Origin of the sequence: Oleidesulfovibrio alaskensis DSM 16109 (assembly GCF_000482745.1) — a bacterium.
Taxonomy (GTDB): domain Bacteria; phylum Desulfobacterota; class Desulfovibrionia; order Desulfovibrionales; family Desulfovibrionaceae; genus Oleidesulfovibrio; species Oleidesulfovibrio alaskensis.
On record NZ_AXWQ01000006.1, the window covers coordinates 1 to 343091 of the forward strand.

Consider the following 343091-nt stretch of genomic DNA (forward strand, 5'->3'; position numbering starts at 1 on the left):
TGGTAAAGCTTTTCACTTCCGCGCCGTCGGCATACGCCGTAAGGGCGTGCGGGGCATCCCGCTCGTCCGTGGCATCACTGTGGTTGCGCGAACGGATGGAAAAACCGCGTACTTTTCTGACCAGCGGATGCCGGTATTCAACCCATGCGGTATTACCTGCAGACGCGTAGATGCCCGTACTGCCGTCGGTTGAAGGGCTGCCGTTCACCAGATTGCCCGCGGAATATGCGCTGCTGTACTCGGAAGAGGCCGAAACAACTCCGGCGGGAGACCAGCGTCCGCCATGGGTGCAGATGCACCCCGGCAGCAGCGCAAGCACCGGCGCGTCACAGTCCGCGGCTGTCCAGCCTTCCGGACGCAGCCCGCGCAGCGCCTGTATGATGGATTGCGGGGCGTGCGCCTGCGACACGGCAGGCAGCATGCTGTTGACGGGTATGTCGTTGTCACCGCAGCCCACGCGTCTGCCCAGAATCCAGCGGCCGTCCTCCGTCACCGTCAGCAGCTTTCCGCCACTTCCGGCGGCAGGATCCGGCAGGCTGATACGCCGCGCAGCCTCGTGCGCCTGCGCCTGCGCCGCCACAGCCTCATCGCGGGCCTGTTCCGCAGCATTGCGTCCCGCCGCGCACACCGCAGCGGCTTCGTCTATGGCGGCCAGCAGCGCCTCGGGGTTGGCGGACTCGCCCATGCCCACCTGCACGCAGCGCCCCAGTGTTTCGCGCACCTGCTGATTCAGCAGGGTCAGCTTGTCAAAGGCCCGTTCCAGCAGCTCGGCATCCAGCACCCCCGTATTGCGCAGATCCATGTCCTGTGTCGGCGCTATGTCCAGAAACACCGTGAGCTTCTGCCCCTGCTTCACAGAGCACCGGCAGGAGCCTCCGTCCGCCCCGCGCACGGCTTCCACACTGTATTCGCGCCCGTACTCCAGCCGCCGCTTTCGGCCTGTCTCATCCGCAAGCATGGCCCCCACCTCGTCCGGTGCAAAAAACACGAACGGAACAGGCCAGCAGTCCTGTACCCCGTCGCCTGCATATGTGCAGACAATAGGCCCTGTCGAAACAGTCATACGTCCTCCCTTGAGCTGTTAGCTGTTTCCCAAGGGAGCTGTAATATCACACTGACCCGAGCAGACGTTGCGCCCGCCGGACCGTATACGCCAAGCTGCGCACGCCAGATTGCGCACGGCAAAAGAGCATACCGTGCAGGCAGGCACCTGCATGCGGGCGGGCAGCCGCCGCAATGGTAACGAATCGGCGTGAATATTCAGCAGGACGGAACGTTCAGTGTCCGTGGTTCGGCAGCCGGACACCGGCGCAGAAAAAAATCAGAAGAAATAAGGCAAAAGGCTGCGGGCACGCGCTGCAGACACCGCACGCAGCGGATTGTGCCCGCATCTGCGCGCGGCATGACGCCGCCTGCACCGGAGCAGCAGACAGGCCGTCACGCTCTGACATTTATCATGGAAGAATGAGCCTGAGGAAAACCGGAAACCCGCCGGTATGTGCGCACTCCCACATTGCGTGTGTAATTGGGAGCGGCAAAGGCCGATTCCAGCGCGGGCTGTTCCGCCGCACGGGACGGCGGCGCAGTGCGCAGCGCTTCGTACAGTTCCGCGTCCTGCGCCTGCAGCGATTCGGCAAAGTTGAATCCCCGCAGTCTGTTCAGACGGTCTCCCGCCTCACGCGCCACAGAGGCATGGTCAAGCGTCTCTTCCGTCTCCAGCCGTATGCCCAGCTTGCCCAGCCGCAGTCCCACGGCTTTTCTGCTGTGCACCACATCACTGCCCGCGCGGGAAATCTCGCCGGAGCGGGCAGCCTGTGCATAGGCTGAAAAAGCGGAAGAGGTGATTTTCATAGCAGTTCCCGAACAGTCTGCATTACCGGACACAGCGTGCATACATGCACCGCAGAGCATACGTTGCGCGGCCGCCGTTGACAACATGCAAGCGGCCCGCAGACCGCCTGCAGCACAAAATTATCATCCCGCACCGACGCCAAGGCACTATACCGGCCCCGTGCGCCGCAACTGCCCCCTGTAACCGTGCTGTGACCTGCCGGAGCCTTCCGGAACAAAAACATAAAAACATAACATGTTGAAATATCGGAGACAAACCACAGAATCCCGGACGAATACCGCCCGTAACAAACATGCTGCCCGCATGACACAGCACCGTAACAAAGGACACCTAGGTTACCCACACGCCGGACGGATACAGGTACGGCGCATACAACAACAAACAAGTCATCAACCACATCGGAGGAAAACCCATGCGTATGAAACATCTTGCCATCGTCGCCGCCCTGGTGCTCGGCCTCACTTCTTCCGCTTTTGCCGGACAGAAGATCAAAATCGCCGGTTCCACAACCATTCTGCCCATCATGCAGCGTGTGGTTGAAGCATACATGAAAGCCAACCCCGATGTGGAAATCGCAGTTTCCGGCGGCGGTTCTTCCAACGGCATCAAAGCGCTGCTGGACGGCACCACCGACATCGCCATGGCATCGCGCACCATGAAAGACAAAGAAATCAAAATGGCCGCCGAAAAAGGCATGAACCCCAAGCAGGTTGTCATCGCCCTTGATGCCGTGATTCCCATTGTCAACAAAAGCAACCCCGTCAACGACCTGACCATTGACCAGCTGCAGGCCATCTATGCCGGCAAGGTCACCAACTGGAAAGAAGTCGGCGGCAAAGACGAAGGCATTGTGGTGGTTTCGCGCGACACGTCTTCCGGCACCTACGAGACCTGGAGCCACTTTGTAATGGGTAAGACCCGCGTGTTCCCCGGTGCGCTGCTGCAGGCATCTTCCGGCGCAGTGCTGCAGGCCGTGGCCAAAAACCCCCGCGCCATCAGCTACGACGGCATCGGCTACGTTGACAACTCGGTCAAGCCGCTGACCGTGAACGGTGTGGAAGGCAACGCAACCACCGCCAAGGACAAAAGCTTCCCCGTCGCCCGCACCCTGCAGGTATATGTAGACGGCAGCGTTTCCGGTGCGGCCAAGGGCCTTATCGACTTCATCCTGTCGCCCGAAGGCCAGAACATTGTGGAAGAAGCCGGCTTCATCAAGCTGTAACATTCTTCCTCTACACTCCGTCCCTGAAGAACAACGCGGCCAGGCCCCTGCCGGATACGGCACGGGGCCTGCCGTGCAACCAAGCCCAAGGCGGACAGACAACCGACATGATCACACTCTCTCGCCGTAAAAAAGACACCATCATTGCCGGAGCGTTTCAGACCAGTGCCGGTCTGTGCATCATTGTACTTTTTCTGATTATGATTTTTCTCTTTGTGGAAGGACTGCCCCTGCTCAACGTGGTACCCCCGCTTGATTTTCTTTTCGGTACGGCATGGTACCCCACAGACGACCCCGCCGACTTCGGCATTCTGCCCATGATTGCCGGTTCGCTGGCCGTTACGGGGCTGTCATCCGTCATTGCCATACCGCTGGGGCTCATGACGGCCGTATATCTTTCTGAAATCGCATCGCCCCGCATGCGCAGCGTGGTCAAGCCGCTGGTGGAAATGCTTCAGGCTCTGCCCTCCGTGGTCATCGGCTTTTTCGGCATGGTTGTGGTGGCGCCTTTTCTGCAGCAGACATTCGGGCTGGCCACGGGACTCAACCTGACAAACGCGGCCATCATGCTGGCATTCATGGCTGTTCCCACCATTACCAGCATTTCCGAAGACGCCATTTATTCCGTACCCAACGAACTGCGCGAAGCTTCGCTGGCGCTGGGCGCCACACGCTGGCAGACCATCTCGCGCGTGGTGCTGCCTGCTTCGCTGCCGGGCATAAGCACGGCTGTCATTCTGGGTATGTCGCGCTCCATCGGCGAAACCATGGTGGTGCTGATGGTGGCCGGCGGTGCGGCCATGATTCCGGGCAGTCTGTTTGACCCCGTGCGGCCCATGCCTGCTTCCATCGCGGCAGAAATGGCCGAAGCACCCTTTAAAAGCGATCATTACCACGCCCTTTTCGCCACGGGCATGGTGCTTTTCATCTTTACGCTCATGTTCAACATACTGGCCGCATGGATCGCCGAAAAAAAGAAACAGGTCGGCGTTTCGACCCTGTAGAGCAATGTAATGACCCACGCACCGACTCATCCAAACGCCAACGTCTTCAGGGGGAACACAGTGCAGCACGCCGCAAGCACACTGGTTCAGGACCAGAAATTTCTGCAGCGCCGCAAGCCTTTTCAGACTTTCATGTTCATGCTGTTCAGGGCCTCAGTGGTGCTCAACGCCCTTGCGCTGGCCGTCATATGCGGCTTTGTGCTCTTTTACGGTCTACCCGCTGTCAACTGGGAATTCCTGACAGCCCACCCGCGCGACGCAATGACAGCCGGCGGCATATTTCCCTGCATACTCGGCACCATTGCCCTGAGCTACGGTTCCATGCTCATTGCTTTGCCTTGGGGTGTGTGCACCGCCATATACCTGCATGAATACGCCAGACCAGGCCCCTTTGTGCATGCCATGCGTCTGGCCATCAACAATCTGGCCGGTGTGCCCTCTGTGGTTTTCGGCCTGTTCGGGCTGGCGTTCTTTGTGACGCTCATGCAGATGGGTGTCAGCCTGCTTGCCGGTATGTTCACGCTGGCGGCACTTATCCTGCCGCTTATCATCGGCGCATCCGAAGAAGCCCTGCGCTCTGTTTCACAGACATACCGCGAAGCCTCGCTGGCGCTGGGAGCCACCAAATGGCAGACTCTGGCCAAGGTGGTGCTGCCCGCGGCCACGCCGGGCATTCTGACCGGCGCCATTCTGGGCATAGGCAGAGCCGCCGGAGAAACAGCGGCCATCATGTTCACCGCAGCCATGTTTTTCAGCCCCAAGCTGCCCGGCTCTGTCTTTGACAGCGTAATGGCGCTGCCCTACCACATATATGTACTGGCCACCGCAGGCATAGACATAGAAAAAACCCGTCCGCTGCAGTACGGCACTGCGCTGGTGCTCATAGTGCTGGTGCTGGGCATGAATCTGCTTGCCATCATCATACGTGCCAGATTGCAGCGAAAGCTGCGCTAGACAGCACGCACACCGCTTTATCAGGGCGGCGGCACCCGCCGCCGCCCTTTTTCATCAACAGGAACCGGCCGCAACAGCCGACCCGCAAGGGGGAATGATGGGCAGCAAAAACTTTGTGCTGGATACCAACGTTCTTATTGAAAGTCCGGAAAGCATTCTGAGCCTGCGCAACGGAGAAGAAAACAACATCTTCATCCCCTACCATGTACTGCTGGAACTCAACTCGCTGAAAACAAACCCCAGACTGCGGCACATAGTGGCCCGCGTGGTGGACGTGCTGCTGGAACACCGCGACATAATCAAGTTCATCCGCAATGACTCAAGCGTGTCTCCCTTTACCGAAGAGGTGGTGGACAATTTTATTCTGCGTGAAGTGCACGATGCAGACATTGAAGACCCCATTCTGGTCACCAACGACAGAATACTGCAGCTTCAGGCAGGCATGGGTGGCATACGCTGTGAAGAATACCGAGATTCCCGCCCGTTCCAGTCTGAATCACAGCAGTTCACCGGTTTTACCGCCGAAGGGGAACCGCCGGTGCCCAACGCCTTCCGCTGGGAAGAAGGCCGACCGGTCTTCAACGGGCCGGACGGCGACGAGGTGATAAGCTACATGCAGGACGTATGGCAGGTGCGTCCCCGCAGCGTATACCAGAATCTGGCGCTGATGCTTATGCTGCACGACAGAATAGACCTTGTTTCCGTGCAGTCCGAGGCAGGATACGGCAAAACATATCTGGCGCTGGCATCGGCGCTGCATCTGGTATTGCAGCATCACCGCTACAACAAGATATATGTGGTCAAACCCACCATAGAGCTGGGCGCCAAAATGGGTTTTCTGCCCGGTGACATCCGTGAAAAAATGGAACCGTACATCAGATACATCGGCGACCTGCTGCTCAAGCTGCACGGCGTACGCCCCGCCAACAGGCTGTTTCTCAATGCGGGCGAAGCCCCCCTGCGCTTTGACCCCAAGCGGTTTGAGATACTGCCGCTGGCCTATATCCGCGGTATGAACATAGAAAACGCAGTGGTCATCATAGATGAAACCCAGAATCTTTCGCGGTCTGAAGTACGCGCCCTGCTGACCCGTATGGGCGAAAACGTCAAATGCCTGTGCCTCGGGGACACGAGACAGGTGGACAACCCGTACCTGAACGAATCAAACAACGGGCTCAACTGGATTGTGCGTAAATTCAAGGGATACTCCAACTACGCTCACATGGTGCTGAAAGGAGAGCGCTCGCGCGGGCCCATCACCGACATGGTCATAAAATCCAAGCTGTAACACCTGCCCGTGCTGCGGCGCAGCTGACCTTCCGGCCCCGCATGGCGCGCACACCGTGCGGGGTATAATTTTCTTCTCCGGGCGCACTTTGCCCTGTCCGCGGCTTGCCCCTTTGAATATGTGACTGCTATACTGACCTTTCCGGCGTTTTGTGATATTGCGCCGGAAAAGCAATGCACTGCGCCAAACCTGCACAGGAGACGCCATGAGCAAGCAGTTACACGAAAAGTATCGTCTGGGGGACGCGGATTTTTACCATATCCGTAACCGCAACGAAGCCCGCGTGCTGCGCATGATGGAAAAAGTGCTCACCGAACCGCCGGGCATGACCCCCAGCGCCGCCGACCTGCACGACATCTACGCACTGGCCCTCAATTCTTTGCCTGCACGGTATGCCCAGCAGGGCAGCATCGTGCTGCGCGACCCGGTACGGGATGAAGATGTTCTGGAAGCCGTACGCAAAGCCATTGCCACTGTAGTACACAACCCCAAACAATAGCCGCGCCCGCGCAGTCCGCGCCTGTGCCCTCTGCGTCCGACGCGGCCCAAAACCGGATGCCGCCATGATCAAAACCGATACTCACCTGCACACGCTGCACTCGCACGGCAAGGCGGGCGTGACAGAAATGTTTCATGCCGCCCGTAAAAAGGGCATAGACATCATCGGATTTTCCGAACATTCGCCCCGGCCGGAAACACACAGCTACCCCAGCGATTACCAGCCGAAGCTCATAGAAGGTTTTCCCACCTATGTGGCGGACGTAAAACGGCTGCGCGAAGAATTTAAAAATGAAGCCACGGTGCTTTTCGGTCTTGAAATGGACTGGATGGAAGGCAGCGAGACATTCATAGCAGACACCCTGAAAGCCCATGACTTTGACTATGTCATAGGCGGCATTCATTTTCTGGATACATGGGGCTTTGATTACCGCAAAGAAGACTGGCAGGTGCTGAGCGAGGCGCAGCAGGTGTCGCTGTACAACCGTTTTTTTGCCACCATGCAGGCCATGGCGCAGACGGGCCTTTTCAACATAGTGGCCCACCCCGACATCATCAAAATTTTCAGCATTGACCTGTTCCGCGAATGGGCGGCAGGAGACGAAGCCCGACAGATGTTCCGGCAGGCGCTTACCGCCGTCCACGAGGCCGGCATGGCCATCGAAGTATCTTCTGCCGGTCTGCGCAAACCCTGCGCCGAAATTTATCCCTGCCCGCAGTTTATGGAACTGGCAGCCGAAATGGGCATCCCCGTTGCCTTCGGGTCCGACGCACACAGCGAAGCCTCGGTGGGGTACGCCTTTGACCGGCTGGAACAGTACGCGCGGGACTTCGGCTATAACGACAGCGTCTACTTTGTAAAACGGCGCATGCACTCGCGGCCGTTCTGACCCTGACGCGCGGCTGCCGTCTGCGCTGCATATGTCCGCCATACTCGGGGCAGGGTGCGTTTCCGTGCGCCCCTGCCCTGCTCCATGCGGCACGGGCACATGCCCCTGCGCAGTCGCGGCCAGCCCCGCAGACAAAAGGCAGGGCTGAGCGGTATCCCGGCCCTGCAAAAGCACATCACGGCCTAGCGCCGCGGCAGTCTGCTTCCTCCCTGCTCCGGCAGCCTTTTTTCAACGTTTTCTCCATACACCATGACCCAGAACACACCGCTTTTTTCAATGGAATCCGTCAGTGTCCGGCACAACAGCGTTCCGGCACTGGATGCAGTCAGCTGGACGCTGCACCGCGGTGCGCACTGCGCCGTGCTGGGCGGCAACGGCGCCGGCAAATCGACTCTGTTACGGCTTGCCGCCGGAGCAATACGCCCCGACCAGCACGACGGCGGCACCATATTATGGTTTCCCCGCGGCTCGGCAGAAGATTCGCCCATTGCCGTACGCACACACTGCGGTCTTGTTTCGGCAGAGCAGCAGGAGCACTACCTGCGCCGCTCATGGCGCATAACAGGCGAAGAAATCGTGCTTTCCGGCTATTTCGGCACGGACATGCTGTACCGTCCAGCCGGTACGGCACAGCGCCATGCGGCCGCCCGACTGGCAAAAGCGCTGGACGCGGAGCATCTGATGCCGGTTATGCTCGAAGCCATGTCGCAGGGACAGTTGCGCAAAATCCTTCTGGCGCGCGCCATGGTCCATTCGCCGCAGCTGCTTCTGCTGGATGAAGTATGCGAAGGTCTGGATGCAGCTGCCCGCCGCGAAATGCTGGCAGCCATCGACCGGGCGGCTGCTCTGGGTACCACCGTGCTTATGAGCGGGCACAGAGCCGGGCAGTTTCCGGACTGTATCCGGCAGGCCGTGCTGCTCCGTCAGGGCAGACTGGTATTCACCGGCGGACTGCATCAGGCGCTGCACCTGATGCGCACCACGCACCAGCCCTTGCCGGCCGGTGCATCAGACACCGCGGCCGGACAGTGCAGCTGCTGCACGCCGCCCCCCGCATGTGCGGGGGCAGCGCCGGTGGTGGAAATAGAACACGCCGATGTGTATCTGGGACGCACGCCGGTGCTGCATGACATAACATGGAGCATATTACCGGGGCAGAACTGGGTGGTCCGCGGCCCGAACGGAGCAGGAAAATCAACCCTGCTCCGGCTGCTGTACGGCGATCAGAGACAGGCCTGGGGCGGCATAGTGCGCTGGTTCGGCATGGCCGGACCGGTGCCGCTTGAAGAAGTGCGCCGCAACGTGGCGCTGGTCTCCGACAGAGTGCAGGCGCTTTACGGTCATGACGGCTACCACTCCACCCGGCTTGAGCTGAACGGCGAGGAACTGGTGCACACCGGTTTTTACGATTCCACGGGACTGTGGGGAAAGACACCCGACGCGCAACAGCACGCCGCAGCCCTGCGCTGGATGGACCGGCTGGGCATTGCGGCGCTGGCCGGCACTGACATCCGCCGCATGTCCTACGGCACGTTACGGCGTTTTATGCTGGCCCGCGCTCTCGTACGCGATCCGCAGCTGCTCATCCTTGACGAACCGCTTTCCGGCCTTGATGAATCCGCCCGCCGCATCATGCTTACCACGCTGTCCGCACTTATGCGGTCGGGCAGGCAGCTGGTGCTGGTGACCCACCATCAGGAAGACATCCCGCCGGAAACAACCCATGAACTGCACCTGAATGCCGGACGCATAACATACTGCGGACCGGTTTGCCCCGCAGGAGACACCCTGTGACCACCGTAATCCTGCCGCGCAGGGGGCGCCCTTTTTGCGGCCTTGTTCAGGCGGCCGGAGTACATGATGCCCGGGAAGCTCTTGTCATTGCGCAAAGCGGCATACGCTGCATCGGACTGCCGCTGCGTCTGCCCGTGCATACCGAAGACATCACCGAGCATGACGCCGCCGCGCTGTGCCGCATGCTGCAGACACTGCCCCCGTCCGCCGCAGGACCGGTCTGCCCTGTATGCATAACATATCTGGACACGGCACAGGATATCCGCGACCTGTGCCGCATGCTGGGCACCGCCCACGTCCAGCTGCACGGCGGCATACCCGTGCACCAGCTGGCCGCGCTGCGCGCCATGATGCCCGGACTGTACATCATCAAAAGTCTGGTTGTCAGACAGACAGAGACCGGAAAGGACAATCTGGAAGAGCTGACCGGTATCATCGACGCGACAGCGCAGCTGGTCGACGCCTACATAACCGACACCCATGATCCGGCAAGCGGCGCGGACGGCGCCACCGGCAAAACGCATGACTGGCGGACAAGCCGTGCGCTGGTGCGGCGTTCTCCGCTGCCTGTCATTCTGGCGGGCGGTCTGACACCGCAAAACGTCCGGCAGGCGGTGCTGACAGTGCGTCCCGCCGGTGTCGATGCCCATACCGGACTTGAAAACCCCGCAGGGCGCAAAGATCCCGCGCTGTGCCATGAATTTGCACGTCAGGCTGCCGCCGCGTTCAGACAGATATGCAACGGGGACACCGCGGGCAGCGGACGCTCAAGGCTTGAGAATCCGTCAGCTTTCCGGTAAGGATAGGCAGGCACATAGTGAAATGAATCACAACAGGCGTTAACGAGGGTATCAGAATGGATTTTCTTTTTTTCTTTCTTGGTCTGGGCGCGGTTCTCAGCGCGATTTACTACATTAAAAAAACCAGCTGACCGCAGCCTTCCGGCCTGTGCCGGACGTTTTTCCGCCCCGCCTGTCACCGGACAGGCGGGTTTTATTTTTGGCGGCCGCTGAAGCACGCCTGTACAGCGCACCGTCCTGCCGCTCCGCTTGCAACTGTGCCGCCGGTGCGCTAGTGCGGACAGCACGGCACACATCCATCTCTGCATACCGCCGCAACGCGGCGCACAAGGGGTGACACACTCATGCTTTCACGCTCCCGCATACGGCGCGGCAGGATTTCGCCTGCACGCGTGCGACGCACTGTACAGCTTGCCTTTGGCCTGTTCTGCATTTTCTGCGGCTGGCGTTTCTTTCTTTATTATCAATGGGCCACCGGCGCATCGGCCGTCTATGTACCCAAACCGCCCATGGTCGAAGGGTTTCTGCCCATCAGCGCGCTGCTGGGGGCCGTGCATTTTTTCAATACCGGCATGTGGGACCCCGTGCATCCCGCAGGGCTGACCATCTTTTTCGCGGCACTGGCTATCTGCCTGCTGCTGCGCAAGGGGTTCTGCGGGTACATATGCCCCGCAGGCTGGGCCAGCAATCTGCTGGAACGCACCGGCAAACGCCTGGGGCTGAACCGCAGCCGTCCGGCACCTGCACGCACCGCGGTGCATAAAGCTATCCGGACAGTGCTGCACGCTCCCAAGTATATCCTGATGGCCGGTTTTCTGTGGACAATGAGCACCGGCATGGACGCACGGGCAGTGGAATCCTTTCTGACCGGCCCTTACAACATGGTGGCCGACAGCAAAATGCTGCTCTTTTTTCTGCACCCTTCGGCCACGGCGCTGACAGTGCTGGCGGTACTGGCCCTGCTGAGCCTTTTTGTTTCCAACCCGTGGTGCCGTTTTCTGTGTCCTTATGGCGCGCTGCTGGGCATAGCCGCCCTGTTCAGCCCCTGCGCCGTACGGCGCAATGCTGCAGCATGCACCGGCTGCGGCCGGTGTTCCGCGGCCTGCCCTGCCGGTATAGCCGTGCATGCGCAGCAGCGGGTCAACAGAGCGGAATGCATGGGCTGCACCGAATGCATAAGCAGCTGCCCGCAGAAAGACTGCCTGCAGGTGACCTGCCTGAACAAACCACAGTATGACTGGGCCATCGCCTACGGCACTGTGGCACTGCTGTGGACGGCGTATCTGGCGGCGGTCTGGTGGGGAAAATGGGATGTTTCAATTGACGCCGCTCTGATACAGAAACTGCACAGCACCATGATGTAACACGTTTCAGGCTGTTGCGCCTCTTGCCTTCGCGCCGGACGGGATTATCATTGTCGTCAGGGGGGTATTGTTCCTCCCTTCTGACGTGTTTTCCCGCGATACCTGCGGGATAAACATCTGCAAGCTACACAGAACACACAGTTTACGGATAAAAGGAGACCTTCGATGACCAGTCAACTGAAGACCGTCCTTCTGCTTGCGCTGCTCTCCGGCCTTATCATTGTGATGGGCGGGGTAATGGGCGGCCGGACTGGACTTTTCTTCGCTTTTGCCTTCGCCCTGCTGATGAACGTGGGCAGCTACTGGTATTCCGACAAAATAGTCCTGAAAATGTACAACGCCCGCGAGGTCAGTCCTTCCGAGGCCCCCATGCTGCACGCCATGGTTGACGAGGTGGTCATGCGCGCCGGCATTCCCAAGCCCCGCGTGTGTATCATTCCCGAACAGACACCCAACGCATTTGCCACAGGCCGCAACCCCGAACACGGGGTGGTGGCGGTGACAGAAGGCATCATGCACCTGCTGACCCCCGAAGAGCTAAAAGGGGTTATCGCCCATGAAGTTGGGCACATAGCAAACAGAGACATTCTGGTGCAGAGCGTTGCCGGTGTCATGGCTTCGGTCATTGTCATGCTGGGCAACATACTGCAGTTCACCGCCATTTTCGGCGGCGGAAACAATGACGAGGAAGGCGGCGGAAATCCCATTGCAGCGCTGGCCATGGCGTTTCTGGCTCCCGTTGCCGCATCGCTCATCCAGTTCGCCATTTCACGCTCGCGCGAATTCATGGCGGATGAAGCCGGAGCCCGGTATTCCGGCAATCCCATGTATCTTGCCAGCGCCCTGCAGAAACTGGGGGCCTACAGCGGCAGAATACCCATGCAAAGCGGCAATCAGGCCACAGCGCACATGTTCATTGTCAACCCGTTCAGCGGCGTGCGTATGGCCGAACTGTTCAGCACGCACCCGCCCATGGAAGAGCGCATCCGCCGTCTGCAGCAGATGGCCGGCAGATAGCACCGCGCTTACATGCCCGACTAAAATCAAAGGCCGCCTCTGAAAGAGGCGGCCTTTTTCCGTTTGCAGGAAGCACCATGCCGACTTATCGGTGCTCCGTCTGAAAATCTCCGGCTGTTCCGGCACAGACCGGCCGGCGGGGCGGGCTTACGCCGCGGCCGATTTGTTTTCCTTCATCTCACGGTACCGTACCAGATCATCCACGGTAAGCACCACCATATCATGTTTTCTGCCGAAATCCACAATCTGCGGCAGACGGGCCATGGTACCGTCGGGGTTGGTCACTTCGCACAGCACGCCGCAGGGTTTCAGCCCTGCAAGGCGCATCAGGTCCACGGTGGCCTCGGTGTGCCCTCTGCGCTCCAGCACTCCGCCGGGACGGGCCCGCAACGGAAACACGTGGCCCGGACGGCACAGGTCCGACGGGCAGGCATCATCGGCTATGGCAGCCTGAATGGTGCACACCCTGTCCGCTGCCGAAACTCCGGTGGACACGCCGCAGGAGGCTTCGATGGAAACAGTGAACGCCGTCTGATACTGGCTGGAGTTGTTTTCCACCATCATGGGCAGTCCCAGCGCGCGCACTTTTTCATCTGTCAGACACAGGCACACTATGCCGCTGCATTCCCTGATGAGCATGGCCATCTGGCTGTCTGACAGCGTTTCGGCCGCAAAAATCAGATCACCTTCATTTTCGCGGTCTTCATCATCGGTCACCAGCACGCCGTGGCCCCTGCGCAGGGCATCCAGAGCAGCTTCGACACGTTCTTCAAATGTTCCGGTAAGCAAAGATTCTTTTGCAGACATTATACCACTCCCTTCTGGTGAAAAAAGACGGAACAAGGGCGTGGGAACAGGCAGTGAGCCAGCACCGCAACACGCGGCACAGGCGAAAGGACTGTCACAGGCGGCGCACCGCCCTGCGTACAGGTTGCTGCCTTATCCTCTTTCATCCGGACTATGACCGTCGGCTCCGGAATTGCACCGGATCTGCTGACCCTGCCGCCACGGCAGGCGCTCGCGGGCTGTGCCGGCGCGGAGCTGATCACCGCGGGCCGGCTGACCGCCGGTGGGGAATTGCACCCCGCCCTGAGAATAAGTTCACAAGCTATACAACCCCCCTTATGTGCCTGTCAACACACCTTGGAGCAGTTCCTCATACTGCTGTGCGCACACAGTGCCTATTATTCTTGCGCAGTTTACGGCGCCGTCGTATTTTGCCTCCATGCAGGAAATACACAAAGATCTTCTCACGTTTGTGGAACAGTCCATCCCGTTTCACAAACTTCTCGGAATACGTGTGGAACATGCCGTACCCGGCTTTGCCAGAGTACGGCTGCCGTATCAGGACGCCTTTTGCGGCAACATGGCACGCGGCGCGCTGCACGGCGGCGTGACGGCGGTACTGGTGGATATATGCGGTGCCGTGGCGCTGTGGACGCATTTCGGCCCGCTGGATAAAACAGCCACCATTGACATGCGTGTGGACTATCAGCGACCGGCACCTTTTGACGACCTGCTGGCCGAAGGTGAAGTACGCGTGATGGGCAACCGCATAGCCAGCGTGCATGTACGCGTTACAGCAGCCGCTGCCCCTGATCAGCTTATTGCCGAGGGAAGATGCGTCTACTACGTCAAACGGGTACCGCAGCAGCCGGAGACCGCCGGAACACCGGAATGACGGCATCCGGTGCCGGCAGAGCGGCGCGTGCGGCCTCACCGGTCATGTGCCGTCACTTCTGCGTCGTACCCTGATTTTTCTTACGGCATCAGCCTGCGGAAAAATGCTCCGCAAAGACGCCGCCTGTGCCGGAGAGATAAAAACTGAAAAGGCCGCTCTGTACAGAGCGGCCTTTTAATGATCCGGATACGGGAAAGGAGAGGCTATCGTTTCCCGCAAGCCGGGGTCTACCTGATGAATCTGACTACGCCACGGTCCGCGCCATGACGGGCACAACCGCAGCAGGTGCGGGCAAAAAGCCGCGTCATCTGCCGCGCCTGTATCAAACAGACACAACCGGAACGTTACTGAGGCTTTCTGCGGATGAACGAGGGAATTTCAAATTCATCCTCGTCAAAGGTGAAATCCTCATCGGCGTTAACCGCTGCCTGACGGGGCGCGGGTGCCGCGGGCTGTGCAGCCTGCTGCTTGCGCAGGTAGGCGGGAATACTTCTGTCGCCTTCGGTGAACGTGGCAACACCGCGCGGTACGCTGCTGTCCAGCGTTCTGCGGGGAGCCGTTTCTGCCGCCTGCGGAGCTGTTGCCGCGGCAGCATGGGGCGTTGCGGACACAGTGCCGCCACCGCCGCCGGAACCGCTGCCCGCACGTCCGCGTATCTGTGTAATTTTGCCGCTGGAATGCATTTCATCCAGACTCGACGTATCAATGCCGGTGGCAATGACGGTGATGCGCATTTCATCGCCCATGTTTTCGTCAAACACGGTACCGAAGAAAATACGGGCATCTTCGTGCGCTGCTTCCTGAATGACTCCTGCGGCTTCGCTCACTTCCTGAATGGTCAGATCGTAGCTGCTGGTGATGTTCATCAGCACGCCGCGTGCACCGTCAATGGAAACGTCTTCAAGCAGCGGGCTGGTAATGGCCCGCTGGGCTGCCTCGTGCGCACGGGATTCTCCGGACGAAGTACCCGCGCCCATCATGGCCAGACCCGATTCGCCCATGACCGCCTTGACGTCGGCAAAGTCGAGGTTGATCAGACCGGGCACCATGATGAGGTCTGAAATACCTTTCACGGCGAAGTACAGAATTTCGTCTGCGCGCTTGAGCATCTCAATGAAAGTCGCTTTCTTGGAAGCCAGCGAAAGCAGCCTGTCGTTGGGAATGGTGATAAGGCTGTCCACCTGCTGGCGGAACTGCTCGATACCTTTTTCCGCCGCTTCAAGGCGCTTTCTGCCCTCAAAGAAAAACGGCTTGGTCACAACGCCCACTGTCAGCGCGCCCATTTCCTTGGCCACCTGCGCGATAACGGGCGCCGCACCGGTTCCGGTGCCGCCGCCCATGCCGGCGGTGACAAATACCATGTCAGCTTCACCCAGCGCTTCGCGGATGGCTTCAATGCTTTCAAGGGCTGCCTGTCTGCCCACTTCGGGGTCAGCACCGGCGCCAAGACCTTTGGTAAGCGCCTCGCCAAGCTGAATTTTAAATTCCGCCTGCGAACGGTGCAATGCCTGCACATCGGTGTTGGCGGTGATAAAAGTCACCCCCTTGAGCGTCGATGTGATCATGTTGTTCACGGCGTTACCGCCGCCACCGCCGACGCCGACGACCTTGATCTTGGCCGAGCTGTCGATATCGATATCGTGAAAATCCATATGCCTCTCCTTTAGCCGATACGGTGGAAACCCAAAGTTACGATATATCAGAGAACCACTTCCGCATACGCGACAGCACACGGTTGAACATGTTGCCGTCGCGGATCCGGAATTTCAGTTCCAGCCCTTCCTTTTCCGCGCCGTAGCACAAAAGCCCCACGGCGGTGGCAAATTTCGGGCTGTTGACCACATCCTTCAATCCCCCGACGTTGCGGGGATACCCTATGCGGGTGGGCAGGTTGAAAATCTGTTCCCCCAGTTCCTGGCAGCCTTCTATAAGGGCCGTACCACCGGTCAGAACAACACCTGCGCCTATCATGTTCTTGAACCCGTAACGGACAAGCTCCTGATCGACCAGCGACAGGATTTCTTCCATGCGGGGTTCGCATATTTCGGCAAGCACCTGCCGCGACAGGCGGCGGGGTTCGCGGTCGCCCACGCTGGCAACCTCTATTCCCTCGTCGTCGCGGACCATCTCGGCCATGGCGCAGCCATATTTGATTTTAATTTTTTCAGCAGAAGCCATGGGGGTACGCAGCCCGAAAGCTATATCGTTGGTCAGGTTCTGCCCGCCCAGCGCCAGCACCCCCGTGTGCTTTATGGAATCGTTGGCAAACACCGCTATATCCGTGGTGCCGCCGCCCAGATCAACCAGTGCCACGCCGATCTCGCGTTCTTCTTCGGTCAGCACGGCTTTGGATGACGCCAGTGCCTCAAGCACAATGTCGGAAACATCCAGCCCGCTGCGATGGCAGGAACGCACAATGTTCTGGGCGCTGGCCACAGCGCCGGTGACAATGTGCACCTTCACCTCAAGCCGCACGCCCGCCATGCCCAGAGGATCGGCAATGCCGCGCTGCTCATCCACTATATATTCCTGAGGAAGGATATGAATGACCTCGCGGTCCATGGGAATATTCAGCGCTTTGGCAGCGTCGAGCACGCGCTCGACATCGCGCGGAGCCACCTCTCCGCCTTTCACGGCGATGACTCCGTCGCTGTTGGCGCCTTTTATATGGCTGCCCGCGATGCCCGCGTAGACCGAGCGGATTTCGCAGCCTGCCATAAGCTCGGCTTCTTCCAGCGCTTTTTTGATGGACTGGACGGTTTGTTCGATATTGACAACCACCCCTTTACGCAGCCCTGTGGAAGGACTGGTGCCTATGCCCACAATGTCGATGCCCTCTTCCGTGGGTTCGCCGACAACGCAGCATATTTTGGTGGTGCCGATATCAAGACCGACTATCAGATCCGACTTGGCCATTCCTCCTCCTCCGGCGGAACCTTGTTCTAGCGGGCTGCCGCATGCCGGCGTACCCACACGTTGGGGCCTTCCGCCCGCATGTCGCGCATACCTTCCAGTTCGCCACGTCTGCCCAGATCGGCAAATACAAGGCTAAGGCGCCTCAGGTCCGCATCCATATCGTCCAGCCCGAAAACCAGACGAAGATTTTTATCTTCCATGTACAGTTCCACGCTTCTGCCTGCTGTCAGGTGTATGCGCGAGGCATCGTCCACCTGCAGGGGCAGCGCCGAAGCGCCTACCGCGCGTATGACCTGCGGCATATATCCCACAAGCTCGGCGGCTTCGGAGTCTATCTGCAACAAGGGCAGCGATACAAATTTTTCCGAACCGACAGGAGCTATTATGCGTCCTTCACTGTCGGCATAGCACAAAACACCGCCCTTTTGCACCCAGAACCGAGGTACACGCTCCTCTATTCTTATATGAATTCTATCAGGAAGCAACCTTTTTACAGAAACATTTTTTACCCAGTTATTTTCAAGTAACCTTTGTTCAACTTTTTCGATATTGGCACTCAGCAGGTTTGTACCAGGACCTATTTCAGAGATGCTGATGACAGTATCATCACTGAGCATGTGTATGCCTTGAATTTCAATCTGCTTTGCAGCAAAGTATCCGGTACTCGTCAAAAGTCTGTACGCATATAGACAACTGAAGCTCATTGCAGAAAGCAGTACTGCACTTAGCACTACAGCGCTTGTAACAAAAAACCATCCTGACGGAAGTTCAGGAGATTTGAAAACCTTTTTTTTGCGCCTGTAACTATTATTACTCCTGCGAGGTGCAGACTCGCGTTTATTCGTTGAACGCTTTACTGCCATGGCCAGATTTTCACTTCCAGCTCAAGATAATGCTCTGTGGCTCTCTCAACAGCATGCCGGGCATCATCTATCAGCTCCATTGCATCGTCTGACGTACCCTGTGCTTTGTTGACAAGAAAATTTGCATGCAGTGACGAAAAAGCCATACCGCCCTTTCCGCGCCCTCTGAATCCGCACTGGTCCAGCAGTCTGCCGGCACTTATCCCATCAGCGGGATTTTTAAAAACGCATCCGGCGCTGTGTTCCGTCACGGGCTGTGTCTTCTTTTTCAGCAGCGCATTGCTGCGCATTGCATCACGTACTGCAGTGGCAGTGCTCCTGCGCAGTTGCAACGTCACGGCAGCCACCACAAACCATCCTCCGGCAGCAGGAACCGAAAAATGCCTGTATTCACAGCGGCACTGCGACCGCGGCACGCGGATCATGCCGGTACCGGCAGAAAAAATTTCGACGGAAGACAGCACCGAGCCCATGTCGTTGCCGTACGATCCGGCGTTCATGGCTACGGCTCCGCCCACGGTTCCGGGCACCCCCGCCAGACCTTCCAGTCCCGAAAGCCCCTGTGCCGCCAGTCTGCCCAGCAACACCGGCAACCGGACTCCCGCAGCAACACGCACCAGCACACGGTCTTCTGCCTGCGGGTCTGCCCATGCTTCCGGCTCTGCTTTCAGCGCGGGGTTGATTATCACCAGCGGCAATTCTCCGTCGCGGGCCAGTATGTTACTGCCGCGCCCCAGCACAGCCGGAGTGCCTCCCAGACGTTCCAGCACCCGCGGCAGCCCGTCAAAGGCATGCATGTCGTCCAGACGCACTTCGGCAAGGGCCTGTCCGCCCAGCCGGAGTGTGGTGCGCTCTTTCAGCACCGGACCAGAAAGTATCACGGGCTTCACAGCTGTTATTCCCCGTCCAGATAAAACTGTCCCACCGTCCAGATGCTGCCGGCGCCAAGAGTAAGAAAAAGATCACCCGGCCGGAGCGTTTCCGGCAGTGCGGCACGCATGGCATCAAAATCCTGAAAGTAATCCACATCGGTATTGCTCACCTGCCGGATTCCCTGCGCCAGACTCTGACCGCTGACCCCCGGTATGGGAGCCTCACTCGCAGGATAAATTTCCGTCAGCAGCAACTTGTCCACGTTGTCAAAAGCTTTGCAGAAGTCGCCGAACAGCGCCTTGGTCCGGCTGAACCGGTGCGGCTGAAAAGCCACCACAAGCCTGCGCCCGGGGTAGCACGTGCGCGCCGTGGCAAGAGTCGCCGCAATCTCCGCCGGATGGTGCCCGTAGTCGTCCACGACCAGCACTCCGCCGCGCTCGCCTTTGCGCTCAAACCTGCGCCCCACTCCGCGGAAGTTGGCAAGCCCGCGCAGACATACATCCGCCGCGATGCCTGTTTCCAGCCCCACACCTATGGCTGCCAGCGCGTTAAGCACATTGTGTCTGCCGGGCTGCACAAGATTCACTTCGCCCAGATCTTCGCCATGCAGCAGCACCCTGAACCGGCTGGTCTCGCCGCAGGTTACAGTCTCGGCCCGTAACTGATTGTCGGGACCGAAACCGTAGGTAAGCACAGGCCGTTTGATCTGAGGAAGCAGGCGCCGCACACCGGCGTCATCACCGCACACCACGTTCATGCCGTAAAAAGGCACCTTGTTCATGAAGTTGATGAACGCTGTGTCGATGGCCTGCTGATCATGATAAAAGTCCACATGGTCCAGATCCACATTGGTCACAACATTGACCACCGGCGACAGACACAGGAACGATCCATCGGACTCGTCAGCTTCGGCCAGCAGAAATTCGCCTTCTCCCAGCCGTGCATTGGAGCCGTATGCATTCAGTCTGCCCCCGATGATGACGGTAGGGTCGGTACCGGCTTCGTCAAAAATGGCTGCCGTAAGCGATGTGGTGGTGGTTTTGCCATGGGTGCCGGCTATGGCTATGCCCTTGCGCAGCCGCATCAGTTCGGCCAGCATTTCGGCACGCGGAATAATGGGAATGCCCTTTTCCTGCGCGGCCTGCACTTCCGGATTATCCATGCTCACGGCTGTCGATTTCACCAGCACCTGTGCGTCCGTCACGTTTTCGGCACCGTGGCCGATGAAAATATCTGCCCCCAGACGGCGCAGACGGCGCACGGAAGGACTGTCATTCATGTCGGAGCCGCGCACTTCGAAACCGAGATTGAGAAGCACCTCGGCTATGCCGCACATTCCCGTGCCGCCTATGCCGACCATATGAATTCTGAAAACTTTTCCGATCACGCCGTTATTCTCCTTCCCGCTCAGGCACCAGCGACCTTAAGGGCTTTTTCCTTATCAAATCTTTTGCGCCGCTCACTATGGCGGCTGCAGCCTCGGGTCTTGCCATCCTGCGCATCGCCGCAGACATGCCCTGCAGCCGTCCGTGGTCTTTCAGCAGGTCAATGATCTGTCCTGCCAGCACGGCAGGCGGCATGGACTCAAGATCGCGCTGCGCTATGCTTTGTGCCGCTCCGCGGTCCGCCAGAAAAGCAGCGTTGGCGGTCTGATGGTCGTGCGTTGCAAAAGGAAACGGCACAAACACGGCGGGCACCCCGGCGGCGGCCAGTTCAAATACCGTTGTGGCTCCGGCCCGGCACAGGGCCAGGTCTGTCCAGGCATACGCAGCAGCCATATCTTCCACAAAATCAACCACCGTGGCCTGCACGCCGGCCTTGTCGTATGCCGACCGTACGGTTTCCAGATCGGCAGCGCCTGTCTGGTGCAGTATTTCCACACCGGCGTCCCGCAATTGCGGCAGCATGTTTACGACGGCAAGGTTAAGGGCGTGCGCCCCCTGACTGCCTCCCATCACAAGCAGCCTGCGCGCCGGCACATGCCCTGCGCGGTGCGCTCCGGCCGCGGCAATGGCCGCACGCACGGGATTTCCCGTAAGCACAGTCTTGCGCTGCAGAAAATATTCCTGCGGATCGGGAAACGAGATAAAAACCCTGTCCGCTATCTTTGCCAGCAGCCTGTTGGCCATGCCGGGCACACTGTTCTGTTCGTGCACGGCACAGGGCTTTTCGCGCAGCTTTGCAGCCACCATGGCGGCAAAGGCGGCATATCCGCCAAACCCGATAACCACATCCGGGTTAAAGCGACCCACCAGCCGCATCCCTCTGGCCACCCCGGCTGTCATGGCAGCAAGAGCCAGCGGCGCCTTTAAGCCGCGCCCCATGACTCCGCGTACGGGCAGTCCTTCAAAGCGTATCCCGTGCGCGGGCACGATGCGTGCTTCAGGCCCGTAACTTCCGCCCACAAAAAGAATATCTGCGGCAGGATACTGTCTGCGTATTTCTTCGGCCACGGCCAGTGCGGGAAAGATATGCCCGCCTGTACCACCGGTTGTCAGCAGCACGCGCTTCATTGTGTACTCCCTGCGCTGCGCGAGAAATTAAGCAGCAGGCCGACACAGATAAGCGTGCCCAGCAGACTGCTGCCCCCGTAGCTCAGAAACGGCATGGGTACCCCCTTGGGCGGGGCAACCCCGAGAACAACGGCCATGTTAAGGGTGGCGCCCAGAACCAGAATCATGGTCACGCCGAAGGCTGTCAGCCTGTCGCGCAGGTCCTGCTGACGCACCGCCACGGTGAACGCTCTGTAAAAAAAGACAGCCATCATCACAAAAACCAGCGTCACGCCCAGAAATCCAAGCTCTTCGCCAACCACGGCCATTATGAAATCGTTATGCGCTTCGGGCAGAAAAAACAGCTTCTGATGTCCTGCTCCCAGTCCCACTCCGGCCACTCCGCCCGTACCCAGCGCATACAGCGACTGCACCAGCTGGTAGCCGGTGTCCAGCGCATCGGCAAACGGGTCGAGAAACGCCAGAAGACGCCGCGACCGGTAGGTGGACTGCACGATAAGCAGCCAGGCCCCCCCGCAGGCAAGCAGGGCGGAAGCCGCCAGATACACCCACCGCGTGCCACCCGTAAGGCACATGAAAAACAGAATCATGGCCAGCACCGCAGCACCGCCGAAGTCCGGCTGCAACAACAGCAGAAAACACAGAACGCCGGTAACAAAAAACGGCGGTATGACCCCGCGGCTGAAGGTTTTCACAAGCTCCTGCTTGGCGCTGAGAAAATAGCCGAGATACAGCACCAGAGCGATTTTGGTAAATTCCAGCGGCTGAATGGAAAACGGCCCCGCAGAAATCCAGCGCCGTGCTCCGTTCACCTCTACCCCCAGCGGAGTAAGCGCCAGCACCAGCAGCAGAAAAGCCCCGAAAAGAGCCGGATACTGCATACGGTACAGTACGCCGCGCGGCAGCATGCTCAAAGCGCACATCACGACGAGTCCGGCTCCGGCATAAACAAGCTGCTTCTGAAAAAAGAAGTACTTGCTGCCGTAAAACCGTTCGGCCATGACCGCGCTGGAAGACAGCACCATCATAAGTCCGAAGCCCAGCAGTGCCAGTGCCGCCACAAGCAGCCACCAGTCGGCCGTGCGGATGCCTTCTGCCGTCTGCGCCCTTGCCATCAGTCGTCACGCTCCGCTTTCCACGCGGCCACATTCCGCTTGAAATCTTCGCCGCGTTCCTTGTAGTTGCTGTACAGGTCATAACTGGACGTGGCAGGCGACATAAGCACCACATCGCCCGGCTGTGCCATGGCCGTCATACGTCTGAACGCCGTCTGCAGGTCATGATCCCAGCTCATGGGCACCACATCCGCCCACGCGTGTTCAAAAATTTCTCTGCTGGCGCCGAACAGCCCCACGGCTTTTGCATGACGGCGGACGACGGGAATCAGCGATACAAGATCCCCTCCCTTCCATTTGCCGCCGCACAGCAGCAATACGGGCCTGTCAAAACTTTCCAGCGCCGCCTTCATGGAATCCACCGTGGTGGATTTTGAATCATTGACAAAAAGCACGCCGGCCACCTCGTCCACCTTTTCCAGCCGGTGCTCCAGCGGGGCAAACTCTTCCACCGCCTGCGCCGCCTGCGACTGCGTCACGCCGAAAGCCCGGCAGGCAAGCCAGGCTGCCTCTATGTTGGCCATGTTATGACTGCCCAGCAGCGCCGTGCGCGGAAAACGCCGCACAGCATCGAAAAACTCGCGGCGGGCCGCCAGCGCATAGCGGTCGGCAAGTTCCTCCATGCCGCTTTGCAGCACGGCCAGATCATCCGGCCCCTGCAGGGCAAACAGCCGGAACTTGGCATCAAGGTACTCCTGCATGTCAGCATGGTAATCGAGGTGGTTGGCAGAAATATTTATGAGCACCGCCACTTCGGGCCGCAGTGTGGTGCATGTCTGCAGCTGAAAACTGCTGACTTCCAGCACCAGCACATCGGCGGGAGCCTCACCTGCAGCCACATCCAGCACATATTCCGACAGGGGCGTGCCTATGTTGCCCCCCAGAAAAACACGCTTGCCCGCTGCACGCAGCATGGCCGCGCACAGGCTGACGGTTGTGGTTTTGCCGCTTGTGCCGGTTACAGCCAGCATCGGACTGGTCACGCAGCGCGCAGCCAGATCAATTTCGGCCATAATTTCCGGCGGGCGGGAGGCATCAAGATACGGCAGCAGTGATGCCACCGGCACGCCGGGGCTGGGTACCAGAATATCGGCACCTGCAAACTGTTCTGCGCTGTGGCTGCCGTAGCGGCAGTCAAATCCCAGTCTAGCCGCCAGCGAGGCGAATTCGGCGGAAACACGGCTTTCGTCTTTTTCGACTATGCGGACTGACGCCCCGAGATGGTGCAGCAGACGTGCGGCAGCCGTGCCGGAACGGCCGGTGCCCACCACCACGGCCACAGCGCCGGAACGTACCGGTGCGGCGGCAGGCGTGTCGTGTGTATGCGGTATAACGGTATGCATATCTGTCTTCCCCTTCAGCGCAGCTTGAGCACTGAAAGCGCCATCAGTCCGAACACGATGGACATTATCCAGAAGCGGATAATGATTTTTGACTCGGGAATGCCTTTCAGTTCGAAATGGTGATGCAGCGGAGCCATGCGGAAAATGCGCTTGCCTCCGGTCATGCGGAAATACCCCACCTGAAGAATGACCGAGAGCGATTCGAGAACAAAAAGCCCGCCGGCCACCAGCATGATGAGTTCCTGTTTGCACAGCACAGCCAGAAAACCCAGCGCGCCGCCCAGACTCAGCGAACCCACGTCGCCCATGAACACCTGCGCGGGGTAGGCGTTGAACCACAGAAAACCCAGACCGGCACCGATAAGTGCGCCGCAGAAAACGGTCACCTCACCCATGCCGGGCACATAGGGCACCTGCAGGTATCCGGCTATCTGGCTGTGTCCTGCAATGTAGATGAAAATGGAAAAAACGATTCCCGCCACCACGGTGGGCCCTATGGCCAGCCCGTCCATGCCGTCTGTCAGGTTGACCCCGTTGGACGAACCGACCAGCACAATCATGGCAAACGGAATGTAGAACCAGCCGAGGTCCGGCTGCAGATTTTTGAAAAACGGAAACGAAAGCACGGTGGAGTACGCCGGTTCCTTGACCAGAAAATACATGGCCACAGCCGCTATGACCATCTGCCACAAAAATTTGGAACGGGCGGTAAGCCCCTGATTGGTCTTGCGCCGCAGCTTGGTATAATCATCCAGAAAGCCCACCAGACCGAAGCCGGTAAACACCAGCATGACCAGCCACAGGTACACGTTGGTCAGGTCGCCCCACAACAGCACGCTGATGATAAGGCTGAAGCCGATGAGCAGCCCGCCCATGGTGGGGGTACCCGCTTTCTGCACATGGCAGGAGACTTCTTCCTGAATGTACTGCCCGCATTTGACGCGCTTGAGCCAGCGGATAAACCGCGGGCCGATGAAAATGGTGATGAGCAGCGCCGTCAGCAGCGCCCACACCGAACGGAATGTGATGTACCGGAACACGTTGAGCAGCGGCAGTTCCGCGCTGAGCGGATACAGGAAATGATACAGCATATGCGGTTATCTCCCTTCCTGACCGTTCTGGACTGCACTGCAGAAGGCTTCCGCAAACGTCTCCAGCCTGTTGCTGCGCGATCCTTTAAACAAGACCGTGCCGGAAGCGATGCCCAGCGCACCGAAAGCACGCAGAAACGCTCCTGCATCAGCCACGGGCACAAACGGGCCGTTCCAGCCCTCGGCGTGCAGTCCTTCCTGCACATGCCCGCCGTGGCCGCCTTTCCAGAAAACGGCCGCGGGGCACGCCCTTCCCAGTGCTCTGCCGAGTTCCGTATGAGCCTGCGCGGCGGCTTCGCCCAGTTCCAGCATTTCGCCCATCACAAAGACCACAGGCTCTCCGCAGGCGTTTTCCGCCGTTGATTCCACCATGCGTCCGGCCGAAAGCGGGTTGGCGTTATAGGTGTCGTCAATGACCAGCCACCGGCCGTAACGACGGCAGTTGAACCGCTGCTGCGGCAATTCGGCAGTGCGCAGCCCTTCGGCTATTTCGGCACTGGTCAGGCCCAGTATATGGGCTGCGGCAGCAACGGCGATGACGTTTTCGGCACCGTAGGCTCCGCGGAAGGGAGCTTCGGTCTCAAATTCGCGGCTTTCCAGCCGTACACGGTACAGCCCGCGGCCTTCACCCGCCGGACCGGCATATTCGCAGAAATACGGCACTGCAGGGTCCACAGCCGAAAACAGCCGGAGTTCTCCGCAGTTTTTACGGGCTTCCGCCAGCAGGTCGGGATAATCGGCACTCACCAGTCCCACACCGCCGCGCGCGATATGCTTCAGCAGACGGGCCTTGTAGTGGGCCACGCCTTTGTCGCCCAGACCGCTCAGGTGCCCCTGTCCCACATTAAGCACCACCGCCAGATCAGGGCGCAGCACGCTGCCCAGTTCATCCATGTCCGCGGCCTGACTGATGCCGGCCTCCATCACCCAGAAGCGCTCATCGCCGGTAGCTGCCAGCATGGAAAGAGGCAACCCTATCTGATTGTTTCTGTTCAGATGATTTCTGGCTGTTGCGCCCCGCACGGAAAGCACATGGGCCAGCAGTTCCTTCACCGTGGTTTTGCCCGCGGTGCCGGTGATGCCGGTGACCACGGCAGAAGCCCCCATACGGTGGTGCAGCGCCAGCCTGCCCAGCGCCGCCACGGTGTCCGGCACGATAAGCACCGGACGGTCCTGCCTGTCCTGCATTTCATCCATGGAAAAAGGAGGTCTTTCGGCAACCACGGCGCAGGCACCTTTTTCCAGCACTTCCGCCGCAAAGGTATGCCCGTCAAACCGTTCGCCGGATATGCAGAAGAACAATTCGCCGTCGCGCACGCACCGGCTGTCGGTCTGCACACCGGAAGGCACGGTCATGTCCGCTCCGCCCAGCGTTCCCACGGCGCCCAGAGCGTCGCGTATCTGTTCCAGATTCATGCGCACGCCAAAAGCTCCCGCAGGGTTTCCTGATCACTGAAATGTATCTTTGTGGTGCCGATCACCTGATAATCCTCGTGTCCCTTTCCGGCCACCAGCACGGCATCGCCGGGGCGGGCCATTTCCACCGCCGCGGCAAGAGCCTTGCGTCTGTCGGGCTCTTCCACCACATGGTCGCACTGTGCCAGACCGGGTTTGACATCGGCCATGATGGCCACCGGGTCTTCGGTGCGCGGGTTGTCAGAAGTCAGTACCGCCACGTCTGCATGACGGCACACGGCCTGCCCCATAAGCGGACGCTTGGTACGGTCACGGTCGCCGCCGCAGCCGAACACGGCTATGACCCGTGCAAAACCTGCGGCCCGCAGCGCCCTGAGCACATTTTCCAGTGCATCCGGCGTGTGGGCATAATCGACAAAAACATTGAGACCCTTGTCATTTTCTATGCGCTCCATGCGGCCGGGCACACCGGAAAAGCTTGCCAGCCCCTGCATGGCCTCAACGGGCAGCCCCATGGCCAGCCCCGCAGCCTGCACCCCTGCAAGATTGCTTGCGTTGAACGCGCCCACCAGCGGCGAACGCAGCTCCCATGTCTTCCCTTCAAAATCCATGGACAGATGCAGCCCCTCGGGCCCGCTTGAAAGTATGGTGGCCTGCAGCACCTGACAGTCCGGCACAACAGTACCCTGTACCGAATAGCCCACACCGCGGCCCAGTTGCGGCAGCAGCCTGCGCCCGTACGGGTCATCGGCATTCACCGCGCAGACTTTGTCCTCGTCTGGCAGTTCAAGAAACAGTCTGGATTTTGCGCTGAAATAGGCTTCCATATCGTGGTGATAATCCAGATGGTCCTGCGTTAAATTGGTCAGCAGCGCCGCGGCAAAACGAGCGCCGGAAACCCGCTGTTGGTCAAGTGCATGTGATGAAACTTCCATGAAGGCGGCTTCGACGCCCGCATCGCGCATGTCCGACAGCATGGAATGCAGTTCAACGCAGTCGGGGGTGGTCATGGGCGCGGCTTCGTCGTGCCCCGGCCAGCGGAAATTCACGGTGCCCAGCAGACCGGTGACGTGCCCGGCAGTGCGGAAAAGATGGTCCAGCAGATAAGTGCATGTTGTCTTGCCGTTGGTTCCCGTGATGCCCACAAGCGGAAACCCCGTATCGGCAGTATCATAGCGTGCGGCAGCCAGCAGCCCCAGAGCCGTGCGCGGGTCTTCGGCCACGACCACGGCCGCGCCGCCGGTCTGCACCGGCACGCTGCAGGGTCTGCAGACCACATATGACGCTCCGCGCTCAAGCGCATCGGCAATAAACGCCCCGCCGTCCACGGAAGACCCCGGCAGGGCCACAAAGACATCGCCCTGCCGTACTTTCCGTGAATCAATACGGATGTTCAGCAGTCCGGCGCGCACCGCTGCGGCAAGCGCGTCGAATGAGAGTGTGCTTTTCATGGTCAGGACTGCTCCATAACCCACAGTACGTACTGTGATTCTGTTATATTATCCGGCCACGGCGACCCTGCCGCGGGCTGCTGCCGCACAACGGTGCCCCCGTGCCCTTTAATTTCCGGTATAAGACCCTTACGGGCAAAAACTTCCACGGCGCTGCGCAGGCTGCGCCCCACCACATCCGGTACCACGGTCAGATCATCCGCGGCGGCCACAACGGCCGAAGGCCGCCCGAAGGAACCGGCAACAGGCATGACACGTCCGGAAACCTCGGGAGCGTCTGCCGAAGCCAGACCGCCGGCATCCGCCGGAGATTCGGGCAGCAGTCCGAGGTAGGCCCACGTTCTGCTGACAACAGATTTGAAAACCGGTGCCGCCACCACACTGCCGTAGTGGCTCTTGCGCGGGTTATCCACTGTGACCACCACAATGTGGCGGGGATTGAGCGCCGGAACCAGCCCCACGAACGAGGCCACATATTCGTCGCCGTAACCGCTGCCGCTTCTGCTTGCTTTCTGGGCTGTGCCGGTTTTGCCGCCCACGTCCAGACCGGCTATATCGGCATGCCGCCCTGTTCCGTCGCCTTCCACCACCTCGCGCAGCATGGCCAGCACCGCGGCTGACGTCTGCTCCGAAAAAATTCTCTCTCCACGGGGCTGGTTCTGCCCGCCGTCGTCCACCAGCCGCAGCGGTCTGGTTACGCCGCCGTTGGCCAGAGCCAGATACGCTTTGGCCAGCTGAGCTCCTGTGACGGCAAACCCCTGACCGAACGACGCGGCAGCCAGATCTACTTCGCGCCATTCACCCGGCGACCGGATTATACCGCGCCCCTCGCCGGGCAGCGGCACGTCGGGACGCCTGCCGAACCCCAGTCTGTCAAGGTAGTCGTAGTATCTGGCGGCGCCCATCTCCAACCCTATCTTGGCCATGCCGATGTTGCTGGAGTAACGCAGCACTTTATCCACGGTAAGCCACTGATGCCGCTTGGTATCGCGGATGGTCACATCGTGCAGCTTCCAACGGCCGTTTTCGCAGAAGAAAAGACTGTCCGGCTGCACCAGCCCGTCTTCCATGGCCGCGGCAATCAGAAAAGGCTTTACGGTGGAACCGGGTTCCAGCGCATCCATGGCCAGCCGGTTACGCCACATGGAGGGCGCATAGCCTTTGTAGGCGTTGGGGTTGAACGGCGGGTACTCCGCCCAGGCCAGAATGTCGCCCGTGGGCACGTCCACCACTAGACAACCGCCCCAGGCCCCCTCATAACGGCGCACCGCGGCAGCCAGTGCATCTTCTGCAAAAAACTGTATCTGGGCATCCAGCGTCAGCCGCAGGGTTTTGCCTTTCAGCCCTTCGGCAAAGCCCGCACCGTCCATATACAGACGCCGTCCCGCCGCATCACGCTGCACCACCTGTCTGGTGCTCTGACCGGTCAGATACTCGTCAAAAGCCAGTTCCAGGCCTTCCAGCCCCTTGTCATCGGTACCCACAAACCCCAGCAGCCTGCCGGCAAGCTGACGGTAAGGATACAGGCGGCTGTATTCCGTGGTCAGATAAACGCCCGGCACACCGGCACGGCGGATGCGCGCCGCGGCCTTGTCATCCACTTCGCGGGCCACCCACACAAAAGAACTGCGGCGCGAGACCTTGGTCAGCATTTCCGCATAGGTTCTGCCCAGCGCATTAGCCAGCATGCGGGCGGCTTCTCTGCGGTCGGCCACTTCCACGGGGCGTACAAAAACAGATTTGAAATCGGCACTGCGTGCAAGCACAAGTCCGTTTCTGTCCAGAATATCGCCGCGCTGGCCCGTGACCAGTTCTGTGGCATGATGCTGTCTGCTGGCCATAGCCGCCAGCCGGGGACCGTCAATGAGCTGGACATACCATGCGCGGGCCCACAGCCCCGCCCACAGCAGTGCAAAAACCGCCGCAACGGACACAAGCCGTATACCGCTTCTGTCCTTTGGAGGACTGGCGGGTACGGCTTTCGGCTGGCGCTTCAGCTTTTTGTTCGCGGCAGTTCTGCTTTTCAACACCGCCTGTTTCTCCTGCTCATGCTCCGGCTGTGCCTGCGCACCGCCGGTACGGCCTCCCCCCGTTCAGAAAATTTCAGCTCCGTGCGCGGCACCCCTCTCCCCGGATACCTGCCGCCCGCGCTACTCTTCCAGCCTGCGTATCTGGCCCGGTCTTGCGGGCCCCAGCCCCAGACCTTCCGCCAGTTCGCGCAGCCGGTAGGGCGAAAGCAGGTTGTCCCGCTCCGCCTCCAGCTTGGATGCATGACTCTGCTTGCTGTCCAGTTCCACCTGCAGCTTTTTGAGTCCGTAGGCCATGTCCACCCGCTCCACATTCAGCCACACCAGTGTCAACCCCAGCACCAGTCCGCTGATGAGCGAAAGCACCATGCCCAGTATCCAGCTTCCGTATTTCTGCATAACAACGCCTTAAATCCGCTCCGCGGCACGCAGCTTGGCGCTGGAGGCTCTGCTGTTGGCCTGCAGCTCCGCCTGCCCCGCGGTCACCGGTTTGCGGGTCAGCACATTGACCCGCGGCTTTTTGCCGCACACGCACACGGGAATATGCCTGGGGCACAGACAGCCCTTGGCTTCATCTCTGAATGCGTTTTTGACCAGCCGGTCTTCCAGTGAATGAAAGGTGATCACCACAATACGTCCGCCGGGATTCATCCTGTCGACGACGGCGGCAAGAAAGGTCTCCAGTTCCTCCAGCTCTCCGTTCACGGCCATGCGCAGCGCCTGAAACGTGCGCGTTGCCGGATGGTTGCGGGATTTTGCCCGCCATTTTGCCGGATAGGCGCTTTCCACCACCTCGGCCAGACGGGCCGTGGTTTCTATGGGATTGCGGGCACGCGCGTCCACGATGGCCCGGGCTATCCTGCCCGCCATGGGATCTTCGCCGTACGTGCTTATGATTTCCTTAAGACGCTCCACGCTGCCTGTGTTCACCAGCACACCGGCAGACGGTATATCACCGGAAGGGTCCATGCGCATGTCCAGCGGGCCGTCAGCGTAAAAGCTGAATCCGCGGGAAGGAGTGTCTATCTGCATAGAGGAAACACCGATGTCTATCAGCGCCCCGTCCAGCCCGGTCCAGCCAATTTCGTCCATGATGGCGGCAAACTGACTGTAACAGGCATAGCGGGTGGTCACGCGGTCGCCGAAAGGAGCAAGCCTTCCGGATGCGGCGGCAAGCGCCTCGCGGTCACGGTCCAGCCCCAGCAGCCAGGCATCTCCGCCGCAGCGGTTCATTATCGCTTCGCTGTGTCCGCCAAGACCGAGCGTACCGTCCAGATACCGCCCGCCCCTGACCGGCGAAAGATAATGCAGCACCTCGTCCAGCAGCACAGGAACATGAGCTGTGTACTGATGCCGATTGTTGTCATGCCCGTTGTCTGCCGTCACAAGTCGCCTCGCATTGTACTGTTGCCTCAGATGGGAAAATCCACACCGCTTTCCGCCAGTTCGTCCGTCACGTCCCCGAAGTCCTGACCTATCACCGCTTCGAGTTCTTCTTCGCTCCAGATTTCAAACCGGCTGCCCTGCCCCACGATCACCACTTTTTTCGTGATGCCCGCGTATTCCATATGCGCTCTTGAAAGTTTGACCCGGCCTTGTTTGTCCACGCAGAGTTCTTCCACTCCGCCTATGACCAGCCGCCTGAAGTCACGCATTTTGCGCGAAGGATTTTTTATGCGGGCAAAACCCGCCTCAAACTTTTCCCAGTCTTCGGGGGTATAGGCCACAAGGCAGCCGTCAAACGTGGTAAGGGACACCCTGCCTTCGGGGCTAACCGCGAGTAATGCATCGCGAACCTCCGGAGGGAGCATCAGCCGGCCCTTAGGGTCCAGACTGCGATATGAACGTCCCTTGAAACTCATACTGCGTCCTCTACCACGTTTTACCACACTTTACCACCCCATCTATTATATGTTGGCGTGTGTCAATGAGTGCGCGTGATTTTTACAGAAAAGAGAACGGCAGAATGAATCAAGACGCTTGACAAGCGCTGGCAATTGAAAAAGAATCGGCCTTATGAGAACGAAAATAATCGCAACAGTGGGCCCTGCCTCTTCGGGCCGGGAAACCCTCTCACGGCTGATTCAGGCCGGAGTACGCATATTCCGGCTCAATTTTTCACATGGTGACGCCTCGCAGTTTGTTGATTTGATTGCTCTCATGCGACAGCTGGAGGCGGAATACCAGACACCCATAACCCTGCTGCAGGATCTTTCCGGCCCTAAAATCCGTATAGGTGAACTGCCGGACGGCGCCCTGACGCTGGCAAAGGACGACCGTATCCTGCTGGGCATTCCCGGCAAGGCGGCGGCAGACGGATTACCCTTCGTTCCGTTCACGCACAAGACAATTCTTGACGGCATGGAACCGGGCGACAGGGTGGTACTGAGCGACGGCGGACTGCAGTTCCATGTGGAAAGCAAGGTCGGCCCCGATCTGTTCTGTCTGGTGGCAAACAACAGCGGTATCATAACCTCGCGCAAGGGCCTTGCCCTGCCGGGCAAGCCTATCCACCTGGCCGCCCTGACCGAAAAAGACAAAAAAGATCTGCAGGACGGGCTGCGCATGGGCGTGGATGCCGTGGCGCTTTCGTTTGTGCAGACGCCCGAAGATGTGGCCGAAGCCAAGGCACTCATCAAGGCGGCAGGCCGCAACGTGCCTGTAATTGCCAAACTGGAACGGCGCAACGCCGTGGACAGGCTGGAAGAAATTCTGGAAGTGACAGACATTGTCATGGTGGCCCGCGGCGATCTGGGTGTGGAATGCCCCCTGCCCGAGCTGCCCGCCATGCAGAAGCGCATCATCCGCGCCTGCAACCGCAAGGCAAAACCGGTTATCGTTGCCACGCAGATGCTGCTTTCCATGGTCAACAGCCCCAGCCCCACCCGCGCCGAAACCACTGACGTGGCCAACGCGGTGCTGGACGGTGCCGACTGCGTGATGCTGTCGGAAGAAACGGCCATGGGCAACTTCCCTGTGGAGACGGTTCAGTTCATGCGGCAGATAGTCCGCGCGGCCGAAGAGCTGCATCTGGAGCAGTCTTCTGTGCTGCCCCCGCTTGATGAGCAGAAGACACCTGATTTTCTGGCCTATTCCGCATGTCTGCTGGCCGACAAGACCTGCGCGGGTGCCATAGTGGCACACAGCATGTCCGGCAGCGCGGCACGGGTGCTATCCGCCCGCAGACCCCGTCAGACCATCCATGCGCTTACTCCCGATGACGAAGCGCTGCGCTTCCTCAACTTTTCATGGGGCGTATGGCCCCACAAGGTTGATGAAACACTGCCGGGTCATCTTGAGCGTGCCGAACTCTTTGTGGACAACGCGCCGCAGTTTGAAGACGGGGCCGAAGTAGTGATAACAGCAGGACAGCCCAAGCCCGGTGAAAAACCCCGCGGCACCAACCTGGTAAAAATATACAGAAAATAGAACATGAGCGCGGTAAAATCGACCATACCTGACAATATTTCGGAAGAATATTATCAGATCAGTATCGAGATTCTGAACAGCTTCCCGAAGTACAGGCCGCCGCTCGACCTGTTCCGCTTCCGAGAAGACATCGCACAGCTCCAGCCGCTCTTCCGCAAGGGAGAGCGGCTTTCCAACGAGAATATAGAACAGCTGCGCGAACTGTGCATCGGCGGCGATGTCTTTGTGGCGCGGTCAGACAGGGCCATCTACTCCAAGCACATCATCAAGCAGCTTGATCTGGTACTGGTGGATGACAACCTGAAACCAGCAGAAGTGGCCGAAATCTGCATAATGGCACTGGGCCAGCGGCTGAGCGATTTTCTGGAGCAGCCGGTTAAACCGGTCTTTGATCTCTTTTACCGCGATGTCATGGTATTTACGGAATACATATGGCAGGACAGACACCGCCTGCGGTCTTTCATGCGCCGCGTCAGCCGCACCCACACGCTGGTCAGCCACTCGCTGAACACGCTTTTTGTAGGGCTGTGGCTGCTGCTCGAAACTGACGCCACCCTCAAGCGCCGTCTGCTGGACAGGGCCGCGCTGGCGCTGCTGCTGCACGATCTCGGTATGGCAAAGGTGCCGGCGTTCATCCTTTCCAAAACCACTCCTCTCAAGCTGGAAGAACGCGACAAAATAACGCCGCACCCGCTTATCGGCGCAAAGATAATGCATAAGCTGGGTCTGGCCTTTGACGAAATGCGGCAGGCGCAGATGGAACACCACGAACGGCTGGACGGTTCGGGCTATCCGCAAAAGCTCGGAGCCGACCGCGTCAGCCGCATGGGCCGCATTGCCGCCGTGGCTGATTCCTTTTCCGCCATGATCTGTCAGCGCCCTTACGCCAAAGCCATGGATCCCATGACCGCGGCCGCGCATCTGGCCAAAGACAGACAGAAATACGACCCCAAATACACTGCCAAACTGCAGACCGCCGTGGCCCAGAACCTTTTTGAGCCTCCCGCGCAAACCAGTCCCCCCGCAGCCTGACAGACAAGCGCCGTCCGCGGCGCTTGTTTTTTTACTGCCCGCGTAAAGGGTACGCCCCAAAACACACCCGCCGGTACCGCCGGACCGGAACCGGCACCCGCAGCAAACCGGCTGCCCCAAACAGACTGCCCCAGACAGGCTGCGGCCTCCGGCACCAACGCCCCGCTACAATCCCAGCACACGGTACAGGGCAGTCATATCCATGCTGCTCCTGACCACGGCCGCCAGTCTGTCCAGCGCGCCGTCAATGCTGTATGGGGCCACCACCCGTCCCACCGGTTCCAGTCCGGCGCGGCGGCGCAGCGCATCCAGAAACGCGCGGCGGAAATCGTCTTCGTCAAAAATACCATGCAGGTAGGTTCCCCAAACCGCACCGTCAGTGTCGCCCAGTCCCAGCGGAGCACCGCTGTCATCGCGCAGCACTGTCCGCACAGGCCCGTTTGCGGTGGTGCTTCCGTGATGAATCTCGTACCCGCTCACACGGCATCCCGTATCGCAGTGAAGCCCCGCAGTGCGGGCCAGCGTTTTATGCCGGCCCATCACGGTTTCCACAGGCAGCAGCCCCAGTCCTTCGCGGCTGCGGGCGCCGGACTCCACACCGTGCGGGTCGGTTACTGATGTTCCCAGCATCTGAAAGCCCCCGCAGATGCCTACCACGGGACATCCTGCCCCGGCGAGAGCACGGATACGGGCCCCCATGCCGCTATTTTCCAGCGCTGCCAGATCGGCCAGCGTGTTCTTACTGCCGGGAACAATAAGCAGATGCGGCATTCCGCAGGCGTCCAGCGCCTCCGCAGTACCTGCCACCCGCAAGCGCACGTCGGGTTCCGCGCGCAAAGCGTCCACATCGGTAAAGTTGGAGATGTGCGGCAGGTCGACAAGTACCGCTTCCAGCATTCCGTGCGGCCAAACACTTTCCGGCATGCCGCCACAGGAACCGCGCAGAGCCTCTTTGAAGGAAACGGAATCCTCTTCGGGCAGTCCCAGACCGGAAACATACGGCACCACACCGTAAAACGGGCAGCCGGTGCGTTCCGTCACATATGTCAGAGCGGATTCGAGCAGCGAGGCGTCACCGCGGAACATGTTCAGCACAAAACCGGCCACAAGATCGCGTTCCCAAGGGTCCAGCAGTTCCCATGTGCCCACCAGCGCGGCAAAGACTCCGCCGCGGTCGATGTCACCGGCAATCAGCACCCGGGCCTGTGCATGGCGTGCCATGGCCATGTTCACTATGTCGTGCTGCTTCAGGTTGATTTCGGCGGGGCTGCCGGCCCCTTCCAGCACCATCACGTCATGTTCGTCCGCCAGCGAATCATATGCAGCGCAGGCCCGGGCAAAAGCCTGCGGTTTATAGGCCATATATTCGCGCACCCGCATGTTGCCCACCGGCCTGCCCATGACAATGACCTGAGACCCCGTATCGGAACTGGGTTTGAGCAGCACCGGATTCATGCGCACGTCAGGTTCCAGCCGGCACGCCGCCGCCTGAACGGCCTGAGCGCGCCCGATCTCAAAACCGTCGGGGGTCACAAATGAATTGAGTGCCATGTTCTGCGACTTGAAAGGCGCCACAGACAGACCGTCCTGCAGCAGAATACGGCACAGGGCCGCAGTAAGGATACTTTTACCTGCATTGGAGCAGGTGCCCTGAATCATCAGCGCCGGAGTGCGGCTGCGTGAGACAGAAACGGAAAACGTTTTTTGCGCCAAGGTGCTCATCCGAAGGCAGATACAGCATTTCCACGAGGCTTGCCAGCGTTTCCGGCTGCCGGTGCATGCGGCGGCTGCAGCTTATTATTGACAATGGCGCATTTCCGTGCAGCATAAAAGATAACAGGATACTACCATGCGCATTCTTATTCTGGCCAAAGATACCGAGGAAGCAGCCCCCTACAGGGCCGTACTGCAAACGCTCCGCGTGGAAGCGCACGAGGTGCACGATTCGCAGGCGGCGCTGGAAGCGCTGCGTGAAAAACCGTTCAACGGCGTACTGATCGACATGCCCACACTGCTGCGCATGGCGGGCAAAGGCCGCAACGAACTGCAGAATATTCTGAGCCTGTACCCCTGTCTGCACGCCCGTCCGGACAAGCAGACAGGCATCATCATTCTGGGACAGGAAGGTGACCCGCATGAAAACGTGCGCCGGTTTATAGAAACGCGTTGCAAAAACTTTTCCCCGCGCACCATCCGGCGCGATGCACGCCTCGACGTCCATTTCAACATCCTCATGTCCACGTCTGCCCTGTTTACTCCGCAGACCACGGTAAAAACATGCACCATGAACATTTCTGTTCTGGGCTGCTTTGTTTTTTCCGTGGCGGTATGGCAACCGGATACGCAGGTGTGGATACAGTTTGTCGATCTGGAGGACAAAACACCGGTGGTGGCAAAGGTGTGTCAGGTACAGCGCTGGGGCAAGGGGTGCAAAATCCCCGGCGTGGGGCTTGAATTTCTGTCACTTACCGACAACCAGATTGCCGGCCTGCAGAACAGCTTTGCCCAGCAGGCAGAAGACCCGGCCCCCCACGGTCAGTAGCACCGGCTCCGCAACGCCTTGCCGCCCTGCTTTCCATCACGTATACTGCGGCCGTTTCTTCTGTTTATGATAATATTTCAAGCTGCATATACGAGGCCGCGTCATGAAAAGCCCCCTGCGCACGGTGTCCGTCATCATACTGGTTCTATTTGCCCTGCTGGCGGGTGCCGCCGGTATATTTGTGGCCACATTCGACCCCAATGATTACAAAAGTCTCATCACACGCGAAGTGCAGAAAGCCACGGGCCGCACTCTGGTGCTCACCGGCACGCTGGAACTGTCACTCTTTCCGTGGATAGGCATCAGCACCGGCCCGCTGCTGCTGGGCAATCCCGCCGGCTTCGGCGAAGACGCCTTTCTCAGGGCCGAAGACCTGCAGCTGCATGCCCGGCTGCGCCCTCTGCTGCACAAAGAACTGCACATAGACAGAGTGGTGCTGTCGGGTGTTTCGGTCCACCTCATGCGCAATGTCAAGGGTGCGCCCAACTGGCTGTTTTCACCGGCCGGCAATGCTCTGCCCCCCGCCGGAACAGACACTGCACCATCCGGCGCGTCTCAGGCCGCTGCGGGAGCCGGTCTGGCCGCGTTCAGCGTGCAGTCGGTACAGGTGCGCGATGCCTCGGTACAATACACTGACATGCAGACCGGTCTTGCGGCGGCCGCCACCGGCATATCACTTACCACCACCGCTATCGCCCCCGGCAGGACATCGGACATCAGCCTTGAAGGAAACTGGCTGCTGACCAGCCCTGACATGCAGGGCACGGCCTCGCTGACCACCCGTCTGGAGCTGGGCGAAACGCTGGAAACCGTAACCGCAGCCGACACCAGCCTGCGCATCACGGCTTCGGGGCCGTCGGTCCCTTCCGGCAGGGCCACTCTGGAAGCCGCGGGCGATCTGCGCTTCAACATGCCGGACATGACTGTCACGGCAAACGGTCTGCGCATCAGCACCATGGACTCGACGCTCACAGGCACGATTTCGGCCGACCTGATGCGCAATGCGGTGCAGGCATCGATCCATGCGGAATCGCCCCTGCGCCGCACGCTGGAACAGCTGGGCATGCCGCTGCAACTGCCGGACGATACAGCCCTTGCACTGCAGGCAGATATCAATCTGACCGCAGCAGCCGACAGGCTGACCGTGCACAGGCTGACGGGGCGTCTCGACAAGACCGCCTTTTCCGGCAATGCCACGCTGGTGCCGGGAGTGTCCCCTGATATCCGGTTTGCGCTGGCCGCAGACAAGGTGAATCTGGACATGTACCTGCCGCAGGAACAGAGCATGAAAAACGCCGAGCCGCAGCAGACCGGCAAGTCGGCGTCCGGCAAGCCCGCGTCCGGCAAAGCTGACCGGCGGCAGAGCACCATGCCCGGCACTGCACCCGCTGCACAGTCTGTTGCGCCGCAAGCCGGCGGAACAAACACCACCGGCGCTGACGCCGCATCTCGCGAACGGCTGCGCAGGCTCCGGCTGGACGGCAACGTGAGTATAGGCACACTGCAGGCCCGCGGGCTGGAAGTGACCGGCCTGACTGCCCGTGCCCTCGCCGCTGACGGCGTACTGCGCATCGACCCGCTGGACATGGCAGCTTACGGCGGACGCGTGACCCTGAGCGCCGGTGCCGACACCACCGCCGCCCTGCCGGTTGTGCGCGGCGCACTGCACGTTTCCGGTCTGCAGGTGGAACAACCCGTGACCGTGCTGGCGGGCAGAAAGCTGCTTTCAGGCATACTGCAGACCAGAATGAACGTTCAGGGAAAAAGCCTGCAGTGGGCTGCCCTTGCGCCGTCGCTGTCCGGCAACGGATCGGTGTCACTCACCGAAGGGGTTGTACACGGCGTACAGATAGTTCCCGCGGAAGCCTCGTCCCACCTGCGGCAGGAAAGTCAGGTCAAACGTCTGGACAAGGCCGCCAGACAGCAGCGTTTCGACAGCCTGACCGGCACATTTGACATTGTTTCCGGCAGGGTGACAAACAATGACATGAAACTCACCTCCTACGACCTGAGCGGCACGGGGGCGGGCTGGGCCGATCTGCCGTCGGGCACCGTGAACTATCAGGCCCGACTGCATGTAACAGGGCTGCCCGTTATTCCCGTCAGCATCACAGGGCCGCTTGCAGCGCCGTCATACGGGCTTGATGTGGCCGGATTTACCGGAAACATTTTAAAAGGTGTCGGCAACCTGCTGAAAAAACCGGCCGATACCGGAATTGAAACGCTGGAAGATGTGGGCGGTCTGCTGCGGCAGATGTTCGGCAGACCCGCTTCCAGGTAGCAGACACCGCCGCGCGGTCTTTTACATCGCGGCGGACAAACAAGGAGAACACCCATGTCCGTCACACCGGCCGGCATGCCGGCAGAAGGTTCGCCCGCCCCCGATTTCGCACTGGCAGACAAGGACGGAACCACGCATACCCTGCAGTCTTTCAACGGCAGGTGGCTTGTGCTGTATTTTTACCCGCGGGCAAACACCCCCGGCTGCACGCGCGAAGGCAAAGACTTCACTGATCTGCTGCCGCGGTTTGAGGCGCTGGGCTGCACCGTGGCCGGTGTCAGTCCTGATTCGTTGAAATCGCTGTGTAATTTTGCGCAGAAACAGGAACTTGCCGTTACGCTGCTGTCCGACAAGGAAAAAGATGCGGCCTCTGCATACGGTGTTTACCGCATGAAAAAGAGCTACGGCAAAGAATCGCCGGGCATTGTGCGGTCCACATTTCTCATCGACCCGGCAGGCATACTGCGCCGCGTATGGTCGCCCGTAACCGTGGACGGTCATGCCGCCGCAGTACTGGACGCACTGGAACTCCTTGCGGATTCATAGGTTGCGGTTATCCGCCTTGACAGGTGGCTCCCCCGTTGTTACCGCTTCAGGCAGTCATAAGACAACCTTCCGGGCTGTCTGCATGATGCGGACGGCGCTGCCGGCCTGTCATCCATGGCCCTGCTCCACGGGAGAAACGCATGAATCTGGCACACAGAGAGGCCGAAATTCTGGCCACCATCATAGAGCGCTACATCGCCACGGCCGCCCCAGTGGGGTCTGTTTCCGTGGCCAGACGCTCCGGCCTGCGGCTTTCCGCCGCCAGCATGCGCAATACCATGGCCGAACTGACTGACAAGGGGTATCTTTCGCAGCCGCATGCCTCGGCGGGACGCATTCCCACAGCGCGCGGGTTCCGGCTGTATCTTGACGCACTGCTCAAAACGCGGCCCCTTTCCCGCGACGAGCGTTCAGCCATTCTCAACGAACTGACAACCCACGGACTGGAAATATCCGACATGCTGCGCGAGGCTTCGCGCATGCTTTCGGCACACTCACGTCAGGTGGCCGTTGTGCTGGCCCCCAGCAGAGACGAAGTGCGCTGGCATACCATTGATTTTGTTAAAATCAGTGACACGCTGGTGCTCACCGTACTGGTACTGGAAGGCGGGCTGGTGCGCAATCATGTGCTGAGCGTGGAAACACCGGTAACGCAGGACGAACTGGTACGCTACGGCAACTACCTGAATGAATACTGTAAAGGGCTTACGCTGTCTCAGGCACGGGTGCGTGTGGCGCGCGAACTGCAGGCGGCGGAAGCGCATCTTGAAGCGCTGTATTTCCGCGCTCTCGGGCTGGCCCGGCTGGCTTTCGAGCATATGGATGACGACCGCGAGGTCTTTGTCAACGGTACGCTGAACATGCTTGATCAGGCGGAATTTACAGACCATACCCGCATACGCGACATGCTGGCGCTGCTTGAAGAACGCAACAGCATTCTGGAACTGCTGGACAAAGCCATACTGAGCGATTCGGTGACGGTCAGCTTCGGGCAGGAAGACGAAAACGAAGGCACCGCGCCTCTGGGGTGCAGCGTGGTTTCCGCCCCGTACGGGGGACTGCAGCAGGCCTCTCCCGCAGGGGTTGTCAGCGTGCTGGGTCCGCTGCGCATGAACTACCGGCAGGTACTGCCGGTGGTTGACTGTATCTCAAAGACCCTTACTACATTGTTGCAGGACAGGTTCGGCACCGAACATTCGGACTGAGCCGCAGCTACCCTGCTGTTCTGAAACGTGCCCGCTCCGGCGGGGGCGTTCTGTACGCGCATCATGACGGCTATGCCGATGTTTTGAATATAAAGGAGATTCTTCAAAAATGGCGAACGACGAAACCCGTGACATACCTGCAGAAAACGAAGAACTGGCTGCCGAAGCCGCCCGCGGTGCGGAGCAGGAGGCGGCACAGGGCGCCGTTGACGCGCTGACCGGCGAAGAAGTGGCAGCCCTGTGCAGGGAACGAGTCTGTCCGGCATGTGACGAACACCAGAAGGCCGAAGACATCCGCCTGCGTGCACTGGCCGAGCTGGAAAACGTGAAAAAACGGCTGGAACGCGAACGTGAAGAACATCTGAAATATGCCGCGGAAAAAGTGCTTTCCGACCTGCTGCCCACTCTTGACCACCTTGACCTTGCCCTGCAGTACGGTTCATCCGACCCCGCCTGCAAAAACATGGCAGTGGGTGTGGAAATGACCCGCAAGCTCTTTCTGGACGCGCTGGCAGGTCACGGCCTGCAGCCCGTGGGCGAAAAAGGCCAGCCCTTTGACCCCGCTCTGCACGAGGCCGTAAGCAAGGAAGAGGCTCCCGGCACGGAATCAGGCACCATCATCGCCGTCATGCAGCGTGGATACCGCCTCAAGGAGCGCCTGCTGCGCCCCGCCAAAGTCACTGTCAGCGCCTGATCAGCGCTGTTCCGTCCGGTCACTTCCCGCAAAGACTCATACAGTTTCAACACCGCGGCCTGCGGTGCGCACTGACGCACCGCAGGCCGCGCTTTATTCCGGCTGCCGGTTTTCAGCTTCCGCGGCACTGGGCCGCGCCATATCCGCTGCGCTGCCGCCATACGCCCCCCGTCCCGCACCACAGCTCTTTCCGCCATACACCGCAGCGGACAGGTTCCGGCAGACTTCCGGCCCGCAGCCTGCGTCGGGCTGGCATAATTCGCACAAACAGCGTATGGCTGATAAAAAGCTCTCATCCGGAGGTCGCCATGAACGCAGCTACCGCACCGCTGGACCGCATACACAGCTTTATCGCCGCGTACACCGCACGGCACGTGGAAGACGTGGTCGCGTGCTATGCCCCTTCTCAGGCCATTGCCGCCATCGGCACCGACAGAGAACAGAACTACGTGGGCCCCGATGCCATGCGCCAAGGGCTGGCCACCGACTTTCTGTCATTCGACAGGGCGGAAATAGACATAGTATGGCACCATGCCGGAACAGAAGGCGACACCGGCTGGGTGGTGGCCGCCTGCCGTGCGCTGTTCGCCCTCGGACAGGAAGAGGTGCATGTGGCCCTGCGCCTGTCCGCAGTACTCAAGTGCTATGACGGCAACTGGCTGCTGCTGCAGACGCACTTTTCCTTTCCTTCTTAGCGGGCAGCCGCGGCATACCGTGCAGGCCCTGCAATACCGGCATGTTAGGGCAGGCCCTGTTTGCGAAACAAAAAGCGGCATTTCCTCAACATGCCGTATACACGGCATATATTCCGCCAAAAACACGTCAACATCCCGCTTTTGTGCAAAAAAAAAGCATCCCGCCCCTTGCCCGTCTGAAAAACAGTCTTAATTTTCCCTCGAAACGAAAAATTCACCGCCGCAGAGCCGGCAGATTCAATATCGATCTCTTGAGGAGGATTAGTATAATGGGCAAGATTATTGGTATCGACCTTGGGACCACCAACTCCTGTGTCTACATCATGGAAGGCAAGGACCCCAAGTGCATCACCAACCCCGAAGGCGGACGCACCACACCTTCCGTGGTGGGCTTTACCGACAAGGAACGCCTTGTGGGTGACATTGCAAAACGTCAGGCCGTGACCAACCCCGAACGCACGGTTTTTGCCATCAAGCGTCTGATGGGCCGCAAGGCCGACGCCCCCGAAGTGGCCCGCTGGAAGGAACATTCCCCCTACCAGATCGTGGCAGGTCCCAACGGCGACGCCTATGTTGAAATCGAAGGCCGCAAGTACAGCCCCGCCGAAGTTTCCGCCATGGTGCTGGCAAAGCTGAAAGCCGACGCGGAAGCCTATCTGGGCGAAACCGTGACCGAAGCCGTCATCACCGTGCCCGCTTACTTCAACGACTCGCAGCGCCAGTCCACCAAGGACGCAGGCCGCATAGCCGGTCTTGATGTCAAACGTATCATCAACGAACCCACGGCTGCTTCGCTGGCATATGGTTTTGACAAAAAAGCCAACGAAAAAATCGCCGTATTCGACCTCGGCGGCGGCACTTTCGACATTTCCATTCTGGAAGTGGGCGACAACGTGGTTGAAGTGCGCGCCACCAACGGCGACACCTTTCTCGGCGGCGAAGACTTCGACCAGCGTGTCATCAACTACCTTGTGGAAGAATTCCGCCGCGAAAACGGCATAGATCTTTCCCGCGACCGCATGGCTCTGCAGCGTCTGAAGGAAGCAGCAGAAAAAGCCAAAAAAGACCTTTCCACCTCCATGGAAACGGAAATCAACCTGCCGTTCATCACTGCCGACCAGACCGGTCCCAAGCACCTGATGATCAAGCTTTCGCGCGCAAAGCTGGAAAAGCTGGTGGAAGATCTGGTGGAACGCACCATCGAACCCTGCCGCAAAGCACTGTCCGATGCCGGTCTTTCCGCTTCTGAAGTGGACGAAGTGGTTCTGGTGGGCGGTATGACCCGTATGCCGCTGGTGCAGAAAAAAGTTGCTGACTTCTTCGGCAAGGAACCCAACCGTTCCATGAACCCCGATGAAGTTGTCTCCATGGGTGCAGCCATTCAGGGCGGCATTCTGGCAGGTGACGTCAAGGACGTGCTGCTGCTCGACGTGACCCCGCTTTCGCTGGGTATCGAAACTCTGGGCGGAGTGTTCACGCGCCTTATCGAGCGCAACACCACCATTCCGACCAAGAAGAGCCAGACATTCACCACCGCCGCGGACAACCAGCCTTCGGTGTCCATCCATGTGATGCAGGGTGAACGTCCCATGGCGTCCGACAACATGACTCTGGGCCGCTTTGAACTGACCGGCATTCCCGCCGCACCGCGCGGTATGCCCCAGATTGAAGTCAGCTTCGACATTGACGCCAACGGTATTGTAAACGTTTCCGCCAAAGACCTCGGCACCGGCAAAGAGCAGTCCATCCGTATCACTGCTTCTTCCGGTCTTTCCGAAGACGAAATCCAGAATCTGGTCAAAGAAGCGGAAGCGCATGCCGATGAAGACAAAAAGAAGAAAGAACTCATCGAAGCCCGCAATCAGGCCGACTCGCTTATCTACACCACCGAAAAGTCGCTGAGCGACCTTGGTGACAAGCTGGAAGCCGACCTGAAAAAGGAAATCGAAGACAAAACCGCAGCGCTGAAGACCGCCATGGAAGGCAGCGATGTGGACGCCATTAAAAAGGCTACCGACGAGCTTTCGCAGGCATCGCACAAGCTGGCTGAAAAGCTGTATGCACAGCAGCAGGCCGGTGCTCAGGGTGCCGCAGGCGCAGAAGCCGGAGCCGGTGACGCCGGAGCAAAGGCATCTCAGGACGAAGATGTGGTGGATGCCGACTACACCGAAGTAAAGAACTAGCGCGGGGTGACGCGCTCCGGCCTTGCATTCCGGCCGGAACATGATTAGCTTGGCCTGATCCGCATTTCCGCGGGTCAGGCCTTTTTCATGACCGATATCATCCAGGCCTCTTTTTATTCTGAAAGCCGGACTCCGCTGCCGGCAGAAACCTTACGGACAGCTACTCCGATGCGCCATACCCCATTCTTCCGCCGGTCCGCCTTTGTCGCCGCCATGCTGATGGCGGCCATGATCGCCTTTTCATCCGGCTGTGTTTCAAAAAAGGTTCTTACCCCGCCCGAACAGACAACAGTTCCGGTGGCTGATGATCTGCTTTCCGACGCTGCACAGGCTTACAGCGGCGGCGACTACGCACGCAGCGAGCGCCTGACCAAAAGTCTACTGGACAGCGACACCCTGACACTTAAAGAACGCCTGCGCGTGCTTGAACTCTTTGCGCTGAGCGCAGCTGCCAACAATCATGCCCATCTGGCGCTGGATGCGCTGGAACAGTGGCGTGCCGCGGCACGGCTGCAGGGAGAAGACGCCCGGACCATGCAGCCCTGGCGGCAGGCATGGCGCGCGGCCGTGCACCACATGAAAGACAGCGCACAGGCTCAGGAAACCGCGGCAGCCGTTGCCGGAGACGCTGCCGCTCCGTGGACGCTGCGCATCGACGCCGCCCTGACTCTGGCCCGGCTGCTCATCCGCGATGAAGCCGCACAGGACGCCGCAGTGCAGCTGGAAGGTATCTGGCTGCAAGCGCCCGACAATGCAGTGCGCGCGGAACTGGAAAAGCGTCTTTTCGCCGACCTCGGCCGCGCCGATGCGGCTGCGCTGAAGCAGCTTTCCGACACACTGACGGCAGACAACACCCCGCGCTTCCCCTATGCGGTCATAGCACTGGAGCAGGCCCGCAGACTGGCAGCCGACACGGCCACATGGCCGCAGGCCTGGCAGTCGCTGGCTTATCTGCGCGCACATGCAAAGCTTGCTTCCGAAGGACTGGCAGACAGCATACTGGCGCCGCTGGAACAGCAATACGGCAGGCCGGAACAGGGCATAGCCCTGTGTCTGCCGCTGACAGGTCCTTACAGCGGCATCGGCTGGAAGGTGGCCCGCGGTGCCGGCACCGCACAATGGCAGATGGCACAGGACGGCATGAACCTGAGCCTGCGCATCATCAATACCGACGCCACCGGCTGGGAAAAGGAACTGAAGCAGCTGCCCGCAGGATACACACTGGTCGGCGGCCCGCTGCGGTCCGATATATTCCAGACAGCGCAGCGGCAGGGACTGACCGGCAACCACGTGTTCTTCACATTTCTGGCCTCTCTGGATCAGGGAGTCGAAGGCACACAGGCATGGCGCTTTTTTCCTGCCGCCACAGACCAGACAGACGCGCTGCTGCAGTTCGCCGTAAGCGGACTGGGCATCGACTCCATGGGAGTCATGGTGCCGGAAGAAGCCTTCGGCAGGAGAATGCGTGATCTTTTCTCGCAGCAGGCTGCAACGCAGGGTGTAGGTCTGCATCATGCATCATACAACCCGGCGGATGTCACCTCATGGGGCGAATCTGTCCGCAGATTCCTTGGTGCGGCCGGCGCAAAGGACGCTCTGCCGCCCGACACCCCCTTTCAGGCCGTGTTTCTGCCCGACGGCTGGAAAGCAACCGAAGTGCTGATTCCCTACTTTTTCTTTTATCAGGAAGACCGGCTGGTGCTGCTGGGGTCAAGCCTGTGGGGACGCACTCTGGCGGCCAAAAACAACGTCGATGTGCGCAATCTCGGGCTTGCCGTCTTTCCCGATGCGTGGAACCCCCATCTGGAAAGCCCCGCCGCGCGCCAGCTTGCCGAAGGCATGCAGGAGGCAGGCACAGGTACTCCTGATTTCTGGTCGGGACTCGGGTATGATTTTGTCCGCTTCGGGGCGCGCCTCGGCCTGAAAGATACGGCAGACGCCGCCACGGTCAACGCCCGCATCGCCGAAGCGCAGATGATGGATTTCAGCATGGCCCCCATCCGGTGGGATGCCGGCGGGCACGCTTCGCAGAAACTGTTTCTGTTTCAGCCTTCCGCTGACGGCGCCGTGCCGCTGGACAAAGACGCTTTTGCCAGCAGGCTCAAGCGGGTCCGCGAACGGCACAATCAGCGGCTTGAAATACTGCGCCAGCAAAAAGCCGGCAACTAACGTTATGACAGACACGCACCGGCAAAGACGGGCGGCCCTGCCGCCCGCCCGCACCGGCAGGAGATACGACGCATGAGCATTTCAAAGGAACAGGTGGCGGCCATTGCCGGTCTTGCCCGCCTGCAGCTGGACGAAGACAAGAAAGAACTGTTCGCCGGACAGTTCGCCCAGATTCTGGAATATATGGACACCCTGAACGAAGTGGACACAGACGGGGTAGCCCCGCTGTACAGCCCTGTGCAGCATGCCACGGTATACAGGGAAGACGAGGTGCAGCGGCACTGTTCACGCGAACAGGTGCTGGCCAATGCCCCCGAAGAAGACGGCACCTTCTTCATCGTGCCGCGCATTGTTTAATTCCTTCAGCAGACCGTAATCCAGAATCATACCCAAGGATGACCATTCATGGCCCAGATATACGCACAGACACTTACTGAAACCGCCGCCGCGCTGGCACAGGGCACACTGACAGCCGAAGAGGCCGTCAGAGCATGCATAGACCGCATCGAAGCTACCGAACCGGCAGTGCACGCGCTGCTGGCCACCCGCTGCGAAGAAGCGCTGGCCGAAGCCCGGGCCATGGACGCCGCGGGTTATGACCCCGCCAAACCCCTGTGGGGCGTGCCCGTCACCGTCAAGGATGTACTGAGCACCAGCGGTGTTGCCACCACCTGCGGCTCGCGCATACTGGAAAATTACGTGCCTTTTTTTGATGCCGCCGCCGTGTCGCGCCTTAAAGATGCAGGTGCCGTCATTCTGGCAAAGACCAACATGGATGAATTCGCCATGGGGTCTTCCACCGAAAAGTCGGCATTTAAAACCACCCACAACCCGTGGGACCTGCAAAGAGTACCCGGCGGTTCGTCCGGCGGATCTGCCGCTTCCGTGGCCGCCGGTCAGTGTTTTGCATCGCTGGGTACCGATACCGGAGGCTCCGTGCGCCAGCCTGCCTCCTTCTGCGGATGCGTGGGGCTGAAGCCCACATACGGCCGCGTTTCACGCTACGGGCTGGTGGCCTATGGTTCTTCGCTGGACCAGATAGGTCCTGTCACCCGCAGCGTGGAAGACGCCGCCAGAGTGCTTGCCGTCATTGCCGGACACGATGCCCGCGACACCACATGTTCCGACAGACCGGTGGATGATTATCTGGCCGCTCTCGGCTCCCGCAGCGACCTTGCCGGACTCCGTATAGGCGTACCGGCGGAATACTGGGGTGAAGGACTTTCCGGCGAGGTGGATTCCTGCTGCCGTGAAGCCCTGAAAAAAGCCGAAGACCTGGGTGCCACTCTGGTCGACATATCCCTGCCGAACAGCCGGCACGCCATTGCGGTGTACTACATCGTGGCCATGGCCGAAGCCAGCTCCAATCTGGCCCGCTTCGACGGGGTGCGTTTCGGGCACCGCTCGGACAACGCGGCTTCACTGCCCGAGCTGTACATAAACTCCCGTTCCGAAGGATTCGGCGACGAAGTGCAGCGCCGCATCATGCTGGGCACCTATGTGCTTTCTTCCGGCTACTACGATGCGTACTACCGCAAGGCCGCGCAGGTCCGCAGGCTTATTCTGCAGGATTTTGAAAAAGCCTTTGAGCAGTGCGATGTCATCTGCGGCCCTGCTTCGCCCGTTACAGCATGGAAACACGAAGCCATGTCCGGCGACCCCCTGACCATGTATCTGCTGGATATTTTCACCATATCTCTCAACCTTGCGGGGCTGCCCGGTCTTTCTCTGCCTGTGGGTACGGGAACGGAATCAGGCATGCCTGTGGGGCTGCAGATTCTGGGCAAGGCCTTTGACGAAGCTACATTGCTCTCTGTGGCCCATGTGCTTGAACAACGCATAGGCCGCACCCCCGTGGCACAGATATAACGCTGCATTTGCGGCAGGCGTCCGCACACGGGGCACCCGTTGCGGCCGCAGACAACCGGCAGGTATTCCGCACACGGCACGGCAAGCGTGCCGTGTGCGGCTTTTATCTGCACACTCCGGCACGGAGCACATCATGCATATTGCAGTAGCCGTCAGCGGCGGAACCGACTCGCTTTTCGCCCTGCTTCAGGTGCTGGAGGCCGGTCATCAGGTCACGGCGCTGCACGCGCACTTTCTTTCTCCGCACGATACCCCCGAAACCACCGCGCACAATACCCGGGCCATAGAAAAGGCCTGCCGCGCGCTCGGGGCAGATTTTCATGTTGAAGACCTTTCCGCGGCATTCAGAAAGCACGTCATTGAGCCGTTTATCGATGCTTATAGACAGGGCAGAACTCCCAACCCCTGCGCACGGTGCAACGCCTCCATGAAATTCGGACTGCTGGCCGACACGGCCCGCAAACTGGGGGCACAGGCCATCGCCACAGGTCACTACGCCCGCCTGCAGCCCGATCTGCCGCGCCCCGGCAATACGGTCTCGCTGTGGCGCGGAGACGACCCCGCCAAAGATCAGAGCTATTTTCTGTCGCTTGTACCGCAACACCGTCTGGCCTGTGCCGTATTTCCGCTGGGCGGCTGGCGCAAGCAGGATGTCAGAGCGCATCTGAAGCAGCGCGGCATAGTTCCACCGCTGCCGTCGGAAAGTCAGGAAATATGCTTCATCCCCGGCGATGATTACCGCGCATACCTGACGGCCCATGCAGCCGGACTGCCCGGAGCAGGGCCCATGGTTCTCCGTGACGGCCATGTGGTGGGACACCATAACGGTCTGTGGCAGTATACCGAAGGGCAGCGGCGCGGCCTTGGCATTGCATGGAGCGAGCCGCTGTATGTGCTGGAAAAAGACGTTTCACGCAACGCGCTGGTGGTGGGCACCAGAAAGCAACTCACTGCCCGCGGCTGCCGGTGTGTCGGGGTGAACACACTGGTGCCGCCCGACCAGTGGCCTGATGCCGTCTATGTAAAGACACGCTACAGGCAGACCATGATTGCCGCGCAGGTAACTCCCGATGCAGACGGGGCAGACACCATGCGGGTGATTTTCGCCGCAAGCCATACTCCTCCGGCTGCGGGGCAGGTGGCCGCAGTCTACGATGCCGCAGGCAGGGTTCTGGCGGGCGGCATCATCGCATCGGTCTTTTAGCCTGCATCCGGCACCGCAGGCCCGCCTGTCTGCCGCCTGTCCGGTACCCCGTCCGGCAGCAATGCAGACACAGCGGCCATACCCGACAATCCGGCATACCTGACGTTCTGCCACGCCTGACGTTCTGCCGCACCCCGCCATACATTCTTCCGGCAATGCCGGAACAGCCATGCAGCATTGGCGCCGGACAACGGCCGTGCCGCAGCCTGCAACACCAAACGCCCCCTTCCGTGAGGAAGAGGGCGTTTCAGCAGTCCGCCGCATGGCAGCACTGTCAGATATCACCTTGTGTCACCGCGGGCGGCACCCTGCAGGCGCACTCCGACGGGTCAGATCCCGCTGAAGGAAGTTCCTTTTTCAGCAGAGCTGACAGCATTAACCACCCGCAGCACCTGTTCGGCCTGCAGCGGCTTGGCCAGCACCGCATCGGCGCCCATCAGCTGGGCCGCTCTCAGTGCGTCCACCTTGCCCAGAGCCGAAGCGCCTCCGGATATGGCCACCACACGCAGCTGCGGAAATTCCTCACGCAGACGCGCAATGGTTACCAGTCCGTCCTGTTCCGGCATGAATATATCCGTTATCACCAGATCAAGACTGTTGCCCTGCAGACAGCCCAGTACATCACGGCCGTCAAAAGCGGTCACAACTTCGTGACCTTCTTCCTGCAGCAGAGCCTCAAGCATGCTCACGGTTACGGTATCATCGTCAACCACCAGTATTCTCACGGAGTTCCTCCTGATTCAGCAGTGACTATACCGTGTATACCACGATTTGACCAGAGACCGGCACCATAAACGGGCAAGAAAAAAGCGGGCAATGCCCGCTTTTTTTATTTCTCACTTTCCGGTTTTTCCAGAGAGTACCCCAGCTGCTCGGCCATATACCGCAGCGGCTCGATGTTGTTTGTCTGCCGCATTATTTCCAGCAGCGTGTCCGCCCCCAGCTTGGCCCCGCCGTCATACGGATTGATCTCACGCAGCAGTGTGGAGTAGGGCTTGCCCACCTCCTGTGCCAGTGCTTTTGCAGGCTTGGGGCTCCCCAGAACCACTCCATGGACAATTTTGGTCAGATCGGAAATCATGGCGTCCTCCCTAGAGACATGATTCATGTATGATCTGAATTACAAAAGGCGTACCAAAAACGTGGTTCTCTGTAACAGGCGTGCATTATTTACTTAATCAGAAGTGCTGCTATTATTTTCAGCACAATATGTAAACAAATAGTTTACACATTCTCCTAATAAGAGATTTATCCTTCCAATACTATACATCGGAATCCTGTGTCTCTTCTGCCGGACTGTTGCCGGCCGGCCACGAGCGGCTGATGCCGTTACGCTTGAGCAGAGCATACAGCCGCTGCCGCGAAAGCCCCGACAGCCGGCCCGCCTGTGTGATGCTGCCGCCGGATTCGGTCAGCAGGCGCAGCAGATACTGCCGCTCCATCTCGGCCATCACCCGTTCGCGGTATGCTTTCCATGTGGGTAATGCCGCTTCGCCGCCGGCAGAAACCGCCATGGACACAGCGGCGGGCACAACTGCCGCCCCGCCGGTGCCGTTGCGCTGCATTCTGTGCCGCATGGCCACCGCCCGCACATTGCGGGGCAGATGCTCCGGCTGGACAAGTTCGTCACTGCGGGCTGCCACCACGGCCTGTTCCACCACATGCACCAGTTCGCGCACGTTGCCGGGCCACGGATAGTCTTCCAGAAAAGCAGCCGCCTCGCGGGTCAGTTCCTTGTGCCCCAGCTTGTAGCGCAGACACAGTTTTTCCACATGGTATAGCGCCAGCTCGTAAATATCACGTCCCCTGTCGCGCAGGGGCGGCAGGTGCAGCAGCACCGCCTGCAGCCGGAAAAGCAGATCGGCACGGAATTCGCCCCGCTCCGCCAGAGCAGGAAGATCTTTGTTGGTTGCCGCCACCAGCCGGAAGTCGCTGTACAGTTCTTTTTTACCTCCCACCCTGCGGAAGGTTCTTTCCTGAAGTACGCGCAGAAAAGCCTTCTGCTGCGACAGCGGCAGCTCACCTACTTCGTCAAGAAACAACGTGCCGCCATGCGCCTGTGCAAACACGCCGTCGCGCTCTGCCACGGCACCGGTAAACGCCCCTTTTTCGTGCCCGAACAATTCGCTTTCAATCAGATTTTTCGGGATAGACGCACAGTCCACGGCCACAAAGGGTCCGGCTGTCCGGCGGCTGTTGCGGTGCAGAGCGCGGGCAAACAGCTCCTTGCCTGTTCCTGTTTCTCCGGTCACAAGCACGGGAGTGTCGGACGGGGCAAACTCTGCCATAAGATCAATGCACGCCTGCATGCGCGGGCTGCTGCCCACAATACCCTGTCTGTCCGCAGCGGGTCTGATGAAAGCCGCTTTGCGCTTGCGGTAACGCAGCGCCCGCGTAAGTGTAAGCTGCAGCTCGTCCAGCGGCGAAGGCTTGCTCAGGTAATCCCACGCCCCGCTGCCGATAGCCATTTCGGCACCATGCGGGTCGCCCGCGGCTGTTATAATGATTATTTCCGGCTCTGAGGGACAGGCGCTGAATGCGGGTATAAGCTCCAGCCCGTTACCGTCAGGAAGACGGATATCAAGAAAAATCACATCAAAACCGGCAGATCGGCACAGGGCCTGTCCGTCGGCGGCCGTTCCCGCACTGCGCACTTCATGGCCGCTCAGCTCCAGCGCAGCCGCGACCATTTCGCAAAACAGGTCATCATCATCTATTATCAGCACACGGGCCATGTCCCCTCCTCAAAAAAAAAGACCACGTACCGCCGGCGGGCCAGCCTCAACCCTCGCACGCAGCAGGCAGACGGAACGAAACCCGGCATCCGGCCAGCGGCTGTGCAGAAATCTCCAGTCCGCCGCCGTGCGCACGCAGAACTCCCCACGCCAGTGAAAGCCCCCAGCCCTGTCCTCCGGCGGAAGTCTGCCCCGCTGTATTTTCCCAGCCGGAAAAGAACGGCTCCACGGCCTCGCGGCATGTCTGCATATCCATGCCGCATCCGGTATCGGTCACATCCATAAACACATACGCCCTGCCGTCGTACCCCTGCCCTGCACGGCATTCCACGCGCAGGGTTCCGCCGGTGCCGCGCATGGCCATAAGCGCATTGTCCCATACGGCGGCAAAAGCTTTTTCAAGCCAGCGCGCATCAGCCGTAATGGCGGGCAGCGCCTGCAACGTGCCGGTGCACAGCTGCACCGAGTCCGGCAGAGCGGCCCGTCTCGTGTCTGTCCACTGCTGCAGCAGTGCGCAGGCGCTATGCCGCGTAAGATTCAGCGGGATGCGTCCCGCCACGGCGCGGGCTTTTTCCAGCACGGCACCGGCTCGTCCGCAGCCTTTAAGCACATTGGCCAGACTGCGGTGCAGCAATTCACTGCTGCCGCCGTGTCCTGCCTGTCCGGCTGCCAGTTCCGCAAAGCCCATGACAGAGGCAAGAGCGTTGTTGAAATCGTGCGCCAGCCCGCGGGCTGTCCTGCCCGCACAGTCCATGCACGCCTCTGCGGCATCAGGCAGCAACTGTATGAGATGCCACGCCGCCCTGCCCTCTTTGCAGGCGCACGCAGTGAAAGGCACAATCTCCACATGCAGCAGCCCGTAAAAATCCAGCCACACCTTACCGTTCCAGACCGCTGTCAGGGGCATCTGCGGGGCCGGGGTCAGGTGCGCCAAAACAGCTGCTGCGGGGCGTCCCGTCAGCGCAGCATCGGGCATCACACCGGCACCGTGCATCAGCGAGGCAAAACCGGCAGAAACAACCACAAACACCCCGTCACTATCTGTCACGGCATACAGCGGGCCGGCATTGCAGCGCCGCGGCTGCCGGTGATGCAAAAGCTCTGTCATACCTTTCCCCTGTTTCCGGCAGGAACAGACACCCGCCGGCGGACTCAGCCCACAAGCCTTTTAAGCCCCTCGTGGATGACGGCTGCCTTGGCTTTGCCGATACCCGGAAGAGCAGCCAGCCCCTTTTCCCCTGCGTCCACCATTTCCTGCAGGCTGGAAAAATGTTCCCACAGCAGACGGGCCGTTGCCGGACCGATGCCCTGCATGCGCTGCAGCTCGCCGGAAAGCGCAGCCCCGCTCCGCGCGCGGCGGTGACGCCCGATGGCATAGTCATGCACGGTATCACGCACATGCTGCAAAAAAAGCAGTTCCGGCGATCCGGATTTGAAATTCACCGGATTGGAGCGGCCGGGCAGAAAGATTCTGTCGGCCAGATTTCCTGCACGCCGGTCTGCCCTGCCGGTTTCTTCATTACGGGCTTTGGCTATGGAAGCCACGGCAAACAGACCGCCCGCACCGGCCGATTCCAGTGCGGTCATTACTGCCGCAAGCTGCCCGCGCCCGCCGTCCACCAGCAGCAGGTCGGGCCACGGCGGTCCGGAATGCACCCGCCGCACAGCCCACAACGCCAGCACACCCGTATCGTCCCCTCCGGCCTCATCATCCGCAAACGCATAGGTACGGTACTGGTCCCTGGCCGGAGTGCCGTTTTCAAACACCACAACGCCCACACGGGTGTTGCTTCCGCCGGTATGCGAAACATCCACGGCCTCAATGCGCACCGGCGGTGCGCTCATGCCAAGCTTTGCCGCAATGACACCCGCCACGTCGGGACGCTTTTCGGCACGGGCATCTTCCCGGGCATTTTCGGTGGCCATGGTCACCAGCTGGTTGTCCGTGGCATTCCGCGGCGGCAGCACCCGCACAGGCCCGCCGCGCAGTTCGGTCAGCATCTCCGCCACGGCCCGCAGGGCCGAACCGGAAGCGCTCTCTTCCGCACACAACGGCGGCACCGCCGCCGGCAAGGACTGTTCCGGGGCGGAGTCCCCCCGTACAACGGGAGCATCGGCTGTACCGGCAGGGCCCGCATCGTGTCCCGACGGCATGACGTCACCCGCCGACACCGCGAATACCGGCGCGGCGGGCAGGGGGGCAGCTTCCGGACAATCCGGCAGCAAAGGCGTATCGGGCAGCAGACCGGCATCGGTGCATACCGCGGCAGGCGCCAGCTCCGCCCCTTCACGGTCTTCTGTGCGGATATCCCACGGCACAAGAATGCGGGGAGGAATAAAGCTGCCCGGCCCGTAGTACTGGGTCAGAAAACTCAGCAGAACTTCGGGGCCTTCTTCCAGCGTGAGTCCCGACCAGAAAAAATTACGCTTATCCAGCAATACCGACCGCCGGATAAACAGCACGCTCAAGGCCAGCCCCCCTCCGGCCTCCGCCAGCCCCACGGCATCCATATCGTGCACGCCCGGCAGCACAGCGGCCTGACGCTCCACTGTCCGCTCCACAGCCTGTAACTGATCACGCAACCGGGCGGCCTCTTCAAATTCCAGCGCATCGCTGGCTGCCTGCATGTCGGCACGCAACATGTCGATCAGTTCCGTGGAACGGCCTGCGAGCAGCATCTCCACCTTGCGGACCATCTGCATATATCCGTCGCGGTCCACATCCAGCACGCAGGGGCCGGGGCACTGGTTCATAAAATGATACAGGCAGGGGCGCACCCGGTTACGAAAAGCCTTATCCGAGCATCTGCGCAGCGGAAACACCTTGTGTATTACCTTCCATGTCTGCCGCGCGGCCTGACCGGAGGTGAACGGCCCGAAATAGGCGGAGCCGTCTTTACGGACTTTGCGCGTAAGCACCAGTCTGGGCCAGTGGTGCTTTCTGGTCAGTTGAAAAAGCACATACTGTTTGTCGTCACGCAGCAGGATGTTGTAACGCGGGCGGTGCTTTTTGATCAGGCTTGCTTCAAGCAGCAGAGCCTCTTTTTCCGTGGTGGTAGACAGCGTTTCCACCGTGGCGGCACTGCGCAGCATGGCACGGGTTTTAGGCGTATGCCGCTGTATATCGCGAAAATACGATGCCACGCGACGGCGCAGGTGTTTAGCCTTGCCCACGTAGACAACTTTCCCAGCGGGGTCTTTATATAGATATACTCCCGGTGTGGTGGGAATACATGAGATGTCGATCTGATCCATGCGGTGGTTATCGCCTTAATAACCGCTGAATGCAACGTCATGGGCAAAGAGCGGCGTACCTTCATCACCCGTGCCGCAGGCGGCGCTGCGCATACCAGGGCTCCGGCCCTGCTGGCTGATGGCGTCTGCGCAGTGACAACCGGACCGGACACAAAGGCCGGAAAAGCCGTAGCCGCACACGTTTCGGGCGGCGGCGCCGCGGAATCTAGTACCTGCGGCGCGGCATGCCCTCCTTTTCCATGGCGCACAAAGCGCCTGACGCCCCCGTTTTTCCGTCGCGTTTGACAGAGAAGCGGGCTTCGTCGGTACAAAATTTTATACCCGCAACCCATTATACAAACATTTGTGTATGTATATTTTTCAGCAGGATAGCCATCGCACCCCGCATAACGGCAAAAAAATAATATTTACTCATGTACGAGGGGCGACCATCCCGACATCCCGCATAATTTTACTCAACGCACTGTTTTAAATAATTTAAAATGAAAAACAGCAATCGAGCGGCACCAGTAAGAGTTCTTGCAACCCTGATGCGCGGTAAAAAATTTTATACTTTTCTGCTCTCAGCCTATTGCACGTGCCGGACGACTGCGCTAAACCTGCATGTATCGATTCAATTAAGGTCATCCGCATCAGGAACGACGTTTTTCGCAAAAGAAGGAAGGAAGAAAGAAATGAAACGTATTGCTACTCTGCTTCTCGCAGCAGCTTTCGTGTTCGGCACCGTTGCCGCCGGCTCTGCTGCCGAGTTCAAAACCACCGGTCAGTTCGACTTCGGTTTCCAGTGGACCGACAACACCGGTTTCCAGGACGCTAAAAAGTCCGGCAACTCCGAAGACGACTTCGACGTTCGCCAGCGCGTACGCGTTCAGACTGTGATCACCGCATCTGAAAACGTATCCGGTACCCTGTTCTTCGAAATCGGTGAAACCGTTTGGGGCCAGGCTGGCGGCGCTGCTGGCGGCCCTGCCAACATCGGTCAGGGCGCAGGCGGCGCACTGGGCACCGACGGCGTGAACGTTGAAACCCGTCGTGCTTACATCGACTTCACCGTGCCCAATACCGAACTGAAGGTTCGTATGGGTCTGCAGGGTCTGGCACTGCCTTCCGCTGTTGCCGGCAACCCCGTGATGGACGACGACGTGGCAGCCATCGTGGCTTCCTACGCCTTCAACGACATGTTCAGCCTGACCGGCTTCTGGGCACGTCCTGCTGACACCAACGGCGGCGACGACACCGGCACCGGCACCAACCTCAACGACGAGTTCGACATGGCCGGCCTGGTGCTGGGCGTGAAGGGCGACGGCTACACCTTCAATCCTTACTTCTCCTACGCCTGGATCGGTAAGGACGTTGATGCCACTGCCGACGACCTGACCGCCTGGTGGGCCGGTGCTGCTTTCGAACTGACCATGTTCGACCCCATCGTGTTCTCCGCTGATGCTATCTACGGCGACACCGACGGTGGCGACGTTGAAGCTAACGACGCTACCGGCTGGTTCCTGACCGGTAAGCTGAGCTACAAGATGGATATGTTCACCCCCGGCGTTATCGCTTGGTACGCCACCGGTGAAGACGACGACGCAACCGACGGTTCCGAGCGTCTGCCCGTTATCTCCCCCGCAGGCTTTGCTCCCACCAGCTTCGGCTTTGACGGCGCTGCCGGCATCCTTGACGGTGCTATCCTTTCCGCTACCGGTACCGGCACCTGGGGTGTTGCTCTGGTTGCTGAAGACATCCAGTTCATCGAAAACGTTTCCCACGTTGTTCGCGTTGCCTACATCAAGGGCACCAACGACGAAAAGAGCGGCGTAGCTTTCGGCAACCTGACCGAAGAAGACAGCGCTTGGGAAGTTAACTTCGACACCAACTACCAGATTTACGAAAACCTTTCCGCAGCCATCGAACTCGGCTGGGTGAAGCTGGACCTCGACGAAAGCGTCTGGGGTGCCGCCGACGACACCGACGATGCATGGAAGGCTGGCGTAAACCTGACCTACAGCTTCTAAGCTGTTCTGTTCCTGATGCTTTTGACGCCGGAGGCCGCAAGGCCTCCGGCTTTTTTGCGTTCTGCCGCGTTGTTGGCACAACCGCCGGACGCAGTCTGCCTGCGCCGTGTACCGGCCTGTGCCCGCTTACGCCCCTCCTCCTACGCTCCGGCCTGCCATTTCAAGGCCCCACAGCCACGGTACAATTTTTTTGCTTTTTTTTTATTTTTCCCCTTGCCACGACGTCACAGGGCGAGTACAAATATTTCAACTCATACATACAAGGATGTATGAATATTGTTTTCACACCAAAACAAGGAAGGTTCTCCAATGAAACGCATCACCAGTCTGCTGCTTGCAGCAGCATTCGTGATGGCATCGGTGGTCGGCGCAGCCGCAGCCGATATCAAAACCACCGGTCAGTTCGACTTCGCTTTTCAGTGGACTGACAACACCAACTTTTATGACGCTGACAAGAGCAAAAGCTCCGACGACGACTTCGACGCCCGTCAGCGTGTACGTGTTCAGACGGTAATCACCGCATCTGAAAACGTATCCGGCACCCTGTTCTTCGAAATCGGTGAAACCGTTTGGGGTCAGGAAGGCGACAACAACAACATCGGTCAGGGCGCAGGCGGCGCACTGGGCACCGATGGCGTGAACGTTGAAACCCGTCGTGCCTACATCGACTTCACCGTGCCCAACACTGCTCTTCAGATCCGTATGGGTCTGCAGGGTCTGGCTCTGCCCGCAGCAGTTGCAGGCAACCCCGTGATGGACGATGACGTGGCAGCCATTGTGGCTTCCTACGCCTTCAACGACATGTACAGCCTGACCGGTTTCTGGGCACGTCCTCTCGACGTGGACAGCGGCGACGACACCAACAAGAACAGCATGGATGAATACGACCTTGCCGGTCTTATCTTCAGCGCAAAGGGTGACGGCTTCTCCGTTACTCCTTACTTCGTGTACGGCATGATCGGCAAAGACGCTGGCGTTGAAATCAACGACGTAGCCATCAACGGCGACGACGCCACCGCATGGTGGGGCGGCGCTGCTTTTGAACTGACCATGTTCGACCCCATCGTGTTCTCCGCTGACGCCATCTACGGCGCTGTGGACAGCGACACCGACGCACAGGAAGCAGCCGGCTGGTTCCTGACCGGTAAACTGGCATACAAGATGGACATGTTCACCCCCACCCTGACCGCATGGTACGGCACCGGTGACGACGACGACCGCGGCGACGGCACCGAACGTCTGCCCGTTATCTCCCCCGCAGGCTTTGCTCCCACCAGCTTCGGCTTTGACGGCGCTGCCGGCATCCTGCGCGACGAACTGATCTCCATCACCGGCGCAGGCACCTGGGGTGTTGTGCTGGCAGCCGAAGACATCAAGTTCATCGAAGACGTTACCCACACCATCCGTGTTGCCTACTACGAAGGTACCAACGATGAGAAGGCCGGCATCTACGGCGCTTCCTTCAACGGCAACCTGAGCGAAGAAGACAGCGCATGGGAAGTTAACGTGGACACCAAGTACCAGATCTACGAAAACCTGACCGCCGCCGTTGAACTGGGCTGGATCAAGCTCGACCTCGACGACAGCGTTTGGACCAACGACGACACCGACGACGCTTGGAAGGCCGGCGTAAACCTGACCTACTCCTTCTAAGAGTCACCGCGCATACGCGACGGCGTGTCACTCGCCATTCCGGCCGGAAAGCTTACGGGCTTTCCGGCCTTTTCACGTTTCCGGCTTGCGGCAAAGATACAGACAGCAGCCCCTCACAGGCCATGCCGCCGTCTTGATCAACGGCTGAAGGCTGCAGAAAAAACATAAGGCATATTCTTTACGCCCTGCCGGTATCGCCGGTGTCCGTGCCGCCGGCATACGCCTTCCGCTGTCTCGACTTTTTGTGCCGCCTGCTGTAAGGAACAGGCTCACCGCGCCACATCCGGCGCGGCGAAGAAAACAAGAGGAACCGCCATGCCCTGTCGTACACTTACCTATTCGTCAGAAGCAGACTGGCAAGGCATCCGTGACATGCTCTGCGGTCGGGAAAATCCCGAAAATTCCGTTGAGCCTGTCGTACGTGAAATAATGGATGCCATCCGGTCAGACGGGGACGCGGCCCTTGCGGGGTACACAAGACGGTTCGACTGTCCCGACTTCGATCCTTCCTCCCTGCGTGTCGCGCCCGATGCCATCGAAAAGGCCGCCCGTGAAATCCCCCGGCATGATCTGCAGATCATTACCGAAGCAGCAGACAATATCCGGCGTTTTCACTCTGCACAAAAAGAGGAAGCGTGGTTCATCACCCGCCCTGACGGTACCGTGCTGGGGCAGATGACCCGTCCCGTGGACAGTGCCGGTCTGTATGTTCCCGGCGGACAGGGCGGTAACACGCCCCTCATATCCAGCCTGCTTATGAACGCCGTCCCGGCGCAGGTTGCAGGGGTTCCCCGCATTGCGGTCACCACACCGCCGCGCAAAGACGGCACCCTCAACCCTTATATTCTTGCCGCCGCGCATGTTCTGGGGCTGGACGAAATATACTGTGCCGGCTCGGCATGGGCCGTGGCCGCTCTGGCATACGGCACACAGACCATAGCCCCCGTGGATTTCATTGCCGGTCCGGGCAACATCTTTGTCACCACCGCCAAACGCATGCTTATCGGCACGGTGGGCATAGACATGATAGCCGGTCCCAGCGAAATACTGATCATTGCAGACTCTCAGGCCGATGCCGCACACGTTGCCGCCGATATGCTTTCGCAGGCGGAGCATGACCCGCTGGCTTCCGCCATACTGGTCACCCCCAGTCCTCAGCTGGCTGCCGCAGTGCACACCGAACTGGAAAAACAAGTTACCGGTCTTGACCGGGCAGACATAGCACGCGCCTCGCTCCGCGACTGGAGCGCCATAGTGGTGACCCCCGACCTGAACTCGGCGGTAGAGCTTTCCAACAAGGTAGCTCCCGAGCATCTGGAACTGCTGGTACAGGATACGTGGGGACTTCTGGGCAGCATCCGCAATGCCGGTGCCATCTTCATGGGACCGCATTCGCCGGAACCGGTGGGCGACTACTTCGCAGGTCCCAACCACGTACTGCCCACCATGGGCACTGCCCGCTTTTCTTCGGCGTTGTCGGTGCAGTCTTTCTGTAAAAAATCAAGTATCATTGCCGCGTCACAGACTTTTACGCAGACAAACGCGGCTAAAATAGCGCGGCTGGCCCGGCTGGAAGGGCTGGAAGCCCACGCCCGCTCGGTTGAATCGCGTCTTTCATAACCCCGTGCAAGGAAAAACCATGCAGATTGTTACCAAGACTGACATTGCAGAATACAAACTGCTTTCCCGCGGCAAAGTTCGTGACATTTACGAGGTGGACGCAGAGACGCTGCTCATTGTGACCACCGACCGCATGTCCGCTTTTGATGTTATCATGGGTGAACCTATTCCCTACAAAGGGGTCATTCTGAACAGCATCACCCTGTTCTGGATGGAGCGCTTTGCCGATCTGGTGCCCAACCATCTGATAGCTTCCGACGTAAAAGATTTTCCGCAGGCGCTGCACAAGTACGCGGATATGCTGGAAGGCCGCGCCGTGCTGGTGCGCAAGGCCGCTCCGCTGCCGGTCGAATGTATTGTCCGCGGGCATATTACCGGCTCCGGCTGGAAGGATTATCAGAAAACAGGTATGGTCTGCGGCCACAGCCTGCCCGCCGGTCTGGTAGAGTCGGCCAAGCTGGAAACCCCGCTGTTCACGCCGTCCACCAAGGCGGAACTGGGTGAACACGACGAAAACATATCAGTGCAGCGGGCGCGCGAACTGGTGGGCGACGACGTAGCCGCCCAGATAGAACGCCTGTCCATTGAGATATTCTCAAAAGGCCGCGAATACGCCGAAAGCCGCGGCATCATCATTGCCGACACCAAGTTTGAATTCGGCATTATTGACGGCGCCGTCATTCTGATTGACGAGGTTCTGACTCCTGACTCTTCACGTTTCTGGCCGGTACAGGGGTACCAGCCCGGCAAAAGCCAGCCAAGCTTTGACAAACAGTACCTGCGCGACTGGCTTTCGGCACAGGACTGGGATAAAACCCCGCCCGCACCGGCTCTGCCACAGGATGTCATAACCGAAACCCGCAACAAGTACGCGGAAGCGTACTCCATCCTGACCGGAAAAACTCTGAACCTGTAGCAGACGGCATACAGGCATTCAGGAGAGACTATGCTGCTGAAAGATAAAAAAATTCTTATTCTTGGCGTGGCCAATAACAAAAGCATCGCCTACGGCATTGCACAGGAATTCAAGGCTCAGGGTGCACGGCTGGCCTTCAGCTACCCCGGCGAAGCCATCCAGAAACGTGTGGACCCCATAAGCGAAGAGCTGGGCGGCGAATTCACCTTCCGGCTGGATGTCACCGACGATGCGCAGGTGGCCGCGGCAGTGCGCACAGTGGAAGAACAATGGGGCAGCGTGGACGTGGTGGTTCATTCCATCGCTTTTGCCCAGCGCGAAGACCTGCACGGCAGATTCATCGATACCAGCCGCGAAGGTTTCAAGCTGGCCATGGATATTTCCGCCTATTCTCTGGTCTGTGTGTGCAAGGCGTTTGAACCGCTGATGACAGAAGGCGGTTCCGTGCTTACCATGACATACTACGGCTCGCAGAAAGTCATAACCAACTACAACGTAATGGGCGTGGCCAAGGCCGCTCTAGAAGCCTCCGTCAGATATCTGGCTGCAGATATGGGCGAACGGGGCATAAGAGTGAACGCAGTGAGCGCAGGTCCCATCAAAACGCTGGCAGCCAGCGGCATTTCCGGCTTTAAAACCATCCTCAACCACATTGAGGAACACGCACCGCTGCGCCGCAATGTAACCACGCAGGACGTAGGCCGCACAGCCGTGTTTCTGGCATCGGACCTTTCCGGCGCCGTCACCGGCGAAGTGCTGTTTGTGGACGCGGGCTACAACGTGATGGGCATTTAGACGCCGCACGCCCGTCGGGAGGTCTGTATGTGGGCTTGGCTCATCCCCCTGGCAATCGTCGTGCTGTGGCTGTATTTCGCTCCGCGGATACTGCCCATGGACAAGCTGCCCAAAAGCTGCTGAGTGCCGTCATTCCGGAGCCGTGAGCCCCGCAATGACAAGGCGCCGAAAGACACGGAAAAGTGACATGAAAGGGAGTGCTCCGGTACTCCCTTTTATGTGGCACGCCCGTGCTGCCATGTTCCGACATGTTCCGGCACGGACGACACAAGCCCGTGCCGCCGTGCCGCCGCAGCCTTGCAACCAGTCATTTTACTGCTCATCCGGTCTCCGGGACATTTTTTACTTGCCTTGCCGGGCTGTCTCTGCTAGCTAACCCTCTCTTGCGGAGAGGTGTCCGAGCTGGCCGAAGGAGCACGATTGGAAATCGTGTGTACCTTAACAGGGTACCGAGAGTTCGAATCTCTCCCTCTCCGCCATTTTACGCTGCTGTGGCAGTTGTGTTTTTATAGAATTTCAAGAGAGCCGGGCGGCGGAAGCGCTGCCAATCCGGTCAGGCCCGAGAGGGAGCAGCCGTAACAGTAGTTTTCGGGTGCCCGGCTCCCTAAAGGGCGCAATGCTGTACAAGCCTTGCGCTCTTTTTTTATACCCTGCACCGGCGCAGCACGTGCATTGCACTCTTTTCATATCCGCAGGCATTTCCGCTTGCATTGCCTTCCGTATACTGCTAGATAGCACTCCGCATTCGCGGAGAGGTGTCCGAGCTGGCCGAAGGAGCACGATTGGAAATCGTGTGTACCTTAACAGGGTACCGAGAGTTCGAATCTCTCCCTCTCCGCCATTCTGCAATATTCAAGGGATCTTACGATCCCTTTTTTTTATTGCCTGTGCTACGCCGGCTGTTCCCCTGAACCAAGTGCCCTGCCTGCCCGTACCATTCTTTCCTCCTCGGATTCTGGACTTACCGACCCGCGTGCTTATTGCCATAGAGTATACGCATCACCCCTAGCACCGCAGGAGAATCCCATGCCGCAAAAATACCGCAAAACTCCGGAGGCACTGGCCGCACTGACAGATGAGCAGCGCAGGGTAACGCAGGAAAACGGCACTGAACGTCCGTTCAGCAACGCTTTTCACGACCACACAGCAGCAGGACTGTATGTGGACATCGTTTCCGGCGAACCGCTGTTTTCATCACTGGATAAATTTGATTCCGGCTGCGGGTGGCCCAGCTTCAGCAGGCCTGTGGAACTGAATATAGTGGAGAAAAAAGATACAAGTCATGGTCTTGTCCGCACAGAAGTACGCTCGAAACATGCGGACAGTCATCTGGGACATGTGTTCACAGACGGGCCGGAGCATCTGACAGGCCTGCGGTACTGTATCAATTCAGCCGCACTGCGTTTTATTCCGGCGGACAAGCTGGAAGAGGAAGGGTACGGCGAATATGCACACCTTTTCACCACACGGGAGTAGCCCATGGAAACAGTAACCGAACGTGCCGTACTGGCCGGAGGATGCTTCTGGGGAATGCAGGAACTCATCAGAAAGCTGCCCGGCGTGCTTGCCACGCGCACCGGATACACCGGCGGCACCGTGCCGAACGCGACATACAGAAACCACCACGGCCATGCGGAAGCCGTTGAAATCATCTTTGATCCTGCCGTGCTGTCTTACCGCAGTCTTCTGGAATACTTCTTCCGGATACATGACCCGACGACAGCGGACAGACAAGGCAATGATATCGGCAGTTCATACCGTTCGGCCGTTTTTCATACAACGCAGCAGCAGCGCGAAACAGCACTGGCAACCATCCGCGACATCAACGCCTCGGGCGTATGGCCTGCAGAGGTGGTGACACAGGTCGAACCCGTTTCCGATTTCTGGGAGGCCGAACCGGAGCATCAGGACTATCTGCAGCGTGTTCCGGGCGGATATACATGCCACTACGAACGCCGCGGCTGGGTGCTGCCGCCGCGCTGACCGCAGCTCAGGGCTCCGCAGGCGGCTTTGCGTCGCACAGCGCATACAGGCGTACGGTATTGCTGCGCGGAAATTCCTTATCAAGCAGCCTGCGGAGCAGTTTTTTCAATGCGGACAGAGAAACTTCCGTGAACTCGTGCCGCTCATACCCGTCCTGCACCACGCAAAAAGCATCATCGCCCGTACGCAGCACCTGCACAGACCTGTCACGTTTAAACGTGCGCATGTCCACCCCTTGCCCGCAAGGCAGCTTTTGCAGACGGCGGAGCACTTCCTGCACGGCACCGGCTCTGTGCACCATCATGTCCCGAACCGCCCCGAACCGTGTCCCATGCGGTTCACATCGGCCAGTTCAAACGAATCAAGAGTGTACAGACGTATTTTATTGCTGCGCGGAAATTCGCGCTTGAGCAGCGTCTTGAGCAGGCGCCGGATTTTGTCCGCACTCAGCCCTTCCCACATCTCTTCATGAAAGCCCCGCTCGACCACGGTAAAGCTGTCCGGTCCGGTTCTCACAATGGCCACTGAACGGTTGCGCTTATACGTGCGCATGTCCAGACACTGTCCGGTATCCAGCCTTTCCAGCCGCTCCATCACAGTAGGTATTACAGTCGTTTTGTCATTCATGGCTTCTGCATAATCAAGGTTATGTACCGCCACATGTGCCACAGGGCGGCATACGGTTCAAGCGGACGGCAGCCGCGCAGGCACATTGACTTTACCGGCCGCTGCCCGCATTCTGCGGTAATGCATACTCTCTTTGTACCGGCCCACGGGCCGCGCCGCCTGCCGGACGGCAGCTGGCTCTTCCGGCTGTGGACCACACGCCGCAAGCCCGCGGTACTTGTCATCGAAGCGCCCTGCCCGCAGGAAATTCCCATGAAAGCGTGCGGAGGCGGCTGGCGGGAAGCCAGAACAGCCCCCATGCCCGCCGGTGCGCTCTACCGCATCCGGCTGGGGGACGAGCTGCTGGCAGACCCGGCTTCCGCCCATCAGCCGCAAGGTATTGACGGCCCTTCCATGACGGACGACCCGGCCGCTTTCATCTGGACCGACAGCGGTTTCGGTGCGGTAGCCATGCCTCACGCGGTCATCTACGAAATACATACCGGCACGTTCACCCCCGAAGGTACACTGGATGCCGCCGCCGGACGTCTGCCCCGCATTGCTGAACTGGGCGTGACCGCCGTGGAACTGATGCCCCTGACGGAAACAACCGGACGCTGGAACTGGGGCTATGACGGTGTGTTTCCTTACAGTGTCCATCACCGTGCGGGCGGTCCCGATGCACTGCGCCGCTTTGTGGATACGGCCCACGGACTGGGTCTTTCAGTGTATGGCGACGTGGTGCTCAATCATCTGGGACCGGAGGGAAACAACCTGCCGAAATTCGGCCCCTACCTTTCCCGCCGGCACCACACTCCGTGGGGGGCCTGCCCTTCATTTGACGGATCATCAGCTCAGGCCGTACGCCGTTATTTTCTGGACTGCTGTCTCAGACTCATGGCGCATTTTCATATGGACGGACTGCGGCTGGACGCCACCCCGTATGTGCAGGACGATTCCGCAGAGCATATTCTCGCCGCACTCACGCGGGAAACGCAGGTGCTGGCCGCCGCCTCAGGCAGGCGGCTTCATATCATGGCGGAAAGCACCCGCAACGAAATACACCTGACCACACCACGCAGCGCCGGTGGCTACGGCATGGCCGCACAATGGAGTGACGACTTTCACCACGCAGTACATGCCCGGCTTACCGGCGAATCCTGCGGGTACTATGCGGCGTTCCACACCGCGCAAAACGCTGCAAAACCGGCACAGACCCCGCCTGCAGCAGGGCAGCAATGCAAAGAAGCTCAGAAACGGTGCCCCCCGGCAGCGGCTGTCAGCCCTGTGGACGCGCTGGCAGAAATATTCGCCCGCGGCTGGTTCAGGCAGGGGCAGCTGTGCCCGTGGCGCAAGCAACCTTTCGGAGACCAGCCCCGCGGTCTGCAGCCTTCACAGGTCATTGTCTATCTGCAGAACCACGATGTCACGGGCAACCGTCCCTCGGGCGAGCGTCTGCACGCGCTCACCTGTCCTGCAGCCCGGCGCATGGCCGCTGCAGCCCTGCTGCTTTCACCTTTTGTTCCGCTGATTTTCATGGGAGAAGAATACGATGATCCGGCCCCCTTCCACTTTTTTGTGGATCACAGCCCGGAATTGAACCGGCAGGTGGCACAGGGCAGACGGCGCGAAGCAGCGGCCTTTGGCTGGATGCCGTGCGCCACGGCACCGGAACCGCATTCACCGGCCGCTTTTGAAAACTCGCGGCTGTCATGGCACCTGCAGGACACCCGGTATCATGCCACTGTCCGCGACCTGTACCGGCGGTGCATACGGCTGCGGCAGACCCTGCCCTCGCTGGACAGCCCTTCATTTGAGACTCTGTATGTAAGCAGACCCCATCCGCAGGTCATCTGCACCGGCAGAACCGACCCCGCGAGGATTTACAGCTCGTGGCTGCTGCTCAACTGCGGACCGCAGGCAGCCACGTTCAGCATTGACGCCGCCACGGCCCCGCTGGCCCGCCAGCAGGCGTGGAGTCAGGCACTGTGCACGGCCGACCGCCGCTGGCACAGTCCGCATACACAGGAAGATGAGGCAGACCTGCCCCACCGCTTTGCCGCGGGAACACACATACCGGTCACTCTGCCGCCGTGGTGTGCGCTGCTTCTGGCCTGACAGCCTGCCCGCTTACAGTGAAGCCCCTTCCAGCTGCAGCAGATAGCGTTTCATATCTACGCCCGCACCCGTATACCCCACCATGGCCCCTTTGCTGCCCAGAACCCTGTGGCAGGGAATGACAAGCGGCCAGCGGTTGCGGGCCATTATCTGCCCCACCCCGCGGGCGGCTGCAGGGCGGCCGGCCATGGCGGCCAGTTGCCCGTATGTGACGGTACTGCCGGCGGGCACCTCGTGCCGCAGCGTTTCCAGCACCTTGCGGGCAAACGGGGTAAGTCCGCCCATGGGCAGATCAACCTGTGGCCACTGCGTTCTGCCCTGCTGTACATAACTGTCCAGCGCCTCAAGCATGCGGCTGCCGGTGGCCGAAAGTTCCGCCGCACCGTTATGCATGCCGTCCGGCACGCTGCCGGAAAATGCCACGAGAGTACGGGGCAGCAGGTCGCCGGCTTCCGCGCCGGGCCGGGGCAGTTTTGCCCCCGTAAGCAGACCGCTTCCGTCAAGTCCTGCCGACCAGCGCAGCCCCACACGGGCAATACAGGGCTCCGCACAGGCGGGCCCGTCCGGCGCGCCATCAGGGCCGCTCCATTCAAGCAGCATGGCCAGCGGGCCGCTCACCAGTATCTCGACATCGTACATAGCCTACCCCCGTCGCGTTAACGGTTGCACACAAATCAGGTTCGCTTTGCGGCTTGTACCGTAAGGCACAGCGCCGCCGTCAGCAGCGGCCGTCGCAAAGCTCAGCCTGCCGCATTGCCGCGGCAGTGTTCCTCAACCGAACGGCGCCACCGGTCGTGCATGGCGGCCGGCAGCATGTGCTGCTGCGAAAACCATAACGGCGTACTGTGTGGCGCGTCTGCCCTGCACCCCTGCCACAGGCCGTTCTGCCGCATGACTGCCTCTATGCGGGCTATGACGCCGCGCTTGTCGGCACTCCATGCCGGGGCAAGCAGTTCGCCTTCCGCGGCGTCGCCTGTCAGACGGTGTATGACAACGCCGGCAGGCAGTACCGCCAGTCCGGAAGCGACCGCCTGCGCGTACTCTTCCATTTCCATGGGCCGGTATTCCCCGCTGCGCCACATCGCTGCCACGGCGGTATGTTCGGCCACATACAGGCCATGAAACTTTACGCCGGCCACCGGCAGGGCTGCCACATCGGCAACAGTCCGGGCAAAATCGGCACCGGTTTCGCCGGGCAGACCGGCTATCAGATGCGCACACACCTTGAGGCCCCGCTCATGCGCCATATGTACGGCTTTGACAAAGCAGGCAAAATCGTGGCCTCTGTTTATGCGCCGCAGCGTGGCATCGCTGGAACTCTGCAGCCCCAGTTCAAGCCATACCTCCGCTCCGGCCTTGCCGCAAATGCCCTGCGGCTGTATACCCGAAGCAGCAAGCGCCGCATCGATGCGCCCGATACTACGGGCTATCCGGTCAAGGCGCTGCTCGTCAAGGCAGTCAGGGCGGGTGCCTATGCCCGCTCCTACAACACCGGTGAACCCTTCGATTTGAGAAAGTACGCCCTCAAGCTTTTCCAGCGGGCCATACGTGTTGGAAAATGACTGCAAATAGGCTATGTATAGCCCCGACTTGTGGCGAGGCCCGTAAATGCCTTGCCAATGTGCCCATTGCTCCGGCAGGGTAAGACCCTTGCGGGCCAGTCCCGATCCGGATCCGCCGGGATTGCAGAACACGCATCCGCTGTGTGACAGGGTTCCGTCGCGGTTGGGACAGGTGAACCCCGCATCGAGAGGAATTTTTTGAATACGCGCCCCGTAGCGGTGGCGCCAGTACGAAGAAAGCTGGTAATATCTGTTCATCGGGTTTCCAGTTGACAAGTCGGACAATTTGGAAGCACACGCTGTTGACCAGAAACTGATTACGCATCCATCCCCCCCGAGGCAAGCGAGACCATACATGTCTAAAGCAATCGATTTTATGCTGGGTATGTTTTCCAACGACCTGGCTATAGACCTGGGCACCGCGAACACCTGCGTCTATGTGAAAGGACAAGGCATCGTTCTGCGCGAGCCTTCCGTTGTCGCCGTAAAAAAAGATAACCGCGGCGGCAATGTCGTTCTTGCCGTCGGGCATGACGCCAAACGCATGCTGGGCCGCACCCCCGGCAACATACAGGCCATCCGTCCCATGAAAGACGGCGTCATTGCCGACTTTGAAATTACCGAAGCCATGCTTCGCCATTTCATTTCCAAAGTGCACAACTCGCGCCGTCTGGTGCGTCCGCGCATCATCATCTGCGTGCCCACGGGCATAACACAGGTGGAAAAACGCGCGGTAAAGGAATCGGCCCAGAGTGCCGGCGCGCGCGAAGTCTACCTCATCGAGGAACCCATGGCAGCCGCCATCGGCGCCAATCTGCCCATTCAGGAGCCCACCTCCAACATGGTGGTGGACATCGGCGGCGGCACCACGGAAGTGGCTGTCATCTCGCTTTCCGGCGTGGTGTATTCGCGTTCCGTGCGCGTGGGCGGCGATAAAATGGATGAAGCCATCATGACGCACGTCAAACGCAAGTACAACATGCTCATAGGCGAATCCACATCCGAAGAAATCAAGATCAAAACCGGTTCGGCCTACCCCATGGACCCCGAGCAGCAGCTCGAGGTTAAAGGACGCGATCTTGTGACAGGTATTCCCCAGAATATCACCATAACCTCGGAAGAGGTACGCAAGGCAATATCCGAACAGGTGGACTCCATAGTGCAGGCAGTGCGTGTGGCGCTGGAACAGACCCCGCCGGAACTGGCAGCGGACATAGTGGACCGCGGCATAGTGCTGACCGGCGGCGGCGCCCTGCTCAAGGGGCTTGACCAGCTGCTGCGCGAAGAGACATCGCTGCCCATCACCGTGGTGGACGATCCTCTTTCCACCGTTGTTGTGGGTACCGGCAAAGCGCTGGACAATCTGGACATCCTGAAGGAGGTCGCAATCGATTAACGTTTCGCCCAAACGCATTCTGGCCGTACTTTTTGCTGTGCTTTTCGCGTATCTGGGTTTGTACACATGGAACCTGCGGACCGGTGTTCTTGACAATGCCGCTTCGCACACGGGGCTTGAGTTTGCAGGGGCCGTTCTGAAACCGGGCGAATGGGTTCACCGAAGCGCCGTGGATTTCTGGGAACAGTATCTGTACCTGGTCGATGTACGCCAGCAGAACGAACGCCTGGCAGCTCAGGTGAAAGATCTTTCATTTGAACTGGCAAAGGCACGAGAAGAACAGCAGGAACTTTTACGGCTGCGCGCCCTTAACGGTTTTTCCGCTCCTGCGGAGTGGGAACGGGTGGGAGCCCGCATCATTGCCCAGCGCCTCGGTTCCGAAGCCGCTCTTGACAGCATTATGCTGAACAAGGGCTACCTTCAGGGAGCAGGTTCCAACACTCCCGTGGTGACACACAAGGGAGTTGTGGGCAGAATCATGCGGGCAGGGCCTTTCACGGCCACGGTGCAGCTTATCACCGACCCCGCCAGCCGTATTGCCGTGCTCGGTTCAGCAAGCCGCACACCGGGCATTCTGATGGGCACAGGGGCCCGCTCGGAACTTGTTCTGCGGTTTGTTCCGCTCAATGCGCAGCTGGAAGAAGGCGAAACGCTCATAACTTCCGGACTGGCGGGCGCCTATCCCAAAGGCCTGCCCGTGGCGCGCATAGTGCGTATTGAACATTCCGATATCTCACTCTTTCAGACCGTGCACGCGGTTCCGCTGGCCGGCATAGACCGGCTGGAAGAAGTGCTGCTGCTGCAACGCCCGGCAGGACCGCATGCCGCGTTTCACGCAGTGGAAACGCCCCCGCAGGCCGGAGCGCATACAGCGCACGCCAACGCCACGCGCTAGCGCCTGCACCGGACGATACTTGTGCCGCCCCTCCGCGGGGCGGCACCGTTTTGACCCGCAAACACCGCAAGAGAACTCGGACAATGCGCAATGTTATCTGGTGGCTTGTGTACGCTGCAGCCGCCATATGGGCTCAGAAGCTGGTTCCCGGCATCGATTTTCTGCTGCCGGGGCTCATCATTGCGCTGCAGGAAGAACGCCCCATCCAGACATTCTGGATCATCATCTGTTTTTCACTGATTCAGGAAGGCAGCGGAACCATGTCATTCGGCCCCGCCGTGGGACAGTATCTGGGTGCCGCAGTACTGGTGCAGGCAGGACGCTGGCTTTTCGAGGCCAGAAACATTTCTTTTGTTCTGCTGCTGTCCGCCGGTCTGGGGCTGACACACTTCGGCATGATTTCCGTCATGGCCATGCTGCAGGATATATCCCTCATCCAGAGTCGCCTTATGCACGAAAGCATTATACAGGCTCTTGTCATCCCGCCCTGCTGGCTGCTGGTCATGCAGGCCAGAAAAAGGTTCGCCCCCGATGAAAGTCCAGCTTGATTCGGAAGGCTTCCAGCCCCCGCGTTCAGGGCTCATGCTGCTTCAGGGGCTTGTGGCGCTTATCTTTCTGGTTTTTGCGCTGCGCTTCTGGTATCTGCAGATACACAAAGGTGAAGATTACGCACGTCTGGCCAGTGACAACCGTCTGCGGCAGGAACAGATGTACGCGCCGCGCGGATTGCTGCGCGACAGATACGGCATGCTGCTGGCAGAAAACCGTCCGGCCTACGGTCTGGGACTGGTGCGTGAAGACTGCCACGACATTCCCTCCACACTGGCCCAGATAAGCCAGTGGACCGGCATTGACCTGACGGAGATAACCCAGCGCTACGAACGCGACAAACGCAAGGTTAAATCCTTCGAGCCGCTCATCCTTGTTCCGGATATTTCCTTTGAGCTGCTGGCCGCGGTAGAGGCCAATATAAACCGCTGGCCCGGTCTGGAGATAATTGTCCGGCCGCGGCGCTATTATCCTTCGGGGCCGGAACTGGCACACCTGCTGGGCTATGTGAGCGAAGCAGACGAAAAACAGTTGCAGCAGCGTCCCGAACTGGCGCTGGGCGACACTGTGGGCAAACAGGGACTGGAACTGGTTTTAGAAGACCGGCTGCGCGGCCAGAAGGGTCTGCGTCAGATGGAAGTGGATGTGGTGGGCCGCGACCTGACTCACCACATACTGCGGGCCCCTCAGGCCGGTGAAAACATCAACCTGACCATTGATCTGGCCCTGCAGCACAAGGCGTTTGAAATGCTTGAAGGCCAGTCGGGCTGCATTGTGGTGCTTGATCCCGACACAGGTCAGCTGCATGCGCTGGTCACCGCGCCGGCCTTTGACAACAACGCCTTCGCCCGCGGCCTGACCGGCAAGGAATGGGCAGAACTGCGCGACAACCCGCGCCACCCCATGCAGAACAGAGTCATCCAGTCCGTATATCCGCCCGCCTCCATCTGGAAGCTGCTCATGGCCGGTCTGGTGCTGGAAGACAAAGTGGTCGACCCCAAGGAGACTGTTTTCTGCAACGGACGCTATCCCATGGGCAACCGCGTGTTTCGCTGCTGGAAAAAATGGGGACACGGGCACACCGACCTGCACAAGGCGCTTGTGGAATCGTGCGATGTCTATTTTTACGATGTGGCCGACAAAATCGGCATCGACCGCATTGCGGAATTTGCCAAGGCTTCCGGATTCGGCGAACTGACCGGCATAGACCTGCCCCATGAGCGTTCGGGGCTGGTACCTTCGCGGGAATGGAAACGTAAACGCTTCGGCGAGGTATGGCACCGCGGCGAAACGCTCAATATTTCGATCGGTCAGGGGTTCACTCTGGTCACTCCTCTGCAGATAGCACGCTTTATCGGCGCCCTGCTCAACGGCGGCAAATTGCTCAAACCCCAGATTCTCGTGGACGAAAAGCCGCTGGTGCAGCATGAAATTCCCATCGGGGCTGATGCGCGCAAAGTCATCCTGAAAGCCATGGTCGATACCGTTGACGCTCCGCGGGGCACGGCGCGCAGGCTTCGCAGACCCGACGCCGTCATCGGCGGCAAGACGGGCACGGCGCAGGTGGTGCGCATTGTGGGCGAAGAGCGCCGCAAAAAAGAAGAAATGGAATACTGGGAACGCGACCACGCATGGATGGCCGCATGGGGCCAGAAAGACGATAAACGCTACGTGATTGTGGTCATGGTGGAACACGGCGGTGGTGGCAGCAGCACCGCAGGCCCCATTGTGAAAGGACTTTTCGACTACCTCTTCGGCGTGCCCGGAGAAGCGGGAGCTGACAGCCAATGAGCCCCATAGACAGACGCATTCTGACTCATATGAACTGGGGGCTCATCGCCATGACGCTGCTGCTTTTCGGCGTGGGCGTGGCCAACCTGTATTCGGCATCGGGGTTCCGCGTGGACGACGGCATCGCTGTCTCCTCATTCTACAGCAAACAGCTTCTGTGGGGGGCTGTGGGCATGGGCGGCATGCTGGCCGTCATGCTTTTCGACTACCGCCACCTTAAAAGTCTGGCGTGGCCTGTATTCATTGTCACATTGCTGCTGCTGGTGGCCGTTCCGCTTTTCGGCGTAACGGTTTACGGCGCCAAGCGCTGGCTTTCCTTTGGTTTTTTCAACCTGCAGCCCAGCGAACTGGCAAAAATCAGCACGCTGATCATCGCCGCAAGACTGCTTTCCCGCGGGGGCGAACCGCTGGACTGGGGTGAACTTTTCAAAATACTGGGTATATGCCTTATTCCGGCCGCCCTCATTGTCACCCAGCCGGACCTCGGCACCACCCTCAACGTGCTGCTCAACGTGGGCGGAGTCATACTGTACCGCGGCATTGCGCGGCATGTTTTCAAAACCTGCATCATCGCCCTGCCTCCGCTCATTCCGCTGGGCTGGTTTGTGCTGCACGACTATCAGAAACAGCGCATACTCACATTTCTCGATCCCGGACGCGATCCGCTGGGAGCCGGTTACCACATCATCCAGTCGCAGATAGCCATCGGTTCCGGGCAGATATGGGGCAAGGGTTTTCTGGGCGGCACCCAGTCACAATTGCGCTTTCTGCCCGAAAAGCATACAGACTTTGCTGTGGCGGTTTTCGGCGAAGAGTGGGGATTCATCGGCAACATGATTCTGCTGGGTCTGTTCTGCCTGTTCCTGCTGGCCATATTCAACTCCGCCCGCGATGCAAAAGACCGTTTCGGCAGCTTTCTGTGCGCCGGCGTGTTTTTTTATTTTTTCTGGCAAATTCTTATAAATATGGGCATGGTGGTCGGGCTGATGCCTGTGGTGGGTATCCCCCTGCCTTTCATCAGCTACGGCGGCAGCGCCACTATCGTCAATTTCTGTCTGATAGGTCTGGTGCTGAACGTCTCCATGCGCCGCTTTGTCTTTAAAGCATCATGAGCCGCATCATGAAAAGGGCTGCTGAACATGCCTCTTTTTTCGCGATCCAGTAAGGAGCATGCACGAATGTCGAAAGATGAAATCAACGCCTTTTTGGGCGCGGGAACCGTATACAACGGAAAGCTGGACTTTCAGGGCTCTGTCCGCATCGACGGAGCCTTTACCGGAGAAATCCGCTCGCAGGGCACACTGATTGTCGGCAAGGACGCCGACCTGCAGGGCCAGATTCAGGTGGGCCAGATAATCGTGAGCGGCAAGGTGCAGGGTACTGTCACCGCCGGCAAAAAAGCCGTGCTGCACCGGACGGCCACCGTCATGGGCACCCTTAACACACCGTCACTTGTCATCGAGGAAGGTGCGGTGCTGCAGGGCGACGTTGTGATGAAAGCCACAGACTCCGGTACTCCACCCGAGACTGCAGACCAGTAGACAAAGGGCCGCACAGCGGCCCTTTTGAATATGAATAAACTGATAAAACAAACAGTTAAATTCAGGAAATTTTTCACAAGCACTCACAAATTTCCAAAAAAGGCTTTGACACAATGGGTTATATTGGCTAAACCCATCGTGACTTTGAGCTTAAATTCACAACCTCACCAAGGGAGCAGGCATGATCAATTTAGACTTCACCTTACTGATTCAGTTGGTGAACTTTCTTGTCACGCTCCTGGTGCTGAATGCTCTCCTTATCCGGCCAATTAGGGAGATCATCAAGCAGCGGGCTGACAAGATGTCGGGGCTGGTGGGCGACACCGAGGGTTTCCTTGATGCTGCCAACCAGAAGCTCAGCAACTATGAGACCGCCCTGTCTGAAGCAAGACGCAATGCATCCGCAGTGCGCGACGCCCAGAAAGAGCAGGGTCTCGCCAGGGAGCAGGAGCTTGTCACAGCAGCCTCCGAGGAGGCACAGGCCATCCTGCAAGCTTCCCGTAAGCAGGTTGCCAAGGATGTACAAGAGGCTATGGAAACGCTGAAAGGGCAAGTGGGCGCCCTGGCGGAAAAGGCCACTGCCAAGGTCCTCGGGTAACACTTACGGCGAAAGTGAAGGAGGGTTCGGCTTTGAAAGGGCTGAGAAAACTGTTGTTAGTTCTTGGCGTGATGCTCCTGGCCACGGGCGTTGCGCTGGCAGCCGGCGGTGAAGCCGCTTCCGGGGAACACCATTACGATTGGACCAACCTCGGATTCAGGCTTGCCAACTTTGCGATATTCATCGCAATCATCTACTACGCGGCCGGCAAGAAGCTTATTGCTTTCTTCGGCGGCCGACGCAAAGGAATCGAGCAGGAACTCAACGATCTGGAAACGCGCAAAACCGACGCCAAGAAACAGCTTGGCGACGTTGAAAAGCGTATCGCGGATCTCGAAAATGAGCGCAAAGCCATTATCGCAGAGTATCAGGCTCAGGGTGAGGCGCTGAAGGCGGCCATCATCAGCAAGGCGGAGACCTCCGCCAGACAAATCGTTGAACAAGCCAAAAAGTCCGCAGAAAACGAAGTCAAGTACGCCAAGGACGCCATGCGCGAAGAACTGGCGGACATGATTGTTGATGCGACCGAAAAGCTGCTCAAAGAACGGCTGGACGGTAACGAGCAGGAAAAGCTCATTGACAAGTACTTAACAAAGGTGGTGCTCAATTGACCGGCAACATCGCAGCTCGTAGGTATGCAAGGGCGCTTTTTGCCATAGGGCAGAAGCAGGGGCTTGCCGAACTCGATGCTTTCGGTTCCGAGCTCTCCGCCGTTGCTAAGGCCGTGGAGGAATCTCCCGCGCTTGCCAGACTCTTCCGCAACCCGCTCTTCAGCATTGAAGAGAAGCGTGCGGTTCTGGCCAAGCTTTTACAAGCCGCCGGGGCAGGCCAGACTGTCAGCAACTTCTGCAACCTGCTTGCAGACAAGGGCAGACTGGCAGACCTGCCGGACATCAACGCGTTTTACAGTCTTCTGCTTGATGCCGAAAAAGGCATCATCCGCGGCGAGCTGGTTACCGCCATCAAACTGGCCAAGGCCAAGCGTGATGCGGTGAAAGAACAGCTTGAAAAGCAGGCCGGACAGAAGATTGAGCTGAACTTCAGCGTAGACAAGGATATCCTTGGCGGCGTCGTGCTGAAGGTCGGCGACCGTGTTCTTGATGCCAGCCTGCGCGCACAGCTGGGCATTCTGAAGGATAACATCAAGAGGGGTGAGTAGGGCCATGCAGATTAAGACCGAAGAAATCAGCCAGATCATCGAATCGCAGATTCAGAATTACGAACAGCGAGTCGAGATGAGCGAAACCGGTACCGTGCTTTACGTCGGTGACGGTATTGCACGCGTTTACGGTGTTCGCAACGCCATGGCCATGGAACTGCTGGAATTTCCCGGCGGGCTCATGGGTATGGTGCTGAACCTTGAAGAAGACAACGTCGGTGTGGCCCTGCTGGGTCCGGATACCGACATTAAAGAAGGTGACCCGGTAAAGCGTACCGGCAAAATCTTCTCCGTGCCGGTGGGCGATGCGGTCATGGGCCGTGTTCTCAACCCCCTCGGCCAGCCCATTGACGGCGAAGGACCGGTTGACTCCAAAGAATTCCGTCCTGTTGAACTTAAGGCTCCCGGCATCATCGCCCGTAAGTCCGTGCACGAACCCATGCCCACCGGCATCAAGGCTATCGACGCCATGACGCCCATCGGCCGCGGTCAGCGCGAACTTGTCATCGGCGACCGTCAGACCGGTAAGACCGCCGTCTGCATCGACGCCATTCTGGCGCAGAAAAACACCGACATCCACTGCTTCTACGTGGCCATCGGTCAGAAGCGTTCCACTGTTGCTCTGGTGGCAGACACGCTGAAAAAACACGGCGCGATGGAATACACCACCATCATCTCCGCCACCGCTTCCGAACCGGCTCCGCTTCAGTTCATCGCCGCCTATGCCGGCTGTGCCATGGCTGAATACTACCGCGACAGCGGCAAGCATGCGCTCATCGTTTACGATGACCTTTCCAAGCAGGCTACCGCCTACCGCCAGATGTCGCTGCTGCTGCGCCGTCCTCCCGGACGTGAAGCTTTCCCCGGCGACGTTTTCTACCTGCACTCGCGGCTGCTTGAACGTGCCGCAAAAGTGAACGACAGCCTGGGTGCCGGTTCGCTTACCGCCCTGCCCATCATTGAAACGCAGGCCGGTGACGTTTCCGCCTACATCCCGACCAACGTTATCTCCATTACCGACGGTCAGGTGTACCTCGAACCCAACCTGTTCAACGCCGGTATCCGTCCTGCCATCAACGTCGGTCTGTCAGTTTCCCGAGTGGGCGGCGCTGCACAGATCAAGGCAATGAAGCAGGTTGCAGGTACCATGCGTCTTGACCTTGCCCAGTACCGCGAACTGGCAGCTTTTGCCCAGTTCGGTTCTGACCTTGACAAGGCAACGCAGGCAAAGCTGAACCGTGGCGCACGCCTGGTCGAACTGCTCAAGCAGCCCCAGTACCAGCCCATGCCGTTCAACGAGCAGGTAGCTTCCATGTACGCGGCAACCCGTGGCTTCATGGACGATGTGCCTGTGGCATCCATCCGCAAGTTCGAAGCTGAGTACATTGAGTTCCTGCGGGACGCCAAGGGTGACATACTGAAAGATCTTGACGAGAAAAAGGCCATTGACAACGACATCGAAGGACGCATGAAAGCGGCTCTCGAAGAGTTCAAAAAAGGCTTCACCGCCTAACCGCGGGGGGTAATATGCCTTCTTTGAAAGATGTCCAACTGAAAATCGCCGGTGTGAAGAAGACAAAACAGATCACCAAAGCGATGAACATGGTGGCCTCGGCCAAGCTGCGCGGCGCCCAGACACGCATAGAACGTTTCAGACCTTATGCTGCAAAGTTCTATGAGATGCTCGGTGACCTTGCTTCGCAGGCCGACTCGTCTGCCCACCCGCTGCTGGAAAAGCGTGAAGAGGTGAATACCTGCGGTATCATTCTCGCCACGTCGGACCGCGGCCTGTGCGGCAGCTTCAACGTCAACCTGATCAACGACGCGCTGCGGCTGGCACGTGAAAAAGCCAGCGCCGGTAAAACCGTAAAGTTTTACTGCGTTGGAAAAAAAGCACGCGATGCCGTACGCAAGTCCGAATTCGAGATAGTCAAGGAACTTGTGGGTCAGATGAACGCATTTGACTTCACCATGGCAAACTCGATCGGACTGGACGTCATTCATGCGTACCTGACTGGTGAGCTGGACGAAGTCGTAATGATTTACGGCGAATTCCAGAGCATGGTCAGGCAGGTCCCCCAGCGTCTCCAGCTGCTTCCCATGGCTGCCGCCAAGGAAGAAGAGGTGGCTGCTCCGTCAAAAGAGTACACCTACGAGCCCGCTGTCGAAGGATTGCTTGCCGAGCTTCTGCCCCGCTTCATCAAGGTGCAGATCTACCGCGGCCTTCTGGACACATCGGCCAGTGAACACGCTGCACGGATGACTGCCATGGACAACGCCACGCGGAGCTGCGACGACATGATCAGTTCCCTGACGCTGCTCTACAACAAGACCAGACAGGCGGCGATCACGCGAGACCTTATGGATATCGTCGGCGGCGCTGAAGCCCTGAAAGGATAAAAGGGAGCTTAAGAGGTATGAGTAACATAGGCAAGATCACTCAGGTCATCGGCGCCGTTGTCGACGTCGAGTTTGCCGATGGCAACCTTCCTAACATTCTGAACGCGTTGGTCATTAAAAACCCCAACAACGCTGACTGCCCCGAGCTTATCTGCGAAGTGGCACAGCATCTGGGTGACAACGTTGTTCGCACAATCGCCATGGACGCGACCGAAGGTCTTGTCCGCGGCATGGAAGTGACCGATACTGGCAACCCCATCATGGTGCCCGTGGGCAGCGCCTCTCTGGGCCGCATCATGAACGTTGTGGGCCGTCCTGTGGACGAAATGGGCGACATCGACGCGGCGAAAAGCCTTCCCATTCACCGTCCCGCACCCGAATTCAACGAGCAGAACACCAACGTTGAACTGCTTGAAACCGGCATCAAGGTTGTTGACCTGCTGATTCCCTTCCCCAAGGGCGGCAAAATGGGTCTCTTCGGCGGTGCAGGCGTGGGTAAAACCGTTATTCTGATGGAAATGATCAACAACATTGCAAAACAGCACGGCGGTATTTCCGTGTTTGCAGGTGTTGGTGAGCGTACCCGTGAAGGTAACGACCTGTACCACGAAATGAAGGACGCCGGCGTTCTGGAAAAAGCCGCACTTGTGTACGGCCAGATGAACGAACCTCCGGGAGCACGTGCACGTGTTGCACTGACTGCACTGGCCTGCGCGGAATACTTCCGTGACGAAGAAAATCAGGACGTGCTGCTCTTTGTTGACAATATATTCCGCTTTACGCAGGCAGGTTCGGAAGTGTCCGCACTGCTCGGCCGTATGCCTTCCGCGGTGGGTTACCAGCCCACGCTGGGCACCGACCTTGGCGGCCTGCAGGAACGCATCACCTCCACCACCAAGGGTTCCATCACCTCGGTGCAGGCTGTTTACGTTCCCGCGGACGACCTTACCGACCCCGCGCCTGCAACCACGTTCTCGCACCTTGACGGAACGCTCGTGCTTTCGCGTCAGATTGCAGAACTCGGCATCTACCCTGCGGTTGACCCGCTGGACTCCACTTCGCGTATTCTCGACCCCAACGTTGTTGGTGCCGAACACTACAGCGTGGCACGTGAAGTTCAGATGGTGCTGCAGAAGTACAAAGACCTGCAGGACATCATTGCCATTCTGGGTATGGACGAACTGTCGGACGAGGACAAGCAGACCGTTGCGCGCGCACGCCGCATCCAGCGTTTCCTCTCTCAGCCGTTCCACGTGGCAGAAGTGTTCACCGGCACCCCTGGTGTGTATGTAAAGCTGGAAGAGACCATCAAGGCCTTCCGCGGCATTCTGAACGGTGAATACGACCACCTGGCTGAAAACGACTTCTACATGGTCGGCGGTATCGAAATGGCCGTGGAGCGTTATAACCAGCGTCAGCAAGCCGCGTAAGGAGCTGACCTATGGAAAAGTCTCTCCAGCTTGAAATCGTGACACCGGACAAGGTGGTCCTGAGCGAGCAGGTGGACTATGTCGGCGCCCCTGGATACGAGGGTGAGTTCGGCGTACTGCCCAACCACATCCCGTTCCTTTCGGCTCTGTCCATCGGCAGCCTGTACTACAAGGCCGGCGGCAAAACCAGATACGCCTTTGTTTCCGGCGGCTTCGCTGAAGTTTCCGACAACAAAGTGACCATTCTGGCCGAATCCGCTGAACGTGCCGAAGACATCGACATCGAACGCGCACGCAAGGCTCAGCAGCGCGCTGAAGAGCGCCTGAAAGCCGAACGTGAAAAGATCGACGCCACCCGCGCTGAAGCCGCCCTGAAGCGTGCTCTGGCCCGCCTTCAGGTACGCAATGCAGCCTAGCTGCATGCAGCGGTAGCAACCAGTATGACAACGGGCCGGCTTTACAGCCGGCCCGTTTTTTTACTCCCTCAGCCCGTCCTGAAAACACACTCCTGCACCTGCGTCCTGCCGTGCACCGGCTGCGGAACGCGCAGCCGCAACCCGCGGCGCATACCCCCTGCAAGCGCTGCTTCCGCATACCCGCTGCCTGCACTGCCCTGTCAGTCACCGGTACCCCGCTAAATTGCAACGCCACGATAAACAGTGTTCCCGATTCCTGCCCGTTTCCGGATGCACAAAGAAAGATTCTTCAGGTTGCCTGCTCCATGCAACTTCCCGTCAGGCACAGCTAAAAAACTCTTTTCAGGCACAGTATCCTGTCAGCCTGTAGAGGATCTGCATCTTTTTTCAGAAGCCACCTGATGCGGCAACGCATCGGACCGCCGGCAGCGGAAACAGGATGGCCGCGCCGCAGCGCACACGGCCTGCGCACTGCGCAACCGCTGCAATACACAAGCATGCACAGCCGCGCCGTGCGCGGCACCCGTATGCCGCGCACACGGTTCCTGCGCTCATCCTCCGGCGCGTGCAGTCCGCCAACCGGCATCACATCACCGGTACAGATAACCGGCAGCGGATAAAACCGGCGGACAGGAGGCAACGAACATCAGACGCCTCGCCAAACAGCAGTCCTCCGGCCGGAATGTCTGTTGTTCAAAAAGATATTCCGGTAGCACTTTTTTACGCAGTCACTGCCCGCAAAGCCTGTTTTACCGCCCGCACCGGCACAACGAGGCGTCCCCTTCCCGCTTCCGCAAGTCATACCTTCAAAGAAGCATGTACCGTTCCGGCGTATTTATCTGGACAACGGGGTGTATCTGTCTGTAGTTTTCTTCTGTTTTAGCAGCTGTCCCATAACGGACAGCCAGACGAGATACGCAACCGGAGACATCATGTCCTCGAACCAGTATACCGCAGGCGCTGTTATCCTTGCCGCAGGCAAAGGAACGCGCATGTATTCCGACAAACCCAAGGTGCTGCAGCCGCTGCTGGGCGAGCCCATGCTGCGCTTTGTATACAGGGCGCTTGATCCGCTGTTTTCCAAGGCGGTGTGGACTGTTATCGGCCATGGCGCAGACATGGTACGCAAAGCTTTCTGCCATGAAGACCGCGAATTCGTGCTGCAGGAAAAACAACTCGGCACCGGCCATGCGCTGCAGTGCGCATGGGACAAGGTCACAGCTTCCGGCATTGACTATGTGCTGGTCATCAACGGCGACACGCCGCTGGTGCGCCCCGATTCAATCGTCAGGCTGCTGGACCGCACGGCAGGCTCCGGCGCTGACGTGGGCTTCATCACCCTGACGCTGGAAGACCCCGCAGCCTTCGGCAGGGTTGTACGCCGTCATGGGCACGTAGCAGCGGTCATTGAAGCCAAAGACTACGATACGGCGCAGCACGGGCCGGAACCGCGTGAAATCAACGCAGGCATTTATCTGCTCAAGGTGGCCGCAGTATCACCGCTGTTGCCTCTTCTGACCAATGCCAATGCCAGCGGAGAATACTACATTACCGATATCGTGGAACTTGCCGTCAGGCAGGGACTGCGTGTGGAAGGTGTGGAATGCGGCAACGATCCTGACCTGCTGGGAGTGAACACTCCCGCCGAACTCATGCGTTCTGAAGAGCTGCTGCGCGAAAACATTGTGACCCGTCATCTGCACAACGGAGTCCATGTACATGCTGCCGGTTCGGTACGCATCGGTCCCGATGTGGTCATAGAACCGGGGGCTGTCATTCACGGCCCGTGCGAACTGTACGGAAACACCTTTGTGGGTGCTCAGGCCGCCATTGATTCGCACTGCTGGGTAAAAGACAGCCGTCTGCACCCCGGCAGCACCCTGCGCAATTTCAGCCACGCAGAACAGGCGGAAATAGCCACAGGTGCCGTTGCCGGCCCATATGCCCGTCTGCGTCCCGGGGCCGTGCTGGAACAGGACGCCAGAATGGGCAACTTTGTTGAAATGAAAAAAGCCGTGCTCCGCAAAGGGGCAAAGGCAAGCCATCTGACCTATCTGGGTGATGCGGACATCGGCAGCGAAGCCAATATCGGCGCCGGCACCATCACCTGCAACTATGACGGCGTGAATAAACACCGCACCGTCATAGGCGAAAAAGCATTCATCGGCAGTAACACCGCGCTGGTGGCCCCCGTTTCCATCGGGAAGCAGGCCCTTGTCGGCGCGGGATCAGTGATTACTAAAGACGTAGAGGACGGTGAATTGGCCATCGCCCGCGGACGTCAGAAAAACCTGCGCAAAACGCGTCATTCTTGATTTCATGCATCAAAATGGTTACAATTCCGACATGGAGCTCTTAGACCGGCTGGAAAGCCGAATCGATTCACTACTTACTACCATTGAAGCGTTGAGCGAAGAAAACCGGCGCCTTAAGGAAGAAGTAGATTCGGGCCTTTCTGCTTTGGCTGACGAAAACAGGGAACTCAAGGAGTCGCTCGAGCAGGAGCGTACCACGCGTGAAGCCGTACTGGCGCGCATGGACAACCTGCTTGCCAAACTGAAAACCCATACCGGGGAAGAATAGAGCGCACCGTGCGCAGCTACAACTTATCCGTTCTGGGACTTGAAGTGTCCTTCAAAGCCGAAGCCGATCCGCAACGGGTCGAACAGGCGCGCCAGCTCGTTGAAGAGCGTTACAATAAACTGAAATTCCACGGGAAGCAGCTTAGCAAGGAAAAACTCCTGACTTTTCTGGTTCTGGGACTGGCAGACGATTTGCTGCAATCAAACCATCAGCACCAAGAGTTTGACAAACGGCTTGCGGCGCTGCTGGCAAAGATAGATGAGCATAACCAGCCCCCCGCGGGCGATGATGACGAGAGTTTACCCTGGAGTGTGCGTGATTGACCGGCTGTTGCTGACCTCACAAGCATAAAAAAGGATGCCGGAATGGCGGTTCTGTGTGCATGCCCGCTTGGCGGGAAGCCTGAAGTGCCGCCTCAGACGTCCACCTGGGCAACCAGGTCCTGCAATAGCAGGCACACGGCTCTCCGGGGCCTCATATACCCTTGCGTCACCCCGCCTCCGTCCGGCGTGTTCTCTTGTCTGTAGCAAAGAACCGCCGGCAGTAAAGCAACCTTTCCTGCTTGCCCGCTTCCCTTTATGGAACCGGCCGGTCAGCGTGACCGCCGTCGGGATTCATTCAACCGGGTCAACGCACCCGATGACAATAAAAGGGAGTCGAGGCATGGGCCTTATAGAAATAGTACTCCTCCTCGTCGGCATGGCAGTCGGGGCAGCCACAGGCTTCATACTGCACAAAATAGTCAGCGCCAAACGTCTGCAGGACGCCCGCGAACTGGCCGACCGCATTATCGAGGAGGCACGCAAAGAGGCACAGGCGCACAAAAAGGAAGTGCTCATCCAGGGGCAGGATGAACTCTTTAACCAGAAACGTGAACTCGAACGCGAATTTAAAGAACGCGAACACGAACTGAAAATCCGTGAACGCAGGCTGCAGGAACAGACCGAACGGCTTGAAGAAAAACTGGAAAAGCTGGCCCAGAAAGAACACGATGCTCTTTCTGTGGAAAAAGAACTGAACAGGCGCGAACGCACTCTGGGGCTTAAGGAAGAGGAACTGACCCAGAAAATTGCGGAGCAGGATAAAAAACTTCAGGAAATATCCGGTCTGACATCTGAAGAAGCCAAGGCGCGCATTTTCAGCGAAGTGGAGGCAAGAACCCGCCACGAAGCCGGAAAGATGATCCGCGTCATAGAAACAGAAGCCAAGGAGACCGCTTCGCGCAGTGCCCAGAAAATTCTGGCCACAGCTGTTCAGCGGTATGCCGGCGACTTTGTCAACGAACAGACCGTTACCGCAGTCTCGCTGCCCAGCGAAGACATGAAAGGCCGCATCATAGGCCGCGAAGGACGCAACATCCGTGCGCTGGAAGCAGCCACCGGCGTTGATCTGATCATTGACGACACTCCGGAAACGGTCATCCTTTCCGCCTACAGCCCTCTGCGCAGGCAGATTGCCAAAATGGCGCTGGAAAGGCTGATCAGCGACGGACGTATCCACCCCGCACGCATTGAAGACATTGTACGCAAGTGTGAGCAGGAGCTGGAAGTGCAGCTGCGCGAAGTGGGCGAACAGGCTACCTTTGACGTGGGTGTGCACGGCATACATCCCGAAATCATCAAACTGCTGGGGCAGCTCAAATACCGCACCAGCTTTTCGCAGAATGTGCTTCAGCACTCCATGGAAGTCGCATCACTGTGCGGCATTATGGCTGCAGAACTGGGCATGGACGAAAAACGCGCCAAGCGCGCGGGGCTGCTGCACGACATCGGCAAAGCAGTGGACCACGATGTGGAAGGTCCGCATGCCGTCATCGGAGCCGATCTGGCAAAGAAATACGGCGAATCCAAGGACATTATCCACGCCATAGCAGCCCACCACGAAGATGTGCCGCCCAAAAGCGCTCTGGCTGTGCTGGTGCAGGCCGCAGACAGCCTTTCCGGTGCACGCCCCGGTGCGCGCAAGGAATTGCTGGAAAATTACGTGAAGCGGCTTGAAGACCTTGAAGGTATAGCCAACGGCATGGAAGGGGTTTCCAAAGCCTACGCCATTCAGGCAGGCCGCGAAATCCGCGTTCTTGTCAATTCCGATGAAGTTGACGACGACACAACATACATGCTGTGCAAAGACATCTCGGAAAAAATCGAGAAAAACCTCACCTATCCCGGCCAGATCCGCGTTACCGTCATCCGGGAACGCCGCGCCGTGGGTGTGGCCAAATAGCAGCCGGAACAACCGCTCTGCATACAAAACGCCCGCATCTGCCGATGCGGGCGTTTTTACTTTTCTCCGCCGGTAATTTTGCCGGTGCCTGCCGCAGGGCTGTTCTCAGGCAGTCAGCATCCGGCGCGCCGCCTGATACGGCGGTACAATCTTACAGATCTGGCTATCCGTCTGAACGCATGCGCAAAATAATACCCCGCTCCAGCGCCAGAGCACGCAGTTCGGCAGCGGAATGTACCCCTAGCTTCTGCATCAGGTTGGAACGGTGCTTTTCCACCGTCTTCACGCTGACCACCAGCATTTCGGCGATTTCACGGTTTTTATAGCCTTCGGCCACCAGCTGAAAAATTTCCTGTTCGCGTGGTGTCAGCGTTTCCCAGCTGGACGAGACAGACTGCCCTCTGGCGTCGTTCAGGTATCCTTTGACCACAGCGTCGGAAACGCCCGGACTCAGATAAATCTTGCCGCCCAGCACAGACTCCACAGCCAGAATAAACTCGTCGTTGCTGGCATCTTTCAAGACATACCCGTCTGCTCCGGCGGCAAGCGCCGCATAAACATACTCGCCGGCACCGTGCACGGTCAGCACCAGCACCCGTACCTCGGGGTGGCGCTTTTTTATCAGACGAGTAGCCTGCACACCGTCCATACGAGGCATGGAAATATCCATCAGCACAAGATCGGGCTGGTTTCTGTCACACAGGTCAACCGCCATCTGTCCGTCACTGGCTTCTCCGGTGACTATAAGATGCGGTACAGACTGCAGCAGCGACTTCAGCCCCTCGCGCAGAAGGGTGTGGTCTTCGGCAATGATCAGTGAATATCCTTCCCCCATAATTCCGTAACCCCCTGTTCGAAGGTGGCTCCCTACCCCCCCGGCAACTTAATAACAATCACAACCCATTTATAATAATAAAAAAAATGCCGGCCATGAAAAATATACCAGTTATAACCCCTACCATAAAAATACTATTGTTTCCAACGCAAAAATACAGTCAGTCCTAATTTACGGGCCGCGCTGTCTGTGATGAAGTGCATACCATGGAGTTCTTTCCCCGGTGGTAAAGCCGGAATCAGCCACACAGGTCCGGCACACGCAATCAGTTCAGGAGGAGCTATGAACGATTCGGTAACACGTATCACGCAGGCCATGGTACTTAACGCCAAACAGTCCAAATGGGTGGCAGAGCGCATAGGCAAACCCTATCCCACCATGATGCGCGAGCTGAACCCCTACGACCAGAGCGCAAAGCTGGGCGCCGACACGCTGCTTGAAATCATGCGTGTCACAAAAAACATAAGTGCACTTGAATACATGGCCGAAGAACTCGGTTACAAACTGAGTCCCGGCGCAGAACAACACCCCATGCAGGAAGAACAGGAGCATCTTGCCGATTCTGCGTAACGGCACATCATTTTATATATTCTCTGCAACATTTTTCAAGAGTAACAGAAACGGGCCCGCAGCGGTCCGTTTCTGCTTTTTTGCGCCGCCTCTGCCGTGCGGACTTGTCAAAACAGTGTAAATACCTCAGGGTTCCGTCTCCTGCCTCCCGGCAGAAAGCAGCTTCTGGAAACACCATATGCAAGCCTCGGACAAACGACACACGCTGACTGTGACAGCAGAAAACAACGGCGACCGGCTGGACGCACTGCTCGCCCTGCTTTTTCCTGAAACAGGCATACGGGCAAGGCGCCGCCTGTGGGAACACTGCACCATCACTGTAAACGGGGTTCCCCGTGCTGCGGGGTACCGCACGCAAACCGGCGATGTTATCGACATAGTGTGCCCATGCCGGAACAAAACGCAGCACATTTCTCCGGCAGCGCAGGCAGAGGTGCTCTGCCGCACGGCAGACTACGCGGCAATATTCAAGCCAGAGGGGCTGCATTCGGCGCGTATCGCCGCTTCACCGGCTCCCAGTGTGGAAGACCAGCTGGACAGCCTGTTTGCGGGCGAAACACCGCCGGTCCTCGTCAACAGGCTGGACAGACCCACCTCCGGCATGGTGCTGGCAGCCTTCGGCAGCCATGCGGCAGAAGCCTTCCGCAAATTTGAGCAGGCAGGACAGGTGGAAAAACTCTATCTGGCCGTGGTGCTGGGCCATATGAAAGCTCCTGTGGCCTGCCGCAACGAACTGAATATGCAAAACAGACAGGTAACCACGGTTCTGCCGCACGAAGCGCAGGACCCGCTGCGGCATACCACAGTTCTGCCGCTGCGCGCACTGCCCGCAGAATCCATGGACGGCCAGAAGACAACGCTGGTACTGGCCGCCATCCACCGCGGAGCCCGTCACCAGATACGCGCCCATCTGGCTCATGCCGGACACCCCATCGCCGGAGACTGCGTATACGGCAGCAATCCGGCGGACGGGACACTGTACCTGCATCATTTCAAGATAGATATGCCCGGCTTCAGCTGCACATGCCCGCCGCGCTGGCCCCTGTGGCCGCAATGGGCTGCGGGCACTGCCTGTGCCACCGGCCGCAAAATCTGAAGCACGCTCAGAATACATACAAAAAATCCGGCACCGATGGTGCCGGAGCCGGAAAAAATCTGTCCCGCCGCTGCGGAACCTATGCTGATGCGTCGCGGTCTTCTCTTTCGGCTGCCACACGGGCAAGCCGCCTGACCTGTCTGCATATGCCCATCAGCATATCAAATTCATGTCTGCGCAGCGAAGCTTTCTGCATAAAACGCCGCACGGGCAGCATGAAATAGTCCGGATTATCCTCGCGCAGATAGTCAATGTCCAGCAGAGTATCCTGCAATGCCGCGAACAGGATTTCCTGCTCTTCATGCGTGACAACCCGCGAAAGTGCCCCCGCCGATTTGTGAAAAGGCCTGGCATCAGACAGCTTGAAACATTCATACAGCAGAATGAGCACAGCCTGCGCAAGGTTAAGGGAGCTTGCCTCGCTGGTAGGAATGGTCACAAGGCGCGAACAGACTTCCGTCTCCTCGTTGGTCAGGCCTCTGTCTTCACGTCCGAAAACAATGGCCACCCTGCCGCCTGCGGCCACTTCCTGCTGCACCACGGGTGCGGCTGTTTCAGGCGACAATATCTGACGCCGCCATCCGCCTGTTCTGGCAGTGGTGCCCAGAACCAGCGTATATGGTGCCAGCGCCGCGGCCAGCGTATCTTCGTGCCGCACAGATTCCAGCACCGGCACCCCCTTGGGCGTTGCCAGCGGAACAGATTTTTCGGGGTTCCACCTTTCGGGGGCCACCACCACCAGTTCGTTTACGCCCATATTGGCGCAGGCGCGGGCCACCATACCTATATTTTCAGGAAACCGGGGCTCCACAAGCACCACGGCGACATTTTCAAGCATCATGCGCTATCCTCCGGCAAAAATAAAAAGGCGCGGGCCGCACTGCCGCCCGCGCCGTACTCATATGCGTTTCACAACCGGGACGCAACGTGCCTGCCGGCAAAGCGGCGCATCAGCCCCACAGGCGCGGTATGGTCATGCTCACCATCCACACCCCCAGACCGAATTTGAGCGAAAGCCCCAGAAACCGGCCGATGAATGTCCCCATGGCTGCCCGGCGTGCTTCGTCGCCCGAACGTCCCAGCCCCAGTTCCATGACCAGACATCCCAGATAGGCGCCTCCCAGCGCACCCAGCAGCGCACCCAGCCCCAGAAAGAACGGGGCACCCAGTATCGCACCGGCAATACCGCCGATAAATCCGCCCAGCGTTCCCCTGCCTGTGCCGCCGTAACGTCTGGCGCCCAGCATCTGCACGCCGAATTCCAGAATTTCACCGGCCAGTGCAAGTCCGCCGATAATGATAAAGAACGTCAGATCCATGGCGGCAGCATCGGGATGCAGCCATTTCCACAGCCCGGCAATGCCCAGCACAACCCAGTTGGCAGGCAGGCCGAAAATATGCAGTCCCAGCGCAAGCACCATCACAATGATGGTCAGCACAGCCAAAGCTGTTTCCACTCTTACTCCTTGCCGCGTCTGTCTATCACGCGCACGGCTTTTCCTTCACTTTTGGGCAGCGAACCTGTCTGCACCAGATCCACGCGCGGTGTCACCAGAATCTCGTCACGCAGCTGGCGTACAATGGCTTTTTGCAATCCTGTAAGCACGCGCATGTCTTCTACAAAATACCCGTCGCGGATTTCCACCTTCACCGTCAGCTGGTCGATGAAATCTTCACTGACCAGCTCGATGACGTAGTTTTCGCCCACTTCGGGGAAGCCCATGAGCACCTGTTCTATCTGCATGGGGTAAATGTTCACCCCTTTGATAATCATCATGTCGTCCGCACGGCCCAGAATACGGTCAATACGGCGGTGCAAACGTCCGCAGGCGCATTCGCCCGGCAGAAAACGGGTCAGGTCGCGGGTGCGGTACCGTAAAATGGGCATACCCTGACGACACAGCGTGGTCATGACCAGTTCGCCCACTTCGCCGTCGGCTACGGGTTCCAGAGTGTCCGGGTTGACTATTTCGGGGATGAAAGCGTCTTCCCACACATGCATGCCGGTCTGATGTGTGCACTCAAAGGCCACTCCCGGTCCGTTCATTTCTGACAGACCGTAAGAATTGTAGGCTTTAAGCCCCAGCATCTGCTCGATACGCTGGCGTATTTCCTCGGTATGCGGCTCGGCCCCTATCAGTGCAACACGGCAGGGCAGCTCGGCGCCGCTCAGGCCTTCTTCTTCCAGCGCGGCGCCCAGATACAGCGCATACGAAGGAATGATATGCAATACAGTTGTCTGAAAATCGCGGATGAATTTAATCTGCCGTTTTGTATTGCCCGGCCCCGCGGGAATGGTGTGGCATCCCAGACGCTCCGCACCGTAGTGGATGCCCAGCCCGCCGGTGAACAACCCGTACCCCGATGTATTCTGAAATACATCATCGGGACGCACACCGACCATATACATACTGCGGGCAACCAGATCGGCCCAGGAATTCAGGTCATTCTGCGTATGGTGCACCACGGTGGGGGCCCCTGTGGTGCCGCTGGAAGCATGCAGCCGGACAAGCTGCTCGCGGGGAACAGCCACCAGCCCTGCCGGATACTGTTCACGCAGGTCGTTTTTCGTGGTGGGCGGAACAGACCGCAGATCGTCCAGCGAGCGGATATCTGCGGGGGCTATGCCTGCCTCTTTAAGACGTGCGGCATAAAAAGGCGAACCTGAGGCTTGCTGCACGGTGTTGCGCAGCCGTACAAGCTGCACCCGCTCAATCTCTTCGCGGCTCCATGTTTCGGCTCTGTCGAAAAACTCCATGCGATATTCTCCTGTGCGCCAGCGGGCGCGTGGCTATACGGTAACTGCCGTTACAGGCTGGGAATTGCGCGATTTTACGGCCAGTAACGAAAATGTCAAACATTACCGCAGCCGCATACGTTGCGCGACACAGACATCAGTTGCTCTGCGCGCCCCTACGACAACCCGAGGCCGTGCAGCATGCCGAAGCATCCGGCAAGCATCATATCACCCGCCGGCGCGATGAACTGTCCCTGCCCCTCCAGCATGGCGCGCCGCGGCCCCAGCACAAATGTGGGGCGAAAGCTTTCCGCCTCTTCCGGAATGGTGTTGAACATGCACCCGTGGCCGCCGCAGGCGCGCACCTGTTCGTCGGGCAGCCACGCCCGCCGGAACTCCGTCAGGTCGTGCAGCAGGGCAGCCGTATCCAGCATGCCGGTATGATGCTCATACACGCCGTACACCCGTTCACGGTACACCAGAAAAGCAACCACATGGCTGTTGCCCACGTTGACAACCGTAATACCGTGCCGGTGACTGCGCTGTGCGACCTCCGGCATGGACAAAGCCCCCAGCACGGCGGCGGCGCCGGAATCGCACACAGGTCCGCCGCCTATGGCTTTCTGCAACACCGCAAGACGCGTAAGCTCCGGCGGCACATCATGAAATATCAATGAGGCCGGGTCGCCGTCATGTTCGCGCAAAAAACGCCGCCATAACGTGAACCGCCCTTCCCTGTTGGAGCTATCGGGAAAAAAACCATGGTCCTGAGCGGCAGCCACCACGGTATCGGGCATTTCAAGCCCCGCCATTCCCAGAAAAGCCTGCCAGAACGCCGCGTCATAATCGGACAGATGCACCGGCACATATCCGCCGGGGCATGATCCGGAAATTTCCACACCCAGCATCTGCACCCGCGCGGGGTTGTCATGTATGGCGGCTGCCGCTTCAGGATGCGCGCACACCGCAAGACCGGCCGCAAGGTGCTTTTTGACAGCGCCGAAAAAACCACCGCCCATGTTGCTGCCATGCAGATATACCGCACTGCCGGCCGCGGTAAGCGCCGCAAGCCTGCGCGCGACCATACGCGCAGGTGCGGGCAGCACAAATTTCGGTCTGTTTTCCGGCTCGATGCCCGGAATGTGGTAGAGCACGTCCTGCGTTCCGCTGCCTATATCAAGACACAGCACTGTGGGGCTTCTCATTTGTCTTTCTCCTTGGGGGGGGGTCGCATACAACAGCACGGCACAACCGCCGCAGCGAGGCATCCTAGCCGTTCGGTCCGCGCAGCGCAACGGCTCCTGCGGCCCCGCCCTGCCGGGCACCATGGTGTAAAGCCTGTATGCCCGCGGGCACCTGCCGCCATCGCAGATAAACTTTTTTCTTTTTTTCCGCAAAAAGCACTTGCAAGTAACCGCAGTTCCGGCTACATACTGCCTCCGCGCCGACACATAAAAGGTCGCGCATTTACGGAGCCGAGGTGGTGGAACTGGTAGACACGCTATCTTGAGGGGGTAGTGGATTACGTCCGTGCGGGTTCGAGTCCCGCCCTCGGCACCATGAAAAAAGCTTCATCCTGATACGGATGAAGCTTTTTTGCTTATGCGCGCTGCCTGCGCGTATATGCAGCCGATATTCTTAATCACGCTCCGGCCGTTGCTTGCGGCATGACCATCTGATATTCTGAAAGGCCGAATGGTTATAGCAGCCTGCAACCTTTAACGGTACAAGGCGTCATGGCACGCAGTCAGAGCATTGCTTCACGTATCCGTTTTTTTTCCTTTCTGCTTGTAACGCTGCCTCTTTGCGTGTCTCTGCTCACGTTTGCTGTTGTCAGCCGCATTCTGGTTGTGGGCGGTACGCACCATGACATGGTGGTGGAGCTGCAGCACCACAAACTGACCACCGAAAGATGGCTTAACGAGCAACTGCAAAGCATCACATTTTTTGCCCATACCGGCATCAGCGACCTGCACGATACAGCCGCGCTGCAACAGGCTTTGCGCGTTTTTCTTAATTACCACACATCGTTCAGTCAGGTTTTTTACGCCTCTCCCGATGGCTCTCTGCTGACAGGGCCGGAACTGCCCGTGCCGATCAATGTAGGTGACCGCGGCTACTTCCAAAAAGCCCGTCAGGGCCTGCCCGTGGTTTCTCCGGTGCTGATAAGCCGCTTTTCGCACAACCCGTCGCTTATTTTCTGCGCGCCGCTGCCTTTTGCCGACGGCCGCTTTGCAGGAGCTGTCATCGGCGTGACAGACCTGCGCACCCTTGACGAGGCCCTGCTGCGCCTGCACCGCCGCCAGAACGATCAAAGCTTTCTGGCCACTGCCGACGGATACCTGCTGACCAGCAGACTGCAGGAAAACACCATCATCCTGCCGCGCTATAATCCGGAAGGCATTCCCGTCACGCGAACCGTACTGCCGCCCGAAGATTCGCTGAGCACACCGCATTTTTACCGCAACACTCAGGGCGTGTATGTGCTGGGCGTCAGACTGGCTTTCAAATCCGGCCAATGGCTGCTGGTGCAGGAAAGACCAGTGCGTGCCATGCTGGGCGGATACAGCTGGATAATTGCCATGACCATGGCGGGCGCTCTGGCCACCGCAGCCCTGCTCATCCCGTTTCTGCTCAAAGCGGGCAGACGCATAACCGGCCCCATAGAAGAGATATCAACCATGTCGGAAGAGCTGACCCACGGGCACTACGACAAGGAATGTCCCTATCTGCACACCGCCGATATGCCGCCTGAAATACGCAGACTGTACGACAACTTCTGCTTTATGGCGGAACGCGTTTCACAGCAGATGCGCGATCTGGAGCATCTTTCTTTCTGCGACACGCTGACCGGCCTGCACAACAGGCGGCATCTGGCGCACGAAGGAACCAGAACCATCACAGCCTGCACCGAAGCCGACCTGCCGTGCAGCTGTCTGATGCTCGACATTGATTTTTTTAAACAGGTCAACGATGCGTGGGGGCACGATGCGGGAGACATGGTGCTGCAGTCCGTGGCACGGACCATCTCGAACGCGGTACGCAGCAAAGACATGACCATCCGCATGGGCGGCGAAGAGTTCGCCGTCATTGCCCCTGCCACCGACACGGCATCGGCCTTTTCACTGGCGGAACGTATCCGCAGAAATATTGAATCGACCCCCGTTCAGGCTGCCGACGATGAAATACGCATAACCATCAGCATCGGTGTGGCCGATATGGGCGGGGCACCCATCTTCGGTACCACGCAGCTGGACGACCTGCTGGCAAAAGCCGACAGGGCCTTGTATCAGGCAAAGAAAAAAGGCAGAAACAGAACAGAAATCTGGTCTGAAAAACTCATTGCTGCCGCTCCGGACGGCTGACGCCGCAGCAACCCTTGACAGCGGGCAGCCGATTGGCTAATAAAAATCAATACTATTTAAGGAGAGTCTCATGGAAGATAAAGTTCTGAAAGCAATGCAGGAAGCCGGCAAGCCTGTTCGTCCCGGTGAAGTTGCCGAAAAGCTGGGTGTTGACAGCAAGGAAGTTTCCAAGGCCATAAAAAACCTGAAAGATTCCGGAAAAATCCATTCCCCGAAACGATGCTACTACGCACCCGTGCAATAAGCCGCGCGGGCGGATCACAGGATAAAAGGCGGGCAATGACCCGCCTTTTGTCATATCAGTTCTACCTATAACAATTAGAAGCATGCATCGATTTTTTGCATGCGACACAGTGCGGAGTGTTTTCTATACTCCGCCCATGGACACACTGCACACTCCGCGCGCCAAAGGCAGCCCTTCCACTGCTGCACTCTTTGCGCCTGCGCAGCGCTCTTTCAACATCCGGACGGTCTACTCCGCAGGGTCGGGCAAAGAAAACGAAGACAGGCTGATCGCGGCGGGCAACTGCTTTGCCGTGGTGGACGGGGCTTCCAGTCTGGACGGCTCTCTGTACGACGGTCACACCGGTGCATGGAATGCGGCCTGCTGCGTCAGCGCTGCACTGGAACGCGGCTTTGCTCTGCAGGACGAACCGTCTCTCACCGGCATCATGCAGCGGGCCAATGCATATCTGGCGCGTCAGATGGCATCATACGGTATAGATACTTCAGCACCGCAAGACAGGCTGCGGTTGTGGTCGGCCAGTGCGGCAGCTCTGCGTCTGACAGAAAACAGCGCACAATGGGCGCAAATAGGCGACTGCCGCGTCATGTTCATAGACACCTCAGGCCGCTGGCACATGCCCGCGCGCAACTACGACCATGACAGGCTGACCATGATACGCTGGAAACAGTTAAGCCGTGCGGGCGTCCGTGATATCCGCGCTGCGCTGCACGACCAGATTGTATCGGTACGCCGCAGCATGAACCGCACCTTCGGCGTTCTGAACGGTGAGCCGGAAATGAGCAGGTTTCTGCAGTACGGAGAAATGTCGCTGGACGGCATAGCCCATATTCTGCTGTTCACCGACGGACTTTCGCTGCCCGAAGCCGCACCGGAGTACGGAACATCGTTCGGCGATCTGGCCCGCGCCTACCTGACCAGAGGCCTTGAGGGACTGCACCGGCATATACACGCGCTGCAGAGTCAGGACCCCGACTGCCGCATGTTTCCGCGCTTCAAATGCCATGACGACGTGGCCGCCGTGGCGCTGACCATGCAGCAGGCCGGTACCTAGCCATGGTCCGGAGCACCGGCCGGCATGTCATTTTCATGCTGTGCATACCGGCCTGAGCACCGGAGACAGGGCTTTGATCCTGTGGCGGCAAGCGCTGCCCGCGCATATCCCCACGCAGTCAGGCAACCGCCTGTACCCGTTCTTTTTTAGCCACCCGCCGCAGCTCCGCCTGCACCTGCTGTCATTCTGCATTCCGGCAAGACGCAAACCACACCACGACACACGGCATGCAGGACAACCAACTGCAATTCTACTGTATTTCTGACACGTACACAGCACACCGGACTGCATCACACCGTGCATGGCTGCGGTTATTCTTGACAGCTTAGCGCACCCCGTCCATTGTCATAAAATAGAAAAAGTTTTTTTCTTGTTCATCTCTGACGCCGGAGGGCATAATGCAACACGGTGAATTCTGTCGGACAGTAACCATGGACAGGCGTAAATTCATACAGCTGGCAGCTGCCGGAACAGGTCTGCTTGCCGGTGCGGCTGTTCTGGGGCTTCCCCTTCACGCCCGTGCGGCCGAAGCGTATCCTCTTCCGCCGCTGCCGTATGCAGAAAACGCGCTGGAACCGTACATCTCGGCACGCACCATCAGCTTTCATTACGGCAAACACACCAAAGCCTACTATGACAAAACAAACACGCTTGCAGCCGGTATGTCAGGCATGGCACTGCACGAAGTGTTTCTGAAGGCTGCAGGCAAACCGGACAGTGCTGCGCTGTTCAACAACGCCGCACAGGCATGGAACCACACGTTTTACTGGAACGGCATGAAGCCCTCGGGCGGTGGCGCCCCCGGAAAACTCATGATGGAACACCTGCAGGCATCCTTCGGCGGGTACGAACAATTCCGTGAAGCCTTTTCCGCCGCGGCCAAAGGACAGTTCGGCAGCGGCTGGGCGTGGCTTGTGCGCAACAGCGACGGAGCAATGGAAGTGGTGAAAACCGCCAATGCCGAAAATCCCATGGTGCAGGGCAAAACACCGGTGCTGGTCTGTGATGTCTGGGAGCACGCCTATTATCTGGACTATCAGAACCGGCGTGCGGATTACGTTTCCGCGTTTCTTGACCATCTGGTCGACTGGGACGCGGCGGAAAAGCACCTGACCTGAACCATGCCGCAGCAGCATGACAGCCAGACACAATAACCGGACAGACAAACGGACCGGAGCACTGAGCCAGGACAACTGAACCGGAAACAGAGGCCGGTGCAAACGCAGCGCAGCGCTTCAGTCTCGAATTGACAGAGTGATGCAATGCGGGCGGGCAGTTACAAAACTGTCCGCCTGTATGTACCGGCACCGGCTGCACGGGGCACACCGCCGTACAGGCCGGAAACAGCACTGCCGACAAAGCACTGCGGGCACATCACTGCGGGCACAGCACTGCCGGACGCAGCACAGGCTGAAATCCCTTGCGCCCCCCGAACAGAGCTTCAGCCGTCAGCAGCAATCAGAAACAATGCGACGGTAAACCGCATCAACACGGCCGAAAACAGCTTCCCATGAATACCCGTCAAGCAGGGCATCCACAGCCGGACTGACACCTCCGGCAACAGGGGCGTGCATGGTCTGCAGGCAATTCTTCAGGGCGGCATGCAGGTTATGCTCAAACCGGCGTTCGTCCTCCGCAAAGGGCCTGTCCACATCATGCAGACGGGGCAGGTCCACCAGCGTAACCGCCTCGGACGGCAGACCGGCAAAAACTTCCTCCACACCTTCAAGTCGCGTGGCAACCAGACGGCACCCGCAGGCCAGTGCTTCAAGCAGCACCAGAGGAAGTCCCTCAAAAAACGACGGCAGCACAAATACATGGGCTGCACGCATCAGCTCCGCCAGCCGGTTCTGAGACACATTGCCGTGCAGCACCGCCCGTTCACCCAGCCCGCGTGCCAGCGCAACGCATTCTTCGTAATCGGAACCTGTGCCGCCGCCGCAGATATCCAGCACCATATCGTGCCCGCCGCCAAGCAGCCGGGCACATGCCCGCAGCAGCCACGGAACGCCCTTTGCCCGGGAAAGTTTACCGGCGTACAGCACGCGCAACGGGCCACCGGCAGTATTGCGCTGCCACGGGCGCCCGCAGCCGAAGACCTGCCGGTCATATCCGGCAGCCACAACGCTGATGCGCCGGGAGTCAATGCCGTACAGCATTTCAATATCGCGCTTCTGCGCCTGCGAAAGGGCAAAAACACCATCGACCATGCGGCACGCTGCCAGAACGCGGCGCGCCACACGGGGCACGGAACGGAACTGCCGCAGGTCAGACCCGTGGCACGATGCAACCACGGGAATCTGCGGAAACAATCTGCGTGCCAGCGCCGTCACCACCCACAGATGATTACTGTGAATGATCTGCGGACGAAAGGCCTGCACTGCATTCCGCAGGCACTCCCCGAAACAGGCTTCGTACGCATCAAGCTGGCTGTCGTCCAGTTGTGCCCATCTGCTTGATTCATACGGCATGACGTCGCTCATGCCGGTGACGGCAAAGGGCAGATCGCGGCCGAACCGCACAAAGCTGCTGAAAGAACAAAGGCAGTGTTCTTCCTGTGCCTGCGGGGTGCCGCCGCCCAGCTGCGCGGGCACCGCAAACGCCGCGGGCACTCCCGCCACCAGTGCATTGCTGTGCCCTGCATCGCCTGCACAGCGCAGTATTGCCAAGGTGCTGACCCCGCTGCCCGTCATTTCCGGACGCTGACTGAGTACATGTAGAATACGCATCACACAGCACCTACTGCATCGCCATGCAAAACACAACGATTCCTGACAGTTCCATTTTACATACTCCGGCGTATTGAAAGCCCTGCCAAGAGGGGGTATGCTGATCGTCCTTCTTTGCCGGGCGGTCATGCCGTCCGGCTGCCATTCATCAACCGGACACTCTCATGCTTACAATTTTTTACACCATCATGCCTGTCTTTCTGCTCATCGTGCTGGGCGGCGTCATACAACGGGCAGGATGGCTGCCCCGCGACGGGGCCGCAGCGCTGAACCAGTATGTGTACAGAATAGCGCTGCCCGCGCTGCTGTTCATCGCCATCGCGCAGTCTTCGCCGGAGCGCCTGTTCGAAGGCAGCTTCATTGCGGCGCTGCTGGCCGGACTGGGTATCTGCTACCTGCTGTCATTCGCGCTGTTCCGCATATTTTTCGGGGCGCGCACTCCGCTGGCCGGATTTCAGGCGTTTACCACCACATTTGCCAATGCCGCTTTTCTGGGGCTGCCCATTCTGATGGCTCTCTTTCCGGACAATCCCGACGCGGTACTGGCCATGGGCATTTACACCCTGTTCACCATGCCTTTTGTGCTTACGGGCATAGCCATGCTTGAGCTGGGGGTGGAACGCCCCGAGGGTACCGGCAGAACCCGCATGTGGTTTTCCATAGGTGCCTCGCTGGCGCGCAATCCTATTCTTATCGGCGCTCTGGCCGGACTTGCCGTATCACTGAGCGGCACAACGCTGCCGCACTGGCTTGCTTCTGCTGCCGCAATGCTGGGAGATACCGCCTCGCCTTGTGCTCTGGTGGCTGTGGGCATGGTGCTGGCCATGCAGCTGCAGATGAGCGGCGGCCCGAAAGCCCAGCCGGTATATCAGGCGGTTTCCGGTGTCATCAAACTGGCCGTGCATCCGCTGCTGGTCTGGGTATGCATGCGGTTTTTCAACGTGCAGGGACACTGGGTGCCCATGGGGGTGCTGCTGGCAGCCATGCCCACCGGCACGCTGGCTTTTGTTCTGGCCGAGGCATACGACACTGACTGTGCCAACACGTCGGCATCGGTACTGCTGACCACGGTTTTTTCGTTTCTCAGCATCTCGGCGGCCATGGCGCTGATGAGCTGATGCACCGGCATGTCCGGATGTATTTCCCCTGTCCCGTCATACCGCAAAAGCCCGCGAACAAGTTCGCGGGCTTTTCTTAATTACAATATACAGAGCCACATACTCAGCGGTATCGTGCCACGTTAATGTCCAGACGGGTGAGAATTTTCTGCAGGGCCACACGGGACAGACCGGACATGCGGGCCGCCTCGGAAACATTGCCCCCTGCGGACGTCAGCAGATCACGCAGATACGCCGTGGTAAAATCGTCCACCACCTTTGCCTTGGCATCTTTGTAGGGCACAAAGCCTTCACCGCTGCGAAAACCGCCCGGAGACAGACCGCCGGCGACCACCGGCGGCATTGCCCCGCCGCTGCCCTGCTCCACCATGCGGATAATGTCCATATCGACCAGCCGTCCGGCACAGAACACCGTGAGCCTGCGTACAAAGTTCTGCAGTTCGCGCACGTTGCCGGGCCATGTGCGGCGGGTCATCCACTCCACGACATCCGGCGAAATTTCCTTTTCTTCCAGCCCCATCTCGGTGCATGCCTTGCGCAGCAGATAGTGCACCAGCAGCGGAATGTCTTCCACACGCTCACGCAGCGGGGGCAGCGTTACCGTAAGCACATTAAGCCGGTAATAAAGATCTTCGCGGAATGATTTATCGGCTATGCGCGCCTCAAGGTCCTGATTGGTAGAGGCCACCACACGCACATCCACAGTCTCCGACCGGCTGGCCCCCACCGGGCGTATTTCACCGTCCTGAAGACAGCGCAGCAACTTTGTCTGGATGGGCGCGGAAATATCACCTATTTCATCCAGATGCAGGGTGCCTTTGTCCGCCACGGCAAAAAGTCCCTTGTGATCCCTGTCCGCTCCGGTAAAGGCGCCCTTTACGTGACCGAAAAGCTCGCTTTCCAGAAGATTTTCAGGGATTGCCGGGCAGTTGACAGCCATAAACGGTCTGCCCGCCCGATTGCCCAGCCGGTGCACCAGACGCGCCACCAGCTCTTTGCCCGTGCCGGATTCGCCCCGCACCAGCACGGTATAATCAGACTGGGCCACAGCAGCTATGGTGCGCTTGAGCTGCTGCATGGCACGGCCCTCACCCACCAGTTCGCCCGGCTCGCCTCCGGCCGAGATGATCTGGCGCAGCCTGTTGTTCTCTTCCAGCAGCCTGCTGCGTTCCAGCCCTTTGGCCACCGCGCTGAAAAGCTGGTCCGGCTCGATGGGCTTGGTCAGAAAATCATACGCCCCTGACTGCAAAGCCTCCACGGCCGTTTCTATGGTGCCGTGCGCCGTCAGCACCACCATGCTGAGGCCGGGCTGCACCTCAAGCGCCTGCCGCAAAAGCTGCATACCGCCCATTTCCGGCATGCGCAGGTCGGTCATCATCAGGTGCACACTGCGCTCTGCCAGCACTTCCAGCGCTTCTTTGGCGCTGAAAACAGGCACCACATCAATATCGCGGAACCGGCTGGAAATAAGCCGCGCAAGACCGCTGGCAAAATCCCGCTCGTCATCCACAATCAGCAGGCACAGCCTGCCGCTGTGCACCATGGCTGCAGGTGTTGCAATTTCCGACATGCGTACTCCGCTTTTGTTCTGACCGGTACGCGCCGGCGTTACGCCGCGCCGTCCGTTTCCGGTCCGTCTTCGGCAGGCAGCAGCACAGTAAACAGCGCGCCGCCCAGTTCGGCAGAAGCTCCGGCTTCCACCGTGCCCCCGACATCGGTAATCATGCCGTACACAACCGTTAATCCCAGTCCGGTACCGGCGTTTGTCTCCTTGGTGGAGAAAAACGGGTCAAACACATGGGACATATCGTCAGGCAGAATACCCGGCCCGTTATCCGCCACCTCGATGGCAATCATGCCGCCGCTGCGCGGGGAAATGCGCACAAGCACCTCGCCGTCTGCATCGGGACAGGCATCCAGCGCGTTTATCACCAGATTGCCCAGTACCTGCTCCAGTTCGTTCAAACCTATACGCACCCGCGGCAGATCGGACGGACACTGCAAAGACAGTGTCACCCCTTTTTTCATGGCCTGCACAGAAAACACTTCCGTGACGGAACCGGCAACGGCACAGGCATCGGCCAGTCCCGACCCCGCGGCCTTGGGCCGGGCAAAATTCAGCAGATCACGCAGCACCCGCTGCGCCTGTCTGGTATGCCGCACAATGACATCAAGGTCGGCCCCCTGCTGAGGATCGCTTATGTTCTGCCGCAACAGCTCGGCATAACACAGAATGACACCCAGCGGGTTGTTGATTTCATGTGCCAGCCCCGCAGTCAGTTTGCCCACGGTGGCCATCTTTTCAGACTGGCGCACCTGCACCATCATCCTTTTTTCCATTGTGGTTTCACGCACATACACAACAACACGACCTGTTGTGCCATCCTTTGCGCGCACCGGATACATGGACAGAGAAAACGACCGGCCGCACGGCAGAGTTTCTTCGCGCAGGTCGGGAGTACCACGCTTGATGGCATCCACCATGGGGCAGTGATCCAGTTCCGCCCCGAAAAAGAGCGGCAGCAGGTTGCCGTCGGAACGCCTGCCGCCCGTAAGTTCGGCAGTCAGTTTGCGCGCGGCCTCATTCACAGTAAGCACAGCGCAGTTGGAATCCATGAGCGCCAGAGGGTCTGTTATGCCTTCCACAATGGTCTGCAGCACGTTCATCTGCCGCATCAGGCTGTCTATGGCGGTCATGTTTTCCGCCACGGTGCCCAGCTGTCTGCCCAGTGCCTGCAGCACTGCCCGGTCATGGGTGTTGGCTTCGGCATCCGTATCCCAGAAAAGGCACAGGATACCTTCAGCATTACCAACGCTTGATTCCACCGGAATGTAGGCTTTGTTACCCAGCACCACACAGGCGCCGGATGTAAGCACCCCCACGAGGTCATCCGGCAGTTCGGGCCGGCCCATGTTTTCCGGCCACGAAAAATAATTCTGAGAGGCCATGGTGCACACATAGGCAATGCGCCGCGCTCTGAACCGCCGGCATATCTGAGGCAGCGCCAGCTGCCACAGGTCGGCGCGTGACGTGCTGCTGCGCATATCAGACAGCAGGCTGACAAAAAGAGCCACATCGGCCCTGCGGGCCTCCACCTCGCGCGAAAGCGCCTGCGTGCGCTGGTCAACCATGCCGCGCAGATTCTCTGCGTACAGCTGCAGCTGGCTGCGGGCCTCGTACAGATGCTCGCCCATCTGTTCCATCCCTTCCACCAGCTCTTCTATTTCGTCACCCTGTTCCAGTTTGCGCAGCAGGGCGCTGCCCTCGGCATCGGCCACATTGCGCCGGAACACATTGGTCAGGCGCTTAAGATTGTTGACCACCAGCACCTTGAAAAGCAGGTTTGTCGTGGAAAAAAAGATAACGGCTCCGACCGTGAAAAAAACAAAATACGTCAGGATGGTACGCTGCAGGCGCCCAACGCTGCCGTCAACAGACAGCCCCACAAAGTCGACACCGGCAATGGAATCCTGTTCCTTGCCGAATCCTCTGTTGCCGTACATGCGCACAAGGTCGGCAGGGGCATCCGCCGGTTCGCCGTGGCAGTACATACAGCTTTCAACAAAGCGCACCGGCCGGGCCATCACATAGTAGCGGTCGCCGTTGATATTTTTATATCCGCGCCAGATTCCGCTTTCCGGATGGCCCCTGAAGTAATCGATGAGTTCCAGTTCTCTTTCGTTGGCTTCGTATTCGGGATTGCGTGCATCTATGGCCACACGGCGGTATATGGTGCCGTCCGGCCCGTTATTAAGACGGCTCATGACGCTGCGGGAAACAAAGGACGACGACATGGCCTGAATGACAAATGTGTCGGGCAGCTGTTCGTACATGGTGGGGCGCAGCACCTGCCGCACATAATTCTGAATGGAATCCACATGGGTGAAGATGAGCCGCGCTTTGTCGCGCACCTCTTCTTCCAGCACATTGCGCATGTGAATGTAGAACCCGCCCGCAAAAAGAACGCCCAGAGTGAGGCACGCGACGGCGAGACCGGATAAAAATTTTGCCTGAAGGCTTGTGGGTTTGTGAATATGCATTGCGTGTCCGGAGCTGCCGCCTTTTGTAATTGCCGGAAGACTTTTTTCTGACTGCGCCTCAGCCGCGAAAGAAGCCCCCCGCACAGCCATGCGGTCTGTCGGCGAAGGGGTTGATAGCCATTTCGCCGGTGCTAATCAAGCACCCGGAAAACGGAAGAGCAGCGTCTGCGGACACTGCCGGAGTTATTCTGACTGCTCTCCGGGCAGGGCGGGCTTCTTCACATTCATCATCACTTCTTCCATGTGATTTTCCGCCTCGGTGACCGCTTCAAGATCGGTGAAGTAATAGCGGGTGGGATCTATTCCGTTATCTTCCAAATACATGGTCATTCTGTGCAGAATGGGAACGGCATTGGTAAGCATGGGCAACACCACGTAGACAAAGACCAGCGCCGTACCGACGCTCAGAACAAAATTACGCAGTCTTACAGAAAGGGGTTGCTGTTGCTCAGTCATCTGACATTTCCTTGTAAAGGGGGGAGAGGTCAACCTCTCCCCCCCGCATTTCACGTAAGGATACGCTTTCCGGGCCTTAGATCTGCGCGGTGATTTCGGGGAATACCACGTAGAACATGATGTAGGCCATGGTCAGAGTCAGCATCAGGTTGAAGGACTGACCGCAGACGTACAGGATAAGAGGCTTGCCGCCCTTGAAGTAGTGGGCAAGCTCGCGGAAGTTGGTTGCCAGACCGATGGCGGCGAAGGACAGGGCAAAGAACCAACCGCGCAGCAGACGGCTGCCGCCGCGGGTGACACCCTGATCCAGCATGGAGTAGCCAAGGTCGCTGCCCATGCTGCCATCAAGAATGGAGAACAGGATGGAGGCAGCCATGAAGCCCAGAACGAACTTGGGGAAACGGTGCCAGATTTCGGCAGCGCCCACGGTCTTGCCGGCTTCGCATTCAACGCGGGTGCACCAGTACACAGCCACGCCGAAGGCGGTAACGCCGATAAGCACGTTCTGAATCATCTTGATGGTAGCGGCAACGTACAGAGCTTTTTCACCCAGGAACGCACCTGCAGCTGCCACGGCGCCGGTGGCGTCGATGGTACCGCCCATCCACGCGCCGCCGAGAATTTCAGGTATGCCCACAGCCTTGATGAAGGCAGGCATGACGATCATCATGATGGCAGTGAAGACCAGCGAAAGACCGATGGACAGGGTAAGCTCTTCCTTTTTGGCGCGGCAGGCCGCAGCCGTGGCGATAGCGGCAGAGGTGCCGCACACCGACATGTCGGCGGAGATAACCATGTTCAGGGTCTTGGAAGGAATACGCAGCACCTTCTGACCGAAGATGAAGGTGGAGATAAGTACAACAGGGGTAACAACCCACGCCACGAAGATACCGGGAATACCGATGGCGACGATCTTGTTGAACATCACTTCCGCGCCCAGCAGTACCAGACCGGTCTTGATGAAGTATTCCACTTCGCAGGCGGGCTTGACCCAGCTGGGAGTGCCGAGGGTGTTGGCGATAACCATACCCAGCAGAACGCCCCATGCTTCAGCGCCGAAGCCGTACTGCTTGGAAATGGTGTGCGCGCCCAGCGTGTAGGCCAGAACCGACACCAGAAACACGATGCCGAAGCCCTTGGCAAATGCGCCTACGCTTTTGCCCATAAAATGAATGCCGATACCGAAGAACAGAATAAAGAACACGCACAGACCGATCAGAGTCGGAATGACGTTGTAGGCTTTGTAGGAAACCTTTTTCTTGGCTTTGGCTTCCTGAGCCTTGGCAGCGCGCCAGTCGGCGATTTCAGCCTGTGCGGCTTCATTCAGACCGGCGTTCTGGAACGAAGCGGCTGCGGCTGCTTCCTGTGCTACCTTTGCTTCTGCAAAGGCGGCTGCAGTGGCGGCCTTGGCCTTTTCGTAAGCAGGCTTGCCCTTTTCATTCTTGGCCTTGGCAACTTCTTCAGACATGATGAAGGCGTCAAGGGGGTTGGTCTTCCAGGTATTGGGACGAGCTGTCCAGTGCTTCACAAACTTGCCGAAGCCGGAAGAAGAAGCCTTGAGCTTTTTCTTGCCTTCCTGAGCATCGTACCATTCAAGAGTCTTGAAAGGTGCGCGGGCAGCCTCTTCCTGCTGCACCGCATTGTACTTGGCAATCTTCTGTGCGAACTCTTCTTTGGGTCCGAAGTTGAAGTATGCAAAAATACAAACAAAAATGACAAGAAAACCAAGCCAGATCGCCCAGTAATCTTCCTTGGTCCACAAATCGGACAACCGGCTTTGGCCTGTGTCCACGACAACGTTGCTGTTCTGTTCCGCCATGAGAGCCTTATCCTCCTTAAAACTGATTGATGACTCGCCTCCGAACATCCAACAGGGCTTGCCCCGCCCGTACCCGAAAGGCGTCTCCGCCACAGTATAACAAGAAGCGTGCCAGACCCGTTGCCCTTACGGACCGGCGCACAGGGCGGCTTGCCGGGCAGTCTGCCGCATGCCGGACGCATACCTCTGTTGACAGTTGCAAACCAAAGTTACCATATCGCTTGTGCTTTGTCTCACTATTACTCTTTTTTTCTTATTTCCAAAAAAAGTTCTTGCGCTCCGCAGGCAATCCGTATAAACACCTTTCCTCGACGCACTCGTTACGCGGATGCGCCGTACCGTGCCGAGGTGGTGGAATTGGTAGACACGCTAGGTTCAGGGTCTAGTGGGGGTTCCCCCGTGGGAGTTCGAGTCTCCCCCCCGGCACCACGAATGTAAAAGGAGTCTGTTAGCAGACTCCTTTTTTTTGTTACCCGCTGCATCCGGCCAGCCCGTGCGCATCAATGCACTGCCCGCCCGACAAACGCCTGTCGGGCGCCCCGCATGCGCCCCATATGCCCCATATCCCCTGAAACTTTGACCTTCTCACACAAAATCCGCACTCTTTTTCTTTTCCGGTACAGCTCCGGCAGACGCCGCACAGGCCGCACCGGATATCCGCTGTTCCGGTGAACGTGAATCCGGATACTCTCATGTGCCGGACATGCCCTCCGGCGCATTCGTACATTCTTGCAGCGCTAGTATCCCGTATTTTCCAGCCGAATCTATGCCGCCCGAATCTCTGCATCCTGATGTGTCAGCCCGCGCATCATAGCATCGTCGACTCAAGCCAAACAAAAAACGTAATAAGCTGGACAGTTATAAAACAACTGTCATATCAGGCGACCTGTCCCGATTCCGCAGTTTCGCTGTACACAAAACCGGTATGCCTCCGGCAGTATGCACATCGCCCTTTTTTTCACATATTTTGCCCGAAAAAAAAGTTCCGCTGTTTTCACACCACACAAAGTGACAACTCAGGTTTACACAAGGGGTTCCCGCCGGCTTTTCCGCCGGGTGATATTTCCTCCGCCGCTTGCAGGGCACAGCCTGCCGGTCTGCCTTCCCGACCGTGCATCTGAAGGATAGTTTCTCCACTGCACCGCGATGCACCATGGAAAAATCTCCCGGCATAGTGATATGCCCCCCATCAGGTGAATGGTTTCAGCCTGGGGGGCTTTATCACCATGTCCACCTGATGGGGGGCATATCACTGGCGGGGCAGTTTCTGCATACAAAAAAACGCGGCCGGATAACCGGCCGCGTCTGTCATGGCAAAAGAAACTGCTCCAGCCGCCTTGCATACTGACGGGTGGTCTCCGCCTGAAACTCGGGGGCCACATGATCTTCCGAGTCCCCCAATCTGTCAGCGGAAAGCGGAAAAAGCTCCGGCACCACTGTCAGATGGCGCGTCTTGTTCAGCAGCCGCCACACCTCGCGCACATATCCGGCAGAATGCGCAATGACTTCCTCATGCATGGGGCCGAACACAAAAATACAGCGTACCCCCCGTGCAGCGCAATATGCGGCAAATTCATCAAGAGCCTGTACCACACGCTCACGCGGAGTCCCTGTTATCCAGTTTTTCACACCAAGTGTGCGTCCGCCGTTGTTGAATCTGCTGTCAGCCTGTTCCGTATACAATGTCCCGGCACTCAGCTCCGGCGTCATATCCGTCATACCGTGCCGGAGATGCCCAAGATCGGTGACGAACTGCAGATAGCCCGCCAGCACATCAATCGCCGTCACATTGTCACTCACGGCGATGCTCCGCCATGTCTGCGGACACCATGGGTCAACCGTGGCATACGGCCAGGTACCGGACCGGCGCTGAAAAATGTCGAGCGTCTGGAAAAAAACCACATTACGTATTTCCGGATGGTGCTGCATGGCGCGCAGGGCCATATTGACCGAACCCTGCACCCCGAAGCTGCCTGTAAGCGCCAGAGACAGTGCAGGGCGGCCCGTGACTGCGGAAAAAAGCGGAGCACTGACGGCGTTGCCCAATGAACTGTCACCCACGAGAAGAGTATGCACAGGGTCCGGCAGGGCAATGCGTTCCAGCTGGTACCTGACCAGCGCGTCCTGCTGCACCATCCGGAAACCGGAGGCATAGTTGGCAAACAGAAGCAGCTTGAACAGTGCAAACAGCCCCACAGTCCAGAACAGGGCATAGAAGGTGTGTCGCTTGTAACGGTCAACGCGCATAATCAAAACCTGAAGTAGATGAACTCGGAGACATGGGCGGCATCTGCCATGAAATACAGCGAGCAGAAAAGACAGATGACAATCCATGCTGTCCAGAACATGCCGGGGCTTACCAGCCCGCGCAGCGTGCGGGAGTTGGGAAAGACAAACGCCGCAAGGCACGCCGGCAGCAGAAACTGCAGCTGCCCGTAAGGTCCCACTCCTGTGGCTGCCTCGAACATATCCTTGAACGTTCTGGTCATGCCGAACCCGTGCAGTCCGGCCATGCCCTCGTATACTTTCAGAGCATCGGCAAAACTTTCTGCCCGGAAAAGCACCCACGCCAGATTGACAAACAAAAACGTACAGGCCCATCCCGCCAGCGCCGGCATACGGCGACCGCCTGCAGACCACACTCTGTGCACCGCCATGGCCGCGCCGTGCGCCGCGCCCCACGCCACAAACGTCCATCCGGCGCCGTGCCACAAACCGCCCAGCAGAAAGGTAAACACCAGATTGACCAGTGTCCGCGATTCTGACCGGCGGCTGCCGCCCAGCGGTATATACAGGTAATCACGAAGCCAGCGTGACAGGGTGATGTGCCAGCGACGCCAGAAATCCTGTATGTTCACAGCGCGATACGGGGAAATAAAGTTATCCGGCAGCCGGATATTCAGCATCTGCGAGGCACCCAGAGCCATATCGGTATAACCGGAAAAATCAAAATACAGCTGCATGGTGTAGGCAAGGCTTGTGCCCCAGGCCACTCCCATGCTCAAGGTATCGGCTGAATCAAACCCGTATCCGGCAAACACGGCCAGATTATCTGCCAGCACCACTTTTTTAAACAGTCCCAGAGAAAACAGGAACAACCCTGTATAAATATTCTGCCACTGCACCACGCGCGACCGCAACGAAGCAAACTGCGGCATCATCTCGGCGTGATGCACAATGGGCCCCGCGATAAGCTGAGGAAAAAAACATACAAACAGTGCGTAGTCCACAAAGCCGTGCGTACCCGCCCTGCCTCTGTGGCAGTCGACCAGATAGGCCACCTGCTGAAAGGTGAAAAAACTTATGGCCAGAGGCAGCACAATGTGCTGCAGCGGAACTGCCGCACCGGTAAGCGCATTGTACGAGCCGATCACAAAATCTGTATATTTGTAATACCCCAGCAGCCCGATGTTGGCCGCCACACCGCCAGCCAGCAACATGCGCCGCAATGTTCCCGAAGCGGACACCATAACCGCCGCGAGCAGATAGTTACCGGTAAGCGAACACACGATAAGCAGCAGATAAGCCGGATTCCACCAGCCGTAATACACCAGAGAAGCACCCAGCAGCCACAGTGCGGCTGCCCGAGGCAGGCGGTGTTTGCACAGCAGAAAAAAACCGCAGACTACCAGCGGCAGAAAGACGAACATAAACTGAAAGGTACTGAAAATCATAACTGCTACTTTTGAGACACGAAAAAAGGTAAGACTGCTGCCGCATGGCAGAGGCAGCAGGTCTAGTAACGGTTTAGTGTCACGCCGTAAAGCCGCCGCCTGCCCCAGACATGGCAAAAAAAAGCCGCGGGGGGTGGCAAACGCAATACACATCATTATACTATGTGCAGGTGTGTATGCCTTGGGGACTGTTCTGACCCGCAACCCGAAAGGAGACTCATATGGAAACCAGCGCCAGAAATACATTCAGCGGAACCGTTACCGCCGTCACCTCCAGCGCCGTCCAGAGCGAAGTGGTCATCACCACGGCATCCGGCAACCAGATTGTGACAACCATCACCAACAACAGCCGCGACCGGCTTGGAATAGCCGTGGGTAAAAAAGCCACGGCCCTGGTCAAAGCACCTTTTGTCATGCTGGAAAAAGCTGCTGAGCCTTCCCCCACCAGCGCGCGCAATGCCTTTGCAGGCACGGTCACCGGCACCATTGCTGACGAAGTGGTGACAGAAGTGAACGGAACGCTGCAGGACGGTACTCCCGTGTGCGCAGTAATAACCACCGCCAGCGCCAAAAAGCTGGGAGTGGAAAAAGGAGCTAAATTCATCTTCTTTTTCAAAGCTCCCTCGCCGATCCTTGTGATGGATTAAGCCTGAATAAAACAAAAGCCCCGCACCGGAACCGACGCGGGGCTTTTTTGATAGACCATAACAGTATACTGTATTCTGGCTGAACCATGTGATCTGACAGGAGGGTATGCCCCCGCGCCTGCACGGCACCTTCCCGTCGCTGATGCGGAACACAGCACCTTCCCCCGGACAGAGGCTGAAACAACTTGGCAGTTCTTCGGGCTTTTGGGGCGGTAACTAACATATGGAGATCTCATGCACGCTTCAACACTGGTCCTGATCATACTGTGCGCCGGACTGGCCAGCCAGTGGCTGGCATGGCGGCTTCGCCTGCCTGCGGTTGTCGTTCTGATCACCACGGGCATTATGCTTGGTCCTGCAAGCGGCATCATCGATCCTGGTCTGTCGCAGGCGGAACTGACGGAACTCATCGGTCTGGGGGTCGCCATTATTCTATTTGAAGGCGGCATGGACCTGAAACTGGGCGAGATCCGGCGCGTCGGTCATGGCGTGGGGCGGCTGACAATTTTAGGGCCTCCGCTGGCCTGGATTTTCGGTGCACTGGCTGCCCGCTTTGTTGCCGGACTCAGCTGGCCGGTATCATGGGTGCTGGGCGCCATTCTGGTTGTTACCGGCCCCACTGTAATCCTGCCCTTGCTGCGGCAGGCCCATCTCAACAAAAGGTCTGCGGCACTGCTGAAATGGGAAGGCATTGCCAACGATCCCGTGGGCGTTTTACTGGCAGTACTTACTTTTCAGTATTTTACGCTTACTGATGGCGGATGGACACAGGTGCTTGCGGGACTGGCTTCGGCTGCGGCCATGGCAGGACTGCTTGGCGGGCTGGGAGGCTGGCTCATCGGCTGGCTTTACCGCCGGGGAGTCGTCCCGACACGCCTTAAGGCGCCTCTGCTGATGGTACTGGTGCTGGCCGCATACTGGGCAAGCAATCTCATCCAGCATGAAGCGGGTCTCCTTACTGTGACTGTGATGGGAGTGGTCATCGGCAATATGCAGCTTGTGGAACGTGAGCCACTGCGACATTTCAAAGAAAACCTCACCATTGTACTGCTGTCCGCTCTGTTTATCGTCATTCCTTCACAGCTTCATCTGGAACAGGTGAACCTGCTTAACTGGCCTGTGGCCGCCTTTGTACTGGTCACCCTGCTTGTTGTGCGCCCGCTGTCAATCGTGCTGGCTACCGTTGGTGCCCCCATGCGCGGCGAGGACAAGCTGTTGCTGGCATGGATTGCTCCCCGCGGAATCGTTGCCGCAGCCACTGCAGGAATTTTCGGACCGGCGCTGGTAGCCGCCGGATATCAGGATGCCGAAGCACTTCTGCCCATTGTCTTTCTGATCATTTTTACCACCGTGCTGGCACATGGGTTCACACTGGGGCCACTGGCGCGAAAACTGGGGCTGGCAGCGGAAGAAGAAAACGGCCTGCTCATTGTAGGAGCCTCTCCCTGGTCACGGACTCTGGCTCAGGCTCTGAAAAAGCTTGATGCGGATGTGGTAGTGGCCGACGGCTCCTACCAGCGGCTCAGACCTTTCCGGATGGACGGCATAAAGGTGTATTACGGTGAAATTCTTTCTGAACATGCCGAGCATGAACTCGATGACGAACACCTGAGCTATCTGCTCTGCGCAACCGACAACCATTACTACAACGCGCTGGTCTGCAAGGCACAGGGGCATGAATTCGGTCATCACCGCACCTTTCAGCTGGCCCCCTGTCAGGAAGCCGGACATGAACAAAAACGGCTTCTTTTGCAGCAACGCGGCTACTTTGCCTTTGAACCGCCAACAGATTTTTGCACATTGCACCAGCTGTTAAGCGACGGCTGGACAGTACAGTCCACCCGCCTGAGCGACACTTTCAATATCGGCAGGCTGAAAGACAGACTCGGCGCTCCCGGTGCCGACTGGATATTGATCGGCGGAGTATCCCCGCAGGGAAAACTGCAGATTTATTCCAATGAACAGGCATTCAAGCCTGCCAAGGGCTGGACGCTGCTTTACTTTGCACCCGAGAAAAAAGAGGCAGCACAAGCCAGAAGTGACACAGAACAGTGATGCGCAGGATGATGCTGCAGCCAGATGACAACGTATTCCCCGTATCCGCGAGAGATGTCGCCGGTATTCAGCAACAGTTAAAGACTATCATTACGAAACGTATGATCAGACCCGCAGCGTCTATCACACAGCTTAACATACTGAAATATTGTAATGTCCTGAGTTGTTTAATGCCTTATGAATACGTATGTAAAATTTGGGCAAAAGAGCCCTGAAGATTCAAAATTGTTCCGCCCATCACGTTTTGGGACTATATAGCGAGTTCCTCCTTTGGAATATCAGGATAAGCAAAAATGAAAACATAGGGGAAGGCGAAGACGCGGGATTTTCAAACGGCGTTGGCTCCTTGTAAAAATCTTAGGGCTTAGGCAATTCTGCGGAGAGTAGCCGCATGCTAAGAAAGTTTTTTACATTCTTAGTGATAGATTTTTCATTAAGGGGCCATTTCGTGGTTCCCATATCTTCTGCTTTGCCACGCCAAGCCTGATACACTTTCACAAACGTTTTTCCAGTGTATGAAAGATATAAAAAACCGCTCTCAACATTATTGCCGTTTACCACAAACGGATCAGCAAGGCTTTGGCAATGGAAGGTGGTTACCATTCTGCCATCCTCTGATGTAATCAACATGGAGGTCGGCTTTTCCTTGCATCCTAATGCCATTGCCCTGAAAGATTCAGCTACAAATCGTTTAAAATCATATTCAGGAAGATACCACGCATATACCCCATAAATTGTAGTCCAATGCTCAAATTCTTGACTTTTAGGAATTTGCTCCAGCGTAAAGCTGTTTTGTTCTTGTTGACGGAATACTTTAAAGTCGGAGAGGTCTCCATTTTCTTCCATCCAGTACGCAACTGGATAAGAAAGCGTCCCTTCATACAGATTAATAACCTGACTGATTTGCTTTTTTTCTGCAGCAACTGCAATGCTTGAAAGCGCAACAAACAAAAAACAGCCCACGATAGAAACGTATCGCAACTTACTCCTGTGATTCATTCACGGACTCCTGCTCTTCACTAAAACGTTCTGCGTATGTTAAAAATTTAAATCCTTCAGACATAATTATTTTATTCATGTCCTTCTCTATGCGCTGCATAATAGATTCATCAGCAGTGTCACTCTGCTGCAACACCGTCACAAACGTTTCTTTGTACTTGCCAACGTATAAAACACCCTGCCTTGCAGAAGGCTCTACCGATTGCAGGTGATATAGTTCATAAAGTCCAGAACCCTGTGCACCTTCATGCACTTTGGTTACTAGCCATGATTCAAGTAAGGATTGTAAGAATGCGCCACGTTGATCTGCGAAGTTTTCTTCTGGCGATTGTGTAAACTCAACAGATAATTTTTTTGAAGGATTCTCTACAGATTCGTTTTTAGGTACGAAGTCATAAGCAAAAAACGTTTCACTCCGCCTGTGAAAGACTTCATAATCTGCTTTAGAGGCTTCTGTATGCGTCCAGTATGGTGTGGGGTACTGTAGTTTTACGTCAAACTGGTACGCAGCCCGTTTCCAGCGGATTGCTCTGGGGCTTTTTGTGAAGATCACATCTTCAGGGGCAACGGAGGTATCCAGCACCTGCGGCCGTAACTGTTCAACTTCCGGTTCAAAGTTAAACGTTGTGCCGCGTTTTTCCAGAAAATCTACACAACGCCAGAACCACATAAATTGAGGCTTATCAGGGGTAAGTAGTTTATTTCCCCATATTGGCATCGGGCCATCCTCCAATACGTTAATGAAATTCCTTCCGTTTCTGAACTCAGGCGTATAATCCACCCCCTCATGCAATAAAAATAACACATAGTCATATCGATCGTTTACCTGAAAAATATAAGGATCACCTCTCCAATCTCGAAATTCTATATCCGCGCCGGAATTATATAAAGGCACAAAAGCTGTCACATCATAGCTGCCAGTCCAGTCCAAGGGCCTCTTGTGGGACCACCCAACTTCCAAGTCAGGATTTGCGCCACCTTCTTTAAGAAGTATCTCAAGAAAGTCTGTGCCAATGGTAGAGGCATAAAATGTGGCCAAGTGAATTAACGAATCATCATCTTCCCATATTATATTAGGGTCTGCACCCAAATGTAACAGATGGAGCAGACCTTTTTCGTTGTAATGGAATATCAACCAAGCAGGGACAGTAACGCCATATGCACCAGTGGCATTTACATCTGCCCCCTGCTGCACAAGCCTATCCATTGTTTTTGTATCGCCTCTGGCAGCAGCACGTGCCAAAGCCTGTGCTTGTGGATTGTCTTTAAACATCTCACGGACACTCATGGCATACAACGGGCCGGGATTGCCATCATCCTTTCTAAGCAGCTTTCCGCCGGGAATAAACCGGGTAAGCACGGTGAAGGCATTCGGCCCTCCGGGGCTGTTACTGCTGGGGGCGCATCCCCCCGCTAGAAGAGCAATGCAAAGGAAAAATGGTAAAAAGCGAAATGGCATCTTAAACGGGCCTCCTTTATTCAGGATTGGGAATTTTAAATGCATGATACATAGCTCCTATGCCATGGAAACCGCCACCATCAACAACTACTTGTTTACCTCTGCTCTGGGCAGGAAAGAATAAGCTCTTGCAATACTGTCAGCAGTAAGTTGCCAGACCGCAGTAATTAGTCAGCAAATCAAAAGGAACTTTATTTATAGCTCTATATTCTTAAGCATTACACCCCAGCCTAGGGGGCTGCATACAAAAAAGGCAGCCGCAATACGGCTGCCTTCATCATCAGATAAAAGACACGGCCACGAAGCCGGAACCGCTCTCTCCGGCATGCATTTTCCTGACACCAGGCCGTATATAACGCTCATAACGGCAAGGACATGATGCTCCGGTAGAAAAGCGGTACACAACATTTCAACGCGGCAGGGCTCTGCATGCGTGTTTGTACACAAATAAACACCCCATGCAACAAGCCGGTCACAGCACGGTCTGCGCCGCCGTCATCAGCCTTTATGCAGAGGTTCTCCGCTCCAGCCGTAATCGTGCAGATACACCCATTGATCATTGGGCATTTTTCCGTTTGCATATACGTTGCCGGCTTCCACCTCCATATAGCCCGCGTTTTCGATATGGTCGAGCTGCCGCCCCTGTGCTTCGAGCTTGAGATGGAAAAAGTAACGTCCGCCGTTAAGCATCATGCGGGGCACAGTGCAGTACAGCACTCCGTTTTCCCCCGCGGAAATGTCGATGCGTTCTTCAGTGTACACGTTGCTGAACAGCCCGGCAGGCTTGTTGAGCATGGAATAAAGCCGCAGGTACACCTTTACATCACTGAACGATTCTTCTGCATGCGACTGATACTCCAGCGCAATACGCACCGGTTCGCCGGATACGGCTGAGGCCAGCCTGTTGCCCTGCATATCCTCAATCCACGAATTGACAAAACGCACATGCCCTGCGCCGCATCGGTCCTTACGGTCGTGCAGGGCGGTTGTAACCCCGAATCCCGCACTGGTAAGATAATGATCGATAACTTGCCGCGTATCGCCGTTTTTTATTATCCGGCCTGAATCCATATGCATGACCCGGCCGCACAATGCACTCACGGAGTTAAGCTGGTGGCTTACAAAAAGCACGGTGCGGCCGCCGCTTGCCACCTTGTGCATTTTATCAAGGCATTTTTTCTGAAAAGCGGCATCGCCCACGGCCAGCACTTCGTCGATAATCAGAATTTCAGGCTCCAGATGCGCAGCCACGGAAAAAGCCAAACGCATGACCATGCCAGAGGAATAACGTTTGATAGGCGTATCAATAAAACGGTCAAGCCCCGCAAAATCGACAATTTCATCAAATTTTGCGGCAATTTCTCCTTTGCGCATGCCCAGAATGCTGCCGTTCATAAACACATTTTCACGTCCGGTAAGATCGGGGTGAAACCCTGTGCCCACTTCAAGCAGGCTGGCCACGCGGCCATTGATGATCACCCTGCCGCGCGTCGGCTCTGTAATGCGTGAAAGCACCTTGAGCAGCGTACTTTTGCCCGCGCCGTTACGTCCGATAATCCCCAGCACCTCGCCTTCGGCCACTTCAAACGATACATCGCGCAAGGCCCACAGCACGCCGGGATCATCCTCGTCAACAGGTACACCGAATGTGTTCAGCGACTTAAGATTTCGGTAATTTTTAACAGGAGTCTTCAGCCACGAAACCGCGGCTTCGGCAATGGAGTCATGTATTTCATTTTTCAGCCCAAGCCGGTACATTTTGCTCAGGTTTTCTACCTGTATAATCGGTTCAGCGCTCATCAGTACGCCTCTTCATCGTTGGGTTCAGCCCGAAATGGCAACCTCCGCGGCAGCATCCTTCGGGCAGGAAGTCCGCATACAACAACGGATCGTACGGCATCAGCCGTCCAGACCGTGTTTTTTCAGCAGATCATAAAACGTGGGCCGGCTCACGCCGATGGATTTGGCAGCCTGCACTATATTACCGGAAAAAGTTCTCAGCGCCTGCTCCACCATGTCGCGCTCCACCTCATTACGGGCTTCCTTCAAAGTCTTCCGTCCCGCAGACGGAACAGCCCCCTCCGGAGCAGGCTGCACCGGCTCCGGCTCTATGCCCAGATCTTCGGGACCGATACGCTGTCCGCTGGTCAGAATGACCGCTCTGCGCACCTTGTTTTCCAGTTCACGCACATTGCCGGGCCACGGGTAATGCAGCATGGCTTTCTCCGCCGCGGCAGAAAATCCCTGCACTTTTGTTTTCTGCTGCACGCCGATACTGCTCAGAAAATGACGGGCCAGCAGCAGCACATCTGCCCCGCGTTCACGCAACGGGGGCAGGTTGATGGTAACCACCCCAATACGGAAATACAGATCTTCGCGGAAGGCTCCTTCGCGCATGGCCTGTTCGATGTCCACATTGGTAGCGGCAATGATACGGCAGTTAACCGGAATATCCTTGCGTCCGCCAACCCGCTGCATCACCATTTCCTGCAAAAAACGCAAAAACTTCACCTGCATGCTTGCCGGCAGTTCACCTATCTCGTCCAGAAAAAGCGTGCCCCCGTCGGCATATTCCACCTTGCCCTGCACCCGGCTGGTGGCACCGGTAAATGCCCCTTTCTCATGTCCGAACAGCTCTGATTCAATAAGCGTTTCAGGAATGGCACCGCAGTTTACGGCAACCATGGCACCGCTGCGCCGCGAACTGAGCCTGTGCACCGCGCGCGCCACCAGTTCCTTGCCTGTGCCCGATTCGCCGGTCACCAGCACCGGAGCATCTGCTCCGGCTACTTTTTCGATGGTGGCATACACCCGCCGCATGGCTTCGCAGTCTCCCACCAGACCGTTGAAGTGAGGCACTTCCGGCTCAGGCGGCAGGTCTTCCTGCAGAGGCTGGTCGGCTGCTTTAAGCTCGCTCAGATAAAAAGCCCTGTTGATAATGACCTTAAGCTCGGCAAGGTCCACAGGCTTGCGGCAGAAGTCGAAAGCACCCGCACGAATGGCACGGAGCGCATTTTCCTTGTCGTGATGACCGGTCACCACCACAATCTGGGCATTGGGGTCATGGCGCAACATGGCATCCAGACAACGGAACCCTTCATCCGTACCTTCAGGGTCGGGCGGCAGCCCGAGGTCAAGAGTGACGGCTCCGGGACGATGTTCACGGAACAGCTTCAGTGCCTCCTGCCCGTCTGCCGCCAGCAACAGATCATACGGTTCCCGCGACAGCCCCCAGCGCAGTTGGCGGCGCACATCCTCGTTGTCATCAACAATCAGCAATTTCGGCATGGTAATCCCCTGTGGTCCGGTTTTCTGCCGCACCGTGCTCTGTGGCTGCGGATATGCAGAAAACCATGCGGCATCAGACAGAAGCGCCCTTTGCACCGCCGTTGCCCGCGCTCTGCGGCTTCTCCTGCTGCGAGGCGAATTCAATGACAAATTCTGCCCCTTCTCCCGGCCTGTTCCGCACATGCAGCGCGGCGCCGTGCGCCTCGACAATTTTTTTGCAATGGTAAAGACCAATGCCCATCCCGCGTCTTTTGGTACTGCGGAACGGTTTGAACAGCCCCCGGCGCAGAATATCTCTGTCTATGCCCCCGGCGCTGTCACGCACAGAAACTGAAAATACAGGTTGCTGCACCGTAGTTACAGTGACCGGCCGGTCACCGCCCGCTTCCACCGCGTTCAGAAACAGATTCACAAACACTTTTTCAATCTGCTCTTCATCAACGGCAGCAACAAGCTGCGGCCCCTGCACAACCAGCCGGACGCCGGGCACCTGCAAAGCCGCCTTACGCACCAGTTCGTGCATATCCACAGGCGCAAGACGCAGGCTTCCGGCATCGGGCAGGTGTTTCAGCTGCGTTATCAGCACCTTCATCTTGGTCACGGTGTTTTCCAGACTTTCCAGCATATCGGCCTGAAAATCGGGTTCGCCAATGAAGTCGCGGGCATTTTCCGTTACCAGAGACAACGTATAAACCTGATTTTTCAGGTCGTGCAGCACAAAAGCAGCCACTTTGCCCATGGCTTCCATCTCCCGTGCCGCCGCAAGCTCGTTGCCCAGACGAAAACTTTTCACCGTAAGCCCCACCTCGTGAGCCATGGCATCCATCAGCTCAAAATCTTCGGTGTCATAGGCTTCCGAACGGTCTATGGCCGGCCCGAGAAGCAGCAGCCCTTCAAAGCTGTCTCCTGCCGCAACAGGCACCACAACCTCGGCTCTGGTGGCACGCACAAAATCGAGACACCCTGCTTCCTCCATATGTCCTGCCGCAGCCAGCCGGTCTTTGAGCACCGGTATGGCCACAGGAGCCTGCAGTTCCATAATCAGTGAAAAATCAATGGACTCCGGCATAACTTGCGGCTCGTCCATTTCGTAGTACTCACCAGCCGTCACTCTGCCCTGTGTTTCATGGTCCGCCGCAAACCACGCCCCGCCCACAAAACCGAAGGCCTCGCAATAATGCAGCAGTACCGTGCGGGTAAGTTCGTCCATACCGCGCACTCCGGCCAGACGCCTTGTAAATTCCATCCACTGGCTGCGGTAGTCATACTTGTCCTGATAAAAATTACGCTGCAGCCATATGCGCAGCCGTCTGCGCACCCGTTCGGAAAGCAGCACCAGCACCACCGCCAGTCCCAGCAGAAACAAAAGACCGATAGCCGCGTGCCGCTCGAACTCCGAGCCGAAATGCCGCACTCCTTCACGCGCAATGCCCAGCCCTATAAGGTATACGCCCGCCAGCAGCACCACGGTGGAACGCAAAGCAAACCTGCCGGTAACCGTCACCCTGCCGCTTTCGCGCCGCAGTTCGGCAAAAAACAGCATGGCTATGCCCAGCATGCTGCCTGCCGTCCGCAGCCCGCCGTAGTTCATGTCTATGGAACGGTGCAGCAGGCCCTGACTGTAAAAAAGGACATGGGCCATAAGCACGGTACCGCCGCCCACCAAAGCCAGCTTCACACGCCAGCGGTCACTGTGCCGCGCGTTGCGCAGTGTGGCTTCCAGATTGCCCAACGCCACAAGAAGAAACAAAATGATGAGCAGATATAACGAAAAAGCCAAAGGCTCCAGATAGATAACCTGCTCCAGCGTAAAATCAGGCAAAAACAGAAAACGGGAAACCGGAAACAGCACCACCAGCAAAGCGGGAATAAAAGAAGCGAAAAGCAACAGGCGGTTGAGCAGGCTGAGCCCCTGCCACGAAAAACCGCGTGCATACGCCAGTCCGAACAGCAGCCACGCCGGACATAACAACCCCTGCAGCAGCAGCACCGGTTGCAGCAGACCATGGGCAGGCACACTGAGATACTGCAGGGCACCTTCGGCCGCTGCCACGGCTGCTGTCACACCCACCGCGGGAATGACAGTCAGCGCCCTGCGCATACCGGCAGTGCGCACCGTGTAAACGCAGAAAGCCGCAGCCAGCAGCGCTCCCAGAAATACTGACAATATCAGCGTCATACCATACCGTCCCCGGTGTGCGGCACCTGTCAGCGCGGCAGAAAGGTGTTCAGAACAGGATAAAAATCACTGATGAAACGCGTTGCCACCTCATCAGGCTGCGGAATATGCGGAGGAACGGATATTCTGATAAACGAGGCATCCTTGCGCCCGTGCAGCAGCCCGTTGACAAGCTGCTCCCACTTCAATGCATATTCATCCGTCAGACTGCGCCCCCGCACATCAAACCAGTAATAAAACGACGTGCTCATTTCGCCATAGGCGTATTCCGCACGCACCAGATGCACGCTGCCGGCAGAAGTACGCACCACCATGGGGTTTGAAGACAACTCATACCAACCGGAACCGGGCAGACAGTTACGGGGGGAATGTATTCCGCCTTCCCCTTTAGCGCCGCCGTGATAGCCCACATACAAATCCACCACGACACCGGAACGGTCCTGATAGCGGCGCATCAGGTAGTCTGTGGGACGCAGCAGGTCCAGCACTTCGGTGCTGAATGCAGTCTGGCCCATCAGCCGCCACGGCCCCAGAGAAACAGGAATTTCCTGCAGCGGACGGTGGGGCGGAGCAGACGCTGTCGAATGTGTATGCACAAAAACAGCCGCAAGAGCCAGCAGCGCAAAAACAACGCAGAACCTAGCGCGCATTACGTCCTCCCATGCTCAGCAGCCAGCCTATGACTGCAATGAGCACCATGGCCGTGGCAAAAACAGCCAGCCCGGCAAAATCATGGAAAAAGCCTTCGGCGGCTCCTTTACCCACATGACGGGCCAGAAAACCCGTGACAAAAACCCGGAACACGTTGGTGGCCACCGCCACGGGCACAGCGGCCAGAACAAGAACAACACGCTGCCACGGTCTGCGCAGAAACATGAACCCGTATGCGGTGGACAACGCCAGCAGGCTCATGAGCGACCGCATGCCGCTGCAGGCGTCCACCACCTCCAGCGTGATGTTGGGAAAAATGATCACATTTCCTTCGCGCAGCACCGGCAGGCTGAACAGCTTGAGTCCGGCCACAGCCACTTTGGCCACAAACAGCTTCAGAGGAAAAGCCACCTCGTCATACAAAATATATGGTATCGGAATCATGAAGAAAAGATAGCCGAGCGGTACCAGCAGAACGCGGAGCAAAGGATAGCCGTATACAAAGGCAATCATGCCCGCGGTGACGATGATCATGGAAGAACGCATGGTCATGAATTCCACGGAACTCACACCGAGCAGCAAGGTCACCAGACCTCCGGCCAGAATAACCATCCCGCCTGCAGCAGGTTTCACCGGCACCTGCCGCACGGCATCGCGGCGCAGCCACAGCAGATAGCCGGCAATGAACGGCACAAGAAACCCATGCGAATAGTTGGGGTCGTGCTCCCAGTTCATAACCATTTCCACCGCTATCTGATGGTAGATGACCGCCATAAGCAGCCCGAACACCAGCAGGTACCCGCGGGTACCGCGCAATCCTTCGGCAGCGTTCATATCTGTCCTCTTACGTTATATGTCGTGCTGCGGCAGCCTGTGCCGGTTCCGTATCATGCCGTCAAACAAGGCCTCCGCCCTGCGCGCCGTTTCGCGAACGTCAAACCGCTGCGCCGCCTGCGGCTGAAAACGGACAAACCCGGCGCGTATCTGCCCGTCATCGGCAAGCAGACGGGCCATGCACGCGGCAAGCGCTGCGGCATCTCCCGCAGGAAAGGTCAGGGCCGGTGTGGCGGCCACAGCCTCGCGCAGCCCTATACAATCAGAAGCCACAAGCGGCACCCCGGCGCACAGCGCCTCCGCCGCCACAAGCGGCAGGGCTTCCCAGCGCGAAGGCATGATCACGGCGTCAAGATCATGGTATACTTCTGTCATACCGGGCTGAAACGGCATAAAAACAACATAGTCCTGCAGACCATGTTCCTGTACCTGCTTGCGGTAGACCCGTTCATAGTCGCCCGACCCCACGGCCACCACGCGGAATGCGGCATTACCCGCAGATGTTTTCTGCAGTTCCGCCACCGCATCGATAAGCAGATCCATCCCTTTTTGCGGCATGAATCTGCCCAGAAAACCGAACAGAAAAGTATCTTCATCAACACCGGCGCGACGGCGGAACCCGCCCCTGTTCTGCGGGGTGCTGCTGTACATGTCTGCTGCAATTCCCGTGGGGATGGCGGTAACCCTCGGTGCATCAGGATCAAAGCCCGGCACCTGCTCTGCAAGATGCCCGAGAATGTCGTGCCCCACACCGTACACCACATCAGCCCCCATGATGGTTCTGTTGGCAACGGCACGGCGGATGCGCCCTTTCCATCCCGTCAGGTAGCGTTCTTCAAGCACGCCGTGCACCGTGAGCACATGCGGCACCGCAGGCAGCCAGTTGGCGGCGGTCACCGCGGAAGCGGAAGTGAACCCCTGACTTTGTATCACGTCGTACCTGCGGCTGCGCAACTGGCGCCATACAGCAGCCGTCAGTGCGGCAACATCGCCCCAGCGTTCCCCGCGGCACAGAACAAGCTCGCCTCCGAACTGCTGCACATCTGCGGCCAGTGCATCACGTTCCTGCGTTTCCACCGCCAGCACGGTGACCTGCCACGCATCGGAAAGACAACCGTACACATACCGCATATACGAGCGGATGCCCCCCACCGGCCAGCGCACCACGCAGAGCAGTTGTTTACGACCGTCCATGCCTGCGTACCTCCTGAGCAAATAAAAAATTTCCCAAAACGGTGACTCCTCCGAGCCAGAGCCAAGTGTAGCGGTAAAGGTTATGGTCGCCCCATCCTTTGAACAGCATCAGGAGCAGTGTCTGCATTACAGCCTGCGCCACCAGAGAATAAAACATGAGACTGCCCGGCAGGTCACCGCCGGCAAGCCCTCCGGCACCTGCACCGGCCCGTGCTTTTCTGCGTTGCGCCTGCACAGGGCGCGGTTGCGGTGTGTGCCTGTCTGCGGCCAAAGTCTGCGGAACGGTTCTGTCCGCCGGCGCGGAACCGGCTGTTTCAGGGGTATCAGGCAACGGTTTCATGCGGTACGGGGCTTCTCCGGTCTCCTGTTGTGTCGCTTTCAGGGCATAGCCGTGCCGTGTGCTGACATTGTCTTCCGCCGGAGGCACATGGTTTTTCATGCTGTACCGCGCCCCGTTGCTGCCACCGCCATCGCGCGCGGCAGCCGGGCTGCGCACCGCAGTGCTTCTGTCATGCACATTGCGTCTGGCAGAACGCAGCAAGGCAGGGTGGCTCAGCAGCAGGCGGCATCGCCTGCGCAGCAGGATGTTCTGCCTGAACAGAACCACCACAAGACCGCCGAATGACAGAATACCGGCCAGCCCCAGTTCTCCGGCCACTTCTCCGTACACGTTGTGCGACTTGGGGCCGGATGAGAGCCCCTCCCAGCTATACCCGAAGTTGCCGGGACCTATGCCCAGCAGCGGATACCGGGTGAATACTTCCATGCCCTGCTGGAATCCTTTCAACCGGCCTTCGGCAGATTCTATGGCGCCTTTGCCCGTATGGCCGTAGCCAAAAGTGGAAAGAAAGCGCTGCTGCAGGTCATCGGGCATGAAATCCCATGCAAAGACAAGCAGCAGAAAAACGACAAAAATTCCGACAAGTTTGCGCGATGATGACATGAGCACCAGCAGCGCAAAAAATATGGCGGTCACCATGCCGCTGCGCGACCCCGTAAAGATTATGCCCACCAGCGCCATGCCCCCGTACAGCCAGAGACCGCGGCGTACCCACACGGAAGGAAACCGGCAGCGCACAAGGGCCCAGAACAAAGGCAGCGAGTACGCGATACTTGCCGCAAACGAGTTGGGGTCACCATAGGTCACATCTATCCCCACCATCCGCCGGATACCCATACGGTATACATGGCGGCCGTGGACAAAAAATTCCCACATGGATTTTCCCACATACAGCCCCATGACCGCCACAAAAGCCAGCAGGACAAATCTGAAATCGCGCTCGTTACGGACAGACAGAATAAGCATGACATAAAAAACGATATACTTCAGATAGTCTTCCACCGTCCGCCACGCAGCCTGTCCGTTGTACGCCCCCAGAGCGGAAACGAGCAAAGTCAGCGCCAGCGCCCCCACGGCCAGATGTACCGGACTGGAGGGCAGCCGTTTGCCCGGCACAAAAAACGCCGCAGCCATGAATGTGAGCATGTAGACGCGCTCAAGCCGGAAGTCTCCCAGCACCGGCCAGTATTCATACGGCCGGAATATAAGCAGAAAAAGATAGCCCGCGAGCATGAGCGGAAGCAGCATGTCACGACGCATACGGTCCTCTTCCGGTAACAGCGCAAAGCCCCCGCAACAGCCCTTCCGGCAACGCGGCCAGTGCGTAATAGCGTACGGCATCGGCCCGCATGCCGTAGTTCAGCACACTGCGGAAACAGCGGCGTGCCTGACGCCTGCTGCCCGTGGAAAAATAATGATACCCCAGAGCGAAGTACTGTTCTGACAGGCGCCCCCGCAGCACCTGCTTTGCGGTTTCATCCGCGGTTGATTCCAGTTCGCGCAGAAACACGCGGATATGGTTGGCATGATACCGTTCGGCGTTGGTTGTGCTGTTGTCACCGTGGTATTGTCTGACAACAAGAGGCTCGTCTATGAAACCGAAAGGATACAGCTTTGCTATCCGCAGCCACATGTCCAGATCCTGACAGGTCCGCAACCCCTCGTCATGCATGCCGGCTGCGGAAAAACATTCTTTGCGCACCAGCACCGTGGGCGTGAAGACAAACCCCTCGCGCAGCAGATCGACATATTTCCAGCCGCTGCCGGTGCAGGTATACCCCCGCTCGTGCAGGTATGAATGGTGTATGACGCGGCCATGCTCTACATGCTGCATATCGCAGTACACCAGACCGTATTCGGGATGGGCATCCGCAAACGCAGTCTGCACCGCCAGCTTATGCGGCAGCCACAGGTCGTCTGAATCAAGAAAGGCGATCAGCGGGCCGCGGGCCTGCCGTATGCCCTCGTTTCTGGCGCTTGAGGGACCGCCGTTTTCCTTGCGGAAATAGCGGATACGCCCTTCATAGCGCGCAGCGATGCCGGGCGTGTCATCGGTGGAACCGTCATCCACAAGAATCACTTCGTAATCCTTGTACGTCTGTGCAAATACCGACTCAAGGCACTGCTCCAGCAGATGGCCGTAATTGTACGTCGGAATAACCACACTCACCCGGGGTGTTGTCGTCATATATCACTCCCAGCCGCTTACCGGCTTCATACCCTGCTGTGTGTCCCGCTTTTGCCGGCGGGCAACGCGCCGGCTGCGGCATGTACGGAACATCCTGCCGTGCATTTTATCCGCGCCGCAGCAGCTGCCGCGCCAGACGCTGCAGCGGGGCGGGCAGCAGCACTCTGACACAGCCTTTCCACGGGTGGCTGTCCAGCGGATGAAACACCATCGCCCGCAGATAACAGCCTGCCGCCTGCAGACGCTTACCCGCAGCAAGACAGCGGTCTGCTCTGCCGTTGTAAAAGGATGCACGCGAACGCCTGCGTGCACGCGGGCTTACCCGATGCCCGTGTTCCCTGTTGAACCGTTCATAAATCTGCCAGACCACACGCACACGCTCTTCCACCTGCCGCGAGATCTGCGTGCCGTGCACACGGTACCGCACCAGAGGTTCGTCCACAGCCAGAAATCTGTGATGGCAGGCCACGCGCAGCCAGAAATCATAATCCTGACTGATACGCAGATCCTCGGCTATGTACCCGCTGACGGCAAACACACCGCGGCGCACCATGGCTGACGACATGCAGATAAAGCTGTCCACATACAGTTCGTCCAGCACGTCGCCGCTGTGCAGCACCGGGGTGTATCCGGCAACAGTCCTGCCGTGCCCGTCCATGGTTTCGCGCTGAGAATAGACAACATCATATTGCGGTGCCGCATCCAGCGCCGCTACCTGTATGGACAGTTTGTGCGGCATCCATGCATCATCAGAATCAAGAAACGCCACATAGCGTCCCGTACTTTCCCGTATGCCTCTGTTGCGTGTGTAACCCGGCCCGCGGTTTTCGTGATGCAGATAGCGGATGCGCGCATCGTCGAACCCTGCCAGAATACCGCGCACGTCACCGGGCGAACCGTCATCCACCACCAGCAGTTCAAAATCGGTAAAATCCTGTTCCAGCACGGAGCGGACAGCCTCCGCCAGATACGCCTCGGTCTTGTACACAGGCATGATGACACTTACGGCAGGCCGGTCAGACATGACGCTCCTGTCGGGTATTGATGATTTTTGCGCAGAACCTCCGGTCATGACACAGCCTCCCGCTTTGCACCGCATGCTTCCGCCATTTCTTCAAGATGGTACAGATAAGCCGCTGTAAGCGTGAACCAGCGGGTGGAGGCGCCGTAGCGGCTGTCCAGCGCTCCCCGCAGCAGACGCGGCCACAATACGGCGTTGTTCAGCAGGCGGGACCTGCGACGCAGCCCCAGCATGGCCAGTTCGCGGCACAACCGCAGACTGTGTGCGGCATCATCGCGCTGCACAGTCCCCTTCTTTTCAAAGGGGATATCAGCGAACTCCGGATATGCGGCGGTAATGGTCATGGAATGGAACCCGCGCGGCACCAGCAGCTCGTGCGGCAGAGAACACAGGTAATCGTGCAGGGAAGCGTCAAGAAACGGAGCCACTGCAATCCCCCCGCCGAAAACACCGAAGGTCAGCAGCGCGACTTCGCGGCGCAGTCTGGCCGTGAAAAAAAACCTGCGGGCGGGACGCGGGTCACCGGAACAGCGCCGCAAAGCCTCTTCCAGCTCTGCCAGTGCCATCTCGTGCGGCATGGCCGCATACAGTTCCGGCCGCAGTACAAGACGCATGGCCGTCTCGCTGAACACCGCGGGCGATGCCGTCAGCCCCCGTGCAAACTCCGCATATTCTCCGCGTTCCAGCATTCGGCAGCGCTCTTCTGTCACAAGACCGGATTCGGAAAGATTATCTCCCCCCAGACCGTCAAACACCGTGCAGCCAAGCGTTTTCAGGCGGAGTCCCGCCCCGCGGGCCCAGCTGTGCTCGTCGGCACAGAAGTCCGTTTCCAGATGGCAGCACCATTCGGCGGTAAGCCGCGAAGGAGCAGCTCCGATAATTTCATGCCTGCAGCCGGTGCGGCGGGCCAGTTCTGCTGCTATATCGGCATCATCGTCGGCCCGGGGCGGAAAATGACGCGCAGTCACCGCCAGCTGCGGAAGACGATTCTGCCTGTGCAGTTCCAGCAGGATATGCCGCGAATCTCTGCCGCCGCTCAACGGCAGCCCCACGGGTCCTTCCGTCACGCTCAGACAGCGTGAAACGGCCTGACGGAACAGATCGATGTACCCGTCCATATACCGTTTTTTTGCCGCTCCGGTCACAGGGCCCTCGTGGCATGGCGCCACGCAGACCGGATTGCTGCGAACCTGAGGAGCGCTGTCTGCGGAAAAAAGAGGCTTCCAGACCAGCGAGCCCCCCTCCGGCAGCACCCGTATGTGACGAAAGGCAGTACGTTCGCCCACAAAATACCCGACACGCAGAAAAACGGACAGTCCTTTCATATCAAGGTCTGCCGGTGCTCCGGCGGCAAGCAGGGCAGGCAGCGAGCGGGAGACACCCAGCACACCGTCCGTCCAGAAATAGTAAAGAGGATGTATGCCGTAGCGGTCGGTGAACAGCTGCAGGGTTGCACCGTCCCAGTGCCACCCTGCATAAATTCCCCCGCCATCGGGCTGTCTGTAGCCCTGTTCGTGGTGCGCAGGCCCTGCGGACAGCAAAGCGGGCTGAGCGGAATCAGCGGGCTGCGGCGATGACGGGACGTCAGCAAGCCTGCACAGACTCCGGCGCACAGATGCGGGCAGACCGAGCAGGCCGCGGGCACCGTCACGCGCCAGTATAAACACGGGCTGTCGCAGGCATTGCTGCAGCGCCGCTTGTGTCTGCCGTCTGTCAAGCATGGTATTCCTGCCTTACGCGCCGCAGCCTATGCCACATCAGCGAATATTTTTTCTTTGCTGCGGAAGTACAGCGCACCGGTGACACAAAGAAAAAGCGACAATCCGCCCCCCAGCCCAAGCAGGTCCCACGGCATGGGCACAGTGCCCAGCAGTGCGGAACGGAATCCCTCGATGACTCCTACCATCGGATTGCAGCCGTACAGCAGCCGGTACTCTTCGGGAACAAGCGACACCGGATACACCACCGGTGCGGCATACATGAGCAGCTGCACGACAAAATTGAGCGAGTAATGCACATCGCGGTACTGAATGGCCAAAGCAGTCAGCCATGTGCCTATGCCTGCGGCTGTAAGCATCATCAGCACCACCAGAAACGGCAGATACAGCACGCCCCAGGTGGGCACCACCTTATACCACAGCATAATGCCAAAAAGCATGACCATGGCGATGGAAAAATCGACCAGCTTTGCCACCACGGCCGAAAGAGGCAGCACCAGACGCGGAAAATAAACCTTGCGTATCATATTGGCGTTGCTGACCAGACTTCCCGCGCTTTCTGTCAGCGCATTGGCAAAATATGTCCACGGCACCAGTGCCGTGAAACTGAACACAGCGTAGGGCACCCCGTCGGAGTCGACCTTGGCCAGCCTGCCGAACACAATGGTGAACACCACCATGGAAAAAAGCGGCTGCACAATGGCCCACCCCACCCCGAGCAGCGACTGCGCATAGCGCACCCGGATACTGCGCCATACCAGAAACATCAGAAGATCCCTGTATTCCCAGAGTTCCTGAAGATTTATACTGCGCATTCCTTTACGCTGCTCAAGCACAACCCTGTAGCGTGCATCGGTCTTGTTCATCTGAAAAATACCTGTCTGTTCTTGTTTATTTTGTGTCCGGCAGCCTGTACAGCGGGTCACCGATGCCGCTCATCATCCAGCGTACAGTGGGGGTTGCCATAAACATGGCCTCGGCAAATGTGAACTTTCCGCTCCAGAAGCGGTCAAAAAACACGTCACCGCGGGTGTACCCCTCCACATACGGTTCTGCCACCGCTCCGAAGGTGGCCGTCACACCCTGCTCCAGAAATCCCTGCGCCCAGCACGGCGGCGAGGAGGAAAGGGAAATAAGCGTATCAGACTTCAGAAAAGCGGCCACAGCCCCCGCGGGCCAGTCCGTCCGGCGTACCGGTCGGTAGGCGTGACCTACTCCGTAAAACCACACGGTATCCTGCGGCACATCATTGTCACGCGTATAGGCATGGGGTTTCATCTGCACGGGAACACCATACCGCGACGCCGCCTGCTCCACTTCCGACACCAGTTTATTTTTGGCAAACAGTCCCGGCGCATTGTGCAGCACCAGAGTTTTTTCCGCCTGCAGAGCCTTGTCAGTCAGACCGGCGGCCGTTTCTTCGTCAGGACCATCCAGCCGCACCGCCATATACAGCCCGTGGCTGGGGTCGAAATGTCCTCCGGACCGGAACATGGGATTAGGTGTTCCCATCACACGTCCCCACGTGTAACGGCGGAAGATGTCGGAAATCATGGAATCGACACTTCTGCCCGCACCGCGCAGAGGTATGCCGAAACAGGGCACAATGACGCGTATGCGTGCAGCCAGCCGCACGCCGTCTTCCATTGTATGCAGCAGATACTGCCGCAGGGGCTCTTCTATCTGGCGCAGACGGAAACGGTGCGCGGCAGACGGCAGGTCTATCTCTAAAATTCTGTGCTCCGGCACGCCGCGCTTACGAGCATACTGCCGGGCAACGCGCATGGAAGCACCGTCGCCGCCGCGCACCAGCAGCAGCACTTCATCCGGCTTCGGCGAACGGGCGGCAACGGTGCGTACAGGGCCGGTCTCCACGGCAGTGCTCAGGTTTCCTTCAGAATCGGCAACTCTCAGGCGATAGCGGTATTCAAACCCGTCTGCCAGCGTCGTATCCCGAAAAAAACCGGGACGCTGAACCGGTACGGAAACAGTATCGCCCCCCTGTTCCACACGGCCGTTCACATATCGGGGAAAGCGGGCCAGAACTGTATATCCGGCATCTCCGGCTGCTTTGCGGGCCAGTTCATATCCCACCACATCGCGTTCCAGAGGCTGATCCCAGAAAAGCCCCACTGCGCCATGCCCGCCCACCGCGTACAGATTTTTCACTCCCTGCGGCACGCCTTCGGGATCTGTTCCCGGCCGTGCAAGCAGCATAGCGCGGGGTTTTTCCGCGCCTGCGGCGTCGTAGGTATGCAAAAAATAAACATATTGCTCACCGTTGGTCAGTCCGGTCAGTTCCAGTGTACGATCCATTCCGCAGTCTTTGACCAGCACCACAGGAGCGCCTCTGAAAACCGTTTCGTCGCCGGTGCGCAGGCGGTACACCTTGACACCTTTGATCCCCTCACCCGTCACGGCCTCTTCGTTCCACTCCCAGCGCATGACGGCGCCCCCGTCGGACGATACTATTTCGCCCGCCGAAAAAGCAGGCGGGGGGGCAGCAGACGCAGCAGCCGGCAGCACCATCAACGCCGCCAGAAAAACAAAGCCGACCAGCAACCGGCATCCGCAGGCCATAACGCTTTCACAACGGCTCATAGTCACTCTTCCTTCTGTACGCCGGAGGCATTGACATCTGCCGCGCCGCACATCAGTTCGCGGTACAGTTCCTCATAGGCAGCCACATACGCACGGGCGGAAAACCGCTCACGCACAATACGGGGATGCTCCTCAGCAGCAAGGCCGCGGGCCTGTTCATCCTGCAGCAGTTCCAGCACGGCAGCCCCCAGACGGCGGGCATTGCCCGCGGGAACAATACGGCCTGCGGCCGAACCTTCCAGCGCTTCACGCACACCGCCCACGTCAGTGGCCGCCACGGGCAGCCCTGCGGCCATATACTCCACAAGCGCGTTGGAAAAACTTTCCGAATCAGACGAAAGCACTCCCACGTCAAAGGCCGGCAACAGCCGCTGCACGTCCTCTCTGCGCCCTGCAAACACGGTGCATTCTTCCAGCTTCAGCTTGCGTGCCTGCTTTTCCAGCGCAGGCCGCGCACTGCCTTCGCCCACCAGAACAAAATGTGCCGCAGGCATTTTGCGTCGCACCGCCGCCGCTGCCTTTAAAAACACATCCAGACGCTTCACCGGCCGCAGGTTGGCCACAATGCCCGCCACGGGAACATCCGGTGCAAGCCCCAGCGCTTCGCGGGCTTCTTGCCGGGCGGCTGCCCTCATCCCGCCGTCGCCGGGCAGTGCGCCGGTATCAAACCCGTTGGGAATGACCCTCACCGCCTCTGCCGGCAGATGTTCCGTACGCCGCACCCGGGCGGCTGTGTCGGCGGAATTGGCCACAAAAACATCCGCCCCGCGGTTCAGTACCCGCAGCAGCAGGCGGTCCGGACGCGTGAGCCAGTATCCCTGATTCTTGCGCATGCTGATCACGCGGGGCACTCCGGCCAGCCATGCGGCCACGGTGCCTGCCAGTGTGGCGTCCCTGAAGTGCAGCTGCACCACATCCACACCGTCTGCCGCAAACCACTGCGCAAGCCGCAGGACTCCGCGCCATCCTTCGCGGGTTTTAAAGCTGTCTGTTCCGGCCACCCGTACCTGACACGAATCAAAAGATTCACTGATCCACTGCGAACCGCGCAGCACATAAAGCACCGGCTCGAATTTTTCCCTGTCCAGCCTGTCCAGCAGCATGAGCAGCTGTTTTTCGGTACCGGCTGTGGGCGACCAGATGCCGTCGATGACCATGCCCACACGCACAGGTCCGCCGGAATGCGGCACGCGTTCGGCAATGCCCAGCACACGCCGCGCACGACGGGGTAACACAGCAATAAAACTATTTTTCCACTGCCTCCAGCCCTGCCTGAGACAACGCGCCGCCGCCCGCAGAAACCCGTACCCCAATCCCAGATGTATGGAACCGAACACCACCGGCATATGCCGCAGCAGGGCCGGTTCCTCGCGTTTCTGCGCTTCAACGGCAGAAACGGTAAACACTGCCAGCGCATACAGCAGCACGCACAACAGCCACATGCCCAAAGGCAGAAGCCACCCCGCCAGAGCTGCCAGCAGGCACAGCGGCAGAGAGAAAACACCGGCAGCCAGAGCGGCAGGCAGGGCCGCAGGCAGCGTCAGCGTTGCCGGATGGCGGCGCCAGAGTCTGAAACGCCCCTCGCCGTACCGCACCATCTGCCGCCAGAGTTCAGGCAGGGTTTCACGCGGATAATAGCGGACAGTCAGCAGCGGGCTGGTGGCCGCGGTAAAACCGGCCTGCTCCACACGGTAGTTGAACTCCACATCTTCGCAGGCATCAAAACTTTCATCCACATAGCCCACTTTTTCCAGCACGGCACGGGTATAGGCCGCGCCATTGCTTACGGGGCTGGCTGGACCTTCATACCCGCTGTAGATCAACGAACCGGCACCATGGCCGATGCGCGATGCCCGGGCCAGCGCCACCACCCGCTGAAACGCGGTGAGCTCCGGCGGATCAAGAGGCTGCGGACGGCCGAGACAGTCGGCATCAAATCTGCGCATGCACTGGGCAACATTATGCAGCAGCATGGCATCGGGGATATGACAATGCCCGTCCACCACCAGAAAAATATCTCCCCTGCCTTCGCGGAATCCTGCATTGCGCCCCGCCGATGAGCGCCGTCCGGCATTGGGCACGTACCGCACCTGCGGTGCACGACCGGCGATCTCCTTCACTATATCCGGCGTGGCATCGTCGGACATGCCGTCGGCAACGATAATCTCGAACCTGTCATGCGGATACCGCTGCGCCAGAAGCTGCTCAAGCGTGGCGGCGATAAACTGCTCCTCGTTGCGTACGGGCATGACCACCGTGATAAACGGCCAGACGCCTTCGTCCCGCCGCCACAGAGGAATTTCCGCAGATTCAGCCTCCGCAACCGCCTGTGCGACGACTTCTTCCTGCACCTGACCGGCGGCCTGTTGCTCACCTGCGGCCTGTTGCTCACCTGTGGCCGGAGAAGCCTTTCCGCGCCGCGCCAACAGTCCGCGCACTGCGGCAAAAGACATTACGCGTCCTCCTGCCGCCGCACGGGCTGCTGCTGTTCCTTGCCGGACACGGCACCGCCGCGGCCGTCCGTCCACGCACAATGCTGCGGGGTAACGGCACAGGGCATCGGCGTTATCCGTCTGTAAAGATTCAGATACTGCTCTGTCTGCCCCGCATAGGAAAATGACCGGCTGATGAACGAATAAGCATTTTCGCCCATGGTTCTGCGCAGGGCGGGATCATCCAGCAGAGAGCCGACGGCGGCGGCCAGTGCGGCATCGTCACCCGGTTCCGTCACCAGCCCCGTGTGCCCGTGGCGCACCACCTCGGGCGAACCTCCGGCGCGCGTGCAGACCACGGGCCTGCGGCAGGCAGCTGCCTCCAGCGCCACATTGGGCAGGCCCTCGGTAAAACTGGGCAGAACAAAAATATCGCATTCGTGCATGATGCCGCGCATGTCCTTACGGAATCCGGGAAGAAAAAAACGGTTCTGCAGTCCGGCTTCCTCTATCTGACGCTCCAACCGGCTGCGCAGCGCCCCCTCGCCGAAAACGGCAAAATACACATCAGGATGCCGCTCGAGAACCATGGCCGCCGCACGTATCATTCCGGCGTGATTCTTTTCCGGCGACAGCCTGCCCGCGGTGATGACCACCTCCGCCGTATCCGGTATGCCCAGCAGCGGGCGCAGCACCCCCGCAGAAGGAGGGTACGTCTCCAGATCAATGGCGTTGTGAATGACGCTTACCCTGGCAGCCGGCACGCCGGCTTCGACAACTTTGGCGCGCTGTCCGGCGGAAACCGCCACAACATGTCTGGCAAACCGCAGAAAAAGCCTGTCCAGACGCTCATACAACCGCACTCGCGGGCACTCGCCGGTCCAGCCGCGTGATACGGCCACCTCCGGCACACGCATAAACCACGATGCCAGTCTGCCCACAACATTGGCTTTGTATCCGTGCGTGACAAGCAGATGCACCTGTTCACGGTGCAGCACCCCCGCCAGTTCCCCGATGAGCAGCGGATTAAACGCTCCCTGCCGTCTCAGCGGCGCCACGGGAATACCCCGCTCCTGTGCATGCAGATACAGCTCGTTACGCCTGCCTTCTTCAAAAAAAGGAATGAGCAGCGGACGCACCCCTGAACGCTGCAGATGCTCCAGATGGGTAAGCACCTGCCGTTCCGGCCCCCCGTAAAAATTGCTCGCTATGCAATGTGCCACGGTGACGGGGCCTTTTTCGGGTAAAATGCATGCAGATGACGGTAAAGCGGCGCTCATACGCGTTTTGTCCTTTGCCATACAGTGCGGTTGATGCCCAGAAGGCCTCTGACAGTGGCATAAACAAGCTCGTACACCACCACCGGCAGATACAGCGTCCACAGAACCCGCCGACGGGTAAGTCCCGCACTGACGGTTCCCGCAACAACCATGGCGGCCTGCACCGCCAGCAGGCACATGCTCCATGCCGTAATGAACCCGCTATGCAGCAGCACCCCGGCAGCCAGCGGCAGCAGAACAGTCAGCAGCATCAGCGGTCTGCTGCCCGTCAGCATACTCCAGCCCGCATCAAACAGGGCCGCCTGACGCTCTGCCAGCCCCTGCCGCATGAGAACCAGTGCCTCGCGCCGGGAAATACCGGCATTGCCGGAAGCCCAGCGCAGACGCTGCATGCGCAGCTGTTCCACCGTGACGGGGCTTTCGGCCAGCACCTGCGTCTGCGGCATGTAGCGCACCCCCACGCCCGCACGCAGCAGTTCCAGCGTGTACTCAGTGTCTTCGGTGATGGAAAAAGCCCGCCATGGGTGCGCCCGCAGCACCGCGGCGGAAAAACACATGCCGTTGCCCCGCAGCACGGCAGGCAGGCCCAGACGCATTTTGCCTTCGTAAAACAGAATATTTTCCATCACGTTGCCCACATGCAGCCACCAGGTCAGCGGCGCCGCATCGGGATTCAGAATTCCGTATTCCGCCTGCATGACATGATTACCGGCCTGCAGTCCCGCGGCAAATTCACGCAGCAGGCCTGCGTCCGGCACCGTGTCTGCATCCAGCACCACCACAGCATCCACCCGGGGCAGCGAAACACAGGAGCAGCCTGCGCACCCGTGAGCGCCGCCCAGCAGGGCATCAAACGCAAAACGCAGGGCATAGCCCTTGCCTCTGCGGGCGGCATCGGACCGCACAAGCACCGTGGCACCCGCGCCGGATGCCGCCTGCGCCGTACCGTCCGTGCAGTTATCGGCCACCACCAGCACACGGAATTCATCCGCAGGATACTCCATGGCCAGTGCGGCCTGCACTGTGCGGGCGATGCCGGACTCTTCGTCATGGGCCGGTATGACAACCGCAAAAAAACAGCCGCCGGTCCGATCCCTGTCTGAAGCAGCAGAAAAAGCGGATACAGGCGACTGCCGCACGCATGGCCGCCAGCCAAGCACCGCCAACAGCGCAAGCCATGCTGTGGCGGCCGTGGCAAATGCCAGAATCAGGCATAAAAACGCGTACAGCACAGGCTATGCTCCCGGTGAAAACGGTTTTTCGGCCAGTCGGGAAATACAGAACCGGAACTTACCGCTGCTTTCCGACTGTATGGAGTCTGTAAACTCCACGTCGTACCGCATGCTCCGGCCGAAACGGGTCCACACCAGCTGCGCCAGAGTCTCCAGCGCGCTATCCTGCCAGTCGGCGCCGCGCACCATGCGGAACACCAGATAATCCAGCTCTTCCTGCACAATCTGCAGCTGCTTTACGCCGGAAAGCTTCATGGCGAAATTTTCGGTCAGCGAAATGCCGGAAATAAACTCTCCCTGCGGCGTGCGCACGTAGTCGGCTATTCTGCCCTCCACCGCGGCAAGCCGCGGATAGCTGCGTCCGCAGGCGCAGGTACCGGCCATAAACCGTGAAACATCACCCACGCGGTAGCGGATGAAAGGCATGGCAAGGTTGCTCAGGTCAGTTACCACCACTGCTCCGGGTTCACCCTCAGGTACCGGCCTGCCATCGGCATCCACACATTCCACCACCAGCGTGTCCATATTTACATGCAGCCCCTGATGCTGCTCGCATTCGCAGGCAATGAGACTGACCTCTTCGCAACCGTAGCGGTTGGTCACTTTGCAGCGGAACACATCCTCCACCATGGCGCGTTCAAAATCGTGCAGCACCATGGCCGTGCTGATGATACCCCGCGGATAAATGCCCGACAGCCCGCGGGCCTTCATGAACGAAGCAAAAAGGTACAGAGAATGGGCATGGCCGAAGAGCAACACCGGCCGCACACGCAGCAGCGTACGGTGAAAATCGTTCATGGCCGCTTCATCCATCCGCAGCGTGTCCAGAAAGGTCATGCGCTGCAGCAGCAGATTACGCAGCCAGAGGCGCCAGTTCTGCGAACTTTCAGGATTGCCCCACACAGCGCCCACACGTTCGCCCAGACGCCAGCCCGCCCACATGTCATGGCGCAGGGTGCAGGCTCTTTTCCACTGCTGGCTGGCTTCATCCTTGGCTATCTCCAGCGAAACACCTGTTGAACCGGATGTTTTTGTCCAGACAAGTTTGTCCTCCGGCACATTACCGGCCAGCAGGGTCCTGCCCGCAGAGCGGATGTGTTCTTTTTCCAGCACCGGCAGTGCGTAAAAATCATCCCAGCTGCGCACGCTGTCGGCATCTATGCCCTGTGCAGCCCACAGAGCACGGTAGTAAGGCACATGAGCAGCCGCATGCCGCAAGAGACCGCGCAGGCGTTCCCACTGCAGCGCGCGCATTTCGTCAAGCGGACGGTACTGGTTTGCACTGACGGTTTTCAGGTGACGCAGATACGGTGAATGTTCGTACACCGCCCACATGGGAGCAATAACGTGGCGCGCCACATACGAAAACCAGTCCGGTGCATTGGTGCGGACAGTCTCTGCGGAATCAGACATGCGCGTTTTCTCCTGAAAAGCTGCCCTGCGGTGCAGATACTGTCTGCATTGTGCCGGCGCCCAGCGCGTCTTCAAGCACCTGCGCCATGGGGGCAAAACTGTGGTGGGTCAGCAAATAGCGCAGCTTGCGCTCCATGCGCCCCAGATTAAGATAATGGCGGAAACGCGAACGCAGAGGAACGCGCCCCGGTATTCTGGGCTGGGCGGGGTCTATTTCCCACGGATGAAAGTAGAGTACGGCAGGATGGTTGCGGCTGTTGAGCGCGGCATACGCCCTGCCTATTAGCGGTGCAGGCAGCAGACGCAGATAGCCGCCCCCCGCCACGGGAAAATTGAAAGACCGTCTGCCGGCAGAAAACACCACGGTACTGGGCGGAAACTCCGCCAGCAGCCCTTGGCCGCACTGCATGACATGCGGAAAGCGTTCTGCTCCGGGCATACCGTAGATATCGTGATGAATGGGAAAGATGCTGGAATCGTAGGTGAACCCCAGCTGCTGGAGGATATCAAGCGCCCACAATGTGCTGCGGGTGATGGTCCAGCTGGGGGCGCGGAACCCGACTACGGGCTTTCCGCCCACATCTTCAAGATAGCTTTTCGCCCGCTGCACGTCCTGACGGAACACATCGGGGGACTGGGCGGTTATGCGCCGGTGGGCGTAGCCGTGGCAGCCTATTTCATGGCCGGCATCGGCAATGCGCCGTACAAGCCACGGGTGGCGTTCGGCCACCCAGCCCAGCATAAAAAAAGTACCGCGCACCGACAGCTCTTCAAACAGTTCAAGCACGCGCAGCGTATTGCCCTGCACCCGCGAAGGCATTGATTCCCAGTCTGCCGGACGCACACAGCTGTCAAACGCGCTGACATGGAAATAATCCTCCACATCGACAGTAAGAGCATTGCGCATGCGGTATCCTCCTTTCAGCTTGCGCGGGTGCGCCGAAAGAAGGATTCACGGACGTTAGAACGTGACGCCGACTTCGGCCATAATGCGGTTTGCGGCCCACGGGTTTTCACCCGCTTCGTCCACGCTTTTATATCTGTACGTCAGGCTTGCGGTAACATTCTCCTGCATGGCGTACGACAGCGAAGCATCACAGTACCAGCGGTCAGTCACACCATCGGGGGCGTCTTCGCTTTCGTATGTCAGGCCGCCGCCCAGCGTGGCTCTGGGCGAAAGCTCATATGTACCCCGTAACGAAGGCCGCCAGCTGCGGGTGGTGCCGCTGCCCGAATCCTGACCGTCACCGGCCGAATCTTCAGCCTCTTCCGATTCGCGGTACTGCATGTTCAGCGACAGGGTTGCCCTGTCAAAAATCTTTGTCAGTCCGGCAGAGTATGTACTTGTCAGCAGCAGTTCGCCGGAATCAGGATCATCCTGATAATCCTGCACGAAACCAAGCGTACCCACCACCGAACCGAATGTGTGCACCAGCGAAGCTTCGTAGTACATTTCCACCGCGGAGCCGCCCTTGTCGTATTCGTTGAACGAGGGCCCGAACCGCAAGGAAATCCGCGAGTCTTCGGCATAGTCGTAGGTGCCCCCTACATAAACTCTGTGCCGCGTCAGGTCGTCTGAAGACCCCTCGTCCTCTTCGGCGTTTTCCACCGTAAAGGAATACCCCGCCAGACCGCTCAACCGTTCAGAAATTTCTCTGTTCGCGTCCGCAAAAAGCTCGTGCGAAATTTTGTTGGTGCCGTCGTCTTTCTGGGCATAACGCACGTCCCGCAGCCTGTATCCCGTATTTATCTGCGTGCGCTCGTCGGGATTAAGCACAAAATACGGCGACAGTATGGCCACATTTTTATCCACCGTGCCGGACGAAGACGTCTCGTCACCTTCAATGACTTCACCCCGCCGTGCATCTGAATACACCGAACTATAGGTATCTGTCAGGCTTATATAAAAAAAGTCCTCGACAGCATTGACCAGCACCTGGGCCGCAAGCTTGTGGTTATAATCGTCTTCATAGGTGCCGTCTTTGTAGTACTGGTAGTCGCCTGAATACAGCAGCGATCCTGTTACCCTGCCCCCTTCGTAGGTGGCTCCCAGCGTGGGTTTGACATGTGTGATGAAGTCACCGCGGCCGCCCGCGCGTTCATCCACGTTGTCGTTATATTCGCCCCCCGCGCCGATACCTGCTTTCAGATCGATTTCCGCAGCCTGCGCACACAGCGGCAGGCTGAGCATCACAGCCACAAGGAGCCGGAAGAAATACTTCATGTTTCTTTCCGTTAGGGTTCAGGTTGCCTGACAGGTGCCGCAGAAGAAACCACCGCACACAGTATCCAATTATGCCATCAAACCCTGTACCCCACTGCTCCGGCAAGGTCAATCGACCGATATCTAACAAGGCGGAAAATCAGGCTCAATCGCCGCCGAAAACCCGCCGAAACCATCCTTTGCGCCGTTCCGGCTTCTGCCGGTAAGGCTGTACCTGCGGTGCGGCCCCGCGCTGCATTCTTTCCGCGTGCAGCGACTCCACCCTGCCGGCCAGCACCGTCACGCGCTTTTCCAGTGCGCCCAGCCGTTCAGCCATATCCGCCAGCATGTCCGGCCCGCTTTTTTCATAACCGCGTTCCAGCACATCAAGCCGCTGTCCCAGATCCTGCAGCATCAGCATCATACGGCGGGCCACACTGGAAGCATCGCGCCGTACGGCAGTGCGCCGCTGCTGCTCTGCGGCGGGGGCAGGTGCCGACGTTTCATCCACGGGCCAGAACTGTCTTTCAAAATCCAGTTCCGCCAGCAGGTCCTGCAACTCCGCAGAGTTTATGCTGCGCCGTCCGGCGGCATAGGCATCAAGCAGCACATAATCACACAAAATATTGACCAGTCGGGGTATGCCGCGGGTTGCCTCGTGCATCAGCCCGAAAACTCCCTCACCCCACTCCATGGCGTCGCGGTTGCCCGCCCGTTCCAGCCTGAAGAGCACATACTCGCGCAGCTCTTCCTGACTGAGCGGCGCAATGTGGCAATGCACCTGTATGCGCTGGCGCAACTGTACCAGTGCAGGTGAACGCAGCAGATCGCGCAGTTCCGGCTGTCCCACCAGAATTATCTGCAGCAGTTTGGCGCTGTCCGTTTCCAGATTGGACAGCATGCGCACTTCTTCCAACAGTTCCTGACTCAGGTTCTGGGCCTCGTCTATGACCAGAACAGCCCGCCGTCCCGCCGCATACTGATCTATGAGAAAATCATTCAGATCACGCAGCATGACCATCTTGTCGCGGCCCGCCGTTTCCAGCCCGAAGTCATCATTGATCATGGCCACGAGCTGGGTTGAATCCACCCGCGTGTTAAACACCTTGGACAAAACCATGCGGCCCAGATCACGCTTGAGCATCTCCCGGATGAGCGTGGTCTTGCCCGACCCGACCTCGCCGGTCAGCAGTATGAAGCCTGAACGTTCACTGAGCCCGTATTCAAAATACGCCAGCGCCTTGCGGTGGGCTTTGCTGGGGTACAGAAAGTCAGGATCGGGCAGCAGCTCGAAAGGCTTTGTCCGCAGATGAAAAAACTCGTTGTACACTGTGTCTCCGTTGTTGCGGCACGATGCGGCTATGCGCCGGAACCGTAACCGCCATACCCGTAGCCGTAGCCGTAACGGCCTCTTCTGCCCCCGCCGCTGCGTGCATTGTTGTACACAACCCCCAGCATGGTGGCACCTTCCAGCGCTTCCAGCGACTCCCGCAGGTCTTCCATGGTGGCCACATTTTCACGCACCACCATCACCACGCCGTCAACCACCCGGCTCAGCGAACGCGTTTCAGAAAACGGCAGCACCGGCGGCGTATCGATAATAAGATATCTGTCGGTGTAGCGGTGTTTCATCTGCAGCAGCAGATCCTGCATCATGGTGGAGGCAAAAAGCTCTCCGGGGTTGGGCACAGCCCTGCCCGCGGGCAGGAACGACAACCTGCCAAGACCGGTGGGCACCAGCGCCTCACCCACATCTGTACCGTCAAGCAGACAGTCCGTAAGGCCGGGAGTACGCGCCACACCCAGCAGTTCATGGCAGGTGGGCCCGCGCAAATCCGCGTCGATAAGCAGCACCGTGTGGTCAAATTCCTGTGCAAGACTGATGGCCAGATTGGCGGAGGTAAGGCTTTTGCCTTCGCGCGAAAGGGCGCTTGTGACCATCAGCATGTTCTGAAAACCGCTGCGCTTGGTCAGTTTGACCAGCCGTTCCTTGAGCTTTCTGTATTCTTCGCTCAGACCGGACTGCATGGCAGTGGCGGTGACAAGCTTGGGGCTGAGCCGCACCTGCCGGGCTGCCGCAACGCGCGGCGCCGGCAACGGACCGGCAGGCCCGCCTGAATCTTCAGCGGGAGTATGCGGCACTCCGGACGGAGCACCTCCGCCTCCGGCGGGGCGTGGCGGCGTATCTTCCGCGTTATGTTCTTTATCCTTACGCGCCCTTGCGAGCGCCTGTTCAATTCTGCTCATATAAATACTCTCCGGAAAAACCGGTTATATACCTGCAGGTTGTGTACCGCACCACCGCACCGCAAAAAGGTCTGCAAACGATGCCGGCCATGCGGCCTTAAAACCAGCTTTTTACGGTAAAGACCGCACCAGCGATAAAGTTTTCCATAAAACGCAGCTGCAGAAATTCCGCCGCGGCAACGGCAACCACGCCACCGCACAACAGAACACCGCACGCCGTCACAGCGGCACGACGCCTGAAAATACGCCGCTCCTCCGCTACATCTGAAATACTGGGCACCACCGCCATCACATGAAACCCCAGCCTGCGCAGGTCTTCAACCGAACGCACCCGCGGATTCAGCAGGTCGAACAGAAAAAGCACCCCGAATGCTCCGCCCAGACCGGCAGCCATGCCCGCCAACAGTATGAGCCAGCGCTTGGGGCTGACCGGTACCGAAGGCAGCACGGCCGGATCAATAATGCGGAAACTCACCGCCTTGTCCTGCAGCTCCATTTGCTTTGAAACCTCGGACTGTCCGTAGCGCCCCACAAGCTGTTCATAAATAAGAGATTCCTTGCGCTTGCGGTTTTCAAGATCGGCAAGTTCCGTCGCTACCGAAGGAATTTCGCGCAGCAACCGCTCGTTGTCCGCTATTTTAGAAACAAGCTGTGCTTCCTGCTGTTCCACGGCGGTCAGCTCAACCTTGATACGCTGATACTCGGAAGTTCCGTAGATTATCTTGCGTTCTTCTTCCCCCTTGCGGGCCACTTCACGCCGGAGTCCTTCTATCTCCTGTTTTGTCCTGATGACAGCGGGATGTTTTTCCGTGTAGCTGACAAGCATGGCGGCAAGCTGCGCCTCCAGCGTTTCCAGCCTGTTGCGCAGCGGCGTATTGCGCAGCATGACACCGCGCTGCGCCAGCAGATCTGTCTTGCGGATACGCAATGCCTGCAATTCTTCCTGCGCCATCTGAATTTCACGCCGCAGTGCCGGTTCACTCATATTCAGAATCTGGCCGCGGCTGGCTTTAAAGCTGTCTATCTCCGCCTGCACGGCTTCTATGCGCTTGCGGAAAACCTCTATCTGGTCTGCAAGAAAACGGGTGGCTTCAAAAGATTCCTCGCGCTTGTCGGAGGTGCTCTGTTCTATGTAATGGCGGGTCAGGGTGTTGACAAAATCACGCGCCAGCACAGGATTGCTGCTCTCGTACGAAATAAAAAAAAGACCGCGTTTTTCGTCCAGCCCCACACTAACCTTTCTGCGCACGGAGGTTATGCGTTCCTCCAGCGCAGGTCCGCTCAGGCCAAGGTCCATGTCCAGTTCTTTCATCACCGAAAGCAGTGAAGAGCGGCTGAGCAGCGACACATTGAGAATACGGATTTTAGCGCCCATGGAAGGCGTTATGGCGATACCGCGCACCAGATCATTTATGACGTTCTGCTCAATGGCCACAGTGCTTTTGGCCTGATATATCTTGGGCAGCGAATACGCGAACCCGAGAGCCGCCAGCATAACCACGGCGGCCATCAGCCAGAAGGCCAGAGCATGCTCCCAGAGCAACCGTATATAACGCAGTATGTCGAGGCCGCCACCGGCCTCGACATCATCCAGCATTGTGTTCATGAAGACCCCGCGAATCCGCTAGAAAAAGCTCTTTTTCACTATTACGTAGTCACCCGGCTGCAATTCCAGATTCTGGGTCAGGTCGCCGTCGTTCACCAGATCGCCGCCGCGCACGGCAATGGATTTTTTTTCCACCCCGTCATGCCGTACTATCACTGTATTGTTCCTGTCGGCAAATTTGTTGAAACTGCCTGCCTCAAGCAGCGCTTCAAGCACGCTCAGCCCGTCGTGGTGAGGAATGGCCATGGGGTTGTTCACCGCGCCCATTACAAAAACATTGCGGTCGGCACGGTACGGAATGAAGATTCTGTCCCCCGGCTGCAAAGCCACATCGTTTTCCGTTTCGCCTTTTACAAACAGGCCGGTAAAACCGGAGACTATTCTGCGCCCCTGACGGGAAAGGTAGGCATTGTCAAAGTCTGCCGTATCTCCCGGAGACAGCTGCGCCAGCAGCTCCAGCAGGGTGGTGCTGCGTTCCAGCGGCACCACGGCCGCCTGCACCCCCGCACCGTGCACCGTGACCGAATTGTTGCGCACCTGTGTCACGCTTACGGTTACAATGGGGTTGCGTACCAGTTCGGCAAGCTTGCGCGACAGTTCTGTGGTCAGCTGCTGAGGCGTTTTGCCCTGCGCCATAACCTCACCCAAGTTCGGACTGCGCGGTCTGCGGCTGGCCCGCACCCTGCACGAAGGCTTTGTGCTCACCGTGGAACCGGGAGTGTACTTCATACCCGACCTCATAGCCCGCTGGACAGGAGAACGGCGCTGCGCCGACTTCATATGTTATGACAGGCTGCACGAATGGAGCGGTTTTGGCGGCATACGCATAGAGGATGACGTGCTGGTGACTGCCGGAGGACCGCAGGTGCTGGGCAGACCCATTCCCAAAACCGTACGCGAAATCGAAGAAGCCATGCGCGGATAACCCGCGGCGGATATTATGCATACCATAAGGGACTCCGGTCCCTTTTTTATTTATCCGCCGGTTACTGCAAACCGCTGTCTGATATCCCTTGCGGCACAGAAATCACCGGTTATGCTGTCCGCACCAAACTTGTCTTGACAGTTTTCACAGCCATCCATAATTTTTGCTTTCCGATAATTTTTTATTACACTGAAACTTCAAACGAGGGACGACCGTGTCTGTTGAAAACCGCTCCGCCGCCATCCAGCGATTCATCCCGCTTGTGGACTTTCTGGGAACCTTTTTGGGCAAAGACTGTGAGGTCGTGCTGCACGATACCTCGCGCCCCGACAGTTCTGTGGTGGCCATAGCCAACAGCCACATAAGCGGCCGCAGGGTTGGTTCTCCCATAACCGACCTTGCCCTGCAGCTGATGAAAGCGGGCACATCGGAGCGCGAGAGTTTTGTCATCGGGTACAAGTCACAGGCGCGTGACGGACGGGCGCTGCATTCGGCAACCTATTTCATACGCGAAGACGACGGCACGCTGGCCGGCATGCTGTGTCTGAACATGGACAACACCGGCCTGCTGGAAGCGCGCGACCTTATAGAGCGCTTCATCCAGCGGGGGCGCATGGAAAAACCCCGTCCCGAACCGGAAAACGGCCATTCGCTGGAAACGTTTGCCGAGTCGCTGGAAGACCTGACCGGCAGTAGTATTCTGCAGGTGGTCAACGGCGCCGAAATACCCCCCGAACGCATGACGCCTGACGAAAAAATTGCCATAGTGCGCACTCTTAATGACAAAGGGGTGTTTTTGCTCAAGGGCGCCGTGGCCGTGGTGGCGCGGCATCTGGCCGCCTCTGAAGCCACCGTGTACAGATACCTGCAGCGCGTCACCGGCTGACAGCACAAAAGCTCCCGCAAGCGGGAGCTTTTTTTATTGCTGTGCCGCATTTTCGCGTTGACAATAATTTTTTATCACAATAAAAAAATATCAACAGCAGCAAGGAAAGGTTCCCACCCAGCCAACACCGCGGAACCGCACCATGCTGCCGACAACTTTTTTGCACCCGCTGCAGGGCGATACGTGACGGACGCACTGCACCGGGCGCAAGGAAGAAAAAAGGAGACCCGGCTATGTTCAAAGCTATTGCCACAGACAAAGCACCCGGGGCCATCGGCCCCTACTCTCAGGGCACCGAAACGCAAGACCTTGTCTTCACTTCGGGCCAGCTGCCCATCGACCCTGCCACCAAAGTCATGCCCGAAGACATTTCGGAACAGACCAGACAGGCGCTCGAAAACGTCAAATCCGTGCTTGAAGCCGCAGGCTGCAGCCTGAAGCAGGTATTCAAGACCACGGTCTTTCTGGCCGACATGGCCGACTTTCCCAAAGTGAACGAAGTGTATGCCACTTACTTCAGCGAGCCTTTTCCCGCCCGCAGCTGCGTTCAGGTTGCTGCCCTGCCGCTGGGCGCGGGAGTGGAAATAGAAGTGGTTGCGCGCCGGTAATTCAGGGGGAAGCCGGAGCTGCTGGGTGAACTGGAAAAAATAATGATGCAGGTTGTCAGCCGCGTCGTTATTCCCATTCTGCCTTTCTTCATTGCCACCACCTTTGCCGGCCTTGCCTACGAAGGCAGCCTCACACGGCAGCTGCCGGTATTCCTCAAGGTCATCGTACTGGTGCTGCTGGGCCATTTCATCTGGCTGGCCGTCATGTACACCATTGCGGGCATTGTTTCGCGCCGCAACCCCATCGAGGTGCTGCGCCACTACCCGCCCGCCTATCTGACCGCCGTGGGCACCATGTCCAGCGCCGCCACACTGCCCGTGGCACTGGAATGCGCATCGCGTTCACGGGTGCTTTCCAAAGACACGGTTGAATTTGCCGTGCCGCTGGGCGCCACCATCCACCTGTGCGGTTCAGTACTTACCGAAACCTTCTTCGCCATGACCATCTCGCTGATGCTGTACGGCCACATGCCCGCTTTCGGCACCATGTTCGTGTTCATCATCCTGTTCGGCGTATTCGCCATCGGCGCTCCGGGCGTGCCCGGCGGCACGGTCATGGCTTCGCTGGGCATTGTGGTGGGCGTGCTGGGATTCGACCCCGCGGGCGTTGCCCTGCTGCTTGCCATCTTTGCTCTGCAGGACAGCTTCGGCACGGCATGCAACGTAACCGGCGACGGTGCTATTGCCCTGATGCTCGAAGGCATATTCAACAGAAACGGAGAGCTTTCGGGGCACAAGCTATAGGCACGTTCCGCCGCATCTCCATGACAACGCCATAGAAACGGATATATATATGCTCAAACCGGAATGGTCCCGATATATAGACCTGCTGCACAAGGAAGTTGTGCCGGCACTGGGCTGCACCGAACCTGTCGCGGTGGCGCTTGCAGCCGCACATGCCGCAGCAACTCTGGGCCGGACGCCCGACCGCATAGAAGTGAAGGTCAGCGGTAATCTGCTGAAAAACGGCATGGGTGTGGGTGTGCCCGGAACAGGCACCACCGGCATGAACATAGCTGCCGCCGTAGGTGCACTGGGCGGCGACCCGCAGCGCGGTCTTGAAGTGCTGGCCGGACTGACACCGGAGCAGGCCGAAGCAGGCAGGCAGATGGTGGCAGAAGGCAGAGTGGACGTTTCCGTGGCTCAGGGCGCTCCGCTGCTGTACGCCGAAGTCACGGTCACCGGCGGCGGACATACGGCCCGCAGCGTGCTGGTGCACGAACACTCGAACATCGTACGGCTGGAACGCGACGGCGAGACGGTCTTCTCCGTGCCTGTGCAGGACCTGTCACAGGGCGGCGTGGAAGAAAAATGGCCTCTGACCATGGCGGCCATTCACGAATTCGCCACGCAGGCACCGTATGATGCCATAGCCTTCATACTGGAAGCGGCACGGCTGAACGAAGCCATTGCCGTGGAAGGTCTGGCCAGGGAATACGGCCTGAAAGTAGGCCGCACCATTGATGAAAACATACGCAAGCACCTGATGTCCGACGATGTCAGCACGCTGGCGGTCAAACTGACGGCCGCCGCCTCCGACGCCCGCATGGCCGGTGTGTCATTGCCGGTCATGAGCAACTCGGGCAGCGGCAATCAGGGCATAACCTGCACCATGCCCGTGGTGGCTTTTGCAAAGCGTCTGGAATCAAGCGACGAAAAGCTTGCCCGCGCGCTTATCATGAGTCACCTGACGTCCATTCACATGAAGCACCGCCTTGGCAGGCTTTCCGCACTGTGCGGAGCCACTGTGGCGGCGGCGGCAGCCGGATGCGGCATAGTGCTGCTGATGGGCGGCGGTATGGAACAGGTGGACCGCACCATACGCAACATGGTGGGCAACGTGGCTGGCATGATCTGCGACGGAGCCAAAACCGGATGCGCCATGAAAGTGGCTTCGGCGGTAAGCGCCGGCCTGCAGTCCGCAATGCTTGCCATGGACGGCATAGGCATAGACCGCCGTGAAGGCATTGTGGAAGACGACATAGAGCTGTGCATCGCCAACCTTGCCCGACTGGGCAGTGACGGTATGCAGGAAGCCGACAGGGTGGTGCTGGACATCATGGTTTCCAAAAAGCCCTGAATCTGACGCCACAGACCGGCAACGGGCCGGAACAGCGTTACTTCCGCCATATGAAAGGCGCAGCCCCCATGCTGCGCCTTTCTGCATGGTTGCCCGGAAGCCGCACAAACCGGACGTACCCCGCGCATAAAAAACACCCCGCACGGCAACCCGTGCGGGGTGAACATACACCGATGAGTCTGCGGCGTGGCTACTTGATGGAATCAACAGGGTATCCGGCTTCTATCCATGCACGGATGCCGCCGGGATGACGGTAGACATTGGTGTAGCCCAGCTTGCGTGCCCAGGCTGCGCCGTTATGCGAGCGGGTGCACTTTACAAAGCCGCAGTAAAAAACCAGCACACGGTCTTTATCGGGACCCAGCATGGCTTCAAATTCAGCCTGACTCTTGTCTCCGGTTTCCTTCATGTCCCACTCATTCATATCAGGAATGGGAAAAAGAAACTGAGCCGCGCCGGGAATATGATTTTTCTTGTAGGAAGCTTCATAGGGCATGGTGTCCACGATAAGCATGGAACGACCTTCGTCTATCCACTTTTTCAGCTCTGCGGTGGTCACCACGTCATAGTCGCCGCGCTGCACTTCCTTAACCAGCTTGACCGTCTTTGTTTCCAGATCAAGTTCGTTTTCAGAAGACATAAAAGGCATGTTGCAGGCTGAAAGCGCCAGCACCGCGGTCAACATCACCAGCAGGGATACAATCCTTTTCATTTTCCTTTCCTCCTCAGGCTCAGCAGTTACAGGTGATCCGGCTGTTTTCCGGTTACAGAAAAACTCTTCCGGCTACACGCATGCGCCACCAGTACAGATGACATGCGCCCGCCAGCATAACAACGTCACGCACAAAGGCATCGCGTAACGCGCTGCCGTCCTCCACACCTTCAGGCAGGTCACCGGGTTCAAAGCAGCCGCAGTCGCCTATGGTAAGACCGGCAGCCATGGCATACCCGAGCACCCCCAGAAAAAGCAGCAGCATTGCCGTCACGGCAGTCAGACCGCCGCGCCTGTCAAAAAACAGCAGCACTCCCGCGGCAACCTCTGCCAGCGGCAGCAGAAAAGCCACCCACGGCACAACGGCTTGCGGCAGCATGCGGTACTCCTCGATGACCCGCGCAAAAGCCTGCATATCGGCAAGCTTCATGGCACCAGCCACCAGAAACAACACCGCCAGAGCAAGGCGCACAACCCTGTATGTCCAGACAGAGGATACAAACCGTAACATCATAATACCCATGCCTTTATGGTTCCGCGCACGATAGCCTCAGCCGGCGGCAAAATGAAATTGATAGTAGAAATGAAAAAACAATAACGCATAGACAAACCTGATAATTACATGGCCGCGCTATCAATAAAAAAGCCGCCTTCCTGAGCGGCAGCCGCACCGCGCCCCCTTGGACGTAACAGTAAATGCGCGTATAACGCCCCCCATGGCGAAAGCAAAAAAACTGCGGGAAGGATTCACAACCGGCACGGCAGCTTCCGCAGCGGCAGCCGCCGCTGTAAAGCTGCTGCTCACCGGCGGCAGCTCTCAGGCCGTTTCTGTGGCACTGCCCCCGTTCTGCGGCGATGCCCGCGGAAATATACAGCGGCTTACCGTACCGGTATCGGCATGCAGCCGGACAGCCGCAGCACAGGCCGCAGCGCAGGTGGTCAAAGACGGAGGCGACGACCCTGACGCAACCCACGGCAGTGTCATACAGGCGCATGTGGCGCTGTGCAGTGCGCCTCCTCCCGCAGAAGACACATGGCGGGGCAGACGCATAACAATCAGCGCGCAGACCATGACCGGCATTGCACAGGCGCTGGACAACGGCGACGGCAGCCTGCACCGTGCCTCGCAATGTCTGGATATTCATATTTACGGCGGCACCGGTGTGGGGGTCGTGACTCTGCCCGGTCTGCCGGTGCCCCCCGGCGAACCCGCCATCAACCCCGAACCCCGTAGGCAGATAGCCGCCGCCGTACTGGAACAGTGCGCCCGGCACGGATACTCCGGCGGGGTGGAAGTAACCATATGCGTACCCGACGGCGAAGAACGCGCAGCCAGAACATTCAACCCGAGACTGGGCATCCGCGGGGGAATTTCCATTCTGGGCACGCGCGGCACGGTAAAGCCATACAGCCACGGCGCATGGCGGGCCACCATCGTTCAGGGCATGAAGGTGGCGCGCACCACGGGTGCACAGACCGTCTATCTTTCCACAGGGCGCCGCAGCGAGCGTCTGCTCATGCAGCTGCACCCGCACGAACCGGAAACCGCCTTCGTTCAGGTTGCCGACTTTGCAGAATTTTCGCTGCGACAGGCAGCACAGGAAGTTTTTGAGCATATTGTCTGGGGGTGTTTTTTCGGCAAGCTGGTCAAACTGGGGGAAGGCCACAGCTACACACACGCCCATGCGGCGCAGATAGACTTCCGGACGCTGGCACAGGCATGCCGGCACGCCGGGCTGGAAGAAGAACTGGCGCAGCAGGTGGCCGCGGCCAATACCGCCCGGCATGCGCTGGACATTATGGAGCATTCCGCAGCGCTGCCCCGTGTGCTCAAGGCTCTGGCCGTAAAAGCGCTGAAGGCTGCCCGGAACCACACCGGCACGGCACCGGCGCTCACCGTCCATCTGTTTGATTTTGACGGACGGCATCTGGCGCAGGCACATGACTAGCCCCCGCATGCGCCATGGTGTACCATAGTTCAAACAACCCGATGCCATAACTGCAGGAGGCGACAATGACCATTGATGTGGTTGGTCTCGGCATGGATGCCGACTCGCTGCCGGAATATCATACCGATGTTGTCGAAAGCGCTCAGGTTCTGGTGGGCGGCAAGCGTCAGCTGGCCCTTTTTGACGATCATCCGGCAGAAAAGCTGCTCATCACGGCGCCGCTGGGCGATATGCTGGAAAACATAGCCAGACTGGAAAGTCAGGGTAAATCCGTGGTGGTGCTGGCCGACGGCGACCCGCTGTTTTTCGGCATAGGTGCGCGCCTTGTGGATGAATTCGGACCGGAAGGCGTGCGCATATGGCCCAATATCACATCGCTGCAGGCTGCTGCCGCACGCGCCAAAGTGCCGTGGCAGGGCATCAGGGTGGTATCGCTACACGGACGCGACGACATGCGTCCGCTCATGCAGGCCCTGCTGCAAAGCCCGTGGGTCTGCGTGCTCACAGACGGCCGCAGCATTCCTTCGGCCATTGCCCAGTGGCTGCTGGACAGAGGCGCCGACTGGTTTTTTGTCTGGGTGTTTGAAAACATGGGACAGCCCAACGAGCATTTCGACCGCTACTCTCTGCAGGATGCCGTCAAACGCAGTTTTTCGTCACTGAATACCGTTCTCATAGAACGCAGAGGCGGCCCCGAGCGTGTGCTCGCCCCCGGCATACCCGACGACGAACTGCTGAGCGACGGCGGACTGGTGACCAAATGGCCCATACGCGCCGCGGGCATTGCCGCGCTGCGTCCTTCGCACGGCATGACGGTGTGGGATCTGGGAGCAGGCAGCGGTGCCATGGGCATGGAAGCCTCATGTCTGGTGGGTGAGGGCGTGGTGTGGTGCGTGGAACGCAAGGCGGCCCGCGTTGAGCACATCCGCGCCAACAGACGCCGCTTCGGGGCGCTGCAGGTTGAAGTGGTGCACGGCACTATGCCTGCCTGTCTCGACGATCTGCCCGCCCCTGACAGAATTTTTCTGGGCGGCGGACTCGGCTCCGGCGACGAAGTGCTGCATCAGGCATGCTCACGGCTCAATCCCGGCGGCCGCATTGTGGCCCACTGCGTGCTGCTGGGGTCTTTGAACCGTGCGCGGGAAGCATTCACCGCAATGGGCTGGCCGTACGAAATCACACAGGTGCAGTCTGCATGCGCCGTGCCGCTGGCCGGTGACCTGCGGCTGGACGCCAACAATCCCGTCTTTATCATAGCCGCCCAGCGTCCGGAGTAAGCCGTGCCGTACATCACCTCTGTCTTGTGCCGCGTTCTGACCATACTGTGGTTCGGTGCGGCCGTGGTGCTGGGTCCGGCACTGCAGGCCGCCGCTTCCGGCGCGGTGCCTCCTCCGCCTCCTCCGCCGTCCATCAAGGTGCCGCTGCCCGCAAAAGACAGTATTCCCTTTGTGGTGGCCGTGCATCCCTACCCGCCTTACACCGAGGCACGCGACGGCAGCCCGGAAGGCATGATGGTGGATATCGTGAAAATCGCCGCGCACCGGGCAGGCATGCGTGTCATTCTGCGGCAGGAACCCCTTGACCGCATTCCCGCATTGCTGCGCAGCGGAGAGGTGGATGCAGCATTTCCCCTGTACCGCACGGCACAGCGCGCTGAGTTGGGAACATTCTGCGACACGCCGGTCACCAATCCTGAAACCATAACCATATTCACGCGCCGGCTTTCCCCCTGGCAGTTCACCGGCAGTCTGCGCTCTCTGGCCGATACCCGCGTGGGCATAGTGCGGGGCCACAGTTACGGCCCGGAACTGGACAAAGCGCTGGAACAGGGCGTATTGCGCAACGTCACGATTTTTGCCGACTTCACGCAGTGCTACATGGCGCTGCTGGAAGACAGGCTGGATATCATGCCCATGGACCTGCTGCTGGGCAGAGAGCTGGCACGCCGCTACGGCACGCTGGGCAGCGTGGTGCAGCTGGCAGTGGTGGAACAGGTATTCCCGCGCATCGTCTTCGGGCCGGGAGAAAAACACGCCCGCATGGCACAGCAGTTCTGCAGCGGGCTGGACAGCATCCGGCAGGACGGAACGGCCCGGCGCATACGCGGCGTTTTCATCGGAACCTATTATGGAGAATAGCGTGACCGCAAACCCGGCGGACCCCAGAGTCTGGTTTATCGGCGCCGGTCCCGGCGACCCCGAGCTGATCACCGTCAAGGGGCAGAGAATCATCTCGCAGGCGGATCTGGTGCTGTATGCAGGCTCGCTGGTGCCGCCACAGGTGGTTGCCTGTGCCCGTCCGGACGCCGTGGTGGCCGACAGTGCGCCCATGAACCTGCAGCAGACACATGCCATGATACGCGAAACCGTGCACAGCGGGGGTCTGGTGGCCAGAGTCCACACCGGCGACCCGGCCCTGTACGGCGCCATCCGCGAACAGATGGCCCTGCTGGCGCTGGAAAACATCGCCTGCGGCGTTGTTCCCGGAGTCACATCAGCCTTTGCGGCAGCCGCCGCGGCAGGCGTTTCGCTCACGCTGCCCGAAATCACCCAGTCGGTGATCATCACCCGCGTGCAGGGGCGCACCCCCGTGCCCGAAGCCGAGCAGCTGCGGCATCTTGCACGGCGGGGAACAGCCATGGCCATATATCTTTCCGCCGCCCTGCCCGAAACCATAACCGAAGAACTGCGCGCCGGCGGACTGCCCGAAAGCACCCGCATCATCGCCGCATACAGGGTGGGCTGGCCGGACCAGCGTCTGGTGGAATGCACGCTGGCAACGCTGACGGACACCGTGCAGCAGGAAAAGCTCAACCGGCAGACGGTCTTTCTTGTCCTGCCAGGCAATTCCATGCATAGTGGTATACAGCACCCCGATGCAGCTTCACCGCCGTGTTCCAGACTGTATGATTCAGATTTTTCGCACGGCTGGCGCAAGTAACGGAAGCGCGGCACTGCCGCGCCGGTGCCTTTCTGACTGCGACTGAACCGAAAAACAGCACCTGCTGAAACCACCACGGAACGGAGGGGGACAAGACGCTCCGATTCCGGCCCAGCACCCACGGATAGCCGGAAACGACTCATGCAAGGAGACACACCATGCTGCAGCGCGTTTTCGACAGCATCATTTCCCCTTCCACCAGAGCGTTCTGGCGGGAATCACGCTCCAGCGGCCAGTCTGTTGCCGAGTTTCTGCACGGCTACATTTATATGCGCTGGCCCTATTTTTATATCGCCATGGGCAAGGGAACACACCCGCTGGCGAAAAAAATGGGGGAACCTCTGGCACGCATCGCCAATATGCTGGGGCTGTGGCGTCCGGATTCACCGGCGCAGGGCTCCGGCGGCTTTGCCGATACCTATCACGGAAAAACAATCCCCCCGGCCGCCGCACGCAAACTTATCACCGTCCGGCGCGAAATAACTGTCCCCGATCTGGAAAAAGTCATTCCCTATTCCATGGCGCGTGCCATCATTCTGCAGCATCCCGACCATATAGCCCTGCTGGACTGCCCATGCCGCCTTTCAGAACCGGATCACTGCACCCCTGTTGATGTGTGTCTGATTGTGGGTGAACCGTTCGCTGGTTTCATTCTGGAGCATCATCCGGAAAAATCGCGCCGCATAACCCAGCAGGAAGCGCTGGATGTGGTGCGCAGAGAAAACAGACGGGGCCATGTTTCGCACGCTTTTTTCAAAGAAGCCCTGCTGGGACGCTACTACGCCATATGCAACTGCTGCTCATGCTGCTGCGGAGCCATGAAGGCACACTTTGCGGGGCTGCCCATGCTGGCTTCCTCCGGTTATCTTGCACAGGTGGATGCCGGGGCATGCACAGGCTGCGGCGCCTGCGAAGCCAAGTGTCAGTTCAGTGCCATCAGGGTGCTTGAAACCACGGCGCGGGTGGACACGGCAGAATGCATGGGCTGCGGAATCTGTGAACTGCTGTGTCCCTCGCGGGCTGTCAGCCTGCGCCGGGCGCCGGAAAAAGGTCTGCCGCTGGAACCGGACAACCTGACCGGCACAGCGGCAGCCGTGACGGCGGACACCTGCTCCGCCGGTCGTGCCGACTGACCTGCGGGCCGCTCAGTCACCCGCAAAAAGGGGGGCTTCGGGCAGCGGAAGCCCTGCCACCCGGGCACCCATGGTGACAAGTGTGCGAATGGCGTGCATGCCTTCCGTCCCCAGATTCATGGAATAGTCGTTAACAAACGTCGCAATGTGGCTGTCAATGACGGAGTCGTCCAATTCCTGCGCATGGCGGCGGATAAAAGGCCTCAGCTGCTCCGGATTTTCCCGCGCGAAAGCAAGGCTGCGCCGGATGGCATCTTCCACCTGCAATGCTGTTTCCATACCCAGACTGCGTCTGACGGCAATGCCGCCCAGCGGCAGCGGCAGCCCTGTGGCCTGCTCCCACCATGCGCCGAGGTCAAGCAGCTTGACCAGCCCGTGGGCCTCGTAAGTAAAACGCCCCTCGTGAATGACCACACCGGCATCCACCTCGCCGCGGGCAACTGCGGGCATCACCTGATCAAAAATCATTTCGGGCCGCGGCCCGTGATGCATGCCGTGCAGCGAAAGCAGCAGGTTTGCGGTAGTCATGCGGCCCGGGATGGCAATGGCGGCTTCCGCCAGTGTTTCCAGCGGCACAGACTTTCTGGCCACCAGCACCGGCCCGCAGCCCCTGCCCAGCGCCCCGCCCGCGCGCAGCAGAACATACCGGTCCAGAATCTGCGGCATGACGGCAACCGACAACTTGGTGATATCAAGCAGTTCCTGCGCCGCCCGGGCATTCAGTTCCTCCACATCGGCCAGCCGCACTTCATAGTTGTGCGGCACCGCCACAAGCCCCTGCACCAGCGCACCGAAAATAAACGTATCGTTGGGACAGGGCGATATACCCAGACTGTATTGCTGCATCATTAATTCTCCGGAAAAAAAACAGTACCGCCCGCACCGCAAAAACACATCTGCCCTAAAGATTAGTCACACGGTTGACACCGCGCCGCTGCAGGCCGATACTCACCGGCCTGTGCCCGTGCGGCTTCCGGCCCTTTTCACGCACCGGCGCAAGGACGGAGGAAACCATGTTGAATGCCGACAGATACGCCATGCTGGGCCTTGGCGAGATTTTTGATAAAGTCACGGCGGGTGAGCGCCTGTCTCTTGAAGACGGCGAACTGCTGTACAACTGTCCCGACATCACCGCGGTGGGGGCACTGGCCCACCACGTGCGCACCCGCATGCACGGAGACAGAACCTATTATGTCCTCAACAGGCAAGTCAATTACACAAACATATGTGTGAACGGCTGCCTGTTCTGCGCTTTTCAGCGCGAACGCGGCCAGCAGGGGGCATATGTCATGCAGCCCTCGGATATCGTTGACCGCGTGCTGGACGACAAAGGCACCCCCTTCACGGAAGTGCACATCGTGGGCGGCTGTCACCCCGACCTGCCGCTGGAATGGTTTGAAGACGTCATACGCCGCATCAAGCAGCAGCGTCCCGAAATCGTGGTCAAGGCCTTTACCGCAGTGGAAATTGCCCACTTTGCCACACTGGCGGGCATCGGCACGGCTGAAGTGCTTGCCCGGCTGAAAGCCGCAGGGCTGGAATCGATGCCAGGCGGCGGCGCGGAAATTTTCGCCCCCCGTGTGCGTGAACGCATCTGCGCGCGCAAAGCCACCGCGCAGGAGTGGCTGCGCATTGCCGGCGAAGCCCACGGGCTGGGCATCACCACCAACTGCACCATGCTTTTCGGGCACATCGAATCCGTTGACGACAGGCTGGACCATCTGGACAGGCTGCGCCGTCAGCAGGACGTATCCGGTGGTTTCAACTGCTTCATTCCTCTGCCGTTCCTGACAGAAAACAGTCTGCTTAAACTGCCTGAAGACCGCAGAGGCGAACATGTGGGCCTGGACAGGCTGCGTACCATCGCCGTCAGCAGACTGCTGCTGGACAACATCCCCCACATCAAAGCCTACTGGGTCATGATGGGCATCAAAATGGCCCAGACCGCCCTGTATTTCGGTGCGGACGATCTGGACGGCACCATAGTGGAAGAACGCATCGGTCAGGAAGCCGGCGCATCTTCGGGTCAGGGGCTTACCATCAGCAGCCTGCGGCACATGATCACGGCATCGGGCTTTACCCCCGTGCAGCGCGATACGCATTTCAATCCTGTGGAGGCCACGCTATGAACGCCACTCTGACCCCGTTTGACGAACCGCGCCAAGTGCTGGACATCTGCGCCAAAGTGCTGGACGGCAGCCGCATAAACGAAGCCGAAGCGGCAACCCTGTACGACAGGGCAAACCTGTTCACGCTGGGACAGCTGGCCCATGCCGTGCGCATGGCAAAGCACCCCACAGCCGTTGTCACCTATGTGGCCGACCGCAACATCAATTATTCCAACATCTGCGTGTGTGCCTGCCGGTTCTGCGCTTTTTACGCCCCGCCCGGACACGAAGACGGCTATGTGCTGACCCGCGAAGAACTGGGCCGCAAAATTGAAGAAACGCTGGAACTGGGCGGCACGCAGATTCTGCTGCAGGGCGGGCACCACCCCGACCTGCCCCTTGCGTTTTACGAAGACATGATCCGCTGGATTGCGGAAACATACCCCGCCATCCATATCCATGCTTTTTCACCGCCTGAAATTGTCTTTTTTTCCGAACTGGAAGGCGTAACCATAGCCGAAGTCATCGAAAGACTGCGCGCCGCAGGGCTGCATTCCATTCCCGGCGGCGGCGCGGAAATTCTGGTGGACGAAGTGCGCGCACGCGTGGCTCCCAACAAATGCAGCGCCTCGCGCTGGCTTGCCGTAATGGAAGAAGCGCACTATCAGGGGCTGCGCACCACCGCCACCATGATGTTCGGACACGAAGAAGAACCCCGCCACCGGCTTGAGCATCTCTTCGCTCTGCGCGAAGTACAGGACAGAACCGGCGGCTTCACCGCCTTCATCCCGTGGACATTCCAGCCCGGCAACACCAACATCCAGCGCGACACCGAGCCTTCGCCCGCCTATCTGCGCATGCTGGCCACATCACGCATCGTGCTGGACAACTTTGACAATGTGCAGGCTTCATGGGTCACCATGGGCCCTCAAGTGGCGCAGCTGGCACTGCACTTCGGGGCAAACGACTTCGGCTCGCTGATGATTGAAGAAAACGTGGTGGCCGCCGCAGGTGTAAGCTTCCGCATGTCGCGGCAGGAAATCCACAACGTCATCCGCGCTGCGGGATTTGTGCCCCGCCAGCGCACCATGGATTACACCTACGTGGAAAACAGGCCGGAGGGCGACGCATGAGCCGCCCGGCGGAACAGAAACGCCCCCTGCGCATCGGGCGCATTTCGTATCTGAATGTGCTGCCCATATACCATTCGCTGGAAAAAGACGCAGCCGGAAGCGGGTACGAACTGGTATACGGCCCTCCCGCAGAGCTTAACAGACTGATGGCCGCAGGCGAACTGGACGTGGCATCCACGTCGTCCATAGAATATGCGCGCAACGCACAGCAGTATTATCTGGTACCCGACCTTGCCATCGGCAGCTGCGGCCCCGTCATGAGCGTCATCCTGCTTTCGCGCCAGCCGGTGGAAACACTGGAGGGCCAGACCATACTGACCACATCGCAGTCACATACGTCTGCCGCGCTGCTGCGCCTCATCATGCGCTACCATTACGGGCTCAACGTCACCTACCGGACAGGCTCCGCTTCGGAGCAGATACAGTCACACAATCCGCCCCAGGCCCTGCTGGCCATCGGCGACGAGGCTCTGCGGCTGCGCAACCACCCCATGTACCCGTACAGAGTTGATCTGGGCGAGGCATGGCGCCGCTGGACAGGGCTGCCCTTTATCTTCGGCGTATGGGTTGTCAGCCGCGATTCCGTTGCCGCCGGCCGCTTTGACACCGACCCCTGCGCCCTGCTGCAGGGCGGGCGCGACTGGGGCGCACAGCATATGGACACCATTCTTGATCTGGCCGCACGGCACGACTTTCTGAGCCGCGATGAACTGGTGGAATACTTCCGGGGACTGGTCTACACCATGGGTGAAGAGGCGCAGAAAGGACTGCGCACCTTTTACAGCAAGCTGGTGGAAGCCGGAGAACTGGAACGCGCCCCCGAACTCGTCTTTTACGACCATGCCGTCCACACGCGGCGGACCGCACCCTGACCGCAGACCGGAGGCCGCATGCCCGCAAGGAGCATGCGGCCTTTTTTGCCGGACACCCCATGAACAGTACCGATTCTCCGCCCCGTTCCACCGCGCCGCTCTGTGCCAGACCGCTCTGCGCCGGACCGCTCACGGTGCTGGGCATTGATGTGACCAGCGCACCCGGCAGGCGCAAACCGCTGGCCTGTGCCGCCGGAATACTGCAGGCAGACACCCTGCACATCGACCGGCTGCATGCCGTAACCGCGCTGCACGGCCTGCCCCGCCATACCGGCGCCAATACCCCGTGGCAGGCGGAAATGCTGCTTTGCGCCCCCCCTGCCAGTCTGGAGCATCTGCTCGCCCATAAGGGTCCGTGGATAGCCGGTTTTGATATGCCGTTCGGCCTGCCGGCCGCTTTTCTGCACTGGTGGCAGCAGGCGCAGCGCGACAGCCGCACACCGCTACGGAAGGCCGCGCCGCTTTGCGAACCGGCATCTGAGCTGCCCTGCTGGCAGGATTACGTCAGCAGTCTGGCGCAACTGGACAAGGAAGCTTTCCGGCAGACGATATATGCCTTTATGAACACCAGACCCGCAGGACACAAGCTGCCGCTGCGCCTTACCGACGCGCAGACAGCCGCCCAAAGCCCGCTGAGGCTCAATTATGTGCCGGTGGGCCGCATGTTTCATGCTCTGGTGCCGCTGCTGGCATCATGCGGCATCAACATACCCCTGCTGCGCCCCACAGCGGACAGCCGCACAGCCATTGAAGTATACCCTGCACTGGCGGCACGCGCGGTACTGGGCAACCCGCCCCGCTACAAAGACGGCACCGGAGCGCAACGGCAGCAGCGCACACAGGCGCGGGCCGCACTGCTGGAAGCATTGCCGGAATACTGCCGCACCATCGGGGGGCTTGCACTTTCGGTCCGCCCGCAACTGTATCAGACAATGCTGCAGGACACCGCAGGCGACTTTGCAGACGCGCTGCTGTGCGCCGTGCTGACGGCACTGGCGGTACGGCGGCGTGACGCGGGGATGCCGCCTGTCCCGCACCTGAGGATGTACCACGAGGGCTGCATAGCCCTGCAGGATATGTTCTGCCCGCCGCAGCCGCATGGTTCCGGCACCACAGCACCGGCCTGACAGCACGGCGGACAGCACGGCGGACGGCATCTCCTGCCCCCTGCCTGCTCCCGGTTCCGGCAAAGCCCCGCATAGCTCTTGTGTATACTTTTTTCTGTCAGCGCCATATGCCGCATAACGCATTAAAGCAGCATGTTACATAGCAAACTCCAGACAATGCCCAACAGAACCGGCAAAAAATATAAAAATAAATACAGAAAAAGTTTGACAGCTCCGAAAATTCGACATAAACATTGCACTTCAGTTTATACAGAGTGCTTTTCCGCAAGGGAAAGTGCGCCCCTTCCCCACTAGCATTTGCTTTTTTCCGGGGATGATTTCATTTCGGAGTTTTTAGTTTTGACCAAGAATATCTATGTCGGCAACCTTTCGTGGGAATGCACTGATCAGGACCTTCACGCCCTTTTTGCAGATTTCGGCGACGTAACTTCCGCTCGCGTTATCTCTGACCGTGAAACCGGCCGTTCGCGCGGCTTCGGCTTTGTGGAAATGGACGCCAACGGTGCCGCTCAGGCCATCGACTCCCTCAACGCTTCCAGCTTTCAGGGCCGCAACCTCAAAGTAAACGAGGCTCAGCCCCGTGAGCGCCGTCCCCGCTACTAAGCTTTAGCAGCGAGAGACTGTCTCGAATTCAAAGGCCGCATACGCGGCCTTTTTTTATGTCTGCCATACGGCGGCTGTACAGCAAAGCGCATCCGGCGACAGCTTGGTGTTGCTGCCGGATATCTGCCGGATATCTGCCGGATATCTGGCGGACCTGCCGCAAAACTGCCGGACTTTTGCTGAAAACTAATTTATTTCAGCAGGACAACTTCAGTACTATTTTTTCCCTGCAGCCTGAGCAACCATAAGCAGCGCCTCACGGCTGCAGCTTCATTCGCACAGGACGCGCGGCCGCAGCCGGAGCACAACCGGTCAGCACCCCGCAGCCTTTCGCAACAAAACTGATGACAAGTTATCCGCAGGAACAGCCGTGCGACCGCATCTGCCGCCCCTGTTCCTCCTGCAGAAGCGCGGAGCAGAGGCTGAAAGCGCCTTCACGCCGCAGGCACACACAAAAAACAGCCGCGGCATGCAAGCATCACCCCCGCCGGACTGCCGACGGTTCAAACCGCGGGGGGCGCATCTGCGTCGCACAGCTTTGTCATGGGCGTATGGCGGATTCCGTCGCGCTCCTGTTCCGGCCCGTCGGCTATGAATCCCAGCCTTGCGTACACGGGCACGGCATTGGGTGAAGAGTTAACGGTAAGCCGCCGGACGGTTCCGTTAAGCGCACGGCATTCTTCAAGAGCCGCGTCCAGCAGCCTGCGGGCAATGCCCCTGCGCTGCCACCGCGCGGCAGTAAACAGCATGACCACATGCCCACAGGCCCGCATTTCAATAATACCGGCCAGTTCATCCCCCATATACGCCACAAAAACCATTCCGCCGTCGGCTATGCGCCCCTGCAGCACATCAGGCTGCACAAAGGTATGAAAGTGCGCGGCGCCTGCGGCACAATATTCCGGCGCCACAAACTCATCAAAAACTTCGGCAATCAATGCGCACACAGCCCCGGCTTCGTGTGGCCGCATCATGCGCACGACAGGTGTTTGCGTGGTCTTCTGCATTTCTTCAAGGCTCCTCTGCGGCCTTACGGCGGCACGACCGGGTACTGTACACCCTGCAGGCAGCGTTTTGGCGTTCCGCAGCGACTGCCGCGCAGCACGTTATTTTTCCGGCGCGGTGCTCAGGCTGCCTGCCAGTTTCAATGCACGGCGGCGCTGCGCCGCGTTCTGGCCGGAAAGCCCCATCCATATGGCCACAATGGCCATGACAGCACCGGCGACCCCCAGCGGGCCGGTCGGTCGGTCAAAAAGCAGCACATCCCAGACAAACGAAAGCGTAGGTTGTGTCAGCATAACCAGACCGGCCACTGCTGCCGGCAGACCGGGCAGGCCGGAAGAAAGCAGCAGCCAGCCCACCCCCTGACACAGTACGCCGTATCCCAGAAGATACATGCCGTTCACCGTATCCGGAATGGCGAAGGATGCCCCCTGCAACAGAGTGCTGACTCCGCAGGCAGCCGCGGTGCACAGCGAAACCAGCGCCATGTTCATCATAACCGGCATCCGGCAGGCCATGCGTTGTGAACGCCGCAACAGCAGAATATACCCCGTGTACCATACGGCGGTCAGCAACCCCATTATCACACCCATGACAGTGCCTTCGGGCAGGTTGTCCACGTCCACCCCCACCAGCAGCCACAGACCGCAGACAGCCAGCGGCAGCGCCACCACAAGACGCAGTGAAAGCGCCTCGCGGAAAAAGACCGCTCCGGCAAAAGCCATGAAAAACACCTGAAAATTCCCGAGGATGGTGGCCAGTCCCGGCCCGATGTACAGGATGCTGCGGTGCCAGCATTCAAGGTCGAGCATAAAGAACACCCCTGCCCCCGCTATGGTGGCCAGCACCAGCGGTGACGTGCTCAGCCGTTCGCGGCGCCACAGAGCCACAGCCAGCAACGCCATGCCGCCGAAGAGCACTCTGTAGAACGCCGAAGCCGAGGGGGATGTTTCCAGCACATTCACGAACACGGCAGAAAAGCTGATCATCACAGCACCGGCCATCACACGCAGCAGCGCTTTCATATCAAGCTGATGCGCCGTTTCTCCTGCAGCCTGCGCGGCAGAACCCCGCAGGGCCGGAGCGCAGCCGCCTGTATCCGCTGTTTTGCCGCGTTCCGTGCCGGACGCAGAGCCATGCCTGTTTTCAGGGGATTGTGTACTCATTCACCCGTGATAGCCCGAGCACTCTTTTCTGGCAATGCCAAACGGCCGGCCCATACCCAGCCATGCCTAACCACCCCAAGGGCGGAAAAAAGCAGTACACCGCCGGTCACCGCCCCGAAAACAGAGCGGCTGCACAGCGCAAAAAAGCGTGACAACCGCAAGACACACGGTTGCGCAGACCGGCAAAAAGTGCGAACAGTTGCGCAAATCAAGATGCAACACCATGACAGAACAGTAAGAAAAGAAACACAGGAAGAGACGGCAGGCACATATGACGATGCGCCGGACAGCTGTGCCCGCAAGGATGCCGCAGGTGCAAAGCCTTGCGGCCGTAGTTGTGCAGAAAGCCCCCGGCACGGCAGTGCCGCATACGGGCAAAGCCGTCAAAAAAGCGGGACGCTCATTCTGTACGGGGGCAACCCTCTCCGCCGTCACCGGCAGGGGGTATCACATCGTCGCTGCTGTTGGCCACGCCGAAGGGAATGTGCACAGCGGGCAACACACGCGATGCCAGTTCAAGATGAGACTTCTGGTCATCAAAGAAAATATGCGGACGCAGCACTTCCAGTACCCGGCGTTTTTCAATACCGCCCAGAAAAAAAGCCTCGTTGACCACTATTCCCCAGCTGCGCATGGTGTTTATCACCCGTTCATGCGCGGGGGCATTGCGCGCCGTGGCAATGGCAATACGCAGCCGCGGTCTGTATTCCGGATCACTGCGCTGTTTTTCGCGCTCGCGCTGCTGGACCTGTGACAACTTGCTCAGAAAACCGGCCAGAGGTCCCCGCTTCAGCGGCACGGCTGCAAGCTTTGTCTCGTAGGCATGAAAGGCTTCCAGATCATGGTCGCGCTTAAAAACGCTTTCCGATTCGTCGTCCGCCAGCACGCCGTCAAAGTCAAAGGCAATACGCAGTTCGTGGTCGGCATCATCGTCATTGAAAGCGGACTCAAGCACCTGACCGGCAGGATACCCCGCCGCAATGGCTTCGCGCACATCGGTTTCGTTGGCGGAAAGAAAAAGACTTATCTCCAGCGCGGGAATGTATGCATGCGGCGGCTTGCCCTGCAGAAAAACCGCCCGCGTGATGCCCAGCCCGTGACTGGCGATGGACTCCATCACCCGCATGCCGGTGTCAGGGTCGTTCCGCGACAGCAGCACAACCTCCACCGGCGGGTCCTGAGGATTGAGCGCATTGAGCGAAAGAAGACGCCTGATGAACGGAAACGCCACCCCCGGCCGCAGCGGCTCGTGCTGTTTATCGCGCTGATACTGCCGGTATGCGGTTTCGCCGTGACGACGGAACACCGCGTCGGATTCTTCCAGATCAAACAACGCGCTGGACGCCAGCCCGACCACCAGTCTGTCTTTCAGCTCATAGGCCATGTGTCATTGCCCCTACAGCCCGGCGGCCCGGCTGAGTGCTTCTGCTGCTTCGCGCTGCCTTCCTGTGGCTTCCAGAGCACGGGCCAGATCCAGCCAGCCGGCTTTCAGTTCAGGCCGCAGGGCCACGGCCTGACGTGCCAGCACCGATGCGACTTCCGGATCATCTCCGCCTTCCAGATACAGCCGCGCCAGCAACTGCAGCGAAATGGCGTCCTGCGGATTATGGATAAGAGCCTGATGCAGGTGTTCACGGGCCTCATCGGGGCGGCCCTGACGCATGCATAGCCGCGCAAGGTTGCGCCACGTAAGCGCCTGCGCGCCGTCCAGTCTGGCCGCCCTGTTGTAATACTGCCGCGCCGGACCGAATTTCTTTTCCTGCTCTGCCATCTGCCCCAGACGCAACAGGGCAAAAACGTGCTCTTTATCGTATTTCAGACATTTGCGGTAATATTGTCTGGCTTCGTCATATTCGCCCATGTTCTGACACACATGCCCCAGATTATACAGTGTCATCACATCGCGCCTGTCGCGCTGCAACGCCTCGCCGAAAAGCCTGCGCGCCTCGGAGTGTCTGCCCAGACCGGCCATGCACACCCCGAGAGAATTCCATGCCATGGTATTATTCTCATCGGCCAGCAGCGCCAGCTTGTACTCTTCGATGGCGGCAAAGGTATCGCCCTGACTGAACAGCTTGTCGGCACTGATGTTAAGCGCCCATGTATCGATGACGCCCACACGGGGCTTTTCCATCAGCATGGCGTATTCCAGTGCCTTCTGGCAGTTTTCCAGACTGTCCGGCTTGCGGAAATTAAGGTAGGGATGCCGCGCAATACCCACGGCTGCTTCGATATGCAGCTTGCGCTCCAGATGCTCGCACAGTTCAGTGTAGCAGTCGTACACCTTGTCCACCGGCACATCAGGATGAAAATGGATGAGACTGTTCAGACCGTATCGCCCGCCGAACGAAACGGCATCGCCGCCTGCGGGCTGCAGCTCGGCCAGACGGGCCCTGCATGCCTCGGCAGCCTGAGCCATCAGCTGTTCGGCGTGGGGCGAGCGGTCGCCATGCTGCCGCGATTCGCCTGTAAGGCGCATAAGAGCCAGCGTGTAGCCGGAACACAGGTCTCTGTCGCGTGTCCAGCGGGCCAGAAAATCCCTGTGCCGCAGCAGTCCGGTAAGCGGGTCGGCCGAAGCCGCCGCACCATCGTCAGACACCGCTCCCGCAGCCGACACGTCTTTATCTTCCGGCAGCAGCGTCAGGCGGTCGCCCTGTGCTATGCTCCATGCAGGGTCGCCCAGATGCATCACCTCGGCCAGCGAACTGTTTTCACGCACTTCCATGATCACCAGCTCGCCCTTGTACATAAGGGTGTGTTCCTGCCGCGCTCCGGAGGGCAGAGGAGGCACCGCGGGATCAACCGACGGTGCCGCGGGTTTTTCATCCTGCGCGCCGGACACGCCCGCCCCGCCGGATATGCCCGATGTGTGACGCACATGGCTCCATATGGAAAAACGCTGGCCTTCCCGCGCATCCATGGCTGCCCCCAGACTGATGACCACCCTGTTCATGGGCAGCACTTCCTGCACCCTGCCGCCTTCGGCCAGTATCCGGCCAAACCCCATGACCTGCTGCATGGTGCCTGGCGCATCCTCCACCGCCACCGAAGCGGCCGTGCGCGCCTTGCGCAGCAGCATGCGGGCCTGCTCGGCCTCGGGGCGTTCAAACTGCGCTCCGTTCATATCCTGCGGATAGTTGGCAAACCCCGCCGCCACGCTTACGCCTATCTCCTCGTCACGCAGCTCGTGCAGCAGCGAAACGGCGCGCAGTTTGCGCACAGCTTCCGCCGCCACCTTGCGGCATACCCGCGGCGTGGCCGTGGGCAAAAAAACAGCCATCTCACTGTCACCGGTACGCGCGGCAAAAGCCTGCTCCGGCACCACGGCCTGCAGTTCGTCCGCCAGCAGGGCGCACAGCTGCTCGGCAAACAGATACCCGCAATCGCGCACAACGGCAGGCATGGAACTGAAACGGAGCACAACCAGCCCCATGCACGCACGGTGCCCCAGCGTGGCCACATCGCACCGGCTGTCTGCACCGGGGCGGAAGCACTCGCGGATAAGCCCCACCTCGCGCGCGGCCACATCCAGCATATAAGGCAACGATGCAAGTCCGGTGGACGGGTCTGTGATGCTCATCTTGTACAGCAGCAGATTTTCCAGACACAGTGTGGCAACGGCGGGATACGCCGCCAGCAACGTGCGTGCCGGTCTGCCGCCCACGCCGCGCGCCACAAAAATTCCCAGCAGCTCTCCTTTGAGAATGAGCGGAATCAGCAGCTTGCGGTCCTGCGGCTCCCATACGGCTTCCGGGGCAACCGGAGTACGGGGAAAAAAAAGACTGTATGACTTGAAGGAGATAACCCGCGAAAGGGAATCGCGAAGCAGATTCTCGTACCTGATGAGGTCACGGCGGGTGAGCCTGATGCGTGTTTCTTCATGAAAAGGCGTATGGGGGTTCATGGGCAGCATGTATACATTGCCCGCCGCACTTTGGGAAGAGAGCCGCACCTTGAAAGCCCGGCGGCCTTGGTATACTGTGCTACAACGCATCATACTGCAACCAACGGAGATCGTTTAAATATGCTTACAGAAAACCCCGTTCTGCAGGCCATCCGCCAGCGGCGCAGCATCCGGCGTTATACGGACGAGGCAGTTTCGGACGAAGCCGTGCGGCTGATTCTGGAGGCGGGCATATGGGCGCCCAGCGGACTGAACAACCAGCCCTGCCGTTTTCTTGTCATCCGCGCCGACGACCCCCGCTGCGACATACTTGCCGCGCACACCCGGTACGGACATATTGTGCGCGGGGCAAAAGTGATTATTCTGGTCTTTCTGGACAGGGAAGCCATGTACAACGAGGTCAAGGACCATCAAGCAGCCGGAGCCGCCGTCCAGAACATGCTGCTGGCAGCGCACGCGCTGCAGCTCGGGGCCGTATGGCTGGGTGAGATTATCAATCAGGCAGCCACGCTGCTGCCCGCGCTGGGGCTTGATCCCGCCAGACTGTCTTTTGAAGCGGCCATAGCCGCCGGTCACCCCGCGCAGAACGGATCATCATCGCGCAGACCGCTGGCCGAACTTTTGCTGGAAGAACCTTTTCCCCAACCCGAATAAAACGAGACCGTCATGACCATACGCACATTTCCCATCGGACCGCTGGAAACGAACTGCCACATATTGTCCCATCAGGGGCAGGCTCTTGCAGTGGACCCCGGCGGCGATCCCGCACAGCTGCTGGAATACTGCACAGAAAAATCACTGCAGCTTAAGCATATTCTGCTGACCCACCTGCATTTTGACCACCTGTACGGCGTGGCGGCACTGGCAGAGCGCACCGGCGCACAGGTTTCCGCCAACAACGCGGATGCCTATCTGATGCAGACAGAACTGGGCAAGGGGGGCATGTTCGGGTTCCCCCGTGTGCAGCCGTTTGATTTCACGGCGCTGGAGGCAGGGGAACACACGTTCATAGGGCTTTCCTGCACCGTGCTGGAAACCCCCGGCCATACTCCGGGCAGCTTTTCCTTTTATTTTCCGCAGGCAGAAGCCGTCTTTGTGGGCGATCTGCTGTTCCATCGCTCCGTAGGGCGGACAGACTTTCCGGGCGGAGACTCTGCAACGCTGCTGAATTCGGTAAAAAAAGCCATTTTCAGTCTGCCGGACACCACCGTGGTCTACCCCGGACACGGCATAGAAACCACAGTGGGCGACGAAAAACTGAACAACCCGTTTTTTACCGAGTTCCGGAGATAGATTAAACTGTAATTTCGTTGTAAGAGGACAAAAATATGCCCGAAGAACGCATTGACCTGCGTAACAAATGCTGAGGTGTCTCGCTGGAGATAAGTTGGTATCTCCGCTTTTCCCGCGCAGATTCGCTTGAAATTCTGCTGCGGCCCGACGGACGTCCTCATGCCGAACACGCCCTGACCATTGAACCGCAATGGAAGTGCGCCTTCACCGAAGAAGGCGATATTCTTGTTGCGCGCTTTTCACGCGGAACACGCTGACGCCGGTGGCAGGGTACCGGAGACAACATGTCCCTTTTGTCCGAACCGCTCACCGTGCACAGTATTTCGTGCAGCCCCCGGGCAGGCGGCAACAGCGACAAAGCCGCAGAACTTTTTGCCGATGGCTTTGCCGCAGCCGGCGGCGCAGACATACTGCACCTGCGCCGCTACGATATCCGCCCCTGCACATCATGCTACCGGTGCGAACACGACCCCGACGGCTGGTGCTTTCTTGAAGACATGGATCAGTCGGCGTGTATTTTCCGCCTGCTGCAGGAGGCACCGGCGCTGCATTTTGCCTCGCCGGTATACTTCTACCACGTGCCCGCCCACTTCAAGGCACTTATCGACCGTACCCAGCGCTTCTGGCTGCTGCGCGAACGGGGCGATGCCCGTATGCTGCAACTGCCACGGCGCAAGGCATGGGTAACCATGATTGCCGGACGCAGGCGCGGAGAAAAACTGTTTGAAGGCAGCCTGCTGACGCTGAAATATTTTCTGAAATCATTCAACATCGATATGCAGGAGCCGCTGCTGCTGACGGGGCTGGACGATGCCGAAGCGCTGGAACGCCAGCCGGAAACCCTGCAGCAGATCACCGCATACGGCCGGCAGGCGGCAGAGGCCTTTTTGCGGTCTGATGAGCGATGATGCAGGCCCTGCGCCGGATAAAGCGCATAATCGCACTGCGCGAACGCCGCTGCATGGTCTGCGGCGACTGTTTCCGGCCGCAGCAGACCGCGGTGCTGCTGTGCAACAGCTGCCGCCGGCAACTGGTCCAGCGCACCGGCGGTTTCTGCCCCCGGTGCGGTCTGCCCCATGCGCTGGAGTCCATGCCCCTCACGCTCTGCTCTTCATGCATATCCACCCCGCCCCCTTGGCTTTCGCTGCGTTTTTACGGGCTGTATGACGGGCTGCTGCGCAGGATCATCATCCGGTACAAACACACCCCCGACCTGACCCTGCACCCTCTCATGGGCCACATGCTCTGTCAGGCACTGCGCCTGCGTCCTTTTTCGCCACAGGAAAAGCCGGACGTCATAGTGCCCGTACCGCTGCATCCGGCGCGCCTGCACATGCGCGGCTTCAACCAGAGCTACCTGCCTGCACGTCCGGCAGCGGTCATGCTGACCGTTCCTCTGCAAAAAAACATACTGCGCCGCACACGATACACTTCTGCCCAGACAGGGCTGCCGAAAGAGGAACGGCGGCGCAACCTGCGCGATGCCTTTGAAGCGGACAGTTGTGTACGCGGCAGAAACGTGCTGCTGGTAGACGACGTGATGACCACAGGCGCCACACTGGAACACTGCGCGCAGGCCCTGTACCACGCAGGCGCACAGCAGGTGCATGCCGTGGTGGCCGCAAGAACGCCGCCGCACGCACACCGGCAGACAGCATGACGAAAATCCGCCGTACTGCCCGACCGGTCTGCCCCCCCCCATTCTGCCAGCCGTCCTGCCAGCCGTTCTGCCAGCGATACAGCCAACCGGACAGGCGTCAGTGTAATCTGCTGTTCCGCCATGTTTCCCCCGGCAGGCCGTCCGGCAAGACTGCTGTCGATACATCCGGCGTGACAGCCGGCAGGCATTCATAAAAACAGCTCCGCATGCTGCCCCGCCACCAGAAACACAATGCGCACAACCCCGCAGCCGGTTCATTCCCCCCAACATATAATGCATATGCGGTGCCCGTTGATTGACCTTATTCCCCGCGACGATTAATAATACCTCTGATGACAACTTGCACCGGAGGATCCATGCGCTTTCTCATTGTCGAAGACGACTTTACCAGCCGCAAATTTCTGCAGGGCATACTGTCCCCCCACGGAGAATGCGATGTAGCCGTAAACGGCAGGGAAGCCGTGGAGGCTTTTGAAGCTGCTCTGGAGGCGGGCACGCCATACCACCTTGTCTGCATGGACATAATGATGCCCGAAATGGACGGTCAGGACGCACTGAAAAAAATTCGGGCACTGGAGCGCAGCCACGGAGTGCGCAGCGTGGATGAAGTAAAGGTGGTCATGACCACCGCACTGGACGACCCGCGCAGCGTGGTGGAAGCCTATTACAAAGGCGGCGCCACATCATATGTGCCCAAACCCATAGACAGGCAGCTTTTCATCCATCTGCTGCGCAGTCTGGGCGTGGTTTCATAGCGATTCATTCCGTATCAGCACGGCATAATATACCGCCGGCCTTGACTCAGGCCGTCAAATGGTTACTCCTCAATGAACGCCCCTCAATTCTGTACGGAGTAATCATGACTCGACGCATTATGGCCCTGCTGCTGCCGGTGCTGGCCGCAGGCCTGCTGCTAAGCGCAGTGGACGACGCATGGGCCAAACGGATGGGCGGAGGCAAGTCCTTCGGCAGCCGTCCTTCATTCACCAAAAGCTATTCCAAGCCTGACGCCCCCACCAAATCGCCTGCCATGGGCAGCTCTGCCGCCACGGCCCCCAAACGCGGGTTCGGCGGTCTGGGCGGCATGTTCGGCGGCCTGCTGGCGGGCACCCTGCTGGGTTCGATGCTTTTCGGCGGCGGATTCGGCGGAATCGGTTTCTTCGACATCCTGCTTTTCGGCGGGGTCATTTTCCTCATTCTGCGCATGATGCGACGCCGCGGCGCCCCCAGAGGCGAACCGGCTTATCAGGCGGGCGGCGCATATCAGGGCGGCGCCAGTCACGATGTCCGGCAGCACGACAACACCATGTACCGACAGGCACAGGACGGCTGGTCCGGCCTGCGCAGTGCCGGTTCCGGCAGCCCGTCCTCTGCGGCACCGGCGCCGGAAGTTCCCGCCGGTTTTGACACCGAAGAGTTCCTGCAGGGTGCACGCAGCGTGTACACCCGTCTGCAGAATTCGTGGGATAACCGTGATCTGGATGATATCCGCACGTTCACATCGCCTTCCGTATTTGACGAGATACACCGTCAGGCACAGGACGACCCGCAGCCTTCCCGCACGGAACTGCTGCTGATAAACGCCCGGGTGCTGGAAGTGAAAGAGGAAACCGACGGCATGCTGGCCACAGTGTATTTCGACGTGCTCATGCGCGAAGACGCCTCGGGCGGCAATCCGGAACAGGTACGCGAAGTGTGGCATTTCCACCGCGCCACTCCGGACGCCATGTGGCGGCTGGACGGTATACAGCAGCTCGAACAATAACCATAAGGGCGTTACTCACCGACACGAAGCGGGCACGCGGTAAAACAACCGTGTGCCCGTTTTTACTGTCGTCATGTTCTGCGGGACAACTACAGGACGCGCACGGCAACCATGGTTATATCGTCCTCCTGCGGCGCACCGTCCTTAAACCGCCGCACCACTCCGCCCATGGCTTCCAGCAGTCCCGCGGCGTCTTTGGCGGCATGGGTACGCATGACTCTGCGCACTCTGTCGCGCCCGAACATTTCCCCTTTACGGTTGCGGGCCTCCACCAGCCCGTCGGTATACAGCAGAACCACATCGCCCTGACGCAATCTGCGGCAGCAGGATGTTTCGTACACCGTGCCGGGCATGGTTCCCAGCGGCAGACCAGCAGCCTGCAGCGAAGTAAATGAATCGTCGGCGGCACGATACACCAGAGCCGGTTCGTGACCGGCTGCAGCCCACGAAATACTGTGCGTAACCGGCTCGATGCAAAGCAGAAACATGGTCACAAAACGGCCTGTTCCGTAACTGTCGCGCACCACCTGCCTGTTCACGTCGCGCAGCAGTGCCGCCGGACTGCACGGCGTGGCGGCGCGCATACGCACAAACGCCCGCACGGAAGCCATCAGCAGCGCAGCCCCGACGCCATGCCCCGTCACATCACCCACAATGATGCCCGTGCGGGGCGTATCGTCTTCTTCCGTAAGCCAGTTTTCAAGAAAGTCATAATAATCGCCGCCGGTCTCATCGCTGTAAAGGCACCTTCCCGCCACATCCAGCCGTCCGGAACCGTCCGCTGACGGCTGCGCTGCGGCATGCGGCACACCGGAAGGCAGCAGCGTCTCCTGCACTTCACGCGCCACAGCCAGCCCTTCCATCAGCCGCAGCCTGTCGCGCAACCCGTCTATCATCAGGTTGGTATGCCCCGCGATGAATCCGAACTCGTCTCTGGTGGCAACCGGCACATGTCCGCTCATGTCTCCGTTGCTCACCCGCACCAGCACCTGCGTCTGATTATCAAAAAGCAGACGCAGGTTACGGGAATAGGACAAAGCAAGATTTATCACCAGCACCAGCAGCATGCCCATGATGAATGAAAGATCTATCAGAATGCTGCGCTTTACAAACCGCAGTGAACCTTCGTTGAGTCCTGCCTCTGTAAACCACCACAGATCACGGAACACCGCCAGAATGACAATAAGCGAAAACAGCACCGTCACCACGGTAGCCACAGCAAAAAATTTACGCGTGAGAGAAGAAAACCGCCGGGGAGGCAGCCTTTCCGGCTCGGTTATGCCGGCCAGACGTATGCTCCGGCGCTCGCATTCAAGGGCAAGGTCGATGGAAACAAAAACGCCCAGCGCCACCATGCCCAGAATCAGCTTGCCCCCGCTGGAAAGCAGCGGCACGCCGTTGATCACGGTGTTTGCCAGCGCCATCAGCACTCCCGCGCCTGCAAACAGCACAAAGTCGCACTGCCCCAGACGCTCCGCCCGCCGGGCCACCGGCAGCGAGAGCACATGCGGCAGCACCACCAGCCGGCGCAGCAGCAGTGCCGCGCCGGTAACGGCGGCGATGACCAGTGCCAGCTTCCAGACCGGAAGCGCGCTCATGAACGGTCAGATACGGCCGCCGTACACGGTAAGTACGGCAGCGGAAAAAACATACAGCAGAATTGCGCGCATGCAGCGGCCCTCTTGTTCTGATTTGCGGAGTAGGGTAGCGTAAGATTGAATCCACGGTAGCATGAAACGAGCGCCGCTCACAACATGAAGCATCCGGAGGCGCCATGTCTCGTCTTTTTGCCGCAGTCCTGCTTATTCTGTGCACGGCAGTGCCCGCCCGGGCACAGCTGCCCCTCAGCATTGCCGGATTCACACTGGGCGAACCCGTAAGCGGATACGAAGACAAGGTCATGCCGGAAACGAAACAGGCGGACAGGGATGCCCTTTTTGTGGACGAAGTGAGTCTGCGCGACGACGCCGTACCGTGCATCCGCGGCGGCAGCCTTATTTCCGGCAACTGTCTGGGCGAAAACAGACTTATCGGTATCAAACTGAAATTTGCCGACCGTAGCAAATCGCTTTACGACAGGCTGGAGAAGGCATATAGAAAGAAGTTCGGGGAACCGGCAAACTGGATCGGTGACCCGTTTCATAACGTTCTTGCATGGGAATGGATTTTACGCGAAGGCGACGATGTGCTTTCCGTTGTGCTGGCGTACAGCGTGGTGGCCGACATGAGGCCCGGCGTCTCCATAAAGATGATGCTGCGTTCTGACTGGGACAGGGAAAATGCCTGTTATACCCGAAAAAACGCCCACGGCCGCCGCATGATGGAAAAACATTCCGTCATCGTGGACGACCTTTCCCCGTTCATCCCCCATCAATAGCGAGGATCAAGCATCCAATGGACCCTGCCCCTACGTGCTCGGCGTCTGCAACAACCGGTCAGGCATGGCAACAGCTGCAATGGAACGGCATTGACATGCACATACCGGCACAGTGGACTCCGACAGCCATTGAGCACACATTTCTGTCTTTTTCGGATACGGATCTCCCTGTTTTCGATGTGAAGTGGGCCTGCGACAAGCGTCCTTTCCAGCTGGAAAAAGAAAGGCGCATCATGCACAAGCGTTTCGGCGATGCGGAAGGTTTCCGCACCGGGGCGGAGAGTATTCCGCTGCCGCTTACGCAGGCGCTGCGTCAGGTACAGGACAGGTTCAGCCATGTGCCGTTTGTCCACGCCACCGGCTGCGGAGCGCTGCTGCACAGCGACTCCGGCGGCTATACCGTGCTGGTGCAGTTTCACAACAGAGAAGACAAGCCCCCTTGCGCCGACACCATGACCGGCATTCTCCGCTCGCTTTCTCTCGCCCCGTCCGGCACGCCCGTAACCACCCGTATCTACGACCTTGCCTGCACTGCTCCGGCAGGCTATGAACTCCGCAGCTTTGTTTTTCATCCCGGCCATTTCTGGCTGGAATTCCGCCGTGCCGGAGCTACGCTGGCCATCGACAGATACGCTCCGGCCAATGTGCTGCTGAACGGACTGCCGCTGCGCCACTGGGTGACCAGACACTACGGTCTGCCCATTGAAGAACTGTCATCGGACGTGCCCTGCAAGCCGGCTGCCGCCGGTGACATAGTGCGCTGGACCACAGACCGCTGCAGACCGCTGCTGGGGCGGGTACCCATTGTACGCTCTTTCCGCGGCGTGCGTCAGCACGAGGCCGGTGCGGCCTGGCTGGTGGAACACGAAAACAAGCTGCTTTCGGTACGTATGCGTGATTCCGGCACCGTTTTTTATGACGATCTGACAGCACTATGCAGCACCGTTGAAATTATTTAAAAAAAAAACCAAGATCGCAGCACCCGCGGACAGACACGCCGCGCTTGCGTTTGTGCCCGTCATACCGGAAGGCATACGCCAGTCACATGAGACCGGCGGCTGCGTGCGGCTGCACTATGCCGCTGCGCCCGGCAGGCTGGCAGCACTGGTGCGCGGCGCCGCGCCTGTGCCGCGCACGCTTGAACTGGACGAACTGGGCACGGCCGTCTGGATGCTCATCGACGGCAGGCGTCCGGTTTCGGGCATCGCTCAGGCACTGGCACAACGCTACAAGCTGCACCAGTCAGAAGCCGAACTGTCCGTAAGCGCATTTCTGCGCCAGCTGGGCAGACGGGGGCTGATAGTTCTCAGAGAACCATAACCACGGCAGTCATCATGAATCACACCGAGCATACAGACCACGAGTATTTCACCGAGCCCGCAGCCATAGAAGCGCTGGGGCAGCGGCTGGGCGGCAGCGATATCGTCATAGGCGCGTACCTGACGGGCAGCAACCATCCGCAGCACGGCACACGCGTTCCCGCCGAAAACATCGATTATCTGGCCGGCTGGCTGCACAGCGGCATGCGTCATAAGCTGAATATGGTCGTGCTGCACGACGGACTGTCAGATGCTTTCCAGCAGAAATGTCATGCCGCCGTCGCCATTCACCACCACGAAAAAAAACGCGGCACGCTGACCTTTGTGCAGATACGCCCCGGCAGATTCACCATTGCGGACGAGCGTTTTCTGGCCGCGCTGGCACTGCTGGAACGCATCCGCTTCCGCAATGTGTTCATGGTGGATGTGGCGGATGCGTGGTTTGCGGACAATCCTTTTCTGCTGGTGGAAAAACCGACCCTGCGCCGCTTCTTCGACCGCAGCGGTTTTGCACGGGCACGCGGATTCCGCGGATTCTGCAGGGCACTGGCAGCCCAGTACCGCACATGGCGCGACCGCAAGCGCTTTACCGTGTTCATCGGCGGCGAAGACACAACCATCGGTGATAATCCGTGGATGCAGCGCCATATCCGCAAGGTTTTCGGGCAGGACATGCCGCATCTGGCGCAGAAGCCGGTGCTCAACTGCGGCATTCTGGGCGGGGGCCAGCGCCATCTTGTTTCCGTGCTGCGCACCGTGCGCTCGGAAATGCTGCGCTGCAATGCCACGGACGTTCTGAACGACATGGCCGTGTTCAACCGGGTGCTGCACGATTCACAATACCATCTGCCGTACAGCAACGGGGTGCTTAACAGCCCGTGGAAGGCATGGGCCAAGCAGGGCAAGCACGCGATTTTTCATAAATAACCGTCACTGAAGCGGAATTTTTCCACCATCCGCGGAAAGATTCCGCTTCAGCCCGCCGGTACCACGGCAGACCGGCACCCGCATACACTGCCGCGTTAGCGCAGCTTTCTGCAGAACATACATACCACTCTGCCGGTGCCATGTGTGTTCTGCAACGTCATGCGCGCACAGGCCCTTCCGGCTCAATCCGCGTCTTCATCACCGCCGGACAGCATCATGCGCAGTTCCGGCAGCGAACGGCCTGTCCTGCGCGCCAGCGCTGCCAGAGCCTCATATTCCGCCCTGCTCATATCTCTGCCCTGCACGGCATACTCCTTTGCCGCCACGGCGTGGCCGCCCGCCTGCACCGTTCCCTTTCCGCGGGGCAGCACCACCCGTGTACTGCGGCTGCGACGCAGACCCAGCGTGTGTGTATGGTGTATGACTGCTTCTTCCACGACGGCAAGATGTTCTGCGCTGCACAGCACGGTCAGCGCTCCGCCGGGGCGGTTTTTTTTCATCACACCGGGGGTGAACAGGACATCCAGCGCCCCCGCCTGCAGCAGCGCATCAAAGGCGTGGCCCAGCTCCTCGCCCGTCAGATGATCTATGTGGGTTTCCAGCGTGTAGATGATGTCATCGTGTCTGTGCGACTGCGGCTCGATCAGAAAAAGCCGCAGCGGACCACCTTCCGGACGCGAACCGAACGCCGAGGCGCCGCGCAGCAGTACTCCTTCCGGCCCGTCGGCGAATCTGTCCGCCGCCGAGTCGACGATGAGGGCCCCCGTTGGGGTTATCAGCTCTTCCCTGAACGCTGTGGCAGTTACAGGTTTGCCCTGCATCAGCACCGCTGTGGCAGGCGCAGGCAGGGGCATGATGCCGTGTTCACAGCACACCGTGCCTGAAAACCACGGCAACGGAGAGCAGACAACGGTATCGATGTTCAGTCTCTCAAGTCCCCAGAAGGCGCCCACTATATCCACCAGCGTATCCACGGCCCCCACTTCATGAAAATGCACCTCGCGCGGATCAATGCCGTGCACGGCACCTTCGGCCTCTGCCAGCCGGTGCACGGCGTTCACCGCCCGGTCGCGTACAGCGGGCGTAATGTCCAGCGCCGTTATCACCTGTTCCAGCTGCGCCGCATGGCGCAGCGGCTGCGCTCCGGTCCAGCGCACATCGGCGCGCATTCCGGCCAGTCCCCCGCGCCGCTCGGAACGTATTTCAATGGATACGTCTATGCCGGCGCTGCAGAGCATGCCCTCCAGAGGAGCAAAGTCACACCCCAGCCCCGCAAGACCGGCAATAAACATATCGCCGCCAAGACCGAACCCGCAGTCCATGAACAGTTGCAAACCGCTAACCGCCTTTCAAGCATCGTGCATGATTATAATTTGTAATTGAATTTAGTGACGTTCTGTGTTTATCGTACAATTACCAGTAACCCTTAAGGCGCCTCTTTGCACGGCCACAGGAGGATATTCTCATGCTGATTCGCGACTGGATGTCAAGAGACGTCATCAGCGCCACACCGGAAATGTCCATGATGCGCGCCGCAAAGCTGATGAAGGAACACAGCTTTGACCGGCTGCCCATAGTGGATAAGGATAACAAGCTGGTCGGCATCATTTCTGACAGGGATATAAAGGAAGCTTCCCCCTCCAAGGCCACCACCCTTGATGTTCACGAACTGTACTATCTGCTGTCTGAAATCAAGGTCAATGACATAATGACCCGTGACGTGGTGGCGGCAAAACCCGACGATACCGTGGAAAATGCGGCCCTTGTCATGCTGGAGCGCGACTTCAGCGGTATGCCGGTTGTAGATGACGACGGCAGACTGACCGGCATCATCACCGACAAGGATATCTTCAAGGTTCTGCTTTCCATCACCGGCGCACGGCACGGCGGGGTGCAGTTCGGCTTTCTGCTGCCCAATTCGCCGGGCACACTCAAACCCATTGTGGACACTCTGCGCGAACACAAGGCCCGCATCACGTCCATACTCACCTTTGAAGACCGCGATGACGGCATGCGGCAGGTTTTCATACGCATCCGCCCCATGGACCGGTCCGACGAAAACACCCTTATCGAACAGCTCAAGTCACGTTACCGCGTTACATACTGGTCGCGTGCCAATGTACACACCGTGTCATTCTGACCTGTACCGCGCAATTACGGCGGGTGCCTGTGCACCCGCTTTTTTTTGTTCTCTGCGCAGCGCCGCGCGGCTGCGGTCTGCGTCCGAAAGAGTAGGCGCTTACGCACAACGGCACGGCGACTGAGCGTCTGAACACCCGCAACATACCGTTATAGCTCACAATAAATAAAAAAAGAGCTCCTTGTATTTTCGGCGGCCTTATGGCATTGTAACTTCGCTTTAACGGAATTGTCCCTTTGGGTTACAGCCTGTAAAGGTCTCCTGACGGGAGTGTTCCTCTCTTTACGCTTAGTGAGCGGAGAAAAACGTTCCACAACGCAGCGCTTACCGGCCCTGCTATTGACAATTTCTCCTGTATGGCAGTAAGGAGTGATTCCGCGAAAGGATACCCCTTTTGCGATGCCGTGGAGTCAAGCAGCGGATCGCTGCTTACATATAACTGCGCTCAGGCGTTTGCATTTGCGCAGTTTGGCGTATGTACTAGCCCGATACACCGCTAGATTATGTCCAAGGAGGACAAGCATGGCTGAAGTAAGCTTCCAGGGTAAAACGTTCGAGGTTGACGAAGACGGCTTCCTGCTTCGCTTCGATGAATGGTGCCCCGAATGGGTTGAATACGTGAAGGAATCCGAAGGTATTGCTGAAATCACCGAGGATCACCAGAAGATCATTGACTTCCTGCAGGACTACTACCGCAAGAACGGTATCGCACCCATGGTGCGTATCCTGTCCAAGAACACCGGCTTCAAGCTGAAGCAGGTGTACGAACTGTTCCCCTCCGGCCCCGGTAAGGGAGCATGCAAAATGGCTGGTCTGCCCAAGCCCACCGGCTGCGTGTAGTACACAGCAATTGCTCGCATAGGCGGAAGCGCAAGCTTCCGCCTTTTTTTTATGCCGCTGCTGCGCTCCGCTTCGGGGGCGGCACAGACAAAAGCGCACCGTGCATGCACGGTGCGCTTTTGTTCAGTTGTATATATAACGCGCTATGCGGCTACTGATCTTTGTCGCTGTAGGGTGAAATGCCCAGCGGGTTACCGCCCATGTCAGCAAGCAGACTGTTCTGATACTGACGGATGGCGTACTCGCTCTGCGCTTTCTGCAGGCCTGCAACCACATTCTGCAACACACCCACCATGCAGCTGAGCACGGTGTCAGGCACAATGAAGTCCCCTTCGTCATTTCGTTCCAGCCGTTCCATGCTGGTGGAAATGGACCGGAAATCCTGCGATATCCGTTCTACTATCTGGTCAATGTTTTTCTGTTGCACTGTGTTCTCCGTATAAACCTCGTTACGATAAGCTTCAGCTTCCGTCCGCGTACGAAAACCTGTCCTACCGGCGAAGATGTCTTACCAACCCCTACCATGACGGTCACTTATATTTTTTTCTCCTTGGGTGCCGTGCACTTGGGGTAAAACGAGGCGGAAAAACATTGAACATTCCCATGCCAGAAAACAAAATGTTGAAAAATATACACTTATATTACAAAGCCGATACATCTATACCCATGGTCGCAAGCAGCCATGCATGAAACGCAGCCGCGTCCACCGCAGTGGCCACCCACACCCGATGGTAGGGTTTGTCACCAAAAGGCAGTAGAAAATCCCTACCATCCCGAAATGCCTGAACATCAAAGCAGAACGGCTTCCAGCTGCACAGGTGCGGCATGGCGGCCACCGCAAGCGCCAGCGCATCATGCATGTGTGCGCCGTCCAGACCTCTGACCTGTTCGCTCCAGCGCGCCCAGGGCAGCAGCGTCCGGCGCACAAAACACCGCAGCGGATCGTCCGCGGTGCGCATCTGCGCGATCTGATGCGAAGAAAGACATGTCCGGCTGGTCACATTGACAGGCACAAAGCACAGCGGCAGCCCCGCCCGTACCACTTCCTCGGTGGCCTGCGGGTCATACCATGTATTGAAACGCAGCGCATGCCGCCACACATATTCAGGTATGTCGGGGGTTTTCCACTGCGGTGCCATTTCTTCGGGACAGCGGGGCGCAAACACACCGCCCATATGCACAACCGCGCCGATAAGCGGAGCAATGTCAGGGGCATGTCGCAGGGCAAGAGCCAGATTAGTCAATGCGCCTTCCATTACCAGCACCACCTCGTGCGGGTGGCGGCGCACCGTTTCTATGATAAGCCTGCAGGCAGGAACAGAGGCCTGACGGGCAGAAGGCGCCGTCAGCGACACATCGTCCCACAGCGAGGCTCCGGCTCCTGAAGCTTTGGCGTCCAGAAAGGCATGATGCCGCGCTCTGTCCTCACCCCCCAGCGGTGTATCGGTGCCGGCTGCCACCGGTACCGCGTCTGCACCGGCCAGTTCCAGCATGCGCAGCGTGTTCTGCGCCGAAGCCGATGCCCGGCAGTTTCCGGAACAGGTGGTGCAGGCTGTCAGCTCGAATTCCGGCGACCACAGCGCCAGAGCCAGAGCCACGCCGTCATCGGCATCGCGCACGGGCAACCCCATGGCGTTGTCAATGTCCAGCAGCACCTTTACCGGAGCTTCTGCCCTGCGCAGAGGGGGCGGACACGCAGCACCGCAGGTGTCGTTATGCTGTGCCGTCACTGCCGGTTCTGCCGCAGCACATGTCTGTCCCAGCCTTCTTCAATGGCTTCCAGCCAGAGGGCGGGAATTTCCGGCACGGCGTGTTCAGCCAGTTTTTCAGGCGGAAGCGTTGCCGCGCCCTGCTTCACAGCGGAAAACAATTCTCTGTCAGCCTCGCTCAGGCGGCCCATTTCCAGCACGGGAAAGTCCCCCCAGTTTGCAGGGGAAAGCTTGTGCGCCTGCGCCTGCGGCGACAGCAGAAAATCAGCCAGCACCATGGCCCCCGCCTTGTTGGGAGCATTGAAGGCGATGGCCGTGAAATGCGTGTTGTACAGCGAACCGTCTTGCATGACGAATGTTCTCACAGTGTCAGGGTAGGTGCCTTCCAGAATTTTACTCTGCGCATGGCTTGGATGATAGGCCATGCTGAAATCCACCTCACCGCGGGCAAACAGGGTATCCAGGGCGGCAGGATCTTTGGGCATGCTGACGCCCTGCTGCCACATGAAGGGTTTGATTTCGTTAAGCCACAGCCATAACGCCGGAGCCTGTCTGTCCCACAGGCCTCCGTCAAAATCAGTCATGTACTGCTCATGGCCCCCTGTCACTGCATAAAACACCTGACGCACAAAAGCCGAACCGGTAAAATCGGGCGGCTGCGGATAGGTGAACCGCCCGGGGTGTTCTCTGATCCAGCTGCGCAGTTCGTCAAAAGATGCCGGAGGGCTGGAGACTCTTGCCGTATCATACTCAAAGACAAACTGGGCGCGTCCCAGCGGTGCTTCGTATTCCTGCACCGGATAGCCGAAATCAGTGGCCACGGCAGCGGCATCCACATAACGCATATTGGGCAGCCTGCCGGCAAAAGGACCGTAGAGCACGCCGCTTTCACGGGCATTGCGAAAATTCTCGCCATTGATCCACATCAGGTCAATGGTACCGGTCTGTTTGCCTGCGGCTTTCTCCGTCAGCAGCTTGTTGACAAACACGGGGGCGTCCATGGGCACGCGCTGCACCGTAATGTCATACAATTCTTTCATCCTGTCAGACACATAGCCGTCCACCCACGCATTGACCTGCGCCGAACCGCCCCACATGTAAAAGCGCACGGTGGTGCCCCGCGCACGCTGCACCACCGTGTCAAAACTTTCCGTTTCGGCTGCGGGCTGTGTTTTTTCGGGAGTATCGGAACAGCCGGTCAGCACCGGCACGGCAAACAGGATAAAAAGCAGCACTGCAACAGCGCGGGCGGGCAGATGCACACGGCACGCCGGGCGGCACACCGGACGGCACAGGGTAAAAAGCATGTCAGTTCTCCACGGCAGGTTTTTCTTCGTGCAGACACTCTGCACTGCGCAAGGGCAGGCGCACCACAAATGCGGTTCCGCGGTCGGGCCGGGCCTGCACTGCTATCGCCCCCTTGTGAGTGGCGGTAATGATAAAATACGACACAGACAACCCGAGGCCTGTGCCGCGCCCCGGTTCTCTGGTGGTGAAAAACGGCTCAAAAACGCGGCGGGCCACTTCTCTGCTCATGCCGGGCCCGTTGTCCTCCACCTCAAAAACAGCGTATTCGCCGTCCACCCGTGTGCGCAGCGTGATGGCAGGAGCCTCTGTGGCGGCTTCCGCCATGGCCTGTGCGGCATTACGCAGCAAGTTGAGCGCCACCTGTTCCACTTCGGAAACGATGCAGCGCACGGCAGGAACATCGGGCGAATAGTCTCTGACGATCCGGATTGTTCTGAAGTCATAACGTTTTTTCAGATCATAGTCATTAGCGGCCAGCTCCAGCGCCACATCCAGAATATGCTCAAGGCGTGCCTCGCGCCATTCTCCGGCACAAGGCCGGCTGAATTCGAGCATATTTGACGTTATACGGGCAGCGCGGCGGGCAGAATCCTCTATGCCGCCGATAAACCGCAGGATGCCGCGCTGCTCAAGGTATGCCCTGATGGCTTCGAGCGGACACCCGCACGCCTGTGCCGCGGCACGGTTCGCCTCCCGGTGCGGATCAAGCCGCCTGATGATGTTCTGCGCTCCCTGCATTATGCCGCCCAGCGGGTTGTTGATCTCGTGCGCCATGCCCGCGGCAAGCCCCCCGACGGAGGCCATTTTTTCACTTTGCACCACAAGGTCGTCCAGCCTGCGCCGTTCGGTCATATCCACTATGAACGCCGCATACCGTGTGCCCTCCTCGTGCATTTGCAGACGGGTGGTATGTACAAGCACATGGCGTTCTTCACCCTGCAACGTGACAAGACGCAGCTCCTGCGGCTCTCTGCCGGCCGGCAGCAGGGCATCCTGCACAACAGGACATGACGCCTCATGCAGACTTTCCAGCCCAAGCTCATGCAGATACCTGCCGTTACAGGAAATCGCCGTGCGGCCTGTAAGCGCTACAAAAGCCCCGTTCACCTGCCGTATGGTTCCGGTCTCATCCAGCAGCGCCAGCGCAAGAGGCAGCTTTTCCATCAGCATGGCAAGCTGCTGCTCGCTGCGCAGCAGAGCCGCCTCCATCTTCTTTATGCCGGAACGGTCGAACACGGCGCAAAGCAGGGCATGCTGCCCCTTCCACGGCACCCTGCCCATGTACGCCTCCACATCCTTCAGGTCGCCGCCGGCCAGAATATGCTTCTGTATGTGCAAACCGGTGTACAGTTCTGTGGAAGCGGACATGACGGCGTCAATATCGTCCCGTGGTGCCTGCCACAGGTCATACAGGGTCTGTGTCACAAACACTTCGTGCGGATAGCCGTAAAATTCGCACGCCGCCATGTTGGCATCCAGCACCCTGCCTGTTTCAGGATTGACCACCACCTGCACCAGAGCCGACCTGTCATACAGGTTGCGGAAGAGCATTTCCTGTTCGCGCAGGTGCACCTCTGCAAGCTTACTCTCAGCCACCGGCCCCAGCAGCGGCATAACTTCATCAAGCAGTCCGGCGACATCACTGCCTTTTTCCAGCGATATAAGAGAGAACAGACCGACATGCACATGCCCCACGGAAGCACGGCGCACACGGGAAACACAGGCTCCCCTGATTACAGTTTTCAGCAGCGGCTGCGCGGGCGAGCCCTCCCCGGCCGGATAAAATTCCGCAAACCGCTCATCAACGCTCATGTCCGGCACAACCACGTTCTGTTCTGCCTGCAAAAACACAGGGTGCTGCATAAGCCCCAGCAGATGCGCACGCAGCACGTCCGGTGCGGACATGCCTTTGCCCGGATTTCTGGCAATGGGGTAAAAAGAATCACTCTGATAAATCACAAAGCGGTAACGTTCCTGCTTGTCCGGCAGGTACACGGCTCCCAGTTCAAACCCCGTCCGCTCGCAAAGACGCCGCAGAAAAACTTCGATGGCTGCTGCCGGTTCAGGGGCAGCCTGCACGTCCGTGACAAGCGCCTTGAACAGATTTGCCAGTTCGTCACGCTGCGCACACTGCAGTTCGGACAGAGCCAGATCGTACTGACTGACCGAATGCCTGTAGACCACGATTGTCAGAAAAATGCCCACCACCCACAGACCGGCTGCCAGAATAACGGTACGCACCACAAGCGGCTGCACCAGCTCCATAACAGACTGCATGCGTGTGCTGGCCACCATATAATAAGAAAAAGAAGGCAGCTGCACCGCCTGATACAGCGCATCATCGGTAACCGTACGCCGGACACCGCCGCCGCGCAGCAGTTCCGCCCGCACCTGCGGCGGCACGTCCAGCGTGGAAAGCGACATGCCCCGCAGTGCCGAACGCAGATCGTTCCATGCCACCAGCAGCGACCCGTCGGCGCGCACCAGCCCCACGGTAAATTCCGTGGAAAGCGATCCGTCCAGAAAGCGTTCCGCCAGATGCTGCGTATCTATCAGCCCGCACAGCAGCACCTCTTTACCGGCAGCATTCACTGCGGCCCGATACATGACCAGCTGCGGATATGCACGGTACCCCTGAACCGCCAGCACCTGCACGGCCCCGCGTACTTCCGGCAGTTCGCGCCACATAAGACTGACCAGCGACTGGTCAAAGGTATCCTGCCCGGAATACTGTGCATACAGCAGATCTCCCGTGCGCGAATATGTCAGCGTGTTGCTTATGCGCGGATGAAACATAATGCCCGCAGCCTGCTCCGGCGGCACGCCTTCCGCCTGCATATCCAGCAGAAGCTGCATCTGCTCAAAAGCGTGCTCCGCCTCTCCGGAAAATGCCGCCACCACACGCCCCAGCTCGAGCTGAGCCTGACTTACCGCCTGCGAACGCGCATCACGTATGGCATCATAAGCAAACAGAAACGCCAGCAATGTAAGAATGCCTGCGATGAGTACCGCAGCATTTTTCCCGCGGGTCAGCAGAAATTCAGGGGGCACTTGCGGCTTCCTCCAGTGAATTCAAAAAGGTTGCCGCCTCAGCTGCCAGTGCAGGATCAACATGTGTAGCACGGGCAATCGCGTCCTGTGCCGGAAGCACCCGGTCACGCAGCGCCCGCCGCTCCGGCGCGGAAGGCACGGTTATCCTTACGCCGTTTTCACGCAGGGTCTTTTTGGCCTGCTCCTGCGCCGCAGCGGCTTCTTTGCGCCCTTCCAGCGCCGCCCTGTTCCACAACGCCGCAAGCTCGTGCCGTACGTCCCCGGGCAGATGCGCCCAAAAGCGGGCGTTGACCAGCGGCACATACTGGGCAAAGTACTGTCTGTCTTCAAAGGCATAGCGGATGCCGTGCTCCCACAGCCGCGCGCTGACAACGGTTTCATATGTAGTCAGCACACCGTCCACCGTTCCGGATTCCAGCCACGACGGCAGGTCGGGCCATGCGATGATACGCGGCAGCCCCCCCAGCGCACTGATGCGCATTTCGTTGCCCAGCCCGCCCGCCACGCGGATGTGCAAACCTTTTACAAGCCGGTCGGCATCAAGCGGCGCTTTAAGGGTGAACAGCTGGGCATGTCCCAGATCAAGCCATGTGCCCAGCACCACAGAACGCGTGGCGTTCTCGATGCGCGTGACAACGCTCTGCCCCACATGGCCTTCCAGCAGCGTATGTGTATCCTGCGCAGCGCGTCCGTAAAACATCGGCAGCATGAATAAATTGACGGAAGGTTCGATGCGCGCGATGTTCCAGATGCCGGGGACCGCCATTTCAACCTTGCCCTGCGCCAGTGCGTACACCACGTCCCTGTCGCGGAACAGGCGGGCATTGGCATAGACAACCGCTTTCAGCCTGCCCTGCAGCTGCTCGTTAACCTGCTGCACAAACCTGCGCACAATGGCGGTCTGCATGTGGTCATCGGTATTTTCCAGCGATACGCGCATTACCGGCACAACAGCCGGTGCCTTACCGGCCCCCGCCAGAGAAAACAGCAGCACCGCCGCACATGTGAGCAAAATTCTCCACATCTGTTCCCTCCATAATGAAAATAATTTTCATGGCTGGCTTTGCCAGACTGTTTCCCGTATTTTCACCTGAAATGAAAAAAAGGCGGTTCCATGCAACATTACACCAGACGTTTTCAGGACTTCATTGCGGAAAAACGCATGAAATGGACCCAGCAGCGTGAAGCCGTGGTGCATGCCCTGTGGACCACTGAAGAGCATGTCACCTGCGAAGAGCTTGCCGCCCGTCTGGCAGCGCAGGGGCGCCGCATTGGTCTTGCCACCGTGTACCGCAACCTGCGGCTGCTGGTGGATGCCGGTCTTGCCCGTGAATTCCACAGCGGCGGAGCTTCTGTACGTTACGAACGGTACATCGAAGACGACCACCACGACCACCTGATATGCGAACGCTGCGGCAACACCGTGGAGTTTCTGGACGAAAAGCTTGAATCTCTGCAGGAAGAGCTTGCCAGACGCCATGATTTCCGGCTGACAGGACACAAGATGTATCTGTACGGAATCTGCAACCGCTGCCGGTCTTCCTCATAGCTTTCCGCCTTTCAGTTCAGCGGCAGTCCACAGCCGCCCGCCGTGCGGCCTGCGCTACCTGCAGGCAGGCGTCGCGTGCGGTCATGGACATCCGCATCATCTCCATACGCAGCAGTTCATCCATTCCCGTTGCCTGCAAAGCCTGTCCGCGCCCCTGTGCCGTGCACACTGCAAGCGCCTGTTCCATCCGCCCCAGCATAGCCCGCGTCTGCCGCCGCAGGGCGCTGTACGCAGCGGAAACCGCTGTTCCGTTTTCCGCGGCTCCCCGCATGACAATCAGCTCGTCCTGCAACCCCTGCAAAGCTTCATCCAGCACAGGCAGCCTGTCGCGCACTCCGCTGCAGTCCGGCCCCTGACCGGAAAGCCATGCCTGTTCCAGCGCCGCCGACTGCCACATAAGGATGTTGAGATTGTGCGCCGGTATACTCTGCCCCGCACCCGGTTCAGGTTCCCCGGCCTGTGCGCAGTAGGCGGACGTACACACAAGCATGACAGAATATATCCACATTGTTATTATTTTCATGCGTTCTCCTGCATTCATTATCTATTTACAGTTACATACCATACCTCTGTTCCGGACGGCGGGCAAAAAAAAACCCCCGGCCGGCACCGGGGGTTTGCGTGAGAACTCTGCCGTACGGGTCTTTAAAAAAGACTCAGCAACATCTTTGTGCCCACAGCCAGAAGCAGCACAGCAAAAATACGCTTGAGGCGAGGTACGGGCAGGCTGTGCGCCAGCCGCACCCCTACAGGGGCGGTAAGCATACTTGCGCTGACAATGCCTATCATGGCGGGCAGATAGACGTAGCCGACAGAGTATTGGGGCAGGGTCGGCTGGCCCCACCCGCTAAGAACATAGCCCAGTGAACCCGAAATGGCGAGAGGTAATCCGATGGCAGAGGCCGTGCCTATGGCCGTATGAATGGGGGTGTTGCACCATGTGAGAAAAGGCACCGACAACGTGCCGCCGCCTATGCCCACCAGACTGGACAACACTCCTATGCCGCCCCCGGCGGCCACCATACCCGGCGCCCCGGGCAGCTGCCGCGTGGGTTTGGGCTTGATGTTAAGCAGCATCTGCACGGCCACGTAGTACAAAAAGATACCGAAAAATCCTTTCAGAAAATTGGTCGAAAGCGCGGATGCCACAAATGCCCCTGCAAAAGTGCCCACAAGAATGCCGGGGGTGACCGCCTTTACCGCGGCCCAGTTGACGGCACCGCGCCGGTTGTGCGCGCGGAAGCTGGAAACGGAGGTGAAAATGATGGTAGCCAGAGAAGTACCCAGCGCAAGGTGCAGCATATGCTCATGCGGTACATTCTGCCATGTGAACGAAAACGTGAGCATGGGAACAATCACCAGTCCGCCGCCAATGCCGAGCAGACCTGCCAGCACGCCTGCCACGGAACCAAGCGCAATGTAAAGAGCAAGAGATTCTATCATGATAGTAAGCCCGCCGTCCGTTAAAAAAGCCCGCGACAGCATGCCGCGGGCCGTATTCTGCATCAGATTCCGCGCAGTATATGCCGTCCGGCTTCCTGCACGCTGCGGCAGCCTGTAAGCACCATGGCCTGCACAAGCTGGCCGCGCAGCGCTTCAAGGTATGCAGCCACGCCTTCGGCCTGACCGCCCACCGCGGCAATGCTGAAAGGACGACCGATAAGCACGGCATCGGCGCCCAGAGCAAGCATTTTGATCACATCAAACCCGTCACGCACACCGCCGTCCGCCAGCACGGTAATGCGGCCCTTCACGGCATCGGCGATTTCGGGCAGCACTTCCGCGGCACCCGGCGTATGGTCAAGCACGCGCCCGCCGTGGTTGGAAACCACAATGGCGTCGGCACCCACTTCCACCGCCAGCTGGGCATCCACCACCGTCATGATGCCCTTCAGGATAAACGTCCGGCCTGCCGCGTGCACTTTGTCCACAACGGCTTTCAGCTGCGCCGGTGTTTTGGGCGACACAGGTCTGCCCATCTTGCGCAGCGTAACCAGCCCCGCGGCATCGATATCCATACCCACAGCAGGACAGGCCGAAGCAAGCGCCCGGTCAAGCTTCTGGTCAAGCTCTTCCCCGTCCCACGGCTTGATGAACGGAATACCGTGCCCTTCCACCGCCGCAATGCCGTCCATGCCGGCGTCGATGATGAACGGGGGCACCCCGTCGCCCGTACAGCCTATGACTCCCTGCTGTCTGCAGCCGCCCAGAATGGCGTTCACATACTCTTCTTCGGTGATGCCGCCGCCCATGTTGAAGGAGACTCCTCCGATGGGCGCAGCCATGACAGGCATGGAAAGAGGAATACCAAGCACGGTCACCGAGGTGTCGGGCTGCACGGCATCATGGATAAGGCGCATGTTCAGCTGCACGGCCGCCAGCGATTCCACATTGTTGCGGAAAGAAGAGGCGGTGTTCAGTCCGCCCATGCCGGGCACTTCGCCCGCGCAGGCCTTGCCGTTGCACACGGGACAGACCCGGCAATAGCCTTTCATCAGTTCTTTTGCCTTTTCGCGTACTTCCTTCATGCCGGAGAATCCTCCTTGGCCGTCGTGGCGGCATTTGTGTGATGAGTGTGTGCGGACACCCTGCCTGCGGCACGCCGCGTTGCGCGGCAGCCCTTCTGAAAACGTTTCCGGTAAAATTTCTGCAGAAACGCTTTCCGGTGGTGCCGTATTTGTTTGATCGCCCAAATTGATACCGTAGACGCCGGCTGCGGGCAAGAGAACGACGCCGCGAAAACCTCAGCGGAGCATCAGTCAATCCACTCCAGAGCAATTTTTTCCACGTAGTCGATATGGGAATGCATTTCCTGAAAGGCCGCCTCGGGGTCTCGGCGCGCCAGTGCCGCCAGCACCCGCTCGTGCGTCATCACCGCCCAGTCGCGGCGTTCTTCGGTCTGCAGGGTGAAATCGCGGCTTTCGCTGACAATGTCGTGGATGCGCACCAGCACCTCATACAGCACGCGGTTACCGGTGGCTTTGGCGATAAGCAGGTGAAATTCGGCGTCCAGCGCCGATCCGGAACCGCCCTGAGCAATGACGGCTTTCTGCTCGTTGAGTTTTTCCCGCAGCAGAGCAAGATCGGTGCCCGAAATATACGTGCCGCCAGACTGGCTATCTGCGGTTCAAGCAGCTTGCGGAACTCAAGAACCTCCTGAATGTTGCGCTGCTCCACTGCCATGCCCAGCGGGCCGTACAGCAGTTCCTGCCGGTCATCAAGAACATAGGTGCCGTCGCCGCGGCGGCTGGCCAGCACTCCCTGCTGTTCCAGCGAGCGGATTGCCTCGCGCACGGAATGGCGCGAAACCCCGAGCACCTCTGCCAGATGCCGTTCGGCGGGCAGCTTGTCGCCCCGCCGCAGCTCGCCGCAGGCTATAAGCTCGCGCAGCCTGTTGGCTATCTCGTTACGCACGCACTGTTTTGTGGTTCCTTCCGGAACAAAACGGACCGAATTTCTGGACATGTGTGTCTTCTCCGCCCCGTACCGGCAACCGGTACGCTACTGGCGCCCTTCCAGCACCACGCCCCCGGTGACAAATGAAATCCCCTGCGACGAGGCGGTACCTATCATCACCCCTTCCACCACAGGTGCGGGTACCGGGCTTGTGCAGTTCCAACGCACGATGAAACGGGCTCCGGAACCACCGCTCAGGTCGTTTTCCGCCACCACAAACCGCACGCCCCCCAGCGGCGGCACCGTGACGGGCTTTTCCGTAAAATTGCGCACGGCTTTGCCGTCGGTATCAACATAGGTCACCTGTTCAAGAACAATGGGATGCTCCGCCGAGGTGTTACGCACACTCAGCGTGGTGGCAAGGGCAAAACGGGCTTCCTTGTTGCCGTAGTACACATGCGAGTAAACAGGCACATGCAGCAGCTGACTTTTCCAGCGCGGTGCCTGCCAGTCCTGCGCGGCTGCCGTGCAGACCGAAAAAATAACAAAACATGCAACCAACGCATAACGCACTGTTTTTTTCATCGCAAATTCTCCCTTGCAGCAGCACGGGTGGTGCCGTCAGACAGGTCAGCGTTCTTCCTGAACATGTTCAAGCGCCTGCCGGAACAGCTGGCGCACATGCTCGTCATCCAGCGAGTAGAACACGTTTTTTCCTTCCTTGCGATAACGGACCAGCTTGGTGGCGCGCAGCAGCCGCAACTGGTGCGAAACCGCCGACTGGCTGAGGCACAGTATGGCCGCAAGATCGCAGACGCACAGTTCGCTCACGGCCAGCGCCTCAAGAATACGGGCGCGTGTTCTGTCGCCCAGCACCTTGAACAGTTCGGCAAGAGCCGAAAGTTCTTCCTCGGGGGCCATGGCGGCGCGCACCTTGTTCACGGTGTCAGTATGTTCGCAATGATGTCTGCAGATAGGTGGATCGTCCCGCACGTAACCTCCGGCCGGCAGCAGGGCTGCCTGAAATGGATGTTGAACATAGCCCTGCGCAGCCGCGCGGTCAAATGCACAGCGCGGTCAGCACGGAGAATCCAGCGGCACCACGGCGCGCACAACCGTGCCTATGCCTTTCTCCGTCACAATATCCAGCCGGCCGCATATAAGCTCCAGCCGTTCGCGCATGCTGTCCAGCCCTATGCCGTTGCGGGTGTTGTCCAGCCGGTCAAAACCGCTGCCGTTATCGGTGACGGTCATCACGCATTCTTCCCCCACCTGCTCAAGGCTGATCCGGGCCGAATCAGAACCGCTGTGCCGTATGACGTTGTTCAGCGCCTCCTGCGCCACGCGGAACAACACCGATTTCTGCACATCCGACAGCGCATTTTCCGGCAGAGAAAGATGGCTTGTGATGGTAAGAGAATGGATCTGGCTCATTTCCTGCTGCAGCCAGCGCAGCGCGGCGATGAGTCCCAGGTCGTCCAGCACCGTGGGGCGCAGGTCCATGACTATGCGCCGCGTCTCCACAATGGCATGCTGCACATATTCGATGGTTTTCGATATGCGTTCCGTGGGCCAGCCCGTGCCGGACTGTTCCAGCCTGCTGCGTTCGCCTTCCAGCATGAACTTGATGCCCGAAAGCGTCTGCGCCATGGAATCATGCAGTTCGCGGCCTATGCGCTTGCGTTCTTCCTCCTGCGCGGAAAGCACCTGTGCGGAAAGCCGCCTGAGACGCCGCGAAATCTGTTTCTGCTCGGTAACGTCCATCATGTACACGGCCACCCCGGTAACCCAGTCGGCATACCCGAAAACCGGATAATAGGTCACATCCAGTTCCAGCCCGAAAGCCTGCACCTCGAAACGTGCAGGCAGAAAGGTTTCCAGCACTTCGTGCAGCGCATCGCGCCACACCAGTGTATCGGTAGTCCCCTGCAGCAGGTCAAAAAACACCTGCCCGCCGGACCCCCTTTCGGGCAGCCCCAGCCGCTGTGCGGCGGTGATGTTGAGCGTTATTATCCTGCCGCCCGTATCCATCAGCAGCGCGCTGTCGGCAAGCGCGTTCATCAATGCCTCAAGATGATTGCGGTGCTGCACGATAAGCTCTTCGTGCAGTTTGCGCTCAGCTATCTCACGTTCCAGACGGTCGTTCACTCTGCCCAAGGCTGCCGTGCGTTCCTTGACGCGTTCTTCCAGCGTCTTGCGCACGGCCTCCATGGCGCGGGTGGCCTCCACGCGGGAAGTCACGTTGATGCCTATGAACAGCAGCAGAGTCTCGCCGTCGGGCATGGTGATGGGTGCCCTGATAACATCAAACCATTCCCTGCGCCCGCCGGTACCCACTATGCGCTCTTCCAGCTGGGCCACACGGCCTTCCTGCAGCACTTCGCGGTCCACGGCACCGAAATATCCGCACATGCGGGGGCCCGCGTCGGCCACGCCCCACACATCACCCGGCAGGCCGTAAAGCTCGCGCCATGCCCTGTTGGCGAACATCAGCGCACCGCGGCTGTCAAACACGCTGATAAGGTTGGGCGAAGCCTGCACCAGCAGTTTGATAAACTCCCTTTCACGCAGCAGACGCTGTTCCATCCGCTTGCGTTCCTGCACCTCCACCTCCAGCGCCTTGGTTCTGCCACGCACCCGCGCTTCAAGGTCCCTGTTGATGCGTACCAGCGTCTGGCGCACCGATTCACGTTCGGTCACGTCTCTTTCCAGCAGGCCGAAAAGCGGCGTATCGGAACTGACCCCCAGCACCGGAAAGATGACACACTCGTATCTGCTTGCTTCCTGCACCTCACGGAACACCACGGAGCGTCTGGTACGCTGTGATTCATTCATGGCGTGCAACCGGCGCTCGGCTGCTGCTTCCGACAGAAAATCCGTCAGCCGCCCGCCCAGATACCGCATGAAAGGAACCCTGTGCCGCGCTGCCGATGCCCTGTTTGCTGCCACAATACCTCCGGCGGCATCCAGCAGTGCCAGCGGTTCGGGCACAGCATCCAGAAACGCACGGAAAAAAGTCTCGAACCGGCGGAAAGAAAGCAGACGCCACCCGCAATCGCTGGCAGCCACAACGGTATCCAGCACACCCCCGTGTTCGTCTGTATGCCGGTGCAACGCGGCTGTCAGGGTTCTGCCGTCCTTGTGCGAAACCAGCCTGAAGCTGCGCGTCCGCCCCCCGCCGGTGCCTTTGTGCCCGTCAGAAAAAAGAGCGTGCAGCAACGCCGTATCGTCGGGATGCACAAAGGTTTCTATATAACGGGGGTCTTCGTACAGCAGGGCCGCAGACCCGCCCAGTACCGATGAAAATTCCGGCCCGGCGAACAGAAACCGGCCGGAGGTTCCGTCACGCAGCAGCCACACTGCCTCACCGCCCATGCCTGCATCGCGGCCGAAAAAAACATCCGCCGCTGCCAGCGGGCCGGCAACGGCGGATTCCAATTCTCCGATACGTGTTCTGTATATCCCGCACTGACGCACAAGCTCGCTGTTGCGGGCTTCAAGCTCGGCAATGCGTTCTCTGAGCTTTTCTGTGGTAACATCCATACTTAGGCATCCTGCACGCTTGGTATAAAGGTTACAGGGCGCCTGCGCTGCGGGCGGTGCCGGAAAAGCGCCGGTGCGCTACACGGCCACCTCCCGCCTGACGGCAAGATCTGCCATTATCTGCTGCAGACGGTCCGGATCATCATCATTCAGCAACGCATGCACGCTGTCGTAGGGCAGTACCTGCGTATCGTATTCAACAGTGAGAGTGCGCGTAAACAGATTCATATTGGTTCTGATGATGCCGGCTATGCCCCCGCGCCCCGCTTTTTTCAGCATGGCGGCCTTGGGGTGACCGGCTATGGCAAGATCCACCCGGACTTTGAGTCTGCCCGGCTTATGGTCGCACACGGCAAGAAATTCCTTAAGCTCTGAAAGTACAGAAATATCCATATATAACTACCGTATATCAAAGGCGGCACTGCTGTGCGCCCGTATAACGTCAGACATTCGTCATTATAACAGCCGAAGACGTATTTTTTTATACTACCTCCGGTGACCGACGGGAGCAAGTACTCCGGCAGGGCATAAAAAGCCAGCATATTTTTTTCTGATAATTAATGAAGCACTATAGAAAAAAGGTCCGCTCTGCTGTATGAAAAGAGTATGACTTCTCCCTGCCCGCAAATATTATGGAACATGACAAGAAAATGCAATTTTTCCTGTCATTACTGTTACTTTCCCCATGACAACTCACCCGTTTCCGACTCATTACCCGTCGCCGCGCTGCTGGACTTTCTGCGGTCGCGCGGAGGAGAATGGCTGGTGGGACTAACCGGCGGTGAACCGTTCATCTATCCGGATTTTGTGGATATCTGCAGTGCCATTGCCGCGGAACACCGTATCGGCATTGATACCAACCTCAGTGTGACACCGGTCGTCAAACGCTTTGCCCGGCACGTACCGCCCGACAGAGTGCACGACATATACGCCGCGCTGCACATTGAAGAACGCGAACGCAGAGGGGCTGTGGATGCTTTTATCCGCAATTACCATACCCTTGCCGGGCGCGGTTTCACGGTCAAGGTGAACTATGTGGTGCACCCGTCGCTGGTGCAGCGCTTTGCCGCCGACTGTGAATTTTTCGGCCGCCACGGAATACCGCTCACACCGCGCCCCTTCAAGGGCGTTTACGAAGGCCGCAGATACCCCGAAGGATACGGCAGCACAGCCGCAGCCATTTTTGCACAGCACCCCGAAGCGGGCAGAAAAACCGTTTTCAACTTTCACGGCGTACCCTGCCACGGCGGGCACACCTTTCTGCGCATGGAGCCGGACGGCACGGTGCTGCGCTGCCCCGGCGACAAGACGGTGCTCGGCAACGTGCTTTCAGGCACCGTGCAGACAGAAAGCGGCCCCACCCCGTGCCGCATGCACCGCTGCCCCTGTCAGGGTGTGGAGCACATCCTGCCCGACGCCGCGCAGCAGGATTTCATCGAGGGTGTGCGCGCCTATGTGGTGGGAGACCTGCCCGCGGCGCAACGGGCCTTTGCCGCCGCACACAGCCGGGCACCGGCCATGACACAGGCTGCCAACAACGCCGGCGTGGCCGCATTCGCCGCGGGCGATGCTCAGGCGGCAGCGTGCTGTTTTGCCCGGGCTGCCGCCGACGATCCAGTCACACCGCTTTATGCCGCCAATCTCAAGCTGGCCCGCCGTGCGGCACAACCGTCTCCGCCTTCCGGAACGGAAAACGAAACGCCTGAACTCTCACTTGCAGTCAACTACCAGCGTACCGGCAACTGACCAAAAGAGCAGCCGCATGTCCCAGACATATAATATACTGATGTATTCGCACGACACATACGGGCTGGGGCACATCCGCAGAACCATGACCATAGCGCAGGCTCTGCTGCATCCGGACGTGAATATCCTCATCCTGACCGGATCACCCATCGCCGGGCGCTACACATTTCCTCAGGGGATAGATTTCGTCCGTATTCCCGGCATGATAAAGCAGTCAAACACAAGTTATGTGCCGCATTCCATCAAAGTGGCCCCCAACCATGCACTGGATATCAGGCAGGAAATCATCACAGCCACGGCAAAAGCGTTTGATCCCGCCATGTTCATTGTGGATAAAGTGCCCGTGGGACTGAAAGGCGAGGTGCGCCCCGTACTGGAATGGTTCCGTACCAGCAGACCAGAAACAAAAGTCATTCTGGGGCTGCGCGATATTCTGGACGATGCGGCCACAACCCGTGCAGACTGGGAAAACAGAAATTATCTGCATGTGATAGATGACCTGTATTCCGAGGTCTGGGTCTACGGAGAAAAACGGCTGTACAATCCGCTGGAAGAATATGGCATTCCCGGTCATATGCATCATAAATTCGTCTTCACGGGCTACCTGCCGCGCCCGTCGTATATCAAGGCCGCGGCAACGCAGCAGCGACGCAACGGTGACAGACTGGTACTGGTCACCGCGGGCGGCGGCGGCGACGGCTACCCGCTGCTGGACTGTTACATGAAAATGGCCGAATCCGGCCCGCTGCCCTTCCGCACGGTCATGGTTTCCGGCCCGTTTGTGCCCAAGCCCAGGCAGGACGAACTGGCCGACAGGGCCAGACGGTCGGGCATCGCATTCAAGACCTTTCACAACAAACCGGAAAAACTGATGGCCAATGCCGACGTGGTGGTGAGCATGGGCGGATATAATACCATCTGCGAAGTGCTTTCGCAGCGCAAGGTGACACTGGTCATCCCGCGTGATACCCCCCGCATGGAACAGCTTATCAGGGCGCGCATGCTGCAGCGCGAGGGACTGGCCGACTTCATCGAGTGGGACCGCATGAGCCCGTCGCTCATGCTCGGACGCATCCTTGCTCTGCTGGAAAACCCCGCCCCGTGGAAGCAGGCCATGGAAAACTTTGCACTCACCGGACTGGAAACCATCAAGCAGCGTCTGACCGCCTTCCGTCAGGAGACCGCGGCATGACACGACACACCGCGCTGCAGAACAACCGGGAAGCCCCTGTGCTGGGGTTTGTGCTCAAAGGCTATCCGCGCATATCCGAAACATTCATCGCCAACGAAATACGCCTGCTGGAAGAACAGGGACTGAGCATCCGGATTTTTTCCATGCGCGCCCCGCGCGAATCTTTCAGTCACGACAGCGTCCGCGCCATCAGGGCACAGGTCACCTATCTGCCCGAATCCATGCTGCGCGGACTGCCGGTGCTTTTGCGGCACACCCTGCGCCGCCTGCTGCGCGACCCCGCCGCATTCCGCCGTGCGGCATCTTTGTGGCTGGCGCGGCGCAAGGGCACGGAAAAACTGCACACATGGGCCAAACACTTCATGCAGGCATGCTGTCTTGCCGACGCGGCAGAGCACAACGGCCCGCATATCGGGCACCTGCATGCCCATTTTGCCCACACGCCCGCCTCTGTGGCGCTGTATGCGGCAGAACTGCTGCGCATCCCTTTCAGCTTTACCGCCCACGCCAAAGACATCTACACGCAGCCCCCCCAGCGTCTGAAATTCAAGCTGGACCGCGCCGCGTTCGCTGTAACCTGCACCGGATACAACAAGCAGCATCTGGACGGCATGGGCAGCCGCACTCCGGTGCACACAGTCTATCACGGCATTGACCTTGGTCTGTTCAACCCCGCAGCCTGCACCCCTCCGGTCCCGCCGCCGTATACGGTCATGACGGTGGCGCGCTTTGTGGAAAAAAAAGGTCTCGGGATTGTGGCGCAGGCGCTCGGCCTGCTGCGCGGGCAGGGGCTGGATGTACGCTGGCTGCTTGTAGGCGACGGAAACGCCAAAGCCCGCCGCAAACTGGCCGCTCAGATACGGCAGGCGGGCATGCAGGATCATGTGACCATGACGGGCACGCTTACCCATACGCAGGTGCTTGAACAGTACAACGGGGTGCACGCCTTTGCGCTGGGCTGCCTGCTGGCAAAAAACGGCGACCGCGACGGCATACCCAACGTCATAGCGGAGGCAATGGCTCTCGGCGTGCCCGTTGCGGCCACCGGAGTCTCCGGCATTCCCGAACTGATCATCCACGGCAGAACAGGCATGCTGGCCCCGCCGGATGATGCGGCCGCTCTGGCAGATGCACTGCGCCCGCTGCTGACAGACACCGCCCTGCGGCAGAAAATCACACAGGCCGCGCGCAGCCATGTGGAAGCCGTGTTCGACAGCACAAAGCAGACGGCCTGTCTGGCCCGCATATTCGCAGATACGGCCGGTCACGCCCGCACCGGCGCCGCAGTGTCAGGCACACAGCACAGCGGGCGCCCCACGCTTTCCTGACGCGGAGCACGGAGAATCATATGTCGCTGTATTTCTGCACCCCGTTCAAACCGCCCGACCACCCGCGCCCCTCCGGCGATGTGACTATCGCGCAGGACCTGTGCGCTTTTATGCGGCAACAGGGACAACATGTGGAAACTCTTCCCTATCTGCCCACAGACAGAATATGGCGGCGGCCCGCCATGTGGCCGCGTCTTGCGTGGCGCAGAGCGGCTCTCGGCCTTTCGCTTTGCCGGCGCAGGCCCGGTGCGTGGTTCACCTACCACAGCTACTGGCGTGCGCCCGACCTGCTGGGCCCCGCGGCAGCCGCACATGGCGTGCCGTATTTCATCTTTGCCGGTGCACACTCGCCCAAGCGCGCCCATGACCGGGCCTCACGCTGGGGTCATGATAAAAATCTGGCCGCACTGCGAGCCGCCGCCCAGATTTTTGTAAACAAACACAGAGACCTGCCAGCCCTGCGCAGCGTTCTGCCCGAATCACGCCTGAGCTTTATCGCACCGGGTATCCGCCCCGACGATTTTGCGTTTGACCGCAGCAGCCGCGAAGAACTCCGCCGCCAGTGGCGCGTGAGCACCGCATCAGTGGTGTTGAGCGTGGCCATGCTGCGCAAGGGGGTGAAAACAGAAGGCATAAAACAGGTGATAAGTGCCTGTGCGCGTCTGAGAGCCCGCGGAGAAGATATCATACTGGTGGTGGCGGGCGACGGACCCGAAAAAGAAGCACTGGAACGGCTGGCCGGATACGAACTGGCGGGAAATGCCCGTTTCACGGGGTTTGTTCCGCGGGAGGCGTTATACAAATACTACAGCGCAGCCGACCTGTTCGCCTTTCCCGGCATCAACGAAGGTCTGGGCATGGTCTATCTGGAAGCACAGGCAGCCGGACTGCCCGTGGTGGCATGGGACCATGACGGCGCGCCTGAACTGGTAAAAACGGGAACTACAGGCATCATCACTCCCGCGTGGGACACGGCGGCCTTTGCCCATGCCATAGGCTGGCTGGCCACCGACGGCAGAATGCGCCGCACGCTGGGCGACAATGCCCGCAATCATGTGCGGGCACAGCACAATCTGCACACAAACTACAGCCGCATGCTGGATATCATGAATACCCTGTGCGGAGAAACCCGCCCCGACGGCACATGCACACATCCGGATTTCAAATGATGGAATTTCTGCTTATCAGACACGCCAGCACTCCGTGGAACGAAGAAAAACGCATACAGGGCCAAAAAGATATCCCGCTCAGCCCGCAGGGAGTGCTGCAGGCCCGCGGCTGGTGCAATACGCTGCAGCGGGTGCTCTGGTCACGGGTTCTCTGTTCCGACCTGCAGCGCGCGGTGGACACGGCGCACAGCGTCAATAACGGACGGGAAAGCATCATTTCGACCGACAGACGTCTGCGCGAGCAGGACTGGGGCCGCTGGACGGGGTGCACCATAGATGAGCTGCACGGCAGACACGCCGCCGAGGTCCGGCTGCAGGAAAATGCGGGCTGGAATTTCCGCCCCCCCGGCGGAGAGTCACGCACAGAGGTGCTCCGCCGCACGCTGGACTGTCTGGAGGAAACCGCCCGCAATGCAGCGCAGTCCCGCACCGCTCCCGTGCTGGTGGTCACGCATCTTGGTGTCATCAAATGCCTTGTCACCCATCTCATGGAGCTGTCTTTCACACCCGACGAACCGAGCCCGGTAAAAAAACGCGCTCTGCACCGCATCGGATGGGACGGCCGCACATTCACACTGCTTGAACGCAACAGGGACCTGTAAGGCACCGTCATGCGCATTCTGCACTACTGTCAGCACGTGCTGGGCATGGGGCACCTTTTCCGCAGTCTGGAAATAGCCAGAGCACTGCACCGTCACGAAGTGACGCTGGTTACAGGCGGCCCGCCCGTATCCGCCGCACTGCCGCCGCACATACGGCATGTCCAGCTGCCGCCGCTGATGATGGACAGCGGTTTTTCCGGACTGCATACGGTGCCCTGCGCCGCCGGTGAACTGCCGCCCGACCTGCGGCAGGTACAGGACATGCGCCGGCAGATGCTGCTGAAAACCCTGCACGAAACAAGACCCCGCATTCTGCTTGTGGAGCTTTTCCCCTTCGGTCGCAGGCAGTTCTCCTTCGAGCTTGTGCCGCTGCTGGAATCCGCCCGCTCCGGTGCATACGGCCGCATGCAGATTGTCTGCAGCGTGCGGGATATTCTGGTGGAAAAAGACAATCAGGCCCGTTACGAAGAACGTGTGCTCTCTGCGCTGAATACCTGGTTCGACCATGTTCTGGTGCATACCGACCCCGCCGTGGTCCGGCTGGAGGAAACCTTTTCGCGCCTGCCGGAAGTTGCCGCCGACGTGCACGACACGGGGTATGTGACACCCCTTCCCGCAGCGCACAAAGCCGCAAGGCTGCGCAGGGCGCTGCGGCTGCAGGCGCAGGAACCGCTTATCGTTGCCAGCGCCGGCAGCGGAAGCGTGGGTGCCGGTCTGCTGCAGACCGCGGCACGGGCATCACACATTCTGCACCGTACCGTACCGCACCGCCTGCTCGTGTTCACAGGCCCTTTCATGCCGCCGGAACATACGGCGTCACTCCGGCAGGCCGCAGCAGGTGCCGCGCACATCCGCATACGCACCTTTACCCGCCAGTTTCCGGCATACCTTGCGCTGGCCGGCCTTTCCGTTTCGCTGGCGGGATACAACACCACCATGAATCTGCTGGCGGCCCGCACATCGGCGCTGGTGCTGCCGTTTGACAGCAACAGAGAACAGCGCATGCGCTCCCGGCGCCTCGAACGTCTGGGCGCCCTGCGCATCCTGCAGCCCGACGATCTGGAACCGCACAAGCTGGCAGAGCTGATGCAGGCCGCGCTGGCGCGGCGTCCGCAAAAAACCGGCATCAATCTGGACGGCGCCCGCACATCGGCGCGCATACTGGAATCAGCGGCACGGCACGCATCAGGCTCCCGCACGGAGAACAGCCCATGACAACCCGCTCCGCCCGCAACCCGCATCCGCCGGTTTCGGCGCTGTGGAAAGCACCGCGCCGCAGCCTGCCGCATCACGCAGCAACGCTGACCGGTGCCCTGCATCATGCCGCGTCTGAGTACATGCAGCGCTCGGGAGGCCCGGCAAAGGTTTTTTTCCGCGCCGATGACGTCGCCATGGATTCAGCCCTGAACACCGCCATGTTCGAAGCCTTCATCAAGGCAGGTGTTCCGCTGGCCCCCGCGCTGGTTCCGGCATGGCTCAACGCGGACCGCTGGCACGCGCTGCTGCGCCTTACGGCCGCGGCACCGCATCTGTGGGCATGGCATCAGCACGGCTGGCGTCACCGCAACGGGCAGCAGGAAGGGAAAAAAGGAGAATTCGGCTCTGACCGCCACGCAGAAAACAAAACTGACGACATACTCAAAGGGCGGGACAAGCTGCGCCGCGTAACAGGCAACGCCTGCTGCCCGCTGTTTACACCGCCGTGGAACAGAATGGACGGCGAAGCGCTGACCGCGCTGGCCGCCGCAGGCTTCAGGGCTGTGTCACGCTCGGCGGGCGCCATGCCGCCCGCCCCGCCGCAGCTGACGGAACTGCCCGTCAACGTTGACCTGCACACGCGCAGGGAAGCCGCTCCTCATGAAGGATGGCAGGCACTGACCCGCGAAATATGCGCCGCGGTCAGCACCGGCTGGTGCGGCATCATGCTGCATCACAACCGCATGAACGGAGCGGCGGCCGCTTTTCTGACCACACTGCTCGTATTTATACGCGATCATCCGCACCTGCATGTTGTTGATGTCCGCCGTTATATGTTATGAATAGGGTACCACCCGTCACAATCAATGGTACCGCTCCGGCGACAGAAAGGACAGCATGACCCCGCATGACGCCCGAAAGCACACCCGCCCCGAAGAAAAGCGCAGGCAGATCGTCCTGCCTTTCAGCAAATCGGTGGAGATAGCCTGGCGCAATCTGCGGGCACGCCTTTTCCGCTCACTGATCACGGCGGGCAGTCTGGTGCTGGCCGTGGCATTTCTGTCTTTTGTGCTGGTCAGCACCGATATTGCCTCCGGTCTGGCGCGCCACGGCAGTGCCGGGACCCTGCGCGCGCTGTACCGTGCCGGTTTTGATGTGGACACGGTTACCGGAGCGGTTCAGGCGGGGGCAAAAGACAGATGGATCATCATCCTTTCGTTGCTGGTCTGTACCGTGGGTATAGTCAATGCCCAGATGATGTCCGTTACGGAACGGTTCCGCGAAATCGGCATCATGAAGTGCCTGGGGGCGCTTGATTCCATGATTCTGCGGCTGTTTCTGCTGGAGGCTGTAATGCAGGGTGTCGCCGGATCCGCCGCGGGCGCCGTTGCCGGACTGGCTGCGGCCATATCGGGCGGGCTGGCACGTTTCGGAACCGATGCCGTCACCCTGCTGCCGTGGAGCGATGTGCTGCTTTCCCTTGTACAGGCCACGGGCACAGGGTTGATTCTCAGCCTTGCCGCGGTGCTGTATCCGGCCATTGTGGCCGCCCGTATGCCGCCCGTGGCAGCCATGCGGGCAGACCTGTAAATCCTGCCGCCATGCCGCAGGGCCACACCGCAGGCACGCACCGGCCGGCGGGGTGTAACCATTCACGGGATATTTTCTGATGCACACACGCGACAAACGCCTGACGCGGGCGCTGGGCTATCTGCTGCGCAAACCCGTCAAGGCGCTCAAAGCCATACATCGGGACAGGTTTCAGACCCGCTACTGGCAGGAGCTGGTATGCGGGACATATGACATGCCCGACGGCCTGCCCGTGACGGACATACTGGACCTGCTGGGCGGTCTTGACGAGACGGTGCAGCCGTATGCCTTTCTGGAAGCATCGGCCACCGTGACGGATATCGCCCTGCTGAAAGCGCTTGCACGCCGCTGCGCGCACGGCTGCTCCTATCTGGAAGTCGGCCGCTGGAGAGGCGAATCGCTGATGAATGTGGCCGCCGTGGCCCGGTCATGCGTTTCTGTCAGTCTTTCTGCGCAACAGATGCGGCAGGCGGGGTTCAGCGACAGCATGATAGCTCAGGACGGTTTTTTTCTGCGCAACGGGGCCACCGGACGCAGTACAGACCACATAACATGCATTGATGCCGACACGCAGACATTTGATTTCAGCACGCTGGGCAGACGGTTCGATCTTATTTTCATAGACGGCGACCACCACAGCGAGGCCGTGGCGCGCGACACCCGCTCGCTGCTGCCGCTGCTGCGCGACGAAAACTCCGTCATGGTGTGGCACGACTATGCACAGTCGCCCGAAAAACCCCGCTGGGCGGTGCTGGCCGGTATTCTGCAGGGCATGCCGGCGGCAGAACACCGGCACCTGTATCATGTTTCCAACACGTTATGTGCACTGTACACACGCACGCCCCTGCACGCAGCCACGCAGCGCTTTGCCGTTACGCCGCGCACGGAATTCAGCGTGCGCATACAGGCCCGCAAACTGCACGCCGCACCGCCACGCGGAGAAACGTCATGACCGCCAGCCGCACCATAGTACGCGTTTCCGGCGTCACCAGAACATTCCGCATGGGCAAGGTGGACGTACAGGCGCTCAAAGGCGTGGATCTGGAGATTTTTGCCGGTGAATACATTTCCATCATGGGACCATCCGGTTCCGGCAAGTCGACGCTTTTCAACATGATAGGCGGTCTGGACAAACCCACGGACGGCAAGGTGTTCATTGACGAAGTGGATATCGCCCAGCTGGACGCCTATGAGCTTGCCTGGCTGCGCAACCGTAAAATCGGATATATTTTTCAGACGTTCAACATCATACCGGTAATGACCGCGCTGGAAAACATTACCCTGCCCATGATTTTTGCCGGCATGAGCAACGACGATGCCACACGCAAAGGGCTTGAACTGCTTGATATGGTCGGACTGGGCGCACGCCGCGACCACAAGCCGCTCGAACTTTCCGGCGGGCAGCAGCAGCGTGTGGCCATTGCCCGCGCACTGGCCAACGATCCTTCCATCATTCTGGCCGACGAACCCACAGGCAATCTGGACCTGACCACAGGAGAGGACATCATCAGGCTGCTGCGCAGCCTGAGCACCGAAAGAGGGGTGACTGTCATTTCCGCCACGCACGACTACAAAATGCTCAATGTGTCGGACAGAGTCGTCTGGGTACGCGACGGCCGCGTGGACACGGTGGAATCGCGCGACGAACTGAACATATCGGTGGGCGGCATCCACACACCGGCAGCGCCACCGGAGTAACCGGCAGGACACAGCATGCATACACATTCCTGCAACGCGGCGCCGCACCCTCCTGCGGCATCATCGGGACGGCCCGTGTCCGCCCCGGCGCGGCGGTATGTGCTGCTGGGACTTCTGCTGTGCTGTCTTGCCCTGCCGCACAGCGCCGACGCCACTGAAACCCTGACAATGCAGCAGACAATCCGTGCGCTGGCGTTCCTCAAAGACCGCTCGCCCGGCACCACGGGCGCGGCGCTGGCCGCAAGCCTTATGGAACGGGGCTTTGATGCCGCTTTTCCCACGCCGGACCTGCAATCAGCAAAAGTGGTCATCGGGCGGCACCCCTTTACCGTTCCGGCACGCCGACACATGGGCAGCAGCATAGCCCTGCTGCCCGACGGCCCGCCGGCCGCCATAACGCCGCTGCTCATGAACCGGCTTTTCACCGGTGCAACAGGCGACGGCGGCATAACCGGCAAAGCCGTATGGGCTGCCAAAGGCTCGCTGGCCGAATTTGAAGGGATGGACGTCAAAGGTTCCGTGGTGCTCATGGACATGGATTCCGGCAAACACTGGATCAATGCCGCACGGCTGGGGGCTGCCGCACTGATCATGGTGGACTTCACCGGTCCCGGCGACCCCGCACGGCGGCTCTTCCGTGAAAAGCTGGAACCCACTCCGGTGAATTTTCCGGTTTTCTGGATGCAGGCGGAGCAGGCTGGCCGGATGTTCGGCCCGCTGAACCGCCGGAACCCCGCCGCGCTGGACAAGGAAGTGCTGCTGCAGTCATCCACGGTGTGGCAACCGGCCGAGGCCGATAATGTTTTCTGTTTCATTCCCGGCACAGCCCCGCAGCAGGACGGCGGCTATCTGCTGGTGGAAGCGTTCTACGATGCCACGGGCATGGTGCCCGGCAACACTCCCGCCGCAGATCAGGCTGCTGGTGCTGCCATGCTGCTTGAAACGGCCCGTCAGTTCGCCGCGGCCCCCCCGCAGCGCCCCGTACTGCTGGTGGCAACAGCCGGACACGATCAGGGCAAGGCCGGAAGCCGTGAACTGGCATGGGCTCTTTCCGCGGAGCGTGCAGCCATCACAGCGCGGCAGAACGCGGCACGCCTGCGCGCCGCCGACGCCCGCACAGTCCTGCGCGTGCTCTCGCATCAGGCTCCCCTCAGGGAAGCCCGTTCGGAACAGGCTTACAGCGACGGCAGTCACGAACTTGTCCGGCTGGCCTTCCGCGAGGCGGTGCGCAACAAAGAAGACGCCATCACCCGACAGCTGATGCGGCTCCGGCTGGAGGCAGACTCCGCCGATGCCGCCGTGCGCATCCGTCAACTGGCGGCACAGCGCATCACCCTGCGCCGTCTGGGCTGGACATCCGGCACCCTGCGGCAGAACGACCCCATGCGCAGTGAGGAAGAAGCTGTCCTTGAAGCCCTGCTGCCGGTTGTACGCTCTGCGCAGGAACAGATGGCCCGCCACGCCGAGGCTGAAGAGCAATCCATGACGGGCGCCCTGATACTGCGGGACCTTACCGGAACACGGCGCATGGACGCAGGGGTTTCGCTGCATCTTTCCAGTCACGGTGACGGGCTGGGGGCCTTTCAGTACGGCTGGCTGTACGACCTGAACGACACCGTCAACCGCACCCGCCAGCTGAGCGCTGTTGATTCGCGGCTGCGCCGGGCATCCGACAGCCGCATACGTCAGGTTACCGGCAATGCAGATGCGACACGGGCCTACCGCCGGTGGCTGCGGCAGGCGGCATCGGCCCGCGCGCGCGGGCTGGAGCCTCTGCCCTACACGCCGCCCGTGCCCATGCTGCTTTCCGACACGCTGCGTCCCAGCCGTGCCCGCCCGTGGCAAAGCTATCTGCCCGACAAACCGGCACTGGGTGCCGAACCGCTGGCTCTGGCCGGTTTTCCTGCGCTTACTCTGGCCACTCTGCACGACACGCGCACGGTATGGGGCACCCCCAATGATGTGCCGCAGGCCGTGGACTTTGACTTTCTGCAACGGCAAAGCGAACTGGTGACAACGCTGCTGCACGGTCTTGCCACCGGTCCTCCGCCCGACACCGGCAAAATGCAGCCCAGCGTTTTTTCCGCACTGGACGGCCGCGCCAACATGCTGAGACAGGGCGAACTTTTTCCCGACAGACCCGCTGACGGGACAGTGTTCCTTGTTTTTCAGGGCGATTCCGTGTTTCCGGCCATGAGTGACGCGGGCGGCAGGTTTCATGTGCCGGGGCTTGCCCGCTACAGCCAGACAGTGCACAAAGCCATCATAGAAGGATACCGTTTTGACCCGCAGACCGGGCTTGCCGTATGGGCCATTGACAAGGAGACCACCGGAAAGGACGCCTACCGCGTAAAGATGAAACGCGCTCAGGTGCGCACCGACCTGACCATGTTCAGCTGCGCGCAAAGCACGCTTTTCGGCATGGTCAATCCGCGCACGTTCCGGCATTTCACCGTGCCGCAGCTCATCGACGCCCGCACCGAAGCCGAACCGCTGCGCTACTGGTACAGCCGTCTCGACACGCGCACGTCCACACTCACCACGCTTTTTCTGGAACCGGACATTCCGTACAAGCTGACGCTTTCCGACAATTTCATAGACCGCAAGATGCTGCTGCTCAATGCAGGGGCTGAACATCCGCAGGGCACAGGCTACCGCATGGCCGACTGGCCCGTGTTGTATGACACGGAATACAGGGCAGCCCGGGACATGTGGGCGCTGCTGGGGCCGCGTATAGACAATCTGGAACGCCACGGCATAGTCAATGAACGGGTACGCGACCTGCGCGCACGGGGTGAAAACCTGCTGCGGCTGGCAGACGGCCTGCGGGAGGACCGCCGCTGGGACAGCCATACGGAAGCCGCGCGGGGGGCGCTTTCGCTTGCTTCGCTGGCGTACAACGATGTGGACACCACCCAGCGTGATGTGCTTGCAGGGGTGCTTTTTTACATCGCCCTGTTCATCCCCTTTGCCTACTGCGCGGAACGTCTGCTGTTCGGCTTTGCTTCCATCAACAGGCGCATTGCGTCTTTCTGCGCCATACTGCTGGGCATTATAACCGTCATCTACAACGTGCATCCGGCATTTCAGCTTACCTACAGCCCGGCCATCGTCATTCTGGCATTTTTCATTCTGGGGCTGTCGGCCATGGTGGCGTTCATCATTTTTATGCGGTTTGAACGGGAAATGAAGGAGCTGCAGCGCCGCTCGCGCCACATGCGCGGCCCTGCCGTTTCCCGCGGTGCAGCCATGGCTGCCGCGGCCGCCATAGGTGTCAGCAACCTCAGACGCCGCCCCCTGCGCACCGCACTCACATGCGCCACGCTGGTCATTCTCACCTTTACCATCATGAATTTCACGACGGCCCGATCGGTTCGGCAGGCCGGATGGGTGTCGTTCTCGGCACAGGCGCCATACCACGGGTTGCTGCTGAAGGATGTGGGCTGGCGCACCCTGCCCCCCGAAGCGTGGCAGGCGGCCGCGGCACTGTTTTCGGCCCGCAACGCCACGGCGCGGCAGAAAGATTCCGGCGGCATTGTGGCGCCGCGTGTCTGGTACGAAACCAGCGACCAGACACGTTCGCCCGTACTTCCTGTCCTGCACGGCAGAGAAGAATTCCGCCTGCGGGGCGTTGTAGGGCTTTCTCCCGATGAACCGGCCGTTTCCGGTCTGGATACGGAACTGCTGTCCGGACGCTGGTTCCGGCACGACGAGCAGCAGGGCATGATCCTGCCGCAGCGGGCAGCGGAATCGCTGGGCATCGCCATAACGCACGACGCCCCCCTGCCGCAGGTCACGCTGTGGGGCATGCCGTTCACCGTTACCGGCATCCTGCGTGAAAATGCGCTGCGCACCCGCACCGATCTGGACGCGGAACCCCTGACTCCCATCATCTATCCCAACGAGGCCGCCACGCAGATAAGCGCACTGGAAGCCGAAGCGCTGGCCGACGGCGACGACCTGCTGCGATACGACAGCCGCTACGAACACGTGGACGGCGACATGGTGTGCATTGTGCCCGCCCGCACACTGATGGCCGCCGGAGGCGCGCTGAAAGCACTGGCCGTGCGTCTGCCCGCCGCCGAATCACGCGATGCGGTGCAGCGCGGAACACTTTCCGCCGGAGGACTGGGCGACCGGTTCGGCCTCATGCTCTTCCGCGGTGCGGATCAGGGCACTTTTCTGTACTACGCCGCCAACGCCACCAGCTACTCCGGTGTTTCCGTCATTCTGGTGCCGCTGGCCATATCGGCACTTATCGTGCTGAACACCATGATAGGTGCCGTGCACGAACGTAAGACTGAAATAGGCATATACACCTCTGTGGGGCTGGCTCCCTCGCATGTGGCTTTTCTGTTTGTGGCGGAAGCCATGGCACTGGCAGTTCTTTCGGTAGTTTCCGGATATCTGCTGGCGCAGGGCTGTGCCGCCGTGCTGGCCGGTACGCCCGTATGGCAGGGAATGACAGCCAACTATTCTTCCACGGCCGGAGTGGCTGCCATGCTCATGGTCATGGGCGTGGTGCTGCTTTCGACTCTCTACCCCGCACGCATGGCCTCGCAGGTGGCCATTCCCGACGTGACCCGCGCATGGAAACTGCCGCAGACACAGGGCGATGTGCTTTCGCTGCCGCTGCCGTTTCTCATCAGAGCACGGGAGCAGGCATGTGCGGGCGGATACCTTATGGACTACTACGAAGCCCACGCCGATATTTCTCACGGCGAATTTTCCACTGATGGCATGGAGTATGATTTCATCCATGCCGGCATGCTGCCGGCGCAGGGCATTCTGCCGGGACAACCTGCCGGCGATGCGGAAGAGTCATGCTTTTCCATGCAGTTCAAGGCGTGGCTGGCACCGTTCGACTTCGGCGTGCGCCAGAACGTGCGGTTGGTTTTCTGCCCGTCAGAACTGTACAGAGGCTACCGGCAGATTCAGGTCATCATCAGGCGGGAAACCGGTGAACAGGCCATATGGCACAACCTGAACAAACGTTTTCTCAACGACCTGCGCAAACAGCTGCTGGTATGGCGTTCACTGGATGACCCGGCACGACAGGCTTACGAAGCAGGTCTGGAAGCGGTTCTTGCCGCGCAGGGACGCGGTCTTCCGCCCGAGGCGGCAACACAGCGTGCTTTGTCCGGCACGGATAACGACAACCGGGGAGGAAAGGCATGATACGGCTGCGCGCGCTCTTCACCGGTCTGGCGGTCAGCCTGTGCCTTTGTGCGGCCGTTCCTCTGCAAAGCGGCCTTGCCGGAGGCGCCCCGCTGGGCGGAGGCCCCATGCCGGTGCTGCCTTTTGTGCTGGCCATGCTGCTGTATGCGGCCAGTGCCGCATGGGCCCGGCTGCGCCATACCGCCCCGCCGCTCAGCGGCAACGAAATACTGGTCATCTGGCTGCTGACGGCACTGGTTTCCGGCGTTGCATGGAGCGGACTCACGGAACATTTTCTGCTGCTGGTCACCGCGCCGCTGCGCTTTGTGCAGGAGGGCCTGCCATGGCCCGACGCCATACGCCCGCTGCTGCCCCGCAGCTGGCTGCAGCACGACGCCGCAGCCGTACGCGACCTGTACAACGGTCTGCGCGACGGCCGTGCCATGTCGTGGTCAGCCGTTGCCGCCGCAATACCATGGCATGTCTGGCTGCCGCTGCTGACGGTGTGGGTGGCGTTCATCCTGCTGTGTTACGCCACAATGATCTGTCTGATAAGTCTGTTCGGCCGCCAGTGGGTGGATAACGAGCGCATGAACTTTCCGCTGCTGCGCGTGCCCCAGATGATGGGGGATGCGCTGGACACGGGGCGCATGGGGCAGTTTCTGACAGACAGATATCTGTGGTGGGGGCTTGCCGTGCCTGTAACCCTGCACATGATGAACGGCCTGCACTATGTGACCCCCGGCGTCCCCCAGATAGACACACTGGTGCTGGCAGGTAAATTTTTTCCCAAATACGGGCTGCTTTCCGGATTCCATAAGCTCAGAATATTTTTCATACCCGCTGTTATCGGCTTTGCTTTTCTTACCGCACGGCAGGTGTCGTTCAGCCTGTGGTTTTTTCATCTGACCGGTCTGCTGCTGCTCGGCGTGCTGTACATAACCGGTCTGCAGGCCCCCGAAGCGGCGCTGGGTGTAACGCTGGGACCGGATTTCAGCCGTCCGGAGGAAGCACAGGCACTGGGTGCTTCGGTGATTTTTTTCTGTTTTCTGCTATGGCTTGCCCGCACGCACCTGCGCCGCGCGCTGGGGGCTGCCATACGTCCGGCCGCACACGCCGGCGGCAACGCCATGCATACGGCCGCTGGCGGAGAATGGATGAGTCCCGTCACCGCGCTGCGCGGCGCGCTTGCCGGTCTGGTGCTCATGGGGCTGTGGTGCAGCTGGGCCGGCATTTCCCCCGCGGGAAGCCTGCTGCTGCCGCTGCTGTTTTTTCTGATGCTGCTGGTTGTCTCGCGGCTTATCGCTCAGGGCGGACTGGCAGGTTTTTCGCTGGCAGCCGCTCCCACAGACGGCCTGACGGCCACGTCAGGCTCCGGAATACTGGGCGGCACGGGCATAGCCGCCGCAGCAGTCATGCAGAAGCTGCTTTTTGCCGACATGCGCGAATCTGTCATGCCGGTACTGGTACATGGTGCCAAGGTAACCGGCACAGCCACGGAACACGCGGCTGTCCGCCCCGCAACGGCACGGCGGCGGATACTTGCCGGTATGGCCGCAGCGCTTGTCATGGCGGTATGCGTTTCATTTTTTACCATGCTTCTGATGGCCTACCGTTACGGACTGCGTGACCTGTGGCTGGATTTTGCCTCACGCGCGGTGACGGCGACCTATGAAAACGCATGGAAGCTGCTGGAACTTCCGGCGGCAACCAGCGGCTGGACAACGGGATTCATCCTGCTGGGCATGGCAGTCATGGCCGTGCTTGTGCTGTGTTTCACCCGTTTCTACTGGTGGCCGCTGCATCCGCTGGGCTATCTGGCGGCATATTCTCCGGCCCTGCGCACGCTGTGGTTCAGCATAATGCTGGGATGGCTGTGCAACCAGCTGGTACTGCGCTACGGCGGCACGCGGCTGTACCGCCGCATCCAGCTGCTGTTTGCGGGGCTAGTGGCCGGAGATTTCATCATGGCGGGCGTGTGGGCGGCGGTGTCCGCCTTTACCGGCAATCCTTACCGGGTATTCCCGTTTTAGGCGGACTTGATGTATCAGGACAAGGAACTGCGTGAATACCGCGATCTTCTCACGCCACCGTCGCACTTTGAAGAAGGCTTCGGATGGAAGACCGTCATCGGGGCCATATTCATCGGCTTTCTGATGATGCCCGGCAGCATGTACCTGCAGCTGGTCATCGGTCAGGGCATAGGGCCGGCCGCCCGCTGGGTCACCATTATCCTGTTTGCAGAAGTGGCCAAACGCTCTTACACCGAACTCAAGCAGCAGGAGATATTTCTGCTGTACTACATGGCCGGGGCCGCGCTGGCTTCGCCGTTTCAGGGGCTGCTCTGGAACCAGTATCTGGTGCAGTCCGACGCCGCGCGCATGCTGGGGCTGACGGAATTCATTCCTGACTGGGTGGCACCGCAGCCGGGTTCCGGCTCGTTGCTTGAACGCACGTTTCTGCACAGGGACTGGCTGATCCCCATTCTGCTGCTTACCGGCGCACAGCTCATCCAGCGCATCGATCATTTCGGGCTGGGTTATGCGCTGTACCGTGTGACCAGCGATGTGGAAAAACTGCCCTTTCCCATGGCTCCTGTGGGGGCGCTGGGCACCATGGCACTGGCTGAATCGGCAGAAGACCGCAAAACAGGCTGGAAATGGCGGATATTTTCCATAGGCGGGGTCATCGGTCTGGGCTTCGGGACCGTCTATGTGCTGTTGCCCGCTCTTTCCGGCCTGCTGCTGGCAGAACCGGTGCGCCTTATTCCCATACCGTGGATAGAACTGACCCCCTACACCGAAAACGCCCTGCCGGCCGTGGCCACCGGTCTGCAGCTTGACCTCGGGCTGCTTTTCGTAGGCATGGTGCTGCCGTTCTGGGCGGTCATCGGCGGACTGGCCGGACTGGTGATCACCATGGTGGCAAACCCCCTGCTGTACGAACACGGCATACTGCACCGCTGGCACGAAGGCATGGCCACGGTGGAAACGGTGTTTGCCAACAACTTCGACTTTTACATGAGCTTCGGCATAGGGCTGGGGCTTTCCATCGGCGCCATAGGCATATGGCAGGTGGCACGTTCTTTTGCCCGCAGCGGCAACAGGCTTGATTTCAGCGCGCTGTTCAATCCGCCCGACGGGCGGGGCGACATTAGTTTCTGGCTTTCCATCGCCATCTATGTATTTTCCACTCTGGCTTATGTGGCTTTGTGCGTGTGGCTTGTCCCTTCGTTCCCCTGGGTGTTTTTTCTGCTGTACGGTTTTGTGTATACGCCGGTGGTCTCTTATGTGACCGCCCGCATGGAAGGCATAGCCGGACAATATGTCAGTCTGCCCATGGTACGCGAAGCAAGCTTCATCGCAGGCGCCAAATACTTCGGCTACAGCGGCATAGAAATCTGGTATGCGCCCATTCCGGTGCACAACTACGGAGAGGCCACTGTACAGTTCCGCCAGATAGAGCTTACAGGCACCAGCCTGCGCGGCATAATCAAGGCTGAGCTGATTGTCTTTCCGGTAGTCATGGTGGCATCGCTCATTTTTTCACAGTTTCTGTGGCGCCTTGCACCCATTCCTTCTGCCAGCTACCCCTTTGCACAGGAATTATGGCACCTGCAGGCACTTAACTCGCTGCTTATGCAGACCTCAACACTTGAAGGAAACTCTTTGTTTTTTCAGGCTCTTTCCGGAAAATTCGTCGGACTGGGGCTGGGACTGGGCGTAGTGATGTACGGTGTGCTGAGCATCACCGGCCTGCCCGTAATGCTTATTTACGGCATTGTACGCGGGCTGGGGCAATCCACACCCCACGGGCTGGTACTGGAAGTGGCCGGCGCCCTGCTGGGACGTTTTTATTTCCTCAAAAAATATGGCAGCCGGTGGCGCCATTACGCCCCTGTGCTGCTGGCCGGTTTTTCTTGCGGCATGGGACTTACGGGCATGTTTGCCATGGGCTGCACGCTTATTCTGAAATCACTGGGCAGACTGGCCTACTGAATAACGTGCACCTGCTGTGCCCGCTGCGGAAAAAACAACACCGGCACCCCGTCAGAGGTGCCGGTTCATGCGTTTTAAAAGTAAGCAACGCGGCCGCGCGTTCCCGCTATTCCACGGGGCAGGCCGTTCCGGCGGGTATTGTATCGTTTTCGTCCGGCAGGGGCGCACCGCCCTTGCTGAACATGGACGCCACAATGCCGATATCGCCGGGGCAGCCCGAAAGCAGAACCTCATCACCGGGCAGCAGTTCCGTCTTGGCCCCCGGCACGGGCAGCACTGTGCCGTTATGCCGCACGGCCATCACCGCCACACGGTACTTGCGGCGGATGTGCAGTTCACCCAGTGTCTTGCCCTGCACGGCGGAACCCTCTTCCACATGTACCTGCCGCAGCTGCATAAAGGGCAGGAAGGAATACTTCCCGCGCTTTTCCAGCTCTTCGGCATCCATCTGGTAGCCTTCGGCACGGATACGCTCAAGAAACGCCTTCAGTTCATCGCTGCCCACCATAAAGCGTTCCAGAACACGTCCCACCATGGCCACCGAGGCCTCCATCTCGGCCGGCACCACATCATTGGCGCCTGCCTCGCGCATGCCGTCATATTCGCCAAGATACCGCGCACGGGTGATTATCTGCACATCGGGCGACAATTCGCGCACCAGCGCCGTCACTGTCCGGGCCGCCACAGGGTCGGAAACCACCACCGCAACCGCGCGCGCCCGCTCCACGCCCGCATGTTCCAGCATGGTTTCGCTGGCCGCATCGCCGAACATGATGGGAACACCCCGCGCCCGTTCATCACGCACCGTGTCGGGATTGCTGTCTATGACCACGTAATCGATGTTCCACAGACGGGCCGCCTGCGCCAGATGTCTGCCGCCGGGGCCGTACCCGATAATGACCAGATGGTCGCTTTGCGCCGTGCTGGTCACGCCGGTATGGTCGCGCAGCGCCGAGGAGCCTCTGCGCCGCAGAAAACGTCCCAGACGGCCCGCATACCCCGCGGCCCACGGCGTAAGAAACATGGTCACCACCGCAGAGGCCAGAAACAGCTGCATGGCCTCGCCGGAAAAAAGTCCGGCTTCGTTACCCAGCCGGGCAAGGATGAAGGAAAACTCACCCACCTGACACAGCATGCCGCCTGTCATGACCGCGCTGGCAAACCCCAGACCCGGCAGCAGGGCAGAGCCGGTCACAAGCACAAACTTGGACAGCATGAGCAACGCTGTGAGCGTCAGCACGATGAGCGGATTTGTCAGTGCCAGCCCCACATCCAGACTCATACCCACCGAAACGAAAAAGAAGCATATGAAAAGATCATGCAGCGGCAGCACCTGAGAAGCCGCGTAGTGTTCGTATTCCGAACCGGAAATGACCAGCCCCGCCAGAAAAGCGCCCAGCGCAAGCGAAAGTCCGGCGGCATGGGTGCCCCACGCCACCCCGAAGCAGATGGAAAGAAGCGTGAGCAGAAACAGCTCGCGGTTACGCCAGCGGGCCACATAATGCAGCAGGTGCGGCACCCCGCGCACGGCAAGAAACAGCACGCCGGCCACCACCAGAGCGGTTTTGGCCGTCAGCGTGACCAGCGCCCACGCCACGCTGCCCTCCTGCCCGGCAAGCACCGGTACAAGCAGCATCATGGGCACCACGGCCATATCCTGAAAAATAAGTATGCCCAGCGCGGCCGTACCGTGGGGTGTTTCCACGTCGCCTTTGTCACGCATCAGCCGGATACCTATGGCCGTACTGGAAAGAGCAATGAGAAAACCTATAAAAACAGAGGTGTTCCATGCAAAGCCCAGCAGCCAGTGTGCCACACTGCCGGCCGCCAGCGCGGTGACGGCCACCTGTGTGCCGCCGCCCAGCAGCGCCACGCGGAACAATGCGCGCAGACGGGCTATGGAAAATTCCATACCCAGTGTAAACAGCAGCAGCACAACGCCTATTTCAGCCAGCACGTCCACTGCGGCCACGTCGGAAACCATACCCAGTGCATGAGGTCCGGCAGCCACACCCGCCAGCAGAAATCCCACCATGGCGGGAATGCGGAATTTCTGGGCCAGCAGCACCACGCCCACGGAAAAAGCAAGCACAAGAACAAGATTACCTAGTAACTCCATACGATGTCCTCCGGATGATCGGCCATCAGCATAGCGCAAATCGAAACCGGGCCATAGTGCCGAAGCAGTTTTTTTTCAGCCATTCCAAAATGCTACAAATACAAACAAATGCACAGAATGTCTGCGCCGAGGCACACGATGCGGCGGTCTGCCTGATCTGCCCAGTCTGCCCAGTCTGCCCAGTCTGCCCGATGCGCCGGTCTGCGCCCGAGGCACACGGCGCGCACGGTAAAACGGCGGCGTACCCGAAACGGATTTTGCCTGCCGCCCGCAGCAGCGCGCAAAAAAAGACAGCCGGTGCACAAGCCCCCTGCCTTTTACGGACAACGCAGACAGCCCTCCGGCGTTGCCGGACAGGACGCCGGACGGCGTGAAAACATGACAGCGGCAGGCTCTGCCGGAGACTGAACGGAAGAAGAGGCGGCGCCATCAGGCAGGAAAATAACGGGCAGACAAACGGGCAGGCAGAAAAAGGGGCAGGGCCGGGAGTGGGCTTCCGGCCCTGCCAGGGGCATGAAGAGAGAACGGGTAACAGGCATGATAAGCGCGGCCGCGTGGGCTGCGGCCGCGCGCGTTCTCCTACGGCAGCCTTCCGGCTAAGAGGCGTCGTCCGCAAAGCCGGGGCTGTTTGCTGCGAATTCGTTACAACGGCGGGCCGCTTTCTGCGGCTGCATGACAATGGCCGGACCGGCCACGCATCCGCCCTGACAGCCCATGACCTCCACAAAGTTGCCTTCGCAACCCTTTTTGGCCCATGTCTTGAGCTGACGGAAAGTTTTTTTGTTCAGGCCGTCCACACTGAGCGGCCGTACTTCTGCGCGGGTGCCTATATGCGCCTGCACACCGGCGGTCACACCGCCGCTGACAGGAAAAGAGCGCCCTTCGCGCATGGCCGGAAACATGAACCGGCCGTCTTCGCAGGCATCGACGCTGATACCAGCGGCAGTCAGCATGGCCACCATTTCCTGAAAAGTAAGCACATGGTCGACCAGCTCATCATGCTTGCCTTCGTTACGCTTTGCCACACAGGGCCCGATGAACACCGTAACCATATCCGGATCATGATCTTTGACCATGGCCGCGGTGTAGTGCATGGGGGTGCGGGTGTCGGAAACAAAAGGAGCCAGTTCCGGCAGGTGCTTGTCCACAAGCTGGGTATATGCCGGACAGCATGACGACGTCATGAATGCCGCGCCGTGTTCCATGCGCTCCACAAATTCATCGGCTTCCAGCCGCGCCGTGGTATCCGCGCCGGAGGCCACCTCGGCCACATCGGCAAATCCCAGCTGCCGCAGGGCCGTGGCCAGTCTGCTCATGGGGGCCTGTACCTGTCCGGCGATGGCGGGCGCCACAATGGCCACAACTTTGCGGCCTTCGCGGATGCGGCGCAGCACGTCGATCATCTGCGATTTTTCAAGCACGGCGGCAAAAGGACAGGCTGCCATGCACTTGCCGCAGAAAATGCACCGGTCATAGTCAATGACCTGCTTGCCGCATTCATCCTTGCTTATGGCCCCCGTGGGGCAGGATTCCTCGCAGGGTATGGGTATCTGCACTATGGCGTGATAAGGACAGACATTCATGCACTTGCCGCACTGCACACACTTGTCGGGGTCGATTCTGGACTTGCCGTCCACAATGCGCACGGCGTCCTTGGGGCAGTGCTGCACACATGCTTCTGCCAGACAGCCACGGCAGGCGCTGGTAGCTTCGTAATGGGTACGCACACAGCCGTTGCAGGCCTCATCGATAAAGGTAAGCATGCTGCCCTGAATGGAGTCGCGTTCCAGCGCACCCTTGGCATACTGGCTGAGCGATGTCAGTTCGTCGGTTTCGTCTTCTATGGCATAGCCCAGCATGGCCATGCAGCGGTACCGGATGATGGCTCTGTCGCGGTAAATGCAGCAGCGCGAGCTGTGCGCCTTTCTGGGGCGCATTTCAAGCGGGATACGGGCCACCTGTTCTTCAAAGGAATCACCATGAAACGCTTTTGCAATACGTACCATGATTTCAAAGTTGATGGTGTTGTCATATGTTCTGAAATACATAACGGCTGCTCCCGATTGCTTCTGCTGTGCCCAGTAGCCCCTTGCGGGGTCCGCTCCATTCGGGCATATGACAGCTGAGCCACGCGCCCGACGCTTGATTGCCTACACAAACAATCAAACCTTTGCAACCCCTGAACAGGTGTCGCGCTTATATTCACTTATTCAGAAAATTCTTTTTTTCACAATTAAATGGCAGAGAAAGGGAAAAGACAAAAAACGGAGCATGTTATGTAACGATTTAAAAGAACAGTCTTTTTTTATAAAACTTTTTTTCTGTCCGTCAGATAAGGCTCACGCCCACCTTGGGTGTGTGCTCTCCGCAGCACTCGGTTTCTTCCAGCAGGGCTTCTTCCCAGTTTACCACGGCATGACACAATGCCTGCAAAAAACGAGAAGCCACTTCCGGAGAACTCTGCATGTCCACCAGCAGTTTTTTGCGCGGCAAAACCAGACATACCGCAGGTTCCAGCGCACGCAGCGAAAAAAGTCTGCGCGTTTCAGCCAGCAGCGCCAGCGAACCCAGAAATTCGCCGCTGCCGTACCGCCTGCACGGCAACACCCCGCTGTCTGTTTCGCGCACGGCCTCCAGCGTGCCGCTGACCACCAGATACGCCCTGCTGTCACGCTCGTTCTGCCTGAAAAGATACTCACCTTCCTGAAAACGAATCCGCTCGCACAGATAGGCGTAGGCACGTAGGAAATCCAGCGGCAGTTCGCTGAAAACAGGTATGGCGCGCAGCATTTCCACATCTGCATCGTATTCGCAGCAGGCGGCATCAGCCTGCCCTGTGTACAAGACCATACAACGCCCCTTTGCGTTCCATCAGTTCATCCCACGATCCCAGCTCGACAATGCGGCCGGACCTGAGCACCGCTATGCGGTCGTATCCTCTGAGCGTATCAAGCCGGTGCACCACAGATATGACAGTGCTGCGGCCTTTCCATTTACGCTCCAGCAGGTTCTGGATACGCGCCTGAGACGCATTGTCCAGAGCCGAAGTGGCTTCATCCAGCACAAGTATCGGCGGTTCCTTGAGAAAGGCACGGGCCAGCGCCACCTTCTGCTGCTGCCCGCCTGAAAGCCTGTCACCCATGCTGCCCACGCGGAAATCAAGCCCCACGCGCAGCATCTGTTCCAGCACGCCTTCCACAATCAGCAGCTGCATGACCCGCTGATAGATGCGTTCCTCCGCTCCGGCGCTGTCTGATTTCACGTGACCGTATACTATGTTGTCCAGCACAGACTGGCCGAAAAGGTAGCTTTCGCGGCAATAGAATGCCACGGGCGGCGACGGCAGTGCCTCAAGGGCTTCGCGGAGAACACGGCGGAACGACGGCACCACCTGCAGGATATGTCCGGGCAGCGGAACAATTTTATGCCGCGCGGGCAGATACCCCAGCGCCACGCGCAGCAGCGCCTTCACATCGGCCTCACTCTGGGCGGAGAGCGGCCTGTCAGCACGTACGTCGCGCAACCGCCGCACCAGCTGGGCAGCCTCGTCAAAGTATTCCTGCGGCACGGGACTTTTTGCAAAAAGTTCCGCATCGGCACCGGCTGATCCGATAATGCCCACAGTGCGCACGATAAGATCGTGCCCGAGCCGCAGCAACGGCTCGGTAAGCCCCGCCTCGTCAAGCAGCCTGCGGAATATTCTGTTGCCCGCCAGTTCACCGCCCTGCCATGCGGGAAAAAGCGGTGTGCCGAAGAGCAGATTCTCGGCCATGGTGGCGTACATCATGTACCTGCTCTCATCAAAGCGCTCTATATCATGCGTCAGCCCGGCCCCGTGCAGTTCTTCAAACCGTGCCCGTCCGCGGATGATGCCGTCGCGGAACTGCTGCTCCGCATGGCTGTCCAGCACGGCCCGCAGGCTGAACCGCAACACATCGGCAAACAGCCCCACCTGCTGCAGCACCTCTATGACGTTGTCCAGATCGGGCATATGCCCCTGCGGCACCTGCTGCGCCTGCAGCGCCTCGCACCCGTAGACAAGATTTTCGTATATGGTGCCGTCAAAGATAAACGGCTGCTGGGCCACCACCCCCATGTTGGCCATCACATCCAGCCGGGTCAGATCTTTCACTTCATGGCCGTCCAGCCGCACACTGCCTGCCGTGTACCTGTAGTGCTGCGTCACCAGCCGTGCCAGTGTTGATTTGCCGCTGCCGGAAAAACCCACCAGAGCCACATGCTCGCCCGCTGCGATATCCAGCGAGATGCCGTCAACCAGACGGATGTTGCCCCCCACATCGTACACCGCATCGCGTATGACTATATCGCCGGTCAGCGCAAAGGGAGGCCTGTCCTGCGGGGCCGCCGCCACCTCCGGCTCGTAGTCAAAATAATCCATCACCTGCCTGTAGCGTACCTGCGTATCCTGCCACAGCTGATAAAATTCCATGAGTTCCTTCCAGGGGTCGTACACCTTTTCATACGCTGAAAGAAACGCCACCAGCGCCCCGAGATCGAAACGCCCGTTGATGGCCAGATAGCCCCCCACGAGAAACAGAATGAACGGTCCCAGCGACTGAAAGAAATTATTGACAAATTTAATGCCGAATTTAAGTGCATGAAGACGGAAAGCCAGACGGAACAATCCTTCAAGCGCCGTGCCGAAGCGCCTTCCCTCCAGCGGGACGGAAGCATTGCCGTGCACTTCGCTGATGCCCGATACAAATTCGCCCACCTTGCCGCTTATGTCGCGCACTGCGGCGGTTCTCTGGCGGTTGGTCGTATTATACTTGCGCTGCAGCCACGGTATGAACAGCATCTCCACGGGGTATACAGCAATGCTCAGTCCGGCCAGCAGCGGGTTAAGCCAGAACATATACCCCGCAAAACCGATGAATGTAAGAATGTTCACCACCGGAGCAGAAACGGCGCTGCCGGCAAACGCCGCCATGGACTCAAGCTCTGTCATGACGCTTGAGATGACCAGACCGGGTGATGTTCTGCGGAAAAAAGGCAGAGGCAGAGAAAGAATGTGTTCGTAAAGCCGCCGGCGCAGCCGCACAAGCGTACGGTTGCCTATCCAGCCCTGCAGCAGATTGATGACGTATTTCAATGCGCCGGCGCTGACCACGGCGGCTATATACAGCCCGCAATAGTACAGCAGCGCCTCAAAATCACGCATGCCGATGGCCTGATTGATGATGCGCTTCTGCATTTCCAGCGGCAGAATGCGGGTGACCACCGTCACCAGAATAACCGCCACAAGCAGGGCCTGAAGTCTGGCGTTCCCCTTGAACACCCAGTAATACAGAGAGCGTTTGGTGACCATGGCTACCTGCAGTCCGGACGCGGCCGGAGCATGAGAGTGCAACGACACAGGATGCCAGCATAACCGCACTTTCTAAATCTTCCAAGGGCTGCTATAAAAAACGATGCGCCGGACGTCCCGCCTGCGCCTGCGGGATGCAACCCGAGACTCTTTTCCGGAGCCGTCATGAATATCCGCTGGAAATTTTTCTTTGTCCTGCTGGGGGCCAGTGTTGTGCCCCTGCTTGTGGTCAGCATACTTGTGGCCGTGCTGGCAGATAACATAGAACGCAATGTCATACGCGAAACACGCGCCGAACTGACAGAGCGTGCCAGCACCGCCATGCTCAATATGGCGCGGAACTACGCCACCGGCATGATGCAGGACATCCAGTCGCTCAGCGTCATCGCATACACCCTCAAGCGCGAAGCCGAACGGCTGGCCGCCGTTCCCGCTCCGGCCGCGGCCGCCGCGGCCGATGACACCGCGGTGCTCTTTTCTTCTGACTTCGACCCTGAGCTGCCGTTTCCTCCGGACCTTAAAGAATTTGCTTCGTACACCGGCAAACCGCGCGGCATGATGATGCAGACTGCCAGCGGACTGGTAAGCTTCGGCAGCATGTCGTTTCATGTGCCGGGCGGCAACCCCGATGCACGGCAGAAACAGCGTGCCGCCCGTCTGGCCGGTCTGCTGCCCGTGCTGCGTGACGTGCGCGGTGTGTTCGGCGATTATATCTACCGTATGTTCGTGGGACTGGAGGACGGCCTGAGCGGTACATACCCCGGACTGGGCGAAATTCCGCCGGCCTATGATCCCCGCGAACGCCCGTGGTACCGGGCCGCCGTCGAACGCGACGATATCACATGGACATCCCCCGTGGTCGACGCCGTCACCGGCAGGCTTACTCTGACCATTTCCATTCCTCTGCGCGGTGCGGACGGCAGGCTGCTGGGTGTGGCGGGGCTGGACATACTGATGCAGGAGGGACTGCAGGCTCACTCCGTCATTTCAAGCTGGAGCAAAGACCTGGAGATGATGCTGGTCTACCGCGATCCGGCAGAAGGCGAAAACGCTCCCATCAATGTTGTGGGGCGCACGCTGCGCGACGCGGAAGGCAGGCAGATGTGGCGCATGATGCAGCGCGAAGCGCCTTTTCCCATGCCGGAGGGGCGTACTCTGGACAACCTGCGCAGCCGCATGAGCCACCGGCACGCGGATGTCATGGAGCTGGAGTTCAATGACGAGCCGTCACTGCTGGCCTATGCCCCCATCACCGACCAGCTGACGGTTGTCATCATCACGCCGCGCAGCGTCATACAGGAAGTGCCCGACACCATCAGCAACATGCTGACCGAAAGCGACGAAGCCGTGAATCTTGTGGTCAGCATGTCGCTGATTCTCGTCATGCTGGGAGCGTTTGTCATATCGCTGCTGGCCTCCCGCGCCACCACCAGACCGCTGCTGGACATCGTGCAGGCCGCGCGCCGCCTGTCTCAGGGAGACTGGTCAGTTCATATTCCGGCCCGTCTGGGAGACGAACGTGACGAGGTGATTCAGGCATTCAACGAAATGGGCCCCAAACTGAGCAAACAGATACAAATCCAGCAGGCACTGGACGTGGCTCATGAAGTACAGTCCAGCCTGCTGCCCGCAGAAGCGCCTGCTTTCGAGGGCTGGGATATTTCCGGCCGCACCCGCTACTGTGACGAAACCGGCGGCGATTATTACGATTATATAACATGGATGGACGGACAGGAGCCTGCGCTTTCCGTAGTGCTGGGTGATGTTTCCGGCCACGGGCTGCCATCTGCCCTGCTCATGGCCACAGGCCGTTCGCTGCTGCGGGGGCAGGCAGACAGTCTGTGCTGCACCGCCCGCCGTGTGGAAAGGGTCAATGCCATTCTTTCCGCCGACGTCAACGGCACAGGACGCTTTATCACCCTTTTCGTGCTGGATATCCGCCAGCGCTCACGGCAGGTGCGCTGGGTGCGCGCAGGGCACGATCCGGCCATGGTATACGATCCGGCGACGGACGTTTTTTCGCTGCTGCAGGGCTGCGGGCTGCCGCTGGGCGTCGTGCCCGATGCGACGTACAACGCAGAAGAAACCACCCTGCCCGAAAACGCCGTTGTGCTGATAGGTACGGACGGGATATGGGAAGCAGTGAATGCAGAAGGTGAAATGTTCGGCAAGGACCGGCTGCAGGAGCTGCTGCGCAGACACGCCCATCTGTGCGCACACGAGATAAGCAAGGCCGTGCTGGACGCCGTTGACACGTTTTGTCAGGACGCCCCCCGCATGGATGATGTGACGCTGGTTGTCCTCAAACCGCAGCAGCACGGGTGCACGCAGTCCGCCCCCGCGGTGCCTCAGGGCGATACTCCCCCTGAGGAAGCAAGCGTGCATGTGCGGCTGACTTCGGCACTGGATATTCCCGCGCTGGCGGAAGCCGTGCAGACACTGTGCGACAGCACCGCCTGTTCGCGGCGGGTACGCTTTTCCTTTACGCTGGCCGTGGATGAACTGGTGACCAATGTTTTTGAACACGGCGCCGCCGACGGCGTACAGCGCAGGGTCGATGCATGGTTCTGGCTGCAGGACGGTTTTCTGCGGGCACGGCTGGAAGACAACGGCAATCCGTTCAACTGCACCAAAGCCGCTCCGCCCGAACTGAATGTCCCGCTTGAAAAACGTAAAAAGCCCGTAGGCGGGCTGGGCATTCATCTGGTAAAACAGTACATGGATGATTTCCGCTATACACGAAAAAAAGATAACAACATCATAGTGCTGGGAAAACGGCTCGACAACGGGTCAAAGCATGACGATGAAAGGAGCCACGCATGACGCTGACCACCATTACGCACGATAACGTGACGATTCTGGAAATGCGTGAACGGCTGGACGGACAAGGTACGCAGCAGCTGGAAAAAACCGTTGAAGAACTGCTTTCCGCCGGGGCCAGAACCCTGCTCTTTGATTTTCAGGATCTGGACTATATTAACAGCTCGGGCCTGCGTGTGCTGGTGATGGCCTATCAGCGCCTGCACCCGGCAGGCGGAACAGTGACCATATGCTGCGCACGCGACTATATTCAGGAAGTGTTCGAGATATCGGGCTACGACAAGCTGTTCGGCATGTATGAAACCCGTGATGCCGCCCTAGGCTCGCTGTAGGACGCCACGCTTCTGCCACACCGGCGTCAACGTGCTGCCAATATCTGCCGAAATGCTGCCCGATTGCCTTCGGATTGCTTTCGGATACCGGAACAGGCCGGAGACATCAGACACAAAGCGGTCTGCGGAACCGGGCGCATGCCATGTGCGTGCGCCCGTTATCCGGCCTGACCATGCACTGCTGCCGCAGCGGCACTGCCTGCAGGCATGGTCTTGCGCAGTACGCCGCCGGCATGACGGCCAGCGGTCCCTGCGGCATCATCCTTTGATGCGGATTTCCACCGGTCCCGGCGCATAGCCTTTCAACTCGCGCAGCATGCCGCTGATGGCGCCGGAAACGATACGCGCCACAAAAGGATTCATGCCCAGCGGCACACCGCCCACCGTAACCGAAAAATCATCATCCAGACTTTTGCAGTCGCCGGAATGCGCCTTACCGGCCACAATGCGCCGTGCCAGCCCTGCACAGTCTTCTTCGCCGCAGGCACCGCAGTCCAGTCCCGGAAGGGTAAAACCGCGTTCCACAACCAGCTGTGCCAGCTGCGCCACAGAGTGCGTACCGAAAACGGGTACGGCTTCTGCGGGCAACGCCACCAGACCGGTGTGGTCCCACGCCGCCACGGCCAGCCCCGCGCTCAGTTCCTCCATCTCGGCGGCATCGCGCGGGCAGACTATACGCGGCAGCCAGCCCAGACTTTTGCCCCCTTCCACCAGCAGAACATCGGCTGAAAGCAGCGGAAGCATATCCTGCAGATACCGCTTGCCGCTCCAGAATACCGCAGCCTCGTCAGACCCCAGTCCGGCCACCACACGGCCGGGTTTCATCAGCCGCGAGGTATCCCTGTCGGCCTTGTCCAGCTGATGATGCGTGAACTTGGCAATGGCCACCGTATGTCCGGCAGCTTCCAGCGCGTCGGCCAGCAATCCCGTAAGGGTTGTCTTCCCCGAATTCTTGAATCCCACGATACCGATTGCCTTCATTGATCTTCTCCGTCTTCCGCACGCAAATGCGCACGGAGCATGTGGCGTAATCCGGCCTGTTACTGTGCTTGCAGGTGACCATACATCCCTGCGGCCGCAAATGAAAGATACCGCCCGATGCGCGCCATACGCTCAGCACCGCGCCTGAGCAAAAGGACCGCGCAGTCTTTCCTGCGTACCCGCCGCAAACGGCCCGGCGCCCCGCACAGAAAAACGCCGCCTCCGGACGCCCGGCCGGAAGCGGCGGCAGACACGGCGGGCTGTCTGCCCGCCGCCGTGTATAGGCAGCGTCTGCCGCACCATCCTGCGGGCGGTGCGGCAGAAGCCGGTTATCAGGTACGTGCCTTGCGGCCCATCAGACGGGCAAACATCTGTTTGCGGTTCATCAGCGAAGGGCCAAGCTCGGCCACAGCCTTGTCAAAGTAGGCCATGGGGTCCTGCTGGAAGAGGTAGATGACACGAACGTCGTCGGGGTCACCCAGCACCGCGTCGGGGTAGCGCCCCTGCACTTCTGCCAGACGGGCCTCGGCCAGTTCGCGCATTTCCTCCTCGTCACCGAAGTTCATGGTACCTGTGGGGCACGAAGTCACACAGGCAGGCTTCATGCCGTTATGCACCCTGTCCAGACACATGTCGCACTTGGACATGACACCGCTTACCTCATCCACACGGGGAATATCGTAAGGGCATGCGGCACGCACTCCTGCGGCATCCACGTTTTTGGTATGGCGGGTAAAAATAACCGCGCCCGTGGTTTCGTCGCGCAGGATGGCCCGCTCGTCATCAATCATTGCCTGATACATGCAGGGCGGTTCAAAGCAGTGACGGCACTGTTCCGGAAAAAACAGCCAGTCAAGTTTGCCGTCCTTTACAACCTCGGTGAACCGTACCAGCCGGTACGATATGAAGCTCAGGTCTCTGGGATTCTGATGCGAACCCCAGTTCACGGTTTCTTCGGCAGGCAGCTTATGCCACTGCTTGCAGGCTATCTGACATCCGCGGCAGGCTGTGCAGCGGGTAAGATCAACAAAGAACGCCTTTCCCATTTTTCAGCCTCCTTACAGCTTGCGGACGTCGACCATGAACGCCTTGGTTTCGGGAATGCCGGTATTGGGGTCGCCCACTGACGGCGTGAGCAGGTTTGCCGCATCACCGCCGTTTTTAGGGGTTATCCAGCCATAATGCCACGGCAGCCCCACAAGGTGGATGTCGTTGCCCTGCACGACAAAGGGCTTGATGCGTTTGGTGACTATGGCCACGCACTCCAGCTGCCCGCGCAGACTGGACACACGCACTTTTTCGCCGCCCTCTATGCCGCGCAGCCGGGCCAGCTCTTCGCTTATTTCCACAAAAAGCTGCGGTTCGGCTTCAATAAGCCAGGGCTGATAACGGGTCATCAGTCCGGTCTGCCAGTGCTCGGTAACGCGATATGTGGTGCCCACAAAAGGATACCGGGGATCGCACACGGCTGCAGCTTCTCCGGCTATGGTGTACGCCGTGGGGTTGTGCAGCTGCGGCGAGAACGGGTTGTCCTTCACCGGACATTCCAGAGGCTCGTAGTGCTCGGGGAAGGGGCCTTCCTCGCGTCCGGGACCGAATATCTGCCCCGCGCCATGCTTGCGCATGATGAACGGATGCTTTGTTCCGGGTTCCCATCCGCCGTCGGGCACGTCGCCTGTCCAGCCTTTGCCGTTCCACGCGATGACCGCTTTTCCGGGTGCCCACGGGGTGCCCTTGGTATCCACCGATGCACGGTTGTACAGAATGCGGCGGTTGACGGGCCAGCACCACGCCCAGTTGGGATACAGACCGATGTTTGCCTGTTCAGGCGTCTGGGTTTTGTCACGGCGGGCGGCCATGTTGCCCTTGTCCGTGTATGAATTGCAGTACAGCCAGTTCCCCGAACAGGTGGAACCGTCATCCTGCAGAAAGGCAAAGCTGGGCACCTGCTGACCTTTTTTGTAAGTCTTGCCCTTTATGGTCACATCACGCAGGAAGTAACCGTTGATCAGCTTTGCCACCTTATGCGGGTCAAAGACGTGGTCCGTATGCCAGTCGTCCAGATTAAGATGCATGATGGGGTCGGGGAATACGCCGCCTTCCTTGCCGTACAGATGGCGCACCTTTTCCATCAGTTCATATACGATGTCACCGTCAGGCTTGTTGCCGGCGTAGGGCTTGGGCCCTGCATAACGCCACTGCATCCAGCGGCCGGAGTTTGTGACCGAGCCTTCTTTTTCGATGGAGACGGCGCACGGCAGAAAGAATACTTCCGTCTTGATGTCGGAAGGATTCATACCCGGCCCTTTCCAGAACGAACTGGTCTCGTTTTCAAAGATATTGACGTTGACCAGCCAGTCCAGCTTACCCAGTGCTTCGCGGTTTTTGTTAGCGTTGGCACCGCCGCAGGCGGGGTTCATGCCCCATGCGAAAAAGCCCTTGAACTGCTCCTTGTGCATCTTTTCAAACATGGACAGCCAGAAGTAGTCTGTCATGGGCTTGTGCGCATCCACCTTGGGCAGCCATTCATACGCGCTGTCCAGCGATGCGGCGGGGTACATGGCCTTGAGCAGGCTGGCCACATACTTGGGCTTGTTCTGCCACCAGTTGGCCGACATGGGGTCTTTGCTGACCGGGGTGTTGGCTTTGTTATAATCGGCCAGTGTGGGCCAGCCCGATTTGGGCACACCCAGATAACCGGGAATGATGTGCGCAAGCAGACACTGGTCGGTGGAACCCTGCACGTTGGATTCTCCGCGCAGTGCGTTCACCCCGCCGCCGGCCACGCCGATGTTGCCCAGCAGCAGCTGGATAATGGCCATGGCTCTGATATTCTGCACACCCACGGTATGCTGGGTCCAGCCCATGGCATACATGATGGTGCCGGCTTTGTCCTTTTTGCCGGTGGCGGCAAACGCCTTGTACACGGCAAGCAGGTCTTCGCGCGGAGTGCCGGTTATATCAACCACCTTGTCCACGGTGTACCGCTCGTAATGCTCTTTAAGCAGATTAAGCACACAGCGCGGGTGCTGCAGTGTCTTGTCGCGCAGGGGCACGCCGTCGGCATCGGTTTCAAACGCCCACTGCGACTTGTCGTAGTTGCGTTTTTCCGGATTAAACCCGCTGAAGAAGCCGTTTTCAAAGCTGTACTTCTCGCTCACGATATACGAAGCGTTGGTGTACTCGGCCACGTATTCGCGGAAATAGAGATTGTTATCGAGAATGTACTTGATGAGGCCGCCGAGGAAAGGAATATCGGCACCGGACCGGATGGGTGCGTACATGTCGCACCGCGCCGAGGTACGCGTATAGCGGGGGTCCACATGAATCAGCGTGGCGCCCGCGTCTCTGGCCTTAAGCACCCATTTGAAAGAAATGGGGTGGTTTTCGGCAGCGTTGCTGCCCATTATAAGTATGCAGTCACTGTTCTTGAGGTCGATCCAGTGATTGGTCATCGCACCGCGTCCGAACGACTCTGCCAGAGCCGCTACAGTTGCGCTGTGTCAGATTCGCGCCTGATGCTCTATGTACACCAGGCCGAGAGATCTGAGAAAAGACTGGTAAACCCAGCATTCTTCGTTATCGAGCGCCGCGGAACCGGCGGAGGCGATGACGTCGGTTCTGTTAACCTGTTCGCCTTTTTCATTGCGGGTGATAAAAGATTCGTCGCGGGTCTTTTTGATGCGGGCAGCTATGTTTTCCAGTGCCCACTCCCACGATACAGGCTGCCAGTGATCGCTGTAGGGCGCGCGGTACATGGGGCTTGCGGGGCGGCGGTCGTTTTCTGCCAGCTGCCAGATGGAAGCACCCTTGGCGCACAGGGCTCCTTCGTTGATGGGATGGTCGGGATCGCCCTCTACGTTGATGGCGCGTCCCTGTCCGTCTTTGGAAGTATGGACGATAAGGCCGCAGCCCACCGCACAGTAACAGCACACCGATGTGCTCTGCCGTGCCCATTCAAGCTTGAGCAGCTGTGCCCGCGCCACACCCGGCGAAAGGCTGACCCCCAGCCCCGCAAATGCCGTGGCGGTGGCCGCACCCGCTGCCGCCTTGATAAAAGTTCTCCGTGATACTGTCATCATGCCTCCTTTGTGATGCCGCATGTCATCGCCCTCTGATTTCGCGTCCCAGCCGCACCTGCAGCGCAAATCCGTAAAGATGCCGCGCAACGGGACGCTGCACGCCCGACACCCCCCTGCAGCCTGCACCCGAATACACGGGCACCAGCAGACGCGCGCGCAGCCTGACCGGAGCCAGACTGTGCCCGAGTCCCGCAAAGGGAATACCTTCAGCGGGCGGCATCGCGGTTTGCCTTGAACGGGTAATTTCCATGCCGTCACCTTGCCTGTTGCAGAGCATTCCGGCCCACACCGGCACTGCTCCGTTATCCTGTGGGCAAATACTAGCGGCACAGCCCCGCACAATACAAAAAAGCCTGTCTTGTGTGACTTCTGGCACACAGGACAGGCTTCAATGGATGCTAATTCAATATGTTAATAATAGCAGAACAGAATCATACTCACGGTCCGGCACCGGCGGACGGTATCAGCCCCGTGACCCCGCCGCATGCCCGCGGGCAGCACCGGCTGCGGTCTCCGCCGCCCCTTCCGGATTCATATCAGGTACAAAATCGCACAGATAGCGCACAAGTACCGGAAAAATATCGCTGTGCCGCATGTTATACCTGAATTCCAGTTCCTTGAGATACAGCGGAAAACGGCGGGGGGTTATACCCTTGAACAGCTTCAGCCGTTTTTCGGCAAATGCCCAGAATCCGGTACCGCATTCCACCGCCACAGGCCTGTCATGCCTGCGCAGATACTCATACGGCAGCGAATCATCGCCGCAGAAAACCAGTGCATCATAGTGCCGGTAGCGGTCAGTCCATATAAGGTTGCCCGCCCGTTCCACTTTCAGATGAAAGCTGTGGTTGAAATGAAAAACTGTTTCGGCCGACATGCCCGATACAAGGTCGATAAACAGCCAGCCGTTACGTTCCAGAATGCCGAACACGGGCACCGTGCCGCGTCCGCCTGAATCAGGGTCACCGGTCAGTTTGCGGTTGCGCAGAAAACTGCCCAGTCCTGTTTCCGGCCCCAGCAGCTGCACGGCGTCTGTGGCATGCGCCAGAATGGCAAAACGCATGGTGGTCACGGCCTTGTATGTGGCGTTATACGACAGCCCGGCCTCCACGGCCATCTGATGCACCGTGGGTTCACGGCTGAAAAGATCGGCCAGACGCAGCCACGTCAGCGGCGAAAGCCCCCCGTTGTTTATCCAGCGGCCGCTGAAGTCCTGAAAAGTATACTTGCACCGCGCACAGCGCGACCGGCCTCCGGCAAGGTCGTACAGACGGCTTTCGCCGCAGCGCGGACAAAACCGGCCGCCGCCCGGCCAGCATTCCCGCAGAACGTACGCCAGCGCGGCATCTTCCGAGCGCAGCAGGTCTTCACGCGATGAAATAGTCATTCCAGTTATCTATACAGAATACGCCACGAAAGCAAACGACGGAGCAACCGCTGCCGGCTACGGCAGTGCCGCGACACGCCGCAGAAACGCCGCCGGTTCTTCCGCGAACATGCCCAGATGCAGCTCGGTGCGCACAAGCCCCTGCGGTGTGCGCCGCACCACATGCATGGCAGGTACGGGCAATCCGCCCAGTCCGGCATACAGTGTCATATCCGGATCTGCAAAAAGCGCGAAAGGAATGGCGTGTTTTTCTCTGAACCTCTCCACCATGTCGGGCCCGTCACCCGCCGCAATGCCTATGAGCAGCACCCTGTCCTTCAACCCCTGCCGTCTGATTTCCCTGTCCAGCGCTGCCAGCCGCGGGGCCTCGGCCTGACACGGGCCGCAGAACCAGCTGTACACATTGACCAGCAGTACATCCGCCGTCGTGTCGCTCAGCCTGAAGGAATGTCCGGGCAGTCCCAGCTGAGCAGCCTGCGGGTGCGGCGGCAGCGTTATGTCCGGAAACGGTTCCGCAGCCCGCACGCCTGCGGCTCCGGCCAGCATACAGCACAGCACGGCGGCCAGCACGCAGCAGCGCACCGCGCCTGTGCGTGCGAAATGAAGAAAAAAAACACCCCTGATGCCGCCGGCCGCCATGCCCGCCTGCGCAAACATTTTCATGCTGTCTCCTCCGGCACCGGCGCACGGGGCACCGGTAAAGAATTTGGCCCGCACATATACCACAGAGTACCTGCCCGCGCGGCCTCTGGCAATGCATCAGGTGTCTGCATTGTACCAAACACCCGACGCCGCAGCCGCAGCAAGCGGCCCCTTGCCCTGAAGCCGCAAGGCGGGGTAAGTCTGTCCGCATACGCAGTGCCCGCCCCTGACCGCCGGTGTGGCACATATGCCGCAGACGCTGCCGTCAGCAGATGCCGCGCCCGCCAACGCCATACTTTCCGCGGAGGTCCCGTGACGTTTTTTCCGGCCCTGTCCTCTGTATCCCGCCCGCACAACACCCGCGTCCGCGGCGCATTGTCCTTTGTACTGACTGTGCTGCTGGTGCTGCTGCCTGCGGCAGGCTGCGACCGCACGCGGGATACCGCGCAAGAAAGCCGCTCCCGCACAGGCATCTCTGACACGGAAATACGGTTCGGCTCATCGCTGCCCCTTACCGGCCATGCCAGCTATCTGGGCATACAGACCATGCGCGGCGCACTCAGCTATATTAAATACATAAATGAAAACGGTGGCATACACGGGCGACGCATTGTTCTTGATGTACGGGACGACGGGTACGACCCGCCCCGCTGTCTTGCCAACACCCAGAACCTGCTCATAGAAGGCGATGTGTTCGGCCTGTTCTGCTATGTGGGCACCCCCACCACCGTGCGTGTGCTGCCGCTTATCGAAGAGGCCCGCATCCCGCTGCTGGGCATGTTCACAGGAGCCAACAGACTGCGCCATCCGTTCAGCCGCTATGTCATCAATGTGCGCGCCTCGTATTATCAGGAAACGGAAGCCGCGGTGCGGCATCTGGTACAGGATCTCGGCTTTACGCGCATAGCCGTGTTCTACCAGTACGACGATTACGGTTTTGACGGACTTACGGGTACGGAACTGGCCCTGCGTGAGCTGGGGCTTGCGCCGGTGGCACGCGGATCATACCAGCGGGGCACACTGGATGTGAAAGAAGGACTGAACCGCATACTGGCTGCTGATCCTCAGGCAGTTGTCATGGTGGGAACCTACGAGCCGTGCGCCCGTTTCATCCGCATGGCCGCAGATGCCGGCATGCGCGCCGTGTTCCACACGCTTTCATTTGCCGGTGCCGAAGAACTGGCCCGCCTGCTGCACGGCGACCACCGCAATCCCGTGACCATGTCACAGGTCGTCCCTCCCCCGTCCGCCCCGCAGACACCGGAACTCATGGCCGACGCACGGCAATACACCGAACTCATGCGCCGCTATTATCCGCAGGACACGCCCTCCATCATCGGGCTGGAAGGATATGTCAACGCGCGCGTGCTGGTTGAAGCGCTGCGCCTTGCCGGACGCGGACTGACGCGCGAATCGTTCATCGACGCCGTGGAATCGCTGCATGCGTTTCCGCTGGGCGGACGCAGCCGCGTAACATTCAGCAATACGGACCATCAGGGCATGGATCAGGTTTACTTCACCCTGCTGCGCAACGGTGAGTTTGTGCTCATCAAGGACTTTGCTCCGGTAAAGGACCTGCTGCCCCCTGCCGGCGGGCGGCCGGCCGCATCGGCACCGGACACGGCCCGGCAGCACAATGCCCGCGGAGCACAGTCATGAACCGCCTGCTGGAAAAATTTTCGGCGCTGAGCCTGCAGAACAAATTCTTTTTTTCCATTCTCGCGGTCATCATGATCATCAGCGGCACCATTGCGCTGCTGGCACGCTGGATTCTGGTATCCAGCCTGACCACCGAACTGGAACTGCGGGGTACGGCCGTGGCCCACAGCGTTGCAGCCCGCGGTGCAAGCCATATTCTGGACAACGACCGGCCGCAGCTGCTGAACCTGATATTTGACGAAGCCCAGCTGCGCGAACGCCAGCAGCTGGTGGCCTATATCTTTGTGCAGGACAAAGACAACACCGTGCTGGGGCACACGCTGGTACGTCCGCTGCCCCCCCAGCTTGCCGGAGCAAATCCCCTGCCTGCAGGAGTCAGCCGCAGTGTGAAAGTGGTATCGGTGCACGGCGAACCGGCCTACGACATCGCCGTACCCATCTACGAGGGGCTGTACCGTATCGGTACCGTCCACGTGGGGCTCAGCAAAGATCACATCGACCGCCTTGTGGGCAAACTGCGCATCACTTTTCTCGGATTCATCTCCGCAGTCATCGTGATCATTTTTCTTATCAGTCACAGGCTGTCACGGTACATCACCGCGCCCGTGGTGCAGCTTACCCGCATTTCCGACGATCTTTCGCGGGGTAATTTCCAGTCTGCGGGCACGTTGGACGGCGCCGGCTCCGGCTGGACCATAACCGACTGCCCTGCCTATGACGATACGGACCTGCCGTGCTGGCATTTTGACGAGCAGATGAAAAGCCACATGTCGCCGGAATCACTGCACCGCTGCAAGACTTGCGTTTTTTACCGCAAACGCAAAGGCGATGAGGTGCTGCAGCTCACTGACTCATTCCGCAACATGGTCTGGTCCATCAAGCTGTACCGGCAGCGGCTGCAGGAATCGGAAGGCAAATACCGGTCACTGTTCGACAGCGGTCCGGACCCCATATTTGTGGTGGACTGCACCAGCCACACCATACTGGACGCCAACCCCAGAGCCGAAGAAGTATACGGCTACGGACGGGGGGAATTGACCGGTACATCGTTTCTGGAAGTCGGCCCCGACCCCAACAGGGAATGTCTGGCCGTGTTCGAGCAGGGCGGCGAAGCGGAATCGGCCACAGGGTGTCTGTATTTCAGCAAGGTTGTGCACTACCGCAAAGGCAAGGTTCCGTTTTATGTAAACATGCATGCCTGTCCCATAGGATACAGGGGCAGACCGGCCATCATAGTGGCCACCACCGACATCACCGACATGATGGAAAAGGATGCCCAGCTGGTACAGGCATCCAAAATGAAATCACTGGGTGAAATGAGTGCCGGCGTGGCGCATGAACTCAACCAGCCGCTGAACGCCATACGCATGGGCAGCGATTATCTTGCCATGGTTTTTTCATCGCTGCCGCAGAACAACGAAGGTCACATATGCATTTCCGCCGGTCATGCACGCGAAGTGCTGGAAGAAATAGGCGCTCAGGTGGACAGGGCCACGGAAATCATCAACACCCTGCGCTCGTTCAGCCGCAAGGCGGATTTTCTGGCTGCCCCCATCGACATCAATGCTCCGGTGCGTGCCGTTGTTTCGCTGGCCGAAAGGCAGTTTCAGCTGCAGAACATCACCATCCTGCTGGACCTGCAGGAAAACCTGCCGCCCGTACAGGCACATGACAACCGTCTGCAGCAGGTTTTTTTCAACCTCATATCCAACGCGCGCGACGCCATTCAGGAACGCCGGCGCTCGCAGGAAAAACCCACCGACGGACGCATTGTCATCACATCGCGTGCAGCGGAACAGCAGGTGGTTCTTTCATTCAGCGACAACGGCTGCGGCTTTCCCGAAGCCATGCGCGACAAGGTTTTCGAGCCGTTTTTCACCACCAAGGCCACAGGACAGGGCATGGGGCTGGGGCTGGCCATAAGCTACGGCATAGTACGCGATTACGGCGGGCAGATACGTGCGGAAAGCAAAACAGGAGAAGGCACAACTTTTCATCTGGGTTTTCCCGTGCACGACCCCCGCGGAGCAACCCATACATCCAGGGCGGCAACGGCCCGCGGCGGCACACAGACAGAACGTGACACACCGGAAAACGGTGCATAACAAAGCGTAAGCGCGCCCTGTTTGCCCGCAAGGCAAAAAAAAGCTACCTCATGACCCAAGCCGGAGGGACGCTCCGGCGGCAACAGCCTGTGGCAGACACACACTGGCGTACCGGAGGCAAAGACCGGCAGGTGCGCAATACGGAGAAAACCGCGTGCGTATACTGGTAATAGACGACGAAGCCCCCACCCTGAAAATGTTTTCGCTGCTGCTCGGAGCGTACGGGCACGAGGTGTTCACGGCAGATTCCGGTGAACGGGGACTGGCAGAGTTCCGCAGGCGGCAACCGCCGCTGGTGCTGACGGATATCCGCATGCCCGGCATGGACGGCATGGAAGTGCTGCGCCTCATCAAGGAACAGGCCCCCGCCACCGAAGTCATCGTCATCACGGGGCACGGCGACATGGAGCTTGCCCTGCGGGCACTGAATCTTGATGCCACGGACTTCATCAACAAACCCATCAGACGCGAATCACTGGATCAGGCTCTGGCAAGGGCGCAGGAGCGCCTGAGTCTGAGAGAGGAAAACGGACACCCGCTGACACTGTCACAGGCGCGGGGTGCTGTGGTCATTACGCTGCGCGGCACACTGGGCACGGCATCAGAAGCCGCTCTGCGTAAAGCTTTTCAGGAAGCGGCGCAGCCCGGCAGTTGCGTTGTGCTGGATTTCGCGGCCAGCACATCCATAAACGGCGCAGCCATCAGCGTACTGGCAGACGCCATCCGCTCCGCGTCGGGTTCCGGCGCGCCGGTCATCATCTCCGGCCTGTCCGAAAGCTTCCGCCATGTATTCGACGCCATGGGAGTGCTGGCACATGCCCGCACGTTTGACTGCCTGCCCGAAGCACTGGAACACGCGGCGGCTTCCGCCTGCTGATACAGGCACACCGCAGACGGCTGAATCCGGTGCTGCTGCATCAACCGCCGATGGCGGACATGCGCTTTTCCGCCACGGAACCGTCGGCATGCAGCTGTTCCAGCATCCTGTAGCCCAGCGGTTTGCGTTGCGCGGCCAGCCGCATGACCTTCATCACGGCGGACATTCCCAGACGGGGATGGCGGATAAGCGGCCGCAGACGGTATTCCTTGTCGGAAAAAAGACAGGTGCGCAGCCTGCCGTCAGGTGTTATGCGCAGTCTGTTGCACGATTTGCAGAAGTGGTCTGAAAGCGGCGTGATAAGGCCGAAACGCCCTTTGCCGCCTTCGATGCTGTACAAACGGGCAGGCCCGCTGCGTCTGCTGCGCCCTTCCACCGGCGTCAGATCCGCGTGTCTGCGGGCTGTTTCCAGAATGTCGGATGCAGGCCAGAAATTTTCCTGCGACCAGCGTGTGCAGCCGCCCATGGGCATAAACTCGATAAACCGCACGTCCACGGCATTACGCCGCGCAAAATTAAGAAAAACAGGCAGTTCATCGTCATTGAAGCCGCGCAGGGCCACTGCGTTAAGCTTCAGCCCTATGCCGTGTTCCAGCACTTCATCCAGCGCCCGACGCACATGGCGCAGCATATCGCGCCCCGCCACACGGCGGAACCGTTCGCGCTCGAACGTATCCAGCGAAATATTCACATACCGCACACCCAGATCACGCAGAGCAGCCACTTTGCCCGCCAGCAGCGTGGCATTTGTGGTTATGCGCACATCCAGCGAAGGATGCCGCCTGACCAGCGATTCCACAAGAAACAGAAAATCCTTGCGGACAAACGGTTCGCCGCCTGTCAGGCGCACCTTTTCCACGCCCATGCCCACGGCCGCGTCCACCAGCTGAAGCATTTCTTCATATTTAAGTATGCTGTCGTGGGGAATGAAGGAAAGACCGTCACAGGTCCAGCAATACATGCAGCGCAGATTACACCTGTCTGTGACAGAAAGACGCAGATAGCTCACCTGCCTGCCGTATTCGTCGGAAAACCGTTCCGCCGCTGCCGGACCGGCAGCCTGCGGCACATTGCCGGAAAAAGCGTGATGCAAGGTGCTCATGTTGTCAGTGCCCGTATGACGCGGCGGGCCATTTCCAGATCCGCCGGATAATTCACATTGAAAAAGGGCAGGGATTCCTCCCGCGAGTATGCGACGCGATGCTGCAACTCTTGTGGCACCACCCGGCTCACTTTGTAAACCCCGCGCTCCGCAGCGCGGCGGAACCATTCCAGTGCGCCGAATTCGTATACCGCCACCAAAGCCTCGATATAGCCTGTCTCCTGCTGTACAAACGTGGTCATAAGCGTCCCTGCGGGCCGCTGTGCCCGTGCGGCAAGCAGCTTTTCCAGCACGGGCCTTTCCATAAAAGGCAGATCGCACGACAGCACCAGCACGGCATCCTGTGCGGCGCGCAGCGCGGTCATTATGCCTCCCAGCGGTCCCATGCCTTCCTCTTCGTCACGCAACCGCAGGTAGCCGCCCGTCAGCGGCAGCCCGTCGCGCACGCTTATCCATACCTCGCCGGTCACCTGCTCCAGCAGTGCCGCACTGCGCGTCAGCAGGTCCGGCTCGCTGTCGCCGAACAACCGCACGCCCCGCTTATCACTGCCCATGCGCGCACTCAGCCCGCCGGCAAGCACCACTCCCACGGGCGCCGATACGGCAGCGTGCGGCGCGCTCATCAGTCAAGCACCCGTGCTGCGGCATCGGTAAACACGGTGAAACGCCGCTCCCTGTCGCGGGCAAAACCGACCAGCGTGACACCGGCCGAAGCCGCCATGTCCACCGAGGCCGTGGTAACGGCCGACCGGCTGACGATGAACCGGAATCCTGCACGCATGGCCTTGGCGCACAGGCTTGCCGTAACCCGCGCGGAGACCAGCATGACCAGACCGGAAGGACAGACGTTTTTCCGGGCAGCCCAGCCGGCCAGCCTGTCGATACAATTGTGCCTGCCGATATCTTCCGCACGGTGCAGCACGGTGCGGCTGGCGGCATCCAGCACTCCGGCACGGTGAAAACAGCCCGTGCCGTCCCACAGCCCGGCGGCGCCCATAAAGTCACCCATGCACGTCATCAGCGACTGCGCGTCAAGGGTTCCCGCATCGGCATCTGCCGGACACCGCTGTTCACCCGATGCAGAGACAAGGAACGAAAACTCTTCCACCTGCTGCACCTTCACGGCCGCCCCGCACAGCCCCATATCCAGCAGGGCATGGCCTGCCGCCAGATCGTGCAGGTTTTCGGGCCATGCCCACAGCATGTGCCGTTCTCCGCCGTCCACACGCACGCTCACCGGCACTTCACGGCTCAGAACATCGTCCACCATGTGCCAGCTGCCGTCGCTGTAGCGGCGCACCCCCACATTGCGGGGCACAGCCCCGCCATCTGTGCCCGACATGATCAGAACCCCCATGCAGACTGGGTCGGCCGGACAAAGCCCTGTTCACGGGCAAGGATATCCAGTGCCAGCGATTCCAGATCATCCAGCACAGGAACGGACTGCCGGTCCATCTCGCGGAAATCCGATGTTTTCAGGTAGCAGTGGCAGCTGCGGCACACATGCACCTCAAACCCCGGTTCACCCTCTGCCTTGAAGTATTCGAGCTTTTTGTGGTCGTCTTCGCCGCAGAAAGGACACTGCAGTCTTTTGGCTCTGTATTCGTGGCGGCACAGCGAGCAGGTAAGATAGCGGAAGCCCTCTTTCTGCTTAAGCGAGGCCACAAGCGGCATGGAACCGCAATGCGGACAGTGCCCGTGCGCCCACACGGACGCAGTGTCACGCTGCTGCGCCAGCAGGTCGGAAACGGCCATAAGCGAAGGTACCATGCTGCCCTGCACGAGAAACCGCACAAAGCTGGGAGCTTCCGGCATGCGGGCGCTCCAGTCGGCAAAAAACAGCTGGTCGTCCTGCAGCAGGGCACTGCAGGCTTCTTCCAGCGAAAACTCACGGGCCTCAAGCGCCTTGTGCAGCGCCTGCGCCCCTGCCGCCATGGATCCGCCCGATGCGGCCATCAGCGCCAGCAGTTTACCGAACGTTTCGGCGGTGACCGCCTTGTCATAGGGAAAATGTTCACGCGGCAGCAGGGGGGCACCCTGTGCGTGGGTATCGGCCGCAGTAAGTCCGGCGGGCAGCGTCACCTGCACTTTGGCCCGTGCTTCAAGCTGCAGTTGCGCGGTTCTGGCTACAATATCCAGTAACGCGGCGGGAATGAATTCTTTTTTCCGCAATGCTTCCAGTTTGCGATCCAACCCGCGGCGTTCCTTTTCCAGATCAAAATTCATGAGCAGTCCTTGTATCTCTGGTAGTCTGTGGCCGCACAGGCGGCCGTGAACAACATGTGGCACGTAGCGGCACCGTAAACAACACCACGCTTCCTGCGTTCGGTCTTGCACAGCGCTGCGATCCTGACAAAACGCCCGCGGCACAGGGCCGCGGCTTTCCGGCTTCCGGCCATATCCTATCTTGGCGCAAAATACGGGTTTATTCTATTGTAAAAAACACAAAAGCGGCAGCCGGCAGCCGCATACGGCAATTGACTTCCCCCTGCTTGTTCCTAGCTGTATAACATACTGCAAAAGTACTGTTGCACAGTCAGCATATGCGTCCGGCAGCACAGAATCAGCAGCCTCCATTGCACAATACAACAGCAGGAGAAACAAAATGAAACCAAACTATATACTTTTACTTGGTTTTGCCGCTGTGTTCAGTTATTTGTCATTCGTTACCTGTTCCGCTGCGCAGTCAGGTGCACATACACCGCAGAACACACCGGCCGTCAGCGGAAAAACATGGCACGGCAGCACCCTGCCGGACAAAGAAGAACTGAAGGCAAAGCTGAGTCCTCTGCAGTTTGCAGTAACGCAGCATGACGAAACAGAACCGCCGTTTAAAAACGAATACTGGGATAACAAACAACCCGGAATTTACGTGGATATAGTTTCCGGAGAACCTTTGTTCAGTTCGACCCACAAGTACGATTCCGGTACAGGGTGGCCCAGCTTTTACCAGCCGCTTGCAGCCGGACACATTGTGGAAAAAGAAGACCGCGGCCTGTTCTTCACCCGTACGGAAGTACGCGGCAGACTGGCCGATTCGCATCTGGGGCATGTTTTCAGCGACGGACCGCCTCCCACGGGCCTGCGCTACTGCATCAACTCTGCAGCGCTCAGGTTCATACCGGCAGACGCACTTGACAAGGAGGGCTATGGAGAATTCCGGTACCTTTTCGACCAATGAGACCGTTAGAAATTCACTTTTGATTTCGGGGCAGAAAATAATCAAAAGTGCAGTCGGGTTTCATTAGTCTTTACATGGCAGAAAAGTGCAAAGATCCCATGTGGCGCCGGCGGGCCGCCCAGATACCTTCATATTGCCTTTTACAGGCTCAACCATCTGCAAGGATTTCATATGAAGCTCGGCTGGAAGTTGTCCCTCCCCCAGATAGTTATCGTGCTGGCCCTCGGTGTCGCCAGTTACACCGTCATCAGTTCTTCGTTTGAGCGCATGCAGGAAAAATTCGTCTCCTCCATGGTGACGGATGTCTTTCACGCCGTTGATTCAGGCATCGACACGGCCGGAACATCGGCGCTGGCTCTGGCAGCGGCCTTCAGCCGCCAGCCGGAAGTCATAGCAGCCTTTCAGCTGGCCCACAGCGGCAACATAAACGACGAAAATTCGCCGCAGGGGCAGGCTGCCCGCGACATGCTGCGCAAATCCATGGCACCCGCACTGGCAGGGTACGAAAACAGCACAGGCCGCAAAATGCAGCTGCACTACCACCTGCCCAACGGCCGCAGTCTGGTACGCCTGTGGCGTAAAAAACAAGTGCAGCGCAACGGAGTCTGGACTGATGTTTCCGACGATATCAGCAGCTTCCGCAACACCGTGCTGGATGTGAACCGCACCGGCAACCCCGTACAGGGCATTGAGCTGGGACGCGGCGGCTTTGTGGTGCGCGGGGTGGCTCCGGTCAAAGGGCCCGACGGCAAAGCGCTGGGATCCGTTGAAACACTGGTGCCCTTCGACCCCATTCTTGAAGCAAGTTCCGGCCATGGCACCAGCCTTTCTCTGTTCATGAACAAAGACCAGCTTTCCGTGGCCCGTTCTCTCAACGATCCGCAGAAGTATCCGCTGACCGGAGACAGCTTTGTGCTGGTAAGCGGGCACGACAACGCCGCACTGCTGGAAGATGTTGACACGCAGCTGCTCGAAGAGGGCAAAACAGGACTTGCCGTCAGACGCCACGGCACACAGGCTCTGGCCACGCACCCTGTGCGCGACTACCGCGGCCAACAGGTTGGCGTGCTGGTATGCGCTCTCGATCTTTCCGAATTCGTCGCCATAAAGGCATACTCCTCCAACATGCTGGCCGCCGCACTGGCTGTCATTCTGGTTCTTCCCGCAGTGGCTTCGTTCATACTGCTGCGCCGGTTCATCATCCGCCCTGTCAGCCTTATGGTTGATAAAATAAAAGACATTGCAGAAGACAGGGCCAATTTTGACGACCGGCTGCACGACAGCCAGAAAGACGAAATAGGCGACCTTGCCCGCTGGTTCAACACCCTGATGAACAAGCTGGGACTGATGATGACCGACATGCAGCGCTATGTGGACGTGCTCAATACGGTACCTGATCCCATTTTCGCCGTGGATGAAGAATACAACATCATCATGGCCAACAAAGCCACGCAGGACTTTCTGGGACTGGACACGAACAAGCTGAAAGACTGCAACTGCCATGACCAGTTCAGCACCGAAGTCTGCCAGACGGAACGGTGTCCCATTGAAATGGCCAAGAAAGTCAACGGGCCGGTAAAGGCCGACATCATGTCCATAGACCGCGACGGTCAGACGCTGTACGTCAAGCCTTCTGCCGATGTGCTGCGTGACGCGCAGGGACGCAAGATGGGCTATGTGGAAGTGGCCTCCAACGTGACCGACCTTGTGCATTCGCAAAACGCCATCGAAGAACAGCTCGCACGCATCAGCAAAGTGAATGAGGCCACACGCGAAGCGGCTTCACAGGTTACGGACACCACGCACCAGCTTTCCGGTGAATTCGAGCAGATCAATTCCGGCATACTGACCCAGCAGCAGCGCGTAACCGAAACCGCAACGGCCATGGAGCAGATGAACGCCACGGTGATGGAGGTGGCCAGAAACGCTTCCGCCGCCGCGCAGCAGACAGCCGATACCCGCGATCAGGCACTGGAAGGAGCCAGAATAGTGGGTGAATCTGTCAATGCCATACTGCGCGTGCAGCAACAGACGGCGGCACTTAAGGAAGTAATGCAGAACCTCGGCTCGCGGGCGGAAGGCATAGGACAGGTAATGACTGTCATACGCGACATAGCGGACCAGACAAACCTGCTGGCACTCAATGCAGCCATTGAAGCAGCCCGCGCGGGTGACGCCGGACGCGGGTTTGCCGTGGTGGCGGACGAGGTGCGCAAACTGGCCGAAAAAACCATGAGCGCTACCCACGAAGTGGGCGACGCCATCAGCGCCATTCAGGACGGTGCACAGGAATCCATCAGAAATGTGGACACCACCACGGAAATGGTGGGCAATGCCTCGCAGCTTGCGGAACAGTCAGGTGCCGCTCTGAACAAAATAGTGGAGCTGGTCAACCTTTCCTCATCGCAAGTGGACGCCATTGCCACTGCCGCCGAGGAACAGTCGGCGGCAAGCGAACAGATACGCAGCGCCATGGACGAGGTGAATCATATTGCCAACGAAGTGGCCGAACGCATGGGCGAATCCTCAAACTCCGTCCACAGCCTTTCGGAACTGGCTTCTCAGCTGGATATGCTGTCCAAAAGCTGACTCCGGCAACACGCTGCGCAAACTGAATAAAAAACCGGCCGGTGCATGCACCGGCCGGTTTATTCCGTGCAAAAAACTACCGCACTCTGACCACGGGAAAACGGGGCGGCAGCTCAATACCGGCCCGTCTGCGCACGGCATCGGCTCTGGACTGTATTTCGTCCAGCAGCCCTTCCATATCCACGGTCAGCACCTTTCTGTCACGCATCAGCCAGCGGCCGTCACACATGGACGATTCCACATTGGCGGAATACATGGCGCCCACCAGCGCCGACACAGGGTCGTGCACCGGCAATGACCCGAAGTCGCGCGGATTCACCACCATCAGGTCGGCCTTCATGCCTTCGCTCAGCGAGCCTACGGAATCATCCATCAGCATACAGCGGGCCCCCATGACGGTGGCCATTTCAAGCACCTTGTCCGCCGTTACGGCACACGGGTCAAGGTGCCGTCCTTTATGGATCAGCGAAACAAGGTACATTTCACTCATCATGTCCATATGGTTGTTGCTGGGTGCCCCGTCCGTGCCTATGGAGACGGCCACGCCCTTGCGCAGCATTTCCGGCACCGGAGCAAAGCCCAGATACCGCATGGCGGCAGCGGCGTTGTGCGATGTTTTCACATCATGCAGCGCCAGCAGGTCCACTTCTTTTGCGGTAAGCCATACATGATGCACGGCCAGCAGATTGGGTCCCAGCGCGCCCAGCGCACCCAGATGTTCCACTGTCGAGGCACCGCGGGTCTGCCGGGCAAAACGGACTTCTTCCTGAATTTCGGCCACATGCATATGCACACCGGTCTGCAGGGTGTCTGCCATATCCTTGGTGGCCACAATCAGTTCATCGGAGCAGTTGAAAATGGTACGCAGGCCGAACCATACTCCGATACGGCCGCCGGCCTTGCCGTGCCAGCGGTCATACAATCCCTTCTGCTCTGCCAGCACCTCCTGTATGGGGCGCACCCACCCTTCAGGCAGCCCTTCGCCGCAGTCCATGCTTGAAATGCACAGACGGGCGCGCAGCCCCAGATTTTCCACAGCGCGGCCGGTGGCGTCCATATGCTGCCCGCCCGCCTCTGCAAACGTGGTCACGCCCGAGCGGATAAGTTCGCAACCGCAGGCAAGGGTCGAAAGGTACTGGTCTTCCTCTGTAAGTGCACTTTCAAAGGGCCATGTACGGTCGTGCAGCCAGGTAAGCAGATCCACGTCATCCGCAAGACCTCGCTCAAGCTGCTGCGATGTGTGCACATGCGTGTTAACCAGACCGGGCAGCACCATGCGCCCTGTCAGGTCCACCACCTCGTCCGCCTGATCCGCCTCTGCGGGGTCAACTGCCCCCACAGCGGCTATACGGTCGTCTCTGACCAGCACATCGCCGTTTTCAAAAACACGGCGTTCCGAATCCATGGAAAGAATAGTCGCATTGCGGAGAAGAATGGTACCCATGACGTTTCCTTGATTATTCTGCGTCCTTAGGCAGGATGAGATTGAGAACGACAGCGGAAACCGCGCCCACGGCGATGCCGGATTCCACAAGATAACGGACCAGCGCGGGCAGACGGTCACGCAGTTCGGCAGGCATGAAAACAGCGGCCAGCGTAAGCAGAATGGGCAGCCCCATAACCAGCATGTTACGTTCGGAAAGCGTGACGGTACGCACCACGCGGAAACCGTTCATGGCAATGACCACGCAGATGACGGCAAAAACACCGCTGATGACCGGTCCGGGAATACTGGCAATGACGTTCATCAGCTTGGGCACCATGCCCAGCACCAGCAGAATTCCTCCGCCCGCCATGATGGCCCAGCGGCTGGCAACGCCGGTAATGGCAATGATGCCCGCATTGGTGGAATAGCCTGTCACAGGCGTGCCGCCCAGCATGGCACCCAGAAAACAGCCCACGCCTTCGCCGAAGGTTCCGCCGTTTATCCGTTCATCATCCAGACGCGAACCTGTCACCGCCTCCACGGCAAACCACGTTCCCGTGGTTTCCACCAGCACCACAAGGTATATGAACACCAGTGTCAGCGCGGCGGAGACGTCGATATGCGGAGTACCGTAGGGAAAGATAACAGGCAGCGCCAGCCACGGGGCGGCGGCCACGCTGTCAAAATTCACCATGCCGAAGGCGGCGGCGGTAAGGGTTCCTGCTGCCATGCTGAAAACAACAGACCCCATGCGCACCACCTGATTAAATCTGCCGGGACGCGAACCGGCAACAGTGAGCACCACCAGCACCGCAGCGGACACCAGCGCCACGACGGCATTATGCGCAGGATCGCCGAAATATCCGTAGCACCCCTTGAGTGCCACAGGCATAAGCGCAATGCCCACAATGACAATGACAGTGCCCCCCACAAGCGGCGGAATGAAAAAACGCACAATCTTGCTGAACACACGCAGCGGTTTGCCGAGCAATGTCATGACAAGCGCCCCCGGCAGCAGAGAACCGAACATGGCGCCCAGCCCCAGAGAATTGCCTATGGCGGCCAGCGCCCCGATGGGCACATAGGAAGGTCCCTGCATGACAGGCAGGCGGATGCCGAACCCCGCCTGGATAAGTGTGGCCAGCCCCGCAGCCACAAAGGTCATCTGAATGAAAGTTGCGGTTTCCGGCACGGAAAGCGAAAGCAGCCCGGCCATGACAAAAGGAGCGATATACACATCCATGGCAAGCACATGCTGCAGGCCCAGTGCAAACGCTTTCAGGGGGGAAACAGGCTCATCCACACCTACCGTAAGGTGCAGTTCGGTATTGCGGCTCATCAGCGGCCCTCCGTACTGATGCAAAAAAAGTTGAGTGTGACGCAGGGGGCTTTCGGTACTCTTTCACGCAGCGCATGTAAAGAGCGCATGCGCTGCAGCGGCTGCTGCCGCATAATTCTGCCGCACCATAGCCCGCATGCGCAGCCCGCACTTTCTGCAGCAAAGCAATAACACCGGCGGCACCCCCCGAGCATGCCCTGACGGCGGAGACACTGCCATTATCTTCTGCCGCCCGCGCGCACCGGCTGTCGGCATACTTCCGTTGCCCTTGTTCCCCGATTGCTGCTATGTGTACAATATACATACAGCAACGTCAGGAGCCGACCATGCCTTTCAGACTCTCCCCCGCCACCATCATACCGGTCCTGGTCACCGTCACGGCGGTTTTTCTTTTCATGCCGCAACGGGAAGAACCGGCAGGGGTCTTTCAGGGGTATGTGGAAGGCGAATATGTATATGTGGGCGCCGGTGCCGGAGGCAGGTTGGAACGCCTGCCCGTACGCCGCGGCGACCATGTGCTTGCCGGTGACGTGCTGTTTGCGCTGGAAGAAGGACAGGAAGGACCGGCCGTGCGCGAGGCCGAACATAACGTGCGCAACGCTCTGGAAAAACTTGAAGACCTGAAAAAAGGCCAGCGCCCCAGCGAACTGAGGGCCATTGAGGCCCGCCTGCGTCAGGCCGATGCCGCCCGCGAACTGGCCGGTGATGTGCTTACCCGCCGCGATGCACTGTTCAAGGAAGGCACCATTTCGCGCGAAGAACTGGACCGTGCCCGCACGCAGCTGGATGAGACAGCCGCAAAGGTGCGCCAGATACGGGCCGAACTGGCCACAGCCCGCATGGGAGGACGTGAAGACGCCATACGCGCAGCGCAGGCGCAGGCGCAGGCGGCACAGGCCCGTCTGCAGCAGGTGCGCTGGCAGCTGGACGAAAAAATCCAGCGCGCACCGGCTGCCGCTGTGGTGCACGACACACTGTACCGCACCGGTGAATGGGTACCCGCGGGCACACCGGTGGTCACGCTGCTGCCGCCGCAAAATATCAAGGTGCGCTTTTTTGTCCCGCAGCCGCTGGCCGGCCGCATCCGCACGGGCGACAAGGCCGTGGTGCATGTGGACGGCGGCGGAGCACCGGTCACCATGTGCGTCAGCTACATTGCAGACAATGCCGAATACACGCCACCGGTCATCTATTCCAGCAGGCAGCGGGCCAAGCTGGTATTCATGATGGAAGCTTCGGCCTGTGCCGCGCCCGCCGCCGCAACACCGGACCGCACGCCGCAGCATCTGCCCGCCGTGCAGGACCATCCTGCCGCACTGCATCCCGGTCAGCCTGTGGATGTTCTGATTCCCTCGCTGCGTACCGGACCCGCGCAGTCTCAGGGCTCCGCTTCCGGACAGGAATAGCCCATGCAGACACCACCATTACAGGACAGCACGGCATCCGCCCCGCAACAGACGGCACCCGCAGGCGCAACAACCGCCCCCCCGCTGGTCATCGACGTTCGGGGCATCACCAAATCCTTCGGCCGCCGCACGGTGGTCAATCAGCTTGACCTGCAGGTGCGGCGCGGTGAAATTTTCGGGTTTCTCGGCCCCAACGGCTCCGGCAAGACCACGTTTATCCGCATGCTGTGCGGGCTGCTGCGTCCCGACAGCGGCAGCGGCACATGTCTCGGGTTTGATGTGCTGCGCGAAGCTCACCGCATCAAGCCGCTGGTGGGATATATGACGCAGCGGTTCAGCCTGTACGAAGACCTGACAGTTACCGAGAATCTGACCTTCGCCGCCCGTATGTATCAGGTTGCCGACCCTGCGCGCGCAGTGGAGTCCAGTCTGGACCGCATGGGACTGCGCCGGTTTGCCGGACAGCTTGCGGGGCAGCTTTCCGGCGGATGGAAACAGCGTGTGGCACTGGCCGCCGGCACCCTGCACAGTCCCCGTCTGCTGCTGCTGGACGAACCCACTGCGGGGGTGGACCCCGGTGCCCGCAGAGACTTCTGGGATCAGGTGCACATGCTGGCGGAAGAAGGCATCACTTCGCTGATAAGCACCCACTACATGGATGAAGCCGAGCGCTGTAACAGACTGGCATACATCGCATACGGCAACCTGCTGGCGCAGGGCACGGGCGAAGAGCTTATAGCGGCATCAGGACTGAACACATGGCGGGTCACCGCACAGGAACCGCACCACGCCGCACGGGCGCTGCGGGGCAGGCCCGGCGTCGAACAGGTGGCGGCCTTCGGCAATGCCCTGCATGTAAGCGGCAAAAACGCCGGACTGCTGCGTGAAACAATGATGCTTCTGGAATCAGAAGGGGCCGCATGCCGTCCTGTGGAAACAGGGCTGGAAGAGGTGTTCATCAGCCTCATGCAGTCACACAGCCCCGACGTCCGGCACACCGGCACGGAAGAGCCGGACGGCGGAAAAAACGGCAGACATATACCGCCGTACGGAGGGTCCGGCGCATGAACGGTCTGTCATTGCGGCGTTTTTTTGCCATTGTCGCCAAAGAATTCATCCAAATGCGGCGCGACCGCATGACACTGGGCATGATGCTGGGCATTCCGCTGCTGCAGCTGGTGCTGTTCGGCTTTGCCATAAACTCCGACCCGCGCAATCTGCCCACGGCCGTACTGGCCGCAGACAATTCGCCGTTTGCCCGGTCGGTTGTCAGCGCCATGCAGACCAGCACCTACTTCCGCATCACCCGGCATGCCGCATCACGTCAGGAATTACGTCACCTGCTCGATTCCGGTCAGGTGCAGTTTGCCCTGACCATTCCCGAAGACTTTTCACGCCGTCTGCTGCGCGGCGAAAAACCCGTTCTGCTGCTGGAGGCGGATGCCACTGATCCCATGGCTTCTGGCGGCGGAACAGGGGCCTTTGCCGAAATTGTCCGCAGAGCGCTGCAACGCGACCTGCAGGGGCCGACCGGCATTCCCCGGCAGGAACTGCCTGTGACCATCCGCATTCATGCCGACTACAACCCGGAAGCCGTCACCCAGTACAACATCGTCCCCGGACTCATGGGGGTTATTCTTACCCTTACTCTGGTGGTCATCACCGCCGTGGCCATCACCCGCGAACGGGAACGGGGCACCATGGAATACCTGCTTTCAACGCCGGTCAGTCCGCCCGAAGTCATCATCGGAAAAATACTGCCGTACATTCTTGTGGGCTACGTGCAGATGACACTTATCATCGCAGCCGCCCGATATGTGTTTGCAGTGCCCATAGCAGGCGACATCTGGCTGGTGTTTACGCTGGCCCTGCCGTTCATCGGCGCAAACCTGAGCATGGGTGTCACCTTCTCCACTTTTGCCCGCAACCAGCTTCAGGCGGTGCAGCTCTCCATCTTTTTCTTCCTGCCCTCACTGCTGCTGTCGGGCTTCATGTTTCCGTTCCGCGGCATGCCGGAATGGGCACAGGCCATCGGTTCAGTTCTGCCGCTCACCCATTTTTTGCGCATCGTGCGCGGCATACTGCTTAAAGGCAACGGATTTGAGGCTTCATGGCCTTCGCTGTGGCCCATACTCGTCTTCTGGCTGGCTGCCGTGGTGCTGGCACTCAAAAGATACAGCAAAACACTGGACTGACCCGCTACACAGCCAGCCGGTACGCAGTGGCCGGTCCGGCTCCGCTTCTGGTCACCAGCCCCCGTTCGAACAGCCCCTGCAGGTCTCTGCCTGCCGTGCGGTCAGAAATATCATATGTGAACAAGGCCATGTATTCACGCCGTGTCATGCTCCGGTGCGTCCGCAGATGCTCCAGAGCCTTTATCTGACGCTCATTGAGCCCCTGCAGCCCTGCATCTTTCACACCGGCCGGCACTACCTGCCCGCCCCGCACAGGACCGCGGGCAGGCGGCCCTTCCGCCATTGCCTGTCCTGCGGCAGAAAGCGGCTCATCACCCTGCCCCCCCGCGGGAACGGAAGCTCTTCCGGCATCGCGGCGCTCACCATCGGCCCCGTGGCCCTGCCCGGCGGTAAAAGGCCGCCACTGCGATGCCACGGCGGCCGGCTCTCCAGCTCTGCCCACAGGGATATCCGCAGAATGTATCAGCCCCTCGCGCGCATTGACGGCGGCCTGCAGAATGCAGTTTTCCAGCTCACGCACATTGCCGGGCCATGAGTACTGCATCAGCGTCTGCATGGCTCCTTTGGTCAGTGCCAGATGCGGCAGCCCCAGCACTTCACGCGCACGGTCCAGAAAAAACGCCGTCAGTGCCGGAATGCTTTCCAGATGCTCACGCAGCGGGGGAGTGCGCAGCGAAAGCACCTTGATACGGTAGTAAAGGTCCTGCCGGAACCTGCCGGCGGCTATCTCCTCCTGCAGGTCAACGTTGGTGGCGCAGATAACCCGCACATCCACCGCATACTCCGCATCGGCTCCCAAAGGCCGTATCCGGCGGCTGGCGATGGCCCGCAGCAGCGCCTGCTGCACCTTGGAGGAAGCTGACTGGATTTCGTCCAGAAACAATGTGCCGCCGTGGGCATGCACAAACGCCCCGTCTCTGTCTGTCTCCGCCCCCGAATAAGCACCCTTGCGATGACCGAACAGCGCGTCCAGCAGCAGATTTTCATCCAGTGCGCCGCAATTTATGGGTACCAGCGGGCCGTTGCAGCGCCTGCTGGCTTTATGCACGGCTTCGGCTGTCAGCTGTTTGCCGGTTCCGGTTTCGCCTTCAATCAGAATATCGGCATCCACCTGTGCGGCCCTGCCTATGTCGGCCTTGAGCCGCCGGATGGACTCGCTGGAGCCTTTAAGCACTCCCAGCGCGGAATGTTCAAACTCCTGTGCCGGACTGAGTTCCTCTGCAAAGTCGACCTGTTGCAGATTGGCATAGTGTGTGAGCTTGCGTGTTTTTTCCTCTATCTCGGCAGCCTGCAACCCCATGGTCCGTATCATGGCATTGACGGCCCGTTGCAATGTCTGCACCTCGTAGCCCCTGAAAACCTCTTCCACCGGCTCGGGCGACGGCTGCAGAGCGGCAGATTCCACCCTGCGGGCAAGGCGCAGCAGGGGGGCACCGCAAAAGCGCCCGACAAAATACAGCACCAGCGCGCTTACAGCCAGCACCGCCACGCCCACGGCACACAGAATGGCCGCCTGCCTGCTGCCCAGCACATGCGGCAGCAGACTGCGGTCAACACTGAAGGCCACCCCCCACACCTGCGGCGGGGCATCGTCGCTGATGCGGTACAGAACAGGTGCCCCCGCCTCCATCATGATGGTGGGAAAAAACAGCCCGTCCCCGTGCTCCCAGTGCTGGGTAAGTGAGGGTTCTTTTTTTCTGGCTCCGGCGATACCGCTCCAGAAGCTGCGGTATTCGTCGGACGGCAGAAACGCACCGGCCATGCCCGGCAGTCCCAGCGTGCCGCGCACATCCTGACGGGACTGCACCGGCTGGCAGGTTTTGTTCTGTTCGCTGGCAGATTCGTACAAAATCCATCCGCGGGGGTCGGCAAAATAGCTGAACCGCCTTGCGGGCCGCCGCTGAAAAGACTGCAGCGGCGAATCGTCGGACTGCAGGTATGTGAGAATCGTACCCAGATGATCGGCAGCCACCAGCAGCGAAAGAGCACCGCCCACCCCGCCGTCAGGCCCTTTCACCGGTGTGGAAAAACGGATAACGGGCATGCTGGTCAGCTCGCTTTCAAAAGGGCCCTGCACAAGTACCCGCGCAGGAACCACACGGGAAACTGCAACCTCGCCAACCCTTAATCCTTTAATATCTCTCGATAAAAAATCGTATCCGTCCGGACGTCCGCCTATCTCGCCAGAATCACGCCAGACACCGGAAGCATGCTCGCCACTGCGCACATAGTGCGCCCGGCGACCGTCGGCCAGCACCACAACCACTTCCACGGCGTTGCTTTCCACCAGTCCGCCCACTCTGTTCAGATAGCCGCCCAGCCCTTCATCAGTTGCGGCAAAGTCAGCCAGCAGCAGGGCATTATACCGTACTTTCTGCAGATAGCTGCTTATCTCGTACGAAACGGCCATGGTGCGCGTCTGTACTGCCCGTCCCAGAGCCATCTGCAGCGCATCGAACGAAAAATACAACGCAACGCCGCCCTGCAACCCCACCAGCAAAAGCAGCAGAGGTGCAGTGAATAACAGAAGAATCTGAGAGATAGGCTTTTTTTCCAGAAACATGGACAACCTCGCCGCCAGCAGGCCTTTCAGGACATACGTCGCAGAATATAAGAAGACACATCAAGCCATAGCACCTGCCGCATTCCGACTCAATATTTTTTATATTCTTAATAATCAGCATATTAGAAAAACACATCAGGCCACAGGCACACCCCGTGCACAAGCAGCTGCATTCACGGTCACAACAACGCTGAAAAACAAGTGGACACTGCCATGCAGAAAACCAACGCAATGGGACACAAACTGGCTATCTGGGTTTCGGCCTTTGTGCTGCTGTTCGTCTCTCTGACGCTGGCGCTGACCTACACGCTGGTATCCCACGGTCTGGAAGCGGCCTACGCCAGACGCTCCAGCCAGTACCTTTCCAGTATTGTCCGGCAGCACTCCATACAGATCGACAGCTTTCTGCGCGAACGCAGGGCCAACCTCGCCTTTCTGGGCAAGTCGCGCACCGTGGACGAACTGCGTTCGCACGGTCATCTGGAGTGGCTGCTATGGCGGCTTAACGGACAGTACGAAAATGCCTTTGAGGATCTGAGTCTTATCTCTCCGCAGGGAGAAGTGACCGCATACGCCGGACATGAGGGCCTGCTGGGCAGCAATGTATTTGAAGCCCGCTGGTTCCAGCGGGCCATAGCTAAGCCGTCCTATGTGGGCGACGTGGTTGCCATGCCGGACGGATCCCCCAAGCTGGTTGTCACGCTGCGGCTGGGCAGCGCCAAGGAACCGTGGCTTATCAGCGCCACTCTGCGCATGCAGCTGATGGCCGATCTGGTCCGCTCCGCCGCGCAGTTCACCGAAGGCGACGTGGCCGTCATCAACCGCGCGGGCGTGCCGCAAAGCGGCCTGAACGCAAGTCAGGAACAGGGCCGCCCCGTCAGCGCCATGGCCGACAAGCTTTTTGCCATGCATGCCGCATCGGGCAGTGCAGTCACCACCTACGAGCAGAACGGCGACCTGTATGTGTTTGCCGACCTGAATGAAGGCCGCTGGCTGCTTGTGTCGCGCACCCCCAATGCCGCCATACAACAGCCCTTTGCCGCTCCCAAAAAGCAGCTGCTCGACAAGCTGATACTGCTGGCGCTGCTGCTCATCGGCGGGGCAGCCATGTTTGTGCACTATGTGACCCGCCAGACCAGACGGCTGGCCGCAGAAAAGGATTCGCTGAACACACAGGTCATTGAAGCCAACAGGCTGGGCGCGCTGGGCGAACTGGCGGCAGGAGTGGCGCACGAAATCAACAACCCGCTGGCCATCATCCGCGAAGAAAGCGGCTGGATTGAAGACGTGCTGGATGACGGTTTTGATAATCCGGAAGCACTGGAAGGCGAAATCCGCCGCAGTGTCACGCAGATAAATACCCAGACCCTGCGATGCAGAGACATCACCCACAAGCTGCTTTCGTTTGCGCGCCGCAGTACCGGCCATGAAGCCTGTGTCGATGTAAACATGCTGCTGCAGGAAATAGTGGGCTTTGCCGAGCAGCGCGCCCGCTACATCAACGTGACCACACGCATGCGGCTGGACCCTGCCCTGCCCATGCTCTCCGCCAGCCCTTCAGAACTGCAGCAGGTGTTCATCAATCTGGTGAACAACGCGCTGGACGCCATGGAAGACCGCCGCGACGGCACCCTGACCGTCACCTCGCGCCTGCAGGGAAACACGGCTGTCATCACCGTAAGCGACACAGGCCAGGGCATACCCGACACCCTGCTGAACAAGATATTCGACCCGTTCTTCACTACCAAGTCGGTGGGAAAGGGCAACGGTCTCGGTCTTTCCATCTGCCACGGCCTTGTGACCCGTGCAGGCGGAGATATCCGGGTCCAGAGCGAACTGCATAAGGGAACCACCTTCACCGTCGAGCTGCCCGTCACCCCATGCTCGGCAGAACCAACAGGCAACGCAGACAGGAGTATCTCATGAACGTTTTACTGGTTGATGACGAAGTGGCCTTTGTGGAAGCCCTCGCACGGCGGCTGACCCGCAAGAACATGACCGTGCACACTGTGCACAACGGACCGGAAGCCCTGGATTTTCTGCGGAAGAACCCTTCGGTGGACGCAGTGGTGCTGGACGTGGTGATGCCCGGGCCGGACGGGCTGAAGGTGCAGGAAATCATCCGCAAGGAGTTTCCTCTGGTGGAGGTCATCATGCTCAGCGGCAACTCCACAACGGCCATGGCCGTACAGGGGATGAAGCAGGGCGCCTTCGACTATCTTTCAAAGCCCTGTTCCACCGAAGAGCTTATCGAAAAGCTGCACGAAGCCAAACGCAGACGAGATACCTACTGCGAGGAACTGGCGGCGCTGAAGGCAGGCGACATAGTGCTGCGCAGAGGCGACTAACCCCGCAACGCAATATATCCTCCATACACCCTACTGCCCGCCATGATGCGCACCAGCCCGTCACGCGCATCATGAAGCCGGAGGCACCGCACGGAGCAAAGGCAATGCCCGCATACACCCCGAAGAGCAATCCCCGACACAGCCTGAAACCGTGCGGTGCCGACGGCACCGCGGAAAAAAAAGACAATGCAACAGGATATGAAAATGCAGGAGCCGCACATGACAGCCAATGACAGTCCCCATGTTCTGCTGGTGGACGATGAACCCGCCTTCGGCGACGTACTGGCCCGCAGGCTGCGCCGTCGCAATATCCGGGTCACCCATGCGCTGGACGGCGACACAGCCCTGCGCATGCTGCTGAACAACGAGTTCAGTGCCGTGCTGCTCGACCTGAAAATGTCCGGCATCAGCGGGCTTGAAATTCTGAACGTGCTCAGCCGCATGGTGCCCGACGTGCCGGTCATCATGATTTCCGGCCATGCCGATCAGGAAACAGTGGCGCACTGTCTGGCCAACGGCGCCTGTCAGTATCTGCCCAAACCGTGCGATGCCGACGAAATCGTCTCCATAATAACCCGCATGCAAAAAAACTGACCAAGGTATCAATGAGGAGTTTCACATGGAAGCAACCTTCATGTCCCCGCAGGTGCTCGCCGTCACGGCAATTCTGATTCTGGCCCTGTACTTCCTTGTCACGGAAAAATGGCCCCTGCCGCTCACCGCTCTGGGCATCATCGTCGGTCTGTGTCTTGCCGAGGCGCTGGTAGGCGGCATCCTGTCCTTCAGCAATATTTTCGGTTCGTTCGGCAGCCGCGGTCCTCTGGCGGTGGCCATGCTGTTCATTGTCAGCCGGGGGCTCATACGCTCCGGGGCACTGTCATTCGTGGTCAATCTGGCCGCGCGGCTTACAGGCGGCAAACCGCTGCGGCTGATGATATTCATGGTCACCACGGTCATCACGCTGTCCGCATTCCTGAACAACACCCCCGTGGTCATTCTGTTCATCTCCATCATCCTCATGCTGTGCGAACGCTTCCGCCTCGTACCCTCCAAGTTCATGATCCCGCTGTCCTTCGCGTCCATTCTGGGCGGCACGTGTACGCTTATCGGTACTTCCACCAACATCATTCTTTCCGACATGATGGTGCTGAACAAGCAGGCCCCGCTGGGCATGTTCGAACTGTCCGTGGTAGGTGTGCCGCTGGCCATCATCGGCGGGCTGTTCCTTATATTTGTGGCTCCGCGGCTGCTGCCGGAACGCAAGTCGACATTCATCTCCAGCGGCGAACAGCAGGAAAACCTGTACCTTTCCGAAGTGGTGGTGCCCGAAGGCAGCCCGCTGGCGGGGGTGAAAATAAGCGAAGCCTCCTCTGTACTGGGCAGTTCGGGCAGTGTTGTGGAACAGAGCAGACAGGGTGAAATGCTGTATCTGCCCGGCAGGGAGGATCAGATTATATACGCGGGCGACCTGCTTGTGGTCAGCAGCCCGCTGGATACTCTGACATCGCTGCTTGCCAGCCGCATCATCGTGCTGCGCCACGGCGGCGACCTGTTCCTTTCCGGTCCCAGCGACGCGCGCCCCATAGCGGAACTTATCGTACCGCCCGCATCGCGGGTACGCGGCCGCAGGCTTTGGAACACCGCCCCTGGGCGCGACGAAAACATCACAGTTATCGGCGTACGCCACAAGGAAGGGCACTACGCATGGCAGAAGACCAGCCAGCTGCGACTGGCAGCCGGCGACACCCTGCTGGTACAGGGCACCCGCGCAGCCATGGACTCGCTGGCATCGGACGGCGATTTCATCATCATGGAAGAAGCCGGTCAGAAGATTCACTACTCCAACAAGGCACCTCTGGCGCTGGGCCTGTTCCTTGCCATGGTTGTGGTTGCCTCTGTGGGCATCATGGGCATTCTGCCCGCGGCCACCATCGCGGCTTTCCTTATGATTCTCACACGCTGCGTCAACCTGAAGGAAAGCTTCCGTTCGCTGGACGGTGAAGTGCTGCTGCTCATCATCGCCACCATATCGCTGGGCAAGGCCCTTTCGCAGACAGGTGCGGCAGATGTTTACGCCCACGCCTTCCTTACCCCCTTTGAAGGCGTATCGGCGCGGTTCATCCTTCTGGCCGTGGTCACACTGACCGCGCTTATCACCAACTTTCTTTCCAACAACTCGGCTGCGGCGCTGCTTACACCCGTTGCCGTTTCCATAGGTATGGAGCTGGGAGTCGACCCCCGCGCGTTTCTTATAGGCATCGCTCTGGGTGCATCGGCATGCTATCTGACGCCCATCGGCTATCAGACCAACCTGCTGGTATACGCCCCCGGCGGCTACAAGTTTTCGGACTTCATGCGCGTGGGGCTGCCCATGACCCTGCTGGTCATCGTGCTGGCCACTGTCATGATTCCCATGTTCTTCCCCTTTACGCCCCTGCAGTAGGAGGACCGAGCCATGATGATGCAGGATACGGTACATGCCATTGTTGTGGATGATCAGGAAAAGCTGGCGGAAGTGATGACCAAGCGCCTGAAAAAGCGCGGCATGGACGTGACTATGGTTACGTCGGGCGAAGCATGCCTGAAGGCACTGGCCGCCCGCCCCGACACCGATGTGGTGGTGCTGGATATCTCCATGCCCGGTATGAACGGTCTGGAAACGCTGGCCGTCATCAGAAAGCAATACCCGCTGGTGCAGACAATTCTGTACACCGGCAACCCGACCCCCGAAAACGGCATACAGGGTCAGGAACTGGGCGCCTTTTACTTTCTGACCAAGCCGGCACACATGGAAGAACTTGTGGACCTGCTGCACAGCGCCAAAGCGCGCAAGCAACGCAAGGCCGAACAGGTTTCCAGACTGGCACAGTCGGCCATGGAACAACCGCAGTAGCGCGGCATACCTGTTCCCCTCCGGAACACCCCGGCGGCTGCCGGCAGCGTCTCTCCTGCGCCGGACTGTCTGCATCCCCGCAGCACTGCACAGGCAGTCACGGAGCGGCGGCGGTCATGTTCACCCCTTCAGGCGCCTCCGCCCTCCCCGCCCGACGGGCGGGGCATGGCAGCAGGCCGGAACATAACGGAGACCGGGAACAGTCCCATAACGGAGCGGCCCGCACCATATGTATGGTGCGGGCCGCTTCTGCATGGACGGCAGAGCGCAGCCCCGCCGTCGGTATGCGCCGTCAGCATGCTACCGGCGACGCGGTAAAAGCAGCGACGCAAGCACTCCGGCTGCCAGAGTGCCAATGACAATAAGCACGCTGACCTGCGGCGAAATATGAATGCCCGTATCACCCACGGCATGATTCCACGACTGGACAGTCATTTTTACCGCAATGAAAAACAGCAGGGCAACAACTGCTTTTTTCAGATGCACCAGATACTCGGTAAGCGCCGCGATGACAAAATACAGCGTGCGCAGCCCGAGTATGGCAAAAATCATGGCCGCGTAAACCAGAAGCGGTTCTTCGGTAACCGATATGACCGCAGGTACTGAATCGAAAGCAAAGGCGAGGTCGGAAGCTTCCACCGTCACCAGACACAGAAAAGCCGGAGTGGCGTACCAGAGCCCCTTGCGGGTTATGGCTCCTGCACTCTGCGCTGCGGGTATTTCGCTGTCCTTCACAAAAAAACGCTCGCCGTGCAGGCGGGTGTAGACCGGCATCATCCGTCCTATCCAGTTCACGCTCCAGTGGTGGGTGTAGTCTTCTATCTCCATACCGGAGCTTTTGTCCCGCAGCATCTGGACACCGCTCCACGCCACAAAGGCGGCAAAAAGAAAGCCCACCCACGGTGCAGCATAAAAAAGTCCGGTACCGATAACCACAAACACCGCTCTGAAAGCCAGCGCTCCCATGATACCCCAGTACAGAATCCGGTGCTGCAGGTGTGAACTGATGCCGAAACTGGAAAAGATGGCAATAAAGACCACAAGATTATCCACGGAAAGACTTTTTTCCAACAGATAGCCCGCCAGATACATGTCCGCCCAGTGCCTGTCAAAGCGCACCCAGAGATATACATAGAATAACAGTGCTATGATAATCCAGAAAGCACACCACTTCGATGCGTTCCCTATGGATATTTCTCTGACATTTCTGTGTGACACAAGATCAAAATACACAGAAAGAGCTATGACACCAAAAAATACTATGATTACCTCAACAGGAAAACCAAAGTGTTCCATACCTTCTCCAAAAAATATCATTTTTTATATATTTCTGCATACCATGATGCAGGACAGAAGAAAGCAAAAATACGAACCATAAAATTTGTCAACACAAAAGATTCAAGACAATTATTTCCCGATTGCAAAGTGCATACTGCAGCACCACATCGTGCAATGTGCATATCCATTATGCACATTGCAGTGCATATTGCTGCACATGGACACACTCCATACAGCACAGACATGCAGTACCGCCTGGCAAAAAAGCGGCACAGCGTCTTCTGCATCCGGGCACCGCATCATCCGGCGGCGGCAACATTTTGCGGACACAACAAAAAAACGCCCCCCGCCGGAAACGGCAGGGGGCGCAGTCATTGCATTCTGACACTTACAGCTGAAGGGGTTCTCCGGCAAGAGGCGTAAGCACCACCTCTTTGTTTTCACCGAACCCGAGAGAAAACTTTCTGCCGTATTTGGTAAGAAAATCGTTTTCAGCAATAAACGGAACGCCGCCGATCTCAACGCGCGCGTCTTCGTCTTCATCTGCCTCGTCAATGCCCAGACCGAGCACTATCTTGGCGTGTCAGCCACCGCCAACCTGATACTCGCGCAGCCGCACGCAGCTGTCTTCATCTTCGTCCTCCAGCATGCCGCGGAGTTTTTCCAGCATTTCTTCAGGCACTGTCAGTTCAAACATATTGTCATCCTCTTGATTGTCTGATGTCAGACCATGACGGTCTCAAGCCCGTGCCGGGCAAAGCGCTGCAATACGGCGTCCAGCTGCTGCGGCGTGTACTGCGCAACAGCGGGAACAGGCTTGCCCAGTGCCGCATATTTACTTTTGCCGAAGGCATGGCACGGCATCACTTCAATGGTTTTGCGACCGGATTCCGCAAAAAAGGCTGCCATGGCGGCTATATTGTCCTCGGAATCATTAAGCCCCGGCATCAGCGGCATTCTGATGCGCACCTCGGTGCCGGAACCGAGTGCGGCGCGCATGTTGCGCAAAATGACCGCATTATCTACGCCGGTCAGCGTTCTGTGCTCCTGCGGGTCCATGTGTTTGCAGTCAAACAGCAGCAGGTCGGCCAGTTCAATGGTGCGGTCAAACCGCTCTTCGGGACAGTACCCGCAGGTATCCACAGTGACGTGGTAGCCGGCATTCTTTGCGGCTTCCAGCAGCTCCAGAAAAAAAGCACCGCCCGCTGTCGGTTCTCCGCCGCCGAAGGTCACGCCCCCGCCGGAGTTGAAATAAAACAACTCATCCTTACGGACGATGTCCATGACCTCGGCCACGGTCATAAGCCTGCCCGTCATTTCCCGCGCATTGGCAGAACACACGGCGGCACACGCGCCGCAGTGCGTACACTTCTCAAGATCGCGGACAGATCTGCCGCCGGACATGCTGACCGCTCCGGCAGGACACACAGCGGCACAGGCCCCGCACCCCGTGCACAGCTCGTCAAAATACAGCATCTGCGGTGCGGTTTTCTGCGATTCGGGGTTACTGCACCACAGGCAACGCAGGGGACAGCCTTTCAGAAAAACCGTGGTGCGCAGCCCGGGGCCGTCATGCACGGACATCCGCTGGATATTGTAGATCATTCCTTGAGTCATGGTAGTTTCCGCCACTGTTTGCAAAGCCGGGCAAAGCACGCCGCAGCCGCATCGGAGTTGTAAAAAAAGGGGCCTGCAAGGGCAGGCCCCTTCCACATATCGTCCGCCTGTTTCAGACCGGCAGGCGTCAGGACCGGTATTCGGTTCGCTTGATGATTTCGTTCTGCACGCCCCTGTCCAGACGGGTGAAGTAGGCGCTGAAACCGGCCACACGCACAACCAGATCAGAATAATCCTGAGGTGTTTCCTGTGCGGCTTTAAGGGTTTCGGAGCTTACGCAGTTGAACTGGATATGAGAGCCGCCGAAGTCGCAGTATGTCTTGATCAGCGAGATCAGCGTACGCGCTCCCTGCGGACCTTCCAGCACGGAAGGCGAGAACTTCACGTTGAAGTGGTTTGCCCCGTAACGCACGGTATCAATGGCTTCCGCCCCGGACTTGATAAGCGCGGTAATGCCTTCGTGGTCGGTGCCGGGCATGGCCGAAACACTGCCGTCTGTCAGCGCCACACCGGCCTTGCGCCCGTTGGGCAGTGCCCCCATAAGCGCGCCGAAGTAGTTGTGGTATGACAGCGAGTATGCATCCAGCGGGGTGCGGTAGCCGAAGCAGTCCGGCCCCTGCGCATGGTGAATGGCGTCCACGTCACGGTAGAACTGCTGCACAAACTCCTGTGTTTCTTCGTAATCATTGCCGTGCTTGGGAGCTTCGTAGCACATCTTGCGGATGTCTTCGTACCCTTCAAAGTTAGCCCTGATGGCTTCCAGCAACTGCTCCATGGTCAGCTTGCGGGTGTCGAACACCAGATGCTTGATGGCCAGCAGCGAGTTGGCCGCATCAATACCGGCCGTCATGATGGGGTTCACCTGCGGATAGCGGGTACCGCCGGCTTCTTCGCACATGCCCTTTTCAATGCAGCCGTCGTACATGGCCGACCGGAAGATGCTGGGCACAACCTGCAGACGGGCCATCTGACTGAGGTCGGAATGCTTGCGTGAAATGCTGAACAGGTTATCGAGCTGTTTTTTCACCGCGTCGTACATTTCGTCGAACGTTGCGAACGAGCAGGGGTCGCCGGTTTCCACGCCCACTTTCTTTCTGGTCACGGGGCAGGTGCCGTTGTTCAGCATCAGTTCAACAACCTTGGCAAGGCAGGGCTGGTCTTCCTGTGTGATAAAGCTGCCCTTGCCGCACACGCCGGTGGACACGCAGCCGTAGTTGCCGCAGTTACGGGCATCTTCCAGCGTAATGCCGTCCTTGTACTGAGCAAAACGGGCCAGAGTACGCTGCACCACGGCATTGTTGTTCAGAATCTGAGGTTGTCCGGAACCGCCGCGGATGCATTCCACAACTTTCTGCATGTACGAATCTTTAAGCTTGGGATGATACAGCAGGGTCAGCGTGGGCTGGATACTTTTCATCTGAATCTGGGTTTCCAGCAGCAGCTCTTCCAGCTCGGTGCTTGCGTCGTTGCCGTTGGCGTCCACGCCGCCTATGGTAATGCTCTGCCCGGTATGACCGGAAAGCGTAAGCGCGTAGGAATTACCCTGATATTCGCCCAGTTCAAGATGCTTGATCCACTGGAACTTAAGCAGCGTAAGCACCTGCTCACGGGTCAGGTTGCCTTCTTCAATGTCTTTTTTAAAGAAAGGATACATGTACTGGCCGTAACGTCCCGGCGAGCAGGCGCAGGCCATCTGTTCTATTTCGATGGCAAGGTGCGTGAACCAGAAAGACTGGATGGCCTCGCGGAAATTCCGTGCGGGGAACTCAGGCACGCGCCTGCAGATTTCCGCAATTTCCAGCAGCTCAGTCTTTGTCTTGGGGTCGGGCTCGCCGGCAGCGGTTTTCTCTGCCAGTTCGGCGTAGCGGTGCGCATGGGTGATGACCGCCTCAAGAGCCACTATCATGGCACGATACAGGTCGTGCTTTTCTTTGTTTTCAAGCGTGGTGGGGCATTTTTCAAAACGCTCGCGCACGTCATTGATAAGCCAGCGCAACCCTTTGTTAAGCACCATGGGGTAGTCGGCAATGCCCGAACCGCTGGCTACGGACACGTTTTCATAATACATGCCCGCCTTGGCGTAGGGTTTGGGATTGATCCCGTACTTTTCCTTGAACATTTTGTTGTTCAGATCGATGCAGGTACGGCCCTTCCACAGCTTATATGTCTTTTCCAGCAGTTCCTGCGTCTCGGCGGGAATTTTCATCTCGCCCAGAGAGGCCATCTTGGCCATCTGCATTTCTTCCTTGATCCAGGAAACGTTCCATTCGGGATAGGCATACACACCGGCACGGACGCCGGTAAGTGTGCCCACAATGGGGTTACCGTCGAGGAAGATTTTCTTTTTGGTCAGCACGCGCTCAAACAGCTTGGCGCGGATATAGTATACAGATTCGCCCTGAAACTCCTCGTACACCTCGTTCAGAAACTGCAGACGCTCGGGGTCCATTATCTGCGGCGCCGCCATCAGATAATCCTTCAGTTCCTTTACGCGGGTTTCGGCGGTGTCCCAGTTTATGCCATACCCCTTGGCAGGTGCGGTCGGGGCAGTCGTTCCGTTTGCTCCGGAAATATCAAGCATGGCTATCTCCTGTTTCTAAAAAAATTTTGCTGTCGGCTTATGTGAGAATGCTGTGTCTTTGCGTGCTTGTTTTTTTTGTCACTAGCAGAAGCCATGCCAACAGAGCAGGGAGCGGCACGGAGCCTGCCTGCGGGCGCATGGCCGCGTACCACGCTGTAATCCGGGGCAAAGAAGGACAAAGAAAAAATTACGGGTTGGAAAGTTTTTTTTATTTGCGAAAGAATTTTTTTCGATTTACATCCGCCCCGTCAGGTACTGCGCTGCTGAGCGGCAGCCGGCATCACCAGAAAGACAGAGGTTGTGAATTTTGTATTTTACACGGGAATCATTTTTTGATGTCTGCCGGCAGGCCGTCATGACCCCTGCCATGACAGCCATCTGGGACGATCTGGGCATAGGGGTAGCCGTGGTGGATGCCAACGGCATCTGCGAATACATGAACCCCATCCAGCGGCGGGTGGACGGATTCGGCAGAATAAACGTGGCAGGGCAGCACATCACTTCGCTGTATGTTCCCCACGAACTGGAGTGCATTCCCACCATCGAATGTCTGCGCACCGGTGAACCCATTCTGAAAAAATCCTATTTTTACAAAACCACTAAAAACTATCTGGCGGGCACCGTTTCCGACTTCTTTCCGTTGTTCAGAAAAGGTCAGAAAGACGGCGTGATAGCTTTTACACTGTGGACGGGTTCCAGACCCATAGTGGAACAGACAGGCCGCCGCGCCGCACAGGCCCGCCCGGCAAAGACTCCGGCCTATTATACGTTTGACAGCATTGCCGGGCAGCACGAGGCCCTGCGCGAAGTACTGGCCGAGGCCCGCGCCGCCGCCGGTTCATCCTCGCACGTCATGATCTGGGGAGAAAGCGGCACAGGCAAAGAGGTGTTCGCACAGGCCATACACTCCGCCAGCAGCCGCAGCGGTCAGCCGCTGGTGGCCGAAAACTGCGCCGCCATTCCCGAAAACCTGCTGGAAGCCATTCTTTTCGGCACTGAAAAAGGAGCTTATACAGACGCTCCGCAAAAAGCCGGACTGCTGGAAGAAGCCAACGGCGGCACGCTGATACTGGACGAACTGAACTCCATGCCACCGGGGCTGCAGGCAAAACTGCTGCGTGTACTGCAGGAAAAACGGGTACGCCGCCTGGGGTCGCACAAAGAAATTCCCGTGGATGTGCGGGTAATCAGCATCCTGAACGAAGCACCTCTGAACGCCGTGGGACAGGGCGTGCTGCGCAGCGACCTTTTTTACAGACTTGCCGTCATCGGTCTGGCCATTCCGCCGCTGCGCGAGCGTAAAAGCGACATTGCCATGCTTGCGCGGCTCTTTATGGACAATGCCGCGCGCCACCAGCAAAGGCCGCCTGTGGAACTGGATTCCAAGGTTCTGGATATGTTCATGGCGTATGACTGGCCCGGCAACGTACGCGAGCTGCTACATGTCATCGAAGGCAGCATCGCACTGCTGGGCGACAGAACAACCATCGATGCAGAGCGCCTGCCACGGCATTTCAGAGAGGCATACGCGGGCCGCGACACCTTCCGTCCCGTCTCCCACCCTGCCCAGCCGGAACAGACACTGCCCCTGTCAGCCGGGCAGCCTGCGTTTTATGACTATCGCGACATCAGAAAAACAAGCGTGGTTCCGCTGAAGTCGTGCGTGCAGCAATACGAAGCCGAATGCATCCGTAACGTGCTCAGGGTAACCGGCGGCAATGTGGCCAAGGCGGCGCGCATAATGCAGATAACCGGCGCGGGGCTGCGGTATAAAATCCAGCAGCTGGGTATCGAGGACGAATACCTGGCCTGATGTGCAAAAAAAAAGCGGCAGCAGTCACCGGACTGCTGCCGCTTTGCATCCGGCGGTCATAACAGCGAACGCACCAGACAGACTATCCCCGCAAGGGTGATTATACACAACAGCACACGCCGGAAAACCGCCTGATTGATAAAGCGGACCACAGGAAACGAACAGAGAGTTCCCAGAATGGTGGCAGGAATGCCGTAAGCCGCGTAGCCGAGAACGGTATCGGTATACAGCCCGGCAGATGCCTGCAGGATGCATGTCATGGACGCGCGGATAACAAAAAACACGCCCAGAGTGCCCAGAAACACCCGCGGACTCCAGCCTGCGTACAGGCCGTACGCACCCACAGGGGGGCCGTCGAACGAAATGGCCGTGCCCAGCAGGCCGGCGCCGAAACCTGCCGCGCCGCCCCGCGCCCACGATTCGCCGCCGGCCTGTGTAATTCTGCTGTGCTGCTGCCAGTAGACATAAAACAACAGCAGCGCACCGACAGCCCCCTGCAGCACGGAACCGGTGACAACCTGCAGAATAAACAGCCCCGCCAGTGCCCCCGGCACAGAACCGGCAATCATGGGAAGCAGCGCCGGAAAACGGCAGTGCCGGAAATGCATGGCCGCTATACATGAATCCATGACAAGATTGAGTATGCAGCTAAGCGGAATAACTTCTTGTATGGGGATAAAGAGGGCAACAACAGGCACAGATACCATGGCGCCGCCTATACCGCTGACACCGGAAACAAAGCCTCCTATCAGCCACATGCCGAAAACAAGCAGATGTTCGAAATCAGGCATGGTGGTCTCCTGCGATACCGCGGTGGCTGCGGTTTGCCAGTTCGGCTTCGCATTGCGCAAGCGACGCATATCCCAGTTTGTGCATCAGCAGTTCATAACGGTCGCGGGTAAGATTGCGCAGCCCGCGCAACGCCTCCTGCACACACGCGGCATACGCCTGCAATGCCGCGCCGGAATACGTCTGCAGCTCGCAGCCGAGATACAGGCAGAAACCTGCGTGCCCTTCCGGCTGCACCACGCGGGGAAACTGCGCAGCCACTTCCCTGCGCCATGCGCTTTCTGCCTGCACTATCTCCGCAATGACCGGATCGTTGTTGCGACGGGGAATCAGTCCCTCCATAAGCGCATATTTTTCCGTCATCAGGTTGCGCCCCTGACGGCGTGCCTGTTCAAGATCGTGCAGATACCGCTGCAGAAAAGTGTCGGAAAGCACGCCGTGGGTGATTTCCCGCATGATGCGGAACGACTCCGGTCTTTCCTGACACGGCGATGTGCCGCCGCGGTTCTGCACTTCAAGAAACATGGCCAGTTCGAGACTGATAATCAGGTCGAGAAGAGTGTCGCGCGTTGTGTTCATCTGGATGCCTTTTTCAGAATGATAAATTGTAGCCGGCCTTCTGCCGCTCATGAGGCACAGCGTTCTACGCCTTTTGCGCACAGTGTCAAAGCGACTCGCGCAGAATATGCCCCCCGTAACCCGTGCCCCCATCCATGCGGAAGAGCAGCAAAAGAAAAAAGGAACATGATCGGGCCGGTGCAAAGCAGATGCCGTGCCCTCCGGCCGTCTCCTGCAAAGCCTGCAGACAGCGCGGTGAATACAACATGCTGTTTTACAAGAAATAAAGAAAAAGCAGAAAGAACAGACAAGCGGGTGCCACACAACACCATGGCAGATGGTCGGGAAAAAAATCTTTCGGCATATAGAGTTTTTTACTGAAAAATAAAAAAAATTATTCACCATACAAATAGCAGAAAATAGCAAAACACAAAAAACTTCATGTTTTCGAATGAATACAACAATCGTGAAGAAATTCACGTATTGGCACCCGAATTGCTTTTCTCCTGTATCCCCGCCTGTTGCTGTCGGCCGGGGAAGAGAATGCAGTGGCTTGGTTCGCCCCCGGGTGTTTGTTGTGTGATGGAGTGCCGTTCAGGTGCCGGATGGAGTGCTGTATTTGCGCTGTTATCAAGCGCCGCTTCTGCGCGGCGCCGATACGGAAAGGCGTTGCCGGGGTACCTTTCCGGAGCTGCAAGTACCTGCCATGAATTAAAAACATGAAGAGATATAATCATGTCACAAGAACAAATCGAACTGACCAAATCGTTTTCTCCGGCCCAGATATGGGCGCTGGCCCTCGGGTCAATCGTCGGCTGGGGATGCTTTGTGCTGCCGGGCGACATGTTTCTGCCCGAGGCGGGCATTCTGGGCACGCTGGCCGGCTTTATGGTCGGGGCATTTCTTATCTGCTTTGTGGCCGTCTGCTACAGCTACATGATTAAATACGCTCCTGTCGCAGGCGGCGCGTTTGCCTATGCCTATGTGGGATTCGGCCCCACAGCGGCGTTCATCTGCGGCTGGGCGCTGGTTCTGGGGTACATTGCCATCATAGGAATCGACGTGGCCGCTCTGGCGCTGATTTTCAGATTCCTCTTTCCGGGCGTGTTTGAGTTCGGCAGGTTATACAGCATTGCCGGATGGGATGTGTACACCGGCGAAGTGGTGCTGATGACCGGGGCAACCCTTCTTTTCGGCTGGCTCAACTACCGCGGCACCACCTTTGCCGGTCAGTTTCAGGTTGTGCTCACCTTTATGCTCACCGCCGGTATCATTTCGCTTTTTGCCGGTTCCGCATCCATGGAAAGTGCCGCAATGGGCAACCTGCTGCCGCTCTTTTCCGAGCACCGCACTCCTCTTGCCTGCGTGCTGATCATTTTCGCCATCTCGCCGTTTCTTTTTGTCGGTTTCGACACCGTTCCGCAGGCGGCCGAAGAATTTTCATTTGACCCAGCGCGCGCCCGCAATATCATGATCATAGCGATCATATGCGGCGTCATTCTGTATTCTCTGGTAACCCTGGCCGTGGCTGTGGCCATTCCCTACCCTGAAATGCTTGCCCGGATGGATGCCATGCGCAACGCAGGAGGCACAGCATGGGCAACCGGCGAAGTAGCCAGCATGGCCTTTGGCAAGATGGGCGCCGTGGTGCTGGCATGCGCCGTGATGGGCGCCGTATGCACCGGCATCAACGGGTTTTACATCGCCACATCCCGTCTGCTGCTCAGCATGTCGCGCGGGCGTATCCTGCCGGCCTGGTTCGGCGCCATTCACCCTGTATACCGTACCCCGTACAAAGCCATTCTGTTCACCATCGCCGTGGTACTGCTTACGCCTTTTGCCGGCCGCTCGGTTGTGGTGTGGATTGTGGACATGAGCTCGGTAGGCACCGGCATAGGATACCTTTTCACCTGTCTTGCAGCTCGCAGAGTGCTTTCCGGCGGGCAGGCCGCCGATGGCTATGCCATGAAAATATTCTGCTGCGGCATGGGTACGCTGGCAGCAGTCATGTCCATAGGTCTGCTGCTGGTACCCGGCTCTCCTGCATACATCAGCGAAGCAGCCCGCTGGTGCCTTGTGGCCTGGGTGGCCATGGGCGTATTCTTCTACTTCACCAACAGAAAAGAATGGGCCAGACTGCCGGAACCCGATATCCGCGAAAGCGTGCTGGGCAGCCGTACCATTCCCGTGTTTTTCAAAGCCCGCGGCACCGCTGCCGCCCCGCTGAAAGGCACAACGGAACAGCAAGAGTCCGCATAGACCACCTGTCCCGTAAAAAAAAACAACCCCCTGTCCGCACCGGTGCGGACAGGGGGTTGTTCCGGTATCCCGTAAGGGCAATGACTTCCGTCCTTACCGCCCGCACCGTCAAAGCCTGCAAGCACGGCGCGCCTTGAGCCTGCACGGTCACCGGCAGGCCCGCAGACGGGCTATCCTTGCAGCACCGATGCATAGACGGCTGCGGTTCCGGACACCATAGCATCCCGCGAGAAAGCATCTTTTGCCCGTATAAACGCCTTGTACCCCATAGCGTTACGGAGACCGGAAGAACCCGCCAGCCGGGCTATGAACTCTGCCGCTTCGGCAGGCTGTTGCAGGTCGTAAAGAAAACCTGTTTCCTCATGGCGCACGGCATCCGCATTACCCACAACATTGGTGGCCACCACAGGAACCCCTTCTGACATGGCTTCCAGCACGGCCAGCGGCAAGCCCTCCCAGCGTGAGGTTGACAGGTAGCAGCCTGCCCTTCCTCCATGGCCCGCAAGCTCACCCCTGAGAAATGCTCTTGGAGCCGGTGTATTGCCTGCAAAATGAAACATATGCCCTACTCCGGCAGCAACAGCGGCATTTCTGACCTTCGCTTCGTTACCGCCCATCCCCAAAATTACAAACCGGCACCGGTCAGAACAACTATGTTCACGCAATGCGAGTGCTACCGGTATAAGCATTTCGGAATTTTTTGCATAATCAAAACGTGACATATGTATAATGGAAAAAAGGCCGGCTTCGTCAATGCCGGCAGGCTGTTCGGGAATGGCCACTCCGTTTGGAACAATATGACAGCGCTGCCTGCTGGCAAACCCTTTCGCAAGCGCCACTTCGGCCTCACCGGCTGAAACGCAGATAAAAGCATCTGTAGCTCTGCGGAGAATTGTTTCCAGCAGCCTGTAACAGGCAGAGGCTGCAAAGCCATACTGAATATGGATTCCATGAAAAGTATGTACGCTTTTGCAGCCGGTCAGCAGCGCAGCGATGCGCCCGTAAAGGCCGGCCCCCTTGCCGTGCGAGTGAACAATATGGATACGGTTGTCACGAATAAATGAAATCACCGCACGCAGGGCGCCGAAGGACACCTTTCTGTGGGGGACATGCACGATATGATCAATACCGACAACACGCTGATATCGTTCGATGTACGGAGGTTCATCAGGAGAAGCTATAAAACTGTGTACATGGGCAGGGAGTCCCTGCACCAACTGATAAAGATGTTCGGGTCCGCCGCCCTGCCGGGCGGAAAGAGTGATATGAAGCACAGTTACTCTGCCGTTATGACCGGTCATGGATGCCACTCCCTTGTCCAGCCCCTGCGATGTCTCCGGATTGGAACAGGGCATTGCGTTTACGGCCGGTGCCGGAAGACATTCACAGCTTTTCTGCACAAAGCCGCCGCCGGTGCAGGCAGCAGTACCACAGCGCAATCCGCGGCAAGGCCTTTCCATGCGCCTGCATGCTTCAGGCACCACACATTTTTCAGTCGGGCCAGCACGGCATAAAACCGCTGGCTGCGCCTTCTGACCTGCGAAATCATCTGCCCGTGAATTCTGCGGCGTGCAAGCGTATCCGGCAGATTGTCCCCTCTTCCTGAACCGAGCAGCTTCAGCCAGAGCGCGTAATCCTGAGCCGTCTTAAAGCGCAGGTCATATCCCCCCGCCGCACAGGCATGTTTTCTGCGGAACATAACCGAGCTGTGGAAAAACGGGTTGAACCGGCATACAGCCTGACGGATATTCTGCCAGCCTGAAATCAAAGCAACATCTTGCGGACCTGCAAATTCACCGGCCCCGTCAACGCAATCATAGGCTGTACCCAGCATTACCAGTGAGGAATCTGCACACATTACTGCATACTGCTTCTCCAGCTTCTCCGGCAGCCACAGGTCGTCTGCATCAATTCTGGACACCAGAGGAGCTTTTGCATAGGACAAGGCTATATTCAATGCTCTGGTCAGCCCGCCCTTTGCGGCAAGAGTAACCACCCTGACACGCTTGTCGCGTGCCGCATACGCACGCAATATGCGCGGCGTATCATCCGTGGAACCGTCGTCTGCAATGATCAGCTCAAAATCGGAAAAAGTCTGTTGAAGAACAGAATCGACAGCGGCGGATACAAAGGGCTGGCCGTTATGAACGCAAAGCAACACACTGACACGCGGTGTCTGCCCTGAAAAGGTATCGTCCGGCAGACCGGCAACAGGCACCCCCAGCGCCAGACGCTTTAACAGCTGCAGTTCGCTTTCTGCCACGGCCTGCAGACTGTAGCGGTCCATAACCGTTTTACGGGCGGCTGCAGCCATTCTTTCGCGATCATCGGGCAACAATGCCATAGCCCGGCGCAATGCGTCAGCAAGAGATGCCGCATCGCTTCCGGAAGCGACAATGCCGTTGCGGCCATCTGCAATAACCTCTGAACTGCCCTCAACAGGCGTGACGATACATATACAACCGCAGGCCATCGCCTCCAGCAGCGCCTTGGGCAGCCCCTCGTACAGAGAAGGCAAAACAAAAAAACGGGCATGGCGCAAAGCCTCAGCCAGCACGTTCTGGCTGACGACCCCGTGAAAAACCACATCGGCGCCTGCTGCGCGGGCGCACCCCTCAAGCTGTGCCAGCAAAGCCCCCCCGCCGTAGACATCCAGCCCTGCGCCCGTTTCTGCAACGGCCCCGATCAGTGCTTCAACGTTCTTCTGTGCGTTCAGACGGCCGGCAAACAACATACGGCAACATGTTTTGCGCGCAGGAACAAACCTGCCTGTATCAACATAGTTGGGAATACAGAAAGCCCGCCGGACCGCATAATTCGAGACAATATGATCATAATCAGCATAAGAGGTCACAGAAGCCGCATCTGCAAAGCGATACACAATCGCTTCGACAACACAGTAAAAAATGTGCTGTACAGAGCGCGCACCTTTTTCTCTTTTTCTGAAAAGCGACGCAGTATACCCTGTGCGTGCAAAAAAACGCTTGCCGAACAACATCTTGGCCAGCAAGGGAGTCCATGCGCCGTCCATCTGGTTAGACTTCACCACTGCGACGTGGCGCATGATGCGGCGGCAGAAGACGGGCGCGGCCAAAGAATACACGGCACGCCCGAGTGCAGAGGCGAACAGGGCAGGCATAGGCAGCACTGTAAGATTTTCGGGCAGCCTGCCCGCACGCTGCAGTCCGGCCGCCAGTTCTCCATCATCTTTGCCGTATGTGATCCAATAAATATGCTCAATATCTTCTGAATCAAGCAGTCTGGCATATACCGCAGTTTCTCTATCCAGCAATCCGGAAGAATTCCAATCAGCAAGTGAAATGCCGCGGGAGAAAAAAAGAGCCAGCTTCATAAGATCCTACAATATTTTCTTGAAACAGAAAAAACAGTCTCAGCGGCCCGAGACTTTATGACGCAATCCGGCTTTTACTACCCGCAGCAGAAAAAAAGCCTTTCTTTTTTTCCGGCTCCAAAAACCACCGCAATCTGCAACTGTGACCGATTGCATGAAGTTACGGTAGCGCTCGACAACTTCCCCGAAAGAAAGACAGCAAATTCCGCTGCGGTACCTGTGGTAATGGCTCCTCAAGGTATCAAACATCTGAGGGAGCTGCGCGTCATCATCGAAAAGCAGCCCGCCGTTTCCAACCAGCTCAGGGTTTGATGAACCATTAAAGGCAACGACCGGCAACCTGCAATGCAGCGCCTCCAGCAGCGCGTTGGAACAGCATTCCACCTTGGAAGGGAAAAAGAATGCATGATGCCCGCGCAGCGCCTGCGGAACGTCTTCATGCGGGACAGGCGGATGCACCTTTATATTTTTCAGTTTGCCGGGCAGCCGCCCATAAAAATTAATTTCGTACCGTGAAAAATCGAGAGTGCCATCGAGCCGTTCCAGCGAGGCAAAGCCTTTATTCACATTACGTGACCAGCTGCTGCAAAAAACACGAAACGGTGTTTCACCGGACAACGGAAGAGCGTTTCCGGGAAAAAACAAGTCCGGATCAGGGGCGTTGTGGATAATTTCGTACTGCTCCGGCGGTGCAAGCCCAAGCTCCATATTGCGCCGGTAGCTCCACGCTGACTGGAAAATAACGCCGTCAGCATATAACTCATCCAGCGCGTTTGCCGAAAAATGTCTCGGATCGGTGGGGGTGTTATAGTCCACTATGGGACCATCGATTCTGTGCACCAGCGGGATGCCCGGAAACTTTTCTTTAAGCCGTATGACCCGCCGGTAATCATGATGGCTGTTGCACAAAAAGACTGTCGCATCTTCTGGCCTTGAGGCAATCTGCCCCGAACGCGCCAGAGCACGATAAAGCGCCTTCAGAAACTTCATGCCGCCACCGCCGTGCTGCTCCATTGCCGGCACGGCAAAATAAACCCTTATCATACCGGATGCTCTTTTCTGGCAACAATCAATGTGCCGGTAGTAAAATCTGCAAGCTGCGGCAACATCTTTGCAACCGGTCCGTCCAGCCGGACACACAACGTGTCCCCCCGTGCATCACCATCTCGCAGCTATAAAAGGATAACGCCGCGTCGTTGCCGATAATCCGTACTCTTTTCTTTACTCTGACCTCTCCCTCGCACGAAGTTTTTGGGACTACGTGCAGTGCTGCAAATTCCACGATTTCCGGTAAAAAGGCATTACCCGGCAGAACAAAAAAAATCACCGACATTCCAAGCCATTGCTGAAAAATATCCTTTGATCGCACTATATCTTGTTTGCAATGTTCCAGAGGCCGCATGACTGTGAACTCCCGGAGATTGGGCGATTAGTGTAAAATTTTTTGTGATGTTCTGCGCCTGCAGGTAGCTGCGCCGATAATCCCGGAAGTACCGTGTTCTGAAAATTTACATAGCGCAACGGGAAGCACCACATTGTGATGCAATAAGCTCTCTTGCGGTCTGAATCCAGAGCTGGCGCTCACGCAACCCGACAAAACGCCGCAAGGCAGGAGCCACAACAGGGACGGAAAGAACTTTAAAATACTTTGCCGCCCCAACGGTGCTCCCCCTCCCGAAGTGGGATGCAATCAAAGCATCATTGTGCCAGTATTCGGTACAGACAACGCGATTGAAAGCCCCTCCCTTCCAGTCGCGCGTAGAGCGAGGAGAGAACACCTTGGCAGTCAATCGAGCTTCACGAAATTTATGACGTATTTCCCAACCTGTATCATAACCGACTGTCTCTTTACCTTCGATCGGTACAAATTTGCAGTTCAGTTCTCTTAATGTATCAGTCTTATACATAGTAGCATACATCAGCGGGAAATCTATATATCTATATGGAGCGCTAAAAGCATGCGGCGTACCAACGGCATGGCAGTCGCCTTTTAGCTCACCTATCATAATTTTGTCCCATCCATACTGCAAAAAACACGCATCTGCATCCATGACTGTCACATATGGCGTCCTGACATATGGCAGCATGGCATCAAGAGCTCCTCCGTGTGCAAGACTCGGCGTCATAGTCTGCTTGCGTGGCAGCACAAGCGTATTGTCATACAGGGAACACATCCGCATTAATCTGGCGACATCAGAGGGGTGCGAACCGTTATCCGTTATGATGATTTCACCGGTGCACTCTGAAAGTCTGGCAACACATTCCAGAATAAGCGAGACAAAACGCGAAGAGTTATAATTAACGACGATTACTGTATTCATTTCTTAAAATATGCTGTCATTCTACTGGTTAAACCCATCCGGGCGGCTATAAAGACTGCCGGTTTGATCAGCAGTTTGCGGACCAGACGGGCATGCACTAGTTTAGAAAGATACACATTTTTCTTATATTCAAAGGGAGCCACAAAGTCGCGATCGACATGGTGGAAAACAATTTCCGTGCATTGAAGTCCGCTTTTTTCGCCCGCCATTCTAAGCGTTTGTGGTGTAAAATGCGACAAATGACATGGGGCATGCAGAGTATAGGCGAATTGCGCATGCAATTTACTCTCAAAACCGGCAAAGTTTGGAACACTGACAATCAGCACACCGTCATTCTTTAACAAAGCCGAAGCTTTCTGCAGCACTTTGACAGGGGTATGGCAATGCTCCAAAGACATATTCAACGTAATCACATCAAAAAAGGAATCCTGCCACGGAGCTGTTGCAATAGTCCCGTTATGAACATTACCTGCACCACAGACCTGCATAGCCACCTCGGCGGCAGCGGCGTGCGGTTCAATACCATATACACTCCAGCCGTATGCCGCCATTTTTGACAGGTACCGTCCATACGAACAACCGACGTCGAGCAGACGTCCACCGGAGACAAAAGGAGGTATCCCGGTAATTTTAGCCCGCAGAGCACAATACGGCCGCAAAACCTTGCTTAAAAACGGCCTGTCACCGCCTGTTGATGGATAGCCGAGAACGTCAGCGAGGTAGCTCTCAAAAAGAATATCCATAGGACCGGGGTCCTGCGGCGCGGCAGGGCTGAAATATCCTGCCGAATCAGGATAGAAGTGCCCGATTGTATCTTCCGTAGGGCGTGGATTTGTATAGACAAAACCACAACTCCGGCACCGGACAACTGCAAAGTCACCAGCCAGCCCGTTGTAATGATCGTGAACATGGCTGTACACAGTGCTGCTGTCCGCTTCACCACAAAGCGGACATGGAACATCCTCAAGCATGTAGCCGTTCAGGCACTGAGGGCCGTGTGTCGTTTTCGTCTGCAATGGCTTTCCTTAAACAGCGTTCAAAAGAGGGTGCTGGCTCAGCGCCCGAGCATACCGGAAAAAAAGCGCTGCCATAGTGAGAGCTGAGCGCCATAGGAGTTTTGGCATGCGGTAACCAAGCCTCTTTCTTTGAATAAACAAGAAATTTCGCTATCTTCATACAATGCGACAATAAAAGCGGTCAACTCTTCCGGAGAAAACCCGGACGCCAGCAGCCCATTCACGCCGGACCGGATCAGGTGGCTCGCTTGCCCGACGGGGGTGGAAACAACGGGTACTCCTGTAGCCATGGATTCCAGCACCGCCTTGGGGCCGCCCTCTTCTCTGGAAGAAACCAGATAGGCGTCAAGAGCATGGTAACACGCCGGCAATTCTTTAAAATTCTGTAAAAACAAATGGCGGTACGGAATGCCGAGCCTGTCCAGTTGCGCTTTGACGTATCCCCGTGCGGGTCCTGTCAGAAGCACCCATAACTCAGGAATTCTCTGTTTTGCCATTGCGAGTGTCTCGACCAGAATATCCGGTCCCTTGATTCTTTTCGGGACCAACCCGTCACCCCAGCCTACTCCGTCTTTTTGAAACGACCCCACCAGAAAAGCAGCTTCGGGGATGCCCAGCCGCTCTCTGGCCGCTGCGCGAAGCTCGTCAGTTACGGCAGTAAAAAGTTCAGTATCAATTCCGATCGGAATCATATGCAGCTTTTCTTCAGCCACACCTTGCTCCAGCAAAACTTCGCGGATACGCTGGTGGGTCACCTGAATACGTGCAATTTTATGATGATATCGACGCAGGGAAGCCAGACATCGGTCGGCAATTTCATCACTGCCGGGATACCCGTGGTAATAGGCCATAGCCACCCTGTTCATGCCGTGGAGGTGCAGACCCGGCTGCAAAAGAAAGTACTTGCTTAAATAAAAAAGGGGCTGTCTGAACACACCGGCCCAGTGAGCGGTGCGCACGGGAAAATTCAGCCTTTGGCAGATCTTATGAACTTCTTCAACATCGCAGGCCAGCGACCATGCGTCTTTTTCAGAAACTATGGTCAGTTCGCTGAACGGCGCAGATGTTAATGAATAACGAATGTTGGCGCCCAGTTGCTTCAGCTTGGATTTAGCGCTCATCATGCGGCCGACCGTCAAAAAGCTCCAGGCAATTGTGCCCCTGAGGCATTGAGCAAAGAGGAACCGCTTCACAAAACAGCTCGCCAAAGTGCAATGCAAGACTCTTACACTCCAGTCCGGCAGATGCAAGCTCTTCTAAAAACTCAGAAACATAATACTCTTTCTCGTGCGTCGGGTCCAACTTCCAGCTGACTCCCCTCTCCTTTTTAAAAACGGAAATCCAGTCACGAGAAAGAAGCGGAACGCGTATTAAAAAACGCGGTCCGGAATTCCAGTGAGTCGCAATGACAAGCTGCCGCAAAAAAGAAACCCTCTGGTCAATGTGCTCCAGAACATTCGACAGCACAATCACATCCACAGGCTCTTCGCAGGCCCAGCGGGTTGCATCGGCCTGCACAAACCGGACGTTATCTTTCTTGAAGGGGTTCCTTTCAGCCCCCGCAATTTTAGCGGCGTCGATGTCAACAGCAGTCACCCGGCGAGCATACCGTGCCATGGCTCCGGCCAGTTCGCCTTTACCGCATCCTACATCCAGCACATGTTCAGAACCGCCGATGCGCTTAGTGAACCATGAATGATACGCGGTGATCCGGTGCTTGGGGTGCTGCCCGGAAGATTCCCGTACAGCAAGGCGACTTGCATATGAGTAACACGCAGAATGCAGGCCCAAAAAGCAATCCAGCAGCAAGCCTCTGACGGCGGGAAAACGATCAAGCAGTTTGCCTAGTGACATTCACTGACTCCATGCGGGAAGGTCGAACCGAGTACTGTCCGCAAAGCGTCCTCCATATGTGCAGAGTCCGTTTCGTAAGGGGTGGTCTGTAACTGCGCAGTACAGCACTGCAATATCCCCCTCACCAATGATTGTGCATCCGGGGTATAGGTCATCTCACCGCGCTCGATATATTCTTTATAGATATCCTGACCTATTGAAGAAGTGGTGAAGCCTTTTTTGCCGAAACAAAGCCCTTCCACAAGCAACGTGCTGACCGTGGCAACAACACAATCGGCCATACCTATGGCGTCAAAAACAGGCATCGAAGAGGCCTGCCGGACTTCACAGTTCGACAGCCCTCTATGCAACAGATGTTCTTCTATGGGATCGACAAATTCCGGAAGATTCTTTGTGGGGTGCAGGCGGAGCAGCCAGAAGACAGAGTCCGGGCTTTCCTGCAATGCATTCAGAATAACCTCTGGAAAGATTTCGCCTTCGGGATAGACTGCAACAAGAGCAATTTTTTTGCCTCTGGCTTTATCGCGTAATTCATCGAAGTTCGCTGAGAGCACAACGCCTTTTTTCTCTTTTATCTTTTTTAAAAATAAATTCCCACCGACAACGGGCTGATGCGGTGTGTGTCCGAACCACTTACGAATGACATCTGCATTAGTTTTATGCCAGACCCAGAAAAAATCAGGATACAAGTGATATCCATGCTGATCAGTATGGTAATAAGTATACTGATAGTTATACACTCCCTGAAGCCCATGCTGATAATCAACAGAGGGTATTCCTGCAATTTTGCACGCCATGTTAAGTGCCATGGAGACTTCGTGGTATGTTCTTGTGTGGAAGACACATTTCACACCACTTGCAGTGAGTACATCAGCAAAAGCAGAGGCAAGCGTTTTTATTTTAAAAAAGTCATTGATGATGTCAAAAGGCGAAAGCGTGATACCAAAAAAGTTGTAAACATCATCCACCAGCTTGCGTACGGCTTTAGCTTCGCCACGGCTGATTCTGGCCAGCCGCACTTTTTGCAACCGGGTAAACTGGATACCGGGAAAAACCCTTTCCGCGGCAGCAGGGGGTATACCGGCTTCAGTTACCTTTACAGCCGATATTGCGGCATCGCTGACACACTCACAAAAGGAATCGGGAAGCCGGGCGTATTTTCCACCCGGAGTGTCAAAGTAGGCAAAGCGGCTTGTATTAAAAAAAAGGATATCTGCATCTGGCGAGTCTGAAAAAACTACTCTGTAATTTGCCTTGAAGATTACACAAGAGGTCACAGAAAACATCAATTTGCGGATTTTTTTACCAGCAGAGTCTTTGAGCACCGACTTGTTTTTGCGATAAACCGCGTCGTTGCGCGCGTATAGCTCAGAAAGAATTGCCGACCGGAACAAAAGCCATACAGAAATTCCGCCGACAGTTACAGCCTGCGGAGAGTAAGACTTTTCAAACTCATATACAGCCAGAAGATTTTTTTTAACAAACTGCAAGCCCATGCGTTACTCCGGCCTACTTTCTGGCTTCACCCACAAGAAACTCAAAATACTCTGCTCCGTTCTGATAAGTTCTGCCTACCCGTTCCAGCTTTTCAAGCGTCAGGCCCGCACAACCCAGCTGCTCACGGATTGACGCATCTGAAAAGCGGAACGGATAATCTTGACCAAAAAAAGCTGCAATTTCAGGATTTTTCAGCCCGTCGAGAGTATATTCATCGATAAAATTATTCGGTCCCGGTTTTATATACGCATCGGATGCAGTGGAGGGAGTGTAAAAAAAGAAAATACCTCCGGGCTTAAGAACCCTACTGATACTGAGCAGGCACGTTTCAAATGCAGCAAGGGGGAGACAATTTGCTGAAAAGACATCAATGACAACATCAAAATAAGATTCTTCAAAAGGAAGATCCGTCATATCGCCGCAAAACAGTCGGGCCGAAACCCCTTTCGCCTGCAGAACATTGCGCCCGACAGCCAGACCCTCACTAGAAAGATCAATACCGTAAGTATCAAACCCTTCCTGAGCCAGCATCCAAAGATTAGCGCACGAACCACAACCCAGTTCAAGAATACGTATACTTTGGCGTTCAAGACATGTTGTGGAATTCAACCAATTACGTCCGATAAACCGGCACAACTCTTCATTCGGATATCTTCGCTGAGCTTTGACACCTTCTTTGCTATAGATATCATCATAAAAACAACATGTTCTGCTTTCTTTCACGTTACCCATAACACATCTCCACACCTGCATAGTTATGATCTAACAAGTCATATGACGCACTTGATACGAAACCGTGGTATAATATTTCCGCCAAAGCCCCGCTTAAACTCTCCGATATTAAATTCTTTCTCTGTAACCGTGCTTACTCCGCTAAAAAAAGTCTCCCCGATCTCAATAGATGCACAGCCAATTTGTTTCGCAAACAGTATGCCTTGCCACAATACTGCATGAGAAATCGGCTTGGGAAACAGTGACCTGTCATAAGCACCGACACCGTAATAACAGACTTCATTGTTATGTAAGAACAACGCAGCTCCTACAAGATCATGTGAGATACGCGCCCGGACTACAAACGCAAATCCAGCGGCAACCATTTCACAATGCCTTTTCCACGTATCAATAGAGCGTGTTTCCCTCTTCGACTCACGAATGTGCAGCAGCCTGAATTCGTTGAACTCGTCCCATGAAACATTCCCTGAATGAAGCAAATCAATATCCATCGTGCGATTCCCTTTATGAATCATCGATTTATATCGTTTGCGAACTTCTGAAAAAAGACTTTCCACACTACGTTTTCCGTCAATAACAACATTAAAACTGGTATCAATGCCTGCACCATTGCGAAGCATACTTTGTGCTATTTTGGGAAACTGACTGTCACAAACAAGATGATCAGCAGAATAGCCCGCGTAATCATTCATCAGATGGGAAAAATGTTTTTCCATCATCGCATCAGCGGCGCGCTGAACATCAATCGAACCAGTTACAAAGACAGTTATAAAAGGAATTCCGAACGCATCAATCGTTCTTTGATCATCAGGACCATGCCCCGCACTGATAATACATTTTGCAACAAGCGTATCCGCATCAAAAACACCAAAACTCAGATCTGTAAAATCCCAATCACACAATCGCACTTTTCTATATTGCAGGTTAACAGGAAGGTATACAGGCGATGGCAGGCTGCTGCTGTTCGCGATGTCTAAAGAATCAAGCGGGCATATTTTCAACAAGACAAAATCCTCTCTCTACATCTTCATATTTCATCAAGCCATTCTTTGTACTGTGGCAAAACAACGTCAGGCACGCCGGACAGCCGCACCTCGCCACCATCAAGCCAGTAAAGATAATCACAGCCTTCAACAGTTGAAAGCCTGTGGGCAATCACCACGAGTGTTGCAGTATCACGAAGTGAAAGAATTGTTTTTTGAATAGCCTGTTCTGCAGCTGAATCAAGAGCACTAGTTGCTTCATCAAAAATAATAAGCTGAGGATTTTTATATAACGCTCTGGCGATAGCAACTCTCTGCTTTTGCCCTCCCGAAAGCCTTACCCCCCGTTCGCCAAGAACGGTATCAATTCCATTTTCAAGCTCATCCACAAAATTAATAGATGCCATTTCGCAGCACTTCAGAACATGTTCTCTATCTATTTTTTTTCCATAATCACCAAAGGCAATATTCTCAGCAAGAGTTGCATCGAGAAGGTATGTCGTTTGGGGGACATACCCTATTGCAGACGACCAGCACCCCCCACTGCGGGGCGCATATTCCTTACCATCAATTAAAAAATTCCCGGATGCAGGTCGCATCAAACCTGTTAATATACCGACAAGAGTGCTTTTGCCTGCGCCGGACCTGCCTATGAAACCAATCATAGACCCGCGTTGTATGGTGGCCGACAATTTTTTTAACGCGTCTTCTTTGGCACCTTCATACCGAAAAGTAACATGCTGCAGTTCCAAAAAGTTGAAGTTCTCCAATCCGCAACTTTCAGGTAAATCCTGTGGTTCGTCAGATGGAAGATACCCACCAAGCGTTGTTACATAAGGTGTATAAATCTGGATGCTGCCCATAGCGGCTGCAATTTTATTCAGGGCCGGCAACAAACGCCATGAAACGCCGGCAAGCAATGATATGGACAGAACAAGCTCATCTAACGGATAGCCAAGAGACATCAGAAAAATATGCGAAACCAGAAGCATCCCCATTCCGATAACCTCAAGCGCATAAGCCGGTACGGTTGAAAACATTTGTGCGCTTGCTTGACGCTTAGGCTTGTCTTTAGATTTTTCTTTGAACTCTGAAAGGAAGGGCTGCTGCTGTTTATAGATAGTCACTTCCAAAATTCCCTGCAGAGCCGAAAGTGTTGTCCTGGCGATATTACGGTCAATATTTGCCACCAGTGAACTTGCCTGTCTGATTCGCCTCCTGACACATCGGACAGCCAGCCCCCCAACCAGGGCTGTAAAAGCAAAAACAATCACAGCAGAAACTGGACTGACAGCCAGTGAGGTGGCAAGCAGGAGAAGTACGGTAGCCCCCGAAATTGCAACTGTCAGCAAGGCCATAAAATACCCGCTGACCATGTTTGCCCATCCGAGTTCTGTATGCAGCTCGGCAGTATTTTTTTTGATATGCCAAGAATAAGGTTTTGTTAAAAATTCAGAAAACACTGCGCAGGCCACATCACGCCCGCAGTGCTGCGAAACAAAGGACTGTCCCCAGACTGTAGCACACGCGATCAGACTCTTGAACGCGACTGAAGCCACAATCAAAACAAGACACAACGCGAGCATCTTGGCGGGCTGATGTGTCAGGCTGTCAAGATAAGGCCACAGCAAAGCCAACTTTGAAAATAATACGCTTGAATGAACGGTCTGCGGCGAGGCAAGGATAAGTCCCAAAAGGGATACGGCTCCGGCTGCCGCGGCCTCGCTAATTGAAGAAAACAAGGACGCGGCGACAAGCAAGCCCATCCTTTTTTTGGTCCGAGGCTGCAGAACGCGCCAAAACCCCACAACGGCCTGCGGAAGGAGAACGGGCCCGGTACTCATTTTCGCACAATAGCCCAGGAAAGAGGTGTGCCGGCTGCCACATCACCAATGCAGGCACAGCCTAAAATTTCGTTGTAGTGGCGGGGATGCAGCCCATGGGCGGGGCGTACACTGCGGACGTTTGATGTGGTAAATTTTTCGCCGGCACGAATGTCTTCGACAACAAAAAGCGAACGCCTCAATGCCACGTTTTCCTTTTGTTTTTCAGTCAGTTCATAACTGACGCACCCGAGTGCTTTTTCCACTGTACGAATATCTGTCACCATTCGCCTGAACTCGTCCGGCTCCATGGAAAAACCCGAGTCAGGACCACCGTCTGCCCGTGACAGCGTCAAGTGTTTTTCAACGATCCTCGCTCCAAGGCTGACTGCCGCAATCGCAACTGCACTGCCCAAGGTATGATCAGACAACCCCGCAATACACCCGAATGTCTGAGACAGATGAGGGATGGTCAGCAGATTCGCCTCTTCGGGCGGTGCCGGGTAGGCTGAAGTGCATTTAAGCAAAGCCAGCTCGGAACAGCCGGCGCTGCGCAATGCCCCGACAGCTTCGTCAATTTCCGCCAGAGTTCCCATTCCCGTGGACATAATTACAGGTTTTTTCGTACCGGCAATTTTGCGCAACAACGGGATATCCACAAGCTCAAAGCTGGCGACTTTATGACACGGAACGTTCAGCCCCTCCAGAAAGTCCACAGCCGTCTCATCAAAAGGAGTGGAAAAGCAGTCCATCCCCAGATCGTTGGCAAGAGCCATCAGACGCGGCTGCCACTCCCACGGAGTATACGCCTCCTGATACAGATCATACAGTGTTCTTCCAGACCAAGCTGTTCCTTTCACTAAAAATGTTGGGCTACTACCATTAAAAGTCAGAGTATCAGCAGTGTATGTCTGCATTTTTATTGCATCAGCACCTGCATCGGCAGCGGCCCGGACTATTGCCTCGGCACGCTCAATGTTCTGATTATGATTTGCCGACATCTCTGCTATTATATATGTCTTCTGTACACCTGATACAGGATCAGAAAACAATTTAAAAACATCATCCTGCATAATTTATGCACTATTCTCCAGAACAGACATTACAGAGGCTTCAGACATGGATATGCCTCTCCAAAAGTGCGCACGCCTACTGCTTCCACATATTTCTGCACATAGTGAATTTTCTTCCCGCACAGAGCATCAACCCACCATACGGCATCATCAAATCCGATTTTTTTACGGAACATTACGGTACTTGAAACGCGGGGATTAACTTCGAAAGGATAAAAAACAGAACCCACTCGTCTGCTTTGAATATTCAGGCAGCCCAGAAAGGGAGTCCGCTTTGCTATCATGACGGCCATCTCGTGCAAAAAGGGAGAATCCACCAACTCAACAACATGTGAAAATCCACCGGGATGCAACTTTCTTTTCAGAGTGACGGAGTAAACGCTTTCTCCGTCAGAAAAAACGCCCGTCGTATATTCTTCCTCAGCGGTTCCTATATGTTCCTGTGCAATAAGCCCCCCGTCATCTTTCGCCTTAAGATATGCGAGGTCAGTTTCATCCCTGGCTACACGGTACGACTTACTCCCACAGCCGGAATCTCCCTTTACAACGACCGGCAACCCCCACTCTCCTTCATACAGAGCAAGCGGCATTGTTCGCGGAGCGTTGAAACCGAGCTCCTGAAAAAAATTAGCGGTATTCAGTTTGCTTAAAAAAATGTCGAGCAATACCGGAGGAAGGACGGCAAGAGGGACTCCGGAACCAGCGCCGACGGATTTTTTACCTTTAGCAACCAAAATTTCTTTTTCTGAAACAGGAAGCACCGCAACCGGAGCATGCTTCTCACATAGGGTTTCAAGCTGCGTCCAATACTCCGGCGCACCTGCCGGCGGCAGTATCTCGAATTCTGTTAAAATATCGAACACGGGAGTGAGCGGAGACATGTCTGTGCCGACAACGGAGAACCCCCCCGCCACAAGCGAGCGAACGACGGATGCACCAACATCACCACCTACAGCGGTTACAATAACCTTATTGCTCATAGCGGGTGCCTCTCAAGAACGTCTGTTAAATAATCTGGGCAAGGCTGCGACTTCAACCCGGCAAGCAACGCGGTTTTGTCGTACTCCACATACCTCAGGGTAAAACTCCTCAATTCAGAGTCCACAACAGCGTATGTTGGCATCCCTCCCTTCCTTGGCTGCCCCAGCGAGCCGGGATTGCAGAACATGACTCCATCGTTCAACCGGCACATCGGATAGTGCGTGTGCCCCAGAAAAACAAATGGCGGTAACGTGGCACCGGAAGGAAGCTCGGAATCAGGATAGACATACCCGGTCAACGGTGCCGAAGGGCTGCCGTGACAACACAGCAACCCGGCATCGCTATCCTCATACTGTTCAGGAAGGCGCTTAATAAATTCATAAAGCAACTTCAGCCTGTCATCACCGCAATCAAGAAGCAGTTCCAACGCCGGCCCATACTTCATGGTATATTCGGAAGGTATGTAACCGGCTTCATAAAAGCCAACAAAATCCCTGTCGTGGTTGCCGGCAACTCCCACGAATTGCGGAAGCTCAAGCAACATTTCCCAGACGTCCAATGCCCCCCAATAGTAGCCGACAAGATCGCCCAGAAAAATATATCTGTCAGCCGCTTCACGCTGCAGACAAGGCAGCGCGGCCTGCATGGCATACTCATTTCCGTGAATGTCTGAGAACACACATATGCGCATAAGAAACCTATCTCACCCAACCGGAGCAAGCCCCCTGAACAGACCGATTGCCACGCTCCGGATATTCCCTGCAGTGACGCAAGATCTCTGCACAGGCATCAACGTAAAACAACGCTCCAGCTTGTTACGACCGTTTAGGCGGAGTCATTTTATTTTATAAAATCCCGCACCGTGCAATAATCTCCCGGGAAACAGCCCTGACATCCTTGAGGGATCCATTTTCGTAAAACGACCGGAACAAAGAAACTTGCGGCATCTTATCAGGGGCGGTCTGCCGTATGGTGCACTGCATTCCCGTCTCCATGACACCGGGATCAAAGTGGATAACGTCAACGCAACTGTTTTCAGCAGCCAGCACATCAAGAAACATCACCAAAGCACTTTTTGAAGCACAATATAATGACCAGCCTTCAATTACACGCTTAGCAGCCCCACTTGTAACATTGATAATTCCAAGAGGGATGCCACGTTCAACGCTATATTTGGCAAGGCGCGAAGAAATTATACTCGGGGCTGATATATTAACAGCATAAGATTCAACTATATCAGAACAGGCCAAGTCATGTACGGGAGCTATTGGAGAAATAGTGCCAGCATTGTTAATAAATACAATCTCTGAAACCCCCTCCGGAATCAGAGTACAGATATTTTCCAGCAGTTGAGGTTTACGCAGATCACACTCAACATACACTCCGGCCGGTGTCTTTGATATCCTCTCAAGTTTACGCCCGATAAACAGCGGCGTTAAAAAATCACCGGCAAGCTCTGCAAGATCGTTATGAAGAGCAAGCCCCAGCCCGCGAGTACAGCCTGACAGAACCACAAGCTTCATACTATACCACCCCACTCTGGCAGGCGAGCCAGCACCGCATGACTCCGTCTCCCTCTATTCTTTCTGCCCCGTCAAGGGTCTGCATACGGATTCCAGACCTGAAAGCTGCTGTCGCGGCATCAAGGTCATATGCAATTTTTTCAGACACCAGGCTGTCAACCAAAGCCTGCTGTCTCTCTGTGATCGCCAACACGGCAAAAGGGACTTTTGCTGCGCACAGCTCCCAACAGGTTGAGCCGGCAGCGGAGATACAAAAATCCGCCCAGGCAAGCTGCTCAGCCATATCGTCCAGCGGATTGACAAAAGACACGCTGTTCCAGCCAGCCTTAAACAACTTTTTCCATTCTGCAACAGGCGTCTCGCCTCTGATGACACGGAAATCTGCCCCCCTGGCAACGCAAACCCTGATGATCTCTTCAAGCATGGACAGCTTAGCTGAAGAATCACCTCCTCCAAGAGTCAGCAAAATATGCTGCCGTGCTCCTGCCTCCTTTCTTGCTACCTGCCTTTTTACAGTTAAAAACTCCTGCCGCAGCAACACGTATCGGGGGCCGAGCAATTTTATTCCAATCTGTCCGGCGTAATTATGGTCTGCCGCTCCTACATTCTGATTTAATAAGACATCAGCATCATACTCCCCAAGAGCGTTGAAATCATCTATGACCAAAAGGCCATATCCGGCACTGCGAATGCATTTCTGGCAGGAGCTGCCAAAATGGTAGCCGTCCAGTACAGTCAGGGTCTGCTGCGGGGCAGCCTCGCCGGCGCCGGATGCAAGCTGTCTGAGAATATCCGTACAATCTTCGCTTGTCGGCACATTTCCTGAAAGAGGATGAAACAACACGCCTACCTGCCGGACTTTATGCAGAACCCAGTCCAGCTCAATGCGCCCGACCAGTGCGGCAGAGCCGCCTTTGTCCAACCAGTACTGGATAAAAGCCAGACAACGCATTACATGTCCCGCCCCAATAGCCGGAGTAGCGTCTGCACGCACGATCAGATGAGAGTATTTTGCTGAACACATTGTCATAATCGGATAAAGCGACACATCCTCCGTCAGGAGACATCTGAAAAACTTATTTTTGTGCCTTTCGCGACAAACGAGGAGGCTCGCTTTCCCAAAAGAAGCCTGTCCAGATTGGCAGTGATACCGTCACCCGGGCGGGCATAATCCAGATGCACCTGCTCGATAGTTGTCCCGGGCTCAATATCCGCAGCAGCGATAACTGAACGCTTTGCAACGGACGGAACCGAGAGTTCCTGCGTTGTTTTTATTTTCCGCGGCGTTCCCAGCCCCGTCTCAACATCGCGGATGGTCTGCACAAAGCCCGCAGCTTCGTGAGGCTCCAGCGACATGATATGCTCCGGACTCCGGATAAGCCGGTCCAACGTAATGGTTTTTTCAATCATGTCAGCCCCCAGAGCAACAGCGGCGATGTCCATGGTGGCCCCCGGTGTATGATCTGAAAACGCGACAGGATACGGAAACATCTGTTTGAGCGTCGTGATAATGCGCAGATTAATGCTTTCGAGCCGGGCGGGATACCCGCTCGGGCAATGGTTGATTATGATTCTCCGGCAGCCGGAGCGCTCCAGCACATCCACAGCCTCTTCAACTTCGGCAATGGTGGCATTACCCGTGTCAATCTGAACAGTCCATGAGTACTGCGCCGCAAGGCGGAGAAAATGGTGGTATGTAATATCGCCCGATGCAATTTTAACACAATCAGCACCTATTTCCGCCAACAATTCCAGCTCGGAAGCCGTTGTCGCAGTGGAAAAAAACAATATTCCCCTATCAGAACAATATCGACCGAGTTCGCGCCACTCATCCCGCGACAACTCTCTGCGCTGCAAAATTTCCTGTAATGATTCTGTAACTTCGATGCTTTCGCCCGTATCTTTATTAACCAGCGCATTATAAGTAAACATCGTAGATGGATCCGGAACAAGCCGCTTAGCATCCACTGTCTGAAATTTAATCGCATCTGCGCCTGCTTCCACCGCAACATCCACCAATTTGCAAGCAGTCTGCAGGCCATCATGCGTTGGTCCGGCCTCAAACACTATGCATACGCTTCTCTTGTTTTCTGAGTAAGACCATTCTTTCTTAAAAAGATCAGACATTGCAGTCTCCACTTGCAAGATGCTTGGCAAAAAGTAAAGCCATCTCATAATCCTCGCGGGTATCAATATCAACAGACCGGACAGCCGGCATCAGGTACCCCTTGAGTCTCATGCCGGAAAACTTGCGGGTTTTCATAAACTTGCTGACGCGCGCCGCATACGTGCTGCCGTTATCCACCACAGCCTCGGGTACATGCTGTGATTTTAAACCGGCAACCAGCGGCCACGCATAGCTGCAGTAACCGGCATCGTTGACATACATCGCCTGATGCGGCGGCAAAGAAAAGCGGACCATCGCATGAGCATAGTCCGCACCGTCTCTCTCCACCAGCCCGACAACTTCCCTGATATCATCAGCCGTCCTGAGAGGGGCCGTGGCATAAAGCGCGCAAAGAATATCATACTCTTCACCGCCGGCTGCCAGGCTTTCAAGCATGTGATGGCATACGTCAACTACAGATGCCGTATCCGTGGCAAGATGCGCGGGGCGTTCGGCAACATCGTACCCGTAGGATGCTGCCACACCGGCAATTTCGGAATCTTCTGTCGAAACAACAATTCTGTCGAACAATCCGCTGTCCCGGGCTGCCTCACACGTCCAGATAAGCATCGGCTTACCCATAAACTGCAGGACATTCTTACGCGGAAGCCTTTTTGACCCGCCGCGGGCAGGAATAATTGCTATTCGCTTCATTGTTTCCCCTAGGTCAGCCGCTGAAAACCGGACAAACAGGGCTGCCCTTTCAGCTGTCCCCTTATATCGCCTGTTTCAGCGATAATGCCGAAAACCTCATCGCAGGCACTCAGGTACTCTTCCACATGGTCCGGGGTGTGCGCTCCCATTGCATAAAAATCAGTGCTGGCCAGAATACCGCGTTCAAGCATCAGCTGGATGAAGAAAGCACGCTTAACCAGATGGTCTTCGCCGAAGCTGAAATGGCCCATCGGCTTCATACCGCTTACAGTGACCGGCAAACCGTGTTTTCTCCCCAACTCCAGCCAGCCGTCCTGCACCCGGGTACCTATTCTGACCAGATGGCTGCCCAAATTGAGCCTCTGATGTTTTTTCAGCGTGGCAATGGCGGCAACCGGACCTATTCTTTCTGTCCAGTTGGTCGAACTGATAAAGGTGTCAGAAGCGGCGCTCATAACCTTTTGTGTACCGATGATGGCAGACATGGCGTACCCGTTTGCCAGAGCCTTCGAAAAAACGGCAATGTCCGGAATGAAACCGTCGTAGCACAGGTGTGCGCCACCGGTAGTAAAGCGCAGTCCCGCAGATATCTCGTCTACAACAAGCGGCACATCAAGCCGGGTCGCCACATCACGCAGACGGGCAAGAAACGCAGGGTCAGGAGTGAAATTACGGACAGGCTCGGTCACTATGGCCGCAAGATTGTCTTGATGTTCTGCAACCAGAGCATCGAATCCTTCAATATCATTGTACCTGAAAGGATAAGCTGAATGGCACAGACTTCTGGGCACACCTGCGGGGGGCAATCCTTTCATCAGATGCCCGTCAAGGGCAGATTCATCGCTCAGGTTTGCAGCAAGATACCAGTCCTGCCAGCCGTGATAACCGCAAAAAAGCACTACACCTTTTCCGGTGTATGTGCGTGCAATGCGCACAGCAACCGCCATCGCCTCGCCGCCGGAACGCGCAAAACGGGCCTGTTCGGCCCACGGATGCAACTCGCACAACAGGTCGGCAAGCTCCACTTCCTCCGGACAGTTCAGACTTGACGCCACGCCTTGCCTCACCGCCGCGCAAACGGCATCGTCAACATCTTCATCAGCATACCCGAGAACACATGCCCCGATTCCGGCGATGGACATATCCAGATACTTATGACCGTCAAGGTCCCAGATATATGCCCCTTTGGCTTTGGAATAATATGTCGGCCAGACCCCTTCACCGAAGCGCGTGGGATTTTTTGAAAGCAACTGCGTCAGATTGGGTATCCGCTGTTTTGCTTTCGCCTGATATTCACTGCAACGCGACATTACTCGTCCTCTTCTTCCAGCATGCCGGATTCAGCACCTCCGGGTTCTGTTCCGGCATAATGGCTGTTAACGCTTCCAGAAAAGATTCCCGCGAACAGGCGGAAAGCAGGCTGACTGCATTTTCTTCCACCTGCCCGACTGTTTCGGCACCGAATAAAATAAATGCTGAGGGATAGCGGTAATAAACAAAAAGCAGCGCCGCCTGCGCCTGTGTCAGACCAAAACGGCGGCAGCACTGCTGAAATTCATGCAGATATGGAGCAAGGCACCGCAGGTGCTCCGGAAGCTCGTCCGGTGCAAGGCAAAGCACGCCTTGCAGCAACGCACTGCGAATGTAGACTGTTTTACCGGCGGCTCCGGCTCTTTCAAAAATACCGGCCAGTTCAAAGCGCCGGTCAAAAACCGAAGCCGGCAGCTGCAGTGCGGTAATCATGGGGTGAGCCAGAGCTTTGTGTGCAGCATCTGTGGTGTATACAGAAACCCCGATGCCGCCCAGTATGCCGTCATGCATCATCTGCTGCAGCACCCGGCCTGTTTCGCCGTCAAGATACTCAAGCTCCTCTTCTCTGTGGAGCATCAGGCAGCGGAGATGTGATACGCGCAAACGCTCCAATGAAGCCGCAACGATTCCGGACAGCAGAGAAGCGGAACAGGGTAACGTGTGTGGCGGCAGCTTAGTGATGATTTCAGGAGATTCAGCACCCGCTGCCCGCAAGGAAAAACCCAGTACCCGCTCGCTGTCGCCGTAGGCTGCCGCAGTGTCAAAAGCAGTTATCCCGCTTTTCCATGCAGCGGAAACAATTCCGTCAGCACACCGCTGGTCGGGCTTACCGGTGCGGTTGGCAACGCCGTAAGGCATGCCCAGCTGTACCGTTCCCAAAACAAACCGTGAAGTCATATCCACCTCAAAAGCCGCACAGCGCAACAGCAGAAATCATACGGGCTGACATAACGCACAAACGCGCTGCACATCCTCTTCAGACATTCCCGCCCACATAGGCAGGGTAAGCAGGCGTTCGTATGCGGCTTCCGCAACGGGGCAACATGTTTCTGCATATCCGTTTTTCCGGTAATACGGATGCATATATACCGGCTTATAGTGCACATTGACGCCGATCTGCGCCTTGCGCATCATCCGGAACAAAGCGTCCCGCCCGTCACAAAAAACAACAAACAAATGGTACGCGTGCAGGACATCCGCAGAACAGGCAGGCAGTTCCAGATTTTTCCCCGCCAGCCGCTGCCTGTAACAGGCCGCCAGAATATTTCGTTTTGCAACCCAGTCATCCAGCCTTGCAAGCTGTGACATGCCCAGAGCGCACTGCAGGTCGGACAGCCGGTAGTTGTAGCCCAGTTCCACCATGTCATACTGCCATGCAGAAGCTTTTTCCCGCTGATGAGAATCTGTGGTTATGCCATGATTTCTGAAAACCCGCATGGCGTGTGCCCAGTCAGGATCGGCCGTTACAGCCATGCCCCCTTCTGCGGTGGTGATATGCTTTACCGGATGAAAGCTGAAAACACTGATATCCGCAATTGATCCGACAGGCCGCCCCTTGTATCTTGCCCCCGCGGCATGACAGGCATCGGCCACCAGACGCAGCGAATACCGGTCCGCAAGGGTTCGCAGAGCGTCCCAGTCGCAGGGGTGGCCGGCATAGTCCACGCCGACAAGCACCTTTGTCCGCGGAGTTATACACCGTTCGGCCGATTCTGGATCAATGAGCAGTGTGCGCGGGCAGACGTCAGCAAAAACAGGTCTGGCCCCGCAATGCAAAACAGCATTTGCCGTGGCCGCAAAAGTCATTGCAGGAACAATCACCTCATCGCCTGCCGTTACTCCCAGAGCATGATAGGCGCAGTGCAGCGCGGCCGTGCCGCTATTGACCGCAACTCCCAGCCCGCCACAGACATGGGCGGCAAAGGCCTGCTCAAAATCTCTCACGGCCGGACCGGTCGTAAGCCAGTCGCCACGCAGAACTCCGACAACGGCTTCGATATCGTCTTCAGATATAATCTGACGGCCATACGGCAAAAAAGAAGACATCAGCGTTCCTGAACAGGGAAGCCCTGACTGGCAAGAATGCGTCGCAGTTCGTCCACGGAAAGCCACTGGTCGTTTGTTGCGGAACTGTAGGCAAAGCCCTCTTCGACGGGACGGCCCTCGGGCCCCTGATATCTGTACGTTTCGGGTTTGATTACATAGTAATCACCGATATCAATGGTATGACGGGAATCTTCACTGGTGATCATCACCTCGTGCAGCTTTTCACCCGGCCGTATTCCGACAACTTTTGTCTCACATCGGGGCGCAATGGCTTCCGCAAGGTCGGTAATGCGCATACTGGGAATTTTGGGAACCAGCACTTCGCCGCCACCGGCTATTTCAAAGGAACGGAGAACCATTTCCACACTTTGTTCAAGGGTAATCCAGAAGCGAGTCATGCGCGGGTCGGTGATGGGAATCACCGCGCCTTCATCTCTTTTCTTGATAAAAAACGGGATGACGCTCCCGCGGCTGCCCATGACATTGCCGTACCTGACAACTGAAAATTTTGTTTCGCAGGCGACAAAGGCATTGGCCGCTATAAAAAGCTTGTCCGAGCAGAGCTTTGTGGCACCGTACAGGTTAACCGGGCTGACAGCTTTGTCGGTGGACAGCGCCACCACCTTTTTAACATTCATGTCCGCAGCCACGTTCACAACGTTCTGCGCGCCATAAATATTTGTTTTAATGCACTCTGTCGGGTTATACTCAGCCGCCGGCACCTGCTTCAGTGCTGCAGCATGAATAATATAGTCCACGCCGCGTAACGCTCTGTACAGGCGCTCTTTGTCACGTACATCGCCAATGAAATACCTCAGGCACTCATGCTCATCAGGGTCGAACTGCTGTGCCATCTCAAACTGTTTGAGTTCATCCCTCGAAAAAATGATCAGGCGCTCCGGACTGTATTTCTGCAAAAGAATCTCAGTGCATTTTTTGCCGAAAGAACCTGTTCCACCGGTAATAAGTATACGCTTGCCATTAAACATCAACTACAGCCCGTATGGTTTAAAGAAGTATCGTCAAAGCCGGAAGCCAGTCACAGACGGATATCCACTTACACATACAGTGTAAAGTGATGATTAGTCTTTACCCCCTGCGGGTAAAATAGGCAACACGGGAAGAGCAGACAGGCGGAAGGTGACGCAAAGCCCGGTGTAACCGTCACTGCGCGTTAAGGATACCGCGGACACGACGGGAACAACTTTTTGTTGCGGCAGAAAAAAGGGGAAAACGCACAAGCTGACATGATGTAAATGCGCAACAAAAAAAGGGTTACATTGAAAATGTAACCCTTTTATCTTTCTGTGGCGTCCCCAAGGGGATTTGAACCCCTGTCGCCTGCGTGAAAGGCAGGTGTCCTGGGCCAGGCTAGACGATGGGGACGCTTTATATGGCGCCGAGGCTGTTTGCCTGCAACGCGAAGAGGTGTTTAAGGTACGGCCCATGATTCGTCAAGCGTTTTGTACAAGGAAAGGCACTTTTCCTCATTGACTCTTTGCGGAACGGTCTTACTATAGGGGTGAGGCGAGGACAACGGGTCCGGAGCCGAACGGAAGAACACTGACGGAGGATGCGACGGATTAATTCCCACGACGAGTCCCGAGAAGAAAGAACCTGCCGGTGATACATGTCGTGCCGGAGCCAAGGCTTAAAGCCGTATGGCCGGACGACCCGGGCGGCCCGGAAATTTCAGGCAGGTTCTTTCGCGTTCCCAGCACAGCAAGCGCCACAGGCGCTTTTTTTTGTGTCTGACGCAATGACTGCCGCCCGCATGCCGCCCCATGGCCAGCCCCCGCCGGAAAAAGCCCGCACGGCTCCCGCCGTACGGCATAAGCACACGGAACGGCAAAATCATACGGTACAGCACCTGTGGCCGCCGACCATGCGGCCGCGATTGCACCATCCGCCGGCTGTTGCGGCTCTCTGCTCCTTCGCATTGCACCACTGCGGCCGTACAGACCGACGCCCCGCAACCAGCCTGCGGCAGGAACGGGGCGCCGGGTATTGCTCTTTCCGGAAAGCGGTGCCGAACGGGGCACCTCCGGAGGCTGCACAGTCTATTTACCGAACGGACATTTGGGCCATGTACAGGTTTTGCAGTTATGGCAGAATCCGCCTTCTGCCAGCCGGGCCAGATCACGGCGGGTCACATCGCATCCCGCCAGCAGGCGCGGCAGCAGCAGATCAAACCCTGTCGTTTTGTAATACAACGCACATGCGGGCACTCCTATCACGCGGGCCACGGTTCCGTTGTGGCGCAGTCTGCCCACCAGCGTCATGGTGCCGGGCAGCACCGGCATGCCGTACAACGCATCAGTCAGGCCGGCGTCCACCAGTCCGGCGCGGGTCACATCGTCGGGATCCACGCTCATGCCTGCCGTGGTCACCACCAGTTCAGCGCCCTGTTCCAGAAAACCCCGTACGGCCTGCGCTATGGCTTCTCTGTCATCGGGAACAATACTGCTGCTCACCACCTCGCAGCCCAACCCCATCAGTTTGCCGGTGACAATGGGAATAAACCGGTCTTCTATCAGTCCCTGAAACACCTCTGTTCCGGTAACCAGCACAGCTGCTTTTTTCACTTTCAGCGGCAGCACGGAAAGCACCGGACTGTCCCCCAGCGCAGTCAAAGCCCTGCTGAAATGTTCCTGTGACAGGTACAATGGAATGGCGCGGCTGCCGGCTATCAGGCGTCCTTCCTCCACAACCGCTGCATGATGGCGGGTTGCCAGCATGACATCCGGCACCAGATTAAACCGCTCAAGCGCTTCCAGATCAATGCTCAGCATACCTGTACGGGCAGCACGGAAATTGATTTTGCCCTCACGCGGCGGCAGGTCATACTCCACCCCCTGCCCTGCCATACGGGCGGCAAATGCCTGCACGGCGTCGTTTTCATGCACCCACTCGGAACCGGGCAAAGCCGAATCGTCATAGACATGAAACTTGCCCATACGCTGCAGACGGCACAGGTCGCCCGCTTCCAGCGTCTGTCCGGCCAGCACAGCCGGTCCCTTGGCCTCGTCGGGAATAATCTCCGTCATATCATGCAGCGCTGTTCTGCCGTAGGCATCTTCCACCGGCACCACGCGCAGCGGGGCCCGCTCGAGCACACCGCCGGCAGCGCCGGAGCCCCCCTCACGGGCATCCACCACATAAGGAGCCTCGCCCTGACAGCCGCGGCATATACCGCCGTCGCGGGAAGGATACGGTTCGCCGCAGACAGGACATACCCCCACTTCTCCCATGTGCGCGTGCCCCAGATGCTTGGGATCGATGCGCACAGCCTGAATGGAGCATACGGACTCGCCCGCCTCCTCAATCTCTCTGAACAGCTGGTCGGAATCCTGCTCCGCCTTGGGACGCAGCTTCATGAACCATGCGTAATATTCGGGCCACGCCTTGAGTTTGGCGGCATCGACGTATACCCGGTACCCCTCCCCTGTATATTTGTCATACAGCGACACCGCATAACGGCCCAGCGGAACAACCTTCATCCACTGGTTGCCTGTGCTGCACAAAGTCAGCAGCTGAACAGCATCCGGCAGACATTTGGCCGACTCCACCATGGCCTCGAACAACGTCCCCTCGGGCAGATGACGACGGGCCATTTCCACCATATACCCCCCGAGCAGAAGCCCCGGAGCGGGATAACTGTGAAAAGCGGCGGCCAGTTCCTTGAACTCTTCAAACGTGTACTTGCCGATGTTCATACGCGTAACAGCCTTCTTTCCGTTTATCGGTTGCAACAAACTGCGCGCCGCACAAAGGCGGCATCACATTCCGCGCCTGCAGGCAGTGCAACAGAATGCAACACCGGCCCTGCAATAGATTTTTCCATACCTTGTGGGACGTTCCGCGTCCACCCCCCTGCCTTTTATGTACGGTCTGCCACCTTGCTGTGTGCGCCCCAGCCTTCCGGTGTCTGCGGGCCTGCCCGTAATACTCCGGAATAACGGCTGGAAAAAAATAATGCAGCCTGCACAAAAAAATCACCCCCTATCATTGACACCCATACCCCCTATGGGTATGCAGCAAGAAAGGGAAGACGGCAAGCCGTTATGTAAAACCCAACATGCCACCAGCGCCCGACCCGCCCGCCTGTCTGCTGCGGGCCGCATGCAGGCGCAGAAAGGCAATCTGCATCAGGAGGATGTATGCAACGCAGAATCATCACCGGTATCGTGGCCGCCCTGTTTCTGACCACAGCCTTCAGCATGGCCTTTGCCGACGGCGGCAACGCCCGCAAGGGTAAGTACCTGTTCCGCAAACACTGCCGCAGCTGTCACGGAGCTAGCGCGGGTGATCTTTCGCCCAGTTCAAAGCTGCAGAAAGAATGGCGCGCTCTCAAGGCAGACACGTCATCCATTCCCTGCAAAGCAGACTGGGAAGGCCTTTCCGACAGCGACCTCAACGACATTTTCACCTACATGATCGACTTCGCCAAGGACTCCCCCTCTCCGGCGAAGTGCAGCTAGGCAGCCTCCGGATACCGGACTGTGCCACGGCAGGGCGCAGTCCGGTACGCACAGGGGCGCACAAGCAACAACAGGAGGTTATCCATGTCGGACATCAGGCAGCCCAGACTGACCAGACGGGGCTTTTTCAAGGCCGCCGGGCTGGCCGCAGCGGCAGGAGCCGGAGCGCCTGTGCTCGGTTCGCTGACACCGGCCGTACGCTCGGCAAAGGCCGCAGACCCCGGTTTCACCTCACACTATTCCGCCTGCGACATGTGCTTTAATAAATGCGGGGTTATCGCCCGTGTGCAGGAAGGTGTGGTTACCAAACTCGACCCGAACCCCAAATTTCTTAAATCGCGCGGCATGCTGTGTGCCCGCGGCAATGCAGGCATTGCTCAGTTGTATGATTCGGACCGGCTGAAATACCCCCTGCTGCGCACCGGAAAGCGCGGAGAAGGCCGCTGGAAAAGGATTCCGTGGGATGAGGCTCTGGACATGGCGGCCGAACGCATGCAGGAGGTACGCAGCAAGTATACCCCCTGCGGTATGCTGTTCACTGCCGGAGCGGATCTGCAGTCGCAGTTTGTAAGCCGTTTTGCCGAGGTGTTCGGCTCGTACAACATCACTTCGCACGAATCCCTGTGCCTGCTTTCCAACAACCGCGCATATCTTGATACCTTCGGCGAGACTCCGTACGCCGACGTGCTTAACAGCCGTTACATCATCATGGCCGGGGCCAACAGGTTCGAGGCGCTGGTCACCCCCGACTCCATGGACATGATGACCGCCCTGCGCAGCGGCTGCAAACTGGTTGTGCTGGATCCCCGACACACCAAAACGGCAGCACTGGCAAGTGAATGGCACCCCATACGTCCCGGAACAGACATGGCGTTCATGCTTGCAGTCGCCCATGTCATCATTGCTGAAAAATTATACGATGAAGAATGGATACGCGAAAAAACATATGGTCTGGAGCAGCTGGCCGGACATGTGCGGCCCTACACACCGCAATGGGCCGAACAAGAATGCGGCATTCCTGCGCAGGACATAGCCCGCATGGCCCGGGAACTGGCTGCCGCGGCACCTGCAGCCATGGTGTACCCCGGACGGCGCACATCCGATTACAGCAATTCCACCCAGATCCGCCGCAGCTTTGCCATAGTCAACGCCCTGCTGGGCAACTGGGATAAACCCGGCGGCCTGCTTGCCGCACGGGCCGTGGGGTTGAAAGGTGTACCCTATGATGCCCCGTGGTACGACGAAAACCCCTTTGAACGCGTGGACGCAGGCATTGTTCCGGGCCTGTTTGAACATGACGGCTCGTTTGTACTGACCCGCGAGGCGGTGCTCAGCGCAGAGCCTTATCCGCTCAAAGGCTGGTTCGTGTACAAGACCAACCCCATGGTCAATGCCCCCGACCGCGCGCGCACCATTGAAATGTGCAACGCCATGGACTTCATGGTGGTTGTCGATATCGCCATGAGCGACACCGCCTGCATGGCAGACCTTGTCCTGCCTGCTCCCGGTTATCTTGAAAGACAGGACCCGGCATCAGGACTTCAGGGGTCATCGGCCTGCGCCTGTGTGGTGCAGCGCGACCCCGTTGTACCTGCGCTGTACGAATCGCGCCCCGTGTTTGAAATAGTCAAGGAACTGGCCGGAAGGCTTGATCTGGCGGAATACTTTGACTTCACCATAGAAGAATACCGCGCGAAACAGCTTGCCGACCTGCCGGATGCCCCGCAGGCTCTTGAGCGTGACGGCGTGTATTACAACCCCAGCAAGGTCTACGGCATATACGAAGACCGCATATACAAAACATTCAGCCACAAAATAGAGCTGTACAACCAGCGGTACGAAAGCATGGGGCTGGACCCCATGCCCGTCTACACGCCCCCTGCCGCAGCGCCGCAGGGCCGATTCAGGCTGATCATCGGACGCAACGCCTGTGTCACGCACGGTTCCACCAACAACAATGCCCTGATTCACGAACTGGTACCCGAAAACACCCTGTGGATTCATCCGCAATCAGCAACGCCGCTGGGCATACGCGACGGCGACATGGTCGAAGTTTCGTCGCCTGCGGGCAAAGGCACCATAAAGGCGGAAGTCACCGAACGCATCCGCCCCGACTGTGTGTACATGCTCACAGGCTTCGGCACCATTTCTGACGGCCTGAGCCGTATCAAAGGTGTGGGAGCCAGCATAGCCGCCCTGCTGGAAGGGCACTATGACAGTGTTTCCGGCAATGCCGCCATGCACGAAACCTTTGTATCCGTCAGCGGGAGGGCATCATGACCCAGCAGTTCGCCATGGTTATCGATTCCGCCAGATGCATCGACTGCAAAGCGTGCGTGGTTTCCTGCAAAGTGGCAAACAATGTTCCGGCAGGATTCTCACGCAACTGGATCAAAGCAGACGGACCGGTGGTCAAGGCGGGAAAAGGGCCTTTCGGGCATTTCCAGCCGGGCGCGTGCATGCACTGCGAATCTCCCACCTGCGTGGAAGCCTGCCCCACAGGCGCCACATGGAAAGACAGGGAGACCGGCATAGTGGAAATAGACCCCGCACTGTGCATCGGCTGCGGCAACTGCATTCCTGCATGCCCGTACGGGGCGCGCTTCCGTAATCCGCAAAAGCGCATTGCCGACAAGTGCAACTACTGCCCCGAACGCCGTGCCGCCGGACTGCCCCCCGCATGTGTGGACACATGCCCCACCAAGGCGCGGGTGTTCGGCGATATTCTGAACCCCGAAACAGAAGCCGCACGGCTGCTTACCCGCAACAGCGGCCATGTGACGCAGCTGATACACGAAAAAAGCAACACGGCACCGCACATGTACTATGTCGGCGGCACCGCACCCGCAGGCTGGATGCATGAAGCAAAGGCTCCGGCATCCATGCGCGCGCTTACCGGTGTTGTGGCACCGGGAGTCAAGGGACTGGTGGCGCTTTCGGGCCTGGGCGTACTGGTTATGCTGGGCAGGCAGCTGCTGGACAGCAGAAAATCAGGCGACGGAGGCCACGACCGGCCACACGCGTCCGGCAGTAATGCGTCCGGCAGCAGTGCTTCCGGCAGCAATACATCCGGCACACAACACTCTGCGCCGGCAGACACCGAAGACAGCAGGGAGTAGGAGGACGCCATGAACAGAACATACAAGCGCCATGACCGCTCCGACATAGCCATACACTGGTTCAACGCCCTGTGCTGGCTGCTGCTGCTTGTCAGCGGGCTGGGGCTGATCAGCAACCCCGCTCTGAATCCGCTGGGAGAACGCCTGCCGGCGGCACTGCGCGCTTTTGCCGGCGGCGGAGGCAACCTGCTGGTCTTTCACGAAGCCGTGGGAATAGGCTGGATAACTTCCTTTGTGCTGTACCTTGTACTCAACCCGCGCGGCGCACTTTTCTTTCTGAAAGAGATCTTCAGCGTGAGTCCTGCGCGGGACATGACGTGGATGCTGCGCAAGATGGTGCTTATGACCGCAGGCGAAAAAGCCCTGCGCCGTCTCGGACAGCCTGCCGATCTGCCGCCTCAGGGCTTTTACAACATGGGGCAGAAAGGATTCGCGCAGGTGGCCGTCATCGGCGGGCTGGTCATCGCCGCCACCGGACTGGTGATGGTGTTTTCCGACGCGGGACCGGTCACGCCGTCCGCAGCGCTTACAGGCTGGGCGGTAACGCTGCACTATCTTGCTGTGGGTGTGGTTCTGGCAGGTCTGCTGGTGCACATATACATGGCGGCCATATCACCGGAAGAACGGCCGGGGTTCCGCTCCATGTTCACCGGCGTGGTGCCCGAAGATTATGCAAAGCATCACCACCGGCTGTGGTACGACCGCGTGGCCCGTCATACGCAGGAATAACCATCCGGCGGCGCAGGTAAAGCCGCCTGCCGCCGGACACACAGTAACAGGAGAGAATCTGCAATGAAAACGATGCGCAAACCGTTGCTGACAACGCTGATGCTCATGCTGGGGCTTATGCTGCTTTCCGGATGTGCGGCACAGCAGCCCCGCGAACCGTGGATGATAAATGACATCGTTGATGTGGAGTACGTGGCGCAGTACGTCAAGGTACCCCATCCCGAAAATGTCATGATCATCGATTCGCGCCCGTACGAGGCAAAGTTCGTCAAAGGATACATTCCCACTGCCGTCAGCATTCCCGACACGCAGTTTGAAAAACATGCCGACAGGCTGCCGGCCGATAAAAATGCTCTGCTTATTTTCTACTGCGGCGGCTGGCAGTGCAAGCTCTCGCACAAATCCGCCCGTAAAGCCATGGATATGGGCTACACCAATGTAAAGGTGTTTGCCGCCGGATACCCCGCATGGCTGGAAAGCGGCCGCGTACCGGCGCTGGGGCTTGAAGCGCTGCACGACATGCTTGCTTCCGGCGCGGACTATATGCTCATAGATTCCCGCCCCGTGCAGAAGTATCTCGAAGGCACCATCCCTTCGGCCATATCTGTGCCGGACAGCAGGTTTGACGCCAAGAAGGGACTGCTGCCCGCCGATAAAAACACGCCGCTCATATTCTTCTGCGGCGGACTCAAGTGTCCCCTCAGCCACAAGTCGGCGGCCAAGGCGCAGGCACTGGGCTACACCAGCGTGTGGATAGCCGAAGAAGGCGAACCCGGCTGGAAAGCCCTTTACGGCGGCGGACAGGCCGTAGCCGTCCAGTCCGGCGGAGAAGAAGGCTCCATCGACGCGGAGCAGTTTAAAACCATCATGGCGGAGTCTCCCGGCAGCATCATGGTGGTGGATGTGCGCGACCCGGACGAGTTCAATGCGGGCCATATGAAAGGAGCCGTCAACATCCCTGTGGACAGGCTTGAAAAAGAAATAGCCGCCCTGCCCGCAGATAAGCCCGTGGTCTTTGTATGCGCCACAGGCGCCCGCAGCGGCGAAGCCTACTACATGACCCGCGACCTGCGGCCGGAAATAAAAGACGTCTTCTATCTTGAAGCCGAAACCACCTATCATAAGGATGGCAGCTTCGACATAACGGTACCCTAACCTCATGCCGCGCGGCGGGAATGCATTCCCGCCGCGCGCACCGTGCCGGAGGCAGCATGTCCGTAATCCGGTCTTTCCCCTTCTGCCGCACATCCATGCGCCGCAGTCCGCACAACGTCCTTGCACCGGCATATGTGCTGCTGGCCCTGTGCTGCCTGCACATGTCCGCCGCGGCACAACCGCCGGTGCCGCCTCAGCAGCCCGCATTATCCGCTCATGCTCCCGGCGCAGCACCGGAAAACAACACCACCCGCACCGAACCTCACTGGCACAAAACCATGCGCCTGCAGGCCGCCGAACACGGCTACAGACTGCTTGATCTGGACGCCGTGGACTCGCTGCCCGAAAACACACTGCTGCTGGATGTGCGCCCCGATTACGAATTTGCCGCAGGACATGTACCCGGTGCGGTCAACATGGAATTCGACCCCGGCGACACGGATTCGCTTTCCGCGGAAAAAACCCTGCAGCTTCAGCAGACGCTGGGGCCGGACAAAGAACGCATGGTTGTCATCTACTGCCGCAGCTTCCGCTGCCTGCGCAGCGGGGCGGCGGCAAAGGCCGCTGCGCGTCTGGGCTACACCAATGTATGGCGTGTGGTGGAAGGATACTTCGGCTGGCTGGAGCAGCACCGGCCCGACCACAGCGGCAGAGCGGACGGCTGTTCGGACAGGCGCACGACACAGGCCCGCACCCTGCCCGACCACGGTCTGGCCATACTGGGCGGTGATGCGGACCGGCGTATTCTGGGATTGCCCGCCGGAGCACATACGGTACGGCTGGAAGAGATTCCCTGCGATGTGCTGGTGGTTCTGTTTTTCAACACACACTGCACGCAGTGCCGCGAGCAGATGCAGCAACTGGAACATCTGGCCCGTACCGTGAACAGCCGTGCGGCAACACAAAGCCACCGGGCGGTGGCCTTTGCAGGTATCGGCGTGCGGGAATCAAAACGTACTCTGGCAAGACTGCGCCGCAAACAGGTGCACGCTGTCCCGCTTTTCGCCGACCCCGATGCCTCGCTGTTTGCCGCTTCGGGCTTTGCGGGCATACCCGGCGCATGGGTCATAGGCCCCGCCGGCGGCAAAGCAACGGACAGCCCGCAGACAGGCGGCAGAGCGGTGCTGCTTTCCGTGGCAGGGGACATTGCGCAAAATCCGGAGTTCCGGAGTCTGATTTTCAGGATGACGAACGTACCCGCATGGGGTATAAGCGGGCCTCACACGCAGGAAGCGGCTGCCGCTGCAGAAAAGCCGCGGTAGAATGCAGGACAGTTACTGCACCCGCAGCGATGCCACCAGATTAAGCACGGCCAGCAGCACCTGTGCAGCCGCGGCATACACCCCCGTGGTATCGGCTCTGCACACGGCAAGACGCAGACGGCGTGTCCACGGCAGCAGCACACCGGCGGCGAAATCGGCCGCCGCATCCTGTGCTGCCGTATCTGCCTCGTTCCATGCGCGCGAAAGCAGATAGTACAGGTATTCCAGCTCAATGCACAGGTGGTCGGGCGGTTCGTTGGCAGAAACAGCCCGCTCCAGCCCGGCGGCCTGCAGGCGTTTCTGCATGGCCAGAGCCGCAGCCCCCATCATGCGCGGTTCCACGCCGTCCGCCGGGTCGGGATACAGAGATTCATAAGGCAGTGCGGGGGCGCCGGCTTTATCATTGATGAACAGGCGGACATGTTCCGCCTGCAGGGCATCGCAGAATGCCGCGGCATCAGAACTGCCGTCTGCGGCGGGCAGGCGGGCTTGCAGAGCGGCAAGGGCATCAGTAAGGTGGGCCGCCTGTGCGGGCAGTGTGCCGAACCTTCCGGAAAGGTTTTCACGGCACAGTTCAGCGCAGCGTTGCGAATCCAGCCCCCTGAACAGGGCATCGGCCAGCTCCAACGCATCCAATACGGACTGCCGGAACGCGGCATTCTCAGCGGGGTACGGACTCATGCGGCAACCTCCTGAAAAAAATAAAGACACCGTGTGCACTGACAGTACGTCAGCTGCGCACGAGGGGCAACAGATTACCGGGGCACAGAAAATGGAAGAAATCAATACCGAGCAGGAACAGATAAAAAAGAACGTCATCCAGCGCATGAAGCGCGTGGAAGGACAGATACGCGGCATACAGCGCATGATTGAAGAAGGTAAAGAATGCGAAGACATTCTGGTGCAGGTGCGCGCCGCGCGCTCGGCGCTGCAGTCGGCCAGCCGTCTGATACTCAAACGCTATCTGCTCAAATGCCATATCGATTCGCTGCGCAACAGCGACGATCCCACCGAACCGCTTGATAAAGTCATCGACGTGCTTTCCCACTATGTGGAAAGCTAGCTGCCGGTACTGTATCTGCAACGCGGCCTGCCTTTGCGGGCCGCGTTTTTTTATGCCCCGCACAGGACACAGCAAAAAAAAAGCCCCCGCAAGCGGGGGCCTGTATCCGGCGGCACGGCAGACAAAACAGCTGCCTGCCGGTGCTACTGCTTCCAGGAAGCAACAAGTTCGGGGTACTTTTTCATAAAGCGTCTGGCGTTTTCCAGCGGAGTGCCGCCTTCCTGATTCCAGGCCATCAGCTCCTGCAGCTGCTCGGGCGTGTCATAGCGGAAGCTATCCAGAAACGCGTAGACTTCAGGCTTGTCGGACTTGAGACCGGCACGCACAACGGTATTGATGTGTTCAGCCTCGCCCAGAACACCCTTGGGGTCTTCAAGGTATCTCAACTTCCACTTGCCGAACATCCAGTGAGGAGACCACGCGGTGACCACAACCCACTTGTCGCGGCGGATGGCATCACTCAGCGCGGCGGTCATGGTGGCACCGCTGCCTTCCACCAGTTCCATTTTATCCAGCCCGTAAGCGTCCATGACTTCTTCAGAGAGCTTCATCAGGCCGGCACCGGGATCAATGCCGATGATTTTACCGTCAAATTTGTCGGCGTTGGCGTTCAGTTCGGCTATGGACTGCACGGTGACATATTCGGGAACAGCCCAGCCCAGGCGGGCGCCGCCCACTATGGTGCCCAGGTCTTCAACCTTGTTGCCTACCTTTTTCAGATAATCGCCGTGGGTTACCGGCAGCCATGCGGTAACCATGCCGTCCATGTCGCCCGTAGAAACAGCCATCCACATGGCAGCAGCACCCACAGGGGTGATCTCCACCTCGTATCCCATGTCTTCCAGCGCGGCTTTGGCCAGATTGGTGCTGGCTGTGGCGCAGTCCCATTCCACATAAGCAAGATTGACCTTGCCCTTGGAAGCCGCCCACGCGGGGGTGGCAACAACAAGACTGAGCATGAGAGCAAAAAGAATTTTCTTCATGTGTTCCTCCGGAATTACATTCTTACGGAAACAGAATACCCTGCCGGCATCCTGATGAAAGGCCGGACACCACTGCGGAATCCGGCCCGCACCTGCGGCTAGCGTCTGGCTGAGCGCGAGCCGATTTTCTGCAGCAGCCGGTCAAGGCAGATGGCAACGATGACAATGCCGATACCGGCTTCAAAACCGCGGCCCATCTCAAGGCGCTGAATGGCTTTCCATACTTCGCCGCCAAGACCCTTTGCACCGATCATGGCTGCAATGACCACCATGGACAGCGCCAGCATGACAGTCTGGTTGACACCCGCCATGATGGTGGGCGCCGCCAGAGGCAGTTCGAGCTTGCGCAGCCGCTGCCAGCGGTTGGTGCCGAAAGCTTCGGCGCACTCCACCAGCTCTACCGGAACCTGCCGGATACCAAGGCAGGTAAGCCTGATGACCGGCGGCATGGCGAACACCACAGTGGAAAAAATGGCCGCAACCTTGCCCAGCCCGAAAAACGGAATGGCGGGAATAAGATAAACAAAGGCGGGCATGGTCTGCATTACATCGAGTACCGGCATGATAGCACGGTACGCCACTTTATTGATAGCGGCAAAAACACCCAGCGGCAGACCGATAAGCACCGCAAGCAGCGTGGCCACAAGCACCAGAGCAATGGTGCTGACCGTGGCGGGCCACAGCCCCATGTTATACACAAGTCCCAGCCCCAGCAGGGCAAAAAGCCCCAGTCCTCTGCTGCCGGTGCCGCGCCAGGTCAGCAGGGCGACGGCAGGAATGAACAGCCACCACGGTATGAAGGCAAGACCGTGTTCCAGCACGGAAAGAGCGGCATCGGTAACCGCGGAAAACGCACGGGTTGCGCCGGAGCAGTGCACGACCAGAAAATCAATGACGCTTTCAAGCGTAGCGCCAACGGGAATGCGATAATCAATCATTACTGGTCACCTCCTCTTTCAGCCAGCGCACCCAGCAGAAGGCCGCGCACAATGACACCTTTCATGCGGTTTTTCTCGTCCACAACAGGCAGTGCATGGGGCAGTCCTGCCATCAGCGGAATAAGCTCAGCGGCGGGAGTGTCCACATTCACTGTCTGAATATCGCGACGCATGATGCTGTCTATGTCCCGTCTGTTTTCTTTTATAAGTGCGGAAACATCGTCAGCCGTGACAATGCCCAGCACACGATGCTCGCGGTCGAGAACAAAAAGGCTGGCTATGGCTGCGGCGCGCATTTTGCGCAGCGCTGTGCGCGGGCCGTCCACGCCCAGCACGGCCACGGCCTCGGAGCGCTTCATCACGGCACCGGCCGTCAGCACGCGTGAAATGTCCACAGATTCGACAAAACGGGCCACATAATCATCGGCCGGAGAGGTGAGAATATCTTCGGGAGTGCCTTCCTGCACCACGGCGCCGTCACGCATAAGCACAATGCGGTCGCCGATGCGCAGCGCCTCGTCCAGATCATGGCTGATGAAAACAATGGTCTTGTGCATTTCTTCCTGCAGGCGCAGCAACTCGTCCTGCATGTCCCGCCGGATAAGCGGATCAAGGGCGCTGAACGCTTCGTCCATCAGCAGAATATCGGGGTCCAGAGCCAGCGCACGGGCCAGCCCCACGCGCTGCTGCATGCCGCCGGAAAGCTGTGCCGGGCGGCTGGAAGCCCATTCCGCCAGTCCCACGCGTTCCAGCTGCTCCATGGCGCGGCGGGTACGTTCCGCCTGACTCACGCCCATGACCTCCAGCCCGTATTCAGCGTTCTGCAGCACCGTACGGTGCGGAAAAAGTGCAAAATTCTGGAACACCATGCCCATCTTGCGCTGACGGAAGTCGCGCAGTTCTCTGATGTCCATGGCGGTTACGTCTTCACCATCCACCAGCACCGTGCCGGCGGTGGGATCAATAAGTCTGTTGATGCAGCGTACCAGCGTTGATTTGCCGCTGCCGGAAAGCCCCATCACCACCACAACCTCGCCCTGATCCACTTCAAACGAGGCACGGTTGACCCCAACGGCAAGACGGGTGCGGCGCTGGATTTCTTCTTTGCCAAGTCCCTGTTCGAGCAGCGGCAGAGCACGCTGCGGGTCGGAACCGAACACCTTTGTCAGATTTTCAATACGGATTTTAGCCATCAACCCTCCTGGATAAGGAAAGGATAAAAGCCGGCCGCACACCTGTACGCCGGAGAACACGGTGTTCACCGGCAGCGGTTGTGTGTGGTCGTCTTCTTCGGAGGATACGGAGCGCGTGCGGCAAAAACCGCAAACGAGCTCTGGCAAGGATGACGCGGGAAACCCGCCGGTAATGCGGGGCAGGTCGTCTTCCGGGCGGCCCAATTGCCGAAACGTCGGCAATTATCGGCAGCACTGGCCGGTTACAGGCGACAGCCTTGAAATACGGTATATGCGGATGCGGACATGCTGCCGGCAAAACACATGCCGGCAAAAAAACAGTATGAAAATATGCTGCTGCACATTTTCACACGCTCATGGACACCTGAATGAATATCTCATTCAGGCACAGCATCTGTATCCTCCGAAACTTTCGCTACAGTGTTATATACTAGATTGTCTACCGGTGCATTTACGATGACATCATCAAGACAGCACCAGTTCCGATATTGACAATATTACATATCATAATGAGAATGTCCACCCTCTGTTTTTTCCGCACTGAATCATGGCTTATTATAATCATCGTCAGTCCGCTGTGATTGTGCATGAATAGCGGGTTGCGGCACATTCCGGAACCGCGTTGCGCCAGCCCGGCAGACACCGCCCCGCCGTGTTGTGCAGGCCCGTTGTGCTATGTTATATCGTCTTATTGTTGCTGCCTGTTTCCATGTTTTTTTCCCAAAGGAGTTTACCCCATGACTCTGACCCGACGCTCTGCGTTTTTTCATCTGCCTGTGTTCACAGCCGTCATCCTGTGTATGGTAATGCTTGCCGGCTGTGCCGAAGAACCGCAGGAACAGGGGCCGCCCCCTGTCAAGCCGGTAAAGGTGCTTACAGTGGGCAGTAAAGACAAAGGGGTCAGGCGGGTGTTTCCCGGCAAGGTTGTTGCCGGTGAAAAGGTGGAGCTCGGCTTCAGAGTGGCCGGACAGCTGACCCGCTTTCCCGTCAAGGAAAGCCAGCATGTGGAACAGGGCCAGACCGTGGCCGAACTGGACAAAAGCGACTTCATCACCAAAGTGCGCAACATAGAATCGCAGCTGGGAGGGGCCAGAGCATCGCTCAATGAGGCCACGCTCAACTTTAAGCGCATGGAAACGCTGCTCGGACAGGACACCATATCAAAGGCGGACTACGACAAGGCACGGGCCTCGATGGACAATGCCAACGCCAAGGTGCTTTCGCTGACCCAGCAGCTCAAGCAGGCCACGCAGGATCTGGAATACACAACGCTGCGGGCGCCTTTTTCCGGCGTCATCGCCAAAAAATACGTAAAGAATTACGAGCTGGTGCAGGCCCAGCAACCCGTTCTGAAGCTCGAAAACACCGACCGGCTTGATGTGGAGGTGGAAGTCCCCGAATTTGTCATTGCCCAGTTGCGGCATCAGGACAGAAAAAACATGCCTGCGCCTGTCGCCCGCTTTTCTGCCTTTCCTGGGCGGTCTTTCGAGCTGAGCCTTAAAGAATACCAGACATCTGCCAATCCGCAGACCCAGACCTATACCGTCACACTGACCATGCAGAGCCCCGACGACATACGGCTGCTGCCGGGCATGACCGCCGACGTGGAGGGCACCCTGCCCTTCGGCGGCGACATCGATGCCACATCGCTGCCGGTTGCCGCCGTGGTGGGCGGCGAAGACGACCGCTCCTACATATGGGTGCTGGACAAAGAAAGCATGACAGTATCACGCCGCGCCGTGGTTACGGGGGCCATACATGAAAACAAGGTGGCCATCACTCAGGGCCTTGAACCCGGCATGACGGTTGTAGCCGCCGGAGCAAACTATCTGCACGAAGGACAGAAAGTACGCATCCTCAACGGCAAGATCGGGGGCGGGCAATGAACATTGCGGAATTCTGCATCGGCAAGCGCACGGTAAGTCTTGTACTTACGCTGGCGCTGACCGTGGGCGGCATACTGGCCTATATGAAGATGGGCAGGCTGGAAGACCCTGCATTCACCATCAAGGATGCGCAGGTAATCACCACCTATCCGGGAGCCCTGCCCGCCGAGGTTGCGGAAGAAGTGACCGACGAGCTGGAAAGCGCCATCCAGCAGCTGGGGCAGCTCAAGCGCATCGAATCGGTATCCATGCCGGGCATGTCCATCATCACCGTGCGCATAAAAGACAAATACGGCCCCGAGCTGCTGCCGCAGGTGTGGGACGAACTGCGCCGCAAAGTCAACGACGCCAGAGCCAAACTGCCTCCCGGTGCGGGCGACCCGCTGGTGGTGGACGACTACGGCGACGTCTACGGTATTTTTCTGGCTGTGACGGCTGACGGTTTTTCCTACAAGGAACTTAACGACTATACGGATTTTCTGCGCAAGGAACTGCTCATGGTTCCCGACGTGGCCAAGGTCACACTGTGGGGCACTCAGCAGGAAGCCATATATGTGGAAATCTCGCGCGCACGCATGCGCAGCATGGGGGTTTCTCTCAATACCGTGTACGACGCGCTGAAGGAAAACAACCTTGTGGTCGATTCGGGCCACGTGCGCGCGGGCCCCGATTACGTACGCATTCATCCCACCGGCGAAATCCGTTCCGTGGAAGAGCTGGGCAATCTGTTCATCAACGACCCCGCCGCCCCGCGGCTGGTGTATCTGAAAGACATAGCCACCATACGGCGCGACTATGTGCAGCCGCCCACAACCATCATGCGCCACAACGGCAGAATGGCTGTGGCCGTGGGCATTTCGCTGGCTCCCGGCGGCAACATAGTCACACTGGGCGAACGCGTGGACAAGCGCCTTGCAGAACTGGACGGCGTGACCCCCGTGGGCATCAACATCGACAAAATATATTTCCAGCCGGACTATGTGACCAAGGCGGTGAACAACTTTGCCGTCAGCCTGCTGGAAGCCATTGCCATCGTCATCGGCGTGCTGATGATTTTCATGGGGCTGCGCAGCGGCATTCTCATCGGCGCCATTCTGCTCATCACCGTCTGCGGGTCGTTCATTTTCATGAAGATGATGGACATCGAACTGCAGCGCATATCGTTGGGGGCGCTTATTATCGCGCTGGGCATGCTGGTGGATAACGCCATCGTGGTCACCGAAGGAATGCTGATACGCATCCAGAAAGGAGACAACCGGCTGGAAGCGGCGCGCGACGTGGTAAAGCAGAACATCTGGCCGCTGCTGGGCGCCACCGTCATCGCCATCATGGCATTTTCGGCTATCGGCCTTTCAGAAGACAATACCGGAGAATACTGCGGCTCACTTTTCTGGGTGCTGCTCATCTCCCTCATGCTCAGCTGGGTCACAGCCATCACCATCACGCCGCTGTTCTGCGAAATGTTTCTCAAAGGCGGTGAAGACACTGCGAAAGATCCCTACGGGGGCATCATCTTCCGCAGCTACCGCGCCCTGCTGGACAAATGCCTCCATTACCGCTGGTTCACCGTCGGCACCATGGTTGTGCTGCTGGGGTTGTCCGTGGCCGGTTTCGGCCTGCTGGAACAGAGCTTTTTCCCGCCTTCAACCCAGCCGCAGTTTCTGCTCGACTACTGGAAGCCTGAAGGAACCGACATACGCACCACCAGTGCAGACATGCACCTGATGGAAGAAGCCCTGAAAAAAGACGACCGGGTGGCTTTTACCAGCAGCTTTGTGGGCGGCGGTGCCCCGCGTTTCATGCTTGTTTATGCACCGGAAAAAAAATACTCCAACTACGGGCAGATAATCGTCACCGTCAAAGATTACCGGCAGATTGATTCCATAATAGCAGATTACCGCCCCGAACTGGAGGAGCGGTTCCCCGCGGCGTTCTTTAAATTCAAGAAAATCCGTCTGGGCCCCGGCAGAGACGACCCCATCGAAGTGCGTTTCAGCGGGCCCGACCCCGAAGTTCTGCGACGGCTTTCGGTACAGGCGCAGGAACTGATACGCGCCAACCCCAATGCCCGCGGCATACGCGACAACTGGCGCCAGAAAGTCAAGCAGGTTGTCCCCGTGGTCAACGATGCCTCCGCCCGCAGGGCAGGCATCACACGTCCGGACATCGCCACCGCGCTGCGCACCGCATCATCCGGCACCACTGTGGGTATCTACCGCGAAGATGACACGCTTATTCCCATCATCGCGCGGCCGCCGGCGGACGAAATGAACGACGCATCGCGGCTTGCCGACGTGCAGGCGTGGAGCCCCACCGCCAAAGCCATGATTCCCGTGGGGCAGCTTGTCTCTTCGTTTGAAACCCGCATGGTCGACAACATCAGACAGTCACGCTTCCGCAAGCCGACCATCACGGTGGCGTGCGAGCAGGTTTCCGGCCAGCCCAGTGCACTGTTCAAAGAACTGCGGCCGGTGCTGGAATCCATGCCGCTGCCCCGCGGATACACACTGGAATGGGGCGGCGAGTATGAAGACAGCCGCGACGCACAGGCCGCGCTGTTCAGTTCCATACCGCCCACGCTGGCCATGATGGTGCTTATCACCGTCATGCTGTTCAACGCGCTGCGCCAGCCGCTTATCATCTGGCTTACCGTGCCGCTGGCTTTCATCGGCGTCACATGGGGGCTGCTGGCCGCCGGACAGCCATTCGGCTTCATGGCCCTGCTCGGATTCCTGAGCCTTTCCGGAATGCTCATTAAAAACGCCATCGTGCTGCTGGACGAAATAGACACCCAGATACGGTCCGGCAAAGACAGGTACCATGCCATTCTGGACTCTTCGGTCAGTCGTATGCGGCCGGTTCTCATGGCTGCCAGCACCACCGTGCTGGGCATGCTGCCGCTGCTTACCGATGCGTTTTTTGTGGCCATGGCGGTGACAATCATGGCAGGTCTCACCTTTGCCTCCATTCTCACCCTCATCGTAGTGCCGGTGCTGTACTCCATCTTCTTCCGCATCAGGGCGGCGTAACCGTACCCCGAACACCACTGCAGAGGCGGGCCTTACGGTCCGCCTTTTTTTGCCTTCCCAACGATGAGAGACTTTTTTTACACAGCGTATTGACCGGACAACCAGCCGGCGCTAATAGTTGCATCTGCAACAATCATTTTTTACGTCACCATGCCGCATATCATTCCGCACAAAGCAAAACCCCGGCCACTCTTACGCAGACCCCGACAACGCGCGGTTGCCCGACCGGCACAGGCCTGCCCCTGCGCCGAAGCCCCGCTGTACCGCAGCCGCAGAACCAGCATAGGCAGGGCCATCGCACTGGTTGCCCGCAAAATGAGAATGCGCCTCACAGAAACGCTGGCACAGCTGGATCTGGGAGCAGGACAATATCCTTTTGTCATCGCGCTGCTGCGCTACGGCGACTGTTCTCAGGAACAGCTGGCAGAGCTGACCGCCATGGACAAAAGTACCGCAGCGCGGGCACTGAAGGCGCTGGAACAGAAGGGTTTCATCACCCGGAAACCGGCCTGCGACAACAGGCGCATGAACATTGTGCACGCCACGTCAAAAGCGGCACGGCTGGAACACGAGATACACAGGCGTCTCAACGCCGTAAACAGCGAGCTGGCCGCCGGTCTTTCGGCCCGAGAACGCCGCCTGCTGCTGCGTCTGCTGCATATTCTGGAAGACAACACGCAGGCGTTCTCCACTCTGTAACCATCTACCCCTGCAGGCCCCATGCCCGATTTCATCCTTATACTGCTTCTGGCGGCTTTTCCCGCCCTGTCCACAGACATGTACCTTCCTGCCATCCCGACGCTGTGCACGCTGTGGAACATTCCGCTGGCTCAGGCCAACCTTTCTCTGGTGGTCTTTTTTGTCACGTTCAGCAGCTTTCTGCTTATCCACGGTCCGCTTTCCGACAGGTTCGGCAGGCGCCCCGTGCTGCTGTGGGGCATTCTGCTGTTCATTGCGGGCAGCCTGTTGTGCGCCGCATCGCAGTCCATAACCACGCTGGTGGCCGCCCGTGCGGTTCAGGCCGTGGGGGCCGCCGCGGCATCGGCACTCAGCTTTGCGCTGGCCAAAGACATGTACACCGGTGAGCAACGCAAAAAGTTGCTGGCGTACATCGGTGTCATTGTTCCGCTGTGTCCCATGGCTGCCCCCACCATCGGGGCGTTCATGCTGCAGCATGTTTCGTGGCGGGGCATCTTTGTGCTGCAGGGAGCGCTTGCCCTTTTTGCCCTGTACGGGGCATTCCGCCTGCGCGAACCGTTGACCAGCAAAGCAAGCGGAGGAGCGGCCGCGGCGCTTAAACGCTATGTCACCTTGTTCAGCAACGCGCCTTTCATGGTGTACGCGGTGGCCTTTGCCCTTCCCGGGCTGGCGTTTTTCGCCTTCATCGCCGGTTCTTCAAATATTTACATCAGCGGGTTCGGCAGTTCCGAGCAGCAATACGGCCTGTATTTCGCTTTCAACGCCTTCTCACTCATGCTCGGTTCTTTTCTCTGCTCACGGTTATGCGTCGGGCTTGCTTCACGCACCATACTGTTTGTCTCGTTCGTCGGCATGCTGCTTTCTGTGCTGGCCATGTTTGTCTTCGGAAACGAAACCCCGGTCAGCTTTGCGGTGACCATGTTCTGCTACACCATGTTTCTGGGCATGAGCCGCCCCATCAGCAATCATATGATTCTGGAACAGGTGGACCGCAACGCCGGCGCCGCCGCCTCGCTGGTCACGTTCTTCTTTTTTCTGTGCGGCGCCGTGGCCATGGAAACCATTTCGCTGCAATGGGACTCCAAACCCTTTGTCATTGCCGTGCTGGGCGGTGCCGGCACCGTCGCTGCACTGGGCGTCACACTGATGCTGCGCGGTCGCAGTGCCGAAAAACCTGCCACCTCCTGATACGGCAGTTCAGCTGCTCCGTTCATCCTGCAACACAAAGGCTGCCCCGGAACAACGTCCCGGAGCAGCCTTTTATTCATACCCGCAGCGGCGCCGCGGCAAAATCACCCAGCAGGGGTAAGCACAACATCAGCTATGACAGGTCTGTGATCGGAATCCACATCCGGCCCCACGCGGAACCAGCGGGCCTCGGCCCCGTTGCCGGCCAGCACTCTGTCTACAGCCAGCATGACCGGCAGCCCCCGCAGACTTTCAAAAAACGTCCACCCGTAACCGGTAAGCAGTACGGATGCATCGCTCATATCACTCCAGTATCTGCGAAAAATATAACTCTCGCGCGGCAGGTTGAAGTCACCCGCCACAATGACCGGCAGGACTGCCCGGTCCACCATGGCGCGGGCAAGCATTGAGGCCTCTTCACGCGCCCCTGTCTGCGCTTCAAGCATACCGGCTTTTTCCGGATTGATCAGTTTGCGCCTGTCCAGCAGATGCTGCAGTCCGTAGCGCGGGCTGGGCAGGTGCACGGCAAAAAAAGCCACCGGCCCCGCGGGAGTACGGATAACCGCCGGCAGCACCGTCTGCCGTTTCCACTTGTGCCCGGCCCTGTGCAGTTTCAGCGCTTCCCCCACCTGCAGCGGAAAACGCGAATACACGGCAATCTGACCGTCACGCTTCCCCTGCCAGCCTTCCGGCAGAGTAAGCCTGCGGTCCCCGATGTACTCCTGCACTGCCACCACATCCACATCGTACTCACGCACTACCCGCGACAGAGCTTCAAAATCAGCTTCTCCGACCCGCAGGTTGCAGGAAAGCACCCTGATACGCGCGCCTGACGGCACATCATTCTGTTCCTGCGCCACCTGAAATCCCATGACGGGACCGGCCAGCACCACGGCAGCAAAGCCCAGCGGAATCAAAAGCAGCCGGTGACGCAACACCGCCCACGGAAGCAGAACAAGCAGAGGCAGCCCCAGCATCCAGCGGGGACCGAACAGTAAAAGCGAAACAGGCCACCATCTGTCGGCAGCACCGTACAGCAACGCCCATGCCCCGCAGAGGCCGATACAATACATAAGGGTCAGCAGGGCCGGCAGGCCGGATGTTCTCTTCATGGTTTTCATCTACTGAAATTGTTGATCAAAAGTACAAAAAAGCAGGGCGTGCATGCGGAAACACGCTGCACCGGATGCAGGACACGCGCACCAGCCCGAAGCAAAAACAGCGCGAAACCGGCACCATATGCCGGTGAGAGTCCCCCCGCAAGTCCGCAACTTCAGGTAAAGCTGCAGCATGATGCCGCTGCCCCAGACAAATCCTGCCCCTGACAAACTCTGTCCCAGAAAAATCCTGTCTCAGACAAATCCTGCCCCAGACACCTGCGTGCCCCTGCCGCCTGCGGCCGTACTGTGCATTCCCGGCCGTCATATTTTTCCTGCTCCGGCCGGAGGTATCTGACAGATATGGCGGATATGGCGGATAAGGCGGGCCGGAGGGATATGGCGGGCCGGATGCCCCCCACAGGCATGTACAAGGCGCCTGCAGCCGGTACTACGCGGGCCGCTTAATGCACACTGCTCTACAGCTGCCTGATTATCCGCGCCGGATTGCCTGCCACCACCACATTGTCCGGCACGTCTCTGGTTACTACCGCGCCCGCGGCGACAACGGCGTTGCGGCCCACCTGCACACCGGGACAGATGACAGCTGCCCCGCCTATCCACGCATTGTCCCCCACGCTGATGGCAAGCCCCAGCTCCGGCCCTTCAAGCCGCTTGGCAGCATCTGCGGGGTGCGTTGCAGTATACAGCGACACAGACGGGCCGAACATGACATTGTCGCCGATGTGAACCGGTGCGGGATCCAGAATGATACAATTATAATTCATGAAGACATTGCAGCCTACGGTAATATTGAACCCGTAATCGCAATGAAACGGCGGCATAATCTGCAGACCTCCCCCGCTACCGCCCAACAGCTGCGCCAGCACACCGGCCGCATCCGCGGCATTGTCAGGATGCGCATGATTAAACGAGTGCAGCAGCCTGCGGCACGCCAGCCTCAGCGCTGTCAGCTCCGCGTCGCCGGCATTATACAACTGCCCCGCGATCATTTTTTCCTTTTCAGTCACATCCACCTCCGTCCGGCATCAATCCGGCCTCCAGCCACTGTCACTCTGATATACACACAAGGAAGAGCTGGAAATAACCACATGATATTCGGGCATATCGCAGTTTGCATGCAGCAGAACCGTTACAACAAAAAATGCAGGTGCCTGCTTGACAGCTTTCATTATCGATAATATATAATATCAAAACACAAAGGACACGACCATGAAAACGGTACAGGTAAAAAGGGAATCGCTCAAGGAGCAGGTCAGACGGATTTTACACGACAAAATAATCTCCGGTGAACTTGTACCCGGTGAACGCCTGAAAATAGTACCTATTTCCGAGGCTCTGCAGGTAAGTCAGGCACCGGTGCGCGAAGCCATTCAATGCCTGATAACCAGCGGCCATCTGGAGCATATCCCCAATGTCGGTGTTCGGGTACGCCAGTTTTCCACCGAAGAGGTGCGCGAGATATACGAAGTCAGGCAGGCCGTCGAAGTGGGAGCGCTGAAAAAGCTGCGTATGCTGCCGCAGGAGCTGGCAACCGCACTGACGCCTTTGCAGCAGAGCATGGAACAGGCATGTGCTGCCGGTGATTTTGACGGATACATCCGGTACAACAACCTCTTTCACAGGCAACTGGTTAAAGCGGCAAACAACAACCGCATGCTGCAGGTCTGGGATTCGCTGCATCTGCCGCAATACATGAAGCACACCCTCACCACCATGGGGGTGACGCTGGAAAAGGCCCTGCCACTGCATCCGCCCGTTATTGAAGCGCTGCGCCGTAACGAATTGCAGCAGGCGGTGGACGCGCTGGAACATCATTATCACGAACTGGCCTGACGCATACAAGATGTGCAGCGGGATTGCGACACAAGCACTTCACGTATTATCGATAATATAAAATATAAAACACAGGAACCGCCATGAAAATCTGCATCATCGCCCATATCGAAGCACGGGAATCATGCGCCGCCGCCCTGCAGAAAGAGCTGGAAATGCTGGCCGGCAGCTCGCAGACAGAAGAAGGCTGTCTGGTGTACCGGCTGCACAGCAGTACGGAAAACGCCGGACTTTTCTTCATGTACGAAGAGTGGCAGAGCCGCGACCATCTTGACCGGCACGAAGCCGCACCTTCCTTCCGTAACTTTCTTGCGGCAACACGCCCGCTTATCCGCCATATCCGCATTCATTCCATGAACCCTGTAAATTTCTGAAGGTACAGACCATGCTTAAAAAAGAAATCCTTGACGCATTCAGGTTTCGCCACGCCTGCAAAGAGTTTGACGAAGCCCGCACCATATCTGCAGAAGACTTCGATTTCCTTATGGAAACAGCCCGTCTTTCGCCCAGTTCCTTCGGCTTTGAGCCATGGCACTTTCTGGTGGTGCAAGACATGGCCGTTCGCGAAAAGTTCATTCCGTGCAGCTGGGGCGCCCGGAGACAATTGCCCACCGCAAGCCATGTGGTCTTCACTCTTGTCAAAAAGCCCTACTTCATGCGCTACGACAGCACCTACATCCAGACATTCATGAAAGACATCCAGAAGTTGCCTCCGGAGACAGCTGAAGTAAAAGGGGAATTTTTTAAAACGTTTCAGGAAAAAGACTTCAACCTGCTGGAGTCTGAACGCGCCCTTGCCGACTGGGCGGCACATCAGACGTATATCCCGCTGGCCAACATGATGACTGCCGCGGCGCTGATAGGCATAGACAGCTGCCCCATAGAAGGGTTCGACCGCGAACAGTTCGATGCGGTTCTTGCCGCAGAGCTGAACATAGATCTGCAGAAATACACCATCGGGCATATATGCGCCTTCGGCTACCGCAAACATGAGCCGCGCCCCAAGACACGCCAGCACATCACCGCAGTGACCACATGGATGCCGTCGTATTCCATCCACTCTTGTGTGGCGTGGTCATACAGGTGCCTGCCGCGTATGTAGCTGGCCAGCAGCTCCGCGTCGCCTAGCTCGTTACGCTGGCAATAGTCCAGCATGGTGGCCACGTCGGGCCGCTCAGGTCGCTGGGGTGGCAACTCGGCTTGCCATACGTCCAAACCTTCGGGCGCTTCTTCCCGTTCCGGGTTGAGCTTCTGCCCCTTGTCTTCTGCCTGCGCCGCACGCCAGCAGGCGTTGCGCTCTTCGGCTATCTCCTGCCGCACCTGTTCTGCCAGCGCGGCATAGTCCGGCACGCCCTCTGCGGTCATGGGCATACTGCGCGGCTGGCGCTGTTTCAGCGTGGCAGCAATCAGATCAACCCGCGGCGTAGGCGGCTGCTTTGCGCTTTGTGCCTTGCCGCCTTTGCCCGTGCTCCGCTTTGCCTGTTTACTCTTTGCACTGGCAGTTGCGGCCTTCGCTTTGACGGTCTCACTGCCGGCGTTTTCTAAACCTTGCGCCTTGGCATCTTGGCTGCGGCCCTTTCCTTTTTTGCCACCTGCAGGGCTGCTGCTGTCGGCCTCTTTCTGTGTGGCTCTGTCGTGCTCTGCATCGCGGCCCTGCCTTGCGGCCTCTGCCACTTTCGCGCTGGGCGTGTTCTTTGCCGGTCTGGTCTTGCGCCCGCCCGCGCTGCTGTTTTTCTTTGTGTCGGCGCTGCGGTCGTCATGCTGTTTACTCATGCCGCACCCCCATCTGCCCAAAAGCGGGCAAGGGCGCTGCCACGGCCCCGCACTGGCCGCACTGACTGCACTGGCTGCACTGGCCGCTCTGGCTGCACTGGCCGCTCTGACTGCACTGGCCGCTCTGGCTGCACCATTTTCATTTTTTCAAAAAAAATCAGACCCGACACCCGCAGACAAAACACGCCTGCCACGACCCCTGTTAATTGGGGGCCCCCGGAGGACCCGCGCACGTCAAGACACGCACCGGATGATACTGGCCCATTAATAGAGGTTCCCGTGCCCCCCTTTAAGGGGGAAAGGGGGGGGAAGGGGAACGGGTAGAGGTTCCCGTGCCCAATACAAGAAGGATGCGCCCCGCTCCGCGGGCCGCGCGAGTCGAATCCGAAAAGTGTGGGGAGCTAGTTAATTTGGCACATACGCCAGAGAGGCTTGCGTGTGCTTTTTCTTTAGCTAAAACGGACTATTAGTCGTATTTGACGTGTCGAATCGCGCGCAATGGCATTTGTGAAGAAAATATAAAAAAATGGAAAAAGCTGCGCAACTTTTGGCACAACTTTGGTTAAGAATAATAAAAAAGCAGGCGCTGTTTGGGCACCTGCTTTTTTTATTACCTAAGTGCGGCTCTAACGGGCCTCTCGACACCACCAAATAACGCGACCTATAACGCGAACGTTTTCCGCCAGGTCGCTCCCGCGTGGTATTTTTATATCTTGGTATCTTTTGTTTTTTGAACGGATGACGAGAGTGCCAGGCTCCATATCTAATTGTTTGACCATGATAGTCTCTTCGACGCCGACAGCAAATATGCCGCCGGCGATGACTTGGTTCTTACTCTGATCAATCAATACCATGTCCCCATCGCATATATCCGGCTCCATGCTGTCGCCTGAAACCTCCATCAGCACCATGTCATTCGCATTTCCCTTTGTGCGAATCCAGTCTTTACGAAACGCAAACTTACCGTTGCACTCCGTTTCCACTTCAAAGCTGCCGCCCCCCGCACTGAGACGAGCCTTCAAACGAGGAATCCAAACCGTTTCAACACCTTCCTTTGGTTGTTGGGGACAGCGATTCAGTGCCCTTTCATCAAAGGGCGCCGGCTCGTTGAGCTTCACCAAAGAAAGAGGATCACCAGCTTTCGCAATGCCGGATCGTGCATGCTCTATTGCCGTTCGTTCATGATCATACATAGGGCCGTGCCCTAACAGAAGCCACTCTAAGCGGACTCCAGTTTCTGAACAGATTTTTAGTGCCACATCTGTGTTGGGCAGATTTTCGTCCCGCTCGTAAAATCCAAGGGAACCCTTACTGATCTTGAGTTGCTTGGAGAAGGCATCCTGAGAGGTTGCGCCCCTTGCGGCTCTTATTCTTGAACCTAGCGTTTTCATGGGTAAATGTTCCGCGGATTAAGTCTTACTTTGTACAAAATTGCGCGCTGTGTACTAATTAGCTCTTTTGACTAGAAAAACAGCACGCAAGGCAGAAATCAAACCTTTACCCATTTTTCTGCTTGATATGGACAGTATTTTGACCTAAAAGAAGACATGGGCGGTTGATAAACGGAGATACAAGTTCAACCTCAGTTTACAGCCGCTCCATGCAACGGTCAACGTCCCATTTTTTACTAAATTTTGACGCCAAATGTGACTTTGATGGACGGAGAAATGAAGCAGCTTTCCCTCTTCGACAACGTGGCAAACAGGGTTGCCCTGCTAGACAGGGAAATCAAATCTGCCATGAACGAAGCCTGTAAGCATTTTTGTAGCCGCAACAGGGTTTCGCGTGAGGAGGTTGTTGACCGCATGAACGCACTGGCATTGCAGGCGGGCGTGCGTCTTACCGGTGGAAACGCCAAGCAGCTTTCAGATCAGATTCTGGCAAAGTGGTTATCTCCTTCATCCCCTGAACATATGCCTAGCCATCGTGCATTAGCTGTCTTTTGTGACGTTGTTGGCAGTCTTGAGCCTTTGGCGGTTCAGGCTGCCGTGCATGGTGGCACTGTGATTGATGAGTCGCAGAGGCTGCGTCTGGAGCAGGCGGAAGTTGAAGACCAGATCAAAGCGTTACAGCGTCGTAAAAAACAACTGGAGTCAATTCGATGATTGGGAATGCACATGCGGCAACCGGAGCCGGAATACACCGTCAGCCGTATCGGATCAGAGAATTTCTGGACGCACGCGGATTGTCAATGACTGATGTTGCACGACAGGTCGGGGTTAGCCCTCAGGCTGTTGCGGCAACGGTAAGAGGCAGACGCAATCACCGCAAGGTTCTGAAAGCCTTGCTGGAGATGGGATGCCCTGCAGATGTGCTGAGCTTGCCGGCGGATTTGCAACAGAGGAGCGTGGCATGAGCACCCAAAAGGTAGTCGCCAGTATTTGCCGCAATGGCATTGTCCGGATTGATACAAAGTGTGGTAATGGCGCAATCCCCCTGTGTTATGGGCCTATACCTGCCGTGACAAGTGTTGTGGGATTGCATTGTACCCTCTGCTACGACGGCAAGGGGTATAAATACAGTCCCGTTACGCTGGAGGCTGACGACAACAAAGCGTTGAAGATGGTTGTAGATTTATCCCGCGCAATGGCTGAGGGCGTTGCGTTCTATTCGCATCAGTCCCCGGAGTTTTGGACGGTTGATGGTTCTTAACAGTCAGGGCCGGAACTCACAACGCGAGAGTATTTATGACGATGTACAAGGACGCATACACCACCAAAGAGCTTATAGCTCATCTGAACCTGTCTCAAGCTAAGGGAGTGCTAGCCAAGGCTAAGCGCGAAGGCTGGCAGTCCCGGCCTCGTAAAGGGCGCGGGGGTGGCAACGAGTGGCTGGTGGAATCTATGCCAAAGGCCACTCGTCGGGCCATAGCTGCCGGCCTGCTGCGTATGCAAGACCCTGATTCCGGCAGAGTGCCAGCTGTGCCGGATGCTGCCGGAACCGGGCGCCGGGCGGGCATTGCCTCACGCCTTGGCAATCTTTCGGGCCTCAGCAAACGGCAGCGCGAAGTCGCAACTGCCAGACTGGCCTTTGTGCGTGAAGTTCATCGGCTGATGGGCGTTGTAGGAAAAGAAGCGGCCATACAGAGCCTTGTCAGCGCAGCGGCAGATGGCAGCCTTGCTTTGCATCTGCAACAGCTGGTTTCCGTAGCCAATGACAAGACCGGCAACGGTAAGGCAAAGCGCGGCATTTCACGCCGCAGGCTGTATGCGTGGTGCAGCGATTATGAACGCGGCGGCGAGGAAGCTCTGGCACCTAAGCACCGGCAGCCGGACTATACCGTACCGGACTGGGCACCGCTTTTTTTGAGCTTTTTTCAGCAACCGCAAAAGCCATCTATGGTGCAGGCTCATAAAGACCTGCTTGCCGCGTATGAAAGCGGCAAGCTGACCGGTAAGGCGCCCTCTCTGGATGCAGTGCGCCGCTGGGCCAAAAAAGTGGCACTGCCGGAGCTTTCACGGGGCCGGAAAACGGGCAATGCCCTGCTTTCCATGGCTCCATGCAAGCGGCGTTCAACAACGCATATGCTGCCCACAGATTGCTACACAGCCGACGGAACTACTTTTGATGCAGAGGTGCGCAACCCACTGAACGGCCGACCATTCAAGCCGGAAGTTACCCTGGTGCTGGATGTCGCCACGAGGCGGTGCGTTGGCATTTCGCTGAGCATGTCTGAAAACATGCAGAGCGTACTTGATGCGTTGCGCATGGCGTGCATGTTCGGTGGCATCCCTGCCATGTTTTATGCCGACAACGGCCCCGGTTACGACAATCTGCAACTGTCGACCGAGGGGACGGGCATTCTTACCCGACTGGGTATTGAGCGGGCTGCATCCTTACCCGGTCGCCCGCAGGGCAAAGGGCTGATGGAACGGGCTGTGGGCACCATCTGCGAGCCTGTGGCCAAACGCCTGCCGTCATGCACGCATAGTGACATGGACAAGGACGCAGCGAAGAAGGTGTACAAAATCACCAGAGAAGCCTTGAAGCGTAAGGTGCAGACAGCGTTCTTGCCCAGCTGGGAAGACTTTAAGGAGCTGATGCTTGAACGTGTTGTGGAATATAACGCCACACCGCACCGTGCGCTGCCTAAAATAACAGATGAAACAGGCCGCCGGAGACATATGTCGCCTGACGAGTGCTGGGAACACCACGTGCAAAACGGCTTTGAACCGGTGCGCGTGCCCGAAGATATGAAGGATGAGCTGGAAGACACCTGCGTGCGGCGTGATGATTACAGTTCTATGCGCGCCGAGGTCATGTCCCGGCTGGAGCGCATGGATGCCAAACTTGACCGGTTGATAGAACGCGACGGAGCCAGAAATGCACGATGAGAAGCCTACGGAAGCACGAACACAGGAGCTGATGCTGCTGGAGCGTATGGACGCCAAACTTGATGCACTGGATAAGCGTATGGATGGCATGGACAGGCGTGCGGCCAGTGCCGGGGCAGTGGCAGGGGGTGTTGCCGGCGGTATTACCGGTGCCCTTGTAGCTTCCAGTATCGCCTACATTAAAGCAACACTTGGATGGTAACCCATGGCCCACGCGGAAGAAACGCGCCGTGCGGTGCGTAGCGCCTATATTTATGACCAGCTGCCGTTAGAGCGTGCGGCAGTTGCGGGCGGGGTGCCTGCGTCCACAGCCGCCCGCTGGAAGCGTAAAGCCAAGGCCGAAGGCGACGACTGGGACAAGGCCCGCCTTGCCTGTGCCCTCATGTCCGGCGCTACCGGCGGTGTGGAAAGTGTCACCCGCCAGATGCTTGCCGACTATCTGGTGCAGCACAAAGCATTAATAGATCAATTACGTGATGATACGGACAGTGAGCTAAGCGCCGCACAAAAGGCGGATATACTGGCCAGCCTTGCCGACAGCTTTAACAAAACCGTATCCGCCTGCCGCAAGGTTATGCCTGAAACAAATGAACTGGCCATCGCTTTGGAAGTGCCCGCCATTATTGAGGCTGTAACCGGCATCAAACTGGCAGTTGCCGCACCGCGTGGCGAGGCGAAAAGCACCTATGTGGCGCTGTTTTTTGTACTGTGGTGCGTTGTTACCCAGCGTAAGCACTATATTTTGTTGATAGCTGACGCGCTGACGCAGGCCGCCGCCCTGCTGGAAGCTGTCAAGGTTGAGCTGGAAGCGAATCCGCGGCTAGCCATGGACTTTGCAGAGGCCTGCGGGCGCGGCCGTGTGTGGAACGAAGCGACCACAGTAACCGCCGGTAATATCAAACTGCAGGCTCTGGGCGCCGGCAAGCGTATGCGCGGGCTGCGTCATGGCCCGTACCGGCCTGATCTGGCCATTCTGGACGATCTGGAAAACGACGAGAACGTACAGAAACCCGAGCAACGCGACAAGCTGCAGGGCTGGCTGCAGCGTACTGTCTTATCGCTGGGACCAGCCGACGACAGCATGGATGTTATCTATGTGGGTACCATCCTGCACTATGACAGCGTGCTTGCCCGCACCATGAAAAAGCCCATGTGGCGGTCCAAAGCCTTTCGCGCCATCGTCACCTGGCCTGAACGCATGGACTTGTGGGACAAGTGGGAAAACCTGCTGCAGGCGGAAGGTCAGGAGTCCGCCGACCGTTTTTACAACGAGAACACACAGGCCATGCAGCGCGGTGCGGTGGTGTCGTGGCCGGCCATGCGTCCGCTGTACAAGCTGATGCTCAAACGGGCAGAAGACCATAGCGCCTTTGATGCCGAACAGCAGAACGATCCGCTTTCTTCCGACAGCGCCCCTTTTGCCGCCTGTATTGCCTTCTGGGTGGACAGGCGCAGCGACTGGCTGCTGTTCGGCGCGGTGGACCCATCACTGGGCAAGCATGGTGCCGGCCGTGACCCATCGGCCATTCTGGTAGGCGGATTCAACCGTGCCAGCATGACGCTGGATGTGGTGGAAGCCCTTATCCGCAAGCGGCATCCCGACAGGATAATCGAAGACATTATTGCCATTCATCTGCAGTACCGCTGCCTGATGTGGGCGGTAGAGGCTGTGCAGTTTCAGGAATTTTTTGCGCATGTCCTGACCCAGCGCGCAGCGGAAAGGGGGATTCCCCTGCCTGTCCGGCCCATCACCAACAGTACCGACAAACTGCTGCGCATTGAAACGCTGCAGCCCTATATGGCTCAGGGGCGCATCAGAGTGCATTCCAGCCAGAATACGCTGATTGACCAGTTACGGCACTTTCCCAAAGCAGATCACGATGACGGCCCGGATGCCCTTGAAATGCTCTGGCGTCTGGCATCGGGCGGTTTTGTAAGCTTGAGGGACGCTTTTGAAGCCGTTCCGCAGGCGAATGCCTTCAGGGGAATGTCTGACATCGAGGAGGATTCCCGTGGTTTCTTTTAATGACCTTATGCAAGCTGCACGCGGCTTTGTGCGTTCGGCACTGGCCAAGGGGCTGCAGCAGACCGATGGATACTCCGCCGTCGGCACGCTGGAAGTGCTGAACAAATGGGCCAACCTGACACACGGGCTGACGCCTGCACGCCTGCGCACCATACTGCAGTCGGCCGATGAAGGTGAAATACTGGAGCAGCACAAACTGTTTGCCGATATGGAAGACCGTTGCGACCATCTGGCGGCAGAGTTGTCCAAGCGCAAGCGCGCTCTCCTGACGCTGGACTGGGACATTCAGCCGGGGCGTGCAGGAGATGCCAAGGCGGAACGGGTAGCGGAAGCGGTTAAAGAACAGTTTGAAGCCCTCAGCAATGTGGAAGACCTGATGCTGGATATGGCTGACGCCATAGGCCACGGCTTTGCCGCGCTTGAAATCGAATGGGGCCGCGAAGGATCGCTGCACCTGCCGCAGGCTTTTCATTTCCGCCCGCAGACGTGGTTTCAGACGCACCCGAATAATTTGAACAGCCTCCGGCTGCGTGATGGCACATCAGAAGGCGCAGAGCTTCTCCCCTTCGGCTGGGTGCTGCATGTGCACCGTTCACGTTCCGGCTGGCTGCCCCGTGCCGGTCTGTTCCGTGTACTGGCGTGGAGCTTTCTGCTGCGTGAATATGCACTGTCCGCCCATGCCGCATATGTTGACGTGCATGGCCTGCCGTTCCGCCTGGGCAAATACCCCCCCGGCAGCAGCAAGGAAGATAAAGCCGCTTTGCGTCGGGCGCTGCAGTATCTGGGGCGCGATGCTTCCGGCATTATTCCTCAGGGGATGGAAATCCTGTTTGAAACGCCGGCCAACAGCAGCCATGATCATTTCGGGGCGCTGGCAGACCGCTGCGAACGCGGCATGAGCAAAGCCATTCTGGGGGGCACGCTGACCAGTCAGGCCGACGGAAAAACCAGCACCAATGCCCTGGGCAACGTGCATAACGAAATCAGGCATGACCTGCTGATCTCCGATGCGCTGCAGCTGGCCGGTACGTTGACGCGTCAGGTGCTGGCGCCGCTGGCCATCCTCAACAGCGGTGTAAACGACCCGCGTCTGCTGCCGTGGTTCCGCTTTGATACGCGTGAGGCAGAAGACTTGACCCAGTATGCCGATGCGCTGCCGAAGCTCGCTGCGGTCATGCGCATTCCGGCGTCATGGGTGCATGAAAAACTTAAAATTCCTGTGGCCGGCAAGGATGAAGACATTCTTATGCCTGTTGCGCCTGCAGCCAGCCCCGCAGTGCCTGCAGCTCTGGCAGCGTTGTCTGCTGTTGCAGCACCGGCAGGTGGTGATGCCTACCCCGACCAGACTGCGGTGGACGCTGTTCCCGTGCCGGATAAAGAGCTGCATAAGGCTATGGAAGCCATGCTGGCCCCCTTGATGGATGAGGTGCGGCAGGGAGCTGACCCCGCTGATCTGCTCGGAAGACTGGGGGAACTGTATCCGCAGATGGACGGCGGGCAGCTGGAAGACTTGCTGGCGCGGGCCTTGTTTGTGGCCGAAGTGTGGGGCAGCCTCAGTGCCTCTGACGAACAGCGTCCGGACTCATAGTATGCCGCAGCCTGTGAACCTTTCTTATGCCATCGGCCTGCCGCCCGCCGATGCCATCGCCTACTTTGAATCAAAGGGCTATGCCGTAACTGCCAACTGGCATGAGATGTGGCAGCAGGCCCATGCCCGTGCGTTTACCGTGGCCGGTGTGGCAAAGCTGGATGTGCTGGAAGATATACGCAATGCCCTTGCGGTAAAATTGCGCGAAGGCAAAAGCGAGCGCTGGTTCATGCAGCAGCTGGAACCCGTATTGCGCAAAAAAGGCTGGTGGGGCAAACGGCTGGAACAAGGCGCGGACGGTACCCCGCGTGTCGTGCGCATGGGCAGTCCGGCACGGCTGCGGCTTATCTTTCGTCAGAATGTACAGACAGCATACATGGCCGGCCGGTACAGACAGCAGCGGCAAAATGCTGCTGCCCGCCCGTACTGGCAGTATGTGGCGGTGCTGGATGCGAAAACGCGCCCGGCGCACAGCGCCCTGCACGGCAGAGTGTTTGCCCATGATGATGCCTTTTGGGGCAGCCATTACCCGCCTAACGGCTGGGGGTGCCGTTGCCGCGTGCGGACGTTGTCCGGCCATCGCCTGCAGCGCGAGGGCCTGCAGGTGGAAAGCAGCGCGGGCCGTATGGTCACCAGACAGCAGCAGGTCACAGACTCCCGCACCGGCGAGGTACATAACCGCGAAGTCACAGGATACCGCCTGCCCGGCACGGCAACCCGCAAAGGCGGCGAAGAAGCTGTTGCCTGGACAGACTTAGGCTTTTCGTACAACGCCGGTGCCGCCGGTATGGAACATATGCTGGCACAGGCAGTGCAAAAGCTTGAAGCCGCCAGCCACCCTGCAGCAGCCGCCACAGTGCGCCACCTGACAGCCGGACCGGCTTTTGCGCAATGGCAGGCCGCGCCGCAGGGCAGTTTTCCTGTTGCAAAGCTGGCACCGCACCACGCGGAACAGCTGGATACGGGCGCCACGGTTGCACGGCTTTCATCTGAGACATATGCAAAACAGCGTAGTCAGCATCCGGAACTGCAGCAGGCCGATTACGCCCGCATACAGGATGTGGTGGAGCGGGGAGAAGTTGTCCGGCAAAATCCGCAGAAACTGCTGTTCTTTATGGATGACCCGCAAGGGTATGTAACAGTGGTCAAAGCCACCCGCAAAAAAGACGAGCTGTATGTGGTCAGCTTCTGGCGGCTGAGCGCCGATGACGCAGGCAGGCAGCGCATTATCCGGCAGCTGCGGGCAAAGGATAAGGGCGGGAAAGAAGGCAGGTAAAAAAGGGAGCGGACGGTGGGGCCTGCCACCCGCAAACGCGGAAACCCCACAAAGCGCTCCGGACAAAAAAGCCCGTGCTACGGCAGGCAGAATATCACCGTGTCACATCCGCTCATCTGTATAGGGGAGAATAGCCATGATTGAAATCACGGTCAATCTGGACGCGTTAGAAAAGCAGCTCGCCAGACTGGCAGACCTGGGCCGCGACATGAGTCCCGTTACCATGCAGCTGGCCGGCATTCTGGCAGACGCCTCGGAACGGGCCTTTGCAGAAGAACGCGACCCCGTCAGCGGCGAAGCATGGCATCCGCTTTCGCCGGTCACCATAGGCCAACGCGCAAAAACAGGACATGAAGACAGCCCCATCCTGCAGGTGCGGGGCCTGCTGGCAGCCAGCATCCAGACAGCGTACGGCCCGGACTTCGCCGTGGCAGGCACCAACGAACCCCACGCCCGTACGCACCAGTTCGGCGCTCTGCGCGGTGCCCATGGCCGCACCGGGCGCGGCGGTCCTATACCATGGGGCACAGTTGTGCCCCGCCCGTTTCTGGGTATCGGGCCGGATGATGAAGAAGAAATTATGGGAGTGCTTCGTGACAATGTACGAAAAGCACTTGGCGGCGATTAGAGCGAAGATATTGCCGCTTGCGGACATCGGTCTGCAAACAGGCGGCTTCGCAAAATCTAACGCAGGGCTAACGCCCTTTGCCAAGGGATTATCCAGCGACAAAGAAAGTACTCCTACCTTCTGAACCCCTTCCACCTGTCCTGACCATCCGTGCCCCCGTATATCGGGGGCATGACGCATTTATCCACCAGACATACCGCATACCCTGCCGCCAGTCTTGCGGTGCCGCTGTCACAAGGCGGTGCCGGGCACTCTGATCTGCCGGAAATGCTATCGCAAAAAGAGCTGCCGGCGGGCTGCAACATCCAGTTGTTTCCGGAAGGCCGCTTTGCCGCGCGTGACGGCCGCCCTGCCACCATTACAGAAGGCAGGCTCACCCACTGGCAGATGGATGCCTCCATTGCCGAAGCCATCATCGCAGCCGCAGAGGCCCGCGAAACACCCATTGTCATAGATTACGAGCATCAGTCTCTGAACGCCCGTGCCAACGGGCAGCCCGCGCCCGCTTCCGGCTGGCTGCAGCGGCTTGTCTATGTGGCCGGCAAAGGTCTGTTCGCCTCCGTCAGCTGGACGGATAAGGCGCGCGGCTACATTGATGCCGGCGAATACAAATACATATCCCCGTACTTTTCTTTTGATCCCGAAACCGGCGCCGTGCTGGCGCTGATCAACGCGGCCCTGACCAACACCCCCGCGCTGGACGGCTTAGACGCCGTGGCGCTGGCGCTGGGCAATGTGCACGCGGCCTCTGCGCACGTACAGGCCGCACAGACAACAGAACAGGAGACAACCATGGATGAACTACTGGAACGCCTGCGCTGGATGCTCAACTTGCCGGTAACGGCAACAGCAGCCGACATCACGGCGCAGCTGGACAAGCTCAAAGACATGCTGGGGGCAAGCGATGCGGCAGCAGCGTCGGACCAGCCCGGGGGCACCCCCGTAAGCCTGCTGGACGTGTTGCAGCACAAAGACAGCCAGATTGCGGCGCTGACGCAGCAGGCCGCAACCCCTGACCCTGCCAGGTTTGCACCCGTAGCGGCCCTCACCGCATTGCAGCAGGCCAACGCGGCATTGAAAAACCGTGTTGCCGAGCTTGAAACCAGCAGCATTGAGAACGCGCTGAATGCGGAAATCGACGCCGCGCTCAGCGACGGAAGGCTGAACAAGGCTGTGGAGGGCTGGGCACGCGGCCTGGCCAAGGATGCCCCCGACACACTGCGTACCTTCCTGAGCAGCGCCGTGCCTGTGGCGGCCCTTGGGGCCATGCAGACCGGCGGCGTACCGCCCGCCGGTACGCAGGACTCCAGCGCGGCCCTGACGGCAGAAGAAGATTACGTCATCAACCAGCTCGGGATTACGCCCGAGGAATACCACGCCGCAAAAAGCGGTAAAGGAAACTAGCCATGGCCATTGTCACAAATGCTTTGCTTGCCAACCTGCGTACCGGCTTTGTCGCGGCCTACCAGCGCGGCCTGTCCAGAGCGCAGCCCATGTGGTCGCAGGTCGCAACGCGTATCCCCAGCAGCAACGCGCAAAACACCTACGGCTGGCTGGGGCAGTTTCCCAAGCTGCGTGAATGGGTGGGCGACCGTGTTTTCCGCAACATGAAGGAAGAAGGTTACGCCATTGTCAACAAGCTGTTTGAAGGCACTGTGGGCGTAACCCGCACCGCCATTGAGGACGACCAGCTGGGCATCTATACCCCGCTGTTTGAAGAGATGGGCTACGGGGCGGCCACGCATCCCGACGAGCTGGTTTTCGGCCTGCTGAAAAACGGTCACACAACCAACTGCTTTGACGGGCAGTCCTTCTTTGACACCGACCACCCCGTCTATGCCGAAGTGGACGGCACCGGTGCCGTTTCTCTGGTCAGCAACAATCTGGTGCCCGCAGCGGATGCCGGACCCGCCTGGTTCCTGCTCGATGTATCCCGCCCGCTCAAGCCGCTGATCTTTCAGGAACGTACCAAGCCCGAGCTGCAGGTCATTACCAACGCCGACAATGAACATGTCTTTATCAAAGACGAAATTCCTTACGGCGTGCGGTATCGCTGCAATGCCGGTTTCGGGTTCTGGCAGATGGCCGTACGCAGCCAGCATGCGCTTAACGCCGACAGCTTTGAGCAGGCTCTGCAAGCTCTGCAGACCATGAAGGCGGACGGCGGGCGGCCTCTGGGCCTCGGCACCGGCGGCAAAAACACGTTGCTGCTGGTCGTACCGTCCACCCTGAACGGCGCGGCCCGCAAAGTCATAGGCGTTTCCGAGCTGCCCGGCGGCGGCACCAACCCCTGGTACGATGCCGCAACTATCCGTTCCATCCCGTGGCTGCTGTAGGAGGACACATGCGGTATCTCGTACGCACTACTCAAGGTATAGGCCGTCGCTTTCGGGCCGGCCTGTGCTTTGGGCCTGAACCGGAAACGGTGGACGGCGATGCGCTGCAGCAAAGTCAGCTGCAGGCTCTGCAGAGTGACCCTTATCTGCAGGTTACTCCACTTGGCACAGCAGATGCCGGAAAAGAGGAAACAAAGGCCGCGGTGCCTGAACTGCCTCTTGATGTGGTGCCCGAAGCAGAACCTGAACCCGAAGCGGAGAAAGCTGCTTCCGGGAAGAAATCGGGGAAAAACAAAAAGTAATGTCATATGCCACCATTGACCATCTGATAGCAGCGTTCGGGCTGGACGAGGTGATAGCCGTCACTGATCGCGCCCAGTCAGGAGAACCGGATACCGCTGTTGCGCTGGGGGCCTTGGAGGAGGCCTCCAGCGAAGCGGACAGCTATCTGTCTGTGCGCTATGCGCTGCCGCTGCAGGCTGTTCCGCCGGTGCTGCGTACTGCGGTATGCGACATCGCGCTGTACAGGCTTACCGGCGGCCCCGCCACCCAGACCGAGGTCATAGCCACCCGCTACAAGGCTGCGGTGGCGTGGCTGCGCGATGTTGCCTCAGGCAGGGCTTCACTGCCCGAGGTCACCCCGCCGGAGCAGGAACAGGCAGACGGCGTGGACATATACACGGGCACGCGCGGCTGGCTGGCCTGACGCTACAGGAGCAACCATGCAGACAACCATTGCCGCCATAGAAGATGCAATAGCGGGCCGTATCAGTCAGGCTGCTCTGCCGTACCTGCGTACGGTCGGCACCTACGGCGGCCAGCTGGACGGTGTGGCCTCTCATATCGTGCAGGCTCTGCCGGCCATATGGGTGGCGTTTCAGGGTGCCGGGCAACCGGCACCGGCAGGCACTTCGCATGATGTATGGCATGTGCCCGCCACGTGGGTTGTGCTGGCCGTCTCGCGCTCGTTGCGCGGCGAAGCCGCCGGACGCAAGGGCGACGGTGCAACCCCCGGCACGTATCAGATGCTGCACGACGTAACGGCGTTGCTTCTGGGGCAGGACTTTGAAGACCAGGGGCTGGAGATATCACCGCTCCGGCCGGGCAGGGTGCGCAGCCTGTTCAATGGCCGTCTGCAGTCCAGTGCCATCAGCGTCTATTCGCAGGAATGGCACACCCGTTATGCACTGCGTGCTCCGCTGCAGCCCCTTGCACCGGATGGCGAAGGCACCCCGCCGCATGATCTGTGCGGCATTGACCTGCGGTATCATCTGCATCCGGACGACGGGCGGGCAGATGCCAGTGATTCCGTTACCTTTCAGCAGGAGTAAACCATGCTTGTACAGGCAGTCCGAGGCGTGCGTGTTCCCGCGGAAGATACCCCGCGCCGCCACATAGACGACAGTGCACCGGTGGAGGTGCCCGATACAGCGTACTATCGCCGCCGCATGGCGGATGGCGATCTGGTGGAAGTTGCAGATGTCAAATCCGCCGCTTCCGTCCCCAAAACCGTCAGCAAGGAGGCCCGCCGTGGCAAGTCCTAACGTCAGTTTCGACACCTTGCCCGCTTCCATCCGCAAGCCGGGCAAGTACATAGAGTTTAACACCCGTCTTGCTGTACGCACGCTGCCGGCCAACACGCAGCGCGTGCTTATTGTGGCGCAAAGTACGGCACAGGGTGCCCAGCCCGCCGGTCAGCCCGTGGCCGTGTTTTCAGATGATGAAGCCCGCATTCTGTTCGGCACCGGCAGCATTGCCCACGCCATGGTAAAAGCGGCCATTGTCAGCAACCCGTACCTGCAGATCGATGTGCTGCCTGTTGCCGATGATGCCGCCGGTATTGCCGCCAGCGGTACGGTTACTGTCACGGGCACAGCCGCCAGTGCGGGCGTTGTCAGTCTGGCTGTGGCCGACAGCAGTGTACGCATTGCCGTGGCAAAAGGTGATGCCGCTGCCGCCGTGGCCGCCGCGTTGGCAGCGGCCGTCAACGCACGTGCGGAACTGCCCGTAACGGCCACCGCGCAGACAGGCACCGTCACCCTGACAGCCCGCAACAAAGGCACGCTGGGCAACCGTATTCCGCTGGCCCTCAGCGAGACTGCAGACGGAGTGGCAGCGGAAATCGCGGCCATGAGCGGCGGTCAGGCCGACCCCGATATCACCGCTGCACTGGCTGCCGTATTCGGCGGGGGGCACCACATCATTGTCAGCCCCTACACGGATCAGGAAAACCTGACAGCCTTGCGCACGCACCTTGATGCCGTTTCCCACGCACTGGAACAGCGCGGCGCCATAGGTGTGTGCGGCCTTACCGGCACTCTGGCACAGGCCACCACGCTGGCCGGCCAGATTAACTCCGGCCGTATAACCATGGCCCTGCTGCCCGGTACGGAAAGTACTTCATGGCAAGTGGCAGCGGCCTATGCCGCGCAGATTGCGGGAGAAGAAGACCCCGCGCGGCCCCTCAACACCTTGCCGCTTACCGGCATTGTTGCGCCGCCTGTGCCGCGGCGCCTCAGCCGTATGGAGCAGGAAACAGCCCTGCATAACGGCATCACCCCGCTGGAAGTGGCGCCGGGTGAAATCGTGCGCATTGTACGCAGCGTCAGCACGTATACGCTGGACCCCCAGGGCATAGACGACATCGCACTGCTTGATGTGACCACCATCCGTACCCTTGACTATGTGCGCAAGGCCGTGCGCGAACGCATCAGTCTGCGCTTTCCGCGTGAAAAGCTGTCCGCCCGCACAGCGCCCAAAGTGCGCAGCGAGATTCTGGACGTGCTGGTCAAGATGGAAGAGCTGGAAATTGTGGAGGAAGTGGAAGCCAACAAGTCCGGCGTCATCGTGGAACGCGATAGTCAGGACCCCAACAGGCTTAACGCCAAAATTCCGGTGGACGTGGTCAACGGCCTGCATGTGTTTGCCGGACGCATCGACCTACTGCTGTAACGGCGGAGTGCTCCACTATAGCAGCAGAGAGCGCTGCTGTTCTGCGTTGTTACCGCTAGCGGCAGCGCTCTTTCCTATGGCTTTAGTTTTTTATAAAAAACGGATATAGATTGACCAAAAGCCATTGGAGAAAAAGTAGATGAGTAACGTGTTGTGCTTTGATCTTTATCGTTATCAGATAATTCCTATTGCACGCGAATTTCAGTTGCACTTAGACCGTGAGGTTGACTACGAAAAAGTCATTCGCCAAAAGAATTCGCATTTTGCTGAGGCGTTAATAGCTGCAACGTTTCGATATAAACGTCAGTTGCTTGTACATTCTCTTGATGTAATTACTCCATCAGAAAATTTTTTACTAACCATTGCAAGGGAAAAACAGGTATCGAGATATACTGAAGATTTTAAAAAAGAACAAATTGAAAGTTTCCCGCCTACGAGAATTTTCATTATAAACAGAAGTGACGTTCAAATATGTGCTGTAGAGAGAAATATGTACTTTTCTCATACCGATGTGATTGTTAATAAAATAATTGCACCCGAAATAAACCGTTATCTTAAAAAAAACTATTTAACTGCGAAGTTTAGTGCAATAACCGATAAAAATTCGTTCTGGGATTTTGCAAAAAAAAATGAAGGTAAAGTGACATCTATCGAGTTCCATTTGGTTACTCCAAACATGTCAAACATGTCTGCAATGTTGTCAGAAGAGCTAAAGAGTGTGGCAAAAGGAACTCGTGCAGCCACAACGAATGTAAAATTAAAGTCCGAACATAAAAATTACCTCGAAGTTTCAAGGGAAAACAAGCAACTTGCGGATATAGTGAATTATGCAGCTCAAGGCGGTGGAGATGTTTTTGTTAAAATTACTGGGAAAAAAGCCAGATTCGTTTTAGGGGAAAATCAAGTAACGATTGATATTCCTTCAAGTTCTATTGACTCTGAAAGCCGTGAACAGTTGCCGAAACAAATAAGCGAATATGTAAATGGCTACTTTAGGTAGATATACTCTTTTTGCAATAGTTGCATTGATCATCTCTCTTTTTTCAATGTATGCAAAGAGTGATTTTATAGAAAAAATTCTCATCAAAAATTCCTTTGAAGTATCAATAACGTTGTTTGCGATATTTATTTCATTAGCTTCAATTCTTGCGACACAAATAAAAATTCTACATAAAGTTTGCCCAGTAGATATTAAAAAAATTTCACGCACCATGCATGGAGCAATGCTAGAGTTTATCATTGTTATTGTTTTTACATTGGTGATAAATATAATCCATAGTGGCGAGTTGTTTAGTATAGAGTCAAATATAGTCTTTAAGGTAACAATAGATGTTTTATTTGTGGAAGCTATGTTTGTACAACTGTGGATTATATATGATTTTTTAAAATCTATATTAACAATTATACAATTTGAAGATAGTTAATATATACTGAATAGCTTCATGCAGCTTAGCCCTCGCATCATAGATATATATGGTGCGAGGGCTTTCATTTTTACAGTAAAGGAGCATCCAGATGGCTTTGAAAGAATATTTAGGCGCAATTGTACTGGAAGTGGACGGACAGGAATACGAAGTTGAATCCGTGGACATCAGCCATAAGAGCGGCCGCAAGCTGGTAAAAACCATGAACCGCACAGGCCGCGCCAGCGGCTATTCCGAAGGTGTTCATGAATTTTCGCTGCGTGTGACTGCGCCCGTGCCCAAAGAAGGCGCCCCCGACTGGGACAACATTGTCGGCGCAAAGCTGACCATTTATCCCGTATCAGCCGGTGGCAGGCGCGAATCCTACCTTGACTGCGTCAGCATGGAAGATTCGCGCAAATACAGCGTGGATAACGAGGCTAAGGTGGACGTCACGCTGGCCGCTCTGGACAGAATCGAAGAATAACCCCCAAGGAGCCAGACATGACACACCCCGCACAAACGCCCGGCGCACCGGACAGCCAGTCCGGTCCCGGCATCGTAGAAGGTCGCACCGTTATCCAGCCGGTACCCCCGCCTCTGGGGGCGCACCGCGGTGCCCTGACAGAACGGGGCACCCTGACCATAGGCTACCGTGACGAATCCGGCACATGGCATAAGGATTTTGAAATCCGTCTGCCTACCATGCTGGATGTGGAAGTGGCCATGGCACAAGCCGGCGAAGGCGCATCGCTGGCCGCCATAACCCGCCACACATGGGCACGCACGCTGGTGCGCATAGGCACTGTGACCCACATAACCGCCGATATGCTGGCCTCGCTGGCCGATACGGAATACGGCGTGCTGCTGGCCGCGGAAGAAGCGCTGCGAAAAAAGCTGAAAGCCGCGAGCGCCACCTTGCCCGGATAAGGCAGGCCCAGCTGGTTCTGGTGCGTCATGGCTTTGCCTATGCCGAGGTGCAGGCCATGACGCAGCCGGAGATGCTGCATTTTATCGAGCTGCTCGGCGGCAGAAAAACAGGCGAACCGGCGGGGACCCGCAGAGTGGTAAACCGGCGGCTGGTCCCGAAAAATAAACACATCAGCAAGTAATGATACTCAGATGAGGTGCCCATGTCCGGTATGGATGTACAGATAGCCTTGCGCCTGCGGGACAATATGAGCACGCAGGCAAGGCGTGCCCTTGACGAGGTTGCGCGCGGCGCAGGCAAGGCTTCTGACGCGGCACATACGCTTGCACGGGCCACAGCTTCAGCAGACAGGCAGGGCTTTTCGCGTCTTGTACACGGCCTGCGCACGGTGGACAGCCTGAGCCGCAGGGCGGAAAACAGCATGAAAGCTCTGGGCCGCACCGCTGCCGGTGTGGCCCGGTCCACCGCACAGCTGGGTGCAGGGCTGGCCGCCGGAGCCTATGTCGGGCAGCGGGCACTGGCCCGGCCCGTAGATTTTGAACTGCGCATGGCCCGTATGGCAAACACGGCGTATGCAGACCGCGATGCCGCAGGACGCAGTGCGGGCATGGCGGAATTGGCAAAAGTCGTGGATATGGCCGCCCGGCTGGGCGGCAACCGCGAACAGGCTGCTGAGGCACTGGACGCCATGCTGGCGTCCGGTGCTCTGGAAACCGGTGTGGCCATGCGTCTGCTGCCGGTGCTGCAGCGATACGCACAGGCCTCCGGCGCGGCCTCTACAGAGCTGGCAGACATTGTCATCCGCGGTGTCCAACAGGGCTTTTTTTCACCCGATCAGGCACCGGCAGCACTGGATAAAGCCATTGTGGCAGGTCAGCAGGGCGGGTTCGAGCTGAAAGACATGGCCCGCTGGCTGCCCCAGATGATGGCCAGCGCTCAGGGCATGAAAGGCATGGCCGGTTATGAACGTCTGCTGGCATCAGCGCAGGCATCGGCCATTACCGCCGGCAGCAAAGATCAGGCGGGCAACAACCTGGTCAACCTGCTGGCCAAGATGAACAGCCAGGACGCCCAGCGGAATTTTGAAAAATTCGGTATCGACCTTGCCGGTAGCCTTGCCGCAGCCCGAGATAAGGGTGCTCTGCCTTTGGATACTTTTATTCGCCTGCTGGAAACCCGCATTGTTGCCGGTGATAAACGCTTTGCCGCCCTGCAGCAGCGCGCCGCCGGAGAAAAAGGACCGGAGCGGACAGCCATACTCAACGACATGGCAGACATACTGCAGGCCGGAGCGGTCGGCCAGATAGTGCAGGACAGGCAAGCCCTGATGGCTCTGGTGGCTGAAATGTCGCAGAAAAAGTACATCGCAGATGTGCAAGCTGCCATGCAGAACGCATCAGGAGCCGGAGGGACTTCATACGATGTTGTTTCTGAAACAATCATGTTTAAACTTCAAAGACTGATGACAGAGGTGGAGATAGCGTATTCTGCTGTGCTGGAATCCATAAAAACCCCTCTCGCCTCTATCGTTGATACAGCTGTAAAAACGGCGAAAAGTTTTCCTAAACTCACATTTGTTGTTACCGGTGCGGCCACTGCAATCGCCATGTTTGGTGCCACCGCTGCCGCAATGAGCGGCTGGAACATGCTTACCGGCCGCGGCGGGGGCGGTGCCCTGCGCGGAGGCCGTGCTAGCGGTGTTGCCGGTATGGTGCGCGCTGTGGGCAGGCAAGGCAAAGGGGCGGTAAAATCACTCGGCAGGATTTTCGGGCGGGGCGGCGCCCCGCTTGCCCTTGCTGCGACCGCAGCCGATATCATTACCACAGAAGCCAGTGGCGATCTGACCCGCAACGAGAAAAATGCAGCCCACGTGGGCACTGCCGGAGGCCTTGCAGGAGCGCTGGCCGGAGGTAAAGCGGGTGCTGCGATGGGTGGAGCCATCGGAACATTTTTTGCGCCCGGAGTAGGTACCGCCATAGGTGCCGGTGTGGGCGGGCTGATTGGTGCAGGTTTTGGCGCGTGGGGGGGCCAGAGCCTCGGCGATATGCTGGGCAATCTTATTTTTTCCGACGATTCCACCACCACGGTACACACCCATATCAATATAGATGGCCGCGAACTGGCCAGCGCGGTTGAATCTGTGCAGCTGCGTAATGCACGCAGGCACTAGGAGGCGGTTATGAGCTGGAAGGACTCGCTGCAGGACGCCCGCTTTCGTAACGTGACGTTTGAGGTGCTGCGCATACGGGACACAGGCAGCCATGCAGTGCAGGAACATAAGTACCCGTACCGTGACGGGGCAGAACAGGAAGATATGGGCACCGACGCACAGCGTATCAGCCTGACCGGCGTTTTTTACGGGCCGCAGTATGAAACCGGCCTTAACGCACTGCGTGCCGCCTTGCGCGAGCATGGCAAAGGCGAACTGATGCACCCTGTGTTCGGGCCGGTGGAAGTGGTGGTGCTTACATGGGACTGTTCGTTTGACGGTGAACGGCCGGACTATGCCGAAGTGCAGATGGAATTTGCCGAGGCCGGCCGGGATATGCCGTTTTTTGCTGCCGGAGCGCAGGGCCACCGTGCCCGGGCACAGGCGGCTGACATCAGCGTGCAGTCAGCCACCCGTACCGCGGCGGAACAGTCCGGCGCATCGCTGTCACGCTGGCTTGTGACCGTGGCCAGAAACGTCTCTCCTGCTCAGCGCCTTGCGGTGCTGAACATACTGCAAGGGGCGCTGCAGGACTATGCGGGCGGCGTACGCTCGGTGCACGATGCAGCCTCGTATTTCGATCTGCCTTCAGCCTATCTGGCAGATATGGAAGCCGCACAGCAGCTGCTGGCCGACCCTGTCCGGAGCCTCGGCCTGCAGGGGCTGGGGTACCGCAACTGGCAGCGGCTTTCGCGTCTTTTTCCGGCACGCACGCTGTCCGGCGGCACGCGCCCGTATTCCGACAGTGTCGGCAGCTACGCAGGCACCATCACCACGGGGCCGTCATCCGGACTGCCGGAATCGTCCCCCGGTATTTTTCTGCCGCCGGTACCGCCCTCTGACGGCGCAGATCTGCTTGCCGGTCTGCCAGACTCGCCGGCAGACCCGCCGGCAGAATCACAAACGGATGTGGCAGCGCAGACTCAGGCCCATGTGGCGGTACATGCCAACATTGCCCAGACGGAGATTGTGGCATCGCAGGCCACCGCCATGCTGGTTGCAGAGGCAGATACCCCGGCCATGACCCCGCACGAGATAGAAGCCCTCACGGGCAATACCCGTACCCGTCTGCAGGACTGCATAACGCAGGCCCGCACCGTGCTGTCTCCGCCGGATGGCTACGCGGCGGCACAGGCGCTGCGCACAGCGGCTCTTGCCGTACAGCAGGCGGCGGCCGCCGTCATCAACCAGCGGCCGCCGCTGGTGGCGCATACGGTGTCGGCGCCGTGCAACCTGCATCTGCTGGCCCACAGGCTGTACGGCGACCATACCCGTGCCGCCGAGCTGGCGCGGCTGAATCCTGCCATCCGCAACCCCAACTTTATCGCACGGGGCGAGGTGCTGCATGTCTATGCCCTCTGAACAACGTGTATCCGTAACCATTGCCGGACGCGGGCACACCGACTGGCTGACCTATGAGATTGAAAGCGATCTTATGACACCGGCGGATGGCTGGCATGTCACACTGGGCCTGCCTGACGGCAAGCTGCCGCGGGAGGTGACACCATGGGCGCGGGTGCATGTGGCCGTGGGCGGACAAACCGTATTGCAAGGCAGGGTGGACAGCGTGGAACAGCGCGTGAGCAAAGGCGAACACACTCTTGCCCTGACCGGCCGCGATGATGCCGCCGTGCTGGTGGACTGCTCCGCGCCGCTGTTTGTGGCGCGCGAGGTTACCCTGACAGATATAGTCAGCACCATTGTCCGGCCGCTGGGCATAGCCAAAGTGCGCATCGGCGGCGGCAGCTTCAGCGACCGGCGCGAAAAAATCACCGTGGAGCCTGGCATGACGGCATGGGATGCGCTGCAACGCGCGGCAGAGGCCAACGGCATGTGGCCGTGGTTTTCTCCGGACGGTACACTGATTGTCAGCGGGCCGGACTATGCAGCACCGCCGGTGGCAGACCTTATTCTGCGCAGAGACGGTAAAGGCAATAACGTTACCGGCATGTCTGTACGCCGCGATATGGCGGAGCGGTACAGCACCGTCACGGTACTGGGGCAGACTCACGGGACAGAAGGCGCGGACGGTCAGCATAACCTGCGGGCACAGGCAACGGATACCGGCGCGGCAGCATACCGCCCGCGCATAGTGGTAGAGCCGGAATGCGACACCCAGCCGCTGGCCGCCCGCCGTGCCCGCAAACTGCTGGCAGACGGCATGTGTGCCGGGCTTACCATCACGGCCACGGTGCGCGGCCACCGCATTGCAGACAGCGCAGGCAAGGGCCTGTTGTGGCAGCCGGGGCAGCGCGTGCGCGTCTGCTCAGAACCGCATCATATTGATGATGTGTTTTTTTGTACCGCCCGTACATTCACAGGCGGTAAAGAGCGCGGCAGTGTGACAGAACTTACATTAAAGCCGGACGGTCTGTGGCTGCCGGATACCGGCCTGCGCAACGGCCGCACAACCGGTCAGGCCCTGCAGGTGGTGGATATATGGTAATGCGACAGGTTCAGCAGGCAGTGGCGCGGGCGCTTTCCACCATACGCCTTGCCTTCAGGGCGCGGCTTACCGGCTTGGACACCGCCCCGCGTGTTCAGCTGGTGCAGGCCGATGCGCTGGCGGGTGAACGCCTGCAGGCGGCAGAGCTGTTTCAGCATTTCGGGTTTACCAGCGCTCCGCCGGAAGGCACCCAGCTGATTGTCCTGCCTCTGGGCGGTCGTACCGCCCACAGCGTTATTGTGGCCACAGAACACGGCAACTACCGCATGGACGTTACACAGGGCGAGGCCTGTATCTACAACCAGTGGGGGGCGCGCATCCATCTGAAGAAAGACCGCATAATAGAAGCCGACTGCGACCACTTCCGCATCAATGCGGCCCAAAGCATCACCATGCAGACAAAGTCATGGCAGGCCACGGCGACTGAGGGCACAACCTTTGCCAGCCCCACGCTGGCCTTCGGCGGCATGGACGGTGAACAGGCGCAGGCCAGCATAAATGCCCACATAAACACAACCGGCGACATAACCTCGCAGGGAGATCATGTCGCCGGTGGCATAAGCCAGAGGCATCACCGCCATCAGGGGGATTCCGGCGGGACTACCGGGGAACCTGAGTAATTTTATCGATCAGCTATATCACTAACCGCAAGGTCAAAGTTCGGGCCGCGCATAATCACATCACCCTTGTGCATAATCACTTCGCCGTCTGCTACAGCATAGCGTAGGGCTTCGTCAAAATCGATATGCTCATTTTTAGACAGGGAATGTTTCAGATACCAGACCCTGAGAGGCGGCTGCGCTTTCTCTCTGGTAACTAGCGCAAGGATGATAATCTTTCGATACTCGGCAAGATTCGCCTGCCATTCTTCCAGTGACATTCTGAACCCCTTCCACCTGTCCTGTATCTCGGCCGCCACTACAGTGGCGGCATGGGAAACGATGCAGGGTTAAATCCATATACAGGCGACTACACCGGAGAGCGCATCAGCCATCTGGGCAACGCCATCTATCTGCGCATCATGACGCCTCTGGGCACATGGTGGGCAGACCCCACGGTAGGTTCGCGCCTGCACGAAATAGCGCGCGAAAAAGACCTGCCCCGCATCCGTACCCTTGCACAGCAATATGCCCAGCAGGCATTGGCCCCGTTGGTTGAGGCAGGCAGAGCACAGTCCATACAGGTGACGGCCATGCAGCCGCATAACGGTGTATGCCTGTTGATTATCTGTGCCACTGATTCAACCGGTAATCAACAGACGTTCCAATACCCTGTTCGTGTTATCTGAACAGATTACAGGATTCGCCATGCCGTATATCACGCCAGACTTCGCCGCTATCCGTCAGGGTATTCTGCGCGATACGCAAAACCTGCAGCCCGATGCCGCGACGTTGCCCGACAGCGACAACTACGTGCGGGCCAGTGCCACGGCATCGGCCATCGAAGGGTTGTACCAGCACCAGCTGTGGATTGCCCGCCAGATTCTGCCGGACACGGCGGATACCGAATACCTTGAAATTCATTGCGGCCTGCGCGGCATCACCCGCAAACCGGCTACCAGAGCCACAGGCACCCTGACGCTGCACGGTGCACCGCAGACACCCGCAGCGGCAGGCATCCGTGCCGCACACCCCGCATCAGGAGAACAATTTGCCACCACGGCGGCGGCTGTGCTGGATGAAACCGGCACCGCGGCCGTGCCCTGCCGGGCCGTAACGGCCAAGGCCCTGCCGGATTACACGGCAGAGCCGGTAACGCTGGTCAATGCGCCATCCGGCATACTTTCCGGCGCACAGCTGTCCCTTGCCGGCGGCACCGATGCCGAAAGCGACGCCCAGCTGCTGGAGCGTCTGCTGCTGCATATGCGTACTCCGCCGGGCGGCGGCAACCGCTACGATTATCAGCGCTGGGCGCTGGAGGTGCCCGGCGTTACCGCGGCTTTTGTGTATCCCCTGCGCCGCGGCCTCGGCACAGTGGACGTGGCGGTGCTGTCCGCCGACGGTTTGCCCGCTGCAGAGCTGGTAACGGCGGTTCAGGCGCATATTGATGCACAGCGCCCTGTTACGGCCGCCGGCGTCACCGTGCTGGCCCCGCAGCCGCTGATGATAGACGTGCACGCCGCCGTGCGGCTGCAGGGCACCACCCTGCCCGTGGTAACGGCGCAGCTTCAGCAGTCGCTTGCCGTATTTTTCGCCGCACTGCTGCCGGGCGACCTTGTGGTGCGTTCCCATCTGGAGGCGCTCATATCCGGCATGGCAGGCGTGCAGGACAGACAGCTGATAACCCCCGCCGCTAACGTGCAGGCCGTGGTGGATGCCACCCGCCTGCAATGGCCCAGACCGGGGCAGGTGACGCTGGAGGCCATGTAAATGGGCCATATCCGGTTGTTGCAACACCTGCTGCCCCCCACCAGCTACAGCGCGGAAGCCCCGCGCCTGCGGGCGCAGCTGCACGCAGAAGGCAACGCCCTTGATGCCGCGCTGGCTGCTTCTGTACGTGCCGTCATGGGCATAGACCCGTTCCGCGCGCAGGAATGGCTGCCGGACTGGGAGCGTGTTTACGGCCTGCCCGATGCCTGTTCCCATCCTGATACCACGCTGCAGGAACGCATCATGGCATTGGCCATAGCCGTGCAGGAACAGGCCGGCCTGTCGCGGGCATGGTTTACGCGCCTTGCCATGCTGCTTGGCTACAGAGTGGTGGTGCACGAATACCCGCCGTTCTGCGCCGGTTCACATGCGGGCGACATGCTGACCAACGGCGACTGGCAATGGGCATGGGGGGTAGCCGCACCTGCCATTACCGAACGCCGCTTCAGCGCCGGACGCAGCGCCGCGGGCGAAACCCTGTCCTCATGGGGCGATCATCTGCTGGAATGTGTCTTCCGCAGGCTGAAACCGGCCCATACCGAAGTCCTTTTTTCATACGGAGGAACCAATGCACCGGATTGATTCACAAGGTGCCACCGCGGAGGGGCGCTTTACCGAAGGTAACCCCACCATACCGGAACCTGCCACCGTGGTCAGCGCCGACTGGCTGAATGCCGTGCAGGATGAAATTCTGAATGTACTGGCAGAGGCGGGCATACAGCCGGAAAAAGCGGATAACGCACAGCTGAAAGAAGCCATTCTCAAACTGGGACCGGAGCGTTTCAGGGGATTTTCCGCCGGAGGGCAGCATGCGTCATTTGAAGGTGACCTGAACACCATCGCCCATAACAGTCTGTACGCCTGTGACCGGGCCAAAGTGCAGAATGCACCGGAGCTGCCTGCTGGTACGTGGGCTTTTGTGCATACCATGGTTCTGCCTGCCGATGCCGGACGCACACAGGTGTGCTGGCCTGCTGACGACCCTGACCACCCCGGCTGGAACCGCCGCCGTACCTCCACCGGCCAGTGGAGCGACTGGCGGGTGGTAGGCTCCGGCGAAGGCGGTATGCCTGTGGGCGCATTGCTTTTTTCCACCACCGGCACACCGCTGCCCGGCACAGTGGCGGTCAATGTTAAACAAAAATTTACACTGGGCACCTACCCCCAGCTGGAAGCATGGGTGCGCAGCTGCGGGGGCTACCTGGCCACAGAGGCGGAATGGGACGCAGAGGCCGCCGCACAGGAAGGCTCCTGCGGCAAGTACTGCCTGACGGATACGCATATCATTCTGCCTTGCTACAGACACTACTTCTCGGCCGCGCAGAATGGTGCGGCGGGTAAAGCGGCAGGCGACTGGGCCGGTGATGCCATACGGAACCTTACTGGTGAACTCAAGTCATCCACTTCGCCTAACAGCCTTTTCCCAAGCCTCAGAGACACCGCTTCTGCAACCGGCG

296 protein-coding genes, 5 tRNA genes, 2 other RNA genes, 4 pseudogenes and 1 riboswitch are annotated in these 343091 nt (G+C 58.4%); of the genes and pseudogenes, 165 read left to right on the forward strand and 142 right to left on the reverse strand.

The window, feature by feature from the left end:
• Positions 1–1063, reverse strand: a pseudogene (locus tag H586_RS19915) (hypothetical protein); the annotation flags it as partial.
• 374 nt (positions 1064–1437) lie between these two features.
• A complete protein-coding gene (locus H586_RS0105005) occupies positions 1438–1851 on the reverse strand; it encodes a hypothetical protein (RefSeq protein ID WP_011367098.1) in 414 nt (137 codons plus the stop codon).
• Between the two features lie 413 nt (positions 1852–2264).
• Between H586_RS0105005 and H586_RS0105010 the strand changes: the two genes are divergently transcribed.
• The 10 genes from H586_RS0105010 to H586_RS0105060 all read left to right on the forward strand — a co-directional run bounded on the left by H586_RS0105010 (position 2265) and on the right by H586_RS0105060 (position 12683).
• Entirely contained in the window at positions 2265–3074 is an 810-nt protein-coding gene (locus H586_RS0105010) for a phosphate ABC transporter substrate-binding protein (protein ID WP_011367097.1), read from the forward strand.
• A 107-nt stretch (positions 3075–3181) separates the two neighbouring features.
• On the forward strand, positions 3182–4078 hold the full coding sequence (gene pstC, locus H586_RS0105015) for a phosphate ABC transporter permease subunit PstC (protein ID WP_011367096.1): 897 nt from the start codon (positions 3182–3184) through the stop codon (positions 4076–4078).
• A 132-nt stretch (positions 4079–4210) separates the two neighbouring features.
• A complete protein-coding gene (pstA, locus tag H586_RS0105020; protein ID WP_169727956.1) occupies positions 4211–5032 on the forward strand; it encodes a phosphate ABC transporter permease PstA in 822 nt (273 codons plus the stop codon).
• A 97-nt stretch (positions 5033–5129) separates the two neighbouring features.
• Positions 5130–6320 (forward strand): PhoH family protein, encoded by a 1191-nt coding sequence (locus tag H586_RS0105025; protein WP_027181498.1) that lies wholly within the window; start codon positions 5130–5132, stop codon positions 6318–6320.
• A gap of 205 nt (positions 6321–6525) precedes the next feature.
• Complete coding sequence (locus H586_RS0105030) at positions 6526–6819, forward strand: late competence development ComFB family protein (RefSeq protein WP_011367093.1); 294 nt, start codon at positions 6526–6528, stop codon at positions 6817–6819.
• 64 nt (positions 6820–6883) lie between these two features.
• Positions 6884–7708, forward strand: coding sequence for a histidinol-phosphatase (locus H586_RS0105035; protein WP_011367092.1), 825 nt, complete (start codon positions 6884–6886; stop codon positions 7706–7708).
• 249 nt (positions 7709–7957) lie between these two features.
• A complete protein-coding gene (locus tag H586_RS18215; protein WP_034618661.1) occupies positions 7958–9502 on the forward strand; it encodes an ABC transporter ATP-binding protein in 1545 nt (514 codons plus the stop codon).
• Positions 9499–10302: a phosphoribosylanthranilate isomerase gene (locus tag H586_RS0105045; RefSeq protein ID WP_027181500.1), complete on the forward strand. Its 804-nt coding sequence runs from the start codon at positions 9499–9501 to the stop codon at positions 10300–10302. The genes H586_RS18215 and H586_RS0105045 overlap by 4 nt, the downstream gene beginning before the upstream one ends.
• Before the next feature lie 344 nt (positions 10303–10646).
• Positions 10647–11666 (forward strand): 4Fe-4S binding protein, encoded by a 1020-nt coding sequence (locus tag H586_RS0105055; RefSeq protein ID WP_027181501.1) that lies wholly within the window; start codon positions 10647–10649, stop codon positions 11664–11666.
• 165 nt (positions 11667–11831) lie between these two features.
• Positions 11832–12683: a zinc metalloprotease HtpX gene (locus tag H586_RS0105060; protein ID WP_011367088.1), complete on the forward strand. Its 852-nt coding sequence runs from the start codon at positions 11832–11834 to the stop codon at positions 12681–12683.
• A 147-nt stretch (positions 12684–12830) separates the two neighbouring features.
• Here the strand turns inward: H586_RS0105060 and ribB are convergent, their stop codons facing one another.
• Positions 12831–13490, reverse strand: a complete 660-nt coding sequence (ribB, locus tag H586_RS0105065) for a 3,4-dihydroxy-2-butanone-4-phosphate synthase (protein WP_011367087.1) — start codon at positions 13488–13490, stop codon at positions 12831–12833.
• 130 nt (positions 13491–13620) lie between these two features.
• Positions 13621–13784, reverse strand: a riboswitch (FMN riboswitch).
• A gap of 76 nt (positions 13785–13860) precedes the next feature.
• Between ribB and H586_RS18220 the strand changes: the two genes are divergently transcribed.
• Positions 13861–14364 (forward strand): PaaI family thioesterase, encoded by a 504-nt coding sequence (locus tag H586_RS18220; RefSeq protein WP_234702935.1) that lies wholly within the window; start codon positions 13861–13863, stop codon positions 14362–14364.
• A gap of 344 nt (positions 14365–14708) precedes the next feature.
• Here H586_RS18220 and ftsZ read toward each other — a convergent pair whose 3' ends face one another.
• The 15 genes from ftsZ to H586_RS0105155 form a co-directional block, all read right to left on the reverse strand.
• Positions 14709–16016: a cell division protein FtsZ gene (gene ftsZ / locus H586_RS0105085; protein WP_011367085.1), complete on the reverse strand. Its 1308-nt coding sequence runs from the start codon at positions 16014–16016 to the stop codon at positions 14709–14711.
• Positions 16017–16053: 37 nt separating this feature from the next.
• A complete protein-coding gene (gene ftsA / locus H586_RS0105090; RefSeq protein WP_011367084.1) occupies positions 16054–17280 on the reverse strand; it encodes a cell division protein FtsA in 1227 nt (408 codons plus the stop codon).
• A gap of 26 nt (positions 17281–17306) precedes the next feature.
• The gene (locus tag H586_RS0105095; RefSeq protein WP_027181503.1) at positions 17307–18143 is read right to left on the reverse strand and encodes a cell division protein FtsQ/DivIB; all 837 of its coding nucleotides are present in this window, start codon (positions 18141–18143) and stop codon (positions 17307–17309) included.
• The gene (murB, locus tag H586_RS0105100) at positions 18134–19033 is read right to left on the reverse strand and encodes a UDP-N-acetylmuramate dehydrogenase (protein WP_027181504.1); all 900 of its coding nucleotides are present in this window, start codon (positions 19031–19033) and stop codon (positions 18134–18136) included. Before murB ends, H586_RS0105095 begins: the two co-directional genes overlap by 10 nt.
• A 5-nt stretch (positions 19034–19038) precedes the next feature.
• The gene (gene murC / locus H586_RS0105105) at positions 19039–20376 is read right to left on the reverse strand and encodes a UDP-N-acetylmuramate--L-alanine ligase (protein WP_034618703.1); all 1338 of its coding nucleotides are present in this window, start codon (positions 20374–20376) and stop codon (positions 19039–19041) included.
• Positions 20377–20407: 31 nt separating this feature from the next.
• Positions 20408–21529 (reverse strand): undecaprenyldiphospho-muramoylpentapeptide beta-N-acetylglucosaminyltransferase, encoded by a 1122-nt coding sequence (gene murG / locus H586_RS0105110; RefSeq protein ID WP_027181505.1) that lies wholly within the window; start codon positions 21527–21529, stop codon positions 20408–20410.
• Entirely contained in the window at positions 21526–22644 is a 1119-nt protein-coding gene (ftsW, locus tag H586_RS0105115; RefSeq protein ID WP_027181506.1) for a putative lipid II flippase FtsW, read from the reverse strand. The genes murG and ftsW overlap by 4 nt, the downstream gene beginning before the upstream one ends.
• Complete coding sequence (murD, locus tag H586_RS0105120; protein ID WP_027181507.1) at positions 22644–23987, reverse strand: UDP-N-acetylmuramoyl-L-alanine--D-glutamate ligase; 1344 nt, start codon at positions 23985–23987, stop codon at positions 22644–22646. The genes ftsW and murD overlap by 1 nt, the downstream gene beginning before the upstream one ends.
• Positions 23988–24001: 14 nt before the next feature.
• A complete protein-coding gene (mraY, locus tag H586_RS0105125; protein WP_011367077.1) occupies positions 24002–25078 on the reverse strand; it encodes a phospho-N-acetylmuramoyl-pentapeptide-transferase in 1077 nt (358 codons plus the stop codon).
• A gap of 6 nt (positions 25079–25084) precedes the next feature.
• On the reverse strand, positions 25085–26494 hold the full coding sequence (locus H586_RS0105130) for a UDP-N-acetylmuramoyl-tripeptide--D-alanyl-D-alanine ligase (RefSeq protein WP_234702936.1): 1410 nt from the start codon (positions 26492–26494) through the stop codon (positions 25085–25087).
• Positions 26491–27945, reverse strand: a complete 1455-nt coding sequence (locus H586_RS0105135; RefSeq protein WP_027181508.1) for a UDP-N-acetylmuramoyl-L-alanyl-D-glutamate--2,6-diaminopimelate ligase — start codon at positions 27943–27945, stop codon at positions 26491–26493. The genes H586_RS0105130 and H586_RS0105135 overlap by 4 nt, the downstream gene beginning before the upstream one ends.
• Positions 27946–27947: 2 nt before the next feature.
• Complete coding sequence (locus H586_RS0105140; protein WP_011367074.1) at positions 27948–29975, reverse strand: penicillin-binding transpeptidase domain-containing protein; 2028 nt, start codon at positions 29973–29975, stop codon at positions 27948–27950.
• Between the two features lie 120 nt (positions 29976–30095).
• Positions 30096–30371, reverse strand: coding sequence for a hypothetical protein (locus tag H586_RS0105145; protein ID WP_011367073.1), 276 nt, complete (start codon positions 30369–30371; stop codon positions 30096–30098).
• 9 nt (positions 30372–30380) lie between these two features.
• Positions 30381–31358 (reverse strand): 16S rRNA (cytosine(1402)-N(4))-methyltransferase RsmH, encoded by a 978-nt coding sequence (gene rsmH / locus H586_RS0105150; RefSeq protein ID WP_027181509.1) that lies wholly within the window; start codon positions 31356–31358, stop codon positions 30381–30383.
• A gap of 26 nt (positions 31359–31384) precedes the next feature.
• Positions 31385–31834 carry a division/cell wall cluster transcriptional repressor MraZ gene (locus H586_RS0105155; protein WP_011367071.1) on the reverse strand — a complete coding sequence of 150 codons (450 nt, stop codon included), beginning with the start codon at positions 31832–31834 and terminating at the stop codon, positions 31385–31387.
• A gap of 154 nt (positions 31835–31988) precedes the next feature.
• Here H586_RS0105155 and pyk point away from each other — a divergent pair, with 154 nt between their 5' ends.
• Together pyk and H586_RS0105165 are read left to right on the forward strand one after the other, a co-directional pair.
• Entirely contained in the window at positions 31989–33401 is a 1413-nt protein-coding gene (gene pyk / locus H586_RS0105160) for a pyruvate kinase (RefSeq protein ID WP_011367070.1), read from the forward strand.
• Between the two features lie 3 nt (positions 33402–33404).
• Positions 33405–34433, forward strand: coding sequence for an HD-GYP domain-containing protein (locus tag H586_RS0105165; RefSeq protein WP_011367069.1), 1029 nt, complete (start codon positions 33405–33407; stop codon positions 34431–34433).
• Positions 34434–34598: 165 nt separating this feature from the next.
• Here H586_RS0105165 and H586_RS0105170 read toward each other — a convergent pair whose 3' ends face one another.
• Positions 34599–36092 (reverse strand): cobyric acid synthase, encoded by a 1494-nt coding sequence (locus H586_RS0105170; protein ID WP_027181510.1) that lies wholly within the window; start codon positions 36090–36092, stop codon positions 34599–34601.
• A 190-nt stretch (positions 36093–36282) separates the two neighbouring features.
• On the opposite strand from H586_RS0105170, the gene H586_RS0105175 reads away from it, so the two are divergent.
• From H586_RS0105175 to mnmA, 11 genes are all read left to right on the forward strand, one after another.
• Positions 36283–36975: a PilZ domain-containing protein gene (locus H586_RS0105175; protein WP_011367067.1), complete on the forward strand. Its 693-nt coding sequence runs from the start codon at positions 36283–36285 to the stop codon at positions 36973–36975.
• A gap of 103 nt (positions 36976–37078) precedes the next feature.
• Positions 37079–39256 carry an AsmA family protein gene (locus H586_RS0105180; protein WP_027181511.1) on the forward strand — a complete coding sequence of 726 codons (2178 nt, stop codon included), beginning with the start codon at positions 37079–37081 and terminating at the stop codon, positions 39254–39256.
• A 54-nt stretch (positions 39257–39310) separates the two neighbouring features.
• Positions 39311–39802, forward strand: a complete 492-nt coding sequence (locus H586_RS0105185; RefSeq protein WP_011367065.1) for a peroxiredoxin — start codon at positions 39311–39313, stop codon at positions 39800–39802.
• 140 nt (positions 39803–39942) lie between these two features.
• Positions 39943–41007, forward strand: coding sequence for a heat-inducible transcriptional repressor HrcA (gene hrcA / locus H586_RS0105190; protein WP_011367064.1), 1065 nt, complete (start codon positions 39943–39945; stop codon positions 41005–41007).
• Positions 41008–41116: 109 nt separating this feature from the next.
• Positions 41117–41701: a nucleotide exchange factor GrpE gene (gene grpE, locus H586_RS0105195; protein WP_027181512.1), complete on the forward strand. Its 585-nt coding sequence runs from the start codon at positions 41117–41119 to the stop codon at positions 41699–41701.
• Between the two features lie 308 nt (positions 41702–42009).
• Entirely contained in the window at positions 42010–42396 is a 387-nt protein-coding gene (locus H586_RS0105200) for a nuclear transport factor 2 family protein (protein ID WP_011367062.1), read from the forward strand.
• 269 nt (positions 42397–42665) lie between these two features.
• On the forward strand, positions 42666–44579 hold the full coding sequence (gene dnaK / locus H586_RS0105205) for a molecular chaperone DnaK (protein WP_011367061.1): 1914 nt from the start codon (positions 42666–42668) through the stop codon (positions 44577–44579).
• 87 nt (positions 44580–44666) lie between these two features.
• On the forward strand, positions 44667–46748 hold the full coding sequence (locus H586_RS18225) for an ABC transporter substrate-binding protein (RefSeq protein ID WP_011367060.1): 2082 nt from the start codon (positions 44667–44669) through the stop codon (positions 46746–46748).
• Between the two features lie 72 nt (positions 46749–46820).
• A complete protein-coding gene (gene gatC / locus H586_RS0105215; RefSeq protein ID WP_011367059.1) occupies positions 46821–47105 on the forward strand; it encodes an Asp-tRNA(Asn)/Glu-tRNA(Gln) amidotransferase subunit GatC in 285 nt (94 codons plus the stop codon).
• A gap of 48 nt (positions 47106–47153) precedes the next feature.
• Positions 47154–48617 carry an Asp-tRNA(Asn)/Glu-tRNA(Gln) amidotransferase subunit GatA gene (gatA, locus tag H586_RS0105220; RefSeq protein ID WP_027181513.1) on the forward strand — a complete coding sequence of 488 codons (1464 nt, stop codon included), beginning with the start codon at positions 47154–47156 and terminating at the stop codon, positions 48615–48617.
• A gap of 133 nt (positions 48618–48750) precedes the next feature.
• Positions 48751–49821: a tRNA 2-thiouridine(34) synthase MnmA gene (gene mnmA, locus H586_RS0105225; RefSeq protein WP_027181514.1), complete on the forward strand. Its 1071-nt coding sequence runs from the start codon at positions 48751–48753 to the stop codon at positions 49819–49821.
• A 329-nt stretch (positions 49822–50150) separates the two neighbouring features.
• Here mnmA and H586_RS0105235 read toward each other — a convergent pair whose 3' ends face one another.
• From H586_RS0105235 to uvrC, 5 genes are all read right to left on the reverse strand, one after another.
• On the reverse strand, positions 50151–50546 hold the full coding sequence (locus H586_RS0105235; RefSeq protein WP_011367056.1) for a response regulator: 396 nt from the start codon (positions 50544–50546) through the stop codon (positions 50151–50153).
• A 104-nt stretch (positions 50547–50650) separates the two neighbouring features.
• Positions 50651–50902 carry a phage regulatory CII family protein gene (locus H586_RS0105240; RefSeq protein ID WP_011367055.1) on the reverse strand — a complete coding sequence of 84 codons (252 nt, stop codon included), beginning with the start codon at positions 50900–50902 and terminating at the stop codon, positions 50651–50653.
• Positions 50903–51083: 181 nt separating this feature from the next.
• A complete protein-coding gene (locus tag H586_RS0105245; protein ID WP_011367054.1) occupies positions 51084–52556 on the reverse strand; it encodes a sigma-54-dependent transcriptional regulator in 1473 nt (490 codons plus the stop codon).
• A 46-nt stretch (positions 52557–52602) separates the two neighbouring features.
• Positions 52603–53664 (reverse strand): ATP-binding protein, encoded by a 1062-nt coding sequence (locus H586_RS0105250; protein ID WP_027181516.1) that lies wholly within the window; start codon positions 53662–53664, stop codon positions 52603–52605.
• Positions 53665–53708: 44 nt separating this feature from the next.
• Positions 53709–55811, reverse strand: a complete 2103-nt coding sequence (gene uvrC, locus H586_RS0105255; RefSeq protein ID WP_027181517.1) for an excinuclease ABC subunit UvrC — start codon at positions 55809–55811, stop codon at positions 53709–53711.
• Positions 55812–56485: 674 nt separating this feature from the next.
• On the opposite strand from uvrC, the gene H586_RS0105265 reads away from it, so the two are divergent.
• The 10 genes from H586_RS0105265 (at position 56486) to msrA (ending at position 64787) form a co-directional block, all read left to right on the forward strand.
• Positions 56486–57820, forward strand: coding sequence for an outer membrane homotrimeric porin (locus H586_RS0105265; RefSeq protein WP_027181519.1), 1335 nt, complete (start codon positions 56486–56488; stop codon positions 57818–57820).
• 309 nt (positions 57821–58129) lie between these two features.
• Entirely contained in the window at positions 58130–59473 is a 1344-nt protein-coding gene (locus tag H586_RS0105270; RefSeq protein WP_011367050.1) for an outer membrane homotrimeric porin, read from the forward strand.
• 315 nt (positions 59474–59788) lie between these two features.
• A complete protein-coding gene (gene hisD, locus H586_RS0105280; protein ID WP_027181520.1) occupies positions 59789–61093 on the forward strand; it encodes a histidinol dehydrogenase in 1305 nt (434 codons plus the stop codon).
• Between the two features lie 19 nt (positions 61094–61112).
• Positions 61113–62009, forward strand: a complete 897-nt coding sequence (locus H586_RS0105285; RefSeq protein WP_011367048.1) for a phosphoribosylaminoimidazolesuccinocarboxamide synthase — start codon at positions 61113–61115, stop codon at positions 62007–62009.
• 30 nt (positions 62010–62039) lie between these two features.
• Positions 62040–62804 (forward strand): enoyl-ACP reductase FabI, encoded by a 765-nt coding sequence (locus H586_RS0105290; RefSeq protein WP_011367047.1) that lies wholly within the window; start codon positions 62040–62042, stop codon positions 62802–62804.
• A 387-nt stretch (positions 62805–63191) separates the two neighbouring features.
• Positions 63192–63283, forward strand: a tRNA-Ser gene (locus H586_RS0105305).
• Between the two features lie 37 nt (positions 63284–63320).
• Positions 63321–63416, forward strand: an RNA gene (gene ffs, locus H586_RS20370) — signal recognition particle sRNA small type.
• Positions 63417–63553: 137 nt separating this feature from the next.
• A tRNA-Ser gene (locus tag H586_RS0105310) sits at positions 63554–63645 on the forward strand.
• Positions 63646–63830: 185 nt separating this feature from the next.
• On the forward strand, positions 63831–64280 hold the full coding sequence (gene msrB / locus H586_RS0105315; RefSeq protein WP_011367045.1) for a peptide-methionine (R)-S-oxide reductase MsrB: 450 nt from the start codon (positions 63831–63833) through the stop codon (positions 64278–64280).
• 3 nt (positions 64281–64283) lie between these two features.
• On the forward strand, positions 64284–64787 hold the full coding sequence (gene msrA, locus H586_RS0105320; RefSeq protein ID WP_027181521.1) for a peptide-methionine (S)-S-oxide reductase MsrA: 504 nt from the start codon (positions 64284–64286) through the stop codon (positions 64785–64787).
• A 7-nt stretch (positions 64788–64794) separates the two neighbouring features.
• Here msrA and H586_RS0105325 read toward each other — a convergent pair whose 3' ends face one another.
• Complete coding sequence (locus H586_RS0105325) at positions 64795–65091, reverse strand: hypothetical protein (protein ID WP_027181522.1); 297 nt, start codon at positions 65089–65091, stop codon at positions 64795–64797.
• Positions 65088–65414, reverse strand: coding sequence for a hypothetical protein (locus H586_RS0105330; protein WP_011367042.1), 327 nt, complete (start codon positions 65412–65414; stop codon positions 65088–65090). The genes H586_RS0105325 and H586_RS0105330 overlap by 4 nt, the downstream gene beginning before the upstream one ends.
• Positions 65415–65534: 120 nt before the next feature.
• Between H586_RS0105330 and H586_RS19920 the strand changes: the two genes are divergently transcribed.
• Complete coding sequence (locus tag H586_RS19920; RefSeq protein WP_162147953.1) at positions 65535–67511, forward strand: alpha-amylase family glycosyl hydrolase; 1977 nt, start codon at positions 65535–65537, stop codon at positions 67509–67511.
• A gap of 12 nt (positions 67512–67523) precedes the next feature.
• Here the strand turns inward: H586_RS19920 and H586_RS21005 are convergent, their stop codons facing one another.
• Both H586_RS21005 and H586_RS0105345 read right to left on the reverse strand, forming a co-directional pair.
• Positions 67524–68150 carry a methylated-DNA--[protein]-cysteine S-methyltransferase gene (locus H586_RS21005; RefSeq protein ID WP_034618665.1) on the reverse strand — a complete coding sequence of 209 codons (627 nt, stop codon included), beginning with the start codon at positions 68148–68150 and terminating at the stop codon, positions 67524–67526.
• A gap of 101 nt (positions 68151–68251) precedes the next feature.
• Complete coding sequence (locus tag H586_RS0105345) at positions 68252–69331, reverse strand: TIGR01212 family radical SAM protein (protein WP_027181523.1); 1080 nt, start codon at positions 69329–69331, stop codon at positions 68252–68254.
• Between the two features lie 97 nt (positions 69332–69428).
• On the opposite strand from H586_RS0105345, the gene H586_RS0105350 reads away from it, so the two are divergent.
• From H586_RS0105350 to rny, 18 genes and pseudogenes are all read left to right on the forward strand, one after another.
• Positions 69429–70469 (forward strand): rod shape-determining protein, encoded by a 1041-nt coding sequence (locus H586_RS0105350; RefSeq protein ID WP_011367038.1) that lies wholly within the window; start codon positions 69429–69431, stop codon positions 70467–70469.
• A gap of 19 nt (positions 70470–70488) precedes the next feature.
• Positions 70489–71364: a rod shape-determining protein MreC gene (gene mreC, locus H586_RS18240; protein WP_081701771.1), complete on the forward strand. Its 876-nt coding sequence runs from the start codon at positions 70489–70491 to the stop codon at positions 71362–71364.
• A gap of 83 nt (positions 71365–71447) precedes the next feature.
• A complete protein-coding gene (locus H586_RS0105360; RefSeq protein ID WP_011367036.1) occupies positions 71448–71912 on the forward strand; it encodes a hypothetical protein in 465 nt (154 codons plus the stop codon).
• Positions 71896–73704 carry a penicillin-binding protein 2 gene (gene mrdA, locus H586_RS0105365; RefSeq protein WP_011367035.1) on the forward strand — a complete coding sequence of 603 codons (1809 nt, stop codon included), beginning with the start codon at positions 71896–71898 and terminating at the stop codon, positions 73702–73704. Before H586_RS0105360 ends, mrdA begins: the two co-directional genes overlap by 17 nt.
• The gene (gene rodA / locus H586_RS0105370; protein ID WP_027181524.1) at positions 73701–74816 is read left to right on the forward strand and encodes a rod shape-determining protein RodA; all 1116 of its coding nucleotides are present in this window, start codon (positions 73701–73703) and stop codon (positions 74814–74816) included. Before mrdA ends, rodA begins: the two co-directional genes overlap by 4 nt.
• A 66-nt stretch (positions 74817–74882) precedes the next feature.
• Positions 74883–75245, forward strand: a complete 363-nt coding sequence (locus H586_RS0105375) for a bactofilin family protein (protein ID WP_011367033.1) — start codon at positions 74883–74885, stop codon at positions 75243–75245.
• Positions 75246–75426: 181 nt separating this feature from the next.
• Positions 75427–75843: an ATP synthase F0 subunit B gene (locus H586_RS0105380; protein WP_011367032.1), complete on the forward strand. Its 417-nt coding sequence runs from the start codon at positions 75427–75429 to the stop codon at positions 75841–75843.
• 32 nt (positions 75844–75875) lie between these two features.
• The gene (gene atpF / locus H586_RS0105385) at positions 75876–76454 is read left to right on the forward strand and encodes a F0F1 ATP synthase subunit B (RefSeq protein ID WP_027181525.1); all 579 of its coding nucleotides are present in this window, start codon (positions 75876–75878) and stop codon (positions 76452–76454) included.
• Positions 76451–77002 (forward strand): ATP synthase F1 subunit delta, encoded by a 552-nt coding sequence (gene atpH, locus H586_RS0105390; protein WP_011367030.1) that lies wholly within the window; start codon positions 76451–76453, stop codon positions 77000–77002. Before atpF ends, atpH begins: the two co-directional genes overlap by 4 nt.
• 4 nt (positions 77003–77006) lie before the next feature.
• Positions 77007–78515 carry a F0F1 ATP synthase subunit alpha gene (gene atpA, locus H586_RS0105395; protein WP_011367029.1) on the forward strand — a complete coding sequence of 503 codons (1509 nt, stop codon included), beginning with the start codon at positions 77007–77009 and terminating at the stop codon, positions 78513–78515.
• A 14-nt stretch (positions 78516–78529) separates the two neighbouring features.
• Positions 78530–79402 (forward strand): F0F1 ATP synthase subunit gamma, encoded by an 873-nt coding sequence (locus H586_RS0105400; protein WP_011367028.1) that lies wholly within the window; start codon positions 78530–78532, stop codon positions 79400–79402.
• A 17-nt stretch (positions 79403–79419) separates the two neighbouring features.
• Positions 79420–80832 (forward strand): F0F1 ATP synthase subunit beta, encoded by a 1413-nt coding sequence (gene atpD / locus H586_RS0105405; RefSeq protein ID WP_011367027.1) that lies wholly within the window; start codon positions 79420–79422, stop codon positions 80830–80832.
• An 11-nt stretch (positions 80833–80843) separates the two neighbouring features.
• The gene (locus H586_RS0105410) at positions 80844–81248 is read left to right on the forward strand and encodes a F0F1 ATP synthase subunit epsilon (protein ID WP_011367026.1); all 405 of its coding nucleotides are present in this window, start codon (positions 80844–80846) and stop codon (positions 81246–81248) included.
• A gap of 932 nt (positions 81249–82180) precedes the next feature.
• The gene (glmU, locus tag H586_RS0105425) at positions 82181–83563 is read left to right on the forward strand and encodes a bifunctional UDP-N-acetylglucosamine diphosphorylase/glucosamine-1-phosphate N-acetyltransferase GlmU (RefSeq protein WP_027181527.1); all 1383 of its coding nucleotides are present in this window, start codon (positions 82181–82183) and stop codon (positions 83561–83563) included.
• Between the two features lie 31 nt (positions 83564–83594).
• Positions 83595–83831, forward strand: coding sequence for a cell division protein ZapB (locus H586_RS0105430; RefSeq protein ID WP_027181528.1), 237 nt, complete (start codon positions 83595–83597; stop codon positions 83829–83831).
• A gap of 44 nt (positions 83832–83875) precedes the next feature.
• Positions 83876–84028 (forward strand): annotated as a pseudogene (gene zapA, locus H586_RS21190) (cell division protein ZapA); the annotation flags it as partial.
• A 101-nt stretch (positions 84029–84129) separates the two neighbouring features.
• A non-coding RNA gene (gene ssrS, locus H586_RS20380) (6S RNA) lies at positions 84130–84308 on the forward strand.
• 186 nt (positions 84309–84494) lie between these two features.
• A complete protein-coding gene (gene rny, locus H586_RS0105440) occupies positions 84495–86054 on the forward strand; it encodes a ribonuclease Y (RefSeq protein WP_011367022.1) in 1560 nt (519 codons plus the stop codon).
• Between the two features lie 163 nt (positions 86055–86217).
• Here the strand turns inward: rny and H586_RS0105445 are convergent, their stop codons facing one another.
• Positions 86218–86889, reverse strand: coding sequence for a response regulator (locus H586_RS0105445; RefSeq protein WP_027181529.1), 672 nt, complete (start codon positions 86887–86889; stop codon positions 86218–86220).
• 282 nt (positions 86890–87171) lie between these two features.
• Here H586_RS0105445 and H586_RS0105450 point away from each other — a divergent pair, with 282 nt between their 5' ends.
• Together H586_RS0105450 and H586_RS18245 are read left to right on the forward strand one after the other, a co-directional pair.
• Positions 87172–87459, forward strand: a complete 288-nt coding sequence (locus tag H586_RS0105450) for a phage regulatory CII family protein (protein ID WP_011367020.1) — start codon at positions 87172–87174, stop codon at positions 87457–87459.
• A gap of 178 nt (positions 87460–87637) precedes the next feature.
• On the forward strand, positions 87638–88555 hold the full coding sequence (locus H586_RS18245) for a pseudouridine synthase family protein (protein ID WP_051363873.1): 918 nt from the start codon (positions 87638–87640) through the stop codon (positions 88553–88555).
• 79 nt (positions 88556–88634) lie between these two features.
• On the opposite strand, the gene H586_RS0105465 is transcribed toward H586_RS18245, so the two are convergent.
• The 4 genes from H586_RS0105465 to H586_RS0105480 form a co-directional block, all read right to left on the reverse strand.
• Positions 88635–89393, reverse strand: a complete 759-nt coding sequence (locus H586_RS0105465; RefSeq protein ID WP_027181531.1) for an RNA methyltransferase — start codon at positions 89391–89393, stop codon at positions 88635–88637.
• A 112-nt stretch (positions 89394–89505) separates the two neighbouring features.
• Positions 89506–90012 carry a DUF456 domain-containing protein gene (locus tag H586_RS0105470; RefSeq protein ID WP_011367017.1) on the reverse strand — a complete coding sequence of 169 codons (507 nt, stop codon included), beginning with the start codon at positions 90010–90012 and terminating at the stop codon, positions 89506–89508.
• A 2-nt stretch (positions 90013–90014) separates the two neighbouring features.
• Positions 90015–91313 carry a phenylacetate--CoA ligase family protein gene (locus H586_RS0105475; RefSeq protein ID WP_027181532.1) on the reverse strand — a complete coding sequence of 433 codons (1299 nt, stop codon included), beginning with the start codon at positions 91311–91313 and terminating at the stop codon, positions 90015–90017.
• A gap of 155 nt (positions 91314–91468) precedes the next feature.
• Positions 91469–92497 (reverse strand): DUF1786 domain-containing protein, encoded by a 1029-nt coding sequence (locus H586_RS0105480; protein ID WP_027181533.1) that lies wholly within the window; start codon positions 92495–92497, stop codon positions 91469–91471.
• Between the two features lie 269 nt (positions 92498–92766).
• Here H586_RS0105480 and H586_RS0105490 point away from each other — a divergent pair.
• The 5 genes from H586_RS0105490 to H586_RS0105510 all read left to right on the forward strand — a co-directional run bounded on the left by H586_RS0105490 (position 92767) and on the right by H586_RS0105510 (position 97073).
• Positions 92767–92852: transfer RNA gene (locus H586_RS0105490), tRNA-Leu, on the forward strand.
• A 176-nt stretch (positions 92853–93028) separates the two neighbouring features.
• Positions 93029–94657: a sensor domain-containing diguanylate cyclase gene (locus H586_RS18250; RefSeq protein ID WP_051363874.1), complete on the forward strand. Its 1629-nt coding sequence runs from the start codon at positions 93029–93031 to the stop codon at positions 94655–94657.
• A 70-nt stretch (positions 94658–94727) separates the two neighbouring features.
• Entirely contained in the window at positions 94728–94901 is a 174-nt protein-coding gene (locus H586_RS0105500; protein ID WP_011366933.1) for a helix-turn-helix domain-containing protein, read from the forward strand.
• A gap of 82 nt (positions 94902–94983) precedes the next feature.
• On the forward strand, positions 94984–95955 hold the full coding sequence (locus H586_RS0105505) for a protein phosphatase 2C domain-containing protein (protein WP_081701772.1): 972 nt from the start codon (positions 94984–94986) through the stop codon (positions 95953–95955).
• Between the two features lie 398 nt (positions 95956–96353).
• A complete protein-coding gene (locus H586_RS0105510) occupies positions 96354–97073 on the forward strand; it encodes a superoxide dismutase (protein ID WP_081701773.1) in 720 nt (239 codons plus the stop codon).
• Between the two features lie 330 nt (positions 97074–97403).
• On the opposite strand, the gene H586_RS0105520 is transcribed toward H586_RS0105510, so the two are convergent.
• A complete protein-coding gene (locus H586_RS0105520) occupies positions 97404–98684 on the reverse strand; it encodes a glycosyltransferase family 4 protein (RefSeq protein WP_027181536.1) in 1281 nt (426 codons plus the stop codon).
• Between the two features lie 164 nt (positions 98685–98848).
• On the opposite strand from H586_RS0105520, the gene H586_RS0105525 reads away from it, so the two are divergent.
• Positions 98849–99802: an AEC family transporter gene (locus H586_RS0105525; RefSeq protein ID WP_011366929.1), complete on the forward strand. Its 954-nt coding sequence runs from the start codon at positions 98849–98851 to the stop codon at positions 99800–99802.
• A gap of 103 nt (positions 99803–99905) precedes the next feature.
• Here the strand turns inward: H586_RS0105525 and H586_RS0105530 are convergent, their stop codons facing one another.
• The 4 genes from H586_RS0105530 to H586_RS0105545 all read right to left on the reverse strand — a co-directional run bounded on the left by H586_RS0105530 (position 99906) and on the right by H586_RS0105545 (position 106118).
• Positions 99906–101372, reverse strand: coding sequence for a sigma-54-dependent transcriptional regulator (locus tag H586_RS0105530; protein ID WP_011366928.1), 1467 nt, complete (start codon positions 101370–101372; stop codon positions 99906–99908).
• Between the two features lie 38 nt (positions 101373–101410).
• Positions 101411–103843 carry a c-type heme family protein gene (locus tag H586_RS0105535; protein WP_011366927.1) on the reverse strand — a complete coding sequence of 811 codons (2433 nt, stop codon included), beginning with the start codon at positions 103841–103843 and terminating at the stop codon, positions 101411–101413.
• Between the two features lie 183 nt (positions 103844–104026).
• Positions 104027–104299, reverse strand: coding sequence for a hypothetical protein (locus tag H586_RS0105540; RefSeq protein ID WP_011366926.1), 273 nt, complete (start codon positions 104297–104299; stop codon positions 104027–104029).
• A gap of 76 nt (positions 104300–104375) precedes the next feature.
• Positions 104376–106118, reverse strand: a complete 1743-nt coding sequence (locus tag H586_RS0105545; protein WP_011366925.1) for a YeiH family protein — start codon at positions 106116–106118, stop codon at positions 104376–104378.
• 342 nt (positions 106119–106460) lie between these two features.
• On the opposite strand from H586_RS0105545, the gene H586_RS0105550 reads away from it, so the two are divergent.
• A tRNA-Leu gene (locus tag H586_RS0105550) sits at positions 106461–106547 on the forward strand.
• 879 nt (positions 106548–107426) lie between these two features.
• Here H586_RS0105550 and H586_RS0105565 read toward each other — a convergent pair.
• Both H586_RS0105565 and H586_RS0105570 read right to left on the reverse strand, forming a co-directional pair.
• Positions 107427–108365: a hypothetical protein gene (locus tag H586_RS0105565; RefSeq protein ID WP_011366924.1), complete on the reverse strand. Its 939-nt coding sequence runs from the start codon at positions 108363–108365 to the stop codon at positions 107427–107429.
• Between the two features lie 2 nt (positions 108366–108367).
• Positions 108368–109792 carry an MBOAT family O-acyltransferase gene (locus tag H586_RS0105570; RefSeq protein ID WP_027181539.1) on the reverse strand — a complete coding sequence of 475 codons (1425 nt, stop codon included), beginning with the start codon at positions 109790–109792 and terminating at the stop codon, positions 108368–108370.
• Between the two features lie 221 nt (positions 109793–110013).
• Here H586_RS0105570 and H586_RS18255 point away from each other — a divergent pair, with 221 nt between their 5' ends.
• Both H586_RS18255 and H586_RS18260 read left to right on the forward strand, forming a co-directional pair.
• Positions 110014–110439, forward strand: coding sequence for a TOBE domain-containing protein (locus H586_RS18255; protein ID WP_011366922.1), 426 nt, complete (start codon positions 110014–110016; stop codon positions 110437–110439).
• Between the two features lie 234 nt (positions 110440–110673).
• Positions 110674–112494 carry a cation:proton antiporter gene (locus H586_RS18260; RefSeq protein WP_011366920.1) on the forward strand — a complete coding sequence of 607 codons (1821 nt, stop codon included), beginning with the start codon at positions 110674–110676 and terminating at the stop codon, positions 112492–112494.
• A gap of 357 nt (positions 112495–112851) precedes the next feature.
• On the opposite strand, the gene H586_RS0105590 is transcribed toward H586_RS18260, so the two are convergent.
• The 24 genes from H586_RS0105590 to H586_RS18285 form a co-directional block, all read right to left on the reverse strand.
• Positions 112852–113493: a hypothetical protein gene (locus H586_RS0105590; protein ID WP_027181541.1), complete on the reverse strand. Its 642-nt coding sequence runs from the start codon at positions 113491–113493 to the stop codon at positions 112852–112854.
• Positions 113477–114997 carry a hypothetical protein gene (locus tag H586_RS0105595; protein WP_034618671.1) on the reverse strand — a complete coding sequence of 507 codons (1521 nt, stop codon included), beginning with the start codon at positions 114995–114997 and terminating at the stop codon, positions 113477–113479. Before H586_RS0105595 ends, H586_RS0105590 begins: the two co-directional genes overlap by 17 nt.
• 453 nt (positions 114998–115450) lie before the next feature.
• On the reverse strand, positions 115451–116752 hold the full coding sequence (locus H586_RS0105600) for an ABC transporter ATP-binding protein (protein WP_011366911.1): 1302 nt from the start codon (positions 116750–116752) through the stop codon (positions 115451–115453).
• 99 nt (positions 116753–116851) lie between these two features.
• Positions 116852–118240, reverse strand: a complete 1389-nt coding sequence (gene prsR, locus H586_RS0105605; RefSeq protein ID WP_011366910.1) for a PEP-CTERM-box response regulator transcription factor — start codon at positions 118238–118240, stop codon at positions 116852–116854.
• Positions 118241–118313: 73 nt separating this feature from the next.
• On the reverse strand, positions 118314–120419 hold the full coding sequence (gene prsK, locus H586_RS18265; protein WP_051363877.1) for an XrtA/PEP-CTERM system histidine kinase PrsK: 2106 nt from the start codon (positions 120417–120419) through the stop codon (positions 118314–118316).
• A 29-nt stretch (positions 120420–120448) separates the two neighbouring features.
• A complete protein-coding gene (locus H586_RS0105615; protein WP_011366908.1) occupies positions 120449–121069 on the reverse strand; it encodes an exosortase C-terminal domain/associated protein EpsI in 621 nt (206 codons plus the stop codon).
• The gene (gene xrtA, locus H586_RS0105620) at positions 121059–121904 is read right to left on the reverse strand and encodes an exosortase A (RefSeq protein ID WP_027181543.1); all 846 of its coding nucleotides are present in this window, start codon (positions 121902–121904) and stop codon (positions 121059–121061) included. The genes H586_RS0105615 and xrtA overlap by 11 nt, the downstream gene beginning before the upstream one ends.
• Before the next feature lie 15 nt (positions 121905–121919).
• Positions 121920–123098: a glycosyltransferase family 4 protein gene (locus H586_RS0105625; RefSeq protein WP_027181544.1), complete on the reverse strand. Its 1179-nt coding sequence runs from the start codon at positions 123096–123098 to the stop codon at positions 121920–121922.
• Positions 123085–124698: an O-antigen ligase family protein gene (locus H586_RS0105630; protein ID WP_027181545.1), complete on the reverse strand. Its 1614-nt coding sequence runs from the start codon at positions 124696–124698 to the stop codon at positions 123085–123087. The genes H586_RS0105625 and H586_RS0105630 overlap by 14 nt, the downstream gene beginning before the upstream one ends.
• Positions 124688–125626: a glycosyltransferase gene (locus tag H586_RS0105635; protein WP_011366904.1), complete on the reverse strand. Its 939-nt coding sequence runs from the start codon at positions 125624–125626 to the stop codon at positions 124688–124690. The genes H586_RS0105630 and H586_RS0105635 overlap by 11 nt, the downstream gene beginning before the upstream one ends.
• Positions 125627–125732: 106 nt before the next feature.
• A complete protein-coding gene (locus tag H586_RS0105640) occupies positions 125733–126650 on the reverse strand; it encodes a glycosyltransferase family 2 protein (RefSeq protein ID WP_034618673.1) in 918 nt (305 codons plus the stop codon).
• Between the two features lie 44 nt (positions 126651–126694).
• Complete coding sequence (locus tag H586_RS0105645; RefSeq protein ID WP_027181547.1) at positions 126695–128368, reverse strand: asparagine synthase-related protein; 1674 nt, start codon at positions 128366–128368, stop codon at positions 126695–126697.
• Between the two features lie 26 nt (positions 128369–128394).
• A complete protein-coding gene (locus H586_RS0105650; RefSeq protein ID WP_011366901.1) occupies positions 128395–129231 on the reverse strand; it encodes an ABC transporter permease in 837 nt (278 codons plus the stop codon).
• A gap of 25 nt (positions 129232–129256) precedes the next feature.
• The gene (locus H586_RS0105655) at positions 129257–130966 is read right to left on the reverse strand and encodes a TIGR03790 family protein (RefSeq protein ID WP_011366900.1); all 1710 of its coding nucleotides are present in this window, start codon (positions 130964–130966) and stop codon (positions 129257–129259) included.
• A 2-nt stretch (positions 130967–130968) separates the two neighbouring features.
• Positions 130969–133419, reverse strand: coding sequence for a glycosyltransferase (locus H586_RS21010; protein WP_027181548.1), 2451 nt, complete (start codon positions 133417–133419; stop codon positions 130969–130971).
• Complete coding sequence (locus tag H586_RS0105665; protein WP_051363879.1) at positions 133419–134678, reverse strand: glycosyltransferase; 1260 nt, start codon at positions 134676–134678, stop codon at positions 133419–133421. Before H586_RS0105665 ends, H586_RS21010 begins: the two co-directional genes overlap by 1 nt.
• On the reverse strand, positions 134675–135910 hold the full coding sequence (locus H586_RS18280) for a glycosyltransferase family 2 protein (RefSeq protein WP_011366897.1): 1236 nt from the start codon (positions 135908–135910) through the stop codon (positions 134675–134677). The genes H586_RS0105665 and H586_RS18280 overlap by 4 nt, the downstream gene beginning before the upstream one ends.
• 3 nt (positions 135911–135913) lie before the next feature.
• Positions 135914–137323 carry a phenylacetate--CoA ligase family protein gene (locus H586_RS0105675; protein WP_027181550.1) on the reverse strand — a complete coding sequence of 470 codons (1410 nt, stop codon included), beginning with the start codon at positions 137321–137323 and terminating at the stop codon, positions 135914–135916.
• Positions 137316–138230: an XrtA system polysaccharide deacetylase gene (locus H586_RS0105680; protein WP_027181551.1), complete on the reverse strand. Its 915-nt coding sequence runs from the start codon at positions 138228–138230 to the stop codon at positions 137316–137318. The genes H586_RS0105675 and H586_RS0105680 overlap by 8 nt, the downstream gene beginning before the upstream one ends.
• Before the next feature lie 54 nt (positions 138231–138284).
• Positions 138285–139547 (reverse strand): TIGR03016 family PEP-CTERM system-associated outer membrane protein, encoded by a 1263-nt coding sequence (locus tag H586_RS0105685; RefSeq protein WP_027181552.1) that lies wholly within the window; start codon positions 139545–139547, stop codon positions 138285–138287.
• 145 nt (positions 139548–139692) lie between these two features.
• A complete protein-coding gene (locus H586_RS0105690; RefSeq protein ID WP_011366894.1) occupies positions 139693–140856 on the reverse strand; it encodes an XrtA/PEP-CTERM system-associated ATPase in 1164 nt (387 codons plus the stop codon).
• A 29-nt stretch (positions 140857–140885) separates the two neighbouring features.
• On the reverse strand, positions 140886–141773 hold the full coding sequence (locus H586_RS0105695) for an XrtA-associated tyrosine autokinase (RefSeq protein WP_011366893.1): 888 nt from the start codon (positions 141771–141773) through the stop codon (positions 140886–140888).
• A gap of 97 nt (positions 141774–141870) precedes the next feature.
• Positions 141871–143379 carry an XrtA system polysaccharide chain length determinant gene (locus H586_RS0105700; protein ID WP_011366892.1) on the reverse strand — a complete coding sequence of 503 codons (1509 nt, stop codon included), beginning with the start codon at positions 143377–143379 and terminating at the stop codon, positions 141871–141873.
• Between the two features lie 18 nt (positions 143380–143397).
• Positions 143398–144015, reverse strand: coding sequence for an SLBB domain-containing protein (locus H586_RS18285; RefSeq protein ID WP_234702937.1), 618 nt, complete (start codon positions 144013–144015; stop codon positions 143398–143400).
• On the opposite strand from H586_RS18285, the gene H586_RS0105710 reads away from it, so the two are divergent.
• From H586_RS0105710 to H586_RS0105735, 5 genes and pseudogenes are all read left to right on the forward strand, one after another.
• Complete coding sequence (locus tag H586_RS0105710) at positions 144002–144304, forward strand: M24 family metallopeptidase (RefSeq protein ID WP_081701789.1); 303 nt, start codon at positions 144002–144004, stop codon at positions 144302–144304. The genes H586_RS18285 and H586_RS0105710 overlap by 14 nt on opposite strands.
• Positions 144305–144518: 214 nt before the next feature.
• Complete coding sequence (locus H586_RS0105720; RefSeq protein WP_027181555.1) at positions 144519–145190, forward strand: helix-turn-helix transcriptional regulator; 672 nt, start codon at positions 144519–144521, stop codon at positions 145188–145190.
• A gap of 233 nt (positions 145191–145423) precedes the next feature.
• Positions 145424–145798 (forward strand): RidA family protein, encoded by a 375-nt coding sequence (locus H586_RS0105725; RefSeq protein ID WP_011366871.1) that lies wholly within the window; start codon positions 145424–145426, stop codon positions 145796–145798.
• 18 nt (positions 145799–145816) lie between these two features.
• A pseudogene (locus tag H586_RS18290) lies at positions 145817–146542 on the forward strand (cation:dicarboxylate symporter family transporter); the annotation flags it as partial.
• Between the two features lie 49 nt (positions 146543–146591).
• Positions 146592–147878: an L-cysteine desulfidase family protein gene (locus H586_RS0105735; RefSeq protein WP_027181556.1), complete on the forward strand. Its 1287-nt coding sequence runs from the start codon at positions 146592–146594 to the stop codon at positions 147876–147878.
• Between the two features lie 190 nt (positions 147879–148068).
• Here the strand turns inward: H586_RS0105735 and H586_RS0105740 are convergent, their stop codons facing one another.
• Together H586_RS0105740 and H586_RS0105745 are read right to left on the reverse strand one after the other, a co-directional pair.
• Positions 148069–148590 carry a rhodanese-like domain-containing protein gene (locus H586_RS0105740; RefSeq protein WP_011366868.1) on the reverse strand — a complete coding sequence of 174 codons (522 nt, stop codon included), beginning with the start codon at positions 148588–148590 and terminating at the stop codon, positions 148069–148071.
• Positions 148591–148642: 52 nt separating this feature from the next.
• The gene (locus H586_RS0105745; protein WP_148204110.1) at positions 148643–149113 is read right to left on the reverse strand and encodes a MauE/DoxX family redox-associated membrane protein; all 471 of its coding nucleotides are present in this window, start codon (positions 149111–149113) and stop codon (positions 148643–148645) included.
• Between the two features lie 193 nt (positions 149114–149306).
• Here H586_RS0105745 and cbiD point away from each other — a divergent pair, with 193 nt between their 5' ends.
• The 5 genes from cbiD (at position 149307) to H586_RS0105770 (ending at position 154612) form a co-directional block, all read left to right on the forward strand.
• Positions 149307–150539: a cobalt-precorrin-5B (C(1))-methyltransferase CbiD gene (gene cbiD / locus H586_RS0105750; protein WP_027181557.1), complete on the forward strand. Its 1233-nt coding sequence runs from the start codon at positions 149307–149309 to the stop codon at positions 150537–150539.
• 65 nt (positions 150540–150604) lie between these two features.
• A complete protein-coding gene (locus H586_RS21015) occupies positions 150605–151816 on the forward strand; it encodes a bifunctional cobalt-precorrin-7 (C(5))-methyltransferase/cobalt-precorrin-6B (C(15))-methyltransferase (protein WP_011366865.1) in 1212 nt (403 codons plus the stop codon).
• Between the two features lie 3 nt (positions 151817–151819).
• The gene (locus H586_RS0105760; RefSeq protein ID WP_011366864.1) at positions 151820–152677 is read left to right on the forward strand and encodes a substrate-binding periplasmic protein; all 858 of its coding nucleotides are present in this window, start codon (positions 151820–151822) and stop codon (positions 152675–152677) included.
• Entirely contained in the window at positions 152667–153479 is an 813-nt protein-coding gene (cobM, locus tag H586_RS0105765; protein ID WP_051363880.1) for a precorrin-4 C(11)-methyltransferase, read from the forward strand. The genes H586_RS0105760 and cobM overlap by 11 nt, the downstream gene beginning before the upstream one ends.
• Positions 153480–153637: 158 nt before the next feature.
• Positions 153638–154612, forward strand: coding sequence for a 4Fe-4S binding protein (locus H586_RS0105770; protein ID WP_027181560.1), 975 nt, complete (start codon positions 153638–153640; stop codon positions 154610–154612).
• Positions 154613–154624: 12 nt separating this feature from the next.
• On the opposite strand, the gene H586_RS0105775 is transcribed toward H586_RS0105770, so the two are convergent.
• Positions 154625–155461 carry a 1,4-dihydroxy-6-naphtoate synthase gene (locus tag H586_RS0105775; protein WP_011366861.1) on the reverse strand — a complete coding sequence of 279 codons (837 nt, stop codon included), beginning with the start codon at positions 155459–155461 and terminating at the stop codon, positions 154625–154627.
• A gap of 164 nt (positions 155462–155625) precedes the next feature.
• Between H586_RS0105775 and mqnE the strand changes: the two genes are divergently transcribed.
• The 5 genes from mqnE to H586_RS0105800 all read left to right on the forward strand — a co-directional run bounded on the left by mqnE (position 155626) and on the right by H586_RS0105800 (position 160455).
• Entirely contained in the window at positions 155626–156741 is a 1116-nt protein-coding gene (mqnE, locus tag H586_RS0105780) for an aminofutalosine synthase MqnE (protein ID WP_011366860.1), read from the forward strand.
• Positions 156738–157853, forward strand: a complete 1116-nt coding sequence (gene mqnC / locus H586_RS0105785) for a cyclic dehypoxanthinyl futalosine synthase (protein WP_011366859.1) — start codon at positions 156738–156740, stop codon at positions 157851–157853. Before mqnE ends, mqnC begins: the two co-directional genes overlap by 4 nt.
• Positions 157850–158725, forward strand: a complete 876-nt coding sequence (locus tag H586_RS0105790; RefSeq protein ID WP_011366858.1) for a menaquinone biosynthetic enzyme MqnA/MqnD family protein — start codon at positions 157850–157852, stop codon at positions 158723–158725. The genes mqnC and H586_RS0105790 overlap by 4 nt, the downstream gene beginning before the upstream one ends.
• A gap of 59 nt (positions 158726–158784) precedes the next feature.
• Positions 158785–159852 carry a DUF429 domain-containing protein gene (locus H586_RS0105795; RefSeq protein WP_027181561.1) on the forward strand — a complete coding sequence of 356 codons (1068 nt, stop codon included), beginning with the start codon at positions 158785–158787 and terminating at the stop codon, positions 159850–159852.
• Between the two features lie 339 nt (positions 159853–160191).
• Positions 160192–160455 (forward strand): RNA recognition motif domain-containing protein, encoded by a 264-nt coding sequence (locus tag H586_RS0105800; protein WP_011366856.1) that lies wholly within the window; start codon positions 160192–160194, stop codon positions 160453–160455.
• A 503-nt stretch (positions 160456–160958) separates the two neighbouring features.
• On the opposite strand, the gene H586_RS0105810 is transcribed toward H586_RS0105800, so the two are convergent.
• The 4 genes from H586_RS0105810 to H586_RS0105825 form a co-directional block, all read right to left on the reverse strand.
• Positions 160959–161462 carry a GNAT family N-acetyltransferase gene (locus H586_RS0105810; RefSeq protein ID WP_027181562.1) on the reverse strand — a complete coding sequence of 168 codons (504 nt, stop codon included), beginning with the start codon at positions 161460–161462 and terminating at the stop codon, positions 160959–160961.
• 99 nt (positions 161463–161561) lie between these two features.
• The gene (locus tag H586_RS0105815; RefSeq protein WP_027181563.1) at positions 161562–162623 is read right to left on the reverse strand and encodes a DMT family transporter; all 1062 of its coding nucleotides are present in this window, start codon (positions 162621–162623) and stop codon (positions 161562–161564) included.
• A gap of 400 nt (positions 162624–163023) precedes the next feature.
• Complete coding sequence (locus tag H586_RS0105820) at positions 163024–164007, reverse strand: 5'-nucleotidase (protein ID WP_011366853.1); 984 nt, start codon at positions 164005–164007, stop codon at positions 163024–163026.
• A 12-nt stretch (positions 164008–164019) separates the two neighbouring features.
• Positions 164020–166536, reverse strand: a complete 2517-nt coding sequence (locus H586_RS0105825) for a tetratricopeptide repeat-containing diguanylate cyclase (protein WP_051363881.1) — start codon at positions 166534–166536, stop codon at positions 164020–164022.
• 111 nt (positions 166537–166647) lie between these two features.
• Between H586_RS0105825 and H586_RS0105830 the strand changes: the two genes are divergently transcribed.
• The 6 genes from H586_RS0105830 to H586_RS0105855 all read left to right on the forward strand — a co-directional run bounded on the left by H586_RS0105830 (position 166648) and on the right by H586_RS0105855 (position 171245).
• Positions 166648–167181, forward strand: a complete 534-nt coding sequence (locus H586_RS0105830; RefSeq protein WP_027181565.1) for a nitroreductase family protein — start codon at positions 166648–166650, stop codon at positions 167179–167181.
• A gap of 12 nt (positions 167182–167193) precedes the next feature.
• Positions 167194–167820, forward strand: coding sequence for an MBL fold metallo-hydrolase (locus tag H586_RS0105835; protein WP_011366850.1), 627 nt, complete (start codon positions 167194–167196; stop codon positions 167818–167820).
• 284 nt (positions 167821–168104) lie between these two features.
• The gene (locus H586_RS0105840) at positions 168105–168728 is read left to right on the forward strand and encodes a flavodoxin family protein (protein ID WP_011366849.1); all 624 of its coding nucleotides are present in this window, start codon (positions 168105–168107) and stop codon (positions 168726–168728) included.
• A complete protein-coding gene (locus tag H586_RS18295; protein ID WP_011366848.1) occupies positions 168725–169480 on the forward strand; it encodes a ComF family protein in 756 nt (251 codons plus the stop codon). The genes H586_RS0105840 and H586_RS18295 overlap by 4 nt, the downstream gene beginning before the upstream one ends.
• Positions 169481–169836: 356 nt before the next feature.
• Positions 169837–170235 carry a response regulator gene (locus H586_RS0105850; protein ID WP_011366844.1) on the forward strand — a complete coding sequence of 133 codons (399 nt, stop codon included), beginning with the start codon at positions 169837–169839 and terminating at the stop codon, positions 170233–170235.
• Positions 170236–170339: 104 nt separating this feature from the next.
• Positions 170340–171245, forward strand: a complete 906-nt coding sequence (locus tag H586_RS0105855; RefSeq protein WP_011366843.1) for a Tim44 domain-containing protein — start codon at positions 170340–170342, stop codon at positions 171243–171245.
• 89 nt (positions 171246–171334) lie between these two features.
• Here H586_RS0105855 and H586_RS0105860 read toward each other — a convergent pair whose 3' ends face one another.
• Positions 171335–172843 carry a PP2C family protein-serine/threonine phosphatase gene (locus tag H586_RS0105860; protein WP_027181566.1) on the reverse strand — a complete coding sequence of 503 codons (1509 nt, stop codon included), beginning with the start codon at positions 172841–172843 and terminating at the stop codon, positions 171335–171337.
• Positions 172844–173019: 176 nt separating this feature from the next.
• Here H586_RS0105860 and H586_RS0105865 point away from each other — a divergent pair, with 176 nt between their 5' ends.
• The 4 genes from H586_RS0105865 to H586_RS0105880 all read left to right on the forward strand — a co-directional run bounded on the left by H586_RS0105865 (position 173020) and on the right by H586_RS0105880 (position 175868).
• Complete coding sequence (locus tag H586_RS0105865; RefSeq protein WP_027181567.1) at positions 173020–173622, forward strand: hypothetical protein; 603 nt, start codon at positions 173020–173022, stop codon at positions 173620–173622.
• A 95-nt stretch (positions 173623–173717) separates the two neighbouring features.
• Positions 173718–174581, forward strand: a complete 864-nt coding sequence (locus H586_RS0105870) for a hypothetical protein (protein ID WP_148204109.1) — start codon at positions 173718–173720, stop codon at positions 174579–174581.
• Complete coding sequence (locus H586_RS0105875) at positions 174568–174942, forward strand: PqqD family protein (protein WP_011366839.1); 375 nt, start codon at positions 174568–174570, stop codon at positions 174940–174942. Before H586_RS0105870 ends, H586_RS0105875 begins: the two co-directional genes overlap by 14 nt.
• Positions 174943–174956: 14 nt before the next feature.
• Positions 174957–175868 (forward strand): hypothetical protein, encoded by a 912-nt coding sequence (locus tag H586_RS0105880; protein ID WP_027181569.1) that lies wholly within the window; start codon positions 174957–174959, stop codon positions 175866–175868.
• Between the two features lie 182 nt (positions 175869–176050).
• Here the strand turns inward: H586_RS0105880 and larC are convergent, their stop codons facing one another.
• Positions 176051–177202 (reverse strand): nickel pincer cofactor biosynthesis protein LarC, encoded by a 1152-nt coding sequence (gene larC / locus H586_RS0105885; protein WP_034618677.1) that lies wholly within the window; start codon positions 177200–177202, stop codon positions 176051–176053.
• Positions 177203–177333: 131 nt separating this feature from the next.
• Here larC and H586_RS0105890 point away from each other — a divergent pair, with 131 nt between their 5' ends.
• Together H586_RS0105890 and H586_RS0105895 are read left to right on the forward strand one after the other, a co-directional pair.
• Positions 177334–178008, forward strand: a complete 675-nt coding sequence (locus H586_RS0105890; protein WP_011366836.1) for a CBS domain-containing protein — start codon at positions 177334–177336, stop codon at positions 178006–178008.
• A 522-nt stretch (positions 178009–178530) separates the two neighbouring features.
• Positions 178531–178848, forward strand: coding sequence for a TusE/DsrC/DsvC family sulfur relay protein (locus H586_RS0105895; RefSeq protein ID WP_011366835.1), 318 nt, complete (start codon positions 178531–178533; stop codon positions 178846–178848).
• A gap of 151 nt (positions 178849–178999) precedes the next feature.
• Here H586_RS0105895 and H586_RS0105900 read toward each other — a convergent pair whose 3' ends face one another.
• The 5 genes from H586_RS0105900 to dctP all read right to left on the reverse strand — a co-directional run bounded on the left by H586_RS0105900 (position 179000) and on the right by dctP (position 185940).
• Positions 179000–179275 (reverse strand): hypothetical protein, encoded by a 276-nt coding sequence (locus H586_RS0105900; protein WP_011366834.1) that lies wholly within the window; start codon positions 179273–179275, stop codon positions 179000–179002.
• Positions 179276–179489: 214 nt separating this feature from the next.
• Positions 179490–180578, reverse strand: coding sequence for a nucleoside hydrolase (locus tag H586_RS18300; RefSeq protein ID WP_034618679.1), 1089 nt, complete (start codon positions 180576–180578; stop codon positions 179490–179492).
• On the reverse strand, positions 180575–181864 hold the full coding sequence (locus tag H586_RS0105910) for an ABC transporter substrate-binding protein (protein ID WP_027181571.1): 1290 nt from the start codon (positions 181862–181864) through the stop codon (positions 180575–180577). The genes H586_RS18300 and H586_RS0105910 overlap by 4 nt, the downstream gene beginning before the upstream one ends.
• 1 nt (position 181865) lies before the next feature.
• Positions 181866–184916, reverse strand: coding sequence for a PAS domain-containing sensor histidine kinase (locus H586_RS19925; RefSeq protein WP_051363882.1), 3051 nt, complete (start codon positions 184914–184916; stop codon positions 181866–181868).
• Positions 184906–185940, reverse strand: coding sequence for a TRAP transporter substrate-binding protein DctP (gene dctP / locus H586_RS18310; protein ID WP_011366829.1), 1035 nt, complete (start codon positions 185938–185940; stop codon positions 184906–184908). Before dctP ends, H586_RS19925 begins: the two co-directional genes overlap by 11 nt.
• 90 nt (positions 185941–186030) lie before the next feature.
• On the opposite strand from dctP, the gene H586_RS0105925 reads away from it, so the two are divergent.
• A complete protein-coding gene (locus tag H586_RS0105925; RefSeq protein ID WP_011366828.1) occupies positions 186031–186465 on the forward strand; it encodes a Fur family transcriptional regulator in 435 nt (144 codons plus the stop codon).
• Between the two features lie 16 nt (positions 186466–186481).
• On the opposite strand, the gene H586_RS0105930 is transcribed toward H586_RS0105925, so the two are convergent.
• The 9 genes and pseudogenes from H586_RS0105930 to H586_RS0105970 all read right to left on the reverse strand — a co-directional run bounded on the left by H586_RS0105930 (position 186482) and on the right by H586_RS0105970 (position 193797).
• A complete protein-coding gene (locus H586_RS0105930; RefSeq protein WP_011366827.1) occupies positions 186482–186988 on the reverse strand; it encodes a hypothetical protein in 507 nt (168 codons plus the stop codon).
• Positions 186989–187110: 122 nt separating this feature from the next.
• The gene (locus tag H586_RS0105935) at positions 187111–187908 is read right to left on the reverse strand and encodes a sulfite exporter TauE/SafE family protein (RefSeq protein WP_011366826.1); all 798 of its coding nucleotides are present in this window, start codon (positions 187906–187908) and stop codon (positions 187111–187113) included.
• Positions 187909–187970: 62 nt separating this feature from the next.
• Positions 187971–188993, reverse strand: a complete 1023-nt coding sequence (locus H586_RS0105940) for an alpha-hydroxy-acid oxidizing protein (RefSeq protein WP_011366825.1) — start codon at positions 188991–188993, stop codon at positions 187971–187973.
• A gap of 227 nt (positions 188994–189220) precedes the next feature.
• The gene (locus tag H586_RS21020) at positions 189221–189562 is read right to left on the reverse strand and encodes a FadR/GntR family transcriptional regulator (protein WP_338046805.1); all 342 of its coding nucleotides are present in this window, start codon (positions 189560–189562) and stop codon (positions 189221–189223) included.
• A 185-nt stretch (positions 189563–189747) separates the two neighbouring features.
• Positions 189748–189930 (reverse strand): annotated as a pseudogene (locus tag H586_RS21025) (GntR family transcriptional regulator); the annotation flags it as partial.
• 36 nt (positions 189931–189966) lie between these two features.
• Positions 189967–190446 (reverse strand): DUF3124 domain-containing protein, encoded by a 480-nt coding sequence (locus H586_RS0105955; RefSeq protein ID WP_011366823.1) that lies wholly within the window; start codon positions 190444–190446, stop codon positions 189967–189969.
• A 45-nt stretch (positions 190447–190491) separates the two neighbouring features.
• On the reverse strand, positions 190492–190854 hold the full coding sequence (locus H586_RS0105960; protein WP_011366822.1) for an ArsR/SmtB family transcription factor: 363 nt from the start codon (positions 190852–190854) through the stop codon (positions 190492–190494).
• Positions 190855–190938: 84 nt separating this feature from the next.
• The gene (locus H586_RS19930; RefSeq protein ID WP_051363883.1) at positions 190939–193404 is read right to left on the reverse strand and encodes a sensor histidine kinase; all 2466 of its coding nucleotides are present in this window, start codon (positions 193402–193404) and stop codon (positions 190939–190941) included.
• 78 nt (positions 193405–193482) lie between these two features.
• A complete protein-coding gene (locus H586_RS0105970) occupies positions 193483–193797 on the reverse strand; it encodes a hypothetical protein (protein ID WP_011366821.1) in 315 nt (104 codons plus the stop codon).
• Between the two features lie 246 nt (positions 193798–194043).
• On the opposite strand from H586_RS0105970, the gene H586_RS18325 reads away from it, so the two are divergent.
• From H586_RS18325 to H586_RS0106035, 13 genes are all read left to right on the forward strand, one after another.
• Positions 194044–195150, forward strand: coding sequence for a radical SAM protein (locus H586_RS18325; RefSeq protein ID WP_034618680.1), 1107 nt, complete (start codon positions 194044–194046; stop codon positions 195148–195150).
• 16 nt (positions 195151–195166) lie between these two features.
• Positions 195167–196342 carry a glycosyltransferase family protein gene (locus tag H586_RS0105980; RefSeq protein WP_027181573.1) on the forward strand — a complete coding sequence of 392 codons (1176 nt, stop codon included), beginning with the start codon at positions 195167–195169 and terminating at the stop codon, positions 196340–196342.
• The gene (locus H586_RS0105985) at positions 196339–197670 is read left to right on the forward strand and encodes a glycosyltransferase (protein ID WP_027181574.1); all 1332 of its coding nucleotides are present in this window, start codon (positions 196339–196341) and stop codon (positions 197668–197670) included. The genes H586_RS0105980 and H586_RS0105985 overlap by 4 nt, the downstream gene beginning before the upstream one ends.
• Before the next feature lie 20 nt (positions 197671–197690).
• A complete protein-coding gene (locus H586_RS18330) occupies positions 197691–198839 on the forward strand; it encodes a glycosyltransferase family 4 protein (protein WP_051363884.1) in 1149 nt (382 codons plus the stop codon).
• Entirely contained in the window at positions 198836–199441 is a 606-nt protein-coding gene (locus H586_RS18335; protein ID WP_011366816.1) for a histidine phosphatase family protein, read from the forward strand. Before H586_RS18330 ends, H586_RS18335 begins: the two co-directional genes overlap by 4 nt.
• A 9-nt stretch (positions 199442–199450) precedes the next feature.
• Positions 199451–200656, forward strand: a complete 1206-nt coding sequence (locus H586_RS0106000; protein WP_027181575.1) for a glycosyltransferase family protein — start codon at positions 199451–199453, stop codon at positions 200654–200656.
• Positions 200653–201480, forward strand: a complete 828-nt coding sequence (locus H586_RS18340; protein ID WP_051363885.1) for a polysaccharide deacetylase family protein — start codon at positions 200653–200655, stop codon at positions 201478–201480. The genes H586_RS0106000 and H586_RS18340 overlap by 4 nt, the downstream gene beginning before the upstream one ends.
• A gap of 55 nt (positions 201481–201535) precedes the next feature.
• A complete protein-coding gene (locus H586_RS0106010; RefSeq protein ID WP_011366813.1) occupies positions 201536–202228 on the forward strand; it encodes an ABC transporter permease in 693 nt (230 codons plus the stop codon).
• Between the two features lie 79 nt (positions 202229–202307).
• Positions 202308–203180 (forward strand): class I SAM-dependent methyltransferase, encoded by an 873-nt coding sequence (locus tag H586_RS0106015; RefSeq protein WP_027181576.1) that lies wholly within the window; start codon positions 202308–202310, stop codon positions 203178–203180.
• Positions 203177–203926, forward strand: coding sequence for an ABC transporter ATP-binding protein (locus tag H586_RS0106020; RefSeq protein WP_011366811.1), 750 nt, complete (start codon positions 203177–203179; stop codon positions 203924–203926). Before H586_RS0106015 ends, H586_RS0106020 begins: the two co-directional genes overlap by 4 nt.
• A gap of 15 nt (positions 203927–203941) precedes the next feature.
• Positions 203942–209104 carry a M28 family peptidase gene (locus tag H586_RS18345; protein WP_051363886.1) on the forward strand — a complete coding sequence of 1721 codons (5163 nt, stop codon included), beginning with the start codon at positions 203942–203944 and terminating at the stop codon, positions 209102–209104.
• Positions 209101–211116 carry a DUF6785 family protein gene (locus H586_RS0106030; protein ID WP_027181577.1) on the forward strand — a complete coding sequence of 672 codons (2016 nt, stop codon included), beginning with the start codon at positions 209101–209103 and terminating at the stop codon, positions 211114–211116. The genes H586_RS18345 and H586_RS0106030 overlap by 4 nt, the downstream gene beginning before the upstream one ends.
• Before the next feature lie 9 nt (positions 211117–211125).
• The gene (locus tag H586_RS0106035) at positions 211126–213081 is read left to right on the forward strand and encodes an OPT family oligopeptide transporter (protein ID WP_027181578.1); all 1956 of its coding nucleotides are present in this window, start codon (positions 211126–211128) and stop codon (positions 213079–213081) included.
• 106 nt (positions 213082–213187) lie between these two features.
• Here the strand turns inward: H586_RS0106035 and H586_RS18350 are convergent, their stop codons facing one another.
• The 4 genes from H586_RS18350 to H586_RS0106060 all read right to left on the reverse strand — a co-directional run bounded on the left by H586_RS18350 (position 213188) and on the right by H586_RS0106060 (position 220529).
• Positions 213188–215200, reverse strand: a complete 2013-nt coding sequence (locus H586_RS18350; RefSeq protein ID WP_051363887.1) for a monovalent cation:proton antiporter family protein — start codon at positions 215198–215200, stop codon at positions 213188–213190.
• Positions 215201–215796: 596 nt separating this feature from the next.
• Complete coding sequence (locus tag H586_RS0106050) at positions 215797–217248, reverse strand: 4Fe-4S dicluster domain-containing protein (protein WP_011366806.1); 1452 nt, start codon at positions 217246–217248, stop codon at positions 215797–215799.
• 280 nt (positions 217249–217528) lie between these two features.
• Positions 217529–218050, reverse strand: a complete 522-nt coding sequence (locus tag H586_RS0106055; RefSeq protein ID WP_011366805.1) for a cyclic nucleotide-binding domain-containing protein — start codon at positions 218048–218050, stop codon at positions 217529–217531.
• Positions 218025–220529, reverse strand: a complete 2505-nt coding sequence (locus H586_RS0106060) for an ABC transporter transmembrane domain-containing protein (protein ID WP_027181581.1) — start codon at positions 220527–220529, stop codon at positions 218025–218027. Before H586_RS0106060 ends, H586_RS0106055 begins: the two co-directional genes overlap by 26 nt.
• A gap of 165 nt (positions 220530–220694) precedes the next feature.
• On the opposite strand from H586_RS0106060, the gene H586_RS0106065 reads away from it, so the two are divergent.
• Both H586_RS0106065 and H586_RS0106070 read left to right on the forward strand, forming a co-directional pair.
• Entirely contained in the window at positions 220695–223352 is a 2658-nt protein-coding gene (locus tag H586_RS0106065; protein ID WP_027181582.1) for a SpoIIE family protein phosphatase, read from the forward strand.
• Positions 223349–223681, forward strand: coding sequence for an STAS domain-containing protein (locus tag H586_RS0106070; RefSeq protein WP_011366802.1), 333 nt, complete (start codon positions 223349–223351; stop codon positions 223679–223681). Before H586_RS0106065 ends, H586_RS0106070 begins: the two co-directional genes overlap by 4 nt.
• A 258-nt stretch (positions 223682–223939) precedes the next feature.
• On the opposite strand, the gene H586_RS0106080 is transcribed toward H586_RS0106070, so the two are convergent.
• The 6 genes from H586_RS0106080 to H586_RS18355 form a co-directional block, all read right to left on the reverse strand.
• Complete coding sequence (locus tag H586_RS0106080; protein ID WP_081701776.1) at positions 223940–224713, reverse strand: molybdopterin-guanine dinucleotide biosynthesis protein MobB; 774 nt, start codon at positions 224711–224713, stop codon at positions 223940–223942.
• A gap of 281 nt (positions 224714–224994) precedes the next feature.
• Positions 224995–225708: a 4Fe-4S dicluster domain-containing protein gene (locus tag H586_RS0106090; RefSeq protein WP_011366800.1), complete on the reverse strand. Its 714-nt coding sequence runs from the start codon at positions 225706–225708 to the stop codon at positions 224995–224997.
• A 12-nt stretch (positions 225709–225720) separates the two neighbouring features.
• Entirely contained in the window at positions 225721–228741 is a 3021-nt protein-coding gene (gene fdnG, locus H586_RS0106095) for a formate dehydrogenase-N subunit alpha (RefSeq protein ID WP_011366799.1), read from the reverse strand.
• A gap of 25 nt (positions 228742–228766) precedes the next feature.
• A complete protein-coding gene (locus H586_RS0106105) occupies positions 228767–228994 on the reverse strand; it encodes a hypothetical protein (protein ID WP_148204107.1) in 228 nt (75 codons plus the stop codon).
• 213 nt (positions 228995–229207) lie between these two features.
• The gene (locus tag H586_RS0106110) at positions 229208–230131 is read right to left on the reverse strand and encodes a transposase (RefSeq protein WP_011366797.1); all 924 of its coding nucleotides are present in this window, start codon (positions 230129–230131) and stop codon (positions 229208–229210) included.
• 57 nt (positions 230132–230188) lie between these two features.
• Positions 230189–230794, reverse strand: a complete 606-nt coding sequence (locus H586_RS18355; protein WP_011366796.1) for a TlpA disulfide reductase family protein — start codon at positions 230792–230794, stop codon at positions 230189–230191.
• Between the two features lie 291 nt (positions 230795–231085).
• Between H586_RS18355 and H586_RS0106125 the strand changes: the two genes are divergently transcribed.
• The 3 genes from H586_RS0106125 to H586_RS0106135 all read left to right on the forward strand — a co-directional run bounded on the left by H586_RS0106125 (position 231086) and on the right by H586_RS0106135 (position 235414).
• On the forward strand, positions 231086–232432 hold the full coding sequence (locus tag H586_RS0106125) for an ABC transporter substrate-binding protein (protein ID WP_051363888.1): 1347 nt from the start codon (positions 231086–231088) through the stop codon (positions 232430–232432).
• Positions 232429–234537 (forward strand): ATP-binding protein, encoded by a 2109-nt coding sequence (locus H586_RS0106130; RefSeq protein WP_011366794.1) that lies wholly within the window; start codon positions 232429–232431, stop codon positions 234535–234537. The genes H586_RS0106125 and H586_RS0106130 overlap by 4 nt, the downstream gene beginning before the upstream one ends.
• 154 nt (positions 234538–234691) lie before the next feature.
• Positions 234692–235414 (forward strand): response regulator, encoded by a 723-nt coding sequence (locus H586_RS0106135; protein WP_011366793.1) that lies wholly within the window; start codon positions 234692–234694, stop codon positions 235412–235414.
• A 40-nt stretch (positions 235415–235454) separates the two neighbouring features.
• Here H586_RS0106135 and moaA read toward each other — a convergent pair whose 3' ends face one another.
• The 4 genes from moaA to H586_RS0106155 are packed head-to-tail and all read right to left on the reverse strand — an operon-like array spanning position 235455 to position 238742.
• Positions 235455–236516 (reverse strand): GTP 3',8-cyclase MoaA, encoded by a 1062-nt coding sequence (moaA, locus tag H586_RS0106140; protein WP_155891348.1) that lies wholly within the window; start codon positions 236514–236516, stop codon positions 235455–235457.
• Entirely contained in the window at positions 236513–237139 is a 627-nt protein-coding gene (locus H586_RS0106145; protein ID WP_011366791.1) for a molybdenum cofactor guanylyltransferase, read from the reverse strand. The genes moaA and H586_RS0106145 overlap by 4 nt, the downstream gene beginning before the upstream one ends.
• Positions 237139–237858, reverse strand: a complete 720-nt coding sequence (locus H586_RS0106150) for a formate dehydrogenase accessory sulfurtransferase FdhD (RefSeq protein WP_011366790.1) — start codon at positions 237856–237858, stop codon at positions 237139–237141. The genes H586_RS0106145 and H586_RS0106150 overlap by 1 nt, the downstream gene beginning before the upstream one ends.
• A 2-nt stretch (positions 237859–237860) precedes the next feature.
• Positions 237861–238742, reverse strand: coding sequence for a formate dehydrogenase accessory protein FdhE (locus H586_RS0106155; protein ID WP_027181589.1), 882 nt, complete (start codon positions 238740–238742; stop codon positions 237861–237863).
• Between the two features lie 379 nt (positions 238743–239121).
• Between H586_RS0106155 and msrB (H586_RS0106165) the strand changes: the two genes are divergently transcribed.
• The gene (gene msrB / locus H586_RS0106165) at positions 239122–239697 is read left to right on the forward strand and encodes a peptide-methionine (R)-S-oxide reductase MsrB (protein WP_027181590.1); all 576 of its coding nucleotides are present in this window, start codon (positions 239122–239124) and stop codon (positions 239695–239697) included.
• 171 nt (positions 239698–239868) lie between these two features.
• Positions 239869–242286: a methyl-accepting chemotaxis protein gene (locus tag H586_RS0106170; protein WP_027181591.1), complete on the forward strand. Its 2418-nt coding sequence runs from the start codon at positions 239869–239871 to the stop codon at positions 242284–242286.
• Positions 242287–242362: 76 nt separating this feature from the next.
• On the opposite strand, the gene H586_RS0106175 is transcribed toward H586_RS0106170, so the two are convergent.
• Complete coding sequence (locus H586_RS0106175) at positions 242363–243730, reverse strand: amidohydrolase (protein WP_027181592.1); 1368 nt, start codon at positions 243728–243730, stop codon at positions 242363–242365.
• 13 nt (positions 243731–243743) lie between these two features.
• Positions 243744–245051 (reverse strand): nucleobase:cation symporter-2 family protein, encoded by a 1308-nt coding sequence (locus H586_RS0106180; RefSeq protein ID WP_027181593.1) that lies wholly within the window; start codon positions 245049–245051, stop codon positions 243744–243746.
• A gap of 326 nt (positions 245052–245377) precedes the next feature.
• On the opposite strand from H586_RS0106180, the gene H586_RS18360 reads away from it, so the two are divergent.
• The 3 genes from H586_RS18360 to H586_RS0106200 are packed head-to-tail and all read left to right on the forward strand — an operon-like array spanning position 245378 to position 248652.
• Entirely contained in the window at positions 245378–246457 is a 1080-nt protein-coding gene (locus H586_RS18360; protein WP_051363889.1) for an HlyD family secretion protein, read from the forward strand.
• Positions 246458–246460: 3 nt separating this feature from the next.
• Entirely contained in the window at positions 246461–247525 is a 1065-nt protein-coding gene (locus tag H586_RS18365; RefSeq protein ID WP_051363890.1) for an ABC transporter ATP-binding protein, read from the forward strand.
• A complete protein-coding gene (locus H586_RS0106200; RefSeq protein WP_027181594.1) occupies positions 247522–248652 on the forward strand; it encodes an ABC transporter permease in 1131 nt (376 codons plus the stop codon). Before H586_RS18365 ends, H586_RS0106200 begins: the two co-directional genes overlap by 4 nt.
• Positions 248653–248656: 4 nt before the next feature.
• Here H586_RS0106200 and H586_RS18370 read toward each other — a convergent pair whose 3' ends face one another.
• Positions 248657–251215: a sigma 54-interacting transcriptional regulator gene (locus H586_RS18370; protein ID WP_051363891.1), complete on the reverse strand. Its 2559-nt coding sequence runs from the start codon at positions 251213–251215 to the stop codon at positions 248657–248659.
• A 213-nt stretch (positions 251216–251428) separates the two neighbouring features.
• Between H586_RS18370 and H586_RS0106210 the strand changes: the two genes are divergently transcribed.
• The 5 genes from H586_RS0106210 to H586_RS18375 all read left to right on the forward strand — a co-directional run bounded on the left by H586_RS0106210 (position 251429) and on the right by H586_RS18375 (position 256456).
• Positions 251429–253141 (forward strand): sensor histidine kinase, encoded by a 1713-nt coding sequence (locus H586_RS0106210; protein WP_155891349.1) that lies wholly within the window; start codon positions 251429–251431, stop codon positions 253139–253141.
• On the forward strand, positions 253138–253563 hold the full coding sequence (locus H586_RS0106215) for a response regulator (protein WP_011366779.1): 426 nt from the start codon (positions 253138–253140) through the stop codon (positions 253561–253563). The genes H586_RS0106210 and H586_RS0106215 overlap by 4 nt, the downstream gene beginning before the upstream one ends.
• A gap of 219 nt (positions 253564–253782) precedes the next feature.
• Complete coding sequence (locus H586_RS0106225; RefSeq protein ID WP_011366778.1) at positions 253783–254157, forward strand: response regulator; 375 nt, start codon at positions 253783–253785, stop codon at positions 254155–254157.
• Between the two features lie 25 nt (positions 254158–254182).
• Positions 254183–256006 (forward strand): SLC13 family permease, encoded by a 1824-nt coding sequence (locus tag H586_RS0106230; RefSeq protein ID WP_051363892.1) that lies wholly within the window; start codon positions 254183–254185, stop codon positions 256004–256006.
• A gap of 12 nt (positions 256007–256018) precedes the next feature.
• Complete coding sequence (locus H586_RS18375; RefSeq protein ID WP_011366776.1) at positions 256019–256456, forward strand: response regulator; 438 nt, start codon at positions 256019–256021, stop codon at positions 256454–256456.
• Between the two features lie 300 nt (positions 256457–256756).
• Here the strand turns inward: H586_RS18375 and H586_RS0106240 are convergent, their stop codons facing one another.
• From H586_RS0106240 to H586_RS0106265, 4 genes are all read right to left on the reverse strand, one after another.
• Positions 256757–257752, reverse strand: coding sequence for a TerC/Alx family metal homeostasis membrane protein (locus H586_RS0106240; RefSeq protein ID WP_027181597.1), 996 nt, complete (start codon positions 257750–257752; stop codon positions 256757–256759).
• A gap of 370 nt (positions 257753–258122) precedes the next feature.
• Entirely contained in the window at positions 258123–258305 is a 183-nt protein-coding gene (locus tag H586_RS21195) for a hypothetical protein (protein WP_011366774.1), read from the reverse strand.
• Between the two features lie 152 nt (positions 258306–258457).
• Positions 258458–259351 carry a glycyl-radical enzyme activating protein gene (locus tag H586_RS0106260; protein ID WP_027181599.1) on the reverse strand — a complete coding sequence of 298 codons (894 nt, stop codon included), beginning with the start codon at positions 259349–259351 and terminating at the stop codon, positions 258458–258460.
• Positions 259352–259478: 127 nt separating this feature from the next.
• Complete coding sequence (locus H586_RS0106265; RefSeq protein WP_027181600.1) at positions 259479–261932, reverse strand: glycyl radical protein; 2454 nt, start codon at positions 261930–261932, stop codon at positions 259479–259481.
• A gap of 355 nt (positions 261933–262287) precedes the next feature.
• Here H586_RS0106265 and H586_RS0106270 point away from each other — a divergent pair, with 355 nt between their 5' ends.
• Positions 262288–263745 carry a sigma-54 interaction domain-containing protein gene (locus H586_RS0106270; protein WP_051363903.1) on the forward strand — a complete coding sequence of 486 codons (1458 nt, stop codon included), beginning with the start codon at positions 262288–262290 and terminating at the stop codon, positions 263743–263745.
• Positions 263746–263801: 56 nt separating this feature from the next.
• On the opposite strand, the gene H586_RS0106275 is transcribed toward H586_RS0106270, so the two are convergent.
• Positions 263802–264536, reverse strand: a complete 735-nt coding sequence (locus tag H586_RS0106275; RefSeq protein ID WP_027181602.1) for a sulfite exporter TauE/SafE family protein — start codon at positions 264534–264536, stop codon at positions 263802–263804.
• A complete protein-coding gene (locus H586_RS18380; RefSeq protein WP_234702938.1) occupies positions 264529–265164 on the reverse strand; it encodes a DUF4125 family protein in 636 nt (211 codons plus the stop codon). Before H586_RS18380 ends, H586_RS0106275 begins: the two co-directional genes overlap by 8 nt.
• Before the next feature lie 663 nt (positions 265165–265827).
• Between H586_RS18380 and H586_RS18385 the strand changes: the two genes are divergently transcribed.
• On the forward strand, positions 265828–267351 hold the full coding sequence (locus tag H586_RS18385) for an APC family permease (RefSeq protein ID WP_034618681.1): 1524 nt from the start codon (positions 265828–265830) through the stop codon (positions 267349–267351).
• Between the two features lie 170 nt (positions 267352–267521).
• On the opposite strand, the gene H586_RS18390 is transcribed toward H586_RS18385, so the two are convergent.
• From H586_RS18390 to H586_RS0106425, 24 genes are all read right to left on the reverse strand, one after another.
• Complete coding sequence (locus H586_RS18390; RefSeq protein WP_162147954.1) at positions 267522–268706, reverse strand: glycosyltransferase family 4 protein; 1185 nt, start codon at positions 268704–268706, stop codon at positions 267522–267524.
• Positions 268707–268711: 5 nt separating this feature from the next.
• A complete protein-coding gene (locus H586_RS19935; RefSeq protein ID WP_051363894.1) occupies positions 268712–270703 on the reverse strand; it encodes a glycosyltransferase in 1992 nt (663 codons plus the stop codon).
• Positions 270704–270742: 39 nt separating this feature from the next.
• A complete protein-coding gene (locus tag H586_RS20795) occupies positions 270743–271321 on the reverse strand; it encodes a glycosyltransferase (protein ID WP_162147955.1) in 579 nt (192 codons plus the stop codon).
• 890 nt (positions 271322–272211) lie between these two features.
• Positions 272212–273024 carry a glycosyltransferase gene (locus H586_RS0106310; protein ID WP_081701779.1) on the reverse strand — a complete coding sequence of 271 codons (813 nt, stop codon included), beginning with the start codon at positions 273022–273024 and terminating at the stop codon, positions 272212–272214.
• The gene (locus tag H586_RS20390; RefSeq protein ID WP_081701780.1) at positions 273021–274040 is read right to left on the reverse strand and encodes a class I SAM-dependent methyltransferase; all 1020 of its coding nucleotides are present in this window, start codon (positions 274038–274040) and stop codon (positions 273021–273023) included. The genes H586_RS0106310 and H586_RS20390 overlap by 4 nt, the downstream gene beginning before the upstream one ends.
• Before the next feature lie 38 nt (positions 274041–274078).
• Positions 274079–275164, reverse strand: a complete 1086-nt coding sequence (locus H586_RS18400; RefSeq protein WP_211232554.1) for a glycosyltransferase family 4 protein — start codon at positions 275162–275164, stop codon at positions 274079–274081.
• On the reverse strand, positions 275151–275894 hold the full coding sequence (locus H586_RS0106330) for a class I SAM-dependent methyltransferase (RefSeq protein ID WP_027181607.1): 744 nt from the start codon (positions 275892–275894) through the stop codon (positions 275151–275153). The genes H586_RS18400 and H586_RS0106330 overlap by 14 nt, the downstream gene beginning before the upstream one ends.
• On the reverse strand, positions 275885–277390 hold the full coding sequence (locus tag H586_RS0106335; RefSeq protein WP_027181608.1) for a hypothetical protein: 1506 nt from the start codon (positions 277388–277390) through the stop codon (positions 275885–275887). The genes H586_RS0106330 and H586_RS0106335 overlap by 10 nt, the downstream gene beginning before the upstream one ends.
• Positions 277391–277403: 13 nt before the next feature.
• Complete coding sequence (locus H586_RS19940) at positions 277404–278123, reverse strand: class I SAM-dependent methyltransferase (protein ID WP_162147956.1); 720 nt, start codon at positions 278121–278123, stop codon at positions 277404–277406.
• Between the two features lie 38 nt (positions 278124–278161).
• Positions 278162–279127, reverse strand: a complete 966-nt coding sequence (locus tag H586_RS20610; RefSeq protein WP_155891352.1) for a hypothetical protein — start codon at positions 279125–279127, stop codon at positions 278162–278164.
• A gap of 23 nt (positions 279128–279150) precedes the next feature.
• Positions 279151–280872, reverse strand: coding sequence for an ABC transporter ATP-binding protein (locus H586_RS18410; RefSeq protein ID WP_162147957.1), 1722 nt, complete (start codon positions 280870–280872; stop codon positions 279151–279153).
• A gap of 74 nt (positions 280873–280946) precedes the next feature.
• Entirely contained in the window at positions 280947–282002 is a 1056-nt protein-coding gene (pseI, locus tag H586_RS0106360) for a pseudaminic acid synthase (RefSeq protein WP_034618682.1), read from the reverse strand.
• A gap of 29 nt (positions 282003–282031) precedes the next feature.
• Positions 282032–282982 (reverse strand): ATP-grasp domain-containing protein, encoded by a 951-nt coding sequence (locus H586_RS0106365; RefSeq protein ID WP_027181613.1) that lies wholly within the window; start codon positions 282980–282982, stop codon positions 282032–282034.
• Positions 282979–283674 (reverse strand): metallophosphoesterase family protein, encoded by a 696-nt coding sequence (locus tag H586_RS0106370; protein ID WP_081701782.1) that lies wholly within the window; start codon positions 283672–283674, stop codon positions 282979–282981. Before H586_RS0106370 ends, H586_RS0106365 begins: the two co-directional genes overlap by 4 nt.
• A gap of 154 nt (positions 283675–283828) precedes the next feature.
• The gene (locus H586_RS0106375) at positions 283829–284506 is read right to left on the reverse strand and encodes an SDR family NAD(P)-dependent oxidoreductase (RefSeq protein ID WP_034618683.1); all 678 of its coding nucleotides are present in this window, start codon (positions 284504–284506) and stop codon (positions 283829–283831) included.
• 1 nt (position 284507) lies between these two features.
• A complete protein-coding gene (locus tag H586_RS0106380) occupies positions 284508–285554 on the reverse strand; it encodes a PseG/SpsG family protein (protein WP_211232555.1) in 1047 nt (348 codons plus the stop codon).
• 8 nt (positions 285555–285562) lie between these two features.
• Entirely contained in the window at positions 285563–286633 is a 1071-nt protein-coding gene (locus tag H586_RS18415) for an N-acetylneuraminate synthase family protein (RefSeq protein WP_051363896.1), read from the reverse strand.
• The gene (locus H586_RS0106390; protein ID WP_027181617.1) at positions 286626–287327 is read right to left on the reverse strand and encodes an acylneuraminate cytidylyltransferase family protein; all 702 of its coding nucleotides are present in this window, start codon (positions 287325–287327) and stop codon (positions 286626–286628) included. The genes H586_RS18415 and H586_RS0106390 overlap by 8 nt, the downstream gene beginning before the upstream one ends.
• 8 nt (positions 287328–287335) lie before the next feature.
• Positions 287336–288637: an aminotransferase class III-fold pyridoxal phosphate-dependent enzyme gene (locus tag H586_RS0106395; RefSeq protein WP_027181618.1), complete on the reverse strand. Its 1302-nt coding sequence runs from the start codon at positions 288635–288637 to the stop codon at positions 287336–287338.
• A complete protein-coding gene (locus H586_RS0106400; RefSeq protein ID WP_027181619.1) occupies positions 288621–289535 on the reverse strand; it encodes an aldo/keto reductase in 915 nt (304 codons plus the stop codon). The genes H586_RS0106395 and H586_RS0106400 overlap by 17 nt, the downstream gene beginning before the upstream one ends.
• 36 nt (positions 289536–289571) lie before the next feature.
• The gene (gene pseC / locus H586_RS0106405; protein ID WP_027181620.1) at positions 289572–290684 is read right to left on the reverse strand and encodes a UDP-4-amino-4,6-dideoxy-N-acetyl-beta-L-altrosamine transaminase; all 1113 of its coding nucleotides are present in this window, start codon (positions 290682–290684) and stop codon (positions 289572–289574) included.
• Positions 290684–291673, reverse strand: coding sequence for a UDP-N-acetylglucosamine 4,6-dehydratase (inverting) (pseB, locus tag H586_RS0106410; protein WP_027181621.1), 990 nt, complete (start codon positions 291671–291673; stop codon positions 290684–290686). Before pseB ends, pseC begins: the two co-directional genes overlap by 1 nt.
• A gap of 319 nt (positions 291674–291992) precedes the next feature.
• Positions 291993–292070, reverse strand: a tRNA-Glu gene (locus H586_RS0106415).
• 674 nt (positions 292071–292744) lie between these two features.
• Positions 292745–294400: an FmdE family protein gene (locus tag H586_RS0106425; protein WP_027181623.1), complete on the reverse strand. Its 1656-nt coding sequence runs from the start codon at positions 294398–294400 to the stop codon at positions 292745–292747.
• A gap of 444 nt (positions 294401–294844) precedes the next feature.
• Here H586_RS0106425 and H586_RS0106435 point away from each other — a divergent pair, with 444 nt between their 5' ends.
• The 6 genes from H586_RS0106435 (at position 294845) to H586_RS19945 (ending at position 301430) form a co-directional block, all read left to right on the forward strand.
• Positions 294845–295165, forward strand: a complete 321-nt coding sequence (locus H586_RS0106435; RefSeq protein WP_011366772.1) for a cytochrome c — start codon at positions 294845–294847, stop codon at positions 295163–295165.
• Between the two features lie 84 nt (positions 295166–295249).
• Positions 295250–297445, forward strand: coding sequence for a molybdopterin-dependent oxidoreductase (locus H586_RS0106440; protein WP_027181624.1), 2196 nt, complete (start codon positions 295250–295252; stop codon positions 297443–297445).
• The gene (locus tag H586_RS0106445; protein WP_027181625.1) at positions 297442–298284 is read left to right on the forward strand and encodes a 4Fe-4S dicluster domain-containing protein; all 843 of its coding nucleotides are present in this window, start codon (positions 297442–297444) and stop codon (positions 298282–298284) included. The genes H586_RS0106440 and H586_RS0106445 overlap by 4 nt, the downstream gene beginning before the upstream one ends.
• 9 nt (positions 298285–298293) lie before the next feature.
• Positions 298294–299013 carry a formate dehydrogenase subunit gamma gene (locus H586_RS0106450; protein WP_011366769.1) on the forward strand — a complete coding sequence of 240 codons (720 nt, stop codon included), beginning with the start codon at positions 298294–298296 and terminating at the stop codon, positions 299011–299013.
• A gap of 63 nt (positions 299014–299076) precedes the next feature.
• Complete coding sequence (locus tag H586_RS0106455) at positions 299077–300168, forward strand: rhodanese-like domain-containing protein (RefSeq protein ID WP_011366768.1); 1092 nt, start codon at positions 299077–299079, stop codon at positions 300166–300168.
• Between the two features lie 56 nt (positions 300169–300224).
• Positions 300225–301430, forward strand: coding sequence for a rhodanese-like domain-containing protein (locus H586_RS19945; protein ID WP_051363897.1), 1206 nt, complete (start codon positions 300225–300227; stop codon positions 301428–301430).
• Positions 301431–301442: 12 nt separating this feature from the next.
• On the opposite strand, the gene H586_RS19950 is transcribed toward H586_RS19945, so the two are convergent.
• Positions 301443–302111: a TorD/DmsD family molecular chaperone gene (locus H586_RS19950; RefSeq protein WP_051363898.1), complete on the reverse strand. Its 669-nt coding sequence runs from the start codon at positions 302109–302111 to the stop codon at positions 301443–301445.
• 91 nt (positions 302112–302202) lie between these two features.
• Here H586_RS19950 and H586_RS0106470 point away from each other — a divergent pair, with 91 nt between their 5' ends.
• Positions 302203–302493 carry a metal-sensitive transcriptional regulator gene (locus tag H586_RS0106470; protein ID WP_011366765.1) on the forward strand — a complete coding sequence of 97 codons (291 nt, stop codon included), beginning with the start codon at positions 302203–302205 and terminating at the stop codon, positions 302491–302493.
• 143 nt (positions 302494–302636) lie between these two features.
• On the opposite strand, the gene H586_RS0106475 is transcribed toward H586_RS0106470, so the two are convergent.
• The 3 genes from H586_RS0106475 to H586_RS0106485 form a co-directional block, all read right to left on the reverse strand.
• Complete coding sequence (locus H586_RS0106475; RefSeq protein ID WP_027181626.1) at positions 302637–303476, reverse strand: glycine betaine ABC transporter substrate-binding protein; 840 nt, start codon at positions 303474–303476, stop codon at positions 302637–302639.
• Between the two features lie 98 nt (positions 303477–303574).
• On the reverse strand, positions 303575–304414 hold the full coding sequence (locus tag H586_RS0106480) for an ABC transporter permease (RefSeq protein ID WP_011366763.1): 840 nt from the start codon (positions 304412–304414) through the stop codon (positions 303575–303577).
• Positions 304414–305607, reverse strand: coding sequence for a quaternary amine ABC transporter ATP-binding protein (locus H586_RS0106485; protein WP_011366762.1), 1194 nt, complete (start codon positions 305605–305607; stop codon positions 304414–304416). The genes H586_RS0106480 and H586_RS0106485 overlap by 1 nt, the downstream gene beginning before the upstream one ends.
• Positions 305608–306344: 737 nt before the next feature.
• Between H586_RS0106485 and H586_RS0106495 the strand changes: the two genes are divergently transcribed.
• From H586_RS0106495 to H586_RS0106510, 4 genes are all read left to right on the forward strand, one after another.
• Complete coding sequence (locus tag H586_RS0106495) at positions 306345–307493, forward strand: efflux RND transporter periplasmic adaptor subunit (protein ID WP_051363899.1); 1149 nt, start codon at positions 306345–306347, stop codon at positions 307491–307493.
• The gene (locus H586_RS18430; protein ID WP_034618685.1) at positions 307490–310522 is read left to right on the forward strand and encodes an efflux RND transporter permease subunit; all 3033 of its coding nucleotides are present in this window, start codon (positions 307490–307492) and stop codon (positions 310520–310522) included. The genes H586_RS0106495 and H586_RS18430 overlap by 4 nt, the downstream gene beginning before the upstream one ends.
• Positions 310523–310843: 321 nt before the next feature.
• Positions 310844–311221: a MarR family winged helix-turn-helix transcriptional regulator gene (locus tag H586_RS0106505; protein WP_162147959.1), complete on the forward strand. Its 378-nt coding sequence runs from the start codon at positions 310844–310846 to the stop codon at positions 311219–311221.
• Positions 311222–311242: 21 nt separating this feature from the next.
• Positions 311243–312409, forward strand: a complete 1167-nt coding sequence (locus tag H586_RS0106510; RefSeq protein WP_027181629.1) for a Bcr/CflA family efflux MFS transporter — start codon at positions 311243–311245, stop codon at positions 312407–312409.
• Between the two features lie 104 nt (positions 312410–312513).
• On the opposite strand, the gene H586_RS0106515 is transcribed toward H586_RS0106510, so the two are convergent.
• Positions 312514–313521 (reverse strand): endonuclease/exonuclease/phosphatase family protein, encoded by a 1008-nt coding sequence (locus tag H586_RS0106515; RefSeq protein WP_027181630.1) that lies wholly within the window; start codon positions 313519–313521, stop codon positions 312514–312516.
• A gap of 464 nt (positions 313522–313985) precedes the next feature.
• Complete coding sequence (locus H586_RS0106535) at positions 313986–314537, reverse strand: sugar O-acetyltransferase (RefSeq protein WP_027181631.1); 552 nt, start codon at positions 314535–314537, stop codon at positions 313986–313988.
• A 202-nt stretch (positions 314538–314739) separates the two neighbouring features.
• On the opposite strand from H586_RS0106535, the gene H586_RS0106540 reads away from it, so the two are divergent.
• The 3 genes from H586_RS0106540 to H586_RS18435 all read left to right on the forward strand — a co-directional run bounded on the left by H586_RS0106540 (position 314740) and on the right by H586_RS18435 (position 316465).
• A complete protein-coding gene (locus H586_RS0106540) occupies positions 314740–315363 on the forward strand; it encodes a GntR family transcriptional regulator (protein ID WP_027181632.1) in 624 nt (207 codons plus the stop codon).
• A gap of 83 nt (positions 315364–315446) precedes the next feature.
• A complete protein-coding gene (locus H586_RS0106545; protein WP_027181633.1) occupies positions 315447–315737 on the forward strand; it encodes a putative quinol monooxygenase in 291 nt (96 codons plus the stop codon).
• 11 nt (positions 315738–315748) lie between these two features.
• A complete protein-coding gene (locus H586_RS18435) occupies positions 315749–316465 on the forward strand; it encodes an NAD(P)H-dependent oxidoreductase (RefSeq protein ID WP_051363900.1) in 717 nt (238 codons plus the stop codon).
• Positions 316466–317762: 1297 nt separating this feature from the next.
• Here the strand turns inward: H586_RS18435 and H586_RS18440 are convergent.
• Positions 317763–318527, reverse strand: coding sequence for an XRE family transcriptional regulator (locus tag H586_RS18440; RefSeq protein ID WP_051363901.1), 765 nt, complete (start codon positions 318525–318527; stop codon positions 317763–317765).
• A gap of 276 nt (positions 318528–318803) precedes the next feature.
• Here H586_RS18440 and H586_RS0106565 point away from each other — a divergent pair, with 276 nt between their 5' ends.
• From H586_RS0106565 to H586_RS0106685, 25 genes are all read left to right on the forward strand, one after another.
• On the forward strand, positions 318804–319241 hold the full coding sequence (locus tag H586_RS0106565) for a hypothetical protein (protein WP_027181635.1): 438 nt from the start codon (positions 318804–318806) through the stop codon (positions 319239–319241).
• Positions 319238–319492, forward strand: coding sequence for a helix-turn-helix domain-containing protein (locus H586_RS21120; protein ID WP_027181636.1), 255 nt, complete (start codon positions 319238–319240; stop codon positions 319490–319492). Before H586_RS0106565 ends, H586_RS21120 begins: the two co-directional genes overlap by 4 nt.
• Positions 319489–319788: a hypothetical protein gene (locus H586_RS0106575; protein WP_027181637.1), complete on the forward strand. Its 300-nt coding sequence runs from the start codon at positions 319489–319491 to the stop codon at positions 319786–319788. Before H586_RS21120 ends, H586_RS0106575 begins: the two co-directional genes overlap by 4 nt.
• A 35-nt stretch (positions 319789–319823) precedes the next feature.
• On the forward strand, positions 319824–321470 hold the full coding sequence (locus H586_RS18445; protein ID WP_081701787.1) for a DNA-binding protein: 1647 nt from the start codon (positions 319824–319826) through the stop codon (positions 321468–321470).
• On the forward strand, positions 321460–321672 hold the full coding sequence (locus H586_RS0106585) for a hypothetical protein (protein WP_027181638.1): 213 nt from the start codon (positions 321460–321462) through the stop codon (positions 321670–321672). The genes H586_RS18445 and H586_RS0106585 overlap by 11 nt, the downstream gene beginning before the upstream one ends.
• A gap of 3 nt (positions 321673–321675) precedes the next feature.
• Positions 321676–323496: a phage terminase large subunit gene (gene terL, locus H586_RS21040; RefSeq protein WP_155891354.1), complete on the forward strand. Its 1821-nt coding sequence runs from the start codon at positions 321676–321678 to the stop codon at positions 323494–323496.
• Positions 323483–325084 (forward strand): DUF935 domain-containing protein, encoded by a 1602-nt coding sequence (locus H586_RS0106595; protein WP_027181639.1) that lies wholly within the window; start codon positions 323483–323485, stop codon positions 325082–325084. The genes terL and H586_RS0106595 overlap by 14 nt, the downstream gene beginning before the upstream one ends.
• Before the next feature lies 1 nt (position 325085).
• On the forward strand, positions 325086–326360 hold the full coding sequence (locus H586_RS0106600) for a phage head morphogenesis protein (RefSeq protein WP_027181640.1): 1275 nt from the start codon (positions 325086–325088) through the stop codon (positions 326358–326360).
• Between the two features lie 136 nt (positions 326361–326496).
• The gene (locus H586_RS0106605) at positions 326497–326988 is read left to right on the forward strand and encodes a phage virion morphogenesis protein (protein ID WP_027181641.1); all 492 of its coding nucleotides are present in this window, start codon (positions 326497–326499) and stop codon (positions 326986–326988) included.
• Between the two features lie 171 nt (positions 326989–327159).
• The gene (locus tag H586_RS0106610; RefSeq protein ID WP_155891355.1) at positions 327160–328392 is read left to right on the forward strand and encodes a phage protease; all 1233 of its coding nucleotides are present in this window, start codon (positions 327160–327162) and stop codon (positions 328390–328392) included.
• 2 nt (positions 328393–328394) lie between these two features.
• Positions 328395–329324 (forward strand): Mu-like prophage major head subunit gpT family protein, encoded by a 930-nt coding sequence (locus tag H586_RS0106615; RefSeq protein ID WP_027181643.1) that lies wholly within the window; start codon positions 328395–328397, stop codon positions 329322–329324.
• An 89-nt stretch (positions 329325–329413) separates the two neighbouring features.
• Positions 329414–329626, forward strand: coding sequence for a hypothetical protein (locus H586_RS0106620; protein ID WP_027181644.1), 213 nt, complete (start codon positions 329414–329416; stop codon positions 329624–329626).
• A complete protein-coding gene (locus tag H586_RS0106625; protein WP_027181645.1) occupies positions 329626–330030 on the forward strand; it encodes a gp436 family protein in 405 nt (134 codons plus the stop codon). The genes H586_RS0106620 and H586_RS0106625 overlap by 1 nt, the downstream gene beginning before the upstream one ends.
• 16 nt (positions 330031–330046) lie before the next feature.
• Positions 330047–330655 (forward strand): DUF1834 family protein, encoded by a 609-nt coding sequence (locus H586_RS0106630; protein WP_027181646.1) that lies wholly within the window; start codon positions 330047–330049, stop codon positions 330653–330655.
• Between the two features lie 3 nt (positions 330656–330658).
• A complete protein-coding gene (locus H586_RS0106635) occupies positions 330659–330868 on the forward strand; it encodes a DUF2635 domain-containing protein (RefSeq protein WP_027181647.1) in 210 nt (69 codons plus the stop codon).
• Positions 330855–332276, forward strand: a complete 1422-nt coding sequence (locus tag H586_RS0106640; protein ID WP_027181648.1) for a phage tail sheath subtilisin-like domain-containing protein — start codon at positions 330855–330857, stop codon at positions 332274–332276. The genes H586_RS0106635 and H586_RS0106640 overlap by 14 nt, the downstream gene beginning before the upstream one ends.
• A gap of 139 nt (positions 332277–332415) precedes the next feature.
• Positions 332416–333276, forward strand: coding sequence for a hypothetical protein (locus tag H586_RS0106645; protein WP_027181649.1), 861 nt, complete (start codon positions 332416–332418; stop codon positions 333274–333276).
• Entirely contained in the window at positions 333260–333700 is a 441-nt protein-coding gene (locus tag H586_RS20615; RefSeq protein WP_027181650.1) for a hypothetical protein, read from the forward strand. Before H586_RS0106645 ends, H586_RS20615 begins: the two co-directional genes overlap by 17 nt.
• A gap of 91 nt (positions 333701–333791) precedes the next feature.
• The gene (locus H586_RS0106655; RefSeq protein WP_027181651.1) at positions 333792–334166 is read left to right on the forward strand and encodes a hypothetical protein; all 375 of its coding nucleotides are present in this window, start codon (positions 333792–333794) and stop codon (positions 334164–334166) included.
• Positions 334167–334183: 17 nt separating this feature from the next.
• Positions 334184–334609: a hypothetical protein gene (locus H586_RS0106660; RefSeq protein ID WP_234702940.1), complete on the forward strand. Its 426-nt coding sequence runs from the start codon at positions 334184–334186 to the stop codon at positions 334607–334609.
• Between the two features lie 20 nt (positions 334610–334629).
• A complete protein-coding gene (locus tag H586_RS20620) occupies positions 334630–334791 on the forward strand; it encodes a hypothetical protein (RefSeq protein ID WP_155891356.1) in 162 nt (53 codons plus the stop codon).
• A gap of 21 nt (positions 334792–334812) precedes the next feature.
• Complete coding sequence (locus tag H586_RS0106670) at positions 334813–336780, forward strand: phage tail tape measure protein (protein ID WP_027181653.1); 1968 nt, start codon at positions 334813–334815, stop codon at positions 336778–336780.
• 9 nt (positions 336781–336789) lie between these two features.
• Positions 336790–338181 (forward strand): DNA circularization protein, encoded by a 1392-nt coding sequence (locus H586_RS0106675; RefSeq protein ID WP_027181654.1) that lies wholly within the window; start codon positions 336790–336792, stop codon positions 338179–338181.
• Positions 338171–339265: a phage baseplate assembly protein gene (locus H586_RS0106680; protein ID WP_027181655.1), complete on the forward strand. Its 1095-nt coding sequence runs from the start codon at positions 338171–338173 to the stop codon at positions 339263–339265. Before H586_RS0106675 ends, H586_RS0106680 begins: the two co-directional genes overlap by 11 nt.
• Entirely contained in the window at positions 339265–339885 is a 621-nt protein-coding gene (locus H586_RS0106685; RefSeq protein ID WP_027181656.1) for a phage baseplate assembly protein V, read from the forward strand. The genes H586_RS0106680 and H586_RS0106685 overlap by 1 nt, the downstream gene beginning before the upstream one ends.
• A 2-nt stretch (positions 339886–339887) precedes the next feature.
• Here the strand turns inward: H586_RS0106685 and H586_RS0106690 are convergent, their stop codons facing one another.
• Complete coding sequence (locus H586_RS0106690) at positions 339888–340145, reverse strand: hypothetical protein (protein WP_027181657.1); 258 nt, start codon at positions 340143–340145, stop codon at positions 339888–339890.
• Positions 340146–340196: 51 nt separating this feature from the next.
• Here H586_RS0106690 and H586_RS0106695 point away from each other — a divergent pair, with 51 nt between their 5' ends.
• The 4 genes from H586_RS0106695 to H586_RS18460 form a co-directional block, all read left to right on the forward strand.
• A complete protein-coding gene (locus H586_RS0106695; protein WP_027181658.1) occupies positions 340197–340553 on the forward strand; it encodes a phage GP46 family protein in 357 nt (118 codons plus the stop codon).
• A gap of 19 nt (positions 340554–340572) precedes the next feature.
• Positions 340573–341634 (forward strand): baseplate J/gp47 family protein, encoded by a 1062-nt coding sequence (locus tag H586_RS0106700; protein WP_027181659.1) that lies wholly within the window; start codon positions 340573–340575, stop codon positions 341632–341634.
• A complete protein-coding gene (locus tag H586_RS0106705) occupies positions 341635–342216 on the forward strand; it encodes a YmfQ family protein (RefSeq protein ID WP_027181660.1) in 582 nt (193 codons plus the stop codon).
• Positions 342203–343091, forward strand: an 889-nt coding sequence (locus tag H586_RS18460; protein WP_034618691.1) for a pyocin knob domain-containing protein, incomplete at its 3' end; no start/stop codon positions are given. The genes H586_RS0106705 and H586_RS18460, both read left to right, overlap by 14 nt.

What these genes read in the sequence shown, in the direction of transcription:
- cbiD (WP_027181557.1), top strand. Translation starts at nt 149,307, where the DNA reads ATGGCGAAAGCAAAAAAACTGCGGGAAGGATTCACAACCGGCACGGCA.
- prsK (WP_051363877.1), bottom strand. Translation starts at nt 120,419, where the DNA reads ATGACGCTGATATTGTCAGTATTTCTGGGAGCGCTGCTGGCTGCGGCT.
- H586_RS0105060 (WP_011367088.1), top strand. Translation starts at nt 11,832, where the DNA reads ATGACCAGTCAACTGAAGACCGTCCTTCTGCTTGCGCTGCTCTCCGGC.
- H586_RS21120 (WP_027181636.1), top strand. Translation starts at nt 319,238, where the DNA reads ATGATTGGGAATGCACATGCGGCAACCGGAGCCGGAATACACCGTCAG.
- H586_RS0106545 (WP_027181633.1), top strand. Translation starts at nt 315,447, where the DNA reads ATGAAAATCTGCATCATCGCCCATATCGAAGCACGGGAATCATGCGCC.
- pstA (WP_169727956.1), top strand. Translation starts at nt 4,211, where the DNA reads ATGTTCATGCTGTTCAGGGCCTCAGTGGTGCTCAACGCCCTTGCGCTG.
- H586_RS19950 (WP_051363898.1), bottom strand. Translation starts at nt 302,111, where the DNA reads ATGAGTCCGTACCCCGCTGAGAATGCCGCGTTCCGGCAGTCCGTATTG.
- hisD (WP_027181520.1), top strand. Translation starts at nt 59,789, where the DNA reads ATGCCCTGTCGTACACTTACCTATTCGTCAGAAGCAGACTGGCAAGGC.
- H586_RS0106435 (WP_011366772.1), top strand. Translation starts at nt 294,845, where the DNA reads ATGCAACGCAGAATCATCACCGGTATCGTGGCCGCCCTGTTTCTGACC.
- H586_RS18410 (WP_162147957.1), bottom strand. Translation starts at nt 280,872, where the DNA reads ATGGGCTTGCTTGTCGCCGCGTCCTTGTTTTCTTCAATTAGCGAGGCC.
- H586_RS18335 (WP_011366816.1), top strand. Translation starts at nt 198,836, where the DNA reads ATGATGGAATTTCTGCTTATCAGACACGCCAGCACTCCGTGGAACGAA.
- H586_RS0105055 (WP_027181501.1), top strand. Translation starts at nt 10,647, where the DNA reads ATGCTTTCACGCTCCCGCATACGGCGCGGCAGGATTTCGCCTGCACGC.
- H586_RS18400 (WP_211232554.1), bottom strand. Translation starts at nt 275,164, where the DNA reads ATGATGAGCGCTAAATCCAAGCTGAAGCAACTGGGCGCCAACATTCGT.
- H586_RS0106675 (WP_027181654.1), top strand. Translation starts at nt 336,790, where the DNA reads ATGAGCTGGAAGGACTCGCTGCAGGACGCCCGCTTTCGTAACGTGACG.
- H586_RS0105005 (WP_011367098.1), bottom strand. Translation starts at nt 1,851, where the DNA reads ATGAAAATCACCTCTTCCGCTTTTTCAGCCTATGCACAGGCTGCCCGC.
- msrB (WP_027181590.1), top strand. Translation starts at nt 239,122, where the DNA reads ATGAAACCAAACTATATACTTTTACTTGGTTTTGCCGCTGTGTTCAGT.
- H586_RS0105525 (WP_011366929.1), top strand. Translation starts at nt 98,849, where the DNA reads ATGCTTACAATTTTTTACACCATCATGCCTGTCTTTCTGCTCATCGTG.
- H586_RS0105810 (WP_027181562.1), bottom strand. Translation starts at nt 161,462, where the DNA reads ATGCAGAAGACCACGCAAACACCTGTCGTGCGCATGATGCGGCCACAC.
- H586_RS0105445 (WP_027181529.1), bottom strand. Translation starts at nt 86,889, where the DNA reads ATGGGGGAAGGATATTCACTGATCATTGCCGAAGACCACACCCTTCTG.
- pseB (WP_027181621.1), bottom strand. Translation starts at nt 291,673, where the DNA reads ATGTTTAATGGCAAGCGTATACTTATTACCGGTGGAACAGGTTCTTTC.
- H586_RS0106670 (WP_027181653.1), top strand. Translation starts at nt 334,813, where the DNA reads ATGTCCGGTATGGATGTACAGATAGCCTTGCGCCTGCGGGACAATATG.
- H586_RS0106540 (WP_027181632.1), top strand. Translation starts at nt 314,740, where the DNA reads ATGAAAACGGTACAGGTAAAAAGGGAATCGCTCAAGGAGCAGGTCAGA.
- H586_RS18345 (WP_051363886.1), top strand. Translation starts at nt 203,942, where the DNA reads ATGCATACACATTCCTGCAACGCGGCGCCGCACCCTCCTGCGGCATCA.
- pseI (WP_034618682.1), bottom strand. Translation starts at nt 282,002, where the DNA reads ATGCAGGATGATGTTTTTAAATTGTTTTCTGATCCTGTATCAGGTGTA.
- H586_RS0105850 (WP_011366844.1), top strand. Translation starts at nt 169,837, where the DNA reads ATGCGCTTTCTCATTGTCGAAGACGACTTTACCAGCCGCAAATTTCTG.
- dnaK (WP_011367061.1), top strand. Translation starts at nt 42,666, where the DNA reads ATGGGCAAGATTATTGGTATCGACCTTGGGACCACCAACTCCTGTGTC.
- H586_RS0106050 (WP_011366806.1), bottom strand. Translation starts at nt 217,248, where the DNA reads ATGTATTTCAGAACATATGACAACACCATCAACTTTGAAATCATGGTA.
- H586_RS18355 (WP_011366796.1), bottom strand. Translation starts at nt 230,794, where the DNA reads ATGAAAATGTTTGCGCAGGCGGGCATGGCGGCCGGCGGCATCAGGGGT.
- H586_RS18445 (WP_081701787.1), top strand. Translation starts at nt 319,824, where the DNA reads ATGACGATGTACAAGGACGCATACACCACCAAAGAGCTTATAGCTCAT.
- H586_RS18435 (WP_051363900.1), top strand. Translation starts at nt 315,749, where the DNA reads ATGCTTAAAAAAGAAATCCTTGACGCATTCAGGTTTCGCCACGCCTGC.
- H586_RS0106105 (WP_148204107.1), bottom strand. Translation starts at nt 228,994, where the DNA reads ATGGAAATTACCCGTTCAAGGCAAACCGCGATGCCGCCCGCTGAAGGT.
- H586_RS0105250 (WP_027181516.1), bottom strand. Translation starts at nt 53,664, where the DNA reads ATGACAGAGCTTTTGCATCACCGGCAGCCGCGGCGCTGCAATGCCGGC.
- H586_RS18340 (WP_051363885.1), top strand. Translation starts at nt 200,653, where the DNA reads ATGACAACCCGCTCCGCCCGCAACCCGCATCCGCCGGTTTCGGCGCTG.
- H586_RS0105030 (WP_011367093.1), top strand. Translation starts at nt 6,526, where the DNA reads ATGAGCAAGCAGTTACACGAAAAGTATCGTCTGGGGGACGCGGATTTT.
- H586_RS0105465 (WP_027181531.1), bottom strand. Translation starts at nt 89,393, where the DNA reads ATGCTTGAAAATGTCGCCGTGGTGCTTGTGGAGCCCCGGTTTCCTGAA.
- H586_RS19930 (WP_051363883.1), bottom strand. Translation starts at nt 193,404, where the DNA reads ATGGATGTTACCACAGAAAAGCTCAGAGAACGCATTGCCGAGCTTGAA.
- H586_RS0105855 (WP_011366843.1), top strand. Translation starts at nt 170,340, where the DNA reads ATGACTCGACGCATTATGGCCCTGCTGCTGCCGGTGCTGGCCGCAGGC.
- H586_RS0105290 (WP_011367047.1), top strand. Translation starts at nt 62,040, where the DNA reads ATGCTGCTGAAAGATAAAAAAATTCTTATTCTTGGCGTGGCCAATAAC.
- H586_RS0105135 (WP_027181508.1), bottom strand. Translation starts at nt 27,945, where the DNA reads ATGAAAAGCACACTCTCATTCGACGCGCTTGCCGCAGCGGTGCGCGCC.
- H586_RS0106700 (WP_027181659.1), top strand. Translation starts at nt 340,573, where the DNA reads ATGCCGTATATCACGCCAGACTTCGCCGCTATCCGTCAGGGTATTCTG.
- H586_RS0106335 (WP_027181608.1), bottom strand. Translation starts at nt 277,390, where the DNA reads ATGGGCTTGCAGTTTGTTAAAAAAAATCTTCTGGCTGTATATGAGTTT.
- H586_RS0106485 (WP_011366762.1), bottom strand. Translation starts at nt 305,607, where the DNA reads ATGGCTAAAATCCGTATTGAAAATCTGACAAAGGTGTTCGGTTCCGAC.
- H586_RS0105790 (WP_011366858.1), top strand. Translation starts at nt 157,850, where the DNA reads ATGAGCCGCCCGGCGGAACAGAAACGCCCCCTGCGCATCGGGCGCATT.
- H586_RS0106215 (WP_011366779.1), top strand. Translation starts at nt 253,138, where the DNA reads ATGAACGTTTTACTGGTTGATGACGAAGTGGCCTTTGTGGAAGCCCTC.
- H586_RS0106375 (WP_034618683.1), bottom strand. Translation starts at nt 284,506, where the DNA reads ATGAAGCTTGTGGTTCTGTCAGGCTGTACTCGCGGGCTGGGGCTTGCT.
- mqnC (WP_011366859.1), top strand. Translation starts at nt 156,738, where the DNA reads ATGAACGCCACTCTGACCCCGTTTGACGAACCGCGCCAAGTGCTGGAC.
- H586_RS0106680 (WP_027181655.1), top strand. Translation starts at nt 338,171, where the DNA reads ATGCCCTCTGAACAACGTGTATCCGTAACCATTGCCGGACGCGGGCAC.
- msrA (WP_027181521.1), top strand. Translation starts at nt 64,284, where the DNA reads ATGGAAACAGTAACCGAACGTGCCGTACTGGCCGGAGGATGCTTCTGG.
- H586_RS0106445 (WP_027181625.1), top strand. Translation starts at nt 297,442, where the DNA reads ATGACCCAGCAGTTCGCCATGGTTATCGATTCCGCCAGATGCATCGAC.
- H586_RS0106015 (WP_027181576.1), top strand. Translation starts at nt 202,308, where the DNA reads ATGCACACACGCGACAAACGCCTGACGCGGGCGCTGGGCTATCTGCTG.
- H586_RS0105890 (WP_011366836.1), top strand. Translation starts at nt 177,334, where the DNA reads ATGCTGATTCGCGACTGGATGTCAAGAGACGTCATCAGCGCCACACCG.
- dctP (WP_011366829.1), bottom strand. Translation starts at nt 185,940, where the DNA reads ATGTGGAGAATTTTGCTCACATGTGCGGCGGTGCTGCTGTTTTCTCTG.
- pyk (WP_011367070.1), top strand. Translation starts at nt 31,989, where the DNA reads ATGAGAACGAAAATAATCGCAACAGTGGGCCCTGCCTCTTCGGGCCGG.
- H586_RS0105505 (WP_081701772.1), top strand. Translation starts at nt 94,984, where the DNA reads ATGCATCGATTTTTTGCATGCGACACAGTGCGGAGTGTTTTCTATACT.
- H586_RS0105240 (WP_011367055.1), bottom strand. Translation starts at nt 50,902, where the DNA reads ATGATTTCCGATCTGACCAAAATTGTCCATGGAGTGGTTCTGGGGAGC.
- moaA (WP_155891348.1), bottom strand. Translation starts at nt 236,516, where the DNA reads ATGAGCACCTTGCATCACGCTTTTTCCGGCAATGTGCCGCAGGCTGCC.
- atpD (WP_011367027.1), top strand. Translation starts at nt 79,420, where the DNA reads ATGAGTAACATAGGCAAGATCACTCAGGTCATCGGCGCCGTTGTCGAC.
- H586_RS0106090 (WP_011366800.1), bottom strand. Translation starts at nt 225,708, where the DNA reads ATGGGAAAGGCGTTCTTTGTTGATCTTACCCGCTGCACAGCCTGCCGC.
- H586_RS18295 (WP_011366848.1), top strand. Translation starts at nt 168,725, where the DNA reads ATGATGCAGGCCCTGCGCCGGATAAAGCGCATAATCGCACTGCGCGAA.
- H586_RS18330 (WP_051363884.1), top strand. Translation starts at nt 197,691, where the DNA reads ATGTCGCTGTATTTCTGCACCCCGTTCAAACCGCCCGACCACCCGCGC.
- H586_RS0105940 (WP_011366825.1), bottom strand. Translation starts at nt 188,993, where the DNA reads ATGAAGGAAGTACGCGAAAAGGCAAAAGAACTGATGAAAGGCTATTGC.
- H586_RS18390 (WP_162147954.1), bottom strand. Translation starts at nt 268,706, where the DNA reads ATGCCCTGTTCCAATCCGGAGACATCGCAGGGGCTGGACAAGGGAGTG.
- H586_RS0105350 (WP_011367038.1), top strand. Translation starts at nt 69,429, where the DNA reads ATGTCTAAAGCAATCGATTTTATGCTGGGTATGTTTTCCAACGACCTG.
- H586_RS0106455 (WP_011366768.1), top strand. Translation starts at nt 299,077, where the DNA reads ATGAAAACGATGCGCAAACCGTTGCTGACAACGCTGATGCTCATGCTG.
- H586_RS18255 (WP_011366922.1), top strand. Translation starts at nt 110,014, where the DNA reads ATGGAAACCAGCGCCAGAAATACATTCAGCGGAACCGTTACCGCCGTC.
- H586_RS0106625 (WP_027181645.1), top strand. Translation starts at nt 329,626, where the DNA reads ATGTCATATGCCACCATTGACCATCTGATAGCAGCGTTCGGGCTGGAC.
- H586_RS0106615 (WP_027181643.1), top strand. Translation starts at nt 328,395, where the DNA reads ATGGCCATTGTCACAAATGCTTTGCTTGCCAACCTGCGTACCGGCTTT.
- H586_RS0105570 (WP_027181539.1), bottom strand. Translation starts at nt 109,792, where the DNA reads ATGATTTTCAGTACCTTTCAGTTTATGTTCGTCTTTCTGCCGCTGGTA.
- H586_RS0105830 (WP_027181565.1), top strand. Translation starts at nt 166,648, where the DNA reads ATGCTTACAGAAAACCCCGTTCTGCAGGCCATCCGCCAGCGGCGCAGC.
- H586_RS18215 (WP_034618661.1), top strand. Translation starts at nt 7,958, where the DNA reads ATGACCCAGAACACACCGCTTTTTTCAATGGAATCCGTCAGTGTCCGG.
- H586_RS18375 (WP_011366776.1), top strand. Translation starts at nt 256,019, where the DNA reads ATGATGATGCAGGATACGGTACATGCCATTGTTGTGGATGATCAGGAA.
- H586_RS0105530 (WP_011366928.1), bottom strand. Translation starts at nt 101,372, where the DNA reads ATGTCGGAAATTGCAACACCTGCAGCCATGGTGCACAGCGGCAGGCTG.
- H586_RS18250 (WP_051363874.1), top strand. Translation starts at nt 93,029, where the DNA reads ATGGCACGCAGTCAGAGCATTGCTTCACGTATCCGTTTTTTTTCCTTT.
- H586_RS0105910 (WP_027181571.1), bottom strand. Translation starts at nt 181,864, where the DNA reads ATGCTTTTTACCCTGTGCCGTCCGGTGTGCCGCCCGGCGTGCCGTGTG.
- H586_RS0105185 (WP_011367065.1), top strand. Translation starts at nt 39,311, where the DNA reads ATGTCCGTCACACCGGCCGGCATGCCGGCAGAAGGTTCGCCCGCCCCC.
- ribB (WP_011367087.1), bottom strand. Translation starts at nt 13,490, where the DNA reads ATGTCTGCAAAAGAATCTTTGCTTACCGGAACATTTGAAGAACGTGTC.
- H586_RS0105735 (WP_027181556.1), top strand. Translation starts at nt 146,592, where the DNA reads ATGCTCAAACCGGAATGGTCCCGATATATAGACCTGCTGCACAAGGAA.
- H586_RS0105400 (WP_011367028.1), top strand. Translation starts at nt 78,530, where the DNA reads ATGCCTTCTTTGAAAGATGTCCAACTGAAAATCGCCGGTGTGAAGAAG.
- pseC (WP_027181620.1), bottom strand. Translation starts at nt 290,684, where the DNA reads ATGTCTTCTTTTTTGCCGTATGGCCGTCAGATTATATCTGAAGACGAT.
- H586_RS0105535 (WP_011366927.1), bottom strand. Translation starts at nt 103,843, where the DNA reads ATGCATATTCACAAACCCACAAGCCTTCAGGCAAAATTTTTATCCGGT.
- H586_RS0105265 (WP_027181519.1), top strand. Translation starts at nt 56,486, where the DNA reads ATGAAACGTATTGCTACTCTGCTTCTCGCAGCAGCTTTCGTGTTCGGC.
- H586_RS0105630 (WP_027181545.1), bottom strand. Translation starts at nt 124,698, where the DNA reads ATGCGTCGTGACATGCTGCTTCCGCTCATGCTCGCGGGCTATCTTTTT.
- H586_RS18415 (WP_051363896.1), bottom strand. Translation starts at nt 286,633, where the DNA reads ATGTCTGATCTTTTTAAGAAAGAATGGTCTTACTCAGAAAACAAGAGA.
- H586_RS0106060 (WP_027181581.1), bottom strand. Translation starts at nt 220,529, where the DNA reads ATGGTCACCAAACGCTCTCTGTATTACTGGGTGTTCAAGGGGAACGCC.
- ftsZ (WP_011367085.1), bottom strand. Translation starts at nt 16,016, where the DNA reads ATGGATTTTCACGATATCGATATCGACAGCTCGGCCAAGATCAAGGTC.
- H586_RS0106575 (WP_027181637.1), top strand. Translation starts at nt 319,489, where the DNA reads ATGAGCACCCAAAAGGTAGTCGCCAGTATTTGCCGCAATGGCATTGTC.
- H586_RS0106585 (WP_027181638.1), top strand. Translation starts at nt 321,460, where the DNA reads ATGCACGATGAGAAGCCTACGGAAGCACGAACACAGGAGCTGATGCTG.
- H586_RS0106655 (WP_027181651.1), top strand. Translation starts at nt 333,792, where the DNA reads ATGGCTTTGAAAGAATATTTAGGCGCAATTGTACTGGAAGTGGACGGA.
- H586_RS0105655 (WP_011366900.1), bottom strand. Translation starts at nt 130,966, where the DNA reads ATGAGCCGTTGTGAAAGCGTTATGGCCTGCGGATGCCGGTTGCTGGTC.
- H586_RS0106605 (WP_027181641.1), top strand. Translation starts at nt 326,497, where the DNA reads ATGATTGAAATCACGGTCAATCTGGACGCGTTAGAAAAGCAGCTCGCC.
- H586_RS0106475 (WP_027181626.1), bottom strand. Translation starts at nt 303,476, where the DNA reads ATGAAGAAAATTCTTTTTGCTCTCATGCTCAGTCTTGTTGTTGCCACC.
- H586_RS0105970 (WP_011366821.1), bottom strand. Translation starts at nt 193,797, where the DNA reads ATGGATATTTCTGTACTTTCAGAGCTTAAGGAATTTCTTGCCGTGTGC.
- H586_RS0105740 (WP_011366868.1), bottom strand. Translation starts at nt 148,590, where the DNA reads ATGAAAAGGATTGTATCCCTGCTGGTGATGTTGACCGCGGTGCTGGCG.
- H586_RS0106470 (WP_011366765.1), top strand. Translation starts at nt 302,203, where the DNA reads ATGGAAGAAATCAATACCGAGCAGGAACAGATAAAAAAGAACGTCATC.
- H586_RS0106265 (WP_027181600.1), bottom strand. Translation starts at nt 261,932, where the DNA reads ATGCTTGATATTTCCGGAGCAAACGGAACGACTGCCCCGACCGCACCT.
- H586_RS0105325 (WP_027181522.1), bottom strand. Translation starts at nt 65,091, where the DNA reads ATGATGGTGCACAGAGCCGGTGCCGTGCAGGAAGTGCTCCGCCGTCTG.
- H586_RS21010 (WP_027181548.1), bottom strand. Translation starts at nt 133,419, where the DNA reads ATGTCTTTTGCCGCAGTGCGCGGACTGTTGGCGCGGCGCGGAAAGGCT.
- H586_RS0106660 (WP_234702940.1), top strand. Translation starts at nt 334,184, where the DNA reads ATGACACACCCCGCACAAACGCCCGGCGCACCGGACAGCCAGTCCGGT.
- H586_RS18380 (WP_234702938.1), bottom strand. Translation starts at nt 265,164, where the DNA reads ATGAGCGGCAGAAGGCCGGCTACAATTTATCATTCTGAAAAAGGCATC.
- H586_RS0106225 (WP_011366778.1), top strand. Translation starts at nt 253,783, where the DNA reads ATGACAGCCAATGACAGTCCCCATGTTCTGCTGGTGGACGATGAACCC.
- H586_RS0105700 (WP_011366892.1), bottom strand. Translation starts at nt 143,379, where the DNA reads ATGAACACAATGCTGGATGATGTCGAGGCCGGTGGCGGCCTCGACATA.
- H586_RS0105520 (WP_027181536.1), bottom strand. Translation starts at nt 98,684, where the DNA reads ATGCGTATTCTACATGTACTCAGTCAGCGTCCGGAAATGACGGGCAGC.
- H586_RS0105145 (WP_011367073.1), bottom strand. Translation starts at nt 30,371, where the DNA reads ATGCAGAAATACGGAAGCTGGATACTGGGCATGGTGCTTTCGCTCATC.
- H586_RS0105285 (WP_011367048.1), top strand. Translation starts at nt 61,113, where the DNA reads ATGCAGATTGTTACCAAGACTGACATTGCAGAATACAAACTGCTTTCC.
- H586_RS0106170 (WP_027181591.1), top strand. Translation starts at nt 239,869, where the DNA reads ATGAAGCTCGGCTGGAAGTTGTCCCTCCCCCAGATAGTTATCGTGCTG.
- H586_RS0106390 (WP_027181617.1), bottom strand. Translation starts at nt 287,327, where the DNA reads ATGAAGCGAATAGCAATTATTCCTGCCCGCGGCGGGTCAAAAAGGCTT.
- H586_RS0106150 (WP_011366790.1), bottom strand. Translation starts at nt 237,858, where the DNA reads ATGTCGGGCACAGATGGCGGGGCTGTGCCCCGCAATGTGGGGGTGCGC.
- H586_RS0105980 (WP_027181573.1), top strand. Translation starts at nt 195,167, where the DNA reads ATGTCCCAGACATATAATATACTGATGTATTCGCACGACACATACGGG.
- H586_RS0106705 (WP_027181660.1), top strand. Translation starts at nt 341,635, where the DNA reads ATGGGCCATATCCGGTTGTTGCAACACCTGCTGCCCCCCACCAGCTAC.
- gatC (WP_011367059.1), top strand. Translation starts at nt 46,821, where the DNA reads ATGAGCATTTCAAAGGAACAGGTGGCGGCCATTGCCGGTCTTGCCCGC.
- H586_RS0105680 (WP_027181551.1), bottom strand. Translation starts at nt 138,230, where the DNA reads ATGCGCAATGCTCTTACTGTCGATGTGGAGGATTATTTCCATGTCAGC.
- H586_RS0105870 (WP_148204109.1), top strand. Translation starts at nt 173,718, where the DNA reads ATGCACATACCGGCACAGTGGACTCCGACAGCCATTGAGCACACATTT.
- H586_RS0106395 (WP_027181618.1), bottom strand. Translation starts at nt 288,637, where the DNA reads ATGTCGCGTTGCAGTGAATATCAGGCGAAAGCAAAACAGCGGATACCC.
- H586_RS0105615 (WP_011366908.1), bottom strand. Translation starts at nt 121,069, where the DNA reads ATGCGCGCTAGGTTCTGCGTTGTTTTTGCGCTGCTGGCTCTTGCGGCT.
- H586_RS0105935 (WP_011366826.1), bottom strand. Translation starts at nt 187,908, where the DNA reads ATGATAGAATCTCTTGCTCTTTACATTGCGCTTGGTTCCGTGGCAGGC.
- H586_RS0106565 (WP_027181635.1), top strand. Translation starts at nt 318,804, where the DNA reads ATGAAGCAGCTTTCCCTCTTCGACAACGTGGCAAACAGGGTTGCCCTG.
- H586_RS0105450 (WP_011367020.1), top strand. Translation starts at nt 87,172, where the DNA reads ATGAACGATTCGGTAACACGTATCACGCAGGCCATGGTACTTAACGCC.
- H586_RS0105360 (WP_011367036.1), top strand. Translation starts at nt 71,448, where the DNA reads ATGCGCAATGTTATCTGGTGGCTTGTGTACGCTGCAGCCGCCATATGG.
- H586_RS0106690 (WP_027181657.1), bottom strand. Translation starts at nt 340,145, where the DNA reads ATGTCACTGGAAGAATGGCAGGCGAATCTTGCCGAGTATCGAAAGATT.
- H586_RS0105500 (WP_011366933.1), top strand. Translation starts at nt 94,728, where the DNA reads ATGGAAGATAAAGTTCTGAAAGCAATGCAGGAAGCCGGCAAGCCTGTT.
- H586_RS0105330 (WP_011367042.1), bottom strand. Translation starts at nt 65,414, where the DNA reads ATGAATGACAAAACGACTGTAATACCTACTGTGATGGAGCGGCTGGAA.
- ftsA (WP_011367084.1), bottom strand. Translation starts at nt 17,280, where the DNA reads ATGGCCAAGTCGGATCTGATAGTCGGTCTTGATATCGGCACCACCAAA.
- H586_RS0106365 (WP_027181613.1), bottom strand. Translation starts at nt 282,982, where the DNA reads ATGAGCAATAAGGTTATTGTAACCGCTGTAGGTGGTGATGTTGGTGCA.
- H586_RS0105595 (WP_034618671.1), bottom strand. Translation starts at nt 114,997, where the DNA reads ATGCATTTAAAATTCCCAATCCTGAATAAAGGAGGCCCGTTTAAGATG.
- H586_RS0105695 (WP_011366893.1), bottom strand. Translation starts at nt 141,773, where the DNA reads ATGAGCAGAATTGAACAGGCGCTCGCAAGGGCGCGTAAGGATAAAGAA.
- H586_RS0106630 (WP_027181646.1), top strand. Translation starts at nt 330,047, where the DNA reads ATGCAGACAACCATTGCCGCCATAGAAGATGCAATAGCGGGCCGTATC.
- H586_RS20615 (WP_027181650.1), top strand. Translation starts at nt 333,260, where the DNA reads ATGGCTACTTTAGGTAGATATACTCTTTTTGCAATAGTTGCATTGATC.
- H586_RS18350 (WP_051363887.1), bottom strand. Translation starts at nt 215,200, where the DNA reads ATGGAGTTACTAGGTAATCTTGTTCTTGTGCTTGCTTTTTCCGTGGGC.
- H586_RS0105825 (WP_051363881.1), bottom strand. Translation starts at nt 166,536, where the DNA reads ATGCTGCCCATGAACCCCCATACGCCTTTTCATGAAGAAACACGCATC.
- H586_RS0105820 (WP_011366853.1), bottom strand. Translation starts at nt 164,007, where the DNA reads ATGGCCTATGAGCTGAAAGACAGACTGGTGGTCGGGCTGGCGTCCAGC.
- H586_RS0105375 (WP_011367033.1), top strand. Translation starts at nt 74,883, where the DNA reads ATGTCGAAAGATGAAATCAACGCCTTTTTGGGCGCGGGAACCGTATAC.
- H586_RS0106000 (WP_027181575.1), top strand. Translation starts at nt 199,451, where the DNA reads ATGCGCATTCTGCACTACTGTCAGCACGTGCTGGGCATGGGGCACCTT.
- H586_RS0106175 (WP_027181592.1), bottom strand. Translation starts at nt 243,730, where the DNA reads ATGGGTACCATTCTTCTCCGCAATGCGACTATTCTTTCCATGGATTCG.
- H586_RS0105430 (WP_027181528.1), top strand. Translation starts at nt 83,595, where the DNA reads ATGGAGCTCTTAGACCGGCTGGAAAGCCGAATCGATTCACTACTTACT.
- H586_RS0106515 (WP_027181630.1), bottom strand. Translation starts at nt 313,521, where the DNA reads ATGAAGAGAACATCCGGCCTGCCGGCCCTGCTGACCCTTATGTATTGT.
- H586_RS0105895 (WP_011366835.1), top strand. Translation starts at nt 178,531, where the DNA reads ATGGCTGAAGTAAGCTTCCAGGGTAAAACGTTCGAGGTTGACGAAGAC.
- H586_RS18360 (WP_051363889.1), top strand. Translation starts at nt 245,378, where the DNA reads ATGCCTTTCAGACTCTCCCCCGCCACCATCATACCGGTCCTGGTCACC.
- H586_RS0106400 (WP_027181619.1), bottom strand. Translation starts at nt 289,535, where the DNA reads ATGACTTCACGGTTTGTTTTGGGAACGGTACAGCTGGGCATGCCTTAC.
- H586_RS0105165 (WP_011367069.1), top strand. Translation starts at nt 33,405, where the DNA reads ATGAGCGCGGTAAAATCGACCATACCTGACAATATTTCGGAAGAATAT.
- H586_RS0105010 (WP_011367097.1), top strand. Translation starts at nt 2,265, where the DNA reads ATGCGTATGAAACATCTTGCCATCGTCGCCGCCCTGGTGCTCGGCCTC.
- H586_RS0105540 (WP_011366926.1), bottom strand. Translation starts at nt 104,299, where the DNA reads ATGACTGAGCAACAGCAACCCCTTTCTGTAAGACTGCGTAATTTTGTT.
- H586_RS0105635 (WP_011366904.1), bottom strand. Translation starts at nt 125,626, where the DNA reads ATGACGACAACACCCCGGGTGAGTGTGGTTATTCCGACGTACAATTAC.
- msrB (WP_011367045.1), top strand. Translation starts at nt 63,831, where the DNA reads ATGCCGCAAAAATACCGCAAAACTCCGGAGGCACTGGCCGCACTGACA.
- H586_RS0105200 (WP_011367062.1), top strand. Translation starts at nt 42,010, where the DNA reads ATGAACGCAGCTACCGCACCGCTGGACCGCATACACAGCTTTATCGCC.
- H586_RS0106200 (WP_027181594.1), top strand. Translation starts at nt 247,522, where the DNA reads ATGAACGGTCTGTCATTGCGGCGTTTTTTTGCCATTGTCGCCAAAGAA.
- H586_RS18325 (WP_034618680.1), top strand. Translation starts at nt 194,044, where the DNA reads ATGACAAGAAAATGCAATTTTTCCTGTCATTACTGTTACTTTCCCCAT.
- H586_RS0105600 (WP_011366911.1), bottom strand. Translation starts at nt 116,752, where the DNA reads ATGAGCGCTGAACCGATTATACAGGTAGAAAACCTGAGCAAAATGTAC.
- H586_RS0105650 (WP_011366901.1), bottom strand. Translation starts at nt 129,231, where the DNA reads ATGAACAAGACCGATGCACGCTACAGGGTTGTGCTTGAGCAGCGTAAA.
- mnmA (WP_027181514.1), top strand. Translation starts at nt 48,751, where the DNA reads ATGCATATTGCAGTAGCCGTCAGCGGCGGAACCGACTCGCTTTTCGCC.
- terL (WP_155891354.1), top strand. Translation starts at nt 321,676, where the DNA reads ATGGCCCACGCGGAAGAAACGCGCCGTGCGGTGCGTAGCGCCTATATT.
- H586_RS0105545 (WP_011366925.1), bottom strand. Translation starts at nt 106,118, where the DNA reads ATGGCGGAACAGAACAGCAACGTTGTCGTGGACACAGGCCAAAGCCGG.
- uvrC (WP_027181517.1), bottom strand. Translation starts at nt 55,811, where the DNA reads ATGGATCAGATCGACATCTCATGTATTCCCACCACACCGGGAGTATAT.
- H586_RS0105925 (WP_011366828.1), top strand. Translation starts at nt 186,031, where the DNA reads ATGCAACATTACACCAGACGTTTTCAGGACTTCATTGCGGAAAAACGC.
- H586_RS0106495 (WP_051363899.1), top strand. Translation starts at nt 306,345, where the DNA reads ATGACTCTGACCCGACGCTCTGCGTTTTTTCATCTGCCTGTGTTCACA.
- H586_RS0105565 (WP_011366924.1), bottom strand. Translation starts at nt 108,365, where the DNA reads ATGCGCGTTGACCGTTACAAGCGACACACCTTCTATGCCCTGTTCTGG.
- H586_RS19940 (WP_162147956.1), bottom strand. Translation starts at nt 278,123, where the DNA reads ATGGGTAACGTGAAAGAAAGCAGAACATGTTGTTTTTATGATGATATC.
- glmU (WP_027181527.1), top strand. Translation starts at nt 82,181, where the DNA reads ATGTCCTCGAACCAGTATACCGCAGGCGCTGTTATCCTTGCCGCAGGC.
- H586_RS0105840 (WP_011366849.1), top strand. Translation starts at nt 168,105, where the DNA reads ATGTCCCTTTTGTCCGAACCGCTCACCGTGCACAGTATTTCGTGCAGC.
- H586_RS0106610 (WP_155891355.1), top strand. Translation starts at nt 327,160, where the DNA reads ATGACGCATTTATCCACCAGACATACCGCATACCCTGCCGCCAGTCTT.
- H586_RS18225 (WP_011367060.1), top strand. Translation starts at nt 44,667, where the DNA reads ATGACCGATATCATCCAGGCCTCTTTTTATTCTGAAAGCCGGACTCCG.
- H586_RS0106685 (WP_027181656.1), top strand. Translation starts at nt 339,265, where the DNA reads ATGCGACAGGTTCAGCAGGCAGTGGCGCGGGCGCTTTCCACCATACGC.
- murG (WP_027181505.1), bottom strand. Translation starts at nt 21,529, where the DNA reads ATGAAGCGCGTGCTGCTGACAACCGGTGGTACAGGCGGGCATATCTTT.
- H586_RS0106510 (WP_027181629.1), top strand. Translation starts at nt 311,243, where the DNA reads ATGCCCGATTTCATCCTTATACTGCTTCTGGCGGCTTTTCCCGCCCTG.
- H586_RS0105170 (WP_027181510.1), bottom strand. Translation starts at nt 36,092, where the DNA reads ATGATTCAGGGCACCTGCTCCAATGCAGGTAAAAGTATCCTTACTGCG.
- H586_RS0105475 (WP_027181532.1), bottom strand. Translation starts at nt 91,313, where the DNA reads ATGGAGTTTTTCGACAGAGCCGAAACATGGAGCCGCGAAGAGATTGAG.
- H586_RS0105640 (WP_034618673.1), bottom strand. Translation starts at nt 126,650, where the DNA reads ATGTCTGACCGGCCTGCCGTAAGTGTCATCATGCCTGTGTACAAGACC.
- atpA (WP_011367029.1), top strand. Translation starts at nt 77,007, where the DNA reads ATGCAGATTAAGACCGAAGAAATCAGCCAGATCATCGAATCGCAGATT.
- H586_RS0106310 (WP_081701779.1), bottom strand. Translation starts at nt 273,024, where the DNA reads ATGAATACAGTAATCGTCGTTAATTATAACTCTTCGCGTTTTGTCTCG.
- H586_RS0105675 (WP_027181550.1), bottom strand. Translation starts at nt 137,323, where the DNA reads ATGTCTGATTCCGCAGAGACTGTCCGCACCAATGCACCGGACTGGTTT.
- H586_RS0106450 (WP_011366769.1), top strand. Translation starts at nt 298,294, where the DNA reads ATGAACAGAACATACAAGCGCCATGACCGCTCCGACATAGCCATACAC.
- murC (WP_034618703.1), bottom strand. Translation starts at nt 20,376, where the DNA reads ATGGTCGGCATAGGCGGCACGGGAATGTGCGGCATAGCCGAGGTGCTT.
- H586_RS0106275 (WP_027181602.1), bottom strand. Translation starts at nt 264,536, where the DNA reads ATGCCTGATTTCGAACATCTGCTTGTTTTCGGCATGTGGCTGATAGGA.
- pstC (WP_011367096.1), top strand. Translation starts at nt 3,182, where the DNA reads ATGATCACACTCTCTCGCCGTAAAAAAGACACCATCATTGCCGGAGCG.
- H586_RS21015 (WP_011366865.1), top strand. Translation starts at nt 150,605, where the DNA reads ATGACCATTGATGTGGTTGGTCTCGGCATGGATGCCGACTCGCTGCCG.
- H586_RS0105175 (WP_011367067.1), top strand. Translation starts at nt 36,283, where the DNA reads ATGCGCATTCTTATTCTGGCCAAAGATACCGAGGAAGCAGCCCCCTAC.
- H586_RS0105770 (WP_027181560.1), top strand. Translation starts at nt 153,638, where the DNA reads ATGCTGCAGCGCGTTTTCGACAGCATCATTTCCCCTTCCACCAGAGCG.
- murD (WP_027181507.1), bottom strand. Translation starts at nt 23,987, where the DNA reads ATGCATACCGTTATACCGCATACACACGACACGCCTGCCGCCGCACCG.
- H586_RS0105270 (WP_011367050.1), top strand. Translation starts at nt 58,130, where the DNA reads ATGAAACGCATCACCAGTCTGCTGCTTGCAGCAGCATTCGTGATGGCA.
- H586_RS18385 (WP_034618681.1), top strand. Translation starts at nt 265,828, where the DNA reads ATGTCACAAGAACAAATCGAACTGACCAAATCGTTTTCTCCGGCCCAG.
- H586_RS0105880 (WP_027181569.1), top strand. Translation starts at nt 174,957, where the DNA reads ATGAATCACACCGAGCATACAGACCACGAGTATTTCACCGAGCCCGCA.
- H586_RS19920 (WP_162147953.1), top strand. Translation starts at nt 65,535, where the DNA reads ATGCATACTCTCTTTGTACCGGCCCACGGGCCGCGCCGCCTGCCGGAC.
- H586_RS19945 (WP_051363897.1), top strand. Translation starts at nt 300,225, where the DNA reads ATGTCCGTAATCCGGTCTTTCCCCTTCTGCCGCACATCCATGCGCCGC.
- H586_RS0106440 (WP_027181624.1), top strand. Translation starts at nt 295,250, where the DNA reads ATGTCGGACATCAGGCAGCCCAGACTGACCAGACGGGGCTTTTTCAAG.
- H586_RS0106055 (WP_011366805.1), bottom strand. Translation starts at nt 218,050, where the DNA reads ATGGTCTTGTACACAGGGCAGGCTGATGCCGCCTGCTGCGAATACGAT.
- H586_RS0106020 (WP_011366811.1), top strand. Translation starts at nt 203,177, where the DNA reads ATGACCGCCAGCCGCACCATAGTACGCGTTTCCGGCGTCACCAGAACA.
- H586_RS19935 (WP_051363894.1), bottom strand. Translation starts at nt 270,703, where the DNA reads ATGAAGCTGGCTCTTTTTTTCTCCCGCGGCATTTCACTTGCTGATTGG.
- H586_RS21005 (WP_034618665.1), bottom strand. Translation starts at nt 68,150, where the DNA reads ATGTACGATGTCGAGATACTGGTGAGCGGCCCGCTGGCCATGCTGCTT.
- H586_RS0106035 (WP_027181578.1), top strand. Translation starts at nt 211,126, where the DNA reads ATGTATCAGGACAAGGAACTGCGTGAATACCGCGATCTTCTCACGCCA.
- H586_RS0105180 (WP_027181511.1), top strand. Translation starts at nt 37,079, where the DNA reads ATGAAAAGCCCCCTGCGCACGGTGTCCGTCATCATACTGGTTCTATTT.
- H586_RS0106600 (WP_027181640.1), top strand. Translation starts at nt 325,086, where the DNA reads ATGCCGCAGCCTGTGAACCTTTCTTATGCCATCGGCCTGCCGCCCGCC.
- gatA (WP_027181513.1), top strand. Translation starts at nt 47,154, where the DNA reads ATGGCCCAGATATACGCACAGACACTTACTGAAACCGCCGCCGCGCTG.
- H586_RS18430 (WP_034618685.1), top strand. Translation starts at nt 307,490, where the DNA reads ATGAACATTGCGGAATTCTGCATCGGCAAGCGCACGGTAAGTCTTGTA.
- H586_RS0105725 (WP_011366871.1), top strand. Translation starts at nt 145,424, where the DNA reads ATGTTCAAAGCTATTGCCACAGACAAAGCACCCGGGGCCATCGGCCCC.
- H586_RS0105645 (WP_027181547.1), bottom strand. Translation starts at nt 128,368, where the DNA reads ATGCTTGACAGACGGCAGACACAAGCGGCGCTGCAGCAATGCCTGCGA.
- H586_RS0106010 (WP_011366813.1), top strand. Translation starts at nt 201,536, where the DNA reads ATGACCCCGCATGACGCCCGAAAGCACACCCGCCCCGAAGAAAAGCGC.
- H586_RS0106230 (WP_051363892.1), top strand. Translation starts at nt 254,183, where the DNA reads ATGGAAGCAACCTTCATGTCCCCGCAGGTGCTCGCCGTCACGGCAATT.
- H586_RS0105745 (WP_148204110.1), bottom strand. Translation starts at nt 149,113, where the DNA reads ATGGGTATTATGATGTTACGGTTTGTATCCTCTGTCTGGACATACAGG.
- H586_RS0105815 (WP_027181563.1), bottom strand. Translation starts at nt 162,623, where the DNA reads ATGAGTACACAATCCCCTGAAAACAGGCATGGCTCTGCGTCCGGCACG.
- H586_RS0106065 (WP_027181582.1), top strand. Translation starts at nt 220,695, where the DNA reads ATGAATATCCGCTGGAAATTTTTCTTTGTCCTGCTGGGGGCCAGTGTT.
- hrcA (WP_011367064.1), top strand. Translation starts at nt 39,943, where the DNA reads ATGAATCTGGCACACAGAGAGGCCGAAATTCTGGCCACCATCATAGAG.
- prsR (WP_011366910.1), bottom strand. Translation starts at nt 118,240, where the DNA reads ATGCCGAAATTGCTGATTGTTGATGACAACGAGGATGTGCGCCGCCAA.
- mraY (WP_011367077.1), bottom strand. Translation starts at nt 25,078, where the DNA reads ATGCTGTATCATTTCCTGTATCCGCTCAGCGCGGAACTGCCGCTGCTC.
- H586_RS0106180 (WP_027181593.1), bottom strand. Translation starts at nt 245,051, where the DNA reads ATGAGCCGCAATACCGAACTGCACCTTACGGTAGGTGTGGATGAGCCT.
- H586_RS18285 (WP_234702937.1), bottom strand. Translation starts at nt 144,015, where the DNA reads ATGGCGCAGGGCAAAACGCCTCAGCAGCTGACCACAGAACTGTCGCGC.
- H586_RS0106070 (WP_011366802.1), top strand. Translation starts at nt 223,349, where the DNA reads ATGACGCTGACCACCATTACGCACGATAACGTGACGATTCTGGAAATG.
- H586_RS0106260 (WP_027181599.1), bottom strand. Translation starts at nt 259,351, where the DNA reads ATGACTCAAGGAATGATCTACAATATCCAGCGGATGTCCGTGCATGAC.
- H586_RS0105590 (WP_027181541.1), bottom strand. Translation starts at nt 113,493, where the DNA reads ATGAATCACAGGAGTAAGTTGCGATACGTTTCTATCGTGGGCTGTTTT.
- H586_RS0106480 (WP_011366763.1), bottom strand. Translation starts at nt 304,414, where the DNA reads ATGATTGATTATCGCATTCCCGTTGGCGCTACGCTTGAAAGCGTCATT.
- H586_RS0105035 (WP_011367092.1), top strand. Translation starts at nt 6,884, where the DNA reads ATGATCAAAACCGATACTCACCTGCACACGCTGCACTCGCACGGCAAG.
- H586_RS0106030 (WP_027181577.1), top strand. Translation starts at nt 209,101, where the DNA reads ATGATACGGCTGCGCGCGCTCTTCACCGGTCTGGCGGTCAGCCTGTGC.
- H586_RS0105985 (WP_027181574.1), top strand. Translation starts at nt 196,339, where the DNA reads ATGACACGACACACCGCGCTGCAGAACAACCGGGAAGCCCCTGTGCTG.
- H586_RS18370 (WP_051363891.1), bottom strand. Translation starts at nt 251,215, where the DNA reads ATGTTTCTGGAAAAAAAGCCTATCTCTCAGATTCTTCTGTTATTCACT.
- H586_RS0105930 (WP_011366827.1), bottom strand. Translation starts at nt 186,988, where the DNA reads ATGAAAATAATAACAATGTGGATATATTCTGTCATGCTTGTGTGTACG.
- H586_RS0105860 (WP_027181566.1), bottom strand. Translation starts at nt 172,843, where the DNA reads ATGAGCGCGCTTCCGGTCTGGAAGCTGGCACTGGTCATCGCCGCCGTT.
- H586_RS0106210 (WP_155891349.1), top strand. Translation starts at nt 251,429, where the DNA reads ATGCAGAAAACCAACGCAATGGGACACAAACTGGCTATCTGGGTTTCG.
- H586_RS0105410 (WP_011367026.1), top strand. Translation starts at nt 80,844, where the DNA reads ATGGAAAAGTCTCTCCAGCTTGAAATCGTGACACCGGACAAGGTGGTC.
- H586_RS0105510 (WP_081701773.1), top strand. Translation starts at nt 96,354, where the DNA reads ATGCAACACGGTGAATTCTGTCGGACAGTAACCATGGACAGGCGTAAA.
- H586_RS0106145 (WP_011366791.1), bottom strand. Translation starts at nt 237,139, where the DNA reads ATGAGCGCGCCGCACGCTGCCGTATCGGCGCCCGTGGGAGTGGTGCTT.
- H586_RS0105795 (WP_027181561.1), top strand. Translation starts at nt 158,785, where the DNA reads ATGAACAGTACCGATTCTCCGCCCCGTTCCACCGCGCCGCTCTGTGCC.
- H586_RS0105625 (WP_027181544.1), bottom strand. Translation starts at nt 123,098, where the DNA reads ATGGACGGTCGTAAACAACTGCTCTGCGTGGTGCGCTGGCCGGTGGGG.
- grpE (WP_027181512.1), top strand. Translation starts at nt 41,117, where the DNA reads ATGGCGAACGACGAAACCCGTGACATACCTGCAGAAAACGAAGAACTG.
- rodA (WP_027181524.1), top strand. Translation starts at nt 73,701, where the DNA reads ATGAGCCCCATAGACAGACGCATTCTGACTCATATGAACTGGGGGCTC.
- H586_RS18440 (WP_051363901.1), bottom strand. Translation starts at nt 318,527, where the DNA reads ATGAAAACGCTAGGTTCAAGAATAAGAGCCGCAAGGGGCGCAACCTCT.
- H586_RS0106505 (WP_162147959.1), top strand. Translation starts at nt 310,844, where the DNA reads ATGCGCCTCACAGAAACGCTGGCACAGCTGGATCTGGGAGCAGGACAA.
- mqnE (WP_011366860.1), top strand. Translation starts at nt 155,626, where the DNA reads ATGTTGAATGCCGACAGATACGCCATGCTGGGCCTTGGCGAGATTTTT.
- H586_RS0105130 (WP_234702936.1), bottom strand. Translation starts at nt 26,494, where the DNA reads ATGAATCTGGAACAGATACGCGACGCTCTGGGCGCCGTGGGAACGCTG.
- H586_RS18365 (WP_051363890.1), top strand. Translation starts at nt 246,461, where the DNA reads ATGCAGACACCACCATTACAGGACAGCACGGCATCCGCCCCGCAACAG.
- H586_RS0106635 (WP_027181647.1), top strand. Translation starts at nt 330,659, where the DNA reads ATGCTTGTACAGGCAGTCCGAGGCGTGCGTGTTCCCGCGGAAGATACC.
- H586_RS0105095 (WP_027181503.1), bottom strand. Translation starts at nt 18,143, where the DNA reads ATGGCAGTAAAGCGTTCAACGAATAAACGCGAGTCTGCACCTCGCAGG.
- cobM (WP_051363880.1), top strand. Translation starts at nt 152,667, where the DNA reads ATGGAGAATAGCGTGACCGCAAACCCGGCGGACCCCAGAGTCTGGTTT.
- H586_RS0106155 (WP_027181589.1), bottom strand. Translation starts at nt 238,742, where the DNA reads ATGAATTTTGATCTGGAAAAGGAACGCCGCGGGTTGGATCGCAAACTG.
- H586_RS0105955 (WP_011366823.1), bottom strand. Translation starts at nt 190,446, where the DNA reads ATGAAAAAAACAGTGCGTTATGCGTTGGTTGCATGTTTTGTTATTTTT.
- H586_RS0106695 (WP_027181658.1), top strand. Translation starts at nt 340,197, where the DNA reads ATGGGAAACGATGCAGGGTTAAATCCATATACAGGCGACTACACCGGA.
- H586_RS18260 (WP_011366920.1), top strand. Translation starts at nt 110,674, where the DNA reads ATGCACGCTTCAACACTGGTCCTGATCATACTGTGCGCCGGACTGGCC.
- H586_RS0106110 (WP_011366797.1), bottom strand. Translation starts at nt 230,131, where the DNA reads ATGACTATTTCATCGCGTGAAGACCTGCTGCGCTCGGAAGATGCCGCG.
- H586_RS0105835 (WP_011366850.1), top strand. Translation starts at nt 167,194, where the DNA reads ATGACCATACGCACATTTCCCATCGGACCGCTGGAAACGAACTGCCAC.
- H586_RS0106370 (WP_081701782.1), bottom strand. Translation starts at nt 283,674, where the DNA reads ATGCGCATATGTGTGTTCTCAGACATTCACGGAAATGAGTATGCCATG.
- H586_RS0105480 (WP_027181533.1), bottom strand. Translation starts at nt 92,497, where the DNA reads ATGAGAAGCCCCACAGTGCTGTGTCTTGATATAGGCAGCGGAACGCAG.
- H586_RS0105380 (WP_011367032.1), top strand. Translation starts at nt 75,427, where the DNA reads ATGATCAATTTAGACTTCACCTTACTGATTCAGTTGGTGAACTTTCTT.
- H586_RS0105775 (WP_011366861.1), bottom strand. Translation starts at nt 155,461, where the DNA reads ATGATGCAGCAATACAGTCTGGGTATATCGCCCTGTCCCAACGATACG.
- H586_RS0105345 (WP_027181523.1), bottom strand. Translation starts at nt 69,331, where the DNA reads ATGAACAGATATTACCAGCTTTCTTCGTACTGGCGCCACCGCTACGGG.
- H586_RS0106240 (WP_027181597.1), bottom strand. Translation starts at nt 257,752, where the DNA reads ATGGAACACTTTGGTTTTCCTGTTGAGGTAATCATAGTATTTTTTGGT.
- H586_RS0105685 (WP_027181552.1), bottom strand. Translation starts at nt 139,547, where the DNA reads ATGAAGTATTTCTTCCGGCTCCTTGTGGCTGTGATGCTCAGCCTGCCG.
- H586_RS18245 (WP_051363873.1), top strand. Translation starts at nt 87,638, where the DNA reads ATGCAAGCCTCGGACAAACGACACACGCTGACTGTGACAGCAGAAAAC.
- H586_RS0105665 (WP_051363879.1), bottom strand. Translation starts at nt 134,678, where the DNA reads ATGAGCGCCGCTTTACCGTCATCTGCATGCATTTTACCCGAAAAAGGC.
- H586_RS0105025 (WP_027181498.1), top strand. Translation starts at nt 5,130, where the DNA reads ATGGGCAGCAAAAACTTTGTGCTGGATACCAACGTTCTTATTGAAAGT.
- xrtA (WP_027181543.1), bottom strand. Translation starts at nt 121,904, where the DNA reads ATGAACGCTGCCGAAGGATTGCGCGGTACCCGCGGGTACCTGCTGGTG.
- H586_RS0106130 (WP_011366794.1), top strand. Translation starts at nt 232,429, where the DNA reads ATGAACCGCCTGCTGGAAAAATTTTCGGCGCTGAGCCTGCAGAACAAA.
- H586_RS0105155 (WP_011367071.1), bottom strand. Translation starts at nt 31,834, where the DNA reads ATGAGTTTCAAGGGACGTTCATATCGCAGTCTGGACCCTAAGGGCCGG.
- ftsW (WP_027181506.1), bottom strand. Translation starts at nt 22,644, where the DNA reads ATGGCAAGGGCGCAGACGGCAGAAGGCATCCGCACGGCCGACTGGTGG.
- H586_RS0106645 (WP_027181649.1), top strand. Translation starts at nt 332,416, where the DNA reads ATGAGTAACGTGTTGTGCTTTGATCTTTATCGTTATCAGATAATTCCT.
- mrdA (WP_011367035.1), top strand. Translation starts at nt 71,896, where the DNA reads ATGAAAGTCCAGCTTGATTCGGAAGGCTTCCAGCCCCCGCGTTCAGGG.
- H586_RS0105865 (WP_027181567.1), top strand. Translation starts at nt 173,020, where the DNA reads ATGTCTCGTCTTTTTGCCGCAGTCCTGCTTATTCTGTGCACGGCAGTG.
- H586_RS0105245 (WP_011367054.1), bottom strand. Translation starts at nt 52,556, where the DNA reads ATGGCCCGTGTGCTGATAATAGATGATGATGACCTGTTTTGCGAAATG.
- H586_RS0106425 (WP_027181623.1), bottom strand. Translation starts at nt 294,400, where the DNA reads ATGAACATCGGCAAGTACACGTTTGAAGAGTTCAAGGAACTGGCCGCC.
- H586_RS0106330 (WP_027181607.1), bottom strand. Translation starts at nt 275,894, where the DNA reads ATGTCACTAGGCAAACTGCTTGATCGTTTTCCCGCCGTCAGAGGCTTG.
- H586_RS0106270 (WP_051363903.1), top strand. Translation starts at nt 262,288, where the DNA reads ATGACCCCTGCCATGACAGCCATCTGGGACGATCTGGGCATAGGGGTA.
- rny (WP_011367022.1), top strand. Translation starts at nt 84,495, where the DNA reads ATGGGCCTTATAGAAATAGTACTCCTCCTCGTCGGCATGGCAGTCGGG.